The organism is Sphingobacterium sp. Lzh-3 (genome assembly GCF_046764375.1).
Classification (GTDB): domain Bacteria; phylum Bacteroidota; class Bacteroidia; order Sphingobacteriales; family Sphingobacteriaceae; genus Sphingobacterium.
The window spans coordinates 5822013-6204105 of the sequence record NZ_CP177226.1; the positions used below are offsets into that span (position 1 = coordinate 5822013).

Sequence of the window (382093 nt, forward strand, 5' to 3'; positions counted from 1 at the left end):
GCTTACCCTTATCAATTGTATCCAACCGTCCCAGATAGAGCGACTGTCTTAGGAACAATGAATTATCCCACCATTTAGATCGTGGAATGACATTCTTATCAGGATCGTAGAATTTAGGAATGAACCGATCTGGCGCCTGCCTCTTCCCTGGCGCAAATGGAAGATCTTCTGTGATAGAACCATTCTCCATCGCCTCCAAGCGGTTAAATACCGCATTGATCAACAGGTTGTAACGATTATTTTTCGATTCATACCAGGAGGCTACTGAAGCTTTTAAATCGGAGTAATTCTGATTGAGGTAGAAGCCATCCGTTTTAGTCGAATGAAAATCCACATTCATATTCCACTGGGAATTGATATTTTGTGCTACCCGGGCCCTGAAGACCTGATCATTAAAAAAGAATCCTACCGCAGACAATTCGGAATACCTCGCCCGTGCCCTAAAATATTGGACCGAATCGGGGTTCAATAAGTAACGTTCCAAAGCGGTAAAACCAGACTGAAAACCAATGGTCTTTTTAGGCTGAAACAACAGATCCCGCGTGGCAAGCCCATAGGAACCAAGGTTCACACTGGGGTTCCAGGGCAAATTCTGTGGATTATAATACTGATAGTTATGATGTGATGTATCAATCTGCCGCGTATAAGTAGCTTTTTTTAACATATCCAAGGTCGCATATCGGATATATTTCGCAGACAGGATGACGGAATCCTTCTTTCCATCCTCCTTGGCTCTAGCCGAATCCAATGCACTGCTCCAATCCTCTTTGCTCTGCGCAATGACATCCACGGAATAAATAAATAAAACACACCATGCGGCAAGTATGCGTACGATCAACTTCATCTAAAATAATATAAAAACAAAAAAAGCTAAATTCACCTGAATGAACCGATTACCCTTCACCCCCCACAAATTCAACAACCTTCTCCTTCAACGATGCGACATGAAGATGCAATTTATTGCAAAGCTATTAATTCTTTCAAAATTAATGTCATTTTAGGTTCTGCTTTCTCTGCAACAGTGACAATTTCCTGCAAAGACACAGGTTTAAGTTGCTCATGAAAGCCCTCATCCGTAACAACAGAAATGGCAAATACAGGAAGAGCCATATGATTGGCGACAATAACTTCAGGAACAGTACTCATACCGACCACATCGCCACCGATCAAACGCATATAACGATATTCTGCTTTTGTTTCCAAATTCGGACCTGCGGAGGAAACATAAACAACTTTTCGTGCAGCAATAGCATGTCTGGCCGCAATAGCAAGAGCCTGTTCAATCATCTTTCGGTTATAAGGCTCGCTCATATCCGGAAATCGTGGCCCAAACTCAGCCAGGTTTTGTCCGCGAAGCGGATTGTCAGGCAACAAATTGATATGATCTTCGATAATTCCTAGGTCGCCTTTTTTCACCTCGGGATTCAAGGATCCCGCAGCGTTGGAAACAAACAATTTCTGTACCCCCAGAACCTTCATGATCCGGATCGGAAATGTAATCTGCTGCATATCGTAGCCTTCATAATAATGAAGCCTTCCCTGCATAGCGACCACATTGCGTCCACTCAGCTTTCCAAAAATAAGTTTGCCAGAATGAAATTCAACAGTTGAAATAGGGAAATTAGGTATATTGGAATACATCAGCTGATACTCGACCTCAATTTCATCAACCAACTTACCTAAACCAGTACCTAGGATGATACCGAATTCTGGAGCAAAATCTCCAATTTTTCTACGGATAAATTCCGTAGTCTCATTTATGCTATGATACATACGTACAGAAAAACTAAGTATATCAAACTTAACTTAATTTTTCTGTACGTACAAATCAAAATCAATACTTGTATTTACATCTTCTCACCAATGGAGAAACTTTTTATAACTAAAATACATTAATTGTGGGACAATGCTTTTTCACTTGCTTTACCCGGCGAACTGATCAAAAGCATTACAAACGTGATAAAACCGTTAATGATGATCAAATCCAACCCGATAACATAGGGTGTGTACACCTCAATAACATAGGTTTTAAGCAAGAATAATACGGTGGGCGAAAGTACACAGATATAAGGCACAGCATTATCCCGCACGGCATATTTTGTGAATATCCCAAAAACGAATAAACCCAGTAAAGGTCCGTACGTATAACTCGCTGCCGTAAAGATTGCATTGACGACCGAATCATCATTGATCAGCTTAAAGACCAGAATAACCAACAACATCACAATGGAAAAGCCAAAATGCACATAGTTACGCTGTTTGATCAAAGCTGGATCGTTGGGGTTTTCTTTTTTATTGAAGTTTAAAAAGTCTACGCAGAAAGATGTCGTCAGGGCAGTCAGCGCACTATCTGTCGTTGCAAAAGTAGCCGCCGTAAGTCCCATCATAAAGATGATTGCAGGGACAATCGCCAAGTGGTTTAATGCAATTTCTGGATACAAATAGTCTCGTGTTGCCAGTTGAGTGACATCAATCCCGTTTTTAGCCGCATAGATATACAGCAAAGCACCAACAGCTAAAAAGAAAATATTAATAACCACAAATACACTTGTAAACGTAATCATATTCTTTTGTGCCTCTTTAATGGTCCCCATCGATAAGTTCTTTTGCATCAGATCCTGATCAAGCCCCGTCATGGCAATGGTTACAAAGATCCCTCCCAAGAATTGTTTCCAAAAATTTGCTTTACTGCCGACAAAATCATCCCAGAAAAAGATCTTAGAGTAACTACTTTCTTTCACAGCCTCGAAAGTATCCACAATACCAAAATCTAATCCTTTTGCCATAAAATAAATGGAAAGAATGACTGCAGTCACTAAAAAGGTAGTCTGTAGGGTATCTGTCACAATGATCGTCTTTAAACCGCCCTTATTCGTATACATCCAGATCAATACCAAACATATAACGACCGTAATCGCGAAAGGCACATTCCAGGCATCAAAAATAAAATGCTGCAATACGATTGCCACCAAATAAAGACGAAATGCCGAACCGATCGTACGGGAAACCAAAAAAATAGCAGCACCTGTTTTGTACGTGGTGTGCCCAAAACGTTCTTCCAAATAGGTATAGATGGAAGTCAAGTTCATTCTATAATAGAGCGGAAGCAATACATAGGCAATAATGACAAAACCAACGGCATTCCCAAGAACAAATTGAAAATAGCTAAATTCAGACGCACCTACTGCGCCGGGAACCGAAATAAAAGTTACGCCGGAGAGCGCGGTACCGATCATCCCAAAGGCGACCATATACCATTTAGAGTTCCGGTTTGCGACAAAAAAAGTAGAGTTATCGGAAGCCCCCTTCGAGGTGAAGTGAGCTACAGCAAGCAGAACTGCAAAATAGATTATTATAAAAGATAATAATATTACTGGTGACATAGTTTGTTTTTAAAATAGGTGATTTTTAGTAGGTTATACTCAATGGGTAGCCTGATAAGCTTCAATTGCCTGTCTCACATTGCCAAATTGTTCAAGTAAAGCCGCAGCCTCTCCCTCAGGCGCCCCCGTTTGATCCATAATGATACGTACACCACGGCCGACCAACTTATGGTTTGACAACTGCATATCGACCATCTTATTCCCTTTTACCCTACCCAATTGGATCATCACTGCAGTACTGAACATATTTAACACAAGTTTCTGAGCGGTACCTGACTTCATCCGCGTAGACCCGGTAACGAATTCCGGCCCAACAATAACTTCAACCGGATACTGCGCTACTTCAGCAATCGGAGAACCGCCATTACAGACAATACATCCCGTAACAAGCCCCTTCTCATTTGCGGTTTTCAATCCGCCAATAACATAAGGTGTGGTTCCAGAGGCCGCAATACCGATAACAACATCGTTTTCATCAATATCATAGGCTTCCATATCTTTCCAGGCTTGCTCCAGATCATCTTCTGCAAATTCAACTGCTTTTCGAATTGCAGTATCACCACCAGCAATCAACCCAATGATCCATTCAAATGGCACACCGTAAGTCGGAGGTAATTCTGACGCATCCAACACGCCCAAACGACCACTTGTACCAGCGCCGATATAAAAAGTTCGACCACCAGCCTTCATTTTCTCCACAGTCACTTTGACCAATGCTTCAATCTGAGGGATAGCCTGCTCTACAGCAAGTGGCACAGATTTATCCTCATTATTGATATTTGTCAATAACTCATGCACAGACATCTTGTCCAAATCCTGATAATTCGAATCTTTCTCCGTTGTATTTACCATTATTAGTATATATTGTATTTCTTTATTTCAATAAATCGGGTACATCCACAAGTTGATACCCTTTTCCCTTTAATATGCTAATGATATCATCCAAATGATGATACAGTTTATCTTTCCGCCGATCATCGGTTCCCATATGAATCAATATCAGAAATCCATTGAGCCCATACCGAGCTTCGTAAGACCAGAGATTGTCGAGAATCGCTGTCGACGATAAATAACTAGTCCCCATTTCAGGATAGGTATAATCAGCCGCAGTCCGTATTCCCGGTGTATAATTAACCGAATGTAGACCTACTGCTTTTGCCCAATCGACCGTTTCACTATTATACCACTCGTACGAAGGAATATAATAGGACAAATTCCCGATGTCAATACCCCCGCTTTCCAATGCTTTCAGATTTGCCTTTAGATCCGCGACAAAAGAGTCACGTTTCACCAAAAGCAGGTCCCTACTCCCCCAGTCACTCACCAGAAGATGTTTATCTGAATGCCCCGAAATCCAATGACCATCGTTTATCATCTGATGGACATAGGATTTAAAATCCGGTGTTCTGAGATAATCACCTGTCAGGAAAAAAGAACCTTTAACGCCGTTACGTTTTAGACTTGCCAACACCTCTCCTGTACCTTCAGATAAATCATGACCTGTAAACATCAAAGCTACCTGCCGTTTTGTCGAGTCGCCCCGGACAATAGCCCCAAAAACATCCCGTGTTACTTTTTTCCGGCCGGCTCCTCCAAGGCCTTACCTTCTTTTGAAGCCAGCAGATAAATCAACGAAGCGGTACCATCCATTGTCGGCTCATTGGTACTATAATCTCCATAGTCGTCATGATAGACCGCCAAATCACTTTGAAACTCCGCATAGCTATCTGGATTATTCAACTTGATACCGATCAGATTGCGGTACGTAGATGCCATAATGGGCCCATCAACCAAACCGCCATCGATCGGATGTTTACCCAGAAAGGTAAAAGCCGAATGCGGATCAACAGGTGTATCGCCCCACGACGGAAGACCATATACCATACTCGTGCCCCAAGGGTTCGTTCCAAACAACCAGTCAAAATTAGCCTGAGCAAGCTCATCGAAATGCGCATCTCCCGTCAATTCTTTGTACCAGAGACATTGAATCGCGAAGGATACCGTTAAGTTGTTGCTACACCAAATAAAGGGAACTCCACGAAAAAATGCATTTTTTTCGGCTCTCCGATTGACTTCCTCAATCCCCTGTTTATAATAAGAAACAATCTCCTCGCGATCTTGTCCTTTTAATCCTTTTGCCAATTCATAATGCCCAAGATTAATAAAAGGGTACCACTGATAATGTGCAGCAGTATCGCTTATCATCCAAGGTGTAATCTTTTCCTGTCGGGCATAGCGCAAGGCTTCTCGTGCAAATTTTCCTTTTTTTGTCGTGGAGAACCCCATTGCCGCAGCCAACTGCATGTCGTCTACCCAATTATCTTCGGCATAAATATAGGGCGATTTCACAGAAACCGTCTGTGTCACGCCTGGTTTTATATTGGCATAAGCATAGGCCGTTTCCGATTTTTTCGAAAGCAGCTTTGCATACGTCCGATCTTCCTTGTCAAACAACATCGCTCCCAAGCGAAAAGCACTGCTAAATTTACCAGCAGTAGAGCTAGTGCCCGTCGTATTATTCATAAACTTACCACGCTGTTGTGGTTCGCCATCGATAAAATACACCGGTCTTTCAAATCCACGACCATAATAGGGATCTTCCTTTGGCATCCGCATGCTTGCATGGTCCCGGTCATCACCAATCTGATTGTACATCTGATTGGCTTTAGGATGCATTTTCAACAACCAATCCAGGCCCCATTTTGCTTCATCCAGTACATCGGCACGACCGTTTTTTCCATCAAGACCATTTGCTTGCTTTAGATCACCAAATACCTTTGGAAAATCGCGGTAAGCCGCTAACAGATGAAATGTTGCATTTGCCGACGTAGTCGCATATTGCAAATAATCAGAAGCATCATGCCAACCTCCGCCAGCATCGATGCGGGAGCTATCGGGAATACCAACCTTTCCTGCATAAAGCGCAAATCCATCGTGTGTGTGGCAGCTATCTTTCAGAAAAGGGTTGAACAATGTCCGTTGTTGCCGCATATAACGCAGTACAAAATCGGCCGCTCCCTTATAAACGTCCCGAGCAATTCGGAATGTTGGAGACTTCACATCTCCAGCCTGAACAAAAAAACGTCCTGTATCCTGCATAGAAGAGAAATCCAAACGAAAGCTCTGAACAAAAGGACCATAAGCCCCATAATCTTTTCCCACAGGATGCACATACACTGTTTTACCCGTTTGTGCGTTTTTAATTTCAAAAGAACGAAGCTGCCTGATTGATTTCCCGCCCCATACCGCGACCTTCTTGCCCGCCGGAGTATAGCCCAATTGGTTTATTCTAATCCAAGCATTTTGCTGTGCTTTCGCAAAGTTACAAACAAAACATGCAAAAACAAGCAAAAAAGCTTGACGTAAATTTAAGAAGTTTAGACATTTTTTTATCATATCAAGGCATTTATTTTCAAAAAGATCAATTCAATCGATTGCTTAAAACTCTAATGAAACTATTTTGCCATCCATCGTACTCGCTATCACCTTGTTTCGGCCGTTTAGCGCAACAGGATTAACCATTCCATTGGATATTTTATATTGCCATACTACCGCGCCTGTTTTTGCGTCAACCCCGGATAGCAAACCCGAATGACTCGGCACAAATACCAATTTGCCATTGGATATAATTGCAGAAGGCGTCAATTCATAAGGCAATTTAAGCTTGGACTTCCAGGCAACATCCATACGATCAGCAGCAACTGAAATACCCAAAAGGTCCCCATCCATCGTCTTCACATAAACCAATTTATGATCTGCCGCCAGTCCTATAGACTCGCGCACCCGAATGGTATCTTTCTTTTCCCGCCAAATGACCGCCCCCGTTTTCGCATCCAGTGCTGTCATAAAACGATCCGGTGCAACTACAAAAACACGATTATTTACGCCCACTGGATTACATGCCGCCGCTGAAAACATCCGATTAGCCTGTCCGTTATTCCATTCCCAGGACAGCTTACCTGTATTGACATTCAAAGCATAGAATCCATTACTCCAGGAGCCAAAAATTATATTCTCCAAATAATACGTTGGCAGGGTCGATACAAATCCTTTGACCTGATCAAAGCTCCATTTTACAGCCCCCGTCTTGATGTCCAGCGCTCTAAACTTACCATCCGAACCACCGATAAAAGCCACGCCATCATGTAACAGAGGCGAACCCAAAACCGCCTTTTCAGTCTGTACCCTCCACAACAACTTGCCATTTCGGGCATCTACCGCATAAATTGCATGATCCGATGACCCCGCAACCACGATTCCTTTCCACACAGCTGGCGTAGAATAAACTTTGCCACCTGTACGAAATGCCCATAGCTTTTTACCGGTTTTTAAATCAAGCGCAAAGATATCGCCCGCGGTATTTGATGTAATCACGCTATTTTTGTAAACAGCTAGTCCAGCCCCGATATCGCTGGCATCTTCAAACGTCCAATTGACTTTAACCTGATCTGCATATTTTGCATTCACAGCATAACTCGGTCTCGGGTAGCTTACTGTCTCATTTTCATAGTGATGATTAAACAGAGGAACAACGACCCAAGATTTTTCCTGCATTCCCACACCGGGATTACGCTCCTGATAACTCGCTTTACCATCGGCGATGGTCACAATATTATAACCGCCAACTTCTTTATTCGCACGCAGGTTGGACCGTCCCATTACCCCCGGAATTCCTTCCCAATCATACAATTTATTGGCATGGCCATGTCCGCAAAGCGCCAATTGGACATTGCGCGTTTTGACCCTTTTTAAAGCGTCAAACCAGTTATTTAGAGACGAATCCTGTGGATAATGATTAATATAGATCAATGGCAGCTGATTATCCGGATTCGCTGCAAAAATGGAATCCATCCAGACCAGGTTCTCACGAGGAATCTGACCAGGGCTCATACGCATATTTGGTCCTGAATTGGTTCCAATGAATGCGTAACCTTTATGCTTAAAGAAAAAAGTTTCACCACCAAAAACGGTGCGAAATGTATTGGCTCCATTTTCAGACCAATTTCCATCGTGGTTTCCCGGGATCACATACCAGGGCAGCTGCAAACTATCTAAGATGCGCTTTGCCAGCTTTAACTCGTGATCGGCACCAAACTCGGTGATATCTCCAGAAAGTATAACGAAATCAATATCTTTCAATGTATTCAGGTCCTTTACAGTACGTCGCAAATCCTCCTCTCCTGTTGCACCACCGACATGCGTGTCTGTAACGTGGGCAAATTTGAAGGACTGCTGCGCTATCACAACGTTAAAAACGCAGGATAATGCAATAAAAAAGGTGATAATTGGAAACCTCATGCGTAATGTTTTCTTAAAAATAGCGTTTTCATGCATAATAATAAAATAAAAATGCGTTTTTATGCAAAGTATTTTAGATGGAGATTTAGGTTTGAGTTCGACAGCCACGGCGATCATGGACATAAAAAAGCCTTGTCTAAAAACATAGACAAGGCCTCATCATATGTGGATTAAATTACCACCCTTTAGTTTGTGTTAATTTATAGCCTTTTGCAGCATATTCATTTACCTGTTCTAATCCCACAGGTGAAATATACGAACGATCTGAAAATGGCTCACGATTCTGTACATCCTCGACGCGATAATACCCGATCAGCTTGTCACCATTTGTGCCATCATAAGAGATGATATTACCATTAGCATCCACTACTTTCAACAATCCTTTTTTACTATCAACCAACAAGGCCGGCATATCTTGTTTCACATTGATCCAAGGCCCCAGGAAATAGTCGTTGTTTTTGCTAAAGTCCATATAGTTTAACTTCTTCCAACGTTTGATATCAAGCAGACGTAAGCCTTCATAAACAAACTCCATACGTCTTTCGCGTCTGATTTCCCACATTAAAGGTGAAACGTCAGCATCGCGGGAAGGATCATTTGCAATCGCTCCAATCTGCAATGCAGCTGTTTTCTGCACACCTTTTGCTGCTGCCGCTGCATCAAGTGGACGATTACGAATTGCATTGATGGATTTATCAATATCGGTCTGTGTTACCGCAGCAGCTCCAAAACCTTCTGCTAAAATTTGCTTAGCCTCAACCCAGTTCAAAACAACTTCTGCCAAACGGATTACCGGAGCATCCGAAGTATTTGTATTAGAACCCCATGCAGCTGGGTAAGTTTTACCCAAGTATGTCAATGCTTCTCGCGACGCAAATTTATAAGCGTAGAAAAGTGTGGATGAAGACGTTAATGGCTTTTCATAGATGGAAGCTTCAAAACGCGGATCACGGGTAACCGCCAAATCTTTCAGTGTAAAGCTATTTGCATTTGCTACAGAAGAATTTTGCCAAGGCTTACCGTCATTACAGATAAAGGATTTAACCAACATCAAATTTACCGCATTTCCCTGACCTTCGGTACCATTGCTGTACGACCCAACACTATGTGTAGCACTCTTAGTTGCATCATAGGCGCGATACATAATCACCTCTTTGTTTGCACTCAAATCTTCCGATGCAAATAAGCTTTTGAAATCACTGCTAAAATTATAAGCATTAGACCCCATAACAACCTCTGCAGCCTTCTGAGCCATTTCCAGGTATTTCTTTGCCCTATCCTTATCTAAATTGTGATAATACAAAAACGATCCCTCAAACAGCATCAGTCTGGATATAAAGGATGCCGCCACATATTTATTCAGATATTGCTTACCATCGTTTGTACGCATATTATCCAATACATATTGAAAATCGTCATACACATGATCCATCACGACAGCGCGACTGTCACGATCCTTGTACATCAAATCCAGTTCAGTGTCCTTCAATTCCTTATCATAATAAGGCACGTCACCGAACACCTCTACCAGTCGGCTATACTCAAAACCTCTGAAGAAACGGGCTACCGCCATCCAATGGCGGTAAGTTTCATCATTAATATTTGGTTTTGTTTTGCTCTCTATCCGATCGATAAAAATATTTGCTTTACGCACATACGAAAAATTCCATGTAGGTCCAGAATACTGACGCAACATATCAGGCAACTCTAAAGCGGCAATAGTTGACCCTGTTGCCCTTCTAGAAGTCGGCACCGAGTTCTCAAAGTTATCCTGAATATTTTTCTTTGTCAGATCGTCCGCAAAATTATAACCTGTCACTGGCGCGTAAGCCGTTGCATACCCTGTATTATATCCCGTAAAATAATTGGCATAAAATCCGTTAGCGTACAAACGCAACGCAAGCTCATTGCCCCAGCCTTTCTCATCTTCTAAGCTTGTCAGCTGATTACGATCAAGCACATCTTTATTACAGGATGATAGCACCAACGTTGCTCCAAGCGCCATAAATGCTATTTTCTTTGTAAATTTCATTGTTGTAAATTTTAAAAATTAACCTGAACACCAAACGATACCGACTTAAACATTGGTGTACCTACACCTGTTCTACCCGAGTTATAATTTGTAGCATTAAATATAGAAAAGCCATTGATTGCTTCCGGGTCAACCGGCAAACCATTCAACTTATCAAAGGTGAAGAAATTTTCCAATGAAGTATAAACTCTTGCCGTTTTGATAAATGCTTTGCGCGTTAATGTTGAAGGAAGTGTATAACCCAACGTTATATTTTTAATACGCAAATAGGACATATCCAATAAGTAACGGGACTGTTTAACCATATTGTTTGCATCATTACTTGCCGCATTATTATATGCTCTCGGATAAAATGCGCCCGTATGATCCGCAGACCAGAAATTATCTGCAATTGCCGAAGGCATAGCGCCATCCGAAGCATTGTAACCCGGAATTGTCAAGAAACCATTACCCCAGATCTGACGCTTTCCAACACCTTGCATAAATCCAGAAAGATCAAAGCCCTTATAGTCAAATCCTAAACGGAAACCATATTCATAACGCGGTGTTTCATTACCGATGATTTCCATGTCACCATGGTCGTCTAACGTACCGGCTCCGGCATTGATCTGACCATCACCATTCAAATCGGCAAATTTCACGTCACCAGGACCGAACCTAAAGTTACTGCTGGTCGGAAAGGTATTATAAGCCCCATTAGGATCCGAAAGCTTATTCATCACTTTACCCGCAACAGTGGTCGTAACCAATTTACCATCAGAACCATATTCAAAATCACCGGCTTGATATAATCTATCTGTACGATAACCCCAGATTTCACCCACATCTTTACCATTATAGTAATCTGAAATCACCCGGGTATTTGTATACTGTAGAATAGTCGTTTTAGCATCTGATAATGTACCTCTGACATTAAAGCCAAAACCGCTTTCAAAACGATGGTTAAAATCTAAAGCCAACTCCCATCCTTGTGTACGCAAAGCCCCGAAGTTGCCCTGTGGTGCAGGCGCTCCAAACGTTGCACTGACATCGCCACTTGGAACGATCATATTCTTAGTATCCCTTCTATACCAATCGAAAACCAATCCGAATTTGCTCTTGAACATGCGCATATCCAAACCTATATCTGTGGTTTCAATACGCTGCCATTTCAATTCACTTCTTACGGCTGAAGGAGTTCCGATCGTGAAGTAACGACTACCATCAGCACCCAACCAAGCAACATCTCCTGGAATCATGGTCGATGTATATAAACTTGGCGGCACGGTCTGATCACCGATAGATCCCCAAGAACCTCTAAACTTCAACTGATTAAGCGTAGGCTTGGCCCATTCCATAAAATTCTCTTCCGAAGCTACCCAACCTGCCGAGAAGGACGGAAACCATTGCCATTTCAAATCTTTTGGAAACTTAGAAGAACCGTCGTAACGAATGTTTGCCTCTACCAAATATTTATTCTTATAGGCATAATTTACCCGTCCGAAATAACCTAACTGCGCTTCCCATGCGGCATCACCTTTCGCCAATTGCGCTGAAGTATTCACACCAAAACCCAGTTGTGGATTTTGGATATCCAATAAGTTAAACGTTTGGGAAGAATTCATATCATAATCCAAAGTCACACGGTTAACACCCGCAATAAATTTGAAATCATGATCATCGTCCAGGTTTAAATTATAGGTAGTGAAAGCATTGATTGTATTATTACGACGAGCGCCCGATGCTCTCAAAAAATGATCTGGGTTTGCTCCATTCGCCGTGTAAGTATAATAATTCAAATCATAGGCAGCCATTGCTCCTGCAGCACCAGCAGCAACTACCTGTCCGTCGGAGTTCACATAAACAGGATTACCCGCAGCATCTTTTCTAGCTACCCCCGCAACCCAAGAATCTGCGGCAGTAAAACGCGTACCAGGCTGTGTGGTGATTTCCTCCTGATTGGAGAATGTATAATCAAAATCCACTTTCCAGTTTTTCTTGATATTTACAGTTGCACCTAAATTTAAGTTGATGTAATTATTTTGGAAGCTCGCTGTATTTGCAGAAGAAGTCTCACTCCACGGACTACGGATCATGTTACCCTTTTCATCATACCCCATTGGATATAACGAACTCCAACGGTAGAGGTATAACCAAGGATCCGCAGTGGTTGAATTTGTTGTATAAGGATATTCTTTTTTACGACGCGACACCATGGCACCACCACGCACAGTCAGGTATTTATTGATCTCTGACGATATACGCAACGCCGCATTAGTACGATTAAATTTATCATGATCCGTTGTTTTCATCATACCCGACTGATTCAACAAGCCCATACTTAAATTATACTGCGTCTTTCCAGATGTACCTGAAATACTTAAATCATGCTGAGAAGTCGGTGCAGCCTTACGGATCATATAATCCTCTACATTATAAGTACGCACACCATACTTTTTCGTAGGTTCAGCAGGATTAACATACCAATCACGACCATAAACAGTAGGATCGTTCGCTCCGATTGAGTTACCATATTTCTGCTTCCAGTCCAGCGCACGCTGATAGCTTTCGCGGTTAATTTTATAAAATGCACCTGTTTCAGATTCACCGACACGCTCCGCAGCTTCCAAAGAATACTTAAGGGCATTCACATCACCCATGTTATAATCTACAGCCGAATTCTGAAAGGAGAAGTTATTGGAATAATTGATATTGAAACTATCTCCGCCTTGTGCCCCTTTTTTTGTTGTAATCAATACCACACCAAATGCAGCTTTAGCTCCATAAATAGAAGAAGCAGCAGCATCTTTCAATACGGAAATAGACTCTACATCAGCAGGATTAACTAACTGAATGCTTGGAATCTCCACATTATCCAACAAGATAAGTGGACTGGATCCGCCTGCAATCGACCCCATTTGACCACGGATTTTCATAACCGGATCGGAACCAACTTCTCCACTTGGTACCACAACTGTCAAACCTGGTGTCGTACCTTGAATACCACGACCAACATCCGCAATAGCACGCCCTTGTAGGTTATCTTTTACGTTGACAGTAGATACAGCACCAGTTAGGTTACCTTTTTTCTGGGTACCATAACCGACAACCACCACTTCGTCCAACGCTTGATTATCGTCGGCTAGAGTTACATCAAGTGAGCTTGAAGTAATCGTAATCTCTTTCGTCACGTATCCAACAGATGAAAAACGCAACTTGCTCCCCACGGCAGCTGTAATTTTAAAATGTCCTTGAGCATCGGTCTTTGTTGACGCGGCACCGCCAATCAAAGACACACTTACCCCAGAGACTGGACCTTTTCCATCCGTTACAGTACCTTGCACCGTATTTTGAACCGCACTTTTTAGAGAAGAGCTTAGAAGAGCATTTGTTAACTTATTGCTATTCAAAGAACCTTCTTTTTTTGTAAAAGAATAGGATTCAGAAGGAAAACTCAATCCAAGAGCAACAGAAAATAGTACAAATTTTCTCATTGATTATAGAGTTTTAAAATAAATGATTCTAGTTAATATTGTTAGTTATTGCTATTCAAAATCAGTATATAACAAATACTTCTTACGCATCTGTTTATAATTTTTCAAGTCATCCGACCAGGAAGCGCGAATCTGTGCCTCCGATTCACCTGCAAGAATCTGCTTACGCAACTGATCAGTCCCTGCGAGCTTATCGAAAAATTCGGGCCTTGCAAAGAATGTCGATTTATCAGGCGTCTTTTGATAAAAATCTAAGACATATTTTAGTGTGAATTTTTGCTTTTCAGGATCCAGAGCACGTAGATCTATACCATAATTTGTCGCACCTTTTCCTTCCACATGCTTGGACATACCATGACGTTCACCCGGGGTAAACGTAAAAGAGCCGTACACCGGATTTGTATACCCCAATACTTGAAATGGCCAATCCGTCCCACGCCCTACCGAAATATCAGTTCCTTCGAAAAGGCATAGTGAAAGATACAATCGTACAGAAAGCTGATTGGGTAGACTTGGTGAAGGAATTACCGGTAAATCGTACAGCGTTTTGTGATCCCAATTTTGCACCTTTACAACCTGCACATCTACCTGGCGACCATTTTCTAACCAGTGTTCCCCATTGATCATCTGTGCCAACTCACCAATTGTCAGACCGTGGATCATTGCTATTTTATGCCAAGAAACATCGGATTTAAACTTGTCATCATGCCTTACTGGACCGTCGACCTGATCTCCATTCGGATTTGGGCGATCCAATACAATTAATTTCTTGTTATGCTTTGCACAAAGCTCCATCACACGATGCAAGGAAGTGATATACGTGTAAAAACGCGCTCCGACATCCTGTAGATCGAAGATCATAACATCGATGGAATTGACAATCGAATCTTGTTTCTTATTTCCACCATATAATGTAAATAGTGGTAAACCTGTTTTCTGATCAATATCATTTCCAAACTTCTCGCCACGCTCTACATTACCACGGAAGCCATGCTCAGGCGCAAAGGCAAATTTTAAGTCAACTTTATTATCCATTAAAACATCCACGAGATGTTTTTTATCGGGCCCAACAATTGATGTTTGATTTCCCATAACCCCAACTTTCTTCCCTTTTAATTGCGGTAAATATAAGGCTAACTGATCTGCCCCTGGCACAACAACCTTGTTCGATATATCACCAGAAATGCTACTTCCTGCTTTTTCATTCGTCTGAACAGACTTCAATGAACTTCCACAAGAAATAAAAAGGGTATTTGAAACCACTAGAATTAGCGCAAATAAGTTAGTTTTTATCATAAGATAGATCATTAGATCATACACAACATGCAGTTTTATGCACGAATAATTGAAAATCAGGATAAAAGTAAGTAGAACTTTTCGATTTTAAAACTAAAATTGTCACAAAAACGCAAAAGAAAGTAAGTATTCACTTTTTTTTAAGTTAAAACAAAAATAAAATATTTCCTTTTTTTTATTTCAAAACAGTAAAACAAAAAAATGATAAAACAAAGAAATACAGATGATTATAGAAATAAATCAATATCGAAGAACATGTTGTTAGTGTAAATAAAACACTACAATGTAACAAATACATTACCTCAATATAAACCATACAACCGCGCACAAATCAGTACTACCAAGCATTTAAATAGCTGATTACCACATAATCCCCAACTTTCAGCAACAATCCGCATGCTTTATTTTAAAAACTATTCCAAATCTAATATAGCACACGGCAGAGCAAACACAACTTCCAATAAAACATGAAAGTGATATAATGTATAAAGGCTTTCGGATCATTTTTCCGAAAGCCTTTATACGCCCAAAGAAAACAACACCTATTTCAGCACGAAACCTATCCCATTTGCACTTGCCCCCCCTGCCAAAGCTATCGGCCTATTTACCACTTTCCAACTTAAAAGACTGGACCGTCCTTCACTTTCCGCCCGTTCTACCATAACGGACGCTGTCCCACCATTTGTAACAAAAGCATCTGAAGATCCGATCGCCGCCATGATCTTTCCTAAATCGTTGTAAGTGATACCAACAGAAAAAGCATTTGTTCCGCCATCCACTACAACCGCATACAGATAGTTCCGACCTGCATTTAACCCCACCGCTGTATTAGCTTGAACAGTTTCTGTCGCCGAAGTAACAGTATCACCTCTATATAAAAGCCAGGTGCTACCAGAAACTAAGGAAGCTAGATCATTTAAATTATATTCGTCCATTGGAGATGATGTAGATGGCTTGTTTCCAATAAAAACAGAACCGTTCTTTTTCACACCCAAAAAAGGTCGTGTATTAGATGTAGCTGTTGTCGTTGTTGTTTTCAACTGTCGGCTTTTAAATATAAACGAGCCTGTCGGCGCGGAGGAAGTCACCACATCTCCATTGACCGCTGCTATAATTTTCCCTCCGGCACGCCCCTCATTATATTTAGCCATATCTCCCAACGTCTGCACTGTAAATAAATAATCATCAAAAGGACTTAGGGCAGTTACACCTATATTAGTTTTAGAAAGATCGACTTCCAGGATCTGCATACTCATGGCCTGATTTAATTTATTCACATAACGAACATGCGTACGCTTTATTCCATCCGCCAGGGCCGTCGTAGAATCCAATTTAAAAATCGAAATTATATCCGTTTTGTCCATTATCTTCTTCACAAGCGCACCTATCTCGTTGTCGGGCGGAATAACTTCCGGAACAGTAACCACAGGCTCCTTCCGCTCAAAAACAGGATAATCATCTCTCTGTTTACAAGATACCAATGAAAGCAGCAAGCCAAACAATACACTTGCACACAAACTATTTCTATATTTTTTATCCTTCATGATCATCGAATTAAGAAAAATGAAACATAGGGCTTCATGATGGCAGAAGTAAAACCATCGTAGCCCAGCGCATACACAGTATATGACCTTCGGTCCAAAATTGCTCCTGCATTTGAATAAGATGCCAGCACCGAAGCATTCGTTATAGGCGCACCCGCTTTACGGATCTTCCATGTCCGTGTTGTGATACGATTTAATTCAAAATATGGACTTGTCTCCAAATACTTTACATTTTTAGCAACCAGAGAATCCTGCGTTGGCTCCGCAGTTGTTGCCGCAGCTCCGTAATACAGATCAATCGCCTCAACATTGGGCATTAAATTTGTAAAACGGTAGCGTGCCTGCGTGCTATCCGGCCGGGTTAAATCTTCTTCATTTAAGATCATTTTTGTGTTTTTTGCTGTATCTGTTACATGCAACGTATAACGCTTTCCGGCCTCAAACTTCACTGTAGATTCGTATAAAATAATAGAATCCAGGCCACTATCGGTTTTATAAGGCAATCCTACCTGCACATTAACGGAACCCGATTTCCATTTCAGAAAGTCCGGACGGGAATCACCGCGTGTATTATACCCACCACCCGGAAAAGGTTCTCTACCACGAATAAGTGGCGTAACACGCTGACCATCAAATTTTACATACATATAGCGGTCATCCGGATAGATGGACGCCATGTTAATTTTAACAATTGCATCGTCAGCACCCATAAACTCCACATCGCCAAAATTCTGTATGGCCTTATCACAAGAATAAAGACCAAAAAGAAACAAGCAGGCGCCCAATATAATTTTAAAACTTTTCATACTCTAATCTTTAAAGGACTAATTATCTTTTGTTACGAACCAGGTCGGCTTGGTGACATAATAAGGATCCAAGGCCCCCCACTTGTCCAATTCTTTTGCATTCCATGCATACTCTGAGTTATAACGGGGACGAACCCGATAACAGTAAGCCTGATATTGCAATCCCGAACCGCTGAGTGGCTGATACTGCTTAAAAATAGTAGTATCATAATTATACTTGCGTAGATCACACCACTGTTCCAATCCTCCCCAGCCCCATTGGACTATATACTTTTGCCCCATGATATCGGAAAGCATTAAGTCTGCTGAAGTCTGTGGAATTTCACTACTCGCCAGGTAGGCTTTTACCTGAGCGTCGGTAATTGCGGTTTCACCGTTTGTATTGATATACTTATTCACGAAAGTCATATGCGAGCGAATCGCATTAAGATAAGCCTGATAAGCCTCAGAAGACGCGCCCTTGATAAAAAGCGCCTCCGCCTTAATCAACTGCAGTTGCGCATAAGTCATCAGCGGGAATTCAGCTTTATCCCTAAAGATGAATTTTCCTTCATACACTCCACCCACAATTTTCCCGAGAATCGAAGGGATAATCGTAGCCGAATTGGTTACATTCGGCAGAGCACCGGAAAACACCGTATCAGCAACATTATCCAGGTTCCTATTGATCATTTTTAAGAGACGCGGATCACTTGCAACACGTGAAGGAGCCGTTACTGTCCCTCGAAGTCCTCCAGATAAGTAACTCACAATCGGCTGGCCGGCACGGCTATAATATGAGCTTGTATAAACCCCATACAGCGGACCAACCACACTCGAGGTTTCCGCCTTATCTCCCGAAAACTTAACGCTTGCATCGTCATCGTTAGAGGCCAAGGATTGATTGACGTAATAGACGACAGAATCCGCATACTTTGATTTAAAATCTGACTTATTAACCAAGTGGATATACTGAAGTGCGCGAATACCATAAACAAACTTGCGCCACTTACCCATATCACCACGAAAAAGGTTATCTCCTCTTTCGGAACTCAAATTAGCGCTATAATCAAGCGGACTTTTTTGATCCATATAATATAAGGCAGAATCACACCAAACTCTAACTTGTGCATAAACCTCTTTTTGATCGTCATACTTAAAGCTAAGCTGGTCGCGCAGGGCTTCCTTCATAATAACAGGACCATGATAATCGGTAAGCATTTGGTATCCCCAAGCCTTAACGGCATAACCTATTGCAGCATACTCATATTTCTCATTTTCCACCGCATCCCGGATCATGTTTGCCAGGTTTCGACCGTGGTTAAAATAGACCATACGCCACATCACCCCGCCAACATCACTCTGCAGTCTAAATCCATGCCTTTCCCAAACTTTTGAAGCATCGTCAGCAGAAGCCCCCATAATAGATTGATTAAACTTGTTCATAATGGTCTGATCCTGCGCATAACCATTTGCCATATGAAATATAATCGGAGCCAACAAAATCTCAGCCCTAACATCCTGTGGATACGACGGATTATCATTGATATCCATAAATTTTTTACAACCTGTCATTATCAAAGTCAATAACAACAAAGCTGTACCTATTTTTGCTTTCATAATCTTATAATTGTAAGTTAACGCCAACATTGAACCCTTTCGGTCTAGCCATATTGCCAAAATCTATTCCATAGCCGCCAATACCTCCAATACCAGTTGTATTCGAATTACTTTCTGGATCCAATCCTGTATAATTTGTAAACATAACGAGATCAGTAGCTGTAAAAAACGCTTTTAGTGAAGACCTTTCACCTAAGAACCGCGTCAGTCTTTTCGGCAATCGATAACTTAAAGTAATATCACGCAGTCTCATTGTATAGATATTCCGTTCTACGAACATACCCGGCTCGATATTGGTAAAATAATACGCGGAGGAAGTATATGGTGTTACCGCAATATGGTTGATTGTTGGATTTTCCGAATTCTCCAACCCATCCTTCAAAACACCCCTTATCACGCGTGGATCTTCTCTATTTAGCGTTTTTGTCGACATACCGAATGTATACATGTTATAATCCAATCCGTTTAACACATCTCCGCCTTTACGCCAGTCCCACAAAAATGTCAGATACCAATTTTTGTAATTGAATTTATTAACGATGCCCAATGTAAACTTAGGCAGGCGGTCAGCAATCGGGTAATAGCGATCTGTACCAGCGACCGGCAGACCTGTTGCCGGGTCGATCAGCACGTCGCCTTTCGTATTACGCATAAACTGCGTTCCAGAGAGGGCGCCCATACTGTAACCTGGCAATACTGCAGAACGCACACCGCTCAACAACCAGGTATCCGAATCATACAATTCGGGCAAATCTTCAGCCAGCGACAACACACGGCCTTTATATTGGGTAAAGTTGAAGACAAGGTTCCAATTGAAATTCCTCTTGACAATCGGATTGAATATTGCCTGAACCTCGGTACCCAAATTTTTCACTTTACCTCCGTTCATCATTTTTAAAACAAAGCCAGAACCATAACTCAGTCGGGGCAAAATAATCTGTCCATCACTCAGCCTGGAGAAATAACTAAAATCAAAAGAGACAAACTTTTTAAACAACGAAAATTCCAAACCTGCCTCAAATTCATCTGTCATTTCAGCAACCAACTTATCATTCCCTCCATTAAAACCATAAGCATAGCCACCACCGGTTGAATATTGAGGTTCATAATTTGATTTGATAAAATAGGATCTAAGCGGACCTTTACCCGTTTTACCTGCCGAAAATCTAATTTTCCCATCTGAGATCACATCCGAGACTGCCTTAATTGGATTTAAATCGGTAAAATTAAAGGCCAAGGACCCTGAAGGATAAGAAAAATAAGGATCATTTGGCATCAAACGCGACGTTCCGTCCAAACGGCCCGACAGCGTCAGATATAGCAAGGTTTTGTACCCTAATACAGCCTGTCCGAAGAATCCAATAGAACGGTAGTTGTTGATGACATTTTTTGCCAAACGTGTCGAAGCATAGGTATTATTGATGCTGTTGAAATTTGGATCAAAGAAATTTGTTCCGTATTGCGAATCGGTAATCGAGTTCTGATCACGGATCTCGCCCCCCAGAAATGCATTAATTGAATAATCTCCAAAAGTTTTATTGGCCGAAAAACGGGCATTACCATACAAAATTCGCATATTATTCTGATAAGAACTATACTTACCCCCTGTGGGAGAGGTGGAAGAACCCGAACCGGAATAAGATTGCGGATGATAGACACTTTCACCTTTTGTAGTAGAATAATCAATCCCGACAACACCTTCAAATCTCAGCCAGGACAATGGCTTATAGGTAAAATTTGAGGAAGCCAGCGTACGGTTGGTTTTATCATTGGCGATATTCCGATACACATCCCAAAAAGGATTATCAAGCTCATTGTAAATATCCTTGGTATTTAATACGCGATTACCTTTTTCATCGATCCAATTCCGGACATCATATAAAGGATTAAAGCGCATCAGCGTCATCAAATAACCTGTAGCGCCTTTTCTTGCCTTATCATTGTCCGAAAAGATAAAATTAAAAGACGTATTGAGTTCAAATTTATTTGAAAATTTGGCGGTAGAGTTTAATCGCGAAGAGAAGCGTGTATAACGCGTATTTGGAACAATACCCGTGTTATCATTGTATTCGTTTGACCAGCGATAACTTAGATTTTCATTACCACCATTAAAGGTTAAATTATGCTTTTGATTATATCCATGACGAAAGAAATTTTTAACATTATCTTTATGCAAAAGCATGTCGTCCTTATACTTCGGTCCCAATGCATAGGAAGATGTCCCATCATAATTGCCATTGAGCCCCTGCATATAGGTATACTGTCGCTCCGGAAATTTATTGACAAACTCCATTCTTCCTGAATAGCTATAATCAACCCCAAATTTACCACTCTTGGCCTTCTTTGTCGTGATAATTATAGCTCCCCCCGCACCTGAGCTCCCATACAATGCCGTCGCTTCCGGCCCCTTCATCACAGTATACGTTTCAATATCCGAAGGATTGATATCCAATGCCCGATTGGAATAATCCAAATCCCGGTTGGCACCATTCATCGCCAAATCATTTTCATTGACTGTCGAATTGTTAATCGGCACTCCATCGACAACAATCAATGCATTATTATCTCCAGAGATAGAGGCAAAACCCCGGAGCACGATTTGTGCCGAAGCACCTGGCATACCCGAAGTACTGTTAATGGACAAGCCTGGCACACGCCCTTGCAAGCCTTGAAAAAAACCTTCCCGTTGCGTATCTGACACGTCATCCCCGCTTACTTTCGGCGTAGAATAACCCAGCGATTTTTTGGAACGCTCTATTCCCATTGCTGTTACGATCACTTCATCCAGTGATGCAGTATTTTCTTTTAGCACCACATTGACGATCGACCGACCATTTAGGGCAACTTCCTGCGATTGATACCCCACATATCGGAATACCAATGAAGCACCTTCGGAAATTGTTATCTTGTAGTTGCCTTGACTATTTGTTGCTGCCTGTGCTCCTTTTCCAATCTCCTGGACGGTCACTCCCGCTAAACCGGATCCACTCGAATTAGTCACTCTACCGGTAACATTTTTTTGTGCCAGAGCAACACAACAAAAACACAGTAAACCCCAAAAAATGAGCAAACTCCTTTTCATAATTTTAAATTTTAATTAATAAGATTAGTTCAGTTTTAAAATAGGATGCTCCGCACCTAGTACGGTAACAAAACGCAAAAAATGCATATTATTCGTTCATAAGCATGCGTTACTTTTAGGTATAAATATTGGTTTGTACTTCTTTTCATATCTAATATAGCATAAAAATGCATAAAAAAAGACATTATTTTTATTTTTAGAGCACAAACCCAATCATATCCATCATAAAAACGAATAATAAGGCAAAAAAACAAGATATTCAGAATAGTATAAAAATAGAATAGCAGACCTTTCATCAATATATTCGAATAAAAGCGCAATCATAGGGATTTATAACACAACTAAGATAAAACGCAACAAAAAGCAAATAAGTAAACAATACGCGCTATTTCGAACACACATAATTTCGCTTAAGGTAATTTCTAGAAATCATTGGACAGAAGAGACCTCCACACACGCTGTACAGAGTCTTTATAGTCGCTTCAGGAAGAACTATGGGAAGAGTAGGAGAACAAAAAAAAGAGACTAGGGAAGTCTCTTCAATTTTAAATCGCTTAACTCGGATCTCAATTCATTCATAAATTTATCTCCCGGATCGTCTTTACCCGTAATGTAATTAGGGTCTGTCTCCTTCCACCAACTTGTTTTTTTAAAACGCTGATATTCATGATGCCCCAATACAAATTCAATCGGATATTTTTTACTGAGATAGCGGATCAGTTCTTCATTCGCTTTCAGTTGCGCATCTGTCAGTGGATTCTGGCGACTACCTATATTCTCAATACCGATCGCGCAATAATTGAGACCTATTGTATGTCGTGCAAAAATAGAATCTGGCAGAAACTGGTAAATGGTCCCATCCCGATCAATGACAAATTGCGAAGACACATTCAAGGCACTGGCCTTAGTCAATTCAGGCCGCCCCGGAAGTCTGACAGGATTAAAAGTATTAAAAGTTGCTTTTACGCTGTTATTGGCCGTCCAATGCACGACCACCATTTTAGGTTGGATAACCGGTGTTGACTGTGTTAGGCCATGCCGATTTTTCAAATAATCCAACGAAAGCTGAATACGTTCCTGGTCCCAGGTAATCGGTTTTTGAATAATCTTGGGCGATTGTGCGAAAAGCACAAATGGTATAAATAGAAAAAGGAAATTGATACAATATTTCATAACAAAAACGAATTAGATAAAGAAAGCCGCAGTTGCGGCTTTCAAATTTAAAATTATTCTTTGGTATCCCACCAAACCGGGAATGACCAGATATCATCATTCAACGCATTCGGATGGGATGCTTTTAAGTTATCGGAATTGTAGTTGATTTCATGTGAAACCTGGCGAACTCTTCTAAATTGTTTTCCTTGCGGTATTTTCTGCTGTGCCGCAGCCGTCACCGTATATTCGTAAGGAACAGCCCATCCGGGATATACTGAACTGCTGAAGTCGTAGCGACGCATATCATTCCAGTTCTGCTGGGTAAACGAAAGTGCAATAAATTTCTGCGTCATAATTTTAGCCAGCGTAATATCCCCAGCAGTACCAATTCCATTATTTAAAAAATTGTCAATTTTCGTTTGTTGCATAGGGGACTTGCTCACATTGATATTTCCATAAGAATTCAACTTAATATTCATTAAATCAATATGTGCTTTAATCCCATCTTTATACGCATTAAAAGCACCCGCTTTGTCACCTTTATTAAATAGAACTTCCGCCTTTATAAAACACATTTCGGGATAGGCAACCAAATGAGTAGGTGCATCTGGACGTGAATAAAAAGTACCTGAGGCCGCAACCGTACCATCATTCCATTTATAAATATCCGACACATCGCTATCGTAACCTATAGAACTGCTCTTGACAGAAACATAAACGGTATCCCCCCAACGTGCGGTATTGGCATTGTTAATATACCAAGAGTGTGGAGCCACGCTTCGCCCATTACTTTGAATTGCTACAGATTGATCGTTATAAGAGGCAGCGATAGGCCCCGAATTCATACGGATAGTCGACTGCATATCCACTCCTTTAGAACGAACAAATTTCTTTGGCGAACCAAACTCTGCCCAAGGAAGCAACTTATCCGCCCGAGGATCTTCTACACCTTTATTATCAAAATTGGTCAGAATATTTTCGTACCATTTTGTAACCAGGGTATTGGTATTCATCCCGGCATTATCAAATACGATCGAGGTTTTTACCGGATCAGCAAATAGGATATCCCCAATATTGTCAGACTTGTCATCGATATGCGACACAACCGTACTTTCCCCTACCGAAGTAGCCGCTTTATTAAGTGCCGCCAGTATCTCATCGGGCTTATACAAGCTACTCTTTTTTGACAGATTATTTAACCACCTTGCTTTCAATCCATAACACATTTTCAACCATTTCCCAACATCACCGCCATTCCAGCTATCCCCAGCCGACAATGGGGCAGTGGCAGCAGGTTGTTCCATATTGAAATACGCTATCGCTTTGTCAATATCAGCAAGACAACCCTCGAAAATCACCTTTCCATCATCAAATTTCGGGGTTATGTACGGTCCTAAAGCCTCCGTATACGGCATCTCACCGTACCAATCCGTCATCAGCATAAAACCCATCGCTCGAATCGCATGCAATGCACCAAGATAATGGTAAGCCTTATCTGTCGTCGCCTTCTCTTCCATATCCTTAAAATTGGCTCCTGCTCCTATAAAGAAAAATTGGTAAGGCGTAGTAGACATTCCCGCCGCAGGATTCCAACCGGCAATCATGCTATTTGACGCCGTACTATTGACAAAAGTCAACTGCTGTGTCACAAAACCTGCCCGTGTTCCTGCTGTTCCTTGCGCATACAAATAATAATGCTGTATCCAAGCCAGACGACTTTGCACCGAGGCAACAGTACTCGATGGTGTATTTGGATCCACGTTGATATCCAACCAATTTTTGCTACAGGACGAAAATAAAGTTAGAACCAACAGAAATGAGACTATTCTCTTATATTTATTCATGACTTTTCTATCTTAAAATCTAAAATTTAAACCAAACATAACACCAGCTGTACTAGGTACCCCATTATAATCTATACCCACTGAGCTCGAACCTTTCACTCCAGATCCTGCTGCTGATGCCTCCGGATCAAGTCCCTTATAATTGGTCAACAACCAGAGATTTGTTCCGGTCAATGTAGCTGTCAGACCTTTGACCACTTTAGAAACACCTGCATTTTTTAGCACACCATCCGAAAAATTATAGGCTACTGAAATATTTCGTAGACGCAACCAGTTTGTCTTCACCATAAAATTGGCACTTTCACGAGCGTAATAGTCACTCCAATAATCCTGAATTATTCTTCTTCCGCTTGTTGACACACCCTTGATATCATACATCTGGTCCGCCAAAAAGGTAAATGTTTTATTTTCGTATACCGGAGCATCATTCGTTCCGCCATTACGAATTGCACCATCCAATACCAGCTGATCCCTATCCTCAGTCCGCTTGCTCATACCGTTGACTGTCATCGCATAATCCGTACCGTTATAAATATCGCCACCTATACGAAAGTCAAACAAGAAGGATAGATTAAAATTCTTATAGGTCAAGCTGTTATTGAACCCTCCCGTCAATTTAGGTTCACGATTCCCAATATCATAAGTCACTTGGTTATCACTTATTGGCATACCTGTATTGGCATCCAACACAACTTTTCCGTCAGGAGTACGCGTCCATTGCGAACCTGAAATCCCCATAAAATTACCTCCGTTAAAAGAAGCTGCCTTTGCATTTCCCACCTGCACATCTGTGACATATAGAATATTCACCCCTGCCAATAAGTTATCTACTGTCCCCTTATTTCTGGACATATTCAATGTCGATTCCCAGACAAAATCTTTCTTCACAATCGGCTTACCTGTCAAAGAAAGCTCCATTCCTTTATTGTAGATATCGCCAGCATTAACAGAAGCAAAAATGTAACCGATAGATTGCGCCAAACGAGGGGAAAGAATCTGATTATAGGAATTGTTGGTGTAATAGGCATAATCTATACCCAATCGTCCTTTAAAGAAACGAAGTTCGGCACCAACCTCAAAAGAGCCTGTTGTCTCCGGCTTCAAAAACGGATTACCTTTTTGCCAATTGTTTCCTAGTCCAACAATACCTCCTAAATACTGAATCGGCTTCCACAAATAGGTATTTGTAACATATGGATCCGCATCTTTACCCACGCGAGCCCAGGAGGCTCTTAGCTTTCCAAAATCCAACCAATCTGGACGACTGTCTTTCAGCAGCTCCGTAAACACAAAACTACCGCCGACGGAAGGATAAAAATAGGATCTATTGTCCACAGGTAAGGTTGACGTCCAATCATTTCTTCCAGTAACGTTCAAAAACAACATATTTTTGTACGACGCTCTTAACTCTCCGTACAAACCAAAAAGGCGTCTTTTAGTATTATTAACGTTAAATTGCTTATTGGCTAACTCAATATTTTCGAAGCTATAAAAATCGTCCACTTCAAAATGATAGCCCATACGTCTATTATTAGTCGTTTTTGTTTGTTCAGAGAAAAATCCGACTAATGCTCCAAGGTCAAAATCGCCTACTTTTTTATTAAAATTAGACATGATATTGGAAGACCAATAATTGTATTTGAAATCACTTTCTGACATCATCCCCTTTTGCCAAGGCTTTTTGATTGCCGCGCCTTCACCAATAATCGTGGAATTTTTAGTTAAGTAACTGTCCATCCCTACACGATAGGTAAGACTCCACCAATCAAAGATGGGCATTGTTGCATTGAGACTTCCAGTAATACGTTCCGTATTATCGCCCAATATATTTTTATTGATTGTCCAATAAGGGTTCTCAATATCAGACTCCAGCGGCTGACGCCCTTCAAACATCCGATATTTCGTCCCGTCATCGTTGAGATATTTTCTCATATCATCGCTGCGCGACCAGCTATACAGGGACTCCATCGCTCCTGTACCACCAGACCCCCATAAACCTGCAGAAGTCAAAGTTTTGTCTGTGTTTGACAGTGAATATCCAACATTCGCACCTACCGTCAATTTGCCAAATTTCTGATCACCATTAAAGCGGAACGTGGTTTTATCGAAGCTCGTATTCGGCACGATACCCTTTTGATCGAAACGGGAACCAGACAAATAGAATGATCCATTTTTATTTCCGCCTGACAAATTAACCGTATTATCAAATACTGTTGAATGCTGAAAGAAATCTTTTACGTTGTTATATACAACGTCATTACTCCCAAACTTTTCACCCCAGGACTGTGTCGTATAATCATCTAGTACCCCCGCACTGTTGTAATAGCCACGTTTGTATTTTCCTTGTTGTTCCGGCAACCGATTAACCCAGTTATTTGAAAAACGACTTGAAAAACCAATCTCAGCACGGCCTTCTTGTCCTTTCTTCGTGGTAATGATAATGGCTCCCGCAGCTGCTCTTGATCCGTATAAGGCAGCAGCAGCCGGACCTTTTAATACCGACACATTATCAATGTCTTCGGGGTTGATATCCATAACACGATTGCTGTTAGATGTTGCAGTCGCTTGTGCACCATCAAAGGCACTATTCCCCCCGATTACTGTAGAGTTATCATAGATCACACCATCCACAACAAACAAGGGCTGGTTATCTCGTTCAAGTGAAGTACCGCCACGAAGAATAATCTGCGCCCCTGCACCAGCAGACCCCGAAGATTGTGTCACATTGACCCCAGCAATCTTTCCTGCCAATGAATTGACCACATTCGCGGTCTTGTTCTTCATCAACTCATCCGATTTAATATCCTGAACGGCATAACCAAGCGCTCTCTTCTCCTTCTTAATTCCCATTGCCGTCACAACAACCTCCTCAAGCGCCTCCTCACTGCCAGAAAGCGCAACATTGATCGTTGCATTTGCGCCAACTAATTGTTGTCTTTCTTGAGAACCCACGGCTCTAAAGATCAAAATGTCACCTGGCTCCGCATTGATTGTAAAACTTCCATCGGGTTTGGTTTGTGTACTGACAGCTTTACCTTTGATGCTCACCGTTACATTAGGCATAGTACCACCATCAGAAGCGTTCGTCACTTTACCCGTTACAGTTTTGGTCTGTGCCCATAAACTGGTTGACAGCATCACCCCTGAACAGAATAAGAGAAATTTTTTATTCATGGTTTTTAGTTAGTTGTTAATAATTTTCCATAACGGGCGGTTCCAACCCTAGGTTTATATCAATTACTACACAATACTATGAAAAGCTTCTAATTAATGCAAGTTTATGCGCAATTATTTGAAAAAGAAATAAAAATAAAAGGATTAACGCATAATTCGACATATAAAAAACCATTAAATACAATAAAAACAGATACAAAAACGCATATCACAGCAAAATTAGAACAAAAACATCCCATAAAAGCATTTAGCAACACGTTTTCCTCCCATCCGAAAGCAAAAAACAAATATTACAGAGCAAAAACTCAAACAGCATGCATTATCCTACACACAACAGCGTGCTTATGCAAGGAAATGCTGGGGCGATACGACCATTTTAAGCTATTTAATTGACATTGTATTCGGAGATCACTCGGTGCTTCTTCGGTACTCGTTCGGTACTTCTTCGGTGCTTCTTCGGTTGTGACCGAATAAAATCCGACTAAACTCCGATTGAGCTTCGTTGTAATTCCGAAAAAAAGTAGAATCTAATATTGACAAACACCTATTTATTTTGTAACTTAAAGAAAAATAAATAAGCAATTAACTTCGATTATGGCAGTCATTAAAAACGGTGCCAACGGCACGCTTTCGGGCAAAGCAGGATCAGTAGTGTTTGTTACCAACGGAAATACAACCTATGCTAGGGGATTACCTAAGAAAAGTAGAAAAAAACCTTCTGCGGATCAAATCCAGTCACGCTCGCGTTTCTCCCTCATCCAAAAATTTATCTCTCCAATGCTAGATTTAATACGGGTCGGATTTAAAGGCTATAACCCCAATAAAAAGGCTTACAGTAATGCCATGTCCTACAACCTCAATAATGCAATAGAAAAAACTGCTACTGGCTATGCCATCAATTATGAAAACTTCCGCGTTAGTAAAGGGGGGCCTAACCCTGTCTCCTCTCATACATTTCAGGTAGATAAAGAGACAGAAACATTCACACTCTTCTGGGAATATGACGCAAATATCGCAGCACAATACGACATTAACTCAAGTAGTTGCCGTTTACTGCTATACAATCCGGACGAGTGCGCATTCACAAATCACAGCATGAATACACTTGCTCAGCGAACACAGACAGTGAAACTTCAACGACAACAGCATATCGGCAACTACCACATCTATGTATTTTTCCATAGAACATACGGAAGCGACGAATGCACAGACAGTAAATATCTAGGGACATTTGAATGGTAAGAAGGGGAAGAAGACTTAAGAGCTCAGATTGATCTTCACATCAAAATGCTGCTTAATATAAGCCTGTTGTTCAGCGGAATCCGTTTCCAGATCGTGAATAGCCCGGTCTCTTTCTTTGTCGACCTCCATCTTCACTACACAGCGGTAGAAACGAAATACATCTTTTTCGGTCTCCAATATTAACCTTGGCACCCGGGCAGGCTTGCCTGTTTCATCTTTTGCCACCATCGTAAAATAAGAGGAATTACAATGCTTGGTTTCTCCCGTCTGAATATTCATGGCTTCGACCCGAATACCGACCTCCATAGAAGAGTTACCTACATAATTTACCGAAGCGATCAATGTCACCAATTCCCCCACCTCAATAGGTTTCAAAAAATCAACTTTGCCAACTGATGCCGTTACACAATAATGTGCAGAAAATTTAGACGCGACAGCAAATGCGATCTGATCCATCAAAGATAAAATATAACCGCCGTGAATTTTACCGCCAAAATTAGCATTCGAAGGCAACATCAGCTGTGACATCCGAATCACAGAGTCGCTTACCGTTTTATAGATTTCTTCCATACCTATAAATTTACCTTGCATAGATTACAATTCAAAACAAAAAAGGGATATCTAAAATTCAGATATCCCTTTTTTCAGTGTTGATGATACAACAACGCGTTATTTTATCTTCTCAGCGGCATAAGGCCCTTCGTTACTCAGGCGGTCAACAGCTTTTACCGCAACATACTGCAGTTTTTTGTTGTTCAATGTCGTTGGAATATCCTTACTTGTAACTCCCGGATCTAAAATCTCATATTGCCATACCCCACCGTAGTTGAGGTATAATACCCATTTTGAAACCTGGTCAATTTGCTGGTGCTGCCATTTCGCAAAGATATTGCCTCCTTGTGGGGTCAGTAGCAAAGTCGGTTTCAACAAAGGATTTGCATTCAACCAAGGGCTTGTTGGCACCAATGCTTTCACCTGATAAGGACCATTCACCAAAGCTTGTGTCATGGCCGGGTTTTTGGTCAGTCCCGCCAAACTCCAGTGGATTACACCTTCCCGGTTATCAGGTAAGAGGGTCCGTGCGGCCTCCACCTGATTAACAATTTCCTGAACATACTCCGGACCACGTCTACCAACCGTATTGATGCCCGGCCAAAGGTGGCGCCCCAATGTATTCTCACTTTCCCACCATTTTAACAAAGCCGTATAACTCTGTTTGGCTGGCTGTATAGGCCAATACAACTGCGGAGCAAAATAGTCTATCCAGCCTTTGTTCAACCATAATTTAGCATCGGCATAAAGCATATCATACTGGCTAGATCCCTGAATTCCTGACGGATAACCAGGTTTCCAGATACCAAAGGGACTGACACCGAATTTCACAAAATTCTTCTCTTTCTTAATATCCTTATAAATACGTTCGATAAAGGTATTTACACTATTTCTACGGAAGTCTCCGCGCGATAGATCCCCACCATTACGTTTGTATTCATTGTAACTATCCGAATCCGGAAAATCCTGGCCACCATTATATTCCGCGTAAGGATAGAAATAATCGTCGAAATGCACACCATCGATATCATAACGTTTGACAATATCCATAACCACGCGCGCTGCGTGATCCTGTGTTGATTTTTTGGATGGATCAAACCAATAATAGCCCTGTTTCAATTTAACAACCGATTCGGGCATTTTACGTGCCATAGAAGCCGAAGTAACAGCACCGCCAGCAGTATGGTGGGCACGATAAGGGTTCAACCAAACGTGAAGCTCAATCCCTCTTTTATGCGCCTGTTCCACCCAGAAATCAAGCGGATCATAATAAGGGGATGGTGCCTGTCCTTCTGTTCCGGTCAAAAAGAAAGACCAGGGCTCAAGATCACTTTTATAAAATGCATCTGCTGATGGACGCACTTGAAAGATTACGGCATTAAAATTATTATTTTTCAAAAAATCCAAAATACCGATCGCTTCCTGTTGCTGTTCAGCTGTACTCAGGTTATTTTTGCTCGGCCAATTGATATTTGCAACCGAGGCCACCCAAGCTGCGCGAAACTCGCGCGGTAACACAGGAAGATCGACAACGATTTCCTTCTTCTTTTCTGCAACTGGCTGTTCTTTTGTTTCAATTGTATTTTTCACCCGTTCACGCTTGGGCACTGTGGGTGGATCTTTTTTTACAATTTCGACATTTGTAGTTGTCGCATTAACAGGCTCCTGTTTTTTATTTTTCTTGGATGAACAAGAAGATAAAACAAAAAGAGCTGTTGCCAAAAATAATAGGGAACGTTTCATCAATCTATAGAATAGTGTTTTTTCAAAATAACTAACGAAGATACATATAATATTGGTCAATGTCGGTCAATTGGCCAATCTTCTCCGAAATGGATCAATGTTTTAACTCACCTTTGAAGATCACCTGCTCCAACCTAAAGTCGTCATTAAAGACAATAACATTCGCTATGCTTCCAGCTTTGAGATTTCCGATATCCGCTCGCTTTAGCAAGTTTGCGGGATACAGCGTAGCCATTCGGATCGCTTCATCGCGTGATATACCTACCTTCTGCACCGCATTTTTTACCCCCTCAAGCAAGGAGATCGCCGCTCCTGAAATGGTGCCGTCCGGCAACGAATAATACCCATCGTTCAATACATGCTGGTATATATCTTTATCGCAAGCGGCTACAGCATCTGTAATCATAAACAGCCGGTCTCCCATCTGACGTTTCGCAATTTTTACGGCTTCAAAACTCACATGATGTCCGTCTACAATAATACTTGCCTGTGCTGTAGGATGATTAAAAATTGCACCGACCAACCCAACTTCCCGATGATGTAAAGGCGACATTGCATTAAACAGGTGGGTGCTTGTTGGAATTCCCAGATCATAGCCGTGCGTACCTTCCTCAAAAGTAGCATCACTATGTCCAGCACTGAGCAGCAAATTATAGCCCTGCAAATGCTGTAAGACATCGTCCGCTATACATTCAGGCGCTATGGTCATCATCTTGACAACCTGATTTCCGGCCAAAAGATCATCAATCTTTTCCTTTGTAGGCTCGATAATTAATTCCGCAGGGTGAGCACCCCGTTTTTTCGGATTCAAGAAGGGCCCCTCCAGATGCAGTCCTAAAAATGCATCATGCCGGAAGCCTTCTGCCACCCGAATAGCATCCTTAAATACGGGGATGGTATTTGTCGCCAGAGTCATCATAAAAGAGGTAGTCCCTTTATGGACCAAGCCCTCGGCGATACGCTCCAAGGAGGCCACACTACGCTCGGCAGAATATAAGTCCGATCCGTCACCATACAATTGCAGGTCAATCAATCCGGCACAAATATTGGCTCCATTAACTGGATAACTAGTGTAATCCGAAGGTACCTCGTGATCATTGACAATCGCAACGATTTTACCTTCACTGATCAGTAATGCTTTTTGTTCAAAAATCGCCTCACCAGTATATATTCTACCACCAATTAATGCTATCTTATTCATATAATTTTTTTTCGTTTACCAAGTTACCAAAATTCAAAAAAATCCGGCCACTTGTACAAGATTTTGTTTTATCGTCTACAAGGAGTTCCTTCAAAGTTTTTGATCTTTTCATTTTCACTTTCTAATTTACTGTTGTAACTTAGTTCCATGTACTTTTTTAGAAAGCGTAACGCAGATCGTCCCACAAACGGAAGCATAAAAGCCATGCATATTATTAATGCAACGGCTATTATTGTCTTTTTATTGGGCCTGATCTACAAAATATTTTTTACATCCTAAACACTGTTATCCATGTCAAAAAAAGAAATCTTAAATACCGACAAAGCTCCAGCTGCAATTGGTCCCTATAACCAGGCTATCAAAGCCGGTAATACATTATATGTCTCTGGACAAATCCCGCTGATTCCCGAAACAATGGAATTAATTTCATCGGGTGTGAAAGACGAAGCGCACCAGGTACTGAAAAATGTAGAAGCTATCCTGACACATGCGGGATATACTTTTGAAGATGTTGTCAAAGCTTCGATTTTCTTAAGTGATATGGGCAATTTTGCGCTAGTCAATGAAGTCTATGCGGAATATTTTAAAGAAGCGCAACCTGCACGCGAGTGTGTTGCGGTCAAAACTCTTCCCAAGAACGTCAATGTCGAAATTTCAGTCATTGCCTGGAAAGATTAATCCGTGGAAAATAGCAACGAAACAGCAAGCCGCGGAAAATATCTTTTCGCGGCTTTTTTGGCCCCTTTTATCTGGGGATTTATGTCTATCTCTGTACGCTGGATACGCGGCTATCCGGCCGAGGATATTCTGTATTTTAGAATAATAACGGCGCTCCTGATCCTCTGGATATACCTGTTGCTGTTTCGAAGAAAAACCATGCAAGCTGATATTCGGAAGTTCCAACTTCTACCTCGCGCGGACAAGCTCCGCCAGACCTGCCTTACCCTACTCGCGTCGGCGTTCATCTTTGGAAACTGGTTTACCTATATTTATGCGGTCAACCACATCAGCATTCAGTCTGCGGCACTGGCCTACCTGACCTGCCCCTTGATCACTGCTGCTGGAGCCTATCTCATACTCAAGGAAAAGCTAACGGGCTGGCAAAAAACAGCACTTTTTATTGCTTTTGGCAGTGTTTGTCTCCTTGCAAAAGGTTCGTTACATGATGTTCTCTGGGCTATTACTATTGCCACCTGCTACGCTTTTTATCTGATCGTACAACGGGTATCTACGGGTTTCGATAAACTCAATCAATTGGTGATCCAGCTCAGTATATGTGCATTGTTTGTGATCCCCAAACTGATCTACAATCATCATGCAATTCCGACAGAACCCATCTTTTGGGGCACCATATTTCTTATCGCATCTTTATTCACGATTATCCCCCTTTTCCTGAGCATGTATGCTCTCATTGGCATTTCATCAACAACAACCGGCGTTCTGCTCTATATTAATCCGCTGATCGCATTTACTTTGGCTGCAACCTATTTCCGAGAACCCGTTTCTACAATAAAATATATCGCTTACGGGATCATACTTGTTGCAATTATCCTTTTTAATATCAAAAACATCAAGCAGACTGTTTCCACACCGAAGACGCATGCAAGACAATAGATCATTCGTTATTTCCAAATAGCTCTTAAATCAAGTACACTGTCTGAAATTAAACAGATTACATCTTTCTGATGATGAAAGACAGTACTACAACCTTGGCTTAAAAAAATGACAAAACACATAAACAACTCACTATTAACACATTACACACGTAAAACACATTATATGTATCATTTTTGTTTCATAAAATTTTTGATTTTTGCTCAACTATAGTAAATTAGATCTTTATTAAGGAAAATCACACCGCTTTTTCTTCCTATAACTAGGTATTGAATAGCATACACACTATTACAAATAATCACTTATTTTGCCCCCCGATTATTCAATACCCTCTCTTCTAACCAAAATGCTAAATGGAATTAGCCCATTTCATTAAAAATTTCACCGTTATGAAAATATGTATATAAAAAATTGAATATAACACATATACTATATGAATAACAAATTATACTCTACATTAAGGGTGTTAGGTATTGTTCCAACAATGCTTTTTTCAGCATCTTTATTGCACGCGCAAACCAACCAGGTAAAGGGAACGGTTGTAGACGCTAAAACCAAAGCTCCTATTCCAGGTGCCACAATCAAAGTATTGGGCACTTCCAATGCAAGTTCTACGGATGTTAAAGGTGCATTTCAGATCAATGTCGACGATAAAAACCGTATACTAAACATCAGTACAGTCGGTTACGAAAATAAAACGGTCACATTGGGCCCTGGAGAAACGACAGTAACGGTGAGTTTGGAAGAACAAACCCAACAACTGGAAAGTGTGGTCGTTACTGCTTTGGGTATTAGCCGTGCACAAAAATCATTAACATACTCTACACAACAGGTCAGTGGTGACGAATTAAACAAAGTTAAAAGCACCAACTTAGCGAATAATTTAAACGGTAAAGTCGCCGGTGTTAACATTGCTTCCAGCTCTTCTGGACCAGGTGGTTCAGCAAAAGTGATTTTGCGTGGTAACAAATCGGCTTCCGGCAACAACCAGGTACTTTATGTTGTCGATGGGGTTCCAATCAATAACCAGACATTGGCAAGTCAGCCAGACAACGTTTTTGGTGGACAACGTGATGGTGGCGATCCTATTTCATTGATCAACCCAGAAGATATCGAAAACATTTCTGTATTAAAAGGAGCATCTGCGGCGGCATTATATGGTAGCCAAGCTGCCAACGGTGTTATTTTGGTAACAACAAAATCAGGTAAACAAGGGCGCACAACGATCAACTTCTCATCAAGTGCACAGATCGAACAAGCTGTATCGACACCTAAATTCCAAAACCAATATGGCCAAGGTTCGGGTGGTAAAAACAGTAACACCAGTGTATTTAGCTGGGGCGACAAAACCAATGGCGCCAACTATGATAATGTAGGTGAATTTTTCCGTACAGGTAGCAACTTCACCAATTCATTGACATTGTCTGGAGGTAACGAAAAAAATCAAACGTATTTCTCTTATGCAAATACGCTTGCAAAAGGTATTCTTCCAAAAAATGACCTGATGCGTCACAATTTCAACCTTAAGGAGAGTGCTTCATTTTTTGATAATAAGTTAACTGTTGAAGGTAGTGCCAATTACATTACCCAAAAATTGGATAATGCGCCTAGTTCGGGCTTTTATTACAATCCATTGGTTGGAACTTATCTATTACCACGAAGCTTAAATATCGCAGACTACAAAAATTACGAAACCTTTAACACAAGTCGTAATCTGAATGAACAAAACTGGTTCAGCCTAAGCGATAGCCCTACAACACAACAAAATCCATGGTGGATCGTCAATAGAAACCCTACTCAATCAACCCGAAACCGTTTGCTTTTAAATGGTAGCGCAAAATATAAGGTTGCCCCATGGATCAGCATTCAAGCCAGAGGAAGTGTCGATCGTACTTCAGAGGTTTGGGACCGCAAAGTCTATGCGAGCACACCGAATCCTTTAGGAAAAACAAATGGTAACTATAATTACACAAATACGACCATTACACAGCAATATGGTGATGTGGTTGCCAACATGAACTTTAATGTCAGTGATAAATTTCAGATTACAGGATTGGTCGGAACAAGTATCACAGACTGGAAAACCGAAGGTGTAGATTTTAACACAGGTATTGATGGATTAAAAATCCCCAATCAGTTCTTTATTCAGAACACAACAACTCCAGTGACTTCGACATTGTCGGCTAATCGGAGACAATTACAATCGGTATTTGCATCAGCAAACTTAGCTTATGACAACTGGATCTATTTAGATCTGACGGCGAGAAACGACTGGTCGAGCACATTAGCTTTCACAGGAACAAAATCTTTCTTTTACCCTTCTGCGGGATTGGGCGTCGTATTGAATGACAAGTTAAACTTGCCTGAATTTGTCAATATGGCCAAGGTTCGTGGTTCATATGCGGTAGTGGGCAATGACTTACCTCCTTATACTAGCTTATTAACAAACACCGTGAATCCATACGCAGTGTTGACAGTTAATGACATTGCTTTCTTAAAAACATTAAAGCCTGAAAAAACCAAATCTTTTGAGATCGGTACAGAATGGCGTATGTGGAACAACCGTTTGAATGTGGATGTTACGTATTACAAAACTAATACGACGAATCAGTTCTTCAAGGTTGCTGCTAGCCAAGCTTCATTAAACAAGCAATATGCGATTAATGCGGGCGATATCCAAAACCAAGGTGTTGAAGCATTGGTATCATTGGATGCTATTAGAAATGATAATTTCAAATGGACAACAAGCGTCAACTTCACCTACAATAAAAACAAAATAAAGAAACTAGCTGATGCTGTTCCTGAATTTAATTTAACTGGTGAAAATCAAAACAACTTTGCTTCCAAACTTGAAGTGGGCGGTTCTTTTGGTGACATTTACGGGCAAGATTTTGTTCGCGATGGTGAAGGAAGGATTATTATTTCTGAAGATGGTATTCCACAAAAAACCAATGCCTATACGAAGCTAGGAAACTCGAATCCAATTTGGCAAATGGGCTGGAACAATAGTTTCAATTATAAAAATTTCAACTTAAGTTTCCTGATTGACGGCAAGTTTAATTATGATGTCATGTCAATTACACAGTCGGTAATGGATGGTTATGGCGTATCTGCAGCAACTGGAGCAGCCCGAGCAAATGGTGGTGTTGCTGTAAACGGTGTTACACCAAATGGAACTCCTGTTTCTGTCGTTGATGCTGAGAAATGGTATACATCAACTGGGGGTATAGGTCCTGTCAGCAGCCAATATATCTATGACGGAACAGTCGTGAGGCTTCGTGAGTTGACCCTTGGCTATGACTTCAATATCAAAGATAGCTTTTTCAAAAAATTGCGTGTAAATGCTGTAGGAAGAAACCTATTCTACATTTCGAAAAAAGCTCCTTTTGACCCGGAAGTAACGATGTCAACAGGCAATTCGTTGAGCGGTGTGGATATCTTTATGATGCCTGCTACGCGTAATTACGGTCTTACATTAAATGCAACTTTCTAAACGATCAACAATGAAATTTAATATCAAACATATATCTAAATTCTCGCTTATCCTGTTACTTCTCGGAGGAACATTGACCAGCTGTACAAAGAATTTCGAAGAATACAATAAAAACAATATTGGGCTTACCGACGAAGATTTAAAAGGTGATGGACAGGATCTTGTGCTTTTTCTCAGAAATGCACAAATGTCTATCTATAACTTTTCCGGTGCTGGAGACCCTAACTCCTATCAGGTACAACAAAACCTGAATGCAGACGTTTTTTCAGGCTTTTTCATGTCACCTACGCCTTTCAATAGCGGACAAAACAACCTGAATTATGCCATGGTTAATGGATGGAATGGCGAACCGTTCCAGGTCTTATATCTTAACGTTATCAAATCCATTGAGAAGCTAAAAAGCAATGGACTTGCAGAAACATATCCAGCACTATGGGGCTCGGCTTTGGTGATCAAAGTAGAAGCGGCCAGTCGGGTGACAGATATTTATGGCCCTATTCCATATAGTAAAGTCGGCACCTCCAACACCGTTCCATACGACAAACAATCCGATGTATATGCTGCTTTCTTCAAAGAGCTTGATGAGGCTGTAACCGCATTGAAATCGTACAAAGCAGATAGTCCAATGGCTGCTAAAATTGACCAGATCGATCTTGTATTTCCGAATACAGATAATCAGGTCAGATTTAAAAATTGGTTGAAAATTGCCAATTCATTGCGCCTTCGTTTAGCGATGCGTTTGGTTAAAATCGACGCGACGTTAGCGAAAACACAAGCTGAAAAAGCATTGGATCCAGCAAATGGCGGTGTCTTGGAAAGCAATAGCGAAAACTTCAAGATCACTATACCGGCAGATGGTACCTACAGCAACCCGCTTTGGTTTATTTCCAAAAACTGGGCCGATACCCGTATCAATGCGACGCTTTCTTCTTATATGACAGGATTGAACGACCCGCGTATCTCTAAATACATGGCACCTGTCATTAAAGATGCAACAACAACGGCGTTCGCTGGTAAATACATAGGTATCCGTGCAGGTGCTGATGGTATCGAAAAGGATAAATACCAAAAGCTATCGGCTTTGAATACCGAAGGTACAACACCAACTTTCGTAGCGACAACAGCACCGGTATTGATGACTGCTGCTGAGGTTTATTTCCTACGTGCCGAAGCAGCATTGAGAGGTTGGAACAATGCCGGTGGAACAGCGCAATCACTTTATGAAAAAGGAGTGGAAACTTCCTTTACTCAATGGGGTGTAACATCAGGATTGAGCACTTACCTAAATGATAATACCAGTAAGGCTGCAGCTTACGAGGATCCTTTCAATGCGAAGAATAACGCAGCTTCACCAAGTGCTCTTACAATCAAATGGAATGAGGGTGCGACCAATGAAGAAAAATTGGAACGTATTATCACACAAAAATGGTTGGCAATCTTCCCTGAAGGACAAGAGGCTTGGAGTGAATTCCGCCGTACAGGATATCCTCGTTTATTCCCAGTTGTTGTCAACAATAGCGGTGGACTGATCGATACTAAAATACAGATCCGTCGTTTACCGTTCCCACAAAATGAATACAATACAAATGCAGCCGAAGTACAATCTGCAATCTCCTTGTTGGGCGGACCTGACAACGGCGGTACCAGACTTTGGTGGGATGTAAATAAGGGTAATTTCTAATCGAGAAATCATCCGAAATAAATCTTAAACAGGGCTGTCCAAAAAGATTGGACAGCCCTCTTTTTATGCAATTAATACCTACCCTCCAACTTTAACCAATTCTCTTCTCTTCTCTTCTCTTCTCTTCTCTTCTCTTCTCTTCTCTTCTCTTCTTCAGCATTTTGCGATGCCACAAGAAAATACCAAAATACTTAACAAAAACTTAATAGAAATTTCCTGTAGCAGAGACGAAAAATTACCCGTTCGATTAAAAAAACCAAGAAGAATATTATGAAAAATCTTTCCATTTTGGGTATGACCACCCTCTTAGCATGTTCCATGTTATTCGTTGTCTGTAAATCGGAATCACATTTAGAAAACCCCTACAAAGACAAAACGGAAAAGGAACTTGAGTCGCTTTCCAATGAGAAGTACAGCAAAATCGTTGCCTTCGCCAGCCCCAAAGCATGCAGTGATGCTACAGAATGGGAAATGATAGAAATACGGACAGTATGTGGGACAAGTTATCTTCCCTACCACAAATCCGTTGATAAAACAACCTTGCAAAATATGATCAACGACAACAACCGGCTGATGGAAATATACCAGCCTATGATGGCGCCCAGAATAAATTGTGCCCCTTATCGCAAACCATTGAGCGTGATCTGTAAAGAAGGAAAAGCAGACATTAAATATGAAGAACCTGCTTCAAAATAGTCACACTAGCCCAAGAAACGGCTCCATAAACGCATAAATTTTCGTAATTTAGCCATTCAAGAAGAATGGCTGAATTAAGTTTAATTACCCCCATAGAATACCTCAAAGGTGTAGGTCCACAAAAAGCAGATGTACTCAAAAAAGAGCTACAGGTGTTTACCATTGGTGATCTATTGACGCAATATCCTTTCCGTTATATCGACCGTACGGAGTTTCATAAAATCCGGAAACTTCATCCCGATATGATGGCAGCACAGGTCCTGGGTCGTCTGGTTTCTTTACAGCTCGTGGGCGAGAAAAGAACGAAACGTCTTGTAGGTTCTTTCAAAGATGAAACCGGCTCCATGGAGCTTGTCTGGTTTCAGTCCATTCCATGGCTTCAAAAATCATTGAAAGTTGGTTCGGCCTATATTATTTATGGCAAACCAAGCGAATTCAATGGCCAGTTATCCATTACCCATCCCGAAATGGATCTGTATAATCCGCAGGTAAAACAGATCGGCAATATGAGTTTACAGCCGGTTTATTCATCAACAGAAAAACTCAAAAAGTTCAATCTGGATACCAAAGGAATCCAACGCTTACAACAGACTGCTTTGGAAACCGTATTCCGTAGTATTGACGAATCGCTTCCTCAGGAAGTTCTCACTAAACATGGCCTCATTTCGCGGCAGCAGGCTCTCGCCTCCATACACTTTCCGAGCGATCAAAAGGAGCTTAATCAAGCCATCAAACGTATCAAATTTGAAGAGCTATTCTTTATACAGCTCAAGCTGCTCAACAACAAACAGCTCAATACCCAGAAGTTTAGAGGCCAGCGCTTCAATAAAGTCGGTGAAAAATTCAACACATTCTTTAAAGAGCGCCTTCCGTTCCCGTTGACAGGCGCACAGAAGCGCGTTGTGAAGGAAATCCGCATAGACACCAATACCGGCGCGCAGATGAACCGTCTGGTGCAGGGCGATGTCGGATCCGGGAAAACAGTTGTTGCCCTCATGAGTATGCTGCTCGCTGTCGACAATGGATTTCAGGCCTGTATGATGGCGCCAACAGAAATCCTGGCGACACAACATTATCATGGACTCAAGCAGCTCGTTGGCGATGACATTGTCAATATCAAGCTACTTACAGGCTCCACAAGCACGAAGGAACGCCGTTTGATCCACCAGGCACTGGAAGATGGCAGCTTAGATATTTTAATTGGCACCCATGCCCTGATCGAGGATAAGGTGCAGTTCAAAAACCTGGGCTTCGTTGTTATTGACGAACAGCACCGTTTTGGCGTGGAACAACGGGCCAAACTCTGGCGGAAGAATGTCATTCCACCACACATGCTGGTCATGACAGCCACACCAATTCCACGGACATTGGCGATGACCATGTACGGCGACCTGGACATCTCCGTGATAGACGAATTACCTGCTGGGCGTAAACCCATCAAGACTGTTCACTTTTTTGAAAGTTCGCGTTTGCGGATGTTTGGTTTTATGCGCGAGGAGATCGCCAAAGGCAGACAGGTCTACCTGGTATATCCCCTCATCAAGGAAAGCGAAAAACTGGATCTGATTTACCTGGAAGCAGGCCTTGAGAATTTGCAACGCGAATTTCCACTACCTCAATACAAGATCAGTATTGTTCACGGCAAGATGCCCGTAAAAGATAAAGACTTTGAGATGCAGCGTTTTGTCAAACATGAAACGCAGATCATGGTTGCGACTACTGTTATTGAAGTGGGGGTCAATGTTCCGAATGCCTCAGTCATGGTCATTGAAAATTCCGAACGTTTTGGGCTATCCCAGCTGCACCAATTGCGTGGCCGCGTAGGCCGCGGTGCTGAACAGTCTTTCTGTATCCTGATGTCGGGCAATAAGCTGAGCAAAGAAGGACGCTTAAGGCTGGATACAATGGTGCGTACCAATGACGGGTTTGAGATTGCGGAAGTCGACTTGCAGCTACGTGGTCCGGGCGATATATCGGGCACCCAACAGTCGGGTGTACTTGACCTCAAGATGGCGAACCTAGCGACAGATCAGGCATTGCTTACCGAATGCCGTAACACCGTCATTGCTATCTTCAAAGAAGACCCAACACTACAAAGCGAAAAGAATCAGTTGCTGCGAAGCTTTCTGGCAAGAAAATCCGATGGCATTGCCTGGGATAAGATTTCTTAACCGCATGTCATTTTCGCGAGAAAAAACGGGGCCAGCAAATCAATCAATAACGTGTTTAAGTGAATAAACAGAGCGCATTGGAATCTAAAGACCGATCGTCAACATAAATAGGATACGAATTGTTATTAATTAGCGCTTGAAGACAATTTATCTTTTTTGTATATAAAACCAAATTTATTTACTTTTGCATCATTATGAACATGATATAGAAAAATATCCCTTCTTTTACTAGGCAAAAGATGGCGACCGAACGCTTACATATTTTGAGTTGCCCTGGTAAGCAAAACACAGGAAATTTATTGGTTAATGGAGAATTATGTCATAATCGGCATCAGTCTTGTGTGGTGTACAAACGCATAAATTCTTAAATTTACCTTTTCAAACAAAAACCGGGCTTGCGAGCTCATTGAAAATAATTAAAAAGTGAACGTATAACAAGGGGTAGGCAATAGCATACATTGCAAAGCTTAATGACCTGCCAACTTCACTTGAAAGACTTAATAGTACAAAATGGCCAGATTTAAAATACACGATACAGCTATAAAACCCGAAACAGCCGTCTTGGTGAGTGTCATCACACCAAGTGTGACGGAGACAAAAGCAAAAGAATACTTGGAGGAACTTGAATTTCTTGTACAGACTGCCGGTGGCGAGACCAAAGGTATGTTTACACAGAAACTGGGCTTCCCCGATCGCGCTACATTTGTCGGCAGTGGAAAGCTGGAAGAAATAAAAGCATACGTCGAAGCCGAGGAAATCGACATCGTTGTTTTCGACGATGAGCTTTCACCTTCGCAATTGCGCAATATTGAAAAAGAACTGAAACGCAAGATATTGGACCGCTCCAATCTCATCCTGGACATCTTTGCCCGTCATGCCAAAACTGCACAGGCGAAGACACAGGTGGAATTGGCACAGCTGCAATACCTTTTACCTCGTTTGACCCGTATGTGGACCCACTTGGAACGTCAGCGCGGGGGTATTGGTATGCGTGGTCCGGGTGAGTCACAGATCGAGACCGATAGACGGATCATTCTGGACAAAATTTCCTTGTTCAAAGAACGCCTAAAAGCAATCGACAAGCAAAACGAGACACAACGAAAAAACCGTGGTGAGATGATCCGTGTAGCTTTGGTAGGTTATACCAATGTCGGAAAATCGACGATCATGAATATGATCTCCAAATCTGACGTATTGATCGAGAATAAACTTTTCGCAACATTAGATACGACAGTACGTAAAGTTGTTATCGACAACCTTCCTTTTTTGCTTTCAGATACCGTTGGTTTTATCCGCAAACTGCCGCATCACTTGGTGGAATGTTTCAAATCCACATTGGATGAAGTTCGGGAAGCCGATGTCCTGATTCACGTAGTCGACATCTCCCATCCGAATTTTGAAGATCATATCCAGGCGGTAAACGAAACATTGAAGGACCTTAAAGCGCTGGACAAACCGGTGATTACGGTGTTCAACAAAATTGACCTTTATAAACCGGCCGTCGAAGAAGGGCACGATGGCGAGGAGATCGAGGTCACGTTGGATGATTTCCGTAAATCATGGATGGCAAAAAATTCAGATCCCGCAATCTTTCTGTCAGCAACAAATAAAACGAATATCGAAGAGTTCAAACAAAAACTTTACGATATCATTGTGAAGATGCACAATGAACGTTACCCATACAATAACTTATTGTATTAATTTTGACAAACAATGCTGTGAATGGGGCCTTATGTTCCATTCACAAGCTTAAAAAAATACGAAATGAACAAAGAGGTGCAGTTTCAAGATTGGGGGCTTGTCGATTATCAGGAAGCCTGGGACAGACAAGAATCCATCTTTAAGGGCGTATTGGACATTAAACATGACAATAGGGTCAACGCAACAGCAACCAGTACCCCGAACTACTTGATCTTTACAGCACATCCCCATGTTTATACCTTAGGGAAAAGCGGGCACGAGGAGTATTTGCTGTTAGATGAAAAAGGACTGGAAGAGAAAGAGGCCAAATTCTATAAGATCAACCGGGGTGGCGACATTACCTATCACGGTCCGGGACAGATTGTCGGTTACCCGATCCTGGATCTCGACAACTTCTTTACCGATATCCATCTTTATCTGCGTACACTGGAAGAGGCCATCATACTGACCTGTGCTGATTTCGGTATCGAAGCCGGGAGATATCCCGGGTTTACCGGTGTATGGATAGAACCCGATAAACCGACGGCGCGCAAAATCTGTGCGATGGGGGTTCGCGCTTCACGCTGGGTGACCATGCATGGTTTTGCATTCAATGTCAACACAGACCTTGCCTATTTTGGCAACATCATTCCTTGCGGTATCGACGATAAGGATGTAACGTCTTTAAAGCGGGAACTTGGCAAAGAAGTCGATATGGAAGACGTGAAAGAAAAATTGAAAGGACATATTGCAAAACTCTTTGAAATGCAGGTAGTCTGATTTAAGATTTCAATAACATCCAAAGGCCCTTTGAAAGCGGAGTTTTAATTTCCCTTCAAAGGGCCTTATTTTTTGAGCATCCCTGTTCCTGCTCGTTAATAAATCCTTGTTAACATCACAAACGAAAGATATTTTCAAACGCTTGGAAATCTATACTTGCCCCCTACACAATTTCGGCGTATTAACAATAATACATGCACTCATAGCCGGCCAGTTTTCCATCGACAAATCTGAAAATAAATAACCCGGCATCGCCATTTTGAATATAGTACGTATGTGGCGTTGAAATCCAATCTGCTGAAAGTAGTTCACCAAAGTGGTTTACAAAGTCTTTTTCTGCGTAATTGGCATCCATCCGCTCGTTGCCCATGACAATGGTTTCGCCATCACTAAAAAACAGCTTATATATCGTACCGACCACTTTCCCTTTATAGTTTTCTTCGAAGGCAACGATCATATTCGGTGTTTTATAGTAATACCGCGGCTCCCAGCCACATTCGGGCATATCGGGAATTTCGGAAACCCGTTGTAAAGCGAGTTGCTTCATCTGCGCATCTGTAATTTTGCCGTCAGATAACGACACTCCTTTCCATTCGAAATGGAAATTCAACGCTTTCAGTTTCTTGGCATAAACTTCGGACTGGAGCTCATTTTGGAATTTATTGGCCAAAAGTAATTCAAAGTCTATATCAACTTTGGGATCTACTATTCCCGCTTGGGCATAGGATTCCTTCCAATAAGTAAGGGCCTGGTTTAATTTGGGATACTTGGTCCAACCGATCTCACGCAGGCGGCCAACTGCTGCAAGCTCTTTCTCCTGATCCTTTCCTTTTACGGCCAGATATTCTTTTAGCACCTTGTCGTACGTTAGTTCAGACCCCAAAAATTTCATCTGAATATACTCCGGACTTTCATGAAAGTGGTCTCCAATGTAGACCCATCCATCTATGTAGAGCGGCACATAATCGATACATACCATTTCATTGAGTCCTGCCCTACGCACAGCGGTACTTGTTGTATTAGGAGCCTTACGCACGCGCAATTGTGATACCTGTACATAGAAATGTGGGCATTGGGCATCTGTTGTTCCGCGATAGAAATATTGCTTTGGCTCGCCGGCAGATCTTTTTCCGAACATTGCACTTTTGAGGGGCTGACGGTCAATATAGCCGATATCCCCATTACTCACCTGCACCTTATACTGTGTATTGGTGGAATCTAGCAGGTAAACAGGTGCCTCGGTCGGAAACACCCCCAGAAGGTCTTTATTATTTCCTGCTTCACGGTAAAGGTGCCCCCATGTTGAGGTATATAATGGCCGCTGACCTGCTGGCTGTGCTACTGCCTGATGCACAAAACAAGCTAAAAGCAGACAGCATATAACAAATACTTTTTTCGACATAACATTAATTCTTTGAATACAGGACTAGTGGCCGCTCCATTGCGATCAGCCGCAGGGAAAGAGACATCTATAAATGCAACAGAAACTTTTTCTGGCTGCCGGCCAAACACGCACCGTTGCAATAACGAAATTAAAACAAAAAGGAGGCCAATGAAATCACCGGAATCAGGTATTTTTATTATAACCCGCCTCTGCGACATGCTATTCATTTGTAAACTAACAAAATAGTTTTCGTATCTTTGTAAGTAGAGTATAAAGTTTGACCGCTAGAATTAAAAAGGCAAGATTATGACAACAACAGTATTTTCATTTGAATATTCTTCCAGTTCTTCGGAAAGAAAAAAAATCATTGCTGTTCTGAAGGCCCTTGGCGTGAAAAATGTCTCTATTCAGGAAAAAGAGCTCCCTTCGGATCTATCACAACTGATCGAGGAAGGGAGAAATGATTTAAAGGAAGGGAAGACAAAAACTGTAACGGCCAAGACTATATGGGACAGTATCAAATAGAACTCTCGGTAAAAGCACAGAAAGATCTTCTTCAAATAAAGAAGCGAGGAAGCAAAATCGATATGAGTAAGGTCGTAAAACTCCTCGAAGAATTAGAGAACCACCCGAGGACAGGAACCGGCCTTCCTAAACCACTCCGAAATAATGTCGATGCAGAAATATGGAGTAGACGACTGAACCAAAAAGATCGAATCATATACGAAATAATTGATTCTAAAATCATAGTATTAGTGTTCAGCTTTATAGGCCATTATGACGATAAGTAAACCTAATTATCATCATCGATTTTTAAAAAAAATATTTTACCTTAAATCTATATTACCGACCTATACCGTATCTGCGGTGATATGCCCCTCGTGTCAATTCAGAAAAATTTGGTGAAGTCGATTAACTAAAAAGACCGAGTCCTTTACGAAATACCATTTGCATAATACGCTTCCGTGGGATTAAGGCTACTTTTTGTTTAATAAACTCACCTGTCCTTCCAATGACTGGATTGTTTTTTCCTGTGCCTTGACTGTTTGCTCTAAGGCATTGACCAGCTGCCTATAAATTCCGAGGCCTTCGGCAGTGGCAGGAGCTGTTTCGGCAGGTGGAGCACTTACCACATTCCTCTCATCCTTCCGCATCATAGTTCCTTCGCCCATGAGTAACCAGGCCGGACTAATGTCGGGATGTTTAGACAGTATAGCAACCATGGCATCGGAACTGAGTGCAGTATTTTTCTGCCCTCCCTTGAAGTTTGCATAGGAAAGTTGCACCTCTTTGAAAAATTCGGTTTTGCTGATCCCTTTGGTTTCAGCGATCAGCAGCACTCGTTCCTTTACATTCACCTATAGGTCCCTTTTAAAAATCGTCGATTATTTACTAATTCTTTAAGGATTCGATCTCCCGCTCCAATGAAGACAATAATCTCTCCAAAGACATAATTGTCTTCTCTTGAGATTTTATCGTGATATTTTGTGAAGCTATAACCTGTCTCAAACTATTTATCACAGAGTTCGCAATTCCCTCCAATTCGGGAGTTAAATAAGTTTCCTCTTCTTCTTTTAATACGAGCTTAGGCTTTAGCATCTCGCCTTCACCCTTTAGCAACCACTCAGAAGAATATTGCGGATATTTTTCAACAAGATTTATTAGCCATTTAGATTGTATATCAGTTCCATTGGCAAGCGCACGAGTAAAAACCCCTTTACTGGCTCCTATTGTAGCTTCAAAAGCTGAAACGCTCATCCCCTCCCTATCTGCAACAATCTTAATTCTCTTCAAAACAGAACTCATTACCGAAAATTTTAATATAAAATATTTGTTTTACCGAAAAATAGTTCTTAATTTAGCATCAAAGAAGACAATTATAAACTACTTTACAAACCAAAAAATATATGAAACCAACAAGGCTTTAGATCAGTGCACAGATCATAATTAGCCTTACGTAGCAGTTTCATCAACTTCAAAAAAATATAATCTGATGAAAAATACGCAAAAGAAACTAAAAGCGAAACATTTTCGCTATTTAACCCAAGAATACATCGATGATCCGATGAAATATCTCATCGAGTTCTTTGAAAGCGAAACATCCATACCTGACTGGTTAGCGGACCTAAATACGCTAATTAACGCGGCTTCAAACGCAAAGATGAACCCACCACGTTCCTCTACCGGATATCTCACTAGAAAATTAATTGAACAGGTGGAATTGGCCTATGTCATTTTTAGGAAATGTAAATTAAAAACAATAGAACATCCCTTGAAGTTCAACAAAGGCGTTTCAGACTACTGGAGTCAGCTATTATCAACAGACTCCTGTGCAAGTAATATTGATACAGCAGCAGACAGCATTAGCCGTTTTTTTTCTTACGAGTCTTTACAACAATGGTACAGCATTCTTGATGATTTATGGATAAGTTTAGGAGACAGAGATAACGGCTTTTTAGGCAATAACGGTCATGAAATTGTTGCTGTAAAAGAATTCTTACTGCGTCTAGCGGCTTCTCTCGGAAAGATCTATGAAAATCAAATACCTCCAAACAATGTTATAGAAAATCAAGAAGACATTGCAGATGAGCAGTGCCAAACCCAGCAATCTTTGGACGAAACAGAAGACGAAATACTTCACCCAAAAAAACGCATCATATCGCCCGAATGGCTTGCTTCCCAACCGTATTCCATCTCAGCATTAAAAGATTTCTTTGATAGAGACAATCTAAATGGCTGGCGAGAAGATATTCGATATTGGTACCAAACGGTCATCGACGAAAAAGAATTCTGGTCTGCTAATCATGAAAACAGTAAATTTTCGGGGGCAAATCTACTCTTTAACTATGCTTGCCTTTACGCCTTATTAGAAATGTTATCCAATAAATCTGAGGAATACCCTATCCTTCCAATGCGTATTGATAATTCATTTTCAATATTGCCCGAATGCCAATCAGTTTTGATTAGGCATGCAAAAGAGGAGATTATACTTTATTATGTATCGAATGAAGAACTAGACAATCCTTTGTCAGCACTATTAGCAACAGTTAAAACATACGATCAACAAGAATGGAATGAAATCTTGTATGAATGGATCAACTATGGCCTCGCCAAAAACCGATATACCGGCGCCTATTCAGATTACAGTACACGAATTTACCAGACTATGATCAAAATAATAGAACTCTCCTATTTAACAGCTTTTTCTGAAGAGATAGAATCTCTCAATCAAAAACAAACAGCTCTTCTAGAAACAGAAATATAAAGCCCATTTATTCAATCCATATTATGAACACCGATATTAACCCTATTATCGAGGCAATCCTCCGTGCCGTTGCTGTCGATGAAATCTACCATTGGACTTTTGACCACGATGGCAAAAAGTATCAGATGTTACAAGTCAATCTTACGTCAAATGCCGGAATTCGATTTTCCGATGCAAACAGTCTGATAAACAAAACCGTTGGTTCCTATCCCAATGTGTATATCAATGTGAACTTCACCCACGAAATACAACAAAAAATAAATCAAGGTTTAGGCCGAGCCTATCTTATTTGTCAACCTGAAAACCGCATTTATCAGAATCCTGTGCAAGACATCCCCCTTGTCTTACCAAATAATAAAAGTGACGAAGTCATCGAAAAAACACGGACATATATCGATAAGGAAAAGGGCAAAATTCGATCTTTTATAGATGGCTACAATTTCTATTTCGAACATAAAAATTATGCACACGCGGCATTCATGCTACATCAAGCGTTAGAACTTGCATTTAGAACAGCAGAAAATATCCTCGTCGTTGAAGATAAAAAGTCCCATTCGCTAAAAAACCATATAAACTATCTCAAAGCTTTCGACGATCGCCTCGGCACATTAGCTGATAACATGGAAAACAAACAAGCGTTGGAAAAAATCAACAAAGCTTACATTGACTATCGATATCACTTTGACTATTTTATCGATGAAGATGTATTAGAAACAGCCTATCAAATTGCTATCAATACATTAAACTGGATCTACGATTATTCCAATCTTTTATTCGAAGAAATCAAGTCAAAACTTAACCCAGTCCCAGTTGCTAACAACGAAGTTGAAAATTGCAAAAATAACAATGAAATATACAAACAAAACTATTGTAACGCCAATTATCGAGACCTCATTTTAAACGCTATAGAGCGCTATTGCACGCCTGCGCTGGTAGTATGTTTCGGATATGATTCTGATCATCACCACTATCAGAATGCGCTCCGAAGGGCAAAAAATGATTGCATCACGCATAACTATTATATTTTTGTCGTTTATGATACTTTAAACGCCGAGATCAATAATCTGCCCCAACTCATTACGGATTTGCTCCCCAACAATGTATCGCTTACGCTCGCCCTTGAAAACACCACCACTTTCAGCAAACAGCTTTCAAAGGGTCATCCCTTTTTTCTTTCACTCCTGAAAGCCGGTGACATCTGGTTTCAGAATCCATCAATAGCAAATATCGATCTGGAAAGTATCGTTGCCCCACAGCTCGATCTTGAATATGTACATCAACAGTGGAAGACGCGCTATAATAATGCGCGCACATTATATTTACCCTACGAGGAAGACTGGTCGTCAATAAGCATCGAGGCCACATATTATATGCTATCGCAAGCGTTGGAGCAGGTTTGTCTCGGCGTAATCAATTCCGTCATCCAATACAAACCGCAACGTGTCAACCTGACTTTTCTAATGACACTCTGCAAATTGATAGTCCCTGATGCCTACGCAACATTCTGCCTTGACCATGAGGAACATTTCGCCGCTTTTAAGAATATTACGGAAGCACAGCAGCAATTTAGGTACAATGCAAATTACAAAGGAGATCCACTAACCATCCTAAGATTGCAGGAACTCACCAAAACGTTTATCGAAAAATGTAACAATGAGATGGAAATCTATTTTGAGAAGATTTCCAGCCAACAGCTGGTCGAACAAGTTGAATAAAAGAGATTATTAAAAACAGAAGCCTGAGCACCATGATTCAAATGCTATCAAAGACCAATAAACGCTCTAAAATTATCCTTTGAGATTACCTGAACATCTGCACTATAGGCTTCTACAAAATTTGATGGTATTTTTGCTTTCGCCTTAGGATTCCATTTAAATTCGTAGCCAGTTATTTTACCATCCGCTTCTTCTACGTAATCAATTTCTTGCTGCTGTTTAGTGCGCCAAAAGTACTTATTAATAAAACGCCGGCTATAACTGTTATGTTTTAAGCGTTCTGAAATCAAAAAGTTCTCCCAAAGGGCACCCACATCATCTCTTAATTCAATTGGATTAAAGTTTTGTATCACAGCATTGCGGATTCCGTTGTCATAAAAATATATCTTTCGATTTGTCTTTATTTCATTACGCAGGTTTCGGCTAAACGATGTCAGGGGAAATATAATGTAAGAAATTTCCAAGAGATGGATATAATTAGACACGGTGTTTTTATCAACTCCTGTCAGCTGGGCAATTTCATTATAACTTACTTCAGATCCGATTTGAAAAGCTAAAGCTTGAAGAATCTTTTCTAGAACTTCTGGCTTTTTGATATTCGCCAAGGCTAAAATATCCCGATATAAATAACTTTGAGAAATCTCATTGAGGACTTCCCGCTCTTCACCGCGACTAGTTATCGATTCTGGGTAAAATCCATAAACCAATCTAGTTTCCAAATCGCCTTCAGCATTGAGAAAGCCAGTATTATTCTCATATTCGGCATAGGAAATTGGAAATAGATTGAACTCTCTCTTACGTCCTGTCAATGGCTCATGTGTATGCGTTTTCAGCTCAAGAGCCGAGGATCCGCTTAGAATAAGTTGTACATCTTTAAATTGGTCGTGTATAATTTTTGCCGTTAAACCAATATTTTCGATGCGCTGTGCTTCATCAATAAATACCACTTTAGCTTGACCAATAATCGTTTCAATCTCTTTTGTATTAGGGTTGTTTAGATAAGTCCTTATCAAGGGATCATCTCCATCCAAAAACAAATAATCGCCACCAGAGAGTATATCTTTGATCAGTGTAGTTTTACCTACTTGCCGCGGACCAATTAATAGGATAGTTTTTCCTTTAAAAAGTGCTTGCTCCAAATTATTTTTGATTAATCGCTCTATCATAACCCATTTTATATTCACCAAAAGTAATGCTTTTTAGTGAGTATATTCACCAAAAAGCATTACTTTTGGTGAATTGAAATTTTATAAGACTTTTTTATAAATATAATATTGCTTTAAATGCGATTGAATCCACAAAAAATCCATCAGTGAAGTCTTTAAGAATTCCGCCAAACATTTATCGAAAGTGTAACAGCGAAATGGAAATTTATTTTTAAAAGATTTCAGTTCAGCAGCTGCTTGCACAAGTTGAATAGAAAGCATATTACAAACTAGTAGTCCCAACTATAATTATGTCAAATAATTTGCAAATAATCGGAATTATTCCGGTTATTATACAAATATTTAACAAAATGGAGATTAACCAGTCGTTAGAAAATTACGCAGAAACAACTATTACACGACAAATAGATTTGTTCATTCAGCCAATTTATATATAACGGAAACGTCCTCGGCTTTTTTTATAAAATTAAAAATGGCTGACCAATTATTTTTTCCAAAAAATCAACTATCAGAAATCACTGAATTCAACGTTTTCCTGCAGCAACTTTGCCAGCGCCTTCAAATAGACTATCGGGAAGAACTAAACTGGCAATGGGCATAGCCATAACATCCCGCACGCTTTAAGCCAAAGCGCGAATATCTTTAACCTCCAATATATTCTTAACACCATCGCTTTCCACTGCATGTATCATCGCCCTTCCGACCTCATGCAAGGATAGTACTGCCGAAGGGGCAAAAAACTTAATGATTTTGGCCACAAAAGCAAAAGGATTGGCATGCTTTTGCCCTGCAACAGTCGTCATTGCCCCCGGTCTAAAGTTATACTCCTTTTTGAACGGTAATTTGGCCAGATCATTCTCTCTCTTACCCTTAACCCTAGCCCACATCACCTTGCCTTGCTCCGTACTATCGGTGCTTCCGCCGGACACATAAATAAAACTGATCTCCGGATTAATTTCCAGCAGGGACTTTGCAAAAGCCAGTGTCGTATCATACGTAATATAACGGTACTTATCTTCTTTCATTCCCACAGAACTCACGCCAGCACAGTAAAAACAGGCATCATACCCTGCAATCGCATCTCTAAATAGCGAGAGTTTAGTAAAGTCTTCAACCAAAAGTTCCTTCAATTTAGGATGTTGAATGGCCGCGGTACGACGCGAAATGCTCAACACAGCTGTTACCTTATCGTTTTGGAGGCATTCCAGCAAAACGCCTTCGCCAACCATTCCGGTGGCTCCTGTTATGATTACTTTCATATTTTATCCTGGCTCCTTTGGAGCCTTTAGTTATACAAGTATTATTCTCGTCGGTCGCTTTACACAACTACATGGTTAGATCCGCCGCAATCGCTCTTCTTCCAAGTCGAGTTGATATAACTGCGAACGAACAATCCCCTCATCAATGGTCGACTCACAGTTTAGCTTCTGAAGATACTCCCGCTGCACATCCAAAAGCTCCATAAATATCACTTTCGTTTTTTCGTTCATCCAGGAATCATCCGCCGCATTCACCTTTTCCTCCCAATGTTTCAAAATACGGTCCATAACATCGCGATTGTGCAGCTCTTTCTCATGTTTATCTTTTAGAAATTGGTAAACATGATGTTTTAACCCTTGCTTCATGCGCGTACGGACCTGCTCTTCAGGCTCTTCTTCAAAAGTTTCAAATAGTCTGGTTCTTTTGATCAAGTAGGGTAAGGTAAGCCCTTGTATCAAGAGCGTGGATAAGATCACCACAAAGGTGATAAATAAGATCAGGTTTCGCTGCGGAACAGCCACACCGTTCATAACGACAGGAATGGACAATGCTGCTGCCAGTGATACAACCCCGCGCATGCCAGTCCAGCCCAACAAAAGGGGCATTAGAAAACGCTGTTTGAGGGACCGTGACCTTGGAGCGACAGCAGGACGGAAAATTAGGGTAGCAATCATAGCCGCATACGAGCTGATGATACGGGCAAGAATCAATACTGCCGTTACCAAAAGACCGTACCCGATGGCTTCCCGCAGTGAAGTTCCATTGGATCGCAGACCGTCAACAATCTCCGGAAGATCCAATCCAATAATAAAAAATACAATACCATTTAGAATAAATACAAAGCTCTCCCAGACACTCAGACCACGTACCCGACTTGTACTATTGAGAAATGTCAACCGCTGACCGGACATCAAAAGACCTCCAGCAACAACAGCCAACACACCTGAACTATGGAATTGCTCTGCAATCCAATACATAAAGTAGGGTTCAATCAAGGTAAGTGCAATGTCCGACGGTGCATCGGTCGGTAGACGTTTGTGTGCCTGTATAAAGAACCAACCCAATAACAGGCCAATACCCACACCACCGACAAGCATCCAGATAAAGGATACCGCAGCTTGTCCCCATACAAATTGCCCTGTCCCAACGGCAATAAGGGCAAAACGGACAATGATCAAGGAAGAAGCATCATTTAATAGACTTTCGCCTTCCAAGATAGCAGAAGTGGCTTTGGGAACTTTTACAAATTTCATAATCGCCCCCGTACTGACGGCATCCGGCGGTGATACTATGCCCCCCAGCAGAAAACCCAGCGCTAATGTAAACCCCGGTATATAATAATTGGCAACTACGGCAACGGAAAGTGCGGTAAAGAATACAACCAAGAAGGCAAAACTCCCTATAATGCGCCACCATTTCTTCATCTCCTTAAACGAAATAGACCAAGAGGCCTCAAAGAGCAGTGGTGGTAGAAAAATGAGGAAGATGACATCCGGATCAATTGTCACTACGGGCAAAGTGGGAATAAAACTGATCAATAGCCCCGCCAGAACCAAGAGAATGGGATAGGCTATCCGTAGTTTGGTGGCCCACATTTCGATCAATACGATGATCGCGATCATCGCGATAAATAACGGAAACAAGCTATGCATACGAGTTCATAATTTATGGATCCAGAGATATCCTTTTCCTAGTGTAAAGATCTCAAATGGAAATTAAAAAAACTCATGGTCATCTTATTTTTTTCTGTACCCTTATTTTAACAACACTCTGTACCTAAACAGCATCCTGTACCCTTCTTAAATTAGCAAAAAGATTTATTCTTATGGCGACAACTGCAAATCAACCGTATCTGATCAGACAAGTGGATCTTTCTGATTTAGCGCTTATCAAAGAAATACTCAACAAAAAACAACTGGATACAGACTCGATAGGCATGCCTTTTATGGCACTCGATCAATGTAATCAATTAACAGCTTTTTCGTCCGTAACAATCTGCAAAAAAAATCTGTTATCGATCGAAATTACCTACGAAGCTCCTATTTCGGACACGCTCTCCAAAGTATTCACGGAAAAAGCACAATCCTTCTTCGAGCACCAGTTGATTGACCTATTTGGTTCGGAAGAATTGCTCAGAAAAGGAATTCACCGATATAACGACTGGTTAAATCAAAACAGAAACAGTAAATTAGCATAAGCATGGAGCAGCAACTGTTATATAAGAAAATAGCCAATATTGTTGAGAGCCAGATCAAAAATGGCTCTTTGGTCTATGGAGATCGTTTGCCCTCTGTCCGGAGCGCTCAGAAGCTATACAATGTAAGTTTAAATACAGCAAAAAGCGCCTATATGGAATTAGAGAGTAGATCTCTCATTGAATCACGACCAAAATCAGGCTATTTTGTTAGCCGGTCGGGGCTTCGTCGGATGGCTATTCCGTCTATTTCCACGTTTAAAATAGACGAAAAAAAACAAGATCCTGCAGCATTGATCGATAAAGTTTTTCACTCCCTGGAAGACAAGGAAATTACACGCTTTTCACTGGGTTTACCCAGTGCATCATTACTTCCGATTCAGAAACTCAATCGATGCATTATAGAGTCGGTTCATGAACTGCATGATTACGGTGATCAATACGGACAGGTACAGGGAAGTCCAAGCTTGCGAAAAGAAATTGCCAAATGGTCATTGGTACTTGAAGGAAAAATAAGTGACGAGGATCTTATTATCACATCGGGTGCCATGAATGCGATCTACAGCTGCCTTCGGGCTGTCACTAAGCCCGGCGACACCATCGCGGTGGAAAGCCCCCTTTATTTTGGTTTTATTCAGGCCTTTCAATTACTGGGTCTCAAAACCATCGAGATTCCGACCCACCCTATTACGGGAATTGAATTAGATGCCCTGAAAAAAGTTATTCATAAAATTGATGTCTGTTGCTTCGTTACCAATTTTAGCAATCCATTGGGCGCGCTCATGCCCGATGAGCATAAAAAGGAACTGGTCAAACTGCTCGCCCATCACCATATTCCATTGATTGAAGACGACCTGTATGGAAACATCTATTTCGGTTCGTCACGGCCCAAGCCATGCAAATATTTTGATGAAGAGGGACTGGTGATGTGGTGTGGATCATTTACCAAAGTATTGGCGCCAAGTTTTCGGCTCGGATGGGTTGAACCCGGGCAATACAAGGATAAGATCCTAAAACAAAAACTCATACAGACGATTTCGCAGCCTGCAATTTATCAAGAGGCGGTTTCCAAATTCTTACAGATCGGCAGGTACGACCATCACCTCAATAGCTTCAGAAAAAAACTGTACAGCAATTATATCAATTTCAGAAACAGCATTGAGGCCCATTTTCCAGAAAACACAAAAATGTCACAGCCTGAGGGTGGGTTTGTGCTTTGGCTAGAGATGGACCCTAAAATAGACTCAACCCTGCTCTACGATTATGCCCTAAGGCAAAAGTTGAGTTTTGCTCCAGGAAGGATGTTTACACAGCACGATCAGTTTAAGAATTGTATTCGGCTCAACTATGCCGTGGACTGGAACGAAAAGACTGCACAGGATCTGATGCGCCTTGGGCGATTTTTCAAAGCCGTACGCTAAGAAAGCCGTACTCCAAGTAAATCAATCCCAGTCTATTTCATCAACCTGAATGGGAGAAGGAAAATCATTGGGACCTTCTTTGGAAAAATTACCACTTTTCCATCAAGGATCAACATCGCATCAAAGATTTTTCCCAAGCCTTACCCTATAAACGTTCCAAGGGCACCTTGTGAGCACCCTTGGAATTAAAAAACGAAGTGTACTTACTTCGCAGAGAGAAAAGAATCTTTGTTAACGAATAGTCTCAAAGAATTTTTTAGTCTTGTTATAGGCGATTATACCGATGATACCGATCATAAGCCATAAAAAGTCTACGACAAAAATATCACGTTGTCCATTGCGAAATGTATCCCAGATCCAGTTACCAGTTATAAAACCATTGACTAGTGGTATAAAAAATGCCAGGATACTTCCGACCAGCAAGGTTTCGCGATTGGTTCTTCGGATGCTTCTCCTGATAATATAATACAGTGAAAATACGAGCCAACTATAGAAGTACACACGGTAAATAAAATCTTGGTTAACCTCTGGGCTCAATTTAATAGCAATAAAAGTCAATGCTGTGACAGGCAACATGGTCAGACATATTGCCGTGAATATATTTGCCGCCCAGAAATTGAATTTCCGTTTTCGTGGAATTACATTGTTTTTGTCACGTGCTACCAACCAGATTAATATACCTGAGATAATGACCAGACAGCCCATAACTCCTAAAATAAAGTATACCATCTTAAGCGGATAACCGCCATAATCACCATAATGCAGACGGTATAAAAGACTGCGGACACCATCGGCATAGGTAGCATCACTGATCGGGGATTTTTCGGCCACAATTTTATTGTCGATAGCTCGCACAGACAATATACCGGATCCAGCAAAGCTCTTATTAAACTGCGGCTCCAGCTCCATGACAACATGCATATTGGAATCTGCATAGTTTTTGATCGTAATGCGCTGAAAATCGGATTCAGGCCATTTATATTTTGCCAGATCCAAAAATGGAGCGATCTTAATGTCTGCCTTTAAAGGTTTGTAGGTATAAGGAAAATCGGTCTCGGCACTAACCCCCATCTCCTGATACATTTTTTGTTGATCACCCTCATACAACAACTTGCTCAGCGGCAAAGCCAGGACAGAGTTAATGATCAAAAACGTACCTGTTACCGCAAAGATAAATTGAAATGGAAAACCGATAACACCCAATGCCGTATGCATATCGGTCCATACCGTTTTCCATTTACTGAACGGTCTGAACACGAAAAAATTTGAGACGATCTTGTCCCAATGCAGCAATAATCCTGTAATAAGAGCAAATAAGAAAATAAAAGCGGTAATTCCAGCAATAAGATAACCAAAGGGAGCTATACCTACCCTAATGGGTACCTGATTGAGCTGAGCCATGAAGTGTAAGCGAAACAGAAATTCACCCATATCGTAATTCTGTGTATAGTCACCTGACTTCTTATTTGCAAAATTATAGGTAAAGTTCTTTGAATCATCATCGCCACCTCTTCTTCGGCCCTTCTTTTTTGCTGCTTTCTGTTCTGGCGTTACCTTCGCTAGATTTTCTTTATTTAAGAGACTGTCATTGGATGCACTAAGCCCAACATAAGCGGAGGTTCCTTCCCGGTGCATATAAAAAGTGATATCGCGTCCATTCAAATTTGTTTGTCCTTTGAGTGAGTCGAGCAAACGATCAAAGTTTTGGTGATCTTCGCGATAGGTCTTATAGGACGTATTATTCTGCCAGGCAGCAATTTCATTCCTAAAAAATGCAAATGATCCCGCAAAAAATATCACATACAGGATGGCGCAAATAATAATGCCACTAATGGTATGCGTATTGAAATAGATATTATAATTTCGGTTATTCATGGTCAATTACATGTTGAAAAAATAAGGCAGCGAAAAAACTGCAGCCAAGAGTAAATATAGTCCCCATATTTTCCATCCGTTCTTTGCAAGGAAAGCAAACAGTAAGAGTACTGCCCATAGGAGATAGCCCGTGAAGCAAGCCGTAACAACAACATCCTTTTTCTCAAAAATATGTGTGACCAAGACGTGAAAAGAGAGCATGACAACATAACCACCGATAAATCCGGCTGTAATTTTCAGGAACCGTTGAAAGGGCGTACTAAGGTATTTTTTATTAGCAGGCATATTTTATCGGTTAGGAAATCAATAATTCAACACAAAGGCTAAATACATACAACCCCACAATTGGGTATAATTTGAAATAGCGATAAGGATTCAATAGGACCACAAGACACATCATGCACATGAAATAGGCAAAAAAAGCAAAAAAGCCGGCGCCAAATCCTTGCATATAGAGAACGGCGCCAAATGGAAAGAGCAGCAGCAATATGCTCAAAATGCGCACAAACTTAGTTTGTGCGCACAGTTTTTCCAGCCATTGTGGCCTAGGGCCAAATTTCACCTTTTTGCTCGTGTTGTAAAAAAGGTATACTCCAAAGAGGATAACGACTAGTAATGTACTATACATCAGTTCTATAATTTATCGAGATCGTTTATTTAAAACTTATAGGTAACCCCCATACGGAAATTACGTCTAGCTTCGACGATATAGGAATAATAATCCACACCACCGAGCTTCTGAACTGCCGCGCTTGCTTTGGAGATCGATCCAGCAGTCAGCAATTTGCGGTTGTCCAACACATTATTGATTACGACCGAAATGGCATACTTCCCTTTTTGATAGCTGATGCCTGCATCTGTACGCAGATAATTCTTGAAATTACTTTCTTTTGTAGTCCCAACTGCACGGTCAAACATTCCCTGAACACTCCCCATAAAGCCAAGTCCACGCACTTTCCCATCCTGAATACGATAGGATACAAATGCATTGGCTGTATGTTTGGCCGTATTCGGAGTGATATTACCAATATTTTCTTCTTTGGTATCTTTGGAGATCTTTGAATCTGTCAAGGCATAATTTGCATTCACATTTAGCCCCTTAATAATTTCACCGGTGACATCAAATTCGATACCCTTACTTCTGGTCTCTCCCAATTGGGTCTGGAATGACACACCATTAACGACGTGGCTCGGATCGGGGTCAGCTACCAGCGCATTTTTACGGGCAATAGTGTAGGCACTTAACGTGGAGATCCATTTTCCGCCCATCCATTCTTTCTTTATACCCGCTTCTAAATCATTTCCGCGTATTGGTTTGAAAGCATTACCTTCCCAGTCGGTACCAGCGACAGGAACAAAAGATTGATCAAACAAGCCATAAATACTCATGGATTTATCGATCGAATAGCTCAACCCTACCCTCGGCGTAAATGCTTTATCGGTTCTGTCAGCTACAGACGTTTTTCCTATGGTCTCATTAATTGTATAGCGTAAGCCAAGCGATAAACGCAATTTCTCTTCCAGGAAGGCCAATTCATCATGCGCGTAGAATGACATATAGTTTGTTGAAGTCACGTAATTGCTACCGCCCGCACGGACCTTTACACTCTGCGAACGATCCAGCGTAGGGAATACATTGCCTGGAATACCGTATTTAGGATCATAGACGTTGAGCGAAGCTGAAGGAATCGAATCTAAAATCGTTCTAAAATCGCCCCAGAACTTCTTATTTCCATAGTCGGCACCGATTAAAATCCGATGACGAACACTTCCGGTATATTCTTCTCCGTTTAAAGAAACCTGACCAAAACTATTTTCACCGTGTTCGTCGGCAATACTGTAATAACGTGGCATATCGCCATTGGCTTTCATGTAATTCAGCCATGTACTTGTGGCTTTCATATCAAAATTGAAATAGGCCATCTGTGCATGCAATTTCCAATTATCGTTTAGTTTGCGGTCCAGATAAATATAGGCACTATGGTCTTTTAGTTTTCCGGGCTCCATGGAAGGATCGCCATAGAAGAAGTCATTGGCAATACCCGGATCGGCAAATCCTTTGGGTGAGAACGTATAATTACCATTTGATAGGTAGGTAGACCCTTGGTAGGTGTATTCAAATGTTAAGTTCGTCAAAGAATCTACTTTATAGGTAACCACTGGCGCTATAACAAGCCGGTTACTGTAATTATATTTTGTAAAAAAGTCTTTTTGTTGACCAGCTACATTCAGACGATAAAGTAGCTTGCCATCTTTCCGCAATTTACCGTCCAGGTCAACGGCAGCACGATACGTACTAAAACTACCTGTATTCAGCGTCACAGATCCCTTGGTATTTCCTGTCGGTTTTTTAGTCACAACATTATAGAACCCTCCTGGTTCGCCATTGGCTAACATAAATCCAGCAGGCCCCTTTACAAATTCGATCCGTTCGATCATACTTGCATCTTCGGCTGTAGGCCCCCAAGAAGCTTCGATATTCATCCCATTACGGAATGCTGGGATCTTAGAGCCACGCATGCGTATATTGGCATACTGGTTGTCCCAATGGCCTTGACGTGTAGCGCCACTGACATTACGTGTAATACCGTCAACAATGTCGAAAACCTGTTGATCGGCCATTAAATCAGACGAAATAACCTGTATATTTTGAGGCAACTCCAAGATTGGTGTTTTAAGACGTAACGATCCGGAGATACTGTCAAACTTATAATGCTCATAGTATTTACCATAAACCGCAACTTCGTCGATAGCTTGCGATTGGTCTTTTAAGATGATGGGACCAAGGTTTGTCACCTCATCTTTTACGTTCACTTCCATCGTGTGCTTGCCGTAACCGATCGCTTTAATCTCGATATGATAGGTTTTGGATGAAAGCTTATGAAAAGCGAAATGCCCCGCACTATCGGTGCTGGTGGTCACACCCGTATTGGTCAATTTTACTGTTGCCCCTGTGATCGGTTCAGATTTTTCATTGATAAGAATTCCTTCAATTATTTTGTTCGTCTGTGCCTGTGCAACAGAAAAAAATGAACTAATCACAGGAATAGCTAAAAAGGATAAAGTTTGATTCATGAATGTAGTGTGGTAGATGTTTTTTATAGTAGACATCTTTTAGATATTCTTTTTTGCAAGGGTCCATTGGTGTTTCCATTGTTTCAGATGGACCCTTTATTATTTTGTCTGCGCTGTACCTGCAATTATTTGATGGTAATAAAAGTCGTACTTCCCTGCCATGCCGAAGCATAGGGTTTCCCTTCATGTTCACCGGCTGTCTCCGCAAAGGTACTTGCTTCCAAAACGTATGGGCCCGACCAGATTGCATCAAATGTCAGGATACCATTCTCGTCGGCAACAAACTCTTTTCCCCAACCTGTAGCAGAAAAAACAGAAACTTTGGCCTGAGGCACAACTTTGCCGAAGCTGGTGATCTTTGCTTGTACGCTTTGTCCTTTTTTTGCGTTAGCCGCACCAAGCAACTCAATCTGCAATGGATTGTTTACGCCCTTATAATCAAGTGTTGCAGACTTTCCTACGACAACAGGGACTAAGGAAGAAAATTCATACTTCGTTTTGCCGCCGAGATCTTTAGCTGCTTTAACAATAGACAGAAAATAGGTTCCTGCTGCTGTAGGTTGAAATGAACCGCTAAAGTGATCGCCTTTATTTGTCAACTGAAGTTTGATGGGTTCCTTTCCCGGAGCATGCAACATTAATGAGAAGTCCTTCACGTCGGAGTACCATTTGTCGACCTGATCTCTTTCATTCGTTGCAAACTCACCGTAATATACCTTGACTTCATGGGATTGGTTTAACGTCCCATAAGAAGATGATTCAATCCAAAGGGCATGTGCATGACTGGTATGACTACACAGTAATACCGCAAGAAATGTAAAAAATGAAATTAAAATTTTCATAATATGTTGATTGATGTTTAGTTTTCTTCAACTTATTATGGGAGAATTTGCTGGTTTAAGCGAGCTCTACAACGAATAAGACAATAAAATTCGTTATCTTGCAAGTTCTTCCATATCGTATATCGGGAGTAACTGACACAGCGTGCTGTTCAGTCTTCTACATCCAGTTGCCGCTGTATGTAGATTTACGCCATGTGATAGATTGCCGTCTATTACATGGTGTTTTTGTTTCTTTTTTGTCCAAATAAGCATACAAATAGTTATTTAGACTGATTAAAAACAAAGCAAATATAACAGGAAATCTTTTTAAATCAACTAATTTTTTTATTTTACAGTATTCTTACGCTTTGGCTGAAGAAATACAGCATACAAAACGAGCTTTTTAAACTAGGAAGAGAGTGCAGAAGGAATTGAAAAAGCGGTTACACGATTCTCTAGCACAAGTTTCAGGTCGAACAATTCTGTTTCCTGGTAACGTGTCGCTACATGAAGCTGGATACGTTCGCAATGTGGTTCGAAAGTCTGCTGAACCAGATCGACCGTATTATTTTCGCCGGAGAGGTGAGTTAGGATAAGATGTTTAAGGCGATCGGTTTTATAGGCATTAAATAGTTCGACGGCAACACGATTTGAAAGGTGTCCCCAACCACTGCTGATTCGGTTTTTCAGAAAATACGAATATCGTCCAGTACGCAACATCTCCTCATCATAATTTGATTCCAGAAGCAATACATCCGAATGCTGAATAACATGCTGTACATTTTCACAAGGCCGTCCTATATCCGTCAATACCCCGATATTGTATGTCCCATCTGAAACAAGGAAACTACAGGGTTCTTTGGCATCGTGATATTTGGGAATACCATACACCTTGAGACCTCCAATTTCAACGACTTCGTCCGGAGAGATTATATGGACCAAATGGGACGGAAGATGCAATCGGGTACCATCGTAACTCCCCTTGGTGATATAAACCGGTAGATTATATTTTTTGGCAAATACGGATAGGCCTCTGATATGATCAGAATGTTCATGGGTAATGAAAATCGCCTTGATCTGAGTCGGTAAAATACCCAGATTGTACATCCGAAGGTGTATATGTTTACTGTTGATTCCGGCATCGATCAAAATAGCCGAATCATCTTTAGCCACATAATAACAGTTTCCATTACTTCCGGAGGCGATTGCACAATATTTCATTCGTTTACGCTATTTATAAGAATATATCTATGTTACCGCGTCAAAGATACGAAAAACGAGAAAACTCAGACAGTCATTAACATTCCGGCAAACTCAATGGAATATTGACGGCCAATCCACCGTCTGCTGTTTCTTTATATTTAGCATTCATATCCAAAGCCGTCTCCCACATGGTCTTAACCACAGTATCCAGGCTCACTTTTGCCTTATCTGGGTTGGATTGTAGTGCTAATTGCGCAGCAGTAATTGCCTTAATGGCTCCCATAGTATTACGCTCAATACAAGGAATCTGTACCAATCCACCAATTGGATCGCATGTTAATCCAAGATGATGTTCCATCGCAATCTCGGCAGCCATCAGAACCTGACGCTGCGATCCACCCAACACTTCTGTCAGCGCGCCGGCAGCCATCGCTGATGAAACCCCAATCTCGGCCTGACAGCCGCCCATTGCAGCAGAGATCGTTGCATTTTTCTTAAAGATCGAACCGATTTCAGATGCCGTAAGAATAAATTGGATAATTTTATTTTCACGCATACCGTCATGAAAAGTAATATAATATTGCAATACAGCCGGGATAACGCCCGAAGCCCCATTGGTAGGCGCTGTAACCACACGTCCGAAGGAGGCATTTTCCTCATTTACAGCAAGAGCAAAACAACTTACCCAATCCAGAATATATTGAAAGTTTTGGCCGCCCTCCCGAATGGCCGCTACCCAGGACTCGTAATCTTGATAGGTACGTCCCTGCATTAATTTCTTATTCAGCTTGGCTGCTCTTCGCTCAACGTTTAGCCCCCCCGGCAATGTCCCTCCGGTGTGACAGCCCCGGTAGATACATTCGTGTATTGTTTTATAAATATTCAATACGCCTGCTACGGTTTCACTTTCTTCACGCCATGCACATTCATTTTCAAGGACCAGCTCAGAGATTTTCAGCCCCGTTTTCATCGTCCAATGCAAGAGTTCGTGTGCAGTATCTACAGGAAATGGAAGATCCACTTCAGACAGGACGCTTTCCGTATCATTTTCCTGCACCACAAAACCGCCACCTATAGAATAATAAGTTTCTGTAATTGCCTTACCATTTGATAGGAAGGCCTGAAAGGTAACGGCATTGGGATGAAAAGGCAAGCTTTCGGCATATAGAAACAGGAGGTCTTCCTGATAGGAAAAAGGAATCGTCCGTTCGCCAGCAACTTCCAGTTCACCGACCGCCTTGATATGTTCGACTTTGGGTGTCACTCTATTGACATCAAAGGTAACCGGATCATCTCCGCTTAGTCCCAGTAGAACGGCAATATCAGTACCGTGACCTGCACCAGTCTTAGCCAAAGACCCATAAAGCAAGATTTTAACCTGTTCGACCTCATTTAATACCCCTTTTGACTTGAGAACAGCCGTAAATTGCTGGGCTGCGCGCCAAGGGCCTAAGGTATGCGAACTCGAAGGTCCGATACCAATCTTAAACATATCAAAAACGGATATTTGTTCTTTGCTCATAATCTTTTTTATTGCGGTTAGCTGATTAAGCCACTGCTTTTGTGAAAACCGCATCTAAATTAGCACAAATAAAGTACATTGTTACCTGTATTTGCATTATTATCAATTTGAAAACCAAGCTCAGGTTCTTTTAACAAGTATCCAACAAACATCTTACATTTTTTAGCGAAAAAGTAAGAAATGCTTCCCTATCTTTGTTGGCTATAATTTATAGAATGACGGGAAAAACATATTTATATTCTTTTTTTACCATTGTTATTTGTTTATTTTCGATTAGAACGTATCCCCAGCAACTACCTAAGCGGGAGTTTCGCGGTGTATGGGTAGCAACCATAGGTAATATAGACTGGCCCTCCGTGAAGGCGGGCAATAATGTCGCTCAGCAAAAGCAGGAGTTTATTGATTTATTGGACCAGCACCGCAGCGCGGGGCTGAATGCAATTATTTTGCAGGTACGTCCTGCTGCCGACGCTTTCTACGCGAAGGGCAGAGAACCCTGGAGTAGATACCTGACCGGAAAACAAGGCCTGCCTCCGTCGCCATTTTATGACCCCTTAGAATTTGCGATCACCGAGGCACACAAAAGAGGGATGGAGCTACATGCCTGGTTCAATCCGTATCGTGCTTCGACAACATTAAATCCGGCCCATTTTTCGGATGACCATATTACCAAGCGCCACCCCGAATGGTTCTTCACCTATGCTGGCAAGAAGCTTTTCAACCCAGGTATTCCGGAAGTTCGTAAATATATCATTGATGTGATTATGGATGTAGTCAAAAACTACGATGTAGATGGCATTCATTTCGATGATTACTTTTACCCCTATCCTGACAGCAGAAACACACCGGTACCGGATCAGATTACCTTTGGTCAATATAACAACGGGATCGAGAAAATTGACGACTGGCGACGCAACAACGTCAACGTACTGGTACACGATCTTGGTGTTGCCATTAAAAAGATAAAACCTTATGTCAAATATGGCATTAGCCCCTGTGGCGTATGGGACAACAAAGAAAATAATACTGCTGGCTCAGATACCCGTGGTCTGAGTGCTTACCGGGAACTATATGCTGATGGTGTAAAATGGATGCAGGAAGGCTGGATAGACTACATCAATCCCCAGATCTACTTTCCTTTTAAAAATCGCGCTGCAGCATATGAGATCTTAGTTGACTGGTGGCAGAAACACACCTATGGCCGTCACTTTTATGTGGGGCATGGGGCTTATCGTGTTACCGAAAATAAAATCGGCTGGACAGACCGCAGCCAAATTCCCCGACAGGTACGCCACTTAAGAGAGGAGCACGATGTGGAGGGAAGCATTTATTTTAGCTCCAAATCACTCACGGACAATCTTGTTGGATTGCAAGACTCGATGCGGAATGACCTGTATCGTACACCAGCATTACCCCCTACAATGCCGTGGTTAGATAGTATCCCACCCAATGCACCTTTCGGTCTTCTGGTTAAAAATTCGGCCAATGGTAAAATGAACACCTTATTTTGGCAAAAACCAGATGTGGCCACTGATGGGGAGTCTGCTTATGGCTATGTGATCTATCGGTTCAATCTCGATGAAAAAGTGAACATTAAGGATCCAGGAAAAATCATCTTTATCACCTTTGATGGCGATAAGCTTCAATATACGGATGACGATATCAAGCAGCATCAACAGTACAAATATGTCGTTACTGCTATTGATCGTATAAAAAATGAAAGTAAGCCATCAGATAGCAGAGCCACAAACGAAGAAACTTAAGGCTTAAAAAAATACCTCTTCTGAAATGGTCTCTTGCTCGCGCAAGAGACCATTTCAGAAGAGGTATCCTGTTTGTGTGATTTTATAATGCGTTATTTCCCCTGTCCGTATTTAAATTTTTTGTTGATCGTAACCGGAAGTTTTCCTTTCGGCGTATTTTGCCCCAAAATCGTTTTTACTGCTGCTTTCTGCATGAAGGCATCATTTTGATAAGCCAACAAAATTGTCTTTGCTTTTTTCGTCGCTTCAAAACCGTCCAAAGCATAGGCATTGGTAAATAAGGTCAAGATCGATTTTTTCGCAAATTTCTTCATCAGGCCCTGAACATCTTTATTCAATACCATGGTAGGACGCGGACGAAGTCTCGTGTCATGCACGGCGATAATAAATTGTTTATTTTTCTTGATTTCTTTGGTAATACGTTTGATATCATCCTTACTCATGCTGTCTGTGATGAAATACTGTGTTTCATTCGTCAGCGCACTCGCTAATTCATGCTGGAAAGTCTGATTAGCCGTAATGCCGATATTGATAATAGCGGTAGGTAAATCTTTCTTGAATGATTTTATTTTTTCGGTAGAATTTAATGCGGTGATCGCTGCATCTGACAGCTCGTCAATGAGCTGAACCGCCGAGGCACGATGTAAATCATTGTATAGATTCTGTTGTGCTGTAGCCTGATACTTATCTAAACCAAGCCATAATTTGGCTGCCAGCACTCTTTTAACACGCGCATCAATATCTGCCTGTGCGATACGTCCCTCTTCAATGGCTTTTACGATCAAATCGATTGCACGTTTACTGTTTTCTGACACTTCAAGTAAATCATGACCCGCGATAATCGCCTGTACGTCTGCTTCCCCATTTGGGAAAAACTTCTTTACACCTTTCATGTCCATGGCGTCAGTGACTGTTAGTCCTTTAAAACCAAGTTCATTGCGCAAAAGGTCCGTAACTACCTTTTTAGAGATGGAAGATGGCATATTAGGTGTATCGTCCAAACTCGGGATATTCATGTGTGCCACCATGACAGCGGGTGCTCCAGCTTTAATAAGTTCTTTGAACGGATACATTTCCAGGGTATCCAGGCGTTTTTTGTCAAAAGGAAGTTGCGGCAGATCATAATGAGAATCCACATCTGTATCTCCATGACCTGGAAAGTGTTTAATGGAAGCCAAAATACCACCATCCACCATACCATCCATATACGCTTTGGCTTTTTGGGTTACATTATATTTATTATCACCAAAGGAACGGATACCGATTACTGGATTTTTAGGATTATTGTTGATATCCACGTCGGGAGCAAAATTGAAATGCATACCTATACGTTGGAAATCTAAGGCAACCTCACGTCCCATGCGATAGATCAACTGATTATCCTGAACGGCTCCTAAAGTCATCTGATAAGGAAACGACAAGGTAGAATCGGGCATACGCATGCCTAATCCCCACTCGCCATCAAAAGTCACCATCAGAGGTACTTTAGACAAGGACTGGTAGCGATTGAACATATCGACATGACGAACAGGACCACCCTGAAAAACAACGAGACCGCCTAAATGTTGGTCTTGTATAACCTGAGCTACGGAGTCAATATATTTCTGCCCTAAATTGGTGTGTGCCCTAACCAGAAATAACTGCGCTACTTTTTCTTTTGGTGTCAAAGTATTGAATACTGCATCGACCCATTCATGTTGGGAGTTGATGTATTTCACAAAATCTTTTTTATCCTGAGCTTTTAAAAAAGAAATTGTGCCGACTAATGCCAATATTCCCAGACCGAGTTTTTTGAACATAAATTAGTTTGTATAATGTATTTAAAATAGAAATACTAAGAACGTTATTATTTTGGACAATATGAAATTGTTTTTGCAACAATTTAATATAAAAACGCACAAAACAGCATTATATTAGGTAGCAAAGCAGAAAAATGCGGCATGTAAATATTGGAAGCAATAGAACATTCGATATATGGAAAAATAACAGCTTTGGAACGCCCCGACCATCCAACGATTGCAACCCAATTGCCGGTTCGACGAGTAATAAAGAACTTTACAAAAAAAAGATGGTTAGAAAAATCCTCTAATTTAGCTTTGAAAGCTAAATCAGGTTATATTTTTTCTCTAGAAAGAGCGTCAATTCCATCACATTTTCCAATTCACCTATCGCTTCCTTTTTCCATAGCTTGTCGATAACTAGTAAGAGAAATTGTGTTTCAAGATCTGGATTTTCATAGTTCAGATCTTCAAAAGCACGATGGATAATAGGTTGCACGGGTTTCATAAACTGTTCGTGCTGCTGTTTGGAAAAAGGGTGATGCGACAAGCGCTCCTGCAATTTCCAAAATAAGGGTTCGGCGGTAACCAATTTGTTGGGTAGATTGATCATTGTACGCAAGAATTCCTTTGGTTCACGATAGGTCATCATTCCGCGGTGATGCGTAAGAACTTTGCGATAGCCCGATTTAATTAAATACACCAGCAAGGCATCTTTATTTCCAAAATGTTTAAAGATTAATGCTTCGGAGACCCCCGCATTTTGGGCAATCGTTTTGGTAGAGGTATTCGTATAGCCTTGCTCTGAAAAAAGCAACAATGCTTCTTTCATAATACGCTCTTTTCTACTCAAAACACTTTCTTTCATCTTTTATTTTTTTAATCTATCCCCGTATAGCATCAGATCCTCACACGGTTTTGTTCAGTTGATTTTTTAATTCTACTGCAAATATATCTAATCTTTCCGTTCCCTTGGGGGTATTGTAACTAAAATGATAATAATTCGTAACAAATAGTGCCCTATTTTTGAAAAATAAAATTATATAACCGTCAACTGTACATTAAAACATATTTCCGTCGCTACCAATGAAGATCAATCTATGGACTGTCTTGCTCCTATTTATTAGCTTATCCTTATTGGGAACAAACGCGCTTGCCCAACAGTATATTACAGGCAAATTGCTTGATCAGACAACTTCACAACCCATTAGGGGTGCAAGCATCACCATTATCGCGGTAAAAGATTCCAGTAAATCTCAGGTACCTACAGACATATTGGGCAAGTTCAGCAGCACAGCACTTTCCAACGGTGATTATCTGGTCACAGTACAACCGATGGGCTATACCATGGATCTCCGTCGGGTAAAGCTCATAGGCAAGACCGTCGACCTAATTTTTAAACTCAGTAATGCAGAAATTGTATTGGATGAGATCAATATTTCCTCGAGCAGTATACAAGTTAAAGGAGATACCCTTGAATTTGACACCAAGAAATATATTACACAGGATTTTGCCGATGCCGACGAATTGGTAAAGCAGATTCCTGGCGTTGAAATTGATGATGATGGCAACGTCAAAGCACAGGGTGAGCCAGTCAATAAAATTATTATTGACGGTCGTGAGTTCTTTAGTACAGATCCTAAGGTCGCCTTAAAAAACCTTCCGGCTGATGTTATTGCCAAAATCCAGATTATCGATGACAAAACCGAGCAGGCCAAATTTAGTGGCTTTGATGATGGAAAACGCATGAAGGTGATCAATATCGTCACCAAACCCGACAAAAGAAAGTCATATTTTGGCAAGCTCTCCGGTGGAGTCGGTCCTGACCAGAAGTATGCCATAAATACTCAGGTGACCAAAATGAATCCCAAACGTCAGTACTCGATCGACATCAATACCAACAACGTCAACCAGCCCAACGGTTTCGCCACCCGGGGAAATACAAGAGGACGTACCGGACAGGGAGTGACAACGCGCTTTAATGCGGGGTTCAACTATTTGGATCGGTTTTTTGATAACCAGATGGACTTCAATGCGAATTATACCTACAACTATACGGACAATACTATCCTCAGCCAAAGCAAAACAGAATATACTGCGGGTAATCGGGCCAACCAAATCAACAATCAGGATCAAATAAACAGCATCTACAGCAACAATCATGCTCTCTCTATCCGCGCGAACTGGAAAATAGATTCCATACAGAAACTGGACTTTCAACCTAATTTTTCCTATCAGAGTAACGACAGAAATACAAGTTCCAAAGGCAATACCTTATTAAATCTTGCCGAGATACTCAATAGCTCTGACCGTAAAAATAACAGTTTTGGAGAAAATTTTAACTGGGGCGGAGACCTTACGTACATGCGGAGACTCAATAAACCTGGCCGCACAATCAGTTTTAATATGAATGGCTCTTTTAGCAGCAACAAGAGCCATGCGGAGAATTTTGCACTAAATTCCTACTATAAAGATGGACTGTTTAACCGCGTCGACACCGTCAACAATAGGAATTATTCCATTGGTGATAATAATGGTTTTCGTTCCAAGGTGGCCTATACAGAGATGCTGGGTAAATACTCCCGCTTACAGGGGAACTATACTTTTCGAAATACGGCACGCTATTCGGACCGCAAAACTTACGAATTTCTGGCCGAAACAGGTCAGTTAGGGGAATTAAAAAACCGTCTTTCCAATGAATTCCGAAATGACTTTGTTTACCATAGCGGTGGTGTCTCCTACCTATTTAACAAAAAAGACAGCATTAGATTTCAGATTGGCTTAGATTATCAGACAGCTGCCCAGGTAAATGACAAATTATTCCCCAATATACTGACCACAAAGGGCCACTTTAACAGTCTGTTGCCCAATCTAAATTTCCAATATAATTTTAATAAGGATACACGCGTCGAGTTTCGGTATAATGCAAAGACCAATACTCCTTCTATTGAGCAACTGCAGGATTTTATAGACAATCAAAATCCACTGCGCATTAGCTCGGGAAATCCGGATCTTAAGCAAGAATATGACCACAACGTCGTGCTTCAGTTTAGATCCATCAATAAAGGAACAGGTAGAAGCTTCACCTCTGAGCTTACAGCAGATTTTATTGAACATAAAATATCAAATACCATTTTCACCACAGACTCAGCTTTTACAATCACCGAGGACGTTGTACTGGGGCCAGGGGGGCAATACATTAGGCCCGAAAATTTCGATGGTGTCTATAACCTCAAATGGCAAAATAGCCTTGGATATCGATTTGAGCCATTGAAACTTAACGTCAACCTCAACAACAATATGTATTTCAACCAGAATTACACCTTATTGAATCTGGAAAAGGTCGATGCGCAGACCTATGGGATGAGTCAACGCCTCGGCGTAAATACAGCATTCAGCAAAGATGTTATCATCGGTTTGGATTACAATGGAAATATAGCATTCTCCAAGAACTCAGCAACGGAAAAATCAAATTACTCGGTTTATAGACATACCATAGGCAATTCTATCGCGTTGACGCTACTAAAAACATGGACACTCAATTCGACTTTCAATTACCTTTACAATGGTAGTATCCTGAATTCACCAAGTACAACAAGTTTGTTATGGAATGTCTCTATCGGTAAGAAATTATTCAAACGCAGGAATGCCGAAATCAATCTTACGGTATTTGATATCTTTAATGACAATAAAAATATCAATCAGCAGGTAAACGATCTTTGGGTACGTGTATCCCAATCAAATGCAATAACGCGCTATGCCATATTAAGTTTTACGTACCATATTCGTGGGCTTGGCGGAAAATCGGGCATGAAAAATCATCGTTAACCACAGCGCCCTTAATGTCTGTCCACGTGGAACACGTCAATCAATCGACTGTAAGCATATACCCCACTCCTCTGACATTGGTAATCTTGATGCGCTCATCCTGGCTGAGATATTTCCGTATACGGCTGATAAACACGTCCAAGCTTCGTCCCGTAAAATATTTATCATGGCTCCAATAGGCCCGCATGATATCCTCCCGCGGTATGACTTTATCTTTTTGTTCATACAGCTTCCGCAGCAGTTCACTTTCGCGGAAAGACAGCTTAAGTACCTCACCCTGATAAGTCAACTGATGTTTTAAGCTATCGAGGCTATAGTCTCCTATCATCAGCTTCTGACCGAATAACATCTTAGGACTATTTTTCAACAAGGATTCTATCCGCACAACGAGCTCTTCAATCTTAAACGGCTTTTTGACATAATCGTCCCCGCCCAAACGAAATCCCCGCACAACATCCTCTGTCTGCACTTTGGCGGTCAAGAAGATAATGGGCACCTGCGTATCTGATTCGCGTATTTTTGTTGCCAATGTAAAGCCATCCATCACCGGCATCATGACATCGACGACCAAAATATCCGGCCGAGCCGCTGTAAATGCTTCCAAGGCTTCGTAACCATTACTGCAATGGGTGACACGAAATCCATTGGCCTCAAGGCTATCGGCAACGATCATTCCGAGACTCGGCTCATCTTCTACATATAAAATTTCAATCATAATGTTTTGATTCAATCAAAATATATTTCGCCTTTGTTTCAAAGACATCTTTCGGATAAAGTCAGCCTAATTGCTGACCGACAAAAGGTCCTATTTGCTGTCAGAAAAATAAATAATGCCGTTTATTCGTACGGCAATCGGATACTAAAGGTACTTCCTTTTTCCAGCACGCTATCGACGGTAATCTTGCCATCGTGCCTTTTTACCACCTGCTTCACATAAGCAAGCCCCAAACCGAAACCCTTTACATCGTGTAGATTACCGGAAGGAACCCGAAAGAACATGTCAAAAATCTGATTATGGTATTCTGAAGAAATTCCCTTACCATTATCTGTAATACGAATATGGACATTTTCTTTCATTTCCTTCACTTCCACTTCAATATAAACCTGCTGTCCAGCGTATTTTATCGCATTTTCCAACAAATTATTGATCACGTTCTTTAGATGGGCTTCATCGCCATTGATCCTTATTTCACTTGGAACAGCAATAAGCTTAAAGTCCACTTGCTTAGTTTTATTCAACTGAGCAACTTCAATGGCGCCCTTCACCATGGCGACAAGATCGAAGTCAGTACGCTGCAATACAATTCCTCTTGTTGCATCAATATCCATCTGGAGTACCTTTTCAATCATATTGGACAGGTGTTCCAGTTCTTTTTTGGAGATATTCAGATAGCGATTCATCTTTTCCCTGTCATCCTGTACACCATACAACTGTATCGCTTCTATGGCTGCCATAACCGTAGATACCGGTGTTTTGAGTTCATGCGTCATATTATCGACGAAGTTCTTACGCAGCTCGGCCATCTTATTTTGGTTGAGAATGGTTTTCATCAAATAGAAGAACGTCCCGAGCAGCAGTCCAATCAAGAGTAGTGAGATGAGCAGCTGCCAGCTTAAGCTATACAGCAGATACTTCCAATCCTCCTGAAACTTGATCACAAGAAATTCGTTTTTTGAGGGATTGACCATCATGGGTCTGGTCCAAGCCAGATTTGCTTCGCGGTATTTGCGGCGCACATCTTTGATTTGATCGTGTGGAATCGTGACAATAGCCATTTCAAATGGTACTGATATACTTTTATTGCTCAGAGATTCTTTAAACTTTCTTTCGATTAACTCCAGATTGGCTTTGTTCATCTCAAAGTCCCGGAACAGAAAGGGCGGGATAATTGCGCCTTGCCCTTCGCGATCTTTGGGAAACATTTTCTCTCGTCTACCGTGGCCCTCGCGATCAAATCGCTCGGTTTTAGGCCGTTCGACGTTCACACGTTGTAAAGCCTTATCTAGTTCAGCAGCGGGCAGTAAGGTTGAAAGCTCGCGTTTTACATCTTGCAGGAGTCGATTCCGATCAGCCTCCGGGCCATCTAACTGCCGATCACCATTACGCGCTTGGTAGGCTTCCTGAACAGCATTGAAGAGCGAGCGCTCAGCGGTAGATAGAAACAGGTCACGACGATTGGTGTAACTTCCATAGAGCCAAAAGCCTAGTACTACGGTAATTCCTGCCCCGATTACAACGATCAAACTGATCAATAATTTAAATCTTCTACCCATAACTAAAACAAATTTAAATTACTAGATTTGCAATCGCTGTGGTAATTAACCATATTTAACAAAATATAACACTGATTAACAGTTGGCATTGATTACTTTTGCACTATTCAAAAATTAATATGATTAAAGACTTTAAGAGACGTAGTATTCAATTTTTACTTCCACTTTTTACATTGGCCGCTTTCGTTGGTTGTAATAAAGACATTTCGCTCTCATTGGATAGTTCAAGAGATGAAACAATCGGTTTAGTACCAATTGATACTGTTTCCGCCAAAGTTTCGACTTATCAATTGGACGATATTCCGACTTCCGCTACAGGAACAATGCTTGTCGGAAAGAATAGCAATGCTGTCACGGGCAGCATGAAGTCTACGGCTTATATGCGCCTAGGAGTGGGAACAATAAGCAATGCTTCTATACCAGATGATGCGGTATTGGATTCGGTGACCTTGGTATTAACGCCAAACAAATACTTTTACGGTGATACAACGAAAGTACAAAAGATATCGGTACACCGTGTTACGGAGGAAATTACACAAACACAGATTGATTTAACCAAACCTGTAGATGAACGTCCTGTTTTTGTCACTTCGGCAGCGATCTTCAGTAAACAAAAGTTTGCCTATGAAAATACACCATTGGCAGACCTTTCCTTTAAACCACGTATACAATCGGCAGATTCTTTATTTTTTAGATTCAACAGTACCATCAGCAATGAGCTATTTACAATGATCAAAAATAATGACAACCGGATTCAGAACAGCACAAGTTTTCAGGAATATTTCAAAGGATTGGCGCTTGTTCCTGACAACAGCAACACAGCTGTTATCGGATTCAAGGATACTGTTTTCTTACAGGTGCACTATTCATTCCTGAATAATGAAGGAACAAAATCTGTTGGCAAACAATATTTTTCCATTGACAACAAGGCTTACCAGTACAATCAAATTGAAGCGGATCGCTCGGCAACAAAGTTTGCCCCTATGACATTAAAAAACCCTCAAATTACGAGTCAACAAACGGATGGAAATGTGTTTTTAGAAGGCTCAACCGGCGTTGTAGCAAAAATTGAGTTCCCTACGTTATTAGAATTGGTGAACAATCCATCAATTGCGATTAATAAGGCTGAACTTGTTATTGAAGTCCCTAACGGAGCTTCCAGTATTTTTGATCAGCCTCAAAGTTTAGTCTTAATGGTGGCAAGTAATAATGGAAATCCGATTAGCTTGTTAACTTCACCTTATTCGACAACAACGCAACAAGCAACCTTAGTGCGTGGAAATGATTTTGGCTCGAATGGAACATATACATTCAATCTGATTGAATATTTAACAAAAATTAAAACAACAGCATACAATAATACTTCATTATATCTATCTTTACCGACATCGGGTTTGTTTTCAACTGGAAATAGGTTAATATTGGCAAAAGATAATGAGAATGATCCGAAAATTAAATTAAACATCCTTTATACTAAATTTCAATAATTTATGAACAAGAAAAATTGGCTACTCGTTTTATTAGCTTTTGTATTTACAGTTACAACTTTCTCTTCTTGTAAAAAAAGTGACGACAGCTCAACCAAATCAGACGAATGGTTTGCAAAAGCTGCTTTTAAAGGCCCACAAACTTCATCTGCTGCTAGCTTTTTGATAAATAATGTTGCATATGTCACTACTGGTCTAGCTAGTAATGCTGGCGGTAAGCCTTTCCGTGTGAAAGATACGTATGCGTATGACGCAGCATCAGATACTTGGGCTGAAAAGGCACCTTTCACGGGTGTTGAAAGAAACGGTGCCATCGGTTTTTCCATTGGTAATATCGGTTATGTTGGTGGTGGAAATGACGGAACAAACAACCTAACAGATTTCTACAAATTTGATCCTACAGCTAACGGCGGAAAAGGTGCTTGGTCAAGCATTGCTCCACTTCCTATCGCTTTATCAAATGCAGTAGCTTTTACTTTAAATGGTGCTGCTTATGTTGGAACAGGTGAAACTGTTGTTAACGGTGGAACAACGAATACAAATGAGTTTTACAAATATGACCCAGCTGCTAATACTTGGCAAGCAATCAGTGATGCTCCTTTTTCAGCGAAAAGAAAAGCAGCTTTCTCTTTTGTTGTCAATAATGTCGCTTATGTAGGTGGTGGTATCTCTAACGGTTCTTACCCAAAAGATTTCTATAAATTTGATGGTAGCAAATGGACTAAATTGAACGATCTAAATAGAGCAGATGATTCATATACTTACGATTTGACTCGTTCAAATGCTTCTGCTTTCGCAATCAATGGTACTCCATTCGTTGTTGGTGGTTACAAAAATGCAGTAATCAACAGCACATGGAAATATAATATTTCTGGTGACTACTGGACAAATGATAACGGCGCTTTCGCTGGTTCAGCACGCCAAGATGCTGTTGGTTTCGCTGTAGGAAACAACGGTTACATCACTACTGGACTTAACGGTTCATCCCGTTTTGACGATACTTGGATGTTTACTCCGATTTATTAATCGAAATAAAATCAATATAAAAAAAGGAATGAAGTTTTGAGCTTCATTCCTTTTTTTGTTTAAAACATTTAGTTTCTATTGGCTAAAAAGGATTTCTAGTTCCCTTTTAGGGCTGTCCGTTGAGTGAAATCAGTCATCAACAATAGCGCACATCCGGCTGTTATTTACCAATATAGGGCAACCCTCTTGTTCTTCATTAATAGAGATGCACGTGACGAAAGATCTGCTCGTCATAATGTTTCATGCTCTCCATGCAGTTTTAAAGGCTTCCGATACAGTTTTAAAAGTGATCTGTCTCAGCCCCAGACCGTCATTATGAACAGGTCGTCATTATAAAAAAGATGGAATTGAAAACCTCACACAATAACAGCCATACTTCAAAGAAGAATGGGGGCGCAATAAAAAACCTTGTCAGATAATTCTGACAAGGTTTCCATTTTATTCGAATGTGCAAATACTGTCTCCCTCACAAAGAAGGATCAAGATCTGAAGTTCGTTTACTTTTCAACGGTCTTGATCTCAAATAATGTATTCCACAACTTACCTGTTATAAAGAGACGCTTTCCAGTCTGGTCGTAAGCAATTCCATTCAATTCATTGTCATAAGCGGAAGTATGCTCATAAATACCTACAAGATTAATCCGTCCTTCTACCGCTCCTGTTTGCGGGTTGATTATAACAATAACATCTTTTTGATAGACATTTGCGTAGACTTTGCCGTCTATATATTCCAGTTCATTAAGTTCATCCACTGGTCCAGCTTCATCGTAAACTCCGACAGCATTTAGCTCCTTACCGGTCGTTGCATCTAAAAAGAACAATTTATTGGATCCATCAGACTTTATCAAATGTTGCCCGTCGTAGGTCAAGCCCCAGCCTTCTTTACTATTTTCATATTTAAAGGAACTTTCCTTTACAAAAGAGTTTTTATCAAAGACATATCCCTCTCCCTGTTGCCACGTTAACATAAATAACTTATTACCGACCAATGTCATTCCTTCGGCAAAAGTCTTTTCATCAAATTTGATTTCCTTGAGTACTTTACCTGTTTTTAGGTCGACCTTTCTCAAGTTTGACTCACCATAACGGCCATTAGATTCGTAGAGAATACCATCAGCAAACTGTAGCCCTTGAGTAAAAGCTGTCGTATCGTGCGGGTATTTGTTGACAACCTCAAAACCATAGTTCTTCGCATTTTCAGGTACAACATAAAATGTACTTGAAACAGAATCGGGTTTTCCAGCATTGTATACCAAGGCGGAAATATTACGTGTACCATAGGCCATGTCTTTGGTATCTACCGTAATTGCCGTAGTATCAGTTGATGACCCCACATGTTTATCATCGACAAAATAAGCCACAGAATCCATTGATACTGATTCAAATTTCAATTTCAACTGGACTTGAGCACCTTTTAAAACAGCTTGATTTGCTCCGGGGGAAGCAAATTCCAAACTTGATTTTTTTGACTTACAAGAAGCAAAAGCTAGCGCTGCAATTGCCATAAAATAAGTGATTTTTCTCATCTATGTATAATTATTTATAAGTACGTATCCTTAGCTATCCCAAAACGCATCTTTGATATGGTTGAGTACTGTTTTGGGGGATCTTGTTATTGCGACAACATCAAATCTGACTTCACCGACATAACCTGTTTTAAGAATATAAGCCTGTGCTGCACGAATCAGTAGTCGCTGTTTTTTGCGATCTACAAATTCGTAGGGTTCGCCGAAATCCGTTCCTGACCGTGTTTTTACTTCAACGAATACCAAGGTATCCCTGTCCACGACAATCAAATCTACTTCTAAATTCTTAAATCGCCAATTTCTTAACACTATTTTATAGCCTTGTTCCATGAGGTATTCCATAGCCATTTGCTCACCCCATTCGCCCGTTTTAAGATGCTTGGCCATATCCAGTACTATTTAACAATCGTATTTCCCAGAAAGCCTCCCAAGAGCCGTTCGGCCTCTTTAAGTTTCTGATATTTAAAAATAAGGACTTCCAGGTTTGCCACATCTTGTTCATGTTTCATTTCTTCACGAATATGATGCATTTCTGCCTCAATCTTACGCTTCTTGATCCGATAGATCGCTGTAACAACGAGTTGTTTTAAATGCTCATATTCTTGCGTTACATAAATTTTACGCTTATCGTCATTCCAATTTTCGCTGAGTGAATATTTACTGGCAACGCTATTAATCGCCAATTCGGATATTGACGCATCCGAATTCGAATAAAACTGCTTGGCATCTGGAATTTCGTAATTTTCTGCAGCATCTCTATAGACTTTTAAAATATAGGCCGCAGCTTTATCCTTAAATTCGATGTCGCTGATATTTCCTAGGAGTACTCCTGCTACGGGAATATCCCCGTCACCTTCCCAGGTTGCCAGATAATCCCCATAGTTGATTAAAATACGGACAATCTCTCGTTCCTGAAGAATTTCGGAAGTCAGTTGAACCGGTTGTTCGACATTCTCCATAGGAGCTACTCCCCCTCTTTCATCGTCTGTCATGAAGAAATCCGGAGGAGGACCGTCCATCCCAAAAGGTGGCATTCCTGCATTTGGTGCTGGGCTCTGGGGTTTACGAGCAGCATCCTTATCCGCCTTCTTTGCCCGATTGAGCCTAATCTTGTTGAGTTCAGCCAATAAAATGCGCTCTTCGATATCCAGAAGGCTACTACATTCCCTGATAAAAACAGAAACCTTAATTTCATCGGGAATCAATGCAATACTTTCGACGACATCACGGATTACCGAAGCCCTTTTTATTGGATCATTATTGGCATCGCGAAGCAGGATATTCGTTTTGTAGAAAATAAAGTCCTGCTGATTGGATTTGACATAATCTTTAAAAGCCGTGGCACCAAACTTTTGCACGTAAGAGTCGGGGTCATTACCGTCGGGAAAAAGCAGTACTTTAACGTTTAAACCTTCTTCGAGCAGCATATCAGTACCGCGTAGGGAGGCTTTGATCCCTGCTTCATCCCCATCATAAAGTATGGTCACATTCTTTGTGAATCTGGAAATAAGCTTGATCTGACCTGTTGTCAAAGACGTTCCCGAGGAGGAAACAACATTTTCGACTCCAGCTTGATGTACCGAAAGAACATCGGCATAGCCCTCTACCAAGTAGCAATTATCCTCTTCCATAATTGCTTTTTTGGCAAAATTCAATCCATACAACACATCGGATTTATGGTAGATTTCGCTTTCGGGAGAGTTTACATATTTGGCGACCTTCTTATCCGTCTTTAGTGTCCGACCACCAAAGCCAATAACACGTCCTGTCAGGTTATGGATCGGAAACATGACCCGGCCGCGGAAACGATCATATAAAGATTTATCATCGCGTTCAATAGCCAAACCACTCGCGGCCAAATAATCTGGGTGAAAACCCGCTACCTGTGCTTTATCGACCAATGCAGTCCATTCCTCCGGCGAATAACCCAATTCAAATTTTTTGATGATATCTTCTCGGTAGCCACGCTCCTTGAAATAGTTGAGTCCAATAACCTGACCCATTTCAGTTTTCCAGAGTTGTTCGGCAAAGAATTTACTGGCCCAAGCACTTAGGACATATAGACTTTCCCGTTTATCCTGCGCAGCAAGCTGGGCCGGAGAACGCTCGATTTCTTCAATTTGAATCGAATACTTATCGGCTAAATAACGGATGGCTTCCGGGTAAGAGAACTTTTCCAGTTCCATGACGAATTTAAGGGAATCTCCACCAACACCACAACCAAAACACTTATAGATACCCTTTGACACAGAAACGTGGAAGGAAGGCGTCTTTTCATGGTGAAAAGGACAATTTCCAATCAGAGAAGTTCCCCGTTTCTTTAAATCAACGAAGTCTCCCACCACCTCTTCTATCCGTGCTGTTTCCAGTACCTTATCAATAACTTCCTGCTTTATCAAACCGTTTCTTTTTTAATGTAAAATTAGAATAAATCTTTTGCATCTCCACTAGGAAATGACTTCTTTAATAGCATTGCAGAAGCGCCATGAAACAAATAGAGGGAAAAACAATGGATGAGCCAGTTCCCCTAAATAAATTGTTTTGATATGCTGTGCTTTGTATTGCATATCAAAAGCAATTTATCTAAGTTTGTTCTTCAATTTATAGCTGATTAAGATAATCAAAATGAGCAAAACAATCAAGAAAATATGCTGTATCGGTGCTGGTTATGTCGGTGGACCTACCATGTCAGTTGTTGCAAAGCAATGTCCACATATTGAGATTACGATCGTCGATGTCAATGCCGCCCGTATCGCGGCTTGGAACGACGAGAATCTAGACAACCTTCCTGTATACGAACCAGGCTTACAAGAGATTGTTGCAGAAGCACGTAATCGTAATTTGTTTTTCTCAACCGATATCGAAAAAGCTATCGACGAGGCCGACATGATTTTTATTTCGGTCAATACACCGACTAAGAATTATGGAAAAGGCAAGGGAATGGCTGCAGACTTAAAGTATATTGAACTTTGTGCACGGCAGATCGCAGCGGTTGCCAAAAATGACAAAATTGTTGTTGAAAAATCGACTTTACCTGTTCGCACTGCGGCAGCTTTAAAAAGTATCCTTGATAACACGGGGAATGGTGTTAATTTCCATATTCTTTCCAACCCTGAATTTTTGGCTGAAGGTACAGCAATACAGGATCTAATCAATCCAGATCGTGTACTTATCGGTGGAGAAAATGACGAAGCCATCGGTGCATTAGTAGACATTTATGCGCATTGGGTAAGTCGTGACAAAATTCTCACAACAAACCTCTGGTCATCTGAACTTTCAAAACTAACAGCAAATGCCTTTTTAGCACAACGTGTCTCCTCCATTAACTCCATTTCGGCACTATGCGAGAAAACAGGGGCAAACGTAGATGAAGTTTCCAAGGCGATTGGCATGGACTCCAGGATTGGATCCAAATTTCTAAAAGCTTCTGTAGGTTTTGGTGGCTCTTGTTTTCAAAAAGATATCCTCAATCTGGTTTATATCGCACGAAGTTACGGTCTCACAGAGGTTGCCGAATATTGGGATCAAGTGATTTTGATGAATGATTATCAAAAACAGCGATTTGCGGACAACATTATCCAAACATTGTATAATACTGTATCGGGCAAAAAGATTGCATTCTTAGGCTGGGCATTCAAAAAAGACACCAATGATACGCGTGAATCTGCAGCGATCTATGTTGCAGATTATCTATTGAGTGAACAAGCTGAAATCACGGTCTATGATCCCAAAGTATCTGCTGAACGCATCTATGCCGATCTCGATTATCTGAATACGCGCTCTTCGGAAGAAAACCGAGCTTTGGTAAAGGTTGTCAATACCGCCTATGAGGCTTGCAATGATACACATGCAATTGCAGTATTGACTGAATGGGATGAATTTAAACGTTATGACTGGGCTAAAATTAAGGAGCACATGAAAAAGCCTGCATTTGTGTTCGATGGCCGTAAACTATTGAACCGTAAGGAACTTGAAGACCTTGATTTTAAATATTACGCAATAGGCGAGTAATCAATCAATATATAGATAAAAAGAACCCTCAGCATATAGTCGCATAAGTGTATGCAACTATAACTGAGGGTTTTGTTTGTGCCTGTTGTCAACGCGTAAGGAAAGAGAGATGAAACACAAGCGATGCAACAGGACTTTTTATCTTAATTATTCAGCATTCCATAAAACTCATTCATGTAATAAGATTCTTGGAGTGCATCTCTGAAATTCTGCCATTGTTCTTCATCAAATGAAAATACGATATCTGGATAAGGTGTTTTCATAATCAACCGAAATTCACCATCTGGGAATGTGCTAAAAAAGAGCTCATCACCATTACTTTTCGTAATATTCAAGAAATCGAAGAATTTATTCCTCGTAAATGTCAGTACAAAACTTTGTTGCCAGATATAATACGTTTGACACTTATGGCAAACACTAATATGGGTATCTCCTCTTTGGCTTAGAATTTTTGTGTCACACATACTATCTACATTTATTTAGACTCATTATAAATAATATTCAAATGTAAGAATAGTTTTTAGAATAACAAGTACCGGAACAAAAAAAAGGCGATATATTTCTATATCGCCTTTTTTTAATTAGAGAGCATTAGTTCAAACCTCTCTTTTTCAATAGATATTTTGGATCTGGATCTGCACCTCTAAATGTACGGTACATTTTAGCAGGATCATCAGTACCTCCTTTTTCAAGGATATTTTTACGGAAAGAATCAGCGGTTACTTGATCGTACAATGATTTTTCCTTGAAAGCTGCGAAAGCATCTGAATCCAATACTTCAGACCAGATATAGGCATAATAACCTGCAGAATATCCACCAGCGAAGATATGTTGAAAATATGTACTTCTATAGCGCGGAATAATAGCATCAATAATACCTATTTTTTTCATTGCTGTTTTTTCAAAGCCATTAATGTCTTTTGAAATTTCTTTTGTGGTAGCATGATAATCCATGTCTAACAACGCAGCAGAAAGGTATTCAACGGTTGCAAATCCTTGATCAAAGGTACCTGCCTTTTCCATTTTTTGAATCAATGAATCTGGCATTGCTTCTTTGGTCTTATAATGCTTAGCATATGTTTTTAACACCTCTGGGTCAGCTGCCCAATTTTCCATCACTTGTGAAGGTAGTTCAACAAAGTCACGGGGCACAGAAGTTCCGGCCATTGAGCGGTATCTCACATTGGAAAGAAGACCATGCAGAGCATGTCCAAACTCATGGAACAAGGTAGTCGCTTCATCAAATGTCAACAAGGCAGGATTTTTTCCCACTGGTTTTGTGAAATTGCATACGATGGAAATTACTGGAGCAACACGTTTGCCATCTTTTGTCGACTGGTTACGGTAAGAAGTCATCCAGGCTCCCCCTCGTTTTGACTCACGTGGGAAGAAATCGGCATATAGCAGACCTAAATGCGAACCGTCTTTGTCTTTAACTTCATACACTTCTACATCTTTATGGTAAGTTGGGACATTGTTTAACGCAACGAATGTCAAACCATATAATTTATTAGCGACAGCAAACGCTCCTTCACGAACTGCAGGAAGGCTCAAATAAGGTTTAATTTCATCCTCATTCAATGCGAAGCGTTTTTTACGAATAATCTCTGTATAATATCTCCAATCGTAAGGAGCCACGGCAAAATTACCTCCTTCAGCCTTAATTTCCTTTGCTATATCTGCCTCTTCACCTTTTGCTTTAGCGAGTGCTGGAGTCCAAAGTTTATTTAAGAGTGCATAGACATTGGTTGGATTCTTCGCCATTGATTCCTCAAGTACATAGGCCGCATGTGAAGAATAACCTAATAATTTTGCTTTTTGAAGGCGAAGGTTTACAATTTTTTGAATGATCGCCTTGTTATCGTTGGTGTTATCTTGATTACCGCGTAGCTGATAAGCCTCCCAAAGTTGCTTTCTCAGTTCACGATTTTTTGCATATTGAAGAAAGGGCATAATGGAAGGATTCTGTAAGGTAAACACCCACTTATCCTTCTTTCCTTTTGCTACGGCTTCTTCAGCTGCTGCCGTTTTCAACGATTCAGGCAAGCCTTCCAATTGGCTAGCAGAATCAACGACCAGTGTATAAGCATTGGTTTCAGCAAGCAAATTTTGTCCGAATTGCGTTGTTAATGTTGAAAGCTCAGCATTAATTTTTTTCATTTTTTCCTTATCAGCATCCTTTAAATTCGCTCCGGAACGTACAAAACTCTTATAAGTTTCTTCCAACAGTTTATTGTCCTGTTCATCTAATCCAAGTGTATTTCGACTGCTCCAAACTGTTTTAATACGGTCAAATAGTTTGGTATTCATCGAGATTTCATCAGAATGACTCGATAAGATGGGGGCCAAATCTTTTGCTATCGCCTGAATACTGTCATTTGTATTGGCACTATTTAGATTATAAAATACAGTAGATACATTATTCAATAATCCACCTGCATTTTCTAGGGCGACTATCGTATTTTGAAATGTTGCTTTATCCGGATTGTTGACTATCGTGTCAATTTCCAAATTGTGTACTTTTATCGCTTCATCAAAAGCCGGCCTAAAATGCTCTGTTTTGATCTTGTCAAAAGGTGGTACATTAAATGGGGTTTCGTAAGCCAATAAAAGAGGATTATCTGTCATCACTTTTTTTTCCTCACAACCAACAAATGCAGTTGCCACTATCGCAAAAAATGGCAAAAGTTGTCTTTTCTTCATATTATCTGATTATTCCTGATTTTTTTTCAAAGATAATAAAATTAGGCAAATGGTCGGCCTTCTTGGAAAGGGGTTACAGAGGAACCTAAAAACAGTCATCGTATTGTAAAACAAAAACTTATTCATAAACCTTGTTAAAAATAATCTGTCAATTTGGGTAAAAATATTTTAATGAGCGATATTAACCGTTTCTTTTGGAGATGTGCGGGGGTACATCAAGAAACTCTTGAAAAATATCCGGAAGAGCATAGTAAGTACACAGCCATAGGTGCTACTATTTTTTTTACGGGATTGTTTGCCAGCCTTTCGGGTGGCTATGCCATGTATTTCGTATTTAGTGGTGGGGCATTTGACTGGCTCTTGGCCATTGTATTTGGCATCATTTGGGGTTTAGCGATATTCAATATGGATCGCTATATTGTACTCAGTATAAATAAATCAAAAAGTGGCCTTATGCAGCTTCTGCAGGCTCTTCCTCGAATTTTATTGGCAATTTTGATTGGTTTGGTTATCTCTAGGCCGTTGGAGTTAAAAATCTTCGATAAAGAGATTCGAGAAAACCTCCGTGTACGTTTTCTCGCAGATCAACGCGCTAAAATCGACACGCTCAACAGTACTTTCAATAAGAAATATGCCAATGAGGTTTCGCTTTTAAAAGCGATTACGGTCGAACGTGATTCATTAGAAGCGAGTATTAAAAATGACCGTACAAAATTGAATTACGAGATATTCGGGAACAAAACAACTGAAACATCAGGTGTCATGGGGTATGGCCCTTATGCCAAAATGAAAGAAGAAGAGCTGAAGAAAAAAGAAGGTTATTTGGATACTTTACGGAACAAGATAACGACCCAGCAAAATGCAATACGTCAGAAACAGAAATTTGAGGGGATATTGGACCAAAAAGTCTTATCCAACGCTTCGTTGGACAGCGCTGTCAATGTCGCTGGTTTTGCAGACCGCAATTCTGCGCTGGGTAATCTAAGGTACGATGCCAATGGAAAGGTCAACGAATCCAATGCAAATGCTGTGTTTTTTATTGCGTTGCTTTTTGTCTTCCTCGAGTGTCTTCCGGTAATCGTCAAGCTCTTGGCAGGAAAGGATCCTTATGACAACGAAGTCCAAAACCAAAGGACTATTCATGATTACGAATCAGACACCAATGTCACTGTTCAAAAAGAAGCTGTAGATCGTTTAAAGGATACCTATGTGGATGTTTCCATCAATAAACGGATGAAAGAGCTTTAGTAGAACCACGAGCATAAGTTAGCAGTGCAGGCTCTGCTTTGCACGGTTAAAAATTATAAACGGGCTTACTTTTTGGCAAGCCCGTTTTTGTTAATCTTCCTCATCTAAAAATTTGGAATCGATCTGTTTATTTGCTTTGGCTCCTAAACGTTTTAATTTCTCCACTTTTCCGATCACGTTCCCAGCGCCTGTGGAGAGCTTTTTAGTTGCATCTTCATGGCTTTTTAATGCGCGCTCCAACTGATTTTGCACCTGTTCCATATCGTTCAGAAAGCTCACAAACTTATCGTAAAGGCTCCCTGCTTCTTTCGCTATTTCAATTACATTCCTGGTCTGGCGTTCCTGCTTCCAGATGCTGGCAATGGTACGAAGGGTAGCCAATAGTGTCGAGGGGCTAACGATGACAACCTTACGATCCCAGGCGTCGCTGAATAGATCCGGTTTTTCAGCGACGGACATACTCAATGCCGATTCAATCGGCATAAACAGCAGGACAAATTCCGGCGATTCGATACCATATAACTCATGGTAGTTTTTTGCGGAAAGTTCCTTCACGTGATTCTCCACGGACTGTACGTGTTGTTTTGCGAAAATTGCGCGATCTTCGTCTGTCTCCGCATTGACCCAACGTTCGTAGGCAATCAGCGAAACTTTTGAATCCACAATCAGATGTTTATCTTCAGGAAGATCGATAATCGCGTCGGGTTGCATTCTTCTTCCATCGGCATCCATCAGAGAGACCTGTAACCTAAATTCGCGATCGCGCATAAGTCCCGAACGCTCCAAAACCCGCTCTAAAATTACCTCGCCCCAATTGCCCTGTTTTTTGGTATCCCCTTTTAACGCCTTGGTTAAGCTATTGGCTTCGTCTTTAATTTTAAGACTCTGTTCGACCAGCTGAAGGACAACTCCCTTTAAAGAATTTCTTTCCGCGGCCTCTTGATTGTAATTTTTATCGACTTTCTCTTCAAACAATTTGATTTTTTCTTTCAATGGATCCAAGATCAAGCCCAGGGAACGGTGATTGGTCTCTGTAAACTTTTGTGTCTTCTCTTCCAATATTTTATTGGCAATGACCTGAAACTCGTTATTGAATTGTCGTTTAATCTCGGCGATTTCATTCTTCTGTTCCTGAAATTTATCGAGCTGCGCCTCATAAAAAGAACGTGTACTCTCTAAAGACCGCTCGGCGACCAGAAGATTCTCCCGTTCTTTATCCAATTCATTTTTTAGCATAAGACGTTCTTCCAACAAACTTTGTTCCCGCTGTTGCGATCTAGCGAGTTCAATTTTTAGTGTTTCAACTTCTTTATTGTACGCAGGACCAGCACTGGTATCGGTATTCTTTTTTAGTACCAATACGATCAAAATGACCAATAACAACACGATTCCCGCAAAGAAAAATATTTCCATGATTTGTATTTTCTGAAGATGGTCTATGCTTACCTGAGCAGGTCTATTTTGCCATCATTGCATTTAATTAAACCTATAACATCTCAAACTTAATGGATCTGCACAACTAAAAAACAGATAAAACCAATCTGTTATTAGTTTGCTTGGTATATTATACACTTCTTTATGATAAGGTGTAATACCAATGTCCGGCTTACTGGTACATTATTGTAACTTTTGGTGTGTTTTCCACCATAGATCAGGCATTTCACCTGAAACAGCCAATTGGTAATCTTCATAACGGCAAGGCACGAGATAATAGCGTTCATTGACTGATTTAGATCCAAAATAAGGCACTTGAATCCACCAGCGGTCTGATTTTTTACTTTTCACAAAGACCAATTCATGCTCTTCATTTTCCAGTGTCGTGCGATAAATGATATAAGATGATTTGGGGTACAGCGGCGTATCTTGTTTACGGTTATAGTAACCATCAATAAAGCACCAGATCATTTGGGAGACCAACATAGCCGTCTGCTCCATCGGATCAAATGTTGGATTGAATTCATAAAAACCGATGGAAGAGCATTTATCCGACATCCCGGCGTAACGGGCAAGTTGACAAGCTTCATCGCCAAATAAGCCATTGGGCATTGCATTGGCATTTCCGGGTGCTTCAGACGCTCGAATGGCTCCGATATCAAAACTAATTAAATCTGCGGCTCGGATCAAAGGCTCTGATTGGTCCATTTTACCGGCAATCATACCGACCCGTGTCGCATTAAAAAATAGTTTATCATACATATTGATAGACTCTTTACTTACAAGATACGTTTGATAAGCTATTGCATTTAAATTGAACAGATAGTCTGGCTGATGCAAGATGATATGATTCACATAAGAGCGAGATGTCAAGCTTACATTGTCAGCATTTTCCTGATCAAGGTCAAAACGTGCATCTATAATCGCTAGCTCTATTTTTCGTTCTAAATTTTGATACCCTAAATATTGTGCATAGGTCAGGTCCTGCCCACCGCCAATGATAATCGGAAGAATATTTTCTTTGACCAGTTCCTCTACGACAGATTTTAAAGCGATATAGGTATCTTGAATTGTATTACCTGCTTTGATATTTCCCAAATCAACGATATTCATCTTATAATCGCCCTGATATAGTGCATAGAGATGCTTACGCACAGCATCTGGCGCTTTATCTGTCCCATTATTATTTATGGATGCACGATCTTCCTCCACACCGACAATAGCCAATTGAGGCTGTTTATCCGCTTCCCAGCTCGGAAAATCTGTTTCATAGGCTTGAATAACATTTCCTAGTTGAGAGCCCAAGAACCCATGTTCTGGTGCAAAACCTGTAATTGAAATGGGGCTAAAGAATACGGACAGTGATGACATAAGCTATAATTTGTAAAATCTCTTATTTTTTCTGAAAATGCCTGTTTTAATTGGACAGAAAAAAGCTTCCTTAGCTTCGATAGCGTTTGGTACCACCGAAAACATGAAGTTTTTCCAGGATGCAATTCACACAAATATCCATTTATTAACTAACTTTTGAAAACATTATTTTTAACAGTATCTTTATCAAGTGATATTAATAACTGGAGGAACAGGTTTTTTAGGGTCTACACTAATCAGACAGTTGATAGACCAAGGAATTGACGTCATTGCCATAAAAAGAGCTCAATCGACTATTCCGGCCTCGTTGTTATCTTCTTCGTTGGTTCAATGGATCGACGCTGATATCAACAACTATTTTGAACTAGAAGATGCTCTTGAAGGTGTTACTAAAGTATTCCATTGTGCAGCATTGGTTTCCTACCAAAAGAAAGACGCTAAGGCACTCTTTAAAGTGAACGTGGAAGGGACGACAAATGTGGTCAATCTTTGCCTTGAAAAAGGTATTCGCCTGCTCCATGTCAGTTCGATCGCAGCCTTAGGAACAAATAGAGAAAACCTGCCGGTATCCGAGAAAGACCATTGGGAACACAATTCACTGACATCCAATTATTCGCTTTCAAAATATCAGGCAGAGATGGAGGTTTGGCGGGGTATTACCGAAGGCTTAAGTGCAATTATTGTCAACCCCTCGGTAATTTTAGGTGCTGCAGCAAACGATAAAGGCTCTGGCGCTATTTTTTCGATGATCAATAAAGGTCTACGATTTTACCCGAAAGGAAGTGTTGGCGTTGTTGACGTTGAAGATGTTGCTGCGATCATGATTCAATTGATGGAAAGAGATGATATCACGGCTGAGCGCTATATCATCAATCATCTCAATATAAGCAACAAGGATCTGCTGAGCGTAGCAAGTGTATTAATGAATAGGCCTGAACCCACAATTGAAGTTTCTGAGACCTTACTCCAAATTGCTTCCACAGTTTCAAGTATGCTTGCTGTATTTAAAAAATCAGACGCGACATTAACGAAGGAGACTGCGGTTGCTTCAAGTGCCAAATTACAGTATTCCAATGCGAAAATCCAAGCACTCCTAAACCACAGTTATCGGCCTTTGGAACAAACATTAAAAGAAATTGCAGACTTATATAACAAACAGTAAAACTATAACATAATTAACAACCAAACCTTGATCTCATCGTGAGTAACTTCAATCCTTAAATAAAGCTCGATCCCGAGGCTAGTTTCGTCTCCTCTAATCAATATATGTTTGGAAGAAGAAGTGGAAGAAACAGACCTTGTACCAGTAAGCAGCATTCAGATGTATGACTCATGATAGTTTCATAAAAAAGAATAAGATGAAAAACTATTACATCATTGATTTTGATAGTACATTTACGCAAGTAGAGGCACTTGATGAACTTGCACGAATCTCCCTTGAGAACCATCCGGACCGAGAGGCTATCTACCACGAAATTGAGCGGTACACCAATCTTGCCATGGAGGGTAAACTATCCTTTCGCGAAGCATTGGCTGGTCGCGTAAAACTCTTAAATGCCAATAAATCTCATCTGGATAAACTTGTTTCACATCTTAAGAAAAAGGTTTCAACCTCTTTTTCCCGGAATCGTGAATTCTTCAAGAAACACGCCGACACGGCATGGATTGTTTCAGGAGGTTTTAAGGAATTTATTACTCCAGTTGTGACGCCGTATCATATCAAGACTGAAAATATCTATGCCAATACATTCAGATTTGATGAAGAAGGTAATATCATCGGTTTTGATGAAGAGAATCCATTATCAAATGAAGGTGGAAAAGTGCAATTATTAAAACAGTTAAATATTGAAGGTAGACTGTTTGGCATTGGTGACGGTTATTCAGATTTTCAACTGAAAGAATCGGGATTGATTGAAAAATTCTTTGCATTTACAGAGAATATCCAACGTAAAAGTGTCACTGAGAAAGCAGACTTCATCACACCTAGTTTTGATGAGTTCTTATATGTAAATGATCTGCCTCGTGCAATATCCTATCCTAAAAACCGTATCCTTTGTTTGATCGTGGGTGATGTACCAGAAATAGCGGCTCATATCCTAAAAAGAGACGGTTTTTCAATCCGCACAAAAGATACGTTCGAAGAAAAGTATGTGAAAGATGTAGGGATGCTTCTATTGGGGGACAATATCGATATCAGTGATGAGCAACTCCAACATGCTGACAAATTAAAAACGATCGGATATTTGGGTGATATCAGAGGGCATATCAATAAGGATATCTGCAATGCTAAAGGTATTGTCGTTTTCGATGATAAGAAAAATAAAAAGAAAAATTCCGAGTTTATACCTCGGCGGATGGCCGATTTTATCAACAATGGTGATACTTATTTAAGTCGCAACTTCCCAAATCTGATTTTACCAAAAGTAAAACAGGTAACGAGATTACTGCATATCCACCAAAACGTTCCTGGAATTATGGCGCAGATCAATAAGGTCTATGCCCAAAATAACATCAATATTGTTGCCCAATTTCTAATGACCAAAAGTGACATTGGCTATGCGGTAACCGATATACAAGGTGAATATGATAAAGATCTATTGAAACAACTCAAACAGATCGACAATACGATTAAGTTCAGAATATTGTATTAATAGCAAACAGCCGTAAATAGGGGCGGCAGCTATTGCCTGCTTCAATTCCGGCTTATGAAACGAGGAATTTATTCAGGCACGCTGAAAGTGTGCCTGACTTTTCGCTCAACAACTCTTTTTACACTAAAAACACAGATTATGTCCTTACATCAAGATGCCGAATTAAAGAAAGCTGTCCTTGACCTACCGCAGAAGGAAAAAGACAAACTCCTTGTACGCCTGATAAGCAAGGACAAAATGCTGATCAAACAATTGCATTTCCAATTACTGGAAAATGCAGACGATTTAGAGGAACGTATTGAAAAACTACGAAAGCAATTGGCACAATTGTTCGATATTGGTTTAAGTCAAATTGGCAATACGCCACAACACAGTCATTTTATTGCACTTAGCAAGCTGGTGAAACAAGCAAGCGGTTTAGTGAATGAACACGAAAAAGTCACCAAAGACAAAATCAGTGAAGTAGAATTTAGATGCTATATCCTGAAGAGAACCATTGCTGATTACGACAGGCTTTTCGACTCCTCTTATCAGTCTGCCGCCCACAAATTGCATAAATATATAACAGGGCGTATAAAGCACGCGGTGGGTAAATACAGTAAACTTCATGAGGACTTTCAGTTTGACTACCGGGAAGATTTTCAAAATACACTGGATGCTTTTGGTAATACAACACTTAAAAGCTATATTAGTGAACAGAAGATTGACCTCGACCTAAATTAGTCATGAGAAATAGCAAAAACCGCGTTAAAATTGGATCCTTTCATGTTACAGCTTACGAGCAATATAAATTAATTTACTTGGCCACATTGTTGGTGTTGCTCGCTTTTGCCTACACCTTTTACCTCGCGAAATAAAGTCCTGCACAGATCAATCTGTTATAGCTTTTGGGCTTGCTAAAGTCATGCCTTCTTAACGAGGGATTCAGCTATTTTTTACCAAAAAATTTAGTACATCATACCTAATACTTGATACTATTTCGTTAAATTCGCAATTATTCGAAATTTTTGCTCGTGGGAATTCAAGAAATATTAGAAAAATACAGCCAAAGCGAATCCGTCCAGTCGCTTACCAAGGCTATGCAATCCAAAAACCCAAAGATTCAGCTGAAAGGGCTTATCGGATCTTCAGATGCGTTCATAGCCGTATCATCTTACAACTTACAGGAACGTCCAATGGTCTTTATCTTACCGACTCATGAAGACGCTTCTTATTTTTTAAGTGATCTGGAAAGCCTGTTGGATAAGCAGGTTCTTTTTTTCCCGTCGTCTTATCGCAAAGCTTTTGATTTTACACAAACTGACTCTGCCAATGTATTGCAACGTGCGGAGACGTTAAGTTCACTCAACCATACTTCGGAATTACCGAAAATGGTTGTGACTTATCCGGAGGCTATTGCTGAGAAAGTGATCAACCGCAACGACCTGGATAAAAATACGTTGGAAATAACAGAAAACACCGCTCTAAGTATTGATTTCATCAACGAATTCTTGATCGAATATGATTTCGAACGTGTCGACTTTGTGTATGAACCTGGGCAATTTGCGATACGCGGTGGCATTGTAGATATCTTTTCCTTTTCGAATGACCTCCCATACCGTATTGAATTCTTTGGCGATGACATCGAAAGCATACGTACATTTGACATTGAGTCCCAGCTGTCTGTCAAAAAAATCCACAAAGTAACCATTGTACCGAATGTCCAAGCGAAATTCCTAACATCCCAACACATTTCCTTATTGGAATATGTAGATCAGGACGCTACGATCTGGATCAAAGACGCTCAATTTACGTTAGATATTGTAAAAGATGGGTTAAAAAAAGCGGAAAAGTTATGGGCGGGGCTAACAGATAAGCAAAAAAAGGATAATCCCGAATGGCATAACCCAGCCCATGAGTTTACAGATGAGAAAAACCTCAATGCCTTATTCTTTGATTTCCCGATCGTCGAATTCGGCAAGCAGTTCTTTTATAAAGCTGAAGTAACACTCAAGTTCGATATCCATCCGCAACCTTCGTTCAATAAGGATTTTAATCTCTTAATCCATAATTTCAAGGAGAATGAGGGCCAGCGGATCCAGAATCTGATCTTTTCAGATTCAACCAAACAGGTCGAACGTATCTATACGATTCTAGAAGATCTCGATAAATCAGCGACCTTTATTCCAATTCATAAAGCTTTACGCGAAGGTTTTAGAGACGACAGTTTAAAGTTGGCCTGTTACACGGATCACCAAATATTTGACCGCTATTATAAATATAAACGCAAGAAGGCTTACGAGCGTTCGCAGGCAATTACGCTCAAAGATTTACGGGATCTTAAACCTGGCGATTTCATTACCCACATTGACCATGGTGTCGGCCGCTACGGTGGCTTGGAAAAAGTGGACGTCAACGGTAAATCTCAGGAAATGATCCGTCTGATCTATGCGGACAATGACCTTTTGTATGTGAACATCAACTCCTTAAATCGCATTTCCAAATATTCCGGCAAAGAGGGTACTGTTCCCAAAATGAATAAATTGGGCACCGACGCCTGGGACAAACTCAAAAAGACGACCAAGAAAAAAGTCAAGGATATTGCGCGCGACCTGATCATGCTTTATGCCAAAAGAAAGGCTCAGCATGGAAATGCGTTCTCACCGGATAGCTACTTACAGAATGAACTGGAGGCCTCCTTTATCTATGAGGATACACCCGATCAGGAAAAGGCTACTGCCGATGTAAAAAAGGATATGGAATCGCCACATCCGATGGACCGATTGATCTGTGGGGATGTTGGCTTCGGAAAAACGGAGGTTGCCATCCGTGCGGCCTTCAAAGCTGTCGCAGACAGTAAACAGGTTGCTGTCCTGGTACCGACGACCATTCTTGCATTACAGCACTACCGGACATTTTCGGAGCGTCTAAAGGGCCTTCCATGCACGATCGACTATATCAATCGTTTCAAAACGAGCAAACAGATCAAAGATACCTTAGCCAGGCTCGCTGAAGGAAAAATAGACATTATCATCGGCACACACCGCCTTGTTAGCAAAGATGTCAAATTCAAAGATCTTGGTCTAATGATTATTGATGAGGAACAAAAATTTGGGGTCGCTGTAAAGGAAAAATTGAAAGTCATGCGTGCGAATGTAGATTCGCTGACATTGACAGCAACGCCAATTCCAAGAACATTACACTTTTCATTGATGGGAGCCCGCGATCTGAGTATCATCTCGACTCCGCCGCCCAACCGCCAGCCTGTACAGACCGAACTCCACGTTTTCAATGAAACACTGATCGGAGAGGCCGTCAGTTACGAACTTGATCGTGGTGGACAGGTATTCTTTATCCATAATCGTGTTGCAGATCTTCCACAGCTGGGTAATTTGATTCGCAAGCTGGTTCCGGGAGCACGGGTCGGTGTTGCACATGGCCAATTGGAGGGTGATGAGCTCGAAGATGTGATGCTTAAGTTTATCAATCACGATTTCGATGTCTTAATTGCAACTACGATTATTGAAGCGGGTCTTGATATTCCAAACGCAAATACGATTATTATTAATCATGCACATATGTTCGGACTGAGTGACCTGCACCAAATGCGGGGTCGGGTCGGTCGCTCCAATAAAAAGGCTTTCTGTTATTTACTGAGTCCGCCATTATCGACTTTAACACCGGAGGCCTATAAACGACTTTCTGCGATAGAAGAATTCTCTGAACTCGGCTCTGGATTTAATGTTGCCATGCGCGATTTGGATATACGTGGATCAGGGAACCTCTTGGGAGGCGAACAATCGGGCTTTATTGCCGAGATCGGTTTCGAAATGTATCACAAAATCTTGGACGAAGCTATTCAGGAACTGAAAGAGGATGAATTTTCGGAAGTGTTTGCAGATGAGAAGGAACGAAAATATGTATCCTTTACGCAGATCGACACCGACCTCGAAGTATTGATCCCGGATGAATATGTAACCAATATCACGGAACGATATAATCTGTATACAGAACTCTCTAAATTAGAGAATGAGCAGCAATTGGCAGCTTTTGAAAAAGAACTTGAAGATCGCTTTGGCCCTATCCCACGAGAAGTCTTCGAATTATTCAATACACTCCGTTTACAGTGGTTTGGTAAAACGATAGGATTCGAAAAAATAGCGTATAAAAAGCATACACTGAAAGGTTATTTTGTCAATAACCCTAAGTCGAGCTACTTTGAATCCGATCAATTCGGCCGCGTATTGTCCTTTGTACAAAGCCATCCGGAGATCAGCAACCTCAAAGAAGTCAAAGGCCAGCTTCGTTTAGCGTTAAACAATGTGAATACCATTGGTTATGCGTTGAGTCTTCTGAAAGAAATGCTGTAGGACATATTGATGCATCCGATATAAATAAAATCTACATATTGAGTAGATTTTATTTATATTTGATATACAAGACAAACCTTCTTCGAGCTGTTAGCACCAAGAGTGCTTTCAAACGAGCTAAGGGTTCCTTACGATCAAAGATTCGACAAGATCGAGTTATGGATACTTAAGGCGATACAAGCATCAATCAATATTATTAGTATGGCTACCAATACCGAAACGATACTCGTCCATGAAGGACAGCAATTCAACCAGACATCTGCAGTAACTACGCCAATCTATCAGACATCCACCTACATTGCAGATCCTGACCCAACGGAATATATCAAAGCTGCTACCGAACCAAAACACCCTTATTTTTATCATCGCCATGGTAATCCAACGAATAGCCAGGTAGCGTCCATCCTAGCAAAACTGGAAAAAACGGAGGATGCACTGGTATTTGCAACAGGCATGGCTGCCATCAGTACAGCCATATTGGCCATCGTTAAATCGGGGGATCATATTGTCGCCCAACATGCACATTATTCCGGAACAGCTATTTTCTTTAAAGAGTTCCTAACGGATTATGGAATAACAGTGACAGCTGTGGACCAAACCGATGTTTCAGCTTTTGAAAAGGCGATTCAAACAAATACCAAATTGATTTATATAGAGACCCCATCGAATCCAAATCTCCATATCACAGACCTAAAAGCGATCGGTGAACTCGCCAAACAGCATGGGATTCAGAGTATGGTCGATAATACATTTGCCTCCCCTATCAACCAGACACCGACAGATTTTGGAATAAACGTCGTTGTCCACAGCGCCACGAAATATTTGGGTGGACACAGCGACCTCACTGCAGGTATCGTCTGTGGTACGCAGGACTATATCGCCAGCGTATGGAAACGATCCGTTGCTTTGGGAGCATCACTCGCACCGCTTGATTCCTGGTTACTATTACGGGGATTGAAAACATTAAGTCTACGCGTCAAACAAATCAATACAAATGCGCTAAAGCTGGCCGAATTTCTGGATCAACATCCAAAAATCAAAAAAGTCAGTTATCCCGGATTACCCAATCACCCACAACATGAGCTCGCTACCCAGCAAATGAACGGTTTCTCGGGTATGCTTTGCATCGATGTCAACGGTAAAGATGAAGAGGAGGCATTTTTAAATGCGCAGAAACTCATCAATGGGCTGCATATATTTATCAATGCGGCCAGTTTGGGCGGGGTCGAATCGCTTATTGTACACCCCGCGAGTATGTGGGGCGGTCATCATACGAAGGAACAGAAAGAAGCTTCCGGAATCACGCTAGGGATGTTGCGCATCTCTATTGGAATCGAACATGCCGATGATCTAATCGCCGACTTAAAACAGGCATTAGACCAGCTTAACTAGGACTTGTTTAGTAAGTCGTAATCAAAAAAGACAAAAAATAAGGGGAATAACATGAATATGTTATTCCCCTTATTTTTTGTTCATCAAAGTACGCGGGTACCGTCGGCAATCCTGACCTGAATGACCGAAAGTTCTTTATCAAATTTCTGTTTGTATTCTTTTTCGAGTGTTGGCAAAATTGAAGGTAATACACCTTCTTTGACGATATTGATCGTACAGCCACCGAAACCGCCCCCCATCATTCGGGCACCGATCACCTCAGGAAATTGCTTGACGTAATCCACTAGATAATCCAGTTCTGGACAACTGACTTCATACACTTTACTTAATCCCTCATGGCTCTGAAAAATATACTGTCCAAGCTGAACAACATCTCCTGAACGTAGTGCATCACACGATTTCTCTACGCGTTCATTCTCACGAACCACAAAACTAGCTTTCGCATAAATATCGGCATCTTTGTCTTTCACCAATTCATCCAACATTGCCACTGTTACATCACGCAGATTTTTGACTTCCGGGTATTTTTCCCGAACCCATGCAGAAGCTTGCTCACACTGTTCACGACGTGTATTGTAAGCCGTAGAAGCTAATGAGTGTTTTACGTTTGTATTCAATAACACAACTTCATAACCCTTAAGATCAAGTGGAACATACTCGAAACCCAAACTACGGCAATCCAGTTTAATAACATTTTTCTCTTTACCAAAGGCTGATGCAAACTGATCCATGATACCACACATCACACCAGCGTAGGTATGTTCAGCTTTTTGTGCAATCTGTGGAATATCAAGTCGCTCTACATGTAGCTCAAAAAGCTCACTAAGCGCTAAAGTAACCGCGCATTCAACGGCTGCTGAAGACGATAATCCGGCCCCCAGTGGCACATCACCATCGATATACAGGTTGAATCCACCTAAAGTTGCACCACGTTTCTGATATTGATCCACAACTCCGAGAATATAATTTGGCCAATGTTTTTCTGAGATAGCAATATCTGTTAGTTTTACCTCATGACGTTCCTGATAATCTTCTGCATATAATACAATGTTATCATCCGATCGCTTACTTACAGCAACGTATATTGCTTTGTCAATTGCAGCAGGCAATACAAATCCATCGTTATAATCCGTATGTTCTCCAATAATATTAATCCGTCCGGGGGAAGTAACGACAAGAGGTTCTTCTTGATAGTGTTCTTTAAATTTATTTACAATTGTATCTTTTGTTATCATCTTATTTAGCTTTATAATGAACTGTCGAACAATTTCGCAGTTGTTCTGCGGCAACTTCCGGTGTAATATCACGTTGCGGATTTGCTAACATCTCGTAGCCGACCATAAACTTCTTAACCGTCGCAGAACGCAGTAATGGTGGATAAAAATGCATATGCCAATGCCACTCGGGGTGGTCACCATCATTTACCGGGGCCTGATGCATTCCTGCAGAATAGGGGAAGGATGTTTTGAAGAGATTGTCATATCGCGTCGTCAATAACTTGAGGATAGCGGCAAAATCCGTCTTTTCCTTCTCGTCAAACCCGGCAATGTTTTGGATAGATCGTTTGCTGACAATCATCGTTTCGTAAGGCCATGCGGCCCAAAAAGGAACTAGAGAAACAAAAGAATCATTTTCGTCAATAATGCGCTCCTCTTTTCTCAACTCCGCTTTAACATAGTCTGACAGGATTGTACGTTGATATTTATTGAAATATTGCTGTTGCTGAACGCATTCTTTTTGTATTTCTACTGGCAAATGATTTTGTGACCAGATCTGTCCGTGTGGATGTGGGTTACTACAGCCCATAATCGCGCCTTTATTTTCGAAAATCTGGATGTATTTGATCCAGTCAACCTTGGAGAGTTCGACAAATTCCTTTTGCCAAAGATCAACCACCGATTTGATTGCGGCCTGATCCATTTCGGGTAGTGTAAGATCGTGGCGTGGCGTGAACGCAATTACCTTACAGATCCCTCTTTCAGTCTCTGCGACAAATAATTCATCCTCATTAAATTCCTGTTGGCTTGTATCTTTTAATAAAGCCGAGAAATCGTTCACGAAGACAAAACTTTCTTTATAATCTGGATTGACATCACCATCTGCCCGTTTATTGGTTGGACACAAATAGCATTGCGGATCATATTCCGGTCTATTATCTCCCGGAAGATCCTCTACCTGTCCTTGCCATGGTCTTTTACTACGATGCGGAGAGACAAGTACTTTTTCCCCGGTAAGAATATTAACACGTGTGTGGGGAGAGTCCCCAAAGTTTAAAGTTGATTGCATGTTATGTATAACTGGTGTACAGAATACACAATTATAGCTATATTAACTCAAAAGTCAAAGCAGATTTTTTAGGCTTTAAACTTTGGGTCTTGCGCTTTTAACAATTCGAATATGGTAATTTCAGGTAGAATTCCAACGCGTCCTGGATAACCCAAAAAACCATAGCCTACATTCACGTATAATCGTTTGTTCTGTTGTGCACGATAAAGCCCTGCCCATTCTTTATAAATATATTGTACCGGACTCCATTGCAACATCTCGGATCGTACACCAAATTGCATACCATGTGTATGTCCGGCAAACATCACATCCACATCGGTATCCAATACTTGTGCCCGCCAATGCGACGGATCGTGAGACAACAGCAATTTGACAGGCTGCTCTTCGGTACCCATTAACGCTTTTTTGATCTCACCATGTTTCGGAAAACGACCTGTCCCCCAATTCTGCACCCCAACAATACAAAGTTCTTCGCCATCGACCTTAATCTTGCGATTTTCATCCATTAAAAGATCCCAGCCCATAATTTTATGAACATCGATTACATCCTTGAGGTTCTTGCGTTTTGCAGGAGAATCTTCTTTACCATAATAGTAGTCACCATAGTCGTGGTTACCTAATGTAGAAAACACGCCTAAATCAGATTTCACACGAGCAAAAATATCTTGATAGCCCCGCATTTCAGAAGCTTGGGCGTTCACAATATCACCGGTAAAAAATGTCACATCAGCTTTTTCCTTTAAAAGCATATCAATACCACCGTTGACAGCTTTTTTATTGTAGAAAGATCCCGAGTGCACATCTGAAATCTGCGCGATGGTCATTCCATGAAATGCTTTGGGCAAATTTGGCAAATACAACGGCACTCTCCTTACACGATAGTCATAGGCTCCTGAAATAATACCCCAGCTCAATGGTATCAAGGGTGAGGCACCAACTAGAATACCGGCTTTGGTCAAAAACTCGGATCGGCTAATTCCTTTAACCGGATTTTCCGGTAAAGGGTCTCCGGCATCTTCAACTAAGTCCTCAATAGATCTCTTTTTTGTGAATAGCCGTTTTAACCACACACCTCCGCGCCTGATATCATCAATCAATAAAATCAAAAAGAAAAATATCTTTGATGCGGCAGTCAGAAAAAAGGCGACTAAAATAACCGACCGTACGATTAAGGGAATACTATATTGTGCTGAGATAAAAACTCCCAATAGCAGTAAAACAGAATAAGACCACCAGAGGATGGAAAATACTTTTGTTTTGGGAAATTTAATTTTCGTTGCGCGGAGCGCAACGAAAATATAAAAATCCAATATGAGTAATACACACGCGTTTATCAACAACATCTTTTACCTATTTTAATTTTTGGCATTGAGTGCCAATTGTTTTAAAGACTCGATCCATTTGGGATCATCATTAAGACTTTCTACCAAACAAACCTCTTCTCCACCCAACTGCTTAAATTCATTAGCATATTCCACGCCAATTTCATCAATGGTCTCGATACAATCCGCCACAAAAGCAGGACTGAAAATTAATAACTTCTTATAACCTTTCGCGGCAAGGTCGTGCAACAAATCCGAGGTATATGGCTGTATCCAGGGCTCTTTACCTAACCTGGATTGAAAGCAAAGCGAATATTGTTCTTTTTTTAACCCAAGCTTGGCAGCTATCGCCCGTGTTGTTGCATAGCATTGCGAGAGATAACAGTATGAATTGGCAGTTGTTTTACAGGAATCACAACCTGATTCGGGGCATTTGAGCTGACCTGTCGGATCCACTTTGCCAAGCTGTCGCACAGGAAGGCCATGATAGCTAAAGACAAAATGGTCAAAACTTTCCAGATCGTGCCTGCGGGCATGATCTGCATAAGTTTCTGCCATCAAATCGTCTGTGCAGAAATTGCTTACGAAACTGATTTCCGGCAGATAATTCCATTTGCGGATTAGTTCCATGACACGATCAATGACCGAGCCCGATGTTGCCGAAGCGTACTGTGGAAATAAAGGGATTACGCGAATGGACTCCAAAAATAAGCCTTCCATATTTTTCAATGCAGCCTCAATCGATGGGTTTTGGTAACGCATCGCTAATTCAACATGGTATTCTTCCCCCAATGCTTCTTGAAGCAGATCACGTTGCAAAATACTGTAATGCATCAAAGGTGATCCCGTTTCTTTATCCCAGATCGTTGCATATACTTTTGCAGATTTGGGAGCACGTGTACGTGCAATAATTCCCTTCACCAATAAGGTTCGTTGAAAATAGGGAATATCAATGACACGTGGATCCATTAAGAACTCCGTTAAATACTTTTTTACATCTGGAGTAGTGGGACTATCAGGTGTACCCAATTGTACTAAAAGAATACCTTTTTTACCTTTATTGCTCATAGCTTACAAAGCTAAGCAAAAAAGAATGCACTCGGGATCTAAACCGCGGAATTATGAAATATCTGTGACGGGTAATTGTGTCTATAATGCTTCTAAACTTGCTTTTACGTCTTTCATCAACCACATTGGCGTAGAAGTAGCGCCACAGATACCAATACGATCGTTTTCAGCAAAGACCGATGCATCTAATTCAGCTGGATCAGAAATAAAATAACTCGCGGGATTGGCGTTTTGACAAACTTCAAACAGCACCTTTCCATTGGAGGATTTCTTGCCCGATACAAAGACGATTTTATCGTATTGTCTGGCAAAAGCGCCAAGATCCTCGTATCGATTGGAAACTTGTCGACAGATGGTATCATTGGCCTTCACTTCATACCCGCGCTTAATCAGTTCGTCTTTGATGGCATAAAATTTATCCACGCTTTTTGTTGTTTGGCTGTATAGGGTAAATGAGGCCGGCAATTCGACTTGATCCAATTCGGCAATATCCTGAAAAACTAAGGCTTCATTATTTGTCTGCCCCTGTAAGCCGATCACTTCAGCATGTCCATGCTTCCCAAAGATTAAAATTTTCTCCTCTTGATCGAACGACGTTTTGATACGGTTCTGCAGCTTGAGCACCACTGGACAAGAGGCATCTATCAGGGTAATGTTGTTTTCCAAAGCAACACGATAAGTTTCGGGAGCTTCACCATGAGCACGGATCAATACCTTTTCATTACGCAAGGTGGGCAGAGCGGCATGATCAATAATACGTAAGCCTTTTGCTTTCAATCGAGCAACTTCCTCATCATTATGAACGATATCCCCCAAACAATAAAGATATCCATCCTCCTCCAAGATCTCCTCCGCCATATCAATAGCGTATACCACCCCAAAGCAAAAGCCTGAGTCTTTATCGATGTCTACTGTTAGATTTAATGCCATAATATCACAAAGTTACATATTCGTATTGAACTTAGATCAATTGTTTTTTTACTTTTCTATAAACGGTCGGACACAATGCCCTGTTACATATCGTCAAAAAACATTGGACCAGGAACATAGGGAAACATCTATTTCAGAATAGGCATAGATTTGGGACGAGAAGGCAATAACTTAGCAACAAGGGTTGCATCAGCCGGTTGGATTTTCAATAATTGTGTCTATATGAAGCCTAATGATATTGCATATGAAAAGCAATTTATCTAATTTTGCAAAAAAATTAAAATAATGGCAACTAACAGAACTTTTACGATGATCAAACCTGACGCAGTAGCGAATGGTCACATCGGTGCAATCTTAAACGATATCATTGCTGGTGGTTTTAAAATCATTGCAATGAAATACATCCAACTTTCTCAAGAGACAGCTGGTGCATTCTATGCAGTACACAAAGAGCGTCCTTTCTATGGTGAGTTGGTAAAATTTATGACTTCAGGTCCTATCGTTGCTGCAATCTTGGAAAAAGATAATGCTGTTGAAGATTTCCGCACATTGATCGGCGCGACTAATCCTGCTGATGCAGCGGAAGGTACAATCCGTAACAAATATGCTAAATCTATTGACGCAAACGCTATCCATGGATCGGATTCAGATGAGAATGCTGCTATCGAAGGAAACTTCTTCTTCTCTCAATTTGAAAGATTCTAGTCGTTAGAAACAACATAAAAAAAGCGCTTTACAAATTGTAAAGCGCTTTTTTTATGTTGTTGCCTTCTCACTCTCGCGGAAAATAGAACCCTCAACCAGTTCACCGAACTGTTGGCCTTAATAAGCGTACGATGGAGTATGTTAAAAGTTTCTTTTACCTAGATACTCATCTTCCTTGGCGGTCATCTTGGCTTTATCTGCCGGCTTTTTATCCGGATAGCCACACAGGTGCATCACACCATGAATAATAACCCGATGAAGCTCGTCACGCACATCAACCTTAAATTTCGCAGCATTCTCCTGAATACGTTCCACGCTGATAAAAATATCACCAGCGATGGTGTCATCATATTCGGAAGAATCAAAGGTCACGATATCAGTATAGGTATCGTGATTTAAATACTGCTTATTGATTTCTAGTAAGTAAGCATCCGAGCAAAGGATAAAGCTCAATTCGCCAACACGTTTAAATCCTTCGGATTTGATAGCATCAGCAATCCATTGACGAATCTTTCCCTTTTCTTTTAATTTGAAATCCGTATCCTCGGTAAAAAATAATATGCTCTTCATCCTTCTATCTTTTTATTCATTTTTGTTTGACTTATCAGTCGTTGTGTATCTAAAAATTACGGCTATCCATGTAGCTTTGCAAAATGATCGTTGCAGACACGGTATCAATCAGTCCTTTTTGTTGACGGTCCTTCTTTTTTTTTCCACTTTGTGCAATCGCTGCAGAAGCCATTTTAGAAGTAAAACGCTCATCTATTTCGGCGACAGCAATCGTGGGGTAAGTCTTCTTCAGCTTCCGAATAAAACCGACAACATGTTGTGCGGATTCAGAGTCAGTCCCATCCAGCTGCCGTGGCTTGCCTACAACAAACGCTTCCACCTGTTCTGTCTGTAAATAATCGGCTAAGTATGTCCAGATATCTTGCGGATGTACTGTCGTCAATGCTGTAGCGATAATTTGCATTGGATCGGTCACCGCAACCCCTATTCGTTTTGTACCGTAATCAAAGGCCATCAATCTCATGGATATATATTTTTCACAAAAATACAAAGTAGTCCTGAGTATTACACAGGAAGATTTAATATTTCAACTGGACTACGCTTTCTAATACATCCTCTTCTCGTTTTTGATCTTTTAATTTTGATTTTTTAACCAAAAAAACTATAACTTTGATAGACTATTTAACAACAACAAGCTAACTTGCTTTTTGAGGCAATAGATCACCGAATTCAATCCGGTTATTACGGGCCAATAGACTTGTCCTATAGGCACACTGATCAAGGCAACACCAGAGGCGATGCAGCATTTGGCTGTGCGAAATCGGAAGAATAAATATTTACACAAATGAAAAAAACACTTATTGCCAGTTTCCTTTTAGCCTTATGCTTAAATACGCATGCTCAAAGTAAATATGAGCAACAAATTACGGCTCTTCGTGAAAAAAAAGCCTCTGAATTAGCGAAAGAACAATATGGTCCATTGAAATCAGATCAAGTAGCGTTTTTGGATTACTTTCCTATAGATGCGGGGTATAAAGTCAACGCCAAAATTGATGTTTTATTTAACGAACCGGTATTCCGGATGCCGACCTACGATGGCACAAGCAACGAGTACAAACGTTACGCCATCATAACCTTTACTCTTCATGGAAAACAACATACGTTGAATATCTACCAAAGTGTCGCATTATTTCAAAATCCTGCATACAAAAACCATTTATTTTTACCATTTTTAGATTTAACAAATGGTCAGGAAAGCTATAGCGGGGGCCGGTATATCGATTTATCAACAGACGACATTAAAGGAAACAATGTTGAGATAGACTTTAACAAAGCCTATAATCCGTATTGCGCTTATAGCAATGGCTACCGCTGCCCAGTCCCCCCAGTTGAGAACAATTTAGAAACAAAAATTATGGCCGGAGAAAAAGCATTTCATAAGTCAAAGAATGAAAGACCAGTCAACCTTAACGCAGGACAGGAGTTCAGTGCTGCCGACAAGAAAATCATTTTATCAGGAGATGAAAATGCAATTCTTCGCGTATTGCAAACAACAGACGATAAAGATCTGAAAGTTTTAAAAGCGACAAGCAGTGATGTCAAATACAACGACCCATTGATTGAATCACTTTCCAAAAGAATGTTCGCGACTGTACGTGATCCCAATCACCCCGGTGTAGGCATCGCAGCGCCACAAATCGGTATAAATAAAAATCTAATCTGGGTACAGCGATTTGACAAACCAGATCAACCATTTGAATTTTATGTAAATCCTAAAATTCTATGGCGCTCCAAACTGAAACGCAAAGGCGCCGAAGGCTGTCTTTCTATCCCTAATCGTAAAGAGGATGTATTACGGAGTTATGCTATCCGCCTACAATACATCAATAAAGAAGGTAAAGTGATCGAAGAAAATATCGAGGGTTTTACTGCTGTTATTTTTCAGCACGAAACGGATCATCTTTTCGGCATTCTATTTCCAGATCGGCTGGAAGAGCAAAGCAAAGAAGCTTACGCGCCGTTGAATGACAAGATTGAATTTTCTATCCAACCCAAAACATTGACGCCATAATTTCTAGCTCCTGTATCAAGGGCCAAATCATCAGTTATAAATTGATGATTTTACGATAGAACAAAAAGAGCCCCCATGAATGTATTCGTGGGGGCTCCATATTTATTATGGAATCTACTTGAGTTAGATCAATCCTTTTTCGGCCAATAACTCCGCTACCTGAACTGCATTTGTTGCAGCGCCTTTACGTAAGTTATCTGCTACTACCCACATGTTAAGGGTATTTGGCTGAGATTCATCACGACGGATACGTCCTACAAAAACCTCATCTCTGCCGTGCGCATCCTTTGGCATTGGATATTGTAGTGACGCAGGGTCATCAACAACAATACAGCCACTTTGTGCCGCTAAAGCTGCACGTACATCATTCAAATCAAAGTCATTTTCAAATTCAATATTCAATGATTCAGAATGTCCTCCCATAACCGGAATACGCACTGTCGTTGCAGTTACTTTAATAGAATCATCACGCATGATTTTATTTGTTTCCAAAATCATCTTCATTTCCTCTTTCGTGTATCCATTTTCTTGGAAAACATCTATATGCGGAATAACGTTCAAATCAATCTGATAAGGATAAGCTTTTTCACCATCTTTTCCGGCACGCTCATCCATTAACTGGTTAACGGCCTTAACACCAGTACCTGTTACAGATTGGTAAGTAGAAACTACAACACGTTTGATTTTATATTTATCATGTAATGGCTTTAAAGCCACCACCATTTGTATAGTTGAACAATTCGGGTTTGCAATAATCTTGTCTTCAGCAGATAACACATCGCCATTTACTTCTGGAACAACCAACTTTTTTGTTGGGTCCATACGCCATGCCGAAGAATTGTCGATCACTGTAATTCCAGCTTCAGCAAATTTAGGTGCGAATTCTTTCGAGGTATCACCACCAGCAGAAAATAACGCAACATCAGGTTTCAAAGCAATAGCCTCAGATGGTGTAACCACCTTATACTTCTTTCCCTTGAATTCAATTTCCTTACCCTTACTACGCTCTGAAGCTACTGGAATTAATTCTGTTACTGGGAAATTTCGCGCCGCCAACACGGTTAGCATCTCAGTACCTACAAGGCCTGTTGCGCCGACTACTGCCACTTTCATTTTTGTCTGTGTTTAAATTGTGTATATAAAATTGTTATTTGATTTTGTTTTTAGTTGATTCTCGAAGAATGAATTCTTCAAATTTAAAAAATATTCCCTAATTCCGCTATTAAAATAACAAAATATTACACCCTCTACTAAAAATATCACAACATTAGGAATTTTTCCACCATAATTGCTAAAAAAGGAATCCCTGCACCCCATAACTATTGCTAGAAATCAAGATCAATGCAATTCAAAAAAAATAAAAATTTTCGCTGCTTATTCAAAAAAAAAGAACAAACGATTGAAACAGTTTAAAATCTCATAAAAACAGCCAAGAGAGTCTATAAATTAGCATTTTTTCCCTTCCCCCCCAAAGCCATCAAAGTTGATAGATACTGAAAAGCCTTTATATTTGCATCATAAACCGCCATGGTTGAAATTTCATTTTTCATTACATGATGAAACGTAAATTATGTCAGGCTAGATCCTATTATATCGATAGGAAGAAACGAGCGAAGCGATTCATTTATATTCTTGAGTATAGATCCTCAATATAGTGAAAGCGGGAGCTTCATAAAATAAAACTTACAAATGAAAGAAAGCATTATTATCATTGGTGCAAATGGCCAGATCGGCACAGAATTAGCTATCGCCTTGCGCAAAAAATTTGGTGCAGACAATGTTGTAACCACTGACATTAGAGAACCACAGATTAAAAGCCCTGACGAAAATTTCGAAATCGCTAATGTTCTTGACAAAAACGGACTCGAGACATTATTTCAACAATACAAACCTACTCAAGTCTATCTACTAGCTGCCATGCTTTCGGCTACAGGTGAGAAATACCCTGAAAAGGCTTGGGAATTGAATATGAATGGTCTATTGAATGTTCTTGATCTAGCCGTGAACTATAAAGTCTCCAAGATATTCTGGCCAAGCTCTATTGCTGTTTTTGGGCCACATTCTCCGAAAACAAATACCGAACAATATTGCGTCATGGATCCGAACACGATTTATGGCATCAGCAAACTCGCAGGTGAGCGCCTCATCGAATGGTATCAGGAACACCGTGGCCTGGATATTCGTAGTGTCCGTTATCCGGGCATCATTTCCTGGAAAACTGAACCAGGGGGTGGAACGACAGATTATGCAGTCGATATTTTTTATGAAGCATTGAAAACCGGGACTTATGCCTGTTTCTTATCTGAAAACACAGCATTACCCATGTTATATATGGAGGATGCCATCCGTGGTACACTCGAATTAATGGATGCACCGAAAGAAAGCCTAAGCATTCGTCACAGTTATAACCTTGGTGGTATTACTTTTACGCCAAAAGAACTTGCACAAGAAATTAAAAAAATTCTTCCTAATTTTGCAATCTCTTACATCGAGAACGATCCAAGACAACAGATTGCCGATTCATGGCCTGCTAGTCTAGATGATTCTTATGCAAGAAAAGACTGGAACTGGACGCCGGAATTTGACATCCAGAAGATGACAGTCGACATGATTGAAAATCTTAAAAACAAAATATAACAATGGGAAGAGCTTTCGAATTCAGAAAAGAGCGGAAATTCAAACGCTGGGCCAAAATGGCCGTTCAATTTACACGTTTAGGTAAAGAAATCGCCATGGCGGTTAAAGAAAGCGGCCCTCACCCTGAAACCAACTCGAGACTTCGTACAGCAATACACAATGCCAAGGCAGTAAATATGCCCAAGGATCGTATCGAAGCCGCAATCAAACGTGCTTCAGAAAAAGATTCAAAAGGTTACGAAGAATATGTATACGAAGGCTATGGTCCGCATGGTGTACCTGTTTTAATTGAAACTGCAACAGATAACACCAACCGCACCGTAGGAAACATCCGTAGCTATTTTACAAAAGCAGGTGGTTCATTGGGAAAAACAGGATCATTGGATTTTATTTTCAATCGTAAATCTATTTTCCGTTTTGCTGCAACAGACGAACTGGACCTAGAAGAGCTTGAATTAGAGTTGATCGATGGAGGCTTAGAAGAATTGTACGTAGAAGCTGATGAAGAAGGCAATGATATTGCTGTCGTTCAAACTTCTTTTGAAGACTTTGGTAATATGCAAAAATTACTTGAAGAAAAGGGAATTGAAGTAACATCTGCGAAATTGGAACGTATTGCCTTATCGCATTCAGATATTACAGAGGAACAAGCTGCTGATGTGTTGAAGATGATCGATAAAATCGAAGAAGATGACGATGTTCAAGCAGTTTACCATAACATGGCTTAAGCTATTGAACCTATAAAACAATAAAAAAGAGCGCTAGTCGCTCTTTTTTATTTTAGGCCTCCCAGCTGCGTCAGAAAAATTACTACATTTGTAATAGACTATATTAAACTCATAACAGGATGACTTTTGAAGAATTTTTCATAAAAAAGAAAATTGATTTAAAAGCTTTACAAGCTGCAGATGGACCTTTATTTGAAGAGTTCAAAGCACATTACTCTGCTATGGGAGAAAAGAGTTTTGACCACAGCAAAAAGTTTTGGTTCAACAAGCTCCGAAAAAGTTTCCATCTAGCAGAGGAGGAAACTGTCATTGCAAAACCTATTGTAAAGCAGGTTATCACTGATACAGCATCCGAGACCTCCAGTATTCATACGGCAAAACCAGCAGGCTTTAAACCGCGATTCAAGGCTCCGCCTACAGCCGTAGAAGATGAAGTCGAGGCAACATCCAAAAAGGAAATAACTGATTCAGCGGAATCCACTCCTGATTCAATACCGACAGGCTTCAAACCGAGATTCAAAGCCGGAGTAACCAAAGCTCCTGACGCAGCGGCAAGCACATCTGCATCCGAAGAAACGACCGACGAGGCAACAACAGCCGCTCCAAAACCCACAGGATTCAAACCGAGGTTCAAAGCTGGTGTAACCAAAGCTCCTGACGCAGCCGCAAACACATCTGCATCCGAAGAAACGACCGACGAGGCAACAACAGCCGCTCCAAAACCCACAGGCTTCAAACCAAGGTTCAAAGCTGGAGTAACAAAAGCTCCTGACGCAGCCGCAAGCACATCTGCATCCGAAGAAACGACGGACGAGACAACAAACTCCGCTCCAAAACCCACAGGCTTCAAACCAAGGTTCAAAGCCGGCGTAACAAAAACGGAATCTTCTGAACAGGCACAACTGCCCGATACGAAAGACGAAATTAAGCTAGATACCAGCTTAAAGGCTGAACCTGAAAACAGCAGCACAGAAACACAGGAATCCGCTGCCAGTAAACCGACAGGCTTCAAACCAAGGTTCAAAGCTGGCGTAACCAAAACGGAATCTTCTGAACAGGCACAGCTGCCCGATACGAAAGACGAAATTAAGTTAGATAACAGCGTAAAGACCGAACCTGAAAACAGTAGCACAGAAACACAGAAATCCGCTGCCAGTAAACCCACGGGCTTCAAACCAAGGTTCAAAGCTGGCATAACAAAAACGGAAACTTCTGAACAGACACAGCTGCCCGATACGAAAGACGAAATTAAGTTAGATAACAGCGTAAAAACTGAACCTGAAAACAGCAGCACAGAAACACAGGAATCCGCTGCAAGTAAACCCACAGGCTTCAAACCGAGGTTCAAAGCTGGCGTAACCAAAACGGAAACTTCTGAACAGACACAGCTGCCCGATACGAAAGATGAAATTAAGTTAGATACCAACGTAAAGGCTGAACCTGAAAACAGCAGCACAGAAACACAGGAAGCCGCTGCCAGTAAACCCACAGGCTTCAAACCGAGGTTCAAAGCTGGCGTAACAAAAATTGACAAAAAGGAAGAATAATTTTCACTACATTTAGACTGATTTTTTTAATTATTTTTAAATTCCGATTAAAAACCAAAGACCAATGTTAAAGGAAGAAAGACAAGCATTCATTATACATCAGATTAACCTACATAACAAAGTTTTATCGTCAGATCTAAGTGTTCAACTGAATGTGTCTGAAGATACAATTAGACGTGACTTAAACGAACTCGCCGAGAATGGAAAAGTTCTAAAAGTCTATGGTGGGGCATTATCAAAATCTTTTCAATTCCCTTTTCAGGATGGAAACGTATATGCCAAGGAGGCAAAAAAAGAAATTGCCAAGAAAGCAAGCACTTTAATCTCCAATGGAATGACTGTTTTAGTCGGCGGCGGGACAACCTTAATTGAATTAGCGAGAACAATACCCGATCATCTTCAGTGTACATTTTTTACTATAAGTCCATTAGTTGCACTAGAATTGGCCGAAAAGCCAAATCTTGAAGTCATTTTAGTTGGCGGAAAACTTTCACGCAATACAAACATTGTTTCCGGAGCCCAGGTAGCTAATGAATTGGCGGATCTTAAAGTCGATCTTTGTTTGTTGGGGACAAATTCTCTTTCCGTAGAAGACGGAGTGACCGACTCTGACTGGGAGGTGGTACAAATCAAACGTGCGATGATTAAATGCTCAAAAAAAGTGGCTATTTTAAGTATTGCTGAGAAACTAAATTCAGTTCAAAAAATGAAAGTTGTGCCGCTACGTGATATTTCTTATTTGATTACCGATGTCAATCCAACTGATGTTTCCCTAAAAGAATTTGCGAATACAATTGCAATACTTTAATATTGCCGCTCATTTAATTTAGCATGTCATCGCAAACGAAAAATGACTCTTTAAAATCAAAAACAACAAAAGGACTGCTATGGGGTGGTATGGCCAGTATCATCCAGCAGTTTTTGGGCTTCGGCTTCGGCATCCTACTAAACCGTAAGCTAACAGCAGAAGATTATGGCTTAGTAGCTATGATCACCATCTTTTCTGTTCTCGCTTCTGCTTTTCAAGAAAGTGGATTTGTATATGGAATTGTCAATAAAAAAGAAGTCGAACATAAAGATTATAACGCGGTATTTTGGACAAGTGTAGGAATTGGAACATTTATTTATATTGTTTTATTTTTTGCGGCTCCTCTTATCGCCTTATACTATAATCAACCAGTACTTGTAGAACTTAGTAGATTTACCTTTTTATCCTTTTGGCTAGGCAGCTTTGGTATTGCGCACAATGCTTACCTCTTCCGCAATTTAAAAATCAAAGAAAGAGTCATCACAGGTACCTTTGCGCTTATTGCATCAAATATAGTCGGGGTTTATTTAGCCTATAAGGACTATGCCTATTGGGCATACGCCATCCAAATTGTCTCCTATAGTGGTTTCAATATGCTCGGATTCTGGTATTTTTCCAAATTCAGACCTACTTTCCAGTTCGATTTCCGACCTATTCGCGACATTTTAGGATTTAGCAGTAAAATACTAGTCACCAATATTTTCATCAACATCAACAAAAATATATATGCCGCGATCTTAGGCCGGCATTATACCGCTGAAGAACTGGGATATACCGTGAATCCTAATCGTTGGAGCATCATGGCCCAGAATATATTGACCAATATGGTTAATAATGTGACACAGCCTATTTTAAAGGAAATAGAAGATGATAAGGATAGACAAGTTCGGGTTTTTCGCAAGCTAATTTCCTTTACGGCCTTTTTAGCCTTTCCAATGTTATTTGGTTTAACAACTGTAGCACAAGATTTCATTACTATTGCGATCACCGATAAATGGGCACAAAGTGCCATATTTCTCCAAATATTTTGTATTGGCGCGGCATTTGATTCTGTAAGCAATGTTTTTTCCAACCTTATCATTAGCAAGGGAAAACCCGAAGTTTATATGCGGAATATCATCGTGTTTGGTCTGCTCCAAATCGCTATTCTGTTCTTCGGCAAATCATTAGGTCTTGAATTGCTCATTGGATTAACCTCAGCATTAAATGCGCTCTGGATATTCGTATGGTATGCTTCTGCTAAACCTTATATGAGTTATTCATTTCGTTATCTTCTGGCAGATATTTTTGCTTATGCACTATTGGCAGCTGCCAGTTGTATTACAGCCCATTATGCTACCGCAGCTATCGCCAATCTCTACCTTAGGTTTGCAAGTACAATTGGAGTGGCCGTATGTGCATATATCATTGTCAATAGAATCTTTAAACCCAGCATTTTGTTGGAATTATTCCACTATTTCCTAACAGTTATCCGAAAAAAATAGATGGCCAGGATTCTCACCATAATCGTCTCTTATAATTTTGAGCCTTGGATCCACAAGTGCTTACCCAGTCTATTGGATTCGAGCTACCCTACAGATATTTTAGTTGTCGACAACAATTCGGTAGACAATACCACACAGATCATAAAAGAAACGTATCCGACAATAAGACTAATAGAAAGTTCCGAAAATCTGGGTTTTGGAAAGGCCAACAACATCGGACTTGACATTGTTTTGAAGGAAGAATATGATTATGCATTTTTGGTTAATCAGGACGCCTGGCTGGATCGGGACTGTATTGCCAACTTAGTGAAGATAAACACAGACGATATCGGAATTATCTCGCCTATTCACTACGATGGAACCGAAAAAACGCTGGACCATGGTTTTGCTGTATATACAAAAAATGCTACTACCGAAAATTCACATCGCATTTGCTCTTTCGTCAACGCTGCATTTTGGTTTATCCCTAATCCGGTGATCAGAAAAGTCGGTGGTTTCGCGCCGATCTTTTTCCATTATGGAGAAGATAAGGATTATGCCAACCGCATCAAGTACTACGGATTAAGCATTGTTCTTGCCGAAGGAGCCAGAGCCTATCACGATAGACAACAGCGTAAAACAGACCGAAAAACCTTTCTGAAAAGCGAATTTGTCTATCATTTGACAGAGTATTGCAATATCAATTATACCTTTGTAAGATCTTTTTCGATGGCCGTATTGGCGAGTCTGAAGAAAATGGGAGCTTCAATTTTTAAAGGGCATATTTTTGAAGCAAAAAGCTACTTAAACATTGCTTTTAGATTGCTGGGCAAATCGGGAGCAGTTTATCGTACTCGTCTTAGCAACAAAAAAGCATACAACAAAATCTATTGATAAATGAACAGTATTGCTCCAGTCATACTTTTTGTGTACAATCGTCCTGATCATACGATAAGAACGCTCTCAGCTTTAGAAAAGAATAAACTTGCGGACCAGACTACACTTTACATCTATTCGGATGCTGCAAAAAACGAAAAATCTGTTCAAGCTGTTACTGAAGTCCGAAAGATTATCACCAGGTCCTGGAACTTCAAAGAGGTTATTATTGTCGAACGAACAGAAAATTGGGGTTTGGCAGCCAATGTGATCGACGGAGTTACAAAAGTGGTTAATGCACATGGAAAGATTATAGTTTTGGAAGATGATCTGGAAACTGCTGTGTTTGCCCTAGATTATTTCAATCAGGCACTGGAGCGCTATAAAGATCAAGATCAGGTCATGGAGATCAGCGGTTATGGTTATCCGCTAAAAGATTTAAATAAACTGCCTGAGACCTTCTTTTTTCGGGTCGCCAATAGTTGGGGCTGGGCAACCTGGGACCGCGCCTGGCAACATTTCAATCCGAATATTGATGAACTTGTATCGGATTTTACGGCCGAGCAGATACATCAATTCAGTATCGAGGGTAAAGAAAACTTCTGGAAACAAGTGCAGGAATTTAAGGCCGGAAAGATCAACTCTTGGGCGATACGCTGGTATGCTTCTGTATTCAAAAAAAATGGGTTAGTTTTGTATCCAAGGAATTCGATGACACAGAATATTGGCAACGATGGTTCGGGTACACATACAGCTGCGGAAGCAACTTATCAGGTTACACTAGCAGAAAGCCCTGTACGGTATTTTCCGACGGAAATTTCAGAAAACAAGCAAGCTTATGAGGCCATCAAGTATTTCTATGCACATCGGAAAGGATCTTTATTCAACCGTGGCATCCGATTCCTGAAGAAGAAAATGAATAAATTCAATACATAAAAAACATGTCTGCTCATCCTAAATTTTCGATTATAACTGTCGTTTACAACAATGTGCGTGACATAGAACACACCCTGAAATCTGTTGTCAATCAGAGCTATGATCATATAGAGTATATTGTCATTGATGGACAATCAACCGATGGAACCTTAGAGATCATCCAAAAATACAGGGATAAAATCAGCGTTCTCCTTTCCGAAAAAGATAAGGGGATCTATGATGCAATGAATAAGGGATTAGCATTAGCAACAGGCGATTATGTTCTTTTTCTAAATTCCGGCGATGAGATCTATGATCTCAACAGCATTGAGAATCTTGCCAAACTGAGCGATGATGCGGATATTCTTTACGGTGAAACTATCCTCGTAGATGACAATCGAAATATTATCGGTGAACGGAGGCATAAAGTTCCGGCTCATTTCGACTGGAAAAGCTTTCGATATGGTATGAATATATGCCATCAGGCCATCTATATCAAGCGGAACATCGCCGAGCCATACGATCTCAATTATAAATTATGTGCTGATATTGACTGGGTTATTCGTTGTGCCAAAAAGGCGAAAAAATCAATCAATGCACAGCAATATGTAGCCCGATATCTCGTGGGCGGAATGTCAAAGCAAAGACATAAGGAATCCTTGAAAGAGCGCTTTGCTATCTTCAAACACTACTATGGGACCATTCCCAATTTATTTAATCATGGCATCATTGCACTAAAAGCTATTTGGTACCGTCTTAATTATGGAAAACCTCAAGACTAATGTTAAATCCTGAAATTTTAACCGAGCTTGTTACAGTAAAGATGCCCTTTGGTAAATATCAGGGCTACACTTTATGTAACCTTCCTGAGCCCTATCTAGTCTGGTATAACCAAAAAGGCTTTCCAAAGGGAAAGCTAGGCCAGCAGTTAGCGACACTCTATGAAATAAAGCTTAATGGCTTGGAATACCTGCTCGAACCTTTAAAGAAAAGGTGACGACGGTCATTTTATTCCACTTATTATTTTTTGTAGCTTTGCACTAAATTTATTTTTAGCATTAAACGCCGTTTGCAGCGGTATCAATGAATATCATGACACAATATCAAACTTTGCTGTACTATTGTTACAGCCCTATCGAGGATGCCGAAAAATTTGCATCAGATCACTTAGAATTTTGTAAATCACTGGGCCTGGTCGGTCGTATCATCGTAGCTGATGAAGGTCTTAATGGGACTGTTTCCGGAACTGTAGAAGCATGTAAAAGCTATATGGATGCCATCTATGCCGACGGTCGTTTCAATAAAACAGAATTCAAAATTGACCATGTTGATGAACCGTCGTTCATTAAAATGCACTGCCGCTATAAAGCCGAAATCGTTCACTCCGGTTTGCGTGATCCGAAAGAAATTGATCCAAACCGTCAAACCGGTATTCACCTTGAACCGAAAGATTTCTTAGCCATGAAGGACCAAGAGGATGTGGTTGTATTGGATGTACGTTCAAATTACGAGCACAACGTTGGTCATTTTAAAAATGCTGTTACCTTAGATATTGACAATTTCCGCGAGTTCCCTGAGAAAATTAAAGAGCTTGAACAATATAAAGGAAAAAAAATATTGACATACTGCACAGGGGGTATCAAATGTGAGAAGGCATCTGCTCTTTTGTTAAAAGAAGGCTTCGAGGATGTTTATCAATTACATGGCGGAATTATCAAATACGGGAAGGAAGCTGGTGGCGAAGATTTCGAAGGCCAATGCTACGTCTTTGACAATCGTGTTACAGTTGATGTAAACTCTGTCAACCCTTCCGTGGTATCGACCTGTTTTAATTGCGGTAAGCAAACCACTAAAATGATCAACTGTGCCAACCCGACTTGTAATGAACATTTCACACAATGTGATGAGTGCGGCTGGGAGATGGACGGATGCTGCTCGACAGCATGTAAAGAAAACCCCAACAAACGTGAATATGACGGAACAGGATATTATGTAAAAGTACCTCAACCCGTCAATATTGACAAAATCAGCAAAAGAAAACATAAAAATTTCCCACCGAAAGTATCGGTCGAAGATTAATACGAATTGGACAAAAAGAATGAGGTCGGAAGTTACATACTTCCGACCTCATCACTTTTAGGATCTGCGTCATCTTAGCTTAATCCCATACGAGCTCTTTATCAAGACAAATAATATCCTAACACAGCTTATTTTCCAAACATACCGGCGATCGAATCAAGAATATTTCCCTTCGCCTGTCCATCGTTATTTTTATCAAAAAAACTGCCTGCCAATCCGCCCAACATGTCCGTAATATTACTCCCTGCTGCTGGCTGCGCTGTTGTTTGAGTCTGTTCTTCTTGCCCACCGCCTAAAAAAGACCCCAAAATACCGCCCAACATACCACCACCAGCACTTTGCTGACTTCCGCCACCTAATACAGAACCGATTAGATCACCAATCCCTCCGCCACTCGAAGCCTGCTTTTGTTGTCCTAGATACCCCATTACGATTGGAGCAAGTGTGGCCAGTACCCCTGTCACCTGAGAAGAGCTCAAGCCCGCTTTATCCGCAATATTCTGTGTCACGACTTCAGTATTTTGGCCAAACATATGGTTGACAATTTTATTGCCATCTTCAGATCCATTCTGCTCCGCTCCTCCCTGTCCGAATAGATCACCAATTTTATCGAGTATCCCGCTAGTGCTATGCTGATCAATGGCATTGTCAATATTTTCCGCCTGGCCTTTGTTTTTCGCATTGTAATTCAATGCTGCAATCATCAAAGGAACTGCCGCCGCTACGATCCATTTTGCTTTAGATTCACTGACACCAGTAATTTTTGAAATAGTCTCTATCGCTTTAGAGCCTACTCCACCTGTAACTAAATCTGTTAAGTTCATAAGTCTTCGTTTATAGTTATATAATGAAGATAATAAAAATATGTTTTAGCTCTACCAATATTTAGCTAACGGCATGCCATCTATACCATAAAAAAAGGGGCCGCAGCCCCTTTTTTTATATCGTTTATTGTTCAATTTTAGTTGACAATTCATTTTCGATTTCACTCAATGTGGAAGCCTTGGTCATCTCTATATTATTCTGAGACCGTGCAGATGTCCATCTCGCTAATGACGTATTATATACCCCTCCCAAACTCACAAAATAACCCACATCAGCTGTATTATATTTTAGAAAGATATTATTGGTTCCCGCCATAAAAAAAGGTTGGGACTTTAAAGATAGTGGATCGATAACATCGTAAAAATCATTATTTGTAATACGATAACCTTTCGTTCCATCCGTCAATGCACCGCCCCCTGAGATATACATCACATCTACCGGTTTTGTTGCTTCCGTCACCGTTGTGGTATTAAATACGGCGATACCAAATGCGTTACCACTATTCGCCATAAGTCCACCGGTTTTGGTTCCTATACCATCAAAACCATCTTTTGCAACATAATCATAATTGACGACCCATTTTGCATTAGAAATATCCGTTGAGCTTGAGCCATTGATCAATTTATATTTCCCGCCTACATAGAAATATTGACCCTTTGTCACAGTTCCAGAAGTAATATTCAGTTTGTACGTCCGCATTCCTCCAGTTGCCCAGCCTTTGGCAGGAACACCTGTCGGCGTGGATGCATTCGCATTATTACTGACAATGACAGCATACGGCGTCTTCGAGAAGTCAATATCTTCAATTGCTAAAAGCTGAACATACTCATAATTTCCATCGCCACCTTTTACATCGCTGGCAAAACCAGAGATAGCCACAGCGGTATGTTCAATCACCGAACTCAGCTCCTGAATATCCGATTCTTTACGCAAAACCTCATAAGGAATGAGTTTACCTTCAGCATCCTGTTTATTAAAGATCACGCCAAAATAATTCGCCAAAACACTTAAATTCCTTTTAGCAAATTTTGCCGATGATTTGGTCTCCAAATTTAAATTACCAAACCCATCATTCAGGGTTTTCTGCCCTTCTAGAATATCTCCAGCGGCGGGCAATGGGTTAAAACCGCCCTTTACGATCGCAACACACGTACTTTCATATTTATCTGGATTTGCCAAAATATCTTTTGCTGTTACGCGATTGTTGGGAATTGGCAGATCCGAAGCGATCTTTACAATATTTGATTCCGCAACGTTTTTTAACTGAAGAATGCCATTTTCCCTTGTCAGTTCACTACCAACGATATTAATTTCCAAGGAATCTCCTATCACATAATTTTCCGCAGCCTTCCCTAAGGGGATCGTTATACCCCGCAATTGGCGCAAGCGTCTACGGTCCTGTATAACCAGGTAGCCATCAGGAAAGTTTCCCTCTCGATGATCGGAAACAACAACACCTGCAATTGTTGTAGATCCATCCAAATTATCTTGATTGATTCGTACAGGTTGTCCTTTATAAATGTTCCTGACGTCAAAAATACCGATATACGAACTAACTACCCCACCTGGATAATTTCCGTCTTTGCTACAAGAGCCGAGAGCTAGCGCGCTCATGAATCCCGTTATTATGTAAAAAATATATTTTTTCATTATCTACGCATTAAAATTATAAAAGCCATTATCGTCTCTGCCACCATACTTTCGTATTAATCTCATCAGCACCTTGCTGTGCGATAGCTAGCTTATAGTTTGTTGGATTTGCCGATTGGACATAAATTGGATACTTCAAACGGGCAGGCATCTCCCCGCCATTTTTTAAGCCAGTTCCCTTTGGTAACAAAGGATAGCCTGTCCTCCGAAATTCAAACCATTGCTGACAGTCTACAAATAATAGGGCATAATACTTTTGTAGATGAATCATTTCCATTTTTTTCTCAAAACTGTAGCTTTCGTCCCAATTTATATCGCCATTATTTAAGTAATCCTCGATAGATTCGGTATAAGTGGGAAGCCAAGTCGTAATACCTTTCATAACACCGTCTTTATAAAGATCGCCCGCCTTATCCGTATAGAATCCTTTCAATGCGAGTTCCGCTTTGATAAACTGCAATTCTGCACAATTCATAATCATTCCTGTCAACGGATCATTCATCATGGTCTTTACTGGAAGGTTATTCACCGTTTGATCATACGAATAGAAATAGGACTGACGTTCCCACCCCTCACCCGCAGCATAACCACTTGGAATACCGACAAAATTTCCACTCACCGGTGCTATTCCCAATCGATTCACTCCGTTTGAACCGTATGTAGGAATGTTAATCCGTGGATCATTCCAAGCAACCAGATGATCAATAAAATAATTTGCTAAAGATGCTTGGCGAAAGTCCTGTGCTCTGACATCCATGAATGGAGAAATCAAGGGAGACATACCCGTCCAGCGCAGAATAGCCGAATCATCGTTACTTGACATAACAGGATAAGAAGATGCATTATCAACTAGAATATCTTTAATTTTTGAACGGACAAATGTAGCAACTGCCGGATCTGATTGTCCGGAGACCCTGAGTAATAATCGTAAAAATAACGAATTTCCAAACTTGCGCCATTTGCTAACATTTCCATTATAAATGGGATCATATTCTCCTTTGATTGCCATATTTTTTGACAACAATACATTGGCAGAATCTAATTTATTAAAGAAATCTAAATAAATTTCCTTTTGCGTATCGAACTTAGGCTCTAAGATGTCTTCGCCCAATCCCCTTAAGGATTCCGAGTAAGGGATATCGCCATAAGTATCGGTCAAAATAGAAAATCCCCAAGTCTGCATAATTAAAGATATCCCACGGTAGGACGCATTATCATTGATTCCACCATCCGCTAATCTGTAAATCTCTTTCACATTTTTTAGTTCTGGATAGATGGAATTCCAGGGACCATCAGAAACTGTATTACGTATATCATAACGGAATATGCGGTACTCACCATCGCTTATACTGACCGTTATCTGCATCAACTCATTATTTAATGAGCGATTACGAGACATATTAGATGCAACGAGATCCCTAAATGCAGGCTGCATTAATTGATATGGATAAGCGTTTACACTGTTATTTGGGTTTGTATTAATGTCTTCGAAATTTTTATCGCACGATTGCAAAAACATTGCAAGGGCGATTAGGATCATGCCTATGAAATTGAAAGATTGTTTCATTGTGTATAATATTAAAAGCCTACAACTAAGTTAAAACCGTAAGTTCTCGTAGAAGGGAATTGAGCAATTTCAAATCCTTTGACAATATCTGTCCCCGACAACGTACCAAATTCCGGATCAAAGTTCGGCCAGTTTGACCAAATCACAAGATTTCTTCCATAAACACCAACTGAGGCTTTTTGTAATTTCAAGCGATTAACAAAAGCTTTTGAAAAGGAGTAATCAAATCGAGCTTCTCTAAACTTGATAAAGTTTGTAGAAAAAGTACTTCCTTCCGCATTATCCTGCCCGTAATGAGAGCGGTAATATTCATCCACATTGGTTGCAATGACATCATTCTTGCGATAAGTACCGTCCGGATTTTGCACGACACCATTTCCGATAATTCCACTATAACGTCCAGGTAGGGTATTTTTTGTTTTTCCTTGTTCGGCCAATTTATAATGCGTCAAGGAATGGGCAACCCCACCAAATTGTGCATCAAACAATAAATTTAGTCGGAAACCTTTATATCTAAATTCATTACCTAAACTTACTTTTCCTTTAGGAATCGTATTCCCTAAGTAAACCACATCATCGGTCAACAAAGCTACACCGCTTTTACTATCATAAATAATTTGTCCATCTGGGGATCTTTTATAACCAATACCATATAAATCGCCCATTGACCCACCTACTTTCGCCACTAACTGGCCACCAGCTACAGGTCCTGTCTGAAGAATCATAGCCGAGTCGGCCAATGACATAATTTTATTCTGATTCATAGAGAATGTCGCGAATACTTTCCAATTAAACCCATCTTTAATTTTAATTGGAGTACCATCCATGGCCAATTCTATCCCTTTATTTCTAACCTCCCCTGCATTGACAACTTTCTGCCTACCACCGGTAGAAGCATCAATAGTTCTTTTCAATTGTTGATTCCGTGTATTACTCTGATAAACAGCAACATCAAAACCAAATCTATCCTTAAACATACGCACCTCTGTACCAAATTCGATGGATTGTGTACGCAACGGTTGTAAGTAAGGATTTACAATCAATGTTGGAACCTGTAGCCCGCCAGGATATTGGCCACCAGCATTTTCATAAGAAAAATCAATTATATAAGGATCATCTCCGCCACTTCCCACACCTGAAATCGAGCCCCGCAGTTTCGCATAATTAATAGCCTTTGGCAATTTCCATAATTCTGAAGCGATTAAGCTTGCATTTAAGGATGGGTAAGTAAAATATTTTTTCTTATCTGGTGCCATTGCAGACGCCAATGTACTTGCCCAGTCAATACGATAAGTCCCGTCTAAATATAAAAAGTTCTTATAAGCTGCGGTAAAAAGTCCATAGACACCATTTCTTTGCACATGACTTTTATAAGGTAAGTTAAGAATAGGTCCTTTTGCATTGGCCATCACATAAACTCCTGGATAAGTGAGAGAGTCTGCACGCATTTCATCTTTATGATAACGATTATCATTCGTACTACCACCAACTGTCCCAGACACTTTCCAATCTTTGTTTATCTCATTTTCATATTTTAATAAGAAATCCAAATTGGTTTCCCGCGATGAAATGGACTGGGTTCGGTAACTACCATAGGGCATTTTCGCCCCCGCATCGTAAGGCCTTTTTTGTTCTCTATTCTCATAAGCCATATCCAAAGAACTCCGCAACATCAAATTCCAATGCTTATTAAACTGATAATTGGCTTGAACATTCCCCGTTACACCGTGGCGATCAGTACCATTGATAAACTCTCGAGATATAGCATACGGATTTTCGGGATAGGAAGAAAATGGATACTTGATTTTCTGTCCCTCTGCCCCTTGTACCCAATAATCCTTCAACCAATTCATATCCGCATTTGGCTGCCAGAAAATAAACCAATACATCAAAGATTGGTTTCCATATCCAGCTCCCGGCAGATTGTCAGACCATTTATTCGTATAATTTACCTTAGCATTGATCTGAAGCTTATCACTTACTTTTGAATTCACCGACAACGCTACGGTGTTCCTTTTATAACCCGTATTCGGAACGATCCAGGTATTATTTACATTGGTCGCTGAAAACCGGGCTGATGTTTTATCTGTTCCACCGTCTATACTCACCGAATTGGTGAATGTTTTTCCGACATCAAAAAATGACTTCAAGTTATTATATGGACGCCAAAGCGTTCGTTCCGTTCCGACTTTTTGTGTAACCGGATCATATTGATAAAAATATTGACCATCAAATTTCGGCCCGTAGGAGGAACTTGTCCCCGAAGTGCTTGTGCCATCTTCTGTTGTACCATAAGAATAATAATCAGCACCATCCAATCCCTGTCCATATTCATACTGTAAATCAGGCATACGGTTAATGGCTTCAAGCGAAGTATTGGAATTTACTGTAACCCCGATACCTTTTTTACCTTTTGCACCAGACTTAGTTGTGATCATAATAGCCCCATTTGCACCACGTTGTCCATACAAGGCCGCAGCACTGGCACCTTTTAGCACCGTTATATTTTCTATGTCCTCCGGATTGAGATCATCTATACCTGACCCGTAGTCAGCAGGCATATTATCGGATCCTGTACCATAAGCACTTTCGCCCAAATTTGCCGTCTTACGTCCGCTTCCTTCATTTACAACGACACCATCAACAACGATCAATGCCCCAGGGTCACCATTCAAATTCGTTTCACCCCTCAAAATAATTTTGGTAGACCCAGTAGGACCAGCATTTGAACGCATTAAATTCAATCCAGCCACTTTTCCCGACAACGCGTCACTCCAGTTATTGGAAAGCGCATCAGTTAATTGTTCGCCTTTCACGACTGTTGTCGCATACCCTAACTCTCTCTCTTGTCTTTTAATCCCCAATGCAGTGACCACAACCTCATCAAGTGCTTCAGATGTTGGATTTAATCCGATATGGACATTGCCTTGAGCAGCCTCGTAAGTACGCGTTTGGGCCTCATAACCGATCATCTGAAAACGGATTTTCCCCCCTACTTCTATATCTACCTCAAAATTACCATTTCGATCCGTAGAACCCTTCGTCACTCCACCTGAAAGTATCGATACTGAAGCCAGTGGCTCCTTGGTTTTATTATCGACAACTTTTCCTTTGATTTTAATCTTCCCTTGATTAAAATAATGAAAAACGCCGTGGCCCTGTTCTAACGGAACCGCTGCCCCAGCTACATCCATATTGCAGGCAATTGCTAATGCCGCAAATAGCACTTTCGAGGAGGAGTGCCTCAGATTAATTTGGATAGGGTTAATACTAAACATAGTTATTGGTGTAAATTGTTAATTTTCAATTTGGCACAAAAATATATCCCTAACAAAAAGTTTGCTTTAACTTAATGTTTTCTTTTTGTTAACAATTATTTCGAATAGCATTTCTTTTAACAGCACTATTACGATTTAAAATTTTACTAAAATGCCTTGAAGTCCATTAAAAAAGGATTTTCACGCATTAGGCACGCTTTTGAAGCATTGTTTCCTTGGTTATCTTTTATTTTCAAATCGAAAATAATTAATAATACTTAAAAAACGAAATAAATCGAAATTATTTAAACATCGGAGTAAACAAAAATATAGCCGAAAAAAATAACCTTGAATCAACTGAAAACTAATAGAATACAATTAAAAAACAGTAAAACCTCATAAAAACAAAAAAAGCCTAAACTTTCGTTTAGACTTTCTATTTTAAAGTAAATTTATTCGTTATCGTTTTTCAAAACTCCACTTCACATAGTTAATGTTCTTGTCATGCGCCAAATACTTCCGTTCGTAGTATGTTTTAATGGATAAAACGTTATCAACCAAATCTGAATGATAAAGATCTACCGTCTCTTTATATTTTTTCAAATGCTGTAAATCGATCTGCTCCAATGTGTAAGCATAGAAACCATCGTTATCTGTTTTCAAATTCATCATCCCCTCAGGTTTCATAATGAATTTATAACGATCCAAAAACTTTGGCCCTGTCAACCGTTTCTTTTCACGACTATCTTGCGGTTGCGGATCTGGAAAGGTAATCCAGATTTCATCAATTTCATTTTCAGCAAAATGTTCAAGGATAGTCTCAATTTGTATCCGAAGAAAAGCAACATTCCGAATTCCATCTTCCAAAGCTGTCTTGGCCCCACGCCAAATACGATTACCTTTAAAATCGATACCGATGAAATTTTTCTCCGGAAACAATCTCGCTAGATTAACAGTATACTCTCCTTTACCACAAGCAAGCTCCAAAACAACTGGATTATTGTTACCAAATTGCTTCTCAGCCCATTTTCCTTTATATTCCTTGCCTGCGTCGAGTTGGATTACATTTTCAAAAGTAGCAACTTCAGCAAATTTACGTAGTTTGTCCTTTCCCATTTTTTAATAAATATCCCGCAAAAATAACCTTATATTCCCGCTTAAAAAAATAAAACTTATCCTTGAGCAGATACCAATACTCGTGAAATGTTCAAGAAACCAATAGACTAAAGAAATATGCACGGACAAATCGACTTCATAAGGGCGAATTATATTGCATATAAAAAGCAATTTATCTAAGTTTGCAGGAATCAATAACTTATCGTGGAGAAAGACGCTAAAATTTATATAGCAGGCCATCGCGGCATGGTCGGATCGGCAATTCATCGCAAATTATCGGAGCTTGGGTACAACAATATTGTCACACGAACATCTTCCGAATTAGATTTGCGCAACCAGCAAGCGGTCGCTGATTTTTTCGATCAGGAAAAACCGGACTATGTTTTCTTAGCTGCAGCCAAAGTTGGCGGGATCATGGCGAACAACACCTATCGCGCAGATTTTATCTACGAGAATATGGCTATACAGAATAACGTCATCAAATCTTCCTACGATAATAAGGTTAAAAAATTAATGTTCTTAGGCTCAAGCTGTATCTATCCAAAAATGGCACCACAACCTTTGAACGAAGATATGCTACTTACGGGCACACTGGAACCTACAAATGAGCCCTACGCAATCGCTAAAATCGCGGGAATAAAAATGGTAGAAGCTTTTCGGGATCAATATGGTTGTAATTATATCTCCGTTATGCCAACAAACCTTTACGGAATTAACGACAACTATCATCCACAGAATTCACATGTGTTACCGGCTTTGATCAGAAGATTTCATGAAGCTAAGATCAATAAGCTCCCTGAAGTTATTATCTGGGGAACAGGAACCCCCTTACGGGAATTTCTCTTTTCCGATGACCTGGCAGATGCCTGCGTTTTCTTAATGAATAATTACGACGAAAAACAATTTGTCAACATTGGCATTGGCGAAGATCTAAGCATTAAGGACCTCGCCGAATTGATTAAAGACGTTATTGGATACAAGGGAACTATTTCCTTCGACAGTTCAAAACCTGACGGAACACCACGAAAGCTCATGGATGTCTCAAAACTACATGCTCTGGGTTGGAAACACCAAATTAACCTTCGGAAAGGCATCCAACTAGCTTATGCGGATTTTTTGAAAAAAGAAGCAAATGCTTCCGAATAAGCGATCGCATTAGTAGGTTTCGCTATACGAAGGAATTCCGTACTCGTTGACCTCATCCTTGATGATCGTATTTTCTGCTTGAGCAGCTTTATTTTTCTTCTTTTTGGGACGGATAAATTTTGTTAACTTGCTGAGGAGACCACTGATTTTATCTTGATTGATCTGGCCTACAGCACGCTCTGACAACAGCAACATCAATGCTTTCTTGAAAACACCGGTATTTTTTAGGAACAACCTATTCATAACAAAAGGCACGCCGATACGTAAGGTCTTTGTTAACCAATCGGAATCTGGATTGCTACTTTTAGAGAACAGCTGCTGGACAATATTTACCCCCGGTATATTATCTTTTAGTGTATTGAAAAAACGTATTGGAGCCTCTATTTTATTGTTGAGCAAGGTAAATTGAGTCTTAAGATAGACTTCTTGCTCATTCTTTAAGGCTTTCAAACGGGAAATCTCAGCTTTAAGCTCGTGTAGATTACGTATTTTAGTATGTTTATTGCTCATTTGTAGCCCTTTCTCTATCAAGTTTTTCCTTATGTAAATCTTCTTCCTCCTCCTCAATCTCATCGTTCCATTTAGCCAAAAAACGGCGGATAGAAAGATCCATAAATTTGGACTCTAACATCGGCTCAAAAACCCGTATTACGACAATAATCACTAAGAAAATACCCGCCGTAGCCAAAAAACCCAAGGAATAACTTCCCAGTAATTCTCCCAGCCAAAAACATAGTGCCAAGCATAAAAAAAACAGGACAAATAACGTGAATATCAGCTTTGTCGCATCAACCACAAGGCTAGCTATCAATCGAGAAGAACGCTCAATTGTCTTTAATTTGACAAGCTTAAACTGGGAGTCAATGTACTCTTTGGTTTTTTGAAAAGTACCGCTAAGTGAAAATTTTTCTTCTTCCATGCATCTTAAAATTATTCAGGCTATTTCAGTGTCTAGTTTACAAAACGAATCCTGTTCGGCTCAACGTCCGACACTTCAGTCCGCTATCCTAAAAAGAGAACTGATATCGTAAAATCTATCCTAGAAATAGCCTGATGATATGTATTCTAAAGCAATTATCCATACGAATAATCTGCGAACTATGCATGTTCGATGATATCATCATCCAGCACTTCTTCGGTCTGATTTAATTTCCCTTTCAATGTAGAAACAATCTTTTCTTTAAAATCATTCAATTGATCAAATTGTTCTTCCGCTCTCTCACGAATAGCATCACTCAAATCGCTTAACGAATCATTGATTTTATCTCTCGTATCCGATCCCTTGTCCGGAGCAAACAAAACTCCCAAAGCTGCACCCGCAGCAAGACCTGCTAACAACGCCAAAGCTACTTTACTTGTGTCATTCATTTCTTTTTCGTTTAAAGTTCTAATTCTATTACGATGAATCTAGTCCTCGATAATAATACAATTTACAAAGCAAATCGTTTGCCAAACCCTGCATTTAATCCATTATTTACAAGAATCTACCTTTTCCAATATAATCAATTTTTGATAAATTTCGATTGACTCTCAATAATTCCCCAAACAATTATTAACGCGTTTACTTTTTTAGTATCTTTAAATCAACCCATTATAAAAATTATGCTAAATAAAACCTATTGCAGTGCTGTATATGGCATCAATGCCTGCACAATTACCGTTGAGGTAATCGTATCTACGGGCCTGCATTATTATATTGTAGGGCTTCCTGACAATGCCGTCAAAGAAAGCTTAAGACGTATCGAAAGTGCCATTACTTCCTGTCAACTTCACATGCCGCGCCAAAAGATTGTTGTCAACTTGGCACCTGCAGACATCCGCAAAGAAGGCTCTAGTTATGACTTATCCATAGCAGTCGGCATATTAGCTTCCTCCGGACAAATTATAAATAATCTTCTGGAAGATTATCTTATTTTAGGGGAATTATCCTTAGACGGTAGCATTAAGCCCATCCGCGGTGTTTTACCCATCGCATTACAAGCCCGAAAAGAAGGCTTTAAGGGCCTCATATTGCCACAAGCGAACGCTAAAGAAGCCGCTATTGTTACGGGGATTGACGTAATCGGAGTCGAAAACCTCACCCAGGTGGTTGAATTCCTAAATAATAAACTGAAAATTGCACCAACAAAAGTTGATATTCAAACTTTCTTTCAGGCCAATACAACGAATTATGATGTCGATTTTTCAGATGTTCAAGGGCAGGAAAATATCAAAAGAGCACTGGAAATTGCAGCGGCAGGTGGCCATAATCTTATTTTAATAGGTCCGCCCGGTGCCGGAAAAACAATGTTGGCAAAAAGACTACCGACGGTTCTTCCCCCGCTTACTATGAATGAATCGTTGGAAACCACCAAAATACACTCTGTATCCGGACACCTAAAAGCCAAGGACGCTCTTTTGACGGCACGACCTTTTCGTTCTCCGCATCATACAATATCCGATGTGGCTATGGTAGGAGGAGGCTCCAATCCATTACCAGGGGAGATTTCTTTATCGCATCATGGCGTACTGTTTCTGGATGAATTACCTGAATTTAAACGCAGTGTACTCGAGGTCATGCGACAGCCTCTTGAATCACGTCAGATCACCATATCAAGAGCTAAGCTGACCGTGGATTATCCGGCGAGTTTTATGCTGATTGCCGCTATGAATCCCTGTCCCTGTGGTTATTTCAATCATCCCGAAAAGGAGTGCATATGTGGCACAAACACTGTTCAACGCTACCTAAGTAAAATATCCGGACCACTTTTAGACCGGATCGACCTGCATATCGAGGTTACACCGGTATTATTTGACGAACTGAGCACGACCCGTGCCACCGAAGACAGCCGTACTGTACGAAATCGGGTCATTCAAACACGTGAAATCCAGAAACAACGTTTTAGTGACTTTTCCGACATCCATTGTAATGCACAAATGAGCACCCAATTAACGCGAGAAATATGTCAAATTGATGAGTCCGGGAGAAAATTGCTGAAAACTGCGATTGAACGTCTTAGCCTATCGGCGAGAGCATACGATAGAATACTGAAAGTTGCACGCACAATTGCTGATATGGAACGCAGCGAAACGATCGAGAACCATCATCTGGCTGAAGCGATCCAATACAGAAATTTAGACCGGGAAACCTGGGGCGGAAAATTTTAGAACTGGGCCAGACAATGCTTAATAACCCAGGGAAAACAGAGAATTGTCAGGATCAGCCCGGACAATGCACCAAAGAAATGGGCATCATGATTGATACCATCCTGCCCTTTTTTTGATGCCCACACGCAGTAAGCCAAAAACAAAAACGCAAATAAGTAAGCCGGCATAGGTATAATCATCATCACACCAATGGTCACTTTCGGATCAAAAAGAATGTAGCTGAACAGGACCGCACAGATAGCACCTGAAGCTCCCAAACTATGGTAACCCCGATTATTTTTTTGCTGAATGATCGTTGGGATATCACTCAGGATTAAACTACCGATATAGATTACAGCAAATAAAAGATGTCCATAAGGACTAGCGTCTGCAAGTATACGTTCTAAACCAAAACCAAAATAATAAAAGGTGAGCATATTAAACAACAAATGCCCCCAGTCTTTATGGATAAAACCACTTGTCAGAATAGTATACACATTTTGATTACGTGCGATACTATATGGATGTAGCATCAGCTTGCCGTAAAGCTGCTCATGTGAAAATGTATAGATACTGGTAGCGATTGTAAAAAAGAAAATAATACTCGCAACAGGCATCTCTGTTAAATAAAATAATAGCATAGTAATTCCTAGAATCGATCCTCTAAAAGTAAAACGTAAAGTTCTTTTGGCCCGTGTGCTCCCAATACCAATCTTTTTTCTATATCAGCCGTCCTGGAGGGCCCGGTCACGGTAGATATCATCGTGGGTATTTCCTGACCGTAACGCTTCTGCATATAAGCCAAAGCATCTTTCAAATCCCAAACCAATTGTGAAGCTTTGGCTATAACAATATGAATTGGGGGATATATACTCAACCTGCGCCCAGAAGCATTTGCATTACTGACCATAACGCTACCATTACGCGCAATTAGGGCCTCACAAGATGTGATACTGGCATTTGCCAATTCAAAATCTTTCTCCGTTTTCAAAAAAGGAAAACCATAAGGGCTGAGTAGATTTTGAATCCCTTGTTCCCAGGCATATATATTTTTAATCTCATTCACTTCGGTCAAAGAAATCAGGTTTTCAATGAGGCCGATCTCACCATCACAATACAGAAACTTACCCCCCGCAGCGGTCAATTCACGCACAAAAACAATATCAACCAGCTCATCCTCTTCTTTATAAAGTGCTGTTTCCTTAAAATTTGGATGTGGATTATCGTTTTTTTGTAGTAATGCCTGACGTATCCGTTTTAACATTACTTCCTTCGCAGTTGCGTTCTTCACGTTCATGGCGCAGTAAGATATAAATGCAGCGCTAGATGGCTCCAGCGCTGCAATATTCAAATTAATTCAAGTTATTTGACGGAGTTTCCGAACTACTCGCTTCGTTGGATCTGGCTTCATCTGGATGAACATCCAACGGTAAATCAGTCTGAGGTACTCCGCCTCCATCAGCACCATTCACAAACTCCTCGTACGTAGTTTTGGTTTCAAATGGACGTTTGCCTAAAATCTCTTCTAGATCGGACTGAAAAAGAATTTCTTTTTCCAATAGCTTCTCCGCGATTTTGATCAGACCTTCACGTTTGTCCAACAATAATTGCTTGGTACGTGCATAGACGTCATTAATCAAGTTGCGCACCTCCGCATCAATCAACTCTGCCGTTTTGTCAGAATATGGTTTTTGGAAAGATGCTTCTGAGCTATCTCTGAAAGAAACATTTCCAACTTTATCATTCATACCGTAGATCGCGATCATTGCATAAGAAAGCTGCGTGATGCGTTCTAAGTCATTCTGAGCTCCTGTTGAAATTCTTCCAAAAGTAATATCCTCAGCGACGCGACCACCCATAGTCATACATAAACTGTCTATCAGTTGCTCTGTCGTATATAAGAACTGCTCACGGGGAAGATATTGTGCATAACCCAAAGCAGCAACACCACGAGGTACAATAGACACTTTTACCAAAGGATCGGCGTGCTCTAAAAACCAGCCTGCAATAGCGTGCCCAGCCTCGTGATAAGCAACAATGCGTTTTTCCTCAGGGGAAATGATTTTATTCTTCTTCTCCAGCCCCCCGATCACACGATCAACTGCATCTTGAAAATCTTGCATGTCAATCTCGGGCTTATTTTTACGGGCAGCGATAAGCGCTGCCTCATTACATACATTGGCAATTTCAGCACCGGCAAAACCTGGTGTCTGTGCCGATAATTTTTTTGCATCGACCTCAGCCGATAACTTCAACGGCTTTAAATGCACTTTAAAAATTTGCTCACGCCCAATCAAATCTGGTTTATCGATCGAAATTTGACGGTCAAAACGTCCGGGACGCAACAAAGCTGTATCCAGTACATCAATACGGTTCGTCGCGGCTAAAATAATAACCCCCGAATCAGTACCAAAACCATCCATCTCCACCAATAATTGGTTCAATGTATTTTCACGTTCGTCATTACCTCCCATCATCGAGTTTTTACCACGAGCACGACCAATAGCGTCAATCTCATCGATAAAGATAATACAAGGAGCTTTCTCTTTCGCCTGTTTAAACAAGTCACGAACACGTGATGCACCAACCCCCACAAACATTTCAACAAAGTCGGATCCCGAAAGTGAGAAAAATGGCACTTGAGCCTCTCCGGCTACAGCTTTGGCTAATAAAGTCTTACCAGTCCCCGGAGGCCCTACAAGTAAAGCTCCTTTTGGAATTTTACCACCAAGATTCGTATACTTCCGTGGATTTTTTAAGAAATCCACAATTTCCATCACTTCTTGTTTTGCCTCTTCAAGACCAGCAACATCATTGAATGTAATATTGATCTGAGACTCTTTATCAAATAGCTGAGCCTTTGACTTACCAATATTGAAGATAGCGCCACCACCACCGCCGGCACCGCCACCCATACGGCGCATCAAGAAAATCCAGATCGCAGCCAACACCAACAATGGCAACATAAACGTAACAAACCAGCTTGCCCAAGGGTTGGAACGATCGTCATAAGTTAATTGGACCTTCGGTGTACCAGGCGCCAAATCCGCTTGCGAAGCAGCTAGCTTTTTCTCCAAAACATCGGGAGAGGCATCCTTAAAAATATATTGTGGTCCCTTATCTTCTTGACCGGATAAACTTGGAAGTGGATCAGCAGTTTTTGTAGCATCCTTAAAACTTGGATTATCTTTCCAGCCCTTTTTCAGATACACCTCAACCTCCACAAGATCATTCTTCTTGTAGGCAACAAGGCGCTCAACAGAGCCCGTATTTAACATGCGTGTCTCAAAATCGCTATAGCTAACTTCCTTAGCCGGGTTCTCTCCTATAACATATTGTAAGGCAAAAAAACCTAACAACACGGCAATCATAAGCCACACAAAATTGAATTTTGGTGGTTTTGGGGTCACCTTACTACTCGGGATTTTTTTCATTATATCGTAATTATATTTTCTTTATAAATTATTTTATTGAAGGCAATTAAGCGCTTTGGAAATGCTGGATCTCTGCATCTCCCCATAAATCTTCGATACCATAATGCGCTCTTTTTTCGGTCTTAAAGATATGTACAACCACATCCACAAAATCCAAAATCAACCATTCTCCATTTGATTGTCCTTCTTTAAATTGGGGTTCTTGACCAAATGCCTTATAGACCTCTTCCTCTACACTCTTTGCTATCGCATTGACCTGAATATTAGAATCGGCATGACAAATCACAAAATAATCAGAAACAGAACTGTGAAGATCTCTTAAATCCAAGCGAACGATCTCGTTTGCTTTCTTTTCTTGCATACCGTAAACGATAATTTCTGATAGACGTTGGGACAATTCTGAACTTTTATTTTTACTCATTAAAAAATATGATAGTTTTGACTTAATATTTATTTAATACTTTCAGTTTGCAAAATAACAATATTTCGGGACTTATCATCGGTCAAAATACAATATATCTTGACAAAGTCGCCTCTACAAACGATTATCTCAGGGAATTATTGTCAAATTTCAAGCCACTAGCAGAAGGAACTGCCATTTTAGCAGAAGAACAATTCCAAGGCAAGGGGCAGCGAGGAAGTTCCTGGGTGAGTGAACGAGGAAAAAACCTAACAACATCGATCCTGTTAAAGCCTCATTTCCTTCCGTTAGCGCAGCAATTCGCACTTTCAGCCACAATCGCCATCGCGACAGTCAATTGGTTAAAACGCAAAACAGAGCAAGTCGTAACAGTGAAATGGCCAAATGATATTTACGTCAACTCAAAGAAAATCACAGGCATTTTAATAGAAAATAAATTAAAAGGCAGTAAAATCGAGGCATCGATTATAGGCATCGGCGTCAATATTAATCAAATTAATTTTGACACAGCAACAACAATAACCTCGCTTGCGAGCTTAACCGGCAGAGAAGACTACAACATTAGGGACCTCGCGCATGAATTGTTTCAGGCTATCCAACAAGAGTATCAGATACTTCACGATCAAGGCCCAAAACATCAGCTAAGCCGATACAACGAATTATTGTTCTGGAAAGGCGAAGAAAAGCCATTTCTTATCGATGGCATCAAGAAAACCGGTATCATTCAACGGGTATCTGGCGAGGGGAAACTATGCGTTCTCCTGGAAGACACCCTTCGCGAATTTGATATCAAAGAAATTACACATCTTATTACCTAATCTTTACAAAAAAAGGATAGCCCATTTTAGAATTGTCAAACCTTTGTTCTAAATTTGTCAATAGCGTGATTAAACCTTTATTCACACGAAGCATCAAAGACAATAACACACTGCAATCATTGTAGCAGAAAAGGAAAAGAACAAATTAAATTCGGATGAAAAAGTTAATACTGTTAATGACTGCAGTAATTTTTGCAGTTACGGGAGCATTCGCTCAGATTCACAAACCTGTAAAATGGACTGTGGCCAGCAAAAAGTTAAATAATAAAGAAGCTGTAGTTTATGTAAAAGCTACAATCCAAAATGGATGGCACATTTATTCACAAAATGTGAAAGATGGCGGGCCAATTCCAACTTCCTTCACCTTCGCTAAAGCTGCTGATTATGCACTGGTAGGTAAAACTGCAGAGCCAAAACCAAAAGTAAAACATGAGGATGTATTCAAGATGGATGTTGGTTATTTTACAAACGAGGTAATTTTCCAACAAAAAGTAACTTTAAACAAAGGAACTGCCACAGTTAAAGGTACTGTCGAATGGCAAGCATGTGATGCATCACAATGTCTTCCTCCAGACGAATATGCTTTTGCTGTGACAATCAAATAGTAAAAATGATTCTACACGGATAAATTAATAAGGCGATTCTCATCGCCTTTTTTTATTTTTGACCATAACATCAGAAATTCATACGCATGTTAAAAAACACATTCATTCTACTTTTAATTGCTTTTTTCAGCCTTTCTCTAACTACAGCAACTTTTGCCTCAGCACAAGATAGTTTAACAAGTACAGAAGGGCTTCAATTTGAATCATCACCGGATACAGGTACCACTGTTGAAGCGGTACCTGAGGATCTAAATTTTACAGCTTCACCTGACACAATGGTTAGTCAGGATAGCAGTAAAATCGCTCCAGCTAAGGCAAACGCTTCCTCCGGGAATCAAGAATCAGGAAAAAAATCACTTTGGAGTATCTTTATCGCCGGATTAGTTGGCGGCTTCGCAGCGCTACTCATGCCTTGTATATTCCCAATGCTCCCTCTTACCGTAAGTTATTTTACAAAACAGGCCGGAAGCCGCGCAAGCGGTATCAGCAAGGCACTCCTATATGGTCTCTTCATTATTGTGATCTACGTCGCTTTAGGAATGATTATTACGATTTCCTTCGGTTCGGATGCCTTGAATGCTTTATCGACAAACGGGGTATTTAATTTCCTATTCTTCCTCTTATTGGTTGTTTTTGCCGCGTCCTTTTTTGGTGCTTTTGAAATCACGTTACCAAGTTCTTTCGTCAATAAAATGGATGCCAAATCCGACAAAGGTGGTCTTGTGGGACTTTTCTTTATGGCATTCAGCCTTTCACTGGTCTCTTTCTCCTGTACTGGCCCCATTATTGGCACCTTATTGGTCGAAGCGGCCTCGAAAGGAGAACGCTTAGGTCCAGCAGTCGGTATGCTTGGTTTTTCTATAGCTCTTGCAATTCCTTTTGGCTTATTTGCGATGTTCCCTTCGATGTTAAAATCCCTACCAAAATCAGGTGGCTGGCTAAATTCGGTGAAGGTTGTACTTGGCTTCTTAGAGCTCGCACTAGCGCTGAAATTCTTATCAAATGTAGATTTGGCTTACCATTGGAATTGGCTAGATCGAGAAGTGTTCTTATCGCTATGGATTGCTATCTTTAGTATGATGGGCTTATATCTTATTGGAAAGATCAAGTTTTCACATGACAGCGAATTAAAATTCCTCTCTGTACCGAGAACTATTCTCGCTATCATTGTATTTTCCTTCGTTATCTATATGGTACCGGGCCTATGGGGAGCTCCGCTAAAATCAATTTCAGCCTTCTTGCCACCTTCGGCAACACAGGACTTTGACCTGTCGGCAGGAATAGCAGCCGCCCCTTCACACAATGATGGTAAGGTTAAAAAATACGCGGAGATTTTTCACGAACGTGGTACACCAAAAGGATTTGATCCTTATTATGATTATGAAGAGGCTCTCGCAGCTTCAAAAGAACAGAATAAACCGGTATTAATTGATTTTACGGGCTGGAATTGTGTCAATTGCCGAAAAATGGAGGCAAATGTCTGGACTGATCCCGCGGTTGCCAAACTACTGAAGGAAGAATTTATTATGGCCGAATTGTTTGTCGATGATAAAACAGAATTACCGGCAAACGAACAATTCGTTTCAAAATATAGTGGCAAAAAAATTAAAACTATAGGTAATAAAAACAGTGATTTCCAAGCATCAGCTTTCGACAGTAATTCGCAACCACTCTATGTTATCGTCGATGCATCAGGAACAGTATTAGTTCCAAAAACGGGCGCAAACTATAATGTCGCGGAATATACTGCGTTTTTACAGAGCGGAATTGACGCCTTTAAGGCAAAAAAATAGTCTGTATACGCTGGAGATATCCGTCTTGAATGATACATGAGAAAAAGCAATTATTAAATTTGCATTATCTTTAGCTCACGCTTAGATGAATTGCACTTAAAAAAGCTATTGCTTGTTCTTAATAGCGTTATCGGCGACTTCTAATAACGGAAATATAATTGTATATACGCTTAAAAATAGCTAAGTTTGAGTACGTATGAGTAACATTAAAAAAATTGCTGTTTTGACATCTGGAGGAGATGCTCCAGGAATGAATGCTGGTATCCGCGCTGTTGTTAGAGCGGGTATCTACAATAATCTTGAAGTATTTGGCGTACGCAGAGGTTATGATGGTCTAGTTAATGGTGAGATTATCCCCATGGATGCTAAATCTGTAGCCAATATCATACAACGTGGTGGTACTATTCTAAAAACTGCGCGTAGCGAGGCCTTCAAAACTATTGAAGGACGCAAACAGGCGTATGAGAATTTGCGTAGTCATGGCATTGATGCCATGGTTGTCATTGGCGGCGACGGTACTTTTACCGGAGCATCCAAATTTATAGAAGAATTCGATTTTCCTATCATTGGGCTTCCAGGCACAATTGATAATGATTTGGCCGGCACAGACTTTACGATTGGTTATGATACAGCCATTAATACCGTTATTCAAGCTGTAGACAAAATTCGCGATACTGCTGAGTCTCATGATAGACTTTTTGTGATCGAAGTGATGGGGCGCGACTCTGGTCTTATCGCTGTTCGTTCTGGTATCAGTACCGGTGCTGAAGCAGTTCTGGTTCCTGAGTTCGAGGTAGACTATGATGCAATCATGAAAAGGCTTGACAAAAGCCGTAAAAATAAATCATCCCGCATTATTATCGTCGCTGAAGGTGACAAAGAAGGCGGAATGGTAGTTTCGGAAAAAATCAAGGAAAATTTCCCGCATTACGATGTTAGATTATCAATTTTAGGACATATTCAACGTGGCGGAAGCCCAACATGCATGGACCGCGTGCTAGCCAGCAGGCTTGGAGTTGCATCTGTGGAGGCCTTATTACAAGGTCGCAGAGGTGAAATGGCCGGACTGATTTGCAGTGAAGTAAGATTCACTCCTTTTAAAAGCGCGATCAAACATAACGTAAAAATGAATGAAGATCTGCTTCGTATTATTGAGATCCTTTCTTTGTAAGTGATATAAGTTATTGTTAACACAATAAAAAACGAGTATACACGGTGAAGTATACTCGTTTTTTTATGTCTTCCTTTTCTTGACTTCCCAAAATTTTCTAATCAAAACCAGGGACCTAATCTGCCTTGCTAGATAAAAGGCTTAATAGCACCTTATCCAACAAGATCACCTATTTAAGCAAATTATTGAGGTACTCTTCAGATACCGGAGGCAGCTGAATGGCTTGGCCTACCTTCGCCATCGAGTCAGCAAAGTGATTCGTGTTGCTGATCGCCTGTTCATACGCCTTAACAACCTGTTCCGATAAGTGCAACACTTTAGGATCTTTGAGATCAACTCGGTATTGATTATTTTCCAGTGTAACGTGCTGATAAAAACGATATGCTGCAGCTTTTAACTGGCCCAGCTCCTGTTGCGACAACTGATCGATCCGGGCATTAGGCGGCAACTTAACATCGATAAATGTCGTGTCTTTAGCCAATTGATCAATAGCATGATCTAAAGGAATGGCATGCAAAGCCTCTAAATTGACAACGGGAATCCCCTTATCTTGGTCGCCACTACAGGAAGCAACCACCGTTCCCAAAAACATACCCAAAATTGCTACTTTCTTCATCTTTATAATTTTTAAATCCATCATAGCGCGCGCTCCATTAATTAATCTTTTTTAAAACCCCATTACCCAATATCCCCTAGTCCAGCTGTATATGAGGATATAGTAATTTCATGCGCTCATTTGCCATCGCAGCAGGCGAAGTTAGCAAATTCATTCAATGTTTAGCAGTCGTCACGCTATTCGCCTTTCAGAGTTGTCAATTGGTAGCGGCGCTAAAAAAGAAACCCCTAATTGCACACTCACCTTACATGAGTTTAACAATTAGGGGTCTATTTTAAATGCCTAATGGCAATAAATGATCAATTTATTTCAGCAATTCAGCTAACTTAGCTTCCAAAGCCTCACCTCTTAAATTTGATGCGACAATTTTACCTGAAGGATCGATTAAGAAATTTTGCGGAATACCACGTACTTCGTACAACTTGACCGGAGCCGATTTCCAGCCCTGTAGGTCCGAAACGTGTGGCCATTGTTGTAAATTATCATCATGGATTGCTTTTAGCCATGCCTCTTTTTTACCAGGATTGTCTAAAGAAACACCAAATACGGTAAATCCTTTCTCCTTAAATTTATTGAAAGCCGCAACGACATTCGGGTTTTCGTGGCGACAAGGACTACACCAGCTTGCCCAAAAATCCAACAGGACATATTTACCTCTTAATGAAGACAATGAAATATTTTTTCCTGTTGTATCAGGCAATGTAAAGTCAGGCGCAACAGAACCAACTGCCACTGCTTTCAATTTCTGGATACGCTCAGCCAATTCCTTCCCTTTTTCAGAATTTTTCAATTCAGGAGACAATTTCTCAAAAGAAGTCACATATTCATTGACGTTCTCACCGCTGACATTCTCAGATAGCAAATCCAACGTGGACCAGCTTTTTGGATTTTTGTTAATAAATTCAGCATCTGCTTTTTCCATTTTTTCGGAAATCTCACCAGCCTGTTTTTGCAAACCTTCGATGAATTTAGGATCCTGTTTTTGAGTCTCCGAAGCCGAGTAATATTGTTGGTTCAACGCCTCGAACGCATCTGTATGAGGTTTCACAAAAGCCTTGTACTGCGTCAGATCATCATTGAGCGCTGTACCCGAGACCGTTGCATTTTTGAATCCTTTGGTTGCATCGACTTTGATCACTCCTTTCGAAAGATACAGCTGTGCTGTTTCAGGCTGCTTTTGACTATTTCTAAGTTCAGCGAAAGATAAGCCTTCCGGTGAATAGATCATCATACCCTTAGTTGGCGAAGCCACTTGTCCATTGAATTTAAACTCACCTTTTACGACCATGGCAGAATCTGTCTGACGAGTTCCGTTAGCCGGATATTGCATAAACACTTTCGCTTTGTCTGACGTCGTGTTTACCTTTCCTGTAACTGTGTAGCTTTCTTGTGCCATTAACAAGGCTGGTAAAAAGCTTAAACCCATTAATATTCCCTTTTTCATAATTATATACTTCCCATAAATGTAAAACATTTCCGTTTCACTGTCGTCCTATTTAACATTATTTAGCAAAGTTGTTACCAACGTCCTGAAGCACCGCCACCGCCAAAATCACCGCCACCGAAACCGCCAAAACCGCCACCTGAGCCGCCGCCGAAGCCACCGCCGCCACCTCGGCCGCCACCGCCGCCAAGACCATTCAGCAATGTCCACCAAAAGATATCAGAAGCGCCACGTCCATTCATCACACGACCGCCACCACCGCCACCGCGGCCACCACGATTGGAGAAAATAACAATCAAGAATATCACAATAATAATCACAAACATCACCGAGCCTGATCCCTTTCCTTTCGGTTGTTTTGGATCCGCTTTGTATTCGCCTTTTGTGTAGGAAATTAAGGAACTTGTCGCATCGTCGACTCCCTTGTAGTAATCTCCCTGACGAAAAGCCGGCTTGATATCATTTTCAATAATACGATAGGCAATAGCATCGGGGACAGCCCCTTCTATACCATAACCTGTTTGAATAGTTACCGCACGATCTCCCAGGGCTACCAACAACAGAATACCGTTATTATACTTTTTATTCCCAATACCCCATTTTTTCGCTAAACGGACTGCATAATCAGAAATATCATAGCCGCCGGTAGAATTCATCATAACCACAGCAATTTGCGTAGATGCGGAATCCTCAAATGCCAATAGCTTCTGCTCCAATAATTCCTTCTGACTTGCTGTCAATGTGTTTGTATAATCATTGACAAGTCTGTTTGATGTTTCTGGGAAATCTTGACCCAATACTGTGGCTATCGACAGCATAAAAAGCAACATAGCCATAGCAGGGATTCGAATCCGGGAAAATAATCTCGATACAAATTTCATCCTATTATTCTCTTTTATTCATTTTTATTTGCCTTAAGCAGTCTTCATGCTTCTAATGGCGTTCCGTGAATCCCGAAGTCGGGTTTATCACAATTTTTATCAATCTATTTGCGAGACAGGCAATAGCAGCTCGGGGTTCTTGCTGTTCACTTAACAATTAACGGTCTCCAAAAACAATATCATTTGGAAGCTCATTGATGTCATCGTGTTCACGCGGAAAGAATTTTGCCAATTGTTTACCCGCATGCTCGATCCCCTTGACCAAGCCCTCAACAATACGGTTCACCCGAAACTCCGCCACCATAAGATCTTTGGTACTGTTCCAAAAATCACTTTCTACACGTTGGTGGATTCCCTTATCGCCGATAATGGAAAATTTATGATCCTCAAGCGCGATATAGATAAGAACACCGTTTTTCAACGTGGTCTTATGCATGCCCAATTTGGAAAAATAATAGGTTGCACGATCATGTACCTCATCGGGGCAATGATTTTCTACCACTACACGAATCTCACCAGAAGTCTCGTTTTCAGCCACATTAATGGCGTGAACGATCTTCTCTTGTTCTTCAGAATTTAATGCCATAGTCTGTATACGTTTGCACTCCAAGACCAGATTACCAGACGGTTATTCCAGATTCAAAGTATCTAAAACTAGTTAAAACACGATAAAAAAATGGATGATGTGCTTCTACGAAAGCCGCATCATCCATCGTCCTGTTCATTACTAACAATTTACTATTAGAATGATACCGTTGGCGCTTTATCCGAACCTGGGGCTGCAGTAAATGTACCTTTCGCCTTAAATCCGAACATACCCGCCATTAAATTATTCGGGAAACTACGTACGGTGGTATTATATTGCTGTACCGCTTCATTGTAAGATCTACGTTCTGTTGAAATACGATTTTCAGTACCTTCCAACTGCGCCTGTAATTCCAGGAAGTTCTGATTCGCCTTCAAATCAGGATAAGCTTCAACCGACGCCAAAAGACGGCTCAACGAACCGCTGAATTCATCCTGAACTTTTTGAAACTTGGCAATATTCTCCTCAGACAAATCGTCGGCATTAATCGTCACCGAAGTTGCTTTAGCTCTTGCCTCTACAACGGCCGTCAATGTACTTTCTTCGTGTTTTGCCGCTCCTTTTACCGTATTAACCAAATTTGGAACTAGATCCGCACGACGTTGATACGCATTTTCAACTTGTGCCCATTTTCCTTTCACATTCTCATCTTGTGAGACCATCGTATTGTAGCCACAGGAGTTTAATGATACTAATGCAAATAAACCACATAGGGCGACCAAAAATCTTTTAATTTTCATTGTTCAAAGAATTAAATACTATTCAAATTATACGGTTACACTATCAAAGCATATACCAAGCTCTTACTAAGATAAGAATATTTTTATTTCCAAATCTCCAAATAGCCAATATTCATTAACTTTGTGTCGGTTTTGGGATAAAAACCCAGCCCTCATACTATGCAAAAAGAAATCGAAATTGCGATACTTCCAGAAAGGATCGAGGACGAACAGTACATTATACAGCAGGGCATAAAAGCTTTACGCGTTCAACCCCAGCAAATCAAAGGTTATAAAATCCGGAAACGTTCGATTGATGCCCGAAGCAAACAGGTGGTCTACCGGGCAAGGGTTATCTACTATATCGATGAACTGCCTGTTCCTGAAATCTATTCGAATAATTTCAAATCCGTTAAAGACGGAAAACCAGTGATTATTATTGGTGCAGGCCCTGCCGGCATATTTGCGGCTATCCGCTGCATTGAGCGTGGGCTCAAACCAATTGTAATCGAACGCGGTAAGAAAGTACAGGACCGTAGACGCGATCTCGCAAAGCTGAACCGGGAAGGCATCGTAAATCCCGAATCAAACTACTGTTTTGGTGAAGGTGGAGCCGGAACTTACTCCGACGGGAAACTATATACACGTTCCAATAAAAGAGGTGATGTAGACAAAGTGCTCAATCTTTTTGTCTCCCATGGTGCTACGACAGATATTCTAGTCAATGCACGGCCACATATTGGTACAAATAAACTACCGCATATTATTGAAGCAATGCGTGAGAGTGTTCTTGAATTTGGGGGTGAATTTCATTTTGACCAACGTGTCGACGACATTTTAGAATCTTTCGGTCATGTGCGCGGCGTCAAGTTAGCCAGTGGCGAAGAAATTAAGGCCGATCATGTCATCGTAGCAACAGGACACTCTGCACGGGACATCTTTGAGCTTTTTCACCGTAATAATTGGCTGATCGAGGCCAAAGCCTTTGCATTGGGTGTTCGCATCGAACATCCGCAGTCAATCATTGATCAGGCGCAATACCATTGTCAGGTTAGAAGCGAGCATTTACCCCCTGCATATTATAGTTTGGTTGAACAGGTTAATGACCGTGGGGTATTTTCATTCTGCATGTGCCCGGGTGGCGTTATCGCTCCCTGTGCAACAGATGTGGATGAAATCGTTGTCAACGGATGGTCTCCATCCAAACGAAATAATCCGCACGCCAATTCAGGTACCGTCATTCAGATTAACCTTGAAGACGTTGCCAATGCACATAAGGATCCTTTTGCATTACTTAATTTTCAAAAAGAGATCGAGCGAAAGGCTTTTGCTATAGGTGGTGGTAAACTTGTTGCTCCCGCACAACGTATGGTCGACTTTGTCGAAGGGCGTGTATCGATGGATCTGCCAGAAAACTCCTACAAACCCGGAACAGCTTCTGCAGATCTCACCGAAGTGCTACCTGCTTTCGTTCATGAAGCATTACGCGGTGCACTGCCCATCTTTGGCAAAAAGATGAAAGGGTATTATACCAATGAAGCAATTTTGGTTGGTGTAGAATCACGGACATCTTCACCAATTCGGATTCCTCGAAATAAAGAAGATTTACAACACCCTCAGGTCAAAGGACTTTACCCTTGTGGTGAGGGTGCAGGTTATGCCGGAGGCATCATTTCAGCGGCTATAGACGGTATTAATTGTGTTGATGCAATCAATTTAAGTTAACATTTTTTGTTTTTTCTCTTGCAGAATACGAATAAATGCCTTACTTTTGTAACATCAACGCGAAAGTAGCTCAGTTGGTAGAGCACAACCTTGCCAAGGTTGGGGTCGCGAGTTCGAATCTCGTCTTTCGCTCTAAAAAAGCTTCCAAAATTTGGAAGCTTTTTCTGTTTTATAGCATAATTTATACTTTCTTTCTTGCCAGCCTTCTAATTGGACCATTGAAAAAAGATAATACCCCAATATCCTAATATAAAGAGGCCCTCCTATCTATTCATCGATAGAGGTCTTAAAAAGAAAAAAAAGCGAACACGCTATAAAACCCAAGGTTTATAAGCGTAAGTTGTATATAAAGACATGTACATGGTCGTACAAAAGATACAATTGTTTCTATAAAAAATGGCGTTCACCGCATCGGTAAACGCCATCTTAAAAGCTATATAATCCTAAATGGATTTAATTTGTTCTCAGGCTTTCTTCTACAAGCTCTTCCACATATTTGCGAACAACCTCATTAGAGAAACGTGTAGTTACGTCAAATGCAAATGCATGTACCAACAGGATGCGGGCAGACTCTTCACCAATTCCTCTTGCTCTCAAATAAAATAAGGCTTCATTATCAAACTGGCCGATGGTACATCCGTGTGAACATTTTACGTCATCTGCAAAGATCTCCAATTGCGGTTTGGTATAAACCGCCGAATTGTCTGACATCAACATATTATTGTTCTGCTGAAAAGCATTTGTTTTTTGAGCATCCTCACGCACAAAGATTTTTCCATTGAAAACTGCAACGGATTTGTCCTGTGTAATATTTTTATACCATTCGTAAGACTCACAATGTGGCTTAAGGTGGTCTACGATGGTATGATTATCGACCAATTGATCACCTGCTGTTAAATTGATTCCATATAAATGGCTCTCCACATGCGCTGCATCCAAGCGAACATTGATATTGTTACGGATAAACGAGGCGCCAGGAAAATTACAGTTGTAATTATTATAAAGACTATCTTTTTCTTGATATACCTCTGTATGATTAAAGTAACGGCTTACAGATTCTGCGAGCTGCAAATAATAATGTTGTACTTTAGCGTTCTCTTTGACGATAATCTCAGAGACCTTATTGTGCACATTATTTGCGGTACCTTCTGCAGTGATAAAGCTTTCGATCAATTCAAGTTCTGCATTTGGTTCGACAACGATCAAATTACGTGTTTGTGCAAAGAAATCCTCTTTCCCTGTAGCGACATGAATAATCTGTATTGGTTTATCAAGTACAACTCCCTTTTTCAAATGGATAAAAACACCATTTGTAAAAGCAGCCGTATTCAATGCGACCATAATATTGTCTGACTTGTCCGCATATTTCGCAAAATGGCTCTCGAATGCAGGCTCTGAAGTGGCTTCATCCATTGGAATAACCGACAGTCCCTTCACATTTTCTAATTCACTTACTGCTAAAACATACTGACCATTCACCAAGATAATGCGGTAAGCATCCAACTGAGGAATCTCTCCTGCACTAAAGTCTAAGCCTTCGATATCCACATCGACATCAAGCGCATATGGCTTATTGATAATACTGTGGATGTTTGTATATTTCCATTCTTCATTCTTAACGGTGGGAAAGCCTGCTGCTTCGAAACGGTCGAATGCAAGTTGGCGGGCCGCCACGAAAAACGAAGGTTCGTCTGAAACGCCTTGCTCTTTGAAAGCTCCCAACACTTGTTGAAGTAATGATTCTGAAACTAATGTACTCATGTTATTTTTTAATCAAATCGCCAAAATTCTCTTCCAATCCTATTTACTCAGGTAAAAGATTAGGCGTTTTGTGTATCATATTCTTTTAACCAATCGTATCCTTTTTCTTCGAGCTCCAAAGCCAATTCTTTAGGTCCCGATTTCACGATACGGCCATTGTACAATACGTGAACAAAATCTGGAACGATATAATCCAACAAACGTTGGTAGTGTGTAATAACAATAAAAGCATTGTCTTTAGAGCGCAATTGATTCACGCCATTTGCAACGATACGAAGGGCATCGATATCCAAACCAGAATCTGTCTCATCCAAAATAGATAATTTCGGGTTCAACATCGCTAATTGAAAAATTTCGTTACGCTTTTTCTCACCACCGGAAAATCCTTCATTTAAAGAGCGGTTAGCCAAATTAGCCGAAAATTCAACCAATTTTTGCTTATCTTTTACCATTTGTAAAAATTCCTTCGCTTCCATTGGAGGAAGGCCTTTATATTCACGAATATCATTTACAGCTGTTTTCAAGAAATTGATATTCGATACGCCCGGAATCTCAACAGGATATTGAAAAGCCAAAAACAGCCCTTCACGTGCGCGGTCCTCAGGTGAAAGATCCAATAAATCTACACCGTCCAATAGTGCAGAACCTTCACTTACTTCATAGGATTCACGTCCGGCTAATACATTACCTAATGTACTTTTACCAGCACCATTTGGTCCCATAATCGCATGAACTTCTCCAGCTTTTACTTCTAGGTTTAACCCTTTTAATATTTGTTTGTCTTCTACAGACGCATGTAAATTTTTAATGCTTAACATTTTATTCGTATTGAGTATGGTGTAATGTAGCGTCATAAACTACATTCCCAATGATTTTTTATCTATCCTACTGAACCTTCTAATGAAATTGCCAATAATTTTTGAGCCTCTACAGCAAACTCCATCGGCAATTGATTTAATACTTCCTTTGCATACCCGTTGACAATTAAACCAACAGCTTTCTCAGAATCGATACCACGTTGATTCAAATAGAATACTTGGTCCTCACCGATTTTGGAAGTAGTCGCCTCATGCTCTAATTTGGCTGTCTTATTTCTATTTTCGATATAAGGGAATGTATGTGCCCCACATTTATCACCGATCAATAAGGAGTCACATTGGGTAAAGTTACGTGAGTTGTCTGCATTTGGACCGATTTTCACCAAACCTCTATAACTGTTGTGGCTCTTACCGGCAGAAATACCTTTAGAAATAATTTTAGATTTCGTGTTTTTACCCAAATGAACCATCTTCGTTCCTGTATCAGCTACCTGATGATTACGCGTCATGGCTACAGAGTAAAACTCGCCAATAGAGTTATCACCCTTTAAAATCACACCAGGGTATTTCCATGTAATTGCAGAACCAGTTTCTACCTGTGTCCAGGAGATTTTACTGTTATCACCCTTACAGATTCCACGCTTGGTTACAAAGTTATAAATACCACCTTTTCCATCTTTATCACCAGGGTACCAGTTTTGCACGGTAGAATATTTAATATCAGCATCGCGTTCGGCAATCAATTCTACTACCGCTGCATGCAGCTGGTTTTCATCACGCATAGGTGCAGTACATCCCTCCAAATAAGAAACATAAGCTCCCTCATCGGCAATGATCAACGTGCGTTCAAATTGTCCGGTATTCTGTGCATTGATACGGAAGTAGGTCGATAATTCCATTGGACATCTAACCCCTTTTGGAACATAAACAAAGGATCCATCCGAAAATACTGCAGAATTCAACGCCGCATAAATGTTATCCGTCTGTGGAACCACTGTACCCAAATATTTTTTCACCAGGTCAGGATGCTCTTGCACGGCCTCACCAAATGAACAGAAAATAACACCTTGTTCTTTTAATTTCTCACGAAACGTTGTTTTGACAGATACCGAGTCAAAGACAGCATCTACCGCCACAACTCCTGCCAATATTTTTTGCTCATCCAAAGGAATACCCAATTTTTCAAAGGTAGCAATCAACTCAGGGTCAACTTCATCCATCGAATTAAGCTGTGGTTTTGCTTTTGGGGCTGCATAGTAGGAAATCTCTTGAAAATCGATTTCAGGAGCTTTGAAATTCTGCCAAGTAGGCATTCTTAACGTCAAGAAATGACGGAAAGCTTTTAACCTCCATTCCAATAGCCATTCAGGTTCATTCTTTTTTGCCGAAATAAAACGAACCGTATCCTCAGTAAGGCCTTTGGCTGCAATTTCCATTTCGATATCTGTCGTGAACCCGTATTTATATTCTTCGAGCTCCAGCTCTTTTAACAAATCGTCGTCTTTAGTACTCATATTGCGCTCTCACGGTTTAACTAATTTGGGAGGGCTTCACCTCCGCACCTATCGAACTGCAAAGTTACAATTTCAAAGCCAATAAAACAGCATTTAATAGCACCTTACGAAGGCATTTTTAATAAAAAAATGACATTTATCACTCCATTTCATTAAAATGAGCACATTTCAATCGATTATGACAGTCAAATGATTTTACATCGATTAAAATTATAACTAAGCAATCCTAATATAGCTAAAATCTATTAATCATCAATAATTTTGTATATTTTTAAATTTCCAAATATAATTTTGTATATTTACAAATACTATTGATTATTAAGACTTAAGATATGCCCTTTGCACCGGATAAAACAGATTTAAAAATTCTTAAACTATTACAAGAGAATGGTCGTATAACTAATTTGCAACTCGCATCTAGCATCGGACTATCTCCCGCACCAACTTTAGAGCGTGTGCGAAAACTGGAAAACTCTGGCTTCATCAAAAGTTACCATGCTTTTGTAGACGAGGAGAAATTGGGACTAGGAATCAAATCGTTTATCCAGATCTCACTCGATTTCCATACACATAACGCTATCCCTGAGTTTGTTGCTGCCGTCAAAATGATACCCGAGGTAACCGAATGCCACCACGTTACAGGCAATTGTGATTTCATCCTCAAGGTTTACGTAAAAGATATTAAAGCTTATGAAGGTGTCATCATGGAAAAAATCTCCAAAATACCTTTTGTAAAGACATTCCAAACCATGATGATTATGTCAACCAGCAAAAAAGAACCAATTATTCCTTTAGAATATTAAACGATGGAATAAGTCGATCAAAAATATCATTACCGGAATCTCGCTTTTGGACGTATTTGCTCCATGCGACGATCACCGGCAATGATGTTTATTTAACGCAAGACAAAACTTAAACCAGGCGCCAATCAATTGGGGCTTTACCATGTTCCATCAAATATTGGTTTGCGCGTGAAAAATGTTTACTACCAAAAAAACCACGATAGACAGACAACGGTGATGGATGCACCGCCATTAGTATAAGATGCTTCTTCGCATCAATAAGCACACTTTTCTTTTGGGCATAACTTCCCCACAACAGAAATACCACATGTTCACAACGCTCCGAAATGGCATGAATAATACTATCTGTAAAAATCTCCCAACCTTTCTTCTGATGGGAGCCTGCTAAATGCGCCTGTACTGTCAATGTCGCATTTAACAAGAGTACACCCTGTTTGGCCCAATAGGTCAAATCGCCAGCACGTGGTTCAACAAAACCGGGTATATCGTCTTGTAATTCCTTAAAGATATTTTTTAAGGATGGCGGCAAAGCAATCCCTTCTGGCACAGAGAAAGACAAGCCGTGCGCCTGCCCATCATTATGGTAAGGATCCTGCCCTAAGATAACTACTTTTACCTGGTCCAATGGCGTCAGCTTAAAAGCATTCATCACCAGATCTGCCGGTGGAAACACTTTCGTTTTCTGCCGCTCTTCTTGCACAAAAGTAGACAGCTGTTTCATATAAGGCTGACCAAACAAAGGCTTTAGCACAGGAGCCCAAGAATCATCGTATTGCTTTTCCATACCCCAAACATAGATAAAGTTGCATATAAAGGCAAATTTATCCACATAAGCTCTTCTTAAGGGACTACAGCAAAAAACATTACAGCAAAAAACACGAGCACATGTTGCTTATCCATATCCTCTTCAGGGGGAAAAACACATTTTTACAAAATAACCACCTGAACGAGTTGCTTAAACGGTGAAATTAACGGATATTTGCAGAATTAAATTGAATACAACTATTTTAAACAAAGATTTATGTCAAATCTCGTTAGAATCATTATTTGCAGTGCATTGCTGATCGGAACAGTTGCCTTATTCTGGACTGGAAATTGGGGATGGGGAATCTTAGGTGTCCTGATCACGATCTTAGGCTTTGTTACTGTATTTTTCCACGAATATATGCTGATTGCGCAATGGTATATGCGTAAACAAAATATGGCCGCAGCTGAAAAATGGCTACGTAAAATCACCAACTACGAAAAGCAATTGATCCCACAACAGCACGGTTACTACAATATGCTGATCGGACTGATCGAATCACAACGCGCACCTATGCAATCCGAAAAATATTTTAAGAAGGCATTGGCGTTGGGCTTACATATGGATCATAATATCGCTTTAGCAAAATTAAGCCTGGCTGGTGTAGCAATGGCAAAACGCAACAAGCGTGAAGCCGAAAAACTTCTTCAGGAAGCGAAAAAAGCAGATAAAAACAAATTATTGGCCGATCAGATCAAAATGATGAAAGATCAGATGGTCATGATGGACAAACAACAGATCAGATACAATCGATAATATTGACCAATCAAAAAAAAAGCTTCGGCGCTATCGCACCGAAGCTTTTTTTTTGATCAATCCCCAAAATCTATTATTTCTTTAACGGAATAGGAACTTCCAAAAACTCACCCTCTTCCGTACTGCTCTCAAATACCAGTTTAATCAGATCCGGCTTATCCGTTTTCTTCCAATCCTTGACGACAACCTGTATATCCACAGGCTTATCTTCTTCTAACAAATAGTGCAGATAATTCTGCTTATCCTCAAATTTAACCAAAACATTCCCCATCTGAATCGTTGAAAAAAAATGAGGCTGTTTCTTCTGATCCAACACTTGCGTGGAGAAGGTATTCATTTTATACTCACGGGGATCGGTACTATAAGATATCGCAAACAGATTAATCACCAGCTCATTCTTACGCTCATCCAGATGAAACTCCTTTACATCGAATTGAATATCGTCAACAACCAGCAATGAATCTGCTGACTGAGCCTTTACAAGCCCACCTCCAAGAAAGAACATCAAGAGGACAACATATCGAAAAAAAACATTCATATTATATTATATTTAAAAAAGCCACGAAGATCGTGGCTTTAACTCGTATTGTTTTATTGTCTCAACATTATGCCCGCAATCGATCGGCAGACCGGATCAATTTTTCATCTTTACGCACTCCGCCCATAGCTAACGCACAGAATATAATTGAAATTGGTAACAAGAAGAATCCTACACCGATATTCCCTGCGCCCAAAAATTGGCTCACCGTAGCGAGATGAGCACTAGCAGAAGAGTATAGCCATACCGCAAATAAGATAATCGCCACAATCTCTACCCAAATAAGCAAAAGTTGAACTTTACGTTTTTTAAATTTAAATATCGTGAATAAGGGAAGTCCTCCTAATATTACAGTGGCCACGGTCTGGAGAATATAGCCAAATCCTCCCTCGTGTACTGGCTGACCTGCAGCAACACTATACACACCGGTTACCTTCACATTCTTCCCTAAGCCAACTAAATCACTATAATTAACATAGGGAAATAGAAACAAGCCAAATATGACTAATCCTGCTATCAGCAAATAAACAGTTTGGATACGTTGAATCATAGTTTAATTTTTGTATATCAACAAACTTAGATAAATTGATTTTCATATGCAATATAATTGCGACCGAAAAAACAACCAACCTTACAGCTCTATAAACACCAAAACAATCAAACCTGACATTTTGTTGTATTTTTTTACATCCTACCAAAGGGCTTCTTTTTAGAAAGCTTTATCTTTGCGAAAAAAAATACCATGTTATATATATACGGAGCAACCGCACATGCTAAAACTGCGGTAGATGTAGCAGAAGATTTAGCGATTGAAATTGGTGGTCTTATCGACAAATCGCTACTAATTGAAGATGTATTCGATTACGAGGTTCAACTTCATCATGAAGCAAAAGGCACGGAAGAAAATTTCTTTGTCGCAGTCAAGAATCCTGGTCTTCGCCAAAGGATTGTGTCAGAAAACGCAAATTGGAACTTCCAGACCCTCATCCATCCTAAAGCCTACGTATCAAAAAGAGCCGAAATTGGTGAAGGCACCATTATTCTCCCTGGCGCTTCGATCGCTCCAGATGTACAAATAGGCAACCACTGCGTTATTGCCGGTTCCGCCGTTATCGAGAGCAACACCATTATTGAAGATTTTGTCAACATCGGTCCAAATGTCTCAATCGGAGCAAACGTTCTAGTTGGTCGAGGTTCCGAAATCAAAGCAAATACACGTATCGAAGACGAAGAAACTATCCCCAAAGAGAGTATTATCGCTTAATTAAATCCCCGCGGAATGAAATTGCAAATCGTATAGTTTTTTATAATAACCATCAAAAGATAGCAATTCCTGATGCGTTCCGATTTCCTTGATTTCGCCTTTATCCAACACAATAATCTTGTCCGCCTTCTGAATGGTGGACAAGCGGTGGGCAATAACAATCGATGTTCTTCCTTTCATGAGGTTATCAATGGCATGTTGGATCATTTCTTCCGTTTCGGTATCTACCGAAGAAGTCGCTTCGTCCAAAATAAGAATCCGAGGATCGTGTACCAAAGCCCGTATAAAAGAAATCAATTGTGCCTGCCCCGCAGATAAGGTTGCTCCCCGCTCTTTCACATCATAATCATAGCCCCCGGGCAGTCGCATAATAAAATCATGCGCGCCCACCTCCTTTGCCGCTTCGATCACCTGCTCTCTAGATATTGCAGGATCACCTAATGTAATGTTATTGATGACACTATCCGAAAAGAGAAATACATCCTGCAATACCGTCGAAATGGTATTTCTCAGATAATCAAGGTCATAATCCCGGATATTACGACCATCCAATAGAATTTCACCCTTATTGATTTCATAAAACCGGCTTAGAATATTGATGGTAGAAGATTTTCCGGCACCAGTAGCCCCAACTAAAGCTAAGGTTTCGCCCGGATTAACATTGAAATTAACATCTTTCAGCACCCAGTTTTCCTCATTATAAGCGAACCAAACATCGCGAAACGCAATCTCTCCTTTGATATGGGCAGGTTTCAAAGTACCCAAATTAGGTGTCTTTTCATCGGTATCCAAGACTTCAAAAATCCGTTCAGCACTGACCATACCCATTTGAAGTGTGTTGAACTTGTCAATAAGTTCCCGAATGGGCCTAAAGATCATATTGATATACATGATGAAGGCTACAACTACACCCGGAGAGATCACATCACCCATAATTTGTTTGGAACCAAACCAAACCAATAATCCCAAAGCAATAGCCATGATAATTTCCAAAACTGGGAAAAAGATGGAGAAGTACCAATTGGTTCGAATATGTGCATTTCGATGTTGCGCATTAATTTCTTTAAACTTATCCATTTCCTGCTTTTCACGCGCAAAATATTGGATAATCCCGACTCCCGTAATGTGTTCCTGCAAAAAGGTATTTAAATTGGAAACCCATTTCCTCACATCAATAAAAGCAGATTTCATCGCCTCTTTAAACACATAAGTTGCTGCCACCATCAAAGGCATGGGAATTAAAACAATCAATGTTAGCTTCCAATCGGAGTAAAACATCACAACCAGAATAACTATCAGCTGCAATAAATCACCGATAATCTGGATCAAGCCCTCAGAAAAAATATTGGAAAGAGTCTCCAGATCAGAAATGGTGCGTGTAATCAGTTTGCCCAACGCCGTACGATCAAAATACTTGAGCCTGAGTTGAACAATGTGGTTAAATACCTGAATCCGGATATCGCGAATGACCGACTGCCCCAGGGTATTTGTCATTAAGGTATGGTAATAACGAATCAAGGTCTGCAGGATAACCAATGCCAACATCGCTATCAGCATGAGGGACAACCCATTGGTATCGAAGTTTAAAATATAGTTATCTAATGTATGCTGAATTAGCATAGGCAAAGCGGGCGCCACGGCGGCCAACAAGATCGTTAGAACGACCGATATCCAAAATGACACATGGTAAGGCCGCATATAGCGACTCATGCGTTTCACTAAATTGATATCGTAGGTTTTACCAGTTATTTTATCTTGACTCACGTTAAATTCTATATCTATTAAATTCTATATATAAGGATATGCTACTTCTGTTAAATATAAACCATGTGCAGGAACAGAAACACCCGCTTTTCCGCGGTTTTTACTTTGAATAACATCTTGCATAAATGAAACCGGCTTGCCTTTTATCCCTATTTCCAACGATGTCCCTACAATGGCACGCACCATATTGCGCAAAAAACGATCTGCAGTTATGTGAAAAACCAGATGTTGCTCAGTATGCCATACCCACTCGGCTCTACGAATATCGCAAATATTTGTAAACACCTGCGTATGAGACTTACTAAAGCATTCGAAATCTTGTTTACCCAATAAAAACTGCGCAGCTTCATTCATCTTTTCGACATCCGGACGATCGCGCATAAAACATGAATAGGGATAGATAAAAGGATCTTTATGAAAATGAAGATGGTATTCATATGATCTTTGCGTTGCATCGAAGCGAGCATGTGCTTCGGGTTCCACTTCGATCAAGCGCTTCACAGCCACATCAAAGGGCAATAAGGCATTGAGCGAATGAATAAAACGATCAGCATTTTGCAGAATACCCACGGGGGCTGCATCGAAATGCGCATACAATTGCTTGGCATGAACACCCGTATCTGTACGCCCAGCCCCTGTTGTTTCAATGGGCTCCCGCAACAGGGTTTCAAGCGCTTTATTCAGCACTTCCTGCACGGAAATTGCATTATTCTGAATTTGCCAACCATGATAAGCCTGTCCAAAATAGGCTATTTCCAAAAAAAAACGTCTTTTATCCATTATATGCAACAAAGGTACGTTTTTCCAAATGAGCATCATTTCTTCGCGGAACGAATTTGCTCATTTTACTCATTATTTAATCCTTACATGACAAAACTGTTTGTTTTGCCCTTCCTTTTTACTCGAACCTGCCTGATGGGTAATTTGGTATTCAGCGGCACCAAAGCAACAGCAAACACCTACTATCTTCGCCCTGCGACCACGGTAAGTCCACCGTGAGTCCACGTTGAGTCCACCTTTTTAAGTACATTCAATGCGGGAGCACCATGGTCGCAATATGGTCGCACCCCGAACTTATCCCCTAGTTGTGCATAACACAAAGCTAAAAAGGCTATAGTAAATCGACCAGATTTTCAAAAGCCATGCCACGTGATGCTTTCAATAAAACGGTGGCATCAGTTATCGGCTTTGCACTGATTGCTTGTTTTGCTTCGGCAGTAGTTTCATAAAACTCCCCACCTTCATACCGATGTGCGAAAAATTCTTTGCCGACAAAAATCTTGCGATCTGCAGGAATAGCTCTTACGTTTTCAACAATTTTTTTATGCTCTTCAAAGGATTCGGCTCCCAATTCAAACATATCACCCAATACAATAGCCTTCTTATCCGCTTCAATAATCCGGATATTATCCAGTGCAGCGGCCATGCTCGTTGCATTGGCATTATAATAATCGCAGATCAGCGTATTGTGGGCCGTTTTCATAATCTGCGAGCGATTGTTGGTAGGTGTGTATCCTTCAATGCCCCGATTGATCGCCGCAGGAGAGATGCCAAAATGCAGACCCACTGCAATTGCCGCAAGAAAGTTTTCGGTATTATAAGAGCCTGTTAACTGCGTATCAACTACATAAGATTCGGCCGCCCCTTTCTTTTGCCACTCAATTTGTAAAAGGGGATTTGCTTTAAGAAGCTTTCCAATCACGTCATTATCTTCCGAAAAACCATAAGTAATGATGTTAGCTATCTTACGAGCGGAAGCCATCTCTTTGAGATGTGGGTTATCGGCCTGCAAAAATAATACACCTTGATGGTCCTGCAGCCAATCGTATAGCTCACCTTTGGTTTTCTTCACTCCTTCAAAAGACCCAAAACCTTCTAGATGTGCTTTACCAACATTAGAAATCAAACCATGTGTCGGTTCGGCAATCCCACACAAAAAAGCAATTTCTTCCAAATGGTTTGCCCCCATTTCGATGATTGCGAGCTCAACGGAATCATCTATCGCCAATAATGTTATGGGAACACCAATATGATTATTCAAATTTCCTTTTGTCGCATATGCCTTATACTTCTGCGAAACAACAGCATACAACAGTTCCTTCGTAGTCGTTTTTCCATTTGTACCCGTCACACCAATAATTGGAATATGCAACTGCTGTCTGTGATAATTTGCCAGTTGCTGTAATGCTTTTAAAACATCATCAACAAGAATATACTGTTCTCCTTTTTGGAAAGTCTCTTCATCAATAACAACATATTTAGCGCCCATTTCAAGTGCTTTCTCTGCAAAAGCATTTCCATTGAAATTGGCCCCTTTGAGAGCGAAGAATATACTATCCTTTTCAATTTTACGTGTATCAGTGGTGATATTCGGATACTGTTTATAAATCTGATAAAGCGATTGGATGTCCATGTTGAGAAATTTGTTGAACAAACTTAGAGAAATTGCTTTTTATATGCAATACAATTAAACTCCATATAGACAATTTAGGAACCTTATTTCGTTCTGACTATCCCCTTATGGCTATATCAACTCAATCAAATATATCCAATACAGGCAATATTTCAAGATACAAACATACTTTACACGCCATGGTAGCATGCTAGAATTGTCGTTTCAATCGGCTCACGCAAACGTGACCGATAACGTTTGCGCATTTATTTTGGTGGATTTCCTTTAAGGAAGGCTTTAATATTGGTAATTTCATTGACCAATTAAACACTTTGGAATGCGGACGATCATACTTTCTCTTTTTTTAATTCCTTTTTTTCTTTTTGCTGCGGAAGTAAAGAGTTATGATTTTGTCGTGGCCAAAGATGGTACGGGACACTTCACAAGAATTCAAGATGCCATTGATGCTGTCCCAGATTATCGAAAAAAGGAAACAAAAATATATATCAAAAACGGCACATACCGCGAAAAAATCATACTCCCGGGGGGCAAGCAGTTTGTTACATTAGTCGGTGAAGATAAATTTAAAACGATTATCAGTTATGACGATTATGCGCAAAAGAAAAATCGTTTTGGTGAAGAAATGGGTACTTCTGGCTCAGCAAGTTTTTATTGCTATGGGGACGACTTTACGGCCATAAACCTTTCTTTTGAAAATGGATCCGGCCCAGTGGGCCAGGCAGTGGCGGCATGGATCTCCGGAGACCGTAATTTGTTTCTCAATTGTCGCTTCTTAGGATTTCAAGACACCCTATACACTTTCGGGAAGGGGACAAGACAACTGTATTATCAGTGCTATATCGAAGGTACTGTAGATTTTATCTTTGGCGCTTCCACGGCCTGGTTTGAGAATTGTGAACTGCACTGCAAAAACAAGGGCTATATTACCGCAGCATCTACACCCGAGCACGTAGATTTTGGCTATATCTTTAATAACTGCAACATCACAGGAAATAAAGACACAAAAACATTCTATCTGGGACGCCCTTGGCGACCTTATGCTAAAGTAATCTTCATGCAATGCAACCTTCCCCAATTTATTGAAGATAAAGGTTGGCACAACTGGGGCAAAGAGTCAAATGAAAAAACAGCTTATTTCGCAGAATATAAAAACAAAGGCGCAGGCTCAGTGTCACAAAATCGTGTCAAATGGAGTCGCCTGTTAACAGATAGAGAGGCCGATAGCCTTAATTTTCAACGTGTATTCAAGGATTGGGTACCAAGCCTTGCATTTGATAGATAAGTAATGACTGGTAACGATTGCATAAGTTTTTCATCCAAGTTAGGGACAAAGAATGTACAATTGCTTTTACAAATAACCATTTTTAAACCAAAATGTAAAAAATGAATTCGTTTAAAAAGCACTATTCACGTACATTGAAATCCGTTCTTGGATTGCTTCTCGTGCTACCACAGCTGAGTATCGCCCAAGAGCCTGCCCGTCCTATCGTACAACAGGTCGAATTTAAGAAAGACACGTTAAATATTGGCAATTATGGCGCTAAAGGTGACGGTCAATTTCTTAATACAACGTCAATCAACCAAACGATCCGCACGTGTAGCGAACGTGGCGGCGGTGTGGTACTGATCCCTCCGGGAATTTGGTTGACGGGGCCTATTGAAATGCAGAGCAATGTAAACCTGCACCTCAAACGAGATGCCGTACTGCTTTTCACCAAGGACTTTAATCAATATAAGCTTGTTGAATCTAATTGGGAAGGTGAGCCGGCTTGGCGTAATCAAAATCCGATATCGGGCAAGAACCTATATAATATCGCCATTACAGGCGATGGCATTATCGATGGCAATGGAAATGCCTGGAGGATGGTTAAAAAAAACAAACTAACCGCATCGCAATGGAAAAATCTCGTTTCATCGGGCGGCACTGTCGACACCACCAATGAGATCTGGTACCCCTCCACAAGTTCCCTGAAAGGTTCGCAAGAAAAGAAAGCCGGGGTTATTCGTCCCGGCACAACAGTTGAGAATTTCAAAGAAGTCAAAGATTTTTTAAGACCAAATCTTTTGGTATTTACAAACTGTAAAAAAATATTGTTGGAAGGAGTAACGATACAAAACTCTCCCGCCTGGAATATACACCCCTTGCTATGTGAAGATCTAACCTTACGCAAGCTTTCGGTTCGTAACCCCTGGTATGGCCAAAATGGCGATGGTGTAGATAAGGACTGCCAAGACGGTCAGTCAATTTATAGCCGGAAGTACAGACAAATCCTTAACGATCAAAAATTAGGAACGCGATGAGAAAATTATTTTTAATTCTTATAAATCTTGTAGTATTTGTTCCATTTTCAGGATTTGGACAACAAAAACCTTTCTCTGAGCAGATGGCTAACACTGTACTTGAACAGCTCTATCCTGATTCATTATTCAACAGGACCGACAAATTTCCAAAATGGTCATACGATATGGGGGTTATTTTTGAAGGCCTAACAGATGTATGGCGCAATACGGCAAACGCTACCTATTTTAATTATATGCAATCGCGAATGGATGCTTATCTCAGCATTCCGGATTCCATTAAAAACTATGATGCATACGACTTCAATATCGACAATATCAAAAATGGAACAGCACTATTAACGCTCTACAAAGTAACCGGTAAAGAAAAATATCTAAAGGCCTGCCACCAATTATATGCACAGCTTCAAAAGCAGCCTCGTACACATGAAGGTGGATTTTGGCATAAGAAAATTTATCCTTACCAAATGTGGCTAGATGGTTTGTACATGGGACAACCTTTCTACGCAGAATATGCAAGCCTAATGGATATTCCTGCTGCTTTTGACGATATCGCCAACCAGTTTAGCTACATGGAAAAAAACGCCCGTGACAAGAAAACTGGTCTGTTGTATCATGGCTGGGACGAATCAAGAAAGGAACGCTGGTCAAACCCGAAAACAGGTTTATCGCCGCACTTTTGGGCTAGGGGTATGGGCTGGTATGTAATGGCACTTGTCGATGTATTGGACTATTTCCCAGAAGAGCATCCACGAAGACCAGAACTCCTTGCCATCTTAAACAGAACGTTATCCGCAATTGTCACGTATCAAGATGTCAAAACCGGTGTTTGGTACGACATCGTGGATTTGGGAACAAGAAAAGGGAATTACTTAGAATCTTCGGCCTCAAGCATGTTTGTATTTGCATTGGCAAAATCACTACGCAAAGGTTATATTCCGGTTTCATTTCAGAAAAATCTGGATCGGGGCTACCAAGGGCTTGTAAAAGAATTCATCGTCCCTGCTGGAGAAAACCGTGTTAATCTTACAAAGACTGTTCAAGTTTCTGGTTTGGGGGGGAAAAATTATCGCGATGGCAGCTTTGCGTATTATATGAGCGAACCAGTCGTTACCAATGATCCCAAAGGAGTCGGTGCTTTTATCCTTGCAGCATCCGAAGTTGAATTTGCGAAAGCACAAAAGGGCAAAAAAAGACGCACTGTTACATTGGACAATTATTTCAACAACGAATATAAAAAGACTGCATCCGGACAACTTAAACCCTACCACTATCTTTGGGATGGTGACGACAACAACGGATTTTCCCTGTTGGGTAGGGTATTTGAAAAAAATGGTGGTCAATTAAACACATTAAAAACAGCACCAACATTACAGAATCTCTCAAAATCTAATATCTACATCATCGTAGACCCCGATACAGAAAAAGAAACTGAGCATCCGCATTTTATGAATGAAACCGACGCCCAACAGATTTCACAGTGGGTTAAACAGGGCGGTGTACTCGTTCTTTTCTTAAATGATAGTGGCAACTGCGAAATCAACAAATTCAATACCCTTGCACAGAAGTTTGGCATCACATTCAATGAGGATAGTCGCAATCGGGTGAAAGGAAATGACTTTCAGACAGGAGCAATTGCTATTCCAAAAGGGAATGCTATCTTTCCGAATGCAACCCAAATATACATCAAGGAAATTTCAACATTACAGGCGAAGGCTCCGGCCCAAGCATTGATTCAAGACCATGGTGATACCATTATTGCTACGGCAAAATATGGAAAAGGTACCGTATTTGCCATTGGGGACCCTTGGTTATATAATGAATATACCGATGGAAGAAAGCTACCTAAGGAATATGAGAACTTTACTGCAGCGAATGATTTAGTTCACTGGTTATTCAAACAGATCAACAACTAGAGACCATGAGAAAAATAATTATGTTAAGTTTCATCGCGGTATCAGTGTTTCATAATTACTGTACAGGGCAGACTGCGTCCACCAAAAATTCAGTGGCCGAAAAGATGCTTCAGTACCAGTTGTCAAATGGCGCCTGGCCCAAACAGTTGGTAGACAAAAGTGTCGTTGATTACAGTCTTCCATTAACGAAAGAGCGCCTACAGCAGATCAAGAAAACAGATATTGATCATGCTACGCTCGACAACAGTGCGACAACCCGGGAAATAACTGAATTGATCAAGGCTTTTAAGGACACTAAAAATAAGGCATATTTGACTGCTGCAGAAAAGGGGATTGCATATATTTTATCGGCTCAATATGAGAATGGCGGATTTCCACAATACTACCCAAATAAATTACACTATAGAGCTGAGATAACATACAACGATGATGCGATGATCAATGCATTACTAGTGCTTTACAAAGTAGCCAATAAGCGAGAGGGGTTTGAGGCTATCAATCCCATATTTGTGTCAAAAGCGCAAAAAGCAGTTGAAAAGGGTATAACCTGTATCCTAAAAACACAGGTCATACAAGACGGAAAAAGGAGTATTTGGGCTGCGCAATACGATCAGAACACTTTACAACCTGCTCAGGCAAGAAAGTTTGAACCAGCTTCATTGAGCACTAGTGAATCTGTTTCCATCGTTCGCTTTCTCATGCTACAGCCTGCAACCACTGAAATTAAGCAAGCGATCGAACATGCAATACAATGGTTCGAACAGCATGATATTGAGGGTTACCGTTTCGACCGCATACAAGATAGGGTGACTGGAAAATATCAACGGCAGCTTGTCGCTGATCGGACTTCCACGATTTGGGCGCGATTTTATAATCTCGAAGACAACCGTCCATTGTTTGGAGATCGGGACAACACAATCAAATACAACTTTGAGGAGGTTTCAGAGGAGCGTAGAAATGGCTATGCTTGGTTCGGCAACTGGCCGGAAAAGCTGATCCAAAAGGACTATCCAAAATGGAAAAAACAATACAAAATTCAATAATAAAACGAGCAGATGTTACTGACACGACATACTATACATACAATCACTTCTGATCTCATCAGCAAGCCGACAGAATCCTCCTTCCTTTATCCGGAAAAGATTCTTCAATTTGGCACTGGTGTATTGCTCAGAGGCCTACCAGATTATTTCGTCAATAAAGCCAATCAAAAAAATTTGTTTTGCGGTAGAATCCTAGTTGTTAAGTCAACAAGTTCGTCCGGCGCTGATGCTTTCGAACAACAGGACAACCTATACACACTAGCTATTAAAGGCGTAGAAGACGGTGAAGAAATTTCACATTACGAAATCAACAATTCGATTTCTCGTGTATTGGCAGCCAACCAACATTGGTCAGACATATTAAAAAGCGCTGAAAATCCGGATCTGGAAATTGTTTTCTCCAACACGACCGAAGTTGGCATTGTGATGAGCGAAGACACCATCAATGACGCCCCCCCTGCTTCTTTTCCTGGAAAACTTTTAGCGATCCTCTATCGGAGATTTGTTTACTTCAATGCGGATAAAAATAAGGGCTTAACCGTCGTCCCGACCGAATTGATTCCCGACAATGGAACTAAACTGAAATCAATCGTCACAGCCTTGGCTAAGCTGAATGAACTCCCAGAAAAGTTTATAGACTGGCTTGATATCGCTAATGATTTTTGTAACACGCTAGTCGATCGTATCGTCCCCGGAGCATTGCCTTTAGCGGAATACACGAAAACCTGCGCTTTATTGGGCTACGAAGATCAATTGATGATGATGGCCGAACCCTTTCGCTTATGGGCGATAGAAGCCAATTCTGAACGTGTGCAACAACGCCTTTCCTTTGCATTGGCAGATCCGAATGTCATGTTGGTTCCATCAATTGAAAAGTACAAGGAAATCAAATTAAGGCTCCTCAATGGAACACATTCCTTAAGTTGTGCCCTTGCCCTTCTTGCCGGCTTCGAAACAGTAAAGGAGGCGATGCACAATACAGCATTCAATCAATTTATACGTCTTTTAATGCAAGACGAAATTGGTCCCGCCATTTTAAGCGACAGCATTTCTGTTGCGGATATAAACGATTTCTCATCCAAAGTCATCGACCGCTTTGCCAATCCATATCTGGAACACAAATGGGAATCCATCGCTTTAAACTATAGCTCAAAAATGGCAATGCGCAATATACCGCTGCTAAGAAAATGGTATACAACGCACAATAAAGCGCCACAGCTCTTCGCGCTTGGATTTGCGGCTTACCTCTATCTATTAAAATCCAAGCTGAACGGTGGTCAGTATGAGCAATTGATTCATGGACGAACAGTTGTACTTCAGGATGAGTCTGCACCAATATTACATACCGCTTGGTGCAATCCAGATACACTCGTCCATACCGTGCTTTCAGATACGGGCTTATGGGGGATCAATTTAACGGAGTTTCCTCATTTTGAAGAAACAGTGAACCAAAAATTGCAACAGATCATTGAAAAAGGGGCATTAAAGGCCCTCGAAATCTCATCGTTTCCTGACAATAAAACGGTATAAATAGCACTAAAGATGAAAAACAACGTATTAAAGATACATCCTAAAGACAATGTTTTAGTCGCCTTACAAGATCTCAAAAAAGGTGATGCCATTTCGTTTGAGGGTGCACATTATATACTACAGGAAGATATTCCGGCCAAGCATAAATTTTTTATGCAGGATATGCACTTTGGTGACGAAATCTATATGTATGGTGTTCTCGTAGGAAAAGCGCAATTTGATATTCCACAGGGAAGCATCATGAATACCGACAACACTAAACATGCAGCCGAACCTTACCATTTCAGGCCTTCACATTACCACTGGGAAAAGCCTGATGTTGCAAAGTTTGAAGGAAGAACTTTCAATGGTTACATCCGTCCGGACGGCCGTGTCGGCACCGCAAATTACTGGTTATTTATCCCAACCGTTTTCTGCGAAAACAGAAATCTTGATGTTATCAAAGAGGCATTATACAATGAGCTTGGCTATTCAGTCACTGGAAAATACAAGAACTTCACCCATCAGCTGTTAAAAGCCTATGAAAAGGGTGAAACGCTAGACCTATCCTCACTTGGGCAGCTAAATACAATTACGGAGCAATCGGATCGTGTATTCAGAAACGTAGATGGGATCAAATTTTTGAATCATCAGGGTGGTTGTGGCGGAATCCGACAAGATGCAGCCATATTGAGTAAGCTACTTGCCGCCTATGCTGACCATCCCAATGTCGCAGGTATTACGGTATTGAGTCTGGGTTGCCAAAATCTGCAGCTGAACGATCTCGTCAATGACATCAAACTGCGTAATCCGGGATTTGACAAACCCTTGTACTTATTTGAACAGCAACAATCAAAAAGTGAGGAGCAACTGCTGAAAGAAGCGATACTACAAACTTTTATCGGGCTGACAAAAATTAACAAACTAGGGCGGCAACCCGTACCATTGAGCAAATTAACCTTGGGTGTAAAATGCGGTGGCAGTGATGGATTCAGTGGGATCTCCGCCAATCCTGCGGTTGGTTATACCGCCGATCTTTTGGTTGCTCTAGGCGGAAAAGTACTTTTAGCTGAATTTCCAGAATTGTGTGGTGCCGAGCAAAACTTAATAGACCGTACAATCGACCCTAAAGCTGCCAATAAATTCATTGACCTGATGACCGCCTATAGTAATGCCGCGGAAGCTGTCGGTTCTGGGTTCTACATGAATCCATCTCCAGGAAATATTCGTGATGGACTTATTACGGATGCGATAAAAAGCAATGGAGCAGCAAAAAAAGGCGGAACCTCCCCTGTTGTTGATGTCTTGGACTACACAGAAGAAGCAACGAAGCCGGGGCTTAACCTCGTCTGCACGCCAGGAAATGATGTGGAAGCGACCACAGGGAAAGCTGCCGCAGGCGCAACACTTATTTTGTTCACGACGGGTTTAGGTACGCCCACTGGTAACCCGATATGCCCAGTGATCAAAGTAGCGACGAACAATGTCCTAGCAACCAAAATGGCAGACATTATCGATATCAATACTGGCGCTATTATCGACGGAGAGAAATCCATCCAAAATATGGGTGAAGATATATTAGAATATTGTATCAAGGCTGCGAGTGGAGAAATAACTCCCAAAGCAGTTTTATTAAATCAGGATGATTTTATACCTTGGAAAAGAGGTGTAAGCTTATAAATCAGCATAGAGTATGAAAACTTTTTTAGACGACAATTTTTTATTGAACACCAATACAGCTATCGATCTGTATCACAATTATTCAAAACACCTGCCCATCATTGATTATCATAATCATCTGATTCCGGAGCAGATCGCAAATGATGTAAAATTTGACAATATTAGTCAGGTGTGGTTACATGGCGATCATTACAAATGGCGGGCCATGCGAGCCAATGGTATCAATGAGCATTTTATTACAGGGCATGCATCAGATGAGGAAAAATTTGCGAAATGGGCAGAAACTGTTCCTTATACCCTTCGCAATCCACTTTACCATTGGACACACTTAGAACTACAACGCTATTTTGGGATCACCGACCTACTTTCTCCAAAAACAGCTTCTAAAATATATGCTGATACGGCTTCCAAATTAAGCCAGGACAACTATTCCGTACGTGGCCTGCTTAAAATGATGAATGTTGAAGTCGTTTGTACCACTGACGATCCTATCGATAGCCTGGAATTTCACCAACAATTCGCAAAGGAAAAAGAATCGTTCAAGATGCTTCCCGCATTTCGTCCGGATAAAGCGATGAACTCGGATGATATCATTGCATTGAATCAATATATCGATAAACTCGAAGCGGTCAGCGACATGCAGATCCATAGCCTTGGAGATTATTTAAATGCGTTAAAAGCAAGACATGATTTCTTTGCTGCCAACGGATGCAAAGTATCAGATCACGGATTGGAACAAATCTATGCAGAAGATTATACCGAACAGGAAATCGTGACAATCTTTGAAAAGATTAGAACAAAAAAGGAAATCTCCTTGACCGAAAATCTAAAATTCAAATCCGCTATGCTCATTTATTTTGCAGAATGGGATCATGAAAAAGGCTGGGTTCAACAATATCACTTAGGAGCATTGCGTAATAACAATGCCCGTATGCATCGTTTGATTGGGCCCGATACAGGTTGGGATTCGATCGGAGATTTTAGCCAGGCACGTGCATTATCAAAATTTTTGAATAAATTAGACGATCAAGATAAGCTAACCAAGACCATCTTATATAATCTCAATCCTGCCGACAATGAACTTATTGCCACTATGATCGGGAATTTCAATGATGGCTCAATCAAGGGAAAAATTCAGTTTGGCTCGGCTTGGTGGTTTCTAGACCAAAAAGATGGTATGACAAAGCAGCTAAATACGCTTTCAAATATGGGTTTATTGAGCCGTCTCGTTGGTATGTTGACAGATTCTAGAAGCTTCCTTTCATTTCCAAGACATGAATATTTCCGAAGATTAATTTGTGACATCTTTGGAGAAGATATCGAGAATGGGGAAATACCAAATGATATTCAATGGGTAGGAAAAATCATACAGGATATCAGCTATAATAACGCAAAAGAATATTTTGAATTTTAATGAACATGCAGGGGAAAGTTTTAAGCTTTGGAGAATTGTTGTTGCGGATCTGTCCCGACATCGAACAGAATTGGATTGAACAACATCAGCTGCCTTTCTACATCGGCGGGGCGGAGCTGAATGTAGCCACAGCATTAGCGCTGTGGAATGTACCGTCATCCTATCTATCTGCAATTCCCAAAAATACGATCTGTGAAGGGATTGATAGCTATCTGCAGCGCAGAAATATAGACACATCAGCAATGCAGTGGACTGGCGAGAGGTTAGGTATTTACTATCTCCCAAAAGGAAAAGATCTAAAAAATGCAGGTGTTATTTATGATCGTGCGAACTCGTCTTTTGCAAACCTTAAAGTGGGCAGCATTGACTGGGAAGAAATTTTTGCCGATGTCAAATGGTTTCATTTTTCAGCCATCTGTCCCGCAATTAGCCAAGATATTGCAGATCTATGTCTGGAAGCTGTAAAAAAAGCACAAGAGAAGTCAATCTTCGTATCATTGGACCTTAATTACCGCGCTAAGCTGTGGAAATATGGAAAGGAACCGAAGGAGATTATGCCCGAAATTGCGCAGTATTGCAATTTAATTATGGGCAATATATGGGCTGCTCATCAAATGCTCGGAACCCAACTAGAAGAACAGTTCTTAACTTCTTCTTTTGGATATCAGGAAGAAGATCTACTGGCACAGGCCGATCGCACAAGCAAGGAAATTATTTCCGCGAATCCGGTTTGTCAATATGTGGCCAATACCTTTCGTTTTGACTATAGAAGCAAGGGAATCAAGTATTACACCACCCTGTTTGACAAAGACAGTTTAATTAAATCAACGGAATATACTTCCGAAGAAATTTTGGATAAAGTCGGTAGTGGAGATTGCTTTATGGCAGGCTTGATTTATGGATTATACTCCAACCTTTCTCCAAAAGAAACCCTAGAGTTTGCAACGCTCGCAGCGTTCGATAAATTATTCATCGCCAGCGATGCAACAACAAGTACTGTGGAAGACATAAAAAATAGAATGATAGCATGAATTTGAAAGAGATTGTATTAGATAAAATTATTGAGCAAGGGACACTTCCTTTGTTCTTCCATCACGATAAAGCAGAAAGTATCGAGATTCTGCGAACCCTATACCAGGCAGGTATACGTGTTTTTGAATTTACAAATCGAGGCCCCGAAGCATTGAGTGTTTTTGAAAGCTTAATTGACACCAGAGACCGTGAAATGCCTGATCTTTATTTAGGTATTGGCACCATCAAGTCAGTTGACGAAGCCCAACAATTTCTACAAATTGGGGCGGACTTTATTGTTTCTCCCATTGTAAACCCTCTGGTCGGTTCACTTGTGCATGAACAACATAAGCTATGGATCCCGGGCTGCATGACACCCACAGAAATCTATACTGCGCAGCAGCAAGAGGCAGCGCTTATAAAATTGTTTCCTGCAAACATTCTGGGACCGGCATTTATGTCGTCGATACGAGATCTCTTTAAAGGTCAGAAATTTATGCCGACGGGGGGCGTAGAGATCGAAATGGAAAATCTAAAAACATGGTTCAAATCAGGTGTATGTGCCGTAGGTATGGGCAGTAAGTTAATTGACCCCAAAGACACAAGCAATTTATTCGAGAACACCAAAAAGGCTCTTGACTTTGTCTCAAAGGCACGGTAACCATTCCCCTTTCGATACTGCATAGAAGGCAAACATTTGAAGGGGAATATTATTGGCATACAAAACAGACACGTACACTAAAAATAACTATAAACCCATTATGATAAACACGGAGAAAAAGGGTAATTACCGTTGGGTGATATGCTCGCTACTATTTTTTGCTACTACCATCAATTACCTGGATCGTCAGGTGCTATCCTTAACTTGGAAGGATTTTATAAGTCCTGAATTTCATTGGACAAATACGGACTATGGCAACATCACAGCTTTATTTTCGATCTTTTATGCCATCAGTATGCTTTTTGCAGGTCGCTTTGTAGATTGGATGGATACCAAAAAAGGCTTTTTATGGGCGATCGGAATCTGGTCGATTGGCGCGATATTACATGCATTCTGTGGTATAGCCACTTCAGGTATCGTTGCCGGTGAATGGTTTGTTGGTTTCGAAGGGGCAAAAGAGGCAATTTCTCATGTTAACAACGTGGGTTTAGTCATGAGTGTTAGCGTCAATCTATTTATTTTTGCCCGCTTCGTTCTAGCTGTCGGCGAGGCCGGTAACTTCCCTGCCGCGATTAAGGCTACGGCAGAGTATTTCCCAAAGAAAGACCGTGCCCTATCTACCAGTATTTTCAATTCAGGAGCAACCATTGGCGCATTAGCCGCCCCATTGACCATTCCTGTCATCGCAGCACACTGGGGCTGGGAGATGTCCTTTATCATTATCGGTGCTCTAGGATTTGTCTGGATGGGCTTTTGGATTTTTCTTTATAAAAAGCCACACGAAAACCCGAAAGTAAATGCTGCTGAATTGGCTTACATTCATCAAGATGATCATGAAACAGAACAGACCGAAGTAACCAAACAACCGCGAACTACCATATCGGAATGTTTAAAATACAAGCAAACATGGGCTTTCGTATTTGGTAAATTCATGACTGATGGTGTTTGGTGGTTCTTCTTATTTTGGATGCCGGCCTATCTCTCTGCTGTATACGATATCAAATCATCAGATACCGAAGGGCAGTTGGCTATCTTTGTTTTATATGGCATTACCATGTTGTCTATTTATGGCGGATGGCTACCAACCTATTTTGTTGACAAAAAAGGAATGAATGCTTATGAGGGCCGTATGAAAGCAATGTTGTTATTTGCCTTTGTACCCTTGGTTGTACTTCTCGCCCAACCCCTAGGTCATATTTCCTATTGGATACCTGTCATTTTGATCGGTTTTGCCGGAGCTGCACACCAATCTTGGTCTGCGAATATTTTTTCCACTATTGGTGATTCTTTTCCCAAACGTGCCATTGCGACTGTTACAGGAATCGGAGGACTTGCCGGGGGGGTAGGAGCCTTTATCATCAACAAAACGTCCGGCTGGTTATTTGATTTTGCAAAAGAAACTCAGCTGGTCTTTATGGGCTTCAAAGGAGAAGAGGCAGGATATTTCATTATCTTTTCTTTCTGCGCCATAGCATATTTAATTGCATGGGTTGTAATGAAAACACTAGTACCTAAACTTATTTTAATAAAAAACTAACATATATTGCAAAATTTATAGTATATTAGCAATATCTTTATAAATATCAATCTAAACCATTTTTAAAAACAATGAGCTTAAACTTAGAAAGTATTTTCTACGAGGAGCAAGACATTCCCGCAGAATTTACACTAGACGAACAGGTCGATCAAAGAGAGTTCCTTTCCAATGGAGAAATGATTTCTTGGACGGGTCAAGTAAACGAGGTTTTTTCACCAATCTGTGTGAAGACTAAGGATGGCTTGAAACGTAAGCGCATCGGTAGCTTTCCTGTTTGTACTGAAAAAGAGTCCATGGAAGCCTTGGAAGCTGCTGTAAAAGCATACGACAATGGCCGTGGAGAATGGCCGACAATGAGCGTTGCCGATCGTATTACCTGTGTCGAAAATTTCACACAAAAGATGATTGCCAAAAAGGACATTGTTGTCAAGCTTATTATGTGGGAAATTGGCAAATCCTACGCAGACTCCGTAAAAGAGTTTGATCGTACTGTAGAATACATCTATGCAACGATCGATGCATTGAAAGATATAGACCGCGATTCTTCACGTTTTCAAATCGAACAAGGTATCGTCGCCCAAATCAGAAGATCTCCATTAGGCGTAGTCCTTTGTATGGGACCATTCAACTACCCATTGAATGAGACATTCACGACATTGATTCCAGCGTTGATCATGGGGAATACCATGTTATTCAAACCACCTAAACATGGTACTTTATTACATTATCCTTTATTAGAAGCTTTTAGAACCAGCTTCCCTAAGGGGGTTGTCAATACAATCTATGGCCGTGGCAATAAGATTGTACCTAGCTTAATGCAATCAGGAAAGATCAATGTCTTGACGTTAATCGGTTCAAGCCGCGTTGCTGATGAACTTAAAAAATTGCATCCAAAAGTGAATCGCCTTCGCGCTATTCTTGGCTTGGACGCAAAAAACGCAGCAATTATTACAAAAGACGCAGATTTGAACCTCGCAGTTTCTGAAACCGTATTGGGATCACTTTCTTTCAATGGCCAGCGATGTACCGCATTAAAAATTATCTATGTGCATCGCAGCTTGGCGCAAGAGTTCCTAAAACGTCTCTCTGCTGAAGTCGCAAAATTGAAATATGGAATGCCTTGGGAAAAGGGTGTATCATTGACCCCGCTTCCTGAAGTCAATAAACCGGCCTATCTGACTGAATGCATTGAAGATGCAAAAGCATATGGTGCAAAAGTCGTCAATGAGAATGGTGGTCAAGTTGCAGAATCATTTTTCTACCCGGCAATTGTCTACCCTGTCAATTCACAGATGAAACTTTACCGGGAGGAACAATTCGGTCCTGTTATTCCTGTCGTTCCTTTTGATGACCTTGAAGAACCTATCGAGTACCTAATCGGATCTTCGCACGGACAACAAGTAAGTATTTTCAGTAATAACGCAGCGGTTGTTTCTTCGCTTATTGATCCACTGGTCAATCAAGTGAGCCGCGTAAACATCAATTGTCAATGCCAACGCGGCCCAGATACTTTCCCTTTTACAGGCAGAAAGGACAGTGCTGAAGGAACACTGTCAGTAGTTGATGCTTTACGGTCATTCTCTATACGTTCTCTAGTGGCTACAAAATTCACAGAGGAAAACAAGAAATTATTAAATGAAATCGTGAGTGAAAATGAATCAAATTTCTTAAGTACGAAATACATTTTCTAGTATACGGCTGATATCAAAAAGCGACATCGAAATAATCGATGTCGCTTTTGTTTCTGAAAGTGTCTGATTTTATTGGCTAGAAAGAACCTTCAGTTCGCTTTCATTGTAGCACGCTAAATCACTCTGGCATGAAATGCAGGGAAATTTAACTGGCTATCCAATAACCAAGTTTACAAAGCATATTTCACTTGTTGATGCAATTATCAGTAATAAAGTTATGCAAACGTTGCCGGCAACGTTTGCACCGGGGAGCTAATTAGGTTTTGTAATTTTTTTTGATTAATATTAGGTTCTATTTTGCCAATTATGAGATTCGAAAACTATACAATCAAAGATATTGCTAAAGCACTTAACTTATCAACGTCCACCATTTCCAGAGCATTAAGAGATAGTTATGAAATAAGTCCTGAAACAAAAAAGATTGTATTGGAATATGCCGAAAAAATCAATTATCGTGCGAATCCCATTGCAAGGAGTTTAAAGGAGCGTCGAAGCCACTCCATTGGTATCATTGTCAGCGAAATAGCCAATAATTTTTTTTCCCAAGTCATAAACGGTGTCGAATCTATTGCCTATGACAAGAATTTTCATATCATCATTTCACAGACACATGAGTCTTCGGAAAGGGAAAGGCTGAATGTCGAGTATCTTACATCCAGAGGCATGGATGGGTTATTAATTGCGTTGTCCTCAGAAACCGAGGATATTTCTTATCTCCACCAATTAAAAGAACGTGGATTTCCAATTGTATTTTTTGACCGGATCCCACAGCAGTTCGACACATACAAAGTCATCGTAAACAATCAGCAAGGAGCCTATGATGCCACCCAGCACCTCATAAAACTTGGAAATAAGAAAATTGCACATCTTACAAACTCTAAATCGTTGTCTATAACGAAGGACAGATTAATTGGCTATAAAAAGGCTCTGATGGCTAATCATATTGATTTTGATCCAGATTTGGTTAAATATTGTCAATATGGAGGGCTACATTTGGAAGAGATCGAAAGTGCAATTGAAGAGCTTATCCGGCTTGGTTTTGATGCTGTTTTTATTTCTGGTGATAAGTTAACTACAGGCTATCTTCATATCGTGAAAAAAAGAAATTTTGAAGCCTGTAACGATATTGCTATTGCCGGATTTACAAACTCGAATGTTGTCGAACTATTCTCATCTAAAGTAACCGCCATAAGACAACCTGCTTTCGAAATGGGGAAAATCGCTACGGAACTTCTTATCAAATTAATAGAGGCCAAAAATCCGATTAAAGAATTTGAAACGCGTGTATTACCTACCGAGCTAGTCATCAATGACTAAATAAAAAGCCGTAAGCAAAAATATTCCTACGGCCTTTTGAAACGACATAATGGTCAGTAGCTATTGTGCTCTTTCCTTTTCCTCGTTACTCGTATCTTTCTTACGATAGTTATTTTTTAAATTTCCAAATTTATACGAATAGGTCAATCGAACCACACGACGATCTTGGTATTGCCTGATACTGGAGTCAAAATCTCCAAAATTAGTTTTCAGATTCTGATTCCCTGTATTAAACAAATCACTCACGGCCAGCTTCAAAGAACTACGTTGATCCTTAAATGTCTTTGTCGCTCCAACCTCCATATCCCAACGGGCCCTCATATCGTATACATTATATTTGAAAGGAGAGAAATACCTCAAATTCAGATTAGCCGACAGACTTTTCGCCAACTTTAAATTGTGCATTGATGTCGCTTGCAAAAGAAAGGATTTCCTTTTAAGTGGATGACCACCCACCATGCCATCAAAGTTAAAATGGATGCCCGTAATATTGTTATTCATGCTCCAAATTTTGGATACCGTAATCGGAATGTTCAGATTCAGATAAGCTGTCAAATTCTTACCTAAATTTTCACGTATAACCCAAGTCTGTTTCAGTACCGAATCTTGCCCCATACTCTCTACAATCGCATCCCGCACATCGTTAATACCTAATGTCACATTATAACGTTGCATCAACGTATAATTTAAGGTGAATTCATTGGAGAATTGCGGATTCAGATAAGGATTGCCACGTTCGAAGGTTAGTTTATCAATGAAATAATCAAAAGGATTCAACTGTCGGTAATTAGGACGGGTGATTTTCCTTGCATAACCTAGGGAAAAAATATGATTCTCATCGAGGGTATATGTCAGATTTGCATTCGGAAAAAGTTTAAAGTAGTTCCGCTTCACCTGCTTATTTAAGGTCAATGAGTTTCCGTCAGAAAATGTATATTCTCCTCTCGCTCCGATCTTCAGCCCCCATTTTCCTATCGTATTATTATAGTCTATATATCCAGCTGCGATCTGTTCCTTATACACAAAATGATTTGTACGCTTTGTGTTATTCATCCAAGCATTGTCCAAAAAATCTTCAAAGGTTAAGTCGTTATCCGACGTCACATTAGAATATTTAGCTCCCATTTCAAGTTTGGATACCTTAGATAGCGGTTGTTCATAATCCAATTTAGCAACATAGATATCGATTCCGATCGGCATTCTACTCCGTTGGATCTCCTCAGGAGTAATCGCATTCATCTGACCATCAAAATATTGATTATTATACCCCACGCGCTTACTGCTTTTGAATTTACTCCAATCCAGATCAAGGGTAAGTTTTCTGCCATTGGAATCAATTCTAAACTCATTGTTTAAATTAGCAGAGTACCGATCAAATAACTCTTTGAATTGCGATGTCGAAATCAAAAGCGAATCCAATGTTGTAAAAGACTTTCCGACATTGGTCTTACTATCGTTATCATTGTATTCGATATTATTCGAACCATTAAACTGCACGGTTAAGGTATTTCTGGCTGATGTCCTTTGCTCAACACCGAATCGATAGGAATGGTTTTGTTCCTTTTCATCCAATATCGACCTTTGTTTAAAATAGGTCTTTTCCCCTTTATTCTGAATAACACGGTCAAGCAGGAGCTTCCGGTGACTTTTCTCATCCGAATACGCATACGATCCAAATACTGTCGTGTTGTTCTTTTTATAGTTTAAGGATAAAGAGCTATTCCCCCTAAATTTTTCTCCTCTACCTGCCGTCATGTTAAAGGTTCCGTTAAAACCTTCCATCCGATTTTTCTTGAGCACAATATTAATTGTCCCCACAGCCCCCTCCGCATCATCTTTTGCTGCCCGGGTAGTGATAACTTCGACGGACTTAATCTGGTTGCCATCCGTACTCTTCAAAAAATTCACCAACTGTTCACCAGACATATAGGTCTGCCGCCCATCGATGGTGACTGAAACACCCGATTGACCCATCAACTGTAGATTATTATTGTTATCTAAACTCACTCCAGGGGCGCGCTGTACAATATCTAAGGCATTATTCCCTGCGGCCAAGGGAGAATTTTCGACATTTAAAACCAGTTTACCAGGCTTGCTCTCAACCATAGGCCGCTTCCCTTCCACGGCAACCTCCTGCAGTTTTCGTGCATCTGCGTTCAAAAGAATAACCGGAACTTTATAATCGGATGTACCGAGTTCAAAAACATTGCTTTTATTGGATGTATATCCAACCATTTTGACATCAATACGATAGTTTCCGGCACGCACATCCGAAAATTCGTATTCCCCATTTTCGTCCGTAACCACCGCTTTCAAAATAACAGTGGTATTCGTTTTCGTTAGATATACAGTTGCCAAAGGCAAAGCGGAATTGTCTGCCGACTGCACTTTACCGGTAATTTTTACTTGTGCATGGGCAAATGTAACTATCAAAAAATTTAAGAGTAAGAGGTAAAAATATCTTTTCATTCGTTTATAAATAGGTGTAATAGCATTTACTTTTGATGGTACTAAATAGGCTTATCACACGAGGTTCAGTAGTGATTTTCGATTGGTTACAGCTTCAATAATTTGTCTTCCGCCTAAAGGCGGAAGACTTGGTTTATGTTATTTCTTTTTTGTCACTATAGTAACACCATCTTTTTTGACATTGATAATGGTATCTCTGCGGATGACAACAGACGTATCATTTGCGATTACTTCATTGCCTTCAGCATCTGTTTCGTCACTGTCATCTGACTTTTTGGGTGGCAATGCACATTTCAACCCAAGGGAAGTAACTACAAATTGAACGTCCTTTACATCATTTACATTTTCCTTATAACGATCTCTGCACTCGTAGAATGATATATCTCTTAATTTATCTTCCAGACGATCATTAATGACCAATTTTGTGCCCACAGGCAGGAATAAGGTAATATTAACTTCTTGATCCCGATAAAGTTCGCCTTCGTTCAATTGGAAAGCATTATCGAAGGTCAATGATGTACTATCCTGTCTCAAGGAATAATTAATTTTACCGGCTCTATCCGTGGCCGCTTTATAGGTACTTCCTTTTGCCGAATACTCATAACGTACATAAGGCTCCTGTAGAGAATCGATACGCTCGACACGGATACGAATATTACGTCTCAGATAAGTAGAGCCGTTTTCGTTTCTTATACCCAAACCGCTCTTTACACCATTTTTTAAATGAATTACCCGAATATCATTTTCATTTAAGTAATAAGCAGCTTGTTTTTGCAGTGGCTTCTCTTCAACAATCGTACTGGACTCTTTGAACTCCTTCGCTACCGATGTAGCGTAGTAGATAATAGCACCTATTGATGCCAACCAAACCAAAAACAAAGTGGTTGTTAAATAATTGTTCATTGGTTTTTTCTCGAAAAGAACGCGGAGAAGCAAATAGAACAATCCGGCAAAGGGAATAAAAATAGCCAAGAAACCCGCTATCAATGCAAAAGGCACATCGCTCGGATTCATGAGATAAAAAGGACCAGAATCATCCATGACGTTAGGAATTACGTTTACAATAGCCAAGGCAAAGAAGATAAGTCCAATAATCAACCCGATGAGTGTCAACCCAACAATAATAACAAAGAACACGCCGATGACCTTCACAAAGACCTGCAATAATTTAGCAACACTATCACCTGTACGGTCCATTCCCCTCGAAAACGAATCCCTTACCCCGCTCATTTCTTCATCGAAAGAACGCTTAAAGTTTTGGATGTTGGGAGCCTCCCCTCGCATTTCCATCTTATCTGCGCGAGTTACAGCGAGTGGCATGACAATCCATAGAATGACATAGACCAACACGCCCGATCCTCCAATTACAACAAATAAAGCAAAGAGCAAGCGCACCCATTTGGCCTCAATCCCCAAAAAATGTCCCAGTCCACTACATACACCACTGAAAACTTTGTCATCAGGGTCGCGCATCAGCTTCTTCCCTACTTTAAACCCATCTGCATTTGGCTGATGCTGAAAAGCCCCATAACCATCCTGATCTTCAGATTCAAAATCGCTAACACTCCCCATCTGCTCAATCACAGCATTAACATCATCCATATTAAGAACTTCTTTACTGCCGGCCTGAATCTTTTCAGTAAACATTTCTGAAATCCGATTTTCGATGTCCTCTAAAATCTCCTTACTATCTTCTGATTGTCCAAAGTGTTTCTTTATATCAATCATGTAGGAGCGAAGCACCTCATAAGCATCCTCTTCAATATGGAAGACGATACTATTTATGTTGATAATTATTGTCTTATTCATCGTTGTTATCTTTGACTGGTTTAGTTGAATCATTGTTTCTACCCACCAATGACGTGTTTACGGCAAACACAAGCTCATTCCAGGTAACATCTAGTCGCGAAAGGACTTCTAACCCTTCTTGGGTAATTTCATAATATTTTCTAGGCGGACCTGAAGTCGACTCCTTCCATATATAGCTTAACAGGCCATTGTTTTTTAGACGTGTTAAAAGCGGATATAAGGTTCCTTCCACAACCAATAATTGAGCTTTCTTCAGTTCGCTGATAATATCGGAGGCATAAATTTCTCCTCGAGAAATTATGGATAGGATACAATATTCAAGTATCCCCTTCCTCATTTGGATTTGTGTATTTTCAGCTATCATAACAATACAAAGATATATGTATTTTATGGTACCATGCAATACATAGTACCATACAAGACAAGACAATTTTATTAAAAAGCTGATTTACAGGTGAATAATTTTTAAATTCATAATATTTTTATTTCTATCAGGAAATTTTTAGATATTTAACGCCATGATTAAAATCTTATTAGACTATAAGTGGTCTTTTATCTGGGCCATAATAGTTATTATTTTATGCACGCTCCCCGGCAATAATTTTGACGCAGTTCCCGCCTATCCGGGTATGGATAAATTAGTTCATTGCGGTATGTTTTTTGTTTTCTGTACGTTGTTATACAATGGTGTGATCCAGCAATTCAGCGGTAAACCAACCCGTTGGCTACCCATCTTCATCGTTTCTATCCTCGGATTTTTATTTGCCGGACTGACAGAATTGCTTCAACTTTATATTTTTACTTATCGCAGTGGAGATTGGTGGGATTTATTTGCAGACACAATCGGAATAGGTATGGCCGGGTTTGCCTATTTGCTAAACTATGTGAACAGACGGTAGTAAACACCGTATTGCGTTAGTTTTGACCTTTTCATTTTTATTGAGCGTGTTACCAAATAAATCTAAACGCTATGGGCAAATTTGGTCTAGGCCCTCGCTAAAGTGGCAATAGATATCCGACAGTCAATAGCATCTAAGAGTGCTAATGTCGCGGAAACAATCGTAGCGCCTGTTGTTAGCACATCGTCCACCAATAGAATATGTACATTGGCCGGCACCCCAGTGGCCCGACAATCGAAAATATCACTTACATTTTCGTAACGGTCGAGTCGTCCCTTACCTGTTTGACTAATTGTCGCCTTCTTTCTTACCAAAATATCTTCACGCAGTGGGATTTCCATCGCTCTAGACAACCCCCTTCCAAAGTAAGTGGATTGATTATAGCCTCTTTTTCGGAGTTTGCTCCTGTGTAACGGCACAGGAACAATACAGTCGATATCCTGATAGGCCTTTACATCTATTAATTTTAAGCCGTATAGATAGCCAAAATATTCCGCAAGAAAGGGTTGATTATTGTATTTAATCTGATAAATGAGGTGCTCTACACGGCTATCCTTTTGCATGAACAAAAAAGAACAGGCCTCTTCCACTGGAGCTTTCCCCCAAAGCTGTCTTGCCGTATCATTATCTGAATATTCATGAAAGTTAGTATAAGGCAAGTGGAAGTCGCATGCTATACAGATAAACTTTTCCTGATATTTTAGCACACAGCCACAACAGCCACATTCTCTTGGAAAAAAGATAGCTAGAAAATCGCCAAAAAGCTTATTTAATTCGGATTTCATCTGGTTAATTCCCCTATTAAAGATAGGAACTCTCCGCCAGATTATGCCTCGGATTCCTCCTTTTTTTCATCCTTGATTGCTAATTGCCCACAGGCTGCATCAATATCTTTACCACGGCTACGTCGCACATTCGTAATGATACCTTGACTTTTTAGATAATTTGCGAATACCTCGATTTTATCCGCTTCAGCATTTAGGAAATCGGCCAGTGCGATAGGATTATACTCAATCAGGTTGACCTTACAAGGAACGTGTTTACAGAACTTAGCAAGTTCTTTTGCATCCTCCAATTCGTCATTGAAATTGTTAAAGACAATATATTCAAATGTGATTGGATTCTTTGTCTTCGCATAAAAATATTTGAGGGCTTCTGCCAGAGCTTTTAGTGAGTTCTGCTCATTGATCGGCATAATTTCATTCCGCTTTTTATCATTTGCCGCGTGCAAAGAAAGTGCTAGATTAAAACGTACCTGATCATCACCCAATTTTTTGATCATTTTTGCGATACCGGCAGTGGAAACAGTGATCCGCTTGGCAGCCATATTTAATCCATCGGGGGCCGTAATGCGTTCAACCGACTTCATCATATTGGCATAGTTCAACAAAGGCTCACCCATCCCCATATAAACGATATTTGTGAGAGGCTGCCCGTAGTTCTCTTCGGCTTGCTTGCTGATCAGAACGACTTGATCGTAGATCTCATCGGCATTGAGGTTCCTTTTACGGTCCATATAGCCTGTTGCACAGAACTTACAGGTCAAGCTACAACCCACCTGTGAGCTGACACAAGCTGTCATTCGCTCCGGAGCGGGTATCAACACCCCTTCAATGATATTGTTATCATACAGCCAAAAACTACTTTTAATTGTTTTATCTGAGCTGATCTGAGATTCTTTAACTGTAACTGCATTGATCGTAAAATTCGCTTTCAGCTTCTCACGAAGGGGCTTACTCAAATTACTCATCTGATCAAAATCTACACAGGACTTTACCCAGAGCCATTCATAAATCTGCTTCGCACGAAAGCCCTGCTCCCCCAACGCTGTAAGTTGATCTTTGATCTGATCCAAAGACAAACTCCTGATATCTATTATTTTACTTTTTTCAATCACGGTACAAAGATAAGAATAAATAAGTGACAAAAAATCCCGTTCTAAGAAATAGAACGGGACAACTGTTATGTATGTGTTTTAAAATAGGTAGGAGCAAGATCCAATTAGCCATGAATGGCTTCTTTACTTCCGTACGACTGTATCAGCTTCCCTTCAAAATCCAACCACTCATTCCAACGCTTTTCTACATCAACGTCTACGGTATATTTGCGTGCAAAATTTAAAAATGTCGTATAATGATTTGCCTCAGACACCATTAAATCATGGTAAAACTTCGCAAGATCTTTATCCTGAATATTTTGCGACAGGACTCTAAAACGTTCGCAGCTACGGGCTTCGATCATTGCCGCAAATAATAAACGATCGATAAAAGCCATATTTCTACTGCCGTCTTTTTTAGAGAATTTCATCAATTGACCAACATAATCGTCTTTCCGTTCACGACCCAAGGTATAGCCACGTTCTTTGATGATATCAATAACCATCTTAAAATGTTCCATCTCTTCGATAGCAATTGCTGTCAGTTCATGCACTAAATCTTCGTGTTCTGAGTTGTTTGTGATTAATGATATTGCATTCGAAGCAGCCTTCTGTTCACACCAGGCATGATCAGTCAAAATTTCTTCTAAATTTCCTTCTGCGATGTTTGCCCATCGCGGATCTGTCAACAACTTTAATCCAAGCATCTTACTCTCAAAATGATTTACGCCACAAAGGTAGCGAATATCTCAGCGTTAAAAAAATGATAATCGCTCTTTAGGCATCTTTATGTAAAGCTTTTCGAATTTCAGGCGCTATTTTTTCGCCATAGATCTCTATAGAACGGAGCATTTCTTTATGCCCAGGAGCCCCAACATCCATATGTGCAGAGAAACGTGTCAATCCGAATTTCTCCTGTATTTGCAAGATTTTATCTACGGCATAATTAGCATCCCCAACAATGAGGTGCCCCCTTGAAGAACGGCCAAAGTCATATTGTGTACGCTGATACGAAGGCCATCCGCGGCTCGCCCCTATGCGATCCATTTGAGAAGAGTAAACAGGATAATAATAATCGGCTATTTGGGTACTATTGTCACCAAAGAACGCATGCATGTGCACGCCAACTTGAAAATTAGCCATATCATGCCCATTATCTTCATAAGCTTGGCGGTACATATCAAATAAGTGGTCGAAGCTTTCGTACATACCCCCGATGATAGCAAACATGACTGGTAAACCAAGTTTTCCCGCACGGATAACTGAAGAGGTCGTACCACCTACGGCAACCCAAATTGGCAATGAGTCATTTTTCGGCCGTGGGAAGACTTCTTGATTGATTAGTGACGCTCTAAATTTACCACGCCAAGTGATCGGATTTTGCTTGTTTAAACGTAACAAAAGTTCAAGTTTTTCCTCAAATAATTCGGAATAATCTTTCAGATCATAACCAAATAAGGGAAAGGACTCAATGAAAGAACCTCTTCCGGCCATCAGTTCAGCCCGTCCATCGGATAAAAGATCGACCGTAGCAAAATCCTGGAATAATTTGACGGGATCGGCAGAACTTAATACCGAGACCGCACTACCCAACTTAATATTTTTGGTAACTGTAGAAGCTGCAGCCAAGATAATTTCGGGTGCAGCAACAGCATAATCTGCACGGTGATGCTCCCCTATTCCATAGAAATCTAAGCCTACTTGATCCATAAGCTTAATCTCTTCAATGATTTCTTTCATTCGATCCTGTGGCGCCTGGATCTGACCTGTAACAGGATCTATCCTCGAGTCACCAAACATTCCTATTCCTAATTCCATAATTGTCTATTTAAATTCTAAGTCAAAATTAAGATCTTCTTTATTTAATTCACTTGATGTAGGACAAGAAATATGAATCGAATTAAAGCTTTCACTGATCTTAATACGGGAAAAGGACTATCGCGACTGTATAACCACCATAAAAGAAAGCTAGCAGACAACAACCCCGCCCGATTAGAAAAGTGCGACTGTATTCTTCGCTACCGGGTCTGCATTCCCACTAAAATGATGGCCCCCGGAGAGGTATTTTTTTGTAAAATTCTTAAGTGTTATTTTTTGTACAGGAAAATCGGCTTCGTCGTCACCGAGAATGACGCCCGTTTTGACTCCATCCATGCGATTGATTTCAGAAATGACATCAAGACTTCGCTTTGTATTACTACGGCCTAAAATATCAGCTATATGGATCTCCAGATCTGTAGACACGGATGGTTCCAAAAGCACAACGCTCTTTACATTTTTTTTAACAACTGGATCCAAGCGGTTAATAATAAAAGGGACCGCATCTGCTCCAAATGAATACCCAACGATGAAAAGACGCATATTCTGCCGTGAGGATAGCAAAGTCTTCAAGGTATTAGAAATATCTCCTGCTATTTCATTCGGGCTTTTCTTCTTCCAGAAATAGCTTTTAGAATCGATAGCTGCCACCGTATATCCTGCTCCAGCAATCAGCTCACAGAGCTTATTTGAGAACGAATTGAATCCTCCATCTCCACTCAGATAGAGAACCAGGGGGAGTGCCGCTTTATTATTCCAGTATTTCATGTCAATTAAACGTTGTTGAGCAAAAGCGTGAAATGCTATGCTACCAATTATAAATAAAGTGGCTAATTTTTTCATCTGTATGAGATCTACACGAAGCTATTCATTCGGTTTCATCACTTTGACCATTGCTACCGGAAGTTGTAAGAGATCAAAATCGTTATCAAATATAAGGTATTTATTTTCCCAAAAAGTCGCATACTTCTCTTTAAAGTCGCGCAGGCTATGATAATGTTTAAAGTTGCCCAACCGGGTTGAAGCAAATTTCATAATCTTTTCTGCAGGACTATCGGTCGCACCAAAACCTGTCATTGGTACCATTCCCAAATTTAAGTAGACATATTTTTGAGTTTTAGCATACGCGATGAGCTCAACGATCAAGGCATCCATGCTTCCGCCCGGAGCTTCAAGAGATTTCCGGATCATATCATAAGTGCATTCATCTTTCGCATAATCGGGAATAATATTCAGAAAGGCAACGATATGGTTTACTTCATTTTTCAGCACAATAATATCCTGTGAAATAAGCTCATTTTCATCAAACATGCCTTGAGAAAAAACCATTTCTTTTTTTTCAAACGCTCGCAACCACTCATCGGAGATTACCTTCAATTCATCAATAACTTCTTTCTTCTGAGGTGCTTTCAACACTTCCGTGGTAAAACCTTTCTTTTGAATTGCATTAAGGCCATTACGCAAAGACTTACGGTCTTTCCCCTCTAGCTTAAATGTATCTAGCTCGAGTACTGCCTCCTGCCCAATGGTAATCTTTTGTTTGCGCAGGGAAGAAAAATGAACCAAGCTATTCTCATCCACACGATAATAAACAGCTTTTAATCCATTTGCATAACAGTATGCATCAAATTCCTGAACCAACTCTTCCTTATCTCCCTGTTCACACACAGGTTCGTCTAATACAATAGCAAATTCGTTAGCCAGGCGATACGCCGTAAACCCTTCCGATATTTCCGAAAAAAATAGGCTCTTATCTTTTCCCAGTTTAAAAAAATCCATCGGAGACTGCCCAAATTCGAGCAATAATTGTTCCGCACGGTCGATTTCAGATTTACTGGAATCTTCACCATCAATGAGACGAGGTCGTGCGAGGGCATATATCAAGAGGAACCAGCAAAAAAGCCCAAGCACTTGAGTAATGCGTAGGAATTCCTGACCAAAAGCTGTTTGGGGCATCAATTCATCGTCTGCAAACAACAGAAAACTCCGTGCCGTATGATATATTGATTGTCCCCATGTAAAGTCTAGCCCGAAATGTTGCTTATCAATGAAGTAAAAACTCAACACATCAAACAGGCATATCGCTATCAGCGCGACAAAAAATGTGATAAACCCAATTCTTACCCAGCGAATATTACTCTTGATGCGATATTGCTTATAGCTCATTGCCAATAAAATCAAGGTCAATAAAGCAACCGATGCCTCTTCATAGTCCAATGCCTTAAACACATGTCCAAACAGCGACAAGGCACTAAACACCACGGCGATCCAGAACGCAATACGGAAACCTTTAATCAAGTAGGCTGAAGTAACCAATAGTCCTAAGCCCAAAACCAATACCATAAATTTAGAAGCATGAATTGCTTCTAGCGGTAAATAAAAACGATCAAGTTTCATACGATCAGCCAATGGTGGTGTCAATACGGAAACAAGATTTACCACGCCTAAGAAAAATATAAGCAACGCCGGTCCAATACGTGCCAGCAATTGCTTACCACGCCATGCAAAGGCAAGGATTCCCAAGAGTAATGGAAGCCAAAATTCGAATGCCCGATAGAGAATTGTAATGCCCAATCCTTCTGCCTGCGAGTAGCCGTACGCTTTAAAAATATACAGCATGGTCAGCTCTACAGCCCCAAGGCCCCGTAGAAAAGGAGAAACAATCATCAATACGACCGAAACAGTATAGGCAATAGCCGCAGCCTCGAAGGAGTGGTCCAAACCAAGAGCATACATACTAACAAAAGCATGGGCAATACCGCAACATTCGACGACCATGGACGCCAACATGGTACCCAACAAATATTTTAGCTTGACTTCCCCTGAAAATATTTCATCGATGTTAGAGGCTACAGCAGGAAACTTTAATTCGACCCAACGATAAATGCCTTTGTGTGTTCGAAAAGACCAAACAAGCCAAAATACGGCAGCCAGGAGCAGTCCCAAAACCACCAATGAGATCCAGGCATCACCAAAATTTTTATTATGCCAGATCGTATACAATATAACAGGTACACCAATCATAAAGACCGTCAGTAGTCCGACATAGCCATACAGCGCCCCTGCTTGGTGAATTTGCGTTGTATTCAAATTTCTTTTCCGCAACTCCGTTGTTGTATATGCCAAAGAACTAATCCCGCCCGCAGGTAGAAACACGCTGAGTAAATTTCTCTTCAGGAAAAGATCAATGGCGATTCTCAGATTAATAGAAAGGCCGATCGCTTTAAAACTCTGCACATACATCAATCCCTGAAGCACAATATAGACGATGGTAATTCCAACGCCTACCGAAACCCAGGTTAAGTTGGCTGCGCGCAACTGCGGAATAATTGCCGCAAGCTCCTTCCGCTCATTTCTAAAAAATACGAAGGCCAATAAGATAACCAAAACAGCTATTAATTCCTTCCAATAAGTCTTTGGCGAAAAATGTCGAATCCGCTGGGCAATAGTTTTGGCCATATGATCGTTTAATGATGAATAACCTTTAAATATAGTATAAACACTAAAATAAAGCTAATCGTTTGAAAATGACTAATTGTTAATTTTTCGTCAATTCTTTTCACATTAATCAGTAATTTTCCTGCATGAAAGAGAAAAAGGTTTTGTTCATCGGACTTGTGTGGCCAGAGCCAACATCTTCAGCAGCGGGCTTTCGCATGATGCAATTAATTGAAACGTTCACGACCCGCTCTTATCACATTACATTTGCTTCGGCTGCTGCGAAGTCACCTTATAGTGCCCCTTTGCAATCTCTTGGTGTGCATGAGCAAGCAATTGTGCTCAATAGCGATAGCTTTGACGATTTTATTACTCAACTACAACCCGATATTGTTGTTTTCGATCGTTTTATGGTAGAAGAACAATATGGTTGGCGTGTCGCACAGTATTGTCCCCATGCACTCCGCATACTCGACACGGAAGACTTGCATTTTTTACGCCAGGCGAGACAGGCATCCGTCAAAAATAAAGGTGATTTCTCCTTTCAAGAGTTATTTACAGACACCGCTAAACGGGAAATTGCCTCTATTCTGCGAAGTGACCTCTCCTTGATTATCTCCGAATCCGAAATGAAGATTCTTATCGAAGAATTTCGAATTTCACCCGACATCCTCTATTACCTCCCTTTCCTGGAAAATGAGATCAGTTCTACTGAAATTAATCAATGGAAGCCCTTTGAAGAGCGGAAGAACTTATTATTTATCGGAAATTTTATCCATGAGCCGAACTGGCATACGGTTCAATATCTAAAAACACAAATCTGGCCCCAATTACGGAAGATGCTTCCCAAAGTAGAATTGCACATTTATGGTGCCTATGCAACCCAAAAAGTACTTCAGTTAAACAACTCTAAAGAGAATTTCCTGATCAAGGGACGGGCGGAATCTGCTCGCCTTACCATGGAAAACTACCGTGTACTGGTCGCTCCAATTCAATTTGGTGCCGGCGTAAAAGGAAAGTTTATCGACGCCATGCAAACCGGCACACCATCTGTTACCACGACAGTTGGAGCAGAAGCCATGAAGGGTAATTTGGACTGGAATGGGTTTATCGAAGACAATCCCGAAACTTTCTGCCGAAAGACTGTCGAGCTTTACGAAAACGAAGATCTTTGGAAAACAGCCCAAGAACATGGTATCCGTATTATCAACGAGCGTTATGAAAAACGAAAGTATCAGGCTGACTTTATGACGAATCTATCTTTGTTAAAAGCGCAGATTGACAGGCACCGCCAACAAAACTTTATTAGTCAGATATTGTTGCACCACACGATGCAGAGCACAAAATATATGTCTTTATGGATTGAGGAAAAAAATAAATAGATCTTTAGTTGACATCACGCCACCAAGGCGCGTATACTGTATCTAATCTATTAAAATGGATCATTTCCCCTATTTTTGGCGTAAGGAGAGTGATCTGTTCTTTGTTCGCTGTCTCGTAAAATTTCTCCATTGGCTCTCTCCAGTCGTGCATAGCCAACGCGAACTTAGAAGAATGAACGGGCAAAATAGCTTGAGCTTTCAGATCCTTCGTTTCAGCAGCCCATTCGTCAGGTAAGGAATGGATATAATGCCAGGCATCGTTATACTGGCCATTTTCCAAGATTGCTAAATCAAATGGACCGAACTGGTCACCTATCTTTTTGAAGTGCTTACCATATCCGCTGTCTCCACCTAAGAAAATAGTGTACTGGGAAGTTTTTAGCACAAAGGATGTCCACAAGGTATTATTCCGTGTAAATCTTCGTCCCGAAAAGTGCCTTGCGGGTGTGAAGGTTACCTGAAAATCGGGCGCCAGTTTTATCTGGTCGTACCAATCACCCTCGATGATCTGATCCGCCTTATATCCCCAAGATTCAAAATGCGCCCCCACGCCAAGACCACAAATCACCCGACCGACTTTATCCCTCAATTTCAAAACAGTCTCATAGTCCAGATGATCGTAATGATCATGAGAGATAAACAAATAGTCAATTTTCGGAAAAACCATCGTCGCATAGTCGACAGACATCTTAAATGCTTTATTGCTCCCTGGGATAGGAGAAGCATTTTTGCTGAACACCGGATCAACCAATATTAATTTCCCATCTAACTTCAACAGGTAGGAGGAGTGACCAAACCAAATCAGAACGTCATCTGCGGGAAGATGTGCTAAATCGCATTCCATAGCAGGCAATACTTTGATCGGCTTCAGGTGGGGATTTTTGTTGAAAAGGAAATCCCACAGCAAAGAGGCCATATTGACATCGCCTTTCAACGACGGCGTTACTTCGAGATTATGAAAAATACCATTTTTAAAATTTGGTGACTGTTTCATCCGCTCCAGTCGAGCTCCTTTGAAATTTCCACCAAACATTGGATGAACAAAATAATAGAGTACTCCACTGATGAGAACAATCAATAGAGCCCCTAAAATAATCCATCCCATATTCCGCATCAGAAATTATTCTTCCACATCATGGATTCCACCGGGCGGATGGTCTTGCCATTGTATTTTGCGTTACCTTTGGTATTATAAAATGTCTCGATATCGCCTTCTACAGCAAAATAGATCAATTGTCCAATAGGCATTCCCGCGTAAACCCGAACAGGTTGGGCAACCGAAATTTCCAAGGTCCAGGTATTACAGAAACCGACGTCACCCTTCCCTGCAGTTGCATGGATATCTATCCCTAAGCGACCAGTACTCGATTTGCCCTCTAAAAAAGGAACATGCTTATGCGTTTCGGTGTATTCTTGCGTAACGCCTAAATAAAGGGTATTGGGTTCCAATACAAAACCTTCTTCCGGTATTTCAAAATGCTGAATTTCATTGTGTTTCTTGGCATCCAGTACACGGTCTGCATACGTTGCCAGATATTTCCCCAAATGCACATCGTAAGAATTTGTGCCCAAACACTTACGATCAAATGGTTGAATGACAATGCTGCCATTTTCAATCTCTTCGAGAATTCTTTTATCAGATAAAATCATGTGTATCAAAATAGCAAAAGCATCAGGCAATGCTATACAAATTCAAAAATACAGTTCTCCCACTAATTTTACTTCATTTTTCAAAACAAAAATCTGCGATTTGTTTTTTAAATTTGGGTATGAGTCTAGTGTATCTACGTGAAATTGATAACCAAACCAAATTTGCAATTTGGCGAATTGAGGAATCGGACGACGATTTATTGTCGAAACTTCAATTGGATGAACGTGAAAAAGCAAAATTAGGATCGTTCAATAAGGGGAAAAGACGGTTGCACTGGCTTGCCACACGTGTGCTGTTGCGCACCTTATTGAATACATCCCGCTATATAGAATGTCCTTCGGATGCAAATGGCAAGCCTTATCTGGCTAATTTCCCCCAAAAAATATCACTTTCACACTCCTTTGATTACGCTGCAGCAATGATCAGTACGAAAGGTGAGGTTGGTATCGACATGGAAATCATCAAAACAAAAGTAGAGCGCATCCAACATAAGTTTCTAAAACCTACAGAGCTTGCATTCATCGCTCAGGATGATAGCCGCTATGAGCAGCTATATGCTTGTTGGTGCGCCAAAGAAGCGATTTATAAACTTCAAGGCAATGCAGGTGTCTCATTTCTGCATAACATGAGCATACAACCATTCGAATATCAAACACAAGGCATATTAAAACTTGAACTCGACAGCGATCAAGACAAACATATTTATGATGTCCATTACGAGAAGTTCAATGAATATATGCTCGCATACGCTGTTGAATAGGTCCTTTAAAAAAATAATTTTTCTCAATTTCAATGAATTAGCACACAGACAGCACTTTTTTTTTGTGCTTTTTGAAAAAGCTTCTATATTTGCATCATCGAAAACGATATGGCCCGTTCGTCTAGGGGTTAGGACGCAAGATTTTCATTCTTGAAACAGGGGTTCGATTCCCCTACGGGCTACACAAAGCGACTTTAAAAGAGTCGCTTTTTTTTATTTAAAGCCGTTACCAATTTAGTGCCTTTGATAAGCATATTGCCTCTCGAAAAAATCAATGGAAATTTATTACCAGCGTAGTCAAAAGCATATGACCTAGTTGTTTTACGTCCTATCCAAAGGTTCAAAATTTTCAAGCCGCATTACCTGTGCAAATTGTATCAGTTCAGCTTCTAATTGCTCAATCGTCAAATTGTCGACCTTTTTAGGCGAATAAACTTTAATTAATGAATCAATGTCTAAATATATGTTATCCTGCTTGGAACTTGCCACGAAAGCCGTAAATCGTTCTCTTCCTAGTATTGGATACTTAACTAAAGCCCTAAATTCAATATTACTCGGAAATCCCATGATTACATTGAACTGTATACGATAACCATCAATTACAATCTCTTTGATTTCTTCGGTTAAATTCCATTTCGATTTTTCATTAATATAGGCTGTAGCAAATCCTATCCGATCCAATTCATCGAATGGCTGTATATTAAGTACTTTCTTCTTAACCCATATTTTATTCAGCCAGGCCAAGTAAGTCATTCCGACTAACAAAAGAGGGAATATAACGGACGCTAACAGAAAAACGCTGATGAAAAGAGTCCAGGTAGGATAATTTCCATTCGCAATAGAAATTGCCATGGGAAGGATAACAAAGAGTAGGGTAAAACTTAACGATATTATCTTGAATGCGAAGAAGAATTTATGCTTATTGAGTTCTAAAAAGTTATTCATTATAATGTAATAATACAGCTCGGTATAAAGGATAGCTACTTGACAAATAAATATACCAGGGAAGTCGAAACTTCTGGTTTACGCTATTCAGCATTACCCAATTCAGTGCAAATGTATCAAATAAGAACAATTATTAAAAAACAAAAAAGTCACGACTGAAAATGGAGTGACTTTTTTATATTCTTACAGGCTTAGGGTGGTTCTGTTGTTTCTATGAAATGGAATGCATACTATTTTCCTAGTTAAATCGTTTTTCATTTAACCATGCTGATTTATTTTCTTTCGATTAACAAAAGCAAAAAATGACAAATAACGAATTAAAAAGGCTTACTGAATTTTCACGTAAAGGTGAAATCGCGGAGATGGAGCAGATTGTTGCCGCTGCGAACAGTAGAATTGACTTTCATGATTACGAATTGAATAGTGTAGTGAACCAATTGATTACAGCTCAACAGTATGGAATCTTGGATCATTTTGTAAAAAAAGGACTAATCTCAACTGATCTATACGATTACGATCGCTTTAGCACATCCGTTATTAATACGCTATTCAAACCTCAGATTGCATCCGAAGTGCAGCTTGAAGCCCATTTAATTTGGATGAAAAGCTATTTAGCACTGATTGATGATATTAACGAAGAAGTAGGCGGTATTACTTTATTGGAATATGCATTACAGGAGAATGTAGCTATTCCTTTCGCAAAACTTATTTTTGAGTCGGGTGCCGACTTGCAACGGATGGATCAGTATGGACAAACATTGCTTTTTAAAGTTTGTAGTCTTCGGATGCAGCCCAATGAGCGTATTAACGAGCTAGTAGACTGGCTATTAGTTGAAGGTCTAGATCCTAATATTGGCAATGTTGAACAAAAAACAGCCCTGCATATGGCTGTTGACACATTGAAAACTGACATTGTGATTAGATTACTGGACGCAGGAGCAGACCCAGGCTTAAAAGATTGGCACGGGGAAAGTGCCTTTTATTATGCGGCAGTAAGGCATTCTAATCCAGATTTGCTGGTGTCTCTTCTCAAATATGGAAAGCCAGATTTTCATAGCGTCAACAAACAGGGGGAAAATCTGCTCAATGCGTTTCTTCGCATGATGCATACCGATAGTGCAACTAATTTGAGCGTTCTGATCTTGCTTTTGGAACACGGTGCAGATCTGACAGCCGCCTCAGTTTGGTATCAGAAAGAAAAAACAGGTGTAGATTGGCTAGCAGAAAAATCGGTCCTAGTTGTACAAGAAATTATGGACAAAGGATATCTAGATCACAATTATGCAGATAACGAGGGTAACACGCTTTTGCATAAGATTTGCCAGGTGAATCTCAATTACGATGAAACTAGGGCCCGAGACCTTTATAAAAAAGCAAAATATCTTGTAGGTAAAGGCATCGATCCCCAATTGGAAAATATAATGGACAAAAAGGCCGTTGATTATGCCATGGAGGAAAATATCAAGGTAAAGACAGTAGAATGGTTATTAAAACAATAAAAACAGAAAAAAATCTTTATGTCTCAGTCATTTATAATTGCGTGTGAAAGCGGAAAACGTAAAATAGCGGAAATATTACTAGAGAAAAATCAAGTCGATGTATCTTACACCGATGAAATGGGACGAACAGCATTGCATTATGCTGCACATCGAGGTTATTTGGATCTGGTGAGGAAGTTGGTTCAGGCTGGAGCCATAGTGGACTACGAGGATCATCGGGGGGAAACTCCATTATATTTTGCCCTGTTACAAAAGCAAAAACAAACAGCGGTCTATCTATTGGAAAATAATGCCAATATTATGATCAACGACTTTTTGGGAAATAGCTTGCTCCATATTACAGCTCGCACCGGGCAACATGAAATGGCTGAAAAGCTGATCGCACAAGGTTTAGATGTAAACGCATTGAATAATAGTGCTGAATCACCGTTACTATTGGCTGTGCAGGCAAAATATCCGCCAGTGGTACAATTGTTCGTTGAAAATGGTGCTCGTGTAGACATTACCGACAAGGAGGGCAATACGGCCTTAAATTTGGCGGTATCTTTGGGCTCCATTCCTATTGTCAATATGTTGTTGGATAACGGTGCATCTGTCAATATCCTGAATGATTTAAGCGAAGGGCCTTTGCTCCTCGCTGTAAAAAATGGGAATCGTATTCTTGCTCAAAAGTTATTGGAGCAGGGGAGCGATATTTTTGCCGAATCTGCCGAAGGAATTTCTCCTGTGTGGTATGTTTGTAACAGCAATCAAAAAGAGCTTCTTGCTATATTTTTAGAAAGAGGCCTCTCTGCGGATTATGCTCGTCCCGTAGATTCATTTGATGGAAAGGACGGTAAATATTTAGAAAAGCTGATCGAACGGACAGGGCGACGTATCTTTATTCTGGGTTTTGAGCCTCATTATGCTGGAGAAACATTACTGCATACAGCTACAAAAATGGGTTATCTGTCTTTGGTCAAACAGCTTTTAGATAGTGGTGCAACGATTGATAAACAGGATGCTGCCGGCAATACTGCACTTCATTATGCTGCTGCCTATGGTAAAAAAGATGTGTTGCGGTATCTCCTATCTAACGGCTCAGTTACAGATATAACGAATGTATTGGAACAGAAAGCAATAGATTATTCCAATATGCAGGGTTTTAATGAAATAACGGCATTGTTGATTGATTTCGGAGCACAGACCGATCCCCTTAAAGATGCGCCTGTCCTTCCAGAGAAAAAAGTATTCACTGAACCCTTATCAAACGTGGATATGGGAATGAAGAAAAAGGCCCTATTTGATCTAAAAGATCTGTTCGACGCGGGAATCATTAATCAGGAGGAATTTGACGCAGAAAAAGCGAAAATTTTAAAGAATTAAATTTTATTGCAAGTCCTTCTTAAATCTGTTAGTTTGTTTTCTAAACTGGCATTTAGATAAAAAAGTCACTCCGTTTTCCGGAGTGACTTTCAGCTCTACCAGATTGTACGTTAAGCTATATCATGCCTAAAATAGGATGTATGCTATTATAGCCCTTTGACATATACTTCTGCAATAGCGGATGAAGGAGGACGATTACTTGCTGTAACCGTACATTTTAAATAACGTGCTTTTGTCGTTGGAACATTAACGGCCAACGTCGATTTGGCACTATTTGTTCCAAAATCAATTTTTCCTAATGGAACATAGGTTTTGTTATCATTACTAGCCGAAAACTCAACAACTTTTAAATCATTATTCCAAAGTCGCCGTGTCAATTCAACCATCATCACATTATATTCTTTGCCGAAATCTATAATCACGTAATGTGGCAATGGTGGTTCTCCGCCCATCCATACGTTATGCCAGAAGGTATCCGGGTTTCCGTCGAGTATATTTTCCTTTTCACCACCGCCAATCCATTCGGAAGAAGCAGCGATGACCTTCCAGCCACTTCGTGCAATATCTGGCGGCTGAAATGAAACAGGAACTAATATTGTCGAAGCTACGGGGTTAATCCCATTTTTTGAAACCGACTTAATTCGTAAAGGCAAAGCATATTCTCCGAATAAATTGGTTGTTCCATCAATAAGCCCCTTTTTCAAAATTGTATAGGAAAAGCTCGTTTTATTCTTTTTTGCTGCAATTTTATACGGTTCAGGCAAGAGTTGATAAGCTTCTTTTGGAAGCAATTTCAACTTCTTATCCTCGCTGACTGCTCCGTTGTAGACAGTTAAAACGGTTGGATCAACTTCAATCTCATAGTCAAGATCCCATTGGTTAGGGTAGTTTGTGCCTAATGTTGCTTCGCCTACTGCTTGTTCAGCACCTGTGGGGCTTAATTTGATTTGATCCAGCTGCAGTCCTGGTGATGTAAACTCCAAAAAAGGATCTTTAACGTTGGGGATGAGCAATGTAGTTGCCATTTCAGGTTTCAACGCATGCAATATTCCGCCCTCAGCTTCAATACGGCAAGGAATAACATACAACTCCTTATACTTTCCCTGCAACGCTTTTATACGTTCGCTATCAAAAATAACGGCAATATCTTGTAGATAATCCTTTTTTTCAAATGCTAATGCTGTTTGATCAATTTTGTAGCAATCTGCGGGGAGCAGCTTATAGTTTGTCCCTTCTTGCGCATTATATGCTGCTAGATAAGCTTCGTCAATCTTGAAGTTGACCTTCGCAGCCTGTTGCCCGATACCTGCTTTCACAACAGTAACATTATAATCAAACTTTCCCCAGTCAAATACGGTTATTTTATTCTCTTTGAAATCTCTGAAATAAATGGTGTCATCGACCATGTTATTCATCCGGTCATCCTTTTGACATCCATTCAACAGAAATAGGCCCAAAAAGACAACACAGCAGGATATATAATTTCTCATCATTTTCAGTATTAATAAATACGTACTACCATCCATAATTTTGTGTTATGTTTATCATCTCGCTCAGTTGCTTTTGCTGTATGGGGAAAAAGTAATGTTTTGCCTGAAAACTTCTCTTTCCAGGAAAAACATCTTTTGTACGTTCCCAGGAAGCTTCATAAGTTGTAGCTGCGACATTGCGTGTGTAATAAGGCTCGTTCATTTCCTGTTCTGCAATCATCCATGTTCTTAGATCTGGATAGCGATGCCCCTCAAAAGCCATTTCTACCATGCGCTCCTTACGAAGAAGTTCTCGAAGCAACTCTTTATTTCCCAAGACTTCAGGGTAAGCCTCCTCCAATTTATTCAAGCCGCTGCGTTGTCGCACGAGATTCACATACTTCAATGCTTCAGCTTCATTTCGACTTGGTTTTTCATTACATGCTTCTGCATAATTGAGGTATATCTCTGCAAGACGAAAAAAAGGCCAGGCAAACTGTCCCCAGTTTCCAGATTCTATATCATTTGTTGGATCACTCATCCGCCGCCACAAATAGCCTGATTTCACACAGTCGCCTGTTTTGGTATACGATGAAGTTCCGCCATCAAAGAATGTCACCTGCCTAGGCTGAGGTTTTGGGTTGGTCCAATACATCCCGTTGGCCAAAATAGATGCATAAAAACGAGCATCCCTTCCGACACAACTGTTATGTGCTTTAAAGGAGGCAAAATTATCCAGTGGATGTACATAGTTATCTGTAAATCCTGTTTCCTTATACCCTGATTTTTCATCGATTATGGGCTGTCCATTGCTACTGTAACCTGTAATCGGGTAGCGTCCAGAGCTTGCCATTGGATAAGTGTCTACCAATTTTAAGGAAGGCGCATAACCACCCCAGCCCATTGTCACAACCCGTGGTGGTGCGGTTCGTACATTATAATTGAAGCCATCATCGGACCATCTTCCCCAGATAACTTCCGAATTCCATTTATCAAAATAAATACCCATATAGGATTTGATCGCACGTCGGAAAGCGTTCGTCTCCTTGTTATCTTGGTAAAGGGCATACAAATTCAGATCAATTAGCTCTTTGGCTGATTTCGCCGCAAGCTCCCATTTATTGGGATCCGCTGCCTGTGGGAATAAGAATTCACCACTTTTATTCTTTATTCCCAGATATAGCTTCGTCCCGTTAAATAACGGTCGGGCCATATACAGGAGCAGTTCAGATTTTGCCGCCATCACAGCTCCTTTTGTCAGACGACCGTACCAAGCCTGATCAGTTATTTCTTGTGGCAGGACAGCACTTGCTTTATCAAATTCAGAAAGTATAAAATCCACATTCGTCTGCAAAGACATACGGTCCACTGTTGTGGGATCAATTTTACTATCAGGTGCACGGTCGCCCCATACAAATACGGGCCCATATCTTTTTAATAGCAGATAATAAAAATAGGCTCTTAAAAAACGGGCCTCAGCTTTCATGATATCTTTAGTAGCAGCGCTCAATTCTACATTTCTATCAATATTTTCAATAAAAATGGTTGCCTGATTAATCCCTTTATAATTCTGTTCCCAAGTTGTATAATCCTGTGTTGTAACTCCCCAGGCACCGTTCGTAAAGTTGAGCCATGGAACCCAGGCAACCCAAGAAAACAAGGCTTCATCACTTAGTGGCACATTTCCACCCTCACCGCTAAACATGTCATGTTCTATGGGCAAATAACCATATACCTGAGCTAAGTATTGCTCAGTGGTTTTCCGTTTATTGAACACCTCTTCCAAGGTCATCTGATTTTCCAGATCTACATCCAGGTATTTGCTACATGACCCGAAGGAAAGTAACAACAAAAGACAAGAAACCGAGTATATATACTTTTTCATTTTCATTCAGATTAGAGTGTCACACTTAAACCAACATTAAATACACGCATTTGGGGATAACTGCTACCCGAGACCGTCTCCAATTCGGGATCCCATAGTTTGAACTTACTAAACGTGAATACATTCACGCCTTGTGCATAAATACGCACGATGGACATTTTCCATTTTTCGGTCAACAGCTTTGGCAACGTGTAGCCTAGTTCTAGATTCTTCAAACGGATAAAACTCATATCGCGCTGCCATAAGGTTGAAGGCTGAGCGTTATTGGCAATATTAAATGACAATCGTGGGTAAATAGCATTTGGATCTGGATTGTCTGCACTCCAGCGATGATCAGCTACATCCGAATAAATCTGTCCATAACCCCAAATATTTCCGGTTTGACCATATAAAGGTCCACCTGCAATAATCCGCGATATTTGTCCAACACCATGGAAAAAGGCCGATAAATCAAATCCCTTCCAAGATACACTGGTTCCAAACCCATAATTCCATTGTGGCATCTCTGTGTTTCCTATAGCCACTTTGTCTTCATCCGTAATTTCACCGTCACCATTGATATCACGGTATTTGACATCTCCAGGGCGTATAATGTCGCCATAACGCTGAATTGGGCTATGTGCGATATCTTCTTCCGACTGAAACAGTCCCAAAGCAATCAAGCCACGCTGTTGCCCCCAACGCTGTCCAATCTCAGACTGGTAAGCCCATCTCGGAACTGGATTATCATCAAATAATTTTTTATTTCGGTTATAGGTCAGGTTACCACGAATTTGTATTCCCACTTCCCCCTGACGATGATTAAATTCCAATGAACCTTCGGCTCCTTTATTCTGCATCTGCCCAATATTAACGTAAGGTTTTACATTAATTCCCACGATTGAAGGGACACTACCTTGAAGAATATAAATTCCATCGCGCTTTTCGGCGAAATAATCGGCTTGTATAGTCAGCTTATTAAACAGACTTAGTTCAAGACCAATATTACGCTTTAATGCACTTTCCCAGGCAACCAACGGGTTACCGGGATAACCAGTTGCTATACCTTGAATATAATTTTTACCGCCAATGCCGAAAGAATAACCGCCATCGAGTTTCATTTCGGAATTATAGGCAAACCGACGGGAACCGCCGATTTTATCACTGCCAATCTTACCAATGGATCCCCGGATCTTCAAGAAGTTTACAACAGGCAAAAGCGACTTGAAGAAGGACTCATTACTAATAACATAGCCCATAGCTAGGGAAGGAAAGAAACCAAAGCGTTTCTTTGGCGCAAAGTTCTCCGAACCATTATAGCCAAAGTTACCTTCTATAAAATAGCGGTCTTGGTAGGAATAGGTCAAACGTGAAGCAATCCCCGTATTGCGATAGGGAAACGCTGCAATATAATCCCGTTCTGGAAAGTTATTTGTTCGCTCGCGCATAGAAAACAGGAACAACCCGCCCACACGATGTTTTTCACCAAACAACTGGTCATACATTAGAGAGCTTTCAAAATTGGTCGCACGCTCTCCAGAATGATAATCCGCTAAAGCAAGATAATCACTGCCATTACCATTATCTTTTAAAATGAGATTCCCTTCACTGTCACGTGGATTTGCTTTGTCAACATAATAAGTGGTCGGAGCCTTTCTTTTGTCTAAGGTCGAAGAGTTCTTTGCATCCCAGGAGAATTTGACATTCGCTTTCAAACCGGGAGTTATCAGCTCCGAAAAATCCTGCGTTATACCAATCAATGACTGTGCATTATTCCAAAAATCCTTCGAGAATCCAGTGGTATTGAGTGCATAATATGGGTTTCTCCCGCCTTGGGGCTGTGCATAAGCTCCATTGGAAAACTGGATAGGCGTTGCGACCGGAGTGGTATGCAGCACCATTTCATACATATCGCTTAAATTGACACCCAATCGATTTTTTGTTTCATATTGATTGGAGAGATTCAGATTTACTTCTGTCGATTTAGAAAGTCTGATATCGACATTCGATCTAAAATTGATCCGATCGAAATTTACCGACGGATCATAATTAGATGTTTTTCGAGGCTGAAAGATTCCATTCTCTTTCATGTAGGAACCCGACACATAATACTTAATAAAATCACCTCCTCCGGTTACATTCACGTTCAAACGCTCATTTGATGTTCTCTTTTTAAAGATTTCTTGCATCCAATCTACATTTGGATATACATCCGGGTCAACTTTATTCACATATTTATTTATCTCTTCCTGTGTCAATGGTGCTTTTCCAGAAGCTTCAAAATTGATATCGTTATAATAATCTAACCATTGAGCGGCATTTGCCAATTTAGGCAAGACAACAGGTTCCAACATACCACGCTCAACACGAGCATTAATTGTTGGTTTGGCACTTTTCTTTCCTCTTTTTGTCGTGATGATCACAATACCATTGGCGCCCCTTACTCCGTACACGGCTGTGGCAGTTGCATCTTTCAAAACTGAAAAAGACTCCACATCCTCAGGATCAACTAGATCCATTGGACGCTCGATTCCATCGACTAAAATCAATGGACTGTTACTTCCTGCAAAACTACTGACCCCTCGTATCCAGAATGAAGTTGCCGACCCCGGCTCGCCAGAGCCCTGAACCGTAACAACTCCCGCCATCTGCCCCGCCAATGCGCTACTGATTTTAGCTACGGGAGTTTTTAACTGCTGCGGAGAAACACTGCTAATCGCTCCTACCACACTAATTTTTCGTTGTTTTCCATAAGCAACAACTACCGCCTCCTCCAGATCAGCTACTGCGGGCTCCAAAGTGACATTCAGCTGATTTGACGTACTAATATTACGCTCGAACGACTGAAATCCTACCAGAGAAAACTGTAGCACCTTGTGCTGATCTTCAATTTCCAAAGCAAATTGCCCCTGCGCATCGGTCTTCGTTCCAATAGTTGTCCCCTTAACCGAAACCGTGACACTTTCCAATGGCATTCCCTTCACATCCGACACAACACCGGTAATCCTCCTTCGCTGTATCTGAATGATATTGACCGGCGCAATTGGCGAAGAAATTTGCTTCGCCCGTATCAATACGGTATTCAACGTCAATTCATAGGTCAGGCCTCTTTCCGATAAGAATTCCTGAAGTAGCTCTTTAAAGTTTTTGTGGTTCGCTTTAATGGTTACTCTTTTCTGTTTATTAATCAAACTGTTATTATACAAAAACTCGTACCCCGTTTGTTTTTGAATCTCATCCAGGACGTCCACCAAACGTCCGTTTTTTATATCCAATGTCACTTGCTGACCAAAGCTAGATGCATAGACGTGCACCATGGAGATGATGAGGATTAGTATGCATACTTTCATCCTGATAAATGCTTTTACAAAGAATTTTTGTGTAAAAAAGCAACTTTTGCTATTCCTTTTATACATTTGTATAGGTTTGGTGTTAAATGGTTCATAACTCAATTAGGTCTATTTAATTGCTAAACAACGATCGGGAGTGTTGCGAGCACTTCCGATTACTTTTAGCTGAAGGTCACATCATTACATAACAAGGACCCTCCCATCCTGAATTTTAAATTTATAATTAGATATTTTCTCCAGCTGTCCGAACAGATCCGACAGCTTTTTAGTTCTCTTTATCATCCCCGTAAATGTATCTCTTGAGGACGACTGCACCTTAATTTCTTTAATATCGTACCATTCGCTCACCTTTCTCAAAACAGTCTCAATATTGTCTTCCGAAAAGCGAAAGAAACCATCCCGCCAGGCAAGCACCTCTTTTAGATCAGCTTCTTGCAGCACAATTTGCTTCGTACGCAGATCAGTTTGTGCTTGCATCCCTGGGCTCAAAATCTGTTGATTCTGTCCGGCGCTTACAGCGACTTTACCTTTGATTAAAGTGGTCAATATTTTAGTTTTGCTTAAATCAGAAGCAACATTAAATTGCGTCCCCAACACACTGATCTTGGTTTGCTTGGTCTGAACTACAAAAGGTTTGCGACTGTCGTGAGTGACATCAAAATAAGCTTCACCATCCAAGGATACTGTGCGAGTGTGATCATCAAAATGCGTGGGATAGGTCAAGCTAGCGCCAGAGTTTAGTTGAACCTGTGTGCCATCAATCAGCTTCACGGTCAATGAACTACCTTTTGGACTAAGGAAAGTTCTCATCTCGGATTTGCCTTTGCCATTATTTCTTATCTGATACACTACTGTGCCATCTGTTGCTTTAACGATGCTCAGATCGTTTTTATCCAAGGTCTCGGGATGCTCTTCTGAAATTGAATATTGATCACCATTTGAAAGTTTAAGTATAGGTGCACCGTTTTCCGGCAAGGCGATTTCCTTTGGCGAGATGGCTTGTTGAGACGTTGTTTCCTGCGCGCTTTGCTGGACCAAAAACAGAATTGAAAAACAAAAGACAACAATTGCGGCAGCAATCCCCCCCCATTTGATGTAGCGCAGCTTTGATTTTCTTTCATTTCCTATCTCTTCATGATGTTCCCCTATTCGACTTGAGATCTGATTTAAAACCTGATCCCTGTTAAACAACTCTGAGCGTTCAGGAATTCTTTCGCCCATACGTTCAAAAAGATCAGAGAATTCAGCTTCTTCCAGCTGATCTAATTGATCGAGCATCTCTTTCAATTCCGAACGAGAGATTGTATTTCTAAAATAATGGGTTAGCAAATAGCGTAGTCTTTCTTCTTGCATGGTCAAATTGGTTCGTACTTTCTAAGTATTTATTTTAGACAGTACACCGCAAAAACAGAAAAGGACTACAGCGAAAAATATTTTTTTATTTTTTTTTATACCTACTGGATCCCCTATCGTCGTAAAAATTTATTAATTGACTCCAAGTCCTAACCAAGGGGATGACAACGGCTCGTCAATACGGATACATTAAGAAATGAGATCCTTTTTTAGAAAAAATAAAAAAATAGGGTTAATAGCGGATTTCGTCCAGAACGGACTTGTTTTAAATGTTTCGATGCTCTGGCAAGATGGTTTTTTACAGTATTCTTAGAAAGATTTAGTTCTTCTGCAATTTGATTGTGAGGTATCCCTTCGATTCGGCTTAATGTAAAAACAAGTTTTTGTTGTTCAGGAAGTAGGGAAAGATAATTTTCTATTTCACCAGCAAGTTCCTTTCGTTCTATTAAACCGTCGGCGCTATCCGAATGATGTTCAATATGGTAATATAGAAGCTCAAAGGCCGAATGAGAACGCTTAATACTTCTTAGTTTATTAAAACACTCTCTTTTAGTCAATACATAGAGAAACGGCCAGAGATCCACATCCTGTTTTATACTTTCTCTATTGGTCCACAGTTTCACGAAAACTTCCTGCACGACATCCTCGCTCCAACCTGTATCTTTCAACAAATGGAAAGATACATCGAAAATGCGGTCTGCATATCGTTCGTAAAGTTTTGGTAAAACAGCCTGCTTTCCTATAGAGAGCGCCTGGATCAAATTGGCTTCATCGTTTTCTTTTCTCATAACTAAAGCGCCCAATCTTCAGTTTATTGGTCTTTGTGCTTTTCAGGTAACAATTAGATTACAAGGCCAAGTTAACAATTATTTCAACATATTTATTTTAAAAAATCAAGCATATTAAATTTTTCCAAAGCGATCTTCTAACTAATAGATCGCTTTGGGTTCGGATTTTTCTTGCGCTTCTTTGTAGCGCAATACCTGCGATAGAATTGCCGGATTTTCGATCACTTTAGGCCTAAACTTTGTACTGTTCATATACGCTAATATGGAGCTCAACAGCTGTCTTGCAACGGGCCTATTGGCTAGATCCGCCTCCATATCGAACGAAGCGATCATCAGCTTGCCTGATCCTACCGTCCCTTCAAAAAGAGATGCTAATCTTCTATTATTGGCAAAGTTATCAATGAGCTCTACAACTGCATGTCCACCTTTGACCTGATCCGTAATCATCGTAGTCGATTTAATTTGGAGATCCCACCATTGCCAATCCGTATGATTATCTGTCGGGAAATCGGCAAATACAGGATGTTTAGGATCACAAAGCAACCCCATTGTACCTGCCTGTTTAGGAAAATGTACGGGGCTCCAGAACACAGGAACAAACTTCCCTTCAATACCATCTATTTTCTTCCAGTTGGGGTTTAAAAGCACCTTCTTCCCCTCTTTCAACCAACGCATTGCTTCCTCCAATTCGCGCGTATAGCTAACTTCCCCAAAATTAACGGCTACCTTCTGAGGATACACCCAAATATTCCAATGATTTTCGTATGAAGTACCCTCAAGTTTAAGTTGAATCGTCAATTTCTTCGCCTGTCCAATTGTTTGTAATGGTACTTCTAAATGCCCCACATTGCCTTGATGTCCTTTTCCAATGGTTGACTGAAAATGTCCCTGTGCGACTATTTTTCCCGCATCTTTCAGGAACCAACTAATCCCCTGATTCTTCAAAATCTCCTGTCCATAATTACTCACATCTATAGAAGCTTTGAACGTTTCATCGTTGGTATATACAGCTTTCGCAAACTGAAGCAAAGGCACTACTGGAGCACTAAATTGTCGAAATTCTGCCGCAGAGAGAATATGTTTGCTGTCCCAAAAAGCATCTAATAAGCCTACTAATGCCGTTCCCTGACCAGGGAAATCGTGAAGATCAAGGAGCTGATAACCACTGATACCCGGTGTCTTCAACGCTCTTTCCATCTCCTCTTTGTACAGAATAGCTGCCAATTTTCCCGAGGACATCGTATATGCGCTGGCCTTATGTAATAATCCTTTTTGTTTTAGATCTTCTGCTACAGAAATGAAGTTTAACGGTTTTAAAACACCTTTATATTTTTTGATTTCGGCGAGATTGGGATAGACAGCATATTGTCCAATTTCGTGCGTCACGACCGGAATCGAAATTCCTTCCAAAGAATTGCTGTAGTTTTTATTGAATGTAGGTGTTTCGCTATTAAATACACCTTGTCCCCGTACCCAGCCCTTGGCTGTCCACTGGGTAATCAGATAATCATCATAGGGTTCTTCCTTGACACCATGCCCTTGCTGGAATGTAAAAGAAGTTGCGGTATAAAGATGCCGTTTGTCTTTTTCCTTTATGTATTTTACCAGCGCATTCAGCGCATTGAAATCACCACTCAACTCGTTACCCATGCTCCAAAAACAAAAGGACGGATGGTTTCCATAGGTTTGCATTATTCGATCGGCCTCTTCATAGAGAAAATTCATCACTCCCTCATCTTTACCAAGATTATTCTCCCAGATTGGCAACTCAATTTGAAGATAGAATCCCAATTCGTCAGCAACAGCAAAGGCCGCCTCAGGAGGACACCATGAATGAAACCTCAGATGATTTAGCCCCCATTCGCGCGCTGTCACAAAGACTTTTCTCCAACCGGCCTTATCCATCGGCGGATGTCCCGTTAACGGAAAGATACTGCATTCCAATGTTCCCCTCAAAAATAAAGGCTCACCATTGACTTTTAGCATGGTCCCATCCGTAGAAAGCTCACGCATACCTATTGAGGTACTCAATGTTGATACGGCATCTATGGTTGTCAATTCCAGATTGATGTCGTACAAATGCGGTGAAAATTCGCTCCAAAGTTTCAGTTTGTCACCAAGAAGGTAGTTTAGATTAATTGCTGAATCCCCTGGCGACAGCTGAATGATTCTTTCAACGGATGGTAGCGACCCCATTTTGTCTTTTACCTTTATTTTCAGTTTACCGACAACGGCCTTTGCAAGTCTATTACGGAGATTGATCTGCAGATTGATTTCCTTTTTCGCTAGATTAGGACTCGCATACACAGACTTCAGACGCACCGCATCGTAGGCCTGAATAGCTATCTTTCCAAGAATGCCATTCCAAATAATTTGGGTGTGATCGGTATAAGCATGTGCCATATCATCAACGCTAATTGGGAGCTTCTTCCTGTTATCTATGCGGATTGTCAACCGATGTTTCTTTCCTGCTTTCAGTAGCGAACTTAAGTCAAACTCATGCGGACTGACAAGGCTACGTTGCTTTTGTACTACCGCTATCCCATCGATCCAAACCCTAGACTCCCAAAGAACCCGCTCGAGGTTTAAAATGATCTCCTTACCTGTCCAACCTGCCGGAATTGAAATTTCCCGTGTATACCATGCTGCCCCCACATAACGATGTGCTCGCGTTAGATGCGAAAGCTGAGGTTTGGCAAGAGCAGGTGTCAACGTATTTACGGTTCCTAAACCCGCATCATCAGTTGTTCCTGGTAATCTGATCGATGTTTCGAACGATTTACCAGCCCAACCATGCTCGATACCGACATCGTCCGGATCAAGCCGAACCTTCCACTCACCTGCAAGGTCAAGACGATTTAATCCATCTGCCCAGACCGTATAACTTTGAAATAGAACGACGAATACAATGATATAGCGATACATACTGAATTAATTCTTTAAAGAAGTTTCACCTAAGAAAGAATACATAATAGCGTGGCTCCCTTGGTGATTGGGATCCAACTGCTGGACTTGTGCTAAATAATCCATTGCCAAAGCACGATCTCCATTCCCCAAATACCCCAATCCCATGACATACAAACAATGTATTTTATTCTTATGATCCAGATCTTCCTCCCAAATATCCATATCAGGCAAGGAAACTGCAAAATAATCTATTTTAAAAGGCTTGTCAATAAATAACTTTCCATGATCTATTAAACATTGAAAACGTTGTTCAGCTCGCACTGGATCACCAAGCTCATGCCAGGCTAAACCTTGATAAAATATCTTATCTGGTTGTGGATCATTATAGAAAAGGGCCTGCTGGGGTTCATCAGCACCTTCTGTTGCTTTATAGAAATAAACTTTAGCTTCTTCGTCCATCCCCAATAAACGATAGACGAGTCCCTTATAATAGTGAACATCGTTTTCTTCCATTGTAATAAGCTTACCTTCACCCAGGTTATGTGGATAATAATCAAGCGCCTTCAGCAAGGAAAGCGCCTGCTGCAGTTCATTTTGCAGTATCGATTTTTTGGCCAATTCGAGCTGACATATCGTGTATTGACGAGAGACCTTACCTTCCCCTCCTTCCCAGGGCTTAAACTGCCTGGAAGCAAGCAACGTTTTCGCGTCCTCATATTCACCCAAGAGATTAAATAGGGTGATCCGCTCCAAGAATAGATCGTCCCTAAGCGTCACCAAATCCGGATATCGATCGAGCAGGGCCAACCTTTCTTTGTAAGAGCGTCCCTCCTTCTTGTAGAGCTGATGAAGCTCCATGAGCAAACGTGCATCAGTTTCATCCAATGAAAATGCGCTCTCCAATAGGGGCAAGGCTTCTTTCTTCTTGTCTATCCGATTATAATAAGCTAAGGCCAAATTGCGAAAAACAGTAGGAAACTGTCCATCCAATTGAATAGAACGTTCCCAGCAGTCTACAGCATCCTGATGCTGTCTTTTACCATACCAAAGATTGCCCAAATAATACGATGCCTTTGCGTCAGCACTATTTAAAACTATGGCATGTCGGAGAATTGCAATCTCTTCCAAGCGATTTGGAAAACAATAGGTAGGATCCATAACGACGGCTTGATCACAATAAGTTTTAGCCCTGTCATGCAAGCCCAAAAGAGTCGCGAAATAACCGAGTGTATAATATACCATTGGGTAAACTAAGGTTACGTCTTCAATGGTTTTTTCCAGGAGTAAAGATGCTTCTTCATACAGACCGGCATGAGCAAAATCCAATGCATACTCCATCACACTATGAATATTAACGCGCGCTAAATCGAGAATAGGAGAAAATATCGATTCTTCTTGTGTTAACAGGTACCACTCGAATCGACAGCCCATATTAAACGGATCCAATTCCATTGATTCTTGAATCCATGCTAAAGCAGCATCTTTTGGCCCGATTTTTCTTAAAATAGAAGCTTTTAGTTGCCTTCCTTTATGGTGATACCAGTTTCTGCTCAATGACTGATCTATTTTTTCTAAAGCAGCTTTCCAATTGCCTCTCTTCGCATCAATTTGTGCCAAACCAAAATAACCAGAATCCTTCCATGCGGCATTCCATGTTGCTTTGTAGAAAGCTGCATAAGCCCCATTCAGATCCCCAGATAGTTGCAGAGCTACACCAAGGTTGTAGTAAGGTTCTCCATCATAAGGATTGGGATTACGCTCCGTAGCGCGAGCGATAGCGGTCTCAAAATAAGTGATAGACTCCTCTATCTTACCATTCCGCAACAAGAAAGCGCCCATTGCATTATTACATCTGATGTCGTTCGGTTCACGTCGTAGCGCCTCTTTATAGTAATCCAATGGATGATAAGTTGCATGCCGGTACTGCTCCAGATGCTGCCCTGTCAAAAACAATTCTTCGATAGAACAAATATCTTCGGGCAACAATGCTGCCTGTGCCGGTTTGGGTACATCTTTAGCATCCTTCACCTGCTCCTGCTGGTAAACCAATATTTCATGATTATTTTTATCATACACAGTCAATATGAGTTCGGTTGGTACACTCTCCAGTCCAGCAACACGTTGGGTATAAATATTCCGAGGAGAACAAGTCACTTGTTCGTCCAAATAGATTTTACCGGCCGTATTACGTAACAAAACACGTATATTTTCATGCCTCCCTGTTGTATACAAAACAATGTGAGCGGTCTGCTCCCTAACCTCCATATTGAGCACCGCATCTTTTGTTGCATTTTTCACCTGTCCAACTTCTGCGTAAGGCATAAAATACTGACACCAAGATTTCACTTCGTAAGGTTGTAACCAAGCAAAATCAGGCTGATTATCTGTATATACACCAGCCATCAATTCAATGTATGGCCCATTTTCATCTGTCAGGTTTCTATCCCAAGCGACACCAAAGTCACCATTTCCCCAGGTCCACTGTTTTTTCCCCGGTGAAATGTGATGGTCGGCCACATGCAACATCCCCGCATTGGTAGCACCAGCCTCATAGCCGCCAACGAAGTTGTATTTCGATTGAATGGCCATATAGGATGTCGGAACAGGAATATTTTTGTATTGTGCAATATCAACACCTGCCGAGTAATCGTACTTATAATAGGTCCCAGTAGCAATCGGGAAAGAAGAAACCTCTCGCTTTCCATGATCAAAAACGGCATTGACATCGGGAGGGAACACGGAATAATAGTCGTCATTCACAACAACAGCCGGATTGGCCCACCACAGAAAAGTTTGTGGCAATGCTGTCCGATTATACACCTGAACCTTGATTTCCAGATACGCTTTGTCGGGATGCAAAGTAAATCCCTGCATGGCCTTCATCCGAAACATACGTTCGATTTCGTTGCACCAAACCGTAATACTTCCATCGCTGTTGTGTTCGATTAAATGCTCTGTAGGCATAAAAGTAGTCGGTCTATGATGCTGAGGCCAATTAAATTCAATCCCTCCAGAAATCCAAGGACCAGTGAGCCCAACCAAAGCGGGCTTGATAACTTCATTATAGTAAACGAAATGTCGTTCTCTAACTTTATCATAAGCCATATGAACCCGTCCACCTAAAGCTGGAAGAATCATTACCTTGATATATTCATTTTCAAGAAATAGCGCCTGATAGATCTTGTTTCGCTTCTGATCGCTAATTTTCTCTATGATCGGATAGGGATATACTACCCCCGAGCTACCTTGGTATACGCGCTTTTCGGCAAATATGGGATTCTTCTCCATCGTCCCAATCTCGTATGTTGGAATCGCAACCTGCTCCTCCCATGCTTTTACGATCCCTTTCTGGTCAACTGTTGATTTTATAAGGTAACGAGTCAATTCTGTCATTTTCTTAATACGCTAATAGGTTTATATAGGTCGAGTTGATTATTCTAGTGCCAATTATCCTTCCAGTTCTTGTTCAATTTCTTCTAAGCTTTTTCCTTTGGTCTCTTTCAGTCGGCTCCATAGAAACAGATAACCGATAAAACAGACTCCTCCATACAGCCAGAATGTACCAGCTGCGCCCAGATTTTGATTCAGTAAAGGAAAAGTATACGTGAGCACAAAACATGCAATCCATAGTAATGATGTCGCAATCGCCATAGCCTGCGCCCTTACAGCGGTAGGGAATATTTCGGCGATAATTACCCAAGTAACAGGTGCCAAGGTCATTGCATACACCGCAATTCCGGCGAGCACAAGGAGAAGCACAAAAATGCCACTGCAATTGAAATAATAACATGCTCCTAAGGCAATATAAATCACAAAAAGTCCTGCCGATCCGAAGAGCATCAATGCACGACGACCAATTCGATCGACCAGATACATGCCAATGAATGTAAAAATTACATTGATCACTCCAGTGATAATAATATTGAAAAGCATCCCGGAAACTGTATATCCGGCAGCCGTAAAAATCTCTTGGGCATAATTAAAAATAACATTAATCCCACACCACTGCTGAAAGACCGCAATAAAGCTCCCTAGCAACAACAACCGCAGCAACTTGCCCTGAAATAAATTTCTTTTTCGGGTTTTACCCTGACTTTGTTCAGCCGCCTCGGCAATAGATTGAATATTTTCTGCTGCATATTCATCTCCGCCCATGCGTAAAAACACACGCTTTGCCTGTTCGTGCTTCCCTTTCGAATACAACCAACGGGGGCTTTCGGGAATCAGGAAAAGCAGCACCAAAAAAACGACCGCTGGGATCGCTCCTGCCCAAAACATCCATCTCCAACCCTCTTGCCCATTCCAGGTTTCTAGAATAGATTCTCCAGCTAAAACCGGCTTTGCAATGAGCCAATTGACTACTTGCGCTGCAAGTATGCCCAGTACAATGGTTAATTGATTGACCGATACAAATTTTCCCCGACTTTCTGCGGGGGCAATTTCCGCGATATACATCGGAGCCAAATTGGAGGCCACACCAATCCCTATCCCGCCCAAAATCCGATAAATAATAAAAGTGTCAAGTTCGGACGCCATGCCGGTTCCCAATGCAGAAATTATAAATAAAATTGCGGCTGTATAAATCAGTGGTTTTCTACCATAGCGATCTGCCAGTCCCCCCGAGAGCAGTACACCAACAAAGCTTCCCACAATCGCCGAAGACATGGCCCATCCCTGCAATGCAGGATCGGATTCCAAATGAAAATAAGCCTCGTAAAATGGTTTCGCACCTCCAATAACTACCCAATCATATCCAAATAGAAATCCACCAATAGCAGCCACAAAAGTGATCAATAACAGATAGGTTGTCGCAGTCTTTTGCATAAGAGTTTACATATTTAGATTTACTTAGGTAAAAGTAATGGATTACTTGGGGAGAATCATGTAAGTGAACACGATAAACATGTAAAATATTACTATTTTTATAAGGATAACCAAAAACAAGCTCGATTTATGAAACAAAACCAAGATGTCATCGCTGAAGGATTCAAAGGAGAAAAGGCGATTGTCCTTCCCTATGCCGTATGCAACTACCAGGCAGACAACAACATCACAACAAAATTACACATCACACATATCGGCTATTATCCCAATGCAAAAAAACACTACCGTGATCGTCCAGAAGGATGCAAGGAATATATTCTGATTTATTGCGAAAAAGGAAGTGGTTGGATAAAACAGGATGACACAACGCACAACCTTAAAAGAAACGATGTATTTATTATACCGAGAGATAGTGCCCATTGCTATGGCGCAAAATCAAATGATCCCTGGAGCATCTATTGGATTCATTTCGCCGGGACGGATGCGGCTCTTTTTAAACATATCATGGGCCAAGTGATTCATATAGATGACGCGGATTCAAACAAACATGCCAACCGCATCCAGCTCTTCGAAAGCATCTACAAAAATCTGGAAATGGGGTACAGCCCAGAAAATTTGGAGTATACGAGTTTTTGCTTTCAATATTTTTTAGCTTCCATTCAATATCAGACACAGTTTAGAGAAAGTAACCGAATTCAAGTAGACAATATTATACAGGACATCATCATATTTATGAAAGACAACCTGGAGAACAATATCAATTTGGAAGAGATTGCCGCACATTTCAACTATTCTAAATCACATCTTATTAACTTGTTCAAGCAGAAAACGTCTTACCCCCCCATGGTGTATTACAATCAACTACGGATGCAAAGAGCTTGCTCTTACCTGCAATTTACGCTACTCAAGATTAAAGAAATCGCATTTAAGCTCCAATTTTATGATCCCTTTCATTTTTCAAAGGCCTTTACACGAGAAATGAAAATGTCCCCCCAAGAATATCGCAAAAAATATCAAAAATAATGTCGGTTAAACCCTTCAGATTCATAAGCCATCCAGACCAGTTACCTCTAAACAATTGGTTATAAACGATTGGCTCTCCATTCGAACATCTTTTCTTGGTGCTATCTCATCTCTTCATCGACATTCAAACCTGCCAATACACAACGTATAGCGTTTAGCGAAGTATTGCGGCCTTATTCAAAATTGGGTGTCCTTTTCCCTAAAAACGCCGACACACCTTCTTTGAAATCTTCTGTTCCGAACAAATGACCGAAGGCGTCCATTTCCACCTTATTCCCATTCTGTTGTCTGTCTTCAGCGGCGTTAATGGCCGCAATGGCATTTGTTATGGCAACACGCGAGCGCGTAAATATCTTTTGGAGTATTTCCTCCGCCCGGGCAATTAGTTTATCCTGTGCGATCACCTCATTGACCAGTCCTATTTCATAAGCCTGCTGCGCATCAATCATATCGCCCGTTAAAATCATTTGCATCGCCTGTCCTTTTCCGATCAATTTGGGCAAACGCTGCGTACCGCCGTAACCCGGAATCAGCCCCAGAGAAACCTCCGGAAGTCCCATCTTAGCATTTTCAGAAGCTATGCGGATATGGCAAGCTAAAGCCATCTCGAGCCCTCCACCTAAAGCATATCCATTTATAGCGGCAATAACTGGCTTCGGGGAAGCTTCGATAAGATCCGTAAAAATAATATGTCCTCTTTCACTAAGCCATCGTGCCTGAATCACAGACAAATCCATAAATTCCTTAATATCTGCGCCTGCGGCAAATGCTTTGTGTCCAGCACCAGTCAGGATAATACCCCTTACATGATCGTCGGAATTGAAATGTTTAAAGATATCTTGCAATTCATCAAGTGTTTCCTGATTTAGGGCATTCAGCTGCGGCTCGCGATTAATGATGACATAGCCAATGCTATCTTTAATAGCGTACTGTAAATTTGAATATTGGACCATAATTGCTAAAAATTAAAATGTAAGGATGCCGTAAAGGTGTCAGAAGGAACTCCTTCACCACCTTTATAGCTTAATCTCTTTTTATACTCTAATCTAATCAATTTAAAGATATTATCCACCCCCACAAGTCCTTCGACATACGGTTTGTTACGCAGGGCTTTTGTTTGAATAATACCATCTTTGTCCGCCTCAAACTGAATATTTTCGGGCGTAACAAAGGGATTATTGGCATCACTTAATTTGCCATAAAAAGCTTTGAATCCCGTCACTTCACGCCACTTCAGTCTTCTGAACAAAGGTATTCTATTAAAAAAGAAACCGTTCCAATTGTGATAATAAGTCAATTTCAAAAACTGGTCTGAAACAAATTCGGAGGTAGCCATCAAATCAAAATTCACCAAGGGGCCCTGCTTATCTCTATTGACCTCTGGAAGCTCCAATAAGGTATAAGGCAGGTGTTTCCCCCAAATTCTCCCGCCGGAGAATTCAAAATCAGCTTGTCCTGCTGGCGATAAGAACAATCGTTTGAATACACTGAACCGCAGCGCATCATAACTATAATCTGCCCCCCAAAAGCCTTTCAAACCTTTATTATATTGCAATGTAAAGATGGGATATTTATTCTCTACCGTTCCCCGATCTAGGTTATGATAGGTAAATTCTTCATTCGGAGCCCAGCGCAAAATCAACTGTAGATCATTGGTATTTACTTGACGAACTGTATCCGGTATAGGTAGGCTATTGATATAAAACAAATCACCGCGAGGTTGCCTGCGCGTATGTGTAAATGCCGTTCCTACACTAATATGATTCCCAAATTCAATCAAATGATCGAGACGATAGATATCGTTAAACTGCCATTTATTAGGCCTGTTCTTCCCAAACGAACGGAAAAAACCATCTCCTTTTAAGAAACCCAAACCTCGCCCTGGTTCCATAACGTCGTGCTGTACGGTAAAGCGCAAATAATTCGCGGGAAATTGAACAATACGCTCTCCATTTAATGTAAATGCCGTACTCAAGTAGTATTTTAGCGCTTTGTCCTTATCGCCATAGGCTGTATACCCCTCAATATAGGCCTTTTCCGAAAACAAGCGTGTCGTTCGACCACTCATCCTAAAACGGTTTCCTTCGTAATTATTACGGCTATAAAGATATTCCAGTGGTCCAAACTCAACCTTCCCGGCATTATAATACCCCTTTGCCAATAAATAACCCAATGCTACCAACTGATTAAAAGACCGCATATTCTGCACCGAATCAACTTTTTGATATGCCCCTAATTCAGCATGGCTTAATGGGCTTGGTCTGACGCCGACGATTGGTACATTTGACGCAGATTGCAGGAGATATCTTTTTTCGACAGGTACCCCAGCAAAATTTTCGTTCGAAATAGAATCTGTGCGATGTCCGAGGTACTGCGTTTCCCTACGTCCATACAATACATCCGACTTACTCCCGCCAAATAACATTTTCAGGTCTGCATGAACGGGAAGCATACTACCGTTTTTAAATTCGCTATAGCTGAGCTCTATCTGCACGTCATTTATCCAATTGATATTCGCAGTACGGCCTATATTCAAGGTCGCGCGATGAACAGCAAACCTTGTATCGTCGGAGATGAGTAGATCGCCGTAAAAGAGCAAATCAATAGCCGATTTGCCTTCAAAATGGAGCTCAATATAATCCTTCCCTTCAATCTTTATCGTATCTTGAATTTTGTATTTATAAAAAGCCGTGGCACCGGTAGCGATAGGGCTTAAGATACCCTTGTTTGTGACCTGAATCGTATTATCGTAGAGGTCAACATCGCGGAGTATTGTCTGAAACCGCGTCTGCCAATTATCATTGTTAAAAAAGCGTGGATTTAATTCGGTCTGATTGTGGCTGATGACAATCTTCTTACTACGATCTGGATTATGGGATGAATAGACATTAGCATAGTTTTCTTCTAAATAAAACGGTGCAATCGTCAGTCCCCGAAAAGCTGTAGAATCGACATTTTCAAAGAGGAATCGGAATGGTTTCGGAAATTTCTTCGCTTTATCTTCAGGATTGACAAAACCAAATTGCGTCTTCTCGTATTCGTCAAAACGAATTTCAGGTATACGGGTATAATGATTTTGTGGTCGATGTGCTATTACCTGTTCAATCAGTGCAATAGCTGGATCTTTAGGCTTTTTGTTTTTTCTATTGACGATGACTTCCTCTAATGTATTATTCGAGGCAATTAAGTGCACCGTCAGCATAGAATCTTGTAACCGACGAACATCCACTGTCCTCCGCTCATAGCCCACTGCTCCAAATACAAGCTGTCGGAATTTCTTGGCATCCTGAATCTTAAAATATCCAAGGGTATCGCTCGTGCCACCACGATCTTCCCCAAGCCAGTTAATTGAAACCCTTGAAATACCCTTGCCTGTTTGCGCATCAACGACCTTTCCACGAATAAAGTCCTGTGCAATTACTTGTCCGCAGATAACGAGGAAAAGTAACACACTTAAAACACGAATCGAAAAAGATTTAACACACACTTTAAACGCCATCTGTAATTTGATAGGATTTCTTTTTTACAATATACAATTTGTATGCAAGAGTTATACCAATAAAAATAAAAAAAGCACGGCGAAATCGCCATGCTCTAATAAACAACAAGTATTTTAACAGAAACTTTATATTAATTTTAAAAGGCAGTCTGGGTATACCCCTATCAAAATTGTAAGCACAACAGCAAGAAATAGGACAAATGAATAGTTCCATTGCACATTAACACAAGACTCGTCGCTGTCTCTAAAGTACATCGCAACGACAACTTTCAAGTAGTAATACACAGCAATGCCCGCATTGATTACTGCCAATACCAGCAAAACAATATGATAATTTTCCATAACGGAAGAAAACATCATAAACTTACCAATAAATCCAGCTGTCAACGGTATTCCCGCAAGAGAAAGCATGGCTATTGTAATGGCAAATGCAAGCAAAGGATTTCGTTTACCCAAACCATTGAAAGCTTCAAAATGCTCAGATCCAGTCGTTTTCTTGACAAGAATCAATCCTGTAAAGGCAACAATGGTTGCCAGCGAGTAGGCAAGGCCATAAGCAAAGATACTATTAGCCGAAGTAGCCCCAACTGCAACAATCGCAAATAACATATACCCAGCATGCGAAACACTTGAATAAGCAAGCATACGTTTGAAAGAAGACTGCATTAATGCAGAAATATTTCCAACAAATAAGGTGAGAATGGCGATCACTAAGAAAACTGGCGTCCAAAAATCTTGTAAAGGCAATAGACTATAACTGAATAAACGTAACAATCCAGCAAAAGAAGCAACTTTAACGACCGTACTCATATAACTCGTAATCAGTATCGGAGCCCCGTCATAAACATCAGGTGTCCAGAAATGAAAGGGAACAGCGCCCACCTTGAACGTCAATCCCACAATGAGGAGCAATATTCCACCATAAAACAAAGGTGAAATTGCCTGCGGGTTATTGACGACATAGTTTTTGATTTCACTTAAATCAAATGATCCAGTAGCACCGTATAACAGGGCAATACCAAACAGCAGAAACCCAGTAGAGAAAGCTCCCATTAAAAAGTACTTTAATGCAGCTTCATTTGATGCTTTGTCTCTTTTACGTATACCGACCAAAATATAAAGCGCTACAGACATAATTTCAATACCTAAAAAAAGCATTGAAAAATTATGATAACTATTGACAAGAACAGCACCTGTGAGCGAGAAAATCAATAATGAATAATACTCCGCAATTTGTCCCTCCTCATCAAAATATCCCTTTGAGATTACAAAGATGCACAAGGTAACTGCGATACATAAGATCGAGAAAGCAATAGCATAATGATCAAAATGAACCATCCCACTATAGAGAGGTCCGCTGGTAGAAGTCCAGTCATTCCATAAGAAACCAATTGCGACCAAGAAGCCAAGAATAGAAACAGGCAGCAGCATAGATTTCATCTTGAATAAGCCAAGGTAAAGGACGACTAATGCTAATATCGAAAGTGTAATTATTGCACCCATACAATTAAATATATCTATTATCTGCCTAAAAATGTACTTAAAACTTCCACAGAACCTGCAGAAAGGTTCAATAGGAAATTAGGGAATATACCAATATAAAGGATCAAGACAGAGACCACTGTCAATACAATAAGTTCCGTTCCTTTTACATCTTCAAATTGTATAGTTCTTTCGGTCGTTTCTCCCAGCATCGTTCCTTGATAAAGCCTAAGGATATAAACTGCACCCAGAATTAAGGTTAAACCCGCAAAAACAGCAAACCAAAATCCATATTGAAAAACGCCTTTCAATAATAAAAACTCACCAATAAACCCATTCGTTAATGGTAACCCCACTGCTCCCATACAAATAATCATAAAGAAGATGGCCAACCGAGGTGCCTTGCTTGCTATTCCACCAAGCTCAGTGAGACTACGTGTCTGTGTGCGTTGCTGAATAATATCCAACACATAAAAAAGCCCTATCACAGAAATACCGTGATTTAACATTTGAATAGTTGCTCCACTCAGGCCATTCGTATTCCATGTGAAGACACCAGCACTAATTAAGCCAACGTGGGCTATTGATGAATATGCGATCAATCGCTTCACATCATCTTGTTTAATTGCAATAATGGAAGCATAAACGATCCCAATAACGCATAAGATCATTGCAAAATGTCCGTATAGAGCAACACCGGCTGGTGCGATAGGCAATAGCCAACGCATTAAACCATAAACCCCCATTTTGAGCATGATACCCGCCAACAACATCGTACCTGCTGCAGGTGCGTTTGTATACGTATTGGGTTGCCAAGTATGAAAAGGAAAAATTGGTATTTTGATGGCGAAAGCAACAAAAAAAGCCCAAAACAACCATCGCTGTGTATTTTCCCCCAAATCTAATGCAATAAATGAAGTCCATTCAAAATCACGATTGGGCACTTGTTGATAGAGATAAAGAATACCGATCAACATCAAAAGGCTACCCAAAAAAGTATAAATAAAGAATTTCAAATTTACGCGGATACGATCTCCTTCACCCCAAAGTGCACAAATAAAATAAATCGGAATCAGGGCAATCTCCCAACCCACATAAAAAGTAAACGCATCCAAGGCCATAAATACGAGCAATAATCCCGCTTGCATAAAAGCCATTAATGCATAAAAGTTTCCTTTATAATCCTTCTTAAAGGTTGTTGCAATAATTAAAGGCATCAGCCCATTCGTCAATAAGATCAACGGCAAGCTAATTCCATCAACGCCGATATGAAAATGAATATGCAATGAAGAAATCCATAGCCAATTTTGTTCAAATTGCATTCCGCCATTCGCGTCAAAAGTACAAAGGAAAGGAATAGTCAAAGCCAAAGACAGTAATGATAAAATCAAGGCAATAGACTTTGCAGCATTGGTCTTTAAGAATGTTAGAATCAATGCGCTTATTAACGGCAATAAAATAAGTAAAAACAAGTTATCCATCGATTATACCAAAATTAAAGACTCAACAATCCATAGATGAAAATGGCAATCACCCCAATTACCATCATCAATAAATAAAAACCAACATTACCATTCTGGAGCAAACGCAATACTTTTCCTGTATCAAATGTTGCTTTCCCGGCACCGTTAACAACACCGTCAATCCCACGTTGATCCACGACATTCCCAAAGAAAGCCGAGAGCCAATTGATCGGACGTACAATGATGCTATCATAAAGTTCATCCACGTAAAACTTATTGTAAGATAGATTCGCCAAGAAACTTCTGGTACCTTCTCCCGCTTCAGGTAACTGTTGTCGTTTAACATACTTATTAAAGGCTAAAGCAACCATAATCAATACTCCAACAACAGAAACGGCCATTAATACATATTCAGTACTGTGTTCCAAATGATGAGTTGCAGGTATTATCGATTTTCCCTCTGAGAACACTGGCTCCAGGAAATCCTCAAGCCAATGGTTACCGCCCAAAACAGCTGGTAAGTTGATCACACCTCCAACCACAGAAAGTATAGCCAATACAATGAGTGGCATGGTCATACTCTTTGGAGATTCATGCAAATGATGCTTTTGCTCTTCCGTGCCACGAAATGTGCCAGAAAATGTCATAAACAACATTCTAAACATATAGAATGCCGTCATTAATGCACCAATAAACCCTAAACCCCATAAGACCGGACTAGCGGCAAAAGCGCCCGCCAATATTTCGTCTTTGGAGAAGAAACCTGAGAATGGCGGAATTCCCGCAATCGCAATTGTCCCCATCAACATCGTCAGATAAGTAATAGGCATTGCTTTCTTCAAGCCGCCCATTTTACGCATATCCTGTTCCTCACTCATACCATGTATAACAGATCCAGCCCCTAAGAATAGTAAAGCTTTGAAGAAGGCATGAGTCAATACATGGAAAAACGCTCCCGTAAATGCTCCGACACCAAGGCCAAGGAACATATACCCAAGTTGTGAAACGGTTGAATAAGCCAATACTTTCTTAATATCATTCTGCGTCAGTGCAATCGCAGCAGCCAGTAGTGCTGTACAAATAGCGATGACTGTAATGAGTTGTAAGGTAAACGGTGAAAGAATAAACAATACATTGGAACGTGCAATCATATAAATACCGGCTGTAACCATCGTCGCCGCATGGATCAGGGCCGACACGGGTGTCGGGCCAGCCATGGCATCTGGCAACCAGGTAAACAAAGGTATCTGCGCAGATTTACCTGTCGCAGCAATAAACAATAAAATGGTAATGCTAACGACAGTAATATCACCGACAGCGAAATTCTTAGCTGCTGGAAATACAGTTGAAAATTCTAAAGACCCAAAGGTTCCGAGTATTAAAAATACCGCAAGTAGAAAACCCAAATCACCTATTCTATTCATCACAAATGCTTTTTTCGCTGCATTTGCATAGGAACTATTTTTGTACCAAAAGCCGATCAATAAGTAAGAACATAGTCCTACACCTTCCCAGCCAATGAACATGACCAGGTAATTGGAACCCAATACCAATAGCAACATAAAAAAGATAAAGAGATTCAAATAAGCGAAGAACTTACCAAATCCACTATCATGATGCATATAACCAATGGAATAGACATGGATAAGGAAACCAATTCCCGTAACGATTAAGAGCATGATCGCACTTAACGGGTCTACCAAAAAAGACAATCCAACCTTGAGATTGCCCACTGCAATCCAATCAAATACATGTTGTTCAATGATGCCTGCTTGTCCAGCTTGTCTCGCTTGGTAGACTTCGGAGAACAGAAGACAGCTACATACAAAAGAAATAAGCACTACAGCGCTGCCAACAGCGCCTATCATACCTTTGGAAAAGGTATTCCTACCCAATCCGTTCACTATAAACCCGATTAAGGGCAAAAGGGGAATCAACCAGACTAATTCACTCATCGTATTTATTTCTTAAGTTCTACCAACGCAGTTTATTTAAGGAATCGATATCCACAGACTTCGTATTCCGATATACCATAATAATAATCGCCAAGCCAACGGCAACTTCTGCCGCCGCCAATGCCATGATAAAGAAGACAAACACCTGCCCGGATGAATCGCCATGCTGCACTGAAAAAGCAGCCAAAAGAAGATTTACCGCGTTAAGCATCAATTCAATAGACATCATAATAATAATGACGTTACGGCGAATAAGAACACCAATAACACCAATAACGAAAATAATCGCACAAAAAATCAGATAATGATTTATTGGCACCCCCTGCAACTGTTGAACAACTGTTTCCATTAGATTTGTTTAGGTTCTTTCTTAGCTAATAATATTGCTCCAATCATTGCCGTCAATAACAATAATGATGATAACTCAAAAGGAAGCAAAAATTCGTTAAACAACACCTTACCCAGATTCTTAACCAACCCAATTTCTGGATTAACAACAGTCAAGGGATTAGAAATATCAAATACGCGGTATACACCGAAGAAAGTCACCAATAGGCAACAGCCGGCGATTACGCCCATAAACTTAACCAAATTGGATTTCATGGGTTCGGTATCCTTATTCAGGTTGAGCAGCATCAATACAAATAAAAACAAAACCATGATGGCTCCCATGTATACGATGAAATTCACCACAGCCAAAAACTGCGCATTCAAAAGAATATAATGTACGGTAAACGTGAAAAACGTAATGACCAGATACAATACACTGTGCACAGGATTTTTTGTAAAAATGGTCATCAGCGCAAAGAAAATAGACAAGAAGGCTACAAAATAAAATACTGTCATAATTTCTTGGTTTAGCTCTTTAACTTGGTAATATCAAAAGTTGGTTCGACCAATTTGTCTTTTCCATAGATAAAATCCTTACGGAGATAATCTGCTGTCACATGTGGTCCATCCAAATAGATCGCTTCTTTCGGGCAAGCCTCTTCACACAAGCCACAGAAAATACAACGCAACATATTGATTTCATATACTGACGCATATTTTTCCTCGCGATAAAGATGCTCCTCCCCTTTTTTACGCTCCGCAGCGGTCATTGTAATCGCCTCCGCAGGGCAGGATAAGGCACATAATCCACAGGCTGTACAACGCTCACGCCCTTCTTCGTCACGTTTGAGCGAATGCTGGCCCCTGAAGTTTTTCGAATAAGGTCTTATTTCCTCCGGATATTTAATGGTTGGAATTTTCTTAAAAAAATGCCTTAATGTAATGCGTAAACCTTTGATAATAGCGGGAAAGTAAATTCTTTCCGAAAATGTCATCGGTTTTTGTTCAATTACTTTTTTACGATTGGTTAGTTGCATAAAATGTCCTTTCTTATGAGAAATAAGTATCTTTAATCAATGTAAATACACCTGTAAGTACAATATTGGCAATCGCCAATGGAATCAACATCTTCCAGCCCAGATTCATCAATTGATCGTAGCGGAAACGTGGTAAAGTCCAGCGCACCCACATAAAGAAAAAGATAAACAGCAATATTTTAATGAAGAATGCAACCACCCCGACGATCGTGATCATATTGGCCGACCATCCCAGATCATTCATAAAAGGGAAATTGTATCCGCCAAAATAAAGAGATGCCATCAGCGCCGAGGAAACAAACATATTGATGTATTCGGAAAACATATAAAGCCCCAATTTCATGGAGGAGTACTCCGTATGGTAGCCACCAACAAGCTCCGTTTCACATTCTGGCAAATCAAAAGGAACCCGATTACATTCGGCGAAAGCACAGACCATAAAAATGAGAAAGCCCAAGGGCTGTGACCAGATATTCCAATTGACAAAACCCGACTGTTGTGCAACGATTTCTTCGAGTGTCAAAGTGCGCGTTACCATCAATAGCGCAATAAGTGATAATCCCATTGCAATCTCATAGCTGATACTCTGTGATGCTGCACGAATTGCCCCCATAAGTGAGAATTTATTATTGGAAGCCCAGCCGCCCAACATGATACCATATACACCCAGTGCAATCACACCAAACATATACAACACCCCTACATTGATTCCTTGTGCAACCTGCAAAGAAATCGTTCGGTCTCCAATCTGTAGCTCCTGCCCCCATGGAATAACGGCTGAACTAATACATGCCGTTATAATCGCAATTGTAGGTCCCAAAATAAAGAGCACCTTATGTGCGCCTGCCGGGATAATTTCCTCTTTAAAGAAAAACTTCCCCCCGTCGCACAAGGGTTGTAAGATCCCGAAGATACCAGCCCGATCAGGCCCATATCGATCTTGCATAAAGCCTGCAATTTTACGTTCCGCAAGTGTCGAATACATCGCGATCACCAAGGTGATAACGAAAACTATGGACACCAGTATTAATTTTTCGATGACAAAAGACCACTCCATGTTTGTGATTATTTCAATTTTTCTGTTCTAGCCAACTGTTCGCGATTTTGTTCCTGCAGTATCGGATTCTCTTTAACAACTTTCGGCGGATTAAATAACTCGTAGTGATTGGCAGAAATGACGGAATGGCGATCTATTTCTGTCGGTTCTTCCAACACCCAATCGCTCGTTTTTTTCTGATCAAAGCGACAGGTATTGCAGATAAAATCCTCCACCTCACCATATTCATCCTTTCGAGCAGTCACCCGAATAACTTCTTCGCCTTTATACCATAAGGTTACCTTACCCGAACATGTCGGACAATCGCGATGTGCATCGACTGGTTTGGTAAACCATACCCTATTCTTAAAACGGAAGGTTTTATCCGTCAAAGCACCCACAGGACATACATCAATGACGTTTCCGGAAAAATCATTATCGATTACATTTTCGATATACGTAGATATTTCAGCATGATCTCCTCGTCCTAAGATACCGTGTACACGCTGGTCGGTCAACTGATTGGCGACATAAACACAACGGTAGCAGAGAATACAACGGTTCATATGCAATTGGATCTTATCGCCCAAATCAATGCGTTCGAAGGTACGTCGGTCAAATTCATAACGTGTGTGCGCACTGCCATGTTCGTAACCAAGATCTTGCAATTTACATTCACCAGCCTGATCGCAGATTGGACAATCCAACGGATGGTTAATCAATAAGATTTCAACAACCCCTTTTCTCGCTTCCACCACCTCCGGCGAAGTGATATTCTGCACCTCCATACCGTCCATCACCGTTGTACGGCAAGAAGCAACCAGTTTGGGCATAGGCCTCGGATCTTTTTCAGATCCCTTGGATACTTTTACCAAGCAGGTACGGCATTTACCACCACTTCCCTCCAATTTGGAGTAGTAACACATTGCCGGAGGGACTATGTCGCCGCCGATCTGCCTCGCTGCATTTAATATGCTTGTCCCAGGAGCAACCTCTACAGGTATACCATCAATGGTGACCTTAAACTTTATATCTTCCGCTTCTGCCATGATATGATTAATTTATCGTTACAGCTTCTATTATGATACTATTGGTTGTAAAGGATCAGCATAATGTGCCAGTCCATAATTTCTTGTTTGTGACTCTTCCGGATGAAGGATATGCCATTCAAATTCATCCCTAAAGTGTCGTATTGCTGCTGCCACTGGCCATGCCGCAGCATCTCCCAATGGGCAAATTGTATTCCCTTCTATTTTTCGTTGAACGTCCCACAGTAAATCAATATCCTCCATAGCACCATGACCGCTCTCGATCTTGTGCAGTACCTTCTCCATCCAACCTGTTCCTTCACGACAAGGCGAGCATTGGCCACAGCTTTCATGATGATAGAATCGCGCAAAGTTCCAGGTATTACGCACCACGCATTGATCCTCATCAAATACGATGAAACCACCTGACCCAAGCATTGTACCGGTTTGGAAGCCACCATCAGCCAATGACTCATAAGTCATCAACCGGCTATTTCCAGCAGCAGTTTTCAAGATCAGATTAGCCGGTAAAATAGGCACCGAAGAGCCGCCGGCTACGACCGCTTTCATTCGTTTCCCATTGGCAATACCACCACAGTATTCATCCGAGTAAATGAACTCTTCAACGGGCAGACCAAGTTCGATCTCATAGACACCAGGTTTTACAATATTTCCGCTAGCGGAAATCAATTTTGTTCCGGTACTACGCTCTACACCGATTTTAGCATACTCTTCACCCCCCAAATTAATAATGGGAACTGTGGTTGCAATAGACTCCACATTATTCACCACTGTCGGGCAGTTATATAAACCCGCTATCGCTGGAAAAGGGGGTTTAATACGTGGGTTACCGCGTTTACCTTCTAAGGACTCTAATAAAGCCGTTTCCTCTCCACAGATATACGCTCCACCACCCGGTTGAACATAGATCTCCAGATCATACCCCGAACCTAAAATATTTTTACCCAAAAACCCTTTTTCCTTAGCTTCAGCAATAGCACGCTCCAGAATTCTGATCTGTGGCATCATCTCTCCACGCACATAGATATACGAGGTATGAGCCCCCAAAGCAAAGCTGGATACAATCATTCCCTCAATGAGTGCGTGCGGAATATGTGTCATTAAATAACGGTCTTTGAATGTCCCTGGTTCAGACTCGTCGGCATTGCAGACCAAATAGCGCGGCACCCCCTCAGGTTTGGCCAAAAAGGACCATTTCATCCCCGTCGGAAAACCAGCTCCCCCACGACCACGTAATCCAGACTTCTTAACCTCTTCGACAACGTCCTCAGGGGACATTGTCTTTAATACTTTTTCAACAGCAACATAACCACCTTTTTGTCGATAGACCTCAAAGGTATTGATGCCCGGAACATCGATATGAGTCAACAAAAGTTTACGTGCCATATTATTCTGTTTTAGCTTTTAAATTATCAATCAATTCGTCGACTTTATCTTCTGTCAGATTCTCATAGAATGTATACTCAGGACCGATCTGTAAGACGGGTCCAAAACCACAGGCAGCCAAACATTCTACACCACGCCAAGAGAAAAGCCCATCGCTTGTGACCTGGCCCTCCTTTACACCGAGCTTTTGCTCTAAATGCCCCATAATACGCTCTGCACCGACCAAACAACAAGGCCCGGTACGACAAATCTCCAGTACATATTTTCCTTTAGGCTGTAACAGGAACATGGTATAGAAGGTTGCCACCTCATACACCTCAATCGGTAATATATTCAGGTAAACAGCAACCTTATCCATCGCATCTGCGCTGACCCAGCCGTATTCCGCCTGAACCAAATGTAAAATGGGCAATAAGCCCGATTTCTGCTTTCCTTCGGGGTAACGGCTTACCACTTCTCCAAACTTGGCTAACAATTCTGGAGAAAACGTTACATTTTCATTATGTTGTTTTACACTAAGCATCTAATTCTCCAGCTATAACGTTAAGACTACTCATATTTATAATGGCATCTGAAATCAGCATTCCTGCACTCATTGGCGCAAACATCTGATAATTGACAAAAGAAGGTCTCCTGAAATGCAGACGATAAGGTGACCGTCCACCATCATGAATCAAATAAAAACCAAGTTCACCATTTGCCCCTTCGACCGCATGATAAACTTCGGCTTTAGGGGTGTCCACCTCACCCATGACGATTTTAAAGTGGTAAATTAGCGCTTCCATATTGGTATACACCTGTTCTTTCGGAGGTAAATAGAAATCAGGAACCTCCGCGTGGAAAACGCCTTTAGGTTCTTTCTCTATTTTCGCTAATGCCTGTTCAATAATCCGAAGTGATTGCCACATTTCGGCATTCCGAACCATGAAACGATCGTATACATCCCCTGTTGTACCAACAGGTACATCGAAATCAAATTCTTCATACGAGCAATAAGGATTCTGTACGCGCACATCGTAATCTACACCTGTCGCCCGTAAAATAGGACCAGACCAGCCATAATCCAGGGCATCTTCTGCTGTTACAGCAGCAACACCCGACGTTCGTTCGATAAAAATGCGGTTACGAACAAACAACTCTTCAAACTCTCGCAAGACCGGAGGATAGCGTTTCAGAAATTCACGTATTTTCTCAAAGGCTATAGCATTGAAATCACGCTCGAAGCCTCCAATACGACCAATGTTCGTTGTCAGACGAGCGCCACAGATTTCTTCAAAGATTTCATAGATAAACTCGCGTTCCTGCATCACATACAAAAAGCCCGAAAAAGCACCCGTATCTACCCCCAAAATACCATTACAAATAATATGGTCCGCAATACGGGCAAGCTCCATAACGATAACACGCATATATTGCACCCGCTTAGGAATTTCTATCTTGAGCAGTTTCTCAACGGTCATATGCCAGCCCATATTATTGATTGGAGACGAGCAATAATTTAGACGATCAGTCAAAGGCGTTATTTGATAAAAAGGTCGATGTTCAGCAATTTTTTCAAATGCGCGGTGAATATAACCGATCGTGGACACGCCACTCACAATACGCTCGCCATCGATTTGTACCACGTTCTGAAATACGCCATGCGTAGCGGGATGCGTGGGACCAATATTTAGGGTAATCAGCTCGTCCTGCGGATCGTTGTCTTCGAAGACAGGCTGATTAGATGTTATCTTGCTTATAAATTCGCTCATATCGTATAAATTAACGGCCGAAATACAAATCTTTCTTATCTACGCGATTTGGATCTTCCAAAGGATATTCCTTACGCATTGGAAACACCTCCATATCATCTACATTCAGAATCCTTCTCAAATCGGGGTGCCCTATAAAATTGACACCAAAAAAATCAAAAGTTTCACGTTCCATCCAGTTCGCACCTTTCCAAACGACGGTTGCTGTTGGAATCTCAGGATTCGGTCCATACAAAAAGACCTTCACCCGGATTCGGATATTATGAACGAGACTATGAATATGATAAACCACAGCAAACTCCTTTTCTAAATGCGGATAGTGCACTGCCGTAATATCGGTCAGATGGATAAACTGCAACTCCTTATTCGATTTCAAGAAACGAAGTACATCAATCACATCTTCCGTATCCACGACAATCGTCAATAAATTGTGTGCATCTTGAATTTCGTTAATCTTTGCCGGAAAATTTCCTTGGAGCTTATCCAATAAAAAACTGTTTTCCATCATCTATTTATTTGTATGTATTCCGTACTTCTCAAGCAGCGCTTTGTATTCGGGTGTATTTCTCCGGTTCAATGATTCATTCTTTACAATATCCTGTAGACGCAACACGCCATCCAAAATTGCTTCTGGACGGGGAGGACAACCAGGTACGTACACGTCAACCGGTATGATTTCATCTATTCCTTGTAAGACAGAATACGTATCGAAAATACCACCACTAGAAGCACAGGCCCCAACAGCAATTACCCAGCGCGGCTCGGCCATTTGCACATACACCTGCTTTAACACCGGAGCCATTTTCTTAGCAATGGTACCCATCACCAATAGCATATCTGCCTGACGCGGCGAAAAACTAGGGCGTTCGGCACCAAATCTAGCCAAATCGTAAGTAGAGCCCATCGTTGCCATAAACTCGATACCACAGCAGGATGTGGCGAAAGGCAAAGGCCATAACGAGTTGGCTCGGGCCAAGCCAATGGCTTTGTCCAAACTTGTCGCAAAAAAACCTGCGCCTTCTACTCCCGGAGGAGCTTCTGCCAATTTTATATCACTCATGAAAAGTCGATTTATAGGTTTAAGTATTGCTGGCCCAAAGGCCAACCATCACGGGAATATCTAATCCCAACTCAATGCTTTTTTCTTGATCACATAGATAAAGCCCAACAAAAGCAGTCCCATGAAAATAAACATCTCGATCAAGCCCTGTAGTCCCATTTCCCGAAAGTTGACTGCCCATGGATACATAAAAATAACTTCAACATCAAATATGACAAACAGGATAGCGACCAAGAAATATTTTATGGAGAAAGGCTGCCTGGCATTTCCGACAACTTCAATTCCCGATTCAAAAGCTCCAAGCTTATTTTCTGTGCGGACTTTTGGTCCGATAAGGTGTGTAATAATTATGGTACCTACTCCAAATCCTACAGCTACTAAAAGCTGTATAAATATAGGCAAGTAGTCGATCGGCATACTATTGGCTTGCTCCATCTCAATTAAATTTATATTGGTAACTGTCTTTAAATATAGAGATTCCAAGGTAAAAAACAAAACAAAAAAGGCGTAGATATTACTATCTACGCCTAATTTAGAATGATTTTACTTAAGCCTATTTAATACCTTGTAAATAGCCTTTAACCGCTTCATTAGCTGGATCTATTGCCAATACTTTCTGGAAGCTTTCTTTCGCTTTAGGAAGATCCTGTTTTACATAATAGTAAAGACCGATATAGGTATTCGCATCGATTAAATAATTTTTATTTTTCTCTTGCGCACCACGTTGATTGATTGTTTCAATCAATTTTTGGAAGGATGCTACGAAATCACCTTTTGGTTGTTCCAAATTATCAGCCGTCAATGCAGCAAAAGCCTTGTAATAAAGCGCATTAATCAAATATTTATCTTGTGCTTCTTTATTATCAGTTGTTTCGATCACAGTTAAGAAAGTTTGTGATTTTTGTAAATCCGCAATTGCTTTGTCTCTCAATTCTTGATTAACCACAACTTGTTCCTCATTTTTACTAGCTGCATCTTCTTTAGCACCGATTTGGTAATAGGCTTCTCCAGCATAGTAATTTGCATCAAACAGATATGTTTTGTTATCTTTATAAGAAGCAACTAGCTCGAATAAAGAGGCTGCTGTTTGCAATTCTTGCTCTTGGTATTTAGCAAAAGCTAACTCAGCTGTTTCTCCCAACAATTCTTTGTCTAAATCAATTGCTTTCTTAATATCGGCAATACCCTTTTGAATATTCGCTGTATTCTCTGCTGTCAATACCGGAGCCGCAGTAGCCGTACTATCTGCACCAGCAGCTGCTGGTTTTGGGCTATTTGCAGCAATCTCAGACATACCTAGATACATATAATCCAACGGAATTACACGATCTTTTTCCATTTTGCTAAACATCTGGTTTAAGTACTCCAAGGCTTTCGGATAATCTTTAGCTTTTTGGAAGGCAATATAACCCAAATAACGGTAGATTTTTGGATCTACAGAAGGGTTTTTCGCTAATTCCTCAGAAACGACCTTCAAATCGTCATATTGACGCGCGTAAACCAAGAAATCGGCATAACGGATTTTAGCTTCCAATGAATTATCACCCGCTACTTCTAGGTATTTTTTGTATTGCTCAACACCCTTTTTATTTAACTCGACATATTTCTCGTCAGAAGTACCCGGCAATCTAGACCATTGGTTATATGTTTCAGCCAACTCACGGTAAGTAGGTGCGTATGCCGGTGTTTCTGCTGCGATAGCTTCCAATTGTGTGATAGCCTCATCAAAAGCTTGAGCGCCACGTACAATCACAGCTTGTCCAACTTTCGCCTGTACTGAATTTGGATCAATATCCGTCGCCTCACCATAGCTTGTATAGGCCAATGAACCTTCTTTCAAACCGCGGTACGCATCACCTAACGCGATAGGAACAGCTACGTCTTTTTTATTTTTCTCTTTCGCCTGTGTCAGGTATTCCAACGCTTTTGCATAATCAGGCTCTGGAGCATTAATATATGCACGACCGATTTCCAATAATGGCTCATAATCCTTTTTTCCTAATTTTGCTGTTGCCAAAGCGAATTTAGATTCAGCGCTTGCTTTATCTTTTTTCATTAAGTCAACATAACCCAAACCTACATTATTAATTGTAGCCTTTGGATCAGCAGCCAAACCTTGGTTGAAAATCGCAGCGGCAGAATCCGCTCTGTCGTTTACCAAATAAATTTGACCCAAATAGAAATAATTATCTCCATTCTTAGGTTGCTTAGTCACTAACTGTTGAAGGATAGTTTTCGCTTTACCATAATTTTCAGCCTCGATGGCTGCTCTAGCATCTTTCAAACTTTGTGCACTCACTGTGCCCACAGATCCAGCCAATAAAAGACTAAATAATAATTTACTGTTTGTCATAATCTATTTTTGTACTATTTATTATCTATTTAATATAACTTTCATCTCTAATAATGATCTCTCGTCCGGGCATTGTAGCAGGAACCAATCCAGCCTTTAATACAATCCGCTGTCCACGATCCCCTGTCAAGAAGGCACTAAAGCCTAACCCCAAGCCCATATTTGGCTGATAGTTCATAATGTAGACAGGCCTTACAAAAGGATATAAGCCATCAGCAATAGTCGATTGGGACGGCCGATAAAAACTCGCCTTTTCACCCTCCTTACCAACACTTTCGATGCTCAATGTACGAATTTTATCCAATAAATTCGAATTTTTTTCTATCGCTTTTAAATACCAATTGTATCCGATAACGCCTACTGCATTGGCATTTTCACTGACATATTTCATGACATCTTCACTATCTTTCAAAGCAGAAACAGCTTTCGGATCAATTTTGTTCAATTTGAAATAATCTTTCAAATAGCGCAGTGTGCTTGAATTGGCATTATCGAAGATCAATCGCTGTCCCCCTAAGTTACCTTCCAACAAAGACTTAACGTCTTTTTGCTGCATTATAGTATCAGTACTGTTACGATTATTAATCAATACAACGGCATCCGAAGCCATTTGGAATATTTTAGGTTGAATGCCACGTTTTTTAAAGTAGCTATCTTCTTCATTTGTCAACTGTCGGGTCAACACAACCACATAAGCAGAATCAGACAATAAGGCATTCACCGCTTTAATCTCGGGCCGTGCCATGAGCTCCAAACTCGAGTTTGGATAAGAACTTTCAAAAACATCCGCAGACTCCCGAATAATAGGCAACAAAGTCTGATCGACAATGACGGGTAATTTACCCGTTAGAATATCATCGCTCTCTTTCGTTTGCTTTGTTTTATTTTCGCAGGAAACAAAAATGCCCATACAGATGCCAAGCATCACAAGAATCATTTTATATTTTCTCATATGATACATCATAAAATAAGACAGTTTAATTAAAAAATAGTTTAATTTTTGAAGAGAGAATTGGTTGTCGCCAAAAAGAAGAGGGCAGTTAATTAAAAATTATTTTGCCAGAGTCGTACAAACCGCATAAAAGAATACAGAATCAACACAACACCAAAGATTGTTTTGTAAGTTGGATTAATCTCAATGGGGAAATTATCCCAGAATATAATCAAAAGGCCCAAAACAAAATAAAAGCCAAACATAAAAAGTCCTAAAATAGACAGAAACCGCTTCAGAGGCGATTTCCGTCTATAATTTGAACTATTATCCGAATTAAAATTTGTCATTCTAATTTTGAAGGTTCAATCGAATTGGTAAAGTGTACGCGACACGAACTGGACGACCATTTTGAATACCTGGTTTCCATTTCTTCGCTTTTTTAAGCAACCTAACGGCTGCATCACCAGTACCATATTTCAAATCACGTTTGATATTGATGTCTGTCAAGCTACCATCTTTTTCTACAACGAAGGATACCTCAACGACACCATTTACACCGTTTTCTGTTGCTGCAGCTGGATACTCGTAGTTGGAACCAACCCAAGACATAAAGGCAGGCATACCGCCAATCGGTGTTGGTTGAACTTCAATGGCATTAAATGGAAGGATTTCATCCCCATTACCATTTGGATCACCTTTTGCGGCTCCAGTGATAGCACCATCTTGTTTCTTCGAACCAAATTCACCACGTGCTACAGAAGTACCTGTCGGACTACCTTTCAAAGTAATACGCGCTGGCGTTTTATTTGGATCTTTCAATTCTTCCTGAGAAGCAACTTCCTCTACAACTTTGTTTGCAGGAGCTACTTTAGGTTCAGGGAAACGAACCAAATCCTCTTTTGGTACATCCATGGCCACTTGTTGAGGTTTTTCTTCCGGTTCTTGTGGAAGTGGCTCCTCTTCTGGTGGTTCTGGTGGTTTGATTTCTTCAAGGTCTTCCAAAGTAACTTCGGTTACTGCCGGAGGTGCCTCAACAGCTTTCTTCGGGAACAGCTTACTTCCAAATACACTAAGGAAACTAGCTATGGCTACAATGCCGATAACGACAAGAAGCCCCCGGTTAGTCGCTTTAGGCGCAAGTTTACGAAGCTCGTAAGCTCCATATTCCTTGTTGCGGCCCTGGAAAACGACATCAAGCCATTCTTTCTTAAAAATATCTAATTTTGACCCTATCATTTTATTTTAGTTTTTTGTGTCAATCTAATAACTAATCATTATAGATATTGTCACGTTTTAACACTTCGACTTCTTCAGGTGTAATCTTTCCGATCATATAGCGTTTGACGTCTACAATTTTCATCTCGTCAAGAATATCAACCAGATTACGTTGTGTACATTTTTCACTAGGACGTATGATTACGATCATGTCTTTGCCGCCTGAAACGCGAGGTACATAAGCCTTTTTCTCCATCAAGACCTTACGAATCCCATCTGCACCGTAACCGGCAACAGTAGGACCTTCGATCGGACGAGCAACTTGACCATATACCCAAGAGACTTTATTGTCAGAACCCAATAAAATTGTCAGGGAGCGATTATCTGCTGTAAGCAATTCATCGCTTTGTTGCTCCTTAATTTTATTTTTGTCTGGCATAGCCACATCCATTGCCTGCGGTTTATTTAAGGACGTGGTCAACATGAAGAAGGTAATCAACAAGAACGCCAAATCCACCATGGCTGTAAGGTCGACCTTACCACCATTTTTCTTGGATCTTACTTTCCCGCCTTTGCCTTTTTTACCACTATCCTGATTTAATTCTGCCATTGTTTGTTCTTATTAAATCGTCAATTATTTCTCCTCAGCACGCATGCCTGTTATGAAACTAAACTTGTTTTGCTTTTGATTACGCAATGTTTCAATAACTAAATTAACCGAAGGATATTTCTCATTCGCATCTGCTTTGATAGCCATCTTCAGAGGTCCAGGGTGCACGAAGTTCTTATCAGTAGCTTCCTTTTCTTTATTTACTTCTTCAGCTGCAAGACGGGCATTTTGAACCCAGTAATACAACTCATTTGAAGTATTCTCTGTACTATCAACCGGGATACCAGTCTGCAGACCTTTTTCTGTACGCTTACTTCCATCCAAGGCCAACAACCCTTTCAATTTAGACATTGGTACACCAAAGTTTTCCATCAATTTGAAACGATCGTAATCTTCTTGTGAAAAGCCAACGCCATACTTTGCTGACATTCTTTCTAGTGCTTTTACACGAACCTGTTGATCAGTCGTACCGAAGAAAACTTTACCTTTATCGCCTATTGTGATCATACCTACATTTGAATCAGGTAACTTATCTTTCGTAGTCGATGCTGGGGTATCTACTTGCAAAGCCTCTGGTTGGCGCGCAGTCGCCGTTAAGACGAAGAACGTAAGCAGTAAGAACGATACGTCACACATCGCTGTCATGTCGATCGACGTACTGGCTCTTTTTACTTTTGCTTTACCCATTTTAAATTCTTCCTTTTAAATTAAAAACTCAATCTTCTATCCTATGATGCTTTTGATTTTTGATTTCCATAAAATAAAATCAAAAACTTTCACCATAGTTCTTATTTGTGGTTTGCAGCGTATGTTTGTACGATTGAGAAACCAGCTTCGTCGATAGAGTAAGTTAATTTATCGATTTTTGCAGTAAAGATGTTATACAATACGATAGCGAATGTTGAAGTCGCGATACCAGTTGCTGTATTGATCAAGGCCTCAGAGATACCGTTTGCCAATTTAGCTGAATCTGGAGCACCACCTGTTGCCAATGCCGAGAAGGCTTTGATCATACCTGTTACTGTACCCAATAGACCACATAATGTACCGATAGAAACTAATGTAGCGATAACATTTAAGTTTTTCTCTAACATTGGCATTTCTAATGCTGTAGTTTCTTCGATTTCTTTTTGAATTGCAATAGCAGCTTTTTCAGTGTTTACTTCAGGATCTGCAGATACTGATTTGTATTTCAATAAACCAGCTTTTACTACGTTTGCTACTGAACCTTTTTGTTTGTCACACTCAGCGATAGCTGAATCGATGTTTCCACCATTAATTAACGTTTGAATTTTACGAACGAAGTTTCCTACGTTACCATTACCAGAAGCTTTGTTAATAACGATAAAACGTTCTACTGAGAAAACCCATACCATCAAGAATAAACCAAGCAAAACAGGTACGATAGCCCCAGCATGGTAAACCATTCCTAAGTAAGAGCTTAAACTTCCGCCTGGGATTGGTGCATTTTCATGATTTCCATCAACAAAGTTTGCAGGGTTACCCATTACAAATTTCCATAAACAGAAACCAACGATGAAACAGATGATGATTGCAGCTTGAGCGAAGAAAGATCCTCCGTTGTTGCTCTCTTGTTTTGCAGCAGTTTTAGGTGCGTTTGCCATTTTTCTAATTTTTAGTTTTTTACTGTTGTTTAAATATATAATGTTGTTTAAATTATATGCACTCTTATTTGCTTTTGAAACCAATTTTGCAAAGCAAATTTAATATTTAATGTCAAATTTAAAATATTCCTCTTAAATATATAAAAAAAATCAAATTTGTTTTTTAAAACTGAATACACCATTAACAGTGTTATTTTTCTCAGCAGTTCCCGTTATATAATCATTGTTACTCTATGCTAAATCGCTTATTCGCAATAATTATTTTACAATGAAAGCCATTTTTTTTTTGATATGCAAAAAAATCAAGGATTTTAAACGACAAAAAGTAAGTGATTACTCATGTTTTCAAACAATCGCATAGTCTTGACTAAAACCATACTTGCCTAATAAACAATTCATTAGATTTAATACGAATATCCTTGTTATACTTGTTTAACCACCGACTAATTTTACGCGATACCCTTCTTTAAGTAACAACTCATAGATCTTTTGTTTGAACTCTCCTTGTATGATGATCTCTCCATCTTTTACCGTTCCGCCCACTCCGCACTTCTGTTTCAACAATTTACCTAAGCTTTCTAGATCTTCCGCTTTTCCGACAAACCCCGTAACCAACGTAACAACTTTCCCCTTCCGCATTTTACGATCCAGTTGTACCTTCAAGTTTTGCTGGTTGACCGGTAAAGTATCAGCTTCCTGAAAAAAATCAGCCAGCTGATAGCTGAAACTGTCATCTGTTGAATATACTACGCCCTCGTAGGACTGTTTTTTATTTTTGCTCATGATCTTAACAAATTATCTTTAGTGCTTTTGGTATAATGGAAATATCCAGTTTATCGCCAAGCTCGATCGGTTCTCCATCCACATGGACCGGTGAAACCTTATCGACCTCGATCTGAATATTTTTTCCCGGAATAATCTCGACATAACTGGATTGATCTGCAGATTTATTAAAAAGATGAAAAATCATCTTCGGCAGAATATAAAGTGGGAATTTGTGCACGATACATACGTCCAAAATACCATCATTAACCGAAGCCTGTGGTGCGATATAGGCATTGTTCCCATATTGAGGAGAGTTCGCCACGCTGATCATAAAGGCTTGTCTTTCGTACACCTTTCCATCAATCGTCAATTTATAATGTGCAGGCTGATACTTGCTGAGCACATTAAAGACCGATTTCATATAGCCCAAAGGTCCGCGAATATTTTCATTCGCAAAATTTTCACTCACGGAAGCATCAAAACCCAAACCCGCGATATTAAAAAATCGTCTATCGTTAATTAAACCACAATCAACCTCAATCGACTCAAAACGATTAATCCGACGAATAGCAGCCGCTTCATTCATAGGAACCCCTAGATAGAGCGCTAGGCCGTTGCCAGAGCCCTCAGGAATAATTCCCAATGGAATTCCAGATCCCACCAAAGCGGAGCCCAGTTCATTGATCGTCCCATCACCTCCGACTGCTATAACTGCATCATAGCCTTCCTTGACCGCTTTCAGTCCAATTTCATACGCATGATTCGGCCTTGCAGTTTGTTGAAAGGTCGGATCAAACTTCTGTAGATCAAGTACATCCAGCACCTGTTTTTTAAAGGAAGTTTTATTTTTTCCTCCTGAAATAGGATTAATAACAAACAATATCTGTTTACGTTCTGACATATCCAAAGATAGCGGAAATTACCAATTTCTTAAAATAATGTAATCTTTATACCTATTAACGCATTTCGCTGAGCTTTTAAAAGTTAAAATATAAATTTGATTTTAAATAATCCTTAAAGTATTGTAGCTTTGTCGCACAAAAAATAGAATGTGGACTGATTTGCGTGCTGTTGCATAACAAGGCAACGACAAGGAGATTGCAACCACAGTAAAAAAGTGCTAAAAACCCTTCGCTATCACGGCTCTTATCACTTTGCTGTTATTTCATTCTAGCGCAAATCCAATATTAAAAATTACGTAAAGCATGGCTTATTTATTTACGTCAGAATCTGTTTCTGAAGGGCATCCAGACAAAATTGCGGATCAAATTTCAGATGCATTAATAGACAATTTTTTAGCATGGGACGAGGACTCTCGCGTCGCTATTGAAACACTAGTAACCACAGGACAGGTTGTCCTTGCGGGGGAAGTTAAATCAAACATATACCTCGATGTTCAGAAAATAGCCCGTTCGGTGATCCAGAAAATTGGCTATACTAAATCTGAGTATATGTTCGAGGCAAACTCCTGTGGCGTTCTTTCGGCGATTCACGAGCAATCTGCTGATATCAACCAAGGTGTAGACCGCAAGACAAGACAGGAACAGGGTGCGGGTGACCAAGGTATCATGTTCGGTTATGCAAACAACGAAACCGAAAACTACATGCCGTTGGCATTGGACCTATCGCATCGCTTACTGTATGAACTGGCCGAGCTGCGTCGCGAAAATAACGAAATCAAGTATTTGCGCCCCGACGCAAAATCTCAGGTTACCCTTGAGTATAGCGATGATCACAAACCAAAAAGAATTGACGCAATCGTCATCTCTACACAACATGATGAGTTTGATACCGAGCAAGCCATGTTGGATAAAATTACACACGACATCAAAACGATCTTAATTCCACGTGTTAAAGCACAATTGAAACCAGAACTTCAGTTGTTATTTAACGATGAAATTAAGTTTCATATTAATCCCACCGGCAAATTTGTTATCGGTGGACCACATGGAGATACAGGACTAACCGGACGGAAGATCATTGTCGATACCTACGGCGGTCGAGGTGCACATGGTGGTGGTGCTTTCTCAGGAAAAGACCCATCTAAAGTAGACCGCTCGGCAGCATACGCAACGCGCCATATTGCTAAAAACTTAGTGGCAGCAGGTGTTGCAGATGAAATTCTCGTACAGATTTCCTATGCAATCGGTGTAAAAGATCCAATGGGAATCTATGTAAATACCTATGGAACGAGCAAAGTAAATTTGACCGATGGCCAGATTGCTGAAAAAATTGCCCATTTATTTGACATGACTCCATACGGAATTGAAACGCGTTTGGGACTGAGAAATCCAATTTATTCAGAAACGGCAGCCTATGGTCACATGGGAAGAACGCCAAGAAAAGTAACCAAAGAGTTCGAAAGTTCAACAGGCGAGAAAAAGCAAATTGAGGTCGAACTTTTTACTTGGGAAAAACTAGATTATATTGACAAGGTAAAAGCAGAGTTTGGAATATAGCATCCAACATCCATCAAAATATAAAAGGGAGGCATAACGTCTCCCTTTTTGTTGGCTGAAAACGCCTATTTTTCGTTAACCACAAAAACCATTCGCCCACGATCAGCGTCATTGGTATTGTTGAATTCACGAAGGTTTTGTATCTTAAAGCTTCTAAACCGTTTCAATCATGAAAAGACGCAACTTTCTTCTAGCACCCATGGTGCTCGTAACTGCTCCCACATGGGCAAATACAGTTCAATCGGATGAGCATATCGAGTCCAGCACCATTGTCCATGTTGTTAATTTTTGGCTAAAAAAGGATCTTAGTGAAAAAGAAAAAAAGAATTTTGTTGGATTCTTTGAAGAACTTCGTAAGATCGACGTCATTAAAACACTCAATTATGGCATTCCGGCGCAGACAAACCCGAGACCTGTCGTAGACAACAGCTTTGATTACACGCTACTTGTGACATTCAAAGATCTTAACGATATTACCATTTACGAAACGCATCCAATCCATTTAAAAGCGATCGAGAAATATCAACATCTCTGGACAAAAGTAATGGTCAAAGATACCTCCATCATTAAATAAGGCCACGTGCCTTAATTTCAAGGTATTTGTTAATGGAATTGATGGTTAGATTTTCCGGTGCAGTATAAATGGTCTGAAATCCATGACGAATCAGTTCTTGTACAATAAGCTGCTTCTCATAGATGAACTTTTCAGCAATGATTTGATTATAGATGTCAATCGTTTTTTTCGGTGCGCTTTTGGCTAAATCCTCCACCTCGACATTTTTAAAGACGACAACAACTATAATGTGACTTCTATTGAGCATCGATAGATAATTCATCTGACGCCTCAAGGAGTCTAAGGTCTCGAAATTGGTATAAAGAAAGATAAGCGAACGTTTGTTGATATGTGCATTGGCATAACTGTATAATTTTCCAAATTCTGATTCTTCAAATTTGGTCGACACCTGATAGAGCGTCTCTGAAATTTTGAGCATCTGATTATTTCTTTTCTCAGCTGGTATAAATGCATTGATATCCTTTGAAAAGGTTAATAAGCCTGCACGGTCCTGCTTCAATATGGTTGCATTCGAAAGCACCAGCGCAGCATTAATGGAGTAATCCAATAAGGTCAGGTCGTTGAAGGGCATGCGCATCGCCCTCCCTAGATCAATAAAAGAATAGATGGGCTGTGATTTCTCTTCTTCATATTGGTTGACCATCAACTTTTTTACTTTTGCAGAAGCTTTCCAATTCATATGCCGATAATCATCCCCCTGAACATAGTCTCGAACGTGGTCAAATTCCATGGCCGAACCAATCCGTCGAATACGCTTTATTCCGAGTTCATTCAGTCTGTTGCTTGTGGCCAAAAGCTGATATTTACGGAGTTGAATATAAGACGGATAACATGGTATTTCTTGTTCCTGATTGGTAACAAACCTTCTTTTAAAAAAACCAAAACGCATCACTAATGCCATGCAACGGCCAAAGGTATAGATCCCTCGTTGGGTTGGCCGAAGTGAAAAAGAAATGTCCGATTGCTGAAAACCCGCCAGATGGGTCAAAAAATCCTTATCCCGAATTTGAAGCTGTATCGGAAACTCCTCCAAAATATCCACTTTCGTACTAAATGGATAAAAAGAACTCACTATCAGCCGCATCGGATTTTCATCCCCGTTAGATAATTTTTCCGGATAGACCCTTGTGATTTCGATTCGCCCCTTTCCTGAAAACAAGACAATAAAATCAAAAGCCAAAACTGCCAGCCATAGCCAAAAAACAATCCAAGACACAATCAACAATCCTTTAACAAAAAAAGACAATGTAAAGAGTGTCGCTATACCTAATAGTGAATAGAAGAATTGATTCGTTAGAAAGAGCTGGCTTAATTTCTTCATTATCTTGGAATTTCTACAGAATTAATGATTTGGTCGATGACATAGGCAGTGGTAAACCCTTCCATTTCTCTTTCTGGAGTCAACATAACGCGATGTCCTAACACAGCCGATGCTACCCTCCGAATATCCTCAGGAGTAACAAAGTCTCTGCCACTCACTGCAGCCGAAGCCTTTGCGGATTCCAACAAAGCAATCGAAGCTCTTGGTGAAGCTCCTAGTGTCAAACTTGGGTTAGTGCGTGTTTTTATAATAACTTGAGCAATATACGTCAGCAACTCCTCATGAACAAAAATAGACTTGATCAATTTTTGGAATGCCAAAATTTCTGCTGCGGAAACTACCGCCTGAACCTGATCCTCTTTATTGAGTGCCTTTTGAGCATGATGCTCCTTTAATATCTCCAGTTCCTGTTCAAGTTCAGGATAATTCACATTGATCTTAAACAAGAAACGATCGAGCTGAGCTTCCGGCAATCGATAAGTACCTTCGTGTTCGATCGGATTTTGTGTCGCAAAAACAACAAAGGGAGCTGGTAATCGATAGGTAGTTCCGTCGACTGATACTTGCTGTTCGGCCATGCTTTCAAAAAGCGCCGCCTGCGTCTTTGCCGGAGCCCGGTTAATTTCATCGATTAACACGATGTTTGCAAAAATAGGCCCCTTGCGAAACTCAAATTCATTGCTTTTCAGATCCAATATCGAAGATCCCGTTACATCCGAAGGCATTAGGTCTGGTGTAAATTGAATCCGTTTGAATTCGCTATTGATGGTTTTGGCGATCAATTTTGCAGATAATGTTTTTGCAACCCCTGGCAATCCTTCAATCAGGGAATGTCCCGACGCTAAAATGGAAATCAGGAGCATATCGATCAATTGATCCTGCCCAACGATTACTTTTTTAACTTCTGCCTTTACCTGAGCCATTTTATCGAACAAAACCGATACATCTATTCGGTTTTCAAAAGATATATATTTATCGAAGTCACTCATATCATTTTTGCTTTATGTTTAAACTCTTCTATAGTATCATTAATCAATTTAAGATCAGCTAGGTCATGTTCTTTCGCATCCTGCATACGAACAATCAACCTGACCAAAGCCTGTGTCTCCGCAAGAAAAACGCCAGACCGTTCGGCCAATTCTTCACTGAACTCATTTTCCCGCAACGTTAGTGTATCTAAGTGAAAACGACTCCGAAGGTCGTGAAGAAAGTAATCTATTTTTTTGGCTACCATGTTCCCTGGCGCACCATTTTCATAATATAAGGTAGCAATCGTCTCACAGAATTCTTTCGAGAGATTCGGCTCCGGGGCCACGACCGCCACTGCACGCTGTTCGCGTCTACTTCTAAACACGAGTAAAAGCACCAGTCCCGCTAACAAAACATACCAGGCTTGCCGAAGACCATCATTCATAAGCAATACACGCAAAGGCGTACGATATTGATCCATATTTGCTTTAAAATCATACCACGCGAGCGGCTTATCATTTAAATAAGATAAAGATTTCGCAACATAAGCATACTGCGAAGCAGAATTCAGCAAATAATAGTTCCCAAATAAATCGGGAGTCAGGTGCAGATAGATTGTCCCTTTACCAAATTGAACCGCCACGAAGTTAGGTAACGCAAAATCTTTATAGGTAATCGCGCCCAAAATGGTCGTATTTTTAGGAAGTTTTTTAAATACTTCCCCAAGATCCGATTTACCATAATGAATTTTATTGTTATCATTCATCAGTCGAACGCGCACCTGACTTTTTATATTTACACCTTTTTTGTAACCATAAAAACTATCCGTTTCCACACCCAATGAATCCAAAAAATAACGATCAATTTCCTCGGCCACAATCATTGCTTTCCCGCCCCGATTCACATAATCCAATAATTTATCCTCCGCGGCTTCTCCCATTGAAAAATAAGAGGTGTAAAAAAACAGGTTAACGTCTGTTTTCTTTGCGCTGTCTAGATACTCGTACAATGGCCGTTCAATCGTTGTATTCTTCTGGTCAATGATATGTTTTAGTTCCTGACGTAACACATAAGCTCCAAAGGGATTTTTATCTTTTGCATCAAAGGTCCGATCCCAGATAATCGGCTTCTTACTTGTTGCATCGATAAGCGCAATGAGCACTAAAACAACAGCCAATAATATCAATCCAAATTTTACCGATCCCTTCATTTAATTTGATTTTGATATTGGGTAAACAATTGCTGGTATTGGGCAAAATTAGCTTCCATTAATTCAAACTGACCAAACCAGACATAATCAAATATCCGTGTGCACTCCAGAAATCCCCGACGGAGTTCTTCGTTCTGTATTTCTTGTGCAAACTCAGCATTTGTCTTACTCTGCTTCCACTTGATATGATCGGTCTGAGCCAACTTTTGAATATTTAACAGCTGTAAGTACCGAATTCCCAATGCATAATTTTTAGTTGTAATAGCGTCCTGAATATAAGGTTCTAGGTTACTATTCATTAGATTTCGCTCTACATACGCTAAAGCATCAAGCTCTCCCTCTTCTTCATCGTGTTTAATAAAATATTGTTTCCTATTGTAGAGCACTTTATAGAGGATAAAGGCTAATGCGATGACCGCTAAAAAGGCAAATACATAACCAAACTCTTCCCGGAATTTATAAGGATTATCGGGCATGATGCTTCCAATCCAATCCGCGAGCCGGGCAAGAATGCGCTGTAATACACCAACGCGATCTTTAATATTTTCTGAATAAACAAAATCATCGGTCTCGTAACGTTTGATAATATCCTGATAAGGATCCATTTTAAACGAACGCTCTTCGGTGTATTTTGGAATCGAATCAAATAATGTTGGATCCCACAGATCAATTTCGTCTTTTTCCTGTTGGCCATTAGGAGCTTTTACGGCTATTGAGTCAATGCGGACAGAATCTGTTCCCACCAAGGTAGAATCTATTCTCACATTGAGCGAATCGATTCTATCACTATTGGAATCTGCATCCCTTGGTTTCGGATCACAGGCATAAAAAACGGATAATAAGGCGATACCGAAAAAAAAGAAGAGTCTATTCATCTTTTCCTCCAATCTTTTCGATCATGCCATAAATACGTTCGCCAAATTTGAGATCCTTGGCTGTTTCATAAATAATACCATTGGCCAGAACCCCAGACATGTACAGAAAGAGTGTAAATAACGTGATAAATAAGCCACCCAATGTCATCAGCAATTTCCCCCAGGATGAGTCAAAAAAGGCGGCATCTATACCGAGGAAGTTGAATGACAAAAGCCCCATGATGATCAATGGTACAATGGAAATCATCATGACAGCCATTTGGAAAATAAAATTCACGATATAAGTGGCAATACCATACTGAATCAATTTTTTGCTCAGCATGACATAGGCATCTGTAAAACAGCTCCCCAGATCCGAATAACCTTCCCGATAAAATAAAAATGAGCAAAATAACCAAATGCCAACCATGGACCCTAAAATACCGATCGCAAAACTTCCGATGAAAGGGATAAATGCACAAATTACAGCGACGATGGCCAGGGGAATAAAAACGACAATTAGTGCCAATATCATGGCAATCAAAAACATAAAGTATTTCCCTAGGTTTGATCTGAAATTCTTCAGCACTTCCGCTCCCGAAAATGCTGTGCTTTTGCGCTCTTTTAGCAGCACAAAATATTCGATAGAAATACCATAAACGTACAGCCCCAAAGCTAGGAGTGCTAAAATGAGTAATCCGGCCCATGCAAAAGCATCGATATCCTCAAAAGAATCACTATTGGCAGAGAACGTAATTTTTGTAGACAAAAAATAATAGACCAATGCAATACCCGCCAGTGGCACAGCAGATAAACCAAAAATAGTAGAAACAAAGTGTTTATAGATCAATTTAAAAAGATCTATAAAACTTTGGACAAAGTCCCCTACCTTCCGTTCTTTTTGAAATTCAAAGTCTATTTCCATTGAAATCGTTTTGCTAGTCGATAAGGATTAATAACATAAAAATAAAGGATGGCCAGTAAGGATAAAATGATAATTAGTAAGCATAACCAAATTGACACGTTATAATATCGCGTTACAAAGCCTTCCAATGTACCGGCAATAATAAAAAAAGGAATTGTGCTGACGAGAACTTTCATCGCAATCTTTGCCGTACGAACAAAAGATGTTAAACGCGTGAAAGATTTGGGAAATAGAATGCTATTACCTAGGGCCAATCCACATCCCCCTGCCACAATGATTACCGAAATTTCAATAGTGCCATGAATCCAAATTGCCGACATGGCTTTCCCCATAACGCCATACTGGAAAAACATATGGTGAAATGCACCGAGCATAATGCCATTGCTAAACAGGACATAACCTGTTCCTACACTGAAAAATAGCCCGGCAGCAAAAGCCATAAAAGCAACCCGCACATTATTAATCGTAATCCAAATTGCAGACCCAAAGTTACTGCCCTTTCCATATACCGCAGCAGGATCTCCGGCCTTTATACTTTCTATCGTCGAATCTACATAGTAGTCCCCTAAAATAAGCCGAATAAAATCGATATCGTACATAGCGGATAAAAAACCGATAACCGAAGCCAAAACAAAAATTAAGAAGGAGTACAACAACGGTCTGCGGATAGCCCAAATTGCTTGTGGTATCTCTTCGGTGATAAAAGATTTAAATTTATTATTGGAAGCTTTTTGATCTTTATAAATTTTCTGATGGACAGTCACCGCCAATTCATTCAGATAAGCCTTTACCTTACTTTCAGGATAAAAAGTTTGTGCATAAGCCAGATCGTTTGTGAGCTCAATGTAATTTGAGGCCAGTTCATCTGGATCAACCTGCATATTAATTGATAAATTATTTTCAATTAACGTCCATTTTTCTTTATTTCGTTCTACAAAGGATGCTTCTCTCATTAATTTTTTTAACTGGCTGAACCAAATATAGGAAATATCCATGATTGAAAAGCACAAATTGGAGCTAAAATAACCTGGATATGCTATATTACATTAAATTCAACTAATTTGCATATGAATAAGCTTGAGATAAATACGGCGCAAAATGTAAAAATCGAATATAATCTTGCCAGTCTTGGCTCAAGAATGATCGCATTTGCAATAGATTACTTTATTATAGTCTGTTATTATTTCTTTTGCTTTTTTCTATTGGACAGTATAAACATGAACGCAGGAGATCCCTATCTTTTCTATGGGGTTATGATGGCCCTGACTTTGCCGGCATTTTTTTATACGTTAATTACTGAAACCGCTTTTGGCGGCCAAACAGTCGGCAAGAAAATAATGAAAATAAAGGTTGTCAAACTCGACGGCTCCCGGGCCAACTTCTATCAATACTTGTCTAGATGGAGCCTGTCTATTATCGACATCTGGATGACGATGGGCGGGGTTGCAATTACCGCTATAGTTTTATCCAAAAACGGACAGCGCATTGGAGATATTGCAGGAGAAACCTCTGTAATCAGTCTCAAACCTACTTTAAAATTGAGGGACACGATCTACGAAGAAACGTTCGATAATCACCCAATTCTATTTCCTCAAGTAATCAAACTGAGTGACAAAGATGCCAACTCTGTCAAAGAAATCTATCAAACCGCTTTTGACAGAAGGGATGTCGGAATTTTAACCGCTTTAGTACAACGCCTCGAAACGGTGATGGAGGTTAAACATCCGGAAAAAATGACTCCCAATGATTTTGTCTTGCAGGTCATGAAAGATCATTATAGTATGTTTAAGGATAAATAAGTTTCACCCTCTACCTGATCCAATATTTTCTCGGGCAAAAAACGGATATTCATCGGAACTCATTCGGTGTTTCTTCGGTTGCAACCGAAGAAGTACCGAACGAGCTCCGAACAAGCACCGAACAAGCACCGACCAAAGTCCGAAAGTGATATGGTTGTCTTATACTGAAATAGGTTTACATTTGGTCTAATACGGTTCTTACTTTACAGTTGATTTCGATTTCTCGTTCATAAAAAAGCCCCCAAAAAGTTAAACACTTTTGGAGGCTGCAAAAAGATCCTTTTTATACTGAATATTTTGTTACGCGGTCACTGATGCTGCTGAAGTCTGAACTTGACGGTCAACCTTCTTAACCAATCCCTGCAATACATTTCCAGGACCAACCTCAACAAAAGCCGTTGCACCATCTGCCAACATATTTTGTACCGTTTGTGTCCATCGAACAGCACCGGTTAACTGCGCAATCAGATTTTGCTTGATAACCGCTGGATCTGTCTGCGGCTTGGCATCAACATTTTGATAGATCGGACAGCTAGGCGACAAAATATCTACAGCTTCAATAGCTGCTTGCAATTCCACCTTAGCAGATTCCATCAATGGTGAGTGAAATGCGCCACCAACATTTAGCTTTAATGCGCGCTTAGCACCAGCCTCGGTCAACAAAGCACAAGCCTTGTCCACCCCTTCAATAGATCCCGAAATAACCAATTGCCCGGGACAGTTATAATTTGCAGCTACCACGACGTCATCAACCTGAGCACAGATATTTTCCACTATGGCGTCTTCCAGACCTAATATCGCAGCCATCGTCGAAGGCTGAAGCTCACATGCTTTTTGCATTGCATTAGCGCGCTGTGCAACCAATTTCAAGCCATCTTCAAAGCTCAATGCACCGGCCGCTACCAAAGCCGAAAACTCACCTAATGAGTGACCTGCAACCATGTCCGGCTGAAAAGAGTCGCCCAACGCTTTCGCCAAAATAACCGAATGCAAGAAAATAGCCGGTTGGGTTACTTTGGTTTGTTTCAATTCCTCATCTGTACCAGAAAACATGATATCCGTGATACGGAACCCCAAAATATCGTTAGCCTGTTCAAACAAAGCTTTCGTTTCGTCATTTAAATTATACAGGTCCTGCCCCATTCCAACAAATTGGGCACCTTGACCAGGAAATACATATGCTGTTTTCATCCCTTATATTTTTTATTCGTTTATTTGTCTGCTACCATAGGTATTGAATCTGCCTTTGGCAGTCAATGGTTGATGAGAACGAATTCCCCTAAGCGCAAACTTAGATAAATTGCTTTTTATATGCAATATAAATTCATTTCAGCCAGCTATTATTCCCATCCTCGGCCGATCGATCCAATACCATTCATCGCCTCTTAAGGAATAATGTAAGGCCTTAAATTCAATCTTCGGGAACAAAACTAAGCGACAACATCTTCTTCGGATCAAATACATCTTGTGCTATTTCCAGCAGCTCTTTACTCGTCAAGTGCTGGATCTTTTCAATTACTTCATCCAATAAGATAACACGATCATAGTCCATCACGTTTTTCGCCGCTGAGATAATCATGCTCATACGGTTCTCTTCGGTCAAAGCTATCTGCCCAATAAATTTCTGCTTCGCCCTTTTTACCGCAGTTTCAGATAGTGGTTGTTCGCTTAACTTTGTAAGTTCTTTAAAGACGAGTTTTTTTGCCTTTTCAACTTTTTCTTCATCCGTACCAAGGTAAATACTAAATAACCCTGTATCCGAAAAAATAGTATAATTAGATTCAATGGTATAGGCAATTCCATATTTCTCCCGTATGGAAAGATTTAGGATTGACCCCATCCCCATTCCACCAAGCATATTATTTAAAAGCAGCAGCCCCGTCTTACGGTCATCACGATAGCTATAGGCTAAAGAACCGAGCATATAATGCACCTGATTAATTGGCTTACCTACGGCAACATGCTGTTCAATAAGCGGTCTGACATCATTACGAAGACGGGCTATTGTATTTGAAGGTACCGTCCCAAATACTTTGTATAACAATCGCTCAACTTCTTTAAGCGTATAATTGCCCGTGATACCAATGACCATTTCATTTGTATCATAATTTGCCCGCATGAAATCAACAATATCATCCTTTTGCAGTGCAAGAAGCTGATCTTCTAGCCCCAAAATATTATGTCCTAAACCTGACCCCTGAAAAACCAGATCTTCAAAATCATCTACAATAGACTCTTCCGGGCTATCCAGGTAAGACGCCATTTCATCTACAATGACAGATTTTTCTTTATCCAATTCTATCTCAGGAAAAGTGGAATGAAAAAAGATATCTTCAAAAAGATCTAACGCACGACTTAAATATGGCTGAAGAATAGAGGCATGCACACAGGTATATTCTTTTGTCGTGTAAGCATTCAAATCCCCGCCAACCGATTCCAAATGATTTATAATCTGTTGTGTAGAGCGTCTTTCTGTTCGTTTGAATAGAAGATGCTCAATAAAATGGGCTACACCATATTTTCCAGCAGACTCGTCCCGAGACCCCGCATTGATGACCATGCAGACATGAGTAACCGGTAAATTTTGATATTGAAATACTACGCGTATTCCGTTTGAAAGTCTAATAATTTCGTATTCCATGCAGTACAAACTTGCTGTAGCTTCTTTTAGTTTATCTATTTTTGTGCGCCCATTAATCCTGACGATCTCCCCTAAAACAAAAAATATAAAATCTTACATTTTTCACCACTCTGCTCAATCTTCAAATCGTAGGACACATGAAGCCGTCACAAAACTAGGCATTTTTAAATGCAAAACGGTCATAGCGAAATCACTATGACCGTTTTTATAGCTATCTAAACCAGATTACATACGCGGAGGTCTCATTCCGCCCGGAAATCTGTTCTCTCCTTCTGGATTTCCCATCGCAAATTTCTGGAATTTATAGGTAAACAAAATCATAAAATATCGTCCCAAACGGTTGGTACGGCTATCTGTAATCATAGATTCATTGAATGTTCTGGAAACATTCGTTTGCTGGTTTAATAAATCAAACGCCTGTAAACGTACAGTACCACGTTGTTGACTCAAGAACTTCTGCTCGAGGTAGGTATTTATGACAAAAGGATTTGCATTAATGCCGGCACCATAACCATTATTGAATTGTTTGGATAAATCTGCTCCGAAAATGGTTGTTTTTGTAATATTGACCGATCCAATTAAGGTCGGTGTCCAGGACGAAACATTCGTATTACGATTAGTCAATGAGTTCTCCGTATGATTAAATTGATAACGTACTCCTGGATTAATTTCTAGGTTTTCCGAAGGGTTATATCTAAACATCAAACCTTGATTCAGCACGATATTTCGTGCTACGTTCTTTTGGCCGATGTTATCGTCCTTGTCAGTAGATATATAACCCATAGTTTTGCTGTAGGATATCCCCCCCATCAACATAATATTATATGTTTTTTCTTTCAATGATTTTCCATAGTGGTAAAAAGAATTCACATTAAAAGGTTTATCACTTGTTTCATTTAAGTAACGTGTTTCAGAAACTAGGGTTGAGTTTGTCTGTCCTGTTTGATAATCCATTAAATCATCAAAATAGCTTTTGCTCAAGCTCACAATCTTGTTGTTAGTCAAACCGGCATTAACGAACGCAAAAAAATTGTTTCCCTTTTGGAAATCATTCTTACGGAACCGTATATTCAATTGATGGCTGAACTCTGGATTCAAGTTTGCATTACCGATCACAATACTGGTCCGGTTTGTACTCATATCAAAGGGCAGGATCTGGGTTACCGAAGGCTCGTTAGGTGTTCCCGAATAATTGACGGAAATATTCGATTGTCGGGAGAACTTATACTCAAACCGGGCAATAGGCATCCAGTTCATGTTGTTCCGATGAATTGGAACCACTAATCCCGAACTGATCGCATCGCCTCTCAATTGAGAAGGCTGGGCCGCTGCCCCAATGGAATAGGTTATTTTATCGCCGCTATACAAATAGTTTGCACCTATCTTATGTGTCGTAAAGGAGTAATCATAATTGTAATCAAAATTCAACTTCGGATCTTCTGCTATAAGGTTTCCATCGCGATCAAATCCTTGTTGTTTGTTCGAATTGTCATACTTGTTTTTGTTGAAATCATAGGTAAATTCCACTTTTCCCTTTTCAGAAACCGGTTCGGTATAATTCACCGAAGCCCCACCATTCCAACTTTTATTATTTGCTTCTAGAATCGTTTTTTCATAAATCGAATCTAAAGGAGTATTTGCATTGTTGGGATCTGCCAATAATCTGTCTAAAATTGCATTTTGATCTTTCGTTGTTTTTGCATTGTTGAAGTTCATATTGACAAAAACATTCCGCCCTTTATCATTGAACTTATGGTTGTACAATCCACTAATTCCAAATCTCGGTGCGGAGGAATTTGCAACAATATCTTGGACTTGTGAATTATTAAATACTCCACTGCGGTAAGTGATTGAATTGGTTCCTGTCGTTACATCACTATTGTCGTAACCAAACTGGGGCGAAATTTTGATATAATCTTTTGTTGTAGGCTTCCATTCGACATTTGCCTCAAAACGATGGCTATCGCCAACCGTGTTCGAATTGGATGTCACACTGTCCGTCTGCATAATATTAGGTAATGTATTTTCCTGAAAACGTTGGGATAGTGTTGTATTGTTGCTATGGCTAAAACTATAGCTACCATAAACGGTCAGTTTATCACTAAAGTCTTTGCGATAATTCAGTCCTATGGAACCAATTTTTGTCAAACCGTCCGAACCGCCAAACATACCGCCGCCACGGCGACCGCCGCCACCTTGGCCACGACGCGCACCGCCACCTACAGTACTAAAATCAAATAAAGGCGCATTGGTATTGTTTAAATTTCCCAATACAGAAATCTGTTCGCCTTCGCGCATTCCCATCCACATCCCTGTAGCCTGGTAGCGATCTTCGGTTCCCACGCCAGCCCGTAGGGTAGTCATGTGTCCTGTATTGTATTTTGGATCAATCTGAATATTTAATACTTTTTCTGAATCACCCGTTTTATTGCCAGTGACATTGGCCATATCGCCATAATCATCAATCACCTGCATTTTTTGGATAATATTTGCCGGTAGATTCTGTGTTGCTGTCTTGACATCCCCACCAAAGAAATCCTTTCCATTTATACGAACTCGCTTGACAGACTCCCCTTGTGCCGTTACATTACCGTCTTTATCGACTTCGACCCCTTGTAATTTTTTCAAAGCGTCCTCGGCAACTGCCCCATCACGCAACTTCAGATCTTTCATCGTATATTCGAGGGTATCACTTTTGACAACCACCGTAGGCACACCATCAACAACGACTTCCTGCAGCATCTGCGAATTCTGTTGCAAAGTCAAACTTGGAATAATGTGTTTTGATTCGCCTTTGGGGATACTAAATTCCTGCTCAAAACGTTCGAATCCAAGGTTTGAAACCGTAATTTTAAAGGTATCGGCCTTGACCTTATCAAAGATAAAGATTCCGGCCATATTGGATCCTGTCGTCATAGAATCCAATTTTGACGTTAATTTCACCGTTGCCCCAGCAACAATTCGATTCTTGTCGTCCTTCAACATTCCCTGTACGCTCTTCGTCTGGCCGTAAACGGTCCATCCCATCAACATACTAAACAAAAAAAGCATAAAGCCTCTCATAATACGTATTTTTATATTTCTATAATTGATAAATCTTTGACTCTAAAACTATTGCTCAAGTTTAATTTGAAACAATATGGCCTAGACAAGAACAAACTTTTATTTTGTTAATGGAGATTATTCCCACCGTTTAATAGTCTAGCGCTCTAAATCTTTACAAAAGAAGACATTATTAGTGTTAATTAATGTAAACAGGCGATATTCACACAGAAGTTACAATAGATAACTCTAAATTTATTTGTATTTTCGGCTATTTTAAAGAACTGAACATGCTATTATCATATTATCAGGAGCAGTGGATAGAGGCCGGCTGTGACGAAGCCGGAAGGGGTTGTCTTGCAGGCCCGGTTTTCGCTGCGGCAGTGATTTTCCCGACAGACTATCATCACGAACTTCTTAATGACTCCAAACAACTTAGTGAAAAAAAGAGGATGGCTTTACGCCCCATCATTGAGCGCGAAGCCCTTGCTTATGCCGTTGCGAGCGTTTCAGCAGAAGAAATAGATCGCATAAATATTCACAATGCGAGCTACCTGGCGATGCACAAAGCACTTGATCTCTTAAAGACCAAAGCCGAGTACATTATTGTTGATGGGAATAAGTTTATTCCATATCAGCAAATACCACATACATGTATCATCAAGGGCGATGGGAAATATCTATCGATTGCCGCAGCTTCGATTCTGGCTAAAACTTACCGGGATGAATACATGGACAACATCGCCTTGGATTATCCCGACTACGACTGGCTCAACAACAAAGGGTATCCGACAGTTAAGCACCGAACAGCCGTATTGGCACACGGTTCCACTCCGCATCATAGAAAGAGCTTTAGAATAACCGATCCGCAGCTCAAATTATTCTAAAGCTCTAAAATGCTTCGAAAAGAAACAGCTTTAAGCCGCTGTTTCTTTTTTATTTCTTTTAAACGAGAAATATATAGCGGCTCCCAATCCTGCGACGAGGATGATAGAGGAGATCAAAGTCAATAGATTACCCATTTTGTGCGATTCAGGATCGAAGATAAATTCTACCTTATGTGTACCTGCAGGCAACTGTAATGCTCTTAGGATATAGTCGGCACGAATGATCGGCGTTTCCTTTCCATCCACATAAGCTGTCCAACCTTTATCATAAAACACTTCAGAAAATACCGCAAAGGCATCATTAGCCGCTGTATATTCATATTGCATTTTATCCGGGTGGTATGATGTCAGTTTAATCTCGCCTGTTGTCGACGCATTCGAAGTCTTCGCTTTTACTTCATTTTGATATTGCTGGTTGACAAAAGCTTCTTTATGCGGATCAAACGAACTGATAGCCTGCATCTCCTCGGCATTTCCTTTCACAAAACTTACCCGATCCACAAACCAGGCATTTCCTGCCGCGGTACTTCTCCGCACAATACGTTGTGATTGATTTTGAGGATCTGTTGTAATCAGATAACGCACATTAAACATATCCAGCACATCTTCATTGAGCGCACCATTAAATTGATTTTCCAAAATTTCCTGGAATCGCATTAATTTTGCAGCATGGTATCCACCTAGAGATTTGTGGAAATAGGACGGACGGGCATCTGAAAATGGATCTGACGTCAGGTCCAGCACGCGATAACTCGGATCTTTATCCATTAAGATCAATTGATCCACTTCACGTTGTTGGAATACTTGCTGCGCAGTAGCTCCTTTTTCCATAAAAGATTTATCATTCAGGGAGCGTTTATCGATGCTCCATAAGTCAATCAGGAACAAGACCAATAAAGCCCCCAGTAGTACACCCTCACTCAATTTTTTCTTTAAAAAGACCCAAACGAATCCGAAAGTTAAGAGGACAATGAAAAAAGAACGATAAGCATCTTTACTTGCAATATCTTTACGATCCAAAACCAATTGATTTGCCAACTCCGTCGCAAAGGCCTTGTCGCCTACGTTACGCTCTAACATTTCTATCAAATTGCCATGGGCCTCATTTCCGAAGTTTAAAAATAGATCGGGCATCACACCAATAAGCAGACAGACGCCGCCGACACCAATAAAGGTATACAGCACTTTTTTATCTAAGTTTGGTATCTCCTTAGCACGTGTCAAAAGCTCGTTGACAGCCAAAATTGCCATCATAGGTACTGTAATGGAAACCAAAACAAGAATGGATTCAACAGCCCTAAACTTATTGTACATTGGGAAATAGTCGAAGAACAGATCCGATACAAGTGTAAAGTTTTTTCCAAATGACAAAAGTAATGCTAAAATGGTTGTTGCCAAAATCCACCACTTGAAGCGGTCCTTGACAATAACAAGGCCTAAAACAAATAGGAAGAAAACTCCGGCCCCAAAATACCATGGTCCCGAAGTGAAACGTTTGTCGCCCCAATAGGTTGGCATGCCTTGTGCCATCTGACCAGCTTGAATCTCCGACGCCCCGCCTCGTTCCATTAGGAATTTAGCGACATGTGATTTTTCGTCCAATTGTCCGCCAGTTGAGCCGCCATAAGCATTGGGGATCAAAAAGGTAATAGTCTCACCAATCCCCTGGCTCCATTCGTAAGCATATTCTTTATCTAGTCCTTTCTCTTTGGTATTGGCGTTATCGACCTTGGTGATATTAGCATGTCCACGTGTACTTAATTTACTATATTCCCAAGTTGGTAATAAAATTGATGCATTTACCATCAAAGCGATGACCACTGCGATAATCTGCCTACCCGATGCAATAAAAAAACCTTTTAATTGTTTTTGTTTAAATGCATCTACGAAAGTGAAAATCACGTATACCATCAGGACTATCAACAGGTAATAAGTTGTCTGCAAGTGATTGACGCGAATTTCCAGCGAAAGGAACAAGGCTAATAACACAGGCCCCCACAATTTACTTCCCCGATAACACATAATGACCGCAGCAATAACAGGTGGAATAAATGCAATTGCATTTGCCCGGGTAATGTGCCCAGCCTCAATATAGATAAAATTATACGAGGTAAAAGCGAAGGCGATTGCACCTACCGCAGCAAGCCAGGGTTTGATCCGTAAGACACTGAAAAGAAAATAAGCCCCCAGCAAATAAAATAGCACCGTATCCATTGGGCTCGGAAAAGCAAATTTAACCGCTTTTAAGAAATAGGTACCAATGTTATTCTCATTTTCCTGCCAAATTTGATAAGTCGGCATTCCACCAAACATGGAGTTGGTCCATAAAGGGGCTTTGCCATCCTTTGCCTTAAAATCAAATAATTCCTTCTGTGCTGCCTGCGCCTGTACCACATCCGACTGCGCAAGCGTTTTTCCTTGCCAAACAGGGGTAAAATAAAAAAACACGAGCACAATGAATATCGCTATAACAATCAAATGTGCCGAATTCGCCTTAAACCAATTTTTCATCCGTATAAATTTGTCATTTAAAGGTGATGAAGCTATCTCATTTATTCAACTCACGCTATATTGTTCATTCACAGCTGGTTTTTTGCTGTATTTATGCACGCATTACACACGATTTTGATAAATTCCGATGATTTCATTTATCCTCTTAGGTTGTTTAAAAGTCTTAAAAGCCAAACTTAGATAAATTTGTTTTTATATACAATTATAATTATCGCTCAGATTGCTGTTAGCGGAAAGTTTATAAAAGGTATTCAATCCGATCGATCCATGTCACGTCTTTTAAGCACTAAAAAAGCCCTATGTTATTTAGGGCTTTAAGTAATTAAGATCTCATTTTTACGGCCGTTCCCGTTGCGCCTACCATCATCATGCCCCCTGTTCCTACCGTTTGAAAGTCCAGTCGGACGCCAACGACAGCATCAGCCCCCAATGCGCGGGCGCGGTCTTCAAGTTCGCGTAGCGCTGCTTCACGGGTTTCCTGGAATGCACGTTCATAAGAATTGGATCTTCCGCCAAAAAAATCACGAAAACCCGCCATCATATCCTTGATTGCGTTCGCTCCCAGAACCACTTCGGAAGAGACTATCCCCAAATAACGTTCTATTTGATGCCCCTCAATAGTACCTGTTGTTGTCAATAACATAATTTATTCTCCTTTTTGAATTAACTTATTAATATTGGATAATTCTCCAAAAACAACCAAAATATCGCCTTCTTCCATAATCGTTTCCGAGGCAGCAATTCCAGAAGCTTCCTTTTGTTCTTTGGTCACACCGTCCTTTTTCGTTTCCGTGATCTTCACGGTTGTCAACACGATAACCTTGTATAAATTGGTCAGGTTCGCTTCACGTAATGTCATGCCTACATAACGAACGGGCACTTTAGTCTCCACAATGGAATATTTATCCGAAACCTTAAACGAATCGACAATATCAATATTGTCCAAGCGCATGGCCAGCCGTTCGGCAGCTTCTTCTTCGGGCATGATATACTCGTTGATTTCCATTGCCTCCAGAACAGTTTTTTGTAAATCTGAAACGATGCGCCCAATGATCCGTTTGACTTTCAACTGTTTTAAGAGCGCCACTGTCATGAGTGAAGCTCCTTCATCTTCTCCAATAGCAACAATGACAGCATGGGCATCTTTCAGCGGTAATGAAGAAACCGCCTCTCGGTCGGTTGTGTCTAGGCATACCGTATGCGTTATCTTGTCCTTTAGCTGTTCAACGATGCTGAGATTTCGGTCTGCCCCAATCACTTCATGTCCGAGCTCAGTAAGATGTATTCCTAAAGAACGTCCAAAATGCCCCAATCCTAAAACAATATACTTCATATCTCAAACTAAAATAAATTTAGTGTTATTTCCAAGCTCTCTTTTTATCTACCTGCTCATCTTACTCCGATAATTTCATCAAAAGTTAGTCAATACGCTTGTCGATCTACCTAAAACAAGATCTTTTCTTCTGGAAATACAATATTTCTCCGTGTTGTATTTTTAATAAAAGCGACCAGCAGAGTCAGCATACCCACACGCCCAACCAGCATCGTTAGGGCAATAATCAATTTTCCGCCCATACTGAGTGATGGTGTAATCCCCAAACTTAATCCACATGTTGTATAGGCTGATAGTGATTCAAAGAGGAGTGCTTTCATACTCTTATCGGGATCTGTAAAAATGAGCACAAAAAAACTGAACCCAACGACGAATAGCGACAACAAAATAATCGCAAAAGCCTTGTTAACAGATTCGCCGGCTATCCTCCTTTTAAAAATCTCAATATATTCTTTTCCCTTAGCTAGAGAAACAATATTCAACAGCGAAACAGCAACGGTAGTTACCTTAACACCCCCACCAGTAGATCCGGGAGAAGCCCCGACCCACATCAGAATCATAATCAAAAAAACTGTTGGTGGCCCGACAAAACTCAAATCGACACTATTGTAACCTGCCGAACGCGCTGCATTGGCCATAAAGAAGGAAGTTGCCCATTCTCCATCGATTCCTCTTTCAAGCGAAAGAGTGTTCCCCCGCTCCAAAAAGTAGAAAAACAATGTTGCACCTACAATAATAATCGCATTACAAGCCAGCACCAATTTAGAATTAAAGCTAAAGCTCCATGCTTTATGCTTATAGTTTTTCTTTGTGATCCATCGGTGATAGTAAAGCAATATGGATTCTTTAATATAGGTGTAGAAATTCAATACAATTCCAAAACCCAAACCACCAAGAATGAAAAGCGAAGATAACGCCAGCTGGAATGGGTAATTGAATTTATAGGCTTCATTGGTAATACCCCCAGATAAGATCGAAAATCCAGCATTACAGAATGAAGAAATAGAATGAAAGATCGAAAAGAAAACCATGCTCCCTAAATTTGGGAAATTAGCACTTTCTAAGGTACTAAAGATCAGTATAGCTCCCAAAAATTCAAACAGCAGCGTAATAAATATCATCGTCAATAGAGTTTTAATGACAGAGGCTACTTTATTTTCACCAAGAATTTCACCAAACATCAATTGATTCTTAAAAGAAAATCCGCCAGAGAAAAAATAGCCAAAAAAACCTGTAAATGTCATAATACCCAATCCGCCAACCTGTATCAAAACAATGACCACGGTTTGTCCGAACATGCTAAAATTGGTTGAAATATCGGCAACAGACAAGCCTGTGATACAAACAGCACTTGTTGCCATAAATAATGCATCAACAAAGCTCAATGGTGCCTCTACCGTTGTCCGCGGCAGCATGAGCAGTACTGTTCCAATTAAGATAAGCACCAAGAAGCTGATGATAAATAATATGGTTGGATTAAAATAAAAATTGTCAAAGAAAAGTGTGCTTTTGGACAGTTCGGCAATGAAAATTAAATAGATTCCCAAATAAATCCACTGTTCTCTGGAAAACACAGCTAGGGCGTCTAAACCAGCAAAACGTGCGACTAGAACAAATATGAAATAAGAAAGAATAACTAATCCCGAATAATGCTCCACAGCAATTTTCCGAAGCGCATAAATAGAGGACGATTCGCGTAGAGCAATCATGAAAAAGAGCACAAAAAAAAGATAATGAATGGTTTTGCCCAGCATCTCGCCCAGACTTGGATCTGTGACATACCCCACATTAAAGATGACTATTGCAGCACAAATCATGCTCACATAGAACATGATCTTGTCCACAAGACCATTTTTATATTTGAAAACAAATCGGATAAAACTTAAAATCGACTCTATCATGATACCTCAAACTAAGATAAATCTGCCAATAAATGCAAATTCATCTTTTATGCATTTCATAGCGCGCTAAAAACTGATTAACAAACCAGCACTATAATCCTTCTTTTCTCGTCGTGAAAATAGGATTACAATACCTCGCTATAAATATCCTTCAAACCATGCCAAATGTATCTCTTCGGGAACCTTTCCACGTGAAACCGATGATCAATTACCCGGCCCTTCTTTTTCAAGTTCCTTTTCAGCCTTCTCTCGGTCGCGTTTTCTTTTTTCCTCAATCTTTGCCGCCTCTTTGGCCTCGTCTTCTTTTTCTTCCTTCAATAACTCTTCGGGAGTTTTATGCTTTTTAAATATACTTGAAATCATTTTCTTAGCCTTACTTACACCACTAACGACCTTTTCAACCTTTCCTGCTGTATTCATCAATTTAGCTTCACGTTCTGGACCAAGCCCCACACATTGTTTAATTCCAACCAACAGGGTCTGCCACAACGCTTTAAAAAATGGATGATTGGGATCTCGATGCTTATTAATATGCCCTACCGTATATTTACCATATAAATCGGGATTACCTGGATTAAATAAGACCTGATTAATCATAAAGGAAAGCAGTCCCTTCTTTTCGCGCCGCCCATCTTCGCCGGGCTCTGTGAGCATATTGACCTTAAGGTCATCATAGTCCATTTTGAAGGTTCCTTTGCTGCGATAATCATTGGCCCATATATCAAAGCTGATCTGACTGAGATTTCCCGATTTGACTTCGACATTCAACAATGGGCGAATCATCTTATTGACAACAGTCAAATCCATTTTCCCAAGCGTCCCTTTATACGTGTATGCCCCAACTTTGGAAGTCATGTCAAAGACGAAGTTGGTCGATAGCTTTCCCGCATTCATAAAATTGCTGCTCAAATTTGCCCGCATCAGCTTCTGTTTTTGCAGCTTTGTGGAGTCATTCGTAACGTTCAATATTGTCCCATAAGTATGGTCGAACGTAATCGTTCCAATCTGGCTATATTCATCGCTCATTTCTGAATACGAAATGCCGATATTATCCAAAATCAACGAATCAATCCCCATCCGGGTTGACATTTTCATCAACTTCATATGCGGAGCATTTCCAATTTGGCTGCTGGGCGCACTCTTATAATGCTTATCACTATAGATTGAAAGTGTCCCATTTTTTAGACGCGCGTTTTGTGCATATATTTTTTTATCGCGGGAAAGTTCTGCGAAATTGAACCCTGTCAGGAGAAGGGTATCCATTTTTAACACCATATAACTTCCGCCTTCACCCTTTTTCCGATAATAGGCAGCTTTATTCAATGTTGGCTGATAAGCGACTTTCGTCAACAGAACGTTGCGGCTTTTACTATTAATTTTCAACTGATCGAAGTTCACTTTATAAAATCCATCCGGAGTTTTATACGTAAAACCAGGAACTTCAATATCAACCATTTTACTATGATAGAATCGTTGCCGGTCCTGTTCTGAGGTCGAATCAATCAAAACATCATCTATCCTTACCTTAACTTTTTTGATCTCGAAATCTTGATAAACGCCTTTTTGAACCTGCGTATATTTGAAATCAATATCATTGAGGTTAACAGCGCGTACCTGGATTTTTTTAAGATTGTCTTTGATCTTCTCATACAAGGGCTTTTTAGGTCCACGACTCACCGTATCGTTATAACTATGTACCTCATTGATGATATGAATGGTTGGGGTTTCAACCGTGATATCATGTAAAAAAAGTTCCTTATCCATCAGGACTCTTCGAATCCCGAAGCTTTTTATCTTTAGCTTATTAACCCCAATTTCAAAGCGATTGTCCGGTGCTTTTCTGGCCTGTGCTAATTTTTTATAAACTGTGCTATCTGGAATCAGATGTAAATTATCTATTGTTACATTTCCAAGAATTAAATTAACGTGAATATCATCGTAGTGAATCGAATACAGACCATCTGTTGCCTGTGATACCAGCTGTTTGATTTTGGTGTCCAACAATGGCTTCCATTTATTACTAAAATACCATATCCCGCCAGCCAATGCTAACAGGATAAATGCTATAATACCAAGAATCCATTTGAAAATAGGCTTCATAAAGTCACAATCTCTTTGTAATTTCGTCTTTATTTTATTGAATAACAAACAAAATTAAACCCATTTTGTTTGAATTACGACTAAATAAAGCGAATATGCTGCGTAAAACACAACTATTTTTAATTCTTATACCACTATCTCTACTTTTTTTAGGCTCCTGCAATAAAACAAAGCATGAAACAGGCTTCTACTTTTGGAAGACAGTATTCCAGTTGGATACAGTAGAAAGTCGTGCTTTAAAAGAAATCAATACAAAATCTCTGTATGTGCGAATAATGGATATTGATTTCGATCCATCCGGCGTACAGGCCGTCCCTATTAGTCCTGTTACATTTACACAACCTGTACCAAAAGAGCAACAGTTAATCCCCGTTGTGTTTGTCAATCAGCGTGTTTTTGCAGAAATGGACAGCCTACAGATTCGTGGATTGGCCAATAAAATTGTACCATTTGTTACAGCCAAAATACAACAGGCAGGAAAAGAAAATTTCACGGAACTTCAATTGGACTGCGATTGGACAAAAACTTCGCGAGACAAATTCTTTTATTTACTCACTTACTTACAGGAATTACCGGCACTAAAAGACATCCTAGTCAGTTCAACCTTAAGATTGCATCAGGTTAAGAATATCGTCACAAGTGGAATCCCTCCTGTAAAGAAGGCGATGTTGATGTGTTATAACATGGGAAATCTGAGGCAATTTGGAACACAGAATTCCATTTTAAACCAACAGGACCTCAAAACGTACCTCAGCGGAACACTCCGCAACTATCCTATGGAGATGGATATTGCCCTGCCCTTATTTCAATGGTTTGTCGTTTTTAGAAACAATAATTACATCGGTATTTCAAAACATATCAATGAAGAAGATATCAAAGACAGCGCCCTATTCACACATAACCCTAACACAAATCTCTATATTTTAACAAGAGATCTTCCCAAAGCCAACCTTAAAAAGGACGATGTTATCCGTTTTGAGTCCGTAAATCAGGAAGATCTTTTACAAACGGCAAAATTTTTGAAGGGAGAACTGAAAGGAAAAGAACATCGGATTATTTTTTATCATTTAGATCAAGCCACACTAGCAAACCATGGCAATGCCGAATTACAAAAAATTATTGCTGCTTTCTAGCACAACACTTGCTTTCTTCTTTGGAGAGATAGCAACCAATATCGCCTGCGGTCCAGAAATAGACCCATACGACAATCAAACAACCTATTATTTGCCGAATTTGGAAGACAAGGGATTTTCGGCCTTTCAATTTATACCCTATCAATTTCTCTATACCGATGAAGAGCCTATCAAAGAAAGCCTGATTAATGCGGAGGCTTGGGTTAAGCATCTTGGATCAGCTGTAAAAGTTAAAGATGTCGAACAATTGATGTACAACAGCAATGCTGAAACAGCCAATTTAGCGAGCAATCAACAAAAATCTGCTTGGGGAAACTTGCCCGATTCCGTTCGTGGAAACACCTTTCTGAATACATTGATTGATGGAAAACATGAGGCCGAGCGGGCTTATTTTATGTTCACAAAAAAACAGGAACCTATTACCAATATTCAGCATAACTACTGGGATCCTGATACACGAAATTTTAAAGAAATTTCACAATTTGCCGAACTTGCCGAACAACAGATTGCCAAATATCCAAAGAACAGCTTCTTATATATCCGCTACGCTTATCAGGCTGCCCGTCTATACCTATTTGGGCAGGAGTACGCCAAAAGTATCGCAATCTATGAAAAGTATCTGCAGAATGTAAAAGGGAATGATGCGATCCTTAATTGGGCACTTTCCAATTATGCCGGTGCTGTCCGAAAGAATGGTGATGGAGCAAAAGCTGCATACCTCTTTTCGAAACTCTTTACCGCCAGCCCCGAACGACGTATCCTAGCTTACTCCAATTTTCATTATATCACTGCAAGTGACGCCGAGATTTTTCAGTACGCTAAAAATGATGCCGATAAATTCAATATCAATGCAATCATAGGTTTTGGCAACAGTGGTCATGCGCTGAAATATCTAAGCGATTGTTATCAGCTTGATCCAGCAAATACCGTAAACGCAGTATTACTAGGTCGTGAGGTCAATAAAATTGAAGCGGAAATGAACGAGTCTTTTTACCTCAACAGTGATAGCTATAACTATTATTCGAGAAACGAGGACAAAGGCACCGTCAAACAATACCTGGATTCTGTTCGCACGTTCGCCTTGCAGCTTTATCGCGATAAAAAATATGTGCAACCTCAATTGGGGCTTATTACCGCTGCCTACCTAAGCTGGATAAATAAGGAAAATACATTGGCAAAGGGCTACCTTTCTGAAATAAAAGAGGCCGACCTAAGTCCCCAATTAATTGACCAACTTCAGATTACCCGACTGCTTACGCAATTAACTGACTGGCAAAACAGTAAGCAACTGGATGAGGTTAAGTTGGCCAAAACCTTATCATGGTTGGAAGAAAAGGCCAAACTTGACGGCAAAGAGGATACCAGGAAGCAAAGCTGGGGTTATAATGCTTTTGAATACAGCAACTATAGTCTAATCTGTCGAAACATTTTACAAAATCTCGTTGTAAAGCACTATTTGAATACACAAGATACGGCCATGGCTAGCTTAGCTGCTGTAAAGGCAGATGCTTTTTACAACTATGGCTTTGTAAAAGACTCGCTGGAAGATAATATGCAATGGTCAACAATGCATTTTTGGGAAAATAGCCTTACACCTAAAACGCTGTTAAAAATAAGAAATTTACTGTCGGACAATTCTCAACAGAATACTCTATCTAAATTCTTATTGAAAGATATCAAACATTTCAATAAAGATTATCTCACAGAATTACTGGGTACAACCTACCTGCGTGAACTGGATTTCCAAAAAGCAGCAAAAACTTTAGCGGGACTTCCTAAGGATCACAAAATAAAAGAAATTAAAAATTGGTACGATGCGGATGAAAGCAATATAACACCGAATCCATTTATTGTTACTATAAATGATTACCCCAAAAAATATGGTAAAGAGTCCACCACTAAGCTAAAATATGCTGAACGCATGGCGCGCTTGGAAAGTGCCCTAAAAACGGAAAAGAACAATCAGAAAAAAGCCGAGTATTATTTCCAAATGGCAACAGGAATCTACCAAACAAGTACCTATGGAAATGCTTGGTCGCTGGTGTCCTATGACTGGTCGTCCACAGACAACCACGCAGCTTCGACACTTCACTGGCAACGAAATTATCTACAGACAAAATCAGCAAAAGAATGGTACAGCAAAGCGCGTTCGCTGAGCACAGACAAAGAGTTCAAAGCGAAATGTACCTTTATGCTTGCCAAATGCGAACAGAAAGATTTTGTCTATACCAATGAATCGCGTTGGCAATACTATGACTCGCCATTAAAGAATCCTTTCTATCGTTTTTCGATGCAAAATAAATACTTCAAAGAATTGAGCACACAATATAAGGATACGCCTTTCTTTACAATCGCTTCGCGGGAGTGTACCTATCTCCGCGATTTTTTAAATTTAACAGAAGCGATACGCTAGAGGTTTATACCAGGATTCAATCACCTCCACTTAAAAGGCTTCCTTTACATGGGAAGCCTTTTATATTTATTATGCTCTACTATCTTCATTGTGATACATACTGAGGTAGCTGTCGTACCGCGAACTTTCAATCCGCCCATCTTCCACAGCCTCCATGATCACACAGCCAGGCTCATTGATATGTCTGCAATTGTTAAATCGACATTGGTTCATCATGGCACGCATCTCCGGAAAAAAATGGGACAGTTCTTGCTTCTCTATGTCAACAATACCCAACTCACGAATGCCAGGTGTGTCAATCAGCTTGCCTCCGAAGGGCAGATCGAACATTTCAGCAAAAGTGGTTGTATGCTTTCCCTTGTCGGACCAATCTGATATCTCACCGGTCTTTAGTCCATATGCAGGAACAATCGCATTGATCAGGGTTGACTTCCCTACTCCTGAATGGCCTGAGACCAGAGTTATTTTATCTTTAAGTAATTGCTTAACCACGTCTATATTTTTTCCTGTTAATGCAGAAACCTCGAAACAGGGGTATCCAATACTTTCATAGATCGATTTATAATCTGCCAAGATTTCTAATCCTTCATCACTAAATAAATCTAATTTATTGAATATAATTATTGCCGGAATACCGTATGCTTCTGTGGTCACTAAAAAACGATCGATAAATCCTAAAGAAGTCGGTGGCGAGGCCAAAGTCACCACTAAAAATGCCTGATCTAAATTTGCTCCTATAATCTGAGTTTGCTTGGAGAGATTGACCGATTTACGGATAATATAGTTTCGGCGAGGCTCCAATTCATAAATGACGGCACTCTCCTGATCCGGCTCCACGTCAAAATGGACCCAGTCTCCCACAGCAACAGGATTTGTTGTTTTTATTCCTTTGGTACGAAATTTCCCTTTGATCCGACAATCGTATCTTTGATTATCTTCGCCCAAAACTTGATACCAACTACCCGTGGATTTCGTTACCAATCCTCTCATAACTCCTGTTGCATTAAATGTGTCATGCTGCAAAAATCGGAAAAATTTATTAAACTTACCCTTTAATGAATTTCTTACCTTTGTAATAGAGACTAAAATTCAATTTTGTGAAAAAACTATTTCTTCTAGATGGAATGGCTCTTATATATAGAGCTTATTTTGCGTTGAGCAAAACTCCCCGAATTACCTCAACAGGGTTAAATACAGGAGCAATCATGGGGTTTACCAATACGCTTTTGGACGTATTGAAAAATCAACAACCTTCTCACATAGCAGTAGTGTTCGACACAGCAGCTCCTACCGCTCGACATATTGAATTTGAAGCTTATAAAGCGCATCGCGAGCAAATGCCGGAGGATCTTTCTGCCTCCATTCCTTATATCAATCGTTTAATCGAAGGATTCAATATCCCCATCATTACCATGGATGGCTATGAAGCCGATGACATTATCGGAACACTGGCTAAGAAAGCTGAAAAACAAAACTTTACAGTTTACTGCATGACGCCGGATAAAGATTTTGGACAACTTGTGTCTGAAAACATTTTTATCTATAAACCCGCGCGTATGGGCAATGGAGCTGAAGTGCAGGGGGTGAAAGAAATTCTCGAAAAATGGGAAGTTTCCGATGTTTGTCAAGTGATTGATATATTAGGGCTTTGGGGCGATGCTGTCGATAACATCCCCGGCATCCCCGGTATCGGTGAAAAAACCGCAAAAAAACTCGTTCAGGAATATGGATCTGTCGAAGGTATTATCGCCAATGCTGATCAGCTAAAAGGAAAAATGCGCGAAAACGTAGAAAATTTCGCCGAACAAGGACTTATCTCTAAAAAACTGGCGACTATTTTATTGGACGTACCAATTGACTTGGATGAAAAATCACTTGAACTCGAAGAGCCTAATAAGGACCTTCTAGAACCCCTTTTTGCAGAGCTCGAATTTAGAACGCTTGGAAAACGTGTTTTTGGGGAAGATTTCTCTGTTCTTGACAAGAGCATTCCCACCACTGGACAAATGGATCTATTTTCAACAACAACAACGACAATCACCACGACCGAAATTGTTACTGAAAATAGCGTCGAAAATGCGGCAATCAACAACATCCACAATACAGCACACGATTATATCCTAGCCGACACAACAGAAAAACAGACGGAGCTTGCCCAAAAGCTAGCTTCCTTAAATAGTTTCTGCTTCGATACAGAAACAACAGGCTTGGATGCAAACCTTGCCGACATTGTGGGATTATCATTTTCTTTTGAAAACGCAAAAGCATATTATGTCCCAACACCTGCAGACCGTGAGCGTGCTCAGGCCATAGTCGATATTTTCAAGACAGCTTTAGAAAACCCAAACATTGAGAAAATAGGACAAAACATCAAATATGATATTTTGTTATTAGCACGTTATGGTGTAAAGGTACAAGGTAGCCTTTTTGACACCATGCTTGCACATTATCTGATTGATCCAGATACCCGCCACGGCATGGATGTACTTGCAGAAAATTACCTGAATTATAGCCCCGTATCCATCACCGAACTTATCGGTGAAAAGGGAAAAAAGCAAGGTAATATGCGCGACGTCGAAATCGACAAAATAAAAGAATATGCTGCTGAAGATGCCGACATTACCCTACAACTAAAAAATATATTTCAACCTCTTCTTGTCGAGACCAACACCATGTTGCTCGCTCAGGAGGTGGAATTCCCCTTAGTTTATATACTTGCAGAAATTGAGCGAAACGGTGTAAAAATAGATGTTCCTGCACTTGGTGAATTTTCAAAAACATTGGAACAGGATATAAAAAATCTCGAAGCCTCTATCTTTGAAAAAGCAGGTGTAAACTTCAATATCGCCTCACCAAAACAACTGGGAGAAGTTTTATTTGACAAACTCCAGCTGGATCCTAAAGCGAAAAAAACCAAAACGGGACAGTACAAAACTGGTGAAGATGTATTATTGGCGCTCGCTCATAAATCAGACATCGTCCAAGATATCTTAAACTTTAGGCAAATGCAAAAACTCAAATCAACCTATGTTGATGCGCTGCCAGAATTAATAAATCCCGAAACAGGCTTAATTCATACATCTTATAATCAGGCTGTTGCTGCAACTGGCCGCCTCAGTTCGACCAACCCGAATTTACAAAATATCCCGATACGTACCGAAAGAGGCAGAGAAGTCAGAAAAGCTTTTATTCCACGATCTGAAGAGAATGTGATCCTATCAGCCGATTATTCACAGATTGAACTGCGCCTAATTGCCGAGCTAAGTAGAGATCAAAATATGATGGAAGCATTTAGTCAAGGCCATGATATCCATCGGGCAACAGCGGCGAAAGTATATAATGTGGATTTTGATGCTGTTACTTCCGAACAACGCCGCAATGCGAAGGCTGTTAACTTCGGAATTATTTATGGCCAATCGGCATTTGGTCTTTCTCAAAATCTCGGCATATCACGTAAAGAAGCCTCTGATATTATCAATGAGTATTTTAACCAATATACAGGAATAAAAAAATACATGAGTGATGCTTTAGAATTTGCAAAAGAGAATGGGTATGTTGAAACAATTCTAAAACGGAGACGTTATCTTAGAGATATAAATTCGGCAAATATGACGGTTCGTGGCTTTGCAGAACGAAATGCCATCAATGCTCCGATCCAGGGGTCAGCAGCAGATTTAATTAAACTTGCCATGATCGCCATCCAAAAGGAAATTGAGCAACAAGGTTTTGCTGGAAAAATGATTATGCAGGTTCATGATGAATTGGTTTTTGATGTTCCTAAACAGGAGGTTGAGGCCTTTAAGGAAATCATTCAGGACAAAATGACAAATGCAATAAAAACAACTGTTCCTTTGGTGATAGAAATTGGAGAAGGCAGAAATTGGCTTGAAGCGCATTAATACTATGATTAGAAAACTCGTCCATTTATTATTATTTATTTCTGTGTGTGGTTTTACAAATCTTTATGCACAGGAAGATAAACCTGTATTCTACGAAAAACTAGATCAGGGAATGATTCGCTTTTATTTTGACAAATATTATTATCTGGTTTCAAAAGACTGTGAGTTTAAAACAATTGAGCGTGTTAGCAGGTTTGACTTTAGCAAACAGGTCTTTGATGGAGAGTTTCGCGACTTTGCTCCCAATGGGAGCAGAATACTCGTTGGCGCTTACAAAGACGGTAAGAAAGAAGGGGTATTCCAAGCCTACCATCCAAATGGTGTATTAAAATGGGAAGTAAATTTTCAAAATAATTTCCCTATCGGCGATTGGAAATATTACTATCCGGACGGCAAACCACTACTAACAATTACCTACAGTGAAAACGGTTATTTCATCAAAGATTACTGGGACAACAGAGGTAAGCAAGAGGTAATAGATGGTGAAGGTAATTATGACTTCTCCATTCCTTTTGAAGGCTTTACCGAATTCGGCTTTGATTTCTATCTACGCAAAGGAAAAGTAAAAAATGGTAGGCCACAGGGAAACTGGAATACTTATTTTTACAATGTCGGCCAGCAACCGGTTTACGCCATGACACAACGTTTTACAAATGGCACGCTTACGACCACTTACGATGAGGACGGAGATTTAAATAATGAGGATTTCATATCACTGAGCATTTTACCGTACGATTATTTTGTTCGTGCAGAATTGTTTAATAGCAAGTCCTGTAGCTTCGATGATTATTCCAATTTTTATGCCTTCCTAGCAAAACGTTTCAACGATAACCTCAATAAAACTGGTCTCGACGTGAACAAACAAGTCAATTTCTCTTATCTCGTGGAAGTAAAGAAAACCGGAATAGCGAATCTAAAAACTCTCAAGCTCGTTTCGGATTCCGGCAACGAATCTTTCGATGGTATTTTGAGCCGGATTGCAAAAAGCATTGACTTCTATTTCCCTACGTACAAAGGGAATCAGCCACAGGATGACCTCATTAAAGTTTCTGGAGGTTTTACCCAGGGAAATGATGGAAAAATTTATGCCCATTCAATTAAAATCGAAAGACAAATAGACAATTCGAGTAAATAACTATCTTTGCAGAAATAAATAGATATGAAATTTCATAAAGAAGGATACACCACATTAGCAATCGCTGTACTTTTTATCTTCATTATCAACGCCGTTGCGGATTATTATGATGCTCCGCAATATGCCAAATGGTTTATTTATGCGTTATCAGCATTCTTATTCATTACAGTTGTTCAGTTTTTTAGAAGCCCTAAAAAAGTGGTTACCGCTCAAGATGGCGTAATCCTTTGCCCGGCTGACGGTAAAGTTGTGGTTATCGAAGAAACCGAAGAAAATGAGTATTTCCACGATAAACGTATCCAGGTGTCGATTTTTATGTCCCCGGTTAACGTACACGTCAACAGAAATCCAATCAGTGGTTTGGTCACTTTCTTTAAATATCATCCCGGGAAATTTTTAGTGGCCTGGCATCCCAAATCATCCACAGATAACGAACGCACCACAGTCGTTGTCAAAGATAAAGCAGGGAGAGAGGTTCTCTTCCGCCAGATTGCAGGAGCCTTAGCTCGCCGTATTGTATGGTATGTGAAAGAAAAAGATGAAGTCGTACAAGGTAACGAGTTTGGTTTTATCAAATTCGGTTCTCGCGTAGATTTGTTTCTTCCTTTAGGAACTGAAATCAATGTTAACATTGGTGATAAGGTTACTGGAGCAAAAACGATTATCGGAAAATTTTAACAATTTATTAATATCATTATAAGTAACTTAGGCTCCAAATCAGGGGCCTTTTTTATTCTGCAAATGAATTTTAGACAATTACTATTGGCAAACTCCGCAGCTGTCGGTATTGCGATATCCACGATCAGCTTTTATTATAAACATGACCTACAGACAGCATTGATCATTTTCTTTGTTGCTGTGGTAACGAGTTTCCTTCTATTTAACTATCTATTTGAAAAATACATATATCGTAGACTCAATACGATGTATAAATTAATTCATAACCTTAAACTCGGCAAGGATCTTAAGGATGCTATCGGAGAACATGTCAGTGAGGATCCGATTACGGATGCTGAAAACGAAGTCAAAGCATGGGCAAAAGATAAAAAAAACGAGATAGAGCAGTTAAAATCTCAGGAAAAATTCCGCAGGGAGTTCCTCTCCAACATTTCCCATGAATTCAAAACGCCGCTATTTGCCACCCAAGGTTACATTGAGACCTTGCAAGATGGCCTTATGGAAGAAGATATGGAAATGGCAAAGAACTTCTTAGATAAGGCTGCCCGAAATCTAGACCGATTAAATTACCTGATTCAGGATCTTGATGAGATATCCAAATTGGAATCTGGGAAAATGGTCCTGAATATAGAGAAATTCGATATTGTCGACCTCATAAAAGACACGACCTATTCCTTGGAAGACAAAGCGAAACAGCACAATATCAAAATAGAATTCAAACCCAAAGCGGGCACACCACATTGGGTTAAAGCCGACCGCAATAAAATCCATCAAGTACTTTACAACCTGATAGACAACTCCTTGAAATATGGAAAAGAAGGCGGAACAACGAAGATCAAGATTTTCCCGCTATTTGAACAGGTTCTTATCGAGATTACAGATGATGGTTATGGTATTGAAGAAAAAAATCTCAGCCGAGTCTTCGAGCGTTTCTTTCGAACTGACAAGAGCCGATCGCGCGATATCGGCGGGTCAGGGTTGGGACTGGCTATCGTAAAGCATATTGTCGAAGCACATCAGCAGAACGTGAATGTTCGTAGTACAGAAGGCATTGGAACAACATTTGGCTTTACTTTACAAAAAGTGCAGGCGGGAAACTAAACAATTGATGACACTTTTGTGTTTAAACAAAATCAATGTTAACATTAACTTAACATTAAGGTATTATTTTTGCAAAAATAAATTTAAGATATGTCTTTAAATAGCATTTTTCAATACTTCGTTCCAAAGGATAAAAAATTCTTCCCTTTGTTTGAACAAGCCGGCAACAACTTGATCGAGATGTCAAAGTTGTTAAAAGATATTGTTAACTCAAGCAACCCTGAAAAGAAAAAGGAATTAACACGCAAAGTGGAAGATTTGGAACATAGAGGCGACAACATTACGCATCAAATTCATTTGGAGCTGGGAAAGAACTTTATCACTCCTTTTGACCGCGAAGATATACACTCTTTGGCAAGTTCATTGGACGATGTCGCAGATTTTATACACGGTGCCGCCAATAGAATGGACCTTTACAAGGTTGAAAAGGCCACTGAGCCCATGATTGAAATTGCGGACTTATTGGTTGAGGCTACCGAACATGTATCAAAAGCTATTCATGAGCTTAGAGATTTGAAAAATATCCGGAATATTACGGATTCATGTGTTCGCATCAATAGCGTAGAAAACAAAGCCGATTATATCTTCGATAAAGCTGTAGCTGACCTTTTTGAATTTGAAAAAGATGCAATTTCATTAATTAAACACAAAGAAGTGTTGTCTGCAATGGAAGATGCAACCGATAAATGTGAGGATGTTGCTAACGTATTAGAAAGCATTCTAGTTAAAAACGCATAATCATTCGATTTAAGTGCACAAAAATTCTACGAGATTATGATGTCAACATTACTCGTTGTTGTGATTGTCCTTGCAATTGCTTTTGACTACATCAATGGATTCCATGATGCAGCCAACTCTATTGCGACAGTTGTATCAACAAAAGTCTTAACGCCAGCAATGGCGGTTTTATGGGCTGCAATATTCAACTTTGCAGCTTACTTCTACTTTACCGATCATAAAGTAGCCAATACTATTGCAAAAACGGTATTGGAAGAATACATTACCTTGGAAGTTATTTTTGCGGGGTTACTTGCAGCGATTGGCTGGAACTTATTTACATGGTATTATGGTGTACCATCAAGTTCGTCCCATACACTTATTGGTGGTTTTGCCGGATCAGGTATGGCTTACGCTTTTATTCTGGGCGCAGATCCGATTCATGCAATCAATATCGATGCGACATTAAAGATTATTGCTTTTATCGTACTTGCGCCTATTATAGGTATGACGATATCGGTTATCATCACATTGATTGTAATCAACCTAGCAAAAAACTCCCGTCCAAGTGTTGCCGAAAAATGGTTCAAGGTATTGCAACTTGTTTCATCAGCAGCCTTGAGCTTTGCGCATGGAGGTAATGATGCACAGAAAGTAATGGGAATTATCCTTGTAGCCATGGTAGCCGGTGGTTATGTCCCAACGACTGAACACATGCCAGAGTGGATTCCATTGACTTGTTACGCAGCAATAGCCGCTGGAACAATGAGTGGCGGATGGAAAATTGTAAAAACAATGGGAACCAAAATCACAAAAGTAACTCCTTTGGAGGGTGTTTGTGCTGAATCCGCAGGAGCTGTAACATTAGGTATCACCGAACATTTTGGGATCCCAGCTTCAACAACGCACACCATTACCGGTGCAATCATCGGTGTAGGGGTCGTCAAACGTGTTTCGGCAGTACGTTGGGGGGTCACAATCAGCTTATTATGGGCTTGGATATTGACAATTCCAGTTTCAGCGGTATTGGGTGGATTGTCGTTATTGATCGTACATTATTTGCTTTAGAAAAAAAAACCTTAATTTTTTTCTTAAACCTATTGAAACAAAACAAAAATTTGGTACTTTCGTAGCGGATTTTTGTTTTGTTGTTTCACATTAAATACTTAATTTAGTACAAAATATAGCAAAAACAAAATTTTAACATAATTTTAAGACTTTGGCACGGCAATTGTACTGTTCCATGTGTTAATACAATAATTAAATTTGAAAACAATTAAAATTAATAATAACCTTAAAAACAAGAGTATGAACTATTCTACAATTAAAAAAACAGCTGTTGCTGCTACATTAGTTGCCGCTTTAGGTTTCGCTGGTACAGCACAAGCTCAACAAGTATTCGGTGGTAGATCACAATACAGAACTTGGTCTATCGGAGTGCAAGGTGGTATTACTACACCGAACAACGTAATCGGTGGTGGTAACGCTTTTGGTCAAAAAGTAGGTTACTTCCAAAATAAAGTAGGTGAGTACTATGGTTTGACAGTACGTAAGCAATTCTCTCACTTATTTGGTTTAGAAGTTGAAGCAAACCGTGGTAAGATCAAAACTTACAACCATGATCTTTCTGGTCCTGCTGCAGAAAACGCATTAGGCGCTCGCTCAGTAAAAACTGACGTAAACTGGGCTGCTAGCTTAAACGGTGTATTCCAATTGGGTACAATCGATTTCTTGAGAAGAGAAAATGCAGTTAATTTCTATGCTAAAGTAGGTTTGGGAGCTATGGCTTACAACCCTGTTCAATACGATGGAAATGACTTCAACGGAAAAGTTGTTTATGATAACAAAGGTAAATGGGGAGAGGATATCGTTGGTGATCGCGAGAAAAAAGGTGACCGCGACAACAAATTGACAGCTTTCGTTCCTGTAGGTGTTGGTGCTAAATTCAAATTATCTGAAGTAGTAGCATTGAACTTAGGTTATACAATGAACTTTGCTGATGATCAAATCTACGGTCCAGCTCGTCAATCTTCTTACAAAGGTAAATTCTCTACAGTTATGGCTGGTTTAGAATTCACTTTAGGTTCGAAAGACAAACAAAACTTGACTTTTGCTAACCCAGTTGCTACATTGTACGATGAGTTGAAAGATCCTTCATTGAGAAACGAAGTTGAAGCATTGAAACAACGTGTAAGCACTTTAGAAGGTACTGTTAACACATTAAGCGCTGATGCTGATGGTGACGGTGTTTCTGATAAATTTGACAAATGTCCTGGTACTCCAGCTGGTACTCCAGTAGATGGTTCAGGATGTCCAATCAAATTCCCAGAGCCAGTTGTTAACAACGTTACATCTAACGGTTACTACGCTCCAATTCAATTTGAATTTGATAGCTCAGTATTGAAAACTTCATCTTACTCTACATTAGACAAATTGGCTAAAGAGTTACGTGATAACAACTCTGCTGTACAATTAGATGGTTATGCATCTGCTGAAGGTTCTGAAGCTTATAACTTAACTTTATCTAAAGACCGTGCTAACTCTGTAAAACAATATTTAGTAAACGCTGGTGTTTCTTCATCAAGCATCACTGCTAAAGGTTACGGAGAGAAAAACCCAGTTGCTTCTAATGCTACTGAAGAAGGTCGTGTTCAAAACCGTCGTGTTGAGATCAAAAAATAATCGTATATAACTTATACATTATAATAAGAGCCGGCTTTAAAGCCGGCTTTTTTATTTTACCCGTATTTATCCTTAACTTTGTAGAGGATATCCAATTTGTGGAAAATTAGTTCGAACAAATTAGATAAGAAATTAGTATTTTGAATTAAGGAACAGAATACTGGTTTTAAACTTTTGAGAATGGAAGAGGATTTTGAATATGAAAACCCCGAGGAAAGGAAAATCTCGGTAGACAGATATGAGGAAATGCTTCGAAACGAGGATCAGTATTTTTTTGACTCCAAAGCTTTTGAAGGAATTATTGATTACTATGCTGAAAAAAATGACCCTGTTAAGGCTCTACAGGTTACCGAATTTGCGATCAGCCAACACCCTTTTGATATTACATTTCTGTTGAAACAGGCACAGCTGTTTTCATCGATTCAACAATATCAGAATGCACTCACGGCGCTTGATAAAGCGGAATTATTAGAAGCGTCTGAAGGTGACATTTTCTTGATCCGTGGCGGCATATTAGGCAGCATCGGCCAGTTTGATAATGCCTTGGAACAGCTCTTCAAAGCACTTCCGCTATTAGATAATAAAGATGAGGTCTATTTCCATATTGCCATGATCTTTCAAGCGCAGATGAATTATGACAAAGCAATAATTTATCTCAAGAAAGCACTTGAGCTCAACATGGATTACCAGGAAGCACTCTATGAATTGGCCTACTGTTATGATGTATTGGATAGACAAGAGGAAAGCATCTCCTTTTATAAAAAGTACATTGATTCAGACCCATACTCCTACTATGCTTGGTACAATTTGGGAAACTCTTACCATAAAATCAGCCGGTTTGAGGAAGCTTTAGATGCATACGACTATGCTATCTTAATTAAGGAAGATTTTTCTTCAGCTTATTTCAATAAGGGTAACGCTCTTGTCAATTTAGACCGCTATCAAGAAGCATTGGATGTTTACAAACAAACATTTGAGTATGAACAACCAAGTGCTGATACTTATTGTGCGATAGGCGAATGTTATGAAAAACTTGAGCAGATGGAAGAAGCCCGCAATTATTACAAAAAGGCAGTAAAATTGGATGCGGAGCTTGCTGATGCCTGGTTCGGTATTGGGGTGACCTTAGATTTCGAAGAACGCTATTTTGAATCACTTCATTTTTATAAAAAAGCATTGGAACTGGAGGATACAAACCCCGATTACTGGTTTGCGATTGCTGATGCCCGATACAAACTACAACAAATAGATCTTGCAGAAGAAGCCTATAAAAAGGTCGTCGCTTTAAACCCAACAGATATAGATGCGTGGCTCGATTATTCCTCAATTCTATTTGAACAAAGTAAAATTGAAGAAGCTATTAATGTAATATCCGATGCCATCACACAAAATCCAAATGCAGCAGAACTGTACTATCGTGTGGTTGCTTATCTGTTTGCCAATGGACAATACAATGAAGCGCTTAACTTTTTAGAGCTTGGCTTAGCGACTGATCCCAATAAGCATCATATTCTTTTTGATTACCTTCCCCAGCTACAAGGAAATCAGATCATTACTGAAATTGTAAAAAAATATACAAAGCCGAAAGATTAACACAGCATAGGCACACTATCCGGTCATTGCGTGGCAACGACCGGCTATTAAATTGAAGATATATTCCTGTTCCCACAATGCACTTTTCGCAATTCAAATGAAAAAATTAGGCTTAATAGGATACCCATTAGGGCATTCCTTTTCAAAAAAATATTATTTAGAAAAATTTCATCAAGAACATATTATCGATGTGGATTACGATTTATATCCACTTGCTCAAATAGCCGATTTTACAACTATTGCTTCCAATAAAGATTTCTATGGAGTCAATGTAACTATTCCTTACAAAATAGCGGTTATGGATTACTTGGACGAGCTCTCGGAAGAAGCTCGGACAATACAAGCTGTAAACTGTATTCGAATCAGTCATACCTCAGATGGCGCAACACACCTAAAAGGCTACAATACTGATGCCTATGGTTTTGAGGCATCGCTAAAGCCGCTACTAAATCCCTTGGTGGATAAAAAGGCTTTGATTTTAGGTAATGGGGGTGCTGCAAAGGCTGTCATTTATGCCCTGAATCAACTTGGAATAACACATACTTTAGTAAGCAGAACCAAACAGACAGGCCAGTTCACTTATGATGAACTTAATGCTTCTATCCTAGCAGACTATACAGTGATTATCAACTGTTCTCCAGTGGGCACATTTCCCAATACAGCTGAATCTCCGAACATTCCCTACGAGTATTTAAATGAGCGGCACCTTTGTTATGATTTGATTTACAACCCAGAGGAAACAGCTTTTTTACGTAAAAGCAAAGAAAAAGGCGCCAGAACCAAAAACGGATATGAAATGCTGGTTCTACAGGCGGAAAAGAATTGGGAAATCTGGAATAGTTGACTTTTCAATAGTTAGAAATCAATAAAAACTGTAATTTTACCACTATGCTTACGATAAAAACATTCACGTTCAATCCATATCAGGAAAATACTTACCTGCTCTATAACGAGTCAGGAAATGCTATTATCATTGATCCAGGGATGTATGGCGAGCAAGATCAGCAAGAACTATTAGCTTTCATGGCAAACAATAACCTCAAGCCGACACTCCTATTAAATACACATTGCCATATTGACCATGTTTTAGGGAATAGTTTTGTCCATGAAAAATTTGGCTTGCTCCCACAGTTCCACGAAGGTGAAGTCCCGATTTTAGTAGCGGTTCAGAATTACGCTCCCCAAATGGGCATCCGATACGACATTTCACCAATTGGAGAAACATTTCTAAATGACGATGATACCGTTTATTTGGATAATGATGAGCTAAAAGTCATTCTTGCACCTGGACATTCTCCAGCACATATCTGCTTTTATTCAGCTGATCAAAAATTCTTGATCGGGGGAGATGTCCTATTTCGCAATAGCATTGGCCGTACCGATCTTCCTGGTGGAAATCACCAGCAGCTTTTAGATAGCATAAAAACAAAACTTTATACCTTACCCGACAACACGATCGTCTATCCTGGGCATGGGCCATCCACAACGATTGGCTTTGAAAAGAATTCTAATCCATTTATCCGAGGATAGGAGCCATGAATCTGCCATTTCTATTTGCTAAAAGATATCTGTTTTCTAAGAAATCAGTAAACGCCATTAACATCATCTCATCTATTAGTGTTATCGGCGTAATGGTAAGTAGTGCAGCACTGATTATTTTGCTGTCTTCTTTCAATGGTATGGAACAGTTGATCCTTTCGATGTACAGTAAGTTTGCCCCTGAGTTGAAGATTGAGCCCCAAAAAGGAAAACTTTTTGACAGCAAACAGAATGTCTTCACCGAGTTACGAAGAGATACCAACGTGATTCATTACACCGAAGTGTTACAAGAAAAGGTCTTGCTACAATATGCAAATAGACAATTTATTGCAAATATAAAAGGCATCGAACCCCAATCGTTAAGTAGAAAGACCGGAGACAGTATTATCGTAGATGGCCAATACGAAGTTAGCCATGATTCTACTAACCTTGCCATTTTAGGAGCCAGCGTCCAGGCAAATCTGGCAATTCCCATGCAGAACTCCACGGAACAAATTCAAGTGTATTCCCCAAGAAAAGGAGTAAAAAATTCTTCAAATCCAGCTGAGGAGTTCAATATCCGATCCATTTCTCCAGGAGGGGTATTACGCTATCAACAAGATTTTGATAATTTGATTATTACACCGATTTCATTTGCGAAAGAAGTTCTTGGAGAATATGATCGCGTTTCATCGATTGAATTTTATCTAAAAGATGGTGTAGATATTAATTCATTTGGGCAAGCCTTACAGAAGAAAGTTGGGCCAGATTATATCGTAAAGAATAGAGAAAAACAAAATCCTACTTTATATAAAAATGTACGTGTCGAACGCTGGGTAGTCTTTTTTATACTTACCTTGATAAGTGTGATTGCGATCTTTAATATTGTCGGCTCTTTAACCATGCTTGTGCTAGACAAACAAAAGGATATGACAATCCTCAAAGGCCTAGGTGGCGGAAATGATCTAATTCAACGTATTTTCTTTTATGAAGGCCTTATGATCGGCGTTATTGGGTGTGTATTAGGCCTACTAATAGGTGGCATATTCAATTATATCCAGTCGGCCTATGGAATTATACGTGTAGAAGATGGAGCTAATACAATTATTGATAGCTATCCTATGGTAAGTAGTTGGAGTGACTACATTTTGGTGTTTGTAACGGTAACTAGTATCTCTGGTTTAGTTTCCTATTTCTCAGCAAAATTAAGTGTCAGAGAATTAAATAAATTAAAGGCGACTGATTAATAACTGGAGCTTTTTCTGCTCTGACTACCTTTTGTAATCTGTTGGATTAAACTGCCCCATGCGAAAGGGTTTAACAATGGATTAGCGTAACGTTGGTTGATGACTTTATTATTCATCGTATTAAAGCTCTGCGCATTGTTAATTGAACGCATTTCATTTCCATCACGTGGCATCACAGCAGCCATAGCTGCCAAAGACTCATAAGATAGGGACCTCCTTACTCTTACGATGTTATCTTCAGAAACGTCCAGATTCATAAATGCAATGTTAAACTCTTCGATGCTTGCCCATGGATAGGGTGTTACCATCGGGAGTTCCGTAACCAGGTTTTGCATAATGATATTTGCGGTATATTTATCTCCAGGAACTTCTGGAATAGTGACAATTAAAGGATCAAAACCGACGGAAGTAAAACGAATGGTGTCTCCAACATGCGCTACAAAAGAAAAATAGCCCTCGTTATTTGCCGCAAATGCTTCATTCCGAAAAGATAAATTTGTGGCAGTCGCATAACCGACAGGAAGTCCAGACCCAACCGTTGTTACGATACCGGAATACTGAATAATCTTCCTTTCCTGAGCATGTAAAGCAGAGGTATAAAAAAACAGGAATACAGCAAATAATATAGAAACCAGCAACTTCATAGAACAAATTTAAACAAAAGTAGCCGAACTAGCCGTTAAATTGTGTTAATAGAACAACTAATTAACAGGGGGTAAAGTTGCTTCTGGGGAATCGGGATCCGTCAAATTAATAGCCTCCACTGCTGTAATTTCAGGAACAGCTTTCTTAATCGCCTGCTCCAAACCAGCTTTAAAGGTCATAATGCTCATTGAACATGAAGCACAAGCTCCCAATAGTTTTAAACGCACGACATTATCCGCTGTAATCTCTTCAACACTCACATTTCCGCCATCAGTCTCCAAATATGGTCTCAAGGTATCTAATGCTTGCTCCACTTTTTCTTTTAAAGTCATACTCTTAATGCTATTCAATGATTGTAATATGTAAAGATAATCAAATATTTTAAATTGTATATTTTTGGGCCTCGCTACCAATGGAAAAACAACAAGTAGATGACAATATATCCTTTTCTTAGCTCCAATCGAGTTAAAGAATGTTAATAAGAAATGTTGTTTTTGCGATCAAATAATTATTAAACTATATTGCGCAGTAAAATTTAATTGATTAGTATAACAAATTCACTTATCTTTGTAAAATGTTTTTAAATAGGCGTATAGCGGCTATCTGTGCCGGCATGATGTTTCTATTGGTATTTACTGGTTGTAAAAGTAAATTTGAGAAATTGCGCGCAAGCAATAACATCGCTCAAAAGTACGAAGAGGCCGTAAAACTTTATGAGAAAAAGAAATATACAAAGGCGTTAGTTTTGTTTGATGACTTGCGGACCAAGTTCCGTGGACAAGCTGAAGCAGAAAATATTTACTATTATTTGGCATTTGCCAATTACCGTCTAAAAGATTATACATCTGCAGCATTTCACTTTAAAGATTTTGCGGATGTTTATCCAAATAGTGCAAGAGCAGAGGAATGTAGATTTATGCATGCCTATTGTTATTACTTGGATTCCCCGAGATCGACGTTAGATCAAGCAAATACAAGAAAGGCAATAGATGCATTACAGCTCTTTGTCAATCTCTATCCCGAATCGGAACGGTCCAAAGAAGCCGCCGATCTTATTCAGAAATTAAGAGATAAGCTTGAGCTTAAAGCATTTGCCAATGCGAGACTGTATTATGACATGGGGCTTAATGATGATTATAGGGCCGCTGTCATTGCATTACAGAATGTATTAAAAGAATATCCTGATACAAAATATGCAGAAGAGATTGAGTTTTTAACCTTAAAAGCACAATACATATATGCATCCAAAAGTATCTTCCTGAAACAAGAAAGTAGATTTGATGAAGCCTTGGATTATTACCGTAACTTCGCTAGTAATTTTCCAAATAGCAAACATATGAAAGAGGCCGAATCTCTTCGCGAAGACTCTGAGAAAGGAATTAAAACCGCTCTCTCTCAAGTGAAGGAGTATAATAAGGCCCTTGCAGAACAGGAAGTTTATATCAAAGAACAAAAGGCGAAAAAAGAAAAAGAAAATACCCAAAAAGATGAGTCAAAAAAATAACAATTCAATTCCAAACTCTACAGTTACACGTGACTTGAGACAATTGGACAAAGGCACAGACAATCTCTATGAATCTATTGTAGTTATTTCTAAACGCGCGAACCAAATTGCAGTAGACATTAAAGAAGAATTGAACGGAAAACTTGCAGAATTTGCAAGTAACAACGATAACTTAGAAGAGGTATTCGAAAATCGTGAGCAAATAGAGATTTCAAAACATTACGAACGCATGCCGAAGCCTACTTTGGTTGCAATTGATGAATTTTTACACGATAAAGTGTACTACAGAAATCCTTCAAAAGAGCAGGACTAATCCTTAAACAATGGCTTTAGCTGGGAAAAATATTGTAATTGCTGTATGCGGCAGTATTGCCGCATACAAGATTGCAACCCTCATTCGGCTGTTGGTAAAAGCAGATGCCCAGGTTAACGTAATCATGTCAAAAGAAGCGACAGCCTTTATCACCCCGCTTACGCTTTCTACACTCTCCAAAAATCCTGTTTTAATAGATTACTATCAGCCCAATACGGGGGAATGGAATAATCATGTCGAAATTGCACTAAAAGCGGATTACATTTTAGTCGCACCAGCGACAGCAAATACACTTGCTAAGATGGCCAATGGATTTTGCGACAACCTCCTTACTGCTGTATATCTATCCGCAAAATGTCCGGTGCTGTTCGCTCCAGCAATGGATTTAGATATGTGGAAACACCCTTCTACACAATGCAATATCAATAAGCTTATTTCTTATGGTAATACCCTAATTCCCCCGGGAAAAGGGGAATTGGCAAGTGGCTTAGTGGGTGAGGGACGTTTGGCGGAACCAGAAGAAATACTGGATTTCTTAGTTAAGTTTTCGGAGGGAAACTTGCCCTTAGCAGGAAAGAAAGCGTTGGTATCTGCAGGACCAACTTATGAAGCTATAGACCCTGTTCGTTTCATTGGTAATCATTCTAGTGGAAAAATGGGTTATGCTATCGCCGGACAACTTAAGGTACTTGGAGCAGATGTGACCTTAGTTTCGGGGCCAAGTGCCTTAAAAATACCTGAAGGTGTACATGCAATCTCAGTAACCTCTGCGGCAGAGATGTTAAATGCCTGCGAAGCGCATTTTGAAGCGGCAGATATCGTTGTGATGAGCGCTGCTGTGGCAGATTATACACCGGTTAAGGTCGCCACCCAAAAAATAAAAAAGAAAGAAAGCGAATTTTCCATCGAACTGAAGAAAACAACAGATATTTTGGCCACTTTAGGCGCTAAAAAGAAAGAGAATCAATTGCTCGTTGGATTTGCATTGGAAACCAATAATGAGCTTGAGAATGCGAAAGACAAATTAGTTCGGAAAAACCTGGATTTTATTGTGCTTAATTCCATGCAGGATAAAGGAGCTGGATTTGCAACCGATACCAATAAAGTCACTATAATCGATCGATCGGGAAATACCCATGAGTTTAGTCTAAAATCCAAAGAAGAAGTTGCAAAAGATATCTGTTCAATTATCATCAGCCTTTCTTAAGCAAAAACTTTTATAAGCAGTACTTCCGAAGCTCAACCCGCATATATCTAAAAATAAATTTTACAAATTTACAATCCTCAATTCTTTTGGGTAATAGTTATTGATTCGATTGGTCAACACCTTCATCCAGCCCAAAGGTTTATCTTTAAAACTTGCTATTGTCCATCCTTGGAGACTTTCGCCGATCATATCCACAACTACATTTTCCTTTCTAAGGTAATTACGTGCTTCTTCAAGCGATAATTCCATCGATTGAAAGCCTTTGGTCAAATGATTACTCAAAGCCAGTGCGTGGCTTGGTATTAACTCTTTCCTGTTGAGCTTTCCCACATTTGTTCCAGCGTTCCTAAGATAAAGTACATTTTGTAGATACTTTAGATCATGCTCGTACATTTTTGGGAATATATATACATTCTCATGATGAAGAAAAGTATGAAAACTAGCACTATCCGAAATCCAATTATCTAAAATTCCTTTGGGTACATCTGATTTCTCCGGTTTATTTCGCTTTCTATTGAATGTCTCCTGCTCACCAACCTTCTTAAGGACAGCAATAAAAAAGCCCTCTCCACCTAATTTATGCGGGTAAAATCGATAACCGTGTGCACGATGCTTATTAGAATTTGTATGGTCAATTCCCCAATGCTCTTCAATAGCTACCTCAACAGATTCGAAATCACCACTATCCAATAGCCAATCGACGATATCCTCATTTTCCTCTGGAGAGTAAGAACAGGTTGAGTAGAACAAATATCCACCCTTTTTCAACGTAGCCAAACTTTCGGCCAAAATCCGCTGTTGTCTTTCACTACAAAGCTTAACATTAGCCTCAGACCATTCTTCTATGGCATCGGTATCTTTTCTAAACATGCCTGATCCAGAACAAGGGGCATCAACAACTATCAAATCGAAATATCCAGGAAGGCAATTAAACGCCGCTGGGTCATTATTTGTAGTTACTGTGTTAGCATTACCCCATTTCATTAGGTTATCTTGCAGGATTGTAACCCTAGTCTTAATAATTTCATTCGCAACCAAGAGCGATTCCGGATGTAAGCTACTGTTTAATAATGTTGATTTTCCTCCTGGAGCACCACATAAATCCAATGCCCGAATACTATCTGTATGTAACTTTAAATGCTGAATAATATGATCTATGAACATGGAAGAAGCATCCTGTGGATAATAAGCTCCGGCATGAAATAAAGGGTCTAATGTAAATACTGGACGATCCTGAAGATAATAAGCCATATTGCACCAGGGAACTCGCCCTGCATTAGGAAACGGACAATCTTCTAATTTATTAGGGTTTAGGCGTATTGCCGTCGCCCGAATACCTTCCTCATGTATCTTAATAAATGCATCAGTATCAAATAACGGATTCACTCCTAACTTTTTCACTAAAGAATTTGGCAGAAAATTACTCATGTTGCGCTAATAGTTTGCGATAAAATTAAGATAAATAAAAATGAAGTCAAAATAAGTGGTAAATTACAAGAAAGCGTAACTTTACACCATGAAAGAATTCAAGAAATATGCTATTATTCCTGCAACTCCAGAGGAGCTGTATCTTGCATTAACGACCGAAATTACCGCGCGTCTTTGGACAGGCGACCTTGTGTCAATAGACGCTACTGTCAATGGGGAATTCTCTTTGTGGGATGGTGCTATAACTGGCCGATTCTTGGAACTGGAACCATCGACAAAAATTGTACAGGAATGGTATTTCGGTGAAACAGACACCCCTTCCATTGTCACACTAAAACTGCATGAACATAAAAAAGGAACATCCTTGGAAATTAGACAGACAAATATACCCGATGAAGACTTCGAAAACATTTCGGATGGGTGGGAAGATCCTTATGTCTCATCGTTGATCGACTTTTATACTGAAGAAGACTAAAACAATACCAGTATTCTTTACAGGAATACGATAATAACCGAAAAATTGAGGTATTTGTATTCCTTATAGACCATTGGCAATACAGATACCTTTTTTCTTAGTTTTTCTTCCCGCATTTACTTTCCCATATAGCCAACAGTCATTCATAATTCACACTTAAACTTAGGAGTAGTTTTGCTGTCAAAATAAGTTAATTAAGGTAACTACAATTTCTCCATCATCGTTTAATTCTACGGCTAACCCTGATGAAATATCCGACAACAACCCCAGCTCTATAATTCGTACATTCTCTCAGACAAGTTACTCTTTTTATAAGCTGCTTGATAATAGAGACTAATAATAACAAACAATAGGCAATTACAACGATCGAAAGGCACTATATCTTTAGAAAAAACCGTATCCCTGTAGCGAATATAAAATGGGGGAGATAGTTACAATAATTAATAGTATAAATCGGTGGCTAACGATATGTAACTGTAAAAATAACCGAAATAGGTAGTTCGTCGTCCAAAGCCCACAGACTCACGCCAGGAACCATTTCAAAGCCATCATTTTATAGCAGGAGAGCGGGGCATATTCCCACCGATAGGTATTATAGCGGTATCTGACCTTCAGCTCCTGAGTAAAATAGCTGCTATCTTTCAGAGTGCTGCGATAAACAATATATAGAGGATATGCAGTGATGGTCAGTGGCGGAAGTGTTATGGCCATGGAAGTATCCAAACGAAAGAAGCCCTTGACTGTTTCCAGCAAGGGCTTCCGTGTAAAAAAAGGCACCGACCTACTCTCCCACCTGTTACGGCAATACCATCGGCTCTGGCGGGCTTGACTGCTCTGTTCGGAATGGGAAGAGGTAGACACCGCCGATATAGGCACCTAAAAATCTTTATTGGCTGATCTATGATATTCATATCATGTTATTCATGCCAACTGACATAGCTATTGAAAGAGGTTCGTTTCTGTTTGTTTCTTAAAAATTAAAGAGGAAGACAACAGTGTCTGTCTGCTTGAGAAAGCTTCGGGCTATTAGTACCACTTGGCTTTGGTCTCTCAACCTTTACACCTATGGCCTATCAACGTAGTCATCTTCTACGACCCTATAAGGAAGTCTCATCTCGTGGCTAGTTTCGCACTTAGATGCTTTCAGCGCTTATCTATTCCAGACGTAGCTACCCTGCCGTACACCTGGCGGCATAACAGGTTCACCAGAGGTCTGTCCAACCCGGTCCTCTCGTACTAAGGTCAGATCCACTCAAACTTCCAACGCCCACAACAGATAGGGACCGAACTGTCTCGCGACGTTCTGAACCCAGCTCGCGTGCCACTTTAATGGGCGAACAGCCCAACCCTTGGGACCTTCTCCAGCCCCAGGATGTGACGAGCCGACATCGAGGTGCCAAACCTCCCCGTCGATATGAGCTCTTGGGGGAGATCAGCCTGTTATCCCCAGCGTACCTTTTATCCTTTGAGCGATGGCCCTTCCATACAGAACCACCGGATCACTATGTCCGTCTTTCGACCCTGTTCGACTTGTCGGTCTCACAGTCAAGCAAGCTTATGCCATTGCACTCCACGTACGGTTACCAAGCGTACTGAGCTTACCTTTGAAAGCCTCCGTTACCTTTTTGGAGGCGACCACCCCAGTCAAACTACCCACCAAACAATGTCCTCCCCATAAGGGAGTTAGAAACCGAATACAGAAAGGGCGGTATTTCAAGGTTGATTCCATGACTCCTGGCGAAGCCACTTCAACATCTCCCGCCTATCCTACACATCCTGTACCCAATCTCAATGTTAAGCTATAGTGAAGGTGCATGGGGTCTTTCCGTCCCGTTGCGGGTAATCGGCGTCTTCACCGATACCACAATTTCACCGAGCTCATGGCTGAGACAGCGCCCAGATCGTTACACCATTCGTGCAGGTCGGAACTTACCCGACAAGGAATTTCGCTACCTTAGGACCGTTATAGTTACGGCCGCCGTTTACTGGGGCTTCGATTCAATGCTTCTCTTGCGATGACATCCCCTCTTAACCTTCCAGCACCGGGCAGGTGTCAGGCCTTATACTTCATCTTGCGATTTTGCAAAGCCATATGTTTTTGTTAAACAGTCGCCTGGGCCTTTTCACTGCGGCTGCTCTTACGAGACAGCGCCCCTTCTCCCGAAGTTACAGGGCCATTTTGCCGAGTTCCTTAGCCATGACTCACTCGAGCACCTTAGGATTCTCTCCTCGACCACCTGTGTCGGTTTGCGGTACGGGTCTTCATAACCTGAAGCTTAGCGGGTTTTCTTGGAAGTCTGTTTACCTGCTCTATCAGCGCCACCGGAGCTTTGCTGTACTATTGGGGTTCAGCAGGGTCGGCGGATTTGCCTACCGTCCCTATACCTACGCCTTTCAACGAACTATTCCGTCAGTTCGCGGCAGTGTCACTACTCCGTCACCACATCGCAGTTATGAAGAGTACTGGAATATTAACCAGTTGTCCATCGGCTTGCCCCCTTCGGGTGCGCCTTAGGTCCCGACTGACCCTGATCCGATTAACGTTGATCAGGAAACCTTGGTCTTTCGGTGGGCGGGTTTCTCACCCGCCTTATCGTTACTTATGCCTACATTTGCTTTTCCATAACCTCCACAGTTCATTGCCAAACTGCTTCTCCGGCGATGGAATGCTCCCCTACCAGATGCACATCTTTCAGTACAAATCCATAGCTTCGGTACCGTTCTTGATGCCCGTTTATTATCCACGCCCGGCCGCTCGACTAGTGAGCTGTTACGCACTCTTTAAATGAATGGCTGCTTCCAAGCCAACATCCTAGCTGTCTGGGCAACCGGACCTCGTTAGTTCAACTTAGAACGAATTTGGGGACCTTAGCTGATGGTCTGGGTTCTTTCCCTCTCGGCCTTGGACCTTAGCACCCAAAGCCTCACTGCCGGCTATATTTGATAGCATTCGGAGTTCGTCTGGATTTGGTAGGATTTGACTCCCCCGCACCCAATCGGTAGCTCTACCTCTATCAAACTCTACGCCGACGCTGTTCCTAAAAACATTTCGGGGAGTACGAGCTATTTCCCAGTTTGATTGGCCTTTCACCCCTACCCTCAGGTCATCCGGAAACTTTTCAACGTTTATCGGTTCGGTCCTCCATTACATGTTACTGCAACTTCAACCTGCCCAAGGGTAGATCACAAGGTTTCGCGTCTACCTCATCTGACTATGCGCCCTATTAAGACTCGCTTTCGCTTCGGCTGCGTCCCTGAAGGACTTAACCTTGCCAGACAAGAGTAACTCGTAGGCTCATTATGCAAAAGGCACGCTGTCACAGGACCTGCCTGCTCCAACCGCTTGTAAGCACACGGTTTCAGGTTCTTTTCACTCCCCTGTTCGGGGTTCTTTTCACCTTTCCCTCACGGTACTGGTTCACTATCGGTCTCTCAGGAGTATTTAGCCTTACCAGATGGTGCTGGTGGATTCCCACAGGATTTCTCCGGTCCCGCGGTACTCAGGATACCACTATGTCAACATTCTTTACCTGTACGGGGCTCTCACCCTTGTCGCGCAGTTTCCCACCTGCTTCCAGTTCATAGCGCTGTACAATGTCGTGGTCCTACAACCCCGACCATGCCGTAACATGATCGGTTTGGGCTCTTTCCCGTTCGCTCGCCACTACTTGGGAAATCATTGTTATTTTCTTCTCCTACGCCTACTTAGATGTTTCAGTTCAGCGCGTTCGCGTTTTATACGACTATTCTTCAAATAGTCAGGTTGCCCCATTCGGAAATCTCTGGATCAAGTCGCATTTGCCAATCCCCAAAGCTTATCGCAGCTTATCACGTCCTTCTTCGCCTCTGAGAGCCTAGGCATCCCCCGTGTGCCCTTATTTACTTTCTTCACCGGCATAGCCTTTTGCTACTATGCGGCTGCTTTTGATATATATACACCTATGCTACGTAAAGATTCGTCCGGCCTTGACCGAGGGTCTCCTCTTTACATCAAACACATACACGTATTGTCTCTATACTGTTGTCTTCTCTTGTAATTTTTTTTCTCTTTCAATATGTCAAAGAACTCTTTTTCCGGTATATATGAAGTATATCGCTATACACTTCCCCGGAGACGTGGAGAATAACGGATTCGAACCGTTGACCCCCTGCGTGCAAGGCAGGTGCTCTAGCCAGCTGAGCTAATTCCCCAAACGTTTTCGTAGTCCCGAGCAGATTTGAACTGCTGACCCCTACATTATCAGTGTAGTGCTCTAACCAACTGAGCTACGGGACTAGCTTATCTTGTTCATCTCTTTCTCTCGGTCCTGCTCCCTTAGGGGCGGGCACTTTCTTCTGATGTTTTTTCTTCTGCAATCATATGTAACGTGACGAGTACCGATCTTCGATACTCTAGAAAGGAGGTATTCCAGCCGCACCTTCCGGTACGGCTACCTTGTTACGACTTAGCCCCAATTATCGGTTTTACCCTAACACGCTCCTTGCGGTAACATGCTTTAGGTACCCCCAACTTTCATGGCTTGACGGGCGGTGTGTACAAGGCCCGGGAACGTATTCACCGCGTCATTGCTGATACGCGATTACTAGCGAATCCAACTTCATGGGGTCGAGTTGCAGACCCCAATCCGAACTGTGAATGGCTTTTAGAGATTAGCATCATATTGCTATGTAGCTGCCCGCTGTACCATCCATTGTAGCACGTGTGTAGCCCCGGACGTAAGGGCCATGATGACTTGACGTCGTCCCCACCTTCCTCTCTGTTTGCACAGGCAGTCTGTTTAGAGTCCCCACCACTACATGCTGGCAACTAAACATAGGGGTTGCGCTCGTTGCGGGACTTAACCCAACACCTCACGGCACGAGCTGACGACAGCCATGCAGCACCTAGTTTCGTGTCCCGAAGGACGAGTGCGTCTCTGCACTCTTCACTAACTTTCAAGCCCGGGTAAGGTTCCTCGCGTATCATCGAATTAAACCACATGCTCCTCCGCTTGTGCGGGCCCCCGTCAATTCCTTTGAGTTTCACCCTTGCGGGCGTACTCCCCAGGTGGATAACTTAACGCTTTCGCTTGGACGCTGGCTGTCTATCGCCAACATCGAGTTATCATCGTTTAGGGCGTGGACTACCAGGGTATCTAATCCTGTTCGATCCCCACGCTTTCGTGCATCAGCGTCAATACCAGCTTAGTGAGCTGCCTTCGCAATCGGAGTTCTAAGACATATCTATGCATTTCACCGCTACTTGTCTTATTCCGCCCACTTCAAATGGATTCAAGCCCATCAGTATCAAAGGCACTGCGATGGTTGAGCCACCGTATTTCACCCCTGACTTAATAGGCCGCCTACGCACCCTTTAAACCCAATAAATCCGGATAACGCTCGGATCCTCCGTATTACCGCGGCTGCTGGCACGGAGTTAGCCGATCCTTATTCTTCCAGTACATTCAGCTAGATACACGTATCTAGGTTTATTCCTGGACAAAAGCAGTTTACAACCCATAGGGCAGTCGTCCTGCACGCGGCATGGCTGGTTCAGGCTTCCGCCCATTGACCAATATTCCTTACTGCTGCCTCCCGTAGGAGTCTGGTCCGTGTCTCAGTACCAGTGTGGGGGATTCTCCTCTCAGAGCCCCTAGACATCGTCGCCTTGGTAAGCCGTTACCCTACCAACTAGCTAATGTCACGCGAGCCCATCTCTATCCTATAAATATTTAATCAACTGAACATGCGAACTGTTGATGTTATGCGGTGTTAATCTCTCTTTCGAGAGGCTATCCCCCTGATAGAGGTAGGTTGCTCACGCGTTACGCACCCGTGCGCCACTCTCACCATCTTCGAGCAAGCTCTCCGATGGATCCCGTCCGACTTGCATGTATTAGGCCTGCCGCTAGCGTTCATCCTGAGCCAGGATCAAACTCTCCATTGTAAAATGAAGTTTTTGATTCCAACTATTTATAATAATCAGAATTCTTTTTTATATCTCTGATCTTGGATCGAATTGAACGAATTACTTGAATTTGTTCATGACTTTCGTTTGTCTACTCGTCACGCTTACATGATTGTGTTTTCTTAAAGAACTTTGTCGCTTCAACTTCCGTATCCGCTTTATTCCGATGGGCATTGCGCCACTCTTTATCGTTTTGTTTTTCCCTCCGTTTCCGTTGGGACTGCAAAGGTAGAAATCTTTTCTGAACTTCCAAAAAATTTTTTAAGTTTTTTTTCTTTTCCTTTTTTTTTGATTTCCGCGTTTAAAATAAACTGAACGGGATTTTAGATCCTGCCAGACTTCTCTTAAACCCTTCTTTTTTCAGGATTCCCTTTTTCGTGGTAACCGTCCCTCCCTTGCGGAGTGGTGCAAAGATAGGGAGTTTAGGAACAAACTTCCAAGCCTTTTGTTCTTATTTATTTCATTTTCCCCTTAACTGCCTGTAACGGTGCGAGATTCTTTTTGTAAAATAGGTGGTCGGAAGGCTGGAATGGCTGATCCGGCCGCCAGATTGGGCCACATAGCGGCATCTGGCCGCAAAAACATCCTGAAATGCTCCTGCCGGATCTACTGCCCCCACCGACGCAGCATTGAAAAGGGAGACTGGGAACCGCAAACGTAGCCGACAGAGAACAACAGAGCTATGCAGCGTTTAATACCCCGGATAGGATAGGTATAATAGAGATAGGATGTGATCAGGAACCGCAACCGCGCAGGACACCGAAAAGAGGGGGCTTGCGCAAAAGAGTACTAAGTGACGGCCGGGAATACCAGCACAGCCAATACCCGCGACAGGGAGCCGGGCACAACAGACGGACGGGGATAGGGTGGGAAGATGGCAGCCAAAAGGTCAAAGAACAACAACAAGACAACAGAAATATCAGGCTGCATAATCCGGTCGGGATCTTCTGCCAAAAGCCTGCGCGGCCCCTCGGATAGAATCCGTACCGGAAAGACGGGAAAATTGTGCCGCCGGAAAGATGGCACCCAAGGATACCGCAGCACAGCTTATAAAAGGATGACAGCATACAGAGCTCCTGATTTACCCATTTTATAGCTATACTTTCTTACCACTTTACTTAGGGTTTAGTTAGGGTTTACTTAGGGTTTGTTTAGGTATAGCTTAGGTAATAGCTAAACGAACCCTAACTTAAGGCTAAACTAACTCTAGGTAAAAACTAAACTAAATGATAAGCAATCCAGAATTCTTCCTCCCTTAGGGAGGAACCATGAGGTCTCTCTCATCATAAAACGATCCAAACCCAGTCGGCCTGAGCGTCATGGCTTATATTGAAAAATCTTATCCGATTAACGATCTGTTTTAACAATCAACTATCTACTTATATAACAGGTAATTTTACAACTATTGGAATAATTCTTTTTTGAGTAAATTTGATCTAGGTTAATAAATAACAAAAAAGAAGACCTTATTTTTAAGAAATTAAAGATATTAAATACTTTTACTGCACATAAAACCATATTGGTCCATGATAGATTATGCTCAGCTTTTAAAACAGGTAGAAGAATATGCTGAAACTTATATTACAGAAAATATTTCAGTTTGCCATTGTTTTCACAATACAATACACACACGTTCTGTTGTCCGTGCTGCGGAGGAGATATCATCGCACTATAAACTAGGAGAGGAGGATCACTTTATCGTTATTAGTGCTGCCTACTTTCATGACCTTGGCTACGTTAAATCTGATAATGCCATCGGTCATGAGAAGATCAGTGTTGAAATTGCGCTCAATTTTCTCCAGGACAAAGGAATACCGGAAGCCATACAAGAAAAAATCAAAGGCTGCATTTTAGCAACGAGAATGCCTCAGGATCCAAAAAACCTGCTGGAACAAATTCTCTGTGACGCGGACCTATTTCATTTTGGGAATGAGGATTTCGTTAACAGAAACAAACTCATGAAAGCCGAAGCCGAAGCAGTACTCGGGAAGGAGATCGATAAAGACGTATGGCGGGCGGGCACAATCAAACTATTAAAGAGCCATCATTACCATACTGAATATGCGCAACAAAAGCTTAATGCCAAAAAGGAGATGAATCTAGAAGAACTGGAGAAAAAACAGGAGAAATCCATCTCAAAAAATAAAGAAAGTAAAAAAGAAGGCAAGAAAGAAAAGGAGAAAGGCGGTAAGCCAGAACGTGGGATAGAAACGATGTTCCGGATTACGTCCTCAAACAATCAGCGATTAAGCGACATGGCAGACAATAAGGCCAACATCTTATTAACGGTCAATTCCATTATCCTTTCCGTCGTGATTGCTGTCTTATTTCGGAAATTAGATGCCAACGAGCACCTTATTATCCCAACAATTATCTTAACAACGGCCGTGGTAGCAACCATGGTCATGGCAATACTATCAACAATACCCAAAATTCCCTCTGGCAAATTCTCAAAGGAGGAAATCAAACAAAAATCCGTCAATCTGCTCTTTTTTGGGAACTTTTACAAGATGAAACTCGACGACTACAACGAGGGCATGCAGAAGGTAATGGTCGATTCGGAATTTCTATATGGTATGCTCACTAAGGATGTTTATTCGCAAGGTGTGGTATTAGGCCGAAAATACAAACTTCTACGATACGCATATGGAATTTTTATGTTTGGCCTTGTTATATCCGTTGTTTCTTTTGTCTTCGCAACCATATTTTAATATGATATTTTAAATGCGATCCTATAAACACGCGAAATATACCGGTGTCATGATGTCCATACTTTCTTTTGTTTAAAAAGATGCGGCCTTTAAATCAATCATTAGCGACCAATAGACTGCATCATTTAATTGATGTTGTTGTAAGCATGTTGCCATAACCATAAATTTATACGGATGAAGAAGAAAGATCTTTATATCAACAGAGACATCAGCTGGCTGTCGTTCAATGATAGGGTACTTGACCAAGCTGGTCGCCAGGAGGTCCCTTTATTGGAAAAACTACAGTTTCTCGCTATTTTCTCATCCAATCTGGATGAATTTTATCGGGTTAGAATGCCTGTACTGATGGCTTGGAAAAAAATAATGAAGCAAACTCCTGGAGAGCTCATTCCGAACATAGATATTGGGACGTATAAAAAAGCATCAAAAACCATCAACAAACAACAGGAAAAATTTGGCCTAATACTAGCTGATATTATCCAAGAATTAGCAAAAGAAGATATACTCTTTATTTACAATCAAGCTATTCCAACGGAAATAGAAGATTTGGCAGCTCAATACTTCTTTAGTACAATTGCCTCCTACCTCCAAATTATCCCAATTGAGGATACTTCTTTTTTTCCGGTCAACAACCAGCTGTACTTCGCCGTTACAGACGACAATACTGGAGCGGTATACTTTCTAAATGTTCCTTCAAATCATATTGGTCGCTTTTTCACCTGTGAGACCAATGGGAATAAATATGTCTTGCTCATAGATGATATTATCAAAGCATTTTTTCCTGAAGCCATAAGAAATACATCATTAAATTTCTATTCCTTTAAAATCACAAGGGATGCGGAATTAAATCTCCAAGATGAATTTGAGGGTGATATTGCCAAAAAAATCGAGACGGAAGTCAATAAACGTGACCTTGGCTATGCGACACGCTTTCTATTCCAGCCAAATCTGCCAAAACAGTTGATAGAAACACTGGCAACACTATTTGATCTGCGGAAAAGTAGCATTGTCGAAGGCGGAAACTACCACAATCTCAAGGATCTATTTTCATTTCCGATTAAAATAGCGGAACTTTCTTATCCAAAACAGCTGCAAATTAATACGAATCAGAATTTTAAGGAATCTATCTTTGACCAAATAGACCGAGAGGATCTGTTAATCTGTACTCCCTATGAATCGTTCGACCCCATACTGCGTTTTTTTAACGAGGCGGCGATAGATCCAACCGTAGACGAGATTTACACAACCTTATACCGTATCGCCGGTGATTCACATATTGCACAAGCACTCGCTACCGCAGCAAAAAATGGAAAAAAAGTCAATGTATTTGTCGAATTGAAAGCGCGCTTTGATGAAGCAAATAATATACATTGGGCTCGATTGATGAAAGAACAGGGGGTAAAAATTACCTATAGTATCCCCAATTTAAAAGTACACGCCAAAATAGCGCTGGTCAAACGCAAACAAGGTCGTGAAAGTGCATTGCTAGGTACAGGAAATCTAAATGAAAAAACGGCGAAGGTCTACACAGACTACTTCCTCATCACCTCAAATAAGCTATTAACCAACGAATTAGCTATGCTATTCGAGTTTTTACCAGCCCGGAGAAAACCCCATAGTCCAAATGAGCTGCGTTTTAGTCATCTACTGATTGCACAGTTCAACCTCAAACATACATTTTTATCCCTGATCGACCAGGCCATCCAAGCTGCTAAGGCCGGAGACACAGCTACAATAAAAATTAAATTAAACAATCTGGAAGAAGAATCGTTAATCAATAAATTGTATGAAGCAAGCCGGGCAGGGGTAAAACTGCAGTTATTGGTTAGAGGAATCTGTAGACTAAAACCACAAGTACCTGGATTGAGCGACAACATTGTCGTGAAACGGATTGTAGGACGATATTTAGAACATGGCAGAATATTTATTTTTCAATATCAAGCCCAAAGCAACGTGTATCTAGGCTCTTCAGACTGGATGAACCGCAATATCTACCGACGTATAGAAACTTGCTTTCCGCTGTTGGATCTGACATTAGCATATCAAATACAGGAGCTGTTCGATATTCAGTTTGCGGACGACACCGAAGCAACTTTCCTGGATGAACATGGGCAAAATCAGGCAATAGAAACACAACAGAAGAATGTTTCTCAGCAACAAATCTTTAATTATTTGAAAGGTAAAATGAAAAAATAGGACTATTCAGCAGGGCATCCCATAAAAGCATGACCAGCCTGAAAGCCCAACAAAATAATCATTGCACGTAAGCTCATTCAGAAATCTGATGACTTCATCAATTTAAATTTAATCATATAATGATGAAAAACCCGACGATATTGACAACGATAGCATTAGGCTTAGCCTCCGCTATTTTTCTCGCCTGCAACCCGAATAATACAGCCAAGGAAAATAACAACAAGCTCGCTCATGTTCAAGCTGAAAAACCGCAACAAATACCCTATACATTATCTTCGGGCATAAAAATGAGTTTGCCAGACGAATTGTTAGAAATATCCGGAATAGCCTTCCTCGCGGGACAGGATGACGATATTTATGCCATCCAAGACGAGCAGGGCTTTCTTTATAAGTTTAACCAACCGACACAAAAAGTCACGTTCAACCCTTTCGGAAAAGATGGCGACTATGAGGATATTTCGATAAGCAATACACATTTCTTTATCTTAAAGAGCAATGGCAGCATCTATTCCTTTCCGATTGCCGAAAAGGACGATATAAAAAATGTTGTTGAACAGAAAAATTTACTCCCAAAAGGAGAGTACGAGGGACTTTTTGTTGACCGCGAAAGTAACCAGGCATACGTATTATGCAAAGAATGCAAGGTCGATAGAAAACAACCGCAAACCTCTGGCTATGTCTTTTCAATTGACGAGCATGGTCAATTCCAGCCGAAAGGAGAATTTGCCATCCAGCTTGATCAACTTCAGGCATTTGATGCTAAAATTAAGAAAACGTTCAAACCCTCCGCGTTAGCTAAAAAAGCAGACAGTAAGGAATGGTATATCTTATCTTCTGTCGACAAAACCCTTGTGGTCACCGATGAGAATTTTCGTGTAAAATCGCTCTCTCCATTAGATCCGAAGATCTTCCCTCAACCTGAAGGCATTAACTTTGATTCAAAATTCAATCTTTACGTCAGCAGCGAAGCCGGTAATCAGGATAAAGGGATCATTTATAAATTTGAACAAAAATAGGCATGCAAAAGGTTGTACCATTCTTTCTTATTTTTCTTGCTAGTCATGTTTATTCACAACAAAAACATACACAGTCACCTGCACACCAGGGTAAGTCCTTTGCTAAAACCGTCATCAAGGACAGTGTAAGTATCGTTGCAAATGCAAAATATGGTAAAGCCAGTAAATTCAAAAAGTTCTTCCTTGGCGAAAACTACCGCAAAGAATGGGCTGCAGAAACCACCTTACCTTTGCTCCAACTTTCAACCTTATACGGGGGACTGCGTCCTGTCAAACAAGGGGGCGGGATGCAATCGGTTTCTCTACGACTTACAGATTCAAGCGGTCGGGAATGGGCCCTACGATCAGTCAATAAAAGGACTGAATCCCTTATACCAGAAGAGCTACATGGCACCTTTGTACAGGATGTCTTGGACGATGCCACTAGCGCGCAGCATCCCTATTCCGCGCTTATGATCCCGGCTTTGGCAAATGCCGTGAACGTCCCACATGCCCATCCAATCATCGGCGTTGTTGCACAAGACAGCATATTGGGTGAATATGCGCCGCTTTTTGAGCATACGGTGGCTTTACTAGAAGAACGCGAACCTCTTGGTGATTCAGACAACAGCCCAAAAGCTGTACGAAAACTACAGGAAGATAACGACGATAACTTTAAGGCTAAGGCATATCTCCGCGCAAGAATGCTGGATGTACTGGTAAGCGACTGGGATCGACACGAGGATCAATGGCGTTGGTACAATGAAAATCAGGATAGCGCAGATCACGATAAAGACTATATTCCTATTCCCCGCGATCGGGATCAGGCACTGCGTGTCACACAAGGTTTTCTAATGAAAGATATCTATCAGCAATTTGTCAACCCAGTCATGCAAGGTTTCACGACCGGTATTCCCGATATTCGCTATTCTTTATTTAAATCACGCTTTTTAAATGCTCATCCGAGCAACCAGCTTCCTCACAAGGAATGGACCAAAGAGGTCAAGCAATTTGTAGCACGTCTCACAGATTCGGTATTATGGGAGTCGGTACATAGCCTACCGCAATCGTCCATTACTATTCGTGGAGAGCAAATTTTTAAAACACTTCAAAGCCGTCGTGATGCACTTCCCATGGCGATGGAAGAGTATTACAATTTCATTAATAACATTGTCGATATTCATCTTAGCGACAAAAACGAAAAAGTAGAAATATACAGCACAGCAAATAAAAACTTAAAAGTCAAAGTTTCGAAGATCAATAAAGATGGTAAAGTCACCAAAGCATTGATGGACAAAACCTATAAAGATTCCCTGACAAAAGAAATTCGCCTCTATTTGGCTGAAGGGAAAGACTCTGTTGTCATCGATAACACAAATTCTCCTATAAAACTCCGAATTATTGGCGATAACACGCCAAAGACTTATGTGATCAACCAAAGCAAATCGAAAATACAGCTTTACGAAAACACCAAAAATTCCACTTTACTGGGTGAAAAGAACAAAATAAAGCTTCATTATGCACAAGATAGTACCAACACGCAATTTGTTCCTGTAAACCTGTACAACACCTGGCTACCCTTGGTGACTGCGGGCTATAATGCTGATGACGGTTTTTCGCTGGGGCTAGGGGCTGCTTACACACATCAGCGTGGATTTAGAAAAAGCCCTTTTACGTATAAGCAACAACTTACTGTAGCAACAGCCTTCCGAACCGGAGCTTATAAAATCCGCTATAGAGGCGAATGGATAGCTGTTGTCGGAGATGCGGATCTTGTTGTCGATGCACTAGCAAAGGCTCCTGACAACACCCAGAATTTCTTCGGCGTAGGTAATAACTCGCTCTTCTTAAAGGAACAGTATGGTGCAAAATATTACAGAAGTAGATTCAATATTTTCAATATCAATCCACAGTTACGGTGGAAACCTTCAGCTACATTAAACTTTGCCGTAGGTCCGCATATCCAATTTTACCACTTAGATCCAATTGAAAATGAAGATCGATTTATTTTAAATCCCCAAGCTTTACATTCTTACGATAGTTTATCGATTACCAAAGACAAAGCTTTTGCAGGTATCAATGCCTTTTTAACGCAAGATTCCCGTAATCGAAAGATTAACCCAAGTAAAGGGCTATATATTGAAGCCGCTTTGAATTCTTATTTTGGACTCAATCAGTATTCAAAAAACTCAGCGCAGTTAAGTGCTGCTATGACGGGCTATTTTAGTGCATTTAATGAAGGTATTATATTTGCCAATAGAACAGGAGGGGGCACCGTTGTCGGGAACCCTACATTTTATCAATATCTATTTCTAGGCGGCCATGAAAATCTCAGAGGATTTCGCCAGTACCGATTTGCAGGGCAACAGATGCTTTACAATAACCTAGAGGCTCGTATCAAAGTAATTGATGTCAAAAGCTATGTTCTTCCGGGTGAATTCGGACTAATGGGTATGTATGATCTTGGAAAAGTGTGGGCAAAGGGCTATAACAGCGATAAGTTTCATCAAGGTGTGGGTGGTGGCATTTATTACATCGTCGCCAATGCGCTTCCTTTGCATTTTGTCATGACGAAATCCAATGAAGGCTGGTATCCCTATTTCAGCACAGGTTTCCGCTTTTAAAATTTTCGATCTATGGAGATAAAGAAAGTACAACTCACAACGGCGAAAACGGCCAATACGTATGATGGCAGGCTAGACTTTGAACCATTTTTCAAATACCTGGAGTCTTTTATTGAAAATGGCACTTCATCGGATGACATGATTCCTTTGTTTGCGCTGGAACGCATCAAAGAAATAGAGCATCTCAACGGTAAACTCTGCAAGCATAACCTCAATGCCTATAAAGATATTCTGCAATTGATTTATAGCCTCTCCGTATCGTTGCTTGACACTGCTCCAAAAAGATATTGGGCACTCACAACAGCCCTAGCAGAAGAAGCCTTCTATGGCACGGAAGCCTTTTTCGACCTAGCTAGTCATCAGCTTGTGGAGCAAGAAATTCAAGGGAAGATGCCTACCGGCAGCCTTCTTACTAATCAAGAAAAGCTCTTTTATACTCTCATCTTCGAGCGGCTCTATGGCTTTTCTTCCAATGAGAACAGCAGTATTGTTTACCATCAACTCAATGATAAGGGGGAGATCGTCGATTATTACGATTTGGACATCGATTTCAAATTTGTGGAGATCAAGGCAAAAAAAACATTGCCTGCCCTTGATATAGGACGATTATCGGAAAATCCGAGTGATTCGCTTTTTGATTGGAACACCGTTATCAATACTGTTAAACTGGAAGATTTTGAATTATCGGGCTTTAGTATTGTAACCTTCAGAAAGACCAGTACGGAACATATTTTACGCCGTATTCAGTCCATTCTTTTGGACTTGCCGACATACAATTATCATCTCTTTTTAGCTGATTTAGAGAAAATCATTACACCGCTATTAAAAGGGGCTGATACCGTGTTTAGTTTATTTCCGTTATTCCAATTAAATGGGGTACCATTTTTCGATTATTCAATCAACAATAAGAGCGTCTTGATTGCCGAAGCGTATTCCGCAAATAAACCCTTCAAGATCAATCCTGAACTTGCGGGCTACCTAAAACATCCGCATGTGATCTTTTATACCAATAATGAAACGAATGGCCTCCGAAATACCACATCCATTTTTGACGAGCGGATTGGCCACTCGGGCGTAACGACCTATCTGTGTATTCCACTTATCCATAATCATTCCCTCTCAGGCATATTGGAAATATACAGCCGTGAACAAGATCAGCTCGACAATGAGACAATGCAAGCCTTAAGTTCTTTGGTCCCGCTTTTATCACAATTATCTCAGGATATTACGCTAGAATTTAAAAAACGTATCGACGATATCATCATCAACCGATTTACGACCATACAGCCTTCGGTTCAGTGGAAATTTAACCATATAGCGGCCCAGTATATCCAGGAACTGGAAAACGACAGCCCGGATGCACATATCAAAGCGGTTGTATTTGAAGAAGTCTATCCGCTCTATGGTGCTGTCGATGTCAAAGACTCCACTATCATAAGAAACGCCTCCATTCTGAAAGACTTTAGCTTCAAGGTCAAACAGCTCGCAATGCTTATTGATGAACTCTCTTTAGATGGAAAACACAAGTTGATCATGACTTTTTCAGCACGTGTTGATCAAATTACAGAATCTCTTGACCGTATTTCGTTTGATGAGTCTATGGTCAAGATTATTGAGTTTTTTAGAAAAGATGTACAGCCATTTTTAGAAGAAGCCAGAAAGCAATTTCCATCAAAAATAGAGGTGATTGAACATTACGCGAAGCATTTTTTCACCAATCGAGAAACCGGTGAATTTTATAGGAATGAATTTGAAACTTCTTTACGCCAGATCAATCAATTGATCGGTAAGGAACTAGACCATTTCAATAGCTTCATCCAGGGGAATTACCCATCGTATTTTCAAAAATTCAGGACAGACGGTATTGAATATGACATTTATATCGGCGAATCCATTACGCCACAACAGCCATTCAGCTACGAATTTATCAATGTATTTAGGCGTCAGCAAATTATTTCTATGGCAAGAATTGCGCTGAAAGCTTACCATGCGAAAAATATTCTGCCTTTGGCTTTAGAAACAACACAGTTGATTTTTATCAATCCACATAGCATTGATATCAGCTTCCGGGAAGATGAACGGAGGTTTGATGTAGAGGGATCACTCAATATCCGTTATGAAATAATCAAAAAAAGGATAGACAAAATTCGGATAAAGCGAACCAAAGAACGACTTACCCAGGTCAATAAAATTGCTATTGTCTATTTATCGGATGAAATCCTGGAGGACCTCATGTTGAGTATAAAGGCAATCTACGACATGGGCATCATTGAGCATGCCATCGAACATTTAAAATTGGAGGATGTACAGGGAATCGCGGGTTTGAAAGCTATTCGCCTTTCGGTGAATCTAAACTATCAAGATTTCTCCTAAATTTGTCATTGAAAGGGAAAAATTTTCATGATTGATGTTGGCAGTAGTGCCTTTTCATCAGCATAAAAGATATAATATACGTATTTAAATAAAATCACCATGATTACTGATGCCAACTATTTTTATCTAAGCGATTTGCTTGGCACCTTATTTTTTGCAATATCAGGCACGCTGTCGGCAAAACGTAAAGATATTGATATTTTTGGGGCAGCCTTTTTAGGCTTTGTGACAGCCATTGGCGGCGGATCGATGCGGGATGTATTTTTGAATCTGCGCCCGGTATGGGTCAATGACAGCAATTACCTCATCGCTATTTTCCTCGGAATTTTAATTGCCATTGTCTTCAATAAACAGTTGTATGGTTATTATCGCACGCTGACACTTTTTGATGCCATCGGAATTAGCTTTTTTACTATCCTTGGGGTACAAAAATCACTCAACTACGAAAGCAACACCTATGCGGCTATTATCTTTGGAATGTTCACCGCAGTATGTGGGGGGATGACACGCGATGTCCTACTTAATGAAACACCGCTCATCTTTAAAAAAGAAGTATATGCTACGGCCTGTTTAGGTGGTGGCCTAATGTATATCTTGCTGGTACATCTTGATCTCGATATTTCCTGGGCGGCTTTTATCGGAGCAGCTGTTGTATTTTTGATACGGATGACTGCCGTTAAATATCGTTTATATTTACCCCGGTTGGATTGAGTGAAAGCTCAGGGAAGCGTACGTTCCTTTGAAACCGGTCAAAATGCATGAGACTCGATTTGTTTTCAATATCCTGGAAGAAGCAGTTGAAAATGATTAAAAAAACGACGATGTTTGAACCTTACTGGAATTATTAATATACTGAAAACCATTATAAAAGAAAAAGCGTTAGTGTGGACTAACGCTTTTTCTTTTGTTGAGGAAATTTCATTTTATAACTTACGCGAATATTTCCTTTCGAGATGGCATCCAAACGACCTTTCAACATCGTCTTTTTCAACGCACTCAATTTATCGGTAAAGAGCTTTCCTTCAATATGATCATATTCGTGCTGTACCACACGAGCCGCCAAACCTGTTAGATCCACTTCGTGTTCTTCAAAGTTCTCGTCCAGGTAATTGATACGAATATTTCGGTGACGCAATACATCCTCATTAATATCTGGAATACTCAGGCAGCCTTCTCCGAAAGCCCACTTCTCACCAGATTCTTCAACCATGATCGGGTTAATAAAAACTTTTTTGAACGATTGGAGCATTTCTTTGTTTTCTTCATCATCTTCCGCAAAAGGAGTTGCATCGATAACGAACATACGTATCGGCAAGCCTACCTGCGGAGCCGCCAACCCAACACCATGAGCTGCATACATGGTGTCGAACATATCATCAATCAATTTTTTTAAATCTGGATAGTCTTCAACTATTTCTTCAGCGACCTTTCTTAATACAGGATCGCCATACGCCACTATCGGAAGTTTCATATGTAAATAATTATTTATAAGTGCCGATACTCATTGTTATGTGAGTTCATTACACATTGTTTGTTTTTAACGGTTATTTAGTCCCGCTTGTATTTTTAGCACAATTAAATTTTAGATCATATCAGACTAATTTATGCCCCTGATCTTAGCTTTTATAACAAGGAGATGCTATAGCACCATTATATTTTCGTGTACAAAGGTACGGATAATTATTAAAAGTGAATATTTCGTCAAAACTTCCATAAAAGTTACTTTTGTTTTATGGATCCTTCGTTTATAAATTTGTCAACACAGTTCAAGCTTAGGCTCGAGCAAGCCCTTGAAGCCCCATTAGGGCTTTGCCAGGATGATGGATTTATACAAATATCCTCTCCGGAATTAGCAATTAACATTTTACTATACCCTCATAACAAATCCGTTAGACGTGATACTTCCGACCCTTGCATTCATATCGATGAGGACCAATTAATAACAAAGTTTGATTTGATCGTCAGGCGCATTGTTTCTAGAACAAAAAATGACAAACGCATCTACGCACGTAATACTGTAGTTGCCCGGATCGACAAAAGAACGAGTTTACAGTTCCTCGTGGAACATCATTTACAAACCGCTCTTCCCGGCAAGTATCGTTATGGCCTTTATGAACAGGGAGAGCTTGTGGCCCTCGCGGTATTCTCTGGAGGACGCCGAATGCTGGATAAAGATGAAGACTATCGCTCATTTGAATTATTACGCTTTTGTAATAAAACAGGTATTAATGTTATAGGAGGCCTAAGCAAATTAATTAAAGCTTTTTGTAGCGATTTCTCGCCAGGAGACATTATGACTTTCACCGATCGTGATTGGAGCCAACACTCTTCGCTCGAAAAAATTGGGTTTGTTGCTAAAGAAATTACGGCACCGATTAACTTTTGGATCACAGGAACAAAGCGCTATACCTATCGAAATACAGATGAATTAAAGGTGCTTAGGGAGCAGCTCCCCCAAGGCTTTCCCAAAGAAAATATGGGTAGTACAAAGATGATTTTATACATAAAATAAGCTAAATTGTGTATATTGTACACTGTAAAAGTTTGAAAAATAAATAATCAAAAATAATAATGTTATGAAGAGAAAACTTCGCATGGGTATGGTCGGAGGCGGAAACGATGCCTTTATTGGCGCTGTACACCGTATTGCTGCTTTTATGGATGGCAAGATTGAACTGGTTTGTGGTGCATTTAGTATTGATCCACAGATTTCAAAACAATCTGGAGAGGACTTATTTGTAGCTCCTGAGCGTGTCTATCTAAACTATGAAGAGATGATCGAAAAAGAATCTTTGCTTCCCGAAGGCGAACGCATGGATTTTGTAACGATCGTAACACCCAATTTTTTACATTTTGCTCCCGCTAAATTAGCGCTAGAAAAAGGTTTTGATGTTGTCGTTGAAAAACCAATGACAGTATCTGTTGAAGAAGCAAAAGAATTACAAGAAACGGTAGAACGTACTGGTCGTACGCTGTGCCTTACCCATACGTATTCAGGCTACCCAATGGTTAAACAAGCCAAAGCAATGGTCAAAGAAGGTCACTTCGGTAAGATCAGAAAGATTGTTGTTGAGTATCCACAAGGTTGGTTAAGTCGTTTAACGGAACGCGAGGGTAATGCTGGAGCCGCTTGGCGTGCAGATCCGAAACGCTCGGGTAAATCGTTGGTTATGGGTGATATCGGTACCCATGCTGCGCATTTAGCGGAATATGTGTCGGGCTTAAAAATCCAAGAACTATGTGCAGACCTAACAACATTTGTTGAAGGCCGTCTATTGGATGACGATGGGTCGGTGCTTTTACGTTTCGAAAATGGTGCTAAAGGTGTATTGATGGCTTCGCAAATTTCGGCCGGAGAAGAAAATGCTGTTCGTATCCGTATCTATGGTGAAAAAGGTGGATTGGAATGGGCGAATGAGGACCCGAACAATTTAATTATCAAAATGCTTGATCAACCTCGTCAGCTTTATCGCACAGGCAATGCTTACGCAGCGCCATATACGTTGAGTTCGTTTGCAACACATAATACCCGTGTACCAGCGGGTCACCCTGAAGGGCTATTAGAATCATTTGCGAATATCTACCGTAATTTTGCGGCAACAGTTACAGCCAAACGTGAAGGAAAAACTCCTACAGCTGAACAACAGGATTTTCCAACAGTTTACGATGGCGTAAGAGGCATGGCTTTTATCGATACTGTCGTAAAAAATAACGAAGGAACAGAAAAATGGACTAAATTTGTTCTGTGATAGACAGATTAAAATATACACTTTCTCTTTTGGAACAGCAAACCGTTCCAAAAGAGAAAGTTATCGTTATCTTAGGGCCTACAGCTTCTGGAAAAACGAAACTGGCCGTCCAGCTGGCCCAACACATTGATGCTGAAATCATCAGTGCTGATTCCCGCCAAATCTATCGAAGGATGGACATCGGTACGGGAAAAGACCTATCGGAATACCAAGATATTCCCTATCATCTTATCGACATACATGAACCGGGAAAACGCTACAATCTCGGAAATTTTATTGCTGACTTCCGTCAAGCCCAACAATCCATTCTAGAAAAGGGAAAACATACCATCCTGTGTGGTGGTACAGGATTATATATTCAAAGTGTAATCCAACAAAATCCCTATGCGCTGATCCCATCAATCGAAGGCTTCAAGGAGTCATTACTTGCATATCCAGAGACGGAGCTGTTAACGCGTCTTCAGGAATATACGCGACCTGTGAACTTTCAAATCGATCTTTCGACCAAAAAACGTATCATCCGAGCAATAGAAATATTAGCGTTTTTAGAGAATCACCCCGATCACATCGTCCAGCAACAAGCAGTAGATAGCATAGTTATCGGATTAAATCCCCCGTTGGAAATCAGACGCGAACACATTAGCCAAAGATTAAAACAACGATTGAATGAAGGCTTCTTAGAAGAAGTGTGCGGGCTCTTGACAGAAGGTATTACACACGAGCAACTTCAATACTATGGTTTGGAGTATAAATATGCGTCACTCCATCTCCTTGGACAGCTCGATTATCCTGCTTTTACCACAAAATTGGAGACAGAAATACATCGCTATGCCAAAAGACAAATGACTTACTTCCGCAAAATGGAAAAAGACGGCATAATTATCCATTGGGTATAAATAATACAATGATATAAAAACAAAAAAGGGCTAGTATCACTACTAACCCTTTTCGTTAATCTCTTTCTATTATAACTTGATTTCTTCATCCTTCGCATTGAAGAAATGGAATTCAGTTAGATAATATGACGTCATTGGATTTACTTTAATCCATTTTCCGTACTTCATGAACCATTTCATTCTTTTAGAAATCAAACCAGACTTAATGTAGGCGTCTATATAAGGGTGAACACATAAGGTCACCTTCTTTTCGTTCTGTTCTTGAAGAATAAAGCTCAAATTATTTTCAATATCATCCATGAGGACAATACTTGATCGGATTTCACCTGTACCATCACAAGCCGGACATTTTTCGTTTGTGACGATATTCATTTCAGGTCTAACGCGCTGACGTGTAATTTGAACCAATCCAAATTTACTTGGAGGCAAAATTGTATGTCTCGCTCTATCCGCTACCATACATTCTTTTAAGAACGTATACAACTCTTTTCGATGATTGGGTTTATGCATATCGATAAAATCGATGACTACAATTCCGCCCATATCACGCAAACGCAGCTGACGCGCAATTTCTTTTGCTGCTTCCATATTGACCAGCAATGCATTGTCTTCCTGATTCTCCTTATTAGCAGAACGGTTACCACTGTTGACATCAATGACATGCAAGGCTTCGGTATGCTCTATAACGAGGTACGCACCGCCCGGCAATGTTACAGTTTTGCCAAAAGCTGCCTTGATTTGCTTTTCAACTCCGAAATGATCAAAAATTGGCTCTTTATGTTTATAAAGTTTGACAATTTTCTCCAAGTCTGGAGATATATCGTGTATATATGATTTTGTTTCTTCGAAGATCGAAGGATCATTAACATAAATATGCGAAAACTCGTCTGTCAAAATATCTCGTAGAATAGTGGATGCACGATCCATTTCGCCAAGAACCTTTTGAGGCGGTTCAGCATTACGAAGACGTTTGGTAAATAGCTCCCATTTTGAGATCAGGTCCAATAAGTCACGTTGTAGTTCTTCAACACCCTTACCCTCGGAAACTGTGCGAATGATAACGCCAAAATTAGCTGGCTTAATTCCTTCGACAATCTTTTTTAGGCGGTTGCGTTCATTACTACCTTTGATACGCTTGGAAATGGAAACAGTACTTGAGAAAGGTACCAAAACGACAAAACGACCCGCTATCGAAAGGTCTGAGCTCAGACGCGGTCCTTTTGTTGAAATGGGTTCTTTGGCGATTTGTACTGGCACGAGCATATTTTTGCTTAAGACATCAGAGATCTTACCAGCTTTATCGATATCCTTTTCAAGTTTTAAACTATTGAGCAGTTTCTCTTGATAACTGCCATTCTTCACTATACGCGTAAGCTTTAGCAAAGATTGAACTTGAGGACCCAGATCTAAATAATGTAGAAAAGCATCCTTTTCGTAGCCTACATCTACGAAAGCTGCATTAAGCCCAGGCATAATTCGCTTAATACGTCCGAGATAGATATCCCCAACGGCGAAGTTATTATTTGCGGGCTCGCGGTTAAGTTCAACAAGCTGCTTATCTTGTAGTAAAGCAATAGTTACCCCTTTATCAGGAGTTGAATCGATAATTAATTCCTTTACCAAAAGCTACTCATTTTTGATACCTATGCAATATCCTATCGCAATCTTGGGTATCCGATTAAACATTTAAAGAACGTTGTTACGAAAAAAACAATCTACATCCCCTTCACAGACATGTAGATCGTTTCGTAAAGCTATCTCAGCAAAATGGGCCAAGATGTTTAAAAGCTTATCACAAGACTATTTTTTCTTGTGTCTATTTTTTCTTAAACGTTTTTTACGTTTGTGAGTAGCCATCTTGTGTCTTTTTCTTTTTTTTCCGCTTGGCATAGCTAAATTTTTTAATGATTATAAAATAATAAATTAATTACTTGCTCAATTCCGCGATCTTTCGATCGATGAATTGTGATAGGGAAGGATCGGCTGCCAGTTCCTTACTTTTTTGAAAAGCTGTAACGGCTTCCTTTTTCATCCCAATATTTTCATAGCCTGTGGCTAAGTAAAAGTATGACTCAGCATCGGGTTTTTGATCGATAACGGTCTTAAAACGCTCGATGGCTTTGTCAAACTGACGGGATTGTAATGAAAACAATCCCAAAGTTTTGTTTGCTTCTAAGTTTTTAGGATCGGCAGCAACGACTTCTCGCAATAAGGCAATACCTGCCATAGGGTTGTTCGTTCCTGATACCATTGCGGCACCCAATCCTGTTTTTGCATCCAAACTACTTGTATTCGCTTTTAACGCAGCCTCATATGCATGAATAGCATTTTGATTTAACGCTTGGGCTAAAGTAGAATCTTGCAAATTTGTATAAGCGGCACGATAAGCATTACCTGCTTTCAACCAATATTCAAACTTCGGTGAAACCTTTGCCATTTCCTCATAGATGAAAGCCTGAGGGGCTGGTTTTGCGACATCATCCCACTTATTTGCCAACTGTTGCAACAGCTTTATCTTATCCTCTCCAGAAGCTTTTGCAACTTGGCCCTCAATATCGGAAATTTCTTTGACTAAACTAGCATCTAAACCTTGTTTTGTCATCGAAGATATATTTTCCAAATTTACTTCATTGGAAGGCTTCGACTCAGATGCTGCAGCAGTTTGTTTTTCTTTGTTCACCAAACCTTTAATAGGCTGTGCTAAAAGCACAGCAACCAAGGCTACTACTGATCCTATTACTATTATCTGTTTGGTTTTTGCCATTTTAATCTACTTTAAAGATTATTTATTGCCATTCTTTACTTTCTCTACGAAAATTTTAGCTGGCTTGAAACTAGGAACAAAGTGTTCAGGGATAATGATTGCTGTATTTTTTGAAATGTTTCTTGCAGTCTTCTCAGCTCTTTTTTTGACTACGAAGCTACCAAAACCTCTTACATATACATTTTCTCCTCCGATCATTGCGTTTTTGACAACTTTAAAGAACGCCTCTACGGTTTCTTGAACATCTACCTTCTCTAAGCCAGTTTTGGTAGAGATTTCTGCAATAATTTCTGCTTTAGTCATATCTATTTTACTGTAATTATTTATTTTTCAACCCTTAAGCCAACTAATGTTTGGGGATGCAAAAGTATTGTTTTAAAATGAGTAATGGAAATTATTTAAATACTTTTTTGATAAATAAGCTTCCAAAAGCCAAACATTTACAATCAATTAACGAGACATTGCGTCCAACCAACCATTAAATAGACCTCAAAAATAAAAACAATTATCTAATTTACAAGATGTTGACTTATTACTTGTCATATAAAAATCAATATATGCCAATTGCATGACTCAGCTGGTCCAAATCTGCTTTGGTATGGTGCGCGTTTACCACAATCCGATTTAATAGGGGGTCTGTAGCGAGGGGATAAGGAAAACTTGAAACCAGTATTCCAGCATTCATCAGCCTCGCATAAAGGCCCGTATCCATTGAAGAAAAGACCGGAAAATCAGCAACAGCGTTTAATCCAGACTCCATATGTGCTTTGAAGGAATCAATATTATCCTGCAGCTTTTCGAATTGCTGTAGATAGATCTGCTCTCCATGAACAAATGCATATAAGCTCGCTGGTGAACTTGGAGAAGCCCCTGTATAAAAGTTTGATCGCTTGAGATACTTGATCCGTTCCCCATCGGCCAAAATCAATCCAGCATCTGTTGCCAGGCCTTTTGCCAAGGATGCGACGACGATCAGTTCGATATTAGTTTGCTGAAAAATACTTTTGTCCAATGAAATGCTATTCTTGCGCAAAACTCCTATTCCGTGAGAATCGTCTAAGAGCAGTATAATCTTTTTGTCCGGATCAATACGATTGAAAACAGTGAAATCGTACAATTCTGGCCGCATATTGTCCAAGCTGTTGCTAACGATGATAAATGATGTTTGGGCAGAATGATTGATATACTCGATCGCTGCATTGGCCCACTCAACAAAATGCCCAGTTGCGACGGGCTTCTTATCTAGCCATAAAGAAGGGTGACAAGCGGGAGCATACAATACTTCTCCTTCGGTTGCCAAGGTTCTTACAAGAAATTGCGTTGCCAGATATCCACTGGAGAGCAACAGGCTTGCTTCAAAACCAAAACGCTTTGCTGCATATTCTTCGGCTTGATCAAATATGGCCTGTTGCACATTATTATTTCGTGAAGTGCCGTTGTTGATACCATAGCGCTGTATACCTTCTATGAAAATAGAAGTATATGCTTTATCTGTTGCCAGCCCTAGATAGGAAGTTCCACCAAAAAAAAGATATTCCTTACCGCCGACCACAATAACGCGACCTGTTGGTTGTTCTAAATGCGTAAAATTATTCATCTATGTATAGCCGATTCATTTAATTAGTGGGTCAAAACTTCGGGGTTAGCGATATGCTGTGGATCGCCCCCGGAAAAGGCTACAATATTCTCAAAAGCAAGTCTAAATAATTGTTCGTAACCATTTTTCTCCACATAGCCAATATGTGGCGTACAAAGTACATTTGGCAGCTGCAATAATGGATAGTTCGGGTCAAAGATTGGTTCGGACTCATAGACATCTACCGCAGCCATCCCCGGAACACCCGTCTCGAGCGCGGTCAATAGTGCCCCCTCTTCAACCAACTCAGCACGAGAGGTATTGACAAAAAGCGCTGTCGGCTTCATAGACCGGAGATCTTCGAGCTTTACGACACCTCGCGTCTCAGGCACTAACCTCAGGTGTAAAGTAACAACATCTGAAAAATGAAAAAAATCGGATTTACTGGCAGCAGCTAAAAAGCCGTCTCTTACAGCTTCCTCTCGGGAATTTTCGCTTCCCCAAACAATTACTTGTGCACCAAAAGCCTTTGCATATTGCGCTATTCGCTTCCCTATTTTTCCATAGCTCCATATCCCTATTGTTTTCCCGGCGACACAATCTCCTATGTTCGTTTGCCAGAGGCCTTTGTCCATATCTGAAAGAGCCTTAGGTAAACCACGGAGGGCATTCATGATCAAAAGCCAGGTCAATTCAGCCGGAGCAACAGGAGAGCCCATACTTTCAGCAACAGCCACATGGAAACGGCTACAAACAGCCAAATCCAAATGGTTTGAAATTTTGCCCGTCTGGCTAATTAACTTTAGCTTGGGAAGCTGAGACAACAGGTCTTCTGTAATTCGCGTCCGTTCTCTGATGAGCACTAGCGCTTCCGTATCGCTCAATTTTTCGGCCAGTAAAGCCGGATCTGAATAGGACTGTTTCAATATTTGGACATCGTGACCATCAAGAATTTTGAAACAGTCCAACTTTCGGACAGCGTCTTGATAGTCATCTAAAATGGTTATTCGCATTTTTACTGACTTAATTTTAAACTCTTAATTTCAATATCAAACGAAAGTAAAATGACTTTTATATCCGCTATAAGTACGTCGCATATAAAAGCAATTTTTCGCGTTCTCCATGTTCCATTGCGGAACTTATTTATGGAGGAAATTTTGTTTTTCGATATCAATTTACAGCATAAAGTTGGAATCCTGCAATTCGTCATGATATTTTGACATTCCATCCACTCTTTTTCGCAGGAACACTTACACCCGCTGATATTTGAATAAAATTAAAGAAAAATGAAGCTGTTATTAACCTTACTATTTTTAAGTATTACCATCGTATCGGCGCAGTCCATCTTGAAAGGGAAAGTGCTGGGCAAAAACGGCAAACCTATATATTTAGCCAATGTTTATATTGAAGGCACCTATGATGGTGGCACCACTGATTCGCTTGGAAATTTCGTGTTTGAGACCAGTGAGCAAGGTACTAAAATCATTAAAGCGTCTGTTGTGGGCCTCCCAACATATCACAGGCCTATCCAGCTACCTCAAAAAGAATTGCTGATTATTCAAATGCAAGAAAGTGAGAATCGCTTACAGGAAGTCACGATTCAGGCAGGGGTACTACAAGCCAATAGCTCCGGAAAAAACACGGTAATGAGTCCATTGGATATTGTCACTACGGCAGGCAGTATGGGAAACATCATCAGCGCACTGGCAACATTGCCCGGAGCACAGGTTGGGGGAGAGAATGGACGTCTTATGGTTCACGGTGGAGATGCTTCCGAAACACAGACCTACATCAATGGAATCAGAGTAGCCCAACCCTACACCGCAACACCAAACGAGGTTCCTGTAAGGGGCAGGTTTTCGCCCATGCTCTTTAAAGGCGTGAATTTCTCTACAGGCGGCTATTATTCAGAATTTGGTAATGCGCTGTCCAGCATTCTAGCGCTAAACACCGAAAATACCATAGAGCAGCCCAAAACAGAGCTTTCGCTATCTTCCGTTGGATTAGGGCTAGGACATACCTTACAATGGGGCAAAAACTCCCTCACCTTCAACAGCAGTTATACAAACTTAAAACCCTATTCCAAAATTATTACACCAGATATAAAATGGACGAAACCCTATGAAAACGCTTCTGGAGAAATGATCTATCGCCATCAGTTTAAAGAAGGTTTTCTAAATATTTATGGGGCTTACAATTTCGAAAATATGGGACTTTACCAAGCGGACATCAATTATGAGCAACCCGTCCCATTGAAAAAGAAATCCAACAATGCCTACGCCAACATCAGCTACAGTCAGAATTTGGGGAACCGATGGACACTCCAGTCTGGTATTGGCCTAGGCTACCTGACCGATAAGCTGCATTACGATGACGTTTACCTCCCTAATGAAGAAAAGAGTCTTCACGTAAAAGGAACGCTAAGTAAGAGCTGGAACAATAAGATTAAAAGTATCGGAGGAATAGAATATTTCGACACGAATTATCAAGAAGAATATCACCGGCAAACCCTTGGCTATAGCTATGGTTATCATAGCAAGATGACCGCTGTATTTACGGAAACTACCTTCGGCATCTTCCCGAACTTAATCGGAAAGATCGGCTTACGAGAAACTTCCTCCAATTTGCAGGCGAAGAGCACGTTAGAACCGAGGGCTTCGCTGGGCTATGCATTAAATAAATATACGCAGCTATCACTTGCTTACGGGAACTTCCATCAGCAGGCGCCAACACCGCTATTAAAATATGCTCCACAACTTGACTGGATGGAGGCCAATCATTATATCGCAAATTATTTCTATTCGCGTGGAGGGCACTTACTTCGCTTAGAAGCCTATCACAAAGAATATAACAATTTGGCAAAATACAACAGTATAACTCCAAAATATGACAGCCAATATGACAATAACGGAAGCGGTAAGGTCAAAGGCTTTGACTTATTTTATAAAAACAGCAGTAGCATCAAAAACCTCCAATACTGGATTTCATATTCCTATACAGACAGTAAGAGAAATGAAGCGAATTATCCGACGACAGTCACTCCCCCTTATGTTTACAAACACAGTTTCTATATCGTTGGAAAATACTGGCTATCAAGCCTACGTTCACAGCTCAGTTTGACAAATTCGTTTGTATCCGGCAGAAATTACAATGATCCCAACCAAACAGTATTCATGAATGGCCGTACAAAAGGCTACAATAGCCTGTCTATGAGTTGGTCGTTTCTTTACAGCCAGCAAAAAATTATCCATTTCTCCGTCAGTAATGTTCTTGGCGCTAGCCCAATCTATGGGTATCAATATGCAGACCGGCCAAATTCACAAGGAATCTACGACCGTAGACCGATTGTCCCTACTGCCAAACGCTTTGTATTTCTAGGCTATTTTTGGACAATCAGTAAAAATGAAAAAGACAATCAATTGGACAATCTATAATAAACATCAACTCATCATCGAAATACGTCGGTCCATCCAGAATTATTTCTGTTTGCAGAAAAGGATTACCAACTTCAATAACATTCAATATCACATACATCAAACACAACAGCAATAACTTAGAAAAATATTTAATACTAAAAACGATAGATCATGAAATCATTTATTATCACTCTCATCTGCCTTATAAGCGGCAGCACATTTGCACAAAGCAATTTTGAAAAAAGTATGGGACAAGCCATGAGCCTATGGCAATCGGGTGAGACGCAGAAAGCGGCCGCTCTTTTAGAACGTATTTCACAGGCAGAAAAGGACAATTGGATTCCTGCCTATTATCAGGCCATGGTACTGACAACAGCATCCTTCAGGGAGAAAAATAAAGAGGCACAAGCAAAATATATACAGTCTGCAGAAGAAATACTAAGCAATAGCGCCCAGGACAATAATTCAGAATGGCTTGTGCTGAGAGCGATGAACCAAACGGCATTGATGATTACAGATCCGATGACAAAAGCCAAAGAGCTTTCACCTAAGATTATAGGTCTATATAAAAAAGCCATCACCCTTGCGCCAAATAATCCACGTGCGGTATTGGGATTAGCGGAATTCCAAATAAACGCAAAAAAATATTTCAACCAGGATACCAACAAAGAATGTGAGGATGTCAAGAAAGCACTATCTTTATTCGGTGAAGAGAAAATTACTACACCATTTGCACCTTCATGGGGCAAAGATCGGGCAGAACAGTTGATAAAAGAATGTAAATAATAGTTTTCGTGAAAGGACCATATTTAAAATCCATTATCAGGGCATTTCTTTCAAGCCTAGCCCTTAGCATGTATTTTGTTCTCGTCGCAAAACTTGAATATAAAGACACTTCTTGGAAGGCAATTATCCTTCATCCAAGCATGCAAAAAGGAATACTATATGGTTTTTTCCTTTTTTTGGGCAATGATTATTTAGCAAAATGGGTATCAGCAAAATACCCACAGGCAAAAGATTTAGGAAGGAAAATGGTCCTTTTCTTTACTTGTAATATCACACTCACTATCATGGTGATATTTACTGTCAATGCATTTTTCTCCAGCTTATTCCATGGAAATAAAAGTTTCATGGTAAGATTTCATGACTTTGTATCTCAGCAACATGTTGCTTATTATTTCCAAACCGTTGTTATCGCATTATTTATCTCTATCGTGTTTTTTGGCTTTCACTTTTACAAGCGGTTTAGAGATTATCAGATAAAAGAGACACAACAGGAGAAAGAACAAATAACGGCCCAATTTGAGTCCCTGAAGAATCAATTAGATCCACACTTTTTGTTTAACAGCCTGAATGTATTGAATGGATTAATTGATGAAAGTCCCAAAAAGGCGAGCATGTTTACGACTGATCTTTCTAAAATTTATCGTTATGTACTGGAGCAGAAAGATAAAAGCCTTGTTTCATTACAGGACGAGCTCGCGTTTTCCAAAGCTTATTTAAATCTTTTGAGTCTGCGGTTCGAAGAGGGCATTCAGATCGATTTACAGATTAATGCGGAGCAACATATAGGCTTTATCTTACCGCTTTCACTTCAGTTACTTATTGAAAACGTGATCAAACACAACGTTATTTCGCTTAAAAAACCTCTTTTATTGAAGATCTATCGAAAGAACGATTATCTCTATGTTGAAAACAACCTCCAAAAGAAGAAAGTACTCCACGGTCGCTCGGGAATTGGTTTAAGAAATATTCAAGAACGTTATGCTATCCTCTCCAATCGACCTGTGCATATTCAGGAAAGCGATATATTATTTTCTGTCGGACTGCCCATCATCAATGAAATAGTCTCTTAAAAGTAACTTGTTCTTAAAATAAACATACGAGCGGTAATCGCAGCAAAACTAATAGCATAGGCACAACGATGCTCGACACATTAAACAATAAAACGGTCTGATGATCGATAAGCATGCAAAAAAACAATGAAAATAGTAATTATAGAAGACGAACTCCCATCAGCTAGACTACTTCAAAGAAAACTGGAGAACCTCGGCTACACGGTAGTTGCTGTACTGCAGACTGTAGAAGAATCTATCGAATGGTTTATGTCAAATACCGAACCTGACCTATTGTTCTTGGATATTCAGCTCGCCGATGGGATTTCATTTGACATCCTTGAGCAGGTGAAGCCCAGTTCGGCCATTATTTTTACCACCGCATACGATGAATATATGTTACGGGCATTTAAACAAAATAGCATCGATTACCTCCTGAAGCCAATTGAAGATGAAGAATTGGAAAACGCAATTGAAAAATTCCGCCAATTTAGGAACCCAAAGCCACAATTCGATCTGGCATCTTTTGAAGCTTTATTTAGAAACACTGTCCAAACATATAAGGAACGCTTTACCATCAAACTAGGCCAAAACCTAAAAGTAGTGACTACTCAGCAAATCGAATGTATTTACAGCGAAAATAAGGGTACCTACCTCTACACAAATGAAAATGGGATTTATCTTTTGGACCAAACATTGGATGCGCTGATGCCACAACTATCTCCTAAAGATTTCTTTAGGATCAACCGAAGCACGATTGTTCAATTTGATGCCATCAAGAATATTGCCGTACATTCTAATGCCCGGTTGAAAATATACCTTAAGCATTATGAATCGGATGAGCTTATTGTTTCAAGGGAGAAAGTCACGGCCTTCAAAAACTGGCTTGACAATTAGTCTAGTCGTTTCATAAAAGTGCTTTAGCACAATTACTTTGCAAGCGAAATAGACTATCATAAAAAATGGTCCTGTCAAGTTTAGCTTTTGGAAGGTAAACCAAGCAGATGTTGGATCCATTAATCAAAGCTACATATTGATTCGATAATTTAACGGAATACTAAATCGAAGAGACACCGCAAACCCCTTTATGGGGTTGTAATCTTTTTTTTCATTGATGGAAAATCCATAACCAAAGTCAATATCCACCAATGTGGCCAAACTCGCTCCAACTTTGGGCGTAAAGGTATACGGAGTAAGCTCTGCACGAACAAAGGGAGTTAAGACATATGTTTGAGGATAATACGTTACTGCAGCCTCAGGTATCACGGCAAACTTCCTTTGTGTCCAAGTAAAGTTGGCTGTGGCATCGGCTCGGAGAATATGATCTCCTGTAAAAGGAAATGCGAAATAAGCACCAGTTTTTATTATACTCCCTTTTTGAAACTGGTAGCTTAACGTTGGACCGATTAAGTGGTCTTGCGCTTTTAGGTTGCTAACTATAGCTAACAACACAACAAGTGACCCCAGGAGCTTATAAATCGTCTTACTGCGCATTTTTCAATTAATAAATATGAAAATTGAGCGGAATATTTACCCCTACTGAAACGGTAATTCCGTCAATCGGCTTAAAATTTTTCTTAGTATTGTAATCAAATCCATAACCTATTCCCAGATCCACAATAGAGAATAGACTGGCACCAACTTTTGGCGTTATGGTATAAGGTGTTAACTCTGCTTTTACAAAAGGAAAAACAACAAAATCATTTAGATAATAGGTAAACCCCAGCTCTGGAATAACAGTCGTTTTACCTTCCATCCAGCTGAAATTGGCTCCGGCATCAATTTTCATATATTGAAAATCATTCGGTGCAAATAATCCCCAGCCCGAAACTTTCAGGAAATTACCACTTTGATACTGATACCCTACTGAAGGACCCCAAATCCATTTATTATGCTGTTTCCATGGCTTATCTTGTGCCATAGACAACGTGGAAAAGAGAAGAAGGATAATAAATAACGATAATATTCTTAGTTTCATCCAGCTAAATTACAAACTATAATCTATTTTATGGAATACAACAGGTGCATGCCAGAATAGTTTTACTTAAAACAGAAAAACAATAAATATATACGCCAGCAGTAAACCAATAAAAATATGGTTTGTGCCTGTTTAATGGGGTAATATCTTGATTCTGATAAATTGTGATCTTTCGTTCAGCGATCCTTCTTCGCCCCAGTAACCGTCTACATGGTTGGCAGCAGTATAGATACAACCGTCCTTGCCCCAGAACATTAACTCTTCTTTCCAGGTTGGCATCCACTCTTTAAAACTGATAAAAACGAAAGGAGTCACCTTTCCTTGTTTCACGTGGAAGAGCTGCAGGTCGCCCGTCGATTCATAGGGGTCGGCGTGCAAGGTCATTAAGTAATTTTTATCGGCAGAAAAGAATGGATAATCCCCACATTCCACAATAAGATGACCATCCTGTTTATCAAAAAGCCGCACATCAGCACTTTCCCAATAATGCCCATCAACAGCAAAAGCATTTAAAAAATCGTAATGCCCTTTATAAGAATAGCTGGCTTCTAATTCATTATCGATATCCTTATCCTCAAATGTTAGCTTTTTCCCATTTGTCAACGGCAATTCCAAAATCTTTCCATTTTTCGGATAAGACAGGGTATCCTTAATCAAGTAGTTTTTAGCCGTGTTCCGGGCGGCTAAGAACGTTTGCTCATCAATCAACTCCAGCTGGAGATACTTATCTAAAGAATGTCCATTTTCGTAATGCATTTCTTTACCATTTATCGTCAGTGAAACGATTGAATTTAAATCTTTGGGAGAGATTGTAATTTTATCTTGTTTCCCCAGCTTGGACTTCGCTACATAGACCTTTTCCCATCGTGTTACATCACCTTTTTCGCCATTGTTCCCGCTATAATCGCGCTGGATACGATCCATGACGGCAATCCATTCTCCTTCTTCACCGATCACATCGAGCTTGGTACCATAGGGATATCTTCCTAATAGCGGGGCCGCCTTATCCGCGCCTTGTCTAAGCTCGGCTCCAGCTCGATCAACAACATAGGTGTTTTTTAAAACCTTCGTCTTGTCAAAGTCAATTGGCAAAGGAGGGAATTTAGCAGCAGCCATCGTATCCTTCACAGCGACTGTTTTAAGTTCAGCAGAATCCTTTAAATCCGCACCGTTGACTTTTGTATTGTGTCCACAGCTCAAGATTGCCATGGATAACGTCGCTCCTAGGAATAAAAATAGGGGTGAAAATAACGGTCTATTCATAAAGGTCAAGGTAGCGATTCCCATGCCAAAAAAAAATACTGGTTTTCAGGGGTTCTTCGAGAACCAATACTATTATCAATAAGGTTCATAGTTTTAGCAACCTAAAATCTAACGCTCATTCCAAATGTGGACGAGATCATTTGAAGAACACATATCTACAGCTATGAAGATTCATTAAAAAAACGCCGGATTTCTAATCTTTTAGCCACAAATTTTTCCTTTCAATTTGTAGACCGCCATTTGACTTCCTTGAATGGACAATGGTCATTATGATTGCTACAATGATGGTCAAGAAGCGAAAAAAATTGCTCCATCCATTTCCCGCAGCATTGTCCGAAACATCAAAAATCATCCAAGCCGAATTCATCAAAACATGAAGTGTTACCGGTATCCAAAGGTTAAACTTCCACTCAGCATACAACCACGAAAATAGGATAGAGCCGAAGAAAGTCATACCGAAAATCAGGACCAATTCTCCCAAATCCTGACTCTGATAAAGATGTAGTAAAGCAAACAGGAGTGATGTAGCTAAAATGGATGGAATAAAACCTAGTCGGGTATAGCGAAAAACTAAACCAAAAAAATAGGCACGAAAGATCATTTCTTCAAAGAATCCTGATGACACACTATTTATTAATAGGGTGTTTGGATCTATTTTCCGATTTAAGGTAAAAACAAAGGCATAACCCAAGAACATCGGTAAAGTAGCTATTAATCCAAAAGAAAGCCCCTGTAAAAAATTGCCTTTCAACCCAAATTTTTCCAAGATTTCATTCTGCCCTTTCGGTTTAAGCAGCATTGCCCCCAAAAGCAACGGTACAAGGCTAATTGAATAGGTCAGTACATGCCCCAAAAATCTACTTTGGACATAGTTGATTATCATGGATTGAAGGGGCGCAAAAAACAAATAATCGAGGATAAAATATATTCCGAAGAAGAGAAATAATACCAGCAGGTTTAAACTTTTTGTGTTCATCTTTTTTTTGAACAAAATTATGCTACCCAAGACGGGTATACAAAGTTATGTGGCGTATGGCAAGATTTAGGGACGATTGACCAAAACGTGGGTGGTCAGTCCGACAAATAGGGTCTAACTGATTCTAAAGCAGACCTCGAAATAACAGCACAATCTTCAGTATCTGCAAAACGTAACAAAAAACCTTGAGCATTCCCTTCCTTTACAAGGATTTTTTCAAAATTGACAAGAAAGGACCGATGACATCGGTGAATAGACATTGTATTCAACAGTTCAGATAAGCGACTCAACGTAATTCGTACCATCTGCTTCTTTACCATACCATCCTTCCTAAAGTAGATCATGCAATAATTATCCATCGATTTTGCAAAAATAAAATCATTTGGCAGCAACTTTAACGGTTGATTACCATTGGGAATATCGACCAGGGCTAAATGGCAGTCATTCGCTTGGCTCAATATCATAGCCGGCTTTATTGAAAGACTTTCCATCGACGGGTTATCCTTTTCATGATTCGAATGACGTCTATCAACTCGAAGCAAAAAATAAATCGCTGCAATAGGGCTATAAAGTGAAAGCGTGTAACATCCGATATAGGGCAGGTTATTCCACTGCAACGGGGCCTGATTGATGAACCAACCATGATAGACGAAATTTAAAAAACTTGATAATAGGAACACAAGAAAAATACGAAATAGTTCTATCGCAACTGTTCCTCTTTTTTTACGCAAGACGATAGAAATTAAGGCATATGCAATGGATAAAATGGCCCCGTATCCGGATAACAAGCTAAATTTATAGGCATTCTCAAAATTATACGTTCCAAATGGCTGAAAAACCAGTAGGAATACATAAGCTGATAAGCCAAGTAAGAAGGCATAGGTGAGCAGCTCTCTTATGGAGACAATTTTGGGGATAACGATATTTAAATAATTTAGAATAGATTTTTTACATATCATGATTGGATAAATTTAGCATTTTTCTTGTGATTAACAGCGTACATTACACAAAGACTTCTTCAAAAAAGGCTGGCAGAGCAAAAATTTATAGTGAAGAAATTGAAATATATTGAATTTATAATTTAACTTAGAAGATATTTTTTCAAGCGCATTAGTTAGCTTGAATTAAAATTGATTTGTCATATTATATTTTAACGTAATTCTCCAAGCTATGCGTTTAGGTCAACTACTTACTTTATTTCTTTGTTCGGCTTTTGTACATGTTATCCAAGCACAGGAAAGCCAAGTTTTAATAGAAAATGTCAAACTGCTCGACTATACAACTCAAACCTTAACTCCACCAAAACATGTTTTAATAAACGGAAATACAATTCAGACCATCAGTACATCCCCTATTGACGCACAAGGAAAGAATATCGTCAGAATTGACGCTAAAGGCAAAACACTGATACCTGGATTGATTGATGTACATGTCCATTTGGTATTTGGAGCTTTGACAATGCCTCAAATGATGACAAATGACCTATCCGAGGAATTCTTGATCAAGACGGTGGGGCTATCAGCTCAACAGATGTTAATGCGGGGTTTTACAAGTGTACGTGATGTCGGTGGCCCCATATTTCCATTAAAAGCAGCGATCGACAAAGGCAAGCTTTTAGGGCCTAGAATCTGGCCTTCTGGTGCCGTTGTAAGCCAAACTGCAGGCCACGGAGATTTTCGGACACCGGAGGAAAAATCGCGTCGTTTTTTCGGCGTTGTCTCTCGTGCGGAGCGATATGGAGCAACCTTCATCGCCGATGGTCGTGATGAGGTCCTGACTGCAGTAAGAGAGAATCTAAGATTCGGGGCAAGTCAAATTAAACTCATGGCAGGCGGAGGAACTTCTTCAGCATATGATCCTGTGGATGTCACCCAATATACGCTAGACGAAATGAAAGCAGCAGTAGATGCAGCCGAAGACTGGGGAACCTATGTCACCGTACATGCCTATACGCCAAGAGCAATTCGAAGAGCGATCGAAGCTGGCGTAAAATGTATAGAGCATGGACAATTGCTCGATGAAGAAACTTTACAGCTAATTGCAGAAAAAAATATCTGGCTTAGTTTACAGAATCTTGTGGAAGATACACCCGATATGGATCCACAACGAAGAATCAAGCGTAAGCCTGTCATTGAAGGTCAAGAAAAAGTATGGCCTATGGCTAAGAAATATGGAGTAAAACTAGCTTGGGGTACAGATTTCCTTTTTGAACCGGACCTGAATAAATTGCAGAATACTTTTATTTTGCGCCTTCAAAAGTGGTTTACAAATGCCGAAATCATTAAAATGATTACCCAAGACAATGGCGAGCTTCTGCAGCTTTCGGGATTAAGAAGTCCTTATCCTGGCAAGCTGGGAACGGTAGAAGAAGGAGCGTTGGCAGATCTAATCCTTGTAGACGGAGATCCTCTTAAGAATTTAAAACTATTGGCAGATCCAGAAAAAAACTTTCTGTTAATCATGAAAGACGGTCAGATTCATAAAAATAGCCTTCAGAAACGTTAATATTTCCAAGGTCAAATTTATTGTATATCGAAAATACAACATATTAAGATGATCAAATGTATTTTCGATGACATCAGTTAAATGGGGCCATTTGGGCCCTTAAAGGTGAAAAAAGAATCAAACAATTTTTACTATTACTTGCCACTGGCGGTTGCATTACGGTATAATTTAGTTGAAGAGTAAACACCTTTGCATTTAATTGATTAGTTTTGCGTTTAAACGATAAATCAAAGCATCCGGTGGCATTATTATTCAACGACGGGCGTCCAGTAGTAAGACTAAGAGCATTTCGGGCTATCGACGATCCCCAAACCTGTGAGCGTTTCATAGAAGGACACGCGCATGTGTTAACTGCTATAGGCGTAAAGAAAGTAACTTCTTCTAAAAATGACTGGATGTATAATCCCGCATCATTCGTATTGATCGTAGAGTCTCTTGATGGCGATAAAGTCTATGGAGGAGTACGTATACACGTATCTGGAGGGAGCGAACCACTTCCCATTGAACAGGCCACGGGAGCGATGGACGCTAAAATCTTAGACCTTGTTTATGATTATGCGCAACAGGGGACAGGTGAAGGTTGTGGCCTTTGGAACTCCAGGGAGATTGCTGGATATGGCATTGGCAGCATATTTTTGACGAGAGCTGGTGCCGCCATCAGTACACAGGTTGGCATTAAATCGCTCTTTGCTCTATGTGCTCCTTACACGGTGAAATTAGCAGAAAGTGTTGGCTACCGTATTGATACAAGTGTTGGAAATAATGGCACATTCTATTATCCGAAGCTGGATCTACTGGCTACCGTAATGATTATGCGCAATCTAGACACCTTGACCGAAGCCGATCAGGAAAACAAAGATGCAATTTTGTCGCTTCGTAATAATTCCAATATTGTCCGCATAGAAACTTTACGGAATAAGGAGATTGAAATTCATTATCAAATCGATATTCCGAATCTCAATCAATGGGATTTAAATGAAATTATTAAAAATCTGAAACATACATCATTAGATCATAAACCAGATGATCGTAATTTAAATATCTTATAATGGACACTAAACATTATGGTGCCGGCTATTTAATGGATACCGGTGATTTTCTAAAACAATTAAAAATACATTCATATACTCCTTTTAATACGATTAAAGAGGGGGTTGTCGTCGATCTTGGCTGTGGAACTGGAATGGATGCCATCAATTTGGCTAATATGCTGGGCCATAATGTACTTGTCGTTGGATTGGATCATGATAAGGCCTTAATCGAGCATGCCAAAACAAGCAGTGTAGAGGTAAAGAATGTCGACTTTGTTCAGGGTGAAGTTTATCAACTTAGCTTTACAGATAATTCCATTTCTGGCATTAGAATGGAACGCGTTGTACAACATCTATCGGAAGCACCAAAAATGTTTGCTGAGGTTCATCGTGTTTTGCGCGAAGGTCAACCTTTGGTAATTGTTGAGACGATCTGGAATAGCCTGACATTCTACAGCAAACATGTTGACATTGAAGCGAAAATATGTCATTATTTGACCGAAGAGAAAGTCAAGAATGGCTGGGCTGGGAATAAATTAACTTCAGACCTATTGACTCAAGGCTTTAAACAAGTTCAATTGCAAACATACTGTATGGTAGCCCGTTCGAAAGAAGAGGCCAATCGCTATCTTTTCTTAGATAAAATTCTTCTGGAGATGGTTGAGAAAGAGAAATTGAGTACAGCTGAAATGGAGGAATTTCAAAATACATTAGACCACGCTGATGAAGCGGGTTGTTTCCTTGTTTCTATGAATTTAGTTATTGCCGAAGCAAAAAAATAGCATATAGTGATGAAATGCTGGCTTAACTTGATCCTCTTATTTATTTTTACGTGCAGTTCAACTTGTTTTGGAGAGGTTATTATCGATAAACCGACACAGCGTGTATTGATCGGATACGGCCTGGAGCGTTATACCGGGAAAGGAGAGCCTAACTTTGCAGATACTTCGGCCTCCTCCTTTCAATCGTTAGAAAGCAAGGTCCCCAATTTGGGCATATCACCCGCTGACATCTGGTTTCGATTGCCCGTAACAAACAAGGGCAAAGAAAAGCTTGAACTCTTGCTCGAAATCGCCTATCCCCTCTTGGATGAGGTCGAACTTTTTGTACCGTCATCAAACGGGCATTATAACTCGATCAAGCTGGGCGAACATCAATCTTTTTCGGCGAGAAAATATAAGGTCCCTAATTATGCATTCGACATTCAATTGCCTGGAAATGAGAAGACCATCTTTTTTCTTCGCATAAAAAGTACGGAACAGATTATTCTCCCGATCTATTTAAGTAACGAGCGCAGTTTCTTAAAAGAGATGAATGACGACAGTTTGTTAAGCGGCATCTATATTGGTATTGTCGGCATTATGGCGATATATAATTTATTCCTGTTTTTTTCTGTTCGTGAAAGAGGCTATCTGTATTATGTCCTTTATGTTCTTTGTGCAGGAATAACACAAATGGGTATTAAAGGTTACAGTTTTCAATATTTGTGGCCAAATTGGACTTATTTCGCAACAAAGGGTCCTATTATCTTTGGCTGTTTATCGGGCTTATGCGCCCTGCTTTTTGCAGATTCATTTCTTCAATTACGGAAAAATGCACCTCGGTCAAGACGTGTAATTACTGTTTTTATCATCTTTTTTGTCATTGGCAGCCTTCTTACACTGCTCAACCTGACACAACCAGCGTTCATGGTTATGCAGCTAACAACAGGGGCCGGATCTTTATTTGTCCTTTACCTATCCTATCGTGTGATGATAAATGGTTATAAACCGGCTAAATATTTTGTTTACGGTTGGACAATTTTATTATTAGGTTCTGTCGTGTTTTTACTGAAAGACTATGGCATCTTAAAATATAACGATTTCACAAGCAATGCCGTACAAATTGCATCTGTGATAGAAATGGCCTTATTGTCCTTCGGTCTAGCCTATAGTATCAATATCTTAAAAGAAGAGAAAGAAGCATCACAAGTCAGGGAATTAGCGATCTCACTAGAAAACGAAAAATTGATACGCGAGCAAAATATTGTACTGGAACAGAAAGTGGATGAGCGGACACGTGAGTTAACAGAGTCTAATGAGTCTCTACAAACTACACTTACTCACTTGAAGGAAACACAGTCTCAACTTGTTGAAGCCGAGAAGATGGCTTCCTTAGGTCAATTGACTGCTGGGGTTGCGCATGAGATCAATAACCCAATCAACTTCGTTACGTCTAATGTCGCTCCGTTAAAACGTGATATTAAGATGATCTGGGAAACGCTGGAGGAAGTAGAGCGTATTGCTTTTAAAGAGGGGATATCCGATACTGAAAAGCAGTCTCAGATCAAAAAATTCAAAGATGATCTGGATATTGACTATCTAAAAACAGAGGTAGATTTTCTATTAAAAGGGATGCACGATGGAGCCCACCGGACCGCTGAAATAGTAAAGAGTTTGCGGATCTTCTCGCGCGTAGATGAGGATACATTAAAATTTGCCGATTTAAATGAAGGGCTGGAGTCAACCATGGTTATCCTCAATAGCTTATTAAATAACACGATTGAAGTTGATAAGATCTATGGCGATATGCCAAAGGTCGAGTGCCATGCAGGAAAGCTAAATCAAGTCTTCCTGAATATTGTGACCAATGCTATATACGCTGTAAATAAAAAATTTAATCACGATGTGGGTGGCAAAATATGGATTGAGACCGGAGTTTATAGCGATAATACATCAGTGTTTATCAAAATAGCCGACAATGGAATCGGCATTCCTAAAGAAATCCATGAACGGATATTTGAACCATTTTTTACCACGAAAGACGTTGGTGAGGGTACCGGTCTAGGGATGTCCATTGCCTATAATACCGTTGCGAAACATCACGGTCGGATTATTGTAGACTCAGAAGTGGGAGCGGGAACAAGTTTTACGCTCATCATTCCGATTCAACAGAATAATTAGTACCACTATAAACTTAAAATAGTTCAATTAACTATTATTTTTTCATATCTTTTGTAAGGGAATAAACCATATAATAAAATTATGCAGAGGGAGCTTGAAATATTATATATCGATGACGAAGTAAACAATTTGGTTAGCTTTAAAGCAAACTTTAGATACGATTATGCTATCCTTACAGCATCCAACACGGGCGAAGCTGAGAAGATACTTCATAGTCATCCTGATATCCGTATTATCTTCTGTGACCAACGTATGCCTGATGAGATGGGCATCGATTTTTTGCATCGCATTAAAAAAGACTTCCCGAAACCGATTCGTATTCTTTTAACGGCTTATGCGAATATGGAAACTGTAATTGATGCAGTCAATAAGGGCCATATCTTCCGATTTGTCCGAAAACCATGGATGAATGAAGAGATCGTTTCCGCAATAGAAGAAGCAAATAAATTTTATATTGCCAACTCTATGCTTGAAGTTAAGAATCAAGAGCTACAAAAAGCTTATGATGAATTGGATAAATTTGCTTATAGTGTCAGTCATGACCTTCGTGATCCATTAACAGGTGTTCTTTCTGCTGTAAAACTTGGACTGGAGTTTGACAGTATAGACCGCATTCATGAGTTACTGGCCCTAATGGATAGTTCATTGGTCAGTTTAGATGCTTATATTGACAGTCTACGGGACTATTATCTCCTACGAAGAGGTGAACTTATGTTGTCAGAGATAAATTTCGAAGAACTCTTTGCCAACATACGCCAGTTTTACAGCATGTATACGCAAAATAAAGATGTTGCTTTTGAAATCTCAGTGGACCAAAAGGAAATCTTTAATGGAGACAAAGCACTGCTAGAACTCATTCTGCATAACCTTCTCTCTAATGCCTTTAAATACCAACGCAAAGGGCAGGAGAACCAGTATGTCAAACTCTCGGTTTTGGTATCAGAACGAAAAGCCAAAATTATTGTGAGTGACAACGGGATAGGGATATCTCCGGAGTATGTTGAAGATATCTTCAAATTATTTTTCAGGGCTAGTGATCAAGCTAAGGGGATGGGATTTGGACTTTATAATGTCCAGAATGCGCTTTTGAAGTTACATGGAAAAATTGACGTGCAGTCACAACCAGATCAGGGCACCACGTTTACAGTCGTTATACCGAGCAAATAAGCCCTCACCGCTGCCAAGCATATCCTATGGAAGCGAGTGTTATCACAACGCAAACAGGCATTTTAAATAAAAACTGCTTTCCTAAAAAAACATTCTTTTAGGAAAGCAGCTTTTGGCGAAGCAAAAACTCCAACTGATCATTCGAAGTCTCAAGTTGAGAATTGGTCTCCACAATCTTTTGACGCTCAGCATAGACATCATAAGCGCGTTGAATCGTTTGATCGAGCTCCTCTTCACTCCACGGCTTGTTGAGATAATGAAAGATTTTTCCTTTATTAACGGCATCAACAACAGCTGCCATATCTGTATATCCTGTCAAAAGAATACGCATTGGGGCTGCGTTTATTTTAATAATCTCTTCCAAAAACTCCACACCGGTCATTTCCGGCATCCGTTGATCAGTAATAATAATATGTATTTGGTTGTTTTTGACAATATCGATTGCGTCGGCACCGCTAATTGCCGTGAACACTTTATACTTTAGTCGAAATGTCGCTTTAAAAGAAAACAGATTGTTTTCTTCGTCGTCAACGTACAATATCGAAATCTTCTTGTCTTCCATAAGCTTATCGTCTGAAATACAAATTTACGTAATAAATTCGCTGAATTAATAACAGATTAAAGAGTTTTATGTTTTCCTAGCAGAAATAATACCTGATCTCTGATAAAATAATGGATTAGTTGTCCGAAAATTATAGCAGCCGACGCCGGAAAAACGATTTAAGGTTAATAACTGCCCGAAGACAATCCCTAACTTAGATTAGCGAAAAAAGCCATCCTACCTAAGCAAAATGGCTTTTTGAAAGTGACCCCGCTGAGGCTCGAACTCAGGACCCACAGATTAAGAGTCTGTTGCTCTACCAACTGAGCTACGAAGTCATTCGATAATCCAAATGTAAGGTTCACCGCAGAAAAAGTCAAGTGGAAAAGAATATTTTTTTGACTTTTATGACATTCAAGCGAGATTTTTGGCAGCTGCTCGATAAAAAAACAGACCAAAATAAGCCAATTAAACTACTTATTCTTTCGCCCTATATTGCTTTGTGTTCCCACCACAGCGATCTTTCCCATAATCATTGGCTTAACTTCCATTTCTATTGGTTTATCCAGTTGCATCTTACTTCCTTTTTTGAATGGAATCACAACAGTTTTATAGCCAAGCATCTGTGCACGGAGCTCTTGATCTACTCGAAACAAAGATTGCGGTACCCAAAGTTGAAAATTTCCATTTTCATCCACTTTCGTACGATAATTTCCTAAGGATACTTCTGTGCCCACCATGCTCACATCGTTTCCAGCGCAAACAACTTTACCTTTTATGCTTACCTTAGTACTATCATGGCTCCCTTTTAACGCTGAAATATCATTTGTTGATGAGTTGCCCTGATCTTGCTTCTTTATCTGATCATTTTTCGCTTTTGTTTGGACAACGACAACTTCTCCAGTCAGTTTGTTTTGTGCTTGGGCAGTATGAAAACTCAAGGACCCAACCAATAGGAGGCCCGCAGCAATCCCTGTCCATCTTCCTTGCCAAATAGGGTTTTTAGAAAAAGAAATAGTAGCATCCAATTCGCGCATCAACTGATCTTCATAAAATCGACCACATAACCCACTACTGGCTTTTTTTATTTGATCCACAATTTCCTGATCATTCATCTGTGAAAAATCAACAACCATCTTCTCACATTGACCACAGAAACGGCCTTGTTCTTGTGGCGTCATCTTACCCCAATCTGCAGAGCAAGATTCTTTTACCTGTAATATAATCTTTTCCATATTGCTTTATATTTTGAGAAGGGATGCAGAAAAATCGCCAATTTCATAATGAAACAGCGCAAAAAACAACTAAACACTGAAAAACAGGCACTTAAAAAAATAAACTACTTAAAATCGTCTATTAACTTCCACTGAGCAAAGGGTGGGACCAAATGGAGTAAATGAACCGAATGAGGCAAATTATACGCTGAAGAGCGATAAATAGCAAAAATTAGAAGGTCGTATTCATAAAAACATGAGACGTTAAAAAAAATAGGCTGTCTAACAAAATTAGACAGCCTATTTACAGTAAGTAATTCTAACAGTTACTTCCCTATTTTATATTGTCAAGAATTTCTTTTATCGCTCTTTCCAATTGCGGATCTTTATTTTCCATCCGATCTTGTACTGTATTTTTTACAAGAATATCTGGGGCAACTCCGGTTTGTTCGAGATCCTGACCATCAAGCGTATAACATCCCCAAGACGGAAGTCGATAGTTTGATCCGTCGACTAAGCCTTTAGCAGAAGTAAAAATAATCCAACGATAGGTCTCATTACCGATGATTTTCCCCAATTTAAGGGCTTTAAAGCCCGCAGCCGTCATTTCAGCATCGCTCAGCGATTGCTCATTAATCAATAAAACAATAGGCTTGGCAGATGGCGCAAAATTACTTTGTGGTGCACGTTTACCACCTCGGTATTGCCATTGTAAGTAAGGACGTTGTGACAGAAATCGTAAAACTTCGTCGTGCACATTTCCGCCTGTATTATAACGTAAATCTAAAATAATCCCTTGTTTGTTATTCTCCTGTTCAGCCATGTCGATCAAGAACCGCTGTAATTCAGTGTCTGACATATTTTTCATATGTGAATACGCTATCTTATTGCTACTCAACTGATCAACTCGACTTCGGTTATCTCTAATCCATTGGTCGTAGAGTAGGTCTCTAAACACGGCGCTTGATACCGGACGAATGTTTGTCTGAATTTCCTTGCCATTACGATTCAAGGTCAATTGGATTTCTTCTTCCAGTGAAGGCCAAGTAAAATAACTATCGCGATCTGCCTGCGTATTCAATTTTGTTCCATTAATCGCTATGAGAATATCACCCACCTGAATATCAGCCTCTTTCTTTGCTGCGGGGCCATTCGGAACAATATAGCTAATCCGATAAGGGTTGCTTGTATCATAGATGACACCGATTTCATTCGTTACAAAACCAAACGGCTTACGTTCTTCCTGCCCCATTGAACTGAAACCCAAATGTGACGAATTGAGTTCGCCCAACATATCATTTAAGAGGATGCGCAAATCTGTCCTATCGTTGATACCTGGAAGATACTGCTCATATTTCTTTTTAACAGCGGTCCAATCTACACCATGGAAATTGCTATCGTAGAAATTCTCCTCCAGATTGGCCCATGTCTCATAAAACATCTGATTGAACTCTTTCTCAAGATCCCGATTGAATTTAAAACTCATGGTGACCGCATCAAGCTTATTCAAATCAAGATTATATTTCTGAATTGTTCCTCGACTCAACACAAAGTACTTGCCTGCAGACTCTACAAATTGCCCCATGCCTCCATCAGTGACTTTCTCGGTTTTGGCTGGTGTAAATAACTCATATATGGTACGATATGTACTATATTTTCCTTCATGATTGGAAGCATAGAACAAATAGGACTTATCCCCTTTTTGTATCACCAAAGGATCAGATTGTGTTCCAAATGCTGGACTGACTTGCTCAATTCGGTCACGTAATCCTTCTAAATCCAATTGGACCAAAACAGCTTTCTTGGCTTCGGCTGCTGGTGTTGCGGTTGACTTTACCTTGTCGGTATCATTCTTCTTCTTATCCTTAGCAGCATCTTCCTTCTTAGTTGCACCGGTTTTATTTAATGTCGTATCTTTCTTTTCAGCTGTAACAAATAATTCATCAAACTTTGCGCTACGATAAGGTTGGTCAAAGTTGGTCAATGCCATTCGGAAAATGCTTGAGTTTTGCATACCAGTAGGGTAAGAAGGTTTAGTTCTATTACTCGCAAAATAAATGTATTTACCATCAGGAGACCAATATGGTGCTGCTTCTGTAACACCTGTATTTGTCAAATTCGTCGTTTGCTCATTTTTCAGGTTATACACAAAGATATCCTGTTCAAAATTGCGTATAGCCGTGAATAAAAGATAATTTCCATCGGGAGAAAATGAGGGTGAAGAATTTTGAAATGCCCATATTTCATCTCTAACTACTGTTTGGCTCTTCAAACTTGTCAAATCCAATAGACGAACTTCATCACGTCCGCTGAGATATACCGCTTTTGTTTTATCTGCATTGAATGTAATGTCCCGATTGTTACGCAGATCTTGCGTCAATTGTTTTACCTCTCCTTTACCGTCTGCTGTGCGTGAAAACCAGTTCTGATACCCTTGATACGTTTGACTATAGAGCAATGTTTTACTGTCTTTAAGCCATTTAACTTCCATGATGCGCTCACCTTGACTTGGCATCTGACGAACAAACTTTCCTTCGATATCCGAAACGAACAATTCCCCACGGGATACAAATGCCATCTTTTTCCCGTCCGGTGAAACGTCGAAATTACTGATGTTACCTGAAATATTGAACTCCTTCAGCTTTCCTAGGACCTGATTACGGTTAAGTGCGATGTTGGGCTGCACGGTTTTCTTTGCATTGACATCGTAAATATAAAGCTGGTACCCTTTTTCAAATGCGATCTTACTACCATCTGCCGCGACAAACGGACGTTTGATTGATTCTGGGAAAGAGGTCAATTGGGTTTTCGCTTTTCCAGCTATCTGATAAAGATTGTATTCCCCATTGCTTTCGTCGGACACATAGAATATGTTTCCTTTCTGGTCTACTGTCGGCCAAAAATCCTTACCTATATAATCTGTATACTGTTGAAAAGCTTTTGTTTTGGGATTATAGGACTTTATATCCGGATTGAAAGCACCTTTATATCGCTTGCGGTTGGCCGAGCTATAGCCTTCCCAGCTGTCATTGAATAATAATTCTCCTGAAGGTGTTGGCACCACATTACTGATATAATTAAAGACATGAGGAAACAACCTTGTTGCCGTTCCGCCATCCAAAGCGACTTGATAAGCACTCATTCTATTGTAACGCGATGACGTAAAATAAAGCGTCTTACTATCCCAGCTCCAGCTGTCTACTTCATCCGAAGCATCGTGCGATGTAAGCTGTCGTATATCTCCACCAGCCAAAGGCATCACATAGACGTCCATGTTACCATTTTGATTGGCCGAGAAAGCCAACCATTTTCCATCAGGGGAAATTCGTGGATTGATCTCATTTCCTTCCATTCCTGTCAGCCGAACTGCAACACCGCCCTGGCTCCCTACTTTCCAAAGGTCACCTTCGTAGCTAAAAACCATTTCCTTACCATCGGGACTCAACGTCGGATGGGACAAAAATGTGGGTTGCTGCGCAATAACACAGGTAGTTCCAGCATAAGCTAGTACTGTGCTTAAGATTAGTTTTTTTATCATTTTATCTAGGAGGCTAATAATTGTTTGCCAACACAAAGGTAGAATAGGTATTGAACAATACCAATATGAAAGCGTGAAGAATTTTATATTTTTATTTCTTCACTATTTCAGCATTTAATCGTAGACCTATTCCACTTATTCATTGGTGTTTATTTTCTAAAGAAGTAGAAGCTCCCACTCGGCCTATTTTTGACCTCCACATCTAATATCTTTTTAAATTGAACCATGCTTGAAAATAGACTGAAACAAATGTGTGTCTTTCCGGTTCTTATACAAGGAATGGTTATGCAAAACATATCATATTGAATACATATGTTTTAGCCAAATTCAAAAAGGACATCGTCTTATTTTCTTACTGAAAGATTGAAACAGAAGATAATTATCGAATTAATCGCGTATAATTATCAACAAGCCGATGAGCAATTTAAATATGGACATATTTCTGTATTCCTATTGCAACCTAAAAGTTGAAGTATTTTTTGAATCATTATATTTTTTAATGGGATACTTATCCTTAACTTTGCACCCTCAAATCAGAAACTATGGACGCAACGTTAACTCACTCAGAAGAAGATCTTTATAACAAACGAAATCGCATAAGAATCGCGGTATCACTTTTCTTTTTTTGCCAAGGGATCGCGTTTGCATCTTGGGCAAGTCGAATTCCCGTTATTAAAGCTCATCTCCATTTAAGTGAAGGGCAATTGGGTACAATTTTATTAATGCTTCCTGTTGGGCAGCTTGCAACAATGGCTCTTTCAGGAAAGCTGGTCACAAAATATGGCAGTGCAAGTGTCTTGCGTATTGTGCCCATCGCTTATACCTTGGTCCTGTGCTCCATCCCCTTTGCTCAGAATGCTTGGCAGTTGGGGGGCATATTATTTCTGTTTGGTGTCACTGGTAATATGTGTAATATTTCCGTTAACACGCAAGGCGTTGCAACTGAGCAGATTTTCAAAAAATCAATAATGACTTCTTTTCATGGAGCCTGGAGCATCGCTGGCTTCACAGGTGCACTAGTCGGCTTGTTGACGATGAATTTGGGTCTGAACACCTTTTATCATTTTTTAATCATATTAGTCATTGTCACAGCGAATACACTAATCAACCAAAAGTATTTGGTTCCAGGCAAATCTCCTCAAAAGGAAAAGCGTAGTTTTTTCTCTAAACCGGAAGGTGGCCTACTTCAACTCGGCATTATCGGCTTTTTCAGCATGGCAACAGAGGGGGCAATGTTTGACTGGAGTGGGGTCTATTTCAAGGAGATCGTTCAAGCTCCAGAAAAATTTGTTGTCGTTGGCTACGCTTCTTTTATGATTATGATGGCCACTGGACGCTTTTTTGGTGATGCTGTCATTCGCAAATTAGGGAGAAAAAGAACCCTGCAATACAGTGGCCTGTTGATGTTTGTCGGAATGATGACATCGGTTATTTTTCCTGAATTTATCATCTGCACCCTCGCTTTTATGTTAGTAGGTATAGGTGTGGCCTGCAACGTCCCTTCCATTTACAGCATTGCTGGGCAGAACAAAAATGTACCATCTGGAGTAGCCTTAGCCATGGTTTCAAGCATCAGTTACCTGGGTTTTTTAATGGGACCGCCTTTAATTGGATATATTGCTGAAGCTTTTAGCCTACGCTATTCCTACGGTGTTTTTGCCTGTTTCGGCCTATTGATGTTTGTGATGGTTGGGCGATTATCTTTATTTAAAGAAGTACGCGCAGCCTAATCTATCAAAGCACATTTTTACCGAATTTGCATTTTAGATTTTGACCTGAAGAAATCTCAGGCTAAATGACATACGTTTACTTCTTAAAACATAAGGCATTGCCAATAGATAAAAACAAGCTGTACCTGTCCCTAAGATGGAGCCAAACCATACATCTTCCACAAAATGTTGGCCCAAATACACCCGAGAGTAACCCGTTAATACAGCGAGAACAAATAAAATTATACCAAAAGCTCTATTTTTTGAGATAATGGCTAACGTAGCTGCCATTGCAAAGGCCGACGTTGTATGTCCAGAAGGAAAGGAGTTAAAGTGCGCTACACGCAACCAAGAAACAACATGGAATGTTGGGTCTCCATGAAATACCGTTGCCGGTCTATCGGCATCGAAGAGGTTTTTCAATACACAACAGATCAGCCCTGAAAAGATATATGTCCCGAGGATAGCTCGAGCAAAATTCCACTGCTGTGTACAGCAGTAAGCAATAAATACACCTATAACAAAAAGACCATCTCCAAAATAGGTCTGTATTGTAAAAAGAATATCGGCCCAAAATGCATGACGTGTATTCACAAAATGGAATGCATCTCCCTTCGGTATAAATACAACTATGGCTGTCATTAAGGCCATCCAAATGGCAAAGCAAACAAAAAAAGCAGGATTAGCTGCATATACCTTTCTAAATTGGTATAATAAAAATTTTCCCATTCAATCTATGTTACAGGATTACAGGCCAAAAATAAAATTGCTGTATGTGTAAATAATGATCCGAAAATAAAAATTATATTAAAAATTTACAATTCTATTACGTATTTATTTTGATAAGAAAAGAAAAACTACTAGGCGCTAAACAAAAAAAGCGATGGAAATCCATCGCTTTTCTCAGTAGCCCCGAGCAGAATCGAACTGCTATCAAATGTTTAGGAAACATCTATTCTATCCGTTGAACTACGGGGCCTTTTCAGAAGCCAAACTTAGGTTTATTTTATATATAAGTCAATAGCTAGTCTAAAATCCTGTTATATTTTTTTCAAAAAGAGAGGTAACCGCTGTATAGACTAGTTTTACTAAAGCCATTGACATCCACAATAGCAAAAAATCTATATTAAAGCCGTTTCATGTACGATGGAATAGTCCCGAACAAACGCAAATTTAGAACCTGAAAGATAAACTGGATTTAGAAAATGAAAAATGGTGGAGGGAGAAGGATTCGAACCTTCGAAGCCGAAGCAACGGATTTACAGTCCGTCCCATTTGACCGCTCTGGAACCCCTCCAGCATTGTGTTGTTCTAGAATTGAACGTCGCAAAAGTAGCTTTTGATATGCAAAACTGCAATTATTTCAGACCATAAATTTGTAACTACCGCAGTATGAATTCATTTATTTTCAAGAAATATTCAAATGGCCTGTTCTTCGCCAGATCAAGTTATCATTATTATAATAAAAACTTATTGTTATAATCTAGTCATAATAGATTTTGACGATAGTGTATTGGTAAAATCAATTCGCTTTTTGGATCGAGTTGCTGTATCTTTGTGTCAACAAAAAAAAAGAAAGATATATTATGAGTTTCACAGGTAAAAGTTTTCCAAGCATTACAGTAGATGCAATTGATTATTTAGGCGATAATTTACAAATCAACATTTTTGAAAAAGCAGTTAAAGAAGGTAAAAAAGTGCTTTTGTTTTGGTATCCAAAAGATTTCACTTTCGTATGTCCTACTGAATTACACGCTTTCCAAGAAGCAGCTGCTGAGTTTGAAAAACGCAATACAGTCTTGATCGGCGCTTCTTGCGATACAAATGAAGTACACTTTGCCTGGTTAAACACAGCAAAAGATAACGGTGGAATTGAAGGTGTTGAATATCCTATTTTGGCAGATACCAACCGCAACTTATCAAGTATATTGGGAATCTTAGATGTTCAAGAAGTTGAACACCCTGAATACGGAATATTAGCGCAAGGTTCTGCAGTTACTTATAGAGCAACTTACTTGATCGATGAAACTGGCCGTGTATTCCATGAATCAGTAAACGACATGCCTTTGGGCCGTAACGTTAAAGAATACTTACGTTTGATCGACGCTTACGCTCACGTACAGAAATTTGGCGAAGTGTGTCCTGCAAACTGGGAAGAAGGTAAAGATGCCATGAACGCAGATAGAAAAGGTGTAGCTGATTATTTAGCGAAACACTAACAATACAAGACCATAGTGTCTTATCAACAGGAGCTTTTCCCGGCTCCTGTTGATTTCTCCAACAATCACCTTAATAATAAAATCATGTTACAAGAATTAGAAAACGATAATTTACAAGAAATTGTAAACAATAACGATATTGTTATGGTTCAGTACTCTGCCACTTGGTGTGGTAACTGCAAAATCATGAAACCAAAATTCAAAAAACTGGCTGGCGAAAATGATAGCGTACCTTTTGTTATTGCTGATGCAGAAAAATTTCCTGAATCCCGCAAACTGGCAAATGTCAATAACCTACCCACTTTTGCCGCTTTTAAGAACGGTAAATTAGTCAATCAGGTACAAACCAATAAGTTAGACGCATTAGTAGAATTATTCAATGAAACTACCAGTAATTAAGCATTTGACAGAGTTCATCGAGCAGAATGATGTAGATTATGTCTTGGAAACAATCGAGACACTGGAAGCATTAACCGAAGCTCCTTTGAAAGATGAAGAACTTGACGTTCTTGGTGAATTGATTTCAAACCTATACGGAGCTGTAGAGGTTGATAAATTAATTAAAGAAGGTAACTCAAAAAAAGACGCGTTAAATATGTTTATGAAGCGTGTTTTAGGTGCTATTGATAAATAGTCTTTGCAAAAAAAGCATTCGTGTGAAACTTTCTTTAAAGGTTGTTCCTGTCGTTTTTGAGCATTTGATGCATAGAAACTAACATCAATTGAAATTTGTCAAACAACTAAGCAATTGGATTTAGATCAATCCAGATTTTTTCTGGAGGTAGGAGGGTATCTATCTTATCCTAAAGATCGTTGTATTGCAGCATCTTAAACGCATAACGCCTATATATTATATGTTCTCCAAAAGCTAAAATGTTGACAAAATTTAGCAATGTGGAAAACTAATTAAAGTAATCTGACAGAACTAAATATTTTCTGCATATATTTACTATGTTAAAGGTTGCCACTTGGAGCGAAGCGACAAAATAACTATTCTCTAAAAATTCGTTTCAGGAAAAAATATTTTAATTGTTAAACGGAAATTCCAACTTGATTGGGATTTCCGTTTTTTATTTATACCTATATTTTACCTTTAAATGATCGATCTCTTACTTCATAGCTAAATCCAGATTATTTTTATTTCCTAAGCTTAATCAGCACGATTTCCTTACGCCCAAGTAATAAACCAACGTCAAAAACGCACCACTTAAAGACTGTCAATAAAATTACAATCTCCAACAATCCGTTGTTCATCAAAATCTTTATCTTTAAACATGCGAAGACCTTTTCTCTCTGTTATTATTATTTTGGCTGGTATCTTGTCAACTTCAATCGTTAAAGCACAGAATCCACAGTGGAATGCTGCTGAAATTAAAGTTAATCTAGAAAAACTGAACGTGTTGGGCTCAGTCCTTTATTTTGCGGCACATCCGGATGATGAAAATACCCGGCTAATCGCTTGGCTAGCTCAGGAAAAAAAATATAAAACAGGTTATTTATCCCTAACTCGAGGTGACGGCGGACAAAACCTCATCGGAACAGAACAAGGTATTGAACTTGGATTGATTCGAACGCAGGAATTACTGGCTGCTCGAAAAATCGATAAGGGTGAGCAATTTTTTTCCTCGGCATATGATTTCGGATTCTCAAAGACCCCAGAAGAAACTTTCGAATTCTGGGATAAACAGCGTGTTCTTCGCGAAGCCGTATGGATTATCCGTAAATTTAGACCCGATGTCATCATCACACGTTTCCCTCCAGATCCAAGAGGCGGACATGGTCATCATCAAGCCTCTGCAATTTTAGCACATGAAGCCTTTAAAGCTGCTGCTGATCCGAATCAATTTCCAGAGCAACTTCAATTTGTACGCCCCTGGAAAGCTAAACGCTTGCTTTGGAATACAGCTAACTTCGGAGGTCAAAACAATACACGTGAAGATCAGTTAAAAATAGATATCGGGGATTACAATTCTCTTCTAGGAGCCTCTTATGGAGAAATTGCCGCACACAGCCGTTCATCACACAAAAGCCAAGGCTTTGGTTCGGCAAGCCAACGTGGCTCATCAATCGAATACTTTGAGTATGTAGACGGTGCACCTGCCAAAAATACACTCTTGGATGGTGTTGACACCTCATGGAAAAGAATTCAAAACGGCAGTAAAGTTGAATCCTTGATTGATCACATCAATCAAACATATCAAATTGATAAACCCGAATTGATCATTGCTGAATTGATCCAACTGTACAAAGCACTGGATCAAATTGATGATGAATACTGGAAAACTGAAAAGAAAAAAGAGGTTGAAAAGCTAATTCTTGCCTGTGGTGGAATTTGGTTCGAAAGTATCGCTAAAAATCCATCCTACGCCTTGGAAGATCAGATCAAAGTGGAACATTCCATTATTGTTCGGCGTCCAAATGTAACCGTTGAGCTGACCCAAATAAATGGAAATAGCATTCATGAAACACTAAAAATAAACAAGCTACAAAGAGACTCTGTTCTTATACATGCCGACAGGACGACACAACCATACTGGTTGATTGAACCACATGGAAAAGGCAAATTTAACGTCAGTGATTTTAACCTGACTGGCTATCCAGAAAACCCTTATGCTCCAGAGGTATCCTTCCAACTCCGGATCAATGGTGAAAATATCACACTCAGTCAGCCCATAAAATATAAATATACCGATCCTGTTCGTGGCGAAATCTACGAACCCATTGTGATCGTCCCACAGTTGACGGCAAAAAGTTCCAGCCCTTTGGCACTTACACAAAATGCCCACACTGTCAAAGTGAATCTGAGTTTTCAGAAAAACGGACAAGCAAACACAACCACGTTTAACGTCAGACCGCATGTACCTAAAGGCTGGGAAGTTTCACCGGCATCTTTTGAGCTATCTTTTGACAAAGGCGAACGTACAATTTCCAAAGAGATCAGCATAAAACCATCAGATGATTCTCAATCTTCCATTGATACCCTTGGGTTCCTCTTGGCAAACGAAGAACGTTTAAAAGAGATAGAATCCATCGATTACAATCATATCCCTAATATTGTTTATTTTCCAGATGTCGCTATAAAAATGAGCAATATCAACCTGATCAACGACGTAAAGAAAGTGGCATACATCCATGGGGCAGGGGATCTAATTCCGGAGTCGCTGGCAGCCATTGGTATTAAAGTCGATGTTTTAAGTAACGAACAGGCATTAAAAGCAGACCTTTCTAGCTACGATGCTGTAATCTTGGGTGTACGAATTTTCAACGTTAACAAGCAAATTGCGCAGCTCCAAAACAGACTACTTGCGTATGTGAACATGGGAGGAACGGTCCTGGAACAGTACAATGTAAACAATGGACTGTTCTCAAAAAACTTTGGTCCTTTTCCTTTTAGCATCGGAAGAAGCCGTGTAACAGACGAACTTGCAACGGTACATTTCGATAAAAATGACCCGATTTTTAATTATCCGAACAAAATCAGCGACGCCGACTTCGAACACTGGGTGCAGGAGCGGGGACTCTACTTTGCGGATGATATTGATAAAAAATATCGCACCCCGATCACCATGCAAGATCCCGGCGAACCGTTACATAATGGCTCATTACTCATTGCTCAATATGGAAAAGGTAAATTTGTTTATACATCTTTGTCTTTTTTCAGACAATTGCCTGCCGGCATTCCCGGAGCTTACAGATTATTCGTAAATTTGCTATCAAAATCAAAATAATATAATAATGGAAAATCAGATTGACAACAGCTGCACGACAATTGATGCTGGCAAAGCAAAAGGAATCATTCTTTTAGTTGCTGTAGTATTTGGTGCATTAATTGGATTCACTGCAAACGAGACATTTTTAAGCATCTTTGGAGGTGCCGCTGTCGGATTGATTATCGCTGCTATTTTTAATAGCGTTATCTATCCTCAAAAGCCTTCAGATAGATAAGAAAGATGAATAGCTGGAAGCGTTTCTACTGGTTGGTCGTTATCTGGCTATTCGTATTCATCCTTTTTCTGTACATTTTCACGAACCACTATTCATGAGTACAGCAGATTGGATCGTGTTATTTCTGACACTCTTAGTTATTGTCATTTATGGCGTTTATAAGAGTAGAGGTATAAAAAATATTGACGGATATCTTCTAGGTAATCGTTCTTTACCTTGGTATCACGTCGGATTATCGGTAATGGCGACGCAAGCGAGCGCCATTACTTTCTTATCTGCCCCCGGCTTAGCTTATTCCTCAGGAATGAGTTTTGTCCAATTCTACTTTGGTCTTCCTTTGGCCATGATTGTGCTCTGCATTACATTTGTTCCTATTTTTCATAAGCTAAAAGTATTTACAGCCTACGAATTTCTAGAAAAGCGGTTTGATGTCAAAACCAGAGGGCTCACTGCCATTCTTTTTTTGATACAGCGGGGGATATCAACGGGTATTACCATCTTTGCACCGGCTTTAATTATATCGACCATCCTTCATATCGATCTAACATGGACCACATTGGCCATAGGAAGTTTTGTTGTTATCTATACGACCTATGGAGGAACCAAAGCCGTGTCTCATACACAGTTGCTTCAAATGAGCATTATCTTTGGATCATTACTCGTAGCAGGTATATTAGTTATCCATCTGCTACCAGAGTCTATTGGATTATCAAAAGCACTTCATATTGCAGGAAAATCAGGAAAAACCAATGCATTGGATTTTACTTTTGACCTCAATAATAACTATACACTTTGGACAGGACTAATCGGTGGTTTTTTCCTACAGCTTTCCTACTTCGGGACCGACCAAAGTCAAGTAGGTCGTTATTTGACGGGGGCTTCGATCAAAGAAAGTCGCATGGGATTAATTATGAATGGTCTATTGAAAATCCCTATGCAATTTGCTATCCTGTTGATTGGAGTTCTTGTATTTGCCTATTATCAATTCCATCAACCGCCTATTTTTTTCAACCAAGTCGAGATCAAGAAGCTCAAAGAAAGCAAATATGCTCCTGACTACCAGCTTCTCGAACAAAAGCATAGTGAGCTATTTAAAACACGTGAATCCGTTGTTCAGCAGCTTAATACAGCATTGGATCACGGCGATGAAAAAAGAATTGCTGATTATCGATCCTCACTCGGTCAACTTAATGCAAAAATGCAAGTCGTAAAAGAAGGGACTGTGGACTTAATCAAAAAAAACAACCCAACAGCGGAAACGAATGACAATAATTATGTCTTTCTTTCTTTTGTGACAAGCGTCTTTCCAAAGGGCCTAATTGGACTACTCATAGCGGTCATTTTTCTCGCATCCATGGGGTCTACAGCAAGTGCTATTAACTCATTGGCCTCAACAACGACCATTGATATCTACAAAAGATTTATTAATCCTAACTCATCTGAAAAACAAGACCTTTTGTGGTCGCGTTTATTTACGTTGATCTGGGGTACATTTACTGTTATTGTAGCTTTGTATGCGAATAGATTGGGTAATCTCCTCGAAGCGGTCAATATCTTGGGCTCACTATTCTATGGTACTATCCTAGGGATTTTTATCGTTGCCTTCTACATGAAGAAAATCCAAGGCAAAGCTGTTTTTCTTGCAGCCATTCTTTCCGAAATTATCGTGATAGCAGTATGGACGATGAATAAGATTCCTTTTCTCTGGCTAAATCTTATTGGCTGCCTAGCTGTCATGTTAATCGCCTATATCGTGCAACTGGGGACGAAAACACCTCGCCCTATAGAGGTCAAAAAGGATCTTGAATAAAATAAAAAAGCCTGATTGCTCAGGCTCAGTATTTTTTATAGATATTGTACAATACACTCTTATCGTATATGGTCAATTCGGGGGTTGTATCCCGAACGACAAATTTTCGTTTAAAGGCAACGATAGCGGCTTTTAGATTGGACGTATCATAACCAATAATTTTAAGCGCGTCTATCGCATTAAAGCTATCAGGAGGGGCTACAAGCTGTCCTTCATCATACCATATTCCAAAACCCCGTTCTGCAAGCTTTTTCCATGGGAAAAAAACGCTTGGATCATTCTTGCGTGATGGAGCTATATCGGCATGGCCAATAAAATTATTTGCTGGAATTAAATAACGCGATTTCAAGGTATCAAGCACAGTCATCAATGAATTAATTTGTGCCTCAGGAAAAGGCTCCCTACCATTATTATCCAATTCTATACCTATAGAACAGGAGTTCATGTCGACAATAGAACCCCATTTTGCCACCCCTGCATGCCAAGACCGAACATAATCGTTCAACATTTGTATAATTTCCCCATTCCGGCCAATAACATAATGTGAACTCACTTTAGTTCTTGGAATCTGAAAGGTTTTGATCGTCTGCCCAATACTATCTTGTGCTGTATGATGAATAATGACATAGTTAGGTTTACGAACATCATAATGTATGGCTTCCTCCTGGCGCCAATAAGGATGGTTTCCAGACTTCTGTAAAAAAACAACCTTTCTTTCCTCCGGTGTCAATAAATTGGTATCTGGCTTAGCTTCGACCTTTTCTTCCACAACCAATGCAGAAGCAAATGACGCAACTAGCGGTTTTGCAACCACCGGCTGTATCTTCGACTTGCAGCTTGCCAAAGACAGCAATGAACAAAGCAATATCCCTATTGACACAGGCCTAAACATTATTTTGGTAAACTATAGACTATACCCATCGCCAATGACTGGCTCAACTGCACTCTTGAAATGACATCTGGATCATAGATCATGATACCATTTAAGTTCACATTGATGACTCTCGTGACTTTTGCCGTTACAGTTACATCCAAACGGTGTGTAGGGTTGGAAAGTTTCTCGTAGTCAGCAAAAAGGTTATAACGAGCTTTTACATTCAGTTTATCTGTGAAGTTTTTGTCCAGGTTACCCGTTAGCTGAAATGCCAGTGCATTGGCAAAAGAACGGTCTTCCTTTACACCAAATCGTTCACCAGTACCTTTTCGCTTATTGCTTTCAGATTCTGGCTTACTCATATCAGGCAAAAGATAATAGCCATATTTCTGATAGAAACTTTCTGCCGAACGAGGCTTAACTCGCTCATCCAAGATAAAAGTCTGGCGTGCAGTACCCGTACCGAAACGTAGGGAAAACTCATTACTCGGCTTATATTCAAGACCGAAAGATTCTGTCAGATAAGCTGGTGCCATAAAAGCATTTTCAATATAATCAATCGTATCTCGACCATTTGCCGTTTTATACCTATAACCGGCATCAAATTGTGACTCAAATGTCACCGACGTAAACAATGCCCAATTGGCAGACAATTTATAAGAAAGCTTATTATCCCAAAATATACGGTCATTATTCTTCTTCGCAATATTATTGGTATTCTTTATCTTTCCATAACGTAAATCAACTTCGGTCACAAAATTGAAATTGTCCTTCGTATAATCCGATTTATGATTCGCATTCAATCCTACAGCAATAGAACCAACACCACCACCTTTCCAATTATCATTAAATGACGCCTGGTTTAAATTGATCCCGAATTTTGTCCAATGTTTCCAATAGTCTACCTCTAAGTTTAGTTTTGGAACTATAGGACGAATCGTTTTAATATTTAATGGTTGCTCTTTCTGTACAGAAATTACGGTATCTGGTTTTGCTCGAAGATCTTTCAGATCCTGTGCTTTTAAGCTGGTAATAGAAAGGCAAAGCAGAGCCATGCCGACAAAATTGAATAACTTCATTCTGAAAACGTCTATTTTTTGTTTACGGTACTAATTTATAATTAATTGTTGGAAAAGGCTCAATAAAATATTGCGAAGGGTTCAATTGATACCGTGAATAACAATCTTTGATATAATTCACCAATTCATAATCACTCGCTGAGAGAACAAAGAAATAGGAGGGTCTAAATATCCTTCTAAATCGTTCAGCCTCTTCGCTATTTAATCCTGTAATCTTACTGATAAGCTCTTTTGTAAATTTGTAATCGATCACATTTTCCTTATAATCGTTTTCAATGGTTTTAGTTAGTCGACGTGCTCTTTTAGCCTCCTTGCTAAATAAACTATAAATTGAATTGATGCTTAATCCAGCACCGTTGGGGCCGACAGAAAATACGTCTCCATAACCCGCAAGACGATACGCTTTCTCATAATCCTCTTTTGCTTTTTTCAGAATTTCTTCTGGCGTCTTGCGTGCAAAAACCTGAACTTCATCAATATAAAACGATTCACGTACCAAATGAAACAGCAACAATCCACGGTTATCCACCTGAAGAGTATCTGGAAAATAGCCTTTACATATCGCAACAATAGGATCTCCTAGTTGTGCATTAAAGACAAACTCGCCTTTAATAGTATTATAATTGACCTCCCCGGTACGTAAGTTGGCCAGCTTTACATTTCCAATACGTTGTTTGGTATTTTTATCAAAAACGATACCCTCGACTTTTTTATCTTGGCAAAAAAGTGGAGAAGTAAAGCCCGTAAGGGCAATAAGTAGAAAAATATATCGCAATAGTATCACTTTCGTAAAACTACTATATCGCTGTACAAAAGCGAAATATTTAACATCTTTTAAAGCGTAACTATTTAGATATAACCAATAGCTGACCTAAAGATAAGGCATCATCGGTAAGACCGTTTAGGGATTTGATCTGATCAACGGATACATTGTACAGCTTACTGAGCGAATATAACGTATCCTGAGCTTTAACCTCATGAATACGCATAGCTACCGGGCTCTTGATTTCTTCTGTCTTTACGACGGTAGGAGGGGTTTCTTGTACATTCTGTACGATCTCGACCTGAACAGTCTCTTCACGTACAACCTTTTCACGTGGCGATTCACCGCGATCGTATTGATCAAGATGATATCTTTCGATCATTTCGATCAGCAATTCAGGATAACGCGGATTGGTGGCGTATCCAGCCGCTTTCAAGCCTTTGGCCCAGCCTTTATAGTCGTTCTTATCCAACTTAAAGAGTGCCGCATATCGCGGTCGTAACAGAAACTCTGAGTGATCCCGAAAAGATTGTTCGGGATTTTCATAAACCCGAAAGCAGTCATTGATATTATCATCGGGACGAGTCACGGATTTTCCTTTCCAAACTCCGCCACATTTAATACCGAAATGATTATTAGCCTCACGCGCAAGATAACTGTTACCATTACCGGATTCCAGTAAAGCCTGAGCAAGTTTAATGCTCGCAGGAATACCATATTTATTCATTTCTGCAACGGCCACATCTTTGTAATGAGCAATATAGTCGTTGCCAGCCATGGTCGGTCGTCCCACAGAAGAGGATGAAGAAGTTTTTGAATTGGAGCCAGATTTAGAGGAGGATATTGTGCCTCTCCGGCTTGAACATGATGTAATCAACATCATGAATACAAACATGCCATAAAAAAACTTCTTCATGCAATAATGTCGCGCTTATTTTTTTGTTGACGAGAATCTATTTTGCTTAGCATCATTATCAAACATATCCAAATGATATTGTCTAATAGTAGCGAGTACTTTTGCTGTCCAACCTTTACTCGTAGAGTAACCCGAACGAGCAATCGCTTTTACCCAAGCTTCGTATTTTTCACCAGGATGTTTTTCAAAAAGACTCTGAGTAGTCTTTTTTCTTTTTACTATTCCTACAAAATCATCATACGAGTCCATTACAGACCGATAACCTTTGTAAGCTGACCGAATAACGGTACTGTTGTTTTTTCCTTTGACACCAAAATGGTTATTCAAATTTTTTGCTACCCTGCTACCACCATTTCCGCTTTCATGCATAGCGATGGCTAAGATAACCGATGCTGGAACACCGTGTTCCTCCATCATTTCTTTTGCTATTGGACTGTACTTATCGACATATGCCGCATTACTTTGAGCTGAAACTTTTGTTAATCCAAAAGTTCCCAAAGCTAGTAACAGTACAAAGCTTTTAAATTGTTTTAAATTCATGAAGAATGTTTTAGTTCACAAATTACTTCTTGCGTAAGGCAAAAAGTCCGTCTCGAATCGGTAATATTACCTTTTCTACGCGCTTGTCCTGAGCTAAACGTGCATTCAAATCAATGATCTGCTTTGTTTGGTTGTCTGGTTTTGAATCTAACACCTTACCTTTCCATAAGACATTGTCAATCAAAATTAGTCCCCCAGACGGAACTTGATTTATTATCGTTTCGAAATAATATAAATTTCTCTTTTTGTCCGCGTCGATAAATACCAGATCAAATGTTTCATCTAATGTAGGTAGTATTATCGCTGCATCTCCAATATGATATCTGATTTTATCAGCAAATGCCGATTCATCAAAATAACCTTGGACGCGTTCCTGTTGCTCTGCATTGATATCGATAGTATGTAATATCCCATCTTCCTGCAGCCCTTCTGCGAGACACAACGTTGCGTATCCCGTAAACGTTCCTATCTCCAAGATACGTTTCGGAGCAACCAATTTACTCAATAAAGAAAGAACTCTTCCCTGGTAGTGTCCAGATAACATATGGGGCATTGTTTCCTTCAAATATGTCTCCCGATTTACCCTTTTCAGTAACGAATTTTCCTCGTCTGTAGTATGTTCCAAATAGGACTCTAAATCGTCGGCAACAATTTCCATAACCACAAAGGTACCAAAAAACATTTTTATGATAAAAACTTTTTTTTACAAAAAGCTGAATACCAGTAAAATACAATTATCCCTTTGTAAAGAGCATTTTTCGGAAATCGCGTCAGATGCATAAAAAAGCCATATTGCCATTTTTTGATTTTCTATTTTGTTTCCAAATTTCATCAAAAAAAAGCCCCCCTAAGAGATGATCTTTTAGGGGGGGCTTTTTTTATTATTAAACAACAAATATACTAAGCAAGATCAGCAGTGATCAAGCGTAAAAATTCGGATCTTGTCACATCATTTTGGAATGCTCCAGTAAATGCAGAGGTAGTCGTTACGGAATTCTGTTTCTGAACTCCGCGCATCGCCATACACATGTGCTTGCATTCCATAACCACAGCTACTCCACGAGCGCCTAAAGTTTCTTGAATACAATCTCTGATCTCATTGGTGAGACGTTCCTGAACCTGCAGACGACGCGCAAAAATATCAACGACACGTGGTATCTTGCTTAAACCTACAATATGGCCATTTGGAATATATGCAATATGGGCTTTACCAAAGAAAGGTAACATATGGTGCTCACAAAGAGAATATACTTCAATATCCTTAACGACGACCATTTGACTATAGTCTTCCTCAAACATAGCACCACGTAATACCTCCGCAGCATCGATATCATAGCCATGTGTCAGAAATTGCAGTGCCTTTGCAACACGTTCTGGTGTTTTCACTAAACCTTCGCGTTTTGGATCTTCCCCCAGACATTCCAATATATCTGTATAATGAGCAGCGATGCGATCTACCTTTTCAGTATTGTATTTGTCGATCTTAATATATCCATCCAACTCTTCGTTGTCAAATGAGTGTTGACTCATAGTTTCTACTATTTAAATGTATTAAAGATTAATCGCCAAAATATTCGACGTAATTATTTTCTGTTTCATGCAAACGGACACTATGCAAGACCACACCCTGTTCATCAAATAACGGTTTTAAGATCTTAAATATTTCGATTGCGATATTCTCCGTAGAAGCCATGACTCCTTTCATAAAATCAACATCTAAATTGAAATTACGGTGATCGACTTTGTCAATGATACTACGATTGATTATTTCTTTCATGATCTTTAAATCGATCAAAAAACCAGTCTCCGGGTTTACTTTTCCTTTAACTGTTACATAAAGATCATAATTATGTCCATGCCAATTTGGATTGGAGCAAAGACCAAATACCTGTTCATTCTGCTCCTTACTCCAGTCTTCACGATAGAGCTTGTGCGCAGCACAGAAACGTTCACGACGAGTTATAAATACCATAATGATACAAAGATAAGGCTTTAAGTGCAATTAAAACATCTCAATTTAAGGAATGCCGTCAGAATATAGTAATATAATGAAGTGCTTTTTCTCTTATTGAACAAACAGGCAAAAATCTAAGCACTTTATCCTTACTCATAACTCGCTTTCAAGAATGATTTGATATAAAATTTTGTAGCGGAGTGTAAACACTCTTTGTTTAAAAAGAACGACAACGATGGCTGATTTTTAAGGCAAATTTCTTTTACCTTTAGTTAGGGTTTACTTAGGGTTTAGTTAGGGTTAGTTTAGGTTTTACATAGATTTTACCTATAGTATCCCTAACTAAACCCTAAACTAAGAGTATATAAAATCTAAACTAATTCAAGCGATTATATCGACAGATTAGTACTGTTTCCAATAGCATCAGGACAAAAACTATACAGTTCGTACAGCATTATAAAAGAGGAGATCGTAGCAAAAAAACTGTTAGCCCTATTAACATCAAGCTCGGGTTTCTATGCAGGACGCATTGCAAGCATGTTATTTTTATGCTAAAAAGAGGTGCGCTTGCAAGATAATTTGTAATTTTCAATCCAAAACGAGCTCGTCATGCAAATATTAATTATTGCGGCTACTTCATTTGAATTGCAGCCTTTTCTGGAAGTGGTATCAAATTACGATCAATGCGATACCCTAGTAACTGGTGTAGGCATGGTCGCCACAGCCTTTGAGCTGGGAAGAATGCTACACGAAAAAAAATATGATCTCCTTATTAATGTCGGGATAGGAGGATGTTTGGATCGTACGATTGAAATAGGCTCGGTTATTCAAGTTGTTTCGGAATCATTTGTTGAACTAGGCGCGGAAGACGGTCATAATTTTATTCCAATAGACCAATTGGGCTATGGAAGGTCTACATTTAACTCGTGCTTACTGAATGACAAAGAGCTTAGGCTTCCTTTTCTAAAACAGGGGGAAGGAATTACCGTAAACAAAGTCCATGGTAGCACAGAAAGTATCGAAAAAATTAAAAAACTGCATCCTAATAGCCTTGTTGAAAGTATGGAAGGGGCTGCGGTTTTCTATGCCGCCGATAAAATGACAATTCCCGTGATTGAGATTCGCGGTATTTCAAATTACGTGGAAAGAAGGAACCGTGCCACGTGGAACATTCCGTTAGCGATAATGAATAGTAATAAGGCACTTATAAAAACAATGGAATATCTGAACAGCTTATATTCAAAAATTTAATACGAAAGTCATATACTTATTAAAAAATGACATAAAACTATAGAATTAGCGGGTTCAAATCTTCAAAATATCAATTTTAAATAGTAGATTTGTGATCTAAAAATTGACACTATTTTACAACTGATGAGAGAAATACAATTCAGAGAAGCACTTCGTGAAGCAATGAACGAAGAAATGCGTAAAGACGACAAAATATTTTTATTAGGAGAAGAAGTTGCTGAGTATAACGGAGCTTACAAAGTAAGTCAGGGTATGCTTGATGAATTCGGCGCAAAACGTATCATTGATACACCTATTGCGGAACTTGGTTTTGCTGGTATTGCTGTTGGTGCTGCAATGAATGGTTTGAAGCCAATTGTTGAATTCATGACATTCAACTTCTCACTTGTTGCAATTGACCAAGTAATCAATGCAGCAGCTAAAATCCACTCGATGAGTGGTGGACAGTTCTCTATTCCGATGGTCTTCCGTGGTCCTACAGGAAATGCTGGTCAGCTTGCAGCACAACACTCTCAAAACTTTGAGAACTGGTTTGCAAATACACCAGGTTTAAAAGTTGTGGTTCCTTCGAACCCATATGAAGCTAAAGGTTTATTGAAATCAGCTATTATCGATCCAGATCCTGTTATCTTCATGGAATCTGAGGTCATGTATGGTGATAAAGGACAAGTTCCTGAAGAAGAATATTACTTAGAAATCGGAAAAGCTAATATTATCCAAGAAGGTACAGATGTAACTATTGTATCTTTTGGTAAAATGCTTCCTCGCGTTGTCATTCCTGCAGTTGAAGAATTGAAAAAAGAAGGTATCAGCGTTGAATTAATTGACTTGCGTTCGGTACGTCCTATCGATTACCCTACAATCATCGCGTCTGTTAAGAAAACAAACCGTTTGGTAATCGTGGAAGAAGCATGGCCATTGGCGTCTATTTCTACGGATTTAGCATTCAATGTACAACGTAACGCATTTGATTATTTAGATGCCCCTGTTATCCGCGTAAATTGTGCAGATGTACCTCTTCCTTATGCTCCAACATTGATCGAAGCTGCTTTACCTAGCGTTGAGAAAGTTGTTAAAGCTGTGAAAGAAGTATCTTATATCAAGAAGTAATACGAATTACATTCTTAAAAAATTAAAATCCCTTTTACCCTGTAAAAGGGATTTTTTTTTATATTTAAGCTGGCCGATTGTTGCTTATTAAAAAAATTAAAATTCCATATATGAAAAAATTAAGAATTGCCTCTTTGATGGCCGTATTTGTATTTCTAGTGATATCTGCTTCCGCACAAAAGAAATACACACTACGTGTAAATCCCGATTCAGGGAAAAAAATATCGCAAAACCTTGTGATGACAATGGATATTGACGCTGCTGGCCAAAAAATGGTTACAGACCTTAATATGGGCTTTGATATCACCAATACAACGAAAAAAGACAATACCTTCGCCTTTGATCTTAAATATACCGGAATAAACATGAAAATGAATATGGCGGGAATGGACATGTCCTACGACTCGAAAAACCCCGAAGCCAATGAGTTTTCCAAACAGATGCATGCTACCTTAGGCAAATTACTAGAAAATAGCATTAGCTTTAATGTTGATCAACTTGGCAAATCTTCTGATATCAAGTTACCTGAGGGTATTAATATGCCATTTGATAAAAGTATGTTCGAAAATATAAGTACCGTATTACCTGAACAGCCTGTTAAAATCGGTGACTCGTGGACTTCCAAAACGGAATCTGATGATTCAGGCATTTCGGTGGAGAGCACAATGACTTTAATAGAAGCAAATGAACTAGGCTACAAAGTAAATGTTGAAGGAAAAATGTTCGGACCGGATGCAAATCAGGTAGGCAACGTACAGGGTTTCTATGTCTTGGATAAAAAAACCTGCCTTACCAAGATAACAGAAATGACAAGTGCCGTGGATATGCCTGAAGCAAAAATAAAGACCACATTAAAAAGTCAATAAACGACGATAACAAAAAAAATAGGGGCCAATAGGCCCCTATTTTTTTTGTTATATATCAAATTTATGCGTTGATCTCTTCTTTGTATTGATCAGCAGATAACAAAGCATCTACATCAGCAACATTGTTCAATTTAACACGAACAATCCAACCTTCACCATAAGGATCAGAATTGACCAATTCAGGAGATGCATCAATAGCTTCATTAACCGATAAAATCGTAGCTGATACAGGTAAAAATAGATCAGAAACTGTTTTTACAGCTTCAATTGTACCGAAAACTTCATTAGCGGCAACTTCCTCACCTACAGTGTTTATGTCAACAAAAACGATGTCACCCAATTCACGTTGAGCGAAATCGGTAATCCCTACAACTGCTTCATCACCTTCAACACGAATCCATTCGTGATCTTTGGTGTATTTCAATTCTGCTGGAAAATTCATTGTATTTAATTTTTTGATTTTTAATGCCGTGAAGTTACAAAATATCTTTAATTGTCAAAAATGATATTCATCATAACATTTTTGTGTTTATTTTTAAGCTATGAATCCTCAAATCGAAAGACTTTATCAAATTTCACAAAAGAAAGATCGTCGTATTATTGGCCTGATGTCCGGAACGTCCCTGGATGGACTTGATATCGCAGTATGCCGCATAGAAAATGCAGGTAAAACAACAAAAATACAGCTAGAGCATTTTACTACAATGGATTATGAGGATGATTTTAGAGCACGAGTCCGTGAAGTCTTTGCAAAACGAAATATCGACCAACAATTATTTTCGGGGCTTAATGCTTATATTGGTATCACGCATGCCAAATTAATCAATACAGCATTACAACAATGGAATATACCAAGCAGCGAGATTGATTGTATAGCCAGCCATGGGCAAACCGTATACCATGCTCCCCAATCATTGACCAGAGACCACAACTGGCCCAATAGTACCTTACAGATCGGCGATGGAGATCATATTGCCGTAAATACCGGCATCATAACCCTGTCTGACTTTAGACAGAAACATGTTGCTGGGGGCGGAGAAGGGGCACCTTTAGCGGCGTATGGCGACTATCTACTTTTCTCGCATGCAACAGAGAATCGATTCTTACTGAATATTGGCGGTATTTCTAATTTCACATTTATCCCAAGCCATCAAACAAAATTGAAAGCCTATGCAACAGATCTCGGTCCAGGCAATACGATGATGAACCAATACATGAAGGCCAATTTTAATCAGGAGATGGATAGAGATGCCTATATGGCCAAAAAGGGACAAGTAAATGATGCGCTATTAAATCAATTATTAACAGAAGAATTTCTAACACTGCCCTTTCCAAAAACCACCGGGCCCGAACTATTTAATCTCGCTTATCTCGAAAAGGCGCAAGAGCGTTCGAAAACAACTCATATTCTACATGAAAACGTCATGGCGACCCTCAATCGCTTTGCGGCCCTTGCGATGGTCAATGGCATCCGAAAGCAGTCAGAAGGACTATCTGATGTAGCTGTATATATAAGTGGTGGTGGACTGCACAATCCTTTGCTATTTGATTACATCAAAAGGAGCTTACCTACCTGTAAAGTTGAAAGCTTTGCAACATTAGGTATCAATCCAGATGCAAAAGAGGCCGTCCTCTTTGCTTTGTTAGCAAATGAAACGTTGGTAGGCAACAAATCCAATGTAGCACAAATTAAAGATTCGCCCGCAGTCTGCATGGGCAAAATCAGCTTACCGGAATAATTAGTCCGTATCGATGGCTTCTTGTAAGAACTCTTTAAAAGGAAGCATGCTTTTATAGGAAGCCACGATATTATCTAACGCATTTTTTGCAGATAAATCCTTAATAGTTAAAGATCTATCCAACACAAAACTTTTCAATTTGATAAAGTCAATAAAAGGATTATCCTCACTATAGCCCGCAGGGGCACGCTTCAGTAAATCTTCTTTGAAAAGTGCAATATTACCGCCTGTCAATACTGTTTTTAAAATTTCATCCAATTTATTACCACTGTAATCAATTTCTTGTCTTATTGCCTCCAAATGTTGCTTTTCTGGACGCCAATATCCACAGGCAATAAATGAATTTTCTGCTCCAATATGAATATAGTACTCTGGTCCCTGCAACTTTCTTCCATCAACTGAAATTCCTGCCCCAAACCAACTTTTATAAGGTGTTTTATCATTTGAAAAGCGGGTATCACGGTAAATACGAAACAAACATTTACTTGCCTGTATGGAAGTATTGATTTTAGGGTCAAACTCGCTCAAAGCGGCAATTAAGTCTGTCAAAAAATTTCTCACATCGACCAATGCAGCTTCATATTTAGCTCTGTTATCGGCAAACCATTCCCGAGAATTATTGGCTTTCAATTCCGTTAAAAAATCAAATGTAGATTTTTGAATGTGACTCATAATACAATCAATTGATTAAAATTAAGAAAACATAGACCATAGGTGCCGCTAATAACAACCCATCAAATCTATCTAAAAAACCACCATGTCCGGGCAATATATTTCCGGAATCTTTTACGTGCAAGCTACGCTTTAACATCGACTCAACTAAGTCTCCCAATGTTCCAACAATACTGATAATAGCCGCTATACTTACCCATTTCCAGAGCGGTAGATAACCAAAATACTTCTCTAGATTCACTGCAGCAACAATTGCCAAAATCAATCCACCGAAAAAACCTTCCCATGTTTTCTTTGGTGAGATTCGTTCGAATAGTTTACGTTTTCCAAAGCTTCGTCCAGCGAGATATGCCCCTGTATCGTTTGTCCACAATAAGATTAAAAAACCTAAAGGCAGCACATAGTTAAAAGTACCTTGCATAAACCCTAATTTGGAAAACAGGAAAAAAGGTAATGTAACATAAGCTATTCCCAAAAAAGTATAGGCAATATCATTAAAAGGAAAAGCTCTCTTCTGAAAAAGTGAAATAATATAAGTCGCACTTATAAACGGAATAATCAGTGCTAAAAATTTTACCGCAAGCAGATCCATCGAAATTAAGGATCCCAAAACAAACAGTACCAAGGCCAGGGCGATACCAATCACTTTATTTGGAGCGCGTTCTTCGGATGAAACGATTCCATAGAATTCATAAAGACACCATGTACTTAGCAAGGTAAAAAAGATGGAATAAACATAAGCTCCCAAAAGAGTAGCCGCTATCATAACAGCCACAAAGATTACTCCGGTTATTGCTCTTGTTTTCATAAACTAAAATCCCCCTCCGACTCCTCAATTAACCTTTCGGCTGCTTCGATAGATCCTTCGCTGACATAAAGTTCAATTTTTCCAAACAGATAAGAAGAATCTTGTTTATTCAACGCGACAGCCGGAATACCATTCTCTTCCAACATTTGTTTGACTATCTCGGCTTGAATAGCATTTGTATATGTTTTAATTTTTTTCCAATCGTTCTCCATTGTTTTCTTTTTGCGTTGATCGATAAAATAAGAATACAAAAATAAGAGTAAAAATGAAGGCTACAAGATATATCCACCAAGATTGTAACTCAAATGCATTGAGTTCATCATAACTCTTTCCCTGTCTTACGTAATAAAATGCTCCAATTGTGGCTCCGGCATTATTGACAAAGTGCCCAAAGATGGGCAATATGATGTTCTTGCTCCATACATAAAGATAGCCAAAAAAAGCCCCCAATAACATGCGGGGAACAAAACCAAAAAATTGCAGGTGTATCGCACTGAAGATAATAGCAACGAGCCATATAACCACATGCTGATTGCTCAACCATCTTCCTATTATTTTTTGCAAAATACCACGAAACAGCAATTCTTCACCTATGGCCGGAATTAAGGCCAGTACAACAATATTGTACAAAAAGCCGGATATACTCGACTCCATAATTATGCCCTTAATTAAATCACCCGATTCCTTTTCGCTACGCTCCATCCAACGCTGCAACGATTGCATACTATCGGGCAATTGTAAGGATTCATTCCAGTGACCGATCAGACTCATCAAAGGCATAAAAGAAAGCATTGCTAAAAATATATAGCCAAATTGCATTCCGCTAGGCCATTTTTTCAGTTTAAAATATGTAATGCCATATCCTTCGCGTGTATTCATCAGATAAGCTGGCACAACAAAAGATCCCAAGCTGCTCATTAACAACATAAAGCGCATCTCATTGGCCGATCCATTCATTAAGGATTCCAATGAGAAGACCTGCCTGGTGAATGTATAATAACTTGCAATAATCAGAATAGCAATAATCTGCGAAAGAATGGTAAAACCGATAACCATTAAGATCAATCGTAACAAAGATTGAAACGGATGGGGTGTTTGTTCAGGAAACATAGCTATTAAATATCAGTTAAAGATAGCAATAAAAGCAAGATTTATTAAAATTGTCGCATTCATTCAAATTCTGCCGTCTAGTTTGTACTAGCCGAATGGCAACGTGCGATATCATCCAAATACAGTAAAAACTCCAACAGAGGTATTCGATCATCCCGAATACGAATACATTTGACACAGCATATATGATCAAAAAAAAGGCTTTGGAAAAATCCAAAGCCTTTTTTTAATATAGATTATGTCTCGTCCTGAAATATCGATACACAAAAAAAAATCGTTATGGAAGAAGGAACAAATTATGTAAAGCGGACTCAGCGTGATTACACTTTAACATTGAAGCTGAATGTCGTTAAAGAGATTGAATCGGGGAAATTGACACTCTCCCAAGCTCAAAAACAGTATGGCATCCAGGGAGATAGCACTATTCGCAATTGGTTAAAAAAATATGGTAACTTTGATTGGGAGAATCAAATACCATCCAATATGGCAAAGTCACCAGAACAGCGCATTTTAGAACTGGAAGCCAAAGTCAGACTGCTGGAGAAGCAAAAGGCTCAACTTGAGCATCAGAATCACATCGCTGATTCCAAAGCGATCATCTTTGACATGATGATCGATATTGCAGAAAAAGAATATAAAATCGACGTAAGAAAAAACTTGAAACCCGCGCAATCAATCGTTTCCGGCAAGAAAAACAAGAAAGCCTAAGTTTTACTTGTGGATTGTTCGGGTTAGACAGGCAGGTGTATTATCGAAGGATCAAACGTATAGCCAGGAGCCAGGGTATAGCCGGGAAAATTGTGGACTTAGTTCATGAAATACGCACTACCCAGCCAAGAATAGGTACACGGAAACTTTACCATATGTTGGCAAGGGAGCTACGGGCATTAAAGGTGGGTAGAGACAAATTCTTTGATATTTTACGCGCCAACCATTTGTTAATTACACGTAAAAGAAGCTATCATACGACCACTATGTCACATCATAGATTTAGAAAATATCCGAATATTATTAAAGAAGTGGCTGTTTGCCGTCCCAATCAGGTTTGGGTAAGTGATATCACTTATATAGGAAAGCGAGAAAGCCCCTGTTACCTGAGTTTGGTTACAGATGCCTATTCGAAGAAAATTGTTGGCTTTGAGGTCTCACAGACCATGTGCACACCGCATGTTGTAAATGCACTAAAAATGGCACAAAAACAAAGAAAAACAAACGAGCCGTTAATCCATCATTCCGACAGAGGAGTACAATATTGTGCAGAAGAATACCAATATTACCTAAGCAAGTACCAGCTCAGTTGCAGTATGACAGAAAACTCTGATCCTTATGAAAATGCCATCGCTGAACGAATCAATGGTATACTCAAACAAGAGTTCATGATTGATACCTATCATTTAGATCTACATTTGATGAAGCAGATCGTAGCTGAAGCAATCGATATCTATAATAATGACAGACCACATTGGTCTAATCATATGCTAACTCCAAATCAGATGCACATGAAATCAAACATGAACTTCAGAACTTATAAAACAAAAAACAGTAGCAACCTATCGGCTACTACTGTTTAAATTATTTATTTTTAATCACTGAAAACCTGTATCGATTTTTCAGGACTAGTCATTATCCTAATTCACTCGAATTGGATCAGCAGGTTTCTGCAGATTTTTATACGGATATGTTTTCATTTCTTCCAACAATATTTTCACCGTTCTTTCAAGCTGTGGATCTCGGCCTTCCAAAAGATCTTTAGGCAATTGTTCGATAAATACATCAGGAGCGACTCCTTCATTTTCGATAATCCAATTTCCTTTTAGGTCATAGACACCGAAGTTTGGTGAAGTAATACGGCCTCCATCCAACAAAGGAGGGTAACCGCTTATGCCAACCAAAATCCCCATTGTTGTACGACCGACCAATTTACCAAGTCCTTTAAAACGGAACATATAAGGCATCATATCCCCACCTGAGCCTGCATTTTCATTAATAATCATGGCTTTTGGTCCATAAATGCCATTTCCCGGAGTTGTAAATCCTTTTCCATCACGAATTCCCCAGCCAGCGATCAACTCGCGAGATAAGAGGTCGATCACATAATCGGCAACCCAGCCACCACCGTTGTTTCTTTCGTCCATTAGAAGAGCCTTTTTATCCATCTGAGCGAAGTAATACCGATTGAAATAGGTATACCCTTCAGGACCGGTATTCGGCATGTACACATAAGCTATTTGTCCATTGCTCAATTCATTTACTTTTTTACGGTTCCTTTCGACCCATTCCATGTTACGCAAGTTCATTTCATCACTAAACGAGATCGGTTTAACGATTACTTCACGTGCACCAACCAAAGAAGGTTTTGAATTGATCTTCAACGTAACTTGTTTACCAACAGTATTGTCAAATAAACTATAGATATCCTTATCCTCAGTCAATTCAGTACCATTAACAGCAACAATATAGTCTCCTTCTTTTATGTTTAATCCCGGTTCAGCCAATGGGGCTTTGAACGATGGATTCCATTCAAGACGCGTAAACAATTTGGCGATCTGATAATAACCATTCTTTAGCGTATAATCTGCTCCCAACACACCAACCGAAACTGATGGCGTGGAAGGTTGATCTCCTGGATAGATATAATTGTGTCCCACGACCATTTCTCCCATCATTTCGTTCAATAAATAACCAAGATCGGAACGATGGTTTACAAAAGGTAAGAATTTTTCATATTTGGTTTTCATCGCTTTCCAGTCAGCACCATGCATATTTTCTACATAGAAATAGTCTTTTTGCATCGACCAAACTTCATTGAATACTTGTTTCCATTCGGCTGCGGGATCCACCAATTGCTGAATTCCACCTAGCTTAACTTCGCCAGCAGTAGGAGAGGCTACTTTTTGCCCAGCTGTTACAATATTGAAGCCATTTCCCGTTTGATATAACATCTTTTTACCATCGGCACTAATAACAAAACTACGTGCATTCTCCACTAAGGTTTTATTTTCAAGATCCTTAAAATCATATGCACCGATTGTTCCACCACGTTGATAAGTCAATTGATTTGGAACCAAACCATTTAAATTCCAGTAAGGACCGGCTGGCAAAGGGAGGGCAACAATTCGATTCTCGATGCGATCGAAATCTACCTGAATAGATTTGTCAACCGGCTTGCTTGCAACTGACTCTTCCTTCTTATCCTTTTTAGGAGCTTTTTTATCATTCTCTTTTACACGTTCCTTTTTATTATTCTCTCCCTCTTCCTTTTTATCAGGTTTATCTTCACGGATTTGCTCATCATCACTATCGTTTTTAAAGAATGATGGTGTTTTGCTAGACAGGATAAAAGCATAGACTGCATAATCTACATTACGCTGTACAGCGGACATATGTAAACCAGAATTTGTTAAACCTGTATTTGTACTCGCCGTGAAAAATAAATATTTACCATCTTGCGAAAATGCAGTACTGCGGGCAGAGCTCATACCATCCGTAATTTGCTGAGTTTTCTTTGTATCTAAGTTATACATGAACACAGCAGGTGCCCCGTTTTCCAGTGTACGTATAAAGGATATCCATTTTGAATCTGGAGACCAACTTGGTTGGAAATGATTGGATACACGCCCGGTTTGACCACTTAATTTGTCATCAGCGACTTTGACAACAGCCTTGGAAGCAATATCAATATAGTACAGATTAAGATGCGCATCATTGTAAAAAAGCTTCTTTGAATCTGGTGACCAAGTCGGTTCAAAATAGAAATTGGTTTCCCCTAAATTAAAGTATAAGGGCTGATCTTTTCCGAACTGATCCATCAGTACCAACTGATAGGTCCCATTCTTATCTGAAATATAGGAGACCCATTTGCCATTAGGAGACCAATCTGGAAAACGTTCATGCGAACCTGGTGAATTAGATAAATTTCGAGCTTCTCCTTTTTCCTTTGGTACGGTAAAGATCTCCCCACGTGCTTCAAATAACGCTCGCTGACCTGTAGGAGATAATGTAGCATAACGTATATCGTCCTTGATATCTTTATAATAAGGTCTTTTGTACATGACATCTGTATTCACAGTGATGTGCAAAGGAGTAATTTTATTTCCGTTTAGATTCAGTATATTCAATACTCCAGCATATTCAAAAATCAAGTCGTTACCATTCCCATTCAAGGAACGTACGTCATAATCTTTGAAATCTGTTAGTTTTTCAACCTTTTTAGTTTTGGTGTCGTAACTAAAAATATTGACAATTTTATCGCGGTCAGATAGGAAATAAACCTTCGTTCCCAACCATAATGGCTTAACATCATTACTTTTAACATTCGGAATAGTCTCGATTTCTTTTGTTTTGGTATCAAAGATCCAAATGGTTGGCATACCACCACCCCGGTAACGCTTAAAGGCTACTCGATCCCTTTCAGTAGGGTCAGTATTCTTGATGTAAGCCCAATAACGACCATCGGCAGAAGGGCTTCCCTGAGTAGCCTCAGGCATAATGAGCGCTTTGTCCATTCCCGACATTTGAATATTGGAACTGTATAACCGTGGACTTAAAGCATAGGTGAAATCACGAGATGTAGTATAATATACTTCATCATTATTGAGCCATCCGCGCAATACATCCGAAGAGGGATGATAAGTGATACGTTTTGGCTCTCCACCCGTTACAGGGATCACATATACGTCTGTATTTCCATCATAATTTCCTGTGAATGCTACTTTTTTGCCGTCTGGAGAAAACATTGGATTCTGTTCCACCCCTGGATTTGTTGTAAGGCGTCTCGGATTTGCTCCGGTTTTGTCGGCAATCCAAATATCTCCACCATACACAAAAGCGATATTGTTGGCGCTGATACTTGGGTTTCGAAGTAATAGGGTTTCTTGCGCTTTTGTTTGCAGAAAGGATGTCCCGAGCAAAAAGGCAGCAAATAACTTGAAATGAGTTTTATTCATAAACGTTTAACGGTTAAATTTACCACACACAAAACTACACTTTTGTAAAGTGGACCTAGTTAGTATATCCACAAAGTTGCATAAAAAATATGATAAAAAAAAAGTCCTGCTTTCAGCAGGACTTTTCTTTAGCTATTGAAGATTAGAAACCGTACTCTTGTTCGATTTCTAACACAATTCCTTCATCGACCAAAACGCGACCACAGTGCTCACAAATGATGATTTTCTTACGTTGACGTATTTCTGATTGCATTTGAGCAGGAATCTTATTATGACATCCTGAACAGCTATCGCGATCAATCGACACAACAGCAAGTCCGTTTTTGAACGAGTTACGTAAACGGTAATATACCTTTACCAAACGTTCTTCGATATTAGCTTCAGCTTCAGCAGCTTTAGCCAATAATGCATCTTCTTCCTTTTGAGTTTCAGAAGTAATTGTTTCCAATTCTTTCTTTTTTCCCTCAAGCTCGTTTTTGCTATACTCAAGATTACCTACAGTAGTATCGTAGTTTTCTGTCTTGTTGCGAATTTCGAATTCTGCTTCTTTAATTCTTTTTTCACAAACCTGAATCTCAAGACCTTGAATTTCGATTTCTTTCGAAATAGCGTCGTATTCACGATTATTTTTTACCTCATTTAACTGCGACTCATATTTTTTGATAGCAGCTTGGGCATCCTTAATCATGTTTTTACGCTTAACGATCGAATCTTCTAAATCGTCTAAGTCTATTCTGATCTTCTCAATACGAGTTTCTAAACCCGCAATCTCATCTTCAAGATCTGCAACTTCCATAGGCAATTCACCACGAACTTGGCGAATTTTGTCTATTTTAGTATGTATGGCTTGTAAAAGCCATAATGCTTTCAATTTTTGTTCTACGGTTTGTTCCATCAACTGTAGTATTTTATAGGATTTGTATCTATTTCTGTTGTTAAGGTTGCAAAGTTAGGAAATTTTTTCGTAATAATGTCGTACAATAATTCTTGCGTAAATTGTTCGCTCTCAAAATGTCCCGTATCTGCAATCACTATTTCACCTTCAGCATCAAAAAATTCATGATATTTATAGTCTGCTGTAACAAAAAAATCAGCGCCAGAACGTTTGGCTGCACCAAGTAAAAATCCACCCGAGCCACCACAGACAGCTACACGACTAACTTTTTTATCTAATAAGGCTGTATGACGAATGACATTCAACCTCAGTTTGTCCTTAAGATAAGCTAAAAATTCCAATTCAGCCATTGGTTCAGCCAAATTTCCAATCATTCCAGCACCAATTTCGGTAGCCGTATTTTGAATATCAAACAAATCATAGGCTACTTCCTCGTAGGGATGAACTTCATAGAGTGCTAAAAGTAGCTTCCTTTCATTAGATTTCAGGTAGATAACCTCAATTCGTGTTTCCTCTACACGCTCTTGAACATCAATCTCTCCAATGGTAGGATCGGCCCCTTTTAAAGGTCTAAAACTACCATAACCTGCCGTATTAAAACTACATTGATCATAGTGTTTTCCGATTTTACCTGCACCCGCATCAAACAATGCCTGTCGGACATCTTCAACATGACTCCTTGGTACAAAAACGACCATTTTCCGCAATATATCTGTTTTAGATTCCAATATAGCCTGATTTTCTAATCCCAATTTATCGGCAATTTTCGTGTTCACTCCACCGGTAACATTGTCGAGATTTGTATGAATGGCATATAATGCAACTTTATGTTCAATTGCTTTAATAACCGTACGCTCCACATAATTTTTTCCATTAAATTTTTTTAGGCCCTTGAACACAATAGGATGATGCGAAACAATTAAATTACATCCTTTATCAATGGCTTCTTTTACAACAGCTTCTGTGCAGTCCAAAGAAATGAGCACTTTTGTAATCTCTCTATTGGCGTCGCCCACAATAAGCCCAGCATTGTCATAAGACTCCTGCAAATCTAAAGGAGCCAATTGCTCCAAATAATCAATGACTTCTTTAATTTTCATGGTCTACAATTACCTCCTTTTCTCTAAATTTATTATGTTCTTCCAAAATTCTTCTATTCGCGTTAATTTCAAACCAATAATTAGCCAAGGTCACAAAATGCATAATGATCAGTACACCGGAAATGGAAAGTGGGAGAGGAATATTTGTGGCCAAGTAAATCCATGCATATAGCGATCCTTTCCTAAACGTAGGGTTTTCTTCCACAGCTATTTTCCGATCATAAAACTCATTGATCAAAGAATCCCTTAGACGCGACGCAACCTGAAAATTCCAATAAATATTAACCAGCGGAATGGCAACTAACCAGGATTGGTTAGGCGTCATTAATCTATTTTCTTTGGCGACCAATTTTAAGGTCTTTCGAATTGTATTCGCAAATAAAAGCCATACAATAATACGTATAGCCACAATAGCCATAGCGGTATAAATTACTTCGGGCTTACTTAACTCTTTTATTAATTCCTCTTGCGTCATTGAACTATTTATTGCTTATTTATTATTCCTGTTCCAACAAATCTACTAATTCTTTCAACCTTTTTATTTGTGGATTATGATCTCCAACAAATTCAATTGTTTTAAAACCCATGGTTTTAGCTTTCTTATAAAACGGGTAAAAATCGTCCTCCTCAATTGCTGTACCATCCGTATAAGTCAAAATGTATGTACTTGGGATCTTAAGTCGTTTCGGATTTTTTAAATTAATCTTATCTGTCATTGTTTTTAGCGGGTGGGGGACATCTCTAGGAAGCTTCTTAACGTCCTTCACCCAGAACGGAAAAATATAACCATCCTTTTCTAATTTTAACAGTCCATTTGCTGCTGTAGATTTCCCCATTAAGTTTATGACCGATTGCTGATCCTCCGGAAGTATAGCATCCAAGTAAACCAATTTACGTATTCTATCCGGAAGACTATCGGCCACAGCCGTAATTACCATACCACCATAACTATGTCCCACCAGTATAATATCATGAAGATCTTCAAACAGAATCGTATTTACAACATCATTGACATGAGTTTGCAATCGAATAGAAGTATCTGCTAAATGGTAACGCTCGCCCAAGCCTGTTAGTGTAGGGCGGTAAACCTCATTTCCCTTCTTCGCTAACTCAACAGCAGTATTTTTAAACTGCCAAGCTCCACCCCAAGCTCCATGGACGATCACATACGTAGAAGACTGCGCAGAAACATCTTTACCGAATCCAACTAATGAAAAGAAAAATATAATAAACAGTAATTTACAGTAATTCATTGTGTTATATCTTAAAACATCCTTTACACTTAACAAAATCTGTTGAGAAAATATATTGATAACCCAGTTTACATTTTTATCCAAAAACAAGACGTAAGCACTTACTTACTTTACTAAAACATGATTCAATCTACTAAAAACAGCTTTTAGCTTCTCAACTAAGCCTCATCAATGAAGATAGGGTAGGGGGGAACTATGAAAACATCATGCATAAAGTAAAAAAATAGTAGGCTTTTTATGATAATCATACGATCGTTTTCTCCACTCAGCAACCGTCAAACTTTGGATATTTTCATCGGCCGCAGTTACATTTGACGCAACACAGAGTAAGCTGGAAGGTTTACATATTTTTAGTAGATCAGCCAAAAGCTGATTATTTCTAAATGGAGTTTCAATAAAAATCTGAGTCTGCTTTTCGCGTGCTGATTGTTGTTCGAGATTTTTAATTTCCTTAGCTCGATCATTTTTATCGATAGGTAAATACCCATGAAAAGCAAATTTCTGACCGCTAAATCCAGAAGCCATAAGCGCTAGTAAAATAGAGCTTGGTCCAACAAGAGGAACGACTTTAATACCCAATTGATGTGCCCGTGCTACAATAGAAGCTCCAGGGTCAGCAACGCCAGGACATCCTGCCTCAGACATTAAACCAACATTTTTGCCCTGTTTCAAGCCTCCAAAAAAATCATTTATATTTCCTTTATCCCGCACATGCTTTCCATAATCATGAATTTTTAGTTCGCTCTGCGGAATCTTTAAACCTGCAAGTTTTAAAAACTTACGAGCCGTTTTTTCATTTTCCACAATATACTCGTCCAATGAATTAATTGTTTCCACTAAATATGCAGTAAACGATTGGAAAGCTGCGTCATCACTCAATGGAACAGGAATTAAATATAAGATACCATTTGCCATAATACAAACCTACTAATTAAGGTCCATTTGGCTATACTAATTTTAAACTTAGCATTATTTAACCTTTTAAAATGATTATAATTTCGATTTTTAAACTCATTATTAGTATTTTAGCGTAAATATTCATTGCAACAATAAACATCATTCAAATGATCACACAAATTACAGAAGGCGTAAAAATCTCGGTTGAAACCATCTATCAATCAGAGTATTCGAATCCGGACCGTGAACATTTCATGTTTGCTTATCATATCAGCATAGAAAATCTCAGCGATTACACGGTTCAATTGATAAGTCGCTATTGGAAAATCTTTGACGCAAAAGGAGACTATAGAGAGGTATCTGGAGAAGGGGTAGTAGGTGAACAACCTATTATAGAACCTGGCCAGACTCATCAGTATACCTCAGGTTGCAATCTCAATAGCGAATTCGGATTCATGGAAGGATATTACAATATGATCCGAACACTGGACAACGGCAGCTTTCAAGTTGAAATACCACGTTTCAATCTGATAGCTGATTACGCATTGAATTAATTTTATCAAGGCAGTATCATTATTGCCAATTAATCAAATAACGAAGCTTTTTTCGCATCGAATAAGAAACTATTTCTTTATTTTTGCGAGCATTCCAAATGAACAAGCTAACCTCGGGGTATTATCATTTTACCCGATGGCAAATGCTAGCATTTGATCGTATGCCACCCGATAGATTAAATTAGTCAGCAATCAAAACGATTATTGATTCAATATATAAATAACTGATAATCAACAATAAAGTATCAAATAGCTGATTATCAACACAATATGCGCAACCAAGGGAAGAAACCTCTTGGTCGTGTTTTGACGTGTAAATTGACTGAATATAATTTAGGGTGATATAACGTGAGTATTTTAGCTACAGAACAAGTAAGCCATTCCTTCCATGATCGATGGCTTTTTAAAGATTTACATTTTGGTCTCCAAAAGGGTGACCGTGTGGCCTTGGTCGGAATCAATGGCACAGGTAAATCAACCTTACTCGCCATTTTAGCAGAGCGAATCTTACCAACCTCAGGAAAAGTTGTAAAAGAAAAAGGTATAAAAATTGGTTTCTTAGAACAGGATCCTGATTTCACAGGATTAAAATCAATCAATGATTTTATTTATAGTACAGACAACGATCAACAGCGTCTTATCCGAGAGTACGAGGAGCTGCTATTGGAGACTGATATCGATCAGAAAAAATTAGAAGATCTTACAGAAAAAATAAGTTCATTGAATGCCTGGGAGTATGAGCATAATATTAAGACGATTCTTAATCGTTTAAATATTATGGATTTCCATCAAGACATCAAAAGTCTATCAGGAGGCCAACGAAAACGCCTTGCGCTAGCCAAGCTTTTGATAGACGAGCCGGATATTTATATATTAGATGAACCCACCAACCATTTGGATATAGAGACTATTGAATGGCTTGAAAAACTACTAACAACAGGTAGCAAAACCGTTCTTTTAGTAACGCACGATCGCTACTTCTTGGATAATATCTGTACTGAGATTCGAGAGCTGGATAGGGGCAATCTCTTTATCTATAAAGGTAACTATTCTTATTTTCTAGAAAAGAAGTCCGAACGCGAAACTATTGATGCGGTTATGGTTGAGAAAAGCAGAAATCTACTTCGCCGTGAATTGGAGTGGATGCGTCGTCAACCACAGGCACGTGGTACCAAATCCAAATCACGTATTGAAGCATACTATGACTTGGAAGAAAAATCTAAAGCAATTAAAGGAAACGACTCGGTACAACTCAGTGTAAAAGTAAGCCGACAGGGCTCAAAAATACTCGAACTAGAACATGTTGCCAAACGTTATGGAGCAAAAGAAATCATACATGATTTTTCATACACTTTTAAAAAAGGTGATCGTATTGGTCTAGCTGGAAAAAATGGCACTGGAAAATCAACCTTTCTTAATTTAATCACGGGAGAAGAAAAACCTGATACAGGATCTATAGCGGTAGGGGAAACCACAGTATATGGCTACTATAAACAGGGTGGATTGGAAGTAAATGAAAACGATCGAGTATTAGATGTTGTAAAAAATATAGCAGACTATATTGAAATGGCAAATGGGGAAGTAATTACGGCTTCACAGTTGCTAACCCATTTTTTATTTCCTCCTGAAAAACAATTTGGTTTCGTTAACAAATTAAGCGGAGGAGAGAAAAAAAGACTTCAGCTCATGCGAGTTTTAATGAAGAATCCTAATTTCCTAATTCTGGATGAGCCATCCAATGATCTTGATATTGATACATTAAACGTGCTGGAAGATTTTCTTGACAACTACAAAGGGGTACTCATATTAGTATCACACGACAGGTATCTATTAGATAAATTGACCGATCAACTTTTCATCTTTGAAGGAAAGGGGAGCGTACAGATATACAATGGAAATTATGCCGACTTTAAACTTGAACAGGAGGAAATCCAAAAATTAGAGAAGGAGAAACAAAAAAGGATAACCCAAGAACAGGTAAAGCCAATTGTAAAAGAGGAAAAGAAAAAACTCTCGTACAAGGAACAATTGGAGTATAATAAACTAGAAGAAGAAATCGAAAAACTGGAAACACAAGTAATATTAAAAACGGAGGAACTAAACCAGGTAACAGATCATCTGAAACTTTCTTCCTTAGCGGAAGAAATTCAATCTATCCAAAAACAGATAGACGACAAATCCGAAAGATGGTTATATCTTGCTGATTTTATGTAAAATTTCATCAGAGGTTTCACGTGAAACATAAAGAAAACGTAAATTTACAAAGAAATAAAAACGCCACGTTTCACGTGGAACAAGAATAGAACAATGTTTAAAAAATATAATGTAATTGTCGTTGGTGCAGGGCATGCCGGATGTGAGGCAGCGGCGGCAGCAGCCAACTTAGGTTCGTCCACTTTACTCATCACAATGAATATGGGGGTGATAGCCCAAATGAGTTGCAACCCCGCTATCGGTGGTGTAGCAAAAGGACAAATTGTAAGAGAAATTGATGCTATGGGCGGGTATACGGGTATCATAGCAGATAAATCAACCATTCAATTCCGAATGCTCAATCTTTCGAAAGGTCCAGCTATGTGGAGTCCACGTACACAAAATGACCGAATGCGTTTTGCTGAAGAATGGAGGTTACAATTGGAGTCTCTTCCAAATTTAGATATGTGGCAAGATACCGTAAAAGAAGTTATCGTCAAAAATGGAAAAGCTTGCGGTGTCATCACTTCGATGGGAATAGAAATAGAATCGGACGCTGTGGTACTAACCAATGGAACTTTTCTAAATGGTGTAATTCACATTGGCGATAAGAAATTTGGAGGCGGTAGAACAGGAGAGAAGGCCGCCACAGGTTTAACCGAACAACTTGTTTCCCTTGGTTTCGAATCAGGAAGAATGAAGACAGGGACACCACCTCGTATAGATGGAAGAAGCCTCAACTATGCATTGATGGAAGAACAGTGGGGCGACGAAAAAAGAGGGCGGTTTTCTTATACAGATGTAGAAATACCTACTGAACAACGCTGTTGTTGGATTACCTACACAAATGATAAAGTTCACGAAATGCTTCGTACTGGGTTTGAAAAATCACCTATGTTTACGGGACGTATCAAAGGATTGGGCCCGCGTTATTGCCCTTCAATAGAAGATAAAATAAATCGTTTTGCCGAGCGTGAAAGACATCAGATATTCGTGGAGCCCGAAGGTTTTAAAACAGTAGAAATCTATGTCAATGGATTCTCGACCTCATTGCCGGAAGATGTACAATTAAAAGCTTTGCAATTAATTCCTGGCTTCGAAAATGCGAAGATGTACCGACCAGGTTATGCCATAGAATACGACTACTTTCCACCAATGCAATTGGATCTAACCCTAGAAACCCAATTGGTGAAGCATCTATTTTTTGCAGGACAAATCAATGGGACTACTGGCTATGAAGAGGCCGCTGCTCAAGGCTTCCTAGCAGGGATTAATGCGCATCAACGCATCAACGATGATAAGGAACTTATTCTAAAAAGATCCGAATCTTATATAGGTGTATTGGTCGACGATCTCGTAACAAAAGGAACTGAAGAGCCGTACCGTATGTTTACATCAAGAGCAGAACATCGCCTACTTTTACGCCAGGACAATGCTGATATTCGCCTAACCCCATTAGCTTACAAATTGGGATTAGTAGGAGAAGAAAGACTCAAAAAAGTACAAGACAAAATTGATAACTCAACTAAAATAATCGAGTATCTAAAACAAAATTCAACCAATGTCGAAAAGATGAATACTGTTTTAGCGGAAGTTGGTTCGAGCGCACTTCCTCAGAAAACAAGGCTGAGTAATGTACTTGCGAGACCACAAGTTGGTATCCAAGATATTCTGAAAGGAGACGAAGGCTTTGCGCATTATGTATCCCAATTTGATAACGATACCATCGAACAAGCAGAGATCAATATCAAATATGAAAGCTATTTCGATAAAGAAATGGAAATAGTCAATCGTATGAAGAAGATGGAAGATAGAGAAATAAACCCCGACTTCGACTACAGCTTGCTAATATCACTATCCATTGAGGCGAGACAAAAGCTGTCAAAGGTTAAACCACGTACATTGGGGCAAGCTTCAAGAATCTCGGGTGTTTCACCCTCTGATATCACAGTATTGATGGTACACATGAGCTAAATAACTGATATACAAATATTTACACACAAAACATCACATAGCTTAAAATAAGCGATTTAAGACAATATTCTATTTTTTATGACAACTTCTTTAAGAGAAAATAAAAGTGGTTCAAAAAGGCTAAAAAGTAGCTTAAAAACAAGATTACTTATTTTAAGCATGTTTATTATGCTTATTGGCTTGTCTATACAGTGTGCAAGCATACAGCAACCTACGGGAGGACCAAAAGATTCTATTCCGCCGAAAATACTACTGGAAAGCCCTACGAATTTTTCGAAGAATTTTACAGCAAAAAAAATAGTTATTACCTTCGACGAATATATCAAACTGGCAAATCAACAAAAAGAATTTAGTATCACACCAGACATGGGGAGTAACCCAGAATTCAAGGTCAAGAAAAAAAATCTAGAAATTACCTTACCTGATTCCCTAGAAAAAAATACAACTTACAGCATATATTTCGGTAAAGGACTAGTGGACTATAATGCAGGAAATGCACTGGTCAATTATGCTTATGTATTCGCAACAGGAGACAAAATAGATTCACTCAGTATATCTGGTAATGTAAAAAGCGCTGTGACCAAAGAGGTCCAAAAAGATGTTAAAGTCTTATTGATCCCCATTAGCCAAGACTCCATTTTCGGGAAGAAGAAAGCTAATATATTTACGACAACGGATACTGCAGGCAATTACAAACTAAACAATTTAAGAGAAGGAACCTATCGCATTTACGCACTTCAAGAAAAGAACAATGACAGGATCTATAATGGCGCTGATGAAGAAATAGGTTTCCTAAAAGACTCTATCGTGCTAGCGCGGGACTTAAACAATATCAATTTGGAGATATTCAAAGGAACCCCAAAAAAGTTTAGAACGCAAGAAAAGAAATTTGAAAAAAATGGAAGTATTCTTCTTATTTTTAACAGGCGAGTGGACAAACCCAAGCTCAATATCCTAAATGATGAAGTAAACAACAAGGATAAAATAGTACGCTTTTCAAATACATCAGACTCCGCTACTTTGTTTATTCCAAATTTAAAAATAGACTCCCTAAAGTTAGTTCTGACAGAAAATGAAAGACCATTGGACACCATTCTAATCAGAAAAGGGAATGTAAAAATAGAGCAGACAATTGAGCCAATTTTTACCCCAAATAATGGGCGAGTCGATCGGATTACGCACCTTCAGGTATCTGCATTTACACCGATCAAGAATATCGATAAAACCAAGTTGAAATTCAAAGAAGACTCATTGGTCCGAACCAATTACCAACTTGCCGTTGATACAGCGAATACCAATATCTACCATATTCGATATAATTGGAGAAAAGATAAAAAGTACCAAATTGAGTTTACAGAAGGCGCCATAACAGGCTATTTTGGCGAGCAAAATAAAGAGAAAAAGCTGGATTTGACTTATGACGATAGTGAAAACTATGGGGATCTGACATTTGATTTTACAGATCTAGATAGCAATACCACATATCTGGTAGAGCTAATCAATGAGAAAAAAGATAAAGTCTATCGCGTCGACAAAATAAACATGAACAATCCGACCGTCATATACAAACAGTATCCAGGAGGAAAGTATAGCATACGTGTAATTCGCGACGACAACGATAATGGAATCTGGGATACCGGAGATGTCGAAAAGAAAACCTTTCCGGAACCTGTTATATATTTAAATAAGGTATTTACTATACGTGCTAATTGGGAACAAAAAGACAGTTTTTCATTGAGTGGCCTCAAAAAAGAATAATTGAGGCCATTCTAAAATAATAATTTAAAACACTGCTAATTCGATTAAGCTAAAACCAGGAGCTGTACAGAACATAATTATGTGGTAGCTGCTGTAATAGATCTTTCTGCTCTTCAGTAAGTGCCTTTATCTTTTTCGCAGGTACTCCAGCATATAAAAATCCCGATTCACAACGTGTATTTTCCAAAACTACTGCCCCAGCTGCTACAATAACATTCGATTCAACAATAGCATTATCCATAACGATAGCTCCCATACCAATGAGTACATGGTCTTCCAAAATACATCCATGTACCATAGCCTGGTGGCCTATACTCACATAATTTCCAATCGTTGTACCGCATTTCTTATAGGTACAATGTATAACAGCACCATCTTGAATATTCGTATAATTACCAATACGAATATAATTGACATCTCCACGTATTACAGCGTTAAACCATACAGAACAGTGATGTCCAATCTTTACATCGCCCACAATCGTTGAATTAGGTGCTAAGAAGCATTCTTCGGCTATCACCGGAGATATATCTAAAACAGGTAAAATAAGTGCCATATTCCTTAAAAAATTGTATCCTGTAGTACTTCCGAATGTTTCGGGTAGTCCGTTGTATAATGCAATCCCCTACTTTCTTTCCTCAACATAGCTGATTTTGTCACAATATAAGCTACCTGAATAACATTACGCAATTCACACAATTTAACAGAAAGCCTGGTATTTCGATAGAATTCTTCTGTCTCCTCATACAATAAATGTAAACGCTTTAGGGCTCTTTCCAGTCTAAAATCGGAACGCACAATACCAACATAGTCACTCATAATCTTTTGGCATTCGCGCAAATTATGACTTACTAAAATATCCTCATTTGAAAGTGAGGTTTTAGAGTCATCCCATTCCGGAACGTCAACCACATGGTTAATCAATCCTATCGACTTTGTGGCGTCTAAGAAAATACGATGTGCATAAACAAGTGCTTCAAGAAGCGAATTAGAAGCTAATCGATTTGCACCATGTAGTCCAGTAGAAGAACACTCACCGCAAGCATATAAATTAACAAGGCTACTGCGTCCAAAATCATCTACATAGATACCGCCACAGAGGTAATGCGCCGCCGGCGTAACTGGTATAAAATCCTTCGCCATATCCAGTCCGATCGACAGGCACTTTTCATAAATATTTGGAAAATGCTTGATGATATCCTGTTTATCCCGATGCGTAATATCGAGGTAAACATAATCTATACCTGATTTCTTCATCTCGGCATCAATCGCTCTAGCAACGATGTCTCTCGGTGCCAAAGAAGCACGTTCATCGTACTCCTCCATAAAAGATTCACCATTGACCCTCCTTAAAATCCCCCCAAATCCACGTACAGCTTCGGATACCAAAAATGCAGGCGAATCCTTTGGATTATATAAAGAAGTAGGGTGAAATTGCATAAACTCCATATTACGCACCTTACCTTTTGCCCGATACACCATTGCTATACCATCTCCAGTCGCAATAGTTGGATTTGTTGTACTTGAATAAACATGACCAGCTCCGCCAGAGGCCATCACGGTGACCTTACTCAAAATCTGATCTACTAAATGTGATGAGGTATTAAAAGCGTAAATTCCATAACAGGTGATGTCTTCCCTATTTTTATCCACGTACTCACCCAGATGATGCTGTGTAATCAAATCAATGGCAAAGTAATGTGTTACAATTTCAATATTAGGATCACTATGTGCTTGAGCCAATAATGCACGCTCTATTTCGTAGCCAGTTATATCTTTATAATGTAAAATACGATGAGCTGAATGTCCCCCCTCTTTTGCAAGGTCATACAAGCCCGATTCCTCCTTGTCAAATGATGTCCCATATGAAATAAGTTCTGCTATCCGTTCCGGTGCTTCTCTTACTACGTTTTCCACAATTTCAACATCGCATAAACCATCCCCAGCAATCTGAGTATCAATGATATGCTTTTCAAAGCTATCTGACTTATCCACAACGGCAGCCACTCCCCCTTGCGCATATTTTGTATTAGACTCATCCTCATTGGACTTAGTGACTATCAATACTTTACCGAATTTCGATGCCTTTAAAGCAAAGCTCAATCCAGCAATACCTGATCCAATGACCAAAAAATCTACCTTTCTATCTGCCATATAAATTAAAATTCACAAACTATCCCCAAAAGTGACGATTCAAATTAACGAAAAATGTGGAAAACGTGTAAATAAAAGGTTAAATAAAAATGAAAAGTATTTAACAATTCACAAATCCCCTATTTTGAAGCCTTATTTCTAAAATTTTTCCGCACAAAAATCCATAGATTTCCACATTTTCTAAACAAAAACTATTCAACAAAAATATATGGAAAATAAAAAATACGATAAATTAGAATTTTAAAAATCAGCTCTTTAATAGATAAATCCTGTTGAAAAATTGTTGAAAACTCTTTAAAAACCTAAAATCAAAATTGAAATAACCTAATTTATACCACTTTTCCACACCATAATAAACAATAAGAGATTTTCTATTTTAAATAATTAGTATTTATTGAAAAAAAAGATTGTGGAATACGTTCGAAAATCTTTTTTTAGTTTTGTCAAGTTCGATTAGAGTCCGTTAGGTTTCGATATCCGGGAATTATGGAGTCCCCTATTGAAATATTTAATTCTAATTGAGTTTATATTATTTTTTAAATTTCCTATTGGCTTTTAAAGCGCTTTAGGATCGGATATTTATTTTATTTTTTTTTACATATGGATTTAAAGTAGTTTCAGCGCGTTATTTATAATTTTTTTTAAGAAAAAATTCATTTAAGCCGTTTTATACTTGGATATTTTCTCTTATGGGATCTTATTTCAATTTTATGGGATTGTAACTGATGGAAATCGATAAAGAAAAGGTTTAACTCTCATTTTGGTGCTATGAGATTTCAATATTTCTAGCTTTCAACGAGATAAATTCTTTTATTCGATTCTAATAGCTACTAATTTTTGCTTTAAAAATTTTTTTGAAAAAGGTAATTTAGTTGATTTTACTATTTCGATTTTAAGTCGCTTTAGGTTTGCTTATTTGCTTTTTTTTAAAAAAAATATTTGAATATGGTCTTGTGAACGAGTTAAAATTTGAATGCTGAATTTTTATAACTTTATCAGCAAATTTTTCAAAATGAACGGTAATGCTTATTGGAATTTTTTATTCCTGGATCGGGTTATTGTATTCGGATTGGCTATAATATCCGTTTGGTTTTGGCGTAATTGAATTTTAAACAGAATCTCAAGGTTATTGTTTAAAAATAAACCCGCTCAAAATTGGATATTTTTACAAAATTTGTTTTCAGTGCTTTTTATTGCATTCTATGCGTTTAAATAGTGAACTGTTTGCGATCTAAGTGAAATTTTAAGATTAGCTTGTTTATAATTTTGGATTGCAAATAATTTCTTCAAATAGTTTATTGTAGAACAAACAATCTTACTATATTTGCAGCCCAACATCCATTAGATGGAGTAATTGTCCAAATTTAGATCTGTGAGATTCGAATATTCTGGATCATTGTTATAAAGAATCTTTTTATATCATTCTCAGGGCGTATTTTTCTAAAATAAAGCTCTTATAGATTGAATATATTGACTTCTTTCGCTGTTTGTTTGGAATATTTAATTCTAAGCGACTAACATGCTTTGAAAGTGCTTTGTCAATCGCATATTTAGTGTTATCTTTTAATATTATTTATCTATTTGAGTATGAATCGGTTTAATTCACCAAATTTAATATAAATTTGAGAATGTATATTTTTTAAAGAATTTATATTTCGTTTTTATATAAATTAATTACTTTTAAATTGTATTTACTGATTTTTTTGTAATTTATGCGATAATTATCGCTAAATGCTCGGTTTAACCGGATATACGTTCCGATTTTGTTATATTGAGTTCTTGAGGGTGCTATTTACTGGCTTTTATCCGGATACTAGGTATAATTGATTTTATTTTGGCAGAATTCATCATTGATTCTTAAATTTTGTAATATTAAATTGTAAAAGTTTTATCAAACCCTCTTAGAATTAGATAAATGCACAATCTTAGGTTATTGTGGCCAATATTAAATTCTCATCCACTTTATTTTGGATGCTGTAAGTGTCATTTAGTTGTTTATTTCAATTTCCGCGAATTAGTCTCTTTTAGATTCGCTTCTACTCGACTCTTTTAGATTTTCTTATAAATATCCAATTCTTATAGGGTTTATTTGAATTATTTGATTCAACGCTATTGACCCTGAATTAGCGTAAATTTACCTCGCTACATTCCTATATTTATTTCTACAAGCTGCTAGTATTTTTATACGCAAATGTAACAGCACTTATTCCAGAAATTATTGTTTTGTATTGATTGTCTCTGACGTATTTTTATTGCCGAAAATAGATTTTCGCCCAATTCTGGCCTTCGTTGCTGTTTGTGGTTGGTAAACAAAAAATATATAAACTTCAAATATTTGCGATTAGAATGGCATATTTAGGGAAGGTAATGATACAATATGCTATAGACGATTCTCAGAGCGTTTATTTTGTTTTCGAAGATATTTTATAGGCGTTCAATGCTGCAGGCAGATACAGTTTGCTTCAATTTTACAAAATAAACCCGCTGAGAATTTGATATAAAATTTTAGATCAATCCAGAATCCATTAATCTCTCCTATATGAGCTTAAAAACGTTTTTTAATCTGAAATGTTAATAAATAAAGCTTCCTTTTGTGCTATATTTTTCATTGTTTTGTAATATGCCTAAAAACGTTCCTTAGGCTATGAAGGTTGGCTCTGTATGAAACTGATTTTCGAAGATCGAAATAATGTGAAATAAACCCCTTCAGCTTTTGGTATAAACAAAGAGTTTGAATAGTTTCCTAAATATTCAAGTCTAAAAGAGTTTATATGGGCGTAATATTCTGTAATTAAACTTTATATAAATTAATTTAACTATTAATATCTATAAACGTTTGTTTTGTATTTTTTAATAGGTATTTCGCTGTCAGTGCTGCAAGATCATGAATTGGGCAGCAGTTGCAGTTGTTCGATCAAATTTGAAAACTGACATTATCCAATAAGCTGCGCTTGGAAGATCCGCTGTAATCTATTATCGATTAATAAGAGGCTTTATATCAGTGTTTTATCTGTTATTATCTAATAATGAATCACATCCAGGCGAGCGGTATATTACTACGACCTGATTAATTTGCTTTTAATTGACTTTTATATATCTAACAATGCTTATTTTTGCTGTTCATAAAAGTTGAAACTACTCGCATGGAAATTGTAAATTATGAGCTTCAAGCAAAAGGTTATATCGATGCTCCGATTGATCCCTCACTGGATTTGATTAAAGAGATCCAACGATTAAAGAAAGAAAAGAACGCTGTCATCTTGGCTCACTATTATCAAGAGTCTGAAATTCAAGATATAGCGGATTATATAGGAGATAGCCTTGGTTTATCCCAGGAAGCTGCGAAAACTGATGCAGATGTAATTGTTTTTGCTGGAGTACATTTCATGGCTGAGACGGCTAAAATACTTTCACCGACGAAAAAGGTTCTTCTGCCAGATGCCAAAGCAGGTTGTTCACTATCAGATTCTTGCCCACCGCATCTTTTCGCTAAATTTAAGGAACAATATCCTGATCATTTGGTCATCACTTATGTAAACTGTACGGCGGAATTGAAAGCGCTTTCCGATATCGTATGTACCTCTAGTAACGCTGTTCAGATCGTAGAGAGCCTGCCAGCGGATCAGAAGATCATTTTTGGCCCCGATCGTAATCTCGGAGCATACGTTAAAAAGAAAACAGGACGAGATCTTGTGCTTTGGAATGGTGCATGTATGGTCCATGAAATTTTTTCTCAAGATAAAATTGATCGTTTGAAAAGCGAGCACCCCGATGCTAAGTTTATTGCCCATCCGGAGTGTGAAGATCATATACTGGCGATAGCCGATTATGTGGGATCGACTGCGGGCATGCTTAAATTTACCCAGACCGATACGGCCCAAGCTTATATTGTTGCTACAGAATCAGGTATTCTCTACCAAATGCAAAAAGCAAGTCCACATAAGACTTTTATTCCTGCACCTCCTAATAATGCCTGTGCATGTAATGATTGCCCGCATATGAAGCTTAATACGCTTGAAAAGCTATACAACTGTCTAAAGTATGAGTCACCCGAAATCCTCCTTCCCGAAGATGTTATTCTCCGAGCCCAGCGTCCTATTGAACGTATGTTGGAAATATCGGCAAGTTTAGGCTTATAGAAATTTGCATAATTTTTGATCACAAGGATAATAACTGTTTGGTTTTCAATGATCATCAACAGCTTCATTAAGCTGCTTATATGTGCTTCAAAAGAGTGTAATGTATAAGCAGAGGAGCCATTGATCCTATAGTAATACTTATTTTGTAATGCCATCCGGATATATCTCTGGGAGATGATTATCAGCTGGCATTATCTATATTAAACTTTTAAACTTTTTAGCATGTTTGATTTTGATAACACCGAGCGAACCAATTTGGAAGAAATGGGTGAATTCGGTTTGATTGATTATATAAATAAAGCTGTAGAATTAACAGAAAAATCTACAATTAAAGGGATTGGCGATGATGCTGCTGTTCTAGATTTTGGAGGTAAGAAAACCTTGATATCTACAGATTTACTTTTGGAAGGAATTCATTTTGATCTTAGATATGTTCCGTTAAAACATTTAGGTTACAAAGCTGTTCAGGTCAATTTGAGCGATATTTACGCGATGAATGGAATAGCTTCACAAATTACCTTTTCGATAGGTCTGTCCTCAAAATTTCCATTGGAAGCTGTAGAAGAGATTTATCAGGGAGCATTGATTGCCTGTAAGAAATATAATGTTGACTTAATTGGCGGAGACACTTCGGCTTCAGCCCAAGGCTTGGTTATTTCTGTGACAAGCATAGGTTATGCTGATGCAGATCAGATCGTTTATCGTAGTGGTGCTCAGGAAGGTGATCTCTTGTGTGTGTCTGGTGATCTAGGGGCAGCTTATATGGGCTTACAGCTCTTGGAGCGCGAAAAGGATATCTATTTAGAAAATCCCAATGTACAGCCTGATTTAGAGGGAAAGGATTATATCGTTGAACGTCAATTGAAACCTGAAGCCCGGAAAGACATTGTTGAATTATTTGCCAAGCTAGGGATCAAGCCAACAGCGATGATGGATATTTCAGACGGGCTTGCATCGGAAATTCTACATATTTGTAGGCAATCTGACAAAGGTTGCAGATTATATGAGGAAAAGATTCCATTGGATCAGATGACTTATGATACGGGGCGGGAATTTGGTATTGATCCAACGGTAGCTGCACTAAATGGTGGTGAAGATTATGAACTACTGTTCACAATAGCTCAGGCTGATCATGATAAAATCAAAAACTTACCGGATATTAGCATTATTGGTTATATGACCCCAAGTACTGAAGGCTGTGAAATGATTTCCAAATCAGGGAATCTTTATCCGATAACGGCCCAGGGTTGGAATGCTTTTAAGAAAAAAGATTAATACGAAAAAGACCTGTTCAAAACAGGTCTTTTTTTTATGCTTCTTGCTCCTCAAGCCGGAGTTCCTCTACCTCATTTGGATCTCTTTCACCTACATTGAAATTGTTATAGCCTAAGCCCACTTCGATCTGTAATAATCTCTGTTGCAGCATTTCAAGAATTGCTAAAAAGTTATAGACAAACTGTATTTTATTTTCTGAGTTTTTAAGAATTTCTTGAAAATCCAACTTTTTATTGATTTCAATCAGTTCGGCTATTGCTTTCTTCTGTTGTTCAATGGTGTATGGATATTTGACAACTGTATGTGTTACTTCTGGGGGACGATTACGGAATTGATACATCATTTGCTCGTAAATCATCATTAGACTATAAAGGTCGAAGCTATCCAAATTTTCTCCGGTAGAATCTAATTTTAGTCTTTGTTGGATATCATAGCGTATGTTGCCTCGATTGTATAGTTTGAGACGATCCTCCTCCAAGACTCTCAAATCTTCACAGGTCTCTTTAAATTGCTTATAGAGAATAAGTTTTTGAACAAGATCTTCTCTAAGATCGATTTCATTCTCATTTTCATCTAGATCTAGGCGAGGCAAGAGCATTTTAGCTTTAATACGCATCAGTGTCGAAGCAACAAAGATAAACTCGCTTGCCATTTCCATATTGAGCGCTTGCATTTGGCTCACATACGATAAAAAATCATCTGTAATCTTTGAAATCGGTATATCGTGGATATTTAATTCATCCCGTTCGATAAAAAATAATAATAAATCAAAAGGTCCCTCAAATTGAGGAAGCTTGATTTCGTAGCCTTCTTCTACTTGCATATCTTATACAAATTTACATATAAAATCTTTTGGAATAACTTCGATACAAACTATTCATTATTTTATTTGTTGTACCTCAATATGTAAATGCGATTTAATTTTAAAGATTAAATAAAATTGTCGTTACTTTGTACGAACATATCATGTAAATAGCAGTACTATGCAGTTTGAGGCTGGAGAACTATTAAGTAAAATAAACGATCCCTCTGATCTTAAAAAGCTAAAGGAAGACCAATTAGAACAGTTAAGTCAGGAATTACGTCAATTTATTATTGATCAGGTTTCGGTTAATGGTGGTCACTTTGCAGCAAGTTTGGGAGTCGTCGAGTTAACGGTGGCGTTACATTACGTAATGAATACCCCATACGATCAATTGATCTGGGATGTGGGTCATCAGGCTTATGGGCATAAAATCCTAACAGGTCGCCGCGACATATTTCATACAAATCGAATTGAGAACGGGATTTCGGGCTTTCCAAACCGTTTTGAATCTAAATACGATGCATTTGGTGTTGGTCACTCGTCAACATCTATTTCTGCTGCGCTGGGTATGGCTGTTGCCTCTCAGATAAAAGGTGAGAAAGACCGTCAGCATATTGCTGTAATCGGTGATGGTGCATTGACGGGAGGAATGGCATTTGAGGCATTGAATCATGCTGGAATTTCTAAATCAAATCTTTTGGTGATCTTAAATGATAACTGCATGTCGATAGATCCGAATGTTGGTGCATTAAAGGAGTATTTAACAAGCATTACCACCTCTAAGCGATACAACAGATTTAGAGACGATATAGCAGCAGTATTGACAAAGATTTCAGAAGTTGGTCCCAATGCACTTGGCATTGCCAAAAAACTTGAAAAAAGCATAAAGGGAACTTTGCTGAAAAATGCTAATCTATTTGAATCTTTAAATTTTAGATACTTTGGACCAGTTGACGGGCACGATGTCAAAAAATTGGCTAAAACGCTTGAAGATCTTAAACACATACCAGGTCCCAAATTATTACATGCTGTCACTATCAAAGGAAAGGGCTTCGCATTGGCGGAGAAAGACCAGACGAAGTGGCACGCTCCAGGTTTATTTGATAAAATTACCGGTGAGATCAAGAAATCATCAAGTGACAAACCGGTGGCTCCCAAATTTCAGGATGTCTTTGGACATACCTTGGTGGAGCTTGCAGAAGAGAATGATAAGATTGTGGGTATAACACCTGCAATGCCATCCGGTTCTTCCATGAATATTATGATGAAAGCTATGCCTGAGCGTGCATTTGACGTTGGTATTGCCGAACAACATGCTGTTACTTTCAGTGCTGGACTTGCAACTCAGGGACTATTGCCATTTTGTAATATTTATTCATCATTTATGCAACGGGCCTATGATCAGGTAATCCATGATGTTGCATTGCAAAATCTGAACGTCGTTTTCTGTTTGGACCGTGCGGGCGTGGTAGGAGCAGATGGTGCAACACACCATGGAGCTTACGATATCGCTTTTATGCGCTGTGTTCCAAATATGACGGTTTCTGCGCCGATGAATGAGGAAGAGTTACGAAATTTAATGTATACAGCTCAGTTACCCAATAAAGGTCCATTTGTTATTAGATATCCGAGAGGAAATGGTGTTATGCCAGACTGGCGTCGTCCATTTACGGAAATTGAAATTGGAAAAGGACGTCTTATAACGGATGGGGAAGAGCTTGCTATATTGAGCTTTGGCGCTATAGGAAATGAAGCCGTTAAAGCGGTACAGCAGTTAAATGAATTAGGGATACACCCAGCACATTATGATCTTCGATTTGCTAAACCATTAGATGAAGTCTTACTCCATCAGGTCTTTAAAAAGTTTGATAAAATTATCACGGTTGAAGATGGAAGTTTACAAGGGGGCATAGGTTCGGCTGTATTGGAGTTTATGGCAGATCATGGATATCATAGCCAAGTGGTTCGTTTAGGTATTCCGGATAAGATCATTGAGCATGCTGAACAAAATGCACAGTGGAAGAATGCGCACTACGATGCGAATGCGATCATAGCAGAAGCTAAAAAACTTTGTAATGGAAAATTGACCAGTTCAATGGTCGGATAAAAGTTATACACTATAGAAACAAAAAAGGAGATCCCTATGGACCTCCTTTTTTGTTTCTATAGTATCACATTTTTGGAGATCACAATTAATCTCATATGTTACAATGTGTTTTTTTCTTTCGGATAAATTATACAGATTTTTGTTTTACAGTTGGACATAAATAAGTTGAATCGTCCATTAGCAAGGATGTTAAGTTGGCTTTAAATTCTTATAAATTTAATATTAAAAATATATGAACTAAAGATTGTAATTAGCTATTATTTTGGTTAATTTAGATTTAGACCTTAAGGACTGAGACGTAGTTAGTTTGCTACTTTTTTTGTTCTTTTTTTTCAAATAAATTTGGAATGTTAATAATTATTTTTAGAGATCAATTTTAGCGCTAGTTTTCCACAATTTTACATAGTAAACATCTGATATATAATGGTTTATTAATTATTTTATATTTTAGTTTTTTAGCTGATTTTTTTTTGTCATCTTCGTTCTCAGAGAAAGTTATCAACATATTTTTTGTCGCGTATTGTAAATCAACTTATTAACAATTTTAGA

306 protein-coding genes, 7 tRNA genes and 3 rRNA genes (1 of these 316 running past the window's edge) are annotated in these 382093 nt (G+C 40.0%); 130 read left to right on the forward strand and 186 right to left on the reverse strand.

Annotation, left to right across the window (positions count from 1 at the left end):
* The 17 genes from ACLCDV_RS24380 to ACLCDV_RS24460 all read right to left on the reverse strand — a co-directional run.
* Positions 1–844: the 5' end (the start) of a putative porin gene (locus tag ACLCDV_RS24380; protein ID WP_411972453.1), read on the reverse strand. 1226 nt of this gene lie to the left of the window's left edge; only the first 844 of its 2070 coding nucleotides appear in the window; it begins with the start codon at positions 842–844; its stop codon lies off the left edge, out of view.
* Between the two features lie 113 nt (positions 845–957).
* The gene (locus tag ACLCDV_RS24385) at positions 958–1773 is read right to left on the reverse strand and encodes a purine-nucleoside phosphorylase (RefSeq protein ID WP_411972454.1); all 816 of its coding nucleotides are present in this window, start codon (positions 1771–1773) and stop codon (positions 958–960) included.
* 119 nt (positions 1774–1892) lie between these two features.
* A complete protein-coding gene (locus ACLCDV_RS24390; protein WP_115046435.1) occupies positions 1893–3383 on the reverse strand; it encodes a sodium:solute symporter in 1491 nt (496 codons plus the stop codon).
* A gap of 39 nt (positions 3384–3422) precedes the next feature.
* Positions 3423–4235: an N-acetylmuramic acid 6-phosphate etherase gene (gene murQ, locus ACLCDV_RS24395; RefSeq protein ID WP_317669241.1), complete on the reverse strand. Its 813-nt coding sequence runs from the start codon at positions 4233–4235 to the stop codon at positions 3423–3425.
* A gap of 22 nt (positions 4236–4257) precedes the next feature.
* Positions 4258–4893, reverse strand: a complete 636-nt coding sequence (locus ACLCDV_RS24400; RefSeq protein WP_411972455.1) for a polysaccharide deacetylase family protein — start codon at positions 4891–4893, stop codon at positions 4258–4260.
* Positions 4894–4952: 59 nt separating this feature from the next.
* Entirely contained in the window at positions 4953–6779 is a 1827-nt protein-coding gene (locus tag ACLCDV_RS24405; RefSeq protein ID WP_411972456.1) for a glycoside hydrolase family 9 protein, read from the reverse strand.
* Between the two features lie 42 nt (positions 6780–6821).
* Positions 6822–8681, reverse strand: coding sequence for a PQQ-binding-like beta-propeller repeat protein (locus tag ACLCDV_RS24410; RefSeq protein ID WP_411972457.1), 1860 nt, complete (start codon positions 8679–8681; stop codon positions 6822–6824).
* 175 nt (positions 8682–8856) lie between these two features.
* Positions 8857–10713: a RagB/SusD family nutrient uptake outer membrane protein gene (locus ACLCDV_RS24415; protein ID WP_317669237.1), complete on the reverse strand. Its 1857-nt coding sequence runs from the start codon at positions 10711–10713 to the stop codon at positions 8857–8859.
* Positions 10714–10724: 11 nt separating this feature from the next.
* Positions 10725–14186: a TonB-dependent receptor gene (locus tag ACLCDV_RS24420; protein ID WP_317669236.1), complete on the reverse strand. Its 3462-nt coding sequence runs from the start codon at positions 14184–14186 to the stop codon at positions 10725–10727.
* Between the two features lie 51 nt (positions 14187–14237).
* A complete protein-coding gene (locus ACLCDV_RS24425) occupies positions 14238–15482 on the reverse strand; it encodes an exo-beta-N-acetylmuramidase NamZ domain-containing protein (protein ID WP_411972458.1) in 1245 nt (414 codons plus the stop codon).
* A gap of 542 nt (positions 15483–16024) precedes the next feature.
* Positions 16025–17026 (reverse strand): phosphodiester glycosidase family protein, encoded by a 1002-nt coding sequence (locus tag ACLCDV_RS24430; RefSeq protein WP_411972459.1) that lies wholly within the window; start codon positions 17024–17026, stop codon positions 16025–16027.
* A 2-nt stretch (positions 17027–17028) separates the two neighbouring features.
* The gene (locus tag ACLCDV_RS24435) at positions 17029–17832 is read right to left on the reverse strand and encodes a DUF4397 domain-containing protein (RefSeq protein WP_317669233.1); all 804 of its coding nucleotides are present in this window, start codon (positions 17830–17832) and stop codon (positions 17029–17031) included.
* Between the two features lie 18 nt (positions 17833–17850).
* Positions 17851–19431: a SusD/RagB family nutrient-binding outer membrane lipoprotein gene (locus tag ACLCDV_RS24440; protein WP_411972460.1), complete on the reverse strand. Its 1581-nt coding sequence runs from the start codon at positions 19429–19431 to the stop codon at positions 17851–17853.
* 4 nt (positions 19432–19435) lie between these two features.
* Complete coding sequence (locus tag ACLCDV_RS24445) at positions 19436–22513, reverse strand: SusC/RagA family TonB-linked outer membrane protein (protein ID WP_411972461.1); 3078 nt, start codon at positions 22511–22513, stop codon at positions 19436–19438.
* Between the two features lie 525 nt (positions 22514–23038).
* A complete protein-coding gene (locus ACLCDV_RS24450) occupies positions 23039–23686 on the reverse strand; it encodes an N-acetylmuramoyl-L-alanine amidase (protein WP_411972462.1) in 648 nt (215 codons plus the stop codon).
* 53 nt (positions 23687–23739) lie between these two features.
* The gene (locus ACLCDV_RS24455; RefSeq protein WP_411972463.1) at positions 23740–25512 is read right to left on the reverse strand and encodes a SusD/RagB family nutrient-binding outer membrane lipoprotein; all 1773 of its coding nucleotides are present in this window, start codon (positions 25510–25512) and stop codon (positions 23740–23742) included.
* 12 nt (positions 25513–25524) lie between these two features.
* On the reverse strand, positions 25525–28686 hold the full coding sequence (locus tag ACLCDV_RS24460; protein ID WP_411972464.1) for a SusC/RagA family TonB-linked outer membrane protein: 3162 nt from the start codon (positions 28684–28686) through the stop codon (positions 25525–25527).
* Between the two features lie 96 nt (positions 28687–28782).
* Here ACLCDV_RS24460 and ACLCDV_RS24465 point away from each other — a divergent pair, with 96 nt between their 5' ends.
* Complete coding sequence (locus tag ACLCDV_RS24465) at positions 28783–29079, forward strand: hypothetical protein (RefSeq protein WP_411972465.1); 297 nt, start codon at positions 28783–28785, stop codon at positions 29077–29079.
* 201 nt (positions 29080–29280) lie between these two features.
* Positions 29281–29928, forward strand: coding sequence for a DUF6266 family protein (locus ACLCDV_RS24470; RefSeq protein ID WP_317669227.1), 648 nt, complete (start codon positions 29281–29283; stop codon positions 29926–29928).
* Positions 29929–29943: 15 nt separating this feature from the next.
* Here ACLCDV_RS24470 and ACLCDV_RS24475 read toward each other — a convergent pair whose 3' ends face one another.
* From ACLCDV_RS24475 to nagA, 3 genes are all read right to left on the reverse strand, one after another.
* Positions 29944–30519, reverse strand: coding sequence for an acyl-CoA thioesterase (locus ACLCDV_RS24475; protein WP_333577976.1), 576 nt, complete (start codon positions 30517–30519; stop codon positions 29944–29946).
* Positions 30520–30597: 78 nt separating this feature from the next.
* The gene (locus tag ACLCDV_RS24480; RefSeq protein WP_411972466.1) at positions 30598–32223 is read right to left on the reverse strand and encodes a glycoside hydrolase family 10 protein; all 1626 of its coding nucleotides are present in this window, start codon (positions 32221–32223) and stop codon (positions 30598–30600) included.
* Between the two features lie 94 nt (positions 32224–32317).
* Entirely contained in the window at positions 32318–33424 is a 1107-nt protein-coding gene (gene nagA, locus ACLCDV_RS24485; RefSeq protein WP_411972467.1) for an N-acetylglucosamine-6-phosphate deacetylase, read from the reverse strand.
* Between the two features lie 147 nt (positions 33425–33571).
* On the opposite strand from nagA, the gene ACLCDV_RS24490 reads away from it, so the two are divergent.
* The 9 genes from ACLCDV_RS24490 (at position 33572) to lipB (ending at position 45539) form a co-directional block, all read left to right on the forward strand.
* On the forward strand, positions 33572–33703 hold the full coding sequence (locus ACLCDV_RS24490) for a DUF6728 family protein (protein ID WP_312128511.1): 132 nt from the start codon (positions 33572–33574) through the stop codon (positions 33701–33703).
* 12 nt (positions 33704–33715) lie between these two features.
* Entirely contained in the window at positions 33716–34102 is a 387-nt protein-coding gene (locus tag ACLCDV_RS24495; RefSeq protein ID WP_075994494.1) for a RidA family protein, read from the forward strand.
* A gap of 3 nt (positions 34103–34105) precedes the next feature.
* Entirely contained in the window at positions 34106–35038 is a 933-nt protein-coding gene (locus tag ACLCDV_RS24500) for an EamA family transporter (protein WP_317669223.1), read from the forward strand.
* 433 nt (positions 35039–35471) lie between these two features.
* Positions 35472–38531 carry a SusC/RagA family TonB-linked outer membrane protein gene (locus ACLCDV_RS24505; protein ID WP_411972468.1) on the forward strand — a complete coding sequence of 1020 codons (3060 nt, stop codon included), beginning with the start codon at positions 35472–35474 and terminating at the stop codon, positions 38529–38531.
* Positions 38532–38541: 10 nt separating this feature from the next.
* Positions 38542–40212, forward strand: a complete 1671-nt coding sequence (locus ACLCDV_RS24510; RefSeq protein ID WP_343570852.1) for a RagB/SusD family nutrient uptake outer membrane protein — start codon at positions 38542–38544, stop codon at positions 40210–40212.
* A 270-nt stretch (positions 40213–40482) separates the two neighbouring features.
* Entirely contained in the window at positions 40483–40908 is a 426-nt protein-coding gene (locus tag ACLCDV_RS24515) for a hypothetical protein (protein WP_343570851.1), read from the forward strand.
* A gap of 65 nt (positions 40909–40973) precedes the next feature.
* A complete protein-coding gene (gene recG, locus ACLCDV_RS24520; protein WP_343570850.1) occupies positions 40974–43079 on the forward strand; it encodes an ATP-dependent DNA helicase RecG in 2106 nt (701 codons plus the stop codon).
* 510 nt (positions 43080–43589) lie between these two features.
* A complete protein-coding gene (gene hflX / locus ACLCDV_RS24525) occupies positions 43590–44780 on the forward strand; it encodes a GTPase HflX (protein WP_293957187.1) in 1191 nt (396 codons plus the stop codon).
* A gap of 63 nt (positions 44781–44843) precedes the next feature.
* Positions 44844–45539, forward strand: coding sequence for a lipoyl(octanoyl) transferase LipB (lipB, locus tag ACLCDV_RS24530; RefSeq protein WP_336837373.1), 696 nt, complete (start codon positions 44844–44846; stop codon positions 45537–45539).
* 181 nt (positions 45540–45720) lie between these two features.
* Here lipB and ACLCDV_RS24535 read toward each other — a convergent pair whose 3' ends face one another.
* Positions 45721–46941 (reverse strand): hypothetical protein, encoded by a 1221-nt coding sequence (locus ACLCDV_RS24535; RefSeq protein WP_411972469.1) that lies wholly within the window; start codon positions 46939–46941, stop codon positions 45721–45723.
* 288 nt (positions 46942–47229) lie between these two features.
* Here ACLCDV_RS24535 and ACLCDV_RS24540 point away from each other — a divergent pair, with 288 nt between their 5' ends.
* Positions 47230–47448 (forward strand): hypothetical protein, encoded by a 219-nt coding sequence (locus ACLCDV_RS24540; RefSeq protein WP_343570848.1) that lies wholly within the window; start codon positions 47230–47232, stop codon positions 47446–47448.
* A complete protein-coding gene (locus tag ACLCDV_RS24545) occupies positions 47430–47714 on the forward strand; it encodes a Txe/YoeB family addiction module toxin (RefSeq protein WP_343570847.1) in 285 nt (94 codons plus the stop codon). The genes ACLCDV_RS24540 and ACLCDV_RS24545 overlap by 19 nt, the downstream gene beginning before the upstream one ends.
* Before the next feature lie 186 nt (positions 47715–47900).
* Here ACLCDV_RS24545 and ACLCDV_RS24550 read toward each other — a convergent pair whose 3' ends face one another.
* Together ACLCDV_RS24550 and ACLCDV_RS24555 are read right to left on the reverse strand one after the other, a co-directional pair.
* Positions 47901–48281, reverse strand: coding sequence for a hypothetical protein (locus tag ACLCDV_RS24550; RefSeq protein ID WP_343570846.1), 381 nt, complete (start codon positions 48279–48281; stop codon positions 47901–47903).
* A gap of 34 nt (positions 48282–48315) precedes the next feature.
* Positions 48316–48729 (reverse strand): hypothetical protein, encoded by a 414-nt coding sequence (locus ACLCDV_RS24555; RefSeq protein WP_343570845.1) that lies wholly within the window; start codon positions 48727–48729, stop codon positions 48316–48318.
* Positions 48730–48916: 187 nt separating this feature from the next.
* Here ACLCDV_RS24555 and ACLCDV_RS24560 point away from each other — a divergent pair, with 187 nt between their 5' ends.
* Positions 48917–50188: a hypothetical protein gene (locus tag ACLCDV_RS24560; RefSeq protein WP_411972470.1), complete on the forward strand. Its 1272-nt coding sequence runs from the start codon at positions 48917–48919 to the stop codon at positions 50186–50188.
* Between the two features lie 23 nt (positions 50189–50211).
* Positions 50212–51903: a HEPN domain-containing protein gene (locus tag ACLCDV_RS24565; RefSeq protein ID WP_411972471.1), complete on the forward strand. Its 1692-nt coding sequence runs from the start codon at positions 50212–50214 to the stop codon at positions 51901–51903.
* Positions 51904–51950: 47 nt separating this feature from the next.
* On the opposite strand, the gene ACLCDV_RS24570 is transcribed toward ACLCDV_RS24565, so the two are convergent.
* From ACLCDV_RS24570 to ACLCDV_RS24580, 3 genes are all read right to left on the reverse strand, one after another.
* Entirely contained in the window at positions 51951–53069 is a 1119-nt protein-coding gene (locus ACLCDV_RS24570) for an ATP-binding protein (RefSeq protein WP_343570842.1), read from the reverse strand.
* A gap of 620 nt (positions 53070–53689) precedes the next feature.
* Positions 53690–54328, reverse strand: a complete 639-nt coding sequence (locus ACLCDV_RS24575) for an NAD-dependent epimerase/dehydratase family protein (protein ID WP_411972472.1) — start codon at positions 54326–54328, stop codon at positions 53690–53692.
* 75 nt (positions 54329–54403) lie between these two features.
* On the reverse strand, positions 54404–55981 hold the full coding sequence (locus ACLCDV_RS24580; protein WP_411972473.1) for a Na+/H+ antiporter: 1578 nt from the start codon (positions 55979–55981) through the stop codon (positions 54404–54406).
* Positions 55982–56154: 173 nt separating this feature from the next.
* On the opposite strand from ACLCDV_RS24580, the gene ACLCDV_RS24585 reads away from it, so the two are divergent.
* Together ACLCDV_RS24585 and ACLCDV_RS24590 are read left to right on the forward strand one after the other, a co-directional pair.
* Positions 56155–56526, forward strand: coding sequence for a hypothetical protein (locus ACLCDV_RS24585; RefSeq protein WP_201667071.1), 372 nt, complete (start codon positions 56155–56157; stop codon positions 56524–56526).
* A gap of 2 nt (positions 56527–56528) precedes the next feature.
* Positions 56529–57944 (forward strand): PLP-dependent aminotransferase family protein, encoded by a 1416-nt coding sequence (locus ACLCDV_RS24590; RefSeq protein WP_201667070.1) that lies wholly within the window; start codon positions 56529–56531, stop codon positions 57942–57944.
* Positions 57945–58175: 231 nt separating this feature from the next.
* Here the strand turns inward: ACLCDV_RS24590 and ACLCDV_RS24595 are convergent, their stop codons facing one another.
* The 7 genes from ACLCDV_RS24595 to ACLCDV_RS24625 all read right to left on the reverse strand — a co-directional run bounded on the left by ACLCDV_RS24595 (position 58176) and on the right by ACLCDV_RS24625 (position 66440).
* Positions 58176–59819, reverse strand: coding sequence for a PepSY-associated TM helix domain-containing protein (locus tag ACLCDV_RS24595; RefSeq protein ID WP_411972474.1), 1644 nt, complete (start codon positions 59817–59819; stop codon positions 58176–58178).
* A gap of 6 nt (positions 59820–59825) precedes the next feature.
* Positions 59826–60104, reverse strand: a complete 279-nt coding sequence (locus ACLCDV_RS24600) for a hypothetical protein (RefSeq protein ID WP_201667068.1) — start codon at positions 60102–60104, stop codon at positions 59826–59828.
* A 10-nt stretch (positions 60105–60114) separates the two neighbouring features.
* Positions 60115–60447 (reverse strand): hypothetical protein, encoded by a 333-nt coding sequence (locus ACLCDV_RS24605; RefSeq protein WP_411972475.1) that lies wholly within the window; start codon positions 60445–60447, stop codon positions 60115–60117.
* A gap of 29 nt (positions 60448–60476) precedes the next feature.
* On the reverse strand, positions 60477–62894 hold the full coding sequence (locus ACLCDV_RS24610; RefSeq protein WP_411972476.1) for a TonB-dependent siderophore receptor: 2418 nt from the start codon (positions 62892–62894) through the stop codon (positions 60477–60479).
* Between the two features lie 125 nt (positions 62895–63019).
* Positions 63020–63736, reverse strand: coding sequence for a DUF4198 domain-containing protein (locus ACLCDV_RS24615; RefSeq protein WP_411972477.1), 717 nt, complete (start codon positions 63734–63736; stop codon positions 63020–63022).
* A gap of 387 nt (positions 63737–64123) precedes the next feature.
* On the reverse strand, positions 64124–64936 hold the full coding sequence (locus tag ACLCDV_RS24620; protein ID WP_317669204.1) for an MBL fold metallo-hydrolase: 813 nt from the start codon (positions 64934–64936) through the stop codon (positions 64124–64126).
* Between the two features lie 76 nt (positions 64937–65012).
* Entirely contained in the window at positions 65013–66440 is a 1428-nt protein-coding gene (locus tag ACLCDV_RS24625) for an L-serine ammonia-lyase (RefSeq protein WP_333627357.1), read from the reverse strand.
* A gap of 215 nt (positions 66441–66655) precedes the next feature.
* Here ACLCDV_RS24625 and ACLCDV_RS24630 point away from each other — a divergent pair, with 215 nt between their 5' ends.
* Positions 66656–68203, forward strand: a complete 1548-nt coding sequence (locus tag ACLCDV_RS24630) for a glycoside hydrolase family 10 protein (protein ID WP_317669202.1) — start codon at positions 66656–66658, stop codon at positions 68201–68203.
* A gap of 92 nt (positions 68204–68295) precedes the next feature.
* On the opposite strand, the gene ACLCDV_RS24635 is transcribed toward ACLCDV_RS24630, so the two are convergent.
* Positions 68296–70002, reverse strand: a complete 1707-nt coding sequence (locus tag ACLCDV_RS24635) for a glycoside hydrolase family 3 protein (protein WP_411972478.1) — start codon at positions 70000–70002, stop codon at positions 68296–68298.
* A gap of 304 nt (positions 70003–70306) precedes the next feature.
* Positions 70307–70849, reverse strand: coding sequence for a TetR/AcrR family transcriptional regulator (locus ACLCDV_RS24640; protein WP_286851784.1), 543 nt, complete (start codon positions 70847–70849; stop codon positions 70307–70309).
* 218 nt (positions 70850–71067) lie between these two features.
* Between ACLCDV_RS24640 and ACLCDV_RS24645 the strand changes: the two genes are divergently transcribed.
* Positions 71068–73809: an outer membrane beta-barrel protein gene (locus ACLCDV_RS24645; RefSeq protein ID WP_411972479.1), complete on the forward strand. Its 2742-nt coding sequence runs from the start codon at positions 71068–71070 to the stop codon at positions 73807–73809.
* Between the two features lie 40 nt (positions 73810–73849).
* Here ACLCDV_RS24645 and ACLCDV_RS24650 read toward each other — a convergent pair whose 3' ends face one another.
* Both ACLCDV_RS24650 and ACLCDV_RS24655 read right to left on the reverse strand, forming a co-directional pair.
* A complete protein-coding gene (locus tag ACLCDV_RS24650) occupies positions 73850–74524 on the reverse strand; it encodes a response regulator transcription factor (RefSeq protein WP_317669199.1) in 675 nt (224 codons plus the stop codon).
* 122 nt (positions 74525–74646) lie between these two features.
* On the reverse strand, positions 74647–76083 hold the full coding sequence (locus tag ACLCDV_RS24655) for an ATP-binding protein (protein ID WP_411972480.1): 1437 nt from the start codon (positions 76081–76083) through the stop codon (positions 74647–74649).
* Positions 76084–76202: 119 nt separating this feature from the next.
* Between ACLCDV_RS24655 and ACLCDV_RS24660 the strand changes: the two genes are divergently transcribed.
* A complete protein-coding gene (locus tag ACLCDV_RS24660) occupies positions 76203–77570 on the forward strand; it encodes a DUF4270 family protein (protein WP_411972481.1) in 1368 nt (455 codons plus the stop codon).
* 3 nt (positions 77571–77573) lie between these two features.
* Entirely contained in the window at positions 77574–78596 is a 1023-nt protein-coding gene (locus ACLCDV_RS24665) for a Kelch repeat-containing protein (protein WP_317669196.1), read from the forward strand.
* A 497-nt stretch (positions 78597–79093) separates the two neighbouring features.
* On the opposite strand, the gene ACLCDV_RS24670 is transcribed toward ACLCDV_RS24665, so the two are convergent.
* The 3 genes from ACLCDV_RS24670 to dnaG are packed head-to-tail and all read right to left on the reverse strand — an operon-like array spanning position 79094 to position 82521.
* Positions 79094–80122, reverse strand: a complete 1029-nt coding sequence (locus ACLCDV_RS24670; RefSeq protein ID WP_411972482.1) for a glutaminyl-peptide cyclotransferase — start codon at positions 80120–80122, stop codon at positions 79094–79096.
* 30 nt (positions 80123–80152) lie between these two features.
* The gene (locus tag ACLCDV_RS24675) at positions 80153–80509 is read right to left on the reverse strand and encodes a YraN family protein (protein WP_317669194.1); all 357 of its coding nucleotides are present in this window, start codon (positions 80507–80509) and stop codon (positions 80153–80155) included.
* 8 nt (positions 80510–80517) lie between these two features.
* Positions 80518–82521, reverse strand: a complete 2004-nt coding sequence (gene dnaG, locus ACLCDV_RS24680; RefSeq protein ID WP_333578148.1) for a DNA primase — start codon at positions 82519–82521, stop codon at positions 80518–80520.
* 226 nt (positions 82522–82747) lie between these two features.
* Between dnaG and ACLCDV_RS24685 the strand changes: the two genes are divergently transcribed.
* Entirely contained in the window at positions 82748–84133 is a 1386-nt protein-coding gene (locus tag ACLCDV_RS24685) for a nucleotide sugar dehydrogenase (RefSeq protein ID WP_411972483.1), read from the forward strand.
* 143 nt (positions 84134–84276) lie between these two features.
* On the opposite strand, the gene ACLCDV_RS24690 is transcribed toward ACLCDV_RS24685, so the two are convergent.
* Positions 84277–84468 (reverse strand): hypothetical protein, encoded by a 192-nt coding sequence (locus ACLCDV_RS24690; RefSeq protein WP_228280105.1) that lies wholly within the window; start codon positions 84466–84468, stop codon positions 84277–84279.
* Between the two features lie 256 nt (positions 84469–84724).
* On the reverse strand, positions 84725–86836 hold the full coding sequence (locus ACLCDV_RS24695; protein WP_317669191.1) for a M3 family metallopeptidase: 2112 nt from the start codon (positions 86834–86836) through the stop codon (positions 84725–84727).
* Positions 86837–87007: 171 nt separating this feature from the next.
* On the opposite strand from ACLCDV_RS24695, the gene ACLCDV_RS24700 reads away from it, so the two are divergent.
* Positions 87008–88084: a DUF4407 domain-containing protein gene (locus ACLCDV_RS24700; RefSeq protein ID WP_120335147.1), complete on the forward strand. Its 1077-nt coding sequence runs from the start codon at positions 87008–87010 to the stop codon at positions 88082–88084.
* A 90-nt stretch (positions 88085–88174) separates the two neighbouring features.
* On the opposite strand, the gene rmuC is transcribed toward ACLCDV_RS24700, so the two are convergent.
* Both rmuC and ACLCDV_RS24710 read right to left on the reverse strand, forming a co-directional pair.
* Positions 88175–89497, reverse strand: coding sequence for a DNA recombination protein RmuC (gene rmuC, locus ACLCDV_RS24705; protein ID WP_343570825.1), 1323 nt, complete (start codon positions 89495–89497; stop codon positions 88175–88177).
* A gap of 204 nt (positions 89498–89701) precedes the next feature.
* On the reverse strand, positions 89702–90889 hold the full coding sequence (locus tag ACLCDV_RS24710; RefSeq protein WP_411972484.1) for a formimidoylglutamase: 1188 nt from the start codon (positions 90887–90889) through the stop codon (positions 89702–89704).
* A gap of 190 nt (positions 90890–91079) precedes the next feature.
* Between ACLCDV_RS24710 and ACLCDV_RS24715 the strand changes: the two genes are divergently transcribed.
* From ACLCDV_RS24715 to ACLCDV_RS24740, 6 genes are all read left to right on the forward strand, one after another.
* Positions 91080–92051 (forward strand): NAD-dependent epimerase/dehydratase family protein, encoded by a 972-nt coding sequence (locus ACLCDV_RS24715; RefSeq protein ID WP_411972485.1) that lies wholly within the window; start codon positions 91080–91082, stop codon positions 92049–92051.
* 196 nt (positions 92052–92247) lie between these two features.
* Entirely contained in the window at positions 92248–93540 is a 1293-nt protein-coding gene (locus tag ACLCDV_RS24720) for an HAD-IB family phosphatase (RefSeq protein ID WP_333577336.1), read from the forward strand.
* A 138-nt stretch (positions 93541–93678) separates the two neighbouring features.
* Positions 93679–94263: a hypothetical protein gene (locus ACLCDV_RS24725; protein ID WP_075994535.1), complete on the forward strand. Its 585-nt coding sequence runs from the start codon at positions 93679–93681 to the stop codon at positions 94261–94263.
* 2 nt (positions 94264–94265) lie between these two features.
* The gene (locus ACLCDV_RS24730; protein WP_286752778.1) at positions 94266–94397 is read left to right on the forward strand and encodes a hypothetical protein; all 132 of its coding nucleotides are present in this window, start codon (positions 94266–94268) and stop codon (positions 94395–94397) included.
* Between the two features lie 156 nt (positions 94398–94553).
* Entirely contained in the window at positions 94554–97889 is a 3336-nt protein-coding gene (gene mfd / locus ACLCDV_RS24735; RefSeq protein ID WP_333577338.1) for a transcription-repair coupling factor, read from the forward strand.
* A 201-nt stretch (positions 97890–98090) separates the two neighbouring features.
* The gene (locus ACLCDV_RS24740; protein WP_411972486.1) at positions 98091–99281 is read left to right on the forward strand and encodes a trans-sulfuration enzyme family protein; all 1191 of its coding nucleotides are present in this window, start codon (positions 98091–98093) and stop codon (positions 99279–99281) included.
* Between the two features lie 83 nt (positions 99282–99364).
* On the opposite strand, the gene galK is transcribed toward ACLCDV_RS24740, so the two are convergent.
* From galK to ACLCDV_RS24765, 5 genes are all read right to left on the reverse strand, one after another.
* The gene (gene galK / locus ACLCDV_RS24745) at positions 99365–100516 is read right to left on the reverse strand and encodes a galactokinase (protein ID WP_411972487.1); all 1152 of its coding nucleotides are present in this window, start codon (positions 100514–100516) and stop codon (positions 99365–99367) included.
* A gap of 1 nt (position 100517) precedes the next feature.
* The gene (locus ACLCDV_RS24750) at positions 100518–101567 is read right to left on the reverse strand and encodes a UDP-glucose--hexose-1-phosphate uridylyltransferase (RefSeq protein WP_075994539.1); all 1050 of its coding nucleotides are present in this window, start codon (positions 101565–101567) and stop codon (positions 100518–100520) included.
* A gap of 68 nt (positions 101568–101635) precedes the next feature.
* Positions 101636–102910 (reverse strand): metallophosphoesterase, encoded by a 1275-nt coding sequence (locus ACLCDV_RS24755; RefSeq protein ID WP_411972488.1) that lies wholly within the window; start codon positions 102908–102910, stop codon positions 101636–101638.
* Between the two features lie 12 nt (positions 102911–102922).
* A complete protein-coding gene (hemH, locus tag ACLCDV_RS24760) occupies positions 102923–103957 on the reverse strand; it encodes a ferrochelatase (RefSeq protein ID WP_317669182.1) in 1035 nt (344 codons plus the stop codon).
* An 81-nt stretch (positions 103958–104038) separates the two neighbouring features.
* Positions 104039–104887 carry a 4-hydroxy-3-methylbut-2-enyl diphosphate reductase gene (locus ACLCDV_RS24765; RefSeq protein WP_075994542.1) on the reverse strand — a complete coding sequence of 283 codons (849 nt, stop codon included), beginning with the start codon at positions 104885–104887 and terminating at the stop codon, positions 104039–104041.
* A 285-nt stretch (positions 104888–105172) separates the two neighbouring features.
* On the opposite strand from ACLCDV_RS24765, the gene ACLCDV_RS24770 reads away from it, so the two are divergent.
* A complete protein-coding gene (locus ACLCDV_RS24770; protein ID WP_075994543.1) occupies positions 105173–105592 on the forward strand; it encodes a nucleoside-diphosphate kinase in 420 nt (139 codons plus the stop codon).
* 141 nt (positions 105593–105733) lie between these two features.
* On the opposite strand, the gene ybeY is transcribed toward ACLCDV_RS24770, so the two are convergent.
* Positions 105734–106162 (reverse strand): rRNA maturation RNase YbeY, encoded by a 429-nt coding sequence (gene ybeY / locus ACLCDV_RS24775; RefSeq protein ID WP_333577342.1) that lies wholly within the window; start codon positions 106160–106162, stop codon positions 105734–105736.
* A 49-nt stretch (positions 106163–106211) separates the two neighbouring features.
* Positions 106212–106625, reverse strand: coding sequence for a Holliday junction resolvase RuvX (ruvX, locus tag ACLCDV_RS24780; RefSeq protein ID WP_088163258.1), 414 nt, complete (start codon positions 106623–106625; stop codon positions 106212–106214).
* Positions 106626–106946: 321 nt separating this feature from the next.
* Between ruvX and def (ACLCDV_RS24785) the strand changes: the two genes are divergently transcribed.
* Positions 106947–108173 (forward strand): peptide deformylase, encoded by a 1227-nt coding sequence (def, locus tag ACLCDV_RS24785; RefSeq protein ID WP_317669180.1) that lies wholly within the window; start codon positions 106947–106949, stop codon positions 108171–108173.
* Between the two features lie 123 nt (positions 108174–108296).
* On the opposite strand, the gene ACLCDV_RS24790 is transcribed toward def (ACLCDV_RS24785), so the two are convergent.
* Positions 108297–109286 carry an aspartate-semialdehyde dehydrogenase gene (locus ACLCDV_RS24790; protein WP_088163260.1) on the reverse strand — a complete coding sequence of 330 codons (990 nt, stop codon included), beginning with the start codon at positions 109284–109286 and terminating at the stop codon, positions 108297–108299.
* A gap of 576 nt (positions 109287–109862) precedes the next feature.
* On the opposite strand from ACLCDV_RS24790, the gene ACLCDV_RS24795 reads away from it, so the two are divergent.
* The 10 genes from ACLCDV_RS24795 to ACLCDV_RS24840 all read left to right on the forward strand — a co-directional run bounded on the left by ACLCDV_RS24795 (position 109863) and on the right by ACLCDV_RS24840 (position 119226).
* Complete coding sequence (locus tag ACLCDV_RS24795) at positions 109863–110810, forward strand: NAD-dependent epimerase/dehydratase family protein (RefSeq protein WP_411972489.1); 948 nt, start codon at positions 109863–109865, stop codon at positions 110808–110810.
* Positions 110811–110812: 2 nt separating this feature from the next.
* Entirely contained in the window at positions 110813–111538 is a 726-nt protein-coding gene (locus tag ACLCDV_RS24800) for a YebC/PmpR family DNA-binding transcriptional regulator (RefSeq protein WP_075994546.1), read from the forward strand.
* 119 nt (positions 111539–111657) lie between these two features.
* Positions 111658–113085 carry a hypothetical protein gene (locus ACLCDV_RS24805; RefSeq protein ID WP_411972490.1) on the forward strand — a complete coding sequence of 476 codons (1428 nt, stop codon included), beginning with the start codon at positions 111658–111660 and terminating at the stop codon, positions 113083–113085.
* 64 nt (positions 113086–113149) lie between these two features.
* On the forward strand, positions 113150–113893 hold the full coding sequence (locus ACLCDV_RS24810; RefSeq protein WP_046673148.1) for a DeoR/GlpR family DNA-binding transcription regulator: 744 nt from the start codon (positions 113150–113152) through the stop codon (positions 113891–113893).
* A 23-nt stretch (positions 113894–113916) separates the two neighbouring features.
* Entirely contained in the window at positions 113917–115377 is a 1461-nt protein-coding gene (locus tag ACLCDV_RS24815; protein WP_317669175.1) for a lipopolysaccharide biosynthesis protein, read from the forward strand.
* Positions 115378–116250, forward strand: a complete 873-nt coding sequence (locus ACLCDV_RS24820) for a glycosyltransferase family 2 protein (protein WP_317669174.1) — start codon at positions 115378–115380, stop codon at positions 116248–116250.
* A 3-nt stretch (positions 116251–116253) separates the two neighbouring features.
* Complete coding sequence (locus ACLCDV_RS24825; protein WP_411972491.1) at positions 116254–117168, forward strand: sugar transferase; 915 nt, start codon at positions 116254–116256, stop codon at positions 117166–117168.
* A 5-nt stretch (positions 117169–117173) separates the two neighbouring features.
* A complete protein-coding gene (locus ACLCDV_RS24830) occupies positions 117174–117929 on the forward strand; it encodes a glycosyltransferase family 2 protein (protein WP_317669172.1) in 756 nt (251 codons plus the stop codon).
* Positions 117929–118144: a DUF3820 family protein gene (locus ACLCDV_RS24835; protein WP_046673143.1), complete on the forward strand. Its 216-nt coding sequence runs from the start codon at positions 117929–117931 to the stop codon at positions 118142–118144. The genes ACLCDV_RS24830 and ACLCDV_RS24835 overlap by 1 nt, the downstream gene beginning before the upstream one ends.
* 95 nt (positions 118145–118239) lie before the next feature.
* Positions 118240–119226 (forward strand): rhodanese-related sulfurtransferase, encoded by a 987-nt coding sequence (locus ACLCDV_RS24840; protein WP_317669768.1) that lies wholly within the window; start codon positions 118240–118242, stop codon positions 119224–119226.
* A 128-nt stretch (positions 119227–119354) separates the two neighbouring features.
* On the opposite strand, the gene ACLCDV_RS24845 is transcribed toward ACLCDV_RS24840, so the two are convergent.
* From ACLCDV_RS24845 to trmB, 5 genes are all read right to left on the reverse strand, one after another.
* On the reverse strand, positions 119355–120050 hold the full coding sequence (locus tag ACLCDV_RS24845) for a DUF937 domain-containing protein (RefSeq protein WP_411972492.1): 696 nt from the start codon (positions 120048–120050) through the stop codon (positions 119355–119357).
* 124 nt (positions 120051–120174) lie between these two features.
* Complete coding sequence (locus ACLCDV_RS24850) at positions 120175–121665, reverse strand: DUF5689 domain-containing protein (protein ID WP_411972493.1); 1491 nt, start codon at positions 121663–121665, stop codon at positions 120175–120177.
* Between the two features lie 64 nt (positions 121666–121729).
* The gene (locus tag ACLCDV_RS24855; protein WP_411972494.1) at positions 121730–123268 is read right to left on the reverse strand and encodes a SusD/RagB family nutrient-binding outer membrane lipoprotein; all 1539 of its coding nucleotides are present in this window, start codon (positions 123266–123268) and stop codon (positions 121730–121732) included.
* Positions 123269–123279: 11 nt separating this feature from the next.
* Positions 123280–126546 (reverse strand): SusC/RagA family TonB-linked outer membrane protein, encoded by a 3267-nt coding sequence (locus ACLCDV_RS24860; protein ID WP_411972495.1) that lies wholly within the window; start codon positions 126544–126546, stop codon positions 123280–123282.
* A 438-nt stretch (positions 126547–126984) separates the two neighbouring features.
* Positions 126985–127641, reverse strand: a complete 657-nt coding sequence (gene trmB, locus ACLCDV_RS24865) for a tRNA (guanosine(46)-N7)-methyltransferase TrmB (protein WP_317669167.1) — start codon at positions 127639–127641, stop codon at positions 126985–126987.
* A 204-nt stretch (positions 127642–127845) separates the two neighbouring features.
* Between trmB and fcl the strand changes: the two genes are divergently transcribed.
* Complete coding sequence (fcl, locus tag ACLCDV_RS24870) at positions 127846–128787, forward strand: GDP-L-fucose synthase (protein WP_317669166.1); 942 nt, start codon at positions 127846–127848, stop codon at positions 128785–128787.
* Between the two features lie 9 nt (positions 128788–128796).
* Here the strand turns inward: fcl and ACLCDV_RS24875 are convergent, their stop codons facing one another.
* The 3 genes from ACLCDV_RS24875 to ACLCDV_RS24885 form a co-directional block, all read right to left on the reverse strand.
* Entirely contained in the window at positions 128797–129297 is a 501-nt protein-coding gene (locus ACLCDV_RS24875; RefSeq protein WP_317669165.1) for a hypothetical protein, read from the reverse strand.
* A complete protein-coding gene (locus ACLCDV_RS24880) occupies positions 129287–129706 on the reverse strand; it encodes a hypothetical protein (protein ID WP_411972496.1) in 420 nt (139 codons plus the stop codon). The genes ACLCDV_RS24875 and ACLCDV_RS24880 overlap by 11 nt, the downstream gene beginning before the upstream one ends.
* A gap of 179 nt (positions 129707–129885) precedes the next feature.
* Positions 129886–130155, reverse strand: a complete 270-nt coding sequence (locus tag ACLCDV_RS24885; RefSeq protein ID WP_075990249.1) for a YtxH domain-containing protein — start codon at positions 130153–130155, stop codon at positions 129886–129888.
* A gap of 234 nt (positions 130156–130389) precedes the next feature.
* On the opposite strand from ACLCDV_RS24885, the gene ACLCDV_RS24890 reads away from it, so the two are divergent.
* Entirely contained in the window at positions 130390–131934 is a 1545-nt protein-coding gene (locus ACLCDV_RS24890) for a YifB family Mg chelatase-like AAA ATPase (protein WP_411972497.1), read from the forward strand.
* Here the strand turns inward: ACLCDV_RS24890 and ACLCDV_RS24895 are convergent.
* From ACLCDV_RS24895 to rsfS, 4 genes are read right to left on the reverse strand one after another with little or no spacing between them, the layout of a single operon-like run.
* On the reverse strand, positions 131931–132554 hold the full coding sequence (locus tag ACLCDV_RS24895; RefSeq protein WP_317669163.1) for a rhomboid family intramembrane serine protease: 624 nt from the start codon (positions 132552–132554) through the stop codon (positions 131931–131933). The genes ACLCDV_RS24890 and ACLCDV_RS24895 overlap by 4 nt on opposite strands.
* An 8-nt stretch (positions 132555–132562) precedes the next feature.
* Positions 132563–133210 carry a lactate utilization protein gene (locus ACLCDV_RS24900; protein ID WP_317669162.1) on the reverse strand — a complete coding sequence of 216 codons (648 nt, stop codon included), beginning with the start codon at positions 133208–133210 and terminating at the stop codon, positions 132563–132565.
* 55 nt (positions 133211–133265) lie between these two features.
* Positions 133266–135347 (reverse strand): ATP-dependent zinc metalloprotease FtsH, encoded by a 2082-nt coding sequence (ftsH, locus tag ACLCDV_RS24905; RefSeq protein WP_333577349.1) that lies wholly within the window; start codon positions 135345–135347, stop codon positions 133266–133268.
* Between the two features lie 46 nt (positions 135348–135393).
* On the reverse strand, positions 135394–135768 hold the full coding sequence (rsfS, locus tag ACLCDV_RS24910; protein WP_312335034.1) for a ribosome silencing factor: 375 nt from the start codon (positions 135766–135768) through the stop codon (positions 135394–135396).
* A gap of 47 nt (positions 135769–135815) precedes the next feature.
* On the opposite strand from rsfS, the gene ACLCDV_RS24915 reads away from it, so the two are divergent.
* The 4 genes from ACLCDV_RS24915 to pfkA all read left to right on the forward strand — a co-directional run bounded on the left by ACLCDV_RS24915 (position 135816) and on the right by pfkA (position 140155).
* Positions 135816–136586, forward strand: a complete 771-nt coding sequence (locus ACLCDV_RS24915; RefSeq protein ID WP_411972498.1) for a biotin--[acetyl-CoA-carboxylase] ligase — start codon at positions 135816–135818, stop codon at positions 136584–136586.
* Positions 136587–136741: 155 nt separating this feature from the next.
* The gene (locus tag ACLCDV_RS24920; protein WP_075990253.1) at positions 136742–137191 is read left to right on the forward strand and encodes a protein-disulfide reductase DsbD domain-containing protein; all 450 of its coding nucleotides are present in this window, start codon (positions 136742–136744) and stop codon (positions 137189–137191) included.
* Positions 137192–137277: 86 nt separating this feature from the next.
* Positions 137278–138984 carry a protein-disulfide reductase DsbD family protein gene (locus ACLCDV_RS24925; protein ID WP_411972499.1) on the forward strand — a complete coding sequence of 569 codons (1707 nt, stop codon included), beginning with the start codon at positions 137278–137280 and terminating at the stop codon, positions 138982–138984.
* Between the two features lie 196 nt (positions 138985–139180).
* Positions 139181–140155 (forward strand): 6-phosphofructokinase, encoded by a 975-nt coding sequence (pfkA, locus tag ACLCDV_RS24930; protein WP_075990255.1) that lies wholly within the window; start codon positions 139181–139183, stop codon positions 140153–140155.
* Positions 140156–140324: 169 nt separating this feature from the next.
* On the opposite strand, the gene ACLCDV_RS24935 is transcribed toward pfkA, so the two are convergent.
* The 5 genes from ACLCDV_RS24935 to ACLCDV_RS24955 form a co-directional block, all read right to left on the reverse strand.
* Positions 140325–140771: a hypothetical protein gene (locus ACLCDV_RS24935; protein WP_411972500.1), complete on the reverse strand. Its 447-nt coding sequence runs from the start codon at positions 140769–140771 to the stop codon at positions 140325–140327.
* A gap of 304 nt (positions 140772–141075) precedes the next feature.
* Complete coding sequence (locus ACLCDV_RS24940; RefSeq protein ID WP_411972501.1) at positions 141076–142215, reverse strand: redoxin domain-containing protein; 1140 nt, start codon at positions 142213–142215, stop codon at positions 141076–141078.
* Between the two features lie 74 nt (positions 142216–142289).
* Positions 142290–143096 carry a TPM domain-containing protein gene (locus tag ACLCDV_RS24945; protein WP_411567693.1) on the reverse strand — a complete coding sequence of 269 codons (807 nt, stop codon included), beginning with the start codon at positions 143094–143096 and terminating at the stop codon, positions 142290–142292.
* Positions 143097–143253: 157 nt separating this feature from the next.
* Entirely contained in the window at positions 143254–143682 is a 429-nt protein-coding gene (locus ACLCDV_RS24950; protein WP_333577352.1) for a TPM domain-containing protein, read from the reverse strand.
* 155 nt (positions 143683–143837) lie between these two features.
* Positions 143838–144416 carry a LemA family protein gene (locus tag ACLCDV_RS24955; protein ID WP_046673163.1) on the reverse strand — a complete coding sequence of 193 codons (579 nt, stop codon included), beginning with the start codon at positions 144414–144416 and terminating at the stop codon, positions 143838–143840.
* A gap of 165 nt (positions 144417–144581) precedes the next feature.
* Between ACLCDV_RS24955 and ACLCDV_RS24960 the strand changes: the two genes are divergently transcribed.
* Positions 144582–146126: an FAD-dependent protein gene (locus ACLCDV_RS24960; protein WP_411972502.1), complete on the forward strand. Its 1545-nt coding sequence runs from the start codon at positions 144582–144584 to the stop codon at positions 146124–146126.
* 59 nt (positions 146127–146185) lie between these two features.
* Positions 146186–146258, forward strand: a tRNA-Gly gene (locus ACLCDV_RS24965).
* A 321-nt stretch (positions 146259–146579) separates the two neighbouring features.
* On the opposite strand, the gene sufD is transcribed toward ACLCDV_RS24965, so the two are convergent.
* The 3 genes from sufD to sufB all read right to left on the reverse strand — a co-directional run bounded on the left by sufD (position 146580) and on the right by sufB (position 150219).
* Entirely contained in the window at positions 146580–147887 is a 1308-nt protein-coding gene (sufD, locus tag ACLCDV_RS24970) for a Fe-S cluster assembly protein SufD (protein ID WP_317669153.1), read from the reverse strand.
* 59 nt (positions 147888–147946) lie between these two features.
* Entirely contained in the window at positions 147947–148705 is a 759-nt protein-coding gene (gene sufC / locus ACLCDV_RS24975) for a Fe-S cluster assembly ATPase SufC (RefSeq protein WP_046673119.1), read from the reverse strand.
* Positions 148706–148767: 62 nt separating this feature from the next.
* On the reverse strand, positions 148768–150219 hold the full coding sequence (sufB, locus tag ACLCDV_RS24980) for a Fe-S cluster assembly protein SufB (protein WP_293900526.1): 1452 nt from the start codon (positions 150217–150219) through the stop codon (positions 148768–148770).
* A 332-nt stretch (positions 150220–150551) separates the two neighbouring features.
* Here sufB and ACLCDV_RS24985 point away from each other — a divergent pair, with 332 nt between their 5' ends.
* The gene (locus ACLCDV_RS24985) at positions 150552–151022 is read left to right on the forward strand and encodes an Lrp/AsnC family transcriptional regulator (protein WP_046673117.1); all 471 of its coding nucleotides are present in this window, start codon (positions 150552–150554) and stop codon (positions 151020–151022) included.
* A 109-nt stretch (positions 151023–151131) separates the two neighbouring features.
* Here the strand turns inward: ACLCDV_RS24985 and ung are convergent, their stop codons facing one another.
* Positions 151132–151806: a uracil-DNA glycosylase gene (gene ung / locus ACLCDV_RS24990; RefSeq protein ID WP_317669150.1), complete on the reverse strand. Its 675-nt coding sequence runs from the start codon at positions 151804–151806 to the stop codon at positions 151132–151134.
* A 237-nt stretch (positions 151807–152043) separates the two neighbouring features.
* On the opposite strand from ung, the gene ACLCDV_RS24995 reads away from it, so the two are divergent.
* Positions 152044–152583, forward strand: coding sequence for a DUF2892 domain-containing protein (locus ACLCDV_RS24995; RefSeq protein ID WP_411972503.1), 540 nt, complete (start codon positions 152044–152046; stop codon positions 152581–152583).
* Between the two features lie 73 nt (positions 152584–152656).
* On the opposite strand, the gene ACLCDV_RS25000 is transcribed toward ACLCDV_RS24995, so the two are convergent.
* Positions 152657–153121 (reverse strand): hypothetical protein, encoded by a 465-nt coding sequence (locus tag ACLCDV_RS25000; protein WP_411972504.1) that lies wholly within the window; start codon positions 153119–153121, stop codon positions 152657–152659.
* A gap of 67 nt (positions 153122–153188) precedes the next feature.
* Positions 153189–153671, reverse strand: a complete 483-nt coding sequence (locus ACLCDV_RS25005) for a DUF4293 domain-containing protein (protein WP_333577357.1) — start codon at positions 153669–153671, stop codon at positions 153189–153191.
* 192 nt (positions 153672–153863) lie between these two features.
* On the opposite strand from ACLCDV_RS25005, the gene ACLCDV_RS25010 reads away from it, so the two are divergent.
* On the forward strand, positions 153864–154385 hold the full coding sequence (locus ACLCDV_RS25010; RefSeq protein ID WP_317669147.1) for a hypothetical protein: 522 nt from the start codon (positions 153864–153866) through the stop codon (positions 154383–154385).
* Here the strand turns inward: ACLCDV_RS25010 and ACLCDV_RS25015 are convergent, their stop codons facing one another.
* The 3 genes from ACLCDV_RS25015 to ACLCDV_RS25025 all read right to left on the reverse strand — a co-directional run bounded on the left by ACLCDV_RS25015 (position 154386) and on the right by ACLCDV_RS25025 (position 158562).
* Entirely contained in the window at positions 154386–156149 is a 1764-nt protein-coding gene (locus tag ACLCDV_RS25015) for an ABC transporter ATP-binding protein (RefSeq protein WP_411972505.1), read from the reverse strand.
* Between the two features lie 24 nt (positions 156150–156173).
* On the reverse strand, positions 156174–156929 hold the full coding sequence (gene truA / locus ACLCDV_RS25020; RefSeq protein ID WP_411972506.1) for a tRNA pseudouridine(38-40) synthase TruA: 756 nt from the start codon (positions 156927–156929) through the stop codon (positions 156174–156176).
* Between the two features lie 331 nt (positions 156930–157260).
* Positions 157261–158562, reverse strand: a complete 1302-nt coding sequence (locus ACLCDV_RS25025) for a UDP-N-acetylmuramoyl-tripeptide--D-alanyl-D-alanine ligase (protein ID WP_411972507.1) — start codon at positions 158560–158562, stop codon at positions 157261–157263.
* A gap of 316 nt (positions 158563–158878) precedes the next feature.
* On the opposite strand from ACLCDV_RS25025, the gene ACLCDV_RS25030 reads away from it, so the two are divergent.
* The 12 genes from ACLCDV_RS25030 to ACLCDV_RS25085 all read left to right on the forward strand — a co-directional run bounded on the left by ACLCDV_RS25030 (position 158879) and on the right by ACLCDV_RS25085 (position 174639).
* Positions 158879–159844: a pectinesterase family protein gene (locus tag ACLCDV_RS25030; RefSeq protein WP_411972508.1), complete on the forward strand. Its 966-nt coding sequence runs from the start codon at positions 158879–158881 to the stop codon at positions 159842–159844.
* A gap of 101 nt (positions 159845–159945) precedes the next feature.
* On the forward strand, positions 159946–160863 hold the full coding sequence (locus tag ACLCDV_RS25035) for a glycoside hydrolase family 28 protein (RefSeq protein ID WP_411972509.1): 918 nt from the start codon (positions 159946–159948) through the stop codon (positions 160861–160863).
* On the forward strand, positions 160860–162776 hold the full coding sequence (locus ACLCDV_RS25040; RefSeq protein ID WP_411972510.1) for a glycoside hydrolase family 88 protein: 1917 nt from the start codon (positions 160860–160862) through the stop codon (positions 162774–162776). Before ACLCDV_RS25035 ends, ACLCDV_RS25040 begins: the two co-directional genes overlap by 4 nt.
* Positions 162777–162781: 5 nt before the next feature.
* Positions 162782–163819, forward strand: a complete 1038-nt coding sequence (gene pelA / locus ACLCDV_RS25045) for a pectate lyase (protein WP_317669141.1) — start codon at positions 162782–162784, stop codon at positions 163817–163819.
* 12 nt (positions 163820–163831) lie between these two features.
* Complete coding sequence (locus ACLCDV_RS25050; RefSeq protein ID WP_411972511.1) at positions 163832–165349, forward strand: tagaturonate reductase; 1518 nt, start codon at positions 163832–163834, stop codon at positions 165347–165349.
* Positions 165350–165361: 12 nt separating this feature from the next.
* Positions 165362–167008, forward strand: a complete 1647-nt coding sequence (locus ACLCDV_RS25055) for a UxaA family hydrolase (RefSeq protein ID WP_411972512.1) — start codon at positions 165362–165364, stop codon at positions 167006–167008.
* Between the two features lie 13 nt (positions 167009–167021).
* A complete protein-coding gene (uxaC, locus tag ACLCDV_RS25060; protein ID WP_317669138.1) occupies positions 167022–168422 on the forward strand; it encodes a glucuronate isomerase in 1401 nt (466 codons plus the stop codon).
* Positions 168423–168427: 5 nt separating this feature from the next.
* Positions 168428–169453, forward strand: coding sequence for a sugar kinase (locus ACLCDV_RS25065; RefSeq protein WP_317669137.1), 1026 nt, complete (start codon positions 168428–168430; stop codon positions 169451–169453).
* Positions 169450–170094 carry a bifunctional 4-hydroxy-2-oxoglutarate aldolase/2-dehydro-3-deoxy-phosphogluconate aldolase gene (locus ACLCDV_RS25070; RefSeq protein ID WP_333577364.1) on the forward strand — a complete coding sequence of 215 codons (645 nt, stop codon included), beginning with the start codon at positions 169450–169452 and terminating at the stop codon, positions 170092–170094. The genes ACLCDV_RS25065 and ACLCDV_RS25070 overlap by 4 nt, the downstream gene beginning before the upstream one ends.
* Before the next feature lie 100 nt (positions 170095–170194).
* Positions 170195–171631, forward strand: coding sequence for an MFS transporter (locus ACLCDV_RS25075; protein ID WP_411567692.1), 1437 nt, complete (start codon positions 170195–170197; stop codon positions 171629–171631).
* A 71-nt stretch (positions 171632–171702) separates the two neighbouring features.
* The gene (locus ACLCDV_RS25080) at positions 171703–173322 is read left to right on the forward strand and encodes an NADP-dependent glyceraldehyde-3-phosphate dehydrogenase (protein ID WP_317669135.1); all 1620 of its coding nucleotides are present in this window, start codon (positions 171703–171705) and stop codon (positions 173320–173322) included.
* A 306-nt stretch (positions 173323–173628) separates the two neighbouring features.
* Positions 173629–174639 carry a LacI family DNA-binding transcriptional regulator gene (locus tag ACLCDV_RS25085; RefSeq protein WP_411972513.1) on the forward strand — a complete coding sequence of 337 codons (1011 nt, stop codon included), beginning with the start codon at positions 173629–173631 and terminating at the stop codon, positions 174637–174639.
* A gap of 60 nt (positions 174640–174699) precedes the next feature.
* On the opposite strand, the gene ACLCDV_RS25090 is transcribed toward ACLCDV_RS25085, so the two are convergent.
* The 3 genes from ACLCDV_RS25090 to ACLCDV_RS25100 all read right to left on the reverse strand — a co-directional run bounded on the left by ACLCDV_RS25090 (position 174700) and on the right by ACLCDV_RS25100 (position 179281).
* Complete coding sequence (locus ACLCDV_RS25090) at positions 174700–177108, reverse strand: TonB-dependent receptor domain-containing protein (RefSeq protein ID WP_411972514.1); 2409 nt, start codon at positions 177106–177108, stop codon at positions 174700–174702.
* Positions 177109–177246: 138 nt separating this feature from the next.
* Positions 177247–178917 (reverse strand): PspC domain-containing protein, encoded by a 1671-nt coding sequence (locus tag ACLCDV_RS25095; protein ID WP_411972515.1) that lies wholly within the window; start codon positions 178915–178917, stop codon positions 177247–177249.
* Positions 178910–179281, reverse strand: coding sequence for a PadR family transcriptional regulator (locus tag ACLCDV_RS25100; RefSeq protein ID WP_046673104.1), 372 nt, complete (start codon positions 179279–179281; stop codon positions 178910–178912). Before ACLCDV_RS25100 ends, ACLCDV_RS25095 begins: the two co-directional genes overlap by 8 nt.
* 154 nt (positions 179282–179435) lie before the next feature.
* On the opposite strand from ACLCDV_RS25100, the gene ACLCDV_RS25105 reads away from it, so the two are divergent.
* On the forward strand, positions 179436–179816 hold the full coding sequence (locus ACLCDV_RS25105) for a VanZ family protein (RefSeq protein ID WP_317669124.1): 381 nt from the start codon (positions 179436–179438) through the stop codon (positions 179814–179816).
* A gap of 86 nt (positions 179817–179902) precedes the next feature.
* Here ACLCDV_RS25105 and ACLCDV_RS25110 read toward each other — a convergent pair whose 3' ends face one another.
* The 6 genes from ACLCDV_RS25110 to ACLCDV_RS25135 all read right to left on the reverse strand — a co-directional run bounded on the left by ACLCDV_RS25110 (position 179903) and on the right by ACLCDV_RS25135 (position 186969).
* Complete coding sequence (locus ACLCDV_RS25110; protein WP_317669123.1) at positions 179903–180601, reverse strand: ComF family protein; 699 nt, start codon at positions 180599–180601, stop codon at positions 179903–179905.
* Between the two features lie 41 nt (positions 180602–180642).
* Entirely contained in the window at positions 180643–181743 is a 1101-nt protein-coding gene (gene rlmN / locus ACLCDV_RS25115; protein WP_411567691.1) for a 23S rRNA (adenine(2503)-C(2))-methyltransferase RlmN, read from the reverse strand.
* A gap of 74 nt (positions 181744–181817) precedes the next feature.
* A complete protein-coding gene (locus ACLCDV_RS25120; RefSeq protein ID WP_411972516.1) occupies positions 181818–182399 on the reverse strand; it encodes a tRNA-(ms[2]io[6]A)-hydroxylase in 582 nt (193 codons plus the stop codon).
* 70 nt (positions 182400–182469) lie between these two features.
* Positions 182470–183510 (reverse strand): Atu2307/SP_0267 family LLM class monooxygenase, encoded by a 1041-nt coding sequence (locus ACLCDV_RS25125; RefSeq protein ID WP_411972517.1) that lies wholly within the window; start codon positions 183508–183510, stop codon positions 182470–182472.
* 174 nt (positions 183511–183684) lie between these two features.
* Positions 183685–184353 carry an AcvB/VirJ family lysyl-phosphatidylglycerol hydrolase gene (locus ACLCDV_RS25130; RefSeq protein ID WP_317669120.1) on the reverse strand — a complete coding sequence of 223 codons (669 nt, stop codon included), beginning with the start codon at positions 184351–184353 and terminating at the stop codon, positions 183685–183687.
* Between the two features lie 21 nt (positions 184354–184374).
* Positions 184375–186969 carry a phosphatidylglycerol lysyltransferase domain-containing protein gene (locus tag ACLCDV_RS25135; RefSeq protein WP_411972518.1) on the reverse strand — a complete coding sequence of 865 codons (2595 nt, stop codon included), beginning with the start codon at positions 186967–186969 and terminating at the stop codon, positions 184375–184377.
* A 125-nt stretch (positions 186970–187094) separates the two neighbouring features.
* On the opposite strand from ACLCDV_RS25135, the gene ACLCDV_RS25140 reads away from it, so the two are divergent.
* On the forward strand, positions 187095–188330 hold the full coding sequence (locus tag ACLCDV_RS25140; RefSeq protein WP_411972519.1) for a glycosyltransferase: 1236 nt from the start codon (positions 187095–187097) through the stop codon (positions 188328–188330).
* Positions 188331–188334: 4 nt separating this feature from the next.
* Here the strand turns inward: ACLCDV_RS25140 and ACLCDV_RS25145 are convergent, their stop codons facing one another.
* Together ACLCDV_RS25145 and dcd are read right to left on the reverse strand one after the other, a co-directional pair.
* On the reverse strand, positions 188335–189435 hold the full coding sequence (locus ACLCDV_RS25145; RefSeq protein WP_411972520.1) for an MBL fold metallo-hydrolase: 1101 nt from the start codon (positions 189433–189435) through the stop codon (positions 188335–188337).
* 8 nt (positions 189436–189443) lie between these two features.
* Entirely contained in the window at positions 189444–189980 is a 537-nt protein-coding gene (gene dcd / locus ACLCDV_RS25150; protein WP_046673098.1) for a dCTP deaminase, read from the reverse strand.
* A 119-nt stretch (positions 189981–190099) separates the two neighbouring features.
* Between dcd and ACLCDV_RS25155 the strand changes: the two genes are divergently transcribed.
* Both ACLCDV_RS25155 and ACLCDV_RS25160 read left to right on the forward strand, forming a co-directional pair.
* Entirely contained in the window at positions 190100–190741 is a 642-nt protein-coding gene (locus ACLCDV_RS25155; protein WP_333577374.1) for a 4'-phosphopantetheinyl transferase family protein, read from the forward strand.
* Positions 190742–190851: 110 nt separating this feature from the next.
* Positions 190852–190923, forward strand: a tRNA-Glu gene (locus tag ACLCDV_RS25160).
* 139 nt (positions 190924–191062) lie between these two features.
* On the opposite strand, the gene ACLCDV_RS25165 is transcribed toward ACLCDV_RS25160, so the two are convergent.
* The gene (locus ACLCDV_RS25165) at positions 191063–191686 is read right to left on the reverse strand and encodes a hypothetical protein (RefSeq protein ID WP_411972521.1); all 624 of its coding nucleotides are present in this window, start codon (positions 191684–191686) and stop codon (positions 191063–191065) included.
* A gap of 302 nt (positions 191687–191988) precedes the next feature.
* Here ACLCDV_RS25165 and ACLCDV_RS25170 point away from each other — a divergent pair, with 302 nt between their 5' ends.
* Positions 191989–193185 (forward strand): ankyrin repeat domain-containing protein, encoded by a 1197-nt coding sequence (locus ACLCDV_RS25170; protein ID WP_411972522.1) that lies wholly within the window; start codon positions 191989–191991, stop codon positions 193183–193185.
* Positions 193186–193203: 18 nt separating this feature from the next.
* Complete coding sequence (locus tag ACLCDV_RS25175; protein ID WP_411972523.1) at positions 193204–194550, forward strand: ankyrin repeat domain-containing protein; 1347 nt, start codon at positions 193204–193206, stop codon at positions 194548–194550.
* Positions 194551–194696: 146 nt separating this feature from the next.
* Here the strand turns inward: ACLCDV_RS25175 and ACLCDV_RS25180 are convergent, their stop codons facing one another.
* The 8 genes from ACLCDV_RS25180 to ACLCDV_RS25215 all read right to left on the reverse strand — a co-directional run bounded on the left by ACLCDV_RS25180 (position 194697) and on the right by ACLCDV_RS25215 (position 211105).
* Positions 194697–196043, reverse strand: a complete 1347-nt coding sequence (locus ACLCDV_RS25180; protein ID WP_411972524.1) for a BT_3987 domain-containing protein — start codon at positions 196041–196043, stop codon at positions 194697–194699.
* Positions 196044–196065: 22 nt separating this feature from the next.
* Positions 196066–197904 carry a RagB/SusD family nutrient uptake outer membrane protein gene (locus ACLCDV_RS25185; RefSeq protein ID WP_333577378.1) on the reverse strand — a complete coding sequence of 613 codons (1839 nt, stop codon included), beginning with the start codon at positions 197902–197904 and terminating at the stop codon, positions 196066–196068.
* Between the two features lie 11 nt (positions 197905–197915).
* Positions 197916–201233: a TonB-dependent receptor gene (locus ACLCDV_RS25190; protein ID WP_333577379.1), complete on the reverse strand. Its 3318-nt coding sequence runs from the start codon at positions 201231–201233 to the stop codon at positions 197916–197918.
* Positions 201234–201413: 180 nt separating this feature from the next.
* A complete protein-coding gene (locus ACLCDV_RS25195) occupies positions 201414–202586 on the reverse strand; it encodes a FecR family protein (RefSeq protein ID WP_317669109.1) in 1173 nt (390 codons plus the stop codon).
* 209 nt (positions 202587–202795) lie between these two features.
* The gene (locus ACLCDV_RS25200) at positions 202796–203374 is read right to left on the reverse strand and encodes an RNA polymerase sigma-70 factor (RefSeq protein ID WP_317669108.1); all 579 of its coding nucleotides are present in this window, start codon (positions 203372–203374) and stop codon (positions 202796–202798) included.
* A gap of 141 nt (positions 203375–203515) precedes the next feature.
* Positions 203516–206299: a sugar-binding domain-containing protein gene (locus tag ACLCDV_RS25205; protein ID WP_411972525.1), complete on the reverse strand. Its 2784-nt coding sequence runs from the start codon at positions 206297–206299 to the stop codon at positions 203516–203518.
* 6 nt (positions 206300–206305) lie between these two features.
* Complete coding sequence (locus ACLCDV_RS25210; protein ID WP_411972526.1) at positions 206306–209674, reverse strand: DUF5107 domain-containing protein; 3369 nt, start codon at positions 209672–209674, stop codon at positions 206306–206308.
* A 54-nt stretch (positions 209675–209728) separates the two neighbouring features.
* Complete coding sequence (locus ACLCDV_RS25215; protein WP_317669105.1) at positions 209729–211105, reverse strand: sugar porter family MFS transporter; 1377 nt, start codon at positions 211103–211105, stop codon at positions 209729–209731.
* 129 nt (positions 211106–211234) lie between these two features.
* On the opposite strand from ACLCDV_RS25215, the gene ACLCDV_RS25220 reads away from it, so the two are divergent.
* Entirely contained in the window at positions 211235–212128 is an 894-nt protein-coding gene (locus tag ACLCDV_RS25220) for an AraC family transcriptional regulator (protein WP_317669104.1), read from the forward strand.
* Between the two features lie 173 nt (positions 212129–212301).
* On the opposite strand, the gene ACLCDV_RS25225 is transcribed toward ACLCDV_RS25220, so the two are convergent.
* The 24 genes from ACLCDV_RS25225 to ACLCDV_RS25340 all read right to left on the reverse strand — a co-directional run bounded on the left by ACLCDV_RS25225 (position 212302) and on the right by ACLCDV_RS25340 (position 236579).
* Positions 212302–213081, reverse strand: coding sequence for an enoyl-CoA hydratase/isomerase family protein (locus ACLCDV_RS25225; RefSeq protein WP_333577383.1), 780 nt, complete (start codon positions 213079–213081; stop codon positions 212302–212304).
* 5 nt (positions 213082–213086) lie between these two features.
* Positions 213087–215627, reverse strand: coding sequence for a DUF5686 family protein (locus ACLCDV_RS25230; protein ID WP_317669102.1), 2541 nt, complete (start codon positions 215625–215627; stop codon positions 213087–213089).
* Between the two features lie 126 nt (positions 215628–215753).
* Positions 215754–217130: an NADH-quinone oxidoreductase subunit N gene (locus ACLCDV_RS25235; RefSeq protein ID WP_317669101.1), complete on the reverse strand. Its 1377-nt coding sequence runs from the start codon at positions 217128–217130 to the stop codon at positions 215754–215756.
* 17 nt (positions 217131–217147) lie between these two features.
* Positions 217148–218590 carry a complex I subunit 4 family protein gene (locus ACLCDV_RS25240; RefSeq protein ID WP_153844497.1) on the reverse strand — a complete coding sequence of 481 codons (1443 nt, stop codon included), beginning with the start codon at positions 218588–218590 and terminating at the stop codon, positions 217148–217150.
* 14 nt (positions 218591–218604) lie between these two features.
* On the reverse strand, positions 218605–220527 hold the full coding sequence (nuoL, locus tag ACLCDV_RS25245; protein ID WP_333577385.1) for an NADH-quinone oxidoreductase subunit L: 1923 nt from the start codon (positions 220525–220527) through the stop codon (positions 218605–218607).
* 19 nt (positions 220528–220546) lie between these two features.
* Positions 220547–220876, reverse strand: a complete 330-nt coding sequence (gene nuoK / locus ACLCDV_RS25250) for an NADH-quinone oxidoreductase subunit NuoK (protein WP_046673084.1) — start codon at positions 220874–220876, stop codon at positions 220547–220549.
* Positions 220876–221373 carry an NADH-quinone oxidoreductase subunit J gene (locus ACLCDV_RS25255; protein ID WP_309365243.1) on the reverse strand — a complete coding sequence of 166 codons (498 nt, stop codon included), beginning with the start codon at positions 221371–221373 and terminating at the stop codon, positions 220876–220878. Before ACLCDV_RS25255 ends, nuoK begins: the two co-directional genes overlap by 1 nt.
* An 11-nt stretch (positions 221374–221384) precedes the next feature.
* Positions 221385–221894: a NuoI/complex I 23 kDa subunit family protein gene (locus ACLCDV_RS25260; RefSeq protein ID WP_046673082.1), complete on the reverse strand. Its 510-nt coding sequence runs from the start codon at positions 221892–221894 to the stop codon at positions 221385–221387.
* Between the two features lie 13 nt (positions 221895–221907).
* A complete protein-coding gene (nuoH, locus tag ACLCDV_RS25265) occupies positions 221908–222951 on the reverse strand; it encodes an NADH-quinone oxidoreductase subunit NuoH (RefSeq protein WP_317669097.1) in 1044 nt (347 codons plus the stop codon).
* Between the two features lie 8 nt (positions 222952–222959).
* Entirely contained in the window at positions 222960–223979 is a 1020-nt protein-coding gene (locus ACLCDV_RS25270) for a 2Fe-2S iron-sulfur cluster-binding protein (RefSeq protein ID WP_317669096.1), read from the reverse strand.
* A gap of 30 nt (positions 223980–224009) precedes the next feature.
* Positions 224010–225365, reverse strand: coding sequence for an NADH-quinone oxidoreductase subunit NuoF (nuoF, locus tag ACLCDV_RS25275; RefSeq protein ID WP_153844502.1), 1356 nt, complete (start codon positions 225363–225365; stop codon positions 224010–224012).
* Position 225366: 1 nt separating this feature from the next.
* Positions 225367–225888, reverse strand: a complete 522-nt coding sequence (gene nuoE / locus ACLCDV_RS25280) for a complex I 24 kDa subunit family protein (RefSeq protein ID WP_075990305.1) — start codon at positions 225886–225888, stop codon at positions 225367–225369.
* On the reverse strand, positions 225881–227116 hold the full coding sequence (locus ACLCDV_RS25285) for an NADH-quinone oxidoreductase subunit D (protein ID WP_317669094.1): 1236 nt from the start codon (positions 227114–227116) through the stop codon (positions 225881–225883). The genes nuoE and ACLCDV_RS25285 overlap by 8 nt, the downstream gene beginning before the upstream one ends.
* Positions 227117–227126: 10 nt before the next feature.
* A complete protein-coding gene (locus ACLCDV_RS25290) occupies positions 227127–227624 on the reverse strand; it encodes an NADH-quinone oxidoreductase subunit C (protein WP_075990307.1) in 498 nt (165 codons plus the stop codon).
* Positions 227625–228176, reverse strand: coding sequence for an NADH-quinone oxidoreductase subunit B (locus tag ACLCDV_RS25295; protein WP_075990308.1), 552 nt, complete (start codon positions 228174–228176; stop codon positions 227625–227627). It abuts the gene before it with no gap.
* A 60-nt stretch (positions 228177–228236) separates the two neighbouring features.
* Entirely contained in the window at positions 228237–228611 is a 375-nt protein-coding gene (locus ACLCDV_RS25300; protein WP_088163316.1) for an NADH-quinone oxidoreductase subunit A, read from the reverse strand.
* Between the two features lie 118 nt (positions 228612–228729).
* A complete protein-coding gene (locus ACLCDV_RS25305; RefSeq protein WP_317669093.1) occupies positions 228730–230529 on the reverse strand; it encodes a tetratricopeptide repeat protein in 1800 nt (599 codons plus the stop codon).
* Between the two features lie 25 nt (positions 230530–230554).
* Positions 230555–231481: a PstS family phosphate ABC transporter substrate-binding protein gene (locus ACLCDV_RS25310; RefSeq protein ID WP_411972527.1), complete on the reverse strand. Its 927-nt coding sequence runs from the start codon at positions 231479–231481 to the stop codon at positions 230555–230557.
* Positions 231482–231811: 330 nt separating this feature from the next.
* Positions 231812–232699 carry a TonB family protein gene (locus ACLCDV_RS25315; RefSeq protein WP_333627268.1) on the reverse strand — a complete coding sequence of 296 codons (888 nt, stop codon included), beginning with the start codon at positions 232697–232699 and terminating at the stop codon, positions 231812–231814.
* A 31-nt stretch (positions 232700–232730) separates the two neighbouring features.
* Positions 232731–233288 (reverse strand): biopolymer transporter ExbD, encoded by a 558-nt coding sequence (locus tag ACLCDV_RS25320; protein ID WP_312334938.1) that lies wholly within the window; start codon positions 233286–233288, stop codon positions 232731–232733.
* 24 nt (positions 233289–233312) lie between these two features.
* Positions 233313–233975: a biopolymer transporter ExbD gene (locus ACLCDV_RS25325; RefSeq protein ID WP_317669091.1), complete on the reverse strand. Its 663-nt coding sequence runs from the start codon at positions 233973–233975 to the stop codon at positions 233313–233315.
* A 101-nt stretch (positions 233976–234076) separates the two neighbouring features.
* Entirely contained in the window at positions 234077–234913 is an 837-nt protein-coding gene (locus tag ACLCDV_RS25330; RefSeq protein ID WP_286843400.1) for a MotA/TolQ/ExbB proton channel family protein, read from the reverse strand.
* Positions 234914–235345: 432 nt separating this feature from the next.
* Positions 235346–235696 (reverse strand): translation initiation factor, encoded by a 351-nt coding sequence (locus tag ACLCDV_RS25335; RefSeq protein ID WP_317669090.1) that lies wholly within the window; start codon positions 235694–235696, stop codon positions 235346–235348.
* Positions 235697–235700: 4 nt separating this feature from the next.
* On the reverse strand, positions 235701–236579 hold the full coding sequence (locus ACLCDV_RS25340) for a diacylglycerol kinase family lipid kinase (protein WP_317669089.1): 879 nt from the start codon (positions 236577–236579) through the stop codon (positions 235701–235703).
* A gap of 304 nt (positions 236580–236883) precedes the next feature.
* Here ACLCDV_RS25340 and metK point away from each other — a divergent pair, with 304 nt between their 5' ends.
* A complete protein-coding gene (gene metK / locus ACLCDV_RS25345) occupies positions 236884–238137 on the forward strand; it encodes a methionine adenosyltransferase (protein WP_317669088.1) in 1254 nt (417 codons plus the stop codon).
* 169 nt (positions 238138–238306) lie between these two features.
* Entirely contained in the window at positions 238307–238711 is a 405-nt protein-coding gene (locus ACLCDV_RS25350) for a Dabb family protein (protein WP_317669087.1), read from the forward strand.
* On the opposite strand, the gene ACLCDV_RS25355 is transcribed toward ACLCDV_RS25350, so the two are convergent.
* From ACLCDV_RS25355 to ACLCDV_RS25380, 6 genes are read right to left on the reverse strand one after another with little or no spacing between them, the layout of a single operon-like run.
* Positions 238704–240032 (reverse strand): DUF58 domain-containing protein, encoded by a 1329-nt coding sequence (locus tag ACLCDV_RS25355; RefSeq protein ID WP_317669086.1) that lies wholly within the window; start codon positions 240030–240032, stop codon positions 238704–238706. The genes ACLCDV_RS25350 and ACLCDV_RS25355 overlap by 8 nt on opposite strands.
* Positions 240032–241021 carry a MoxR family ATPase gene (locus ACLCDV_RS25360; RefSeq protein WP_317669085.1) on the reverse strand — a complete coding sequence of 330 codons (990 nt, stop codon included), beginning with the start codon at positions 241019–241021 and terminating at the stop codon, positions 240032–240034. Before ACLCDV_RS25360 ends, ACLCDV_RS25355 begins: the two co-directional genes overlap by 1 nt.
* On the reverse strand, positions 241018–242211 hold the full coding sequence (locus ACLCDV_RS25365) for a DUF4350 domain-containing protein (protein ID WP_317669084.1): 1194 nt from the start codon (positions 242209–242211) through the stop codon (positions 241018–241020). Before ACLCDV_RS25365 ends, ACLCDV_RS25360 begins: the two co-directional genes overlap by 4 nt.
* Entirely contained in the window at positions 242208–243086 is an 879-nt protein-coding gene (locus tag ACLCDV_RS25370) for a DUF4129 domain-containing protein (protein WP_411972528.1), read from the reverse strand. Before ACLCDV_RS25370 ends, ACLCDV_RS25365 begins: the two co-directional genes overlap by 4 nt.
* On the reverse strand, positions 243079–243990 hold the full coding sequence (locus tag ACLCDV_RS25375) for an ABC transporter permease (protein ID WP_317669082.1): 912 nt from the start codon (positions 243988–243990) through the stop codon (positions 243079–243081). Before ACLCDV_RS25375 ends, ACLCDV_RS25370 begins: the two co-directional genes overlap by 8 nt.
* Complete coding sequence (locus ACLCDV_RS25380; protein ID WP_411972529.1) at positions 243981–244943, reverse strand: stage II sporulation protein M; 963 nt, start codon at positions 244941–244943, stop codon at positions 243981–243983. The genes ACLCDV_RS25375 and ACLCDV_RS25380 overlap by 10 nt, the downstream gene beginning before the upstream one ends.
* Before the next feature lie 114 nt (positions 244944–245057).
* On the opposite strand from ACLCDV_RS25380, the gene ACLCDV_RS25385 reads away from it, so the two are divergent.
* Positions 245058–245789: an RDD family protein gene (locus ACLCDV_RS25385; protein WP_333577392.1), complete on the forward strand. Its 732-nt coding sequence runs from the start codon at positions 245058–245060 to the stop codon at positions 245787–245789.
* Positions 245790–246089: 300 nt separating this feature from the next.
* Here the strand turns inward: ACLCDV_RS25385 and fabD are convergent, their stop codons facing one another.
* From fabD to ACLCDV_RS25400, 3 genes are all read right to left on the reverse strand, one after another.
* Positions 246090–246980 (reverse strand): ACP S-malonyltransferase, encoded by an 891-nt coding sequence (fabD, locus tag ACLCDV_RS25390; protein WP_411972530.1) that lies wholly within the window; start codon positions 246978–246980, stop codon positions 246090–246092.
* Between the two features lie 220 nt (positions 246981–247200).
* Positions 247201–248430 carry a M16 family metallopeptidase gene (locus ACLCDV_RS25395; protein ID WP_411972531.1) on the reverse strand — a complete coding sequence of 410 codons (1230 nt, stop codon included), beginning with the start codon at positions 248428–248430 and terminating at the stop codon, positions 247201–247203.
* 225 nt (positions 248431–248655) lie between these two features.
* Positions 248656–251493, reverse strand: a complete 2838-nt coding sequence (locus ACLCDV_RS25400) for an outer membrane beta-barrel protein (RefSeq protein ID WP_411972532.1) — start codon at positions 251491–251493, stop codon at positions 248656–248658.
* Between the two features lie 269 nt (positions 251494–251762).
* On the opposite strand from ACLCDV_RS25400, the gene ACLCDV_RS25405 reads away from it, so the two are divergent.
* Complete coding sequence (locus tag ACLCDV_RS25405; RefSeq protein ID WP_075990330.1) at positions 251763–252359, forward strand: ribonuclease HII; 597 nt, start codon at positions 251763–251765, stop codon at positions 252357–252359.
* Positions 252360–252389: 30 nt separating this feature from the next.
* Here the strand turns inward: ACLCDV_RS25405 and ACLCDV_RS25410 are convergent, their stop codons facing one another.
* The 5 genes from ACLCDV_RS25410 to ACLCDV_RS25430 form a co-directional block, all read right to left on the reverse strand.
* Positions 252390–254870, reverse strand: coding sequence for a YfhO family protein (locus ACLCDV_RS25410; protein ID WP_411972533.1), 2481 nt, complete (start codon positions 254868–254870; stop codon positions 252390–252392).
* Between the two features lie 322 nt (positions 254871–255192).
* A complete protein-coding gene (locus ACLCDV_RS25415; RefSeq protein WP_046673052.1) occupies positions 255193–255513 on the reverse strand; it encodes a YbjQ family protein in 321 nt (106 codons plus the stop codon).
* 3 nt (positions 255514–255516) lie between these two features.
* Positions 255517–256203, reverse strand: a complete 687-nt coding sequence (locus ACLCDV_RS25420; protein ID WP_333627256.1) for a TrkA family potassium uptake protein — start codon at positions 256201–256203, stop codon at positions 255517–255519.
* A gap of 110 nt (positions 256204–256313) precedes the next feature.
* The gene (locus ACLCDV_RS25425; RefSeq protein ID WP_411972534.1) at positions 256314–258104 is read right to left on the reverse strand and encodes a TrkH family potassium uptake protein; all 1791 of its coding nucleotides are present in this window, start codon (positions 258102–258104) and stop codon (positions 256314–256316) included.
* A gap of 204 nt (positions 258105–258308) precedes the next feature.
* Positions 258309–260204, reverse strand: a complete 1896-nt coding sequence (locus tag ACLCDV_RS25430; RefSeq protein ID WP_333577397.1) for a hypothetical protein — start codon at positions 260202–260204, stop codon at positions 258309–258311.
* A 95-nt stretch (positions 260205–260299) separates the two neighbouring features.
* Here ACLCDV_RS25430 and ACLCDV_RS25435 point away from each other — a divergent pair, with 95 nt between their 5' ends.
* Positions 260300–261337, forward strand: coding sequence for a hypothetical protein (locus tag ACLCDV_RS25435; protein ID WP_411972535.1), 1038 nt, complete (start codon positions 260300–260302; stop codon positions 261335–261337).
* On the forward strand, positions 261297–263750 hold the full coding sequence (locus ACLCDV_RS25440; RefSeq protein WP_411972536.1) for a hypothetical protein: 2454 nt from the start codon (positions 261297–261299) through the stop codon (positions 263748–263750). Before ACLCDV_RS25435 ends, ACLCDV_RS25440 begins: the two co-directional genes overlap by 41 nt.
* A gap of 69 nt (positions 263751–263819) precedes the next feature.
* Here the strand turns inward: ACLCDV_RS25440 and rsgA are convergent, their stop codons facing one another.
* A complete protein-coding gene (gene rsgA, locus ACLCDV_RS25445) occupies positions 263820–264740 on the reverse strand; it encodes a ribosome small subunit-dependent GTPase A (RefSeq protein ID WP_411972537.1) in 921 nt (306 codons plus the stop codon).
* A gap of 107 nt (positions 264741–264847) precedes the next feature.
* Here rsgA and polA point away from each other — a divergent pair, with 107 nt between their 5' ends.
* The 11 genes from polA (at position 264848) to ACLCDV_RS25500 (ending at position 278320) form a co-directional block, all read left to right on the forward strand.
* Positions 264848–267649 carry a DNA polymerase I gene (polA, locus tag ACLCDV_RS25450; RefSeq protein ID WP_411972538.1) on the forward strand — a complete coding sequence of 934 codons (2802 nt, stop codon included), beginning with the start codon at positions 264848–264850 and terminating at the stop codon, positions 267647–267649.
* A 4-nt stretch (positions 267650–267653) separates the two neighbouring features.
* Positions 267654–268784 (forward strand): toxin-antitoxin system YwqK family antitoxin, encoded by a 1131-nt coding sequence (locus ACLCDV_RS25455; protein WP_411972539.1) that lies wholly within the window; start codon positions 267654–267656, stop codon positions 268782–268784.
* A 24-nt stretch (positions 268785–268808) separates the two neighbouring features.
* Positions 268809–269462, forward strand: coding sequence for a phosphatidylserine decarboxylase family protein (locus tag ACLCDV_RS25460; RefSeq protein WP_333577407.1), 654 nt, complete (start codon positions 268809–268811; stop codon positions 269460–269462).
* A gap of 63 nt (positions 269463–269525) precedes the next feature.
* Positions 269526–270563 (forward strand): sensor histidine kinase, encoded by a 1038-nt coding sequence (locus tag ACLCDV_RS25465; protein WP_333577408.1) that lies wholly within the window; start codon positions 269526–269528, stop codon positions 270561–270563.
* 90 nt (positions 270564–270653) lie between these two features.
* Positions 270654–271301 carry a DUF47 domain-containing protein gene (locus ACLCDV_RS25470; protein ID WP_046671637.1) on the forward strand — a complete coding sequence of 216 codons (648 nt, stop codon included), beginning with the start codon at positions 270654–270656 and terminating at the stop codon, positions 271299–271301.
* A gap of 36 nt (positions 271302–271337) precedes the next feature.
* Positions 271338–272348: an inorganic phosphate transporter gene (locus ACLCDV_RS25475; protein WP_317669065.1), complete on the forward strand. Its 1011-nt coding sequence runs from the start codon at positions 271338–271340 to the stop codon at positions 272346–272348.
* A 240-nt stretch (positions 272349–272588) separates the two neighbouring features.
* Positions 272589–273962, forward strand: coding sequence for an OmpA family protein (locus ACLCDV_RS25480; RefSeq protein WP_317669764.1), 1374 nt, complete (start codon positions 272589–272591; stop codon positions 273960–273962).
* Between the two features lie 180 nt (positions 273963–274142).
* Positions 274143–275555, forward strand: coding sequence for a tetratricopeptide repeat protein (locus ACLCDV_RS25485; RefSeq protein WP_411972540.1), 1413 nt, complete (start codon positions 274143–274145; stop codon positions 275553–275555).
* Positions 275556–275652: 97 nt separating this feature from the next.
* A complete protein-coding gene (aroE, locus tag ACLCDV_RS25490) occupies positions 275653–276399 on the forward strand; it encodes a shikimate dehydrogenase (RefSeq protein ID WP_317669063.1) in 747 nt (248 codons plus the stop codon).
* A gap of 44 nt (positions 276400–276443) precedes the next feature.
* Positions 276444–277085: an MBL fold metallo-hydrolase gene (locus tag ACLCDV_RS25495; RefSeq protein ID WP_411972541.1), complete on the forward strand. Its 642-nt coding sequence runs from the start codon at positions 276444–276446 to the stop codon at positions 277083–277085.
* A 5-nt stretch (positions 277086–277090) separates the two neighbouring features.
* Positions 277091–278320 carry an FtsX-like permease family protein gene (locus ACLCDV_RS25500; RefSeq protein ID WP_411972542.1) on the forward strand — a complete coding sequence of 410 codons (1230 nt, stop codon included), beginning with the start codon at positions 277091–277093 and terminating at the stop codon, positions 278318–278320.
* Here the strand turns inward: ACLCDV_RS25500 and ACLCDV_RS25505 are convergent.
* Both ACLCDV_RS25505 and ACLCDV_RS25510 read right to left on the reverse strand, forming a co-directional pair.
* Entirely contained in the window at positions 278317–278964 is a 648-nt protein-coding gene (locus tag ACLCDV_RS25505) for a hypothetical protein (protein ID WP_333577411.1), read from the reverse strand. The two genes, ACLCDV_RS25500 and ACLCDV_RS25505, sit on opposite strands and share 4 nt — an antisense overlap.
* Before the next feature lie 57 nt (positions 278965–279021).
* Positions 279022–279297 carry a NifU family protein gene (locus ACLCDV_RS25510; protein WP_075990344.1) on the reverse strand — a complete coding sequence of 92 codons (276 nt, stop codon included), beginning with the start codon at positions 279295–279297 and terminating at the stop codon, positions 279022–279024.
* Between the two features lie 242 nt (positions 279298–279539).
* On the opposite strand from ACLCDV_RS25510, the gene ACLCDV_RS25515 reads away from it, so the two are divergent.
* From ACLCDV_RS25515 to coaBC, 3 genes are read left to right on the forward strand one after another with little or no spacing between them, the layout of a single operon-like run.
* Complete coding sequence (locus ACLCDV_RS25515) at positions 279540–280469, forward strand: outer membrane protein assembly factor BamD (RefSeq protein ID WP_317669059.1); 930 nt, start codon at positions 279540–279542, stop codon at positions 280467–280469.
* Complete coding sequence (locus ACLCDV_RS25520; protein WP_075990346.1) at positions 280453–280782, forward strand: DNA-directed RNA polymerase subunit omega; 330 nt, start codon at positions 280453–280455, stop codon at positions 280780–280782. The genes ACLCDV_RS25515 and ACLCDV_RS25520 overlap by 17 nt, the downstream gene beginning before the upstream one ends.
* A gap of 10 nt (positions 280783–280792) precedes the next feature.
* Positions 280793–281989: a bifunctional phosphopantothenoylcysteine decarboxylase/phosphopantothenate--cysteine ligase CoaBC gene (coaBC, locus tag ACLCDV_RS25525; protein WP_411972543.1), complete on the forward strand. Its 1197-nt coding sequence runs from the start codon at positions 280793–280795 to the stop codon at positions 281987–281989.
* 60 nt (positions 281990–282049) lie between these two features.
* Here the strand turns inward: coaBC and ACLCDV_RS25530 are convergent, their stop codons facing one another.
* Positions 282050–283417 carry a methyltransferase RsmF C-terminal domain-like protein gene (locus tag ACLCDV_RS25530; RefSeq protein WP_411972544.1) on the reverse strand — a complete coding sequence of 456 codons (1368 nt, stop codon included), beginning with the start codon at positions 283415–283417 and terminating at the stop codon, positions 282050–282052.
* Positions 283418–283505: 88 nt separating this feature from the next.
* Here ACLCDV_RS25530 and ACLCDV_RS25535 point away from each other — a divergent pair, with 88 nt between their 5' ends.
* Complete coding sequence (locus ACLCDV_RS25535) at positions 283506–283892, forward strand: SRPBCC domain-containing protein (protein ID WP_411972545.1); 387 nt, start codon at positions 283506–283508, stop codon at positions 283890–283892.
* A 768-nt stretch (positions 283893–284660) separates the two neighbouring features.
* Here the strand turns inward: ACLCDV_RS25535 and rrf are convergent.
* The 6 genes from rrf to ACLCDV_RS25565 form a co-directional block, all read right to left on the reverse strand.
* Positions 284661–284772: ribosomal RNA gene (rrf, locus tag ACLCDV_RS25540) — 5S ribosomal RNA — on the reverse strand.
* A gap of 127 nt (positions 284773–284899) precedes the next feature.
* A 23S ribosomal RNA gene (locus tag ACLCDV_RS25545) occupies positions 284900–287781 on the reverse strand.
* A gap of 228 nt (positions 287782–288009) precedes the next feature.
* A tRNA-Ala gene (locus ACLCDV_RS25550) sits at positions 288010–288083 on the reverse strand.
* Positions 288084–288094: 11 nt separating this feature from the next.
* Positions 288095–288168 (reverse strand) — tRNA-Ile (locus ACLCDV_RS25555).
* 120 nt (positions 288169–288288) lie between these two features.
* Positions 288289–289818 (reverse strand): 16S ribosomal RNA (locus tag ACLCDV_RS25560).
* Together the 16S, 23S and 5S rRNA genes with 2 tRNA genes alongside form the textbook arrangement of a ribosomal RNA operon.
* A gap of 112 nt (positions 289819–289930) precedes the next feature.
* A complete protein-coding gene (locus ACLCDV_RS25565; protein WP_201670127.1) occupies positions 289931–290092 on the reverse strand; it encodes a hypothetical protein in 162 nt (53 codons plus the stop codon).
* 1273 nt (positions 290093–291365) lie between these two features.
* Here ACLCDV_RS25565 and ACLCDV_RS25570 point away from each other — a divergent pair.
* The 6 genes from ACLCDV_RS25570 to ACLCDV_RS25595 all read left to right on the forward strand — a co-directional run bounded on the left by ACLCDV_RS25570 (position 291366) and on the right by ACLCDV_RS25595 (position 301449).
* Entirely contained in the window at positions 291366–292550 is a 1185-nt protein-coding gene (locus tag ACLCDV_RS25570; RefSeq protein ID WP_317669055.1) for a Pycsar system effector family protein, read from the forward strand.
* 174 nt (positions 292551–292724) lie between these two features.
* Complete coding sequence (gene ppk1 / locus ACLCDV_RS25575) at positions 292725–294746, forward strand: polyphosphate kinase 1 (protein WP_411972546.1); 2022 nt, start codon at positions 292725–292727, stop codon at positions 294744–294746.
* Between the two features lie 119 nt (positions 294747–294865).
* Positions 294866–295762: a hypothetical protein gene (locus ACLCDV_RS25580; RefSeq protein ID WP_317669053.1), complete on the forward strand. Its 897-nt coding sequence runs from the start codon at positions 294866–294868 to the stop codon at positions 295760–295762.
* Positions 295763–295764: 2 nt separating this feature from the next.
* Positions 295765–298365, forward strand: a complete 2601-nt coding sequence (locus ACLCDV_RS25585; RefSeq protein ID WP_317669052.1) for a hypothetical protein — start codon at positions 295765–295767, stop codon at positions 298363–298365.
* 12 nt (positions 298366–298377) lie between these two features.
* The gene (locus ACLCDV_RS25590) at positions 298378–300738 is read left to right on the forward strand and encodes a GAF domain-containing protein (protein ID WP_115046280.1); all 2361 of its coding nucleotides are present in this window, start codon (positions 298378–298380) and stop codon (positions 300736–300738) included.
* Positions 300739–300837: 99 nt separating this feature from the next.
* Positions 300838–301449, forward strand: coding sequence for a trimeric intracellular cation channel family protein (locus tag ACLCDV_RS25595; protein ID WP_333576099.1), 612 nt, complete (start codon positions 300838–300840; stop codon positions 301447–301449).
* 178 nt (positions 301450–301627) lie between these two features.
* On the opposite strand, the gene def (ACLCDV_RS25600) is transcribed toward ACLCDV_RS25595, so the two are convergent.
* Complete coding sequence (def, locus tag ACLCDV_RS25600; RefSeq protein WP_411972547.1) at positions 301628–302209, reverse strand: peptide deformylase; 582 nt, start codon at positions 302207–302209, stop codon at positions 301628–301630.
* Between the two features lie 261 nt (positions 302210–302470).
* Here def (ACLCDV_RS25600) and ACLCDV_RS25605 point away from each other — a divergent pair, with 261 nt between their 5' ends.
* The 3 genes from ACLCDV_RS25605 to miaA all read left to right on the forward strand — a co-directional run bounded on the left by ACLCDV_RS25605 (position 302471) and on the right by miaA (position 305383).
* Positions 302471–303250 carry a hypothetical protein gene (locus tag ACLCDV_RS25605; RefSeq protein WP_411972548.1) on the forward strand — a complete coding sequence of 260 codons (780 nt, stop codon included), beginning with the start codon at positions 302471–302473 and terminating at the stop codon, positions 303248–303250.
* A gap of 64 nt (positions 303251–303314) precedes the next feature.
* Positions 303315–304487 (forward strand): Gfo/Idh/MocA family protein, encoded by a 1173-nt coding sequence (locus ACLCDV_RS25610; protein WP_075990358.1) that lies wholly within the window; start codon positions 303315–303317, stop codon positions 304485–304487.
* The gene (gene miaA / locus ACLCDV_RS25615) at positions 304484–305383 is read left to right on the forward strand and encodes a tRNA (adenosine(37)-N6)-dimethylallyltransferase MiaA (RefSeq protein ID WP_411972549.1); all 900 of its coding nucleotides are present in this window, start codon (positions 304484–304486) and stop codon (positions 305381–305383) included. Before ACLCDV_RS25610 ends, miaA begins: the two co-directional genes overlap by 4 nt.
* A gap of 69 nt (positions 305384–305452) precedes the next feature.
* On the opposite strand, the gene ACLCDV_RS25620 is transcribed toward miaA, so the two are convergent.
* The 5 genes from ACLCDV_RS25620 to ACLCDV_RS25640 all read right to left on the reverse strand — a co-directional run bounded on the left by ACLCDV_RS25620 (position 305453) and on the right by ACLCDV_RS25640 (position 310736).
* Positions 305453–307006 (reverse strand): Rne/Rng family ribonuclease, encoded by a 1554-nt coding sequence (locus tag ACLCDV_RS25620; RefSeq protein ID WP_046673301.1) that lies wholly within the window; start codon positions 307004–307006, stop codon positions 305453–305455.
* A gap of 304 nt (positions 307007–307310) precedes the next feature.
* Positions 307311–308147, reverse strand: a complete 837-nt coding sequence (locus tag ACLCDV_RS25625; RefSeq protein WP_070562796.1) for a tetratricopeptide repeat protein — start codon at positions 308145–308147, stop codon at positions 307311–307313.
* Between the two features lie 18 nt (positions 308148–308165).
* On the reverse strand, positions 308166–308450 hold the full coding sequence (locus ACLCDV_RS25630; protein ID WP_046673299.1) for an HU family DNA-binding protein: 285 nt from the start codon (positions 308448–308450) through the stop codon (positions 308166–308168).
* A gap of 247 nt (positions 308451–308697) precedes the next feature.
* Positions 308698–309744, reverse strand: coding sequence for an 8-amino-7-oxononanoate synthase (locus ACLCDV_RS25635; RefSeq protein ID WP_411972550.1), 1047 nt, complete (start codon positions 309742–309744; stop codon positions 308698–308700).
* A 23-nt stretch (positions 309745–309767) separates the two neighbouring features.
* Positions 309768–310736, reverse strand: coding sequence for a D-2-hydroxyacid dehydrogenase family protein (locus tag ACLCDV_RS25640; RefSeq protein WP_088163360.1), 969 nt, complete (start codon positions 310734–310736; stop codon positions 309768–309770).
* A 273-nt stretch (positions 310737–311009) separates the two neighbouring features.
* Here ACLCDV_RS25640 and ACLCDV_RS25645 point away from each other — a divergent pair, with 273 nt between their 5' ends.
* The 4 genes from ACLCDV_RS25645 (at position 311010) to ACLCDV_RS25660 (ending at position 315871) form a co-directional block, all read left to right on the forward strand.
* Positions 311010–313157 (forward strand): carboxypeptidase-like regulatory domain-containing protein, encoded by a 2148-nt coding sequence (locus ACLCDV_RS25645; RefSeq protein WP_411972551.1) that lies wholly within the window; start codon positions 311010–311012, stop codon positions 313155–313157.
* A gap of 153 nt (positions 313158–313310) precedes the next feature.
* Positions 313311–313925, forward strand: a complete 615-nt coding sequence (locus ACLCDV_RS25650; RefSeq protein ID WP_333576087.1) for a hypothetical protein — start codon at positions 313311–313313, stop codon at positions 313923–313925.
* Positions 313926–313933: 8 nt separating this feature from the next.
* The gene (locus tag ACLCDV_RS25655) at positions 313934–314995 is read left to right on the forward strand and encodes a histidine kinase (protein WP_317669041.1); all 1062 of its coding nucleotides are present in this window, start codon (positions 313934–313936) and stop codon (positions 314993–314995) included.
* A gap of 126 nt (positions 314996–315121) precedes the next feature.
* Positions 315122–315871 (forward strand): LytR/AlgR family response regulator transcription factor, encoded by a 750-nt coding sequence (locus ACLCDV_RS25660; RefSeq protein ID WP_411972552.1) that lies wholly within the window; start codon positions 315122–315124, stop codon positions 315869–315871.
* Between the two features lie 129 nt (positions 315872–316000).
* Here the strand turns inward: ACLCDV_RS25660 and ACLCDV_RS25665 are convergent, their stop codons facing one another.
* The 5 genes from ACLCDV_RS25665 to ACLCDV_RS25685 form a co-directional block, all read right to left on the reverse strand.
* The gene (locus ACLCDV_RS25665) at positions 316001–316468 is read right to left on the reverse strand and encodes a hypothetical protein (RefSeq protein ID WP_411972553.1); all 468 of its coding nucleotides are present in this window, start codon (positions 316466–316468) and stop codon (positions 316001–316003) included.
* 7 nt (positions 316469–316475) lie between these two features.
* Positions 316476–316952, reverse strand: a complete 477-nt coding sequence (locus tag ACLCDV_RS25670; protein WP_336833969.1) for a hypothetical protein — start codon at positions 316950–316952, stop codon at positions 316476–316478.
* Between the two features lie 132 nt (positions 316953–317084).
* The gene (locus ACLCDV_RS25675) at positions 317085–318215 is read right to left on the reverse strand and encodes an SH3 domain-containing protein (RefSeq protein ID WP_411972554.1); all 1131 of its coding nucleotides are present in this window, start codon (positions 318213–318215) and stop codon (positions 317085–317087) included.
* A gap of 193 nt (positions 318216–318408) precedes the next feature.
* A complete protein-coding gene (locus ACLCDV_RS25680; RefSeq protein WP_411972555.1) occupies positions 318409–319191 on the reverse strand; it encodes a lysostaphin resistance A-like protein in 783 nt (260 codons plus the stop codon).
* Positions 319192–319286: 95 nt separating this feature from the next.
* Entirely contained in the window at positions 319287–320150 is an 864-nt protein-coding gene (locus ACLCDV_RS25685) for a LytTR family DNA-binding domain-containing protein (RefSeq protein WP_411972556.1), read from the reverse strand.
* A gap of 211 nt (positions 320151–320361) precedes the next feature.
* On the opposite strand from ACLCDV_RS25685, the gene ACLCDV_RS25690 reads away from it, so the two are divergent.
* The 5 genes from ACLCDV_RS25690 (at position 320362) to ACLCDV_RS25710 (ending at position 326836) form a co-directional block, all read left to right on the forward strand.
* Positions 320362–321696 (forward strand): amidohydrolase family protein, encoded by a 1335-nt coding sequence (locus tag ACLCDV_RS25690; protein ID WP_075990369.1) that lies wholly within the window; start codon positions 320362–320364, stop codon positions 321694–321696.
* A gap of 239 nt (positions 321697–321935) precedes the next feature.
* Positions 321936–322745: a hypothetical protein gene (locus ACLCDV_RS25695; RefSeq protein WP_070562848.1), complete on the forward strand. Its 810-nt coding sequence runs from the start codon at positions 321936–321938 to the stop codon at positions 322743–322745.
* A complete protein-coding gene (locus ACLCDV_RS25700) occupies positions 322745–323509 on the forward strand; it encodes a methyltransferase domain-containing protein (protein ID WP_336830425.1) in 765 nt (254 codons plus the stop codon). Before ACLCDV_RS25695 ends, ACLCDV_RS25700 begins: the two co-directional genes overlap by 1 nt.
* A 9-nt stretch (positions 323510–323518) precedes the next feature.
* Positions 323519–325669, forward strand: coding sequence for a 7TM diverse intracellular signaling domain-containing protein (locus ACLCDV_RS25705; RefSeq protein WP_411972557.1), 2151 nt, complete (start codon positions 323519–323521; stop codon positions 325667–325669).
* A gap of 81 nt (positions 325670–325750) precedes the next feature.
* Complete coding sequence (locus tag ACLCDV_RS25710) at positions 325751–326836, forward strand: hybrid sensor histidine kinase/response regulator (RefSeq protein ID WP_317669031.1); 1086 nt, start codon at positions 325751–325753, stop codon at positions 326834–326836.
* Positions 326837–326933: 97 nt separating this feature from the next.
* On the opposite strand, the gene ACLCDV_RS25715 is transcribed toward ACLCDV_RS25710, so the two are convergent.
* From ACLCDV_RS25715 to ACLCDV_RS25730, 4 genes are all read right to left on the reverse strand, one after another.
* Positions 326934–327398, reverse strand: a complete 465-nt coding sequence (locus ACLCDV_RS25715; protein WP_046673283.1) for a response regulator — start codon at positions 327396–327398, stop codon at positions 326934–326936.
* Positions 327399–327642: 244 nt separating this feature from the next.
* Positions 327643–327715, reverse strand: a tRNA-Lys gene (locus ACLCDV_RS25720).
* Between the two features lie 135 nt (positions 327716–327850).
* Positions 327851–328612 carry a hypothetical protein gene (locus ACLCDV_RS25725; protein WP_411972558.1) on the reverse strand — a complete coding sequence of 254 codons (762 nt, stop codon included), beginning with the start codon at positions 328610–328612 and terminating at the stop codon, positions 327851–327853.
* 313 nt (positions 328613–328925) lie between these two features.
* Positions 328926–332129, reverse strand: coding sequence for a S41 family peptidase (locus ACLCDV_RS25730; RefSeq protein ID WP_411972559.1), 3204 nt, complete (start codon positions 332127–332129; stop codon positions 328926–328928).
* Positions 332130–332671: 542 nt separating this feature from the next.
* Between ACLCDV_RS25730 and ACLCDV_RS25735 the strand changes: the two genes are divergently transcribed.
* Entirely contained in the window at positions 332672–333859 is a 1188-nt protein-coding gene (locus ACLCDV_RS25735; protein WP_411972560.1) for an MFS transporter, read from the forward strand.
* A gap of 33 nt (positions 333860–333892) precedes the next feature.
* On the opposite strand, the gene ACLCDV_RS25740 is transcribed toward ACLCDV_RS25735, so the two are convergent.
* The 3 genes from ACLCDV_RS25740 to ACLCDV_RS25750 form a co-directional block, all read right to left on the reverse strand.
* The gene (locus ACLCDV_RS25740) at positions 333893–334567 is read right to left on the reverse strand and encodes a phosphatase PAP2 family protein (protein ID WP_317669027.1); all 675 of its coding nucleotides are present in this window, start codon (positions 334565–334567) and stop codon (positions 333893–333895) included.
* A gap of 178 nt (positions 334568–334745) precedes the next feature.
* Positions 334746–334817 (reverse strand) — tRNA-Arg (locus ACLCDV_RS25745).
* 234 nt (positions 334818–335051) lie between these two features.
* A tRNA-Tyr gene (locus ACLCDV_RS25750) sits at positions 335052–335135 on the reverse strand.
* Between the two features lie 289 nt (positions 335136–335424).
* Between ACLCDV_RS25750 and ACLCDV_RS25755 the strand changes: the two genes are divergently transcribed.
* From ACLCDV_RS25755 to ACLCDV_RS25780, 6 genes are all read left to right on the forward strand, one after another.
* Positions 335425–336057, forward strand: coding sequence for a peroxiredoxin (locus ACLCDV_RS25755; protein WP_317669026.1), 633 nt, complete (start codon positions 335425–335427; stop codon positions 336055–336057).
* 84 nt (positions 336058–336141) lie between these two features.
* The gene (locus tag ACLCDV_RS25760; RefSeq protein ID WP_046673204.1) at positions 336142–336456 is read left to right on the forward strand and encodes a thioredoxin family protein; all 315 of its coding nucleotides are present in this window, start codon (positions 336142–336144) and stop codon (positions 336454–336456) included.
* Positions 336437–336691 carry a DUF6952 family protein gene (locus ACLCDV_RS25765; RefSeq protein ID WP_046673203.1) on the forward strand — a complete coding sequence of 85 codons (255 nt, stop codon included), beginning with the start codon at positions 336437–336439 and terminating at the stop codon, positions 336689–336691. The genes ACLCDV_RS25760 and ACLCDV_RS25765 overlap by 20 nt, the downstream gene beginning before the upstream one ends.
* Positions 336692–337331: 640 nt before the next feature.
* Positions 337332–339785: a PIG-L family deacetylase gene (locus tag ACLCDV_RS25770; protein ID WP_411972561.1), complete on the forward strand. Its 2454-nt coding sequence runs from the start codon at positions 337332–337334 to the stop codon at positions 339783–339785.
* Positions 339786–339792: 7 nt separating this feature from the next.
* On the forward strand, positions 339793–340002 hold the full coding sequence (locus ACLCDV_RS25775; protein ID WP_075990403.1) for a hypothetical protein: 210 nt from the start codon (positions 339793–339795) through the stop codon (positions 340000–340002).
* A gap of 94 nt (positions 340003–340096) precedes the next feature.
* On the forward strand, positions 340097–341812 hold the full coding sequence (locus tag ACLCDV_RS25780) for a sodium:solute symporter (RefSeq protein WP_411972562.1): 1716 nt from the start codon (positions 340097–340099) through the stop codon (positions 341810–341812).
* Positions 341813–341837: 25 nt separating this feature from the next.
* On the opposite strand, the gene ACLCDV_RS25785 is transcribed toward ACLCDV_RS25780, so the two are convergent.
* From ACLCDV_RS25785 to ACLCDV_RS25820, 8 genes are all read right to left on the reverse strand, one after another.
* Entirely contained in the window at positions 341838–342692 is an 855-nt protein-coding gene (locus tag ACLCDV_RS25785; protein WP_232475646.1) for an N-acetylmuramoyl-L-alanine amidase, read from the reverse strand.
* A gap of 11 nt (positions 342693–342703) precedes the next feature.
* A complete protein-coding gene (locus ACLCDV_RS25790) occupies positions 342704–343765 on the reverse strand; it encodes a DUF3078 domain-containing protein (RefSeq protein ID WP_411972563.1) in 1062 nt (353 codons plus the stop codon).
* Between the two features lie 22 nt (positions 343766–343787).
* Entirely contained in the window at positions 343788–344540 is a 753-nt protein-coding gene (locus ACLCDV_RS25795; RefSeq protein ID WP_411972564.1) for a hypothetical protein, read from the reverse strand.
* Positions 344541–344610: 70 nt separating this feature from the next.
* The gene (locus ACLCDV_RS25800; protein ID WP_112375153.1) at positions 344611–345444 is read right to left on the reverse strand and encodes a glucosaminidase domain-containing protein; all 834 of its coding nucleotides are present in this window, start codon (positions 345442–345444) and stop codon (positions 344611–344613) included.
* A 15-nt stretch (positions 345445–345459) separates the two neighbouring features.
* Entirely contained in the window at positions 345460–345984 is a 525-nt protein-coding gene (locus ACLCDV_RS25805) for a glucosaminidase domain-containing protein (protein ID WP_411972565.1), read from the reverse strand.
* A 22-nt stretch (positions 345985–346006) separates the two neighbouring features.
* Positions 346007–346642 (reverse strand): O-methyltransferase, encoded by a 636-nt coding sequence (locus tag ACLCDV_RS25810; protein WP_317669763.1) that lies wholly within the window; start codon positions 346640–346642, stop codon positions 346007–346009.
* A gap of 242 nt (positions 346643–346884) precedes the next feature.
* Positions 346885–347514: a GTP cyclohydrolase I FolE gene (gene folE, locus ACLCDV_RS25815; RefSeq protein WP_046673193.1), complete on the reverse strand. Its 630-nt coding sequence runs from the start codon at positions 347512–347514 to the stop codon at positions 346885–346887.
* A 28-nt stretch (positions 347515–347542) separates the two neighbouring features.
* Positions 347543–347956 carry a 6-carboxytetrahydropterin synthase gene (locus ACLCDV_RS25820; protein WP_313264928.1) on the reverse strand — a complete coding sequence of 138 codons (414 nt, stop codon included), beginning with the start codon at positions 347954–347956 and terminating at the stop codon, positions 347543–347545.
* Positions 347957–348547: 591 nt separating this feature from the next.
* Between ACLCDV_RS25820 and mqnB the strand changes: the two genes are divergently transcribed.
* From mqnB to ACLCDV_RS25835, 3 genes are all read left to right on the forward strand, one after another.
* Positions 348548–349189, forward strand: coding sequence for a futalosine hydrolase (mqnB, locus tag ACLCDV_RS25825; RefSeq protein WP_411972566.1), 642 nt, complete (start codon positions 348548–348550; stop codon positions 349187–349189).
* A gap of 123 nt (positions 349190–349312) precedes the next feature.
* On the forward strand, positions 349313–350299 hold the full coding sequence (locus ACLCDV_RS25830) for a pyruvate dehydrogenase complex E1 component subunit beta (protein ID WP_112375156.1): 987 nt from the start codon (positions 349313–349315) through the stop codon (positions 350297–350299).
* A gap of 110 nt (positions 350300–350409) precedes the next feature.
* Entirely contained in the window at positions 350410–351165 is a 756-nt protein-coding gene (locus tag ACLCDV_RS25835; RefSeq protein ID WP_411972567.1) for a DUF6263 family protein, read from the forward strand.
* Positions 351166–351226: 61 nt separating this feature from the next.
* Here the strand turns inward: ACLCDV_RS25835 and gcvH are convergent, their stop codons facing one another.
* Complete coding sequence (gcvH, locus tag ACLCDV_RS25840; protein WP_317669018.1) at positions 351227–351607, reverse strand: glycine cleavage system protein GcvH; 381 nt, start codon at positions 351605–351607, stop codon at positions 351227–351229.
* Positions 351608–351707: 100 nt separating this feature from the next.
* Between gcvH and ACLCDV_RS25845 the strand changes: the two genes are divergently transcribed.
* Complete coding sequence (locus ACLCDV_RS25845; protein WP_411972568.1) at positions 351708–352904, forward strand: anhydro-N-acetylmuramic acid kinase; 1197 nt, start codon at positions 351708–351710, stop codon at positions 352902–352904.
* Here the strand turns inward: ACLCDV_RS25845 and ACLCDV_RS25850 are convergent, their stop codons facing one another.
* Genes ACLCDV_RS25850 through ACLCDV_RS25865 form a run of 4 tightly spaced genes read right to left on the reverse strand, consistent with a single transcriptional unit; the run spans position 352905 to position 355494 of the window.
* The gene (locus ACLCDV_RS25850) at positions 352905–353576 is read right to left on the reverse strand and encodes a DUF2461 domain-containing protein (protein WP_333576066.1); all 672 of its coding nucleotides are present in this window, start codon (positions 353574–353576) and stop codon (positions 352905–352907) included.
* A 7-nt stretch (positions 353577–353583) separates the two neighbouring features.
* Positions 353584–354384 (reverse strand): phosphatidate cytidylyltransferase, encoded by an 801-nt coding sequence (locus ACLCDV_RS25855; protein WP_411972569.1) that lies wholly within the window; start codon positions 354382–354384, stop codon positions 353584–353586.
* A complete protein-coding gene (locus tag ACLCDV_RS25860) occupies positions 354381–354596 on the reverse strand; it encodes a DUF2007 domain-containing protein (protein ID WP_083663420.1) in 216 nt (71 codons plus the stop codon). Before ACLCDV_RS25860 ends, ACLCDV_RS25855 begins: the two co-directional genes overlap by 4 nt.
* Positions 354571–355494, reverse strand: a complete 924-nt coding sequence (locus tag ACLCDV_RS25865; protein WP_317669014.1) for a CPBP family intramembrane glutamic endopeptidase — start codon at positions 355492–355494, stop codon at positions 354571–354573. The genes ACLCDV_RS25860 and ACLCDV_RS25865 overlap by 26 nt, the downstream gene beginning before the upstream one ends.
* Before the next feature lie 279 nt (positions 355495–355773).
* Here ACLCDV_RS25865 and ACLCDV_RS25870 point away from each other — a divergent pair, with 279 nt between their 5' ends.
* The gene (locus ACLCDV_RS25870; RefSeq protein ID WP_289011629.1) at positions 355774–356202 is read left to right on the forward strand and encodes a helix-turn-helix domain-containing protein; all 429 of its coding nucleotides are present in this window, start codon (positions 355774–355776) and stop codon (positions 356200–356202) included.
* 14 nt (positions 356203–356216) lie between these two features.
* Positions 356217–357065, forward strand: a complete 849-nt coding sequence (locus tag ACLCDV_RS25875) for an IS3 family transposase (RefSeq protein ID WP_411972570.1) — start codon at positions 356217–356219, stop codon at positions 357063–357065.
* A 57-nt stretch (positions 357066–357122) separates the two neighbouring features.
* Here ACLCDV_RS25875 and ACLCDV_RS25880 read toward each other — a convergent pair whose 3' ends face one another.
* From ACLCDV_RS25880 to ACLCDV_RS25905, 6 genes are all read right to left on the reverse strand, one after another.
* Positions 357123–360440, reverse strand: a complete 3318-nt coding sequence (locus tag ACLCDV_RS25880; protein WP_411972571.1) for a PDZ domain-containing protein — start codon at positions 360438–360440, stop codon at positions 357123–357125.
* A 142-nt stretch (positions 360441–360582) separates the two neighbouring features.
* Positions 360583–361335, reverse strand: a complete 753-nt coding sequence (locus ACLCDV_RS25885) for a zinc ribbon domain-containing protein (RefSeq protein ID WP_046673181.1) — start codon at positions 361333–361335, stop codon at positions 360583–360585.
* Positions 361335–362435, reverse strand: a complete 1101-nt coding sequence (locus ACLCDV_RS25890) for a Nif3-like dinuclear metal center hexameric protein (protein WP_411972572.1) — start codon at positions 362433–362435, stop codon at positions 361335–361337. The genes ACLCDV_RS25885 and ACLCDV_RS25890 overlap by 1 nt, the downstream gene beginning before the upstream one ends.
* Positions 362425–362910 (reverse strand): hypothetical protein, encoded by a 486-nt coding sequence (locus tag ACLCDV_RS25895; RefSeq protein ID WP_317669010.1) that lies wholly within the window; start codon positions 362908–362910, stop codon positions 362425–362427. The genes ACLCDV_RS25890 and ACLCDV_RS25895 overlap by 11 nt, the downstream gene beginning before the upstream one ends.
* Positions 362911–362932: 22 nt before the next feature.
* Entirely contained in the window at positions 362933–363688 is a 756-nt protein-coding gene (locus tag ACLCDV_RS25900; RefSeq protein ID WP_333576059.1) for an alpha/beta hydrolase, read from the reverse strand.
* Positions 363689–363892: 204 nt separating this feature from the next.
* Positions 363893–364603, reverse strand: a complete 711-nt coding sequence (locus ACLCDV_RS25905) for an SAM-dependent methyltransferase (protein WP_333576058.1) — start codon at positions 364601–364603, stop codon at positions 363893–363895.
* Positions 364604–364752: 149 nt separating this feature from the next.
* Here ACLCDV_RS25905 and apaG point away from each other — a divergent pair, with 149 nt between their 5' ends.
* The 4 genes from apaG to ACLCDV_RS25925 all read left to right on the forward strand — a co-directional run bounded on the left by apaG (position 364753) and on the right by ACLCDV_RS25925 (position 371064).
* Complete coding sequence (gene apaG, locus ACLCDV_RS25910; protein WP_046673176.1) at positions 364753–365139, forward strand: Co2+/Mg2+ efflux protein ApaG; 387 nt, start codon at positions 364753–364755, stop codon at positions 365137–365139.
* 348 nt (positions 365140–365487) lie between these two features.
* Positions 365488–367353, forward strand: a complete 1866-nt coding sequence (locus ACLCDV_RS25915; protein ID WP_411972573.1) for an ABC-F family ATP-binding cassette domain-containing protein — start codon at positions 365488–365490, stop codon at positions 367351–367353.
* Between the two features lie 93 nt (positions 367354–367446).
* Entirely contained in the window at positions 367447–369306 is a 1860-nt protein-coding gene (gene mnmG / locus ACLCDV_RS25920) for a tRNA uridine-5-carboxymethylaminomethyl(34) synthesis enzyme MnmG (protein WP_411972574.1), read from the forward strand.
* A gap of 168 nt (positions 369307–369474) precedes the next feature.
* A complete protein-coding gene (locus ACLCDV_RS25925; RefSeq protein ID WP_411972575.1) occupies positions 369475–371064 on the forward strand; it encodes an Ig-like domain-containing protein in 1590 nt (529 codons plus the stop codon).
* Between the two features lie 49 nt (positions 371065–371113).
* Here the strand turns inward: ACLCDV_RS25925 and ACLCDV_RS25930 are convergent, their stop codons facing one another.
* Positions 371114–371620: a gamma carbonic anhydrase family protein gene (locus ACLCDV_RS25930; protein WP_153847929.1), complete on the reverse strand. Its 507-nt coding sequence runs from the start codon at positions 371618–371620 to the stop codon at positions 371114–371116.
* A 5-nt stretch (positions 371621–371625) separates the two neighbouring features.
* The gene (gene nadB, locus ACLCDV_RS25935) at positions 371626–373218 is read right to left on the reverse strand and encodes an L-aspartate oxidase (RefSeq protein WP_333576051.1); all 1593 of its coding nucleotides are present in this window, start codon (positions 373216–373218) and stop codon (positions 371626–371628) included.
* 3143 nt (positions 373219–376361) lie between these two features.
* Between nadB and nadA the strand changes: the two genes are divergently transcribed.
* Together nadA and thiL are read left to right on the forward strand one after the other, a co-directional pair.
* Complete coding sequence (gene nadA, locus ACLCDV_RS25940) at positions 376362–377357, forward strand: quinolinate synthase NadA (RefSeq protein ID WP_088163401.1); 996 nt, start codon at positions 376362–376364, stop codon at positions 377355–377357.
* A 222-nt stretch (positions 377358–377579) separates the two neighbouring features.
* Positions 377580–378632 carry a thiamine-phosphate kinase gene (thiL, locus tag ACLCDV_RS25945; RefSeq protein WP_317669002.1) on the forward strand — a complete coding sequence of 351 codons (1053 nt, stop codon included), beginning with the start codon at positions 377580–377582 and terminating at the stop codon, positions 378630–378632.
* A gap of 34 nt (positions 378633–378666) precedes the next feature.
* Here the strand turns inward: thiL and ACLCDV_RS25950 are convergent, their stop codons facing one another.
* Positions 378667–379455: a segregation and condensation protein A gene (locus ACLCDV_RS25950; RefSeq protein WP_286735536.1), complete on the reverse strand. Its 789-nt coding sequence runs from the start codon at positions 379453–379455 to the stop codon at positions 378667–378669.
* Positions 379456–379615: 160 nt separating this feature from the next.
* Here ACLCDV_RS25950 and dxs point away from each other — a divergent pair, with 160 nt between their 5' ends.
* A complete protein-coding gene (gene dxs, locus ACLCDV_RS25955; RefSeq protein ID WP_201666941.1) occupies positions 379616–381544 on the forward strand; it encodes a 1-deoxy-D-xylulose-5-phosphate synthase in 1929 nt (642 codons plus the stop codon).
* Positions 381545–382093 lie beyond the last annotated feature (549 nt).

Excerpts from the sequence above, each read along its gene's own strand:
- ACLCDV_RS24385 (WP_411972454.1), bottom strand. The coding sequence starts at position 1,773 with ATGTATCATAGCATAAATGAGACTACGGAATTTATCCGTAGAAAAATT.
- ACLCDV_RS24390 (WP_115046435.1), bottom strand. The coding sequence starts at position 3,383 with ATGTCACCAGTAATATTATTATCTTTTATAATAATCTATTTTGCAGTT.
- murQ (WP_317669241.1), bottom strand. The coding sequence starts at position 4,235 with ATGGTAAATACAACGGAGAAAGATTCGAATTATCAGGATTTGGACAAG.
- ACLCDV_RS24400 (WP_411972455.1), bottom strand. The coding sequence starts at position 4,893 with ATGTTTACAGGTCATGATTTATCTGAAGGTACAGGAGAGGTGTTGGCA.
- ACLCDV_RS24405 (WP_411972456.1), bottom strand. The coding sequence starts at position 6,779 with ATGATAAAAAAATGTCTAAACTTCTTAAATTTACGTCAAGCTTTTTTG.
- ACLCDV_RS24410 (WP_411972457.1), bottom strand. The coding sequence starts at position 8,681 with ATGAGGTTTCCAATTATCACCTTTTTTATTGCATTATCCTGCGTTTTT.
- ACLCDV_RS24415 (WP_317669237.1), bottom strand. The coding sequence starts at position 10,713 with ATGAAATTTACAAAGAAAATAGCATTTATGGCGCTTGGAGCAACGTTG.
- ACLCDV_RS24420 (WP_317669236.1), bottom strand. The coding sequence starts at position 14,186 with ATGAGAAAATTTGTACTATTTTCTGTTGCTCTTGGATTGAGTTTTCCT.
- ACLCDV_RS24425 (WP_411972458.1), bottom strand. The coding sequence starts at position 15,482 with ATGATAAAAACTAACTTATTTGCGCTAATTCTAGTGGTTTCAAATACC.
- ACLCDV_RS24430 (WP_411972459.1), bottom strand. The coding sequence starts at position 17,026 with ATGAAGGATAAAAAATATAGAAATAGTTTGTGTGCAAGTGTATTGTTT.
- ACLCDV_RS24435 (WP_317669233.1), bottom strand. The coding sequence starts at position 17,832 with ATGAAAAGTTTTAAAATTATATTGGGCGCCTGCTTGTTTCTTTTTGGT.
- ACLCDV_RS24440 (WP_411972460.1), bottom strand. The coding sequence starts at position 19,431 with ATGAAAGCAAAAATAGGTACAGCTTTGTTGTTATTGACTTTGATAATG.
- ACLCDV_RS24445 (WP_411972461.1), bottom strand. The coding sequence starts at position 22,513 with ATGAAAAGGAGTTTGCTCATTTTTTGGGGTTTACTGTGTTTTTGTTGT.
- ACLCDV_RS24450 (WP_411972462.1), bottom strand. The coding sequence starts at position 23,686 with ATGAAATATTGTATCAATTTCCTTTTTCTATTTATACCATTTGTGCTT.
- ACLCDV_RS24455 (WP_411972463.1), bottom strand. The coding sequence starts at position 25,512 with ATGAATAAATATAAGAGAATAGTCTCATTTCTGTTGGTTCTAACTTTA.
- ACLCDV_RS24460 (WP_411972464.1), bottom strand. The coding sequence starts at position 28,686 with ATGAATAAAAAATTTCTCTTATTCTGTTCAGGGGTGATGCTGTCAACC.
- ACLCDV_RS24465 (WP_411972465.1), top strand. The coding sequence starts at position 28,783 with ATGCAAGTTTATGCGCAATTATTTGAAAAAGAAATAAAAATAAAAGGA.
- ACLCDV_RS24470 (WP_317669227.1), top strand. The coding sequence starts at position 29,281 with ATGGCAGTCATTAAAAACGGTGCCAACGGCACGCTTTCGGGCAAAGCA.
- ACLCDV_RS24475 (WP_333577976.1), bottom strand. The coding sequence starts at position 30,519 with ATGCAAGGTAAATTTATAGGTATGGAAGAAATCTATAAAACGGTAAGC.
- ACLCDV_RS24480 (WP_411972466.1), bottom strand. The coding sequence starts at position 32,223 with ATGAAACGTTCCCTATTATTTTTGGCAACAGCTCTTTTTGTTTTATCT.
- nagA (WP_411972467.1), bottom strand. The coding sequence starts at position 33,424 with ATGAATAAGATAGCATTAATTGGTGGTAGAATATATACTGGTGAGGCG.
- ACLCDV_RS24490 (WP_312128511.1), top strand. The coding sequence starts at position 33,572 with ATGTACTTTTTTAGAAAGCGTAACGCAGATCGTCCCACAAACGGAAGC.
- ACLCDV_RS24495 (WP_075994494.1), top strand. The coding sequence starts at position 33,716 with ATGTCAAAAAAAGAAATCTTAAATACCGACAAAGCTCCAGCTGCAATT.
- ACLCDV_RS24505 (WP_411972468.1), top strand. The coding sequence starts at position 35,472 with ATGAATAACAAATTATACTCTACATTAAGGGTGTTAGGTATTGTTCCA.
- ACLCDV_RS24510 (WP_343570852.1), top strand. The coding sequence starts at position 38,542 with ATGAAATTTAATATCAAACATATATCTAAATTCTCGCTTATCCTGTTA.
- ACLCDV_RS24515 (WP_343570851.1), top strand. The coding sequence starts at position 40,483 with ATGAAAAATCTTTCCATTTTGGGTATGACCACCCTCTTAGCATGTTCC.
- recG (WP_343570850.1), top strand. The coding sequence starts at position 40,974 with ATGGCTGAATTAAGTTTAATTACCCCCATAGAATACCTCAAAGGTGTA.
- hflX (WP_293957187.1), top strand. The coding sequence starts at position 43,590 with ATGGCCAGATTTAAAATACACGATACAGCTATAAAACCCGAAACAGCC.
- lipB (WP_336837373.1), top strand. The coding sequence starts at position 44,844 with ATGAACAAAGAGGTGCAGTTTCAAGATTGGGGGCTTGTCGATTATCAG.
- ACLCDV_RS24535 (WP_411972469.1), bottom strand. The coding sequence starts at position 46,941 with ATGTCGAAAAAAGTATTTGTTATATGCTGTCTGCTTTTAGCTTGTTTT.
- ACLCDV_RS24540 (WP_343570848.1), top strand. The coding sequence starts at position 47,230 with ATGACAACAACAGTATTTTCATTTGAATATTCTTCCAGTTCTTCGGAA.
- ACLCDV_RS24545 (WP_343570847.1), top strand. The coding sequence starts at position 47,430 with ATGGGACAGTATCAAATAGAACTCTCGGTAAAAGCACAGAAAGATCTT.
- ACLCDV_RS24555 (WP_343570845.1), bottom strand. The coding sequence starts at position 48,729 with ATGAGTTCTGTTTTGAAGAGAATTAAGATTGTTGCAGATAGGGAGGGG.
- ACLCDV_RS24560 (WP_411972470.1), top strand. The coding sequence starts at position 48,917 with ATGAAAAATACGCAAAAGAAACTAAAAGCGAAACATTTTCGCTATTTA.
- ACLCDV_RS24565 (WP_411972471.1), top strand. The coding sequence starts at position 50,212 with ATGAACACCGATATTAACCCTATTATCGAGGCAATCCTCCGTGCCGTT.
- ACLCDV_RS24570 (WP_343570842.1), bottom strand. The coding sequence starts at position 53,069 with ATGATAGAGCGATTAATCAAAAATAATTTGGAGCAAGCACTTTTTAAA.
- ACLCDV_RS24575 (WP_411972472.1), bottom strand. The coding sequence starts at position 54,328 with ATGAAAGTAATCATAACAGGAGCCACCGGAATGGTTGGCGAAGGCGTT.
- ACLCDV_RS24580 (WP_411972473.1), bottom strand. The coding sequence starts at position 55,981 with ATGCATAGCTTGTTTCCGTTATTTATCGCGATGATCGCGATCATCGTA.
- ACLCDV_RS24585 (WP_201667071.1), top strand. The coding sequence starts at position 56,155 with ATGGCGACAACTGCAAATCAACCGTATCTGATCAGACAAGTGGATCTT.
- ACLCDV_RS24590 (WP_201667070.1), top strand. The coding sequence starts at position 56,529 with ATGGAGCAGCAACTGTTATATAAGAAAATAGCCAATATTGTTGAGAGC.
- ACLCDV_RS24595 (WP_411972474.1), bottom strand. The coding sequence starts at position 59,819 with ATGAATAACCGAAATTATAATATCTATTTCAATACGCATACCATTAGT.
- ACLCDV_RS24600 (WP_201667068.1), bottom strand. The coding sequence starts at position 60,104 with ATGCCTGCTAATAAAAAATACCTTAGTACGCCCTTTCAACGGTTCCTG.
- ACLCDV_RS24605 (WP_411972475.1), bottom strand. The coding sequence starts at position 60,447 with ATGTATAGTACATTACTAGTCGTTATCCTCTTTGGAGTATACCTTTTT.
- ACLCDV_RS24610 (WP_411972476.1), bottom strand. The coding sequence starts at position 62,894 with ATGAATCAAACTTTATCCTTTTTAGCTATTCCTGTGATTAGTTCATTT.
- ACLCDV_RS24615 (WP_411972477.1), bottom strand. The coding sequence starts at position 63,736 with ATGAAAATTTTAATTTCATTTTTTACATTTCTTGCGGTATTACTGTGT.
- ACLCDV_RS24620 (WP_317669204.1), bottom strand. The coding sequence starts at position 64,936 with ATGAAATATTGTGCAATCGCCTCCGGAAGTAATGGAAACTGTTATTAT.
- ACLCDV_RS24625 (WP_333627357.1), bottom strand. The coding sequence starts at position 66,440 with ATGAGCAAAGAACAAATATCCGTTTTTGATATGTTTAAGATTGGTATC.
- ACLCDV_RS24630 (WP_317669202.1), top strand. The coding sequence starts at position 66,656 with ATGACGGGAAAAACATATTTATATTCTTTTTTTACCATTGTTATTTGT.
- ACLCDV_RS24635 (WP_411972478.1), bottom strand. The coding sequence starts at position 70,002 with ATGTTCAAAAAACTCGGTCTGGGAATATTGGCATTAGTCGGCACAATT.
- ACLCDV_RS24640 (WP_286851784.1), bottom strand. The coding sequence starts at position 70,849 with ATGAAAGAAAGTGTTTTGAGTAGAAAAGAGCGTATTATGAAAGAAGCA.
- ACLCDV_RS24645 (WP_411972479.1), top strand. The coding sequence starts at position 71,068 with ATGAAGATCAATCTATGGACTGTCTTGCTCCTATTTATTAGCTTATCC.
- ACLCDV_RS24650 (WP_317669199.1), bottom strand. The coding sequence starts at position 74,524 with ATGATTGAAATTTTATATGTAGAAGATGAGCCGAGTCTCGGAATGATC.
- ACLCDV_RS24655 (WP_411972480.1), bottom strand. The coding sequence starts at position 76,083 with ATGGGTAGAAGATTTAAATTATTGATCAGTTTGATCGTTGTAATCGGG.
- ACLCDV_RS24660 (WP_411972481.1), top strand. The coding sequence starts at position 76,203 with ATGATTAAAGACTTTAAGAGACGTAGTATTCAATTTTTACTTCCACTT.
- ACLCDV_RS24665 (WP_317669196.1), top strand. The coding sequence starts at position 77,574 with ATGAACAAGAAAAATTGGCTACTCGTTTTATTAGCTTTTGTATTTACA.
- ACLCDV_RS24670 (WP_411972482.1), bottom strand. The coding sequence starts at position 80,122 with ATGAGAAAAATCACTTATTTTATGGCAATTGCAGCGCTAGCTTTTGCT.
- ACLCDV_RS24675 (WP_317669194.1), bottom strand. The coding sequence starts at position 80,509 with ATGGCCAAGCATCTTAAAACGGGCGAATGGGGTGAGCAAATGGCTATG.
- ACLCDV_RS24685 (WP_411972483.1), top strand. The coding sequence starts at position 82,748 with ATGAGCAAAACAATCAAGAAAATATGCTGTATCGGTGCTGGTTATGTC.
- ACLCDV_RS24695 (WP_317669191.1), bottom strand. The coding sequence starts at position 86,836 with ATGAAGAAAAGACAACTTTTGCCATTTTTTGCGATAGTGGCAACTGCA.
- ACLCDV_RS24700 (WP_120335147.1), top strand. The coding sequence starts at position 87,008 with ATGAGCGATATTAACCGTTTCTTTTGGAGATGTGCGGGGGTACATCAA.
- rmuC (WP_343570825.1), bottom strand. The coding sequence starts at position 89,497 with ATGGAAATATTTTTCTTTGCGGGAATCGTGTTGTTATTGGTCATTTTG.
- ACLCDV_RS24710 (WP_411972484.1), bottom strand. The coding sequence starts at position 90,889 with ATGTCATCACTGTCCGTATTCTTTAGCCCCATTTCAATTACAGGTTTT.
- ACLCDV_RS24720 (WP_333577336.1), top strand. The coding sequence starts at position 92,248 with ATGAAAAACTATTACATCATTGATTTTGATAGTACATTTACGCAAGTA.
- ACLCDV_RS24725 (WP_075994535.1), top strand. The coding sequence starts at position 93,679 with ATGTCCTTACATCAAGATGCCGAATTAAAGAAAGCTGTCCTTGACCTA.
- ACLCDV_RS24730 (WP_286752778.1), top strand. The coding sequence starts at position 94,266 with ATGAGAAATAGCAAAAACCGCGTTAAAATTGGATCCTTTCATGTTACA.
- ACLCDV_RS24740 (WP_411972486.1), top strand. The coding sequence starts at position 98,091 with ATGGCTACCAATACCGAAACGATACTCGTCCATGAAGGACAGCAATTC.
- galK (WP_411972487.1), bottom strand. The coding sequence starts at position 100,516 with ATGATAACAAAAGATACAATTGTAAATAAATTTAAAGAACACTATCAA.
- ACLCDV_RS24750 (WP_075994539.1), bottom strand. The coding sequence starts at position 101,567 with ATGCAATCAACTTTAAACTTTGGGGACTCTCCCCACACACGTGTTAAT.
- ACLCDV_RS24755 (WP_411972488.1), bottom strand. The coding sequence starts at position 102,910 with ATGTTGTTGATAAACGCGTGTGTATTACTCATATTGGATTTTTATATT.
- hemH (WP_317669182.1), bottom strand. The coding sequence starts at position 103,957 with ATGAGCAATAAAGGTAAAAAAGGTATTCTTTTAGTACAATTGGGTACA.
- ACLCDV_RS24765 (WP_075994542.1), bottom strand. The coding sequence starts at position 104,887 with ATGGCATTAAATCTAACAGTAGACATCGATAAAGACTCAGGCTTTTGC.
- ACLCDV_RS24770 (WP_075994543.1), top strand. The coding sequence starts at position 105,173 with ATGGCAACTAACAGAACTTTTACGATGATCAAACCTGACGCAGTAGCG.
- ybeY (WP_333577342.1), bottom strand. The coding sequence starts at position 106,162 with ATGAAGAGCATATTATTTTTTACCGAGGATACGGATTTCAAATTAAAA.
- ruvX (WP_088163258.1), bottom strand. The coding sequence starts at position 106,625 with ATGAGATTGATGGCCTTTGATTACGGTACAAAACGAATAGGGGTTGCG.
- def (WP_317669180.1), top strand. The coding sequence starts at position 106,947 with ATGAAAAAAACACTTATTGCCAGTTTCCTTTTAGCCTTATGCTTAAAT.
- ACLCDV_RS24790 (WP_088163260.1), bottom strand. The coding sequence starts at position 109,286 with ATGAAAGTGGCAGTAGTCGGCGCAACAGGCCTTGTAGGTACTGAGATG.
- ACLCDV_RS24795 (WP_411972489.1), top strand. The coding sequence starts at position 109,863 with ATGAAAGAAAGCATTATTATCATTGGTGCAAATGGCCAGATCGGCACA.
- ACLCDV_RS24800 (WP_075994546.1), top strand. The coding sequence starts at position 110,813 with ATGGGAAGAGCTTTCGAATTCAGAAAAGAGCGGAAATTCAAACGCTGG.
- ACLCDV_RS24805 (WP_411972490.1), top strand. The coding sequence starts at position 111,658 with ATGACTTTTGAAGAATTTTTCATAAAAAAGAAAATTGATTTAAAAGCT.
- ACLCDV_RS24810 (WP_046673148.1), top strand. The coding sequence starts at position 113,150 with ATGTTAAAGGAAGAAAGACAAGCATTCATTATACATCAGATTAACCTA.
- ACLCDV_RS24815 (WP_317669175.1), top strand. The coding sequence starts at position 113,917 with ATGTCATCGCAAACGAAAAATGACTCTTTAAAATCAAAAACAACAAAA.
- ACLCDV_RS24820 (WP_317669174.1), top strand. The coding sequence starts at position 115,378 with ATGGCCAGGATTCTCACCATAATCGTCTCTTATAATTTTGAGCCTTGG.
- ACLCDV_RS24825 (WP_411972491.1), top strand. The coding sequence starts at position 116,254 with ATGAACAGTATTGCTCCAGTCATACTTTTTGTGTACAATCGTCCTGAT.
- ACLCDV_RS24830 (WP_317669172.1), top strand. The coding sequence starts at position 117,174 with ATGTCTGCTCATCCTAAATTTTCGATTATAACTGTCGTTTACAACAAT.
- ACLCDV_RS24835 (WP_046673143.1), top strand. The coding sequence starts at position 117,929 with ATGTTAAATCCTGAAATTTTAACCGAGCTTGTTACAGTAAAGATGCCC.
- ACLCDV_RS24840 (WP_317669768.1), top strand. The coding sequence starts at position 118,240 with ATGACACAATATCAAACTTTGCTGTACTATTGTTACAGCCCTATCGAG.
- ACLCDV_RS24845 (WP_411972492.1), bottom strand. The coding sequence starts at position 120,050 with ATGAACTTAACAGATTTAGTTACAGGTGGAGTAGGCTCTAAAGCGATA.
- ACLCDV_RS24850 (WP_411972493.1), bottom strand. The coding sequence starts at position 121,665 with ATGAGCGCGCTAGCTCTCGGCTCTTGTAGCAAAGACGGAAATTATCCA.
- ACLCDV_RS24855 (WP_411972494.1), bottom strand. The coding sequence starts at position 123,268 with ATGAAACAATCTTTCAATTTCATAGGCATGATCCTAATCGCCCTTGCA.
- ACLCDV_RS24860 (WP_411972495.1), bottom strand. The coding sequence starts at position 126,546 with ATGTTTAGTATTAACCCTATCCAAATTAATCTGAGGCACTCCTCCTCG.
- trmB (WP_317669167.1), bottom strand. The coding sequence starts at position 127,641 with ATGGGAAAGGACAAACTACGTAAATTTGCTGAAGTTGCTACTTTTGAA.
- ACLCDV_RS24875 (WP_317669165.1), bottom strand. The coding sequence starts at position 129,297 with ATGAGCAATAAACATACTAAAATACGTAATCTACACGAGCTTAAAGCT.
- ACLCDV_RS24880 (WP_411972496.1), bottom strand. The coding sequence starts at position 129,706 with ATGGAAGAAGAAAAATTTTCACTTAGCGGTACTTTTCAAAAAACCAAA.
- ACLCDV_RS24885 (WP_075990249.1), bottom strand. The coding sequence starts at position 130,155 with ATGAATGACACAAGTAAAGTAGCTTTGGCGTTGTTAGCAGGTCTTGCT.
- ACLCDV_RS24890 (WP_411972497.1), top strand. The coding sequence starts at position 130,390 with ATGCTAAATAAAACCTATTGCAGTGCTGTATATGGCATCAATGCCTGC.
- ACLCDV_RS24895 (WP_317669163.1), bottom strand. The coding sequence starts at position 132,554 with ATGCTATTATTTTATTTAACAGAGATGCCTGTTGCGAGTATTATTTTC.
- ACLCDV_RS24900 (WP_317669162.1), bottom strand. The coding sequence starts at position 133,210 with ATGAACGTGAAGAACGCAACTGCGAAGGAAGTAATGTTAAAACGGATA.
- ftsH (WP_333577349.1), bottom strand. The coding sequence starts at position 135,347 with ATGAAAAAAATCCCGAGTAGTAAGGTGACCCCAAAACCACCAAAATTC.
- rsfS (WP_312335034.1), bottom strand. The coding sequence starts at position 135,768 with ATGAGTAAAAATAAAAGTTCAGAATTGTCCCAACGTCTATCAGAAATT.
- ACLCDV_RS24920 (WP_075990253.1), top strand. The coding sequence starts at position 136,742 with ATGAAAAAGTTAATACTGTTAATGACTGCAGTAATTTTTGCAGTTACG.
- ACLCDV_RS24925 (WP_411972499.1), top strand. The coding sequence starts at position 137,278 with ATGTTAAAAAACACATTCATTCTACTTTTAATTGCTTTTTTCAGCCTT.
- pfkA (WP_075990255.1), top strand. The coding sequence starts at position 139,181 with ATGAGTAACATTAAAAAAATTGCTGTTTTGACATCTGGAGGAGATGCT.
- ACLCDV_RS24935 (WP_411972500.1), bottom strand. The coding sequence starts at position 140,771 with ATGAAGAAAGTAGCAATTTTGGGTATGTTTTTGGGAACGGTGGTTGCT.
- ACLCDV_RS24940 (WP_411972501.1), bottom strand. The coding sequence starts at position 142,215 with ATGAAAAAGGGAATATTAATGGGTTTAAGCTTTTTACCAGCCTTGTTA.
- ACLCDV_RS24945 (WP_411567693.1), bottom strand. The coding sequence starts at position 143,096 with ATGAAATTTGTATCGAGATTATTTTCCCGGATTCGAATCCCTGCTATG.
- ACLCDV_RS24950 (WP_333577352.1), bottom strand. The coding sequence starts at position 143,682 with ATGGCATTAAATTCTGAAGAACAAGAGAAGATCGTTCACGCCATTAAT.
- ACLCDV_RS24960 (WP_411972502.1), top strand. The coding sequence starts at position 144,582 with ATGCAAAAAGAAATCGAAATTGCGATACTTCCAGAAAGGATCGAGGAC.
- sufD (WP_317669153.1), bottom strand. The coding sequence starts at position 147,887 with ATGAGTACATTAGTTTCAGAATCATTACTTCAACAAGTGTTGGGAGCT.
- sufC (WP_046673119.1), bottom strand. The coding sequence starts at position 148,705 with ATGTTAAGCATTAAAAATTTACATGCGTCTGTAGAAGACAAACAAATA.
- sufB (WP_293900526.1), bottom strand. The coding sequence starts at position 150,219 with ATGAGTACTAAAGACGACGATTTGTTAAAAGAGCTGGAGCTCGAAGAA.
- ACLCDV_RS24985 (WP_046673117.1), top strand. The coding sequence starts at position 150,552 with ATGCCCTTTGCACCGGATAAAACAGATTTAAAAATTCTTAAACTATTA.
- ung (WP_317669150.1), bottom strand. The coding sequence starts at position 151,806 with ATGGAAAAGCAATACGATGATTCTTGGGCTCCTGTGCTAAAGCCTTTG.
- ACLCDV_RS24995 (WP_411972503.1), top strand. The coding sequence starts at position 152,044 with ATGTCAAATCTCGTTAGAATCATTATTTGCAGTGCATTGCTGATCGGA.
- ACLCDV_RS25000 (WP_411972504.1), bottom strand. The coding sequence starts at position 153,121 with ATGAATGTTTTTTTTCGATATGTTGTCCTCTTGATGTTCTTTCTTGGA.
- ACLCDV_RS25005 (WP_333577357.1), bottom strand. The coding sequence starts at position 153,671 with ATGATTCAACGTATCCAAACTGTTTATTTGCTGATAGCAGGATTAGTC.
- ACLCDV_RS25010 (WP_317669147.1), top strand. The coding sequence starts at position 153,864 with ATGTTATATATATACGGAGCAACCGCACATGCTAAAACTGCGGTAGAT.
- truA (WP_411972506.1), bottom strand. The coding sequence starts at position 156,929 with ATGGATAAAAGACGTTTTTTTTTGGAAATAGCCTATTTTGGACAGGCT.
- ACLCDV_RS25025 (WP_411972507.1), bottom strand. The coding sequence starts at position 158,562 with ATGGACATCCAATCGCTTTATCAGATTTATAAACAGTATCCGAATATC.
- ACLCDV_RS25030 (WP_411972508.1), top strand. The coding sequence starts at position 158,879 with ATGCGGACGATCATACTTTCTCTTTTTTTAATTCCTTTTTTTCTTTTT.
- ACLCDV_RS25035 (WP_411972509.1), top strand. The coding sequence starts at position 159,946 with ATGAATTCGTTTAAAAAGCACTATTCACGTACATTGAAATCCGTTCTT.
- ACLCDV_RS25040 (WP_411972510.1), top strand. The coding sequence starts at position 160,860 with ATGAGAAAATTATTTTTAATTCTTATAAATCTTGTAGTATTTGTTCCA.
- pelA (WP_317669141.1), top strand. The coding sequence starts at position 162,782 with ATGAGAAAAATAATTATGTTAAGTTTCATCGCGGTATCAGTGTTTCAT.
- ACLCDV_RS25050 (WP_411972511.1), top strand. The coding sequence starts at position 163,832 with ATGTTACTGACACGACATACTATACATACAATCACTTCTGATCTCATC.
- ACLCDV_RS25055 (WP_411972512.1), top strand. The coding sequence starts at position 165,362 with ATGAAAAACAACGTATTAAAGATACATCCTAAAGACAATGTTTTAGTC.
- uxaC (WP_317669138.1), top strand. The coding sequence starts at position 167,022 with ATGAAAACTTTTTTAGACGACAATTTTTTATTGAACACCAATACAGCT.
- ACLCDV_RS25065 (WP_317669137.1), top strand. The coding sequence starts at position 168,428 with ATGCAGGGGAAAGTTTTAAGCTTTGGAGAATTGTTGTTGCGGATCTGT.
- ACLCDV_RS25070 (WP_333577364.1), top strand. The coding sequence starts at position 169,450 with ATGAATTTGAAAGAGATTGTATTAGATAAAATTATTGAGCAAGGGACA.
- ACLCDV_RS25075 (WP_411567692.1), top strand. The coding sequence starts at position 170,195 with ATGATAAACACGGAGAAAAAGGGTAATTACCGTTGGGTGATATGCTCG.
- ACLCDV_RS25080 (WP_317669135.1), top strand. The coding sequence starts at position 171,703 with ATGAGCTTAAACTTAGAAAGTATTTTCTACGAGGAGCAAGACATTCCC.
- ACLCDV_RS25085 (WP_411972513.1), top strand. The coding sequence starts at position 173,629 with ATGAGATTCGAAAACTATACAATCAAAGATATTGCTAAAGCACTTAAC.
- ACLCDV_RS25090 (WP_411972514.1), bottom strand. The coding sequence starts at position 177,108 with ATGAAAAGATATTTTTACCTCTTACTCTTAAATTTTTTGATAGTTACA.
- ACLCDV_RS25095 (WP_411972515.1), bottom strand. The coding sequence starts at position 178,917 with ATGAATAAGACAATAATTATCAACATAAATAGTATCGTCTTCCATATT.
- ACLCDV_RS25100 (WP_046673104.1), bottom strand. The coding sequence starts at position 179,281 with ATGATAGCTGAAAATACACAAATCCAAATGAGGAAGGGGATACTTGAA.
- ACLCDV_RS25105 (WP_317669124.1), top strand. The coding sequence starts at position 179,436 with ATGATTAAAATCTTATTAGACTATAAGTGGTCTTTTATCTGGGCCATA.
- ACLCDV_RS25110 (WP_317669123.1), bottom strand. The coding sequence starts at position 180,601 with ATGAAATCCGAATTAAATAAGCTTTTTGGCGATTTTCTAGCTATCTTT.
- ACLCDV_RS25120 (WP_411972516.1), bottom strand. The coding sequence starts at position 182,399 with ATGCTTGGATTAAAGTTGTTGACAGATCCGCGATGGGCAAACATCGCA.
- ACLCDV_RS25125 (WP_411972517.1), bottom strand. The coding sequence starts at position 183,510 with ATGGAATTAGGAATAGGAATGTTTGGTGACTCGAGGATAGATCCTGTT.
- ACLCDV_RS25130 (WP_317669120.1), bottom strand. The coding sequence starts at position 184,353 with ATGAAAAAATTAGCCACTTTATTTATAATTGGTAGCATAGCATTTCAC.
- ACLCDV_RS25135 (WP_411972518.1), bottom strand. The coding sequence starts at position 186,969 with ATGGCCAAAACTATTGCCCAGCGGATTCGACATTTTTCGCCAAAGACT.
- ACLCDV_RS25140 (WP_411972519.1), top strand. The coding sequence starts at position 187,095 with ATGAAAGAGAAAAAGGTTTTGTTCATCGGACTTGTGTGGCCAGAGCCA.
- ACLCDV_RS25145 (WP_411972520.1), bottom strand. The coding sequence starts at position 189,435 with ATGGGATGGATTATTTTAGGGGCTCTATTGATTGTTCTCATCAGTGGA.
- dcd (WP_046673098.1), bottom strand. The coding sequence starts at position 189,980 with ATGATTTTATCTGATAAAAGAATTCTCGAAGAGATTGAAAATGGCAGC.
- ACLCDV_RS25155 (WP_333577374.1), top strand. The coding sequence starts at position 190,100 with ATGAGTCTAGTGTATCTACGTGAAATTGATAACCAAACCAAATTTGCA.
- ACLCDV_RS25165 (WP_411972521.1), bottom strand. The coding sequence starts at position 191,686 with ATGAATAACTTTTTAGAACTCAATAAGCATAAATTCTTCTTCGCATTC.
- ACLCDV_RS25170 (WP_411972522.1), top strand. The coding sequence starts at position 191,989 with ATGACAAATAACGAATTAAAAAGGCTTACTGAATTTTCACGTAAAGGT.
- ACLCDV_RS25175 (WP_411972523.1), top strand. The coding sequence starts at position 193,204 with ATGTCTCAGTCATTTATAATTGCGTGTGAAAGCGGAAAACGTAAAATA.
- ACLCDV_RS25180 (WP_411972524.1), bottom strand. The coding sequence starts at position 196,043 with ATGATGAGAAATTATATATCCTGCTGTGTTGTCTTTTTGGGCCTATTT.
- ACLCDV_RS25185 (WP_333577378.1), bottom strand. The coding sequence starts at position 197,904 with ATGAAAAAGTATATATACTCGGTTTCTTGTCTTTTGTTGTTACTTTCC.
- ACLCDV_RS25190 (WP_333577379.1), bottom strand. The coding sequence starts at position 201,233 with ATGAAAGTATGCATACTAATCCTCATCATCTCCATGGTGCACGTCTAT.
- ACLCDV_RS25195 (WP_317669109.1), bottom strand. The coding sequence starts at position 202,586 with ATGCAAGAAGAAAGACTACGCTATTTGCTAACCCATTATTTTAGAAAT.
- ACLCDV_RS25200 (WP_317669108.1), bottom strand. The coding sequence starts at position 203,374 with ATGAGAAAAGAAAACGATGAAGCCAATTTGATCCAGGCGCTCTCTATA.
- ACLCDV_RS25205 (WP_411972525.1), bottom strand. The coding sequence starts at position 206,299 with ATGTATCGCTATATCATTGTATTCGTCGTTCTATTTCAAAGTTATACG.
- ACLCDV_RS25210 (WP_411972526.1), bottom strand. The coding sequence starts at position 209,674 with ATGACAGAATTGACTCGTTACCTTATAAAATCAACAGTTGACCAGAAA.
- ACLCDV_RS25215 (WP_317669105.1), bottom strand. The coding sequence starts at position 211,105 with ATGCAAAAGACTGCGACAACCTATCTGTTATTGATCACTTTTGTGGCT.
- ACLCDV_RS25220 (WP_317669104.1), top strand. The coding sequence starts at position 211,235 with ATGAAACAAAACCAAGATGTCATCGCTGAAGGATTCAAAGGAGAAAAG.
- ACLCDV_RS25225 (WP_333577383.1), bottom strand. The coding sequence starts at position 213,081 with ATGGTCCAATATTCAAATTTACAGTACGCTATTAAAGATAGCATTGGC.
- ACLCDV_RS25230 (WP_317669102.1), bottom strand. The coding sequence starts at position 215,627 with ATGGCGTTTAAAGTGTGTGTTAAATCTTTTTCGATTCGTGTTTTAAGT.
- ACLCDV_RS25235 (WP_317669101.1), bottom strand. The coding sequence starts at position 217,130 with ATGGGTGCAATAATTACACTTTCGATATTAGCATTAGTCGTCCTTTAC.
- ACLCDV_RS25240 (WP_153844497.1), bottom strand. The coding sequence starts at position 218,590 with ATGGATAACTTGTTTTTACTTATTTTATTGCCGTTAATAAGCGCATTG.
- nuoL (WP_333577385.1), bottom strand. The coding sequence starts at position 220,527 with ATGAGTGAATTAGTCTGGTTGATTCCCCTTTTGCCCTTAATCGGGTTT.
- nuoK (WP_046673084.1), bottom strand. The coding sequence starts at position 220,876 with ATGGAAACAGTTGTTCAACAGTTGCAGGGGGTGCCAATAAATCATTAT.
- ACLCDV_RS25255 (WP_309365243.1), bottom strand. The coding sequence starts at position 221,373 with ATGACAGTATTTTATTTTGTAGCCTTCTTGTCTATTTTCTTTGCGCTG.
- ACLCDV_RS25260 (WP_046673082.1), bottom strand. The coding sequence starts at position 221,894 with ATGCAACTAACCAATCGTAAAAAAGTAATTGAACAAAAACCGATGACA.
- nuoH (WP_317669097.1), bottom strand. The coding sequence starts at position 222,951 with ATGGAGTGGTCTTTTGTCATCGAAAAATTAATACTGGTGTCCATAGTT.
- ACLCDV_RS25270 (WP_317669096.1), bottom strand. The coding sequence starts at position 223,979 with ATGGCAGAAGCGGAAGATATAAAGTTTAAGGTCACCATTGATGGTATA.
- nuoF (WP_153844502.1), bottom strand. The coding sequence starts at position 225,365 with ATGGCACGTAAACTTTTGTTGACTCATATCGATGTTCCGGGCATCAAT.
- nuoE (WP_075990305.1), bottom strand. The coding sequence starts at position 225,888 with ATGCTTAGTGTAAAACAACATAATGAAAATGTAACGTTTTCTCCAGAA.
- ACLCDV_RS25285 (WP_317669094.1), bottom strand. The coding sequence starts at position 227,116 with ATGAGCGAATTTATAAGCAAGATAACATCTAATCAGCCTGTCTTCGAA.
- ACLCDV_RS25290 (WP_075990307.1), bottom strand. The coding sequence starts at position 227,624 with ATGATGGAAAACAGTTTTTTATTGGATAAGCTCCAAGGAAATTTTCCG.
- ACLCDV_RS25295 (WP_075990308.1), bottom strand. The coding sequence starts at position 228,176 with ATGAGTGATATAAAATTGGCAGAAGCTCCTCCGGGAGTAGAAGGCGCA.
- ACLCDV_RS25300 (WP_088163316.1), bottom strand. The coding sequence starts at position 228,611 with ATGGAGCAAGCCAATAGTATGCCGATCGACTACTTGCCTATATTTATA.
- ACLCDV_RS25305 (WP_317669093.1), bottom strand. The coding sequence starts at position 230,529 with ATGACAAACAGTAAATTATTATTTAGTCTTTTATTGGCTGGATCTGTG.
- ACLCDV_RS25310 (WP_411972527.1), bottom strand. The coding sequence starts at position 231,481 with ATGAGAAAATATAAAATGATTCTTGTGATGCTTGGCATCTGTATGGGC.
- ACLCDV_RS25315 (WP_333627268.1), bottom strand. The coding sequence starts at position 232,699 with ATGATAGGGTCAAAATTAGATATTTTTAAGAAAGAATGGCTTGATGTC.
- ACLCDV_RS25320 (WP_312334938.1), bottom strand. The coding sequence starts at position 233,288 with ATGGCAGAATTAAATCAGGATAGTGGTAAAAAAGGCAAAGGCGGGAAA.
- ACLCDV_RS25325 (WP_317669091.1), bottom strand. The coding sequence starts at position 233,975 with ATGGGTAAAGCAAAAGTAAAAAGAGCCAGTACGTCGATCGACATGACA.
- ACLCDV_RS25330 (WP_286843400.1), bottom strand. The coding sequence starts at position 234,913 with ATGGCAAACGCACCTAAAACTGCTGCAAAACAAGAGAGCAACAACGGA.
- ACLCDV_RS25335 (WP_317669090.1), bottom strand. The coding sequence starts at position 235,696 with ATGAGCAAAAATAAAAAACAGTCCTACGAGGGCGTAGTATATTCAACA.
- ACLCDV_RS25340 (WP_317669089.1), bottom strand. The coding sequence starts at position 236,579 with ATGTCAGAACGTAAACAGATATTGTTTGTTATTAATCCTATTTCAGGA.
- metK (WP_317669088.1), top strand. The coding sequence starts at position 236,884 with ATGGCTTATTTATTTACGTCAGAATCTGTTTCTGAAGGGCATCCAGAC.
- ACLCDV_RS25350 (WP_317669087.1), top strand. The coding sequence starts at position 238,307 with ATGAAAAGACGCAACTTTCTTCTAGCACCCATGGTGCTCGTAACTGCT.
- ACLCDV_RS25355 (WP_317669086.1), bottom strand. The coding sequence starts at position 240,032 with ATGAAGAAATTAAGCCAGCTCTTTCTAACGAATCAATTCTTCTATTCA.
- ACLCDV_RS25360 (WP_317669085.1), bottom strand. The coding sequence starts at position 241,021 with ATGAGTGACTTCGATAAATATATATCTTTTGAAAACCGAATAGATGTA.
- ACLCDV_RS25365 (WP_317669084.1), bottom strand. The coding sequence starts at position 242,211 with ATGAAGGGATCGGTAAAATTTGGATTGATATTATTGGCTGTTGTTTTA.
- ACLCDV_RS25370 (WP_411972528.1), bottom strand. The coding sequence starts at position 243,086 with ATGAATAGACTCTTCTTTTTTTTCGGTATCGCCTTATTATCCGTTTTT.
- ACLCDV_RS25375 (WP_317669082.1), bottom strand. The coding sequence starts at position 243,990 with ATGGAAATAGACTTTGAATTTCAAAAAGAACGGAAGGTAGGGGACTTT.
- ACLCDV_RS25380 (WP_411972529.1), bottom strand. The coding sequence starts at position 244,943 with ATGAGAGAAGCATCCTTTGTAGAACGAAATAAAGAAAAATGGACGTTA.
- ACLCDV_RS25385 (WP_333577392.1), top strand. The coding sequence starts at position 245,058 with ATGAATAAGCTTGAGATAAATACGGCGCAAAATGTAAAAATCGAATAT.
- fabD (WP_411972530.1), bottom strand. The coding sequence starts at position 246,980 with ATGAAAACAGCATATGTATTTCCTGGTCAAGGTGCCCAATTTGTTGGA.
- ACLCDV_RS25395 (WP_411972531.1), bottom strand. The coding sequence starts at position 248,430 with ATGGAATACGAAATTATTAGACTTTCAAACGGAATACGCGTAGTATTT.
- ACLCDV_RS25400 (WP_411972532.1), bottom strand. The coding sequence starts at position 251,493 with ATGAGAGGCTTTATGCTTTTTTTGTTTAGTATGTTGATGGGATGGACC.
- ACLCDV_RS25405 (WP_075990330.1), top strand. The coding sequence starts at position 251,763 with ATGCTATTATCATATTATCAGGAGCAGTGGATAGAGGCCGGCTGTGAC.
- ACLCDV_RS25410 (WP_411972533.1), bottom strand. The coding sequence starts at position 254,870 with ATGAAAAATTGGTTTAAGGCGAATTCGGCACATTTGATTGTTATAGCG.
- ACLCDV_RS25415 (WP_046673052.1), bottom strand. The coding sequence starts at position 255,513 with ATGTTATTGACAACAACAGGTACTATTGAGGGGCATCAAATAGAACGT.
- ACLCDV_RS25420 (WP_333627256.1), bottom strand. The coding sequence starts at position 256,203 with ATGAAGTATATTGTTTTAGGATTGGGGCATTTTGGACGTTCTTTAGGA.
- ACLCDV_RS25425 (WP_411972534.1), bottom strand. The coding sequence starts at position 258,104 with ATGATAGAGTCGATTTTAAGTTTTATCCGATTTGTTTTCAAATATAAA.
- ACLCDV_RS25430 (WP_333577397.1), bottom strand. The coding sequence starts at position 260,204 with ATGAAGCCTATTTTCAAATGGATTCTTGGTATTATAGCATTTATCCTG.
- ACLCDV_RS25435 (WP_411972535.1), top strand. The coding sequence starts at position 260,300 with ATGCTGCGTAAAACACAACTATTTTTAATTCTTATACCACTATCTCTA.
- ACLCDV_RS25440 (WP_411972536.1), top strand. The coding sequence starts at position 261,297 with ATGGCAATGCCGAATTACAAAAAATTATTGCTGCTTTCTAGCACAACA.
- rsgA (WP_411972537.1), bottom strand. The coding sequence starts at position 264,740 with ATGAGAGGATTGGTAACGAAATCCACGGGTAGTTGGTATCAAGTTTTG.
- ACLCDV_RS25455 (WP_411972539.1), top strand. The coding sequence starts at position 267,654 with ATGATTAGAAAACTCGTCCATTTATTATTATTTATTTCTGTGTGTGGT.
- ACLCDV_RS25460 (WP_333577407.1), top strand. The coding sequence starts at position 268,809 with ATGAAATTTCATAAAGAAGGATACACCACATTAGCAATCGCTGTACTT.
- ACLCDV_RS25465 (WP_333577408.1), top strand. The coding sequence starts at position 269,526 with ATGAATTTTAGACAATTACTATTGGCAAACTCCGCAGCTGTCGGTATT.
- ACLCDV_RS25470 (WP_046671637.1), top strand. The coding sequence starts at position 270,654 with ATGTCTTTAAATAGCATTTTTCAATACTTCGTTCCAAAGGATAAAAAA.
- ACLCDV_RS25475 (WP_317669065.1), top strand. The coding sequence starts at position 271,338 with ATGATGTCAACATTACTCGTTGTTGTGATTGTCCTTGCAATTGCTTTT.
- ACLCDV_RS25480 (WP_317669764.1), top strand. The coding sequence starts at position 272,589 with ATGAACTATTCTACAATTAAAAAAACAGCTGTTGCTGCTACATTAGTT.
- ACLCDV_RS25485 (WP_411972540.1), top strand. The coding sequence starts at position 274,143 with ATGGAAGAGGATTTTGAATATGAAAACCCCGAGGAAAGGAAAATCTCG.
- aroE (WP_317669063.1), top strand. The coding sequence starts at position 275,653 with ATGAAAAAATTAGGCTTAATAGGATACCCATTAGGGCATTCCTTTTCA.
- ACLCDV_RS25495 (WP_411972541.1), top strand. The coding sequence starts at position 276,444 with ATGCTTACGATAAAAACATTCACGTTCAATCCATATCAGGAAAATACT.
- ACLCDV_RS25500 (WP_411972542.1), top strand. The coding sequence starts at position 277,091 with ATGAATCTGCCATTTCTATTTGCTAAAAGATATCTGTTTTCTAAGAAA.
- ACLCDV_RS25505 (WP_333577411.1), bottom strand. The coding sequence starts at position 278,964 with ATGAAGTTGCTGGTTTCTATATTATTTGCTGTATTCCTGTTTTTTTAT.
- ACLCDV_RS25510 (WP_075990344.1), bottom strand. The coding sequence starts at position 279,297 with ATGACTTTAAAAGAAAAAGTGGAGCAAGCATTAGATACCTTGAGACCA.
- ACLCDV_RS25515 (WP_317669059.1), top strand. The coding sequence starts at position 279,540 with ATGTTTTTAAATAGGCGTATAGCGGCTATCTGTGCCGGCATGATGTTT.
- ACLCDV_RS25520 (WP_075990346.1), top strand. The coding sequence starts at position 280,453 with ATGAGTCAAAAAAATAACAATTCAATTCCAAACTCTACAGTTACACGT.
- coaBC (WP_411972543.1), top strand. The coding sequence starts at position 280,793 with ATGGCTTTAGCTGGGAAAAATATTGTAATTGCTGTATGCGGCAGTATT.
- ACLCDV_RS25530 (WP_411972544.1), bottom strand. The coding sequence starts at position 283,417 with ATGAGTAATTTTCTGCCAAATTCTTTAGTGAAAAAGTTAGGAGTGAAT.
- ACLCDV_RS25535 (WP_411972545.1), top strand. The coding sequence starts at position 283,506 with ATGAAAGAATTCAAGAAATATGCTATTATTCCTGCAACTCCAGAGGAG.
- ACLCDV_RS25570 (WP_317669055.1), top strand. The coding sequence starts at position 291,366 with ATGATAGATTATGCTCAGCTTTTAAAACAGGTAGAAGAATATGCTGAA.
- ppk1 (WP_411972546.1), top strand. The coding sequence starts at position 292,725 with ATGAAGAAGAAAGATCTTTATATCAACAGAGACATCAGCTGGCTGTCG.
- ACLCDV_RS25580 (WP_317669053.1), top strand. The coding sequence starts at position 294,866 with ATGATGAAAAACCCGACGATATTGACAACGATAGCATTAGGCTTAGCC.
- ACLCDV_RS25585 (WP_317669052.1), top strand. The coding sequence starts at position 295,765 with ATGCAAAAGGTTGTACCATTCTTTCTTATTTTTCTTGCTAGTCATGTT.
- ACLCDV_RS25590 (WP_115046280.1), top strand. The coding sequence starts at position 298,378 with ATGGAGATAAAGAAAGTACAACTCACAACGGCGAAAACGGCCAATACG.
- ACLCDV_RS25595 (WP_333576099.1), top strand. The coding sequence starts at position 300,838 with ATGATTACTGATGCCAACTATTTTTATCTAAGCGATTTGCTTGGCACC.
- def (WP_411972547.1), bottom strand. The coding sequence starts at position 302,209 with ATGAAACTTCCGATAGTGGCGTATGGCGATCCTGTATTAAGAAAGGTC.
- ACLCDV_RS25605 (WP_411972548.1), top strand. The coding sequence starts at position 302,471 with ATGGATCCTTCGTTTATAAATTTGTCAACACAGTTCAAGCTTAGGCTC.
- ACLCDV_RS25610 (WP_075990358.1), top strand. The coding sequence starts at position 303,315 with ATGAAGAGAAAACTTCGCATGGGTATGGTCGGAGGCGGAAACGATGCC.
- ACLCDV_RS25625 (WP_070562796.1), bottom strand. The coding sequence starts at position 308,147 with ATGGCAAAAACCAAACAGATAATAGTAATAGGATCAGTAGTAGCCTTG.
- ACLCDV_RS25630 (WP_046673299.1), bottom strand. The coding sequence starts at position 308,450 with ATGACTAAAGCAGAAATTATTGCAGAAATCTCTACCAAAACTGGCTTA.
- ACLCDV_RS25635 (WP_411972550.1), bottom strand. The coding sequence starts at position 309,744 with ATGAATAATTTTACGCATTTAGAACAACCAACAGGTCGCGTTATTGTG.
- ACLCDV_RS25640 (WP_088163360.1), bottom strand. The coding sequence starts at position 310,736 with ATGCGAATAACCATTTTAGATGACTATCAAGACGCTGTCCGAAAGTTG.
- ACLCDV_RS25645 (WP_411972551.1), top strand. The coding sequence starts at position 311,010 with ATGAAGCTGTTATTAACCTTACTATTTTTAAGTATTACCATCGTATCG.
- ACLCDV_RS25650 (WP_333576087.1), top strand. The coding sequence starts at position 313,311 with ATGAAATCATTTATTATCACTCTCATCTGCCTTATAAGCGGCAGCACA.
- ACLCDV_RS25660 (WP_411972552.1), top strand. The coding sequence starts at position 315,122 with ATGAAAATAGTAATTATAGAAGACGAACTCCCATCAGCTAGACTACTT.
- ACLCDV_RS25665 (WP_411972553.1), bottom strand. The coding sequence starts at position 316,468 with ATGCGCAGTAAGACGATTTATAAGCTCCTGGGGTCACTTGTTGTGTTG.
- ACLCDV_RS25670 (WP_336833969.1), bottom strand. The coding sequence starts at position 316,952 with ATGAAACTAAGAATATTATCGTTATTTATTATCCTTCTTCTCTTTTCC.
- ACLCDV_RS25675 (WP_411972554.1), bottom strand. The coding sequence starts at position 318,215 with ATGAATAGACCGTTATTTTCACCCCTATTTTTATTCCTAGGAGCGACG.
- ACLCDV_RS25680 (WP_411972555.1), bottom strand. The coding sequence starts at position 319,191 with ATGAACACAAAAAGTTTAAACCTGCTGGTATTATTTCTCTTCTTCGGA.
- ACLCDV_RS25685 (WP_411972556.1), bottom strand. The coding sequence starts at position 320,150 with ATGATATGTAAAAAATCTATTCTAAATTATTTAAATATCGTTATCCCC.
- ACLCDV_RS25690 (WP_075990369.1), top strand. The coding sequence starts at position 320,362 with ATGCGTTTAGGTCAACTACTTACTTTATTTCTTTGTTCGGCTTTTGTA.
- ACLCDV_RS25700 (WP_336830425.1), top strand. The coding sequence starts at position 322,745 with ATGGACACTAAACATTATGGTGCCGGCTATTTAATGGATACCGGTGAT.
- ACLCDV_RS25705 (WP_411972557.1), top strand. The coding sequence starts at position 323,519 with ATGAAATGCTGGCTTAACTTGATCCTCTTATTTATTTTTACGTGCAGT.
- ACLCDV_RS25710 (WP_317669031.1), top strand. The coding sequence starts at position 325,751 with ATGCAGAGGGAGCTTGAAATATTATATATCGATGACGAAGTAAACAAT.
- ACLCDV_RS25715 (WP_046673283.1), bottom strand. The coding sequence starts at position 327,398 with ATGGAAGACAAGAAGATTTCGATATTGTACGTTGACGACGAAGAAAAC.
- ACLCDV_RS25725 (WP_411972558.1), bottom strand. The coding sequence starts at position 328,612 with ATGGAAAAGATTATATTACAGGTAAAAGAATCTTGCTCTGCAGATTGG.
- ACLCDV_RS25730 (WP_411972559.1), bottom strand. The coding sequence starts at position 332,129 with ATGATAAAAAAACTAATCTTAAGCACAGTACTAGCTTATGCTGGAACT.
- ACLCDV_RS25735 (WP_411972560.1), top strand. The coding sequence starts at position 332,672 with ATGGACGCAACGTTAACTCACTCAGAAGAAGATCTTTATAACAAACGA.
- ACLCDV_RS25740 (WP_317669027.1), bottom strand. The coding sequence starts at position 334,567 with ATGGGAAAATTTTTATTATACCAATTTAGAAAGGTATATGCAGCTAAT.
- ACLCDV_RS25755 (WP_317669026.1), top strand. The coding sequence starts at position 335,425 with ATGAGTTTCACAGGTAAAAGTTTTCCAAGCATTACAGTAGATGCAATT.
- ACLCDV_RS25760 (WP_046673204.1), top strand. The coding sequence starts at position 336,142 with ATGTTACAAGAATTAGAAAACGATAATTTACAAGAAATTGTAAACAAT.
- ACLCDV_RS25765 (WP_046673203.1), top strand. The coding sequence starts at position 336,437 with ATGAAACTACCAGTAATTAAGCATTTGACAGAGTTCATCGAGCAGAAT.
- ACLCDV_RS25770 (WP_411972561.1), top strand. The coding sequence starts at position 337,332 with ATGCGAAGACCTTTTCTCTCTGTTATTATTATTTTGGCTGGTATCTTG.
- ACLCDV_RS25775 (WP_075990403.1), top strand. The coding sequence starts at position 339,793 with ATGGAAAATCAGATTGACAACAGCTGCACGACAATTGATGCTGGCAAA.
- ACLCDV_RS25780 (WP_411972562.1), top strand. The coding sequence starts at position 340,097 with ATGAGTACAGCAGATTGGATCGTGTTATTTCTGACACTCTTAGTTATT.
- ACLCDV_RS25790 (WP_411972563.1), bottom strand. The coding sequence starts at position 343,765 with ATGAAGTTATTCAATTTTGTCGGCATGGCTCTGCTTTGCCTTTCTATT.
- ACLCDV_RS25800 (WP_112375153.1), bottom strand. The coding sequence starts at position 345,444 with ATGAAGAAGTTTTTTTATGGCATGTTTGTATTCATGATGTTGATTACA.
- ACLCDV_RS25805 (WP_411972565.1), bottom strand. The coding sequence starts at position 345,984 with ATGAATTTAAAACAATTTAAAAGCTTTGTACTGTTACTAGCTTTGGGA.
- ACLCDV_RS25810 (WP_317669763.1), bottom strand. The coding sequence starts at position 346,642 with ATGGAAATTGTTGCCGACGATTTAGAGTCCTATTTGGAACATACTACA.
- folE (WP_046673193.1), bottom strand. The coding sequence starts at position 347,514 with ATGAGTCAACACTCATTTGACAACGAAGAGTTGGATGGATATATTAAG.
- ACLCDV_RS25820 (WP_313264928.1), bottom strand. The coding sequence starts at position 347,956 with ATGGTATTTATAACTCGTCGTGAACGTTTCTGTGCTGCGCACAAGCTC.
- mqnB (WP_411972566.1), top strand. The coding sequence starts at position 348,548 with ATGCAAATATTAATTATTGCGGCTACTTCATTTGAATTGCAGCCTTTT.
- ACLCDV_RS25830 (WP_112375156.1), top strand. The coding sequence starts at position 349,313 with ATGAGAGAAATACAATTCAGAGAAGCACTTCGTGAAGCAATGAACGAA.
- ACLCDV_RS25835 (WP_411972567.1), top strand. The coding sequence starts at position 350,410 with ATGAAAAAATTAAGAATTGCCTCTTTGATGGCCGTATTTGTATTTCTA.
- gcvH (WP_317669018.1), bottom strand. The coding sequence starts at position 351,607 with ATGAATTTTCCAGCAGAATTGAAATACACCAAAGATCACGAATGGATT.
- ACLCDV_RS25845 (WP_411972568.1), top strand. The coding sequence starts at position 351,708 with ATGAATCCTCAAATCGAAAGACTTTATCAAATTTCACAAAAGAAAGAT.
- ACLCDV_RS25850 (WP_333576066.1), bottom strand. The coding sequence starts at position 353,576 with ATGAGTCACATTCAAAAATCTACATTTGATTTTTTAACGGAATTGAAA.
- ACLCDV_RS25855 (WP_411972569.1), bottom strand. The coding sequence starts at position 354,384 with ATGAAAACAAGAGCAATAACCGGAGTAATCTTTGTGGCTGTTATGATA.
- ACLCDV_RS25860 (WP_083663420.1), bottom strand. The coding sequence starts at position 354,596 with ATGGAGAACGATTGGAAAAAAATTAAAACATATACAAATGCTATTCAA.
- ACLCDV_RS25865 (WP_317669014.1), bottom strand. The coding sequence starts at position 355,494 with ATGTTTCCTGAACAAACACCCCATCCGTTTCAATCTTTGTTACGATTG.
- ACLCDV_RS25870 (WP_289011629.1), top strand. The coding sequence starts at position 355,774 with ATGGAAGAAGGAACAAATTATGTAAAGCGGACTCAGCGTGATTACACT.
- ACLCDV_RS25880 (WP_411972571.1), bottom strand. The coding sequence starts at position 360,440 with ATGAATAAAACTCATTTCAAGTTATTTGCTGCCTTTTTGCTCGGGACA.
- ACLCDV_RS25885 (WP_046673181.1), bottom strand. The coding sequence starts at position 361,335 with ATGGAACAAACCGTAGAACAAAAATTGAAAGCATTATGGCTTTTACAA.
- ACLCDV_RS25890 (WP_411972572.1), bottom strand. The coding sequence starts at position 362,435 with ATGAAAATTAAAGAAGTCATTGATTATTTGGAGCAATTGGCTCCTTTA.
- ACLCDV_RS25895 (WP_317669010.1), bottom strand. The coding sequence starts at position 362,910 with ATGACGCAAGAGGAATTAATAAAAGAGTTAAGTAAGCCCGAAGTAATT.
- ACLCDV_RS25900 (WP_333576059.1), bottom strand. The coding sequence starts at position 363,688 with ATGAATTACTGTAAATTACTGTTTATTATATTTTTCTTTTCATTAGTT.
- ACLCDV_RS25905 (WP_333576058.1), bottom strand. The coding sequence starts at position 364,603 with ATGGCAAATGGTATCTTATATTTAATTCCTGTTCCATTGAGTGATGAC.
- apaG (WP_046673176.1), top strand. The coding sequence starts at position 364,753 with ATGATCACACAAATTACAGAAGGCGTAAAAATCTCGGTTGAAACCATC.
- mnmG (WP_411972574.1), top strand. The coding sequence starts at position 367,447 with ATGTTTAAAAAATATAATGTAATTGTCGTTGGTGCAGGGCATGCCGGA.
- ACLCDV_RS25925 (WP_411972575.1), top strand. The coding sequence starts at position 369,475 with ATGCTTATTGGCTTGTCTATACAGTGTGCAAGCATACAGCAACCTACG.
- ACLCDV_RS25930 (WP_153847929.1), bottom strand. The coding sequence starts at position 371,620 with ATGGCACTTATTTTACCTGTTTTAGATATATCTCCGGTGATAGCCGAA.
- nadB (WP_333576051.1), bottom strand. The coding sequence starts at position 373,218 with ATGGCAGATAGAAAGGTAGATTTTTTGGTCATTGGATCAGGTATTGCT.
- nadA (WP_088163401.1), top strand. The coding sequence starts at position 376,362 with ATGGAAATTGTAAATTATGAGCTTCAAGCAAAAGGTTATATCGATGCT.
- thiL (WP_317669002.1), top strand. The coding sequence starts at position 377,580 with ATGTTTGATTTTGATAACACCGAGCGAACCAATTTGGAAGAAATGGGT.
- ACLCDV_RS25950 (WP_286735536.1), bottom strand. The coding sequence starts at position 379,455 with ATGCAAGTAGAAGAAGGCTACGAAATCAAGCTTCCTCAATTTGAGGGA.
- dxs (WP_201666941.1), top strand. The coding sequence starts at position 379,616 with ATGCAGTTTGAGGCTGGAGAACTATTAAGTAAAATAAACGATCCCTCT.